392 protein-coding genes, 15 tRNA genes and 1 other RNA gene (2 of these 408 running past the window's edge) are annotated in these 461,373 nt (G+C 43.8%); 221 read left to right on the top strand and 187 right to left on the bottom strand.

Going from position 1 to position 461,373, the window contains the following annotated elements; genetic code table 11:
* On the top strand, window positions 1–728 hold the 3' portion of the coding sequence (locus M0N77_RS11055; RefSeq protein ID WP_353105233.1) for a class II glutamine amidotransferase. The gene continues 169 nt to the left of window position 1, outside the view; only the last 728 of its 897 coding nucleotides appear in the window; its start codon lies off the left edge, out of view; the stop codon is at window positions 726–728.
* A 4-nt stretch (window positions 729–732) separates the two neighbouring features.
* On the opposite strand, the gene M0N77_RS11050 is transcribed toward M0N77_RS11055, so the two are convergent.
* Both M0N77_RS11050 and M0N77_RS11045 read right to left on the bottom strand, forming a co-directional pair.
* Window positions 733–1,260: a YchJ family protein gene (locus M0N77_RS11050; RefSeq protein WP_353105232.1), complete on the bottom strand. Its 528-nt coding sequence runs from the start codon at window positions 1,258–1,260 to the stop codon at window positions 733–735.
* Window positions 1,261–1,297: 37 nt separating this feature from the next.
* Window positions 1,298–2,014: a metal-dependent hydrolase gene (locus M0N77_RS11045; protein ID WP_353105231.1), complete on the bottom strand. Its 717-nt coding sequence runs from the start codon at window positions 2,012–2,014 to the stop codon at window positions 1,298–1,300.
* Window positions 2,015–2,138: 124 nt separating this feature from the next.
* Between M0N77_RS11045 and M0N77_RS11040 the strand changes: the two genes are divergently transcribed.
* Both M0N77_RS11040 and acnA read left to right on the top strand, forming a co-directional pair.
* Window positions 2,139–3,182, top strand: coding sequence for a DUF3025 domain-containing protein (locus tag M0N77_RS11040; protein WP_353105230.1), 1,044 nt, complete (start codon window positions 2,139–2,141; stop codon window positions 3,180–3,182).
* A 284-nt stretch (window positions 3,183–3,466) separates the two neighbouring features.
* Window positions 3,467–6,253, top strand: a complete 2,787-nt coding sequence (gene acnA, locus M0N77_RS11035; protein ID WP_353105229.1) for an aconitate hydratase AcnA — start codon at window positions 3,467–3,469, stop codon at window positions 6,251–6,253.
* An 80-nt stretch (window positions 6,254–6,333) separates the two neighbouring features.
* Here acnA and M0N77_RS11030 read toward each other — a convergent pair whose 3' ends face one another.
* On the bottom strand, window positions 6,334–6,684 hold the full coding sequence (locus M0N77_RS11030) for a glutaredoxin family protein (protein WP_353105228.1): 351 nt from the start codon (window positions 6,682–6,684) through the stop codon (window positions 6,334–6,336).
* A 228-nt stretch (window positions 6,685–6,912) separates the two neighbouring features.
* On the opposite strand from M0N77_RS11030, the gene M0N77_RS11025 reads away from it, so the two are divergent.
* The gene (locus M0N77_RS11025; protein WP_353105227.1) at window positions 6,913–7,458 is read left to right on the top strand and encodes a rhodanese-like domain-containing protein; all 546 of its coding nucleotides are present in this window, start codon (window positions 6,913–6,915) and stop codon (window positions 7,456–7,458) included.
* A 148-nt stretch (window positions 7,459–7,606) separates the two neighbouring features.
* Here the strand turns inward: M0N77_RS11025 and M0N77_RS11020 are convergent, their stop codons facing one another.
* The gene (locus M0N77_RS11020; RefSeq protein ID WP_353105226.1) at window positions 7,607–8,260 is read right to left on the bottom strand and encodes a LysE family translocator; all 654 of its coding nucleotides are present in this window, start codon (window positions 8,258–8,260) and stop codon (window positions 7,607–7,609) included.
* Window positions 8,261–8,405: 145 nt separating this feature from the next.
* On the opposite strand from M0N77_RS11020, the gene M0N77_RS11015 reads away from it, so the two are divergent.
* On the top strand, window positions 8,406–9,299 hold the full coding sequence (locus M0N77_RS11015) for a DMT family transporter (protein WP_353105225.1): 894 nt from the start codon (window positions 8,406–8,408) through the stop codon (window positions 9,297–9,299).
* Between the two features lie 141 nt (window positions 9,300–9,440).
* Here M0N77_RS11015 and M0N77_RS11010 read toward each other — a convergent pair whose 3' ends face one another.
* From M0N77_RS11010 to gltX, 5 genes are all read right to left on the bottom strand, one after another.
* On the bottom strand, window positions 9,441–10,502 hold the full coding sequence (locus tag M0N77_RS11010) for a hypothetical protein (protein ID WP_353105224.1): 1,062 nt from the start codon (window positions 10,500–10,502) through the stop codon (window positions 9,441–9,443).
* A 91-nt stretch (window positions 10,503–10,593) separates the two neighbouring features.
* A complete protein-coding gene (locus tag M0N77_RS11005) occupies window positions 10,594–11,295 on the bottom strand; it encodes an IS1 family transposase (RefSeq protein WP_353105223.1) in 702 nt (233 codons plus the stop codon).
* Between the two features lie 479 nt (window positions 11,296–11,774).
* A tRNA-Glu gene (locus M0N77_RS11000) sits at window positions 11,775–11,850 on the bottom strand.
* Window positions 11,851–11,990: 140 nt separating this feature from the next.
* Window positions 11,991–12,066, bottom strand: a tRNA-Ala gene (locus tag M0N77_RS10995).
* A 135-nt stretch (window positions 12,067–12,201) separates the two neighbouring features.
* On the bottom strand, window positions 12,202–13,746 hold the full coding sequence (gene gltX, locus M0N77_RS10990; protein WP_353105222.1) for a glutamate--tRNA ligase: 1,545 nt from the start codon (window positions 13,744–13,746) through the stop codon (window positions 12,202–12,204).
* 356 nt (window positions 13,747–14,102) lie between these two features.
* On the opposite strand from gltX, the gene rsmH reads away from it, so the two are divergent.
* The 7 genes from rsmH to M0N77_RS10955 all read left to right on the top strand — a co-directional run bounded on the left by rsmH (window position 14,103) and on the right by M0N77_RS10955 (window position 23,225).
* Window positions 14,103–15,086, top strand: a complete 984-nt coding sequence (gene rsmH / locus M0N77_RS10985; protein ID WP_353105631.1) for a 16S rRNA (cytosine(1402)-N(4))-methyltransferase RsmH — start codon at window positions 14,103–14,105, stop codon at window positions 15,084–15,086.
* Between the two features lie 135 nt (window positions 15,087–15,221).
* Window positions 15,222–15,713 carry a cell division protein FtsL gene (locus tag M0N77_RS10980; protein WP_353105221.1) on the top strand — a complete coding sequence of 164 codons (492 nt, stop codon included), beginning with the start codon at window positions 15,222–15,224 and terminating at the stop codon, window positions 15,711–15,713.
* Window positions 15,710–17,770, top strand: coding sequence for a penicillin-binding protein 2 (locus tag M0N77_RS10975; protein WP_353105220.1), 2,061 nt, complete (start codon window positions 15,710–15,712; stop codon window positions 17,768–17,770). Before M0N77_RS10980 ends, M0N77_RS10975 begins: the two co-directional genes overlap by 4 nt.
* 179 nt (window positions 17,771–17,949) lie before the next feature.
* Window positions 17,950–19,518 carry a UDP-N-acetylmuramoyl-L-alanyl-D-glutamate--2,6-diaminopimelate ligase gene (locus M0N77_RS10970; RefSeq protein ID WP_371834230.1) on the top strand — a complete coding sequence of 523 codons (1,569 nt, stop codon included), beginning with the start codon at window positions 17,950–17,952 and terminating at the stop codon, window positions 19,516–19,518.
* A 67-nt stretch (window positions 19,519–19,585) separates the two neighbouring features.
* On the top strand, window positions 19,586–21,022 hold the full coding sequence (murF, locus tag M0N77_RS10965) for a UDP-N-acetylmuramoyl-tripeptide--D-alanyl-D-alanine ligase (RefSeq protein ID WP_353105630.1): 1,437 nt from the start codon (window positions 19,586–19,588) through the stop codon (window positions 21,020–21,022).
* A 3-nt stretch (window positions 21,023–21,025) separates the two neighbouring features.
* Entirely contained in the window at window positions 21,026–22,144 is a 1,119-nt protein-coding gene (gene mraY, locus M0N77_RS10960) for a phospho-N-acetylmuramoyl-pentapeptide-transferase (RefSeq protein ID WP_353105218.1), read from the top strand.
* Between the two features lie 148 nt (window positions 22,145–22,292).
* Entirely contained in the window at window positions 22,293–23,225 is a 933-nt protein-coding gene (locus tag M0N77_RS10955) for a putative RNA methyltransferase (protein ID WP_353105217.1), read from the top strand.
* On the opposite strand, the gene cls is transcribed toward M0N77_RS10955, so the two are convergent.
* Window positions 23,220–24,695: a cardiolipin synthase gene (cls, locus tag M0N77_RS10950; RefSeq protein ID WP_353105216.1), complete on the bottom strand. Its 1,476-nt coding sequence runs from the start codon at window positions 24,693–24,695 to the stop codon at window positions 23,220–23,222. The genes M0N77_RS10955 and cls overlap by 6 nt on opposite strands.
* A gap of 272 nt (window positions 24,696–24,967) precedes the next feature.
* On the opposite strand from cls, the gene M0N77_RS10945 reads away from it, so the two are divergent.
* Genes M0N77_RS10945 through M0N77_RS10935 form a run of 3 tightly spaced genes read left to right on the top strand, consistent with a single transcriptional unit; the run spans window position 24,968 to window position 28,056 of the window.
* The gene (locus M0N77_RS10945; protein ID WP_353105215.1) at window positions 24,968–26,728 is read left to right on the top strand and encodes a potassium transporter TrkG; all 1,761 of its coding nucleotides are present in this window, start codon (window positions 24,968–24,970) and stop codon (window positions 26,726–26,728) included.
* Window positions 26,729–26,773: 45 nt separating this feature from the next.
* A complete protein-coding gene (locus M0N77_RS10940) occupies window positions 26,774–27,475 on the top strand; it encodes a TrkA family potassium uptake protein (protein ID WP_353105214.1) in 702 nt (233 codons plus the stop codon).
* Window positions 27,476–27,498: 23 nt separating this feature from the next.
* The gene (locus tag M0N77_RS10935) at window positions 27,499–28,056 is read left to right on the top strand and encodes a DUF3124 domain-containing protein (RefSeq protein ID WP_353105213.1); all 558 of its coding nucleotides are present in this window, start codon (window positions 27,499–27,501) and stop codon (window positions 28,054–28,056) included.
* Between the two features lie 106 nt (window positions 28,057–28,162).
* On the opposite strand, the gene M0N77_RS10930 is transcribed toward M0N77_RS10935, so the two are convergent.
* The 4 genes from M0N77_RS10930 to M0N77_RS10915 all read right to left on the bottom strand — a co-directional run bounded on the left by M0N77_RS10930 (window position 28,163) and on the right by M0N77_RS10915 (window position 31,822).
* The gene (locus tag M0N77_RS10930; protein WP_353105212.1) at window positions 28,163–28,417 is read right to left on the bottom strand and encodes a YfhL family 4Fe-4S dicluster ferredoxin; all 255 of its coding nucleotides are present in this window, start codon (window positions 28,415–28,417) and stop codon (window positions 28,163–28,165) included.
* A gap of 27 nt (window positions 28,418–28,444) precedes the next feature.
* Window positions 28,445–29,896: a tRNA 5-hydroxyuridine modification protein YegQ gene (gene yegQ / locus M0N77_RS10925; protein WP_353105211.1), complete on the bottom strand. Its 1,452-nt coding sequence runs from the start codon at window positions 29,894–29,896 to the stop codon at window positions 28,445–28,447.
* Between the two features lie 293 nt (window positions 29,897–30,189).
* The gene (locus M0N77_RS10920) at window positions 30,190–30,963 is read right to left on the bottom strand and encodes a YdcF family protein (protein WP_353105210.1); all 774 of its coding nucleotides are present in this window, start codon (window positions 30,961–30,963) and stop codon (window positions 30,190–30,192) included.
* Between the two features lie 151 nt (window positions 30,964–31,114).
* A complete protein-coding gene (locus M0N77_RS10915; RefSeq protein ID WP_353105209.1) occupies window positions 31,115–31,822 on the bottom strand; it encodes a hypothetical protein in 708 nt (235 codons plus the stop codon).
* 231 nt (window positions 31,823–32,053) lie between these two features.
* On the opposite strand from M0N77_RS10915, the gene M0N77_RS10910 reads away from it, so the two are divergent.
* Window positions 32,054–32,914, top strand: coding sequence for a sterol desaturase family protein (locus M0N77_RS10910; protein ID WP_353105208.1), 861 nt, complete (start codon window positions 32,054–32,056; stop codon window positions 32,912–32,914).
* 139 nt (window positions 32,915–33,053) lie between these two features.
* Here the strand turns inward: M0N77_RS10910 and M0N77_RS10905 are convergent.
* Window positions 33,054–33,144 (bottom strand) — tRNA-Ser (locus tag M0N77_RS10905).
* Window positions 33,145–33,366: 222 nt separating this feature from the next.
* On the opposite strand from M0N77_RS10905, the gene M0N77_RS10900 reads away from it, so the two are divergent.
* The 3 genes from M0N77_RS10900 to M0N77_RS10890 all read left to right on the top strand — a co-directional run bounded on the left by M0N77_RS10900 (window position 33,367) and on the right by M0N77_RS10890 (window position 35,320).
* The gene (locus M0N77_RS10900; RefSeq protein WP_353105207.1) at window positions 33,367–34,305 is read left to right on the top strand and encodes a DNA/RNA non-specific endonuclease; all 939 of its coding nucleotides are present in this window, start codon (window positions 33,367–33,369) and stop codon (window positions 34,303–34,305) included.
* A 97-nt stretch (window positions 34,306–34,402) separates the two neighbouring features.
* Complete coding sequence (locus M0N77_RS10895; protein WP_353105206.1) at window positions 34,403–34,678, top strand: hypothetical protein; 276 nt, start codon at window positions 34,403–34,405, stop codon at window positions 34,676–34,678.
* A 258-nt stretch (window positions 34,679–34,936) separates the two neighbouring features.
* Window positions 34,937–35,320, top strand: coding sequence for a DUF2147 domain-containing protein (locus M0N77_RS10890; protein ID WP_353105205.1), 384 nt, complete (start codon window positions 34,937–34,939; stop codon window positions 35,318–35,320).
* Window positions 35,321–35,451: 131 nt separating this feature from the next.
* Here the strand turns inward: M0N77_RS10890 and M0N77_RS10885 are convergent, their stop codons facing one another.
* From M0N77_RS10885 to M0N77_RS10870, 4 genes are all read right to left on the bottom strand, one after another.
* Window positions 35,452–36,714, bottom strand: a complete 1,263-nt coding sequence (locus M0N77_RS10885) for an ammonium transporter (RefSeq protein WP_353105204.1) — start codon at window positions 36,712–36,714, stop codon at window positions 35,452–35,454.
* A 129-nt stretch (window positions 36,715–36,843) separates the two neighbouring features.
* Entirely contained in the window at window positions 36,844–37,182 is a 339-nt protein-coding gene (locus M0N77_RS10880) for a P-II family nitrogen regulator (protein ID WP_353105203.1), read from the bottom strand.
* A gap of 479 nt (window positions 37,183–37,661) precedes the next feature.
* Window positions 37,662–38,516 carry a universal stress protein gene (locus tag M0N77_RS10875; RefSeq protein ID WP_353105202.1) on the bottom strand — a complete coding sequence of 285 codons (855 nt, stop codon included), beginning with the start codon at window positions 38,514–38,516 and terminating at the stop codon, window positions 37,662–37,664.
* 133 nt (window positions 38,517–38,649) lie between these two features.
* On the bottom strand, window positions 38,650–40,149 hold the full coding sequence (locus M0N77_RS10870) for a SulP family inorganic anion transporter (protein WP_353105201.1): 1,500 nt from the start codon (window positions 40,147–40,149) through the stop codon (window positions 38,650–38,652).
* Between the two features lie 540 nt (window positions 40,150–40,689).
* On the opposite strand from M0N77_RS10870, the gene murD reads away from it, so the two are divergent.
* Window positions 40,690–42,120, top strand: coding sequence for a UDP-N-acetylmuramoyl-L-alanine--D-glutamate ligase (gene murD, locus M0N77_RS10865; RefSeq protein ID WP_353105200.1), 1,431 nt, complete (start codon window positions 40,690–40,692; stop codon window positions 42,118–42,120).
* 227 nt (window positions 42,121–42,347) lie between these two features.
* A complete protein-coding gene (gene ftsW / locus M0N77_RS10860; protein WP_353105199.1) occupies window positions 42,348–43,544 on the top strand; it encodes a putative lipid II flippase FtsW in 1,197 nt (398 codons plus the stop codon).
* 3 nt (window positions 43,545–43,547) lie between these two features.
* On the opposite strand, the gene gluQRS is transcribed toward ftsW, so the two are convergent.
* The 6 genes from gluQRS to M0N77_RS10830 all read right to left on the bottom strand — a co-directional run bounded on the left by gluQRS (window position 43,548) and on the right by M0N77_RS10830 (window position 48,872).
* A complete protein-coding gene (gluQRS, locus tag M0N77_RS10855; RefSeq protein ID WP_353105198.1) occupies window positions 43,548–44,531 on the bottom strand; it encodes a tRNA glutamyl-Q(34) synthetase GluQRS in 984 nt (327 codons plus the stop codon).
* Window positions 44,532–44,709: 178 nt separating this feature from the next.
* Window positions 44,710–45,147, bottom strand: a complete 438-nt coding sequence (dksA, locus tag M0N77_RS10850) for an RNA polymerase-binding protein DksA (RefSeq protein ID WP_353105197.1) — start codon at window positions 45,145–45,147, stop codon at window positions 44,710–44,712.
* Between the two features lie 264 nt (window positions 45,148–45,411).
* On the bottom strand, window positions 45,412–46,254 hold the full coding sequence (locus tag M0N77_RS10845) for a metallophosphoesterase (RefSeq protein ID WP_353105196.1): 843 nt from the start codon (window positions 46,252–46,254) through the stop codon (window positions 45,412–45,414).
* A gap of 337 nt (window positions 46,255–46,591) precedes the next feature.
* Window positions 46,592–47,419, bottom strand: coding sequence for a metal ABC transporter permease (locus M0N77_RS10840; RefSeq protein ID WP_353105195.1), 828 nt, complete (start codon window positions 47,417–47,419; stop codon window positions 46,592–46,594).
* Between the two features lie 74 nt (window positions 47,420–47,493).
* Complete coding sequence (locus M0N77_RS10835; RefSeq protein WP_353105194.1) at window positions 47,494–48,276, bottom strand: metal ABC transporter ATP-binding protein; 783 nt, start codon at window positions 48,274–48,276, stop codon at window positions 47,494–47,496.
* A gap of 80 nt (window positions 48,277–48,356) precedes the next feature.
* Window positions 48,357–48,872 (bottom strand): transcriptional repressor, encoded by a 516-nt coding sequence (locus M0N77_RS10830; protein WP_353105193.1) that lies wholly within the window; start codon window positions 48,870–48,872, stop codon window positions 48,357–48,359.
* A 156-nt stretch (window positions 48,873–49,028) separates the two neighbouring features.
* On the opposite strand from M0N77_RS10830, the gene M0N77_RS10825 reads away from it, so the two are divergent.
* From M0N77_RS10825 to M0N77_RS10765, 13 genes are all read left to right on the top strand, one after another.
* A complete protein-coding gene (locus M0N77_RS10825; RefSeq protein ID WP_353105192.1) occupies window positions 49,029–49,922 on the top strand; it encodes a metal ABC transporter solute-binding protein, Zn/Mn family in 894 nt (297 codons plus the stop codon).
* 168 nt (window positions 49,923–50,090) lie between these two features.
* Window positions 50,091–50,489, top strand: a complete 399-nt coding sequence (locus M0N77_RS10820) for an ATP synthase subunit I (protein WP_353105191.1) — start codon at window positions 50,091–50,093, stop codon at window positions 50,487–50,489.
* Between the two features lie 610 nt (window positions 50,490–51,099).
* Window positions 51,100–51,966 (top strand): F0F1 ATP synthase subunit A, encoded by an 867-nt coding sequence (gene atpB, locus M0N77_RS10815; protein WP_353105190.1) that lies wholly within the window; start codon window positions 51,100–51,102, stop codon window positions 51,964–51,966.
* Between the two features lie 33 nt (window positions 51,967–51,999).
* A complete protein-coding gene (gene atpE, locus M0N77_RS10810; RefSeq protein ID WP_010197960.1) occupies window positions 52,000–52,248 on the top strand; it encodes a F0F1 ATP synthase subunit C in 249 nt (82 codons plus the stop codon).
* A gap of 141 nt (window positions 52,249–52,389) precedes the next feature.
* Window positions 52,390–52,860: a F0F1 ATP synthase subunit B gene (locus M0N77_RS10805; protein WP_353105189.1), complete on the top strand. Its 471-nt coding sequence runs from the start codon at window positions 52,390–52,392 to the stop codon at window positions 52,858–52,860.
* 13 nt (window positions 52,861–52,873) lie between these two features.
* Window positions 52,874–53,497: a F0F1 ATP synthase subunit delta gene (locus tag M0N77_RS10800; RefSeq protein ID WP_353105188.1), complete on the top strand. Its 624-nt coding sequence runs from the start codon at window positions 52,874–52,876 to the stop codon at window positions 53,495–53,497.
* Window positions 53,498–53,592: 95 nt separating this feature from the next.
* Entirely contained in the window at window positions 53,593–55,137 is a 1,545-nt protein-coding gene (atpA, locus tag M0N77_RS10795) for a F0F1 ATP synthase subunit alpha (RefSeq protein ID WP_353105187.1), read from the top strand.
* A gap of 297 nt (window positions 55,138–55,434) precedes the next feature.
* Window positions 55,435–56,316 carry a F0F1 ATP synthase subunit gamma gene (gene atpG, locus M0N77_RS10790; protein WP_353105186.1) on the top strand — a complete coding sequence of 294 codons (882 nt, stop codon included), beginning with the start codon at window positions 55,435–55,437 and terminating at the stop codon, window positions 56,314–56,316.
* Between the two features lie 38 nt (window positions 56,317–56,354).
* Window positions 56,355–57,788: a F0F1 ATP synthase subunit beta gene (atpD, locus tag M0N77_RS10785; RefSeq protein WP_353105185.1), complete on the top strand. Its 1,434-nt coding sequence runs from the start codon at window positions 56,355–56,357 to the stop codon at window positions 57,786–57,788.
* A gap of 99 nt (window positions 57,789–57,887) precedes the next feature.
* Window positions 57,888–58,304, top strand: coding sequence for a F0F1 ATP synthase subunit epsilon (locus M0N77_RS10780; protein ID WP_353105184.1), 417 nt, complete (start codon window positions 57,888–57,890; stop codon window positions 58,302–58,304).
* A 594-nt stretch (window positions 58,305–58,898) separates the two neighbouring features.
* Window positions 58,899–59,615, top strand: a complete 717-nt coding sequence (locus tag M0N77_RS10775; protein WP_353105183.1) for a response regulator — start codon at window positions 58,899–58,901, stop codon at window positions 59,613–59,615.
* Between the two features lie 231 nt (window positions 59,616–59,846).
* Window positions 59,847–61,532 carry an ATP-binding protein gene (locus M0N77_RS10770; RefSeq protein ID WP_353105182.1) on the top strand — a complete coding sequence of 562 codons (1,686 nt, stop codon included), beginning with the start codon at window positions 59,847–59,849 and terminating at the stop codon, window positions 61,530–61,532.
* Between the two features lie 108 nt (window positions 61,533–61,640).
* Window positions 61,641–61,820: a hypothetical protein gene (locus tag M0N77_RS10765; RefSeq protein ID WP_353105181.1), complete on the top strand. Its 180-nt coding sequence runs from the start codon at window positions 61,641–61,643 to the stop codon at window positions 61,818–61,820.
* A gap of 13 nt (window positions 61,821–61,833) precedes the next feature.
* Here the strand turns inward: M0N77_RS10765 and M0N77_RS10760 are convergent, their stop codons facing one another.
* Window positions 61,834–63,273: an ATP-binding protein gene (locus tag M0N77_RS10760; RefSeq protein ID WP_353105180.1), complete on the bottom strand. Its 1,440-nt coding sequence runs from the start codon at window positions 63,271–63,273 to the stop codon at window positions 61,834–61,836.
* 282 nt (window positions 63,274–63,555) lie between these two features.
* Between M0N77_RS10760 and rpsP the strand changes: the two genes are divergently transcribed.
* The 4 genes from rpsP (at window position 63,556) to rplS (ending at window position 66,063) form a co-directional block, all read left to right on the top strand.
* A complete protein-coding gene (gene rpsP / locus M0N77_RS10755; protein ID WP_353105179.1) occupies window positions 63,556–63,825 on the top strand; it encodes a 30S ribosomal protein S16 in 270 nt (89 codons plus the stop codon).
* Window positions 63,826–64,019: 194 nt separating this feature from the next.
* On the top strand, window positions 64,020–64,550 hold the full coding sequence (rimM, locus tag M0N77_RS10750) for a ribosome maturation factor RimM (RefSeq protein WP_353105178.1): 531 nt from the start codon (window positions 64,020–64,022) through the stop codon (window positions 64,548–64,550).
* 111 nt (window positions 64,551–64,661) lie between these two features.
* Window positions 64,662–65,420, top strand: a complete 759-nt coding sequence (trmD, locus tag M0N77_RS10745) for a tRNA (guanosine(37)-N1)-methyltransferase TrmD (RefSeq protein WP_353105177.1) — start codon at window positions 64,662–64,664, stop codon at window positions 65,418–65,420.
* A 220-nt stretch (window positions 65,421–65,640) separates the two neighbouring features.
* Entirely contained in the window at window positions 65,641–66,063 is a 423-nt protein-coding gene (gene rplS / locus M0N77_RS10740; RefSeq protein WP_353105176.1) for a 50S ribosomal protein L19, read from the top strand.
* 176 nt (window positions 66,064–66,239) lie between these two features.
* Here the strand turns inward: rplS and M0N77_RS10735 are convergent, their stop codons facing one another.
* Entirely contained in the window at window positions 66,240–66,863 is a 624-nt protein-coding gene (locus tag M0N77_RS10735; RefSeq protein WP_353105175.1) for a DUF4442 domain-containing protein, read from the bottom strand.
* Window positions 66,864–67,229: 366 nt separating this feature from the next.
* Between M0N77_RS10735 and M0N77_RS10730 the strand changes: the two genes are divergently transcribed.
* Window positions 67,230–68,756: a DUF3360 family protein gene (locus M0N77_RS10730; RefSeq protein ID WP_353105174.1), complete on the top strand. Its 1,527-nt coding sequence runs from the start codon at window positions 67,230–67,232 to the stop codon at window positions 68,754–68,756.
* 106 nt (window positions 68,757–68,862) lie between these two features.
* On the opposite strand, the gene M0N77_RS10725 is transcribed toward M0N77_RS10730, so the two are convergent.
* Window positions 68,863–69,480 carry a thiol:disulfide interchange protein DsbA/DsbL gene (locus M0N77_RS10725; RefSeq protein WP_353105173.1) on the bottom strand — a complete coding sequence of 206 codons (618 nt, stop codon included), beginning with the start codon at window positions 69,478–69,480 and terminating at the stop codon, window positions 68,863–68,865.
* Between the two features lie 400 nt (window positions 69,481–69,880).
* On the opposite strand from M0N77_RS10725, the gene ubiG reads away from it, so the two are divergent.
* From ubiG to M0N77_RS10705, 4 genes are all read left to right on the top strand, one after another.
* Window positions 69,881–70,702, top strand: coding sequence for a bifunctional 2-polyprenyl-6-hydroxyphenol methylase/3-demethylubiquinol 3-O-methyltransferase UbiG (gene ubiG / locus M0N77_RS10720; protein WP_353105172.1), 822 nt, complete (start codon window positions 69,881–69,883; stop codon window positions 70,700–70,702).
* 49 nt (window positions 70,703–70,751) lie between these two features.
* Complete coding sequence (locus M0N77_RS10715; protein ID WP_353105171.1) at window positions 70,752–71,462, top strand: HAD-IA family hydrolase; 711 nt, start codon at window positions 70,752–70,754, stop codon at window positions 71,460–71,462.
* A 62-nt stretch (window positions 71,463–71,524) separates the two neighbouring features.
* Window positions 71,525–72,337 (top strand): YciK family oxidoreductase, encoded by an 813-nt coding sequence (locus tag M0N77_RS10710; protein ID WP_353105170.1) that lies wholly within the window; start codon window positions 71,525–71,527, stop codon window positions 72,335–72,337.
* A gap of 208 nt (window positions 72,338–72,545) precedes the next feature.
* Window positions 72,546–72,812: a DksA/TraR family C4-type zinc finger protein gene (locus M0N77_RS10705; RefSeq protein WP_353105169.1), complete on the top strand. Its 267-nt coding sequence runs from the start codon at window positions 72,546–72,548 to the stop codon at window positions 72,810–72,812.
* Between the two features lie 79 nt (window positions 72,813–72,891).
* Here the strand turns inward: M0N77_RS10705 and M0N77_RS10700 are convergent, their stop codons facing one another.
* Window positions 72,892–73,626 carry an exopolysaccharide biosynthesis protein gene (locus tag M0N77_RS10700; protein WP_353105168.1) on the bottom strand — a complete coding sequence of 245 codons (735 nt, stop codon included), beginning with the start codon at window positions 73,624–73,626 and terminating at the stop codon, window positions 72,892–72,894.
* 23 nt (window positions 73,627–73,649) lie between these two features.
* Window positions 73,650–74,405, bottom strand: a complete 756-nt coding sequence (gene ompR, locus M0N77_RS10695; protein WP_353105167.1) for a two-component system response regulator OmpR — start codon at window positions 74,403–74,405, stop codon at window positions 73,650–73,652.
* A gap of 358 nt (window positions 74,406–74,763) precedes the next feature.
* On the opposite strand from ompR, the gene M0N77_RS10690 reads away from it, so the two are divergent.
* The gene (locus tag M0N77_RS10690) at window positions 74,764–77,292 is read left to right on the top strand and encodes a Tex family protein (RefSeq protein WP_353105166.1); all 2,529 of its coding nucleotides are present in this window, start codon (window positions 74,764–74,766) and stop codon (window positions 77,290–77,292) included.
* Between the two features lie 147 nt (window positions 77,293–77,439).
* On the opposite strand, the gene M0N77_RS10685 is transcribed toward M0N77_RS10690, so the two are convergent.
* The 3 genes from M0N77_RS10685 to M0N77_RS10675 all read right to left on the bottom strand — a co-directional run bounded on the left by M0N77_RS10685 (window position 77,440) and on the right by M0N77_RS10675 (window position 80,731).
* Window positions 77,440–77,862, bottom strand: coding sequence for a hypothetical protein (locus tag M0N77_RS10685; protein ID WP_353105165.1), 423 nt, complete (start codon window positions 77,860–77,862; stop codon window positions 77,440–77,442).
* A gap of 218 nt (window positions 77,863–78,080) precedes the next feature.
* The gene (locus M0N77_RS10680; RefSeq protein WP_353105164.1) at window positions 78,081–78,908 is read right to left on the bottom strand and encodes a hypothetical protein; all 828 of its coding nucleotides are present in this window, start codon (window positions 78,906–78,908) and stop codon (window positions 78,081–78,083) included.
* A 536-nt stretch (window positions 78,909–79,444) separates the two neighbouring features.
* Window positions 79,445–80,731 (bottom strand): saccharopine dehydrogenase NADP-binding domain-containing protein, encoded by a 1,287-nt coding sequence (locus M0N77_RS10675; RefSeq protein ID WP_353105163.1) that lies wholly within the window; start codon window positions 80,729–80,731, stop codon window positions 79,445–79,447.
* Window positions 80,732–81,244: 513 nt separating this feature from the next.
* Here M0N77_RS10675 and M0N77_RS10670 point away from each other — a divergent pair.
* Complete coding sequence (locus tag M0N77_RS10670; protein ID WP_353105162.1) at window positions 81,245–81,400, top strand: DUF1328 domain-containing protein; 156 nt, start codon at window positions 81,245–81,247, stop codon at window positions 81,398–81,400.
* A gap of 78 nt (window positions 81,401–81,478) precedes the next feature.
* Here the strand turns inward: M0N77_RS10670 and M0N77_RS10665 are convergent, their stop codons facing one another.
* The 4 genes from M0N77_RS10665 to M0N77_RS10650 form a co-directional block, all read right to left on the bottom strand.
* Complete coding sequence (locus M0N77_RS10665) at window positions 81,479–81,772, bottom strand: 4a-hydroxytetrahydrobiopterin dehydratase (protein ID WP_353105161.1); 294 nt, start codon at window positions 81,770–81,772, stop codon at window positions 81,479–81,481.
* Between the two features lie 129 nt (window positions 81,773–81,901).
* A complete protein-coding gene (locus tag M0N77_RS10660) occupies window positions 81,902–82,195 on the bottom strand; it encodes a GNAT family N-acetyltransferase (protein WP_353105160.1) in 294 nt (97 codons plus the stop codon).
* An 81-nt stretch (window positions 82,196–82,276) separates the two neighbouring features.
* On the bottom strand, window positions 82,277–83,698 hold the full coding sequence (locus tag M0N77_RS10655; RefSeq protein ID WP_353105159.1) for an acyl-CoA desaturase: 1,422 nt from the start codon (window positions 83,696–83,698) through the stop codon (window positions 82,277–82,279).
* 105 nt (window positions 83,699–83,803) lie between these two features.
* Window positions 83,804–85,177: an iron-sulfur cluster-binding domain-containing protein gene (locus tag M0N77_RS10650; protein ID WP_353105158.1), complete on the bottom strand. Its 1,374-nt coding sequence runs from the start codon at window positions 85,175–85,177 to the stop codon at window positions 83,804–83,806.
* Between the two features lie 433 nt (window positions 85,178–85,610).
* On the opposite strand from M0N77_RS10650, the gene ettA reads away from it, so the two are divergent.
* Window positions 85,611–87,272, top strand: a complete 1,662-nt coding sequence (gene ettA / locus M0N77_RS10645) for an energy-dependent translational throttle protein EttA (RefSeq protein WP_353105157.1) — start codon at window positions 85,611–85,613, stop codon at window positions 87,270–87,272.
* A 94-nt stretch (window positions 87,273–87,366) separates the two neighbouring features.
* On the opposite strand, the gene plsB is transcribed toward ettA, so the two are convergent.
* Window positions 87,367–90,300: a glycerol-3-phosphate 1-O-acyltransferase PlsB gene (plsB, locus tag M0N77_RS10640; RefSeq protein WP_353105156.1), complete on the bottom strand. Its 2,934-nt coding sequence runs from the start codon at window positions 90,298–90,300 to the stop codon at window positions 87,367–87,369.
* A 192-nt stretch (window positions 90,301–90,492) separates the two neighbouring features.
* Between plsB and ybaK the strand changes: the two genes are divergently transcribed.
* Window positions 90,493–90,981: a Cys-tRNA(Pro) deacylase gene (gene ybaK, locus M0N77_RS10635; RefSeq protein ID WP_353105155.1), complete on the top strand. Its 489-nt coding sequence runs from the start codon at window positions 90,493–90,495 to the stop codon at window positions 90,979–90,981.
* 106 nt (window positions 90,982–91,087) lie between these two features.
* Window positions 91,088–91,462 carry a 5-carboxymethyl-2-hydroxymuconate Delta-isomerase gene (locus M0N77_RS10630; protein ID WP_353105154.1) on the top strand — a complete coding sequence of 125 codons (375 nt, stop codon included), beginning with the start codon at window positions 91,088–91,090 and terminating at the stop codon, window positions 91,460–91,462.
* Window positions 91,463–91,519: 57 nt separating this feature from the next.
* Here M0N77_RS10630 and M0N77_RS10625 read toward each other — a convergent pair whose 3' ends face one another.
* A complete protein-coding gene (locus M0N77_RS10625) occupies window positions 91,520–92,002 on the bottom strand; it encodes a hypothetical protein (RefSeq protein WP_353105153.1) in 483 nt (160 codons plus the stop codon).
* Between the two features lie 134 nt (window positions 92,003–92,136).
* A complete protein-coding gene (locus M0N77_RS10620) occupies window positions 92,137–93,957 on the bottom strand; it encodes an acyl-CoA dehydrogenase C-terminal domain-containing protein (RefSeq protein ID WP_353105152.1) in 1,821 nt (606 codons plus the stop codon).
* Window positions 93,958–94,271: 314 nt separating this feature from the next.
* Between M0N77_RS10620 and M0N77_RS10615 the strand changes: the two genes are divergently transcribed.
* Entirely contained in the window at window positions 94,272–95,417 is a 1,146-nt protein-coding gene (locus M0N77_RS10615) for an FUSC family protein (protein WP_353105151.1), read from the top strand.
* Between the two features lie 70 nt (window positions 95,418–95,487).
* Here M0N77_RS10615 and aroE read toward each other — a convergent pair whose 3' ends face one another.
* Window positions 95,488–96,327 (bottom strand): shikimate dehydrogenase, encoded by an 840-nt coding sequence (gene aroE / locus M0N77_RS10610; RefSeq protein WP_353105150.1) that lies wholly within the window; start codon window positions 96,325–96,327, stop codon window positions 95,488–95,490.
* A gap of 310 nt (window positions 96,328–96,637) precedes the next feature.
* Between aroE and M0N77_RS10605 the strand changes: the two genes are divergently transcribed.
* Together M0N77_RS10605 and M0N77_RS10600 are read left to right on the top strand one after the other, a co-directional pair.
* The gene (locus M0N77_RS10605; RefSeq protein ID WP_353105149.1) at window positions 96,638–97,306 is read left to right on the top strand and encodes a hypothetical protein; all 669 of its coding nucleotides are present in this window, start codon (window positions 96,638–96,640) and stop codon (window positions 97,304–97,306) included.
* 3 nt (window positions 97,307–97,309) lie between these two features.
* Entirely contained in the window at window positions 97,310–98,353 is a 1,044-nt protein-coding gene (locus M0N77_RS10600) for an aminotransferase class IV (protein ID WP_353105148.1), read from the top strand.
* Between the two features lie 4 nt (window positions 98,354–98,357).
* Here the strand turns inward: M0N77_RS10600 and M0N77_RS10595 are convergent, their stop codons facing one another.
* On the bottom strand, window positions 98,358–98,549 hold the full coding sequence (locus tag M0N77_RS10595; RefSeq protein ID WP_353105147.1) for a DpnD/PcfM family protein: 192 nt from the start codon (window positions 98,547–98,549) through the stop codon (window positions 98,358–98,360).
* 140 nt (window positions 98,550–98,689) lie between these two features.
* On the opposite strand from M0N77_RS10595, the gene M0N77_RS10590 reads away from it, so the two are divergent.
* On the top strand, window positions 98,690–99,178 hold the full coding sequence (locus M0N77_RS10590; protein ID WP_353105146.1) for a hypothetical protein: 489 nt from the start codon (window positions 98,690–98,692) through the stop codon (window positions 99,176–99,178).
* A 1-nt stretch (window position 99,179) separates the two neighbouring features.
* Here M0N77_RS10590 and M0N77_RS10585 read toward each other — a convergent pair whose 3' ends face one another.
* Window positions 99,180–99,944, bottom strand: coding sequence for a DpnI domain-containing protein (locus tag M0N77_RS10585; protein ID WP_353105145.1), 765 nt, complete (start codon window positions 99,942–99,944; stop codon window positions 99,180–99,182).
* A 158-nt stretch (window positions 99,945–100,102) separates the two neighbouring features.
* On the opposite strand from M0N77_RS10585, the gene mltG reads away from it, so the two are divergent.
* Entirely contained in the window at window positions 100,103–101,386 is a 1,284-nt protein-coding gene (gene mltG / locus M0N77_RS10580; RefSeq protein ID WP_353105144.1) for an endolytic transglycosylase MltG, read from the top strand.
* A 60-nt stretch (window positions 101,387–101,446) separates the two neighbouring features.
* A complete protein-coding gene (tmk, locus tag M0N77_RS10575; protein ID WP_353105143.1) occupies window positions 101,447–102,085 on the top strand; it encodes a dTMP kinase in 639 nt (212 codons plus the stop codon).
* Window positions 102,086–102,162: 77 nt separating this feature from the next.
* Here the strand turns inward: tmk and M0N77_RS10570 are convergent, their stop codons facing one another.
* Window positions 102,163–104,394 carry a sodium:proton antiporter gene (locus M0N77_RS10570; protein ID WP_353105142.1) on the bottom strand — a complete coding sequence of 744 codons (2,232 nt, stop codon included), beginning with the start codon at window positions 104,392–104,394 and terminating at the stop codon, window positions 102,163–102,165.
* Window positions 104,395–105,092: 698 nt separating this feature from the next.
* Between M0N77_RS10570 and M0N77_RS10565 the strand changes: the two genes are divergently transcribed.
* The 7 genes from M0N77_RS10565 to M0N77_RS10535 all read left to right on the top strand — a co-directional run bounded on the left by M0N77_RS10565 (window position 105,093) and on the right by M0N77_RS10535 (window position 111,146).
* Window positions 105,093–106,451, top strand: coding sequence for a Do family serine endopeptidase (locus M0N77_RS10565; protein WP_353105629.1), 1,359 nt, complete (start codon window positions 105,093–105,095; stop codon window positions 106,449–106,451).
* A 232-nt stretch (window positions 106,452–106,683) separates the two neighbouring features.
* Window positions 106,684–107,589: a 4-hydroxy-tetrahydrodipicolinate synthase gene (gene dapA, locus M0N77_RS10560; protein ID WP_353105141.1), complete on the top strand. Its 906-nt coding sequence runs from the start codon at window positions 106,684–106,686 to the stop codon at window positions 107,587–107,589.
* 78 nt (window positions 107,590–107,667) lie between these two features.
* A complete protein-coding gene (locus tag M0N77_RS10555; protein WP_353105140.1) occupies window positions 107,668–107,985 on the top strand; it encodes a hypothetical protein in 318 nt (105 codons plus the stop codon).
* A 96-nt stretch (window positions 107,986–108,081) separates the two neighbouring features.
* On the top strand, window positions 108,082–108,798 hold the full coding sequence (gene purC, locus M0N77_RS10550; RefSeq protein WP_353105139.1) for a phosphoribosylaminoimidazolesuccinocarboxamide synthase: 717 nt from the start codon (window positions 108,082–108,084) through the stop codon (window positions 108,796–108,798).
* A gap of 204 nt (window positions 108,799–109,002) precedes the next feature.
* Window positions 109,003–109,754, top strand: a protein-coding gene (locus M0N77_RS10545) for an IS5 family transposase (RefSeq protein ID WP_371834201.1) whose coding sequence is annotated in 2 segments (ribosomal slippage) — window positions 109,003–109,243 and window positions 109,243–109,754 — 753 coding nt in all. Because the reading frame shifts where the segments join, the coding sequence is not laid out codon by codon here.
* Between the two features lie 366 nt (window positions 109,755–110,120).
* Window positions 110,121–110,789 (top strand): DNA-3-methyladenine glycosylase, encoded by a 669-nt coding sequence (locus M0N77_RS10540; protein WP_353105138.1) that lies wholly within the window; start codon window positions 110,121–110,123, stop codon window positions 110,787–110,789.
* 36 nt (window positions 110,790–110,825) lie between these two features.
* Window positions 110,826–111,146 (top strand): NGG1p interacting factor NIF3, encoded by a 321-nt coding sequence (locus M0N77_RS10535; RefSeq protein WP_353105137.1) that lies wholly within the window; start codon window positions 110,826–110,828, stop codon window positions 111,144–111,146.
* A gap of 109 nt (window positions 111,147–111,255) precedes the next feature.
* On the opposite strand, the gene M0N77_RS10530 is transcribed toward M0N77_RS10535, so the two are convergent.
* The 3 genes from M0N77_RS10530 to M0N77_RS10520 form a co-directional block, all read right to left on the bottom strand.
* Window positions 111,256–111,627, bottom strand: coding sequence for a hypothetical protein (locus M0N77_RS10530; protein ID WP_353105136.1), 372 nt, complete (start codon window positions 111,625–111,627; stop codon window positions 111,256–111,258).
* Between the two features lie 48 nt (window positions 111,628–111,675).
* Complete coding sequence (locus tag M0N77_RS10525) at window positions 111,676–112,305, bottom strand: hypothetical protein (protein ID WP_353105135.1); 630 nt, start codon at window positions 112,303–112,305, stop codon at window positions 111,676–111,678.
* A gap of 910 nt (window positions 112,306–113,215) precedes the next feature.
* Window positions 113,216–113,419 (bottom strand): CsbD family protein, encoded by a 204-nt coding sequence (locus tag M0N77_RS10520; RefSeq protein ID WP_353105134.1) that lies wholly within the window; start codon window positions 113,417–113,419, stop codon window positions 113,216–113,218.
* Window positions 113,420–113,949: 530 nt separating this feature from the next.
* On the opposite strand from M0N77_RS10520, the gene M0N77_RS10515 reads away from it, so the two are divergent.
* The gene (locus M0N77_RS10515; protein ID WP_353105133.1) at window positions 113,950–116,124 is read left to right on the top strand and encodes a molybdopterin oxidoreductase family protein; all 2,175 of its coding nucleotides are present in this window, start codon (window positions 113,950–113,952) and stop codon (window positions 116,122–116,124) included.
* A 79-nt stretch (window positions 116,125–116,203) separates the two neighbouring features.
* On the opposite strand, the gene M0N77_RS10510 is transcribed toward M0N77_RS10515, so the two are convergent.
* Both M0N77_RS10510 and M0N77_RS10505 read right to left on the bottom strand, forming a co-directional pair.
* Window positions 116,204–117,526: a D-amino acid dehydrogenase gene (locus M0N77_RS10510; RefSeq protein ID WP_353105132.1), complete on the bottom strand. Its 1,323-nt coding sequence runs from the start codon at window positions 117,524–117,526 to the stop codon at window positions 116,204–116,206.
* A gap of 63 nt (window positions 117,527–117,589) precedes the next feature.
* Window positions 117,590–118,351 (bottom strand): folate-binding Fe/S cluster repair protein, encoded by a 762-nt coding sequence (locus tag M0N77_RS10505; RefSeq protein WP_353105131.1) that lies wholly within the window; start codon window positions 118,349–118,351, stop codon window positions 117,590–117,592.
* A gap of 296 nt (window positions 118,352–118,647) precedes the next feature.
* Here M0N77_RS10505 and M0N77_RS10500 point away from each other — a divergent pair, with 296 nt between their 5' ends.
* On the top strand, window positions 118,648–119,004 hold the full coding sequence (locus M0N77_RS10500) for a zinc ribbon domain-containing protein YjdM (protein WP_353105130.1): 357 nt from the start codon (window positions 118,648–118,650) through the stop codon (window positions 119,002–119,004).
* 27 nt (window positions 119,005–119,031) lie between these two features.
* On the opposite strand, the gene M0N77_RS10495 is transcribed toward M0N77_RS10500, so the two are convergent.
* Window positions 119,032–119,460 (bottom strand): hypothetical protein, encoded by a 429-nt coding sequence (locus tag M0N77_RS10495; protein WP_353105129.1) that lies wholly within the window; start codon window positions 119,458–119,460, stop codon window positions 119,032–119,034.
* 130 nt (window positions 119,461–119,590) lie between these two features.
* On the opposite strand from M0N77_RS10495, the gene hemL reads away from it, so the two are divergent.
* A complete protein-coding gene (gene hemL, locus M0N77_RS10490; protein WP_353105128.1) occupies window positions 119,591–120,892 on the top strand; it encodes a glutamate-1-semialdehyde 2,1-aminomutase in 1,302 nt (433 codons plus the stop codon).
* Window positions 120,893–120,990: 98 nt separating this feature from the next.
* Here the strand turns inward: hemL and M0N77_RS10485 are convergent, their stop codons facing one another.
* On the bottom strand, window positions 120,991–121,329 hold the full coding sequence (locus M0N77_RS10485; protein ID WP_353105628.1) for a DUF962 domain-containing protein: 339 nt from the start codon (window positions 121,327–121,329) through the stop codon (window positions 120,991–120,993).
* 406 nt (window positions 121,330–121,735) lie between these two features.
* Between M0N77_RS10485 and ppx the strand changes: the two genes are divergently transcribed.
* From ppx to M0N77_RS10460, 5 genes are all read left to right on the top strand, one after another.
* Complete coding sequence (gene ppx, locus M0N77_RS10480; RefSeq protein ID WP_353105127.1) at window positions 121,736–123,262, top strand: exopolyphosphatase; 1,527 nt, start codon at window positions 121,736–121,738, stop codon at window positions 123,260–123,262.
* 244 nt (window positions 123,263–123,506) lie between these two features.
* Window positions 123,507–124,310 carry an acetyl-CoA carboxylase carboxyltransferase subunit alpha gene (locus M0N77_RS10475; protein ID WP_353105126.1) on the top strand — a complete coding sequence of 268 codons (804 nt, stop codon included), beginning with the start codon at window positions 123,507–123,509 and terminating at the stop codon, window positions 124,308–124,310.
* 93 nt (window positions 124,311–124,403) lie between these two features.
* Window positions 124,404–126,041 (top strand): tRNA lysidine(34) synthetase TilS, encoded by a 1,638-nt coding sequence (gene tilS / locus M0N77_RS10470; protein WP_353105125.1) that lies wholly within the window; start codon window positions 124,404–124,406, stop codon window positions 126,039–126,041.
* 167 nt (window positions 126,042–126,208) lie between these two features.
* A complete protein-coding gene (proC, locus tag M0N77_RS10465) occupies window positions 126,209–127,069 on the top strand; it encodes a pyrroline-5-carboxylate reductase (protein ID WP_353105124.1) in 861 nt (286 codons plus the stop codon).
* A gap of 43 nt (window positions 127,070–127,112) precedes the next feature.
* Entirely contained in the window at window positions 127,113–127,682 is a 570-nt protein-coding gene (locus M0N77_RS10460) for a YggT family protein (protein WP_353105123.1), read from the top strand.
* Between the two features lie 94 nt (window positions 127,683–127,776).
* On the opposite strand, the gene M0N77_RS10455 is transcribed toward M0N77_RS10460, so the two are convergent.
* Window positions 127,777–128,571, bottom strand: coding sequence for a hydroxymethylpyrimidine/phosphomethylpyrimidine kinase (locus M0N77_RS10455; protein ID WP_353105122.1), 795 nt, complete (start codon window positions 128,569–128,571; stop codon window positions 127,777–127,779).
* Between the two features lie 176 nt (window positions 128,572–128,747).
* On the opposite strand from M0N77_RS10455, the gene M0N77_RS10450 reads away from it, so the two are divergent.
* The 3 genes from M0N77_RS10450 to M0N77_RS10440 all read left to right on the top strand — a co-directional run bounded on the left by M0N77_RS10450 (window position 128,748) and on the right by M0N77_RS10440 (window position 129,902).
* Window positions 128,748–128,837 (top strand) — tRNA-Ser (locus M0N77_RS10450).
* A gap of 146 nt (window positions 128,838–128,983) precedes the next feature.
* A tRNA-Arg gene (locus tag M0N77_RS10445) sits at window positions 128,984–129,060 on the top strand.
* 194 nt (window positions 129,061–129,254) lie between these two features.
* Complete coding sequence (locus tag M0N77_RS10440; protein WP_353105121.1) at window positions 129,255–129,902, top strand: RDD family protein; 648 nt, start codon at window positions 129,255–129,257, stop codon at window positions 129,900–129,902.
* A 36-nt stretch (window positions 129,903–129,938) separates the two neighbouring features.
* On the opposite strand, the gene M0N77_RS10435 is transcribed toward M0N77_RS10440, so the two are convergent.
* The 10 genes from M0N77_RS10435 to M0N77_RS10390 all read right to left on the bottom strand — a co-directional run bounded on the left by M0N77_RS10435 (window position 129,939) and on the right by M0N77_RS10390 (window position 138,975).
* Window positions 129,939–130,910 (bottom strand): calcium/sodium antiporter, encoded by a 972-nt coding sequence (locus tag M0N77_RS10435; RefSeq protein ID WP_353105120.1) that lies wholly within the window; start codon window positions 130,908–130,910, stop codon window positions 129,939–129,941.
* 167 nt (window positions 130,911–131,077) lie between these two features.
* Window positions 131,078–131,458, bottom strand: a complete 381-nt coding sequence (gene panD / locus M0N77_RS10430) for an aspartate 1-decarboxylase (protein ID WP_011279481.1) — start codon at window positions 131,456–131,458, stop codon at window positions 131,078–131,080.
* 118 nt (window positions 131,459–131,576) lie between these two features.
* Window positions 131,577–132,158 (bottom strand): aminoacyl-tRNA hydrolase, encoded by a 582-nt coding sequence (gene pth / locus M0N77_RS10425; RefSeq protein ID WP_353105119.1) that lies wholly within the window; start codon window positions 132,156–132,158, stop codon window positions 131,577–131,579.
* Window positions 132,159–132,380: 222 nt separating this feature from the next.
* Window positions 132,381–133,082 (bottom strand): 50S ribosomal protein L25/general stress protein Ctc, encoded by a 702-nt coding sequence (locus M0N77_RS10420; protein WP_353105118.1) that lies wholly within the window; start codon window positions 133,080–133,082, stop codon window positions 132,381–132,383.
* A 395-nt stretch (window positions 133,083–133,477) separates the two neighbouring features.
* Window positions 133,478–134,425 carry a ribose-phosphate pyrophosphokinase gene (locus M0N77_RS10415; RefSeq protein ID WP_353105117.1) on the bottom strand — a complete coding sequence of 316 codons (948 nt, stop codon included), beginning with the start codon at window positions 134,423–134,425 and terminating at the stop codon, window positions 133,478–133,480.
* A 134-nt stretch (window positions 134,426–134,559) separates the two neighbouring features.
* Window positions 134,560–134,635, bottom strand: a tRNA-Gln gene (locus M0N77_RS10410).
* A 235-nt stretch (window positions 134,636–134,870) separates the two neighbouring features.
* Window positions 134,871–134,946: transfer RNA gene (locus tag M0N77_RS10405), tRNA-Gln, on the bottom strand.
* Between the two features lie 157 nt (window positions 134,947–135,103).
* Window positions 135,104–136,087, bottom strand: a complete 984-nt coding sequence (ispE, locus tag M0N77_RS10400) for a 4-(cytidine 5'-diphospho)-2-C-methyl-D-erythritol kinase (RefSeq protein WP_353105116.1) — start codon at window positions 136,085–136,087, stop codon at window positions 135,104–135,106.
* 64 nt (window positions 136,088–136,151) lie between these two features.
* Complete coding sequence (gene lolB / locus M0N77_RS10395; protein ID WP_353105115.1) at window positions 136,152–136,823, bottom strand: lipoprotein insertase outer membrane protein LolB; 672 nt, start codon at window positions 136,821–136,823, stop codon at window positions 136,152–136,154.
* A gap of 106 nt (window positions 136,824–136,929) precedes the next feature.
* Entirely contained in the window at window positions 136,930–138,975 is a 2,046-nt protein-coding gene (locus M0N77_RS10390; RefSeq protein ID WP_353105114.1) for a tetratricopeptide repeat protein, read from the bottom strand.
* A 663-nt stretch (window positions 138,976–139,638) separates the two neighbouring features.
* Between M0N77_RS10390 and hemA the strand changes: the two genes are divergently transcribed.
* From hemA to M0N77_RS10370, 4 genes are all read left to right on the top strand, one after another.
* On the top strand, window positions 139,639–141,033 hold the full coding sequence (gene hemA / locus M0N77_RS10385) for a glutamyl-tRNA reductase (protein WP_353105113.1): 1,395 nt from the start codon (window positions 139,639–139,641) through the stop codon (window positions 141,031–141,033).
* A gap of 475 nt (window positions 141,034–141,508) precedes the next feature.
* Window positions 141,509–142,651 carry an aminotransferase class V-fold PLP-dependent enzyme gene (locus M0N77_RS10380; protein WP_353105112.1) on the top strand — a complete coding sequence of 381 codons (1,143 nt, stop codon included), beginning with the start codon at window positions 141,509–141,511 and terminating at the stop codon, window positions 142,649–142,651.
* Window positions 142,652–142,848: 197 nt separating this feature from the next.
* The gene (locus tag M0N77_RS10375; protein ID WP_353105111.1) at window positions 142,849–143,286 is read left to right on the top strand and encodes a YeeE/YedE thiosulfate transporter family protein; all 438 of its coding nucleotides are present in this window, start codon (window positions 142,849–142,851) and stop codon (window positions 143,284–143,286) included.
* Between the two features lie 31 nt (window positions 143,287–143,317).
* The gene (locus M0N77_RS10370) at window positions 143,318–143,737 is read left to right on the top strand and encodes a DUF6691 family protein (RefSeq protein ID WP_353105110.1); all 420 of its coding nucleotides are present in this window, start codon (window positions 143,318–143,320) and stop codon (window positions 143,735–143,737) included.
* Between the two features lie 119 nt (window positions 143,738–143,856).
* On the opposite strand, the gene M0N77_RS10365 is transcribed toward M0N77_RS10370, so the two are convergent.
* The gene (locus M0N77_RS10365) at window positions 143,857–145,521 is read right to left on the bottom strand and encodes an AMP-binding protein (protein ID WP_353105109.1); all 1,665 of its coding nucleotides are present in this window, start codon (window positions 145,519–145,521) and stop codon (window positions 143,857–143,859) included.
* Window positions 145,522–145,811: 290 nt separating this feature from the next.
* Here M0N77_RS10365 and M0N77_RS10360 point away from each other — a divergent pair, with 290 nt between their 5' ends.
* From M0N77_RS10360 to M0N77_RS10350, 3 genes are all read left to right on the top strand, one after another.
* The gene (locus M0N77_RS10360; RefSeq protein WP_353105108.1) at window positions 145,812–147,959 is read left to right on the top strand and encodes an FAD-dependent oxidoreductase; all 2,148 of its coding nucleotides are present in this window, start codon (window positions 145,812–145,814) and stop codon (window positions 147,957–147,959) included.
* Window positions 147,960–148,672: 713 nt separating this feature from the next.
* The gene (locus tag M0N77_RS10355) at window positions 148,673–149,452 is read left to right on the top strand and encodes a transglutaminase family protein (RefSeq protein ID WP_353105107.1); all 780 of its coding nucleotides are present in this window, start codon (window positions 148,673–148,675) and stop codon (window positions 149,450–149,452) included.
* A gap of 275 nt (window positions 149,453–149,727) precedes the next feature.
* On the top strand, window positions 149,728–150,927 hold the full coding sequence (locus tag M0N77_RS10350) for a serine hydrolase (RefSeq protein WP_353105106.1): 1,200 nt from the start codon (window positions 149,728–149,730) through the stop codon (window positions 150,925–150,927).
* Window positions 150,928–150,973: 46 nt separating this feature from the next.
* On the opposite strand, the gene M0N77_RS10345 is transcribed toward M0N77_RS10350, so the two are convergent.
* Window positions 150,974–151,978 (bottom strand): lipoate--protein ligase, encoded by a 1,005-nt coding sequence (locus M0N77_RS10345; protein WP_353105105.1) that lies wholly within the window; start codon window positions 151,976–151,978, stop codon window positions 150,974–150,976.
* A gap of 333 nt (window positions 151,979–152,311) precedes the next feature.
* On the opposite strand from M0N77_RS10345, the gene M0N77_RS10340 reads away from it, so the two are divergent.
* Together M0N77_RS10340 and M0N77_RS10335 are read left to right on the top strand one after the other, a co-directional pair.
* Entirely contained in the window at window positions 152,312–153,274 is a 963-nt protein-coding gene (locus tag M0N77_RS10340; protein WP_353105104.1) for a hypothetical protein, read from the top strand.
* Window positions 153,271–153,708 (top strand): Panacea domain-containing protein, encoded by a 438-nt coding sequence (locus M0N77_RS10335; protein ID WP_353105103.1) that lies wholly within the window; start codon window positions 153,271–153,273, stop codon window positions 153,706–153,708. Before M0N77_RS10340 ends, M0N77_RS10335 begins: the two co-directional genes overlap by 4 nt.
* A gap of 95 nt (window positions 153,709–153,803) precedes the next feature.
* Here the strand turns inward: M0N77_RS10335 and M0N77_RS10330 are convergent, their stop codons facing one another.
* The 4 genes from M0N77_RS10330 to M0N77_RS10315 all read right to left on the bottom strand — a co-directional run bounded on the left by M0N77_RS10330 (window position 153,804) and on the right by M0N77_RS10315 (window position 158,242).
* On the bottom strand, window positions 153,804–155,402 hold the full coding sequence (locus M0N77_RS10330; protein WP_353105102.1) for a GMC oxidoreductase: 1,599 nt from the start codon (window positions 155,400–155,402) through the stop codon (window positions 153,804–153,806).
* Window positions 155,403–155,616: 214 nt separating this feature from the next.
* Window positions 155,617–156,039: a hypothetical protein gene (locus M0N77_RS10325; protein WP_353105101.1), complete on the bottom strand. Its 423-nt coding sequence runs from the start codon at window positions 156,037–156,039 to the stop codon at window positions 155,617–155,619.
* Window positions 156,040–156,132: 93 nt separating this feature from the next.
* The gene (locus tag M0N77_RS10320) at window positions 156,133–157,500 is read right to left on the bottom strand and encodes a SidA/IucD/PvdA family monooxygenase (protein ID WP_353105100.1); all 1,368 of its coding nucleotides are present in this window, start codon (window positions 157,498–157,500) and stop codon (window positions 156,133–156,135) included.
* A gap of 388 nt (window positions 157,501–157,888) precedes the next feature.
* Entirely contained in the window at window positions 157,889–158,242 is a 354-nt protein-coding gene (locus tag M0N77_RS10315; protein ID WP_353105099.1) for a Trp family transcriptional regulator, read from the bottom strand.
* Window positions 158,243–158,510: 268 nt separating this feature from the next.
* On the opposite strand from M0N77_RS10315, the gene trpB reads away from it, so the two are divergent.
* Complete coding sequence (trpB, locus tag M0N77_RS10310) at window positions 158,511–159,746, top strand: tryptophan synthase subunit beta (RefSeq protein ID WP_353105098.1); 1,236 nt, start codon at window positions 158,511–158,513, stop codon at window positions 159,744–159,746.
* Between the two features lie 39 nt (window positions 159,747–159,785).
* On the opposite strand, the gene M0N77_RS10305 is transcribed toward trpB, so the two are convergent.
* Window positions 159,786–160,556 (bottom strand): hypothetical protein, encoded by a 771-nt coding sequence (locus M0N77_RS10305; RefSeq protein WP_353105097.1) that lies wholly within the window; start codon window positions 160,554–160,556, stop codon window positions 159,786–159,788.
* Window positions 160,546–161,700, bottom strand: a complete 1,155-nt coding sequence (locus M0N77_RS10300; RefSeq protein WP_353105096.1) for a hypothetical protein — start codon at window positions 161,698–161,700, stop codon at window positions 160,546–160,548. Before M0N77_RS10300 ends, M0N77_RS10305 begins: the two co-directional genes overlap by 11 nt.
* A 244-nt stretch (window positions 161,701–161,944) precedes the next feature.
* Between M0N77_RS10300 and M0N77_RS10295 the strand changes: the two genes are divergently transcribed.
* Entirely contained in the window at window positions 161,945–163,054 is a 1,110-nt protein-coding gene (locus tag M0N77_RS10295) for an alkene reductase (protein WP_353105095.1), read from the top strand.
* A gap of 112 nt (window positions 163,055–163,166) precedes the next feature.
* Here the strand turns inward: M0N77_RS10295 and M0N77_RS10290 are convergent, their stop codons facing one another.
* Window positions 163,167–164,456, bottom strand: a complete 1,290-nt coding sequence (locus M0N77_RS10290; protein ID WP_353105094.1) for an NAD(P)/FAD-dependent oxidoreductase — start codon at window positions 164,454–164,456, stop codon at window positions 163,167–163,169.
* 366 nt (window positions 164,457–164,822) lie between these two features.
* Between M0N77_RS10290 and acs the strand changes: the two genes are divergently transcribed.
* The 3 genes from acs (at window position 164,823) to pgsA (ending at window position 169,268) form a co-directional block, all read left to right on the top strand.
* On the top strand, window positions 164,823–166,787 hold the full coding sequence (gene acs / locus M0N77_RS10285) for an acetate--CoA ligase (RefSeq protein ID WP_353105093.1): 1,965 nt from the start codon (window positions 164,823–164,825) through the stop codon (window positions 166,785–166,787).
* Window positions 166,788–166,973: 186 nt separating this feature from the next.
* Window positions 166,974–168,179: an FAD-dependent oxidoreductase gene (locus M0N77_RS10280; RefSeq protein WP_353105092.1), complete on the top strand. Its 1,206-nt coding sequence runs from the start codon at window positions 166,974–166,976 to the stop codon at window positions 168,177–168,179.
* A gap of 408 nt (window positions 168,180–168,587) precedes the next feature.
* Window positions 168,588–169,268, top strand: coding sequence for a CDP-diacylglycerol--glycerol-3-phosphate 3-phosphatidyltransferase (gene pgsA, locus M0N77_RS10275; RefSeq protein WP_353105091.1), 681 nt, complete (start codon window positions 168,588–168,590; stop codon window positions 169,266–169,268).
* A gap of 104 nt (window positions 169,269–169,372) precedes the next feature.
* Here the strand turns inward: pgsA and M0N77_RS10270 are convergent, their stop codons facing one another.
* Window positions 169,373–169,867 carry a pyridoxamine 5'-phosphate oxidase family protein gene (locus tag M0N77_RS10270; RefSeq protein ID WP_353105090.1) on the bottom strand — a complete coding sequence of 165 codons (495 nt, stop codon included), beginning with the start codon at window positions 169,865–169,867 and terminating at the stop codon, window positions 169,373–169,375.
* A 41-nt stretch (window positions 169,868–169,908) separates the two neighbouring features.
* Window positions 169,909–170,403, bottom strand: a complete 495-nt coding sequence (locus M0N77_RS10265; RefSeq protein WP_353105089.1) for a pyridoxamine 5'-phosphate oxidase family protein — start codon at window positions 170,401–170,403, stop codon at window positions 169,909–169,911.
* A 293-nt stretch (window positions 170,404–170,696) separates the two neighbouring features.
* Here M0N77_RS10265 and purL point away from each other — a divergent pair, with 293 nt between their 5' ends.
* Complete coding sequence (gene purL, locus M0N77_RS10260; protein WP_353105088.1) at window positions 170,697–174,689, top strand: phosphoribosylformylglycinamidine synthase; 3,993 nt, start codon at window positions 170,697–170,699, stop codon at window positions 174,687–174,689.
* Between the two features lie 117 nt (window positions 174,690–174,806).
* Window positions 174,807–176,750 carry an acyltransferase family protein gene (locus M0N77_RS10255; RefSeq protein ID WP_353105087.1) on the top strand — a complete coding sequence of 648 codons (1,944 nt, stop codon included), beginning with the start codon at window positions 174,807–174,809 and terminating at the stop codon, window positions 176,748–176,750.
* A gap of 77 nt (window positions 176,751–176,827) precedes the next feature.
* Here M0N77_RS10255 and M0N77_RS10250 read toward each other — a convergent pair whose 3' ends face one another.
* The 9 genes from M0N77_RS10250 to M0N77_RS10210 all read right to left on the bottom strand — a co-directional run bounded on the left by M0N77_RS10250 (window position 176,828) and on the right by M0N77_RS10210 (window position 185,533).
* Window positions 176,828–177,031: a hypothetical protein gene (locus M0N77_RS10250; RefSeq protein ID WP_353105086.1), complete on the bottom strand. Its 204-nt coding sequence runs from the start codon at window positions 177,029–177,031 to the stop codon at window positions 176,828–176,830.
* 15 nt (window positions 177,032–177,046) lie between these two features.
* Window positions 177,047–177,799, bottom strand: a complete 753-nt coding sequence (locus tag M0N77_RS10245) for a type 1 glutamine amidotransferase (protein WP_353105085.1) — start codon at window positions 177,797–177,799, stop codon at window positions 177,047–177,049.
* A 25-nt stretch (window positions 177,800–177,824) separates the two neighbouring features.
* Entirely contained in the window at window positions 177,825–178,568 is a 744-nt protein-coding gene (locus M0N77_RS10240) for a pyridoxine 5'-phosphate synthase (protein WP_353105084.1), read from the bottom strand.
* Between the two features lie 171 nt (window positions 178,569–178,739).
* The gene (locus M0N77_RS10235) at window positions 178,740–179,627 is read right to left on the bottom strand and encodes an N-acetylmuramoyl-L-alanine amidase (RefSeq protein ID WP_353105083.1); all 888 of its coding nucleotides are present in this window, start codon (window positions 179,625–179,627) and stop codon (window positions 178,740–178,742) included.
* Between the two features lie 6 nt (window positions 179,628–179,633).
* Complete coding sequence (locus tag M0N77_RS10230) at window positions 179,634–180,386, bottom strand: MOSC domain-containing protein (protein WP_353105082.1); 753 nt, start codon at window positions 180,384–180,386, stop codon at window positions 179,634–179,636.
* A gap of 156 nt (window positions 180,387–180,542) precedes the next feature.
* Entirely contained in the window at window positions 180,543–180,944 is a 402-nt protein-coding gene (gene rsfS / locus M0N77_RS10225; protein ID WP_353105081.1) for a ribosome silencing factor, read from the bottom strand.
* A gap of 95 nt (window positions 180,945–181,039) precedes the next feature.
* Window positions 181,040–181,927, bottom strand: coding sequence for a nicotinate-nicotinamide nucleotide adenylyltransferase (locus M0N77_RS10220; protein WP_353105080.1), 888 nt, complete (start codon window positions 181,925–181,927; stop codon window positions 181,040–181,042).
* A gap of 128 nt (window positions 181,928–182,055) precedes the next feature.
* Complete coding sequence (pta, locus tag M0N77_RS10215; RefSeq protein WP_353105079.1) at window positions 182,056–184,203, bottom strand: phosphate acetyltransferase; 2,148 nt, start codon at window positions 184,201–184,203, stop codon at window positions 182,056–182,058.
* Window positions 184,204–184,297: 94 nt separating this feature from the next.
* The gene (locus M0N77_RS10210; RefSeq protein ID WP_353105078.1) at window positions 184,298–185,533 is read right to left on the bottom strand and encodes an acetate kinase; all 1,236 of its coding nucleotides are present in this window, start codon (window positions 185,531–185,533) and stop codon (window positions 184,298–184,300) included.
* Window positions 185,534–186,032: 499 nt separating this feature from the next.
* On the opposite strand from M0N77_RS10210, the gene M0N77_RS10205 reads away from it, so the two are divergent.
* From M0N77_RS10205 to M0N77_RS10190, 4 genes are all read left to right on the top strand, one after another.
* The gene (locus M0N77_RS10205) at window positions 186,033–186,308 is read left to right on the top strand and encodes a lipoprotein (protein WP_353105077.1); all 276 of its coding nucleotides are present in this window, start codon (window positions 186,033–186,035) and stop codon (window positions 186,306–186,308) included.
* 70 nt (window positions 186,309–186,378) lie between these two features.
* Window positions 186,379–187,746: a diaminopimelate decarboxylase gene (gene lysA / locus M0N77_RS10200; protein WP_371834200.1), complete on the top strand. Its 1,368-nt coding sequence runs from the start codon at window positions 186,379–186,381 to the stop codon at window positions 187,744–187,746.
* Window positions 187,747–187,940: 194 nt separating this feature from the next.
* A complete protein-coding gene (gene dapF / locus M0N77_RS10195) occupies window positions 187,941–188,825 on the top strand; it encodes a diaminopimelate epimerase (RefSeq protein WP_353105076.1) in 885 nt (294 codons plus the stop codon).
* A 27-nt stretch (window positions 188,826–188,852) separates the two neighbouring features.
* Window positions 188,853–189,833 carry a tyrosine recombinase XerC gene (locus M0N77_RS10190; protein WP_353105075.1) on the top strand — a complete coding sequence of 327 codons (981 nt, stop codon included), beginning with the start codon at window positions 188,853–188,855 and terminating at the stop codon, window positions 189,831–189,833.
* A 33-nt stretch (window positions 189,834–189,866) separates the two neighbouring features.
* On the opposite strand, the gene M0N77_RS10185 is transcribed toward M0N77_RS10190, so the two are convergent.
* Window positions 189,867–190,751 (bottom strand): nitrilase-related carbon-nitrogen hydrolase, encoded by an 885-nt coding sequence (locus M0N77_RS10185; RefSeq protein WP_353105074.1) that lies wholly within the window; start codon window positions 190,749–190,751, stop codon window positions 189,867–189,869.
* A 190-nt stretch (window positions 190,752–190,941) separates the two neighbouring features.
* On the opposite strand from M0N77_RS10185, the gene rpoN reads away from it, so the two are divergent.
* Both rpoN and hpf read left to right on the top strand, forming a co-directional pair.
* Entirely contained in the window at window positions 190,942–192,657 is a 1,716-nt protein-coding gene (gene rpoN / locus M0N77_RS10180) for an RNA polymerase factor sigma-54 (protein ID WP_353105073.1), read from the top strand.
* 202 nt (window positions 192,658–192,859) lie between these two features.
* Window positions 192,860–193,240, top strand: a complete 381-nt coding sequence (hpf, locus tag M0N77_RS10175) for a ribosome hibernation-promoting factor, HPF/YfiA family (RefSeq protein ID WP_353105072.1) — start codon at window positions 192,860–192,862, stop codon at window positions 193,238–193,240.
* 310 nt (window positions 193,241–193,550) lie between these two features.
* On the opposite strand, the gene thiS is transcribed toward hpf, so the two are convergent.
* The 4 genes from thiS to M0N77_RS10155 all read right to left on the bottom strand — a co-directional run bounded on the left by thiS (window position 193,551) and on the right by M0N77_RS10155 (window position 195,856).
* Window positions 193,551–193,751, bottom strand: coding sequence for a sulfur carrier protein ThiS (thiS, locus tag M0N77_RS10170; RefSeq protein ID WP_353105071.1), 201 nt, complete (start codon window positions 193,749–193,751; stop codon window positions 193,551–193,553).
* A gap of 88 nt (window positions 193,752–193,839) precedes the next feature.
* On the bottom strand, window positions 193,840–194,208 hold the full coding sequence (locus M0N77_RS10165) for a DUF423 domain-containing protein (RefSeq protein WP_353105070.1): 369 nt from the start codon (window positions 194,206–194,208) through the stop codon (window positions 193,840–193,842).
* Between the two features lie 66 nt (window positions 194,209–194,274).
* Complete coding sequence (rpoH, locus tag M0N77_RS10160; protein ID WP_353105626.1) at window positions 194,275–195,138, bottom strand: RNA polymerase sigma factor RpoH; 864 nt, start codon at window positions 195,136–195,138, stop codon at window positions 194,275–194,277.
* Between the two features lie 274 nt (window positions 195,139–195,412).
* Window positions 195,413–195,856: a sulfurtransferase TusA family protein gene (locus M0N77_RS10155; protein ID WP_353105069.1), complete on the bottom strand. Its 444-nt coding sequence runs from the start codon at window positions 195,854–195,856 to the stop codon at window positions 195,413–195,415.
* 317 nt (window positions 195,857–196,173) lie between these two features.
* On the opposite strand from M0N77_RS10155, the gene M0N77_RS10150 reads away from it, so the two are divergent.
* Window positions 196,174–197,757 carry a M48 family metalloprotease gene (locus tag M0N77_RS10150; protein WP_353105068.1) on the top strand — a complete coding sequence of 528 codons (1,584 nt, stop codon included), beginning with the start codon at window positions 196,174–196,176 and terminating at the stop codon, window positions 197,755–197,757.
* Between the two features lie 34 nt (window positions 197,758–197,791).
* Here M0N77_RS10150 and M0N77_RS10145 read toward each other — a convergent pair whose 3' ends face one another.
* Both M0N77_RS10145 and rpsU read right to left on the bottom strand, forming a co-directional pair.
* On the bottom strand, window positions 197,792–198,241 hold the full coding sequence (locus M0N77_RS10145) for a GatB/YqeY domain-containing protein (RefSeq protein ID WP_353105067.1): 450 nt from the start codon (window positions 198,239–198,241) through the stop codon (window positions 197,792–197,794).
* A gap of 195 nt (window positions 198,242–198,436) precedes the next feature.
* Entirely contained in the window at window positions 198,437–198,652 is a 216-nt protein-coding gene (gene rpsU / locus M0N77_RS10140; RefSeq protein WP_025645021.1) for a 30S ribosomal protein S21, read from the bottom strand.
* Window positions 198,653–198,987: 335 nt separating this feature from the next.
* Here rpsU and M0N77_RS10135 point away from each other — a divergent pair, with 335 nt between their 5' ends.
* The 4 genes from M0N77_RS10135 (at window position 198,988) to M0N77_RS10120 (ending at window position 201,716) form a co-directional block, all read left to right on the top strand.
* Window positions 198,988–199,503, top strand: coding sequence for a c-type cytochrome (locus M0N77_RS10135; RefSeq protein WP_353105066.1), 516 nt, complete (start codon window positions 198,988–198,990; stop codon window positions 199,501–199,503).
* Window positions 199,504–199,590: 87 nt separating this feature from the next.
* On the top strand, window positions 199,591–200,118 hold the full coding sequence (locus tag M0N77_RS10130) for a c-type cytochrome (protein ID WP_353105065.1): 528 nt from the start codon (window positions 199,591–199,593) through the stop codon (window positions 200,116–200,118).
* A 156-nt stretch (window positions 200,119–200,274) separates the two neighbouring features.
* Window positions 200,275–201,312, top strand: a complete 1,038-nt coding sequence (gene tsaD / locus M0N77_RS10125; RefSeq protein WP_353105064.1) for a tRNA (adenosine(37)-N6)-threonylcarbamoyltransferase complex transferase subunit TsaD — start codon at window positions 200,275–200,277, stop codon at window positions 201,310–201,312.
* Window positions 201,313–201,344: 32 nt separating this feature from the next.
* Window positions 201,345–201,716, top strand: coding sequence for a CrcB family protein (locus tag M0N77_RS10120; RefSeq protein WP_353105063.1), 372 nt, complete (start codon window positions 201,345–201,347; stop codon window positions 201,714–201,716).
* Between the two features lie 140 nt (window positions 201,717–201,856).
* Here M0N77_RS10120 and M0N77_RS10115 read toward each other — a convergent pair whose 3' ends face one another.
* The 7 genes from M0N77_RS10115 to potA all read right to left on the bottom strand — a co-directional run bounded on the left by M0N77_RS10115 (window position 201,857) and on the right by potA (window position 208,088).
* Window positions 201,857–202,534, bottom strand: a complete 678-nt coding sequence (locus M0N77_RS10115) for a hypothetical protein (RefSeq protein ID WP_353105062.1) — start codon at window positions 202,532–202,534, stop codon at window positions 201,857–201,859.
* A gap of 166 nt (window positions 202,535–202,700) precedes the next feature.
* The gene (locus tag M0N77_RS10110; RefSeq protein ID WP_353105061.1) at window positions 202,701–203,318 is read right to left on the bottom strand and encodes a hypothetical protein; all 618 of its coding nucleotides are present in this window, start codon (window positions 203,316–203,318) and stop codon (window positions 202,701–202,703) included.
* A 16-nt stretch (window positions 203,319–203,334) separates the two neighbouring features.
* The gene (locus M0N77_RS10105; RefSeq protein WP_353105060.1) at window positions 203,335–203,874 is read right to left on the bottom strand and encodes a hypothetical protein; all 540 of its coding nucleotides are present in this window, start codon (window positions 203,872–203,874) and stop codon (window positions 203,335–203,337) included.
* 229 nt (window positions 203,875–204,103) lie between these two features.
* The gene (locus M0N77_RS10100; RefSeq protein WP_353105059.1) at window positions 204,104–204,994 is read right to left on the bottom strand and encodes a LysR family transcriptional regulator; all 891 of its coding nucleotides are present in this window, start codon (window positions 204,992–204,994) and stop codon (window positions 204,104–204,106) included.
* A gap of 81 nt (window positions 204,995–205,075) precedes the next feature.
* Complete coding sequence (potC, locus tag M0N77_RS10095; RefSeq protein ID WP_353105058.1) at window positions 205,076–205,891, bottom strand: spermidine/putrescine ABC transporter permease PotC; 816 nt, start codon at window positions 205,889–205,891, stop codon at window positions 205,076–205,078.
* Window positions 205,891–206,778: a spermidine/putrescine ABC transporter permease PotB gene (gene potB, locus M0N77_RS10090; RefSeq protein WP_353105057.1), complete on the bottom strand. Its 888-nt coding sequence runs from the start codon at window positions 206,776–206,778 to the stop codon at window positions 205,891–205,893. Before potB ends, potC begins: the two co-directional genes overlap by 1 nt.
* The gene (potA, locus tag M0N77_RS10085; protein WP_353105056.1) at window positions 206,778–208,088 is read right to left on the bottom strand and encodes a spermidine/putrescine ABC transporter ATP-binding protein PotA; all 1,311 of its coding nucleotides are present in this window, start codon (window positions 208,086–208,088) and stop codon (window positions 206,778–206,780) included. Before potA ends, potB begins: the two co-directional genes overlap by 1 nt.
* Before the next feature lie 264 nt (window positions 208,089–208,352).
* On the opposite strand from potA, the gene M0N77_RS10080 reads away from it, so the two are divergent.
* From M0N77_RS10080 to M0N77_RS10065, 4 genes are all read left to right on the top strand, one after another.
* On the top strand, window positions 208,353–208,988 hold the full coding sequence (locus M0N77_RS10080) for a carbonic anhydrase (protein ID WP_353105055.1): 636 nt from the start codon (window positions 208,353–208,355) through the stop codon (window positions 208,986–208,988).
* Between the two features lie 85 nt (window positions 208,989–209,073).
* Window positions 209,074–209,625, top strand: coding sequence for a lactoylglutathione lyase (gene gloA, locus M0N77_RS10075; RefSeq protein ID WP_371834199.1), 552 nt, complete (start codon window positions 209,074–209,076; stop codon window positions 209,623–209,625).
* A gap of 119 nt (window positions 209,626–209,744) precedes the next feature.
* A complete protein-coding gene (locus tag M0N77_RS10070; RefSeq protein WP_353105054.1) occupies window positions 209,745–210,791 on the top strand; it encodes a mechanosensitive ion channel domain-containing protein in 1,047 nt (348 codons plus the stop codon).
* Between the two features lie 95 nt (window positions 210,792–210,886).
* The gene (locus M0N77_RS10065; protein WP_353105053.1) at window positions 210,887–212,080 is read left to right on the top strand and encodes a hypothetical protein; all 1,194 of its coding nucleotides are present in this window, start codon (window positions 210,887–210,889) and stop codon (window positions 212,078–212,080) included.
* Window positions 212,081–212,171: 91 nt separating this feature from the next.
* On the opposite strand, the gene M0N77_RS10060 is transcribed toward M0N77_RS10065, so the two are convergent.
* The 4 genes from M0N77_RS10060 to ribA all read right to left on the bottom strand — a co-directional run bounded on the left by M0N77_RS10060 (window position 212,172) and on the right by ribA (window position 215,492).
* Window positions 212,172–212,642, bottom strand: coding sequence for a cytochrome c (locus M0N77_RS10060; protein ID WP_353105052.1), 471 nt, complete (start codon window positions 212,640–212,642; stop codon window positions 212,172–212,174).
* 308 nt (window positions 212,643–212,950) lie between these two features.
* The gene (gene hemF, locus M0N77_RS10055; RefSeq protein WP_353105051.1) at window positions 212,951–213,931 is read right to left on the bottom strand and encodes an oxygen-dependent coproporphyrinogen oxidase; all 981 of its coding nucleotides are present in this window, start codon (window positions 213,929–213,931) and stop codon (window positions 212,951–212,953) included.
* A gap of 47 nt (window positions 213,932–213,978) precedes the next feature.
* Window positions 213,979–214,737 carry an IS5 family transposase gene (locus M0N77_RS10050; protein WP_025651202.1) on the bottom strand — a complete coding sequence of 253 codons (759 nt, stop codon included), beginning with the start codon at window positions 214,735–214,737 and terminating at the stop codon, window positions 213,979–213,981.
* 116 nt (window positions 214,738–214,853) lie between these two features.
* Window positions 214,854–215,492: a GTP cyclohydrolase II gene (ribA, locus tag M0N77_RS10045; RefSeq protein ID WP_353105050.1), complete on the bottom strand. Its 639-nt coding sequence runs from the start codon at window positions 215,490–215,492 to the stop codon at window positions 214,854–214,856.
* Between the two features lie 652 nt (window positions 215,493–216,144).
* On the opposite strand from ribA, the gene dxs reads away from it, so the two are divergent.
* Window positions 216,145–218,241 carry a 1-deoxy-D-xylulose-5-phosphate synthase gene (dxs, locus tag M0N77_RS10040; protein WP_353105049.1) on the top strand — a complete coding sequence of 699 codons (2,097 nt, stop codon included), beginning with the start codon at window positions 216,145–216,147 and terminating at the stop codon, window positions 218,239–218,241.
* A gap of 119 nt (window positions 218,242–218,360) precedes the next feature.
* Window positions 218,361–219,188 (top strand): inositol monophosphatase family protein, encoded by an 828-nt coding sequence (locus tag M0N77_RS10035; protein WP_353105048.1) that lies wholly within the window; start codon window positions 218,361–218,363, stop codon window positions 219,186–219,188.
* Window positions 219,189–219,308: 120 nt separating this feature from the next.
* On the opposite strand, the gene M0N77_RS10030 is transcribed toward M0N77_RS10035, so the two are convergent.
* Together M0N77_RS10030 and M0N77_RS10025 are read right to left on the bottom strand one after the other, a co-directional pair.
* Entirely contained in the window at window positions 219,309–220,703 is a 1,395-nt protein-coding gene (locus M0N77_RS10030) for a wax ester/triacylglycerol synthase family O-acyltransferase (protein WP_353105047.1), read from the bottom strand.
* Window positions 220,704–220,796: 93 nt separating this feature from the next.
* Window positions 220,797–221,621, bottom strand: coding sequence for a thiazole synthase (locus M0N77_RS10025; RefSeq protein ID WP_353105046.1), 825 nt, complete (start codon window positions 221,619–221,621; stop codon window positions 220,797–220,799).
* Between the two features lie 303 nt (window positions 221,622–221,924).
* On the opposite strand from M0N77_RS10025, the gene gspE reads away from it, so the two are divergent.
* A complete protein-coding gene (gene gspE / locus M0N77_RS10020; protein ID WP_353105045.1) occupies window positions 221,925–223,448 on the top strand; it encodes a type II secretion system ATPase GspE in 1,524 nt (507 codons plus the stop codon).
* Window positions 223,449–223,455: 7 nt separating this feature from the next.
* Here gspE and M0N77_RS10015 read toward each other — a convergent pair whose 3' ends face one another.
* Together M0N77_RS10015 and M0N77_RS10010 are read right to left on the bottom strand one after the other, a co-directional pair.
* Window positions 223,456–223,950, bottom strand: a complete 495-nt coding sequence (locus M0N77_RS10015; RefSeq protein ID WP_353105044.1) for a RidA family protein — start codon at window positions 223,948–223,950, stop codon at window positions 223,456–223,458.
* Between the two features lie 49 nt (window positions 223,951–223,999).
* Complete coding sequence (locus tag M0N77_RS10010) at window positions 224,000–224,797, bottom strand: DUF4442 domain-containing protein (RefSeq protein WP_353105043.1); 798 nt, start codon at window positions 224,795–224,797, stop codon at window positions 224,000–224,002.
* 268 nt (window positions 224,798–225,065) lie between these two features.
* Between M0N77_RS10010 and M0N77_RS10005 the strand changes: the two genes are divergently transcribed.
* The 22 genes from M0N77_RS10005 (at window position 225,066) to M0N77_RS09900 (ending at window position 248,465) form a co-directional block, all read left to right on the top strand.
* A complete protein-coding gene (locus M0N77_RS10005; RefSeq protein ID WP_353105042.1) occupies window positions 225,066–226,493 on the top strand; it encodes an AAA family ATPase in 1,428 nt (475 codons plus the stop codon).
* Window positions 226,408–227,895 (top strand): hypothetical protein, encoded by a 1,488-nt coding sequence (locus M0N77_RS10000; protein ID WP_353105041.1) that lies wholly within the window; start codon window positions 226,408–226,410, stop codon window positions 227,893–227,895. The genes M0N77_RS10005 and M0N77_RS10000 overlap by 86 nt, the downstream gene beginning before the upstream one ends.
* Before the next feature lie 227 nt (window positions 227,896–228,122).
* Window positions 228,123–228,199: transfer RNA gene (locus M0N77_RS09995), tRNA-Pro, on the top strand.
* A gap of 101 nt (window positions 228,200–228,300) precedes the next feature.
* Window positions 228,301–228,377 (top strand) — tRNA-Arg (locus M0N77_RS09990).
* Between the two features lie 42 nt (window positions 228,378–228,419).
* Window positions 228,420–228,495 (top strand) — tRNA-His (locus M0N77_RS09985).
* Window positions 228,496–229,076: 581 nt separating this feature from the next.
* Window positions 229,077–230,042, top strand: coding sequence for an AraC family transcriptional regulator (locus M0N77_RS09980; protein ID WP_353105040.1), 966 nt, complete (start codon window positions 229,077–229,079; stop codon window positions 230,040–230,042).
* A gap of 258 nt (window positions 230,043–230,300) precedes the next feature.
* Window positions 230,301–231,299: a hypothetical protein gene (locus M0N77_RS09975; protein WP_353105039.1), complete on the top strand. Its 999-nt coding sequence runs from the start codon at window positions 230,301–230,303 to the stop codon at window positions 231,297–231,299.
* A gap of 78 nt (window positions 231,300–231,377) precedes the next feature.
* Window positions 231,378–232,580 (top strand): type II secretion system inner membrane protein GspF, encoded by a 1,203-nt coding sequence (gene gspF, locus M0N77_RS09970; protein WP_353105038.1) that lies wholly within the window; start codon window positions 231,378–231,380, stop codon window positions 232,578–232,580.
* Window positions 232,581–232,878: 298 nt separating this feature from the next.
* The gene (gene gspG / locus M0N77_RS09965; RefSeq protein WP_353105624.1) at window positions 232,879–233,340 is read left to right on the top strand and encodes a type II secretion system major pseudopilin GspG; all 462 of its coding nucleotides are present in this window, start codon (window positions 232,879–232,881) and stop codon (window positions 233,338–233,340) included.
* 139 nt (window positions 233,341–233,479) lie between these two features.
* Complete coding sequence (locus tag M0N77_RS09960; RefSeq protein ID WP_353105037.1) at window positions 233,480–234,019, top strand: protein-disulfide reductase DsbD N-terminal domain-containing protein; 540 nt, start codon at window positions 233,480–233,482, stop codon at window positions 234,017–234,019.
* Between the two features lie 177 nt (window positions 234,020–234,196).
* Window positions 234,197–236,407, top strand: coding sequence for a protein-disulfide reductase DsbD (gene dsbD / locus M0N77_RS09955; protein ID WP_353105036.1), 2,211 nt, complete (start codon window positions 234,197–234,199; stop codon window positions 236,405–236,407).
* 462 nt (window positions 236,408–236,869) lie between these two features.
* Window positions 236,870–238,327, top strand: coding sequence for a phospholipase A (locus M0N77_RS09950; protein WP_353105035.1), 1,458 nt, complete (start codon window positions 236,870–236,872; stop codon window positions 238,325–238,327).
* Window positions 238,328–238,358: 31 nt separating this feature from the next.
* On the top strand, window positions 238,359–239,147 hold the full coding sequence (locus M0N77_RS09945; protein ID WP_353105034.1) for a ComF family protein: 789 nt from the start codon (window positions 238,359–238,361) through the stop codon (window positions 239,145–239,147).
* Window positions 239,148–239,422: 275 nt separating this feature from the next.
* Window positions 239,423–239,923: a GspH/FimT family pseudopilin gene (locus M0N77_RS09940; protein WP_353105033.1), complete on the top strand. Its 501-nt coding sequence runs from the start codon at window positions 239,423–239,425 to the stop codon at window positions 239,921–239,923.
* On the top strand, window positions 239,920–240,486 hold the full coding sequence (gene pilV / locus M0N77_RS09935) for a type IV pilus modification protein PilV (RefSeq protein WP_353105032.1): 567 nt from the start codon (window positions 239,920–239,922) through the stop codon (window positions 240,484–240,486). The genes M0N77_RS09940 and pilV overlap by 4 nt, the downstream gene beginning before the upstream one ends.
* Window positions 240,486–241,466 (top strand): PilW family protein, encoded by a 981-nt coding sequence (locus M0N77_RS09930; RefSeq protein ID WP_353105031.1) that lies wholly within the window; start codon window positions 240,486–240,488, stop codon window positions 241,464–241,466. The genes pilV and M0N77_RS09930 overlap by 1 nt, the downstream gene beginning before the upstream one ends.
* 21 nt (window positions 241,467–241,487) lie before the next feature.
* Window positions 241,488–242,363: a pilus assembly PilX N-terminal domain-containing protein gene (locus tag M0N77_RS09925; protein ID WP_353105030.1), complete on the top strand. Its 876-nt coding sequence runs from the start codon at window positions 241,488–241,490 to the stop codon at window positions 242,361–242,363.
* Between the two features lie 33 nt (window positions 242,364–242,396).
* On the top strand, window positions 242,397–246,359 hold the full coding sequence (locus M0N77_RS09920; RefSeq protein WP_353105029.1) for a pilus assembly protein PilY: 3,963 nt from the start codon (window positions 242,397–242,399) through the stop codon (window positions 246,357–246,359).
* Window positions 246,360–246,370: 11 nt separating this feature from the next.
* Complete coding sequence (locus M0N77_RS09915; protein WP_353105028.1) at window positions 246,371–246,922, top strand: prepilin-type N-terminal cleavage/methylation domain-containing protein; 552 nt, start codon at window positions 246,371–246,373, stop codon at window positions 246,920–246,922.
* A gap of 86 nt (window positions 246,923–247,008) precedes the next feature.
* Complete coding sequence (locus M0N77_RS09910; protein ID WP_353105027.1) at window positions 247,009–247,419, top strand: type IV pilin protein; 411 nt, start codon at window positions 247,009–247,011, stop codon at window positions 247,417–247,419.
* A gap of 324 nt (window positions 247,420–247,743) precedes the next feature.
* The gene (locus M0N77_RS09905) at window positions 247,744–248,169 is read left to right on the top strand and encodes a prepilin-type N-terminal cleavage/methylation domain-containing protein (RefSeq protein WP_353105026.1); all 426 of its coding nucleotides are present in this window, start codon (window positions 247,744–247,746) and stop codon (window positions 248,167–248,169) included.
* 137 nt (window positions 248,170–248,306) lie between these two features.
* Window positions 248,307–248,465, top strand: a complete 159-nt coding sequence (locus M0N77_RS09900; RefSeq protein ID WP_353105623.1) for a prepilin-type N-terminal cleavage/methylation domain-containing protein — start codon at window positions 248,307–248,309, stop codon at window positions 248,463–248,465.
* Between the two features lie 250 nt (window positions 248,466–248,715).
* Here the strand turns inward: M0N77_RS09900 and M0N77_RS09895 are convergent, their stop codons facing one another.
* Window positions 248,716–250,566 carry a Wzy polymerase domain-containing protein gene (locus M0N77_RS09895; RefSeq protein WP_353105025.1) on the bottom strand — a complete coding sequence of 617 codons (1,851 nt, stop codon included), beginning with the start codon at window positions 250,564–250,566 and terminating at the stop codon, window positions 248,716–248,718.
* Window positions 250,567–250,750: 184 nt separating this feature from the next.
* On the opposite strand from M0N77_RS09895, the gene M0N77_RS09890 reads away from it, so the two are divergent.
* A complete protein-coding gene (locus M0N77_RS09890) occupies window positions 250,751–252,244 on the top strand; it encodes a fused MFS/spermidine synthase (RefSeq protein WP_353105024.1) in 1,494 nt (497 codons plus the stop codon).
* Between the two features lie 90 nt (window positions 252,245–252,334).
* On the opposite strand, the gene fdxA is transcribed toward M0N77_RS09890, so the two are convergent.
* Window positions 252,335–252,658, bottom strand: coding sequence for a ferredoxin FdxA (gene fdxA, locus M0N77_RS09885; protein ID WP_353105023.1), 324 nt, complete (start codon window positions 252,656–252,658; stop codon window positions 252,335–252,337).
* A 107-nt stretch (window positions 252,659–252,765) separates the two neighbouring features.
* Window positions 252,766–255,945, bottom strand: coding sequence for a DNA mismatch repair protein MutS (gene mutS, locus M0N77_RS09880; protein ID WP_353105022.1), 3,180 nt, complete (start codon window positions 255,943–255,945; stop codon window positions 252,766–252,768).
* A 355-nt stretch (window positions 255,946–256,300) separates the two neighbouring features.
* On the opposite strand from mutS, the gene secA reads away from it, so the two are divergent.
* Both secA and M0N77_RS09870 read left to right on the top strand, forming a co-directional pair.
* Window positions 256,301–259,090: a preprotein translocase subunit SecA gene (secA, locus tag M0N77_RS09875; RefSeq protein ID WP_353105021.1), complete on the top strand. Its 2,790-nt coding sequence runs from the start codon at window positions 256,301–256,303 to the stop codon at window positions 259,088–259,090.
* Between the two features lie 291 nt (window positions 259,091–259,381).
* Complete coding sequence (locus M0N77_RS09870; RefSeq protein ID WP_353105020.1) at window positions 259,382–259,912, top strand: hypothetical protein; 531 nt, start codon at window positions 259,382–259,384, stop codon at window positions 259,910–259,912.
* Between the two features lie 123 nt (window positions 259,913–260,035).
* Here the strand turns inward: M0N77_RS09870 and M0N77_RS09865 are convergent, their stop codons facing one another.
* The 5 genes from M0N77_RS09865 to M0N77_RS09845 form a co-directional block, all read right to left on the bottom strand.
* Window positions 260,036–260,701 carry a YsnF/AvaK domain-containing protein gene (locus M0N77_RS09865; RefSeq protein WP_353105019.1) on the bottom strand — a complete coding sequence of 222 codons (666 nt, stop codon included), beginning with the start codon at window positions 260,699–260,701 and terminating at the stop codon, window positions 260,036–260,038.
* 241 nt (window positions 260,702–260,942) lie between these two features.
* On the bottom strand, window positions 260,943–261,791 hold the full coding sequence (locus tag M0N77_RS09860; RefSeq protein WP_353105018.1) for a PRC and DUF2382 domain-containing protein: 849 nt from the start codon (window positions 261,789–261,791) through the stop codon (window positions 260,943–260,945).
* Window positions 261,792–262,566: 775 nt separating this feature from the next.
* Window positions 262,567–263,748, bottom strand: a complete 1,182-nt coding sequence (locus M0N77_RS09855; protein WP_353105017.1) for a thiolase family protein — start codon at window positions 263,746–263,748, stop codon at window positions 262,567–262,569.
* Between the two features lie 136 nt (window positions 263,749–263,884).
* On the bottom strand, window positions 263,885–265,219 hold the full coding sequence (locus M0N77_RS09850) for a homoserine dehydrogenase (protein ID WP_353105016.1): 1,335 nt from the start codon (window positions 265,217–265,219) through the stop codon (window positions 263,885–263,887).
* Between the two features lie 228 nt (window positions 265,220–265,447).
* The gene (locus M0N77_RS09845; RefSeq protein ID WP_353105015.1) at window positions 265,448–266,305 is read right to left on the bottom strand and encodes a DsbC family protein; all 858 of its coding nucleotides are present in this window, start codon (window positions 266,303–266,305) and stop codon (window positions 265,448–265,450) included.
* A 436-nt stretch (window positions 266,306–266,741) separates the two neighbouring features.
* Here M0N77_RS09845 and M0N77_RS09840 point away from each other — a divergent pair, with 436 nt between their 5' ends.
* Window positions 266,742–267,671: a DUF808 domain-containing protein gene (locus M0N77_RS09840; RefSeq protein WP_353105014.1), complete on the top strand. Its 930-nt coding sequence runs from the start codon at window positions 266,742–266,744 to the stop codon at window positions 267,669–267,671.
* Window positions 267,672–267,780: 109 nt separating this feature from the next.
* Here the strand turns inward: M0N77_RS09840 and M0N77_RS09835 are convergent, their stop codons facing one another.
* Entirely contained in the window at window positions 267,781–271,884 is a 4,104-nt protein-coding gene (locus tag M0N77_RS09835) for an Rne/Rng family ribonuclease (RefSeq protein WP_353105013.1), read from the bottom strand.
* A gap of 951 nt (window positions 271,885–272,835) precedes the next feature.
* On the opposite strand from M0N77_RS09835, the gene M0N77_RS09830 reads away from it, so the two are divergent.
* Window positions 272,836–273,846 (top strand): RluA family pseudouridine synthase, encoded by a 1,011-nt coding sequence (locus M0N77_RS09830; RefSeq protein WP_353105012.1) that lies wholly within the window; start codon window positions 272,836–272,838, stop codon window positions 273,844–273,846.
* A gap of 81 nt (window positions 273,847–273,927) precedes the next feature.
* Here the strand turns inward: M0N77_RS09830 and yihA are convergent, their stop codons facing one another.
* The gene (gene yihA / locus M0N77_RS09825; RefSeq protein ID WP_353105011.1) at window positions 273,928–274,698 is read right to left on the bottom strand and encodes a ribosome biogenesis GTP-binding protein YihA/YsxC; all 771 of its coding nucleotides are present in this window, start codon (window positions 274,696–274,698) and stop codon (window positions 273,928–273,930) included.
* A gap of 276 nt (window positions 274,699–274,974) precedes the next feature.
* Here yihA and M0N77_RS09820 point away from each other — a divergent pair, with 276 nt between their 5' ends.
* From M0N77_RS09820 to M0N77_RS09805, 4 genes are all read left to right on the top strand, one after another.
* The gene (locus tag M0N77_RS09820) at window positions 274,975–275,307 is read left to right on the top strand and encodes a c-type cytochrome (protein WP_353105010.1); all 333 of its coding nucleotides are present in this window, start codon (window positions 274,975–274,977) and stop codon (window positions 275,305–275,307) included.
* Between the two features lie 311 nt (window positions 275,308–275,618).
* Window positions 275,619–276,287 carry a c-type cytochrome gene (locus M0N77_RS09815; protein ID WP_353105009.1) on the top strand — a complete coding sequence of 223 codons (669 nt, stop codon included), beginning with the start codon at window positions 275,619–275,621 and terminating at the stop codon, window positions 276,285–276,287.
* A gap of 166 nt (window positions 276,288–276,453) precedes the next feature.
* On the top strand, window positions 276,454–277,599 hold the full coding sequence (locus tag M0N77_RS09810) for a hypothetical protein (RefSeq protein WP_353105008.1): 1,146 nt from the start codon (window positions 276,454–276,456) through the stop codon (window positions 277,597–277,599).
* Window positions 277,530–277,997 carry an RnfH family protein gene (locus M0N77_RS09805; protein WP_353105007.1) on the top strand — a complete coding sequence of 156 codons (468 nt, stop codon included), beginning with the start codon at window positions 277,530–277,532 and terminating at the stop codon, window positions 277,995–277,997. Before M0N77_RS09810 ends, M0N77_RS09805 begins: the two co-directional genes overlap by 70 nt.
* Before the next feature lie 48 nt (window positions 277,998–278,045).
* On the opposite strand, the gene M0N77_RS09800 is transcribed toward M0N77_RS09805, so the two are convergent.
* Window positions 278,046–278,477: an outer membrane protein assembly factor BamE gene (locus M0N77_RS09800; RefSeq protein ID WP_353105006.1), complete on the bottom strand. Its 432-nt coding sequence runs from the start codon at window positions 278,475–278,477 to the stop codon at window positions 278,046–278,048.
* Between the two features lie 284 nt (window positions 278,478–278,761).
* On the opposite strand from M0N77_RS09800, the gene fur reads away from it, so the two are divergent.
* Window positions 278,762–279,193: a ferric iron uptake transcriptional regulator gene (fur, locus tag M0N77_RS09795; RefSeq protein WP_353105005.1), complete on the top strand. Its 432-nt coding sequence runs from the start codon at window positions 278,762–278,764 to the stop codon at window positions 279,191–279,193.
* Between the two features lie 48 nt (window positions 279,194–279,241).
* Here fur and M0N77_RS09790 read toward each other — a convergent pair whose 3' ends face one another.
* Together M0N77_RS09790 and M0N77_RS09785 are read right to left on the bottom strand one after the other, a co-directional pair.
* Window positions 279,242–280,363 carry a PilT/PilU family type 4a pilus ATPase gene (locus tag M0N77_RS09790; protein ID WP_353105004.1) on the bottom strand — a complete coding sequence of 374 codons (1,122 nt, stop codon included), beginning with the start codon at window positions 280,361–280,363 and terminating at the stop codon, window positions 279,242–279,244.
* Window positions 280,364–280,446: 83 nt separating this feature from the next.
* Window positions 280,447–281,484 carry a type IV pilus twitching motility protein PilT gene (locus M0N77_RS09785; RefSeq protein WP_353105622.1) on the bottom strand — a complete coding sequence of 346 codons (1,038 nt, stop codon included), beginning with the start codon at window positions 281,482–281,484 and terminating at the stop codon, window positions 280,447–280,449.
* Window positions 281,485–281,810: 326 nt separating this feature from the next.
* Between M0N77_RS09785 and M0N77_RS09780 the strand changes: the two genes are divergently transcribed.
* A complete protein-coding gene (locus M0N77_RS09780) occupies window positions 281,811–282,521 on the top strand; it encodes a YggS family pyridoxal phosphate-dependent enzyme (RefSeq protein WP_353105003.1) in 711 nt (236 codons plus the stop codon).
* A 45-nt stretch (window positions 282,522–282,566) separates the two neighbouring features.
* Here M0N77_RS09780 and M0N77_RS09775 read toward each other — a convergent pair whose 3' ends face one another.
* Together M0N77_RS09775 and M0N77_RS09770 are read right to left on the bottom strand one after the other, a co-directional pair.
* Window positions 282,567–283,841, bottom strand: a complete 1,275-nt coding sequence (locus M0N77_RS09775; protein ID WP_353105002.1) for a hemolysin family protein — start codon at window positions 283,839–283,841, stop codon at window positions 282,567–282,569.
* A 295-nt stretch (window positions 283,842–284,136) separates the two neighbouring features.
* A complete protein-coding gene (locus M0N77_RS09770) occupies window positions 284,137–285,846 on the bottom strand; it encodes an NAD+ synthase (RefSeq protein ID WP_353105001.1) in 1,710 nt (569 codons plus the stop codon).
* Between the two features lie 599 nt (window positions 285,847–286,445).
* Between M0N77_RS09770 and M0N77_RS09765 the strand changes: the two genes are divergently transcribed.
* From M0N77_RS09765 to epmA, 3 genes are all read left to right on the top strand, one after another.
* On the top strand, window positions 286,446–287,591 hold the full coding sequence (locus M0N77_RS09765) for an AI-2E family transporter (RefSeq protein WP_353105000.1): 1,146 nt from the start codon (window positions 286,446–286,448) through the stop codon (window positions 287,589–287,591).
* Between the two features lie 94 nt (window positions 287,592–287,685).
* Window positions 287,686–288,795 carry a 4-phosphoerythronate dehydrogenase gene (locus tag M0N77_RS09760; RefSeq protein WP_353104999.1) on the top strand — a complete coding sequence of 370 codons (1,110 nt, stop codon included), beginning with the start codon at window positions 287,686–287,688 and terminating at the stop codon, window positions 288,793–288,795.
* Between the two features lie 145 nt (window positions 288,796–288,940).
* Window positions 288,941–289,939 carry an EF-P lysine aminoacylase EpmA gene (gene epmA / locus M0N77_RS09755; protein WP_353104998.1) on the top strand — a complete coding sequence of 333 codons (999 nt, stop codon included), beginning with the start codon at window positions 288,941–288,943 and terminating at the stop codon, window positions 289,937–289,939.
* Between the two features lie 104 nt (window positions 289,940–290,043).
* Here epmA and M0N77_RS09750 read toward each other — a convergent pair whose 3' ends face one another.
* The 6 genes from M0N77_RS09750 to M0N77_RS09725 form a co-directional block, all read right to left on the bottom strand.
* The gene (locus M0N77_RS09750) at window positions 290,044–290,682 is read right to left on the bottom strand and encodes an NAD(P)H-binding protein (protein WP_353104997.1); all 639 of its coding nucleotides are present in this window, start codon (window positions 290,680–290,682) and stop codon (window positions 290,044–290,046) included.
* A 237-nt stretch (window positions 290,683–290,919) separates the two neighbouring features.
* Window positions 290,920–291,369 carry a YaiI/YqxD family protein gene (locus tag M0N77_RS09745; protein ID WP_353104996.1) on the bottom strand — a complete coding sequence of 150 codons (450 nt, stop codon included), beginning with the start codon at window positions 291,367–291,369 and terminating at the stop codon, window positions 290,920–290,922.
* Window positions 291,369–292,745, bottom strand: coding sequence for a 5-(carboxyamino)imidazole ribonucleotide synthase (locus tag M0N77_RS09740; protein ID WP_353104995.1), 1,377 nt, complete (start codon window positions 292,743–292,745; stop codon window positions 291,369–291,371). The genes M0N77_RS09745 and M0N77_RS09740 overlap by 1 nt, the downstream gene beginning before the upstream one ends.
* Before the next feature lie 201 nt (window positions 292,746–292,946).
* Window positions 292,947–293,492, bottom strand: coding sequence for a 5-(carboxyamino)imidazole ribonucleotide mutase (gene purE / locus M0N77_RS09735; protein ID WP_353104994.1), 546 nt, complete (start codon window positions 293,490–293,492; stop codon window positions 292,947–292,949).
* 162 nt (window positions 293,493–293,654) lie between these two features.
* Window positions 293,655–294,605: a metallophosphoesterase gene (locus tag M0N77_RS09730; protein WP_353104993.1), complete on the bottom strand. Its 951-nt coding sequence runs from the start codon at window positions 294,603–294,605 to the stop codon at window positions 293,655–293,657.
* Window positions 294,606–294,685: 80 nt separating this feature from the next.
* Complete coding sequence (locus tag M0N77_RS09725) at window positions 294,686–295,294, bottom strand: rhomboid family intramembrane serine protease (protein WP_353104992.1); 609 nt, start codon at window positions 295,292–295,294, stop codon at window positions 294,686–294,688.
* Between the two features lie 296 nt (window positions 295,295–295,590).
* Between M0N77_RS09725 and M0N77_RS09720 the strand changes: the two genes are divergently transcribed.
* Both M0N77_RS09720 and M0N77_RS09715 read left to right on the top strand, forming a co-directional pair.
* Window positions 295,591–297,216, top strand: coding sequence for a hypothetical protein (locus M0N77_RS09720; protein WP_353104991.1), 1,626 nt, complete (start codon window positions 295,591–295,593; stop codon window positions 297,214–297,216).
* A 394-nt stretch (window positions 297,217–297,610) separates the two neighbouring features.
* Window positions 297,611–299,254, top strand: coding sequence for an OmpA family protein (locus tag M0N77_RS09715; RefSeq protein ID WP_353104990.1), 1,644 nt, complete (start codon window positions 297,611–297,613; stop codon window positions 299,252–299,254).
* 146 nt (window positions 299,255–299,400) lie between these two features.
* On the opposite strand, the gene nagZ is transcribed toward M0N77_RS09715, so the two are convergent.
* Window positions 299,401–300,534: a beta-N-acetylhexosaminidase gene (nagZ, locus tag M0N77_RS09710; protein WP_353104989.1), complete on the bottom strand. Its 1,134-nt coding sequence runs from the start codon at window positions 300,532–300,534 to the stop codon at window positions 299,401–299,403.
* A 526-nt stretch (window positions 300,535–301,060) separates the two neighbouring features.
* Between nagZ and M0N77_RS09705 the strand changes: the two genes are divergently transcribed.
* Window positions 301,061–303,277: a carboxy terminal-processing peptidase gene (locus M0N77_RS09705; RefSeq protein WP_353104988.1), complete on the top strand. Its 2,217-nt coding sequence runs from the start codon at window positions 301,061–301,063 to the stop codon at window positions 303,275–303,277.
* Between the two features lie 409 nt (window positions 303,278–303,686).
* Here the strand turns inward: M0N77_RS09705 and M0N77_RS09700 are convergent, their stop codons facing one another.
* Window positions 303,687–304,172 (bottom strand): peptidylprolyl isomerase, encoded by a 486-nt coding sequence (locus M0N77_RS09700; RefSeq protein WP_353104987.1) that lies wholly within the window; start codon window positions 304,170–304,172, stop codon window positions 303,687–303,689.
* 349 nt (window positions 304,173–304,521) lie between these two features.
* Between M0N77_RS09700 and M0N77_RS09695 the strand changes: the two genes are divergently transcribed.
* Entirely contained in the window at window positions 304,522–306,510 is a 1,989-nt protein-coding gene (locus tag M0N77_RS09695) for a PDZ domain-containing protein (protein WP_353104986.1), read from the top strand.
* Between the two features lie 123 nt (window positions 306,511–306,633).
* Here M0N77_RS09695 and M0N77_RS09690 read toward each other — a convergent pair whose 3' ends face one another.
* The 5 genes from M0N77_RS09690 to M0N77_RS09670 form a co-directional block, all read right to left on the bottom strand.
* Window positions 306,634–307,494 carry a DUF305 domain-containing protein gene (locus tag M0N77_RS09690; protein WP_353104985.1) on the bottom strand — a complete coding sequence of 287 codons (861 nt, stop codon included), beginning with the start codon at window positions 307,492–307,494 and terminating at the stop codon, window positions 306,634–306,636.
* 182 nt (window positions 307,495–307,676) lie between these two features.
* Window positions 307,677–308,300 carry a pseudouridine synthase gene (locus tag M0N77_RS09685; protein ID WP_353104984.1) on the bottom strand — a complete coding sequence of 208 codons (624 nt, stop codon included), beginning with the start codon at window positions 308,298–308,300 and terminating at the stop codon, window positions 307,677–307,679.
* Window positions 308,301–308,399: 99 nt separating this feature from the next.
* Entirely contained in the window at window positions 308,400–308,927 is a 528-nt protein-coding gene (locus M0N77_RS09680) for a potassium channel family protein (protein ID WP_353104983.1), read from the bottom strand.
* Window positions 308,928–309,081: 154 nt separating this feature from the next.
* Window positions 309,082–311,301, bottom strand: coding sequence for an NADP-dependent isocitrate dehydrogenase (locus M0N77_RS09675; protein WP_353104982.1), 2,220 nt, complete (start codon window positions 311,299–311,301; stop codon window positions 309,082–309,084).
* 444 nt (window positions 311,302–311,745) lie between these two features.
* Window positions 311,746–313,962, bottom strand: coding sequence for an NADP-dependent isocitrate dehydrogenase (locus M0N77_RS09670; RefSeq protein WP_353104981.1), 2,217 nt, complete (start codon window positions 313,960–313,962; stop codon window positions 311,746–311,748).
* A 641-nt stretch (window positions 313,963–314,603) separates the two neighbouring features.
* Between M0N77_RS09670 and M0N77_RS09665 the strand changes: the two genes are divergently transcribed.
* From M0N77_RS09665 to glyA, 3 genes are all read left to right on the top strand, one after another.
* Window positions 314,604–315,938, top strand: a complete 1,335-nt coding sequence (locus tag M0N77_RS09665; RefSeq protein ID WP_353104980.1) for a GNAT family N-acetyltransferase — start codon at window positions 314,604–314,606, stop codon at window positions 315,936–315,938.
* 60 nt (window positions 315,939–315,998) lie between these two features.
* Window positions 315,999–316,508 (top strand): chorismate lyase, encoded by a 510-nt coding sequence (locus M0N77_RS09660; RefSeq protein WP_353104979.1) that lies wholly within the window; start codon window positions 315,999–316,001, stop codon window positions 316,506–316,508.
* A gap of 266 nt (window positions 316,509–316,774) precedes the next feature.
* Window positions 316,775–318,031: a serine hydroxymethyltransferase gene (gene glyA / locus M0N77_RS09655; protein ID WP_353104978.1), complete on the top strand. Its 1,257-nt coding sequence runs from the start codon at window positions 316,775–316,777 to the stop codon at window positions 318,029–318,031.
* A 106-nt stretch (window positions 318,032–318,137) separates the two neighbouring features.
* Here the strand turns inward: glyA and leuE are convergent, their stop codons facing one another.
* From leuE to M0N77_RS09625, 6 genes are all read right to left on the bottom strand, one after another.
* On the bottom strand, window positions 318,138–318,794 hold the full coding sequence (gene leuE / locus M0N77_RS09650) for a leucine efflux protein LeuE (RefSeq protein WP_353104977.1): 657 nt from the start codon (window positions 318,792–318,794) through the stop codon (window positions 318,138–318,140).
* 95 nt (window positions 318,795–318,889) lie between these two features.
* A complete protein-coding gene (gltS, locus tag M0N77_RS09645) occupies window positions 318,890–320,164 on the bottom strand; it encodes a sodium/glutamate symporter (RefSeq protein WP_353104976.1) in 1,275 nt (424 codons plus the stop codon).
* A gap of 60 nt (window positions 320,165–320,224) precedes the next feature.
* Window positions 320,225–320,566 (bottom strand): barstar family protein, encoded by a 342-nt coding sequence (locus M0N77_RS09640; protein WP_353104975.1) that lies wholly within the window; start codon window positions 320,564–320,566, stop codon window positions 320,225–320,227.
* Between the two features lies 1 nt (window position 320,567).
* The gene (locus M0N77_RS09635; protein ID WP_353104974.1) at window positions 320,568–321,356 is read right to left on the bottom strand and encodes a ribonuclease domain-containing protein; all 789 of its coding nucleotides are present in this window, start codon (window positions 321,354–321,356) and stop codon (window positions 320,568–320,570) included.
* Between the two features lie 172 nt (window positions 321,357–321,528).
* Complete coding sequence (locus M0N77_RS09630) at window positions 321,529–322,227, bottom strand: zinc transporter (protein ID WP_353104973.1); 699 nt, start codon at window positions 322,225–322,227, stop codon at window positions 321,529–321,531.
* Window positions 322,228–322,372: 145 nt separating this feature from the next.
* A complete protein-coding gene (locus M0N77_RS09625; RefSeq protein WP_353104972.1) occupies window positions 322,373–323,674 on the bottom strand; it encodes a glutamate-5-semialdehyde dehydrogenase in 1,302 nt (433 codons plus the stop codon).
* 624 nt (window positions 323,675–324,298) lie between these two features.
* On the opposite strand from M0N77_RS09625, the gene M0N77_RS09620 reads away from it, so the two are divergent.
* The 10 genes from M0N77_RS09620 (at window position 324,299) to M0N77_RS09575 (ending at window position 333,780) form a co-directional block, all read left to right on the top strand.
* Window positions 324,299–324,739, top strand: a complete 441-nt coding sequence (locus tag M0N77_RS09620; RefSeq protein WP_353104971.1) for a hypothetical protein — start codon at window positions 324,299–324,301, stop codon at window positions 324,737–324,739.
* Between the two features lie 116 nt (window positions 324,740–324,855).
* Window positions 324,856–325,191 (top strand): hypothetical protein, encoded by a 336-nt coding sequence (locus tag M0N77_RS09615; RefSeq protein WP_353104970.1) that lies wholly within the window; start codon window positions 324,856–324,858, stop codon window positions 325,189–325,191.
* A 279-nt stretch (window positions 325,192–325,470) separates the two neighbouring features.
* Window positions 325,471–326,268: an ATP-binding cassette domain-containing protein gene (locus M0N77_RS09610; protein WP_353104969.1), complete on the top strand. Its 798-nt coding sequence runs from the start codon at window positions 325,471–325,473 to the stop codon at window positions 326,266–326,268.
* A gap of 301 nt (window positions 326,269–326,569) precedes the next feature.
* Window positions 326,570–327,370, top strand: coding sequence for a transporter substrate-binding domain-containing protein (locus tag M0N77_RS09605; protein WP_353104968.1), 801 nt, complete (start codon window positions 326,570–326,572; stop codon window positions 327,368–327,370).
* A 29-nt stretch (window positions 327,371–327,399) separates the two neighbouring features.
* On the top strand, window positions 327,400–328,359 hold the full coding sequence (locus M0N77_RS09600) for a transporter substrate-binding domain-containing protein (protein ID WP_353104967.1): 960 nt from the start codon (window positions 327,400–327,402) through the stop codon (window positions 328,357–328,359).
* 180 nt (window positions 328,360–328,539) lie between these two features.
* Window positions 328,540–329,430 carry an ABC transporter substrate-binding protein gene (locus tag M0N77_RS09595; protein ID WP_371834229.1) on the top strand — a complete coding sequence of 297 codons (891 nt, stop codon included), beginning with the start codon at window positions 328,540–328,542 and terminating at the stop codon, window positions 329,428–329,430.
* Window positions 329,431–329,836: 406 nt separating this feature from the next.
* Window positions 329,837–330,571 (top strand): ABC transporter permease, encoded by a 735-nt coding sequence (locus M0N77_RS09590; protein ID WP_353104965.1) that lies wholly within the window; start codon window positions 329,837–329,839, stop codon window positions 330,569–330,571.
* A 12-nt stretch (window positions 330,572–330,583) separates the two neighbouring features.
* Entirely contained in the window at window positions 330,584–331,309 is a 726-nt protein-coding gene (locus tag M0N77_RS09585) for an ABC transporter permease (RefSeq protein ID WP_353104964.1), read from the top strand.
* Window positions 331,310–331,327: 18 nt separating this feature from the next.
* Window positions 331,328–332,068 carry a fumarylacetoacetate hydrolase family protein gene (locus M0N77_RS09580; protein ID WP_353104963.1) on the top strand — a complete coding sequence of 247 codons (741 nt, stop codon included), beginning with the start codon at window positions 331,328–331,330 and terminating at the stop codon, window positions 332,066–332,068.
* A 203-nt stretch (window positions 332,069–332,271) separates the two neighbouring features.
* Window positions 332,272–333,780: a hypothetical protein gene (locus M0N77_RS09575; protein ID WP_353104962.1), complete on the top strand. Its 1,509-nt coding sequence runs from the start codon at window positions 332,272–332,274 to the stop codon at window positions 333,778–333,780.
* Between the two features lie 95 nt (window positions 333,781–333,875).
* On the opposite strand, the gene M0N77_RS09570 is transcribed toward M0N77_RS09575, so the two are convergent.
* Window positions 333,876–334,859 (bottom strand): Hsp33 family molecular chaperone HslO, encoded by a 984-nt coding sequence (locus M0N77_RS09570; RefSeq protein ID WP_353104961.1) that lies wholly within the window; start codon window positions 334,857–334,859, stop codon window positions 333,876–333,878.
* A gap of 288 nt (window positions 334,860–335,147) precedes the next feature.
* Between M0N77_RS09570 and M0N77_RS09565 the strand changes: the two genes are divergently transcribed.
* From M0N77_RS09565 to M0N77_RS09510, 12 genes are all read left to right on the top strand, one after another.
* The gene (locus tag M0N77_RS09565; protein WP_353104960.1) at window positions 335,148–336,125 is read left to right on the top strand and encodes a glutamate/aspartate ABC transporter substrate-binding protein; all 978 of its coding nucleotides are present in this window, start codon (window positions 335,148–335,150) and stop codon (window positions 336,123–336,125) included.
* A 90-nt stretch (window positions 336,126–336,215) separates the two neighbouring features.
* Complete coding sequence (locus M0N77_RS09560; protein WP_353104959.1) at window positions 336,216–336,962, top strand: amino acid ABC transporter permease; 747 nt, start codon at window positions 336,216–336,218, stop codon at window positions 336,960–336,962.
* Window positions 336,959–337,630 carry an ABC transporter permease subunit gene (locus M0N77_RS09555; RefSeq protein ID WP_353104958.1) on the top strand — a complete coding sequence of 224 codons (672 nt, stop codon included), beginning with the start codon at window positions 336,959–336,961 and terminating at the stop codon, window positions 337,628–337,630. Before M0N77_RS09560 ends, M0N77_RS09555 begins: the two co-directional genes overlap by 4 nt.
* Window positions 337,631–337,765: 135 nt before the next feature.
* A complete protein-coding gene (locus M0N77_RS09550; RefSeq protein ID WP_353105621.1) occupies window positions 337,766–338,497 on the top strand; it encodes an amino acid ABC transporter ATP-binding protein in 732 nt (243 codons plus the stop codon).
* A gap of 166 nt (window positions 338,498–338,663) precedes the next feature.
* Complete coding sequence (locus M0N77_RS09545) at window positions 338,664–339,899, top strand: FAD-dependent oxidoreductase (protein ID WP_353104957.1); 1,236 nt, start codon at window positions 338,664–338,666, stop codon at window positions 339,897–339,899.
* A 291-nt stretch (window positions 339,900–340,190) separates the two neighbouring features.
* The gene (locus M0N77_RS09540; protein ID WP_353104956.1) at window positions 340,191–341,957 is read left to right on the top strand and encodes an AMP-binding protein; all 1,767 of its coding nucleotides are present in this window, start codon (window positions 340,191–340,193) and stop codon (window positions 341,955–341,957) included.
* 113 nt (window positions 341,958–342,070) lie between these two features.
* A complete protein-coding gene (locus M0N77_RS09535) occupies window positions 342,071–343,681 on the top strand; it encodes a carboxyl transferase domain-containing protein (RefSeq protein WP_353104955.1) in 1,611 nt (536 codons plus the stop codon).
* Between the two features lie 280 nt (window positions 343,682–343,961).
* The gene (locus tag M0N77_RS09530) at window positions 343,962–344,774 is read left to right on the top strand and encodes an enoyl-CoA hydratase/isomerase family protein (RefSeq protein WP_353104954.1); all 813 of its coding nucleotides are present in this window, start codon (window positions 343,962–343,964) and stop codon (window positions 344,772–344,774) included.
* Window positions 344,775–344,834: 60 nt separating this feature from the next.
* Window positions 344,835–345,338 carry a hypothetical protein gene (locus tag M0N77_RS09525; protein ID WP_353104953.1) on the top strand — a complete coding sequence of 168 codons (504 nt, stop codon included), beginning with the start codon at window positions 344,835–344,837 and terminating at the stop codon, window positions 345,336–345,338.
* A 108-nt stretch (window positions 345,339–345,446) separates the two neighbouring features.
* Window positions 345,447–347,552 (top strand): acetyl/propionyl/methylcrotonyl-CoA carboxylase subunit alpha, encoded by a 2,106-nt coding sequence (locus M0N77_RS09520; protein WP_353104952.1) that lies wholly within the window; start codon window positions 345,447–345,449, stop codon window positions 347,550–347,552.
* Window positions 347,553–347,562: 10 nt separating this feature from the next.
* Window positions 347,563–348,483 carry a hydroxymethylglutaryl-CoA lyase gene (locus tag M0N77_RS09515; RefSeq protein ID WP_353104951.1) on the top strand — a complete coding sequence of 307 codons (921 nt, stop codon included), beginning with the start codon at window positions 347,563–347,565 and terminating at the stop codon, window positions 348,481–348,483.
* 182 nt (window positions 348,484–348,665) lie between these two features.
* Window positions 348,666–349,853 (top strand): isovaleryl-CoA dehydrogenase, encoded by a 1,188-nt coding sequence (locus tag M0N77_RS09510; protein WP_353104950.1) that lies wholly within the window; start codon window positions 348,666–348,668, stop codon window positions 349,851–349,853.
* Between the two features lie 163 nt (window positions 349,854–350,016).
* Here M0N77_RS09510 and M0N77_RS09505 read toward each other — a convergent pair whose 3' ends face one another.
* Together M0N77_RS09505 and M0N77_RS09500 are read right to left on the bottom strand one after the other, a co-directional pair.
* Window positions 350,017–350,754 (bottom strand): pantothenate kinase, encoded by a 738-nt coding sequence (locus M0N77_RS09505; RefSeq protein ID WP_353104949.1) that lies wholly within the window; start codon window positions 350,752–350,754, stop codon window positions 350,017–350,019.
* Window positions 350,755–350,788: 34 nt separating this feature from the next.
* Window positions 350,789–351,733 (bottom strand): biotin--[acetyl-CoA-carboxylase] ligase, encoded by a 945-nt coding sequence (locus tag M0N77_RS09500; protein ID WP_353104948.1) that lies wholly within the window; start codon window positions 351,731–351,733, stop codon window positions 350,789–350,791.
* 223 nt (window positions 351,734–351,956) lie between these two features.
* On the opposite strand from M0N77_RS09500, the gene M0N77_RS09495 reads away from it, so the two are divergent.
* The 5 genes from M0N77_RS09495 (at window position 351,957) to ligA (ending at window position 362,634) form a co-directional block, all read left to right on the top strand.
* Window positions 351,957–352,760, top strand: coding sequence for a sulfite exporter TauE/SafE family protein (locus M0N77_RS09495; protein WP_353104947.1), 804 nt, complete (start codon window positions 351,957–351,959; stop codon window positions 352,758–352,760).
* 338 nt (window positions 352,761–353,098) lie between these two features.
* Window positions 353,099–355,072, top strand: coding sequence for an alkaline phosphatase D family protein (locus M0N77_RS09490; RefSeq protein WP_353104946.1), 1,974 nt, complete (start codon window positions 353,099–353,101; stop codon window positions 355,070–355,072).
* A 178-nt stretch (window positions 355,073–355,250) separates the two neighbouring features.
* Window positions 355,251–359,084: an AAA family ATPase gene (locus M0N77_RS09485; RefSeq protein WP_353104945.1), complete on the top strand. Its 3,834-nt coding sequence runs from the start codon at window positions 355,251–355,253 to the stop codon at window positions 359,082–359,084.
* Between the two features lie 315 nt (window positions 359,085–359,399).
* A complete protein-coding gene (locus M0N77_RS09480; protein ID WP_353104944.1) occupies window positions 359,400–360,425 on the top strand; it encodes a cell division protein ZipA C-terminal FtsZ-binding domain-containing protein in 1,026 nt (341 codons plus the stop codon).
* Between the two features lie 145 nt (window positions 360,426–360,570).
* Complete coding sequence (gene ligA, locus M0N77_RS09475; protein ID WP_353104943.1) at window positions 360,571–362,634, top strand: NAD-dependent DNA ligase LigA; 2,064 nt, start codon at window positions 360,571–360,573, stop codon at window positions 362,632–362,634.
* Between the two features lie 298 nt (window positions 362,635–362,932).
* Here ligA and M0N77_RS09470 read toward each other — a convergent pair whose 3' ends face one another.
* The 3 genes from M0N77_RS09470 to M0N77_RS09460 all read right to left on the bottom strand — a co-directional run bounded on the left by M0N77_RS09470 (window position 362,933) and on the right by M0N77_RS09460 (window position 366,886).
* Window positions 362,933–363,517 (bottom strand): hypothetical protein, encoded by a 585-nt coding sequence (locus M0N77_RS09470; protein ID WP_353104942.1) that lies wholly within the window; start codon window positions 363,515–363,517, stop codon window positions 362,933–362,935.
* Window positions 363,518–363,698: 181 nt separating this feature from the next.
* Complete coding sequence (locus M0N77_RS09465) at window positions 363,699–364,115, bottom strand: hypothetical protein (RefSeq protein ID WP_353104941.1); 417 nt, start codon at window positions 364,113–364,115, stop codon at window positions 363,699–363,701.
* Window positions 364,116–364,426: 311 nt separating this feature from the next.
* Window positions 364,427–366,886 carry a YgiQ family radical SAM protein gene (locus tag M0N77_RS09460; protein ID WP_353104940.1) on the bottom strand — a complete coding sequence of 820 codons (2,460 nt, stop codon included), beginning with the start codon at window positions 366,884–366,886 and terminating at the stop codon, window positions 364,427–364,429.
* 255 nt (window positions 366,887–367,141) lie between these two features.
* Here M0N77_RS09460 and M0N77_RS09455 point away from each other — a divergent pair, with 255 nt between their 5' ends.
* Window positions 367,142–367,450 carry a hypothetical protein gene (locus tag M0N77_RS09455; protein WP_353104939.1) on the top strand — a complete coding sequence of 103 codons (309 nt, stop codon included), beginning with the start codon at window positions 367,142–367,144 and terminating at the stop codon, window positions 367,448–367,450.
* Between the two features lie 223 nt (window positions 367,451–367,673).
* On the opposite strand, the gene smpB is transcribed toward M0N77_RS09455, so the two are convergent.
* Window positions 367,674–368,150, bottom strand: coding sequence for an SsrA-binding protein SmpB (gene smpB / locus M0N77_RS09450; protein ID WP_353104938.1), 477 nt, complete (start codon window positions 368,148–368,150; stop codon window positions 367,674–367,676).
* A 256-nt stretch (window positions 368,151–368,406) separates the two neighbouring features.
* On the opposite strand from smpB, the gene coaD reads away from it, so the two are divergent.
* The 10 genes from coaD (at window position 368,407) to M0N77_RS09400 (ending at window position 376,697) form a co-directional block, all read left to right on the top strand.
* Window positions 368,407–368,934 (top strand): pantetheine-phosphate adenylyltransferase, encoded by a 528-nt coding sequence (gene coaD, locus M0N77_RS09445; protein WP_353104937.1) that lies wholly within the window; start codon window positions 368,407–368,409, stop codon window positions 368,932–368,934.
* A 68-nt stretch (window positions 368,935–369,002) separates the two neighbouring features.
* Window positions 369,003–369,251 carry a YfhL family 4Fe-4S dicluster ferredoxin gene (locus tag M0N77_RS09440; RefSeq protein WP_353104936.1) on the top strand — a complete coding sequence of 83 codons (249 nt, stop codon included), beginning with the start codon at window positions 369,003–369,005 and terminating at the stop codon, window positions 369,249–369,251.
* Window positions 369,252–369,399: 148 nt separating this feature from the next.
* Window positions 369,400–369,766: RNase P RNA component class A (gene rnpB, locus M0N77_RS09435), an RNA gene on the top strand.
* A gap of 140 nt (window positions 369,767–369,906) precedes the next feature.
* Window positions 369,907–369,983 (top strand) — tRNA-Met (locus tag M0N77_RS09430).
* Between the two features lie 467 nt (window positions 369,984–370,450).
* Window positions 370,451–372,250, top strand: coding sequence for a translation elongation factor 4 (lepA, locus tag M0N77_RS09425; protein WP_353104935.1), 1,800 nt, complete (start codon window positions 370,451–370,453; stop codon window positions 372,248–372,250).
* A gap of 119 nt (window positions 372,251–372,369) precedes the next feature.
* Entirely contained in the window at window positions 372,370–373,272 is a 903-nt protein-coding gene (lepB, locus tag M0N77_RS09420) for a signal peptidase I (RefSeq protein WP_353104934.1), read from the top strand.
* Between the two features lie 125 nt (window positions 373,273–373,397).
* A complete protein-coding gene (locus M0N77_RS09415) occupies window positions 373,398–373,787 on the top strand; it encodes a DUF4845 domain-containing protein (RefSeq protein ID WP_353104933.1) in 390 nt (129 codons plus the stop codon).
* A gap of 70 nt (window positions 373,788–373,857) precedes the next feature.
* On the top strand, window positions 373,858–374,652 hold the full coding sequence (gene rnc / locus M0N77_RS09410; RefSeq protein WP_353105620.1) for a ribonuclease III: 795 nt from the start codon (window positions 373,858–373,860) through the stop codon (window positions 374,650–374,652).
* Between the two features lie 57 nt (window positions 374,653–374,709).
* The gene (era, locus tag M0N77_RS09405; RefSeq protein WP_353104932.1) at window positions 374,710–375,816 is read left to right on the top strand and encodes a GTPase Era; all 1,107 of its coding nucleotides are present in this window, start codon (window positions 374,710–374,712) and stop codon (window positions 375,814–375,816) included.
* A 50-nt stretch (window positions 375,817–375,866) separates the two neighbouring features.
* Window positions 375,867–376,697, top strand: coding sequence for a DNA repair protein RecO C-terminal domain-containing protein (locus M0N77_RS09400; protein ID WP_353104931.1), 831 nt, complete (start codon window positions 375,867–375,869; stop codon window positions 376,695–376,697).
* 54 nt (window positions 376,698–376,751) lie between these two features.
* Here the strand turns inward: M0N77_RS09400 and M0N77_RS09395 are convergent, their stop codons facing one another.
* Window positions 376,752–377,531, bottom strand: a complete 780-nt coding sequence (locus tag M0N77_RS09395; RefSeq protein ID WP_353104930.1) for a prepilin-type N-terminal cleavage/methylation domain-containing protein — start codon at window positions 377,529–377,531, stop codon at window positions 376,752–376,754.
* Between the two features lie 578 nt (window positions 377,532–378,109).
* On the opposite strand from M0N77_RS09395, the gene M0N77_RS09390 reads away from it, so the two are divergent.
* Both M0N77_RS09390 and typA read left to right on the top strand, forming a co-directional pair.
* A complete protein-coding gene (locus M0N77_RS09390) occupies window positions 378,110–379,381 on the top strand; it encodes an OmpA family protein (RefSeq protein ID WP_353104929.1) in 1,272 nt (423 codons plus the stop codon).
* Between the two features lie 429 nt (window positions 379,382–379,810).
* Window positions 379,811–381,658 carry a translational GTPase TypA gene (gene typA, locus M0N77_RS09385; protein ID WP_353104928.1) on the top strand — a complete coding sequence of 616 codons (1,848 nt, stop codon included), beginning with the start codon at window positions 379,811–379,813 and terminating at the stop codon, window positions 381,656–381,658.
* 127 nt (window positions 381,659–381,785) lie between these two features.
* On the opposite strand, the gene M0N77_RS09380 is transcribed toward typA, so the two are convergent.
* The 7 genes from M0N77_RS09380 to M0N77_RS09350 all read right to left on the bottom strand — a co-directional run bounded on the left by M0N77_RS09380 (window position 381,786) and on the right by M0N77_RS09350 (window position 390,003).
* On the bottom strand, window positions 381,786–382,226 hold the full coding sequence (locus M0N77_RS09380; RefSeq protein WP_353104927.1) for a hypothetical protein: 441 nt from the start codon (window positions 382,224–382,226) through the stop codon (window positions 381,786–381,788).
* 111 nt (window positions 382,227–382,337) lie between these two features.
* A complete protein-coding gene (gene mutM, locus M0N77_RS09375) occupies window positions 382,338–383,249 on the bottom strand; it encodes a bifunctional DNA-formamidopyrimidine glycosylase/DNA-(apurinic or apyrimidinic site) lyase (protein WP_353104926.1) in 912 nt (303 codons plus the stop codon).
* 48 nt (window positions 383,250–383,297) lie between these two features.
* A complete protein-coding gene (locus tag M0N77_RS09370) occupies window positions 383,298–385,838 on the bottom strand; it encodes a bifunctional (p)ppGpp synthetase/guanosine-3',5'-bis(diphosphate) 3'-pyrophosphohydrolase (RefSeq protein WP_353104925.1) in 2,541 nt (846 codons plus the stop codon).
* Window positions 385,839–386,175: 337 nt separating this feature from the next.
* Window positions 386,176–387,780 (bottom strand): 23S rRNA (uracil(1939)-C(5))-methyltransferase RlmD, encoded by a 1,605-nt coding sequence (rlmD, locus tag M0N77_RS09365; protein WP_353104924.1) that lies wholly within the window; start codon window positions 387,778–387,780, stop codon window positions 386,176–386,178.
* 91 nt (window positions 387,781–387,871) lie between these two features.
* A complete protein-coding gene (locus tag M0N77_RS09360) occupies window positions 387,872–388,690 on the bottom strand; it encodes a 3'-5' exonuclease (RefSeq protein ID WP_353104923.1) in 819 nt (272 codons plus the stop codon).
* Between the two features lie 64 nt (window positions 388,691–388,754).
* Complete coding sequence (gene cysM / locus M0N77_RS09355; RefSeq protein ID WP_353104922.1) at window positions 388,755–389,708, bottom strand: cysteine synthase CysM; 954 nt, start codon at window positions 389,706–389,708, stop codon at window positions 388,755–388,757.
* A 172-nt stretch (window positions 389,709–389,880) separates the two neighbouring features.
* Complete coding sequence (locus tag M0N77_RS09350) at window positions 389,881–390,003, bottom strand: hypothetical protein (RefSeq protein WP_353104921.1); 123 nt, start codon at window positions 390,001–390,003, stop codon at window positions 389,881–389,883.
* Between the two features lie 84 nt (window positions 390,004–390,087).
* Here M0N77_RS09350 and M0N77_RS09345 point away from each other — a divergent pair, with 84 nt between their 5' ends.
* The 7 genes from M0N77_RS09345 to M0N77_RS09315 all read left to right on the top strand — a co-directional run bounded on the left by M0N77_RS09345 (window position 390,088) and on the right by M0N77_RS09315 (window position 399,662).
* The gene (locus tag M0N77_RS09345; RefSeq protein ID WP_353104920.1) at window positions 390,088–393,567 is read left to right on the top strand and encodes an ATP-binding protein; all 3,480 of its coding nucleotides are present in this window, start codon (window positions 390,088–390,090) and stop codon (window positions 393,565–393,567) included.
* Between the two features lie 98 nt (window positions 393,568–393,665).
* On the top strand, window positions 393,666–394,478 hold the full coding sequence (locus M0N77_RS09340) for a crotonase/enoyl-CoA hydratase family protein (protein WP_353104919.1): 813 nt from the start codon (window positions 393,666–393,668) through the stop codon (window positions 394,476–394,478).
* 167 nt (window positions 394,479–394,645) lie between these two features.
* Window positions 394,646–395,914 (top strand): multidrug effflux MFS transporter, encoded by a 1,269-nt coding sequence (locus M0N77_RS09335; RefSeq protein WP_371834198.1) that lies wholly within the window; start codon window positions 394,646–394,648, stop codon window positions 395,912–395,914.
* A gap of 319 nt (window positions 395,915–396,233) precedes the next feature.
* Window positions 396,234–397,067, top strand: a complete 834-nt coding sequence (gene rpsB / locus M0N77_RS09330; protein ID WP_353104918.1) for a 30S ribosomal protein S2 — start codon at window positions 396,234–396,236, stop codon at window positions 397,065–397,067.
* Between the two features lie 246 nt (window positions 397,068–397,313).
* Complete coding sequence (gene tsf, locus M0N77_RS09325) at window positions 397,314–398,195, top strand: translation elongation factor Ts (protein WP_353104917.1); 882 nt, start codon at window positions 397,314–397,316, stop codon at window positions 398,193–398,195.
* 115 nt (window positions 398,196–398,310) lie between these two features.
* The gene (locus tag M0N77_RS09320; RefSeq protein WP_353104916.1) at window positions 398,311–398,829 is read left to right on the top strand and encodes a helix-turn-helix domain-containing protein; all 519 of its coding nucleotides are present in this window, start codon (window positions 398,311–398,313) and stop codon (window positions 398,827–398,829) included.
* Window positions 398,733–399,662: an IS3 family transposase gene (locus tag M0N77_RS09315; RefSeq protein ID WP_353105618.1), complete on the top strand. Its 930-nt coding sequence runs from the start codon at window positions 398,733–398,735 to the stop codon at window positions 399,660–399,662. The genes M0N77_RS09320 and M0N77_RS09315 overlap by 97 nt, the downstream gene beginning before the upstream one ends.
* A gap of 78 nt (window positions 399,663–399,740) precedes the next feature.
* On the opposite strand, the gene M0N77_RS09310 is transcribed toward M0N77_RS09315, so the two are convergent.
* From M0N77_RS09310 to hflX, 4 genes are all read right to left on the bottom strand, one after another.
* A complete protein-coding gene (locus M0N77_RS09310) occupies window positions 399,741–400,559 on the bottom strand; it encodes a lytic transglycosylase domain-containing protein (RefSeq protein ID WP_353104915.1) in 819 nt (272 codons plus the stop codon).
* Between the two features lie 184 nt (window positions 400,560–400,743).
* The gene (locus M0N77_RS09305; RefSeq protein WP_353104914.1) at window positions 400,744–401,433 is read right to left on the bottom strand and encodes an LrgB family protein; all 690 of its coding nucleotides are present in this window, start codon (window positions 401,431–401,433) and stop codon (window positions 400,744–400,746) included.
* 22 nt (window positions 401,434–401,455) lie between these two features.
* Window positions 401,456–401,902 carry a CidA/LrgA family protein gene (locus M0N77_RS09300; RefSeq protein ID WP_353104913.1) on the bottom strand — a complete coding sequence of 149 codons (447 nt, stop codon included), beginning with the start codon at window positions 401,900–401,902 and terminating at the stop codon, window positions 401,456–401,458.
* 342 nt (window positions 401,903–402,244) lie between these two features.
* On the bottom strand, window positions 402,245–403,714 hold the full coding sequence (gene hflX / locus M0N77_RS09295) for a ribosome rescue GTPase HflX (protein ID WP_353104912.1): 1,470 nt from the start codon (window positions 403,712–403,714) through the stop codon (window positions 402,245–402,247).
* 339 nt (window positions 403,715–404,053) lie between these two features.
* Between hflX and M0N77_RS09290 the strand changes: the two genes are divergently transcribed.
* Window positions 404,054–404,848, top strand: coding sequence for a lysophospholipid acyltransferase family protein (locus M0N77_RS09290; RefSeq protein WP_353104911.1), 795 nt, complete (start codon window positions 404,054–404,056; stop codon window positions 404,846–404,848).
* Between the two features lie 70 nt (window positions 404,849–404,918).
* On the opposite strand, the gene M0N77_RS09285 is transcribed toward M0N77_RS09290, so the two are convergent.
* Window positions 404,919–405,959: an aldo/keto reductase gene (locus M0N77_RS09285; RefSeq protein ID WP_353104910.1), complete on the bottom strand. Its 1,041-nt coding sequence runs from the start codon at window positions 405,957–405,959 to the stop codon at window positions 404,919–404,921.
* Window positions 405,960–406,008: 49 nt separating this feature from the next.
* Window positions 406,009–406,533 carry a peptidylprolyl isomerase gene (locus tag M0N77_RS09280; protein WP_353104909.1) on the bottom strand — a complete coding sequence of 175 codons (525 nt, stop codon included), beginning with the start codon at window positions 406,531–406,533 and terminating at the stop codon, window positions 406,009–406,011.
* A 328-nt stretch (window positions 406,534–406,861) separates the two neighbouring features.
* On the opposite strand from M0N77_RS09280, the gene M0N77_RS09275 reads away from it, so the two are divergent.
* Entirely contained in the window at window positions 406,862–407,179 is a 318-nt protein-coding gene (locus M0N77_RS09275; RefSeq protein ID WP_353104908.1) for a hypothetical protein, read from the top strand.
* Window positions 407,180–407,314: 135 nt separating this feature from the next.
* Window positions 407,315–407,971 carry a cold shock and DUF1294 domain-containing protein gene (locus M0N77_RS09270; RefSeq protein WP_353104907.1) on the top strand — a complete coding sequence of 219 codons (657 nt, stop codon included), beginning with the start codon at window positions 407,315–407,317 and terminating at the stop codon, window positions 407,969–407,971.
* A gap of 16 nt (window positions 407,972–407,987) precedes the next feature.
* On the opposite strand, the gene M0N77_RS09265 is transcribed toward M0N77_RS09270, so the two are convergent.
* On the bottom strand, window positions 407,988–408,596 hold the full coding sequence (locus tag M0N77_RS09265) for an O-acetyl-ADP-ribose deacetylase (RefSeq protein ID WP_353104906.1): 609 nt from the start codon (window positions 408,594–408,596) through the stop codon (window positions 407,988–407,990).
* A 136-nt stretch (window positions 408,597–408,732) separates the two neighbouring features.
* Here M0N77_RS09265 and M0N77_RS09260 point away from each other — a divergent pair, with 136 nt between their 5' ends.
* Window positions 408,733–409,344 (top strand): glutathione S-transferase family protein, encoded by a 612-nt coding sequence (locus tag M0N77_RS09260; protein WP_353104905.1) that lies wholly within the window; start codon window positions 408,733–408,735, stop codon window positions 409,342–409,344.
* 126 nt (window positions 409,345–409,470) lie between these two features.
* Here the strand turns inward: M0N77_RS09260 and lspA are convergent, their stop codons facing one another.
* The 3 genes from lspA to M0N77_RS09245 form a co-directional block, all read right to left on the bottom strand.
* Window positions 409,471–410,121 carry a signal peptidase II gene (gene lspA / locus M0N77_RS09255; RefSeq protein ID WP_353104904.1) on the bottom strand — a complete coding sequence of 217 codons (651 nt, stop codon included), beginning with the start codon at window positions 410,119–410,121 and terminating at the stop codon, window positions 409,471–409,473.
* A complete protein-coding gene (gene ileS, locus M0N77_RS09250) occupies window positions 410,114–412,960 on the bottom strand; it encodes an isoleucine--tRNA ligase (protein WP_353104903.1) in 2,847 nt (948 codons plus the stop codon). The genes lspA and ileS overlap by 8 nt, the downstream gene beginning before the upstream one ends.
* Before the next feature lie 247 nt (window positions 412,961–413,207).
* A complete protein-coding gene (locus M0N77_RS09245) occupies window positions 413,208–413,918 on the bottom strand; it encodes a GntR family transcriptional regulator (RefSeq protein ID WP_353104902.1) in 711 nt (236 codons plus the stop codon).
* Window positions 413,919–414,058: 140 nt separating this feature from the next.
* Here M0N77_RS09245 and M0N77_RS09240 point away from each other — a divergent pair, with 140 nt between their 5' ends.
* From M0N77_RS09240 to ald, 3 genes are all read left to right on the top strand, one after another.
* Window positions 414,059–414,754 (top strand): aspartate/glutamate racemase family protein, encoded by a 696-nt coding sequence (locus M0N77_RS09240; RefSeq protein WP_353104901.1) that lies wholly within the window; start codon window positions 414,059–414,061, stop codon window positions 414,752–414,754.
* A 59-nt stretch (window positions 414,755–414,813) separates the two neighbouring features.
* Window positions 414,814–416,172 (top strand): NCS1 family transporter, encoded by a 1,359-nt coding sequence (locus M0N77_RS09235; RefSeq protein WP_353104900.1) that lies wholly within the window; start codon window positions 414,814–414,816, stop codon window positions 416,170–416,172.
* A gap of 220 nt (window positions 416,173–416,392) precedes the next feature.
* Entirely contained in the window at window positions 416,393–417,511 is a 1,119-nt protein-coding gene (ald, locus tag M0N77_RS09230; protein ID WP_353104899.1) for an alanine dehydrogenase, read from the top strand.
* 8 nt (window positions 417,512–417,519) lie between these two features.
* Here the strand turns inward: ald and M0N77_RS09225 are convergent, their stop codons facing one another.
* Entirely contained in the window at window positions 417,520–418,071 is a 552-nt protein-coding gene (locus M0N77_RS09225; RefSeq protein ID WP_353104898.1) for a protein disulfide oxidoreductase, read from the bottom strand.
* Window positions 418,072–418,175: 104 nt separating this feature from the next.
* Window positions 418,176–419,813: a carbon-nitrogen hydrolase family protein gene (locus M0N77_RS09220; RefSeq protein ID WP_353104897.1), complete on the bottom strand. Its 1,638-nt coding sequence runs from the start codon at window positions 419,811–419,813 to the stop codon at window positions 418,176–418,178.
* Between the two features lie 518 nt (window positions 419,814–420,331).
* Here M0N77_RS09220 and M0N77_RS09215 point away from each other — a divergent pair.
* The gene (locus M0N77_RS09215) at window positions 420,332–420,967 is read left to right on the top strand and encodes a BLUF domain-containing protein (protein WP_353104896.1); all 636 of its coding nucleotides are present in this window, start codon (window positions 420,332–420,334) and stop codon (window positions 420,965–420,967) included.
* 113 nt (window positions 420,968–421,080) lie between these two features.
* Here M0N77_RS09215 and M0N77_RS09210 read toward each other — a convergent pair whose 3' ends face one another.
* Window positions 421,081–422,625 (bottom strand): FAD-binding oxidoreductase, encoded by a 1,545-nt coding sequence (locus M0N77_RS09210; RefSeq protein ID WP_353104895.1) that lies wholly within the window; start codon window positions 422,623–422,625, stop codon window positions 421,081–421,083.
* Between the two features lie 356 nt (window positions 422,626–422,981).
* Between M0N77_RS09210 and serA the strand changes: the two genes are divergently transcribed.
* Window positions 422,982–424,208 (top strand): phosphoglycerate dehydrogenase, encoded by a 1,227-nt coding sequence (serA, locus tag M0N77_RS09205; RefSeq protein ID WP_353104894.1) that lies wholly within the window; start codon window positions 422,982–422,984, stop codon window positions 424,206–424,208.
* 227 nt (window positions 424,209–424,435) lie between these two features.
* Window positions 424,436–424,864, top strand: coding sequence for a hydroxyisourate hydrolase (uraH, locus tag M0N77_RS09200; RefSeq protein WP_353104893.1), 429 nt, complete (start codon window positions 424,436–424,438; stop codon window positions 424,862–424,864).
* A 233-nt stretch (window positions 424,865–425,097) separates the two neighbouring features.
* Here the strand turns inward: uraH and M0N77_RS09195 are convergent, their stop codons facing one another.
* The 5 genes from M0N77_RS09195 to M0N77_RS09175 form a co-directional block, all read right to left on the bottom strand.
* Entirely contained in the window at window positions 425,098–426,150 is a 1,053-nt protein-coding gene (locus M0N77_RS09195) for a rhodanese-related sulfurtransferase (RefSeq protein WP_353104892.1), read from the bottom strand.
* A 209-nt stretch (window positions 426,151–426,359) separates the two neighbouring features.
* The gene (locus tag M0N77_RS09190) at window positions 426,360–426,893 is read right to left on the bottom strand and encodes a DUF2058 domain-containing protein (RefSeq protein ID WP_353104891.1); all 534 of its coding nucleotides are present in this window, start codon (window positions 426,891–426,893) and stop codon (window positions 426,360–426,362) included.
* Window positions 426,894–427,032: 139 nt separating this feature from the next.
* Window positions 427,033–427,614, bottom strand: a complete 582-nt coding sequence (locus tag M0N77_RS09185) for a tetratricopeptide repeat protein (RefSeq protein ID WP_353104890.1) — start codon at window positions 427,612–427,614, stop codon at window positions 427,033–427,035.
* A 353-nt stretch (window positions 427,615–427,967) separates the two neighbouring features.
* A complete protein-coding gene (gene metW / locus M0N77_RS09180; protein WP_353104889.1) occupies window positions 427,968–428,576 on the bottom strand; it encodes a methionine biosynthesis protein MetW in 609 nt (202 codons plus the stop codon).
* Window positions 428,576–429,862: a homoserine O-acetyltransferase gene (locus M0N77_RS09175; protein WP_371834197.1), complete on the bottom strand. Its 1,287-nt coding sequence runs from the start codon at window positions 429,860–429,862 to the stop codon at window positions 428,576–428,578. Before M0N77_RS09175 ends, metW begins: the two co-directional genes overlap by 1 nt.
* A 392-nt stretch (window positions 429,863–430,254) precedes the next feature.
* On the opposite strand from M0N77_RS09175, the gene hemH reads away from it, so the two are divergent.
* Window positions 430,255–431,274, top strand: a complete 1,020-nt coding sequence (gene hemH / locus M0N77_RS09170) for a ferrochelatase (protein WP_353104888.1) — start codon at window positions 430,255–430,257, stop codon at window positions 431,272–431,274.
* 115 nt (window positions 431,275–431,389) lie between these two features.
* Here hemH and M0N77_RS09165 read toward each other — a convergent pair whose 3' ends face one another.
* The 6 genes from M0N77_RS09165 to M0N77_RS09140 form a co-directional block, all read right to left on the bottom strand.
* Window positions 431,390–431,743 carry a hypothetical protein gene (locus M0N77_RS09165; protein WP_353104887.1) on the bottom strand — a complete coding sequence of 118 codons (354 nt, stop codon included), beginning with the start codon at window positions 431,741–431,743 and terminating at the stop codon, window positions 431,390–431,392.
* 214 nt (window positions 431,744–431,957) lie between these two features.
* On the bottom strand, window positions 431,958–432,746 hold the full coding sequence (locus M0N77_RS09160; protein ID WP_353104886.1) for an SDR family oxidoreductase: 789 nt from the start codon (window positions 432,744–432,746) through the stop codon (window positions 431,958–431,960).
* 136 nt (window positions 432,747–432,882) lie between these two features.
* Window positions 432,883–433,110, bottom strand: a complete 228-nt coding sequence (locus M0N77_RS09155; RefSeq protein WP_353104885.1) for a hypothetical protein — start codon at window positions 433,108–433,110, stop codon at window positions 432,883–432,885.
* 78 nt (window positions 433,111–433,188) lie between these two features.
* Window positions 433,189–433,368: a hypothetical protein gene (locus tag M0N77_RS09150; protein ID WP_353104884.1), complete on the bottom strand. Its 180-nt coding sequence runs from the start codon at window positions 433,366–433,368 to the stop codon at window positions 433,189–433,191.
* A gap of 247 nt (window positions 433,369–433,615) precedes the next feature.
* Window positions 433,616–436,525, bottom strand: a complete 2,910-nt coding sequence (polA, locus tag M0N77_RS09145) for a DNA polymerase I (protein ID WP_353105616.1) — start codon at window positions 436,523–436,525, stop codon at window positions 433,616–433,618.
* Window positions 436,526–436,765: 240 nt separating this feature from the next.
* The gene (locus M0N77_RS09140) at window positions 436,766–437,179 is read right to left on the bottom strand and encodes an Ohr family peroxiredoxin (protein WP_353104883.1); all 414 of its coding nucleotides are present in this window, start codon (window positions 437,177–437,179) and stop codon (window positions 436,766–436,768) included.
* 277 nt (window positions 437,180–437,456) lie between these two features.
* Between M0N77_RS09140 and M0N77_RS09135 the strand changes: the two genes are divergently transcribed.
* The 12 genes from M0N77_RS09135 (at window position 437,457) to rimI (ending at window position 448,212) form a co-directional block, all read left to right on the top strand.
* Window positions 437,457–438,347 (top strand): hypothetical protein, encoded by an 891-nt coding sequence (locus M0N77_RS09135; protein WP_353104882.1) that lies wholly within the window; start codon window positions 437,457–437,459, stop codon window positions 438,345–438,347.
* A gap of 165 nt (window positions 438,348–438,512) precedes the next feature.
* Complete coding sequence (locus M0N77_RS09130) at window positions 438,513–440,108, top strand: peptide chain release factor 3 (RefSeq protein ID WP_353104881.1); 1,596 nt, start codon at window positions 438,513–438,515, stop codon at window positions 440,106–440,108.
* Window positions 440,109–440,325: 217 nt separating this feature from the next.
* Window positions 440,326–441,180 carry a DUF3298 domain-containing protein gene (locus tag M0N77_RS09125; protein ID WP_353104880.1) on the top strand — a complete coding sequence of 285 codons (855 nt, stop codon included), beginning with the start codon at window positions 440,326–440,328 and terminating at the stop codon, window positions 441,178–441,180.
* Between the two features lie 97 nt (window positions 441,181–441,277).
* Window positions 441,278–442,438 (top strand): FHA domain-containing protein, encoded by a 1,161-nt coding sequence (locus M0N77_RS09120; RefSeq protein ID WP_353104879.1) that lies wholly within the window; start codon window positions 441,278–441,280, stop codon window positions 442,436–442,438.
* 246 nt (window positions 442,439–442,684) lie between these two features.
* Complete coding sequence (gene trpE, locus M0N77_RS09115; protein WP_353104878.1) at window positions 442,685–444,181, top strand: anthranilate synthase component I; 1,497 nt, start codon at window positions 442,685–442,687, stop codon at window positions 444,179–444,181.
* 170 nt (window positions 444,182–444,351) lie between these two features.
* Window positions 444,352–444,427 (top strand) — tRNA-Thr (locus tag M0N77_RS09110).
* Between the two features lie 65 nt (window positions 444,428–444,492).
* Window positions 444,493–444,576, top strand: a tRNA-Tyr gene (locus M0N77_RS09105).
* Between the two features lie 87 nt (window positions 444,577–444,663).
* Window positions 444,664–444,737: transfer RNA gene (locus tag M0N77_RS09100), tRNA-Gly, on the top strand.
* 132 nt (window positions 444,738–444,869) lie between these two features.
* Window positions 444,870–444,944: transfer RNA gene (locus M0N77_RS09095), tRNA-Thr, on the top strand.
* Between the two features lie 422 nt (window positions 444,945–445,366).
* Window positions 445,367–446,557 carry an elongation factor Tu gene (gene tuf / locus M0N77_RS09090; RefSeq protein WP_353102499.1) on the top strand — a complete coding sequence of 397 codons (1,191 nt, stop codon included), beginning with the start codon at window positions 445,367–445,369 and terminating at the stop codon, window positions 446,555–446,557.
* A gap of 230 nt (window positions 446,558–446,787) precedes the next feature.
* On the top strand, window positions 446,788–447,597 hold the full coding sequence (locus tag M0N77_RS09085; protein ID WP_353104877.1) for a 2OG-Fe(II) oxygenase: 810 nt from the start codon (window positions 446,788–446,790) through the stop codon (window positions 447,595–447,597).
* A gap of 141 nt (window positions 447,598–447,738) precedes the next feature.
* Window positions 447,739–448,212: a ribosomal protein S18-alanine N-acetyltransferase gene (rimI, locus tag M0N77_RS09080; RefSeq protein ID WP_353104876.1), complete on the top strand. Its 474-nt coding sequence runs from the start codon at window positions 447,739–447,741 to the stop codon at window positions 448,210–448,212.
* A gap of 21 nt (window positions 448,213–448,233) precedes the next feature.
* On the opposite strand, the gene M0N77_RS09075 is transcribed toward rimI, so the two are convergent.
* From M0N77_RS09075 to trxB, 3 genes are all read right to left on the bottom strand, one after another.
* Window positions 448,234–448,677: a MerR family transcriptional regulator gene (locus M0N77_RS09075; RefSeq protein ID WP_353104875.1), complete on the bottom strand. Its 444-nt coding sequence runs from the start codon at window positions 448,675–448,677 to the stop codon at window positions 448,234–448,236.
* Between the two features lie 61 nt (window positions 448,678–448,738).
* Window positions 448,739–449,485 (bottom strand): leucyl/phenylalanyl-tRNA--protein transferase, encoded by a 747-nt coding sequence (gene aat, locus M0N77_RS09070; protein WP_371834228.1) that lies wholly within the window; start codon window positions 449,483–449,485, stop codon window positions 448,739–448,741.
* A gap of 54 nt (window positions 449,486–449,539) precedes the next feature.
* A complete protein-coding gene (gene trxB / locus M0N77_RS09065) occupies window positions 449,540–450,562 on the bottom strand; it encodes a thioredoxin-disulfide reductase (protein ID WP_353104874.1) in 1,023 nt (340 codons plus the stop codon).
* Between the two features lie 424 nt (window positions 450,563–450,986).
* Here trxB and M0N77_RS09060 point away from each other — a divergent pair, with 424 nt between their 5' ends.
* Both M0N77_RS09060 and M0N77_RS09055 read left to right on the top strand, forming a co-directional pair.
* Entirely contained in the window at window positions 450,987–454,046 is a 3,060-nt protein-coding gene (locus tag M0N77_RS09060) for a DNA translocase FtsK 4TM domain-containing protein (protein ID WP_353104873.1), read from the top strand.
* 142 nt (window positions 454,047–454,188) lie between these two features.
* Window positions 454,189–455,682 (top strand): amidase, encoded by a 1,494-nt coding sequence (locus M0N77_RS09055; RefSeq protein WP_353104872.1) that lies wholly within the window; start codon window positions 454,189–454,191, stop codon window positions 455,680–455,682.
* Window positions 455,683–455,747: 65 nt separating this feature from the next.
* Here the strand turns inward: M0N77_RS09055 and M0N77_RS09050 are convergent, their stop codons facing one another.
* The 7 genes from M0N77_RS09050 to M0N77_RS09020 all read right to left on the bottom strand — a co-directional run.
* Window positions 455,748–456,524 (bottom strand): class III extradiol ring-cleavage dioxygenase, encoded by a 777-nt coding sequence (locus tag M0N77_RS09050; protein ID WP_353105614.1) that lies wholly within the window; start codon window positions 456,522–456,524, stop codon window positions 455,748–455,750.
* Window positions 456,525–456,707: 183 nt separating this feature from the next.
* A complete protein-coding gene (gene rlmH, locus M0N77_RS09045; protein ID WP_353104871.1) occupies window positions 456,708–457,196 on the bottom strand; it encodes a 23S rRNA (pseudouridine(1915)-N(3))-methyltransferase RlmH in 489 nt (162 codons plus the stop codon).
* Window positions 457,197–457,245: 49 nt separating this feature from the next.
* On the bottom strand, window positions 457,246–457,779 hold the full coding sequence (locus tag M0N77_RS09040) for a YetF domain-containing protein (protein ID WP_353104870.1): 534 nt from the start codon (window positions 457,777–457,779) through the stop codon (window positions 457,246–457,248).
* 15 nt (window positions 457,780–457,794) lie between these two features.
* Window positions 457,795–458,283: an ABZJ_00895 family protein gene (locus tag M0N77_RS09035; RefSeq protein WP_353104869.1), complete on the bottom strand. Its 489-nt coding sequence runs from the start codon at window positions 458,281–458,283 to the stop codon at window positions 457,795–457,797.
* A 186-nt stretch (window positions 458,284–458,469) separates the two neighbouring features.
* Entirely contained in the window at window positions 458,470–460,443 is a 1,974-nt protein-coding gene (locus M0N77_RS09030) for a D-alanyl-D-alanine carboxypeptidase (RefSeq protein ID WP_353104868.1), read from the bottom strand.
* 106 nt (window positions 460,444–460,549) lie between these two features.
* Window positions 460,550–461,155, bottom strand: coding sequence for a 3'-5' exonuclease (locus tag M0N77_RS09025; protein ID WP_353104867.1), 606 nt, complete (start codon window positions 461,153–461,155; stop codon window positions 460,550–460,552).
* A 47-nt stretch (window positions 461,156–461,202) separates the two neighbouring features.
* A protein-coding gene (locus M0N77_RS09020) for a DUF294 nucleotidyltransferase-like domain-containing protein (RefSeq protein ID WP_353104866.1) crosses the window boundary here: on the bottom strand, window positions 461,203–461,373 show its 3' portion. It continues 1,785 nt past the right edge of the window; the window shows 171 of its 1,956 coding nt (coding positions 1,786–1,956); its start codon lies off the right edge, out of view; its stop codon occupies window positions 461,203–461,205.

The raw sequence follows: 461,373 nt of genomic DNA, 5'->3' as shown, positions 1-461,373 counted from the left end.
TGTTTCATGATAACCGTCCGAGCCACTTATCGCCTGTGGCTGATTTGGTCAATCATTACCCGATCAAAGCGATGAATGTTATCGCTCATATCCGTAAAGCCACTCAAGGGCAGAACTGTCTAGCTAACACTCATCCCTTCGTGCGCGAGGTTTGGGGCGAGCAGTGGGTGTTTGCGCATAACGGGCAGATGAATAAAGCCTTTATCGAGCGCTGTCGCCGTTTACAAGACAACGGTAACGCTGAGTATTGTCAGCCCGTCGGCTCTACTGATTCTGAGATGGCGTTTTGCTATTTAATAAACCGCTTAAAAAGTAGCTTTAAATCGCGTCCTGATGATAAGACGCTGTTTAACTTTTTGACCACCCAATGCCGCTATCTGTCGGCGAATGGGCTATTTAATTGCCTAATCTCTAATGGGCGCTGGCAACTGGCTTATGCCGGTAGCTTATTATTTTATCTCACCCGGCAAGCGCCCTTTGGTGAGGCAAAGCTTGCTGATGATGATTTAGCGATTAACTTTGGTGATGTCACTACCGATACCGATAAAGTCACTATACTAGTCACCGTTCCTTTGACAGAAAATGAGAAATGGCAACAGCTCGCGGTCAATGAGTGCTTGATATTTAAAGACGGTGAGATCTTATTTAAAGACAGTCCGAGCCAGCGCAAGTTTTTGACCATTGAGGAAGGGATTGCGATTGCAAGATCGGTTGGGGCGAGTGTTTAGACGGTTAGACCAAATAAACCCCACAGCATCTCTTAAACTTCTCACCCGAGCCACAAATACACGGCTGTTTTTGACTGACACTCATAGCCGTTGTTGGGTCTAAAAAGTACCAAGTGTCACTATTAGCCTTATCTTTCACTTTCACAAAAGTAGAGCGCTCATGATGCGCGGCTTGTGCTCCGTTAGGAGCCGTGTAGTAAGCTTTAAACTCAACCTGCGCCTGACGTTTACCGAGTTTTGGGGTGTGCTCTACAATCTCTAATCCCGCCCAAGGCGTCTCGCGTGCCCATTGCTCAATTGCCTCGATATCAAGCAAAGCCTGCTGCGCGGGCAGGGTAGTGTGGACGATATATTCTGGCAAAACCTGTACAAAGGCACTATAACGCGTGCGCATCAGACGCTCTGCAGTTTCGGCTTTACTTATACCTTGATGATAAGGCTGGCAACAGTCGCTATAGACTACTGGTTGGTTTAAAACTGGACTAGCCAAAAAAGCAGGTTTTGCTGAGACTTGGCAAGGACATAGTTGCATAATTTATCCTGATGACAATTAATGATATCTAACCATTTTAACGCAAATAATCTTCTAATAAGTCTGGCAATATACCCACCTTTAACTGAGCCCACGGCGCAGGGTCATATACTTGCTGCCAAAACTCTGTAACAGGCGGCGCAAAATAGACAAGCAGCGCTATCAGTCCATAGAGCAGTAAATACCACCATTTATCCTTGTGCTGATAAAACTTCATCGCTGTCCCTGCTGAGCGTTTCATTTTCATGCCCATCAAATTGACGCTATACAGCTCATCTAGAGCTAAATGCACCATCGCTCCGCCGAATAAAAACAGCCCAAAGAACCAACTCGCTGTCAAAGCATTACCGAGCACATAATAGCTCAAACTCACCGTAGCTAAGCCCAATACCGCCATATAAGGCACCGAGTGAATAATACCGCGGTGTACCGTCATGCTAGTAAAGATATTAAACACCACATAGCGCATAAAGCCATAACCGGCCAGCCATAAAGCGATCAAAGATAATAAACTTAGCTCATTGCGCCAATGCATCACCAGCCCAAAGGCAAACACAAAAGAAGTGATATTAAAGCCAAGTTTGATCGGGGTGGAATTATCAGAGTCCAAATCAGGCAAGAGGCCGCCTATCGTTCCAAGCGCCATACACATCAAAAAACCTGAGTCATTGATTAAACCCGCTTTATAAACCGTCAACGCCATGATGCCACTCACTGCAAAAGCGCCATTTAAGTGGGTATTAAAATTTGCCATAGCTACTCTTATAATGTTTTGAAAAAAGGCGCTTATCTCTGCTGAATAAACCTACGCAGCTAGTCGCAAAAAAGCGCTCTATGATACCATAGGCTCATCTGCTATAGGCTTTAAGATACTTACGATGACGACTTTAACTATGACTACTAATGATTCCATGAATAACGATTTTTCTAATGCTCACTCTGATAATTCGCTAGATGGCAGCTTTGCGCAGATCAATTGGCAAGCCCCTTGGTTATCTCATTTAAAGCAATTAAATTATCTAAGCGCAACTATAAAGCAACTAAGTGATGATGAACGATATGAGCAAGTCGCTAGTTCTGATATCGATAGTGAGTTTGCAAAAGATGCTAGGCAAATAGATATTATCGCCGCAGTCTTAAATCAGGCTTTAAAACAACAAAGCGAAGCTAACAACAGCTCGCTGCCAACTACTAAGCCCATCGCCGATAATAACCCTCAAGCTTTAAAGTTTGTCTCACAAAATGCGCTACCAGAAGGCATGGGCTACGAGCAATTTATCGGCACGACTGGTCAAATTCCGACTCGTGATAATTTGCATGATTTATTTAATGGCAGTATTTGGCTAAGCTTTCCCAAGACCAAGGCGCTACTCAATTATTATCATATGCTAGAGATTGCTGCTGACAGCGACAGTGATAAAGAATCAAAATCTCAGCGCGGACGCGTGCGCGATACCATCACGGTCTTTGATGAAAATGGTGCGCTATTAGTGACATCAGAGCCTAGTATCGGCGAGGCTTTGATAGATTTTGATTGGCAAAATAGTTTAGTCAAACCGCGAGAGAGTTGGGATAATCCAAAGCTGCCTAATGAGAATGCAAAAGCCGCCGTTTATATCTTTGGTCATGCGCTCCTTGAGCAATTAATTGAGCCGCGTAAACCTTTATGCGCGCATAGCGTGGTTATCACTGTTAGTCAGGATTTTTTTGCTTTATCAACCGCTGAGCGTATCAATTATCTCGATGATAAGTTAGCTGAATATATGGATAAGCTACTGTCTGAGCAAAACGTCACGCCGCGAAAATTAGCCCCACTTCCTATCCTAGGCGTACCGCATTTTTGGCCTGAAAATATTAATCCTGAGTTTTATGAGGATAAGTTTGTCTTTCGTAGCGGTCGCCATCGGCAACGGACGCGCTAAAGGTGTTTATTGAAGCGCTAAGCGGTCTTTTATAGTTAGTTCGGTTACGATTATGCCACCATTTGCCTACGCCCAGTCGTTAACAAACGTGCGCTTATTTGTTATGGTAAAAGAACGTTACTGTTAATGATTAGAGTTTCACTTATAGATTTTGTTACTTACTAATTGGTAAATAAATTCTATAGCATAAAACTACTACTAATTTTTGATGGTAAGCGAATCATTAGCCACCCGTTATAATTATAAATCCATAACATTCTACTTAGTAGATAAGGAAGCTACCCATGAGTGATATTTTTAATGTAAAAGATACCCTTAGCGTCGATGGCAAGGAGCATGCCTATTATAGTTTGCCAAAACTTGCACAGACTTACGACAACATTAATAAACTACCTTACTGTATGAAAGTGGTGTTAGAGAACCTATTACGTAATGAGGACGATGGTCAGTCTGTTGGCAAAAACCATATCGAAGCGGTTGCCAATTGGGATGCGCATGCTGAAGCCTCAAAAGAGATCGCCTTTATGCCAGCGCGTGTGGTATTGCAGGATTTCACTGGTGTGCCCTCAGTAGTTGATTTAGCGGCTATGCGTGATGCCGTGGTTGAGCTTGGCGGTAAGGCTGAGCAGATTAACCCGTTTATCCCTAGTGAGCTAGTGGTGGATCACTCAGTACAAGTGGATGCCTATGGCCGTGAAGACTCGCTTGATCTAAACGAAAAAATTGAGTTTAAACGCAACAATGAGCGTTATGAGTTTTTGCATTGGGGCAAAAATGCCTTTGAAAACTTCGTCGTGGTACCACCAGCCACTGGTATCGTGCATCAGGTCAACCTTGAGTATCTAGCGCGTGTGGTAATGGCGGCTGATGTCGATGGTGAGCTGACCGCATATCCTGATACGGTGTTTGGTACCGACAGCCATACCACCATGATTAATGGTATCGGCGTACTTGGTTGGGGCGTGGGCGGTATCGAAGCGGAAGCGGCGATGCTCGGTCAACCCTCCTCCATGCTAATTCCGCAAGTGGTTGGCTTTGAGCTCAAAGGTAAGCTCACTGAAGGCGTTACCGCGACCGATTTAGTGCTACGCGTGGTTGAGATGTTAAGAGCGCATGGCGTGGTTGGTAAGTTTGTTGAATTCTTTGGTGAAGGGTTGCATAGCATGCCGCTCGCGGATCGTGCCACTATCGCTAATATGTCGCCAGAGTATGGCGCTACTTGTGGTATCTTCCCGATTGATCAGATGGCGATTGATTATTTGCGTCTATCAGGCCGCGAAGAGAGTCAGATTAAACTGGTTGAAGAGTATGCCAAGGCGCAAGGACTATGGCACGATGCTGACACGCCAGCTGCGACCTATTCAAGCAGACTTGAGCTAGATCTTGCCTCTGTACAGCCTGCTCTAGCGGGTCCTAATCTGCCGCAGCAGCGTATCAATCTATCAGATATGCATGAGAAGTTTGGCGAGACTTTAGAGAAAATGACCAAAGACCGTAAATCAGAAATCGAAGGTAAAGTTCGCTTCGATCAAGAAGGCGGTGAGCAAGAGCAAGCCGATCGACTTTATGCCAAGCCTAATGTCTTCTCTGATGTCAACATCAATGACAAAAAGCACAAACTGCGTGATGGCTCAGTGGTTATCGCTGCGATTACCTCTTGTACTAATACCTCAAACCCGGCGGTAATGATTGGTGCAGGACTGGTCGCCAAAAAAGCGGCGGCTAAAGGCTTAAAAGCCAAGCCTTGGGTTAAGACTTCATTAGCACCAGGCTCAAAAGTGGTTACCGATTATTTAGAAAAAACCAACCTGATGGACGAGCTTGAGAAGACGGGCTTTTATCTAGTCGGTTATGGCTGTACCACTTGTATCGGTAACTCAGGTCCGCTACTTGAGGCTATCGAAGAAGGCATCGAGGAGAATGATTTAGTTGCCGCAGCGGTACTCTCCGGTAACCGTAATTTTGAGGGCCGTATTCACTCACATGTTAAGGCAAGCTATCTCGCTTCACCGCCGCTCGTGGTCGCTTACGCGCTAGCAGGTACGGTTGATATTGACTTAACCACGCAGCCGCTAGGCCAAGATCAAGACGGTAACGATGTATTCCTAAAAGATATTTGGCCTACCTCGGATGAGATCAACGAGCTGATCGCTAATAATATCGATGCTGAGATGTTCCGTAAAAACTACGGCGAAGTATTCGACGGCGGCAAAGCTTGGAACGCAATCACCTCAGCCGATAGCCAGTTATATCCTTGGGATGAAGGCTCAACGTACATCAAGAACCCACCGTTCTTTGATGGCATGACTATGGAGCCTGAAGGTATCCCCGATATCGAAGGCGCGCGCATCTTAGGTCTGTTTGGTGATTCAATTACCACCGATCACATCTCGCCAGCGGGTAATATTGATGCAGGCTCTCCTGCCGGTAAATACTTGCAAGAGCGCGGCGTAATGGAGGCTGATTTTAACAGCTATGGCTCACGCCGTGGTAATGATGCAGTTATGACTCGCGGTACTTTTGCCAATATCCGTATCAAAAACAAAATGATGGATGGTAAAGAGGGCGGCTATACTTACTACTTCAAAGGCGATAAAGCGACACTTGCCGAAGGCGTTGAGATGGCGATGTATGACGCGGCGATGAAGTACAAAGAAGATAAGCGTCCGCTCGTAGTGATCGGCGGGGCAGAATATGGCTCAGGCTCTAGCCGTGACTGGGCCGCGAAAGGGACTATCTTGCTTGGGGTCAAAGCGGTATTGACCACCTCGTTCGAGCGTATTCACCGTTCCAACTTAGTGGGCATGGGCGTACTGCCACTGACCTTTAAAGACGGCGAAAACGCCGAGACTTATAAGCTTGATGGCTCAGAGGTCATCAGCATTAGCGGTCTTAATAATGGCGAGAGCAAAACCGCTCAAGTCACTGCCACTCGCGCTGATGGTTCAGAGGAGAACTTTGAGGTCAACGTTGGCTTGCAGACGCCAAAAGAGCGTGAATACGTTCGTCATGGCGGCGTGTTGCACTATGTCTTGCGTCAGCTCGCAAGCGAGAGCAAAGACGCGGCTTAATGGTCGATTGTGTTTAGAATAAGAAAAGCCCATTCGCAATGAGTGGGCTTTTTTGTGGTTGCTGGTTCGTAATGGAGGCTCTACTGACTCTGCACCTGCCACTCAATAGCAGGTTTATTGTAGCCGCGAATCAATTCATCATTAAACATTAGCAAAGGCACGCCGCCACCGCCGAGGCTCTCATATTGTCGAAAATCCTCAGCCGAGCGCTCGATATCATACTCACAGTAGTCAACATTGTGCGAGGCGAGCAGCTCTCTAGTCTGCTCACAATAAGGACACCAGACAGCACCGTATAAAACAATATCATTGTTATTAGCGGCGTCACAGGCCACAGAGTCAACCGTGACGGTACTAGCATTGATAAGGTAAATACAGCTTATCAGTACAACCATACCGAGAACACCCGAAAACAGCTTTATAAAACTCATAGCCTTACCATTCTTATCTTTCAAAATCATTTACAAAACATAAGATGATAACACTTTCAATGTTAGCTTTGGCTCAAGGAGGGGATCTAGGTGCAAAGTTTAATGACAACAACAACGCTACTTTACAACCCTCCTATTCATCTATTGCACTATTACTCTAAGAGCAGTAAGATATAATTATATAAACAAATATAATATTATTTTAAATATCAATTTATGGAGAATTAGATGAGAGCTATTGTATTATCATTGCTGATGTTGTTCGGTTTGAGCACCCATGCTTTAGCAAAAGATGCGTTATCTATGACGCCGCAAGCGGTTTGGAGTATGGTACAACAAAACCCTGATGATATTTTATTTATCGATGTCAGAGATCCTGTGGAGATTATGTTTATCGGCTTTACTGATGCTGTCGATATCAATATCCCATTCAAGCAAGTCGATCGGACTAATTTTAATGAAGATAAAGCGATTTTCTCGATGCCTGATAATCCAAACTTCGCTCGCGATGTCGAAAAAGCTTTGCAAGATAAAGGCTTAGATAAAGATGCACTGATAGTAACGATGTGCCGTTCAGGTTCGGCGCGTGGCAAGCCTAGCGCTGATTATCTATTAAGCCAAGGGTTTACCAATGTGAAATATGTCGATCATGGTTTTCAAGGGGATACCATCAAAGAAGGGGAGAACCAAGGTTTTCGCTTAATAAACGGTTGGCAAAATGCAGGCTTGCCTTGGTCGCCAAAGATAAACCCCAGTAAGATTAGCAAGCCTTAAGCAGCGCTGAGTATACTTAGGACGACTTAACTAACGCGTAACCTACCAAATTAGTAACTATCAATATAAATAACGGTGGGTTACATTTGTATTCTCTTTAAGCGCTGAAACAATTCAATAGATGCTAAATCTGTTTAATTTACTCACTTTAGTTTTTCTCAGACAAAAGCTTAATTCCTAAGCCAATAAATACCACGCCGCTTATCTTGTTTAACATAGATTCAATCGCTGGATTCTCGCGCAGCTTTTTGCTAAATCTTGCCGCTAGTAGCGCTAGACACAAGCACCAAACTAAGGCCGTTAGGGCAAAGCTCAGTCCCAAAATTAAAAAAGACAGCGTGCTATGTGCGTAGCTTGCATCGATAAACTGCGGAAAAAAAGCGATAAAAAATAGCGCGACTTTTGGATTAAGTGTATTGGTTAGCACACCTTGCTTAAATATTTTCTTATAAGCTAAAGTGTTAGCTGGAATCAGCTTTTGGTTATCGGTTAAATCATCAGTGATTACAGAATCTTTTTTACTGGTCAGCATTTTCAAGCCCAAATAGCACAAGTAACCAGCGCCAAGATACTTAACGATAGTAAAGGCTAAAGGCGACTTGGCTAAAATAATCGATAATCCTAGCGCTGCTAACACAGTATGCACTAAAATACCTGAGACGATACCTAGCACCGAGTATAGCCCAGCCTTATTGCCTTGCGAGACGCTACGGGTAATGATATACATAGTGTCCGAGCCTGGCGTTATATTCAATAAAATACCGGTTAAAATAAATCCCCAATAATTCTCAATACCAAACATAGCTTATACTCTCTTTTTGGGCTGACTATTTATACATAAAAATAGCATTCTTTGAGCCGCTAAAACGTTATCATCGGCTTCTTTTTATTACGATAAAATATTCTGTCTTATCCGCTTGCCAAATCACTGCTAAATTGAGCCAACTATGAGTAGACGCGACCTTATTATTTTTATTAGTTTATCCTTTATGTGGTCGTTATCGTTTATTTTTTATCGAGTGGGCGTTCCTGAATTTGGTTCTATTGCCTTTGCTAGCTTGCGCGTATTATTTGCTGGGGCTACGATGCTAGTTTTTGTGCTGCTAAGTCCTAATAATCGCTTGGGTATTAGGCAAAATTGGAAGCTGTTAGCCATAGTCGGTCTATTCTCAACCGCGATTCCCTTTGTGCTATTTTCCTTTTCCGCTCAATCGGTAAACGCTGGGGTTTTAGCGGTGCTCAATGCTTCTGTACCAATGATGAGCGGTTTTATTGCTAGTACTTTTTTTAAGGATAAGCTGGCAAAAAAACAAATAGTAGGGCTTATTATTGGCGTTATCGGTGTGGTTATCTTGATGAGTGAGAACCTGTTTGGTACCCAAGCTTCAGAGTCAGCAGGTCTGTGGCCGCTAGGGTATGCATTATTGGGCTGCGTCGGTTACGCTGTCGGCGCTAATCTTACCAAAAATTATTTACAAAATCTCTCACCCATTCCGATTACAGCAGGCTCTATTATCATCGCTAGTCTTGTGATGCTTCCTATCGGTATTTATGAGTTTCCCTATGGTAAAACCATCAGTATAAAGGCTTGGCTATCCGTTATTTGTATTGGTGTATTCTCTACTGCGATTGCCCTTATTTTTATGAATCGTTTGATCAAAAATATCGGACCGATGCGAGCGACGAGCATTACCTTAGTGATTCCAATCTTTGCGATATTATTTGGTTATATATTGCTTGATGAAGCTTTAGACATCTTTGCTATTGTTGGCTCAATAGTGATATTAATCGGCACTTATCTGTCTTTAAATTTATCACTTAAAGGCTTAGTCAAATCTTAAAATAATCATTCCACTGTAATCATCAGACCCATTATAAATGTAAAAGACGCTCATAAAAAAAGCTCAATCCTATTTTGCTGGGATTGAGCTTTTTAGTTTTTAACTTAAGACGCTATTAATTAATGAGTAATTAACGAATAATTAACGAACGTTATCACCCCAAGTGACAATGGGCTTGTCTAAACGATGACTGGTCGCCGCACTTTTTGCACCGGCAACGGCAGCCACAAACGTTAGCAAGGCACTGATTAACCAAAATAGACCACTGTATAACGCTGCTTTACGAGCAACATCTTCAGCTTGTTGTAGATTTTGATCGACAGTCTGCTGAGCTTGAGCGATGTACTGCTCAGTTTTTGTTTTATACTCACTAAATGACTGAGTCACTTCATTACGTACTTCTAACGCTTGAGCTTCAGTTAACCCTTGAGCTTGCAGGCGAGTAATTAGCTCATCACTTTGTAGCGTTTGTTCAATAGATGCCATGCGCTGTTTGGCATAGTCATCAATGTTACGCCAAGTATCGACACTAGTGAAATCCATATCTTGCACATCACCGCGAGTCTCATTAATCATCTGTTCTACCACGTTAGTAGTGGCTGCGATTTGTTGCTCGTTTAGGTTTTGAGTGTTTTTGGCAACTAAATTATTAAGATCTTCTTTACTAATATTACCAGAAACCGTTTGATAGGCTTGCTGCGCTCTTTGTTGTAGCTGTTCAATAGAGCTATCAGGAACGGCAACGGCTGCTGTCCCTACCGCTGAGGTACCTGCTGCTGCAACGCCGCCTGCAGTCTTAGCTACCGTACTAACCGTACCACCAACGACATTACCAGCGGTTGCCAAAATACTAGTAGCGCCGCTCATAGCAAAAAAGGTAGTAAACAACACAATCAGAGCTGCTGTCAACATACCTGTCAAAGTAGCATCTTTTTGATCCACCTCTGTTCCATCACCAAAGATAGCCTCTGGTGCCGAAAACTTGATAGCGTAGTAGCCTGCGACAAAGGCACTAACTAAAGCAGTAACAGCGGCATAAATACCGCCAGCAATACTAGTGCCTTTTAAGTCAAAGGGTAAAAATGAGCTTAACACCAAGGCTAGAGCTACCATTGCCATGACGACTATCAGCCCCATGACAAGGCCAGCTAGCACTCCGCGCCAAGAAGGACGACGCTGAGGAGAGTAAGTAGTAGGTAACATAGCTATTCCTTATTTTTTGTTCTAGATTTTATGTCATCTCAATAGATGAGAGGCTTTAATAATTGGTGGTGTTCTAAAAAGTATGCTGGCATCAGACGTAGCCATAATTGACATAAAAGAACACCAGATCGAATACTTTAAAGTGATTATCAAGCTTTTTTGAGAAGCAACAAGTCTTTCTAACCGCCCGACGCAATCGGTGTCTAAGACGGCAGTTATTGCCTTCAATCCCTATCGTATGCTGTTTGCCAATTCGTTTGTTATCACTTTTAAAGGCGGTTATAAAACTGTCCCAGTTGTCCATACTGATAGAGCCATAGCTGACTGTAAGCTGCTTTAAACGTGTTCTTAACTTCTTAGCCGTTTTTAGGTCACGTTTGCCCCAGACATAAGCGACAATCTCATTAGTAGCACGGTCATAAGCGTAGATGAGCCAGACTTTACGCTTCTTGCGATACACGTAAGTCCAGAACTCATCAACCTCTAAGCGTTCATAATAGTGCTTCTTAGGTACAATCTTGTAAATGGATGAGCCTATGGTGCTAAGCACTTTTCCGATGCTAACCTTGGTTATAACGGCTATGTCTCTAACACCACAACCTCGGACAGTCATCAGTCGTATGAGATCTTCTATTCTAGAGTGACAGCCGTTATAGGTTACTGCATGATCGCCAATAAACTGACGTTTGCAGTCCTTACATTGGTAGTTCTGCTTGCCATAGCTTTTTATGCCATTTTTCTTTAGACTAAGACTGTGACAGTCAGGGCAATTGATCTGTATTTGTGTCTTCATAACCTCAAATATATCATCTTGCTTCGGCTGTCACCCTTCCTTTATTACCCCAGCATACTTTTTGATACACCACCTAATAATTAACTAAAGAGTTTACTACTAGCTATCAAGCTCATAGTAAACGTCAATAAACATAAAGTCAGCATAGGGAATTAAGCGCTACATTAATAATGCTGTTAAGTTTAAAAAGAGAGCTATCGTGTATAAGGATGTTAAGCTACGTAAAAGGATGACTTAGATGTAAGTTCGTGTAGACATTAAGTTAAAGTGATTAACTTATAATTTAGCCCTGCTTTTCATTTAAAGGTTTATAACGATTAGGAGAATTATAAAAATAGCAGCAGAGCTATCATAAAAACTTGTAGACAAAAAAATCCCAGTCACCATGATGATGACTGGGATTTAAAGGTGCGCTTATTAGTCTAATCTAGTGGCTTATATCATACTAAGCAAAAGGGCTAATAAGTGACGCCGAATAGTGGCGTCCCCAGGGGGATTCGAACCCCCGTTACCGCCGTGAAAGGGCGGTGTCCTAGGCCTCTAGACGATGGGGACGCATAGAGTGTCACAACCAAAAGGTTATAACGGTACCTCACAATATCAGAGTGCTTAGTTATAATAACTAGCCTTGCCTAGGTGCTGATACTGTCCTAATAACGATATTTATATAAAGATAAAATCTTATGATAAATAGATGGTGGAGCTAAACGGAGTCGAACCGTTGACCCCTTGCATGCCATGCAAGTGCTCTACCAACTGAGCTATAGCCCCTCGTTAAGAGTGAGCGTATTTTAGGGAATAGTAGAGGGGTTGTCAATAGCTATTTTTGAAAAATAGCAAATATGTTGAAAAACTAGCGTAGGGTGCGCCTCGCACACTCTACGCAAGAAAATAATTTTAAGTGAATTACTCGCTATCAGTAGCCAAAAGATCCGGCAAGTCCGCTGCGGTTTTCTCAAGCTTTTTCAGTTTTTTCTTACCGAGGCCGCCAAGTACCTCGATAGCGTGACGTAAGCGGTTCAAAGTCATATCGGCGCCGATGATCCACATCGAGTTCATTACTGGAGTAGAGGAGGTGCTACCAGCGATAGCAATAAAGAACGGCGCAATAAAGTCGCGCATCTTAATATCAAGCGCCGCTGACATCCCTTTAACTACTTTATAGATATCTTCTTCTTTCCATTCAGGCAGTGCTTCTAGCTGCCAAGCGGTTAACTGCAATATCTCCATAATTTGCTCAGCAGAGAGCGTCTTGTGATTAAAATCTTCGGCGCTGATCTGAGGTAAGTTCTGGAAATAAAAACCGCCCCAATTCACCGCGTCTGATAACAGCTCAATGCGCGGCTGGATAGCTGCTGCCATAGCGGTTAATTTGTCACTATTATTGGCCCAGTCAAGGATTTTATTTTTTAGCTGCTCAGGTGTTAGCGCCCGTAGCCATTCACTATTTAGCCAATTAAGCTTTTCGATATCGAAGATCGGACCGCCCAAAGAGACGCGCTGAATATCAAAACTTGCGATCATCTCATCAAGAGTGAACTTTTCGGCATCATTAGGCATCGAGTAGCCCATACGGCCCAAATAGTTGAGTAGCGCCTCAGGCAATACGCCAGCATCACGATAATAAGTGATCGAGGTTGGGTTTTTACGCTTGGAGAGTTTTGATTTATCAGGGTTGCGCAGCAGCGGCATATGGCACAGGATTGGCATCTCCCAACCGAAGTATTCATATAGTAATTGGTGCTTAGGCGCTGAATTGAGCCATTCTTCACCGCGCATCACATGGCTGATTTGCATTAAGTGATCATCGACCACGTTGGCTAGATGATAAGTCGGTAGGCCGTCGGTTTTTAGCAAGACTTGCATATCGACTTGCTCCCACGGAATCTCAACGGTACCGCGTAGCATGTCCTCAACCTTACAAACGCCCTCTTTTGGTACGCGCATCCGGATAACAAAAGGCTTGCCATCAGCTGCCATTTTATCCGACTCTTCGCGAGGCAGATCAGCATAGCGGCCGTCATAACGAGGGGTCTCGCCACGCGCCATTTGCTCGCTGCGCATGATATCTAGCTCCTCGGCAGTACAAAAACAGCGAAAAGCATGATCATTATCAAGTAATTGCTGGGCGTGCTCTTTGTAGATATCAGCGCGCTCGCTTTGACGATAAGGAGCATGAGGACCGCCAACGTCAGGGCCTTCCGCCCAATCAAGTCCTACCCAGCGTAGCGCGTCCAAAATCATTTGCTCAGATTGTTCCGTGGAGCGCACTTGATCAGTATCTTCGATGCGTAAGATAAATTCGCCACCGTTAGCTTTGGCAAAAGCTAGATTAAATAATGCAATATAAGCGGTGCCGACATGCGGAAAACCCGTAGGCGAAGGGGCAATACGAGTGCGTACCGGGCGAGCAGTAGCGGTAGTTTTGATAGATGATGTGGGTTGCGTCATAGGAGCCTCAGATAAAGTGTTTAGTTAAGAAGTTTTGGTGTAACCGGTTTTGATTGATAATTGAACAAACAAGGATATAAATAAGTATAAAAAATAGCGTAAAATATAGCGCTAGTATAACAGACAGCTAAGATATTTTTAGCTAAAAGCCCAGTTGGTGCTTGACTAGCCGTGTATCCTTGCGATAATAACGCTAGCTGAGGGTAACTTGTTTATTTTTATCTGATTTTTATTTTTATTATTACTGGCCATTAGGGTCGTCATTTACTGAGTTATTTGTGTCACTATTAAATTCAAAGCCTGATTCTAATTTAGACGCCAAACTAGATACTGAGTCTACTGCGGTTGCCGATGAGTTGAGCTTTAACCATGAAGCGGTGTTATTGAACGAAGCGGTCGCCGCTGTGCTAGGCGTCAAGTCCTTACCTATCGATGCTAGCAAAGATAGCTTACAAGCAAGCGGTGTCTACGTCGATGCCACTTTTGGCCGCGGCGGGCATAGCCGATTGCTACTCTCGCATTTGGCCGATAATGCGCGCTTAATCGTTTTTGATAAAGATCCCACTGCAATTGCAGTCGCTAACCAATTAGCGAGTGAGGATAGCCGTGTAACGGTAGTGCATGATAGCTTCGCTACTTTGAGTGACCACTTGGCTAAGCTTGATATTGAACAAGTCGATGGGCTGATGGCCGATCTAGGTATCTCCTCTCCGCAGATCGATGATGGCAGTCGCGGCTTTAGTTTTATGCGTGATGGCGCTGTCGATATGCGTATGGACACTAGCCGTGGACAATCAGTGGCACAGTGGCTTGAGCAAGTCGATGATGAGACTTTGGCGGATGTATTGTTTGAGTTTGGTGAGGAGCGGCACAGTCGCCGTATCGCCCGTGCTATCAAGCAGATGGATAGCTATGAGTCGACTCTTGAGCTGGCTGAGGTGATAAAAGCGGCGCACCCTAACTGGCAACGCGGCAAGCATCCAGCTACTCAAAGCTTTCAAGCGATGCGTATTTTTATTAATAATGAGCTTGGCGACGTTGATAGCTTTTTGCAGCAAAGCCTTGCGGTTTTAAAGGCGGGCGCTCAATTATCGGTAATCAGCTTTCATTCGCTTGAGGATCGGCGTATCAAGCAGTTTTTGCAGCGCCATAGTAAGGGGCAGTATCTGGAAGATGAAAACCTACCGATGCCGCCGCAGCGTCCACGTTATTTTAGTAAGCCCAAACGTATTGGCCCAAGCAAAGCTGAGATTGCTCAAAATCCACGGTCGCGAAGTGCTTGGCTACGAGCCGCGACTCGTACTGATATTGAGTATGATAAAGCTTCAACAGCTACGTAGCTGTTAAAAAGCGGTAAGTAACAACCGTTAAACTAGCGAGCTATTTGCTATTTAGGGTTACCTAAGCTATTGCAGGTTACTAATCATTTTCTGCTACTTTTTATCTACTTTTAAGTTCACCTTTTTGAGATCGTCATGGCAATATCTCGCAAACCTAAATCTGACCGCGCCGCAAGCTCTAATCATAACGATGTAGGTGAGATGTTTGCGCAGCGTTTTAGTGCTGTAAATATCTATGTAGTGGCGCTATTGTTATTGGCGGCTGGTATTGTTTGGAGCGGTATCAAGACCGCTGAAACGGTTCAGCAATATCATCAGGACTACAAAACCTTGCAAGATATGAAAAAACAACAACGCAAGCTGCAAGTAGAGCATCAGCGTTTGCTTATCGAACAACAAACCTTCAGCGCAACTCCGCAAATAGCGAGTCGAGCGGTCGCCGAGCTGGGTATGTATTCGCCAACCCTCAAAGATAAGCTCATTATTCAGCCTGGAGCGCCAGTGATAGCGGGCGATACCATCGCTACTGCCGACACTGATAATAGTGATACCGATAGCGATAATACGGATTTAAGTCCTGATAATCCTGCCTCTACAGCGGCCAATACTGCGGAGGAGGGACTATGAGCGCCAAAAAGCCTACCAATAAAAAACCAGCTAGCGGTAAAGTTATAAAGCCTCTGCGTCCTACTAGCAAAGCCAAAGCTGCGCCAAAAACTAATGAAAGCAGCGCTGATAAAAAACGGTTTTCTCGTCGTAAAAAAGACGATTCCCAAGGCGCTTATACCAGTGTAAAAAACCGCAAAAGCAAAAGATCTATCATGAGCAAAGCCTCGGGTGCTTCTGCACGTGGTAGCTTTGAGTACGACAAAAACCGCTTTCGCTTTGTTTGGGCGATTGCTTTGACGGTTTTGGGTCTACTCATAGGCCGTGCTTATTATTTACAAGTGGCTAATGCGCAGTTTTATCAAGATAAAGGCAATGAGCTGATCACCAGCGAGCGCACACAAAAGTCTTATCGCGGTATGATTACTGATCGCAACAATTTGCCATTGGCAGTGAGCGCTCCACTAGCGACAGTGTCGTTTAGTCCGCATGATTATGCGCAGGAGTATTACGAGCTCAATAGAGTCATTGTTGAAAACCCCAGTCAGCCGGTGCTACGCGCGCGGATGCAAAAGCGCTTAGATAATATGGATCTAACGGTGCTAGCGGCCGCGGCCAACATCCCGGTCACTGAGCTTGAAAAAGCCACAGCGATCGATAAAGATATTGATTTTACTGATGAAGAAGCAGTCAAAGCCGCGCTGCCTTCAGGACCTGGCTCGCATTATCTACCGCTACTTAATAAAGTGACGCCTGAGATTGCCCAAAGCGTTAGCTCGCTTGATTTCCCAGGCGTTTATGAGAAAAATTTCTTTCAGCGCTACTATCCGCAGCCGCAGCCCAACTCACAGCTATTAGGCTTTATGGGTCAAAACGCTAATGACCCTGAAGGCGGCTATGAAGGCCGTGCTGGTATTGAGCGTCAATACGAGCAAGTATTGGCAGGTGAGGACGGTAAAGTCTTGGTATTAAAAGATGCCAAACAAAACAGTCTAAAAGAGATTAAGCAGCTAAAACCAGAAGTTCCGGGTAAAGATGTAGCGCTGACGATTGATTCGCGTTTGCAGTATTTGCTTTATAAAGAGTTAGAGAAAGCTGGACGTTTGCAGCAAGCGCGCTGGTCAACGGGGATGGTCGTTGATGTACAAACCGGCGAGGTGCTGGCTTTGTCGACTTGGCCTTCATTTAATTCCAATAATCTTAATGAGATGACCGGTGAAAATCAGCGTAACCGGGCGCTACTCGATACTTTTGAGCCAGGCTCGGTCATGAAGCCCTTTACCGTTGCTGCAGCACTCGACTCAGGAAAATACACCGCCAACTCGCTCATTGATACCAATCCTGGCTCTATTCGTGTGCGCGGCTACACCATTCGTGATCACAATAATTTGGGTACTATTAACCTTGCCACTTTATTACAAAAATCAAGTAACGTCGCCTCAACCAAGATAGCGCTATCCTTGCCTGCTGATGCCATCACCAACATGCAGCGCCAGTTCGGCTTTGGTAGCAAAACGCCGCTACAGTTTCCAGCTGAAGCTAGCGGCCAAGTCACGACGCCAGAAGAAAAAGAAACCGCTCGCCGTGCGACAGTCAGTTATGGCTACGGCATGGAGGCGACGCTAGCACAAGTAGCACAAGCTTACGCAGCCTTAGCCGCTGGCGGGGTGATGCATCCGTTAACGCTAACAAAGACTGACAAACCATTACCTAGTAAACGGGTGATGGAGCATGAGCAAGCGATGGCGATTGTACAGATGTTAGAGAGTGTCACGCAGCCGGGTGGTACGGCAAAAGCGGCTGACATTGATGGTTATCGAGTGGCAGGCAAGACGGGTACTTCGCGCCGTATCAACCCTGATGGTGGGTATTATAGTGATCAGTATCGTAACGTTTTTGCTGGTATGGCACCGGTATCTAATCCGCGGCTAGTCGGTGTTATCTTGCTAGAGGATCCGCGCGGTCTGCATTATGCTGGTCTAACGGCCGCGCCAGTCTTTCATAATGTCATGAAAGAGGCATTACGCCTGTATAATGTGCCGCTTGATAAACCGTTGCAGACAAAAGAGCCGTCATAGCAACTGGCCTTATTTTTATTTCATTTATTCTTGCTCTAGGATTTTTTATGACTGACGCTAATCAGACTAATACCGTGACTTTGCAGCAGCTTATGGACGCAGCAGAGGCTCAAGAGAGTCACGCTTTTGACAGACAACAGCGCCTATCCGTAAGCCTTAATGAGTTAGATGATTTAAAGATGTTAGGCGCAGTTAATACTCTATGCTCAGTGCTGACTATTGGCTTTAATCAGTTACGCTTAGATAGCCGTCAAGTGGCAAAAAATGACGTCTTTATCCTGCTCAAGAGCCAAAAGCCGAACTGTCAACAAAGCCGCCATTATCTGCAGCAAGCCGCTCAGAAGGCGGCTTTTATCTTATCTGAGATTGATCCTACCGCGCTATTTGCTAAAGCCAATGTACCGCCTAACGCAAACATTCAACTCGACGATAACGACTTGAGTGCTGAATCGCCATTATCTGATTTGCCTTGTCCGGTTATCTACGCCCCAAATATTCGCGACTTTTTGGGTGATTTGGTACAAGCGCGTCTGCAATATCAGCAGCCAGTTCAGTTGCCAACGGTAGTAGCAGTGACCGGTACCAATGGCAAAACCACTATCAGTCAACTGGTAGCACAATTAGCGCAGCTGGCAGGTATGAGTAGCGCGGTCATGGGTACCGCGGGTAATGGCAAGCTTGATAACTTGGTACAAGCTAGTCACACCACTGGCGATGCTTTAGCGGTACAGCAGTTTTTGCAGCAAATGGGCGCGCAAAACGTCGACTTATTGGCGTTAGAGGCCAGCTCTCATGGTCTTGATCAGCAGCGTCTACAAGGGGTGCCGATTAAAGTGGCGATTTATACCAATTTATCACGCGATCACTTAGATTATCATGCCGATATGAACGAGTATGTCGCTGCCAAAGCCCGACTCTTTGATAGCCAGCATTTTCCAAGTCTTACTCATGCCATTATCAATATCGATGATGCTCATGATGAAAACTATGCTCAAACGATGCTAGATACCGCGCAAGCAAGTGGCTTGACGGTTTGGACGTATAGTTTAGACTCGTCAAAATCAGCGACTTTTAGGGCCGTTGATATTCAGCCAAGCTTGCAAGGGGTAAAGATTGCTTTGCACAGTGAGTTTGGCGACATCGATATTATTAGCCCGCTATTAGGCCGCTTTAATGTCGCCAACCTATTAGCCGCTATCGCAGCAGCAGTAGCGCTTGGTATCGATATGACACAGATGAGTAAGCTAGTTCCTAAGCTACAAGGCGCAGTTGGACGTATGCAGCGTGTACCCTCAAAGGAGGGCTGCTTTATTGTCGATTATGCGCATACTCCTGACGCATTAAGCCAAGTATTAGCCAGTCTTAGAACACATTGTGACGGTAAGCTTTGGGCAGTATTTGGCTGCGGCGGCGATCGCGATGCCGGCAAACGTCCACTCATGGCGCAAGCGGGGCTTGGTGGAGCTGATCAAGTGGTATTGACCGCTGATAATCCGCGTACTGAAGACCCAAATGCCATCTTAGAAGATATGCAAGTCGGCATGAGTGACGAGCAATATCAGCGTACTCATATTGAGTCTGCCCGGCAAAAAGCGATAGCATATGCGGTCAATAATGCCAGTGCTGATGATATCGTCGTTATCGCAGGCAAAGGCCACGAGACTTACCAAGAGATCAACGGCGTACGTTACGATTTTGACGACAGTGTCATCTTGCAGCAGGCGCTAACGGATGCAGGCCGCGCATAAGCGTTTGGCAATTGATAATAAAAAAACACAGCAACACAACAATGAGCTAATAAAAAAGGTATCGACTATGACCGTGGACAACCACAACACCATTCAGTCGCAGGGACTTTATGTCTGGCAAGCTGAAAATTTGCTAACCGCGACGGCAACGCTTGGTGGTCGTTGGCAAATGCCGCAGGCTGAGACTGACACAGCGCCGACGCTGACGAGCAATCGTATCACTACCGATACTCGCACTATTCAAGCAGGCGATATCTTTTTGGCTCTGAGTGGCGACAATTTTGATGGTCATGACTATATTAATATCGCCGCCTCTAAAGGCGCTATCGCAGCGATTGTGTCGCGTCCTATCTCAACCAGTATGGCGCAGTTAGTAGTCGAGGATACCCGGTTGGCATTAGGGCAGTTGGGCGCTTATCGTCGTCAGCAGCATCCAAATTTGACGGTGATTGCTATTACCGGCTCTAGTGGCAAAACCACTTGTAAAGAGATGCTCGGCAGTATCTTTGGTCGCCTTGCACCAACCTTGATTACTCGCGGCAATCTCAACAATGATTTGGGCGTGCCAATGATGCTATTAGAGCTCTCCGATCATCACCGTTATGCCGTTATGGAGCTAGGCGCTAATCATATCGGCGAGATTGCTTATACCACTGAGCTGGTACGTCCTGATGTCGCTTGTATTCTCAATATTGGTACTGCGCATTTAGGCGAATTTGGTAGCCGTGAGGGCATTTGCCAGACTAAGGCGGAGATTTATCATACGCTAAGCGATAATCAATTTGCCATTGTGCCGGATAAAGACGACTTTACCAATCAGCTACGGCGCACCGCTGAGAAAAATACGGCTAAGGTGATTGGCTTTGGTAATACTGATGTGAGTGCAAGCCACCTAGATGTCGAGCCTGAGCGCAGCGAATTTAAACTGCATATCGGTAATAAGGTACAAGATATCTGCCTACCGCTAGCGGGTGAGCATAATGTTAATAATGCTCTTGCCGCTGCCGCTTGTGCTTATGCATTAGATATCGACATTGAAGATATTGTCACTGGACTTGAGAACGCGCGTCCGGCTAAAGGTCGCCTCAATAGCCAGCTATTAGGCAATCATCGACTGATTGATGATACTTACAATGCTAATCCTCATGCGGTACGCGCCGCTGCCAAAGTACTAGCGGCGCAGACGGGTACCCAAGTCATGGTACTCGGTGACATTAGTGAATTGGGCGACGCTGCAGTTAGCGAGCATCAAGGCTTAGGCCGTACTATCGCCGCGACCGGTATCAATGTGCTACTTTGTGTTGGCGAGTACGCGCAGTACACGGTGGCAGGCGCTGAGGAGATTGGCGGTATTAGCGCTCATGCTTTTGATGATAAAGACAGTTTACTACAGTATTTGCAGCAGTATCTACAGGCGCAGCAAGCACAGCCTTGTACTGTGCTATTTAAAGGTTCCCGTTTTATGGAAATGGAAACGCTCATTAATGCGCTAATCGAGGAGTAGGCGGTGTTAGTTTGGTTGTTTGAATGGCTTAGCCAGTATTACTCACCGTTTTCTGCGGTATCTTCCTTGACACTGCGTGCGCTCCTCGCAGTTATTACCGCTTTAGGTTTTAGTTTGCTACTTGGCAAGCGAGTGATTAACCACTTGCGTACCCTTAGATATGGGCAGGCTATTCGTAATGATGGCCCGCAGTCGCATCTGATTAAGACAGGTACGCCAACGATGGGCGGGGTACTTATTCTTACCGCAATTGGCGTGGCAACGCTATTATGGGCACGACTAAATAATCCTTATGTTTGGATATTATTAGTAGTGATGGTTATCTTTGGCGCGGTAGGTTGGGCCGATGATTGGCTAAAAATTAAGTATAAAAACCCAACAGGACTTATTGCTCGCAAAAAATACTTTTGGCTCTCGGTAGGCGCTATTTTCGTCGGTGTCTCCTTATATTATATTTCGACCTTGCAGCCTGATATAGCTACCACGCGTATGATGCAGGATTTATTATTGCCTATCTTCAAGAACTGGGCGATTCCTTTCTCAGCGGTGCCCTTTGGCATTGCTTTTATCATCTTTACCTACTTTGTCATTAATGGCGCTTCAAATGCGGTGAACTTGACCGATGGTTTAGATGGTTTGGCGATATTGCCGGTGGTATTGGTGGCCGCTGGTCTTGGGGCGATGGCTTATGTCTCAGGTGACGTAAGATTTTCAGAGTATCTACACGTACCTTATATTGCCTATAATTCTGAGGTTATTATTGTCTGCGGCGCTATGGTAGGGGCCGGGCTTGGCTTTTTGTGGTTCAATGCTCACCCCGCGCAAGTGTTTATGGGCGATGTGGGCGCATTAGCCCTGGGCGCGATGCTCGGTACTATTGCGGTCATGACCCGTCAAGAGATTGCCTTTGCTATTATGGGCGGCTTGTTTGTCGCCGAAGCGGTATCAGTGATATTACAAGTGGGCTCTTATAAGCTGCGAAAAAAACGTATCTTTCGGATGGCACCGCTACACCATCACTTTGAAGAGATTGGCTGGAAAGAGACGCAAGTGGTGGCAAGGTTTTGGATTATTGCTATCGTTTTAGTAGTGCTGGGCCTGATGACACTAAAACTGCGTTAGTTGAGACCTTAAATAATACCTGTAGTTGTTAATAAAGTTGATAAGCCACTTTGATAATATGCAGAGTGGCTTTTTTTATCGCTTATCAATGCGGTTTTTTGCTAAGATGCGAGTGCTAAAATGCTAAGCAAATCTAGAGGATGTTAAGATGTCTGTGTCGCTGTTTACTTGCCCTATTTGCCAATCCCCATTACTGCCAGCTGTTACTAATTGGCACTGTGACGGCAGCTTAAATCCTAAAAATATCTCCCACGGCTTTGATGTGGCGCGGCAAGGCTATGTCAATCTGTTACCCGTGCAACAAAAAAAGTCTAAGCAGCCGGGTGATAGCTTAGAATCGATTGCGGCGCGTCAACGTTTTTTGCAAGCAGGTTATTATCAGCCATTACAGACTTTGATCTCTCAGCAACTAGACCAGTTATTATCGACTAAACCAGCTCAGATAAATAGCGAACAAGCTAAAAGTTCGATCAATTGGTTAGATATAGGCTGCGGCGAAGGCTACTACACTCAAGCTATCGCTCAGATAAAAAGGTTTGATACTTTAATTGCCGCTGACATTAGTAAGCCTGCGGTATTAGCCGTAGCTAAAGCTAGCAAGCTAACCAAAAATCTATGGCTTAATGCTAATAATAAGACGGTAATCTATCCGCTAGTGACTAGCGCTGCACATCTGCCCTTATCAGCCAATAGTATGGCAGGTATTAGTAGTATTTTTAGTCCGATATTGCCTGATGCGTTTGCCAGCGTCTTAGAGGATAAAGGTTATTTAGTGATTGCTAAGCCTGATGTAGGTCATTTGGCTGAAGTACGCGCGGCATTATTTGCTGAAGTACGCGAGCATAACTCAGACAAGTTTTTGACTGAGCTTGAGCCATTTTTTGAGCTAATAGAGACTCGTCAAGTTAGAGCTGAGCTGAGTCTGTCATCAGCAGCTTTAGCTGATTTATTGACGATGACGCCTTATGCTTATCGCGCGCAGCCAGAGAAACGACAAGCCCTATTAGCAATGGCTAAAGAGCATCCTTTGGTGACTACAGCCAAATTTGTGCTTTATGTCTTGCAAAAAAAAGCACTATAAAACCGGCCCCATAGTCGCGATGATATTATTCCAAATTCTATAATATAACGGCCATTCTTCTACCTGCTCACGGCTGACTTTATCTGAATCGCTCAGATACTGCTGTTGGCGCTCTATGATAGCCGTAGTCAATGGTTTATCGCTAAAGATGACATTGTTTTCATAGTTTAGATCAAAGCTACGTAAGTCCAAATTGGTTGAGCCGATTAAGCCTATCTCGCCATCAATAGTCAAAGTTTTGGCATGTAAGAGACCCGGTTTATACTCATAAATCTTTACTCCAGCTTCTAACAATTCCCAATAATAACTGCGCGACGTTGCTCCTACGATTAGCGAGTCGTTGTGTTTGGGGAATATCATCGTCACGTTTACTCCGCGATAAGCGGCGGCGCACAAAGCGCTGACTAAAGAGTAATCGGGCACAAAATAAGGGGTGGAGATAGTCAAGGTATGCTTAGTCTGCCCAATTAAAGTGGTCAAAAACTGCGGCGTAGTACCGCGGCGCTGAGAGGGCCCATCGGCAAATACTTGTGCTGCTACGCCAGTAGCAGGTTGATTATTATTAGATAAAGTTGGCGGCTTGCTATTTGCCTCAGTATGATAAGGAAAGCTATCGATAGGGGTTTGAGGGTTTTTGATGAGCCAGTCGCTTGCGAACAGCATCTGATTTTGAGCCACTATAGGTCCCTCAAAGCGCACCATAATATCGACCCAAGGGGCAAATTTTGGTTTAGTACGAAACTCAGGATCAGCGCAGTTACGACTGCCGTTATAGCTGATTTTGCCATCGATTACGGTGATTTTGCGGTGATTACGCAAGTCAATACGGCTAAAGAGCAGTACTTTGATAATGTTTTTGATCGGTAGTGCTACGCTGACCTGTACGCCAGCTTCCTTCATCTCCCGCCATATTTTGGAGTTCACCATTTTGCGTGAGCCCATGCCATCGACCATCGCTCGGCAGCTCACCCCACGCTTTGCGGCACGTATAAGCGCCTGCGCGGTATCTATACCCATGCTATCGATAAGCCAAATATAATAAAGCACATGAATATGATCAGTAGCAGCATCAAAGTCAGCGATCATACGCTCCTGGGTCTGCGCGGCATCTGCCATTAGCTCGGCGCTATTATTTAACGTAGTATGAAAACCTGTCGCTGCTGCTGAATATGCAAAGGCCATCTGATAATGCGGATCAACCGCTCGTAGTAAGTCTGCCTCGTCGCCCAGCACTTCAGGATTAGTACGGTGTAATTTGGTCATGTTTTTTTTATGCTTATCGACAAACTCGCGGCCCAAATGGATCTCGCCAAATAGCCAATAAACCACTACGCCGATATAAGGCAATACAAATAACACGACTATCCAAGCGAGTCGTGCAGGAGCGGTCAAGTCGTGACGTGCCAGCACCCTTACTGAGATAAATAATAGTAGTATAAAGTGAATAGTCAGTACGATATCTAAAAACATAGAAGTAGCCTGTTATTATTTTTATTAGTGCTATTTTATTTGCTAATACTGTTTGAGCTTCGCTATAGCTGTTGTCCTTCCTTGACTATAGCGCATTTTTTATTATTAAGTATTTCAGAACATAAGCTAACACTTAACTATTTTCAAAATATTCATTCAGCTAACCTTAATAAATCCTTAATAATTAGTTACGATTATCTTCAACCATGTTTTGTTAATAGTCAAAAAAAGGAGTATAAATACCGAGGTTATTTCTCTCATAGGTTAGAGCTATGCACGCTGCCAAACGCTATCGATTATTAAATAATTTCACTATTTTGGTTAGCCTTATCGGCGTAGCTGTAGCGTTAGTAGACAGTGGCTTTAATTTAGCTCCTTGGCTGCAGCATGTTTTCCATATCTTTTATTTACTGATTATTTTCTTGGGCTTCGTAGTCACTGCAGGACGTTATCTCTATAGTAAAAAGCCGTTAACTATCAATAAAGTCACGGTCTTTGACTTACTAACCAGTATTGCGATTATCATTTTGTTGTTCGCACATTTTACCGATTTGGTACGCTTAGACATGGCAGCCACGGTTGACGGCTTTGTAGCGATTAAGATCGCAGTGTTAGTGACCTTTATTCGTGAACTCTCCGATCATGATTTCAATCTTAATCGCGCCTTTCTCAATCCGGCACAATTCTTCCTATTGAGCTTTTTATCGGTCGTTTTGATTGGGGCATTACTACTGATGATGCCTAATGCTACTACCCAGCCGTTAACCTTCGTCGATTCATTATTTACCGCCACTAGCGCGGTTTGCGTGACTGGTTTGATAGTGGTCGACACCGCCACTCATTACACCACTTTTGGGCAAGTTATTATTTTAGGCTTGATTCAGATCGGTGGCTTAGGTATTTTGACGTTTGTGACTTATTTTAGCTATTTCTTCAAAGGTGGCGTCAGTTACGAGACTCAAGCGAGCATTAGTGAGATGTCCTATATGCGTGGCATGGGCGATGTGGTTACTACGCTCAAGTCCATTCTCTATGTGACCTTTGGCGTTGAAGCGGTAGCTGCAGTGCTAATCTACCTGTGCATTTATGATCTACCGAATATGGACTTCTCTGAGCAGCTATTCTTCTCAGTGTTTCATGCTATTTCGGCCTTTTGTAATGCTGGATTCTCGACTTTTAGCTCGGGGATGTACGATGACGCGTTACGTTTTGATTATCCGCTACAGCTGATCATTGCCACTACCTTTATCTTCGGTGGTATGGGCTTTGTCATCGTAGTTAACGTATTACGTTATTTAAGCTACCGTACTCAGCAGCTGCTTTATCGTAAGGATCAGCGCTACGAATATCGCCCTTGGCTGCTCAATATCAATAGTCGTATCACCTTGATTACTACCGCTGCACTGCTAGTAATAGGTCTAATTGGTGTCATGATATTTGAATACAATAATGTATTGGCCGATCACGAGAGCTTTTTTGGCAAACTAGTCACGGGCTTCTTCACTGCCGCCACCCCGCGTACTGCTGGTTTTAACAGTGTCGATATGGGCGCGATAGCTTTTCCGACGATTATGCTGACTATATTTTTGATGTGGATTGGTGCTTCTCCAAACTCTACTGGTGGCGGTATCAAAACCAGCACCTTTGCTATCGCATTACTCAACACTTTGAGTCTAGCGCGTGGTCAGACCACTGTCGAAGTGTTCAAACGTCAAATTGCTGAAATCTCCATTCGCCGGGCCTTTGCAATCATGTGGTTATCGTTATTGGTCATTGGTACTGGAGTAACGCTAATCAGCTATGATCAGCCAGAGCTTGATTTGATAAAAGTAGTCTTTGAGTGCTTCTCAGCATATAGCACAGTTGGGTTAAGTTTAAATTTGACCGCAGACTTATCTGACTTTAGCAAACTGGTAGTGTCAGTAATTATGTTCGTAGGACGGGTCGGGATGCTCACGTTGTTTATTGCTTTACTCAAAAACCGTCATCAGCGTAATTATCGTTATCCGACCGAAGAGATTACTATTAACTAAGCGTTAAGATTTTTGGGTTTTATAAAAGGTATCAAAGGAAAAACTATGAAATATATTATCGCTGGATTAGGAAATTTTGGTTCCTCCTTAGGAATGGCGCTGACCAGTCAAGGCCATGAAGTCATCGCTATCGATAGTAGTATGCAAAAAGTAGAGGGTTACAAAGAAGTCATCTCAAGCACGATATGTATGGACGCCACTGATGAATACACGGTCAGTGGCTTGCCCATTAGCGATACTGATATCGTCATTGTCGCTATCGGTGAGGATCAAGGCGCCAATGTAATGGCGACCGCGCTGTTTAAGACTCTAAAGGCACGTCGCCTTATCAGTCGCAGTATTAATCCTTTACATGAAAAGGTACTACAAGCCATTGGTGTTGACGACCTTATTCATCCTGAAAAAGAAGCCGCTACGCGTTGGGCAAAAAGACTATCGCTGCGCTACTTCGTCGACTCGTTTGAGCTAAGCGATCATTTCAGTATGGTCGAGATTAGCATTCCAGGTATTTTGATTGGTAAAACTGTCGAAGCGCTACAATTAGAGCGAAAATTCAATATTCGATTGCTTAGTACTATGCGCTATGAGTATTATGAAGATAGCTTCGGTCGCACCCAGCGCAAGCCTAGTATTAAAGGTCTAGCGGCTCCTGAGCAAGTGCTACAAGATAAGGACGTACTAATCATCTACGGCGATAACCAACACATCAACGAGTTCCTGCGCAGTGTTGGAGTAAAAGTTAAATAGCTATCCATAAAAAGGAGAGAGTTATGAATAAGCGTCTTTTTTCCGCACTGTTGATTGCGAGTATATCCTTTTCATCATTACTATCAGGCTGTGAGCAGACTCAAAATCCTAATGTCATGCTCTCAGAAGATCAAAAAGATCCGATAAAAGAGTTGGAGATGACCTCAGAGGTCGATCGCAGTCAATTCAAGTATAAGCAGACCTTTTATGTGCCAATCTACTCGGATATTTATACCGATAGAGACAATCGTAAAGTGCTGTTATCAGCGACACTAAGTGTGCGCAATACTACTTTAGAAAAGTCGCTTTATATTAATAAAATCGATTATTACGATACCAAAGGTGCTTTTGTAAAATCTTACTTGAGCAAACCTATCGAGCTACCCGCAATGGGGACGCTCAATTATATTGTCGAAAAAGAGGAAGATAAAGGCGGCTCTGGCGCTAATTTTATCATCGAAGTGGAAGGAGTGGATGAAACAGTGACGCCCGTTATTGAAGCGGTGATGATCGGTAATTTTAGTAATAAAGCTTTTTCGTTCCTAACTCAAGGCACGCCAGTTAAACATGGAACAAAGTAGCTGATAAGTTAAGCTCTATAGTAACCTTGCTATGGCAAAGCTACTATAGTAGTTGTAGTCAAGCCATTATAATTTCTGTACTCTTTTTATTTAGCACTAACTATAGCTAGCCCCAGATCTTATGATACTTAAGCTCAAGCTCCTGTGTACTCTCAACACGGCTATCATCAGCGATAATACAATCAATCGGGCAGACTTTATCGCAAGTAGGCTCCTCATAAAACCCTACGCATTCAGTGCATAGATCAGCATCAATGACATAAGTTTTTTGCCCTTTTTGATCGTAACTAATAGCATCATTAGGGCACTCAGGCTCACAGATATCGCAGTTGATGCAGTCTTGAGTAATCATCAAGGCCATAGTAATTCGCTCCTAAAGACAAATAGTTTACGTAAAAATAGGCTGCTTGACATTTTTCATAACTAGCGCAAATTGTAGCGTGTCATTATCGATATTTTTGAACGGATTATTAATTTGTGCGATCCAGCCAGAGCCTAGCGCCGCCTCAATAGCACTGCCTTTTTTATCCCACATCTGCTCAAGGGTATAAGTCAAATTACCGTTTGGTGTCATTACCTCGATAGTATCACCGACCTCAAGCTTATTTTTGATCTGCAAAGTTAGCTTATCAGCCGTCACCGCTGTCACCTCAGCGACAAACTGCTGCTGATCAGTTTTTGAAGCGCCATACTCATAGTTTTGATAGCTGCTGTGCACGTGACGACGCAAAAACCCTTCGGTATAACCGCGATTTGCAAGTCCATCGAGCGCACTGATTAGCGTATTATCAAAGGGCTTATCAGCTAATGCATCATCCATTGCTTGCCGATAAACTTGCGCCGTACGCGCAACATAATAATGCGATTTAGTCCGGCCCTCAATCTTGAGCGAATGCACTCCTTTATTAAGCAAATCTGGGACTAGCTCTACCGCGCGTAGATCTTTTGAGTTCATGATATACGTGCCGTGCTCATCTTCATACATCGCCATCAGCTCGCCAGGACGATTTTGTTCTTCAAGTAGTACCACCTCATCACTGGGCTGCTGAATTTGGTCATCCGCCATTAAACTGTCTTGGTTTGCAGCATTATTAATAGTAATTGCTAGTGGATCGAACTGTTGAGGCTGGCTAGGCGCGTTTTCTGATAGTTGTTTTTGTGTTTGAGTGATAGGCACGATATCGCCTGCCTCGTTTTCAGTCGCTTGATAAGTATTATAATTCCAGCGACAAGCATTGGTACAAGTGCCTTGATTAGCATCGCGCTTATTCATATAGCCGGACAACAGGCAGCGCCCAGAGTAAGCCATGCATAGCGCCCCGTGTACAAACACCTCAATCTCCATAGCCGGCACTTCTTCGATAATCTGCCCGATTTCTTTGAGTGACAATTCCCGCGACAAAATCACCCGGCTGACGCCCATCTGCTGCCAAAACTTCACCGTCGCCCAGTTTACCGCATTAGCCTGCACCGAGAGATGAATCTCCATCTCAGGGAAATGCTCGCGCACTAGCATGATCATGCCAGCATCCGACATAATCAATGCATCGGGCTGCATTTCAATAATAGGGCGAATATCTTCGATAAAGGTCTTAAGCTTGGCATTATGCGCTTGGATATTGACCACGACATAAAATTTCTTACCCAAGCTATGTGCGTAATCAATACCGCGGCGCAAATTGTCTTCATCAAAGTCGTTATTACGCACGCGCAAACTATAACGCGCTTGTCCGGCATAGACTGCGTCCGCGCCATAAGCAAAGGCGTATTGCATATTTTTAAAAGTGCCAGCCGGGCATAATAGTTCTGGCGTACGCGCGGGGATATTAGCTTGACTCATAGCGTGACCTATCGATAGCAAAACGATAGCCGCTTATTGATCACTCAACAAGCGGCTAGCAAATAAGTAGTTAAAACAAGCTATTATAAGAGATATCAGCTTAGCATAAAAGCAATTCATCAAAATGAGTAGGGGTTTTTAATAACTTTTATCATGTTATAAAATAGCTTAGAGTTTGCTTGATTCACTCACCCTCTTATTAACGGTAAAACTCCAAGTGATAAGATGCATAAAAACGCTAATCCTATTTATATTCTGCTAGTTTTATTTATTGTCAAACACACAAACACGCTTTAGTACTCGCCCAATAACCAGCCGCTGACAAACGCAAAGTACTCACGAAACCATGAGTTATAACGTATAGATAATGGCGTAGTGCTAGCGACGGCTATAGGCTGCTCATAGCCTTGATGACGAGCGATAGCTACCGCTCGTATTGTATGAAAATCACTGGTGACAATAGCGATAGGTTCGTCTAAAGAGACTTGATGCTGCGCTAGTAGCGCCTGACTATAGCTCATATTCTCCTCAGTACTAGTACTTTTGCCTTCTTGCAAGACTCTAGCGAAAGCTATGTTATGTACCTTATGTAGATAGTTCGCCATTACCTCAGCCTCACTTTGTGTGCGACCAAAACCAATACCGCCTGTAGTGATTACTAATGCTTGTGGCTGAGCCTTGATAATAGGCACCGCTCTATCCAAACGCTCAGCTAGTGTCGGTGTTGGCCTGCCATCTTTAGTCCCTGAGCCTAGTATCATAATTGCGGCAACCTGCGCTACCGGCTGTTTGCTTAGCTCAATCTGCTGCTGCAAGCTCCCGATAAAGATGCCAAAGCTTATCAGCCATAAGACAAACAAAACCCATAAGCCATACCATAGTCGTTTCAATAGCCGATTACGCTCAATAAACTGGCGAATGCGCAGCCAGTATACGCCGTGTACGACAAAGATAATGCCAATCATCAAAGGCACGACTGTGCCAAAGTTAATCTTGCCTAGCGCCATTAACGCTAAGCAATCGAGGATAATGATGACACCACTAATGATCAAAAGAATGCGTATCATAGGGAGTCTTGTCACAGGCAATAAAGGTTTGGTCATAATAAAAGGGAGCTCTTCAGGGCTAGCAATCAGTAATAAACCCACCTATTAAGTGGGTTTATCGCTTATCTCAAATTATCAGCTGACTACAATAGCCAAATGTTGCTGACTAAAGCTACTGACTAACCAAAGTTATGGTGCTAGTACTATTATTGGCATTGTTATTAGGCACATTGATACTGACCTTACTACTCAATATTTGGCCTTTGGTGTTGATTTTATAGCATTCAGACGTAGAGCCTACAGGCGTAGCCAATAGCAAATTCTCAGAGGTATTTATACATAACCAAGCACTATTACTACTATCTGGCGTCAGTGACCAGCTTTGGCGATATACAGCCGTTTTTTGACTTTTGCTGCTATCGCTGTAAACGTTTTCAGTGAGTAGCGGATAAGATTTATCGGCTATCGCTGTTGCCATCTTCGGTATCGTCGCGGTTTGTGTAGCGATAGAATACTCTCCTGAGCGATCGGTATAGCCGTGGAAGGTCAACGGATTTAGCGTATAGTAATTAGTGCTAGTGGTCTGATTCGTGACCTTATCATCAATCTTACTAATGGTACGAATCTGAGCACTTTGTACACGCTTATTATCGAAGACCACCGCTCCTTTCGGTGCTACAGTGATGTCTGCTGATATCTGCTGGTTACCTAACATAGTCATCAAGGTAGAGGTACGGTTTTGCGTGTAGATATTAAGGAGGGCGCTCTCAACTGGATACTGAGTGGCGGTATTGTTACTAGTACCGTCCATCGGTGCATTGATGGTCACACAAGCGCTCAAGCTCAGGGTTGCTACTACTGCTATGGTTAGATTTTTCATAAAATAATCCTTGTTATTATTGTGATTGGGAGGCTCTGTGCTAATTACTATAAATGAATTTTACGCCGCTCGCGTCTGACATTCGTTAACGAGCTTGCTTGCATTATTAGTAATAAACGCTCCTAGTGTTGACTCACAATGACTGAATAGTTAATAGCTAGCTAATCGGCAGTAGTTTTATTATGCTAATAATTCAGCACTGCTCACTCAGCAAAAAACAATAGGTGACATATGGATGTGTTCTCGTATTGGCAAGGGTTCTACAACGATCCTTGGTTTTGGCAATTTCCAATGGCGACGCTCGCTATCAGCATGGCGGCGTTCCTAACGGTAGCGATGCCGTGGACGATTGTCGCTTGGCAAGATCCTATCGCGCTACGCAAGTATAAAATCCAACAAAAACCGTTTGAGATGAAAAAATTCTTACTGCCCTCTATTGGTCGTATCCTTATTAATAATATTATCTTAGCGGCGTTGTTAGTGCTGGTTTGGCCAGTATTAAAATTAACTGGTGTACATAATGGCGCGCTACCAGCTTGGTATATTATTCTTGCGCAATTGGTATTTTTTGTGCTGCTCGATGATTTTTTGTACTACTGGATGCATCGCTATATGCATGAAAATAAGTGGCTGCTGAGAAATATTCATAGCGTCCATCACCGTATTCACAATACTTGCGGTATCAATGGCAACTATATGCATTGGGTGGAGTATTCACTGACCGCAGCACTGACCTTAGTCGGGCCTATTCTACTCGGCGCACATATTTATGTGGTCTATCTATGGGTAATATTACGGCAAATAGAAGGGGCTGATGGTCATATTGGCTATGATATTCCGTGGAATCCTGTGCATCTATTGCCCGTCTATGAAGGGCCTGTCTATCACGACTTTCATCATGCCAAATTTAAGGGTAACTATGCCGGGTTTTTACCGTATTTAGATAGATATTTAGGCAAGACGCATATCCCCGCTTATCTGAATTACCTTAAAGAGAAGAAGAAGGGCTTGACGCCGCTTGAGATTGAGGAGGGCACGAAGTTAGCAAAAGTACAAGCTCAGGCGCTTAAGAAGCAGACGCGGAGTAGCTAGCTTTTTAAAAATAGATAACTTTTAAAAAATAGATAATGACAGTGGACAGTGAGCTAAAACCAGCTAAGTTTTGAGATTTATTAGCAGGTTTAAAAAAGAATAAAAAAGGTAAGAAAATCTTGATTAAGCACAGAATAATTGGCGGTGAAGGAGGGATTCGAACCCTCGATACGCTATGAACGTATACACACTTTCCAGGCGTGCGGTTTCAGCCACTCACCCACTTCACCGTTTAGACAGGCCGTTATTAACGGGTACTGATTTTTGAGAGGCTAAGTATAGCTTATAGCATTAGTAATGTCACGGTTTGGCGCTGATGATTTTACAATATTGCTCTAATAGTAGATGCTATCTTTCTTGGTAGCTGCCTGCTAGGATAGCGTATCAGCGCTTAGCGCTGTATATAATAGATTATTCTAGGATTACCTAAGCTAAGGGTTATAAGTAGATTGATGAGCTTTATAATAATTAATATCAGGGCAGATAGCAGTCCAAAAAATAATATAAAAGCTAGAGTAATGGCGGCTCCTAAGCTATTACTGATAGCGTTAGCCATGCTGTGGGTATTGACTATAGCTCCAGCTTACGCTGATGATTTGACTCAATGTAGTCAGTCTTTTTATGGTGGTGTCTATCCTAAATTTACCAATGACAAGCTCAGCGCTAACACGCAGCCCCTTTGTATGGATGGTTTTGCGGTTATGTATTCAGGCGTATCGCGTACCCCGCTATGGTCCGCTGAGTATCTGACTCGTACTCGCCTAAATCAAGCCAAAGACATCGATCGCGAGGACAGCTTTCATGAAGAGAGCCGCTTGCCAGAGTCGGCTCGTGCTTCGTTAGCGGATTATTCAGGCTCTGGTTATGACCGCGGTCATTTAGCGCCCAATGCCGATATGGCAACGCGCTCTCAGCAGTACGATAGCTTTAGTCTGGCTAATATTGCCCCGCAGTCGCCGCGAAATAATCGCTATATTTGGCGAAATATTGAGTCCGCTACCCGCTATTTAACTCAGCAGTATGGCGAGGTTTATACCATTACTGGCGTGGCTTTTACCAATAAGCAGACCAAGCGTCTCAATAGGCGAGTGTTAGTACCGAGTCACTTTTTTAAGGCGGTTTATATTCCCGCTATCAATCAAGCTGGCGTCTATTATGCGCCTAATGATGAGTCGGAGCGTATTGAGGTCATTAGCCTTGATGAGCTTACTGAGCAAATAGGGGTGGATGTATTACCAGTGTTAGATAACGCGGTAAAAGCGCAAGCCTTGGCGCTACCCCTTAAAGCTGGCGAGTCGATAGAGGCTCCTACTAGTGCTAATGAGGAGCCAGTATGGTTGATATTCGTCTGGGCTTTAGTCGATTGGCTAATGGGTCAGCTACAAGCTTAAATCCGCTTAATTAATTTTAGTACCCAGAGATAGAATATAAATTTTAAAGAAGATAGGCTTTATTGAAAATGGCTATCATTAATAGAAGGAATAAAATATGATTGAACCCTTCGCTAATAATCATCAAAGTATGCAAATTGGGGAATTGGTTATTGAAAACCAAAAAGATAAAATCATTATTTATGGCGATATAGAGTTATACCTAAATGAGAACGGTCATGAGCAAGCAAAAAAGCTACATGAGCTTACTAATAGTATATTAAAATCTTATGAAAACGCCGATAATTTTAGGGATAGCTACAACAAAAACGTAGAAGAGTCAAAATTAAAGGATGACCGGTTAGACGATGATATCGATAATCCTTTTCTGTAACTGTTTGATATAATTCCGAATTATAGAAAGAAATTGATATAAAAAATTACTAGGCAAAACTTATTTTTTGCCTATAATGTATTTAGACAGCGCTTGTACTGTTTAAGAGGTTAGAAGTTTTTAGTTACTAAGAACAAGTAAGTTCCGCAGTTTAGACTTTTATCATTTTGACTTAAACCGTGCTATTTATTTTTTATCAAGAGACAGGCGCAAATAACGTAACTTATTGAACAATCATTGTACGAAGGGAGTCGATTTATGAAACTATTTACAAAAACCGCTTTAGCAGTAGCTGGTATTAGCATGGCAACGATGGCATTCGCCGCTGATCCATTGCACAATACGACTTGGCAGACTTTTGATGAAGGTAAGCCAAAAGGTACGGTCAAAATCACAGAGTCTAACGGTGTATTGACTGGTAAGCTTATTGATACAGTTTCAGCCAAGGGTAAAAAGCATGTTGGCATGACGATTATCTCTGGCCTAAAAGCTGATGGCGGTGGTAAATACAGTGGTGGTACTATTACTGATCCTGAGAAAGGTAAAGACTACCGCATGACCGCAAGTTTAAACGGTAATACCTTAAATCTAAAAGGTTATATTGGTCCATTCTCGCGTAGCCAGCAGTGGAAAAAGAAATAAGTGAGTTAACTAACTGTTACTATTGATAGCCAGTTTTGTTAATGGTAAGCATAAGAGACCCCGTATGACCTATAGGTTATACGGGGTTTTTTCATGCTATTTTTGTCAAGATCTGATAAAGCTTAGCAAAGCTATCTGACAAACTCAGGATAAGCTTCCATACCACACTCGGCTATGTCTGCGCCTTGGTATTCTTCTTCCTCAGAGATTCGTAGACCGATAACGACTTTTATCACCAGCCAAATCAGTAAGCTTGCCACATAGACCCAAGCAAAGATAGTGACTGCGCCAACGAGCTGAGCTATAAAGCTCGCTGCTGGATTGGTAAGCGGTACGATTAATAAGCCAAATAAACCTGCTACTCCATGCACCGAAATAGCGCCAACAGGATCATCGATTTTCATTTTATCTAGAGCCAAAATAGATAGCACTACAATGATACCTGCAGCCACCCCAAATAAAGTCGCTTGCAAGGCAGAAGGGGTAGAAGGCTCTGCAGTGATAGCAACTAGCCCTGCCAATGCACCATTTAGCAGCATGGTAAGATCGGCTTTACCAAAGATCAGTCGCGCTAGTAATAAAGCACCGATAGCACCACCCGCGGCAGCGGCATTAGTATTTACAAACACTATAGCTACGCTATTGGCGCTCGCGATATCTGCTAGCTTAAGTACTGAGCCGCCATTAAAACCGAACCAACCCATCCATAAAATCAAAGTACCCAGTGCCGCTAAAGGTAAATTCGCTCCAGGAATAGCGCGTATCTCGCTGTTAGAGCCGTACTTACCGCGGCGCGCTCCTAACAATAACACCCCTGACAGGGCTGCCGCCGCACCGGCCATATGCACGATACCGGAACCGGCAAAGTCAGAGAAACCTATCTCGGTTAGATTATATAAACCAAAGACCTCTTGACCGCCCCAAGTCCAACTACCTTGCATCGGGTAGATAAAGCCAGTCATAACGGCTGCAAACAATAAAAAAGACCAAAGCTTCATGCGTTCAGCGACAGCGCCTGAGACGATGGACATACAGGTCGCGACAAATACCACTTGAAAGAAGAAGTCAGCCGCCGCTGAATAGACTGAGTCACCATCAAAACCATTCTTAGCCGATGCGCTCAAGGCATCTGCTACTAGCGTCTCGCCTCCTGAGATACCATTTAACAACGGCTCACCACCATACATAATAGCGTAACCGCAGATCATATACATGGTACAGGCAGTGGCAAAAAGCGCGATGTTTTTGGTTAAAATCTCGACGGTATTTTTGGCGCGTACCATCCCAGCTTCTAGCATAGTGAAGCCGGCGGCCATCCACATCACCAATGCCCCACACATCAAAAAATAAAAAGTATCTAGTGCGTATTGCAACTCGAAAATTTGACTTTGCATCTTAATTCCCCCTTGAATCGATGATGCAGATATTGGACTAACGGTTAAATAAAATCATAATCAACCGCTATTTAGCGCGCTTATAAGCAATTAGTGCCCCATAACTGGGCAATAATAGTTATAGGATTATCAAATGGCATCAGAACCCGTTTCACCGGTACGAATCCGAATCACTTGCTCTAAATTGGTGACAAATATCTTACCGTCGCCTATTTTGCCCGTGCTAGCGATACGAGTGATAGCTTCGATAGCAGGCTCGACCATCTCATCGATGACCGCGACTTCTACTTTTACTTTTGGCAAAAAATCTACTACATACTCAGCACCGCGATAGAGCTCAGTGTGTCCTTTTTGGCGGCCAAAACCTTTTACTTCAGTGACAGTAACGCCTTTGACACCGATGTCAGAGAGCGCTTCACGTACATCATCGAGTTTGAAGGGTTTCAAAATCGCAGTGATTAACTTCATAAGTTTTATCCTTTCATGAGTGAGGCCACAAAAAGAGGGCTATCAGCAGTAGTTGCTGTACGGCTCCTCTTTTATACTTACTATCAGTCATTCAAGAATTGTGCCAAGCCTACTCAAGGGGGTAGGTAGGATTGGAGTTTTGAGTGATTATAGTCCGTTATAATTAGAGGAATAAACCGTATTGCTAGATAGTTTTTCGATGTGGCATTGGCTTAAAGAGGGTTTTATTATAACGAACTTCTAGGCTTACAGGGAGGCTATAGCTCTATGAGTTACTAAAACATCATACAGAGTAAGGAGTAGCTATTCTAAAAAATAGCTATTAGGCGATAATGCGTTAAGACAGACTATAGTCAAAGACTAGACTAAACCGAAAGACAAAATAACAGGTGGTATAAAACAAAGCAGCGCTTAGCGCTCAAGGGCAGTAAGCGCTATTTAATAAGGCACAAGTACTAATAAAAACTTTTGACAATAGCTTATAACTTAGGAAACAGCAGATAAGGGGTTTTGGTGCTGCCAAGCAGTTTTTTAGTATCGCTGCCTTGTAGCAGCTCACGTAGACGCGATTGACCAAAAGCGCCGCTCATAAGCATACCAATCTCATGCTCGTTTTGATAATAGCTGAGGGCGGCGCTAACATCACGGCTATCTATTAAAGACTTTTTGGCACTGATACCGGCCTGTTTTAGACGAGCGTAAGCTTCGCGTAAGGCATCGCAATTCTCATTGCTGTTTTTACCGACCATGACAATATGAACGGTCAAAGAGCGCACTAATGGGGTTTTACAGAGCCAATCGAGCATTCGATGACTAGTGGCTCGGTTATCAAAGGCAAAAAGTGCGGTAGTGGGGGGCAAAAATGGGGCATGAGTCACCAAAATAGGGCAGTGGCTCAATCTAACCAATTGACTCAAAGTAGCTCTACAGGTCACCTGATGCCCGATAACTATTAATTGCGATTTTTCATCGACGTAATCAATACTTTCGCTGAGCGTTTCGTGACGATGTAAAGTATAGGTTTTACGCTTATGCTGATGCTGCTCGCAATAGGCGGTAGCTTGATGCAATAGCAGTCTGCCTTGGGCTTTGAGCTCGCTATTACTTAAGTGCTCTTGATTGGTGAACTGATCTAGCAGCTGACTTTCATCATCGATATTTAGACAGCCAGAATAGTTTACCGCCGCTTTTTGCTGCAAGCTAGGTATCGAATGCAATAAGCCAATCGGCGCTTGCAAGCGATTGGCAGCCCACATACTGGCATCTAATACCGCTTGCACATGATCGGGACAGTCCAAACAAGCAATGACACTGTCAGGTTTTAAGTTACTCATAGGGCAACCACATTATCTACATTAAGTAGCTTATAAATGAAGTAAGTTATCTAAATTAAGTTATCTAAATTAAGCAAAAACACGGTGAATAAAACCCAACGACTTATAAGATCTCTAACCGTGATAGATAAAGCTAATCCAGCAAACCAATATCACGCCGATCATGAATAGAGAAGCGATCGATCAAAGTACGACTGGCACTATTGAGTCCAACTACTTTGACATCAATACCTTCACGTTGCAAGCGCATGACCAGCTTATCCAAAGTGTCGACCGCACTGACATCCCAAAAATGCGCTTGGCTAACATCGATATGGATAGTATCTAAGGCTTCTTTGGTATCAAAGCTATTTAGGAACTGCGTAGTGGAGGCAAAGAACACTTGGCCTTGCACGTAGTAATAGCGAGTATTGCTACTGTCATCATAATCGCTATAGATGGTTAAGAACTGACCAATCTTATTAGCAAAGGCCAAGGCCGATAGCAGCACTCCAACACCAACGCCATAAGCTAAGTTATGAGTAAAGACGGTGGTCAGTACCGTGGCTAGCATCACAATATTGAATGACATAGGGTGAGTTTTGAACTCGCGAATAGACTGCCAATTAAAGGTTCCAATAGAGACCATAATCATTACCGCTACTAGCGCGGCCATTGGAATTTGGCTGACCCACTCACTCAAAAACACCACCATAATCAACAGCACCACACCGGCCATTAGCGTTGATAGCCGTGTACGGCCACCAGACTTGACGTTAATCATTGATTGTCCGATCATCGCACAGCCTGCCATACCACCAAAGAAGCCTGAGACCACGTTAGCCATGCCTTGACCGCGGCATTCTTTATTCTTATCACTAGGCGTATCGGTTAAGTCATCAACGATAGTCGCTGTCATCATCGACTCAAGTAGACCAACGATAGCTAAAGCAATAGAGTATGGCGCAATAATTAACAAAGTTTCAAGATTGAGCGGAATATCGGGTAGTAAGAATACCGGCAACGAGTCGGGCAGCTCGCCCATGCTACCGACATTACGAATGTCTAGATTCATGTACATCGCTACCGCCGTCAAGCCAACGATACAGATCAGCGGTGAGGGAATAATACGGCCAATCTTTGGAATGAGCGGAAACAGATAAATAATAGCCAAGCCGGCAGCGGTCATAATATAGACGGTCATGCCAACTCGCTCCGTCATCGGATTGAGCTCTGGTAATTGGGCGGCAAAGATCAAAATCGCCAAGGCATTGACAAAACCTATCACTACCGAGCGCGATACAAAGCGCATGAGATTGCCAAGCTTAAGAATCCCCATGACTACCTGAATAGCGCCGCACAGTAGCGTCGCAGCCAGCAAATATTGCAGACCATGATCAGCGACCAGATCTACCATTACTAGCGCCATAGCACCGGTTGCCGCTGAGATCATCCCAGGACGTCCGCCTACAAAGCTGATGACCACGGCAATACAGAATGAAGCATACAAGCCTACTTTTGGATCGACACCAGCGATAATAGAGAAGGCAATCGCTTCTGGAATCAAGGCGAGGGCTACTACCAGTCCGGACAAAATATCGCCGCGGACGTTAGAAAACCACTCATCACGTAAGTTATCAATAAAAGATGTCATAAATAAACGGCAACTGCATAGAGTAGAAGGCAAAAAAGTAGTCACTAATCATTAGTAATAATATCAGCTGATAGTCATTACTGATGATAGAGCTACGGCGTCGCTTAACAGACTATAGCTGTTAGACGGTATGACACTTGCATGAGTGCAAAAGCCAATAGCGAGTAGGGGAATAATAGGTTTACTAGGGTATTCAATCATAATATTTGAGGCTGTAGCTCATAACCACACGCTATAATATAGCCGCAAACTACCATAGGCTCATACTAACAATGAGATGAATAATAGTTGTAGAAGCGTGAGGTTAGTCACAACATGCTAAACTAATCAAAATCTGAGCAATTAGCTATAAAAACAGGGGCATAATAGCACAAAGTGGCAAAAAAGCAGTACCGAAATATTAACGATACCGTTATGATGCTAGTCTAAATAGTCAATAATAACGCTATCTGGCATAGTAATGCTGACTACGGTTTCACCCAACTATCATTACAGATAGCTGTACTGATTTACTCCCATGACTTCATAAAAGGAAAATATATGTCAAGCTCTGCTACAACAGATACATTGATTCATAAAGGTAGTGGCCTGCAAGTTGTGGTCGGATTGGGACAATCGGGCTTATCAGTAGCGAATTATCTTACCGATCAAGGCTATCAAGTCGCGGTTACTGATAATCAGACCACGCCAGCCTTGGCTGATAAGCTGCCAGCTGCGGTTGAGATTCGTCAGTTTGGCGGTATTGATGAGGAATTATTACTGCAAGCGGCGCGTATTATTATCAGCCCTGGTATCTCTTTAGAGACAAAAGCAGTGGCGAGCGCGCGGCAAGCTAATATTCCAGTCGTGAGCGATATTCAATTATTTTGTGAAGCTTGTAGCGCGCCGATAGTCGCTATCACGGGCTCTAATGCCAAAAGTACGGTCACTACCTTAGTCGGTCAAATGGCAAAAGATGCAGGGGTTAATGTTGGGGTAGGCGGTAATATTGGTGTGCCAGCTTTGAGCTTATTGGCAAATAGCGATATGGAGCTTGCTGTCCTTGAGCTCTCAAGCTTTCAGTTAGAAACAGTGAGCAATCTAGGAGCGCAAGTGGCAACGGTGCTCAACATGTCGCCTGATCATCTCGATCGTCATGGTGATATGCTCGGCTATCATCAAGCCAAGCATCGTATCTTTCAAGGAGCTAAGTCGGTGGTGGTAAACCGCGAAGATGCTTTGACTCGGCCTTTAGTCGCGGATAATTTACCACGATTGAGCACTGGTATTCATGCTCCTGATAAAGGTCAATATGGCCTTATTACCGATCCTGACGGGCAAATTTATCTAGCGCGTGGTAGTGATCGTTTATTATCAGCGGATAAGCTACCTGTGAAGGGTCGCCATAATTTACTTAACGCGCAAGCGGCGCTAGCTTTGGGCGAGCTGGCAGGACTACCGCTCGATGCTATGCTAAACACGTTGCAGCAGTTCACCGGTCTTGATCATCGCTGCCAGTATGTCACTGCGGTAGCGGGTATCGACTATTTTAATGATTCAAAGGGTACTAATATCGGCTCTACTATGGCGGCAGTCGAAGGCCTAGGAGCGGTATATGCGCCAAAAGATGGTAAGCTATTATTGATACTAGGCGGGCAAGGCAAAGGCCAACAGTTTGGTGAGTTGACGCCGCTTATCAATGACTATGTCAGTCAAGTACTGTGTATCGGTGAAGATGCCAAGCTCATTGAACAGCATTTGCGAGAAGCGGGCTTGAGTAAAGACGTTAGATTGCATCAGTGTCAGACTTTAGAGACTGCTTTTAAAGTCATCAAGCAAGTGACGGATAGCAGCTTATCGCAAGTGCAAGCGGTGTTACTCTCTCCAGCTTGTGCAAGCTTCGATCAATTCAGCGGTTATGCTGAGCGCGGTGATTATTTTACTCAGTTAGTGCAGCACCAATTAGCCAAGCTAGATACCGCTGATAGTTAAGGGTCTTATTTAAGTGCTTATATTTAAATGCTTATATTTAAATGCTTATGATTAATGGTTTCATTAATGATTTTATAAGCCATGGATATTGTTGGTTTTTTATTTTAAGCTATGCTCTATAATGCTGACTAAGCTTTGATTACTAGTCATTCTTTATTTTTCTCTATATCTCAATGGTGGTGTTCACTGAACGCCGTACTTTTTGCTCGTTAGTATATTTGAATATTATGGCGCTCTCCTTTTTTTCTCGCTCAAACTCAAACGCTACTGCCAAAGCCACTAGCGATGGGGTGTTATCTTTACCATCCTCGCGTGCAATCTTGTTAGCTAGTGTTGGCTGCATGATGGTACTGAGCTTATTGATGGTGGCTTCTGCCTCTATTCCTTTTGCGCTTAGCCGCGGTATGACAGAGCTGTACTTTTTTAATAACCAACTGCTCTATATGGCGATCGGTCTAGCGGTAGCTTTTGTTCCCTATAAGTTTGTCCCGCTCAAGACCCTTTATCAGACAGGTACACAGTTTTTTTTATTGTTAGTGACCGCGGTATTGCTGATTGCTACTTTGTTTGGTACTCCTATCAATGGCTCGAAGCGTTGGCTTAATTTGGGAGTCTTAAACTTTCAGGTCGCTGAGCTTGCTAAGTTAGTAGTTATTGTCTTTGTCGCTGATTTTGTGGTGCGCCGCTCTTTTGAGGTGCGTAACGGCTGGGATGGCTTTTTGCGTATCTCCTTAGTGATTGGTCTGTTGACCTTTTTACTACTGTTGCAGCCAGATTTTGGCTCATTGGTAGTCATCGTTGGCACCGTGTTTGCGATATTTTATATAGCAGGCGCGCCTTATAAGCAGTTTATTGCGCTAGGGGCGGTCGTTGGCGTACTTGGCGTATTAGCCGTCACTTTAGTGCAGTATCGATTGACCCGCGCTTTGTCGTTTTTGGATCCCTTCGATGATATCCAAGATACCGATTATCAGCTAGCACGAAGTTTAATTGCCTTTGGTCGTGGTGAATTTACCGGGGTTGGCTATGGTGAGAGTGTACAAAAGCTCTCGCATTTACCAGAAGCGCACACTGATTTTTTGTTAGCGATTACTGGTGAAGAGCTGGGTTTCGTCGGCGTCACTATGGTACTGTTATTAGAGGCTTTGATTATCGGTAGTGCCATGCGTATTAGCTACAATGCGCTCAAGCGCCGGCAGATGCGCATGAGCTATACCGCTTTTGGTATTGGTATTATCTTTATTGCGCAGACTATTATTAATGCCGCGATGAATATGGGCGCGATGCCAACAAAAGGCTTAACCATGCCGTTTTTTAGTTATGGCGGCTCCTCAATGCTGATTAGCCTAATAATGGTAGCACTCTTATTGAAAATCTATAAAGAGAGTCCTGAGATCGAAAAGAGCCAATGCCGTCACTATTAAAAATTAAAGCACAGCTAATTGCTGCTTATTTTGTAGCGGTGTATTGTCCCACTGACTGATAGCTTGCCTAAGCATACGCTCAGGCGTATCGATATCGAGCGCTGGTTGCTGTAATAGCGCAAGAGCGCTACTCAATAATTGGCTTGGGTTGCGAGTATCGATAGGCTGAGCTAGGTTCTGCTTAGAGAGCTTTTGTCCCTGTTTATTACATATCAATGGCAGATGATACCAATGGCTGACAGCAGGTAGCTTGGCGACTTCTAGCAGGCTAATCTGCGCGGTCGTCATTGGTAAGATATCTAGTCCGCGCATAACATGGCTGACATTTTGTAAACCATCATCGATACTGGCAGCAAGAATATAATTGATCATACCGTCTTGTCGGCGTACTACCATATCGCCCAAAGTTTGCTGCGGATTAGCCCACTGCATCCCTTGAATCCCATCGTTAAAGCCAATAGCATAATCGGGCAATTGCACCCGTAATTTATGCTTATCTTTTGCTAAATCGGCATTAAGACAGCAGCGCGGATAGATTTGTCGATTGGGCTGCCGAGTTAGAAGGGCTTGCTTGGAGCGGGCAATAGAGTCAAAGTTATTTTGGCGCTTATCCCAATAGCTTGCTAGAGTTTTACGTGAGCACTCACAGCCATAAGTCAAAGGCGCTAGCGCTGATGAGAGATAATCTTGGTAGATATCAGTACGCTCAGACTGATAAATGACATCCCCATCCCAATGCAAATGCAGGGTCTCTAAATCTATCAAGATTTGCTCAGTGAACTGCCGATCACAGCGCTCAGTATCAGTATCTTCTATCCGCAGCAGCCAATCTCCACCCAAAGACTTGATATGGCAGTAGCTAGCTAAAGCGGTGGTCAAAGAGCCCAGATGCAGCTCACCAGTAGGAGAAGGCGCAAAACGTCCTATTGGCCGTTGCAGTCGATGTTTGGCGGTAGACGCTGAGCTTGAGTGTTTGTTTAAATTCAAAATAATCAACTACTAAGATAAGAAGATGGCGTTAGAATAAACAAGCTTTTTTCAAAAAGATATTTACTTTCAGTAGCGTTTAGCAATAGCCGACTCTCTTGTTACTAAACATAAAAAAGCGAGCCATCTTATTAAAGAGCGCTCGCTTGCTAATCAGTACACAGGTTAGAGCAGAGAACTATTGACCTTGGTTTTGCCGCTCTTTCATCTCAGATAAGGTTTTGCAATCGATACATTGCGTAGCGGTTGGACGCGCCTCTAAGCGGCGCAGACCAATCTCAACACCGCAAGTTTCACAAAACCCATAATCATCGTTCTCGATTTCTGTTATTGATTTATCAATTTTACGAATCAGCTTGCGCTCGCGGTCACGAGTACGTAGCGCTAAAGCAAACTCTTCTTCTTGAGTCGCTCTATCATTGATATCTGGCATAGCGCTTGACTCGTCTTGGATATAAGTCTTAGTGCGATCCGCCTCACCGATCAGCTGGCTCTTCCAGTCCAATAAGATCTCTTTGAAGTGTTCAAGCTGCGCATCAGACATATACTCTTCGTCTTCGGCAGGCACATAAGGGGTGAACTTTACATCATCTGGAGACGTAGTTGAAGTGCTCATAAGGGTATCCTATTTTTCCAAATTAATTCCACAAAACGAGATTGCAAAAGACAAGAGCTTAAAATTTATTTTAACCCTATGACTTGTCCTTTTTAGAACGTTTTACCACGTGGTACGCAAACAACATAGTGGATAAAGTAAAGCGCTAATATGAGGCCATTCTTTATCAATTACAAAGGGTAAATGAGTAATGATTCTATCCTTTATCATTATTGTACTACTTACCCTTTAGGGTTAACCAAATTATGCCAATAAAACTGGCTATCAAGTATCTAGTCTTTTAACCCAGCTTGCAAGATTACCATTGTTTGCTAATTGCAACCAGCGATATCCGGCGCTAGCCTGCTCATCATAGCTAAATTCATCTTTATTGGGCAAAAACTGATAGCAAGTTGAGGGAGTTGAATAGACAGTGACACCGTTTTTATGACGAATTTGTTCTTGATGAGTATGACCACTGATAATGACTCGCAATTGCTCATATCGGTCTATACGTTGCCAAAACTCCTCAGCGTTCTCCACCATATGAGCATCTATCCATTCAGAGTTCATAGGCAGCACGTGATGATGTAGCGCCAACAAAGCCGGCTTATCACAGTTATCAAGCTGCTGACATAGCCAGTCCAAATCAGCGTTTGCTAGTACCCCTGAGATTTTGCCAGAGACTGAGGAATCTAACAATAATAGCTGCCAGTACTCGCTCTCAATCACATGCTGGTTGAGTAATCTTGAATCCATAGAGCGAGCTATTAGCTGACGTTGATCAAAAGGTAAATCGTAGCCCAGCTCATCAGTGACATCATGATTGCCTGCGATACAAGCAAAAGGTATTTGCGTTTTTTTTAGCGCATCAAAGATATAATCATAAGTTAGCGGATCCACTTTACTGACTAAGTCTCCGGTCACCAATATCAGATCACAGCGAATATCTTCTGCTAACGCTTGCTTAAGACTGCTATCAAAATGCTGTTGGCACTGTGATTGATCCTCTCTAAGCGCCGTGGTAGCTTCTAGAGTAGTGGGCGTTGTCAGATGCATATCGGTGATTTGCAAAACGTTTAGTTGCTCATCGACAGCATTGATCTTACAAGCAGGATAACTCAACATGACTACAGACTCTTAGCTCATTAAAAGTGAACATCCTTACCGCTACACGCACTATTTATTCCCCTTATAGCGACAATAATAAAAGCCTAACACTGCAATGATTTTGACCATTGATAATTATCTTATAACACCTTTAACGCTGTTTTATATAGCAAAATTATAACGATAAGTGGGGTAAATACATAGCAGTAGCGTCCGTTCCACACCAGTATACGGGTAATATTTTAGGCTGTTTATAGCATAATTTTACTAAATGACCAACTGTTTAGTGAAATAAAGTTGATTAGCATAAGGTTTTGGTTAGCAGGTGCTTATTGTTTTGACTAATGAGTACTTATCAGGATTTGGTTCGATGCAGGTTGGTTGCAAATTTAGAATTCAATTTTGACAATAGCAGCGCTATAAAAAATAACATAGCTAACACTAAAACAATGGATAAGCCCGTTTGAATGTCTAACCAAACACTGCCCCAAACCCCCAAGGTGACGCCAAACTGAGCCATCACAAGCGCAAATATCACCATCTGTTTAGGAGAGCTTGACCATAGCCTCGCGCTCAATGCTGGTAACACTAACAAGCCGCTAATCAATAAACTACCAACCGCTTGCAAGGCAATAGCACAAAATCCGGCTAATACCCCCATAAAGAATAAGCGTTGACGAGTCGGACTAATGCCTTGAATACGCGCTAAGGCTTCATGCGTTGCCAGCTTAATTTGCGCCGGCCAAATATAGATCAGTAGCGCCAAGCCGATGATTACACTAGCCGCAAGCATAGGCAGATCTGCCCAATCTAGCTCCAGCAAGTTACCAAATAAAAACCCGAGTACGTTAGCTTGCTGATCAGTTAGCTGGGTCAAGGTTAGCAGCCCTAAACACAATAAAGTAACTGCCACTACCGCTAATACGGCATCCATGGGTAAGCGCTCATCATCAATGACTATCAGCCCCAATACTACTAATACGCTGACCATAGCAATACCAATACCCATCGGCAGCTGCCACAGTACCGCAAGCGCCACGCCCAACAGCGTACCATGAGCTAGCGCATCTGCAAAAAACGCCATGCGTCGCCATAGCACTAGGCAACCAAGCGGCGCTGAGAGCAGTGCTAAAATACTGCCGGCAATCCAAGCAGGGGCAATGATGGCTAACCATGCAGTCATAACCGATATCCGTTAAATATTTGCTAAAAGTGGTTTAAAAGAGAAGAGAGCAATTTGCAAATCGACGAGTTTGTTTAAAAAGTCAGCTCGCTTGCTGCACTACTATGAGCACTGTGTTCGCAAGCGTGAGGCTGATGCACATAAGGCTGCTCATAATGATGGCCAAAGAGCTTTTTGAACTCATGACTGACGGCAAGCTCGCTGGGTTGTCCTTCACAGCAAATATGCTTATTGAGACAAACCACGCGCCGGCTACCTTTCATCACCCAGTGCAAATCATGAGACACCACTAGCATGGCACAGCGCAAAAACTCTGGCAGCTCATCGATGAACTGATACAGCCAAACCTCAGTATCAGGATCTAGGCCTTGCATCGGCTCATCTAAGATTAATAAATTGGGCTTATCGAGCAGCGCGCGCGCGAGTAACACGCGCTGAGTCTCGCCGCCTGATAAATGCCCCATTTGCCGTGAGAGCAGATGATTTAGGGATAAATTATCAAATATAAACTGGCGCTGCTGTGGTAGTAAGCGGCGTTTATCGGCCTGCGCTAATAAGTCTTTGACGCGCAGTGGCAAAATGGACGGTATTGAGAAACGCTGCGGCACGTAGCCAAGCTGTAACGGTTGATGCGCCTTTATGCTGCCTTCACTAGGAGGAATCAACGCCAAGATGAGCTTGACTAAAGTCGATTTGCCAGCGCCATTAGGACCAATAAGACTCACCGTTTCATTAACGGCGATATCTATGCTGATATGCGATAGCAAGCGCTGCTTATCGATGTCGTAGCTGACATTGTCAAGGCTCAATAGCTTAGTGCTATTATTGCTGTCAATCGATAAGGTGTTTGCGCTCATAGCTGACCTGTAAGTTAAAAAGTGGTGTTGAGTTTAAGACTAATAAATTCATCAAAGCTAAGATATTGCAGTGAAAAAAGCTACTGACAAGCTTGGCAACGTCCGCTTAGCTCTATGACGCTATGATTGACCAAAAATCCAGCATCTTGCTCTGCAAATCCCATCATCTCTTGTACTGGTAGGCTGCTACATTCTTGCACCCTCTGACAGTACTCACAAATCAAAAACGCCGCCGCATGCTGAGCGCGAGGATGACAGCAGGGTACATAAGCGTTGATGGAGGTCAACTGATGAATCAGGCCTTGCTCTAATAAAAACTCCAAGCTGCGATAAACCGTTGGCGGGGCGACATTTTTACTTTGTTTTTGGTCTTTAGCCAAAAGGCGAGTTTGCTGAAGCTGGGTAATTAAATCATAAGCGCCAACCGGCCGCTTAGCTTGCAAGACTAGCTTGTATATCTGCTGACGTAGCGGCGTAAAACGCACCCCGCGATGACGGCATTGTTCGATAGCTGCTGTCAAGCGCGCACTGATATCGCTGTTGTTTAAATGCTGAACGTCATGAAGATGATCGCAAGATGATAGCGCATTAGTCATAACCCACTCCTAAAAATAAGGGTGCACTTTTTATTGTTATAGTATAACATAATGAAAGTCAGACACTAGACTATTTAACTGTTTAGTTAATTAGCTTAGTTATTTAGCCCTCTATATTTTAACCATCTATCGATACCGATTGGCAAAAGAGTCGTTATGAGAATAATAAACAAAGCACTAGCAACCCTAAAACATTATGCTCAGCCAAAATCTTGGCTGCTGGCCATCAGTGCAAGCTTGATCATAGCCAGTCCAATAAGCGCCCAAGCGGCCAATACCGTAAGCGTCAGTAATTATCCGCTATTTTTATTAAGCGCGGCGGTAACCGAGGGCGCGCCAGCTGCCAAGCAATTATTAAATCCAGGGGAGGTTGGGCATCACGGTAGCGTTAGTCCTGGCGATATTAAGACGATTGGTGATAGCACCTTTGTGGTTTGGTTTGGCAAATCATTAGAAAACAACTTAGCTTCGAGCCTAGATAAAGCGCCCAATGCTATCTCTTTGTTTGATTTTAATGCTTTTACGCGCTATCCACTGCGCGATGTCAAAGGCAAGCCTATTGCCAACACTTTGGATCCGCATATTTGGCTCGATCCGGAAAACGCCAAAGCTATTACCCGAGCGCTAGCGGTTATTCATAGCCATGCCAATCCGAAGTACAAAGCGATTTATCACAATAATGCCAAAAAGTTCGCTGAGCAAATGGATAGAGCAGTCGCGACTCAGCGGCAAAATAGGCAGCAGAGCAGACCTTATTGGGCTTATCATGATGCTTACCATTATCTGGAGAGTAGTCTAAACCTACAGCTGGTTGGCAGCTTAACTAGCGATCATCATCTAGCGCCAAAAGCCAGTCAATTGCGTTGGCTTGATGAGCAGCGTCCGCTCAAAACGATGTGCCTTATCACTCAAAGTAAACCCGCTAGCGGCTTAGTTAGTAAGCTCAAGCCCGTCACTATCACGGTACAAGCTGAGGATATGAGTACTAGCAAAAACTTTGTTAGCGGTTGGAGCACGATGGCTCAGCAAATCATCAATTGCACCAGTTAAACTGCGGCTCAAAGTAGCCAAAGCAAAGCTGCGAGTCTACTAGATAAGGTAAATCGTTGATAGTAACGGTATTTTCCTTGCGAAACTCTAGATGACTCCTTATAATACTCGCGCTTGATTTAGTTCAATAAGTGCCAAATTACATTTATCTCCTAATTAGGATAGAGCGTGACTCAACCTGCCAAACGCAGTCAAAAAGATCAAATCAGGGTCTATCTCAAGAGACAAACTTGGGCGCTACTAATAGTGATTATTGGCGCTTGGCTTATTGACAGCATAGGGTTCAACGGCGAGCTAACAGTAGCCAAAAGTGCGGCTATTGGCGGATTATTAAGCTTTGTGACGCAGATGGTCTTTGCGATGTTTATGTTTAGCCATAGCGGCTATCGCGCTCGTAACCGCATTGTTAGTCAGTTTTTTCGCGGTCAAGCGCTTAAATGGGCATTAACTGTCTTTGGTTTTGCGCTGATTTTTATCACCATAAAACCTTTGTCACCATTAGCTTTGTTTGCAGGCTTTATCGTAATGAAAATAAGTCATGTGTTGATGCTCGGACGTATAAAGTAGTATTGCTGACCGGCGAAGTTATTGGCTTTATCCCAATCAGTTAGCCGCAGTATTTAGGATTCCAAGATTTATTACGAGCGCTTTACGCCTAATTTGGATGAAAGGCAACCAATTATAATAATATCTTACAAATTAATTATCGACTTAAAGCCATACTGGCGTGGATGTCAACTCCTACCTTAGTTATACAGTCGATAAAAAACGAATAATTGACTTTACACGAATACAACGTTGCATTAATATACACAGCTAATTGTTTTGCTCAAGCGTAATCGCTGAGCAAAAGTCTTGCCAAAGGGATAGGCGGACCAACATATAACGGCTCATAGGTAGCAAGGTTATATGTGTATAAAAAGGGCTAGTAGTCATTACTTTTAGGCCCTTTTTTCATAGCTAAAATTTATGCAATGCTAATAAAAACAAGCATTTGCATGACAGATACAAGTTAGATTGGGATGGCTGTTGTTGAGGATAGGAGCGCTAAATAAGCGTTTATTGCGTCGCTACGATGTTACTGAAGATAGCGGCGACAATATCCTAATAAACCTCAGTAGACGACAACCATGTTTTGGTAGCTGAGTAAATCGTTGATTAATGAGAAGCTGACACTATGGCAGGCGAACAAACAACAACAGAATATATCTCTCACCACTTAACGAACTGGACGTACGGCTATTTGCCGGGCGAAGGTTGGAAAGTTGCCTACACCGCTGAAGAAGCGAGTGCTATGGGCTTTAATGCTATCCACCTTGACTCTATGCTCTGGTCGATAGGTTTAGGCATTGTGTTCTGTGCTATCTTTTGGATGGTTGCCAAAAAGGTAACCTCAGGAGTGCCAAGCAAGACTCAGGCTGCTGTCGAGATGATCGTTGAGTTCGTTGATAACAACGTCCGCGATTCTTACAGTGGCACCTCAAAGCTGATTGCACCGCTAGCATTAACCATCTTTGTCTGGATATTCCTGATGAACTTGATGGATTTATTGCCGGTTGACTTTATTCCAGCGCTTGCTGGACAAATCGGTGCCTTGATGGGTCATGATCCGCATCATGTCTTCTTCAAAATCGTGCCAACGACCGATCCTAATATCACTCTTGGCATGTCGTTCTCAGTCTTTATTTTGATTATCTTTTATAGTATCAAAGAAAAAGGCATAGGCGGTTTTGTTGGAGAGCTTACGCTACATCCGTTTAGTGCTAGCAACCCTATCGTACAAATTATCTTAATTCCAGTTAACTTTATTTTAGAGTTCGTGACTTTAATAGCCAAGCCCATCTCTTTAGGTTTGCGACTATTTGGTAACATGTATGCTGGTGAATTGATTTTCATACTGATTGCCCTGATGCCATTTTGGATTCAATGGGCGTTATCTGTACCGTGGGCAATTTTCCACATCTTAATTATTACCCTTCAAGCGTTCGTATTTATGATGTTGACGATAGTTTACATGTCACTAGCATCATCAACTGAACATTAATTAGACATTCAATAGGCATAAGAGGATACATCAATGGATCCAGTATTAGGTGGTTACACAGTTATCGCAGTAGCGCTACTAATCGGTTTAGGCGCACTTGGCACAGGTATCGGCTTTGCAATCTTAGGTGGCAAATTCTTGGAAGGCGTAGCCCGTCAGCCAGAGCTTGGCTCACAATTGCAAACTCGTATGTTCATCGTAGCAGGTCTACTTGATGCTATCCCGATGATCGGTGTTGGTATCGCTATGCTATTGTTGTTCGCAAACCCTCTAGCAGGTTAATCAGAAAGCTCAGTTGTAAATGTTTAACCGTCATAATTTGTTTATCTTGGTGTTTTGAAGGTACAAGCAATAAGTTATGCAGAGTTTGACGGTTGGACAGGATCAATGAAACTGATTTTTCATTAACAAAGAGGTGATCACGTGAACATCAATTTTACCATCGTCGGTCAAGCCATTGCTTTTGCAATATTTGTGGTTTTTTGCATGAAGTTCGTGTGGCCACCACTTATCGGCGCTATCAATGATCGTCAGCGTAAAATCGCTGAGGGCTTGAATGCCGCCGAAAAAGCAAAAGCTGACTTGGCAACGGCAGAGCAGGACGTCCAGCAAGAGCTTGATCTTGCTAAGACTAAAGCCGCTGCCTTGATTGAACAAGCGAATAAGAGCGCCAACCAACTGGTTGAAGATGCTAAATCACAAGCCCAAATAGAAGGTGAGCGTATCCGTCAGCAAGCCCAAGCGGCCATTGATCAAGAGATCAATCAAGCTCGCGAGTCATTGCGTGCTCAAGTCGCTGAACTTTCTGTCCTTGGTGCTGAAAAGATTTTGCAAGATAGAGTCGATATGCAAAAGCATGCTAGCATGTTAGACCAACTGGCGGCAAAGCTGTAACTGTGAGGATATAATGGCTGACCTATCAACCTTAGCACGACCCTACGCTAGAGCCGCGTTTGACTATGCCAATGAAAACGGGGCTGTAAACGAGTGGGAAAATTTCTTGTTTATCGCTAGTCAAATTGTCAATGACAAAGCGTTTCTTAACTGGCTAGAGAACCCAGCGGTTACCGCTGAGCATAAGTCAGCTGCTTTGGTTGATCTTTATGACTCGCAAGTAGCTAGTGATGATGATTCTGCTTTTAAGCAATTATTAGCGAACCATAACGGCGCTCATAATGACGGCACTATCAGCTATCCGGCAGTGTCACCAGCGCTCAACAACTTTGTAAAGCAGTTGGCAGAGCAAGAGCGTCTTGCTTTGCTTCCTGAAGTTTATGAGCATTATCGTCGTCACAAAGCCGTTAGCCTAAAGCAGCTTGATGCTTATGTGACTACCGCTTATCCATTGACCGACGCCCAACGCGAGATGTTTCAAACGCGTCTGGCAGCTTCGCTTAATGCTAGTGTAGTCATTCACGAAACGGTTGACCCGAGTCTATTAGCAGGCGCTACGATCAAAGTCGGTGACAAAATTATCGATGATTCGATGCGCGGCAAGTTACAACAGTTAAAAACACAGCTAACGGCCTAATGCCAGTCATAAGCGCAGCGCTGATTATAGCCTGCGTGATAGTAAGAGCATTTAAGCACGCGAGCGAGTTATCATAAATTAAAGGAAACAAGGCAATGCAACAACTGAATCCAGCGGAAATCAGTAATCTGATTAAGCAGCGTATTCAAGACCTTGATGCAGGCGCAACTGCAAAGAATGAAGGCACTATCGTCAAAGTATCTGACGGTATTGTGCAAATTCATGGTCTTGAAGATGCCATGTACGGCGAAATGATTGAGTTTGAAGGCGAAATCTACGGTATGGCGCTTAACTTAGAGCGTGATTCTGTTGGCGCAGTCGTACTTGGTGATTATCTACAATTACAAGAAGGCCAAAAGGCTTATTGTACGGGTCGTATTCTTGAAGTACCGGTAGGTCCTGAGCTATTAGGCCGCGTTGTTGATGCTTTAGGAAACCCTATCGATGGCAAAGGTCCTATCAATGCCAAAATGACCGATAAAGTCGAAAAAATCGCTCCAGGCGTTATCGACCGTCAATCGGTAGATCAGCCCGTGATGACTGGCTATAAAGCCGTTGATACCATGATTCCAATCGGTCGTGGTCAGCGTGAGCTTATCATTGGTGACCGTCAGACTGGTAAAACGGCGATGGCTATCGATGCTATTATTGCGCAGAAAACCTCTGGCATTAAGTGTGTCTATGTCGCTATCGGTCAAAAACGCTCAACGATTGCTAACGTCGTGCGTAAGCTTGAGCAGACTGGCGCTTTAGAATACACCACTGTTGTCGTTGCTTCCGCTTCAGAGCCTGCAGCATTACAGTACATCGCACCGTACTCAGGTTGTACCATGGGCGAGTACTTCCGTGACCGCGGCGAAGATGCACTGATTGTCTTTGATGACTTATCAAAACAAGCGGTTGCTTATCGCCAAATCTCACTACTACTACGTCGTCCGCCAGGCCGTGAAGCTTATCCAGGGGATGTCTTCTATCTACATTCACGTCTACTTGAGCGTGCTTCACGCGTCAACGCCGACTATGTCGAGAACTTCACTAATGGCGAAGTAAAAGGTAAAACCGGCTCATTAACTGCGCTACCTATTATTGAAACCCAAGCCGGTGACGTCTCAGCCTTCGTACCGACTAACGTGATCTCGATCACCGATGGTCAGATCTTCTTAGAGTCTAGTTTATTTGCCTCAGGTATCCGTCCGGCTGTTAACGCTGGTATCTCGGTATCACGTGTGGGCGGCGCCGCGCAGACTAAGATCATCAAAAAGCTCTCTGGTGGTATTCGTACCGCACTAGCTCAGTATCGTGAACTAGCAGCATTTGCTCAGTTTGCTTCAGATCTTGATGACGCGACTCGCGAGCAGCTAGATCACGGTGAGCGCGTCACTGAGCTTATGAAACAAAAGCAATATCAGCCGATGTCAATCTCTGAGCAAGCGGCAGTTATCTACGCTTCTAACGAAGGGTTCTTAGCAGACGTGCCAGTAGAGAAGATCGGTGCTTTTGAAGAAGCTTACTTGCGTTATATGCATGACGAGCAAAGCGACTTGATGAAAGAGATCGACGATACTGCAAATTATAATGATGATATTGCTGCTCGTTTGAAGTCTTCACTTGAGACTTTCAAACAAAACCACAGTTACTAAGTGAATAAAAGCTGAGTTAACGATAATTGAGTTAACACATACCAAGTTAGTAATTACTAAGTTAATGGGTTAAGCTGAGCAGGTTAGCGCTCCTTTGTGAGCTTACATAGTGGCGCGTTGTCTGGTGAAATTTCTGTTAAGTTTTTTGCTAAGACAATAGCGCCATTATGCTAATCAACCTCGGTCTAAGATCGCGTAATGCTACAATATCAAAGATATTAGCTAACATTTTATGTTAAATAGTAACCAACTGTCGCATACGCCAATGCTTTTTAACCCTCTTATATTGGAATCATTATGGCAAGCTTAAAAGAGATACGTGCCAAAGTCACCAGTATTAAAAGTACCCAGAAGATTACTCGTGCTATGCAAATGGTCGCTGCGAGTAAGATGCGCCGTGCCCAAGAGCGCATGGAAGTGGGTCGCCCGTACGCCGATAGTATGCGCCGGGTTATCTCGCATTTGGTACATGCCTCATCAGATTATAAACACCCTTATATGGTAGCGCGTCCGGTCGAGAGAGTGGGCTATATTGTTATCACCTCCGATCGTGGCCTTGCGGGTGGTTTGAACATTAACTTGTTTAAAGCGCTATCAAAAAACATTCAAAGCTATGAAGAGCAATCAGTAGCGGCCGAATTTGCCGTTATCGGCTCTAAAGGCGTCAGCTTTTTCAAAACCTTTGGTGGTAAAGTTACCGCAGCGGTTACTGACTATGGCGACAAGCCGACCTTTGAGCAGATTAACTCACCAGTACAAGCGATGCTTGATGACTATAGCAATGGGCAGATAGATCGTATCTATGTGGTCTATAACCAGTTCGTCAACGCTATGACGCAAAAGCCAACGGTCAATCAGCTGGTACCTTTACCAGAGGGTTCGTTCAGTAGCGATGCAAGTGGCATGCAAACTGAGCTTAGCTGGGATTATATCTACGAGCCTGATGTCAAAACTTTGATTGACGAATTATTGGGACGCTATATTGAATCGATCGTTTATCAAGCGGTCATGGAAAATATTGCTTCTGAACAGTCTTCACGTATGGTTGCTATGAAAGCAGCAACTGATAATGCTGGTGACCTAATTAACGATTTACAGTTGGTTTATAACAAGCTGCGTCAAGCGGCGATTACCCGAGAGATCTCGGAAATCGTTGGCGGTGCTGCTGCTGTTTCATAATTGACTACAACCATATATAGAAGTTCAAGGAGAACGCAATGAGTAGCGGTCGTATTGTACAGATTATTGGCGCGGTTCTTGACGTCGAGTTCAACCGTAACGAAGTTCCTCAGATTTATGATGCTTTGCAAGTTGATGGTACTGAAACTACCCTAGAAGTTCAGCAACAGCTAGGTGATGGTATCGTGCGTACTATCGCTATGGGCTCAACTGAAGGTCTTAAGCGTAACTTGCCAGTGACTAACACTGGTGGTCCAATTGTTGTACCCGTAGGTATGGGTACGCTTGGTCGTATTATGGATGTTCTTGGTCGTCCTATCGATGAAGAAGGTCCTGTAGAAGCAGATACCAAATGGTCTATCCACCGTGAAGCACCAAGCTATGCTGAGCAATCAAACAGCACTGAGCTACTAGAGACAGGTATTAAAGTTATCGATTTACTTTGCCCGTTTGCTAAAGGGGGTAAAGTAGGTCTGTTCGGTGGTGCCGGTGTTGGTAAAACCGTCAACATGATGGAGCTGATTAACAACATCGCTCTAAAACATGAAGGCTTATCAGTATTTGCTGGTGTCGGTGAGCGTACTCGTGAAGGTAACGACTTCTATCATGAGATGCAAGAAGCGGGCGTTGTCAATACCGAAGACTTTAGCAAATCTAAAGTAGCGATGGTATATGGCCAGATGAATGAGCCACCAGGTAACCGTCTACGTGTTGCACTGTCTGGTTTGACTATGGCTGAGTACTTCCGTGATACCAAAGATCCTGCTACTGGCAAAGGTCGTGACGTACTATTATTCGTCGATAATATCTATCGTTATACGCTAGCGGGTACCGAAGTATCAGCACTACTTGGCCGTATGCCATCAGCGGTTGGTTATCAGCCAACACTAGCTGAAGAGATGGGTATGCTACAAGAGCGTATTACCTCAACGCAGTCAGGTTCTATTACTTCAGTACAAGCCGTCTATGTACCAGCGGATGACTTGACGGATCCATCACCTGCGACTACCTTTGCTCACTTAGACGCCACCGTAGTACTTAGCCGTGATATCGCTTCACAAGGTATCTATCCTGCGGTAGATCCGCTAGATTCAACCTCGCGTCAGCTCGATCCACAAGTGATTGGCGAAGAGCATTACAACGTGGCTCGCGGCGTGCAAGAAGTCTTGCAGCGCTATAAAGAGCTAAAAGACATCATCGCCATTTTGGGTATGGATGAGCTATCAGAAGAAGATAAACTAGTGGTTTATCGCGCCCGTAAGATTCAGCGCTTCTTATCTCAGCCTTTCCACGTAGCTGAAGTCTTCACCGGTGCGCCTGGTAAATACGTTCCATTACGCGATACCATTGCTAGCTTTAAGGCGATTATCGCTGGTGAGTATGATGATCTTCCAGAGCAAGCCTTCTATATGGCTGGTGGCATCGATGAAGTAGTCGCTAAAGCAGAAAAGATGAAGTCTGCTGCTGCCTAAGCTAATTGATAGACAATCATTGCAGCAATAAATACCTTTTTGTAGTTGCAATGATTGCTCAAATATTAACTAGCTCATTTATATAAGAAGGAATGAATTATGGCAACTTTACAATGCCGCGTCGTAAGTGCTCGTGAAGAGTTATATTCAGGTGAGATAAGCATGCTTATCGCTACTGGTAGTGAAGGCGAAATCGGTGTGTTGCCAGGCCATACGCCGTTGATTACCTTATTAAAGCCCGGCTCAATGCGGGTACAAACGCCAGATGGTGCTGAGGAAGTTATTTACGTTTCTGGTGGTGTGTTAGAAGTACAGCCAAAAATGGTTACCGTCCTAGCGGATACCGCAATGCGCGCGCATAATCTTGATGAAAGTAAGATTGTCGAAGCTCGTCGTCAAGCGGAACAGATGCTAGTCAACCAGACTGATACGCTACAGACTAACGCTGCGTTAGCCTCTTTAGCCGAATCAGTGGCTCAGCTACAAACGATTCGTAAGTACAAAAACCGCTCTTAAATAGGTTTATTTTAGCCCGCTTATTTTAATAGTTATCAGCTAATCATTTACTTTTCAAAAAACAGTCCACCGGGGCTGTTTTTTTTGTGTTGATTTTGCTGATTTATGCTCTTTTGCCGTTATATTGAAATAAAGAGGCAAATGATTCAATAATTTATCAAACAATAGAACTAGCGGGTTATTTAAGCTAAAACAGACTAGCAGTAAGCACAAGTTTTGGTTATATTATTAAGCTAATAACTTTACGCTCATAATATTGAGCTAAGGTAACAATCTATCTGTATTATCGATAAATGTTCTAAAGTGATTAGTTGTGATGCTTCAAAAAGATAAAATATGCTTTTTATTGGACGTAAACTAATATTTTATGCAGGGTTGTTTATAGGTTTTGTTAATAACAATAAGCTATAGTAGGGTAAGATATAGCTTTAGTAGTATACTAGCTTGCGTAGATTGAACCGTTCAAATAAACAAAAATATACGGACATATGAACTATAGATAATCTGTTTTTTGTCTAGGCTACTTTTTCTTGATAATGGTTTTTTCGCTTCACCTTTACCGTTTTTAATTTAGATGTATTAGAGGATATAACGATGACAACAACTGATGACGACAACACCCCTCGAATTTTAATCGTTGAGGACGATGAGCGTCTAGCTATGTTGACCCAAGACTACTTGGTTAAAAATGGCTTAGAAGTAGCAATTGAAACGGATGGCAACCGCGCTATTCGTCGTATTGTCAATGAGCAACCGGATCTAGTGGTATTGGATGTGATGCTACCAGGTAGCGATGGCTTAACGGTTTGCCGTGAAGTCCGTCCCCATTACCAAAACCCAATCCTTATGCTGACGGCGCGCACCGAAGATATGGATCAGGTACTAGGCCTAGAGATGGGTGCGGATGATTATGTCGCTAAGCCTGCTCAGCCTCGCGTACTATTGGCCCGTATTCGCGCTTTACTGCGCCGCTCAGAAAACGCGCCATCAGAAGATGTACCGCAGCGTCTAGAGTTCGGTGAGCTAGTTATCGATAACGGCGGACGTTCAGTCAATCTAGGTGATGAGCTAGTAGACTTTACTAGTGCTGAATATGACCTGCTATGGTTGTTAGCTTCGAACGCAGGCCGTATCTTGTCTCGTGAAGATATCTTTGAGCGTCTACGCGGTATCGAATACGACGGTCAAGATCGCTCTATTGACGTGCGTATCTCACGCATTCGTCCAAAGATTGGTGACGATCCAGAAAACCCAAAACGTATCAAGACGGTGCGTAGCAAAGGCTATCTATTTGTCAAAGAAGGCAACTAAGCTTTTTTAGTAATAAATTTTATTCATTTTCATATTAAAACCAGCACTGTGCTGGTTTTTTTATGATTAAGTTTTACTTTTTGCGCTTACAAATGAAGTTAGGGATTTTAATCACGCTTTAATTAAGGCATTTTAATGCATCTATCTCTAACATCTTTGCTGGTGTTACTATAGAATAGCAACAGCAATTTTTACTCAAAATCATCATTCAATGGTTTGGTCACGGCAACTATGTCACTAGTCTTCTCTCTAAAACACAGTATCTTCGTTCGAATCTATGCCGGACTATTGTTAGTCTGTTTATGTGTAGCGTTATTTGCGCAGTTATTGATGGATACTATCAATCAAGAACGCATGCAGTCTTACCGCGAAAATATGGCAACCGGCGCTTTTTATTTAGTTAGTGAAGGCCTAGCTCATCAAGAGACTGAAACTCAGCGCGAGTATTGGCTATCAGATGCCAGCAGCCTATTTGGCTCGACTTTTCGTATAGTACCGATAGAGAAGATTGATTTTAGTGCCAGTGAGCTACGCCGGTTTGAAAAAGGTCAAACAGTAGTACGCTATATGACTCAGCCGACTTACGCTGATGTTTACCACCGCTTACCCGATAGCAGTAAGGTATTGACCGTTAGAATATCGCAGGTTAGTGAGCAACAAGTGCGAGCTATGGCGGTATTTTTATTAGATGATTTGTCTTACTACATCACTTTGCCTGAAAAGCGAGCGCGTTTGGCGGAGCTTGAAGAAAAATTCTCTTATCCGCTATCACTAAGTGCAATAGATACTCTCAATTTGGATGATGATCAATTGGCGCGCCTGCGCCGTGATGAAGTGGTTATTTTGCTAGAAGATAGTAATAATAGCCAAGGCAACTCGTCGATTAAGATTGTGATCCCCTCTGAGATAAACGATATGGCGATTTTGATGGGACCAGTGCCTTTATTTAATTGGTTTCCGCTCAATCTTATTATCAGTATGGTACTGATTAGTATGTTCTTAATCAGTCTAGGAGTCTATGCCCTTATTTTCCCGCTTGAGCGCAAATTACAGCTAATTCAGGTCGGGGTCAATGAGGTCAGTGATGGTAATCTGGATATTCAAGTGCAGGTCATTGGCCAAGACGAGATAGCTCGGCTTTCAGCGACGTTTAACGCTATGACCTCGCATATCAAACGCTTGATTGAATCACAGCGCGAGCTGACCCGAGCGGTATCGCATGAGCTGCGAACCCCAGTTGCTCGTATCCGTTTTGCCGTCGATATGCTGGCAGATACTGAGGATGAAGATTCAAGGTTTATGCAGCGAGATTATATCGATGAAGATATCGAGGCGCTCAACGGCTTGATCGATGAGATTTTGACCTACGCCAAGTTAGAAGAAGGCTCTCCTAAGCTTGATTTAGAATCCGTTAATCTCAAAGAATTAATTGAGCAAATCGTCCGCGAAACCAATGCTTTAGGTAAAGATATCAAGGTTGTGGGTAATCCGCCTAATAGCAAGGTGACAGCTGTCGCCGATCGTCGCTACTTACACCGCGTTATTCAAAACCTGGCAGGTAATGCGCTACGTTATGCCGAGGGTACTATTGTTATTAGCGCTTGGGTCAAAAAGGGCAATGCCTTTGTCAGTGTCGAAGATGATGGCCAAGGTATTCCGGAGGCAGATCGCGAAAAAGTATTTATTCCCTTTGCGCGCTTAGATGACAGTCGTACTCGCGCTTCGGGCGGTTATGGTTTGGGACTCTCTATCGTCTCGCGGATTGCTTTTTGGTTCAATGGTAGTATGAGCGTTGATGAAAGCCCGGAGCTTGGCGGCGCTCGTTTTATTATGACTTGGCCTATCAAACCGCTTACGCAAACGATAGCCGCTGACCAGATTACGCAAGAAAAAAGCGAGCGTAGCTTTGAGGAGTAAGGCTACTAAGCTAAAATAGTTTAATAAATAGATAGCTTAATCAATAGACAGGCTTGCTTGCTGCATAAGCTCAATTAGAGTGTTTGACAAAACAAAGGAGAATAGAACATGCCTTATGTGTTTGGCGGACTGATTTTAGTCAATGCTGCGGTGCTGATTAGCTATTTGTTTTTTCAGCAACCTAGTAGCACTGAGAGTCTAAAACAAGCGCAAGTTGAGCTGGTAAACCCTATCGCTTTTACTAATAATTCGAAGTATCTGCCACCGCTCATTGGTGACAAAGAATAAAGAATGCTAGCTTTTAACTAGCATGGTCAGTATTACTACTATTATTAGCTGGCGTCTCTTCTGTTACTTTGGAGATCAGCGGTATCTTGATACAAACCTGTAAGCCGCCTTCAGGATGGTTTATAGCTTCCACGCTACCGTGGTGCAATCTAGCAATACGGTTGACGATAGCCAAACCTAGACCACTGCCTTGAGTGGTACGCGCTGTCTCACCGCGCTCAAAGGGCTGCATAATACGTTCTAGCTGATCCTCAGCGACACCCTCTCCGCAGTCGCGCACACAAATGATTAACTGCTCCTGTGCTTCTTCAGTGAGGCTGTGCTCACTAATGACACCCGCTTCGTCTGTGGTAGCCATCTGCTGAAGAGTCGGTACCACTTTTGCTGATAGATAAATAGGCGTCTTGCCATAGCGATTAGCATTGTTGACTAAGTTAATAATCATGCGTTTAATAGACAGCGGTCTGATAGGGACAGGTTTGTCTAATTGCGACTCATAAATAATCTTCATTGGCGCAAATTGCACCATAATCTCATTAAATATAGTATCTAAATGAGTCAAGCGCACCGGCTCATCAGAGCCATCTTTCATAAAAGAGATAAACTGCTCCAAAATGGCATCCATATCTTCTACATCATAAATCAGTCCTTCACGAAAAAAATCATCCGGTAGCATCTCAGCGGTGAGGCGCATACGTGTTAGCGGCGTACGCAAATCATGGGAGATGCCCGCGAGCATGATAGTCCGCTCTTTTTGCGCTTGATTGAGGGTAGTAAACAATCGGTTAAAAGCTAGATTGGCTTGGCGAATCTCAGTCGGTCCTGAGTGCGTTGGTAGAGTAGTGGCATGACCGAGCCGAATATAATTAGTAGCGGCGCGCTGCAAGTGACGTAGCGGACGGTTGAGTTGCCGCGCTAATAAAATAATAGTGAGTAGCGTCAAAATAGGAATGCCTAATAAAAAAAACAATAATAACGTCGGACTATATTCTGAATAATAGACCACAGGCTCTCGTATCCAAAAGCTAGTATCCGTGCTGTCTTGCACCCATAGCTGTGGCGTCGGCTTGAATTTAAAGTAGACCTCAACAGGGCGACCCAACTGCGCTCCAATCTCTCGCTGTAAGACGTTGGTAAATAAACCTACGAACGCTTTGTCTTCAACTTGTGGAAAGTCGCTAGGGTTTTCGACTACCGCAACGTGCGAGTGCTCATATATCCAAGTGCGAAATTCAGGAGTATTTTGCCAATCCTTTTTGACACTACTTATCAGTTGTAGCTCAGTGGTCAAATAACGAGCATGTGTTTTTAGCTCTGGTAAATAAAGACTACGCCAAAAAAATAAAATCGACAAACCTACACTAATAATCACAATAAAAGTGACCATAAAAGTGGTTAGCCAGCTATTAGACCAGCTACTAGAGCGACGCAGGGGAGTATTCGGAGTGCTCATAAGCAGAGGTTATTCCTAAAGACATGGTTCAATGTAGTTCGATAAAGAAGCTATATAGATGCTGCTAACCGCAAATAATACTAATGTAGTTAAGCATGAGTATAGTGCAATAGCAAAAAATGCGCCATGGGGTCAAGCAAATACTAGGCTGCTAACCGCTAAAATCATAGGGTTTAAGTCATTGTTATAACACGAGTAAATAAACACAGTTTATGTTTTAAAAGAAAAGAGTCTATGATATAATTGTGCCCTTTTTGGTATACCTGCAAAGAGAGAAATCAGATGGTTGTTATTCGTTTAGCACGGGGCGGTGCCAAAAAACGCCCATTTTATCAAGTTGTAGTTGCTGATCAACGCCGCGCGCGTGATGGTCGTTACATTGAAAATATCGGCTTTTTTAACCCGCTAGCTAAAGAGTCAGAAGAAGCGGTTCGCTTAAATATGGAAGCCTATCAAGCGTGGATCGAAAAAGGTGCACAACCTTCAGATCGCGTAGCTTCATTAGCAAAGACTTATAGCAAGTCTATCGCTAACACAGAAGCGACTGCTTAAGTTTTTGACTTTAGCACGATAAAAAAGTAACTAGCGTAGCTGGCATGACCAGTGTGCGCAATTAACGGTTTACCGTACTAGAAGATTGTTACTCCGTTAATGATCTGGATTTACTGCTAGTCATAACCATATTATTGTCCTAGTGCTACGTTCTAGTATTACCAGGTACTGCATTCATCAAATTTAGGTTCGTTATGTCATCAGCATCTACTAATAACCTTATGAAAATAGGTCAGCTCAAAAAGCCTTACGGCATTAAAGGTTGGCTTTGGGTCTTTAGCGATACTGACGATCGGACAGCTATCTTCGCTATGCAGCCATGGTATATGAAGACGGCTATGGGCATGAAGCCTTTGACTGTCAAAGCTTGGCGCGAGCAAGGCACAGGCATTGTCGCTCAGTTTGAGCAAATTCCTGACCGTAATGTCGCTGAAACCATGAATGGGGTAACCCTTTGGGTGGAGCAAGACGTTTTGCCTGAGACTGGCGAAGATGAGTACTATTGGTCGGATCTGATCGGGGTACAAGTCTTCAATGAGCAAGATGAGTATTTAGGCGACATCGCTGAGATGTTCGAAACTGGTGCCCACGATATTATGCGGGTAGCGGCAACCTCGGATAGTTTGGATGGTGAAGAGCGCCTTATACCTTGGCATAAGCAAACAGTGATTGAGGTGGATATGTCCGCCAAAAAAATCATTGCGGCTTGGCCGAGCGATTATTGAGACGCTGATTGCTAGTCGTTAGTGATTAACGACTAATCGCATTTGGTTTATCATTATCGTTTTGTTCAGCAGCTAGGTTACTGTGAGTATGCGTTATCGTGAGTAGAGTCGATGTATTTTGCCGTAATTAGTATTTTCCCTGAGATGTTTGCCTCGATCCGTGATTTTGGTATCACCGGACGGGCGGTGACTCAGCAGCAAGTTACGATTGAATGTATCAACCCTCGCGACTATACCACGGATAATTATCGCCGTATTGATGAGCGTCCTTTCGGGGGTGGTCCTGGTATGGTGATGATGGCTGAGCCATTAGCGCAAGCTATTGATGATGCTAAAGAGCGAGCCAGTCAGCACGGTTGCCGTATCGATAAACAGCACTGTCCGGTGATTTACATGTCGCCACAAGGACAGACGCTAAGTGAAAATAGCGTGCTTGAAATGAGTGATTACGATGGCATGATTTTATTATGCGGTCGTTATGAAGGCATTGATGAGCGCTTATTAGCACAGTATGTCGATAAGGAAGTGTCGCTTGGGGACTACGTGTTAACCGGCGGCGAGCTACCAGCGATGGTGCTGATGGATAGTGTGATACGTCGTTTGCCAGACATCATGGGCGATGATAAATCAGCTGAGCAAGACTCATTTGTTGATGGCTTGCTTGATTGTCCGCACTACACTAAGCCGCGTGACTTTGCCGGTATGAGTGTCCCTGAGGTGTTACTCTCGGGTCATCATGCCAATATCGCTAAGTGGCGTTTTAATCAGCAAGTGCTGCGTACTCAGGCTAGACGTCCCGATTTATGGCAAGCTTTTACCCCAAGCGCTGAGCAAGCAAAATGGCTAAAAGAGCTGTCAAAGCAAGACTAAAATAAGTCGGCAAAGCAGTAATGAGCGAACTAGTATAGCTAAATCGTTACTAATAGAATTTTGAGCAATAATAAATAGGCTGTAGCTTAATGGCCTTTTAAACCCCCTTTACCTTGTCTCTATCTATTCCACTATTGCAGAGTAGATCAGATACAATTAATTATTACAAACAGGTGATATGCGCATAGCCTCTATTATCTAATGTGAGGAGATAACTCTCATGAGCAACAAACATCCATTAGTTCAAAGCGTTGAAAATTCTCAACTGATCGAGCGCCCAAGCTTTAGCCCCGGCGACACCGTTGTCGTACAAGTCAAAGTTCGTGAAGGCGAGCGTGAGCGTCTACAGGCCTTTGAAGGCGTAGTCATCGCTAAGCGTAACCGTGGTCTAAACTCTGCCTTTACCGTGCGTAAAATCTCAAGCGGTGTTGGTGTTGAGCGTGCTTTCCAATTGCATTCTCCTATCATTGACAGCATTGAAGTCAAACGCCGCGGCGCTGTTCGTCGTGCCAAACTTTACTACTTACGTGAGCGTTCTGGTAAATCAGCACGTATCCGCGAGAAGCTTGGTGCACGTCCCGTTGCTCAAAAGAAAACTAGCGCTAATGTTCCTGATGCTGTCGAAACAGCGCCTGGTATTTAATGTAAATACTAGTATTAGCTCTCAGTTTTGAGACAAGTTACAAGCCCTTATTCATAGGTTTATTATATAAATAAGTAGGCGTACCAAAAAAGACAAAACCCCAATCTATGCCTAAGCTGGATTGGGGTTTTTGTTTGTGCCTATAAATGTAATGTCAGCAGGCTTATCTTATAAGTTTAACTAGTTATCTCATTGCTATTTGTGTCAGTGCTATTTGTCTCGAAGCTATTTATTTGGGAGCTAGGCTTTTCAGGTAAATCTAAACGACTCGCTTGGTTTTTAGATTTACTGTGTTTACGCAAACGGATGTAGACCGTCTTAGTCACTATAGCGATGACTTTATGGTTTTTGTCAACGATTTCAGTCCGATACTCTCGAAACACTGGCTCGCCGCTCTCAGCTAGTTTACGAATAGTAGTCGCCTCTGTGCTAGAGACTTTGATACGAGCAGTGACCTCACTAGTGCCAGGTGCTACAAATTCGATATGCGAGCTTTTGTCCCATACCACGTAATTACTGCCTAATTGCTGCATCAATAACATCATATAAAACGGATCAATCATCGAGTACAAGCTACCGCCAAACTGCGTACCAACAATATTTTTATTAAAAGGGGTGAGTCCCATGCTGACCACGCATAGACCTTGATCGGTGTCTAGGTGTTCAAGCTTGATACCAGCGCCAAGGTAGGGGGCGTAAGTGTTGATACGCAGTTTTAGCAGATGCGGCGTCAGTATTGGCATCAAGTATTGCTTAGCTTTACGGTTTAATATCTCTAAATTTTTTGGAAATAGACTCATTGGTTATCCTTCAATACCTAGTTTTTTATAATAATATCAGTTGTCTGTAGGTTATTTATCGTCTGCGTGCAAACCGCTTAGCATAGACAAAAATAAGCCTTATCGCTAGCTCAAAAACGTAAATAATGTACAAGTGTATACCTAGATTCAGTTTTTTTGTATTTTATAACCCGACTTAGTCCTTAAGAAAAATTAACTAATTGTGCGACAACACTCGCATTCTCATTTTTGATGACCTACAATAACGGCCAATTTGTCTGAAGCCAGTCAAATTTTAGCTATTCATTAATGAGTTAGTGGCCCCAATCCCTTAGTTAGCCTTTAACTCATCAATGGATCAAATCTCAGTCAACATAAGGAGATGTGATGAGTAATTCTCAAATCCCCGCATCGACAACTGCAGCGAAAAATTCCGATCCCTCGCTACATGATAGCGAACTCAACGGCAGTTATAGTGAGCTGCACAAACCTTACTCCAGCTTTAAGAGTCGTGACGCTTACCTTAAGCATGAATTACAAATCATGCAGCCTAGGCGCTGGCGGCCAAACTTGCCCTTTCGAGATTATCGTTTTGAGTTTGAAGATACTATTCCCGCCATGGCCGCCACTATCGGTAAAGTAGTGATGGTCGGCGCCATTGCGGCGACCTTTGCTGGTCCTTTAGGCTTAGGCGAAGCTTTTGTCTTAGAAAACGTGCGTTATGAGCTACTTATTGTGGCCTTATTTGTCATTCTGTTTTCAGGGTTTTTATTACCTACTGCCAACCTTGCTGGTACGCACGGCCCGCTTATCCCGCTTATTCCTATTGTGGTGGCAGCGGGTGGCCACCCTATGGCTTTTGGCTTATTGATTGGTGCTTTTGGCTTATTATTAGCGATTAGTAAAGGCGGCAGTTTACTTGCAAACTTGACTAGTAAGGGGGTCTGCGGCGGTCTGCTGCTGTACTTGGGCTTTATTGGCACCACCTCGCAAGTCAAGAATCTTTTTGCTTGGTCAGAATCTATCGGTATGACGCATATCGCCTTTACGGTGATTTTATGCACGATATTGCTTTATGCTTTACTTGAGCATTGGCAAAAGCGCTGGCTTGCCGTACCGCTGAGCTGTTTTTTGGGCGGTGGTATCGCTTTTGCTATGGGCGCGCCATTTGAGTTTCAAACCGCACCCGGCCTGCCAAATATGAGCCCTATGTATTGGTGGGGCGAAAATACAGGCTGGATGTTAGGCTTACCGACGATTGAGAGTTTCATTGTAGTATTGCCTTTTGCTATCTTAGCGGTGGCGATGTGGTCACCTGACTTTTTGGGTCATCAAGTGTTTCAAAAGATCAGCTATCCTAAGCGTACTGAGCGCGTACTGATGGACATCGATGATACTATGGTTAGTGCCTCGTTTCGTCAGGTAGCCGGCTCATTACTGGGCGGCACTAACTTTGCTTCTTCGTGGGGGACTTATATCGTACCGGCCGCCATTGCTAAGCGTCCTATTCCGGCAGGAGCGGTGCTAACGGCGCTGTTTTGCCTAGTAGCAGGGGTTTGGGGCTATCCAATGGATTTGGCTATTTGGGAGCCGGTCATGTGTGTGGCGCTGATTGTAGGGGTATTTATTCCACTACTTGAGGCGGGTATGGAGATGACGCGAGAAGGTAAAACCACCCAATCTGCGGCAATTGTAGTGTTTGCCTCAGCACTGGTAAACCCAGCTTTTGGTTGGTCACTGACTTTAGTACTTGATAATCTAGGTCTGATTGGCTCAAAAGAGCGCAGTGCTAGCTTGACTAAGATGAGCCGCTGGATCATTCCCGTAGTCACCTTTATCGTTTTGACCGGAGTGATGGCAATCGTTGGTATGTTGCCAGGAATTCCAGCATTACTACCAGGATTTCGTCATTAAGTTGAGTTAAAAACCTTCAAATATCATAAAGCCAGCTCGTAGCTGGCTTTATTTTTGACTAAAATTAGTTTTTGTTAGCAACAATCAAATAATTATTTTTAGCTAATTATTTTTCAGCGCGTACTTTATCTACTAAGAAGTCTACTACTTTAGGCACTTTGGCATCTTCACCAGTCACCACGTATTTACCTTGTACCACTACCGCTGGCACGCCTGATAGCTGATAGCGTTTAGCGCCCGCTTGCGAGCGTCCGATCTTGGTGCCGACAGCGAATGAGTTATACAGGCTGTTAAATTTCTTTTGATCGACGCCTTTAGACGCGTACCATTTGCTCAAGGATGCTTGATCAAAAAGCTTTTTACCATCTTTATGGATAGCATCGAATAAAGCATCGTGAGTCTTGTTCTCATAACCCAAAAGCTGAGCGGCATAAAAACCGCGAGCGCTAGCTTCCCAAACTGGATTTAGAGCGGCTGGAGTCTTAAAAAAAGCCACGTCTTTGTCTTTGGTTTTGGCCCATTTTTCCATATAAGGATTTAAAGTATAGCAATGCGGACAACCGTACCAAAAGAACTCACGAACGATAATAGCATCACCGCTTATTTTTTCTGGATTATCAAGAACTTTATAGTCTTTACCAGCGACATAATCAGCCGCTTGTACGCTCATATTGGTCAAGCCAATAGCGCAGGCTAAACCAGTCAATGCGAGGGCACGTTTCATATTTTTTCCTATGATTGTTAAGGCTTGAGGGTATTAAAAATCACCTATTAAAAAGTGCTAAGAAAAGATTAAATAGAGTTGGGCTATAATAACGTAAAATGACAACTATTGTGAACCGTATTCTTAGGATCTGCTAGACATTCACATTCGGTGACGATGTGTTTACGGCAATAATGCAGTTGTCATGCTAACATTAACGCGACTTTCCAACACTATTAATGCTAGCTGTTTTAATGCTGGTAACTATAAATGTCTACACCGAAGCTATCTATACTGATACTTATATCGATAGACATTGTTAAAATCCGTTTGCTAAAGGCTTATCGATTATTAAGTTAAATAACCTAATAATCAAAATAATCCAACTATAATGACAATAATGATATTTAAGGAAACCTTTATGAGCTCAACGCTATCTAATCAAAAGCACAATGCTGCTAATGCTGCTATCAAGGCAGAGACTGGCACTATAACCAATGTTGACCCTAGTGAAGTGGATAAATTCAATAAACTTGCCGGCGAGTGGTGGGACAAAACCGGAGCTTTTGCTACTTTGCATGAGATTAACCCTTTGCGTTTAAACTGGATCACCGAAAATGTTGAGCGCGGTTATCAAAGCGCAGATACTAGTAAGACAGCCGCTGATGGTCTACAAAACAAAAAAATCGTTGATGTGGGCTGCGGCGGCGGTATTTTATCTGAGTCAATGGCGCGGCGCGGCGCCGATGTGACTGGGATCGATTTGGGCACAGAAAACCTAAAAGCGGCAACCCTGCACGCGCAGCAAAGCGGTCTTGAGGACACGCTACGCTATCAGCATATCGCTGTTGAAGAGTTTGCCGCGCAGCATGCAGGTCAGTTCGATGTCGTCACCTGTATGGAGATGTTGGAGCACGTGCCAGATCCAAGCGCTATCGTACAGGCGTGTTATGATCTGTTAGCGCCAGGCGGGGTCTGTGTGTTATCCACTATTAATCGCAATCCCAAATCCTATCTATTTGCTATCGTTGGCGCTGAATATGTGCTGCGGTTATTGGATCGCGGCACTCATGACTATGCCAAATTTATTACGCCAAGCGAGCTGGATAAAATGGCTATCAACTCAGGTTTTAGTCGCCAAGATATTATTGGTCTGCATTATAATCCAATCACCAAACGCTATTGGCTGGCACAAAATGTTGATGTTAATTATATGATGGCGGTGCACAAGCCTAGCGCTTAATGTTATATCAGTAACTCTATTAACCTTTTTATCAATTCAGGCAGCTACTATGACTAATTTTGTAAAAGCAGTGCTGTTCGATCTCGATGGTACTTTGATCGATACCGCTGCTGATTTTGTACGCATTATAGCCAAGATGAGTGCTGAGAATAACTGGCAGGCACCACCTGAAGCGGCTATTCGTCAGCAAGTCTCTGCTGGTGCTTCATCGATGGTCAAGCTGATGCTAGAGCAAAATGGTCAAACACAAGTCACCGAAGAGGCGCTGCTAGAGTATCGGCAACAGTTTTTGGATGAGTATGAAGCCGATATCTGTGTCGATAGCTGCGTCTTTGACGAGCTTGAAGAGCTATTGAGTACGCTTGAGCAAAGAGGTACTCCTTGGGGTATTGTGACTAATAAACCGCGCTACTTAGCCGAATTATTACTCAGTAAAATGCAGTTGGATGAGCGCTGTTCGGTACTAGTCTGCCCAGAAGATGTGGCGCGTACCAAGCCTGATCCTGAGCCTATGTACTTAGCACTAGAAAAACTTGGGATAGCGCGTGGTGGCTCTGCTTGTGTGCTATATGTGGGTGATCATATCCGTGATATCGAGGCGGGTAACGCTGCTGGTATGCCGACAATTTTAGCCGCTTATGGCTATATACCGCTAGAGGATCAGCAAAACCTCAAAAAGTGGGACGCCACTCATATTGTGGAGACTCCAATGCAGCTTAAACAACTGTTATTATCCTCTGGCAAGTTTGATTATCTATAAGTGAAAGCTTTGTTTTTATAAATAGTATAAATTTTAATAAACCGATAGCAGTGAGCCATACCATGAGTAATTCTACAAGCAGTCCTGTAAACCAAAATAATAATTCCTCCTTAAGCCACGAGCAAATCCGTAATTTTGTTGCAGCAGATAACTGCTTAGCGGGCAAAGTTATCTTAGTGACTGGCGCTGGTGCTGGCATCGGCCGCGTAGCTGCCTTAACCTATGCTCGCTTTGGCGCAACCGTTTTATTGCTAGGCAGAACATTAAGTAAGCTTGAAGCGGTCTATGATGAGATTGAGACTATGGGCGCACAGCAGCCGGCTATCTTGCCTATGGATCTAGAAAAAGCCAGTTATGATGAGATGCAAAAGCTTGAGCGCCTGATCGATAGCGAATTTGGACAATTAGATGGTATTCTTAATAATGCCGCTATTTTGGGTAATTTAACGCCGCTTGAGATGTATGATGTTGATACCTTTGCCAAAGTAATGCACATCAATTGTACCGCTACCTTTATGCTCACCCAAGCCCTGCTACCGCTATTAAAAGATGCCAAAAACGGCTCTATTGTCTTTACCTCGAGCAGTGTCGGCACGCATCCACGCGCTTTTTGGGGGGCTTATGCGCTATCTAAGCAAGCGATAGAAGGCATGAGTGATATCTTCACCCAAGAAACTAAGAACACTACTAATTTGCGCTTTAATTGTATCAATCCGGGCGGCACTCGTACCAATATGCGCGCTCATGCTTTTCCTGGAGAGAGCCCTATGAGTCTAAAAACACCAGAAGATATCATGGGCGGTTATATCGCTTTGATGAGTGATGAAAGTATCGGCGTACGTGGACAAGTTGTCGCACTACAGCCTAAAGATTAATAAATAACAGTGCAAAACAGTAGTCATCTTTTATAGTCTTAATTGAGACTTTTATTAGCATAAAGCACAGCTCATTAATTGTCGGCTTGTACCCATATCATACTATTGAAAACAATGCATTAAGCCCCATCTAGTTGTAATTAAAGACTTTTATGCGGTTTATTAAATAAATAAACGAGCAGAGATAACCCATAAAAAGGATAAAATTATGGCAGGTGGATGGTCAAGAGATGGAGCAGAACATGAGCAAATGGATGCTACTGTTAACGATGCGCTAGATCGAGTCAGACAAGCGTTACCTAAAGGGGAGAGCGCAGAGTACTGTGATGAATGCGGTGAGCCGATACCTGAGGCGCGAAGGAAAGCGGTACCTGGCGTACAACATTGTATAGGCTGTCAAAACGAGCTTGAAAAAGTGACCAAAGCAGCGGAGTTATTTAATCGCCGCGGTAGTAAAGACAGTCAATTGCGCTAACCGCTTGATAGTAATAATAAAAAACCAACCTTAGCCGGTTGGTTTTTTATTATAAAGGTACTTGTTATAAAAGCACTTATTATAGAAGTACTTGGGTAACTAAAAAATAAATAGTCGCTAGATTTAGCAATAGACCCGCTAAAAACACATAGCCATCTTCTGTGATTAAAGCGATAGCAAATAAAATGACAGAAGCGGCCGGAATCATAACGGCAAAAGGCACTAGCTCTAGCGGGATCATAGCAAGAGCGGCAAAAACACAAAGGGCTGCTGCGACTTTTTTGGCTTTATTAGAAGACAGCGACTCAATTCTTGGCTTAACTACTTTATCTATCCACTGGGTAGCCTTTGAGACGATATTTACCCCTTTATGCAGCTTGTCCTTGTCAAAAGAGACGTTATTGACAAATTGCGGTAGCCAAGGCCGCTCTTTGCCAAAAAGCATCTGGATGCTAATTAAAATAATAAGCACACCGCAGACTGTCGGCACACCAGGAATACCGCCAGTTGGCATAATGGCAATGAGCGCCGGAGCAAATATTAGAGGTCCAAAGCCCTTAGAGCGTAGCTCATCCATAACCTCGCCAATACTTATCTTGCCAGCGTCGTTATCGGGATCTAATTGCTCAAGGACAGCAGTCAGGCTGTTATCTGCCGAATCATTATTTGAGGAACAACGCTCTGAGGAAGAATGCTCTGCCTTTGAATCATTTTTCGCAGGATGAGCGTGCCGATGCCCATCCTCCTTATTACAAGACTGATCGTGTTTTACCTCGACTTTGGATTTGTGAAAAGAAGAGTTATTGTCTGTCACAATGGCTCCTAAACGCTTATCCTTTATTCGTCTTCAGCGTTAGCATCCGCCTCATCTGGCACAAATACATAACCCACGCCCCAAACGGTTTGGATATAACGCGCTTGTGAAGGGTTGTCTTCGATTAAGCGGCGCAAGCGCGAGACTTGTACATCAATAGAGCGCTCCATCGCCCCCCACTCACGACCACGCGCTAGGTTCATCAGCTTATCACGAGTCAAAGGCTCTCGAGGATGCTGTACTAAGGCCTTTAGGACGGAGAACTCACCGGTGGTCAAAGTCACTACATTACCATCGCGTTTGAGCGTACGTGTCGATAAATCAAGCGTCCAAGGGCCAAATTCGACCACTTCTAACTGATGACTTGGCGCGCCGGGTAGCTCACGATTTTGTCGACGTAGTACCGCTTTGATACGGGCGAGTAGCTCTTTTGGGTTAAAGGGTTTTGGTAGATAATCATCAGCACCAGCATCTAAACCCGCGATACGATCAGCATCGCCGCCTTTTGCCGTTAGCATAATAATAGGAATATCAGCATTATCAGCACGCAAGCGCTTACAGATGCTAATGCCATCCTCACCTGGCAACATCAAGTCCAATACTACCAAGGAGAAAAGTTCGCGCTGCATGAGCTTATCCATCTGACTGCCATCATGAGCGGTACGCACCACAAAACCGTCATCTTCTAGAAAGCGCTGGAGTAGCGAGCGCAGGCGCGCGTCATCATCAACGACTAAGATGCGCTGAGTCATAGTATCAGGGCCTTTATTGTCACTCATATAGATATCCTTTAATGAACGTTATTATTATAAAAATCGAATTAAGCAGGGGTAGTAGTAATGCTTTAACCACAGCTGCCTATATTTTTAGTATTAACGCAGGCTGAAGTTAGGAGTAGTGACTTCAGTGTATAAGATTGTGCTACTAATTGCATCACTTGTTCACTCAAATGCTGTATGCGTTTGTTTAACAGTAGTCGCCAAACTGCTATTTGTTCATTTTTTAGACATTTTGGCCAATAAAAACCTCATTTTATCGATAAAAAACAGCGATAAGCAGCAAAATTATAAAAAGGATTATAATTCAGTCAGCTTTTGCTATAATGCCAATCAACATTTCTTAATGATTGATACGTATATGAGTAGCACTGATAGCTTAACGTCATCGCCAGTCGCAACCAATGCACACGGACTAGATGCAACCACACACGCGAATATTCACGACAAGCTTGCTCGCGCGCTTGGCATTAAGACAGCTCAAGTCAATGCGTTTGTCAAACTTTATGATGAAGGAGCAACCGTTCCTTTTATAGCGCGTTATCGCAAAGAAAAAACCCAAAACCTCGACGATACGCAGCTGCGAGCCTTGGAGAAGTCGCTAAATTATGAGCGCGATATGGCAAGTCGTCGCCTCAAAATCACTGAGTTACTACGCGCGCAAGATAATCTCACCGATGAGCTGCAAACTCGCATTGATAATGCAAGCTCCAAGCTTGAATTGGAGGATATCTATTTGCCTTATCGTCCGCGTCGCCGTTCACCAGCTGCTAAGGCTCGCGCTGCTGGTTTGGATAAAGCGGCACAAGCGCTGTTAACGCAAGAGCTAACGCCAACTGAAGCGCTAGCGGACTATCAAGCGCCTACTAGCATCACTGATGATAGCGGCAATGAGATCGAGGTTGATTTTAGCGACTTTGATAAGCAGCTAGCAGGTGTGCAGGCCATCATCGTTGATGAGTGGACGCAGGCTCTTGATCTACTCGATAATTTGCGTAACGGCTTTGCCAAAACCGCTAGTATAGTATCGGCGGTCGCAAGCGACGATAAGCGTGAAGTCGGTGAAAAATTCAAAGATTATTTTGAGCATAGTGAAGCACTAGCGCGTCTGCCTAATCATCGCCTATTAGCGATGTTACGTGGTCGCCAAGAAAACGTCTTAGGTCTCAAGATAGAAGGCGAAGATGCGCCTTTTGTTGAAAAGATTATTAGTCATTTTAATGTTGATAGCACCGCGCCTAGCGAGCGCCGTGAGTTCCTAATCGAGGCCGCCAATAGCTTGTGGAAAGACAAATGGCGTCCACATATCGAGCATCGTCTATTGACGGAGAAGCGCTTAACCGCAGAAGCAGATGCTATCGATGTGTTTGCCAATAACTTACAGCATTTATTAATGTCAGCGCCAGCAGGACGTAAAGTCATACTAGGAGTAGATCCTGGTATTCGCCACGGGGTAAAGATGGCTATCATCGATGCTCAAGGCCATGTAATGCTTGATAATGATGGCAAAGCAGTCGTTGCTACCGTGTATCCGTTTGCTCCTGATAATAAGATGGCTGAGGCAAAAGCCGTTATCGATGAATTATTAAGTACTTATAAGGTCGATTTGGTCGCTATCGGTAATGGCACCGCAAGCCGTGAAACTGACGCGATGATAAAAGAGATTTTGGCCACTAATGATACTCTAAAAGCCAAAGCGGTCATTGTCAATGAGTCAGGCGCGTCCGTTTATTCTGCTAGTGAGCTGGCAAGCGATGAATTGGCTGATTTGGATGTTTCAGTACGCGGCGCGGTCTCCATCGCTCGCCGGCTACAAGATCCGTTATCTGAGCTGGTTAAAGTAGATCCAAAAGCGATTGGGGTCGGTCAATATCAGCATGATGTCAACCAAAACCAACTGGCAGATAGCCTCGATAAAGTCACGCAAGATAGCGTGAATGCAGTTGGGGTCGATGTCAATACCGCAAGCCCTGCGATACTGGCGCACATTGCTGGTCTTAATCGTAATGTCGCGCAGCAGATTGTCACCTACCGCAAAGAGCACGGCGCTTTTGCTAGTCGTGAAGCGCTAAAAGAGGTACCGCGTTTAGGGGTGAAAACCTTTGAGCAAGCAGCAGGATTTTTGCGCGTGCATGGCGGCGATAATCCACTTGATGCCACGGGCGTGCATCCAGAGAGTTATGAGTTAGTCAATAGCTTGCTTGCGCATACTAATAAAGAGCTGAGCGAGATCATCGGTAATGATGGGCTGCTAAATAGCATCGACACTAGTGCTATCGCCGCTAATGATGATAATATCAGCGTCAAAGCAATATTAGAAGAGCTTGCCAAGCCGGCTCGTGATCCGCGTCCAGAGTTCAAAACCGCAAACTTTCGTGATGATGTAAACAGTATCAAAGATCTAAGCGAAGGAATGGTTTTAGAGGGCGTAGTGACCAATGTCACCGCTTTTGGTTGTTTCGTTGATGTCGGCGTTCATCAAGATGGGCTAGTACACATCTCGCAAATGGCCAATGACTTTGTCGCTGATCCTATGAACCGTGTCAAGCCAGGTGATATCATCAGCGTACGGGTAATCTCTATTGACGAGCCGCGTGGACGTATTGGTTTTAGCATGAAGCCTGAAACCTCAAAGCCTGAGGGCCGAGTACAGTCCGCAGCAGCGGCAAAAGAGAAAGCGACGACTAGCACTGATAAGCCAAAATTTACAAGCGATAAGCGTCAAGCTAATGAAGATAAGCGCTCAGCGCCACGTAGTAAACGTAGCGACAAAGACCGTAAGACGAGTAATCCGCAAAATCGTAGCGCAAAACCAAAAGCTGAAGCGCCTAGCAAAATTGGCACCTTAGGAGCGCTATTGCAAGAAGCGGGTATCACTAAAAAAAAGTAATAAAGAAAAAGTAAGACATAAGTAATTAATTAGTACTCATGTTATTAATACAAAAAAAGGCAGCCAATCGGCTGCCTTTTTATGCGAGGGAATACTTATAAACGATTTAAGTTTTTTATTTTGATTAGCCACATATCCATAAACAACTTACTGTACTACAATACGTCGGCTTTCGATGAACTCAACTTCACCAGGTTGGGTCGCGACAAGCTCACCGCGTCGATCTTGTATTTTTTGTTGTAAAGTATTAGCTGCAGGCGTGACACGCATATCAGCTGGAGTAATATTACCCGTTTGTACTCTCTCACCCATTAATAAAGGCTGGTCAACACGCAAGTTTGGCGACGAAGCTCTGATTGCAGCCGTGCCCTCTTGATTAATCTCGACCTCACCTGGCTGAGTAGCTAATAGCTCACCATCCGGCCCTTGTATCTTAGACTGTAGAGTATTTGGGGCAGGAGTAGTGCGCATATCAGCTGGAGTAACACTACCTGTATTATAAGCTGCAAAAGCTAAGGTTGGTAAAGCAAGCACGGCACTAATAGTAATAGATAAAATTCGAGTTTTCATAAACTAACTCCTTCAATGAATTAATATAACGGTTTTATAGTAGCCACGGTATAAAGTAGCTTCTTATTTAAAGTACTAGTTATAAGACTAATCATTCAGTAATAAAAAATTAACTATTAGTGTAGTAATGTAGTTTATAGAGCTAATCGATGACTCTACTTACAAAAAATCATCAATTAGCTGAACTTAAACCCTGATGCTTTAAATTACCGTTCTAGTTATTCAATGATAACGGTTCTACCCGTATTTGGATCGATAACGCGTCTTGGTGTGTCATTATCTGGAACTTGGATAATAGGGAAGGTTTGATTCACCTCTGTCTGTTGTAAAATAGCTGGATCGACTTCTTGACCTACAATAGCGGTGCGTCTTCCATCTTCGATAGCGATAGCAGTACCTGAATTAGTATTAACACGCTGGATTTGATCAGCAGGAGCAACGATGACTTCTTTTACACGATAGGTCGTTGGGCGAATAACGCGTTTGGTTTCAATAACCACAGGCTCTACACTACGCTCTTCAACGATAGCAACTTGAGCTTCTGGAGCTTTGGCTTCACTAACGACAGGGGTGGGAAAAGCACTACCAAAGTGGTTATCACACTGCTGCATAGTCACACGTAATGGATTACCACTGCGATCCATATATACGTTCACGGGCATATCCGCGGCAAAAGGCACATATTTGCCTACTAGCGCTCCTGATACGCCATAACGACCATTTGACTGGCCTACGCCCAAATCACAAGCACCGGCCTCATAGTCGCTAGTACGTAAGTTATTATTACTGACCACACTTTGAGGAATCATCACCTCAGACAAGCGCATTTTTTTGACGCTAACTTCGCCTGCACGCGGCATAGGTTTTTGATAAGTATAAGGGGTATAAAATTTGGCTGAACCGTCTTTTACGGCCATGACGCACTCATCATAGCTATCATAACCGACGTTACCATTATTATCAGTGGTCATAGCGGCATTAGCGCTAGTACCAGCCATAGCTAGCCCTGATGTGACTATTGCTGCTGTCAATATCTTGAATTTCATAAGGTATTCCTCTCAATTGCTATAATTAAATTTAACATGATTATTCTCTATTGCTAGCTTTAGCTTTATTTCTATCTCTTAAATCTTATCTCTTAAACAAGCTATGCATTGATTGTGACTAATTATTTGATTTATCTGTTGCACAAATTTGTTGTTTAATCGAGCTAGCGTGTAGACACAAATAATACTACTGGACAAATTTAATCATCGCTGTGTCATTAAGCTAACAATGTGTAGTGTTATGTATGGAAAACTCAAAAACCTATGGAGTCATTCACTTAAGTGATACGTTATTATTATTTGATAACATTACATAAAATCGTTATTCCTGACTGTTAATAAAAAAAATAGCGCCAATCAGAAAGCTAACTTAAAAATATGGACTATTTATAAGACTATCATTTAAAAAATAAAAAACCGCACTCTAATAGAATGCGGTTAATGATCATCTTTTTATAAACACAGAGTTATAGAATTATGGTTGTAAGTTTATAAAAGCTAAACAACCAGCCGCTATATAACTAACAGTTTTACTATTATTTGTCTGCTACAACCTCAAAGCTAAGACCGGCATGCTGCTCTAAACGGTTTAGTAGCTTGTCACCCATCGCTGATGCTGGCGTCCAAAAACCGCCACCAACCTCATCGTGACTGATATCTTGGGCTAAGCATAATGCCGACTGTGCAAGCATACGTGAGGTGCTGCCGTAGCCTGGATCTCTATCGCCCGTCACTTTGGTGTTAATAGTATCTTGGCCTTCAGCCTTGCCAAAAAAGCGAATATCAAAATAGCCGTTTTCTTGCTCAGACTTAGAAGGTCCAGAGCCAGATTTGGGTAAAACATGTTTGGTCAAAAGCTCGCGGCTAGGTTTGAACATCATAGTGGTAGCAAAACCCAACAGACCAGCGCTGAGTGCGTAGCTTGTCAGCTGACCCTTGACCCCATCTTTCATCCACATCGCTTCGTCGTACTTGAAGTCTTGACCATAGTCATAACCTAACAGCTGGTTACTGCGATGGACAATGCGCGTATTAATACTAGCCATCACAAAAGGAGCTAACCAGCGGTTGTGCTTACTATCGTATTCAGGCTTACTGACGTTGTTTTGACGTACATTGGGCGCGTCGCTATCATCGTTAAGTAAATAAGGATTGGCCACTTGCTTACGGCGAGATTTGTCTTGTCCAACCTCTTCAAAGATGGTCGCCATTGAGGCAATAGTACCGCCAGACAAACCGCCTTTAGCCGCTTTTACGCGCATATGAATCTCATTACAAACCTTATCGAACTTCTTTTGCGCTTGTTGCTGAGTGAAGTACACGCCTAAATCGGAGGGAATAGAATCAAAGCCGCATGAGTTGACAATACGCGCGCCAGTCTCTTTGGCGGTCTGTTGGTATTTATCCAGCATATCTTTGATAAATATCGCTTCACCGGTCAAATCGACATAATCAGTGCCGTGATTGGCACAAGATTTGATCAACGGCTCGCCATATTTAAGATAAGGGCCTACCGTTGAGATAACGACTTTAGCCTGCTTAGTCATCTCATCGAGACTGGCCTCATCGTTACTATTAGCGATGATAATGTCTACATTACCCGCAGCGGCTGCACCACTGATTTCAGACTGAAGTTTTTTTAATTTTTCCTCATCACGTCCAGCGATAGCCCACTTGACCTCATTAGACTCTGCCAAAAATTCTGCCAAATACTTAGCGGTAATTTGTCCTACAAAGCTAGTAGCACCATACAACACTACCGCGTAAGGGCGCTGCTGGTCTTGAGCTGAGTTAGTCGTTTGGTTTTGTGCAGTGTTAGCCATATTTAACTTCCTTATTTTAGAGATGATAAAGTCAGAGTGAGTAGGTATAAGTACCATACATAGTACACATAGTACACATAGTACTTTATGTCGTAGTGAAGAATTGTATTTAAAGAGTCAAACGCATTTAAGTCTATCTATAAAGCTACCTGCCCAGTCATTTATTACTAATCATTGCCCTGAATCGTTGCTTATTATTAGCTTTATATAAGGTCCGTATAAAGGGGTAATCAGCTACATAATTAATGCTCTAGCTACACAGATTACACAATATAGCCCAATGTTTACCAAAATGAACGTACTTAGTATTTAAAGTGCCTCGATATAGTTGCTAATCTAGCTTCATAAGCAAAGGCTATTAAATAACAGCAAAGCTTTTAAAAAGGTTAAAAATAATCTTTATAACTTAATAAGTGTTTTTATAAATTAAGATGATATTAATAAAATAGTTATTTAACTTTATTAGGTAAAATTTATTAGGATCATCTTAATTTTAATTCGAGGAGAATGATTATGTTTCGTTGGGCTATTATTTTTGCAGTAATCGCGTTGATAGCAAGTTTATTAGGTTTTGGCGGGGTAGCAGGTCTATCTTCTAACCTAGCTTATATCTTCTTAATAGTCGCGGTTATTTTATTTATTGTGGCTTTTGTAGGCCGCAAGATGTAATCATTAATTGATTGTAAAGGTATAAAAAAACGTCCTTTTGTAGGACGTTTTTTTAGGTATTAAATCAGCTTAAATAAACTACAGTCTTTTAGGTTGAACAATATGCTGCATACGCTTAGCTAAGCGAATATCTAGACTACTGATACCGTTTGTATCATCGGTAGTTAAGCGTACTTTTACAATATTGTAGATATTTTGCCATTCAGGATAATGTTCCATTGCCTCTGCATAAAACGCCGCTTGATTCATAAAGCTAATCGCTTCAATAAAATCATTAAACTCAAAAGTTTTTATGATACTTTGACCATCAAGCTGCCAGCCTGGCAGCTCTTGCAGCTGCAAATCGACTTGTTTTTCAGATAAACTACTCATAGCAACATCCTTTATTATTATAGGGGTTACTATAGCATTTTATACTATAGCGACCCTAGTGATAGAGACCATTAACGAGTAATAAATTAATAATAATCGTCAAGCTCAAGGCTATCAGCATTAGCAATACTAGACTAAATCTTGATACTCAGGATGTTTATTAATATAAGCATCCACAAATGAGCACTGTGGCACAACTTTTTTATGGTGACTGCGAGCATAGTCTAGCGCATGTTTTACTAATGCTGAGCCCACACCGCGACCGCCTAAAGCTTGTGGCACGATAGTATGATCGTAGACCAAAGCCTCACCTCTATCTTGGTAGCTGATATAGCCTGTTTGACCCTCGATCGTAGTCTCAAAGCGGTTGGCTTGCTCATTATGATGAATTTGTATGTCATTGTTAGTTTGTTGATTACTCATAAAATACTCCTTATTTATAAATTATAATCTGCTAATAATAATGTAGTGGTACTGGGCAGATAAATCAATTTAATAAAAGTATCAAAGATGACGTAATTTGAAAGGCAAATAGTTAGTCACTAAGTTAGTAAATGACAAATAATGTAGCGCGACTCCAACGACACTTTTGGTTGCTTTTAGATGTTTGTTAGCGTTTTGAGTCTCTAAGTAAGACAGGCGTTCAGCTTCGGTAGGCTGACTAAAATGTTGGATACGGCCAATCACTTGCTTGAGCTGATGACCAAAACGCCCAGTATTGTACGATAGGCCATATTTTTTGCAGATATCCTGAACTTGCGGGGCAATACGAGCGTAGTGATTGGCGGGCATATCTGGGAAAATATGATGCTCAATCTGATGCGATAAGTTACCGGTCAAGATATGAAACCATTTGCCGCCCTTGATATTACTAGAGCCTAGTATTTGGCGTACGTACCATTCGCCCTTACTTTCAGCCTGAATATTGGTATCTTCAAGCTGAGCATAGATATGGGCTTGATCGGTAAAATGGCCACAAAATATCACCGCCCAAGTCCATAAGTTACGAGTGATATTGGCAATAATATTGCCGCTCAAGGTACTTATAGCGCTACGCTTACCTAATAGCAGTCCAATCGTAGCTGGTAGAACCACATAATCTTTGCCTACTTGCCGAGCTATTTTGGCAAATAACGCCTGCGACTTGGCTTGCATAATATCATCAAACTGCGGCGAGTGAGCATACTCATCGGCGCTGATTTGAATATCATGAAAAGCCACAGCCCATTCAAATCCCAAAGCCAAAATAGCGGTCTTTAGTAAATTATAACGATCCTCTGGCGACCACGGCTGCTCATCAGTGACTCGAATCAAATGATAGCCTACATCATGATCGCGACCGACGATATTGGTAAAGGTGTGATGCAAAAAATTATGCGAGTGCTGCCACAATGGGGCAGGGCAAACGATATCCCAATCAAACTTTTTACTATTTAGATGGGGATGCTGCATCCAGTCAAACTGACCGTGCATAACGTTATGACCAAGCTCCATATTATTAAGGATTTTACTAAAGCTCAACAATGAAGTGGCTAATAACCAAGTCGCAGTAGTCTTTTGCCAAGAAGACATGCGTCCTGCCGCCGCTAACAATCCACGGGCAACCAGCTCACTATAAACTACAGCACTATAGACGCGCTGAATATAACGCGCATCGTCACTACCTAAAGAGTCCATGACCTGTTTGTAGAGCTCATTTAGTTCAGTAGCTAAAGCCTCAGTCTGCTCTTTAGGTAGGTAGCTGCCAGACAAAGTAGGGTAGATAGCTGTTTTAGTTAGAGGGTCAGTAAGTGGAGTTAAAGCATTGGCTGCGTCTGTGTTGTTAAGATCACTGGATACGTGGCTAACATTGATGGTTTTAGCAACATCATGACTCACAGGAGAAATAGCAGATTTTGCAGTAAATACAGGCGGTAGTAAGCGCATAGTAGTCCTTAACCGAGGCTGTTAGTAGTTATATAAAGGGATAAGTGCAGTTTATTTGAGTATGTTGACTATGGTCTTAGTGGTTGCCGTCGTTAAATAACGCTATCAGACAGCTAGTACCACTTCACTCATAGCAACCGTATTACAAGTTTGAATGGATTCATAACTGTTGCTACTTAGTTTGCCCGTTTGAATATTTTTGACGATACCGCTTATCTTTTGGCAGCGACACAGCTGACAAATACCTTGTCTACAGCCATAAGGTAGACGTATGCCGGCTTGCTCAGCAGCTATCAATAAGGGGCGATCACTAATAAACTGCTGTTGGCGTCCGCGCAGATAAATCATTTGCGGCGCTACGCTATCGTTTTGAACCGCATTTTCATTTTTATTAGCACCTTTATCAGCACTGCTATTAGCCATATCAGTCTTAGAACTGGTTAAAGCGCTACCAAAATGCTCGATTATAAGGTTGTTCTTTAAGGAAGGCTGATTGCTCAAAGAACCGCACTTGGTTGAAAAGGACGATTTTGATGGAGACTCGTCAGCGGGTAACTGCTGATGACGTTTATCAATCTCATCTATAGCTTGATACAGCCCTGAGAGTAATGACTTTGAACCACAGGCAAATATTATGGTTTCTGACAAAGGTAGGGCTAATGCTAGTAAGCTCTCCGCCGTCAAATAACGGCTTCCTGCTAGATAACTACCGGTATCATTAGTATTAACGATATGATAATTAAAGGTTGCGTAGCTAGCGACTAGGTGCTGCCAATAAGCCAAAAAAGGCGTTTGCGTTTGGCTCATTTTATTGTTTTGCGAGCCGCCGCGGTGATAATACAGTAAGGTGACTTGCCGATTTTGGCTCAACGCCTCGGTGATTAAACCTAGCATTGGCGTAATACCGCTGCCTCCAGCTATAAACAATAAGGGTGAGCTTGAAGAGAGCGTATCTCTATCTGTCTTTTGAGCCCGATCTATCTGGCTTTGCTGTAGAGTAAAATCGCCCGCTGGCATGTCGCAAGCAAAGATGGCTCCAAACGCTACTTGTTCCGTTAGATAATGGGAGACTAATCCCTGCGGCTTGATAGCGATAGTGATAGTAGCGCTTTTCTGGTTAGGGCTAGCATGACGGCTCTGTGAGCGGCCTAACAAGGTATCATCAGTAATAGCATGCTGCAACGCGTTAGGCTGTTTGGATAAGCCTATTAGTGAATAATAACGCTGATAATACATACCTTTGATAGCAACGCTTAAACCAATATGCTGACCGCCTTGCCAACCGTTAGGTGAGGCAAAAACCTGCCGACTAAAAGCTTGATTGGCCTCAAATTGCAGAGCAATCAGCTCATCGCTAAGCACATATCTAGCCTGCAAGCGTAGTCTTGGAGTAGTCAACGACCAAAAAGGCGATAACCGCGCGCTAATAAAGTTAATAAACGCGCTTTGAACAATCTCTGGGCGGTAGCCAGTAGTCATAGTTAGCCTTTTATCATCTAGTTTATCGCAGCGTTTTTTAGGATATTTATACCTTTATACTCTTTTACATCTTTATTGTTAATCGAGCTTTATTAAGCTTATCTAACATAATAACCTTTATTGATTAAATTTACAGAAAATTTAATAGGTTTTTGTTAGTTTGTGAGAGACAAAGCTCTCTAAAAAGTAAGATAGAGTTGTCAGTTGATTGATAGCTGCTAAAAGTCTTAATTATGCCTTTAGCTGCTTATATTCGCTTAGTGGCACAAAGCACCTACAAAATGGTCTCTCAGCTTGCAGGGTGTTGCCGACAATGCGATAATGGCTGATAACTGATATTCCTTATCCTAAGGCATGGTAAACGTTGTTTTTGTGAGATTTTTTACTCAAAGCGCGTTTATTTGCCTTTTTTATGCAGTGCATCGGAGTGTTAATGGCTCAATATATTTACACGATGAACAACGTGTCAAAACTTGTTCCGCCTAAGCGCGAAATCTTAAAAAATATCAATCTATCTTTTTTCCCTGGCGCTAAAATTGGCGTTTTAGGCATCAATGGTTCTGGTAAGTCAACCTTGCTACGTATTATGGCAGGCGTGGATACCGAGTTCAGCGGTGAAGCTCGCGCGCAAACGGGTACTAAGATTGGCTACTTGCCACAAGAGCCGCAATTAGATGATAGTAAAGATGTCCGTGGTAACGTCGAAGATGGTATGCGCGAGGCTTTAGATGCGCTTGCTCGTCTTGATCAGATTTATGCTGAATATGCTGAGCCTGATGCCGACTTTGATAAGCTTGCCGAAGAGCAAGGCAAGATGGAAGATATCATCCAATCTTGGGACGCGCACAATCTAAACAATCAGCTGGAAAAAGCCGCTGATGCGCTACGTCTGCCACCTTGGGACGCTGATGTGAGCAAACTATCAGGTGGTGAGAAGCGCCGCGTAGCACTGTGTCGTCTACTGTTATCTCGTCCTGATATGTTACTCCTCGATGAGCCAACCAACCATTTGGATGCTGAATCCGTCGCTTGGCTTGAGCAGTTTTTGCAGAACTATAGCGGTACTATCGTCGCTATTACCCATGATCGTTATTTCTTGGATAATGTCGCGCAGTGGATTTTGGAGCTCGACCGTGGCCATGGCTATCCGTATGAAGGCAACTATACTGAATGGCTTGAGCAAAAGAACACGCGTTTAGAGCAGCAAAACAAGCAAGAAGAGTCCTTTGCTAAAGCACTGAAAAAAGAGCTTGAGTGGATACGTAAAAATCAAAAAGGCCAGCAAGCCAAGTCAAAATCTCGTGTCCAGCGTTTTGAAGAGCTGAACTCAACGGAGTTTCAAAAGCGTAATGAGACCTCAGAGATTTATATTCCGCCCGGTCCGCGTTTGGGTAATAAAGTCATCGAGGTTAATGATATTTCCAAATCCTTTGGTGATCGCTTGCTGTATAAAGACCTGAGCTTCAATGTGCCAGCGGGCGCTATTGTTGGTATTATTGGTCCTAATGGTGCGGGTAAAACCACGCTATTTAATATGATTACTGAGCGTGATACTCCCGATACCGGTTCTGTCGACTTGGGCGAAAGTGTGAAAGTCGCTTATGTCGGTCAGGTGCGTGATAATCTTGATGATAATAAAACCGTCTGGGAAGAGGTCTCTGATGGTTTAGATATCATCACCGTAGGCGACTATACCACGCCTAGCCGTGCTTATATTGGCCGCTTTAACTTTAAGGGCTCAGACCAACAAAAGCATGTTGGTCAACTCTCCGGTGGTGAGCGTAACCGTTTGCAATTAGCCAAAACCTTGAAGCAAGGCGCTAACGTACTATTACTCGATGAGCCCTCAAACGACTTGGATATCGAAACCTTGCGGGCGCTTGAGGACGCTATTCAAGTGTTCCCAGGTACGGTAATGGTAGTCTCGCATGATCGCTGGTTCTTGGACCGTATCGCCACCCATATCTTAGCGTTTGAAGAAGAAGGTCCGATTTGGTTTGATGGTAACTATACTGAGTTTGAAGCTTATCGCAAAAAGACCATGGGCGATGACGCAGGGCCTAAGCGCATGAAGTATAAGAAGATTACTAGCTAAATTAACAGTAGCTTTATGAATTAACAAAAAGACCGCTAATATATATTAGCGGTCTTTTTTTGGGTAATACATTGGCTTAGGGTTTAAGCAAATACTAACGCTTACGGCCAAACTTACGCTGTTTTTTATTACTAATCTCAGTAATAGCATGTAAGATCTCTTTTTCATCAAGACTAGCCACTTGCTGTAATATCTGCATCATATCAGGCGTTAAGATGTACTTAGCATGATGGGCGATGTTATTGATCCGCTGATCAAAGGTTAATACGCCAGTCTCTTCATCCTTTTGCAGATAGTTAAGACGAATCAGCGCATTAACGAAGCTAGTAAAGAGCGAGCGGTCAAAGAAATCAGGGATATCATCAGCGTAGAGCACAGACAGACGCTGACCTAGTAGATGACACAGATCAACCACTTCGCTTTCCGTAAGATTACCCGAGCCTTGCTGTGCCAGTAAAGCAAGGGTCATAAAGTAGCGCTCAAGGCTTTGCTCTACTGGCGTGGCGAGGACTTGTAGCTGTTGATAGCGGCTACTATTAGCGGCAGGAGCACTCAAAAAGTCATCTTCTAGCTCTACAATTAGACCATGCTCAATTAAATTATCAATCTTTTGATCGAGTACAGCTTGCAGGCCATGCGCAGGATAATACAAGAACAGCTCGCTCTGTAAAAACGGATACAGCTGTGAGACGATATTATCAAGGCGACTACGTTTAATGCGGCCATTGCGAGCCACTAACGCCGCCAAAAAGGATAATAAAATAAAGACATGCAGAATGTTATTACGAAAATAGCTAAGTAGCGCTGCTTGCTTGCCAGCAACCTGAATAATATCGCCTAAGATATGCGGTATACGCTCAATGAGCTTGAGCTTAATACCATAATCGATAATAGCTTGCGGACTCATATCGGTGACGATAGTATCATCAGCATAAGGCAGATGCCGCGCGATACCTTGATATAGGGCAATCAGTTCGCGGCAGATGACTTCATCGAGCGCCGCTTTAGGTGCTGATAATAGCACTAGCGATAATAGCGACACTGGATTGACCACTGCCGCCTTATTGATGTGCTGCATGATTTTGACACCGATATTATCCACCATAGCATTAGCTTTTTTATCGAAAGGCGTATCAGTACGATCCGCAGGCAAGCTATCGGCCTCTACATCGAACTTGACTAAAAAGTCGCTCAGATGTAGCGGAGTGCCAAAGCTTAAATGTACATTACCAAAGATACGCTCAATTTTGCGAGACACTTTTAATAGGCCAATCAGCGATTCAGACTCTTTGGGCTTGCCTTTGAGCTCACCAATATAGGTGCCGCCCTCCATAATACGCTCGTAGCCAATGTAGGTTGGGATAAATACCACCGGCTTGTTGGTACGGCGTAGCTGACTGTGGACGGTCATCGCTAGCATGCCCATCTTTGGCGGTAGCAAGCGCCCTGAACGTGAGCGTCCGCCTTCTATAAAGTACTCGATCGGGGTATTACGGCTGATGAGCGTATGCATATATTCGCGCAACACTGCCGTATATAGCGCGTTACCACGAAAGCTACGACGAATATAAAAAGCTACTGCGCCGCGAAGCAAAGAGCCCAAAACTGGAACGTCTAAATTATCGCCTGCCGCCACATAAGGAATGCTCAGACCACGCTTGTAGATGACATAAGATAGCAGCATATAATCGATGTGGCTACGATGACAAGGCACATAGATAATCTCATGATCAGTCGCCAAGGCACGCACGCGCTCAAAATGATGCACTTCTACGCCATCATAAAGCTGTGTCCAAAGCCAGGTCAAAAAGCGCTCAAAGACACGAATGATAGGGTAGGAGTAATTATTAACCATCTCATTAGCGTAGCCGCGCGCAATATCACGCGCCTGATGCTCGGTCACGCCGGTCTCTGTCGCTTCTTTTTCGATAGCGTGCTTGATAGCAGGCGAATAAATCAGCTTATCGACCAGATTGCGTCTATCAGATAAATCAGGGCCTAACATACTAGCACGCTGCTTATCTAAGTAGACATCTAGCTGATATTGCAAGCTACGCAGCAGCTCACGATTGGCATCGGCTACTGGTATCAAGGCTTGGCTAGAGTCAGTGGTCGACTCAGACACCGATAGCGAAGCGCTAGATGTTGGGCTTTGAGGAGCACTCTCCTTATCCTCTGAAAGCTGCTTTGAGGTTTTGGCTAGATTGGTTGCCAAATCCGTATTTTCCATGGCCTGCTTTATAGGACTGTCAGCCAAATCATTAGTATTAACTATAGAGCTATTATTGCTAGTAGCGGCGCTAGCAGACTCATCTAACCCCTCGTTCAAGCTCCTATAAATAATAGTACGCAAATCCTGCGCGGCATGGAACTGCACAAAGGTATCGCGTCCCATCACTCCGATATTAAAGAGCTGCTTGGTAAAGCTAGGATCTTCCCAGTTATCGGTCATCAATAACTTAAATAAAGAGTCCTCTTTTTCAGGAGCTCGGCCCCAAAGGATGGAGACTGGAATCAATCTTATTTTTAGCTCAGGGTTTTGTAAGGTAGCAGCGACAAGGCGAGCTAAGCGCGGTGACAGCTGCTCATCGCTAGCTTTGGGATGATGCAAAAAGATAATAGCCGCGTTCTCATCGATATTGTGAGCGGCGTCTTTTACTCCAACCAGAGCTGGCGGCAACTTATGCTCTCCAGTCTGCAAATCAATAAGAATACTGTTGGAGCGTGAATAATCTTGTAGCACATAAAAGGTTAGGATTTGCTCGTCGTCATTAAGTACTGGCAGCTCGCCAAGCAGCTTAGGCTTTACGCTAATACTAAGAGCTTGACCTGATAGTTTGCGATAGATCTGGCTAATGGGCGCTTTACTATAAGAGGTATTTACTAGTCTATTATTATCAGCGTAAACATCGCTATTTTTATCAGCTTGTGGCTTAGTTTGATCGGTGTCTTTATGAGCAGTTGGGCTCTCATGATTGTCAACGGCTTGCGATCTTAGTAGGCGTTTTTTTAGGAAACAGGGTATCATAATTAAAAGTCATATTCTGCAAAATGTAATGTGCTTATGATGCCACAAAAGCAGACAAAGCGATATATATCCTCAGTATCTGTATTAGTAACTGCATTAGTATCTGTATTTTAGAGGACTTATATCTAAGCTAAAATAATGGACTCTAAAATAGTTTTTATACCTCAATTTTAACCCATAATGTGAACGACTATGACCCCTGCTATCAACCTTGCCAAACAGCAAAAACTCAACTATAAAATCCATGAGTATACTCATGACAGCGCTGCTGCCTCTTATGGCTTAGAGGCAGCTGAAAAATTGGGCGTTGCCGCTGAGCGTGTGTTTAAGACTTTAGTAGTAAAGACGGATAACGGACAATTAGCGGTTGGGGTATTGCCAAGTGATCATACCCTCAATTTCAAAAAAGTAGCCAAAGCGCTTGGTGCTACTAAGAACTTAGCTTGCAAAAAAGTACAAATGGCAGAGCCTAAAGAGGTCGAGCGTAGTAGCGGCTATGTGCTAGGCGGGGTTAGCCCATTAGGACAAAAAAAGCGCTTAATCACAGTGATAGACAGCAGTGCAAAAAATCACCCGACAATATACGTCAGTGCAGGGCGGCGTGGTCTAGAGATGGAGCTTGCCGTTACCGAGCTTGCCGAGACTCTACGGGCACATTTCGCTGATATTGTAGATAATTAACTTTTGGCTGGGTTTAGACAGGGTACTAAATAAGCTTTTGCTAAAGCTTAAACGTGCTAAAATTTTGGCAATGCTAAAATAACTACGATTAACAAGGATAAATGCTGTGCCGCATCTCACTATTCAAGCGACTCCTAATGTCAGTATAGAGCGCCCTGAAACGCTACTAAAAGCGCTTAATCAAGCTTTATGGAATAGCGGTCACTTTGCTAAGCCTACTGATATTAAGGCTAGATTATTACCTGTAGATACTTTTTTGGTTGGGATTGAGGATGATGAGCAAGAGTATGGCTTTATCTACGCGCACCTTAAGCTGATCGTTGGACGCGATATTATTGCTCGTAATCAGCTGGCTGAAATCCTAGTCACCACCATAGAACAAACCCTTAAAGAGGATCAGTCAGGCCGCGCCGCGCTACAGATATGCGTGGAAGTAGAAGAGATTAGCGCTATTTATCACAAAAAAATGTTTAGTCTCTAAGCTCTATCACAGCTTTTTATAAGCTTAATTTTTGTATTTCAGTTTATTCCTCTATAGCTACTGACATAACGATTCGCTAGCGTATTTGGGTAGCACGATGACCTCAGCGCTGTAACCAGCGGTTTTGCCTTGAGTCGCCATCAGATTGCGTGCTATACGCAATCGATAATTACCATTAGCAGGCAAGCAGCCTTGATAGATAATGCCGCCTTTAGTGCCGTCCTGTTCGCCATTAGGCATATGTAGCACGCCCACATTGGCCGTCTCGCTAGTACCAGCAAGCGGCGAGAGATTGATAATGGCATATTGATGCCTATGAGCTGCAAATTGATACCAGTGCTCGTTTTGTTTTGGGCTTAGCTTGCCACTAATATTAGTACTGACGCGGCCTTTAGCAAATTTTATAGCAGTAGCATTAGAGGCGGTATTGGCAGTAGTGCTAGCATTACTATGAGTCGTTGCAAGCATAAATAGCGCAGTCACAAAAGCGACTCTTAGAGGAATTATAGAGAATGAAAGGTGAGTGCCTTTAGTTGACATAATTAGCTCCTATTTTTATTATTTATTACCAAAAATAAATTATACCTTTATCTTTAATCACAAAAAAAGCGCCTAATCTTATATTAGACGCTTTTGTTTTATTAACTATCCAAGTTCAATAACAAAGGTTTGTTTTAGTCCAAAAAGGCAAAGCTATCGATGTCCATAGCGGTCATACTTTCGCTTGGCGCTACCATCGCCTCGGCGTGGCCTGAGGTACGCGGTAATAGCTTATCAAAGTAAAATTCAGCGGTCTGGATTTTTGCTTTGTAGAATTCTGGTGCTTCAGCCCCGCCATTTTCAAGCTTGTCATAAGCCACTGCCGCCATACGGGCCCAGTGATAGCCCATCATCACATAGCCTGAGTACATTAGGTAGTCATCAGAGGCCGCTGAGATGATCTCACGATCCTTACGCGCCATCAACATCAAACGTACCGTTAGCGTGTTCCACTCTGCACATAGCTTAGTCAAAGCCCAAACGAATTTGCGCATATCTTTATCTAAAGCATACTCGCTGCACCACTTCATAATGCTAGACGTATAATCGCGGATGATTTTACCTTTCGACTGCAAGATAACTTTACGGCCTAATAGATCTAGCGCCTGAATCCCGGTAGTACCTTCGTACATAGTGGCGATGCGAGCATCACGAGCGATCAGCTCCATACCCCATTCTTTGATATAACCGTGACCACCATAAACTTGCTGGCCATGCTTCGCTGCTTCAATACCAAGCTCGGTTAAGAAGCCTTTTAGGATTGGGGTATAAAAGCCTAATTTGTCATCCCATTTTTCAAACTCAGCATCATCGCCATTAGCGATACCTTGCGACATTTTATCCGCATAACGCGCAGAATGATAAATCATCGAGCGACCGCCTTCGGCAAAGGCTTTTTGGGTCAATAGCATGCGGCGTACGTCGGCATGATGGATGATAGCATCGGCTACTTTTTCAGGATCTTTAGTCCCTGACAAGGCGCGCATAGAACGGCGATCTTTGGCGTAAGGTAGCGCGTTTTGGAAAGCCAGTTCGGTATGAGCAAGGCCTTCGATACCCGTACCAATACGTGCGGTATTCATAAAGGTAAACATCGCTTTTAGACCACGGTTTGGCTCACCAATCAAAAAAGCCGTCGCTTCATCAAAGTTGAGTACACAAGTCGCTGACGAGCTAATACCCATTTTGTGCTCGATAGAACCACAGCTGACGCCATTGCGCTCGCCCACTTCGCCTTCCGCGTTTGGCAGGAATTTTGGCACGATAAATAGTGAGATACCGCGAGTACCACCCGGGGCATCCGGTAGGCGAGCTAGGACGATATGGACGATGTTTTCAGTTAAGTCGTGCTCACCGCTTGAGATAAAAATCTTGGTGCCAGATAGTTTGTAGGTGCCGTCTTCTTGTGGAATAGCTTTTGACTTCACTTGACCCAAGTCAGTACCACAGTGCGGCTCAGTTAGACACATAGTGCCCGACCAAGAGCCTTCAACTAACTTATGCAAGTAAGTCTCTTTTTGCTCCTCAGTACCATATTGCATCATAGTATTGATACAACCAGTCGATAGGCCAGGATACATAGACCAAGGCCAGTTGGCAGTACCGATGATCTCAGCTTTGATCAAGTTGATAGACATCGGCAAGTTCATACCGCCGTAAGCTTCAGGATAGGAGATACCTTGCCAGCCGCCCTCAACAAACTGAGTATAAGCTTCTTTAAAGCCTTTTGGGGTTGTAACCACGCCATTGTCAAAATGACAGCCTTCTGCATCCGCTGGCTGATAGATAGGTGACAGCACGTTTTCGGCAAAGTCTGCCATACCCTGCAAAATCATATCTACGGTTTCCGGATCGGCGTTTTCGCCATTATCTAAAGTTTTGTAATGGGATTGAAAGTCAAACACATCATTTATCAAAAACTTAATATCACGCAAAGGAGCTTTGTAAGTTAACATAGTCATTCTCTTTTATAAGTTGAGACCAGCAGTCGATGACTAGATCATTTAATCCATCTCGAGTGGTTGTCTGCAAAGTTTATTAAATTGAGCTTTTAGTGACTAAGGATATGTCACTAAAAATTAAAAATAGCTTTAGTAGCACAAAATTATAAGGGCAATAATAAGCTCAGTATAAAGGGTATAAAGCCACAAATATACTATATATAACTAATATTCATGTTATAAGTCTTTTGTTATTACCATTTTTTATATATAGCTAATCATATAATAGCTAGTTGCTAGAGATTACAGAACAGTTAGAGGTTTTTTTGATGTCCTCAGTACCACCCCGTAACCCTACTTATAAACGATTGATGCAGCGCTGGCTAATGATTATAAAGCGTTTGATTAGTGGCGAGCTTGAGCATCTGCTAACCGTAAACCAAAGTCGTAGGCCATGGCATATGCCTATGGTTGCCGCTATCGCTATTAGTTTTCCGATATTTATAGGCGCTTATTTTAATTCGATATCATCCGGTATCAAGGCTTCACTAGGAGCGATGGTGATTTTGAACTTGCCGTTCACTGGGTCATTGCCGCAGCGTTTGGTTACGGTGATGGCTTGGGGCTTTGCGATGTCCTTATGCTTTGCCTTGGGCCTAATCGCGCAGCAAGTCGCTGTTATAAAGGTTCCGGTTTTTGCGCTGATAGCTTTTGCCATTGTAGTATTGGGTCGTTATTACAGCCAGCCACCGCCAGCGGGTCTGTTTGTGATGATGTCGACGGCTATAGCTTTGTTCATTCCGGTTTCTTTATCGCAGATATTATCAGCGACAGGTCTGGTGATGCTCGGTAGCGGCTTTTCGCTAATAATGGCGCTATTATATTCGCTGTTTTTATTAGCGACTCGTCCACGCACTGCGCTACCCCGTGATAGCTATCAGCCAGAGACCCTCAGTGAGAGTATTATGGTGGCAGGTTTTGTCAGCCTAGCGTTGTCCATCGCATTACTGCTACAGATGTCCTATCCCTATTGGGCGGCAGTGAGCTGCTTTATTATTATCCAAGGCATTCATCTGCGTACGATGTGGGTCAAGCAGTTTCATCGCCTGCTCGGTACTTTGATAGGCATGGGACTGGCCGCTTGGATGCTCTCTTGGCAATTATCCTCATGGCAAGTAGCTACGGCTATTTTTATTATGATGCTTGGTATCGAGTCATTAGTGGATCGTCATTATGGCCTTGCGGTGATCTTTATCACGCCGCTTACGATATTTATCGCCGAATACGGTAGTGGTCTACCGCTCTCTAAGCAAATTTATCAACAAGTCATTCAAGCACGAATGCTAGATACCGCTCTTGGCTGCTTAGTAGGTATCAGTGGTGGTCTCGCTACGCAGTCCTCATTGCTACGCTTGCCTTTAGGGCGTTTAGAGCGTCGATTATTACAACGTTTTGGCACTGACCCTAAAGATTAAGCTAAAAATTAGGCTAAAAAAATTAGGCTAAAATTCAAAAGGGCAGTTATATTTTATAATGCTATAGCGACTACGAGGATAATGTTTGTGTCGCTGCTATCACCTCTACCTGATGTCCGGTCCAACGCTCAAAGCTAAGCGCCGCTTGATTGATAAGCATACCGTAACCATCAGAGACTATCGCGCCGCGCTGTGCGAAGTGCTGCAAAAACGGCAAGTCGCGTCCATACATCATGTCATAAGCATAATGGCTGTTAAGATCAGCGGCTAGTGGTAAGCTTGCCTCGCTCAGACCGATGGAGGTGGCATTGATAACTAGATCAAAGTCACCCGTTAGCTCAGAAGTGAGACAAGTGGCAATGCCATTTTTAACACTATGCTGCTCAATGGTTTGACTGGCAGCGCTGAGCTCGGCAACTAGGGTTTGCGCTTTACTCAACGTGCGATTGGCTAGCGTCAATGAGCCAATACCGGCTTGAATTAAGGGCAGTATCACGCCGCGAGCCGCGCCGCCTGCACCAATGATAGCTACGCGCGCACCATCGAGAGGCCAGCCTAAGTGGATAATATGATTGACTAACCCTTGACCATCGGTATTATCCCCATAAACCGCGCCGTCTTTTATTGACAAGGTGTTGACCGCTCCTGCCACGCGAGCATGCTCAGACAAACCGCCTTGGGTTTGACAATAGGCAAAAGCGATCTGCTTAAAGGGTACGGTAACATTAGCACCGACGCCGCCGCCATGAAAAAAAGCCTCAACGACCGCCACAAAGCTCGCCTCATTATCCGGACAATACTGACGCTGATAGCTAATATCGATATGGGCTTGAGTGGCAAACACTTGGTGTATTTGTGGTGACTTACTGTGACTGATGGGATTACCAATAACGATAAAATGCTGAGTCATATCTAAAATCCTGTCGTTACTACTGTATTAAAGGGAGTGGCAAAATCTGCGGCTCAGTTATCATAAGCGATAGCGGCTTGTGGCACAAATTTGGCTTGCAAAGCGTTAGCAATCGACAATAATATTAACAAATCTGTAGCCCCTCAAAGGGGTATCAGTAACGTAAAAGCTAGTCAAGGCTACAGCAGTTCGGTAAACTGTGCTCATCAAAGTTTTGGTAAAATCCCATTCATAGCAACTGTGTTTGATGACTTTTAACTTTTTGATGTCTTTTATAGTCAATATTTTCAAATAAATGAGTAAATTGCCCATGTGGAATAAAAGCCTTCAACCTTTGATGGTTGGTGTGATGATGATAGCTGGCGTGTCTTTGAGCGCTTGTAACAACTCAAGCCAAGACGTCGAAGCCGAGACCAATACCACAACCGAACCAGTGGCTAGTGATGACACCAATACCTCTGATGAAGCGGCCAATAGCGCTGACGCTGATGGGGTAGCTTCTGAGCAGGGAGTGCCAGTCAGCTATAATGTCGCTAGCTGGGGTAAAGACTCGGTCAAGCCGGTTAGCCTTGATGAATTGGAGGATATTCAAAAGACTTTTGGTAAAGTGGTCACTACTGACAAAAACAGCCTCGATTATGCCAGTAATCCGGCGACCAAATACCGCTTTATGAAAGCCGATGCTCCTTATTTGGATGTTATCGATTCTCAAAAATATCTAGAGCTGGGCTGGTATTATGCCAATCCAACCGATACCGAGGAAGAAAAGAAAATTAGTGAAGAGCATGCCAAAAAAGCTTATAAACTAGTGCGGCAGCTCATGGGCGATGAGGGCGGTCAGATACTATCTGAGATGCTCAATGGTCAAATCATCAAAAATAAAACGGCTGGCGGCCAAAAGATAGAGCTGGCCAAATGTGAGTTTTATAGCTGTATGATTATTTTCAATAAGTCGCAGGCACAGGTGAGTGAAAGCTAAGCGGTGAGTCCTTATAGTGGCAATAATAGTCAAAATATTAAGGCTAATAGCGATAGCTGGTATTGCCTACAGTCGCCCTCAGCTACCGCTGAGCAAACTAATTCGACGTTAGCTTCCCCAGCGCTATCATCGCCCTCACTGTCATTAGACAATCGCGGCTTGGCTTACGCTGATGGTTTTTTTACCACTATGGCTATCACTGATGGCAAGATATTGTGGGCGGATTATCATTGGCAACGGCTGGCTAGTCATGCGCGTGCGCTGCAGCTGGATATCCCCAAACCCAGCCTATTGTCAGAGTTAAACTGTTACGCTAAGCAGCTACAGCAAGGGGTAATGAAAGTCATCATTACTCGTGCTACCCAAAGTGTGCGTGGTTATTGCTTTTGCACCAATGCAGAGGGTAGCGCTTGCGAGATTTGGCTAAAGATTATGCCTGCTAATAAGCAAACCATTAGTCAGCCTATTCATCAAGCTGCATTACGCCTAGCAAATGATTGCAACATTACCTTGCAGCCGCCTACCACCGCTATCTGTCTAACCTCGCAATTGGCTTGGCTGCCGCCGACTTTAGCGGGTCTAAAAACCCTTAACCGTCTCGACAATGTGCTAGCTAGTGGCGAGCTGCAACGTCTAAAAATGAGTGCGGTAAGCTCGCTAGCCGATACATCTGTCATTGGTGAAGGATTAGTGCGCGATATGACAGGTAATTGGGTCGAGGGCACGATGAGTAATGTCTTCTACCAGTTATCAACATCGACTACTGCTAGCGACTATATTCAAAATAATGCTATAAAGAATAACGCTCATTATCTCACCAGTGGGCAATGGTACACGCCGCCGATGACTCAATCGGGTGTGGCAGGCGTCATGCGACAAGTCATTATCGATAGCTTATCTAACACCGAAAATCCAGTGATTATTAGATCATTGCCGGACGAGGATTTGCCAAAACTAAGCCAACTGTTCTTTTGTAATGCAGTACGCGGGATTATGCCTGTGACGGCGCTTACTTTGCTTTTGGGGGAAGTGGTTGAGTTCAATTAATCACTCATTCCACTTCAAAGATATTAAATTCAGTCTCTATCAAATCATCATAATTTAATTCAATATCTTCGTTTCTATACCTCTGTTTTGCCTGCATAATCGCTGAAGAATCATCCTCAGCTTTTATTGCTATGATAGCGCTCATCGTTTCGACTATCTCTATCTGATAAGTCTTTAATACCTTTTCGTTTGTCATCACTGCTCTGCCTTTTGCTAGATACTGTGCTGGTGATCGTAGCAAAAGTAACTGGGAGAAGTGATCGTCTTTTGTTAACTATGCTTGTGCATTGACGCTAATCGATCAATGCTATGGTCTTTAACAAAGGATGATATCTAATGCGCGCAATTTATGAAGAGCAAAGAATTCCGCTACAAATTCGTCGATTAATGATCTTCACCAAACTATGCCGTAAGGCTAGAAGCTATCCTAATGAGTTTGCTTATCTGAATACTAAGACAGAACTTGCTCTTAAGGTTATTTATTTTGAGAGAAGTAAAAGATATGTAGCCTATGGCGGCGTATTTGATTATGCGCATACTAGGAGAGAAATATTAGAAAAAGAGATAGATAAAATTCATCATGAAGAATTGGTAATGTGTGCAATAATTATCAAAGCTCAAGCTTTTACTAATCCTGTACGCACACCATTAGCGTTATTATGGCAGTGGAATAAACAGGTAAAAAATAAACCCTGTAACTATGTTTATGACAATCCACATCATTTTTTTGCCGTTAATGATGAGTTAGAGAAGGACTATCTACCACATGAATATCATAAACATCTATTAGCGATTAAAAACCTGCCTCTTTGGGATGATGTGTAAATCAATATAACTTCCGATAATGACCACGACCCAAAAATTCAATAATACCTTTGTCCCGTAACACTTGCAGCTGTTGGCGGATTTTGTCTTTGATGTGATTATTGTCAGGATGCTTAAGCTGTAATTCATCTGTAAAAATATAAACTTGCTGCAATGAAAACTTGTCATCAAGTCTATCAATACACTGCCAAAGATCTAATGTCCAACCGCGTGAGTCTAGCGATTGCTGCCGTAAAAAAAGCGTTTTTTGAAATTGCTGAGTGACATTTTCGCGCGGAATTATCTTTTCGTTTTTGACTAAAAAAACTTTCCCAGAACTAGGTACTTTACGTAAATCAATATTACAGCCAACCCAACCGGCGCGTTTAGCTGTGGCTGACAAGGGCTTACGTTTGATAATAATGTCAGGCTTAAAAAATTGCTTAGGGATAATTAAAAAGTTATTAACTATAAACTGTGCTGAATAAGTCAAAAAGAAAAAACTGGGATTATTCTCACTATTGATACGCTCAATCATAGTGTCATAAGCGCCGTCATTAATGATTTGACTTAGCTTGGCCTTTTTACTTTTTAACTCAAATTGTTCGCTACAATTAGCACAATAAAAATCAGCGACAGGCTTGTTATTATCAAATTCAGCTAAAGGCTGATTGCTACAATTTGGACAATAGCTTTGTTTGGCGACCCAGTCTTCGCTCAATACTCGGATAATTTGGCTAGGGGATTTATAGGTGCTAGCGAGCTGTCGATTGAAGTTTAAATCCATAATGAGCGTTCTTTATTTTGAGTGTTATCGATATAATAATAGCTATTAAGCCATAAAATCTGCCACAAACCCTAAGATATTTCACAAGCTAAGCAAATACCATTGAAAAGCACACGGTTCAATGCTAAATTCTAGCAAACTTCTGCCTTTGAGTTACCATGAGCACGCCAACACCCGAAAACCCTGCCAATAAGCCTGATGACAATGCCGCTACTGAGCCAAACGCTGAGGTTGATGACTCATCAACCTTAGAGCCGACCGCTACGCATAATGATAGCGATGACTTGGACAAAGTGCCCGCCACCGATGTCTCATTGATTAGTGGTAAGAGTAAACCCAGACGCTACAAAAAAGACAATCAATCATTTTTTATGCAGCGCGGCTACCAGATATTATTAGTGCTAGGGCTCATTGCCGCCTTTTTGTTGGTTATGGTTTATCAGACGTTGTTTGGCCGTATCACTCAGCCGGCCCAAAAAGTTACTATCGGCGCAGGCGATACCTATTATGGCTTATTGGCGCAGTGGCAAAAACAGATTCCGCTGTTTTCTGCCAGTATTGCCAAGCTCTATATCAAGTCGCAAGTCGATGGCCCACTGCATGCTGGTATCTATCCATTGCCTGAGAACCCAACGATTGCAGAAGCTATACATATATTAGGCCAGGGCGCAAAAGTAGCGATGGTAAAAGTACAAGTCATCGAAGGTAAAACCGCAAGCGATCTGTATCAAAACTTGCGTGATAATGAGGGTATCGTCAAAGAAGTATTAGTCGATGGAGCCGACAATGCTAGTATTGCTGAGGCCTTGGATTTGGTCGGGATATTGCCAGAGTCGGTGACGAGTAGTAGCGATCCTATTGTCAGCTATAATTTGGAGGGCTGGTTTACACCAGACACTTACTACTATGGTGAAGGCGCGACCGACAAGCAAGTATTAACAGATCTCTATAAGCGTCAACAGCAAGCCTTGACAGAGGCGTGGGAAAATCGCGCGCCAGATCTACCTTATGATAGCCCTTATGAGGCGCTGATTATGGCCTCTATTATCGAAAAAGAAACCAGCGTTAGCGATGAGCGTCCATTAGTGTCAGCGGTCTTTAATAATCGCTTAAAAATGGGCATGCGCTTGCAAACCGATCCAACTATTATTTATGGTATGGGCAGCCGCTACGATGGTAATATTCGCCGTAAAGATATCGATGAAAAGACCGGCTATAACACTTATCAGATCGATGGCTTACCACCAACGCCGATATCGCTACCATCGCCTGCCTCTATCGATGCCACTTTGCATCCTGCCGATAGCCAAGCTCTATACTTTGTGGCGACCGGTACCGGCGGTCATAAATTTACCAATAGCTTAGCGGAGCACAACAAAGCGGTGCAAGAGTACCTAAAGGTTATGCGCGAAAAAAAGGCACAAACTCCGCCTAGTGAATAAAACTAGTCTTTAATAAGCTTTGATAAAAACTACCATTAGCTTAATATCTTAAGGAAATACGTGAAAACAGTAGGTCGATTTATTAGCTTTGAAGGCACCGAAGGGGTAGGCAAGACTACTGCTATCGACGGCTTGTGTCAGCGTTTGCAGGCAGCCGGTATCGACTATATTCGTACTCGTGAGCCGGGCGGTAGCGCATTTGCCGAGCGCCTACGCGAGATACTATTAGATCCGGCCACTGACATCAATGATGATACCGAGCTATTACTACTGTTTGCCGCGCGCTGTGATCATTTGCAGCAAGTCATTGTGCCTGCAATACAGCGCGGGTCGTGGGTAATCTGTGATCGCTTTACCGACTCTACTATCGCTTATCAAGGCTATGGTCGAGCGGACGGTGATAGTGAGATTTTGGCAAAGATTGATAGCTTAATCGAGCAATTTATTACGCCGTTACCTGAGCTGACGTTATGGTTAGATCTGCCAGTACTAGAAGGTATGATCCGTGCAGGCAAACGCAGCGCTGCTGATCGCTTTGAGCAACAAGCGATGGATTTTTTTACTAGAGTCTATGCTGGGTTTAGTACGCTGGCTGCGCAGCATCCTGAGCGTATCCAGCGTATTGACGCCTCGGGTAGTAGTGCCGAAGTAGAAGCGCGGATTTGGCAGACGGTACAGAACAGCTTTGATTTGCTTTAGTCCTTATCTAGTAAAAAACGCCAACTTAACTCCATAAGTTGGCGTTTTTTTGGTCAGTTGTAGGCGAGTGATAAAAGTTATTTAGCGCTATTTTTATCATCACTGTTTTTATCAGTATTTTCAGTCTCAGCCTCAATATGACTACTGCTATTATCGCCACTATCAGGGAAGCGGTTAGGGTCAAGCGAGCCCGACTTAGTCTTTGGCGCGCGGCCACTGACATTGGTTGCGGTTTCAGTCTTTACCTTGATCGCTGTATTATCCGCTTTGCCGCCTTTAGCAGTATTGTCAGCTAGATTGGCTTCTTTGCTTGTCTGCGCTACTGGCTGAGTATTATCAGCAGTATTTGCTGCTTGAGAGGCGCTAGCTGCTGCGGCTACCTCGTTTGCTTGCTTATCACTATCGATAGCGACTTCTGCTACTAGCTCTTTTTCTTTACGTTTTTCAGGTGCCTTATAGTTGGCTTCAAAATCAGCATCAGCGGCAATACGAGCCTGCTCTTGTTTAGCCGTGACATCTACCGGCTTGGGCTGTACCTCATCATCGACTACTAAAGCAATAAGCTTACGATCTTTGGAGACTGTGCCATCGAATCTATCAGTGATAACGTGCAGCTTACCTTCTTTATCAATAGTATACAGCGGTACAAATTGCTTATTATCGGCTTTATATTGCTCAAAGCTATAACTATCGGTGATGTTAGTGATCTTAATTTTGGCTTTTTTGGAGAGCATGCTGGCAAGCTTAGTATAAGTCACATCTTTACCAAACAGCCACTGCGAGCTGAAGTTTGACTGCTTGTCATCGCGCTCGCTTTTAACTTTCTCTTCACTGAATTTGAGACGATATAGCTTACGCTCACCAAACTCATGACGATAATGAATCTCAGATAAAGTGTTCATCTCTTTATCCATACTCATGGCAAACAGGTGGCCAATACCAATCAGATCAAGATGATGATCGGCGTGATCGGAGATAGGGTTACCAAAATAAGTGCGTAGACCACTCATACGGGCGCGCGCGATATTGGTATAGTTATTATGAGCCACAATGACATCGAAGCCTTGCTCTTTTAAGGAGGTGGCGACCAATAGCGCGATAGGGTTGGAGCCGACAATCAAGATACCATTGGTCTCAGGCTCACGGACGCCTAGCAAGTTGCCAACGAATTTGGCACCCAAGCCCTGAATCATCACTGTACCGATAATCACCATAAACACCAGCGGCACTAACAGCTCCACGCCTTGAATATCATACTCTTGAAGACGAATAGCAAACAGCGATGAGATAGCAGCGGCGACGATACCGCGTGGACCAATCCAGCTGATCATCAGCTTCTCATTGGTTTTTAGATTAGAGCCAATGGAGGAGGCCCAAACCGATAACGGACGCGCCACTAGCATGACGATAGCTAACAGTATCAAGCCGGCAAAACCAACGCTGAGCAGACTGGCAAGCTCAACACGGGCAGCAAGGATAATAAATAGCACCGATATCAGCAGGACCGTCAGCGATTCATTGAACTCCAAAATAGTATCGCGTGGGAACTTTGGCCAGTTAGCCAGCGCCACCCCTAATACCGTGACCGTCAACAGCCCAGACTCATGCTCCAAATGATTCGATATCGAAAACAGCACTAACACAAAAGCTAGAGTAAAGACGTTACGCAAAAACTCAGGCACCATATGGCGGCGCATCAAAAACGCTAACACCCAGGCTCCAGCCAGACCTATAGCGGTTGCCAACACCACAATTTTAGCGAATAGCAATAGACTACTGGCCTGCCCGCCGGAGATGATATATTCATAGACCAATACCACCGCAATAGCGCCAATGGGATCGATAATAATACCTTCCCACTTTAGAATATTGGAGATGGTCTTGTTCGGCCGGACACTGCGTAGTAGCGGCATAATCACCGTGGGGCCAGTCACACAGACTAAAGCCCCGAATAATAGGGCAATTAAAGGATCAACATCGAATAATAGATAAGTTGAAAGCGCCACGATGGCGATAGTAATAAGGACGCCGACCGAGACCAACATCTGTACTACTGTACCGTGCTGCTTGATCTCATCAAACTCCAAAGTCAAAGAGCCCTCAAAGAGAATAATCGCTACACCCAAAGAGATAAAAGGGAACATCAGCTCGCCTAGTACCAAGTCAGGATCAAAGATGCCGAGTATCGGTCCGATGACAATGCCAATCAATAACAAAAACAAAATGGACGGTTGCTTTAAATACCAAGCTAGCCATTGGGCGGCAATGCCAACACCCACTACGCCAGATAGTAATAGGGCGGTATCCATAAATTAATCCTTTTTATAAACTTCTCATACTTTACTTACTCTAGCGTCTATGCCGTAATCTTATAAAGCGCTGAGCGCGTTTGTGCCGTAGTGTATAGAGCTTTATGTTTATTACTGCAAAAAATCTTTGGGTAATAAAACGCAAAATAATGATTACAAACCGTAAGGCAGATTGACATTAGAATAATGACGAGGAGTTTTGAGGTAACAAACCATCACTATTGATTCAGTTAGCCTTAAGGTTGTCCTATAAGCTAAGCTAAATCACTTATTTAAGCTGACTTTTGTTTACCTGATATATTATTTGGTTTGTTATAATAGCATGATTTTATTTGAGTTGTATTCGCTCGCTTAAAGCCGGACTTTACCTCTAGTTATGTAATCGCTAATCTATTAAGATATCTTAACTATTCACTTAGCAATAAGTGGATAGAGATAGCTATTATTCATACAAAAATTGCCTCATACTTAGAGTCTTTTTTGTATGACTTGAATAAAAAGTATCTTGCATCATAGCTATTTTTATAGATAGTTAAATACCAATAATTATCACCAGTTAATAAATAATAATATGAAGTTAGGACAAGGGGAAGGATATGGCGAAGCAACTGATCGATTACCGCTTTAGATATTGGTTGCAGCGTAGTGCGCGTGGAGCGCAGCTTAGTTTATTGGGCTTAGCGCTAGGTACCGGAGCTATGGTCACTAGTAGCTTAATGACAACTCCTGCACAAGCGGCGGTAGCTAGTACTGATTTCTCAGAGCTAGTGCAGCAGGTCACCCCTGGCGTTGCCCGTGTCAATGTCACTACTAATATTAGTGAAGAGGAGCTGGCCAAAGCGCAAACGGCAGAGCTATTACGTCAGTTCTTTGGTAATCGTATCCGTATCCCTGATCAGCCCGCTACCCCTGCCATTCAACATGCTTATGGCACGGGGTTTTTTGTCACCAGTGATGGCTATATGCTCACCAACCATCATGTGGTCGACGGCGCGGACAAGATTACCGTTACCTTAAATGATCGGACAGAGCTTGACGCTGTACTAGTAGGCAGTGACGAGCGCTCCGATGTTGCAGTATTAAAGGTCAAAGGAGAGCGTTTTCCGGCTTTAATCATTGGCGACTCAAACTTGCTTAAAGTAGGGGAGCCGGTATTGGCTATAGGCTCGCCTTTTGGTTTTGATTATTCTGCTTCTGCTGGTATTGTCAGTGCAAAATCACGCAGCTTCTCGCGCGAGACTAGTGTACCGTTTATTCAGACGGACGTGGCTCTCAACCCCGGTAACTCCGGCGGCCCACTGTTTAATAAACGCGGCGAGGTCATCGGTATCAACTCGCGTATCTTTAGTGGTACGGGCGGCTATATGGGCTTATCTTTCTCTATTCCGATGAATGCGGCGATGGACATCTATGAGCAGCTTAAGAGTAACGGCGAGGTGACGCGCGCTTATTTAGGAATCTATCCTCAAGATATCGATCGTAATTTGGCCGAAGTGTATAAGCTATCACGGCCTCAAGGGGCACTATTAACGCGAGTCTCACCTGACTCTCCGGCGCAAAAAGCAGGTTTGAAGACCGGTGATATCATTTTGCAATATAATGAGGTGCCAATTGTACGCACAGATGATCTACTCAATCTGCTCAATCGCGCCCGTCCAAACGATCCTTTTCAGGTACAAGTACAGCGAAATGGTAAGCGCTTGATTTTGAGAGGTAATCTGAGTCAAGCGCCAAGCGATGTGCAAGCTCAAGGCCGCGATCAACAAAATAATGAGGTGCAGCTAGGGCTAAGGCTACGGGATTTGACCGCTGATGAACAAGCGCAGTTTGCCTCGGAAGGTAAGGTTGGGGTGTTGGTCACCGCAGTTGATCCTACTGGCCTTGCGGCGCGCTCTGGTATCATGGCCGGCGATATCGTCACTAACCTGCATCAAAAGTCGATTAAAAAAGTGACTGATTTTACTAGTGCTATCTCATCACTGCCCAAGCAAGGTGTCGTTACTATAGAGGTGGTGCGCCAAGGTATTCCTGCTATTATCGGTCTGCGCATAGAATAGCAAGAGAGCTTTAAGGCTTTAGCTTTAAGACACCGTTTAACGGTATTATTAACAATGCAAGCATTAATTGACAGCTAGTAGCGTCCCTAAAATATGCTACACTAGCGGGCATTTATAACTGCCTATAATGGTAGCTATAAAACCCCAATACGCCCAAATCACAACGTTATATTTATATATAGTTTTATACTAAATTGACAATGTTACCCTGAAAAAACAGTAAGGCATGGTTATGAGTACAGCATACGACGATATCAAAACCCAATTACAAGGCTCAATGGTAGCCTTAGTGACGCCCATGCATCCTGATGGCAAGGTCGATTATAAACGTCTAGCAGATCTCATAGACTGGCAAATCGAGCAGGGGACTCACTGCTTAGTAGCGGTAGGTACTACTGGCGAGTCAGCGACACTATCTATGGCAGAGCACAGTGAAGTTATTCGCTTTTATGTGCAGCACGTCAAAGGCCGGGTTCCAGTTATCGCTGGTACTGGCGCTAATAATACTACCGAAGCTATCAAGCTTACTCAAGATGCCAAAGATGCGGGCGCTGATTGCGCGCTACTTGTCGCGCCTTATTATAATAAGCCGCCACAAGAGGGCTTATATCAGCACTACAAAGCTATCGCTGAAGCAGTAGCTATGCCGCAAATGCTCTATAATGTACCGGGTCGTACCGTGGTCGATATCGCCCAAGCTACAGTCGAGCGCTTAGCCGATATTGATAATATCGTCGCTATAAAAGATGCTACCGGTTCGGTGGCTCGCGGCGAGCAGCTTATCACAGCGCTAGGCGACAAAATGATTGTGCTATCCGGTGATGACGGTACCGCTCTTGAGCTTATGAGATTTGGGGCAAAAGGCAATATCTCAGTCACAGCTAACGTTGCGCCAAAAGCGATGAGCGAGACTTTCTCAGCAGCCTTGCGTGGTGATTTTAATGCCGCCAAAGAGGCTCATGATGTCATCAAACATCTGCACCGCGACTTATTTATTGAGTCCAGTCCTATTCCTGCAAAATATGCGCTACACAAAATGGGCATGATAGATAAAGGCATTCGCTTGCCACTAGTTTGGTTAGCTAAAGAGCATCACAGCACTATCGATGAGGCTTTGATAAAAGCAAACCTGCTTTAGTAATTCAGCCTCTATTGCCGATAGTAAATTACTATGACTAATGATCGCTAACTTTTAAGATAATACAGAGATAATAGGATGAAAACATCATTAACCATCCCTAATATGTTTCCGGCGACGCTGGCAATCATTTTGGGCACTACCTTAGCCCTGAGCGGTTGCCAATCGATAAAAGAGGTAGTCGGCAAACGCGACAATGGCAGTTTGGATTATCAGCAAAGCCAAAAGCTGGCTCCACTACAACTGCCAGTTGACGCGCAAACCGCGCCATTCGTACCCTTATATCCCACGCCAAATGTGGGTATAAACACTCTCGATCTAGAGAACGAATCAGGTAAGCAGTATAAATTGCCCAAACCTGAACGAGCCGTAGCAATCACCGCGCCTACTAAATAATCATTCACTCCTCATTTTAGTATGATGTCTATTGATAGTTTTTGATAGTGCTAATTGATAGGCAGCAAGCAAGTTTGAAAGAACAGGACTTTTCTCATGCAAAAACAACAACTTTTATATAAAGGTAAAGCCAAGTCAGTCTACGAGACTGAAGATAATGATCTACTGATTTTGCATTTCCGTGATGACACCTCAGCTTTAGATGGCAAGCGTATTGAGCAGTTAGCGCGTAAAGGCGTGGTCAATAACCGCTTTAACGCTTTTATTATGCAAAAGCTAGATGAAGCAGGTATTGAGACCCATTTTGAAAAGCAGCTATCTGATGATGAAGTCTTGGTCAAGCGCTTAGAGATGATTCCGGTAGAGTGCGTCGTTCGTAACTTTGCTGCTGGCAGCCTGGTGCGCCGTTTAGGCTTAGAAGAGGGTCAAGCGCTCAATCCGCCAACTTATGAGCTATTTTATAAAGATGATGCTCTAGGCGATCCGCTAATCAATGATTCGCTAACGATCTCGCTTGGCTGGGCGACTGAGGCGCAATTAGCTAAAATGAAAGAGCTGACTTATAAAGTCAATGAAGTGCTAACTAAACTCTTTGATGAAGGCGATTTAATGCTGATCGACTTCAAGCTTGAGTTTGGGGTTTTTCATGATCGCATTATCTTAGGAGATGAATTCTCTCCAGATGGTTGCCGTATTTGGGACAAAAAAACCAAGAAAAAGCTCGATAAAGACCGTTTCCGTCAGTCTTTAGGGGACGTTATTGAAGGCTATGAAGAAGTCGCTAAGCGTATTGGTGTCCCTTTAGATTATTAGATCGATTTTTTGACTTGAACTTTGAAAACTGAGCTTATGGCTCAGTTTTTTTATGAATAAATCTAATCTATAAAACGTCTTCTTTTAAATTGTAACATTTATTTACAAGACGCTATTTTATTAGGGCGTGTCTTCAATTGGATAAGCCCTAAATAATAGTTACAATACCGCATCTATTGAGTCGATGCGAGAAAAATACAAGTTATGGCAAGAAAAGCATTAACAGATACGCTTTGGGATCAATTGCAATCGACGATGATAAAGTACGGCTGCTATCAAACTCAAAACAGCCGAGAGATCATGGAAGCCATACTGTGGAAACTACGCACAGGGGCGCCTTGGCGTGACATACCTGAAGAATTATGTTCGTGGAAAACAGCCTATAGTCGTTTCAACCGCTGGTCGAAAACTGGCTTATGGGCGGATTTTTTTTTAGCCTTTGAGCAGAAGTTGATACGGAATGGGTATTCACAGACGGAAGCTATGTTCGCTGTCATCAGCATGCAAGTGGAGCTCGGCTTGGTGAAGAGCGAGCAATTGGACAAAGCCGTGGCGGAGCAACTACAAAGATAGACCTATCCTGTGATGCCGATGGATATCCGCTCAATTTTAAAATCACTGGGGGTGACGTCCACGACAGTCAAATTGCAGGTGAATTGATTGAGATGATTGGGCAAGCTGATTACTTTATCGCTGATAAAGGCTATGACTCAGAGTGTATCAGAGACAAAGCTCGCAGCCATAATATGATACCTGTCGTTCCTAAAAGGAAGAATGCCAAACAGCCTAATCCAGAGTTTGATAGCTATTTGTACAAACTGCGTCATCTTGTTGAAAATATGTTTGCAAGGCTTAAACACTTTCGTAGTATCGCCACTCGCTATGAGAAGTTAGCGCGTAATTTTAAGTCAATGCTTTATCTGGCGTGTACTATCGTTCATTGTAAGATGAATTGAAGACACGCCCTAGTATATTCACTAATAAGAATTTAATTGCAACTTAAATACTCTCTTATCAGTAAATTCTACTGTATGACATCTATCAAATAATTGATATTAAGCTACGGGTATTAAACAACTGATATTAAATAATTAGTCTTGAGCAACTTTGCACAATGAGAGGGAGAAGTTATGAGTGATAATACCTTCATAAAATATGCGATAGCGACCTGTGTTCTTATCTTTATCCTAACCGCTATTTTTGTCAGTAAGCTATCGACATAATCTAAAATACCTAGTCAAGCTTACTTCATAATTGCAGCCTAACGAAGGCTTTTTTTGTGGCCACTGTTTTTGTATTTGTGGCGCTAGTCATTGTGGTTTATGATAAATCTAAATGCTATAGAGATTACTATGCCCAAAGGTTTTAATACACTCACAGTCCTTACTCCCTCATGGTTCGCACGACCTACTTGCGTGGTTGCAGCCGACTTAATTGGCAAAGTGCTGTGTCGTAAGCTAATAGATAGCGATGGCACTACTAAAGTTTTGCGCATGCGTGTCTCAGAGACGGAAGCTTATATCGGCTATAAAGATGACTCTGTCGCTGCTCATTTGACCAAGAGCAAAGCTCAAGCAGATATTATGTCTGCTGAGGGCGGAGTGTTTTATGTTTACCTCACTTATGGCGTCCATCATATGCTAAATCTAGTCAGTGGTAGTGCTGAGTCGCCAGAGTCGGTATTGATACGGGCCGGTTTTTTGAGTGACGATAGCGATCGACTAGTTGATGAGCAGTCTTTAAGTTCGAATAAACAGCTCAGTCACATCAAACAACTCGCAGGCCCAGGTAAGCTCACTAAGCGTCTACAAATAGATCGTAAGTTATACAGCAAAGTTATCGCTCCAGAGTCAGAGGTATGGTTTGAAGACGATGGCTGTCAGCCGCCTGTTTCTGTGCGCCCGCGTATCGGTATTGATTATGCTGGCGCCGCCAGAGACTGGCTACTGCGCTATGTGTGGACCGACCATCCGTCTTTATCAAAAAAATAGACCAGCTAAAGTAGATGACTTAAAGTAGAGGGTTATATGTATAAGCTAACGGTATTTATTCCTGATGAAGCTGTTGAAGCAGTCAAAGCCGCGCTCTTCAAAGCAGGCGCGGGCACTATCGGTAATTATCAGCAGTGCTGCTGGCAAGTGCAAGGTACTGGTCAATTCATACCGTTATCGGGTAGCACTCCGCATATAGGGGAGCAAAATAAGCTAGAAAAGGTTAATGAGTGGCGAGTGGAGATGATAGTAGAGGAGTCGGTAATCGAAGCGGTCATGGCGGCTTTGAGACAAGCGCATCCTTATGAGACGCCAGCTTATGATGTCATCAAGGTATTAGCATTTTATGATAAATAACCCTAGATGCAGTAAATAAAAAAGCCAAAGCTACTATTACTATGGCAAGCTTTGGCTCTAAAATAAATTCACTTTTATTGCAGCGGCTGCAGCAGCGACTCAATAACCGCTAATCCTCTTTGATTTTTAGCACATTATAACTAGGATAGCTAAGCTCAATCTGATAGTCCTCACCGCCGCGCTCAGCCTTGACTTTTATGATACGATCACCTTTTTTGTATTTAACTTCTTTAACGTAGTAGCCCATATTGCTCACTTTATTAGCCGCTGTCTGCTCTATGGCAGGGCGATAAATATCTTTATCGATGGTTTCTATAGTCTTCTTATGCTTTTTATACAAGTCGGTATCTTTATAGATATCCTCGTATATCTCTCCGTAGGCATTGTAGCCAGAAGTATTAACGCAGCCGACGCTAACGGCTGATAAAGCGATAACAACGCTACTAGTAGCAGCCGTTTTCAATAATGATTTTGCACTCATAGATTAATCTCTTATTATAAATCCAGCCCTGTTGTGACATCCCACGCTTTAATCTTTCTCAATTTTGATAACACTGAGGTTTGGATAGCTCAGTAAAATCTCATACTCTTGCGAGCCTTTTTTGGCCTCAATCTCAAACACCCCGCGATTGTTTTTTTCGTCAAGCTCGATATCTTTGACGCGGTAGCCCATAGCGGTGACCTTTCTTATAGCGCGCTGTTTTATAGCAGGATAACGGCTGTCTTTTTTGATTCTATCCTCGATATCATCATTATCATAGCGCTTATTATGGTTATATTTGCCATTGTTATAGCCTTTGTCATGGCCGACTTCCGCCCATTGTTTTTTACTAGAATTTAGCAGCTTTAGATTGGGATAAGAATAAATAAACTCATAAGCCTGGTTGCCTTTTTTGGCATAAGCTTTGAGTACTCGATTACCACGGTAGTTATCAGCTCTGATATCCATTACTTGGTATCCTTGACGGCGCAGGTCTTGACGTAGCTGCTGCTTGGCAAGGTTATAATTGACTGTATTATAGCCTCCATCACCGCGGTATATCGGCTGATTGTTATAGCCTGAGCTGGCGACCGTACAACCGATAGTACTGCCTAATAATGTCATTATGAGTCCTGCTGACACAGCTTTTTTTAGCATAAAAGAGGATGAGGCCGTCATGATATAACTCCTAATAAAAAATCAGCATCTAAATATAGTTTAGATAACCGTATATAACTCACAAAGTCGCTTGTTAATGTTTTAGCTTTAAGCTTGCTAGATGAAACTAATGGTTAGGTAGAACTAATGATTAGGTACAACTAGCATTGAAACATTTTCTTACAAGCTATCCTAAAATTAAAAACTTGATAATAGATGTCTTGCCAGTTATTAAGTTGTAATCAAAGCCACTATTTGCGTAAGAGGTACATGACTTTAGTGACTAGAACCTTATTAACTTATGGCTCTTAGTAGTGCTTATACTTCGATAAAACTAGTATATTTATAAATAGAGTATTGATAATTTCGCTCTGCGGTCTTTGTAGCTTAAGACTTTGCAAGCTATCATCCTAGTTAAGTTATAAGCCATGTAAGCATATGCTTACAAGCAATGACGCTAACGCCTCTTAACAATCCAATTACATTTAGGCATTATAGTCACACGGCATTAGGGAATGTGACTCAAGGATTGAGTTGACCAAATTAAGGATGATATTTTAGTAATTAAAGTCAGGATGACGATAATTATTGGAGTACGGACACATGACCCGTGTTGGTGGTAGCTAATACCAGTAACCGTTGTATACGGAGCAGGATGCTCTGCTATCACCTATTCGAGGTACTGTAAGGATGCAGTTGAATGAATAGTGATAGATAATAAGGATAGTTAACCATAAAACCGCATAACATTAAGTGTTATGCGGTTTTATAGTATTTGCCTCATAATATCTGCTTTGTAGTCTCTGCTAATTAATAAATCAAAGTCCGTGTTCAAAACAGTTTTTAATCGATGTTTATTTAATAAAAACCCATATTAGCCAGTAGCCAATATAGGTTTTTTAGAGTTATTTACTATTATAAAAACTATTTATTAATAGTTATTTTCGCGGCGCCAATCATCTACAGCGCGCTCAGCATCTTCTTTAGAATGGCCATAACGCTCTTGTACTCGGCCTACTAACTTATCACGATTACCTTCGATTTGAGAAAGATCATCATCTGTTAGTTCGCCCCATTTTTGCTTTACAGAGCCTTTCATCTGATTCCATTCGCCTTTTAGAGTATGTTCATTCATTGTGGTATTCCTTATTTTAATTATGACATGCAATAAAACCTTTACGGCTTAAAATTATTAGTAGTTAACAATCAATCGGTTAATGAGTTTATAGGAGTAAGTTAAAAACTTTTAGGTCAAAACCTACGATTCAGCTCATCTCTCAATTGATAATCATTAATACATAAATATCCAATCAGGTTGTCTGTATTATCAGTGTTTATAGTGTTACTTAATTATAGTTAAGAATAAAACTATGTAGCTAAGGGCTTAGTTGTGTTATTTATAAGACAGTTTGTCACTTTAATTAACGTTTAATAGGATGCCTTTTTGGCAAAACCGAAAAATTTTATTCAGTAGCAAGACTTCTTTTTCAGTTATCTTCCAAGTTACATGATAAGTTATATTTTCAGTTACATATTTAGTTAAATACTCAGTTATGTTTTTGAAGCGATTATAGATATCTTGAGTCATTTTTTCTATACGAAAAGCTAAGGATTTGGAGTAAGGTAGAGGGTATAAGGATATAAAAATACTATGAGGGAGCAGCTATGACAACAGAAAAAACCCAATTTAGAACTTGTAACTTATGCGAAGCCATGTGTGGTATCGTCATCAAGCATGATGGCGAGAAGGTACTATCTATCAAAGGCGATAAAGACGATCCCTTTTCGCAAGGTTATATTTGCCCAAAAGCGACTGCGCTGCAAGACTTACATGAAGACCCGGATCGCTTACGTCAGCCTATTGAGCGTACTCGTGATGGTTGGAGAAAAATAAGCTGGAGTGAAGCGTTAGATAAAGTCGCTCAAGGAATTCAGTCTATCCAAAAAAAGCATGGTCAAAACGCCATCGGTATCTATTTAGGTAATCCTAACGTGCATAATTTGGGCGGTATGCTGACTATCAAGCATCTATTAACTACCGTCAAGACCCGTAGCCGTTTTTCCGCCACTTCCATCGATCAATTGCCCCATCACATTATCAGTATGCATTTATTCGGTCATATGCTGCGTATTCCGGTGCCAGATGTCAACCGTACTCAATATATGATGATTATCGGTGGTAATCCGTTGGCGTCGAACGGTAGTATCATGACCGCGCCTAATATGCGTCAAAAGCTCAAAGATATCAAAGCTCGCGATGGCAAAGTGGTGGTCATCGATCCAAGGCGTACAGAGACCGCCGATATCGCAAGCGAGCATCACTTTATACGTCCAGCAACCGATGTGTTATTAATGCTTGCGATGCTCAATGAAATCTATCTGCAAGGCTATGCCAAACGCGCACGAGCTAATAATAGAGCGGCTGATTTAGCGCCAGAGATTGAGCGTATCGCTGAATTTGCCAAAGACTATAGCGCTGAGTCGGTCGCTGCTATTACTGGCATTGCAGCGCCGGAGATTAAGCGTTTGGTCAAAGAGTTTTGTGAAGCTGAGAGCTCGGTTTGTTATAGCCGTATGGGCGTCTCAGTGCAGGAGTTTGGTTTACTTAGTCAGTACTTAGTGATGATTATCAATATCGTCGCTGGACGCTTAGATGAAGTCGGCGGCTTGATGTTCCCCAATCCTGCGGTGGATTTGGTCAATAATAGCGGTCCTGGCTACTTAGGTAAGCGTCATAGCCGCGTCAGTCATTTGCCTGATTTTAATGGTGATTATCCAGTAGTGGCTATGGCGGATGAGATGCTAGTAGAGGGAGAGGGTCAGCTAAAGGGCTTTATCACCGTTGCCGGTAATCCAGTACTTAGTACGCCCAATGGGGAGAAGTTAGATAAAGCTTTTGCCCAGTTAGATTTTATGTTCTCTATCGATTATTACGTCACTGAAACTAGTCGGCACGCCAATATTATCCTGCCACCAGTCTCGCCACTTGAGCGCGATCATTATGATATTACCTTTAATGGCTTTGCGGTGCATAATGTCGCTAAATACTCGCCGGTACTGTTTGAGAAGCCTAAAGAGGCTAAACACGATTGGCAGATCTACTTAGAGCTAGCAAAGCGTTTGGATAAAAAAGCGCCCATAGCGACCAAAATAGAGCGTCAGTTAATCAAAAACTTAGGACCAAAATTCGTGCTTGATCAAGGATTAAAACGTGGGCCTTATGCCAACATGTCGCTCAAAAAAGTAAAAAATAACCCGCATGGTTTGGATTTAGGACCCTTAAAACCAATGCTGCCAAAGGGCATTAAGCATAAAGATAAGCAGATTCATCTGCACGTTGACTTTTATCAGGCCGATCTAGAGCGCGTAGCAAAAATGGTAGCGCACTATGATGATAGCCAAATTTTACTGATAGGGCGTCGCCATGTGCGTAGTAACAATTCTTGGCTACATAACAGTTATCGCTTAGTTAAGGGCAAGCCGCGTTGTACTTTGATGCTGCATCCTGATACTGCAAAAGCCCATAATATTGTAGATGGCCAACTGGTTAAAGTGACCTCAAGAGTGGGCGAAGTCACTATCACTGCCGAAGTCACTGACGAGTTGATGCCAGGGGTGGTCAGTATTCCGCATGGTTTCGGTCACGGTCGCAGTGGCGTTAAGCAAAAAATCGCTCAAGCTCATGCTGGCGTCAGCGTTAATGATTTAACCGACGATACGCTAATAGATAAGCTGAGCGGTAACGCTGCAGTCAATGGGGTACCAGTGAGCTTGCAGGCTGTTGAGTCTGAAGCAGAAAGTACCGAGATAAATGCCGTTGAGGATAGGGTAGTCGCTTGATTATTTAGGCTCTATAAATCTTTACTTTACACAAATCAGAAAAGACGCTTATTTAAGGTAAGCGTCTTTTTTAGCTAGGCTAATTAATACCAACAAAATCAAACTTCACCGGCGGTGTCTCGTTTTGCATAAGTAGGCTAATCGCTTTGGCTGAGCCACAAGCGTGAGTCCAGCCAAGGGTACCATGACCAGTATTGAGCCATAAGTTATCAAAAGTTACCTCAGTATTGTGACTGCCATGGCGCACTTGACCCAAATGCGCGCGACCAATGAGCGGTACATTGGAGGGCGTCATAGGACGCAAGCCTGTCCAGTATTCGGCTGAATTAGCAATGATACCTTTTGGGAATATTTGCTGTACGCGCTCGGTAATCGCTTTACAGCGAGTCAGATTAAGATCCATATTATAGCCGTTAAATTCTGCGGTCCCAGCAACCCGTAATTTATCACCGAGACGAGACATCACTAGCTTATATTCATCATCGATGAGGCTAATAAAAGGCGCTAAATGCGGCGCTCTAGGGTTGACGCGATAGGTAGCCGAATAGCCCTTAGCTGGAAAGATAGGCAAATCAATACCTAGCGGCTTAACTAGCAAAGCACTGTAGCAGCCCAAAGCCACAACGAAGCTATCAGCACTAAAGGTCTGCGCGTTTTCACCGCTAGGACGGATGGTAATACTATGGACATGAGGATGGTTGGAGTGAGCGTCAGTGTTCAAAGCCAAAATCTCAGTATTGTAGCTAAAATGCACCCCTGCCTGCTGACAAAGAGTGGCTAGACGCTGGGTAAATAGATGAGCGTTACCGGACTCATCACGGCTAGTAAAAGTTGCGCCTTTAAGCTTATGAGCAATAGGATATAAAGCGGGCTCTAAGCTTGCCGCTGTATCGATATCGATAAAATGTCGCTCGCAGCCTAGCTCCTGCATACGCTCAGTCGGCGCAACAGCGGCATCAAACTCGGCTTGATTGGTATAAAAGTGCATGATACCGCGAGTTTGCTGCTCGTACTGTATATCAGTACTTCGTCGCAGCTGCTGTAAAGTGGCGCGTGAATAAAGCCCTAAGCGCACCATCTGTATTAGATTATCATCCGCGCGATCGGCACGGCATTCCTTTAAGAACTGCATCGCCCACTTAAGCTGTGCCTTATCCGCGCGCAAGCGATACAAGAGCGGCGCGTCCTCACGAAACAGCCACTTTAGGGCTTTGAGCGGCGCTTTAGGATTGGCCCAAGGGGTAGCATGCGATACTGAGATCTGTCCGCCATTGGCAAAAGAGGTTTGCATAGCGGCGGCAGCTTCACGTTCAATCACAGTGACTTTGTAGCCTGCTTTACGCAAATACCAAGCAGTGGTTACGCCCACTACCCCTGCTCCGAGTACCGCAATATGAGTCATAAATAAAAGTCTCTAAAAGGCTATATTTTATTAACGCTATGATTTATCAACAACAGTATCAAGCTAGTGCGGGCGTGCGACGTCTGCTTGCAAAGCTTTTGGTAAATCCAAAATAGTCAAATCACTCTCTGCTAGCTGTTCTGGACGGGCAACCACTAGCGCCTCAAAGCCGTCCTCGTTGGCTATAGCATTGACTATCTGTATTTTGCCCAATTTTTCACCAGCTGCTGGCGTGTCTCCAGAGCCTTTTACATAGTGCAAAAAGGCTTTTGGTGCCGCTTTAAAATAAATACGAGCGATGACTTCTTGACCCAAATAACAGCCTTTATCATAGTCCATACCACCGCGCTGATGCAGACGTAGCTCTTGTGGTTGAAACTCACCTTGGGTCGCCGCTACTATCCAATAATTACCACTTGCGATACTGCGCTGCATCCAAGCTTTTGTATCCTCAGCACTATTATGCTCTTGCTTATGACTAAAAGTCGGCTCATTCGCTAAGACGCAAGGATAGATAGGCGTAGGCTCGCTGGTTTCAAACTTTGAAAAAGCGCCAAATTTATTTAGATGAGCCTTAAAGGCTGCTGCGCAATCGCTACTGATCACCACATCATAGTGCTTTTCGGCTTGTTTTTTTATCCAAATGCCAAATTCAATACGGCCTTTTAGGTTGCTTAGGGCAGTCGCCTGAAAGCTAAGGCCTAGCTTAGTGACATCAACGGTGATCTGACCTTGCAAGAATTTTTCAGCATCTTCACCTGCAATAGTTAACTGTATAAATTGAGGAAGCTGATTGTGATCGGATAAATTAGCAGAATTACTCATGAGTCGTCCTATTATAAATTATAATTTTTAGGCAATAAGTGTTAGGGAGTGAATCTTATAAGTATAAGCTTAAGAAGATTAGCATAAAAAACAGCTACAGAAAAAACCCCATTGTTAACTTTTACATTGGGTATTATGGGCAATTTTCAAGATGAAGCAGTAAGCGCTTCAATTGGTCAAAGTTGACGACTTACGCTACAATGAGAGCTTATAAAGCTATCTGATAAATTAGACAATAATTCAGATAATTGTTTGAATGCTGACAGGCCCTGTTTATTAAAACTAATGAGATAATTATGAGCTTACCCAATTGCCCAAAATGTGATGCTGACTATACTTATGAAGATGGCGCGTTATTAGTATGTCCAATGTGCGCCAATGAATGGACGGCTGCAGAAGCGGACGCCGCCGAGGCTCAAGCGCAAGAGGATAATATCGTACGTGACGCCGTTGGCAATGAGCTACAAGATGGTGATGCGGTAACGGTTATCCGCGATTTGAAAGTTAAAGGCTCATCGACCTCTATCAAAGTTGGCACCAAAGTCAAAAGCATTCGCCTCCTTGATGATCCGGTCGATGGACACGATATCGATTGCAAGGTCGATGGTTTTGGACAAATGAAGCTCAAATCATCTGTGGTCAAAAAAGCTTAATACTAAATCCACTAATACTAAGGCTATTTAGGCGGTAATTTTACCAAGTTTAAGCAGTCTAGAATGGATTGAGCCGCGAGTACGTTGATGCTTTTCAATCAGCATAGCGACAGTATCGCCACTATCAAAACTCTCGGCTAACTGTTGGTCTTCGGCCTCAGTCCATGCCGCGCCAGCGTTAGCAGGTAGTTTGGCTCGACGCTCATCGGCTTTTATTTTGGCTTGTAGAGCTGGAATAGTGGTTTGCAGTGCTCTTTGAATATCACTTTCTAAGCATAAATGGTTAGGGTCTAAGGGTTCATCAGAGAGCGGGTTTATACCATCGATTAGCCTTTCAATAATGTTAATCGCTTCTTCGTTTTTCATAGCGATAGCAGCTTGGTTGGAAGCTTCAGTCTCAGTCTGATTGCTAGATGCTAACGCTTCGGTAGTGGTGTCTTGAGCTTTGATAATCATAGTAGCTATTCCTTTATTAATTATCGATTATTGTCTATTATTAAACTTACTATAATACCAAACGTACTGACTAAGCAAAGCTAATGTTTTATTAATAATTATCAAAAACAAATAAACTAGGATTATCCATATGAGTACTAAAAACCAACAACTCTTCGCTCAAGCCCGTAAACATATTCCCGGCGGCGTCAACTCGCCAGTCCGTGCTTTTGCTGGTGTGGGTGGTACGCCGGTGTTTATGCATAAAGCTTCTGGCAGCAAGATTTATGACACCGAAGACAATGCTTACATCGATTATATTGGCTCATGGGGGCCAATGATTTTGGGTCATGCCCATCCCAAGGTTATCGATGCGGTAAAAAAAGCGGCCGAAGATGGTTTGAGCTTTGGTACACCCACCCCGTTTGAGACCACGGTTGCTGATAAGATTTGCGACATCGTGCCAAGTGTAGAGATGATACGCATGACCAGCTCAGGCACTGAGGCGACGATGAGCGCCATCCGTTTGGCGCGCGGCTTTACGGGTCGTGACAATATTGTCAAATTCGAAGGCTGCTATCATGGGCACTCGGATAGCTTATTAGTCAAGGCGGGTTCTGGCATGCTTGATATCGGCGAGCCGACCTCAAAAGGCGTGCCAGCGGACTTTGCTAAGCACACCATTACTTTGCCTTATAATGACCCACAAGCAATTAAAGACTGTTTTGAAAAGTGGGGCGAGACTATTGCCTGTATTATCGTAGAACCCATCGCGGGTAATATGAATATGGTCATCCCTGATCAAGCTTTTCACGATACGCTGCGTGAACAGTGTACTGCACATGGCGCGGTACTGATCTATGATGAAGTGATGACTGGTTTTCGTGTTGGCCTCGGCGGCGCGCAAGCGCATTTCGGTATTGAGCCTGATCTAACTTGCTTTGGCAAAATCATTGGCGCAGGTTTACCCGTTGGTGCTTTTGGTGGCAAGCGTGAGATTATGGAGTGTATCGCACCGATGGGCGGCGTCTATCAAGCCGGTACGTTATCAGGCAATCCGCTAGCGATGCGCGCAGGTATCGCCATGTTTGAAGATTTAACCGTAGATGGCTTTTATGATGATTTAGCCGCTAAAGTCGATCATCTAGTCGACGGTATTCAAGCCGCCGCTGATAAATATGGTATCCACCTGCGTACCAATAAACTTGGCGGTATGTTTGGCATGTTCTTTGTCAAAGATAGCGATACTGCTACGCCAAAAGATTTTGATGAGGTCACCGCTTGTGATATGGATAAATTCAATACTTTCTTTCACGGTATGTTGGAGCGCGGTATTTATCTAGCTCCTTCTGCTTATGAGGCAGGCTTTATGTCGATTAAGCATAGCAGCGATGATTTGGATAAATCAGTGCAAGCGGCGGAAGAGATCTTTGCTGAGATGGCAAAGGCATAAATAAATAGTATAAGTGAACCTCTCGCTTTAAATCAAAAAAAGCCAATATCTATCACGATATTGGCTTTTTCACTTTTAAGCTAATAGGCTAGCCACAATCATTTTGCGCGCTTATCAAACTTAGCATCTCTTAAACTTAAATTACCGCGTAGTACATCGGTATACATACGTAAATCGCCAACGAAGCTTTGTAGCGGATATTTAAAAGTTGCCGGTTTATTTTTTTCAAAGAAAAAATGTCCCACCCAAGCGCAGCCATAACCTGCCGCGATACCTTTAAGTAGTGGTTTAGGCGAGCGCGTCTTGATAGATTTTGCTAAACCCAATAAGCCAAAGCTGCTACCGGCAAAGTGCAAGCGACGACAAGCCATATTTTGGTGCTCTTGTAGATAAAAGTCATAAAACTTTTGCTCCGCCCCTTTATCGGTTTTTACCATAGTGTTTTTAGCGCTTTTAGAAGTCGCTTGAGCGGTGTCGTTATAAGGGGTTTTGGTCTCTTGAGTCATGGTAGCTTCCTTTGCTAAAAATTATTTTATGACTTAAATCAATAGTGGATAAAAGTCAGTGAGTGGTCGTTAAGTCCTTGTTATTTATACTAAGTTGCTGGTTTTAAATGTAGCAAACGGCTATTGATAATACAAGCACTAAGCGGTCATAGAAAATTAGTTTCGCACAAGTTTTCAATAAGTTTTTAGTTTGTTTGCTAGGATTTGGCATTAATGTTTTAATAGGCGCATTTATTGATAAAGCTTTTTATAAATAGTATTAGATAATCGCTTTTATGCTAACTTATATTAGCGCTTAACTCAGATTTTTAACCCACACTTATGGTAACTGCCTTTTATGCTCACTAACTATCTTGAAAATCCACCGCTTGCTGAAGATGAGCTGATAGCGGCGATTGATATTGGCTCTAATAGTTTTCATTTAGCGATTGCTCGCCTTGATCATGGTGAAGTGCGTAAAGTGGTCTCTATGTCCGAAAAGGTACAATTAGCGGCAGGTTTGGATGAGCATAATATCCTTAGTGCGGCAGCGGCGCGTCGAGGGCTTGATTGCCTAAGCCGTTTTGTCGCACGGCTTGATTCGGTGCCACCAGAACGCGTACGTGTGGTTGCTACTAACGCCTTACGCCAAGCCAAAAACGCCGATGATTTTATTGCTAGAGCCAATGAGATCTTGCCCAGACCGATTGAGATTATCGCTGGACGTGAAGAGGCGCGTTTGATTCATTTAGGTGTCTCACACACTAATGCCAGTAGCGATAAGCGCTTGGTGATAGATATCGGTGGCGGCTCAACGGAGTTTATTATCGGAGAAGGCTTTGAGCCGTTATTGACAGAAAGCTTACAGATGGGCTGTGTGGCTTTTACCAAAAAGTTCTTTGCTGACGGCCAAGTCACCAATGAAGCTTTTAGTAGCGCCATCGCTGCCGCTCGTAAAGAAGTACTAGCTATCAGCGGTCAGTACCAAAAAGCTGGCTGGACCAGTGTCATTGGCTCTAGCGGCACTATAAAAGCGGTGCGTAATGTTCTAGTGTCCAAAGGCTGGGCCGATGAGCAAGAGTGTATTACTTATAAAGGGGTAAAAAAGTTAGAAAAACTTTTAATCTCTATTGGGGATGTCAATGATATCGAGCTAGAAGGCGTCAAAGAGCACCGAAAGGCGGTATTTCCAGCAGGAGTCGCCGTACTACGCGCCTCAATGAAAGTATTAGGGATAGAGACGTTAGCGTATTCTGATGGCGCGCTACGTGAAGGCGTGATGTACGATATGCTTGGGCGTTTTGCTAGTGAAGATGTGCGTGATCGTAGCGTATTGGCACTTATCAAACGCTATTCGGTGGATAAAAAACAGGCCCGGCAAGTGGTCAGAACCAGCCGTCATTTATTTAGGCAAGTGCAAGACGACTTACAGCTCACTAATGATGATGGCGATGTCTTGAGACGAGCCGCTTATTTGCATGAGATTGGTCTGGCAATTGCGCATAGCAATTATCATCGCCATAGTGCTTATCTGCTAGAGAATTCAGATATTCCAGGGTTTTCGCAGGTCGATCAAAAACGTATGGCGCAATTGATGCTTAGCCATCGACGTAAGCTAAAAAGTGACGTACTCGAAAAAGTCTGTCTGCTTGGTGGCGATCAGCTGGTTTATTTGTGCTTGCTGCTAAGACTGGCCGTATCGGCGCATCATAGCCGTAGTGAGTACGATCTGCCGCTTATGAAGCTAGATATTATCGAGACTAACCACTGGAAAATTACCGTCAGTACCGATAAAAAACACTATGCTTTTTTATACTCAGATCTGTATGCCGATATCGAGCAATTTGCTAAATGGGGCATAAAGCTTACGGTGATTGAGGTATAAGCTTTATAAATTGTTTTTTATTAAAATTTGCTCCTGCTTATCCTCCTTTAATCATTGCAAAAAAGCGCGCTTGTCAGCGATGCCATAGCCGTAAAGATGTGCTACTATGGTTTTTATTGAGTTTACAACTGTACTTTCGATTTAGATGTTTTAATGGCCTAGTTAAATATTTAATTTGATAGCTAGTTTTAATGCCTACTTTTAAGCCGTTAGCGGCGACAAAACAATAGAAAAGGATATGTCTATGAGTACCGTTTGGGATAGCGTACAGCTGGCAAGACACCCAAAACGTCCATTATTTATGGATTATGTGAATCAGATGTTCACAGAGTTTGATGAGTTGCATGGCGATCGCGCTTTTGCCGATGATAAAGCCATTTTGGGCGGCTTAGCGCGCTTTAATGGCGAGCCTGTTATGGTCGTCGGTCAACACCGAGGTCGCAGCACCCGTGAACGCATCGCACACAATTTTGGTATGGCAAACCCTGAGGGCTACCGCAAAATTATTCGGTTAGTTAAGATGGCTGAGCGCTTCAATATTCCGGTGATGACTTTCGTCGATACTCAAGGTGCTTATCCAGGTATTGGTGCAGAAGAGCGTGGTCAAGCGCAAGCTATTGCTGAGAGTATTGCGGTATTCTCTAGCCTAAAAGTGCCTGTTATCGTCACTATCATCGGTGAAGGCGGTTCAGGTGGCGCTTTAGCTATCGGTGTTGGCGACAAGGTAAATATGCTACAAAATAGTATTTATTCGGTTATCTCTCCTGAAGGCTGTGCTTCTATCCTTTGGAAGACTGCGGAAAAAGCGCAAGATGCTAGTGAAGCGTTAAAATTAAATGCGCTTAATTTGCATCAAATGGGTTTGATTGATGCGGTGATTGATGAAGGTGAAGGCGCTCATTTGCAGCCAATGCCTGTGATGAATGCTTTAAAAGAGCTATTAACTGAGCAATTAGCCCAAATTGTCGATATGGATGCTGATCAGCGTTGTGAGCAGCGCTATGAGAAGCTAAAAACTTTTAACTCTGAGGTGATGTTGCCTTGCTAGCTTTTTATTAAACCGGCTTGCAGATAGAGCGGCGCCCTTAAGCCATCGACTTAATGTTAAAATAAAACGTGCTACTAGCTAGCGCGTTTTTTTGTGACTAGATTTTATTATCAAATACAGGCTTTTAATAAGACCATGACCCTTAGGACTTCTAGCGCCATCCAGCCTTATCCTATTCAGCCTATAGCCGATCTGCCAGTGGATAAAGAGCTAGCGGCAGCGCTATTGACTAGTTTGGACGACTATCATCAGCAGCTGCGTGGGCGGCGGATTTGGCTGGCCTGTAGTGGGGGCCGTGACTCCTTGGCATTAGCAGCGCTTTGCGTGCAGCTCTATAAACAAGGTCAATTGCCGTTTTTACCGCAGCTACTGCATGTCGATCACGGCTTGCAGGCCAATAGCTCCGTTTGGGCCAAGCACGTGGTGGAGTGGGCAGTAGCTCAGCAGCTCTCTTGTACTGTCCTAAAGGCGCAAGTCCAAGGCGAGGATGAGCAAGCGGCAAGGCAGGCTCGCTATCAGGTGATGCGCGCACATATCAATCAAGGCGACGTGTTGCTACTGGCGCATCATGCCGATGATCAAGCGGAAACGGTGCTGATGCGCCTTATTCAAGGGGCAGGGGTAAAGGGGCTTGCTGCCATGCAGCCTTGGCGTGAGCAAACCCAGCAAGGCCAATATCAAAGTCATCATTATGTGTTATGGCGTCCTTGGCTGACGGTGACTCGCGCCGCCATCAGTCAGTATGCGCAGCGTTTAGCACTGCCGTATATCGATGATCCTACTAACGATAGTGGTGATAATGTGCGTAGCGGTTTGCGCCGTGACGTCCTGCCAATATTGGCAAACTATAATCCCAATGTCATCGAAAATATCGCTCGTAGCGCGCAGCTGCTTAGTGAGGCGCAAGCAATAGTAGAGGCGCAGGCCAAGCAAGATTTGCAAGTGACGACGATAACAGCGCTTAATTTTTCTACTGCTCAGCGGGTTTTAGACATCGATAAATTACAAAGCTTATCCATTGCTCGGCGTAAGCAATTACTGCATTATTGGCTCACGCAGCATGAACCGCTACCGCCCTCAAAGCAGCTCATAGATGATATATATGCGCTCACTGAGCGCCGAAATAATGACCATCAAACTGAGCTCAACTGGTTTGCAAGTTATCAGCACTATAGTATCACTCGCTACCGGCAGCAGCTGTATCGTCTTAGCCATGAGTTTATCAATTGGCTTACGTTACCTATTATTGAACAAAGCTATCTTTTATCAAAGACTCGCGCTATTACTCTTCGCGCTATTACTAATAAGGGCTATCGCTGGCAGTTAGCAATTGACTTTACGAACAGTGATGCGGATAAACCTCTAGCACTTAGCAACAAGCAGCCTCCGATCCGCCTAAAAATCACCCCGCTCACTCGGCAGCAGAAGATACAAACGACTACGATGGGTCATCCGCAAGTGGGAAAAAAGCTTTATCAAACTTTGGGCATAGCCGTTTGGTTACGAGACAGCTTAGTAGTCGTCAGCGCGATTGAGAATGATATAAATGATATAAAGGCTGAAACGCTACAAAAGGACACGCCGCTACTGCTGTTATCCCCGTTTGAGTGCTGGACCTTAACAAGCTCTGATACAGCTGTATCGATGGCGCAACAGGCTTTGCTGCAAGTGATGACTAACCGCTTACAATTAGGTGATAAGACTAACATTAGTTCTAAATCTAACGGATAACGCTAAAAAATTAGTCAACTCATAGGTCAAAAGCCGGCTCATGAATTTATCAAACGGTAATAATAGCAGTATGCTAAACTAGAGCTCATTTTAGAGCTATCATCTTGAATACTTTTAATTATTTTAGCCAAACCCAGACTATTAATACATATCATTAGGAGCTTATGATGTCAGATAAGAACCATAAATCAGAAAAAAACGACGTCTTAAATAATAAAAAAATCAGCTTTATTGGCGGCGGTAATATGGCGCAAGCGTTAATCAGCGGATTGCTTGGCTGCGGCGTCAAGCCTGAAAGTATCACTGTGGCTGACCCAAGCGAGGATATTCGTCAGCAATTGGACGCGAAAGGATTGAATACTGTCGATCCAACCGCTGATGCCAAAGCTGCGGTAAAAGACGCTGATTTAGTAGTGCTAGCGGTCAAGCCGCAAGTGATGAAAGTCGTGGTTAGCGGCTTTACCGATGTATTGGACAAGCAGTTGGTTATGTCAGTAGCGGCAGGACTATCGACAGATATCTTAGCTACTATGCTTGGCGGCTACCAAAATATCGTTCGTGCTATGCCAAATACGCCTGCGATGATACAGATGGGCGCGACCGGTCTGTATGCTACAGACAGCATTAGTGAGGAGCAAAAACAGCTCGCTACAGCAGCAATGGAGGCCTCAGGACTAGTCACATGGGTAGAGAACGAAGAGCAGATGCATGCCGTCACTGCGGTCTCAGGCTCAGCGCCCGCTTATGTGTTTTATTTTCTAGAGTCGATGATTGACAAAGCGGTAGCTCAAGGCTTAGATAAACAGCAAGCCTCAACACTTGCTATGCAAACCGTGATGGGCGCGGCAAAAATGGCGATGGATAGTGAAGATGCACCAAGCGAATTACGCCGTAAAGTCACCTCGCCGAATGGCACCACGCAAGCGGCGGTAGAGTCTTTGCAAGCCAATGAAGTAGGGCATCAAATCGGCGAGGCGATGCAAGCTTGTTATGAGCGTAGTCAAGCACTTAGCGAAGAGATGAAATAAAACCGCCTTAGTATTTCTATACCGACACTTTGAGTAGCCTTTAATGAACAACGTACTATTACAGATTTTTGATTTAGTTACCACTTTTGCAATGTTGCTGATATTTATCCGCTTTATGCTGCAGTTTGCTGGGATGGATGCGCGCAATCCTATGATTGCTCCTGCCTATAGAGCGACTCATATTGTCGATGTATTTGGGCGTATTTTTCCGACTTTAGGCGCAGGGCGCATCAGTATTGCGGCGATAGTGCTGATGTTTTTGATTCGTCTGATAGATATCTCCGGTAAAGCGGCTCTGATGCAAAGAGGCATTGCACCGATACCGTTATTTTTTCAGGGTTCATTGAGTCTGATTTTAGACTTCTTACGATTGAGTCGTTACTTAATTATCGGCTCTATTATTGTTAGCTGGATAGTGGTCTTTACTCAGTCTCAGCATCCTATCATTGGTATCATTATGCAGCTTGCTGAGCCTATCCTAGCGCCGTTTCGCCGCATTACGCCCAATATGGGCATGCTTGATTTATCGCCAATTATCGCCTTCTTTGCTATCTATTTAATCGAGATAATGGTTAATGCGGTAGCAGCAAGCTTAATGCCAATGCTCGGTTAGGCTAAGAGTAAATAAAACTAGCTTAATAAAAAAGCTCTACACTCGTTATTAATGGTTGTAGAGCTTTTTTTTACCTAAAACTGTTATTTAAATTCTAAGCTTTAACAAAGCGATTTGGAATTAATTGAGCTTCAGCCTCATTAGGATGTGGATTATCTGCCGCTATTAAGGTTTGCGTGATCCAACTATCTGCCGCAATGACCGCATCAACCAAATCATCACCCATCGCTAAGCGCCCAGCGATATGGCTAGCAAGTGAGCAGCCAGAGCCATGAAACTCGCCTGATAGACGTGGCAGCGTACTTTTATGCACCATCGCGCCTTTAATATACAGATACTGCTCGATATCACCGCTATCGAAGTCATGAGAGGTCTTGACGAGCACCGCATGAGTGCCCTCAGCGCATAGTTTTTGTGCGCCAGTATGTAGATCCTGCTCGCCACTCAACGCCCGCAGCTCATGCGTATTAGGCGTAATCAAGGTAGCATAAGGTAGCAGCTTTTGAAACGCCGCCACTAAAGTCGCCTCATCACCTAAACTACCACCACTATTGGCGACCAATACCGGATCAAGCACAAAAGGCGTGCCTTTTTTAATTATTTTGTTCGCAAACAAATGAGTAAGCATTTTTATATTATCGGTCGTGCCAAGCATACCAGATTTGATCACTGCTACTGGCAGATCGTCAAGCACCGCCATCGCTTGCGCTCTTACTAACTGCGAGCTACAAGGCTCAAAACCAAAAACTTGCTGCGAGTTTTGAATAGTAATAGCGCTACAAGCAATAGCTGCGTGAGCGCCTGCTTGACCAATAGCTTCGATATCTGCTTGCAGACCGGCTCCGCCAGAGGGGTCTAATCCTGAAAAACACAATACTACGGGACGCATAGCTCTTCCTTAGAGTTGTTTTTATAGTAAACTAATGAGAACAAAAATTAAATTATAGCAAAAACACACGCAACGCTTGCAATTCGTTTTGGCTTTGTTATAATACTCGCCCACAGCATAAGACGTATCGCTAGCATCGATACTGTATTCTATCTTATAGAAGTCTTGTATTGTTCGGTGAAGTGGGTGAGTGGCTGAAACCAGTTCCCTGCTAAGGAACCATACGTGTAAGCGTATCGAGGGTTCGAATCCCTCCTTCACCGCCATTTATTCGGTATATTGTAGATAAATTAAGTTGAAAATAATCTAGTTTAATTGAACAAAGATATTGACAACCTCAAGATTATCTATATAATGACCAACCTAATTTACTACAAAAGTAATTTACTGCGTAGTAGATGATGTGCAATACGCGCCTGTAGCTCAGTTGGATAGAGCACTTGGCTACGAACTAAGGGGTCGGGAGTTCGAATCTCTCCAGGCGCACCATTTGCATTATCACTGTTTTAAAAGCTCTAAAGGAGCATCCTAAATCAATCGCCTGTCTTCTGACATTTTGGCGATTTTTTTATGTCTGTTAGTTTTATCTGCTTATAGCGCAGACTTTATGCATTGCTTTATGATAAATCTCTTAATTACGGTACAATAGAGCTATTATTCTATGCCTGCTATGAGCTTAAGCCATGCCAAAAAGTAAAAACAGAGGCACTACCAAAACTAGATCTACACAGTCTCGCGCCATTTCACAGCAGGCGGTAGTAGAGGAGCCTACTATCGCCAAGCCGGCGACTAGACTTGCGGCTATCGTCTATGATGGCATGCTGATATTAGCGTTATTGTTTTTGGTCGGTACTATACTGACAGTGATAGGGACGCTGCTCACTATGCAAACGGGCACGGACTCCGCACAAGCTCAGTCGTTACCGGTTTGGTATCAAAACGCGGTGATGACGCCGTCATTTATTCTAACGCTAGTGGGCTTTTATGGGCTGTTTTGGCGCCGTGGTGGTCAAACTTTAGGCATGCAAACTTGGCGTCTAAAAACCGTTAATGATTCAGGCCATCTGCTAACTTGGGGACAGTCGTTTAAACGTATAATGGCGGCAAGCCTAATGCCGCTGATCTTTGGTATTATCGGTAGTCTAATCGGCGGCTCACGCGCTATTATCTTAACTAGCGCGTTTTTGGGACTGATGTTCAATTATGCTTTTTGTCTATTTAATAGTCGCGGCTTAGCCATTCAAGATATGATCTCTAATACTATCACCCTAAAGATGCCAAAGACTGAAAACGAAAGCCTATGGCGAGTGATTAGAAATAGAAAAAGCTAGCTTTGTTCCTCTATTCTTAGAGGCGAATAATGACAGCTACATAGAGGCTGTTTGGATTAACCAAAGAGTATAACCGGCAAAGAATAGCACTAACGTTGCGCCTGAGCTGCGACCAAAGCTGCGCTTGGTTTTGAAGGCAAATAGACACATTGCAAATAGCAGCAACGTCAGCAAACCCATTGCCAATATGTCACGCGATAAGATCATAGCATTAGGCGTGATAGGAGCTATAAGCGCAGCTAGACCGACTACGGCCAAAGTATTAAAGATGTTGGAACCAATTATATTACCTAAAGCCATGTCATGCTCGCCTTTACGCGCCGCAGATATACTAGCTACCAGCTCAGGTAGTGATGTGCCGACAGCGACGATTGTCAAGCCGATAATCAGCTCGCTAAGCCCCCACAGCGTTGCCAGCTCCACCGCGCCCCAAACAATGGCGCGTGAGCTCATTATCAGCACTAACATTCCAATGAACAATCCACCTAAGCCACGTGCCACGCTATGCTCTTGCTCAGCGGCTTCTACTACGCCATCACCTTCATGCTCATGATGACCTTCACGTAAGCTTAAGACAATTTGAATGCCCAACACCACGACTAATAATGCTATTAGAATGATGCCGTCGGTACTACTCAAAACACCGTCACCTAACTGCCAGGCTGCCACACCTGTGACTAATAGCAGTAAAGGCATATCACGATTGATAATGCTTTTGCGGATTAAGATAGGACTTATCAAAACCGTAGCGCCTAGTACTAAGGCGATATTGATAATATTAGAACCATAAGCGTTACCCAAAGCCAGCTCAGGGCTTCCTTCTAAGGCCGCTAATGCTGAGACGACCATCTCAGGCGCTGAGGTACCTAAACCTAAAATCACTACCCCAATCAAAAAACTGGGCACGCTGAATTTTTTTGCTAATACTACAGCGCCATCAATAAAAACATCAGCACTCCAAACCAAGATGGCTAAGCCCACTACTACTGCAATAATTGCTAACCACATTGATATCATCCTATATAAAAAAACGGCACAAAAAAGCTGAGTCTCAAGGGACTCAGCTTTTTATAGTAGCATAGCTAGCGGGGTATGATTAATAAAACTAAACACGCTTAGTAAATAAATTAGCTATATTCAACAATAGTTAATAAAAACTGCTGGAGCCTCATTCTTTATGCTACTTGCACCGGAATAATATTTGCCGTGTCTTTGACGGTATTATCCTCATTACAATAGACTAATCTTGGCTGATAAGTCGACGCTTCCACTTCATCAAAATGCGCGTAGGCACAGATAATCACGATATCGCCCAAATCTGCCATGTGCGCCGCTGCTCCGTTCAACGAGATAATACCAGAGCCTGCTTCAGCACGAATAGCGTAAGTGCGAAAACGCTTGCCGTTAGTGACATTATAGATATCGATGGATTCATTTTCGCGTAGACCAGCGAGATCTAATAAATCACCGTCGATACCACATGAGCCTTCATAATGAAGCTCGGCATGAGTAACGCGAGCACGGTGCAATTTGCATTTAAGCATATTAAGTAGCATAAGGTGCTTCCTTAGGGTAACGAATATTAAAAGGTGAAACGAGTATAAAGACAAGTTAAATCAAAAGCTTAATGGGGATGATTTGATAAAAATAAAAGTCTGGCGCAATTTTATAGCATTACTCAGGTAATTTAAAGCTATTGATTTGTGAGCGCGCTTTTTCGATATCACCGTCCAATAGCAGGGGCAATGCTGCAAAAGCAGCGCTCAAAGCACTTTCGATAGCGATTTGCTCATCGGCCCCAGGTTTTGAGAGTACATGACCGGTCACGCGAGACTTATGACCCGGATGACCAATACCGACACGCAAACGATGAAAGTCATTACCGATATGCGGGGTAATATCACGCAGACCATTATGACCGCCGTGGCCGCCAGCGGTTTTTAATTTAATACTACCAGCATCGATATCAAGCTCATCATGAGCGATAAGTAGCTCATCATTAGCGATATTATAATAATTCACCATCGGTACAACTGACTGCCCGGATTTATTCATAAAGGTCAGTGGCAGCAGTAAGCGCACATCATGACCGTGTACTTGCCCGCGTCCGGTGACACCGTGGAACTTTTTGTCAGGGGAGAGCTCGATATTGAAATGATGAGCAATATGCTGCACAAACCAAAATCCAGCATTATGGCGAGTGAACATGTACTGCTCACCCGGATTACCCAAACCAACGATTAGTTTTATCGCCATAATATACTCTGCCTAAAAATAAAGAATAAGCTAAATAGCCTAAACTAATGCATAAGCCACCTAGCCTAAAATAAATACTATTTGAATAAATAATGAATATCGTAATTTTTTAATTATCTTTTCAAATAGTACTGACAAAAACAGCAGGGGACGATAATCACCTGCTGCTTTTTAAAACGCGACTCTTATCAATAGAGCGGCTTAATAGTTACTATAAAATAATTACTCAGCGTCTTTGTCATCGCCATCTTTGTCTTCAGCAGCTTCACCATCTTGCTCGATAGCTGGTACTTCATCAGCATCTACTTCGTCTGCATCAGCGTCGACTTCTTCAAGTGTTGGTGGCAGCATGTTAACGATAGTACGATCAACCGCATCTTCCATATCAAGATCAAACAAGATTACGCCTTCAGGTAGTTTGATGTCTGATAGACGGAATAAATCACCAATCTCCATACCTGATACATCAACTTCTAAATATTCAGGAAGCTGAGAAGGTAGGGCAACGATTAGCACTTCAGAAACTGACGTTGATAGAACACCGCCCTCTTTGGTACCAGGCGCTTCTTCACGGCCTGAGAAATGTAGAGGAATGTTCATGTTGATTTTTTGACCTTTTACAATGCGCTGAAAGTCAGCATGCATTGGGAAGCCTTTAGCAGGATGACGCTGCAAGTCTTTGATAACGACTTGATGCTCATCGCCTTTGTCAGTAGTGATAGTCAAAACTTGCGAGAAGAAGGCTTCGTATTCAAGCGACTTTACCATCTCATTCAATTTGATTGAGATAGCTGTTGGCTCTTCACCACCACCATAAATGATAGCAGGTACTAAATTCTGCTTACGTAGGCGGCGGCTCGCACCTTTACCTTGTTGTTCAGCAGAGCGGTCAACCGCATTAATTGCAAAATGATCAATAGCCATGGATATAATCCTGTAGAGTGTATGTGAAGTATCTACCAGCGTCTAAGACTTGCGACCAGCCTAGCGCTAGATAATCGATACTAAAAGGGTACTAATAAAAGTGTTGGTTTTAGTCTCTATCCATAACTTTATCATTATAAAATAGCGCTAAAGTTATCTATAAAACACTAGATAAAACTTAAACAACAACACAGGCGCGCATTATACGTGTTTTTGTAGCAATAATAAAGGCTTAGAAAGTATTATGACTTTTATGCCGTTAGTTTTTGCATTCCATCTAGTCATACCTGCAAAGATTAGTAACCAAAAGCCGCAGAAAGCTAACTGCTAAACAAAAAAATAGCGCTAAAGGGATTATTTTAGCGCTACTGTTTAAGTATTAACTAATCTAAGTCTTAGGCATCAAACATGGCGCTGATAGACTCTTCGTTATTGATACGGCGTAAGCTCTCAGCCAGCATCGGCGCGATAGAGACTTGACGAATCTTGCCACAAGCCTTGGCAGCATCAGATAGCGGTATAGTATCGGTCACAACAATTTCATCGAGCGCTGATTCGCTGATGTTTTTGAGCGCGTTACCCGATAACACTGGATGAGTAATATAAGCCACCACCCGGCGCGCGCCATTTTCTTTTAGGGCAGCCGCTGCCTTACAAAGAGTACCTGCGGTATCGACCATATCATCGACGATAACGCAGTCACGGTCACGCACGTCACCGATGATATTCATCACTTGCGACTCATTAGCGCTTGGGCGGCGCTTATCAATGATAGCCAAGTCAGTATCGCCTAACTGCTTTGCCATCGCACGCGCGCGCACTACGCCGCCTACATCAGGGGAGACGACCATAATATTGTCATAATCTTGCTTGACTAAATCATTGAATAGTACCGGCGTACCATAGATGTTATCGACCGGAATATCAAAGAAACCCTGAATTTGATCTGAGTGCAGATCCACAGTCATGACGCGATCGATGCTGACGATATTAAGCATATCGGCGACCACTTTGGCAGAGATAGGCACACGAGCAGAACGAGGACGGCGGTCTTGACGCGCATAACCAAAGTAGGGAATAACTGCGGTGATACGACCGGCGCTTGAACGACGCAAAGCATCGGCCATCATCATAATTTCCATCAAATTATCATTGGTCGGTGCACAAGTAGGCTGCATAATAAACACGTCTTTACCGCGTACGTGCTCCTTGATTTCTACAGCAATTTCGCCATCAGAAAAACGGGTGATGTCAGCTTTACCAAGAGGTATGTGCAGATGATCGGCTACGGTTTTCGCAAGTTCTGGGTGGGCATTACCCGTAAAAATTGCCAAATAAGGCATGACTGAAGTCCTATTGAGTAACTCAAGCAGCGACCGCTAAGCAGTGTCAAACTGCTCAAATATAGATAAGAGGGATGAAAAGGGTTGGAGATTACTAGCTAAATTACTATCAAAGTAAACATGGTAGTAAAAAATGGCAGGGGTAGCTGGACTCGAACCAACGGATGTCAGGATCAAAACCTGATGCCTTACCAACTTGGCTATACCCCTGTAACGTGTAGACTCATAAGCGATAAAATGATAAAAATCATCAAGATAACACTATAGCCTATAGTATCATTCCAAAAATGCCTAAGCACCTAATGAATGATTTTCCTTAACGGTGTTCGTTGCGAACTATACCGAAAATAGGAAGGTGTTGTCAATTGCTATACCATAAAGGCAGTTATAAATAACCAGAACAGCGATAAACCGCTCTTAAGCAATGCACTCTAAACGAACAATATGGCAGGGGTAGCTGGACTCGAACCAACGGATGTCAGGATCAAAACCTGATGCCTTACCAACTTGGCTATACCCCTATTGAGGCGACCTATTATAAATAAATTTTCAGATTTTGCAAGACCTTTCGCCTTTTTCTTTGGATTATTGATAATAGTATAGCGTGGTAGATGATAACAAGTTAGAAGTATTAGATTTTGTAACGTTGTAGTTTATGTTTTATGCATTATTTTTCAATCACAAACTCTTAACCAAATAACCTCTACAAGGTGCATCATTGATCCACATCTCCAAGAGCGCTTTGTTGGATAATAAGCTTTTATCCAAAGGCAAGAACACCGCGCTACCGGAGCCCGTCATTCTTGCGGTAGCTAGCGCTTGTGCCTCTAAACTTTGCAAGTAGCTTAACGCTTGTTGAACCGCAGGAGCCAGGCTTGTCACTACTGGTGTAAAGACGTTTTGATAAGGCGAGTTCAGATTTTGCAGATAATCGTTAGCTTGATGTTTAATCGTTTCAATAGGTAAAAATTTAAGGTCACGACGTAATTGAGCATGGGCAAATAGCTTAGCGGTATTCACATGCGCGTCTGGGGTTAGGATTAGATAATGCTGATCCGGCAGGTCAATGGCGGTTAATTCTTCACCGATGCCGGTGGCGATGGCGTCTTGCCCAAAGATGAATATTGGCACATCAGCGCCAATAGTGGCGGCTATGTTTATAAGCTCTGGTTGCGATAAATTAAATCGCCAAAGCTCATTTAATGCCAATAAGGTTGTGCCAGCATTAGAAGACCCCCCGCCTAAGCCTGCGCCCATCGGCAAATTTTTATCTAAAGTAATACTAACGCTTGGCAGTTGCTTCGGCAGCTTTTTAGTATTTATAACATAACTAAGCAGCGCTTTTGCAGCCTTAAAGATCAAGTTGTCTGTTAAGTCAGCAGTAATACTATCAGCGCCAGTGATGGTAACTAGCTGCTGACACAAAGTAGTAGCTTGCTTATCACTAGCTACTTGACTAGCCTCACCAATAGTTACTGTGTCGGTCAACGAAAAATGCAAATAGTCGCCCCAATCTAGCAGGCGAAATACCGTTTGCAGGTTATGATAGCCATCATCGCGCTTGCCTGTAATATGCAAAAATAGATTAATCTTCGCCGGCGACAAACGCGTAAGGGTATTATCAGCAGCAAGCGGGTGATTATTATTAGGGGTTCGCGTCATTGGAAAGTCTATTTGATTACTGGCTAAGTGACTGGTTAAGTTGTTGACTAAGTTACTAATTAAGTTACTGGCTTAAATGATTAATGGTCATCACTACTTTTTGACCTTGCGATTGAGTGGCGGTGATTTTACTGGGCAACTTGTCGTTTCCATTATAAGCAAAATTAGCACTCCAATTACCATTGACCGAGCTTATAAGACGATTTTGATTATCAACTTTTGGTGCACTATCTGAAGGCGCTGAGCGTCCTGATATCCAGTACGGCATTTGCGAGATAGGCGCTTGCCAGCCTGTCGCTTTTTGCAATAATTCTTCGGGGTTATCAGCGCTCAGGCTACCGGTCTTTTCACTGACTAAAGTTGCGGTTTGACCATCATAGGCGATATTGGTCTTGCCGATACCTAGCGCGCCCATCAATTCAATGGCAAAACGATCATTTTGTTGACCCCAAGTATAAAAAGCGCTACCTCCTTGGGTATTGGTGTTAATAGCGTTAGCAGAAGGCGCGGAAGCTGGCATTGTCACGCCGATTTTACCATTGATGGTAAAGTTCTCTAGCTTTTGCGCTGGTAGAGTAAGGGTGGTATTCGTGTTAGCCTCAGAGCTAGGTATAGACTGGCAACCAGCGCTTAGCAATACGCCGCTGATCAAGGCTACTAATAAAGCGGGCTTTTTAATAATATTATTAAAGTGAGTGCTGTTAGGGGACAACTTGACGGCTAGCAGTCTTGACATGGGGGTTCCTCAAAAATGAGCTAAATAAATAGCCTAAAACGATAGTATAAAGATAGTTTTTAGCCCATCAGCTTAATCTTTAGATGTTACTTAACTGTGGATTGTTTTAGTAAAGTTGAATACGGTCATTGACGTTTTGTTGGCCAAAGGCAAAGCGCTGCTGCAAATCAGCCAATAGGGCTTCGACTTTTTCGTTATTTTGTAGGCCTTGATAAGCGCGTAATAACAGCACCCCTGAGCGCAGTGTGGGCAGTACCTCATAAGGCGTCTGCAAGTAATCAATGACCTGAGTATAGTTATTATTAGCCAAGGCATTACTAGCTAGCACATTGAGCGCCTGCAAATGCAGCTCATTATCATAACGCGGATCATCATAGCGAATCTCGATGATAGCCTGTGCCAGATCCAGACCTTGAGTAGAGCTGCGATCATTGGCTAGTAGTAGCTGCGCGTAACTAAGCTTGTAAGACAAATTGCTGGGATTGAGCGTTTGCAGATGATTGAGCAAAGTCCTCTTTATCACATAATCCTCGCGGTCATCGAGCAACTGCACCCGCGCAAATAGTATCTCCTCGCTATCAGGATACTTACGACTGGCTCGGCTCAGTAGCTCTAGCGCTGCATCAGACTGATTTTGTTGCCATAAAATATCTGCTTGTAGCACAAAAGTCTCTGGCGCAAAAACCTCAAAGTCTTCACGCAGCTTTTGTAAGGTGATAATAGCTGCAGGGGCATTACCGGCTAATAATTCAAAATCTACTACTTTTTTGCGCGCGGCTAATACTAAATCTTCTTGCATAACTCGGTTTAGATATTTTTTTGCCTGCTCAAAGCGCTGTTGACGCTCCGCACTAATTCCTAAGTAATAATAAGCTTGATCTAAATAGTTAGGGCTTTTTGCTAAAGTATTAAGCAGCTGATCGGCGCTGGTATATTCTTCAATATCCAAACTCACTAATGCTGCTAATAAGGTAATCTCAGCATCCTCTTTGAAACGGTTATGAGCTTCAAGTAGTAGCTCCCAAGCCGATACGCTTTGTTTTAAGTCTAATAAATAGCGAATCTCATAAAGATAGAGGCTCTTGCTATCTGCGTTACGCAGGCGTGCTTGACTGATATAATTAACCACCGTTTGCGCCGGCTCAATCTTGCGTAAGATGTCGGCTTTTAGCGTAATAAAAGGCACATAATCCGGCTGACTTGCTAAGGCGCGATCGATATGAATAATCGCAATCTCAGGCTCATTGAGTTGATATAACAAACCGGCTTTAAGGACGGATATCGAGGCATTTTGTTGACTATCGATAGGTTGTAATGCCGCTAGTAACTCGCGTTTATCCTCATCATTATTAGGATAAATACCGATCAGAATCTCACTTAAATCAGCACGAGGATCATAACGAAGAATACGGTTTAGAGTTTCACCGGCTAGCGCATAATCATGAGCTTTTAGCGCCAAATGCGCGACATAAAACCAAGCAGGAACGTGATCGGGGTTCTCATCTTGCCACTCTTTGGCAAATATCAACGAATCCTCAACGGCTTCATAACTTAGTGATAAATTTAAGGCACGCTCAAAGACAGCGGTAGCGTCTTTTTTGAAGGCTTGCTGCTTATAAATCTTTAATCCTTGATTAAGATCATCGCGATCTACAGCAAACTCAGCGGCTAATAAGGCATAGAGGCTAGGCTCATCGCTGGCACTATTATCAACGCTCAAATCATCGTCTAATGCCTCACCTTGTAACGAAAAAGTGTCTAACGGCAAAGTAGCTAATGGAGAGGTGCTAAAGCTAAACTCGTTAATAGTGATAGCAGAGTTTGTAGCTAAGCCTTGCGTGTCAAGGTCGTTGTTAGTAGCTAAATCGTCATCTTGACTGTTAGTAGAGCTATTATCAGTGGACATTGCTAGTGAGCTTGATAGCTTCCATAGCTTTGATAGCGGATTCGATATAGGATCTAGAACGTTTGCTTGAGCATAAGGTGACAGGCACAGACAAGCGGCCAGCACCAAAGCTAGCTTGCGCCGTTGCCAAAAGCGTCGAATCATAGCGCGTAATAACGTTTGAATCCGTGATTGGCTATCATAATCAACACATAGAGCCGATTTTGGCGCAACTTTTGCTTGAAAAACTAATCCAAAGAACCTCATAGCTGATAATATTTACCGATAAATTTAATCAATAGTTAACTCCTATCTTAGCTCAAACTTAGCTCAAAATTATTTTTGATTCATTATATGAGTTTAGCTTTGCGGCAAACAATAGCACTCTTGTTATCTAACAGACAGCATAATGTAAATAACAATAGCATAAAGAGCTGGCATAAAAATAATAATTAGCGTCAGCGGGTCTTATCTGTAACTGCTTCATAATAAAAGTATAAATGGGTTATAAGCGCTAGTTTGTGACACTATTGCCTAAAGTAGGGTTGCTAGTTGATTTTTTATGATCCGCCCAGATACAGGAGAAATCGTTGCTAGCATTGCGCAAGTCGCAAGTAACAAGTAGCAAATAACAAGTAACAGGGGGTACTATTAAATAAGGCGTATAAAAATGCTACAATAGCTGCCTTTATATTTATCGCCATACTTATGCCATATCTTAAAGTCATTAACCATGGCTTAGAGTAGCTCAGTACGGTTTGGTAAACGCTATACCTTAATAATGCCGCATCAACAATAGGCGCTGACAGCAAAGTGTAACGGGTTTGGCTTCGCTCTTTATGACTATGGCCCTTTTTGGACCACTCACTGAGCCGGTCACCGCTTCGAGCTGAATTTGTCAGTAAACGCTATGCTTATGGTCAATCAATAATGAGATTAGTGGTCATTGGAGTCAATCACAAAACCGCACCAGTCGCTTTGCGTGAGCGTTTGGCGCTTGTGGGTGACGATGTGAATAGTGCTTTGACGCAATTAGAAGCCTTCACAGATGGTAGCATCATTGTCTCAACTTGCAACCGTACAGAAATTTATGCCCTAGTCCCTCAAATAACAGCTCCGCAAATATCAGCTCCTTCAATAAATGACGTTACGCCCGCGCAACCCTCTTCTTCAGCTAGCGTTTTGGCCAATAATAGCGTTAGTGTCTCACCGGCAGCTGTCAGTGCTCATATTGCCAGAATTAAGCAGTGGCTCGCCGATTTTAATCAGTTACCGCTAAGCGAGGTAGATCCTTACCTTTATGTGCATCGTGATGTGCATGCGTTGACCCATTGGCTAAGAGTAGCTGCTGGTCTTGACTCGATGATATTGGGCGAGCCGCAAATATTAGGTCAAATCAAACAAGCAGTACATTTGGCGCAAGACGAGAAAGTACTCAATAATCAGCTCGGCTGGATAGTCGATCAAGTGTTTGCAGCTGCAAAGCGCGTACGTAACGAGACTCATGTGGGCGCGCAAGCGGTATCGCTTGGCTTTGCCGCTGCCAAACTAGTGACTCAGATATTTGATAAATTGCCGGAGCGCACCTTATTAATTGTCGCGGCAGGCGAGATGAATCGCTTGGTGGCTACTCATATCGCAGGCTTAGGAGTAGGGCGCATCATCATCTGTAATCGTAGCTCGGAGCGCGCTGAAGCGTTGGCTATTGAGCTGCGTCAGCCCGGGCGTAGCGTTGAGGTAAGAGCACTACAAGAGCTGCCAGAGCTACTTGCCGAGGCAGACATTGTCAGTAGCTGTAGCGGTAGTATGAATTTGCTAATCGACAAAACCATGGCACTACAAGCTCTCAAGCGTCGTCGTTATCAGCCAATGCTGATGATTGATTTAGCTGTACCGCGTGATATTGACTCCACTATCAGTCAGATGGATGATGTCTATCTGTATTCAGTGGACGACTTGCAGCATGTCATCGCCGGCAATCTTGAGCAGCGCCGTCAAGCGGCTGTCGATGCTGAGCTACTAGTGAGTCAGCTAGTCGTTGAGATGGAGCAGCGCTTTCAAGTGCGTAAAGTCGGCAAAGATATTGAGCATTACCGCAATCGTACTCATAATCAAGTCAACAGACTACTAACTCAGTCCATTGCTAAATTGGAGAATGGCGAAGTTAGTGCTGAAGAGGTAGTGACTGAGCTGACCAGACGTTTGACCCAGACCCTAACTCACGCTCCATCAAAACTGATGCGTAAAGCGGCTAGCGAGGGCGATAGCGAGTTATTAGATTTTGTGGTTTCAGGGCTACATAACGCTTATCGTGATAAATCATAAAGGCTTGGTCTGAAGCTTATTTGATACCATTAAGCGTTAATAGAATAATTAGCAAACTATTGCCAGTATTGATTATCGGTGCTAATATTCATTAACTACGCTAAAGTAGCGTTTGCTGTGTTAACGTCTATTATTATAGAGTTTATAAATAAATAGGGCGGTGCATAGCATTGCAGTAACACGGATAGTCTATCTGTATAACCTCCGGTAATATCTACCAACGGCAATAGCGCTAGGATAAAGTGCTATATCGTCTAGTCTATGTTTTCTCTTTTTTTGGTCGGTACCTATTTTGTAGAGCTACCTTATAAAGCTACTCTTATATAATTATCTTTATACCGCTGCTTATCGTACCGTTATTTATAGAATTACTTATCTAGTTGCTTATAAAGTTACATAGTATCTACCCGCCTAATAACCACTCATAAGTATACTCAAATATTCACACCTCATCATTCAAAAACAAGGAGTTTTTATGACCGCATTACGTCAAGATATCGATCCAAACGGCTTATTAGAATATTCAGTCGTTTATACCGATCGTGCCCTCAATCATATGTCAGAAGCTTTTCAGCAAGTTATGAACGACTTATCTAGCGATTTAAAATCCGTCTATAATGCTGACGCGGTGGCTATCGTTCCAGGTGCGGGCACATATGGTATGGAAGCGGTTGCCGCGCAATTAGCTCGCGACCAAGATTGCCTAATTATTCGTAATGGTATGTTCAGCTACCGCTGGACGCAAATCTTAGAAAAAGGCAATCTTGCCAAATCCTCTACCGTTTTGAGCGCCCATCGGGAAGCTAGCGATGCGCCAAAGCCTTTTGCGCCGGTCGATATCGATGAAGCGGTCGCTAAGATCAAAGAGCATAAGCCTGCTATGGTATTTGCGCCGCACGTTGAAACCTCAGCGGGTATGATATTGCCTAATGACTATATCAAAGCGTTGAGCGATGCCACTCATAGCGTCGGCGGCTTGCTAGTTATTGACTGTATCGCCTCAGGCTGCGTGTGGCTTGATATGAAAGAGCTTGGCATCGATGTGCTAATCAGTGCGCCGCAAAAAGGCTGGAGCAGTACGCCTTGTGCTGGCCTTGTGATGATGAGTGAGGCGGCCGTCCAGCGCGTCGAAAACACCGAATCTAATAGCTTTAGTCTTGATCTCAAAAAGTGGCTGGAGATTATGCGCGCTTATGAGAATGGCGGTCATGCTTATCATGCAACTATGCCGACTGATAGTTTACGCCAGTTTCGCGATACGATTAATGAGGCCAAAGCAGTTGGCTTAGATAAACTGTGTGATGCGCAGTGGGAGCTGGGTAATAAGATTCGTGATGTACTCGGTGATAAAGGTTTTAAGGGTATTGCTGCTGAAGGCTTTAGAGCGCCGGGCGTAGTGGTTTGTTATACCGATCGCGATGATATTCATAAAGGCACTGCCTTTGCCGAAGCTGGCGTGCAGATTGCGGCTGGTGTACCGCTAAAAGTAGGTGAGCCTGAGAGCTTTAAGACTTTCCGTATAGGTCTGTTTGGTTTGGATAAGTTGACGGATATCGATGGAGCGGTACAGCGTTTCGAAACTGCTCTTGAGCAAGTATTAGCAGAACAACCAGCCTAAGTGTTTTATTGCTAGTTAAATTCTTTATTACTAATCAAAGTGTTTATTAGTAGATAAATAGTTTATAGAAAAATACTGAGCTTGCCTGATAGCGCTCAGTATTTTTTTGGCTATTTATTATATTTTAATATATAATGTATTTATATAAATTATAAAGCTATTATCAATTAGATGTATCTAGATTTAGGTAAATGATTATGAGTATACAAATAGACTGGCAAGCCTTCACGCCTATCTCCTTGGTAGGCGGCTTAATGCTAGGCGTGGCCACTGTTATTTTATTATTGGGTATTGGCCGAATCGCTGGTATCAGTGGTATTGCAGCAAGTTTATTCAAACCTAAGCAGGTAGAAGCTTGGCAGATATTATTTATCATCGGGCTTATCGCCGCGCCGCTTTTGTACCAGCTCGTATTGCCATTAGCGGCGGTAGAGGTCAGTAGCTCGGTACCGCTGTTGATGGTAGCAGGCTTGCTGGTTGGCTTTGGTACGCGCTTAGGCTCAGGCTGTACTAGTGGCCACGGTATTTGTGGTAATGCTCGACTGTCTCCACGTTCGATGGCGGCAACGGTAACTTTTATGGGATTTGGCATTATTACGGTATTTATTGGTCGACAGCTTTTGGGCTTGATTTAGTTAAGCAAAAAAACGATAGCGAGAATTGAAGATGCTTAAAAATGTAATTGGTTTATTAGCAGGGTTGTTATTTGGCTTTGGTCTTTTGATATCGGGAATGACTGATCCGGTCAAAGTACAAGGCTTTTTGGATGTGTTTGGCGCTTGGGATATCTCACTGGCGCTGGTGATGGGCGGCGGTTTGGCAGTCGCGATCGTTGGCGTGCAACTGGCCAGACGGCAACGCTTAAGCTGGATAGGGACGGACATTGAGATGCCAACTAAAACGGTAATTAATAAAAAGTTACTAATCGGCGCGATGCTGTTCGGTATCGGCTGGGGCCTCGTTGGTATCTGTCCGGGCCCAGGAATTGTGCTCCTCGGTACGGGTCAATGGCAAGCGTACGTGTTTATCCCAGCGATGATAGTCGGTATGCTCGCGTTTCAGTGGCTTGAGCCAAAACTTGGCTGATATTTAAAGCTACCAAATAGTCAATTGTAGATACTAAAAAGCTCAGCTTATCGTTAAGCTGAGCTTTTTATTGTAGAGGTAGCTGCAATGAACAAAGTTATGCCCATGCCATTGTGGTGCTATTTCGCACTAGCGGCGACTTTTGGCGTTTCGTGCGCTAGTGATTTGGCTGCTTGGCGCAGCTCAAACTTCTGTACTTTGCCAGTACTGGTCTTGGGGATTTCAGCGAATATAATGTATTTGGGCACTTTAAAGCCTGCCAAATGCTGCTTGCAATGCGCCATCACCGTATCACGCTGCAAGGTGCTGCCTTCATGAATCTCGATAAAGGCTACCGGGACTTCGCCCCACTTGTCATCAGGCGCGGCAACGATAGCGCAGCTTTGTACCGCAGGCAGTTTGTAGAGGATGTTTTCAATCTCGATACTGGAGATATTCTCGCCGCCTGAGATGATGATATCTTTGAGTCTATCCATAATCTTGATATAGCCATCAGGATATTTGACCCCTAGATCGCCAGTGCGAAACCAGCCATCTTTTAGCGCCGCCTCGGTTGCCTTACGGCTTTTTAGATAGCCTTTCATCACCATATTACCGCGTAGAGCCAGCTCGCCCATCTCTTCGCCGTCAGCTTTGACCGGCTCGGTCGTGCCTTGTTTAAATACCTCAAAGCCCGTCATCAAATGCGACGCTACGCCTTGGCGAGAGTTCTTTTGAGCGCGCTTGGAGGGGCTAAGATCCGCCCAATCTTCTTGCTGAGCGCAGACAGTGACAGGCCCGTAGACCTCGGTCAACCCATAGACATGAGTGATATCAAAACCCATTTGCTCCATCGCCGCTAGCATGGTCTCTGATGGCGGGGCCCCTGCGACCCAGCCTTTAACTTTATGAGTGATGGCTTTTTTGTACTGATCTTTGCCGCCTGCTATCATATTATGCACCACCGGCGCTGAACAATAATGGGTGACTTGATACTTGGCTATCAATTGTAATATCAAATCAGCTTCGATCTTACGTAGGCAAACATTGACGCCAGCGCGCTCGGCAATCGTCCAAGGAAAACACCAGCCATTACAATGAAATAACGGCAGCGTCCAAAGATAAGTAGCATGCTTGCTCATGTCCCAGTCTAGAATATTGGAGATGGCATTTAGCGCTGCACCGCGATGATGATAGACCACGCCTTTAGGGGTGCCAGTGGTGCCCGAAGTGTAATTAAGGGCGATAGCTTCCCACTCATCCTCGGGCCGCTCCCAATTATCCAAACTATCTGAGCTGGCAATCAGCTCTTCATAGCTCATACGTCCAAAGCGCTCAACATCGATAGCGCTATCGGTAGCATGAATGACGATCAGATTAGGAAAAGTCTCATCGATAATCTCCGCCAAATCAGCAAATTCGCTATCCATAATCAGTACTTTGGCTTCAGAGTGTTGGATACAAAACGTTAGGGCATTGATATCGAGCCGAGTATTGAGGGTACAAAGCACCCCGCCCGACATCGGTACGCCAAAGGCGGCCTCGACCATAGCTGGGGTATTGGGCATCATCACCGCGACTGTGTCGTTTTTATCGATGCCTAGTTTGCGTAAACCATCTGATAGTTGGCGGCAGCGCGTAAAAGTCTGTTGCCACGTCTGTACAAGATGATTGTGCTCAAGATCATCATAAATGATAGCGGTCTTATGAGGGTAGACTTGCGCACTACGAGTGATAAAGTCAATAGGAGTCAGCGGCTGATAGTTGGCCGGGTTTTTGCCAAGACCGGTATGAAAGTCCGTCATTGAAATAGTCCTTTATTTTATTTTGAATTTGTTACTGTTGAGCTTGAGTTTGCTAATAGGAGTTTTATTAGGAAGTTATTATAACGAAAGACCAATAAAATCGGCCTGTATTTTGTTGAGTTTGGTTTAACATGCTTAAGCAAAAAACATAAAACTTTAGCGCTCACTCATCAGTCGTCTGTCTGCATAGCTGACTACAAAGCGCTTGTGTTACGATAGCAGTTATATAAATTTTAGCTATTTTTTAGTCATAATCATACTTATTCATCTGTATCTACAAGGATTGTCACATGAGCGCCAGCAGCACTGATAACCGCACAGCCAGCACTATTACTACCGCTCAAAGCAATGAGCATTACCCCCATCTTTTTGAGCCGTTAGATTTAGGCTTCACTTCACTAAAAAACCGTCTAGTCATGGGCTCGATGCATACCGGACTTGAGGATCGCTTTTATAATTATGGCAAGCTTGCCGCCTACTTTGCAGAGCGCGCTCGTGGCGGGGTGGCAATGATGATTACCGGCGGTATCTCGCCTAATCGCGAAGGCTGGCTATTGCCTGCTGGCGGTACTATGAATACCAAGCTTGATGTCATCAATCATCAACGGGTTACTCGTGCGGTACATAAACATGATAGCAAAATCATCATGCAAATCTTGCACAGTGGTCGCTATGGTTATCATCCGTTTATCGTCTCCTCAAGTCCGATCAAATCGCCAATTACACCGTTTAAACCGCGCAAAATGAGTATAAAAAACATCGAGCAAACGGTAGAAGATTATGCACGCTCGGCTAAACTTGCCAAACAAGCTGGCTATGATGGTGTTGAGATTATGGGCTCTGAGGGCTATCTGCTCAATCAATTTTTATCGAGCCATGTCAATAAACGTAGCGATAAATACGGCGGTGATATCCACGGTCGTATGAAATTTGCAGTCGATGTGGTCAAAGCAGTACGCGCAGCGGTTGGTGAGGACTTTATTATCGTCTTTCGCTTATCAGTCATTGATTTGGTCAAAGATGGCAACGTCATGGACGAGGTCATCACCGTCGCCAAAGCGCTAGAAGCAGCGGGCGTCACGATCATGAATACTGGTATCGGCTGGCATGAAGCGCGCGTACCAACGATTGTCACAAGCGTGCCGCGCGCCGCCTTTGTTGACTTTACCGCTGAGGTCAAAAAGCATATTAGCATCCCGATGATGGCGGCCAACCGTATCAATATGCCAGATACGGCTGAAAAAATAGTTGCCAGCGGCCAAGCAGATCTTATTCAAATGGCGCGTCCGTTCCTCGCCGATGCGCACTGGGTCAATAAAGCAGAAAAAGGCCAAGCCGATCGCATCAATACATGTATCGCCTGTAACCAAGCCTGTCTCGATCACACCTTTGAGAATAAACGCTCGACTTGCTTGGTCAATCCGCAAGCCTGTTATGAGACAGAGCTGGTCTATAAAAAGACCAAAAACCCACAAAAAGTCGCGGTCGTCGGGGGCGGGGTCGCGGGCATGTCAGCCGCTCATGTGGCAGCGCTACGCGGCCATGATGTCACGCTATTTGAAGCTAAAGATATCTTGGGTGGTCAATTTAACTATGCCAAAGTCATCCCGGGTAAAGAAGAGTTCTTTGAGACCATTCGCTACTACATCAATGAGCTTGAGCACTTAGGTGTGGAGATCAAACTTAACACCAAAGTTGATAAAGCCATGCTAAATGACGGCAAATTCCAGCACGTCATTGTCGCTACTGGGGTGGTGCCAAAGAGTTTAGAGGGTAAGCTTGAAGGCGCAGATTTGCCGCAAGTTATTAGCTACGCAGAGCTATTATCAGGGGAGAAATCAGTCGGCGATACGGTAGCAGTCATCGGTGCTGGCGGTGTTGGCTTCGATGTTAGTGAATACCTAACCGCGCGTCATGGTCAACCGCTGCATGAGCTAGGACCTGACACTTTAAAGGATCCAAGCTATCGCCCAGAGCCGCAGTCTATCGAGGAGTGGCGCGAGGAGTGGGGCGTGACTGATGATACCAATTATCAAACGGACGGCGGTCTGATTAAACCTGATGCAATTACCCCCATTCGCCAAGTGTATCTGATGCAGCGTACTAAAGGCCGCTTGGGCGCAGGACTCAATAAAACCTCAGGCTGGGTACACCGCGCGCATATCAAGTCACACGGCGTCATCCAAGTGGCGGGCGTGCAGTACGAAAAAATCACTAATGAAGGCATTTGGGTGACTAATCCGCAAGGCCAAAGCCAGCTGCTCCGTGTCGATAGCGTGGTAGTCTGCGCCGGTCAAGAGTCAGTCGTTGAGCTGATGCCAAACGTCGGTGACGCACCAGACGCGCAATATCATCTGATTGGTGGGGCAAAACTGGCCGCTGAGCTAGATGCCAAACGAGCCATTCGTGATGGAGCAGAGGTTGCGGTGCAGATTTAGGCTTTGATTTAAAGTTTTAGTATAAAATTATCAGACGGTAGGGGAGCAATTTCCTGCCGTCTGCTTGTATCTGCCTGGCTGATGGCGTGCGGACTAAACTGTCTAGTGACGTTCCTGTTACCTCGATACCGCCTCTAGCCAGAGTCCGCAACGCCATCATCTGTGACAGGATACCGCGTCCGTCAGGGCTAGCGGCGAGATCTTTTTCTTGCAGGTGTTAGTCGTAGTCAGAAAATGTAGGGTGGGTTAGCGACAGCGTAACCCGCTAAATCCATGGTTCAAATATTTAACGGTGGGTTACGTTTCCTCTTCACTCTCTACGAGAGCTTGAAAAAACTAACCCACCCTACGCCGTTATATAAATCTTATTTACCTTTCACCAAACTTAATATCCTTGTAATCATTACCTACCCAATCCAAATCATAAACCATAGCAAGCGTAGGCTGGGCTTTTAGCTCAGCCTACGATCAATCATATTAGCCAAAATAATTATCTTTCAAAACACCCTATCCATGCTACATTGAATCTTACCCGCGATACTCAACCGCACCCATGACGATGCCATAAAAAAGGATTTTATAGTGGTATCCACGCGCTTTACAAAAGATCTCAGCTTCGATAGGCCTGCGCGGCCTAGTTGTCGCCTCTCGCCAATCATTAAGCCCCACGCGATCGTCTGCTCACCAGATCAATACCCTTAGGGAGTTTTATCATGATACTCAAAGTTAACGTCAAACTCCATTATCGGCTCTCCGCGCCTATGGCTCTTTTGCTGCAGATCGAAGCCGCCGATCTTGTAGATCAGCGGGTGCGTTCGTCCGAGATTTGGACATCAGACGTTGCGCATTTTTCACGGGTTGGGGCCGATGAGGGCATAGGAGAGCGAATTTGGATCCGCACTGAGGGAGATTTTAGTTGCACTTACACTGCACAAATCACCGTTGACCGTCCTGTCTTGGACCTATCGACACTGCCCGAAGTGCCCCTCCATCTTTTGCCCGGAGAGACGATCAAGTATTTGATGCCGTCTCGCTATTGTCCGTCAGACCAGTTTCAAGCCTTTGTGGACGCCGAGTTTGGCGATCTTGCAGGCGGCGCACGCATTGCCGCGATGCGCAATTGGATCGAGTCAGCGTTTAGCTATGTACCTGGATCGAGCCATGCACAAACCACCGCGCTCGACAGCTTTGTTCAACGTCAGGGCGTATGCCGCGACTTTGCGCATGTTCTTGTATCCCTAGCACGCGCGTCGTCGATACCAGCTAGGTTCGCAAGCGTTTATGCGCCTGAGGTGACGCCGCAAGACTTTCATGCTGTAGCTGAGGTTTATCTGGGTGGGAGCTGGCATCTTATTGATCCGACTGGCATGGCAGATGCCGATACGATGGCTCGCATCGGTGTTGGAGCCGACGCGTCCAGCGTTGCATTCTTATCTGCGTTCGGATCTATGGAATTGATTAATCAATCGGTATCCGTGACCAGACAAGCTTAGGGGTCTGACTTTAAGTACGCGTAGGTTAGGCTTTTGGCCCAGCTCTATCTGTAATGAATAAACCAATTTATAACTATAAATTTATTTTGATTTGGCATAGAAAAAATGTTTTTAGTTTGTTTAACTCGTCGGTTCGCTGGGCTAAAACACAGCCTACGAATAATCGCGCTACTCAAGAAAACCCTCTGCCAAAACGCCCCTTTCATGCTAAATTAACTGCTACCAACGATACTCAATCGCATCCCTCACTCATGCCATAAAAAAAGGATTTTATAATGGTCGTGTTAAAGACCCTGTTTAAATGGATTGTTTTACCAATCATAGCGCTACTGATTATTATCAGCTTAGGTCTAGTAGTGACGGGGAATGCCTATATCTTTCGTGGTTTGCAGCTGACTTACCTTAAAGGTGAAGCCACAGCCAATATCGATGATTATATCGATTTTGATAATCGCACCATTCGCGCCAGCGATCCTATCCTTTGGGAAAAAGACCCTAATTTCGGACAAGTCGCCCTCACATCAACCCTGCAAGGTGCCTTAGATACCGATGAGACGGTGGCCTTTGCAATTATCAAAGATGGCAAGCTAGTGTACGAAAACTATTGGCAAGGCTACGGTCCTGACTCGCATACCAATAGCTTTTCGATGGCAAAAACCGTCACCACCATGCTCTATCTCAAAGCGGTAGAAGACGGCTATATCGGTAGTGTTAATGAGCCGATTACTAAATGGTTGCCAGAATACGCGGACAGCGAGTATGCACAGAATTGTACGCTAGCGGATTTCTCCGCGATGACTTCAGGCTACGACTGGACCGAGGATTATTACTTTCCGATTAACCCAACCGCCGAGTCCTATTACGGTCATGATTTGGTCAAACAAATGGTCAATCGTGACTTCGTTGAGTCATGCGGTGGTCAGTTTGAGTACTCATCAGGCGATACGCAGATGCTGGGTATTGCTTTATCAAGAGCGCTTGCGCCACAGGGTTATACGGTATCAAGCTATTTGCAAGAGAGGTTTTGGCAACCATTAAGCATGCAAGGCGATGGCTATTGGTCGCTTGATGGCGCTGAGAATATCGAAAAAGTCTATTGCTGTCTCAACGCTAGCGCTTTAGATTTTGCTAAGTTTGGACAACTGTTATTGAACGGTGGTGAATGGCAAGGTGAGCAACTGCTCAGCAAAGAGCATGTTGAGTTTATGGTTACGCCAAATACAGATGCTTTTCCAGACGGTTATGCGCCAGTATATGGACACTCAGTGTGGACCGATATGGACAGTCCGATACCTTATTACGCGATGCTGGGACATTTAGGGCAGCGAGTGTTAGTGCTACCAGAAGAGAACGCGATTATCGTCAGATTAGGTAAGCAGAAGGGTTTACCTGTGCCAGTAGCAGGCTTTCATTTAGAGCCTGATTTGGGTCAGTATGTGACTGAGGTTAAGGCCGTTTTGGATAGCTTAGAATAAAATAGTAGCGGTTGTAAGACTGTACCTTGCTTACAACCGCAAAGCCTTAACCCTCCATCTCACCAAGCAACCACTCAGACACATCATCAACTTGCGTCGCCAACTCAGCATGCGCTTTAGCTAGCTTGCCAAGCTTGGCCTTTACCTCATTACGATTATATTTAATATCGGTTAAAGTCTCTTTTAATAGCTCAATTAATTCCACATTTAGCGCATCCGAGAAGATAACCACCTCAGTGATCACCGCCTGCTGCACGTCCATATGCAAATCAATAATACCCCAATCAAAACGGGTTTCTATATGATGATTAAACTGCGGCGTCTTGCCAAAGCGCCAGTCCCAATCGGCCATTTGCTGATAGTATTTATCTAGCGCTGGCTGCTTGGCGAGACTGGCTTCATCTAATTCTTCGACTGGTGCAGTAGCGTCATAATACTCACAAAAGGCCTCGATAATCGCTTCAGATAGGACCTCATGATTGATGTCTGCATTAAAATCAACGAGATTGGCCACACGCGAGCGCACAGATTTGATGCCTTTGGCTTGCAGCTTAAGCGGATGTGGATTGAGATAATCACCGAGCTTTTGCATATTGGCATCGACCAGTAACGTCCCGTGGTGAAAGCTGCGGTCAAGCGCGTGTTTAAAGGCGCTGCCTGATATTTTCTTATCGCCGACTTGCATATCATTACGTCCCGACTGCTCAGCGTTGATACCGAGTTTTTTTAGGGCATTAACGATGATGGTAAAGTTGGCATCTTGATCGTAGTCTTCTTTAGGCGATAAAAAGGTAAAGTTGGTATTGCCCAAATCATGAAACACCGCGCCGCCGCCACTTTGCCGCCGCGCCAAAAACACTCCATCTTCTTCCATCTTATCGATTTTGCATTCTACCCACGGATTTTGCGAGCGGCCAATAACCACCGTCTCGCTGTTGCGCCATAAGAACAGCGTATGCGAGTCAGGGTCAAGGGTATTAAATATCCAGTCTTCGGTGGCAAGGTTAAACCAAGGGTTGGTTACGGCAGATTTTAGGATGCGTAGTTTCATTGGGTGTCCTTTTCTAGAATGGTTTTAAGTATTATCAATAATGCACGTATTGCATAGTGTTTCATACATTGATATTTACTCGTATAGAGTTGTAGGCAAGATAAAATTGGAAAAATATCCCTAATATACTTTCTAAGTAGTGTCGAACGACAACTAGTGACGTATAGGAGTTCCAGGTATTTGTATCTTAGAAAATTATTAAATAATATTACGTTAAGATTGTTTAGTTCAAGTTTAAGAAAAATAAAGATTTAGGCTCAACATATATTGATAAATTCGTAGTGATAATAGGTATAATAGAGTACTTTTTTGTATTTTAAGGCTTTATAAAGGATGTCTGATCCAGAGAACGATTCTTTTATCGTAAGAACTGCTAGATGGTTAGAGAGTCATTTATTAGAGTTTTTTAAAACTATTGAAGGTCTAGTACTTTTTCTAATAGGTATTGTCTTCACACCTTCAGTTGGCTCTTTTATACAAATCATAAGAGATGATAGTATCCCATACAGTAAGGTTTTAGAAAATAAAGCCTTCTATATCTTATTTCTTATTTTACCTTTATATGTGTTATTCATATATAAGAGCAAGAGGAAGAGGGACAGAGAAGTTGCCGAAACTAAGGTATTAATTAATGAAAGAACAAGGCTTAATCTTGATATTGAAAAGAAAGATAAAGAATTAAGTGAAATAAAACAGAATCTTAATGATGCTCAAGAAGCGATAACTGACTTAAAAACACAGCATTTATCCGAATCAAGAGAGGTAACTTCAAGGTTTCTAGCTTTTTTATCTAAAAAGCTAGAGTTTACACCTAGTGAAAGAATTTCGCTTTATATGCTTATAAGCGTAGATAGCAATATAGATGAACAAGATTTCTTACATATTTTCGGCAGATATAGTGTTAATGTGAACTATAACAAGACCAATAGGTTGAGATTCCCAAAAGATGAGGGTGTTATTGGCAGAGCTTTTGTAAGTAGTGATACTAATACTAGTACTATACATTTGAGTGGCAATAATGGTGAATATCTAAAAGAGACTAAGGCTCTTGGAATTAATATGGAGGTTGCAAGAAGGTTTAACATGCAAAGTAGAAGCTTCTATCCTTATATGATTACTAAGAACTTAGGCGATCGTATCGGGGTGCTCCTGTGCGAAAGTACTACTGTTCATAAGCAGTTTGATTTAGCTGAAATAAATCGTATCTTGAGCGAACACGATAGTATTATTTTGGAACTCCTAGATTATAATCACGCTATTTTGAATAAAACCATAATAAGTGAGGACAAGATATGAATATAATTAGTAATTTAATAAAATATATTTGTGTTGTTTATCCACACTCAAACGAGTTATCTAATGCTAGATTAACTAAATTAATCTATTTAACCGACTGGGAGTCTGTCAGGATTACAGGCAGTCAAATTACGAATATAAAATGGTATTTCGATAATTATGGACCTTTTGTACGTGATGTTTACGATATTGCATATAGAGATCCTTATATTGGTATAGTTGAAACACAAACAATATATGGTACTCCAAAGATAATATTTCAGTACCTTGGTGACAAACCAGCTTTAGAGCCTCATGTCAAAGAAATTATAGATTCTGTAATTCGAGATACTAAAGGAATGTACTGGAATGGGTTTATTGAATATGTTTATTCAACCCCTCCTATAGTTAAATCAAATAGATATACTTATTTAGACCTTATAGAGTTCAGATGAGTAGATTCAAGTTGCTAACAAAATTACTCCATCAAATTCAAAACCCGAAAAAACGCTCCTAAAGAGCGTTTTTTATCTAACCAACTTCCAACACCCTAACCAAAATCTTCCTTCAAAATAGCCGTCATATTTCGCTCAGCAAGTCCGGTGATAAATACATACGGATTAACGCCAGCACTACCCGGGATTAACGCGCCGTCTTGCACATAGATGTTGCTGTGCCCTTTGACGCGGCCAACCTCATCAGTTGCCTTGCCAAGCACGCAGCCGCCAAGCGGATGATAGCAAAAGTCATCGCCGAAGCCTTTGGTAAATAGTAGGCTAGAGGTCGCGCCGCCGTTTACTTTAGCGAGCTTTTCGATCAGCTCTTTAGCAGCATTTACCGAATACTGATTTTGTTCGCGTTTCCAGTTGAGTTTGACGGTTTGTGAATCTTTATCGTAGTAATAATTACCGCGCTCTGGGTTGTCTGTGATGGCAAGATACAGCGTCGTCCACGTCTCAAGCCCTAGCGGCAATGGCGCAAGTTCGGCAAAGATTTTGTACTTGGAGCCGTCTCTGTCACCGTCCCACATATTTATGCCTTTTACCGGAATAGTAGACTGAGTCGTGCCTGCCGCGTGAACGAAATTGCGCCCGGTCATGATATTACCGTTTGGTCCCCAATATTGGCCGATGTGCTTGTTGAGATTATTCAGCTTACCCTTAGCTTGGCTTTTGAGCAGTAGCTCTGAGGTACCCGTACTGCCTGCATTGAGGAACAGCTTATCGCAAGTGTAATGCTCAATGTTATCGACGCCGCCCGTAGTGTTTAGGACATGGACTTCTAGACGCAATTGGTCGCCCGCGAGCGCTTGGATGCTATTGACTTTGCGTAAGGTTCTGACCGAAACATTGCCCGTGGCTTCCGCGTCTTTTAGATAAGTTAGATCAAGTGAGAACTTGCCGGCGTTATTGCCATAGATGACTTCGCCGCCTAATCCCGATTTATAGACTTCGCCGCGAGCTTCTTTTTGCATATAATCAAAGTCATAGCTATTGCCAAAGAACTCAGTTTTGAGGCCGGCTCGCTCCGCTTGGCGTTCAGCGGCGCGGGTGAATTCGTAGTGCTCAGATTGATTAAAAAATGACTCGGGGATTTGGCTGACTTTTAATTCTTTCATCGCGCGCGGAAAGTAAGTGTTGTACATCTCATCACTATCAATCCACGGAAAGACGGCTTCAAAGTGCGAGCGTCTAGGGGCAATAGCAATCGCGCCGTTGACGATAGAGCCGCCGCCATAAGCGCGTCCGGCAAAAACTTTCATCTCGTCATACTCGATCAAATCTAATACGCCCGGATATTTCTTAATAGGAATGGGAATGGGGATAGGGGCGTTTGGCATATTGCGAAACCAGCTAGAGCGTTTATCAGCGGTTATCATCTTACAAAAAGTGTCGTGCTTAGGCGTTCTATCCCAGCGCATGCCCATCTCAAGAATGAGGACTTTATGGCCTTGCTCGCTCAGTCTGAGTGCTGATACCGCGCCGCCGTAGCCGCTACCGACGATGATATTATTGAAGTGTCCGGCTTGAGTAATAGTGCTGGGTAGTTTTTGCTGTTTGACGAGGGTTTGGCAACCAATCATGGTAGCCGATGCACTGACTGTCGCGACCCCTAAGCCCATAGATTTGATAAATTTGCGTCTTTGCATGCGCGCTATAACCTTAAACGTTTGTTATGACGACGCTAGTCTAGCAAACTATTTTTTCTGTATTATGTCACTAACGCAATCCAAACTGTTTAGCATAAAGTGTCATCCTTTTACTAAAATCTCTAATTATTTGTATCTGTCATAGACAATAAAAAGCTGAACCTAAGCTCAGCCAGTTTTTATCACTGCAATCTTTTGGCTTTGCTAAAGATCATTAGGATTCAGAGCAAATCTCCCATTGAGATTTTTTGCTCAAGTAGCACTCTAAAACCTCTTTACCAGACTCTGCATAAGCTTGACTGACTACCTTTTTGCTAGATGGCGCGCGATATCTGATGACAGCTGGCTCATCATTGACAGTGGTCGTCCATCCGGTATGATTGCCATTATCATCATAATCGGCGCTATTTGAGGTTGCCATTTTCCCGAACCCTGGCAAAGTATAATCAATCTGTCTAAAAGCGTAGCTTGAAGATGCGCCTTCTGCTCCCTCATACTGGCAGGCGAGCTTTTTTTGTAATTTATCTTGCTTATAGATATAGCAAGTCGTGTCGCCCGAAAGTTGTCCTACTCCGCAGAAACCAGCTGTTGCTACTGATATAGCACCCAAGAATAAAGCTATTTTCTTAACGATCATTGGTAATCCTCAAATTATTATCAACAAAAGTCGTTATACTATTTTAGTAGACAAGTTTTTGCAAATTAAATCTTTGGTTTTTCTGTCATTGACTTACCGCACCCCAAAATTCTGAAAGACCTCTAATGCCTGAGTATCATAAATAGCTTCGTCTACTAATTGGTTAATGATGTAGCCAGCCCGATACGCTCCTAAGCCCAAATCACCTGCACCAACGCCATGACTATGAGTTTCTTTATTCTGCACAAAAATCTTGCCGCTTTTGCTATTGTTGTTATAACTTAAAGTATAATCACGATTGATAACGGCTTGACCGTTTGCGCCGTGTTCGATATCAGGCAATAGCTCAGCTAAGCAGTCTGGTAATAAATCGCTATAACCAGTCCCTGCAATTACGCAGTCATATTCAACACTAAATCTCTGGTCTTGTTCATGCTGCTGGAGTGTCAAATTTACCTTATTATCAGCCTGTAGCTCTGCATAGAGCAGCGCACAATTCGCTATAATCTGTGAGTGTAGCGCTTGGTCGCCGATACTACGCTCATAAAGCTTGTGATAAATGTCGCGAATAGTCTTAAAACTAATACCTTTATGCAATAGATCCTGCTTAGCAACGACTTTATTTTTGGTTTCTACATCAAGGGCATGAAAATAGTCAATATAGGCGGGACTAAAATGCTCAAGCCCTAAAGGCGCATATTCCATTGGGAAAAACCCTGCCGAACGCGTCACCCAATCTAATTGAAATCTAGGCTGCTGCTCAGCATCAAGTTGTTGTTCAAACAAGGCTCGATAAACCTCTGCTGCGGACTGACCCGAACCTATAACCATTACTTTAGCCAGTCCCTTATTAGGCTTAATGGCGTCAAGGTCAAAATGGTTGGCATAGTCTGCGGTATGCATACAACGCTGCGGTGCTTGGGCAGCTAGCTTTTGTAAGTAAGAGGGCAAAATAGGCTTGGAGCCAGTACCTATGACTATGTTTTTTGCTTGATAAGTCTTGTTTTTGCCTTCTTCACAAACTGTTATCACAAAGCCTTTATTGTTTTTTGAATGACCACTTTGGAGTTCATTGTTTTGTAAATCATTGCTTTTTATAGGTGTTATACGTATCACTTTTGCATCAAATACTAAGCTGTCCAATTGACTGGCGACCCACTGACAATAGTGATTGTATTCTTGCCGATAAATCTCAAAATCTTCCAAAAAATAAAATTTTAATAGCCGATGATGAGTATGCAGATAATTCAAAAAGGTATAACGACTAGTAGGATCAATAAGTGTCACTAGATCCGCCATAAAAGGCACTTGCAAAGTCGTATGAGGTAAAATCATACTTTTGTGCCAGCTAAACTGCTCTTTTTGTTCGAAAAATAGACCTTTAATCGAGGGCTGCTTAGTCAGTAAAGTTGCCAAACTCAGATTAAAAGGGCCTAGACCAATACCAATAATATCTAGCATCAAATCCCTCTACTTATTGCTATTTAGTTAGGACGTGTTGACCATTTATAAGTCGGCTCTACTGATAGTTAAAATCGTTCCAGACAAAGGGCGATTTGACGATAATACCGATGCCTTAGCTAGAATTGCTATATAGTGTGAGGCGATTTTAGCATCAGCCTGAAAGGACAGAACTCTTTTTTGCCGCTACTTTGCTAAAAAATAGTTTCCGTCAGTGCCATGGTCGAATATTCAACACGTCCTAGTAATTATCGACAGTTATTAATGATAATTTATACCAAAGCTAAAACAAAACGAGCGATTTTATGTACATAGATTGTGTCTTTTTTAGCGCTCTAAAATCATATCGGTTAGCGTCTAGGTATGTTCAATGTAATAAAGCTTTACTCTACTCCTTGCTTGTTAGCTGTTTACCAATATCAGGCAATAATTCATCAATGTGATGCTGACTAAATACCTTCGCCCCACGTGACACTGTCGCAATACCCACTCCAAGCTGCGCGCTAATCTCTCTTTGCGTGATGCCTTGTTGTAGTAGCGCAAATATTCTTAAACGATTGGCAAGCTCGGTTTGCTCTTTTTCGGTCAATAGCGCGGCAAATATCTCTGATAACTGTGCTTTATCGTCAGTGTGAGTCAGTAACCCAAGTAAATAGTCATAAGCATTGTCATAAGCACTGTTATTAGCATTGTCATTAGCGTCGTCGTGAATGCTATCCGCGTGATTCTCTGTTTTTGGCATATTGATACTCTTCTAGTTTTTTTTAAAATATAAAAATTAAGGCGATATAGCTCTAAGTTTTTTGAATTAAGGCTTCTTCAACCCTTGACCTAAAATAACAGTTGGCTTAAACTCTGTTTCAATGTACTAGAACATGATAATAGGTTTATTATAGCTGATAAAAAGCCTATTTAAAGGGCTATTTAAAGGCTCATAAACATCCGATTAAATGATAACTAGCGATAATTGACCCGTTAGCCATAATTAACACAGACAGCAAGGATTACTCATGACAGCGACAACGATTGACACCACTAGCGATACTTATGGATTGCACGACTCCATTTTGCCTAATATTGACGGCTTATATGGCGAGTTTGGCGGCAAAATTGAACATCCAGAGCTGGCAAAGGCGATGACAGAGATTGAGCAAGGCTTTCGAGAGATTATCAAAGATGAGGGTTTTATCACCGAGATGAGCCGCTTGCGCAAGACTTATGTCGGCAGACCCAGTCCGATATTTCATGCCAGACGTTTAAGCGCGCATTGCGGCGGCGCGCAGATTTATTTTAAGCGTGAAGATCTCAATCACACCGGCGCGCACAAGATCAATCACTGCTTAGGTGAAGTACTGCTAGCCAAAAAACTAGGCAAAACCAAAGTCATCGCGGAGACGGGCGCAGGACAACATGGCGTGGCACTAGCAACAGCAGCAGCACTGATGGGCCTTGAGTGTGAGATCCACATGGGCGTGGTCGATATCGAAAAGGAGTATCCCAATGTTAGCCGGATGAAAATATTAGGTGCGAATATAGTCCCAGTAACGCGCGGGGCGGGCACGTTAAAAGAGGCGGTCGATAGTGCTTTTGAGACTTATCTAAATGAATTGGATACCAGTCTATTTGCCATAGGATCCGCGCTTGGGCCCGCGCCTTATCCTGAAATCGTTAGCTACTTTCAGTCGGTAGTTGGACGCGAAGCAAGAGCGCAGTTTTTAGAAGAGACTGGTAAATTGCCTAATAAAGTTGTTGCTTGTGTTGGTGGCGGCTCTAACGCTATTGGTATTTTTAGCGGCTTTTTAGGCGATAAGGAAGTCGAAAAAGTCGGTGTGGAGCCCGCAGGCGAGGGACTCGATACCCCAAATCATGCCGCAACCATGACTTTGGGCGTAAAAGGCGCGCTGCATGGCTTTAAGTGCTATGTGCTACTCGATGAAAACGGTGAGCCTGCGCCTGTGCATTCCATTGCTTCAGGGCTTGATTATCCAGGTGTTGGCCCGCAGCATTCGTTACTGCGCGATATGAATTTGGCCACTTATGAGTCAGCGACCGATAGCGAGTGTTTGGAGGCTTTTATGGCGCTATCGCGTTTTGAGGGCATTATTCCAGCGTTAGAAACCGCTCATGCGATTGCTTATGCGATGCGAGTCGCCAAAGATATGTCGCCTGATGAGACCATATTGGTCAACTTATCAGGACGCGGTGATAAGGATATTGATTTTATTTTGGATAAGGTCGATTTATAGCTTAAGTTTGCATTAAAGCTTGTAAACTAGCCGTTACTGTCAATTAAGACCTTCTATAATGATAAATTGAAGCGGAAAGGTAATGATGTCAAAAGCTTTGGCGAGGGGCATCAGCGCTGTTAGTTTTTTTTCCTCAATGTTGGCTTTATTGGGCTGGTAGTTATAGAATTTGACGGTGATCGGTTGGCTAAAGCGATAGGGTAAAGCGTCAATATTTTGGACAGCTGGCGCAACGGTAACGGGCAGTCGCCATAGGTGTTTTGTGCAGCGGGTCATCCCTTTTGCAAAGCCATCATGGCAGGTAAAGTCGAATGCCTCAAGATTTGTCGTCTCGTCTGTAGCTAGCAGATGCGTTGGTTTTTCGAACCATAATATAGTGGCAATACAGCCTTGTGCTGAGAGGCAGCCTTGCTCGCCTATTCTTATTCTAAAATAAGACGCATTAAATGCTGGCATAGGTTTGAAAGAAAAGTAAGCCAAATCGACTTGGTCCAAAATATCAGTCAACTCACTGTCTTTATTGTTACTTTGTACTAAGTAGCTGCGCTTCTCTCCGGCAAACACTAGCGCATGATCGATACCTTCGATAGGCGAGCTGGGCTTGCCAATAGCAATGAGGCTATCTGTAAAGCGCTCATCGGCCACCCATTTTTCGTCTTCTTGCTTCATCAGCTGATAATCGAGTTTTTCTGTCGCGATACAGCTGCTTAGCCCTGATGCTAGTCCTAAACCCAAAGCGGCAGCTAACCCTATTTTTGGGCAAAATTTCAGCACTATATTGTTCTCCGCTTTATCTCGCTTAATAGTCATAATCCACACAAACGATACCGCTTAAGCAGTCGCGGCTTTTATTGTTGTCCCATGGCGAAGGTATCGGTAAGGCCTGATTAAGCTGATAGCGAGGCACGGCCCAGTCAGATGTCTCATAGCCCTCGTCATCCACTTTAGGAACGGGATAGGCTTGGTGACGTTTGCTATTTGGCATTGCCATAAATTCAAGCAAAGTGCGCGCATCTTTTGCCAAGATACTATTTGCTAAGATACTATTTGAGCCTTTGGCTAGTTTTTCTATGGCTTGCTGGTATTTCGGCTCTATAAATTTAGTAACCTCATCATTAGTCCACTGCGTATTATTTGAGCCGAAAAACAGCGCATGACGATATAGCGTCAATAAAAATTTGGCATCCTTAATAAAATGGCTTTCAGGATAACGCTGAATATAATCTTGCCAAAACTGGGCGCGTGCAATGACTTCATCAAAAGGCACAGCAATTGCGGCATCATTCCAAAAGATATCTTGATTATCCTTGGCCATACGTTCGATAAAAGCTTGTTGGTCTTTGGGTAGATACGGAGTAAAAATATCAGCCATTTGTTGTAAATCATGGTGAAAGACAAAGATGCCTTCACCTACGTACAGTATGCTGACGTCTGCTTTACTCTCAGCTAAGCCGACAAGATAACGCACACGCGGCCTTAGCTGCTTTAACTGCGCGACGCTGGCTTTTTTGCCTTGCTCTAAAGTCTCCACTATGTCGTAAAACGCTTCATCATCCATATAAAGATCGGTGCCCAAAAAGCGGTTGTACATCGCTTGATATTGGTTTAACCAGGTCAATACCTCGGTGTTGAGCGCGCTTGGCAAGCAAGCCTTTACTTGCCGCTGAACCGCGTGAATATCTTCGATACGACTTTTATTATCTATGGCCTGCATGGTGTCACTAAGCTTAGTACAAATCAGCTGATCTCTGAGTTTACCCTCCGACAATTCTATTATAGAGCTCGTCAGCTCCTTTGCCGTTTTTGCCTCTACCAAAGCTTGAGTCGTAGTATTTTTCACAGCTTGCGACGAGGCTGCGGTATTTGAGGTATCCGTTTTGTCTGACGGAGGCTGGCAAGCCGATAATAGCAGTAAATTGGCCATTATTATCAAAGACAGGAGCTTTTTTTGCATAGATCTTTACTCATCAGACGATTTAGTTTTGATATCTTAATATACCCCTAAGCTTTATTACATAATATTTTTATAATTTCAAAACTAGTGAGATTCGCTGTTTTCGTTTGTAACGATAGATTGAATAATGAGCACTTTGCCCTATAAAGAAAATGATTCAGTGAAAAATCCAATCTATCTAGTTTTTCACAATGACTCTTTTTTCACTATAACTTTCACTTAATAACAATAAGTAAGGCTTTTTATGGCACACGATAATTTATTTGAACCGGTCCAAATGGGCAAGCAAACGCTAAAAAACCGTATTATTATGGCACCGCTCACGCGTTTGCGGGCGGTAGAGCCAGGCGATGTACCGACGGCATTGGCAGGCGAGTATTATGCGCAGCGCGCTAGTGCTGGATTGGTTATTACCGAGGCCACACAAGTGTCTTTTCAGGCCAAAGGTTATGCAGGCGCGCCGGGTATTCATACCGAAGATCAAGCTGTTGCTTGGAAAGCTATTGTTGATAATGTCCATGCTAAAGGCGGCAAAATTGTGGTACAGCTTTGGCATACTGGCCTAGTCGCCCATGATAGCGTACAGCCTGATGGCAAAGCGCCTATCTCCGCCTCCGATGTCGCAGTAGGGGCTCGTACTTCATTGCGTGATAGTAATAATCAAGCCATTCGCGTTGAGGCCACGCCGCCGCGTCCGGCTAGTCTTGATGAGATCAAGCAAGTGATTAAAGACTTTGCCGAGGCCACTAAGCTTGCTCGTCAAGTGGGCTTTGATGGGGTTGAGATTCATGGTGCTCATGGCTATCTCTTACATCAGTTTTGGGTGGAGCAGACCAATAAGCGTGATGATGAATATGGCGGCAGTAAAGAAAATCGCGCCCGTCTAACTCTCGATGTCGTTGATGCGTGTGTTGAGGCTTGGGATAGCGATCATGTCGGTATTCGTATTTCACCGCAAGGCACTTTTAACGCGGTTGAGGCCGGTTATGATGAAGACGATAATATCTGGCTGATTGAGCAACTCAATAAGCGCAGCCTTATGTATCTGCATTTATCAGAGCCTGATTGGGCGGGCGGTACACCATATACAGATAGTTTCCGCCAGCGCATTCGTGATGCTTTTGACAATATGATTATTGCCGCTGGTGGTTATACTGCTGAAAAAGCGGAACGCAATGTGCGCGAAGGCTATATCGATGCCGTTGCCTTTGGCCGTGATTACATCGCCAATCCTGATTTGGCTGAGCGTATTCGTGAAGATAAACCACTCAATGAGCAGCATCCGCAGACTTTTTATGGCGGCGGTGCCGAGGGTTACACCGATTATCCTTATTTGGATAAAAAACAGGCTTAATAAGTTAAGTCTGCTCTAAAAGATGTTATAAAACTAAAAGCCGCGCTACTTATAATAGGTAGTGCGGCTTTTTTGCTTATTGCAGATCAATAGTAACCATAAGTTTTTAGAGTCAAACCACCTCACCGCAAACAAAACCGCTCGCCCATGCCCACTGAAAATTATAACCGCCAAGCCAGCCTGTCACATCAAGTACTTCACCGATGAAATACAAGCCATTTTGTAATTTACTCTCCATAGTTTTGGAGGAGACCTCGTCGGTATTGACGCCGCCACGAGTCACCTCAGCGGTACGATAGCCCTCAGTACCAGAGGGTTTGAGCTGCCAGCCGTTAATCGCTTGGCCAATCTGTATTAATCGCTCATCTTTAATATTGGCAAGTTCAGTATCTTTGACCTCATCCCATAAAGTAGCTTGTAGCGCTGCCAGTAGTTTTTTAGGAAGCTGATTACCCGTATTCTCTGCTAATACCGTACGAATGAGTTGCTTAGGATGTGATTTTTTAAAATCTAATAACAGCGCAGTAACGTCACTATCAGGTAGTAAATTAATCTCAATAGTTTCACCTGTTTGCCAATAGTTGGAGAGCTGCAGCATGGCTGGGCCAGATAGGCCGCGATGAGTAAAGAGCAGCGGCAGCTTAAAGGATTTGCGAGTATTACTAGCGACCACGGGCAGGCTAATACCAGATAACGCACGCAATAATTCACCAGTTTTATCGGTAAAGGTAAAAGGCACTAAGCTGGGATCGGTAGTTAATAACTGATGACCGAACTGCTGGGCAAGCTCATACCCCAGACCACTTGCGCCCATCGTTGGAATAGAGAGTCCACCGGTAGCCACGACTAAAGACTCGCTGTTATAAATGGTTTGCGTAGGGTTTTGCTTATTAGCGTCTGCTGTTAGCTCTTTTTTACTGAGCTTTTTAGTGGTAGTTACGATAAAGCGTTTATTTTCATCACCTTCATTAACTGCAATGTTGTCAATCTGAGTATTGAGCCGCACCTGCACACCGACCGCAGCGCATTCATCGAGTAGCATCGTCACGATATCTTGCGCCGACTCATCACAAAATAGCTGACCATGTTCGCGCTCATGATAAGCAATCTTATGCTGCTCTACCATAGCGATAAACTCCCAGCTCGGATAACGGCTCAAAGCTGATTTACAAAAGTGCTCGTTAGCCCCAATGAAGTGCTCAGGCTCGACAAAGTAGTTGGTAAAGTTACAGCGCCCGCCGCCTGACATCAGGATTTTTTTGCCCGCTTTATTAGCATGATCTAACACCAACACGCGGCGACCACGACGACCCGCTGTTAGCGCGCAGTACAGTCCTGACGCTCCTGCCCCGATAATAATAACGTCAAATTGGTTTTGAGAGGGCTTATGATTATGTAGCATAACAGATTCGCTTATAAATAAGAGCTGGTGATAAAAATGGCTTATTATAGAAGAAGTTAGCTTAGGCATGTTGAACATTCACATTATATTGAACGCACTTCGCTCACATAATTGCTAGAGATAAAATATTTATTGTTTTGAGTGTACGCTAGTATAGTAAAGGGGTTAATAGTAACGGTTGCAGTCTTGCATAGCCAAAGCTTATTTGCCAAACTAGCAAGCGGGCATTTAACTTTTTTTGATAAATACCAGCAAAAAACATCGAATATTAAGGAAGATGACAATATGGGCTACGAAGATGGTCATAGTTTATCAATTATTATAAATGACCTTTATAAGGCTAATAATTAAAAAAGGAATAGCACTATGACGCAGAATTCTTTTCCTATTGCAGCTGAGTTTCTCGCCACTGCCAACACTAGCGCTGAACACTACAGCGAGGAATATCAGCGCTCCATCGCCTCGTCTGAAGCCAATGACGACTATTGGGCAAAACGCGCGGAAGCTATCGATTGGATTACTAAGCCTACCAAGATTAGCGATGTCAGCTACGATTTAAATGATTTTCGCATTAAATGGTTTGAGGATGGTCAGCTTAATATTTCGGTCAATTGTCTGGATCGCCACCTAAAGACCAATCCCTACAAGCCCGCCATTATTTGGGAAGGCGATCATCCAGCGCTACATAAAATCATCTCTTTTAAGGAGCTGCATAGCGAGGTGTGTCGTTTAGGTAATGCTATGCGTGATTTGGGCATAAAAAAAGGCGACCGCGTGACTCTTTATATGCCTATGGTTCCTGAGGCTATGGTCGCTATGCTAGCCTGCGCGCGTATTGGCGCGGTGCATTCAGTGGTGTTTGGTGGTTTTTCAGCCGATAGTTTGAGCAGTCGTATAGTCGATAGCCAGTCCAAATTGGTGATTACCGCAGATGAAGGGCTGCGTGGTAACAGACGCTCCGCGCTCAAAGTAAACGTCGATCGTGCTTTGGATGTTGAGGGCACACAGTGTGTTGAAAACGTCATTGTGGTACACCGTACTGGTAACTCAGTCCCGATGAGTGGCCGACGCGATCACTGGTATCACAGTTTGATTGCGGCACAAAGCGAGCAGTGCGAGCCGGAGGTTATGAATAGCGAGGATCCGCTATTTTTATTATATACTTCCGGCTCAACCGGTAAGCCTAAAGGTGTGGTGCATACGACGGGCGGCTATATCACTTACGCGCTATCAACTTTTTGTGATGTCTTCGATATAAAGGATAATGATGTCTACTGGTGTACCGCTGATGTCGGCTGGATTACAGGGCATACTTACGCCACTTATGCGCCGCTCGCCAATGGTACGACTACGGTCTTGTTCGAGGGCGTACCAGAATATCCTACTTGGGCGCGAGTAGGGCAGATCATTGATAAGCATAGCGTCAGCGTTTTATACACCGCGCCTACTGCTATACGCTCAATGATGAAAGAGGGTAGTGAGTTTGTCAACGAGTCAAGTCGCGCAAGTTTGCGTTTACTTGGCACCGTTGGGGAACCGATCAACCCTGAAGCATGGGACTGGTACTATCATGTCGTTGGCGGTGGTCGTTGTCCTATCGTTGATACCTGGTGGCAAACAGAGACCGGCGGTATTTTACTCGCGCCTCTACCGGGCACTACCGTGCTAAAACCAGGGGCCGCTATGTATCCGCTATATGGTATCAAGCCTGCGGTTATGGAAGATGACTACGAGCTTGACGGTTCAGCTTCGGGTAATTTGGTAATTAGTAATAGCTGGCCGGGGCAAATGCGTACTATATATAATGATCATCAGCGCTTTTTGGATACCTATTTTACGGAGCATCCAGGCTATTATTTCACTGGTGATGGGGTACAGCGTGATGAAGATGGGCACTATTGGATAACCGGACGCGTCGATGATGTACTCAATGTCGCAGGACACAGGCTTGGCACCGCTGAGATTGAGAGTGCAGTAGATGAACATCCCTCAACTGTCGAGGCAGCGGTGGTAGGAATGCCGCATGAAATCCGTGGTATTGGTATTTGTGTTTTTGTGATTCTAAAATCTGGTGAAATCGGCAGTGAAGCGTTAAAAAATGAGCTAAATCGGCATGTGCGTAGCGAGATAGGCCCTATTGCTAATTTAGATGCAATCTTTATCGTAGACTCCTTGCCCAAGACTCGCTCTGGTAAAATCATGCGCCGTATCTTGCGTAATATCGCCGCTGGTCAATACGTGGGATTAGGCGACTTATCGACGCTAGCGGATAGCTCTGTAATTAATAAGCTGATAGAGGTGGTCAAAGCAGAACGCAGAGACTGCTTATAATTTGTTCTTTATCGACTATTTAGATGGCTTAGCGTATTAGTATTAAATCATAAAATATAACAAAAGTAGGTCATGCTGTTTTTTATGAGGATTATAAAAACTAGCATGGCTTTTTGTTGTACATTATTTATTAAGCTATCTCTTACTTATCTCTTATCTGTACCATTTAATAGGTGTACTTCTATAATGACTGATCCAAATGTGTCTCATAGTAATAACAAACATAGCGCAAGTTTAGCCGCTGCTTCAGCACAAAAAATAGCCATTATTGGTGGCGGTTTGAGTGGACTGTTTACCGCCACTTTGTTAGAGCAAGCTTTTGCTACAGCGCCAAAAAACTTGCAAATCACAATCTTTGAAAAATCACGCAGCGTTGGACGGTTAGCTACGCGTTATCGTACTGATAAGAGCACAGACAAAAACTGGCAATGGAGTTTTGGCGCTCAGTTCTTTACCGCTAAGTCGGAGAGCTTTAAGCAGTTTATCGCGCCAGATTTACACTCAGGATTACTACAGCCTTGGTTAGCAAAAGTGGTTAATTTAACAAGTGCTAGCGAGAGTGGTCAGTCGCCACAAATCGAGCCAAAAGAGCAGTGGGATAGCATTCATGCGCGCTACATTAGCACCCCAAAGATGACTAGCTGGGGCCGTAAGCTTGCTGATGACTTACAATTTACTACCATTAAATTCAAAACTCGTGTGGCGCCATTAGCTCAATATTCGCATTTACAGACAGATAAGCGAACCGAACTATTTGATGAAAAAGGTGAGAGCTTAGGGTTATTTGATTGGGTGATTTGCACCGCGCCCAATGGTCAAGCGGCCGAGCTGATGGCAGATAGTGGCTTTACTCAGCAAGGTAAGATCCTAAAACCTGAGATGCTAGCTTGCTATACGCTGATGCTTGGCTGGCAAGATGATGTAAAGCTGCCCGATAGCTTAAAGAGCCAAGCTAATGAGCCGGTATCAAACTGGGATGTTGCTTTTATTCAAGGATCCATTCTTGATAGAGTATTTATCGAGCACCATAAACCCAACCACGAGCAGCTACTGCCAAGCTTGACTATTCACGCAAATAATCAATGGTCACAGCAGCAGGTTGACCAAGATATTACCAAGATAACCGAGCAACTATTGGCAGAAGCAAAACAGTTGCTCAACTGGCGTGAGCAAACCGCGCCTACGCAGATAGATTGTCATCGTTGGCGCTATGCCTCGACGTTGACGCCATTAGATATCGAAGGGAATGAGCAGCCGTTAGGGATTTTGGTAGATAAAGACAAGCAGTGGCTGGTCAGTGGCGATTGGTGCGCTCAAGGTAATATCGAGAGCTGCTATCAAGTCGCCGAACAAACTGTTGGCGTTATTTTAGAGGCGGTTAGCACTAATTAATTTTTAAGAAGTGACTAACCAAAAAAAAGCCCATAGTGGAGGACTATGGACTGAGGAAAAGCGTCAATACCGCTAATAAAACTGAGGATATTATTTATTATAAAATATCAGTTATTAAGAGAGTACTGTCTAAGATAAGGACTATTGCTCTTAAATCAATTCATTATTACATCTGCTTACAACTGTGGGTGTACAACTGTATTTTTATACCTAGATGAACGTAAGGTGACTTAATAACCGCTGCTAAAGATTGCGAAACTGGGAGTAATAGCTATTTTGACCAGTTATTGAGCGATATAGTGCATTAATAGCGCTAATAACGCTGCGGCTACAGAGATATCATGACGTCAAGCGCGAAAAATGCTAAGCTTACGTCCATTATCATGTCTATATAAAACTGGTTTTGTCATGACCGAGAGTACAAATTTGCACGCTAAACCGCTGCCACCTACGCAGAATGAAAGAAGCATTTTTAATTTACCCAATAATCTGACGATTGCGCGTATTTTGATGATTCCGCTATTTGTGGCTATTGCTTACTGGCCGCCTGCGATGGGCATCGGTATGCCAGCGATTTCAGATAATGTTATCGCTCGGGTGGGCATGAGTGAGTTCAGCGATAGTTTATTGCGGCACTTACTACTGACTGGGGTGTTCATTATCGCGGCGATTACTGATTGGCTTGATGGTTACTTTGCGCGTAAGCTCAATGTGATGTCCGCTTTTGGGCGTTTTTTGGATCCAGTCGCTGATAAGCTAATGGTCGCGGCGGCGCTTATTATATTGGTGCAGTGGCACCCTAATATCATCATGGCAATAGCGGCGATTGTCATTATCTCACGTGAGATTGCGGTGTCCGCGCTGCGCGAATGGATGGCAGAGCTTGGCAATCGGACTAGCGTGGCTGTCTCTTATGTCGGTAAGCTAAAAACTACTTTTCAGATGATTGCCATCACTGTTTTATTATTAAACTGGGAGTCCCTAGAGCTAATTGGTTATGGGTTAATGGTGGCAGCGGTGGTGCTAACGCTTTGGTCGATGATGATTTATCTAAAAGCCGCTTGGCCATATCTAAAGCGTAGTGGCTAATCTTATTTTGTATAAGTACAAAAATGCCAGTCGCTTAACGTGACTGGCATTTTTTATTAAAATATATCAAGGTTACTATAATTCAAGCACTCATTTATAAAACCTTAAAGTTCAACCGAGAAATTCTCACCTAAGCCTTCCTCAATCTTTGTAGTGGTTACGGCAGCCGATCCGATTTTGACCATATTAGCAATGGCATTACCATTATCCCAATACTCTGCGCCGTGCGGCACTACTTTGATCAGCTGCACTTTTGGATCCTCTTTACCGTGCTCAAAAAAGGCGTTATAAACGGGCATCCAAAGCTCATCAAGCTTTTCTTTGTTCTCAACTAAATGCGCTTTACCAGTGACTGACAAGAACTTTTTATTATCATCACTGCTATAAGCTAAATTTACCTCGTCATTGACCTTGATATTATCGACCGTATCAGAAGGATTGTGACCGATTAGCCAAATCTCTTTAGCGCCAATGCTGGTCTCAACCGTATTCATCGGGCAGGCGTGCAAATGATTTTCACTGGTACGCGTCGTTAGCATAGTGTATTTGATATCTTTTACTAACGCTTGAATTTTATCCATTTTGTCTTGCTTACTCATAAGTGTCTTCCTTGTTATTAAGTTATTTATTACTAACAAGCTTATAGTGAAAAATTAAACTGCTCGCCTACGCCTTCAGCGGTTTCGCCATCTTGCACAGCCGCCGCTGCCATCTTGAACATATTGACCGTTGAGCTACCGCTGATCCAGCACTCTACACCATGTGGCACCACTTTGATCAGCTGCACGTTTGGATCTTCTTTACCGTGCTCAAAAAAGGCGTTGTCCATAGCTGACCATAACTCATCAAGCTTGGCTTTATCATCAGATAGCTCAGCATTGGCGCTCACTGAGACATAGTTTTTGGCGTCTTGACTAGAATAAGTTAGACCAACTTTTTTATTATTCTGAATATCCTTTACTACATCTGAGGTTTTATCACCGATAAACCAGATCTCTTTGGCACCGATACTAGTCTCAGTGGTAGTCATTGGCCACGCGTGAAGATCACCATCTTTGTTGACAGTGGTCATCATGGCAAATTTCACGTCTTTAACAATCTCTTGTACTCTATCGATTTTATCTTGCTTACTCATAGTGTTATCCTTTTTTGGTTAAAATTATTTTTATTCATTATGGGGGTTAACGCTTTATAGAATAACGACAGTTGCCCCTATAGTTATATAGCTTGCCGGTAATGCGATGTGAGTGTTTGTAAGCTGTATAAGGGTTAAGTAAAATGATCTTGCGCTTAGCGGATACGTAAATTGTGTGGCTTTAACACTGCTTATTTGGCCTCTTCTTGTTATAATACCGCGACCATTTACTTTGCATGGCAGTAATGCCTGTTACTGCTCATTACTGCTCATATTCTAGGAAATATGCCTCTATGATGACTATTGCCGGACAGCCGTTTTTGACCGATTTTCAAACGCAGCAACTCATAAATCAGTTTGCCCAAAAGACCGATCTAAACGTCAGCCACATCAGCACGCAGCAAGTTTATGTGTTATCACGCAATCTAGAAGGTGATGAGCTAACTAAAGGTCTAGATTTGTTAGGTATTGACCAAGACATTAAAATTGAAACGCCCAAAGACAATCAATTACAAGTCATCGTCAGTCCGCGCTTTGGTACTATATCTCCTTGGGCGAGTAAAGCCACTGATATCTTTAATAACTGCGAGCTTCAGATTAATCGGGTCGAGCGCGTGATTGTTTATACGTTGACTATCGATGATAAAGCGGTTAATGAGCTGCCTAAAGCCGCTGAAGAGTTACTGTTTGATCGCATGACGCAAAGCTTGGTTTATGATTTGGCAAAAGTGAGCCAGTTATTTGACGATGAGCCGCCTGCTACCCTAAACCGTATCGACGTCATTGGCGCCGGACGAGAAGCGTTAGAAACTGCCAATACGACATTCGGTTTTGCGTTATCAAGTGAAGATATTGACTATTTGATGAATGCTTATGTCAATGAATTAGGACGCAATCCAACCGACGTTGAGCTGATGATGTTTGCTCAGGCTAACTCTGAGCATTGCCGTCATAAGATCTTTAATGCCGAGTGGACTATCGATGGCGAAGTGCAAGCCAAATCATTGTTTCAGATGATTAAGAATACTTATCAGGCCAATCCACAAGGGATTTTATCGGCCTATAAAGACAATGCCGCAGTGATGGCTGGGGCAGAAGGAATGCGTTATTATCCTATTCCTACTGACGCCATGGATGTTAATGCAGCGCATCCTTACAACTTTTATCAAGAACATATCGATATCTTGATGAAGGTCGAAACCCATAATCATCCTACCGCCATTGCCCCTTATGCAGGCGCAGCGACTGGCGCAGGTGGTGAGATTCGGGATGAAGGCGCAACCGGTCGCGGCGGTAAACCCAAAGCGGGTCTGACCGGCTTTCATGTCTCGCATCTGCATATTCCAGAGCTTGCGGAGAAGTGGGAGCAATCAGGACAAGTAACTACCCAAGACTACGGTACGCCGGAGCGTATGGCAACCAGCCTTGAGATTATGCTGGAGGCGCCACTAGGATCAGCTAATTTTTCCAATGAGTTTGGTCGTCCCAATCTTTGTGGTTATTTCCGTAGTTTCCAATTAGATACTTCAAAAGATAAAGATGGTAGCCAGATGCGCGGCTATCATAAGCCCATCATGCTGGCGGGTGGTTACGGTAATATCAAACGTAACTTGATTGAAAAAAATAGTATTCAGCAAGGCGATCTGCTTATTGTCTTGGGTGGCCCTGCGATGCAAATTGGTTTGGGCGGCGGCGCGGCCTCATCTGTTGATAGTGGTGCGCTTGATGAGGGTCTAGACTTCGCTTCCGTGCAGCGCGATAACGCCGAGATGGAGCGTCGTTGTCAAGAAGTGATTGATCGCTGCTGGGCCTTAGCCGGTAATGATGTTGAGAAGAGCAATAATAGCCAAGATGGCAACCCAATCGTCTCCTTACATGATGTTGGTGCAGGCGGTCTGTCCAATGCCATGCCAGAGCTAGTTAACGACCATGAAATGGGCGCGCATCTTAACCTACGTAAAATCCCTTCGCTTGAGGCAGGTATGTCGCCGATGGCAATCTGGTCAAATGAAGCGCAAGAGCGTTACGTACTGGCGATTCGTCCGGAAAGCGAAGCGCAGTTTGATGCGATCTGTGCGCGTGAGCGCTGCCCGTACGCCATCTTAGGGACTGCTACTGATATCCGTCAGCTAATCGTTGATGATGAGTTACTAGACGAGCAGCCAGTTGATATGCCGATGCAAGTATTGCTTGGTGGTACGCCAAAGATGAAACGTAGCTTTGAGCGTCAAGCCAATGAGCTAGCACCGCTTGAGCTGAATAATTTTGATTTAGCCCAGTCTGTTAAAGACGTACTGCGTCATCCAACCGTCGCTAGCAAATCCTTCCTCATTAGCATTGGCGATCGCTCAATCACCGGTATGGTGGTGCGCGATCAATACGTTGGGCGCTATCAAGTGCCGGTTGCTGATTGTGCGATTACCGCTTCCGGTCTCATAGCGCTTGAGGGTCAAGTAATGAGCGGCGAGGCAATGAGTGTGGGCGAGCGTACGCCGGTTGCGCTAATTAGCCCTAAAGCCTCAGCAAGATTGGCGGTCGGTGAAGCCATTACTAATATCGCAGGTGCGCGCATTGCGCAGTTATCAGATATCACCATGTCAGCGAACTGGATGGCGGCTTGTGGTGATGATCTAGAGGACGCCGCACTGTTTGACGCGGTACACGCTATCGGTGAAGAGCTATGCCCAGCTTTGGGGATCGCAATTCCAGTCGGTAAAGACTCGCTGTCTATGCGCGCTAATTGGACGGACGAGAACGATAATCAAGATAAATCAGTGGTCTCGCCCATGAGCCTGGTTATTACCGCTTTTGCTCCTGTTGTCGATGTGACTAAGAACTTAACGCCTGAGCTTATTAACGGCGATAGTGCTTTTTACCGTATTGACTTATCCAAAGGTAAACTACGTCTTGGCGGCTCTATCCTTGCGCAAACCGCAAGCCAGCTTGGCAACGAATGTCCAGATTTGACTCAGCCTAGCGACCTCATTGACTTCTTTAACTTTATCCAAGCCGGTAATGAGCAAAAAGTTATCAGCGCCTACCATGATATCGGTGATGGCGGTCTGCTCGCGACTATCGCTGAGATGCAATTCACCAGCCGTCAAGGGATTAAGCTGTCGTTAAATGATGAGAACCTGCTAGGCCAGTTATTCAGTGAAGAGCTAGGCGCGGTCATTCAAGTATTGCCTGAAAACGTTACGGCTTTGATGCAGTTAGCAGAAGAGTACAACGTTAGTGAGATGCTGAGTCTCGTCGGTCAAAGCACTGAGGAAGATAGCCTAATCATCCAAACGCCGCTGCATCAAGGTGAGAACACGCTACGTTTTAAGCGTTCCGAATTACAGCAACAATGGAGCCAAGTCAGCTATCAAATCGCGCGCCGCCGTGATAATCCTGAATGCGTACAGCAAGAGTACGACTTGATTAGCGATAGCACTCATAAAGGCCTCATCGCTGCACCAAACTTTGACCTTAATCAGAAGGTTGAGACGCCTTATCTCAACAGCCGCGAAGAAAAGCCAAGAGTCGCTATTTTGCGTGAGCAAGGCGTCAACGGTCAGACCGAGATGGCAGCAGGCTTTACTCAAGCGGGCTTTGAAGCGGTCGATGTACACATGAGTGATCTACTTGAGGGTCGCATTAATTTACGCGACTTCGATGGTCTCGTCGCTTGTGGTGGCTTTAGCTACGGTGATGTCCTCGGTGCAGGTTCAGGCTGGGCCAACTCTATCTTGTTCCATGATGAGCTACGTATGCAGTTCGTGCGCTTCTTCGCCCGTCCCAATACTTTCTCCTTAGGCGTCTGTAATGGTTGTCAGATGATGGCGCAGCTCAAAGACTTGATCCCAGGCGCAGAGAACTTCCCACGCTTTATCGCCAATAAATCGGCTCGCTTCGAAGCCCGTACCGTCAATGTCAAAGTCGAGCGCACTAAGTCCATTCTATTTAAGGGTATGCAAGACAGCATCTTGCCTATTGCCGTGGCTCATGGTGAAGGCTATGCTACATTGAACGCGGTTGAGATCGACGGTATGGCAAAACATGGTCAGCTCGCCATGCGCTATGTCGATAGCCAAGGTCATCCAACTGAGACGTATCCGCTCAATCCAAACGGTTCAGTCGGCGGTGTCACGGGTCTGTGTAGCACTGATGGCCGCGTAACGATCATGATGCCGCACCCTGAGCGTAATCTAAAAGCCTATAACCACAGCTGGAAACCAGAGCAGTGGGATGAAGACGGCGCATGGATGCGGATGTTCCGTAATGCGCGGGCTTGGTTGCGCTAGGCTAAGTTTGTTTAGATTTTTGTTTTAGACGTAAAAAAAGGTGGGCTTTGGCTCACCTTTTTTGATAGCGATGAGTATAATATTTCCCTAACTTAAAAGACTGCTAAGAATAAAAATATGAAGTTCAGAAAAGACATTAACGGACTCAGAGCTATAGCAGTTATTGCGGTAGTGCTATTTCACTTTAATCCAACTTGGATGCCGGGTGGTTTTGCTGGCGTTGATGTCTTTTTTGTGATTTCAGGCTTTTTGATGACTGGCATTATATTCAGGGGTATTGAACAACAAAGTTTTTCTATCAGCAAGTTTTATGTCGCTAGAGCCAGTAGAATTATTCCGGCATTAGCTGCCTTATGCTCAGTACTATTAGTGTTTGGTTGGTTCTACTTAATATCTATCGATTATGCGATTTTAGGCAAACACGCTGCCAGTAGTATCGCCTTTTTTTCTAACTATACTTACCTTAACGAAGCAGGATACTTCGATAGCGCTTCGCATCAAAAATGGCTTTTGCACACTTGGTCGTTATCGGTCGAGTGGCAGTTTTATCTGCTATATCCACTGGCTTTAGTGTTGGCAAGTAAGTTTTTCAATATTGAAGCTATGAAACGCTTATTACTAGCAGCAACAGTTATAGGCTTTGCTTACTGTATCTATGCCTCTGAACAAACGCCTGACGCTGCTTATTATCTGCTACCCTCTAGAGCATGGGAGATGCTGATGGGCGGTGTCGCTTATCTTTATCCCTTATCGATATCACAAAAGCATAAAAAGTATAGCGAATGGCTAGGTCTAATATTCATTATTGGCGCATACGTTTTTATCAGCGCTGAAGTAGCGTGGCCGGGCCATCTAGCTCTGTTTCCAGTGTTAGGTGTTTTTCTGATTATTCAGGCACAGCGCGAGAACAGTATTTTTACTAGTAGTTGGATAGCACAAAAACTTGGGGCTTGGTCTTATTCTATTTACTTATGGCACTGGCCTATCGTCGTAGCTATCTACTATTTCGACTTGAACAACTACTTCGTTTATTCTGGAATGCTGCTTTCTATTTTGCTAGGATACTTAAGTTATCGATTTATAGAAAAAAGAAGTTTTAAATCAAATTTGCGTGGCTTAAAGCGCGTCCTAACCTATAAACCTTTATACATGGTAATCATCGTCGCCTTGGTAGGTAGAGTGACTTATAAGACTCAAGGTTTTATTTGGCATTACCCCGATGACGTTATCGTCGCTACCAATGAAGCAGAAAATAAGAATCATTATAACTGTATGACGGATGAAATCTTTCCTTGTTATATAGGTAATAAAAATAATATTAAGGCAATAATAGTAGGAGATAGTCACGCTGATGCTTTAACTACTAGTTTGACTAGTGCGTTTGATTTAAAAACGCAGGGTGTAATCGCCTTGACGAAAGCTTCTTGCCCTTTGGTGTTAAATCTAAAACCGATAGACGATACAGATAAATGTGCTGAAGCTAATCTTGAGAGAGTGAGTTTTTTGAGTGAAAACCACCTTAATGTCCCAGTATTCTGGGTAGCGAGGACTTCTGCATATCTATATGGTCAGACAGATCCTGATAGAATCAGTAGTCCCAAAGACACTAAACCTTCAATATATTTCAGTAAAAGATACGACTATGCTGAAGACGAGCTACTTAATGAGTTGCAGAATAATCTTGATAACACTATAAAAAAGATAGCAAATAACCGCTCGGTTTTTCTAGTGTTGCCAATACCTGAAATTAGAAAAAATGTCCCTAAAGTAATCAGCAAAGCCTTATTTATTAATAATAAAAAGGTAAGCCTATCAGTAGATTATGATCTATATTATGAGAGAAATAAGCCAGTAATTACAGTAACAGAGCAAGTCGCTGTCAGTAGTATTGCTGGGAATAATCAGGTGGAGGTTCTAAATCCTGCTTTATATTTATGCGAAGCAGGTCGATGTATGGCTCAGTATAAAAATAGGCCGATATACTATGATGGCGATCACATGAGCGAATACGGTAATAAACTATTGACGCCTATGTTTAAAAAGGCATTAGCTATCGATTAATAATAGTAATAGACATAAAAAAAGATGAGCTTAGGCTCACCTTTTTTGTGTTTGAATTTTTTAGAGGGCATTAAGACTTACTTATCTTCTGATTTTTCTTCAGCCTCTTTCCGAGCCTCAACAATCAACTCCTTCACCCGAGCACTCTCTCTAAGCACACAAGCCTCATACTTGGATAACGACTCAGCTTCCTGTTGTTGCTTATTTTCCTGCTCCTCTTTAGCCTTTGTTTTCAAATATTCTTCAAGTCTTTGTTGCTCATCTTGCTGTGAATGACTCATAACTGACTCCTTATACTATTCATTTGCTGACGCTGCTAGCCGATTGAGCATAGCGGCTAATCGTGCATTATTTTCATCAATATAATTTTTACCTAAGGTTAATATCTTATCCGTTGATTGTACGGTTTCAGGATAGTCTTTTAGTCCACTTTGGATAGCAGCATTACCATTGAAGACCATTTTGGGTAGGCTCTCTTCGGTGACTTCAAAATGACACTGCCAAGCCAATACCCAAGTGCCACGCTGTTTATGTTTTGCCGTTTGGTAGATAAAGCCTTGATTGGCCCAAGCCTGCGTCTCAGCAATAATGCTCGCGCCTTGTGGACAGTCAAAACCCTCACCGTGCCAATGAAACACGGTGAAGGCTTGTTTGGGTAAGTCCTGTAATAAAGGATGCGCTTGTCCGGCTTGCGTCAGCTGCATCGGCAACCAACCGATTTCTTTTACCCCAGATGGTTTCACCTCAGCGCCCAAGCAATGGGCGATTAGCTGCGCCCCTAAGCAAACCCCAATCACGGTTTTGCCCGCGTCGATTGCTTGGGTAATCAGCTGTTTCTCGTTACTGAGCCAAGGGTGCTTTTCTTCATCATGGACGCTCATTGGCCCGCCCATCACGATTAGCCAATCAAAGTAATCAGGCTCAGGTAAGTCATCATTATCGTAAGAGCGACTAACGGTAATGGGGTAGTTATGTGCGTTTGCCCACTGCTTGATAAAGCTTAAGTCCGCGTAGTCGGTATGAAATAAAGCGTGAATACGTAGCGTCATAAAACACCTCTTTTATCAGCACGTTCTATTCGCAAATCTTCAAATATTGACGCACCACGTTGTCCATACCTTGCTCTAGCGATTCGACAGTAAAAGCATGACCAATCGATACTTCGGCGATTTCGCCAAGGCTAAGCAAGTCGGCTAAATTGTCTAAATTTAAATCGTGACCAGCGTTGACGCGCATACCGTTTTTGCTGGCGAGGTTAATACAGTCATCAAAGCGTTGTTTTACTTCATCAAAATTAGCATTGCTATCGTTGCTATTTTCATAAGCGCGCGCCCATTCTTCGGTGTACATCTCTATCGTTTGCACATCGCTATCGATAACCGCTTTGATTTGCTCAATATCGGGATCGATAAATACCGCACAGCGCGTACCAAAGCCTTCAAGTTCGTGGCTGAGTTTGGAGAGCATATCCTTATGTTTGATAATATCGAAACCATGATCGGAGGTCAGTTGATCTTCGCTATCAGGTACGAGGGTGCATTGATGGGGTTTGACCTCACGAATGAGTTTTAAAAACTGCTCGTTAGGATTACCTTCGATATTGAATTCAATATCTTTATAATCTTTTAGAAACTCGCTAATGTCATAGACATCTTGGTAGCGTATATGACGCTCATCGGGTCTTGGGTGTACCGTGAAGCCTTTAACGCCTAAATCAATGAGCTTTTTGACAAAGTACAAAAGGTTAGGATAATCAGTGCCGCGAGAGTTACGGATTAAGGCGAGTTTATTTAAATTGACGCTAAATAGGGTACTCATAGTGTTTCCTTTTTGATTATTGTTATATCTGATAGTAAAACATAGACGTTATATTATAGCGCGGGACTGGGGTTAGTTTTTCTGGCGTGCTGTGTCTACGCTGACAGAGGCTGCGAAAAATCAATCCCATTCCCGCTAGTTACTTTTCAAACAGTTCATGCGTGTTTGGCTTTAGTAAAAATCATCACGTCCAGCATACTTCTTATTGAGAGCTTTTAAAATAGCATAGGTCTCTATATCCATCTGACCTGTTGGTTTGAGAGGTCTGAAATGTAACTGAAAAGCATAAATCACATCACGGCTAGCTTTATCCCATTCAGCAGTACTATTTATCTGATAACCGTAATCGCGAAAGGCTTGTTTAACCTCAGGGATTGTTGGCGTAGCTAGTTGAGTTTCTTTCATAAAAAACTGCTTATCGGCTTCATCATACCACGCAGCAATGCCGTACTCTTCGTGCAGACGCTGCCAAGGGAATTTTGCCCCAGGGTCAATTTTACGAGAGGGCGCAAGATCAGAGTGGCCAATGATATTCTTTGGGGAAATATCGTAGCGCATAGCGATATCTTGTACCAGCTGCGCGACTTTTTTTATCTGCACCTCATCAAATTCGACAAAGTGCTTATATGGGTGATAGTCCAGTTCGCTATCTTTTAGCGCATCTTTATATTGTGGCTGAATGCCTTTATTGACAATCTCAATACCGATAGAGGTATCATTCAAGATAGTACGACCCGCAAAACCGCCGTCACCAGCATGCCAAGCGCGTTCGCCTTCTGGCACTAAGTTATAAATCTTATCGTCATCGTTATCCATAATTAGATAATGCGCGCTGACTTTGCCTTTGGTTAACAGCTGAATGGAGCGCTCATTATCGCTGACGGTGTAGTGCAGCACAATAAATTTGATACGTTGGCTCTTACCGGCGGATTGATAAGTCTCGCTATCAATGACAAAGGGTTTAGTTGCAATGGGCTGAACATTATTCGTAGTCATACAGCCGATTAAGGGTAAGGTCAATAGAGACGCTAATGCTAAAGTGGTGAGATTTTTTGCCATGAAGTGCTAACCTTTTTTAATCTTTTTACGTAAAACCACCTTCCAACTGTCCTCCAAACACTCAATAGCGAGCCACGGCTCAATCACCTCAGCGGTAAACTTATCTTTTGAATTAGAGAGTTGCCAGAGTTTCTCAAGCGTTGCAAACGGATAGGGGCGCTCTACTAGATAAACGGGCAGATCCGTATCAATCATGCCCGCGCGTACCACTTCGAAATACCAACCAGCGATACCTTGTTTACTGACCCAAGCCGCTATATTGGGCACTTTAGTAAACTGACCGATTTGGTCATTGATCTTATAGCAAGGGCGGCGCGGTTGCACGATACGCAGCTGCACGCTGTCATTATTATCAATGTCACCATATTGAAAAACATCACCAATACAAACGCTGGACTCCGTCATCTCAGGCAAATCGTTTACTGCTTTGGTGATTAAGTTTTCGCCTAACGTACCCACGCGCACTTTTAAGTCAAACTCATTATTTATCTTCTCATAAGTGGCGGTAGGCAGTTGATGCACCGCTTTTAGCGGGCCGCCATGATGTCGACGATCGGCTTGCTCATCAGTAGCAAGTCCCATAAAGTTGACCGCGACTGGCTCCTTAATCGGCGCTTTATCGATAGCGCTCATCTGCTCACGGGCGAACGGCATCGCTTTGCCTGCGCGCACATCTTGTAGGATAGCAATGTGCAGCGGTAGCGGCTGATTAAAATCTTTATTATGTTCTGTTGCAAGCGTAGTGAATACTGTAGTCATTAATTTTCCTAAATAGCGAACCAATATGATCTAATATTATTAGTCTTTAGCATAGTCTTATTTTTGAGAGTAGTAACAGTGCTCATCAAAAACACCATAAAAAAAGACCAGATAAATTATCCAGTCTTTACACTATTTGAGCGAATTAGAAGTTCTTTAGTTACGGCGACCGGCTTTTTTCTCACGCGGAGTCGCTACTAGCTCAGCTAAGCTTTCAGGCGATGACCATAGGCCCTCTAAATCATAAAATTCACGCGCTTGCGGCGTCATCATATGCACCACGACTGCGCCCAAATCAATCAGCGTCCAGTCAGAATCGGTGCCCCCTTCGCGGCCTAATGGCATAAAGCCCGCTTGCTTCGCCTCAGCGCCAACAGTATCAGCCATCGCGCGGACGTGGCGTTTGGAGGTACCATCAGCGATAACCATACGCTCCATAACGTCGGTTAAGTCCTCAACGTCGAGTACAGTGATGTTTTTGGCTTTCATACCGTCCAAAGCGTTTTTTACTAGCGTTAAGCAGTCTTCTAGGCGTTCGTTAGTCATAGTATTGGTCATAAATTTGAGTCTCTTTAATCGTCACTAGCTATAGAATATAAGTCGTCATGGGCCAAGTGTATGGTCATGACTAGAATAAGGTGATTTTAACGGAATTAGTCAACGGAATATAGCTTATGCTGCACAATATAGTCATAAACCGCAGGATGTAGGTGTTTGGAGAGATAATTTGCGTCTTTGAGCAAGCTCTCTTCTGTTACGGGCGTTATCAGAGAGTGCCGTAAGTGTCTGCGAATCTCAGTACTTGAAATCTTTTTAATCGCTGTTAAGTCTATATAAATGCGTCCTTTAGGCAGGGTTTTCAAGGGTTTTTCTGCTAAGGGTTGCTCTTTTAGAGAGTCATTCGGACTCGGTATTAGCTCGCTGATAGAGTTAACGACTTGGCGCTGTAACTGATTGGGAAGCTCGCTGATTAAGGTAGCTTGCTGTTTATCGCTCAAGACTGGTTTACCAAAGGTTCTGCTGTTGCAGATAGGGTCTGTAGCATAAGTATTACAAGCGTATTTCTCGCTATCTCTATCACTTCGATCAAACAGCCAAAGATTGACATAATCCGTCAGCTGTAAGCCCTGTTTCCAGTGCTCTAGACTACGTGCACTATCCATACCCATAATAAATATTAAACAATCATTAGGGTAACGCTGACGTAAAGTGCGCACGCTATCGATAGTATAGACCGGCGGCTCTTGCCAAAGCTCAAGCTCATCAATGCGCAGCGGCGTGTCTTGCACCACCAGTTTTAGCATCGCTAAGCGATGTTTGGGATCAGTGCTTTGCTGTTTAAAAGGCGAGCGGGCATTAGGTAATAAGGACACTTGTAGCTCATAGTGCTGCTGATTCGCCAAAGGCGCAAGAGCAGTATAAACCTGCGTCGCCATCTCGATATGAGCGTTATGTACCGGATTAAACGAGCCGCCCAAATAGGCACGAATGGCTGGTTTAGGTATCTGCTTGGTAGGAGTAAGGGAGGAGTTGTCGGTCATGGCGTCATTATAACCATTGAGTATAAACATTGCTGATAAGTTTTAAGATTGTCCAGCGCTTAAATAAAAAACGCTCATCATAACCTTATGATGAGCGCTCGTTCATTAAAACCTTAAACCTTAAGTCATTAAATGGCATCACTATAAGCCTGAATAGCCGTCAGAGCGATAGTGTAGACAATATCATCAACCAACGCACCGCGCGATAAATCGTTTACCGGCTTATTCAAGCCCTGTAGCATCGGGCCTACGCTGATGACGTTAGCACTACGCTGTACCGCCTTATAGGTAGTGTTACCGGTATTTAGATCTGGGAAGATAAACACATTGGCTTGACCGGCGACTTTTGAGTCTGGCGCTTTTTGTTTACCAACGCTCATCACTGACGCCGCATCGTACTGAAGTGGTCCATCCACCGCTAGGTTTGGCTCGCGTTCGCGCACGATTTCAGTGGCACGAATGACTTTTTCGACATCAGCGCCGCTGCCGGACGCGCCAGTAGAGTAGCTAATCATCGCCACTTTCGGATCGATACCGAAGGCTGCTGCCGACTGCGCCGATTGAATAGCAATCTCAGCGAGCTCCTCAGCAGTGGGGTCCGGGTTGATAGCGCAGTCGCCATAGACCACCACTTGCTCAGGCAATAGCATAAAGAAGATAGACGACACTAACGAGTACTGCGGCGCGGTCTTAATGAGCTGAAAAGCGGGACGCACGGTATTAGCAGTGGTGTGAATAGCGCCAGAAACTAGGCCATCTACTTCATCCATTTGCAGCATAGTTGTCCCTAAAAAGACCGTATCCTCTAACTGCTCGGCGGCCTGTGTCTCAGAGGTTTTTCCTTTACGGCGCTCAACGACTGCGGCGATATATTTACTCATGTCAAGCATGTCAGGATCGATAATCTCGAGCCCTTCTGGCAGAATAAGATCGCGGTTTTTGGCGACTTGCTCGACCTCACTGCGCTTAGCTAATAGCACACAGTCAGCGATACCGCGGCTTTGGCAGATGCAAGCGGCCTCAACGGTGCGGGGCTCCGAACCTTCTGGCAATACGATACGTTTTTTGGCAATTTGCGCTTTTTTGACCACTTGATGACGAAACGCTGCCGGCGACAGGCGCGGGACATAATCGCCGCTGAAGTAATCCTTGATCCAGCTTAGATCGAGATGGGCGGCGACATAACGGGCGACATCAGTGGCGCGCTCAGTATCATCGCTTGGAATCTCCGAGCTCATTTGTAATAAGTTCTGCACCGTCTCAAAGCTATCGGTCTCGACACTCATCACTGGAATACCCGTCTTTAACGCCGATTGCCACAGCTCTGCGACAGTAGGGTTGGGCGAGACGCCGCCCGTTAATACTAGGCCCGCTAACGGCACGCCATTGATACAAGCAAGTCCTGCGGCTAGCAATAAATCATCCCGATCGCCGGGTACTACTATAAGCGTACCACGTTTAAAGATTTCATCGACTCGCGCAACCGAACGAGCAGTTAAGCTGATATTATTGATACGGCGTGATTTGGCTTCACCGACATTGAGCCAAGTGGCATCAAGCTCAGCGGCGATATCCCAAGTACGCGGCACCGATAGCGAATCACTAAACGGCACCACGCCAATTAAGCGGAAATTATCACTATGAAAATGCGGCGATAGGCGCTGCACTTCTTGCATAAAGCCGTCATCTAAGCTGACTACCGCTTCACCAGGCGCTACCGGCTGAGTCTCAAAGGTATTGGGTACATCGTGTACTCGCATGAGAATACAGCCTAGCGTACGCTCATGAGCAATACCGCCAAACTCGCGCGCATGGACGTCGAGCTTGTCGGCGAGCTGCGCTGGATTACTAGTATCGACGGTGCTGACAAAGATAATTTTGGCGTCCAATGCATGAGCGATAGCTTGGTTAATCTGCGAAGCATATGAGGCTTCTGTGGTCGGTACTAAGCCTTCACAGATAATGACGTCTTGATCGCCCTCGATGCTGTGATAGTTACCGATAACCTCTTCCATCAGCTCATCGAGATTACCATCGCCTATCATGCGCTCAACGCGCTGGCGGTTGATAGATTTGGGCGGAGTGAGTCCAAAAGCGTGCATAATAAGCGCGCTTGAGCTATCAAGGCTGTTTTGTTTATCTAGGCTATCATCTTGCAAAAAAGGCTTCATAAAGCCAGCTTTAATACCGTTATAATCGAGGGCGCGGATCAGACCAAGAGCGGCTGAGGTGACGCCGATACCGCGGCTAATAGGGACAAGTAAAATGGTTTGCATAGCATATCCTATGGTTTGTTGTACTTTAAGCGTTCAAAAAAAGCGCTCTACTTATATAGCTACAGCGCTTGTTTTATCCTATTACAAGATCAGTCTAATCTAAGCCCAAAGTCTGACGCGTCTCTTTGGCAATCTGACACTCTTCATCAGTTGGGATGACCCATAGCTCAATGCTGCTATCGTCGGTATGAAAGCTACCTTCTGCGCCGCCTGCCAGCGTTTTATTTTTATCAGCATCAAAGGTAATACCGAAATGGCGCATGACGTTTAAGATACGCGCGCGCGTAGTCGCTGAGTTCTCGCCAATACCGCCGGTGAAGACAATACCGGTAAATTCAGGTAACGCACAGCTAAGGCTTGCCAAGTACTTACCGACGCGATAAGAGAACATCTCGATAGCTAGCATCGCATCTTTATGACCTTCGTTAGCTGCTTGCTCTACAGTACGAAGATCATTAGACAGACCAGAGATACCTAATAGGCCACTTTCGCTATTGAGCATCTTATCGATATCCTCTAAGCTCATGCCTAGCTGACGCTTGAGATGAATATGTAGACTTGGATCAACATCACCACTACGCGTGCCCATCATCAAACCCTCAAGCGGCGTCAGTCCCATACTGGTATCTAAGCTTTTGCCATCATAAACGGCGGTCGCTGAGCAGCCATTACCTAAATGCGCAGTCAACCAACCATGTGGGCCTTTGGCATCAGTGATTTCACTCGCTCTTTCTGATACATAAGCGTGTGAAGTACCATGGAAGCCATAACGACGGATTTTGTCCTCTTCATATAGCGCTTTTGGAATCGGATAACGATAAGCAACGGGCGGCATAGTTTGGTGAAAAGCGGTATCAAAAACCACCACTTGCGGAATATCGGGATAAAGCGCTTGTACCGCTTCGATACCTAGAGCATTAGCTGGATTATGCAAAGGCGCTAATGACTTGAGGCGTTTGACTTCTGCTAGCACATGATCATCAACTTTGACCGCCTCAGAGTACTCACGGCCGCCGTGTACCCCGCGATGGCCTACCGCGATAAAGTGATATTGCTCAAGGAGCTCAAGGATTTTTTGTAAAGCAAGCTTATGACGTCCGCCAGGGATAGCGATTTCAAGCTTTTCGCCATTTAAGGCGGTATGCTTAATACGAGCCGTATCAAGACCTAAGTTTTCGGCAAGTCCAGTGATACGAGTTGATTCATCTTCACTGATTAAGGCGTATTTAATAGAAGAGGAGCCGCAGTTGAGTACTAAAGTGGGGTTAGTAAGCTGCGAGCCGTCCGAATTTTGGTCGTTGAAAGTGGAAGTGTTGACGCTGTCAGTCATGCTCTATCCTTAGATTATGTTAGGGGGCAGGGGTGCTAATCAGTCAATAGCCTATCACATCGCTTAGAGGTAGCCTCATTGCAAAGGGTTATGCTGAATATTGCTAAATGCTATACCACAACAACTATAAGGTTTAAGGTAAGCATTCGTCAAGTGTTAGTTACTGCTGTAGATTGAGCCAATACAGACATAGTATAGGCTAACTAAAAGTCTAGCCGCTCCCTTGCAGGATTGATATAGACTTTGCTAGCGTACTGTATGCGCTCCTTGTCAAAAACCATATCATTTAACCCAATCTTTATTTTATAAAAAACCAACTATATCTTAGAATTTATAGGATTAATAACTACTAACTGCATGCATCGTATAGCAGATAGTAAGGGGCAAATAGTGGCCAAAATGATCGATAAAATTAGCGCTAAAGCCAGTCACTCTTTATCAATTGATGCTATTATTACAAACCAATATTTTCTTGATACCTGTTAATGGTCGATGACTCATGATGACTTTGAAACGAGATTCTTTATTAGCACAGTTTACTTTTATAGGCTTGGTAGCGGCTCTAAGTTTGAGCGGCTGTGGACAAAAAGGCGCTTTGTATTTAGCGGATAGCGAGAAAGGATTAGTGACTAGCTCTGAGAGATTAGAGAGTACTAGCCAACCACAAGATGCGGCATTCTCTGACATAGGTGATGAGAGCTACGAGCGAGAGCGTTATCTAGAACAGCAACAAATCATACTGCCTGAGCCTAGCGATGATCCGAACGACTATTAGTAAATACTATTTTGTAAGCTTTTTTTAGAAAATAAAACTTAATTCATTTGATTAAATTTGAGATAAAACTATGAGCAACTCTGAGGCGACTACGGACATGGGCAGCACTACTGCTATTACTACGCAAACCGAAACAGGTCTGTATATCGATGCCAAAGCGCTAACCGCGCATTTGCCAGCGCTGAGCTATCGTGATGAGGCTCTACATATAGAAGACGTCAGCATCAAAGCTGTGGCTGAGCAGTATCAAACGCCGTGTTATGTGTATTCAAAACAAGCGATATTGGAAGTTTATAAGGCCTACAGTGATAGCTTCGCTAGTGTCGAGCATCAGATTTGCTACGCGGTAAAAGCCAATTCTAATCTTGCGGTACTAGGAATTTTGGCGCAGGCTGGTGCAGGCTTTGATATCGTCTCACGTGGTGAGCTAATGCGAGTGTTAGCCGCTGGCGGACAAGCGAATCGCGTAGTTTACTCAGGCGTTGGTAAGACTTATGAGGATATCGAATTTGCGCTCAATCAAGGTATCAGCTGCTTTAATGTTGAGTCCATAAGCGAGCTATCGTTGATTAATAAAGTAGCGGCGCAGCTCGATAAGTCCGCGCCGATATCGCTTCGAGTCAATCCTGATGTCGATGCCAAGACTCATCCTTATATCTCAACTGGCCTTAAAGATAATAAATTTGGCATCGCTCACGAACAAGCGTTAGCGGTCTATGAGCAAGCTGCCACTATGCCCAATATCGAAATCATCGGTATTGATTGTCATATTGGCTCGCAATTGACCGAAGTAGCACCGTTTGTCGCCGCTTTGGATAAAATTATTGAGCTAGTGCATGCTTTGGCCGATAAGGGTATTACGCTACAGCACATTGATTTGGGCGGCGGTCTTGGCGTGCGTTATATCGATGAGTCGCCGGTCTCTATTGATGAGTTTGCAGCAGCGCTATTGCCGAAGCTGACTCAGCTTGACCTAAAAGTATTCTTTGAGCCGGGCCGTAGTATGGTCGCTAATGCTGGGGTGTTATTAACGCGTGTCGATGTACTCAAGCCTACTGAGCACAAAAACTTCGCCATCGTTGACGCGGCGATGAATGATCTTATCCGTCCAGCGCTATATCAGGCGGAGATGGCGGTGATTCCTAGTACCCTATCAAGTCATGGTATTGAGACGAAAGATAGCCAAGCTTGGGATATCGTCGGCGCTATTTGCGAGACGGGCGACTTTTTGGCCAAAGATCGTTTATTAGCGCTTAGAGCAGGTGATATCTTAGCGATAACCGGCGCTGGCGCTTATGGCTTTACCATGAGTAGCAACTATAATTCGCGTCCGCGTGCCAGCGAAGTGATGGTCTCAGGCGAGAGTCATCAACTGGTGCGTAAGCGCGAAACGATTGCAGAGTTATACGCTAATGAAAGCCTGTGGCAAGCTGAATAAGACAGTCTTATAAAGCGCTAACAGTATCTAATATAAAACTACCCATTATTTAAATGATAATGGGTTTTTTTGATAATAATTCTTGGGACGATAGACTGTCAATCAATAGCGTAAATGAGGCGTCGATAATTATCATTGTGCGGGGCAGCATGTTAATATAGCCCATACCTAAAAATATAATAGGACACAAGGATATGTTAATAGAATTTACAAAAATGCATGGGCTAGGCAATGATTTTATGGTCATTGATTTAGTCACTCAGCGCTTAGAGTTATCTGAAGAATTAGTACAGTTGTTGGGCGATCGCCATTTAGGCATTGGTTTTGATCAGCTGTTAGTGGTTGAGCCACCGATGCGTCCCGATGTCGATTTTAGCTACCGGATATTTAATGCAGATGGGGCTGAGGTTGAGCAGTGCGGCAATGGCGCGCGCTGTTTTGCCCGCTTTGTACAAGCGCGCAAGCTCTCCTTCAAGCAGCGTTTGCGGGTTGAGACTGCTAGCGGCATTATCTCTTTGACCACTGACCGTTATGGTTGGGTCGAGGTCGATATGGGTAAGCCCAAATTTGAGCCGGATGAGATTCCCTTTACCCCAAAAGCCACTACCAAAATTCAAAACGCCTATCACCTCGATGTCGCAGGCACGCCAGTACAGCTTTATGTCGCTAATATGGGCAATCCGCACGCGGTAATCAAAGTCGATGATGTGTTAGATGCCGAAGTTGAAACCTTAGGCAAAGCGATTGAGTCGCATCGAGCCTTTCCGGATCGTGTCAACGTTGGCTTTATGCAAGTGATGAATCAGCGCCATATTCGTCTGCGAGTTTATGAGCGCGGCGTAGGCGAGACCCAAGCTTGTGGTACTGGCGCTTGTGCGGCCGTCGCTATCGGTATCCGTGAAGGCTGGCTTGATGAAGGCGAGGATATCCGCGCGCAGCTCTATGGCGGCAGTATGATCGTAAAATGGCAGCCGGGCTATTCGGTGATGATGACCGGTCCTACCGCTTTTGTTTATGAAGGGGTGTTTAGCCCTGATGGTATTATGGCGCAGGCGGGTATCAAGCCTAGTACGCCCTAGTCAACTATGCGCTAGTAAAGGCCCATTATGAGTGTTAAAGAGTTTGGTCAATTAGCCAAGAGTGTAGAGGCGGATGCTGCGCTACGTGAGCTATTGTCGCCAGTGAATCGCTGGTTAAATGTGCTGTCAGTACGCAATCACTCTGAGCATACTTTGGCGGCGTATTTTGCGGGCGTCAATCAGTTAGCGCTATATCTGCGTGGTAAGCGCCTGACTTGGACGCGCTGCGATAAGCGGCAATTGGCTCAGCATATCTCTCAGCGCCTCGATGAAGATAAGCTTGCGCTGGCTAGCGTACAACAAGAGCTATCGGCAATTCGCCACTTTTATAGCTGGCTTATCGAAGAGGGGATAGCGCGTATCAATCCGACTACCGGCTATCAGCTCAAACGCAGTCCGCGGCCTCTGCCGTCTATTGCCGATGTTGACTTGCTCACCCAACTGCTTGAACAAGAAATACCTGCTACGCCAGAGCAAGCGCGATTATGGCTACGCGATAAAGCGATGTTTGAGCTGCTTTATAGCAGTGGTCTGCGGGTCGGCGAGCTTGTGGCGCTCGATATAACGGATGTGGATTTGGCTGATTTGCGCGTAAGGGTGACGGGTAAAGGCAATAAAACCCGCCTAGTCCCGATAGGCACTAAAGCGAGCGATGCCATCAGTCGTTATTTGCCGCATCGCAATCTGTGGGTTGAGGGGCAAGATACCGCACTTTTTATTAGTGAAAAGCTAGGCACACGGCTATCCACGCGAGCGGTACAGCAGCGCCTCAAGGTCGCTGCCAAACGCGCTGGTATCGCTCAAAACCTCTATCCCCATCTACTGCGTCACTGCTTTGCCTCGCATATGCTCTCTGGCAGTGGCGACTTGCGCGCAGTGCAAGAGATGCTTGGGCACAGTGATATTAGTACCACCCAAATCTATACGCATGTCGATATTGCTAAGCTAACCCAAGTCTATGACCGTGCTCATCCTCGGGCTTCTCATGCTCAAAGTGATAGTGAGTGATATTGAGTCTAAACTCGTTTCTTATCACTACTTTTACGCCAAACGATGGCACTGAAAAATAGGCATTTTTTCGCGGCCTTGCTGCTGGGCTGACTTATCCAAACTGGCAAACACTAACGCATAGTCTTTATTATCCTCCGCTTTAATCTCACTACTCTCATAACTATCCAAAACCCTCCCATCGAAGGCAGTAATGGCACTATGTCCCCAAGTTTGCCGCGATTTGCCTTCCTTATAATGATGCTCACCGCCTTGCGCCGCACCTATGACTAAACATTGACTATCTAGCGCTCGTGCTCGCAGTAATAGCGACCAATGCGCTTGTCCGGTCATATAAGTAAAGGCTGAAGGGGCGCTCAATAGCTCAGCACCGGCTTGACGCAAGCGCTGAGCAAGCGCGGGGAAGCGCAGATCAAAACAGACCATCATCCCTAACTGATAAACCTCATCGTTAGCTTCGATAGCAGTGACTATGGTCTGCGTTCCCGGCTCAAAAGTCGCCGCCTCATTATAGCTGCCTTGCGCGTCGCTTACGGTAGCGGTAAATAGATGAATCTTGTCATAACGAGCAAGCGGTGTACCATCGGGCGCAAACAGTTGGCTGACTTGACGCAGGCGACCGTCTGGTACAATTACGCCGTCAGGACGAAACGGACAAGGTAGCGAGCCGGCTAGTAGATGAACGTTATGCTCGCGAGCATAGTCACCTAATGTGGCTGACAGCGACTCAAAGCGCTCAGCGGTAGGGAACTGCCGACCCATACTACAACAGTTTTCGGGTAAGACGACTAGCTGTGCGCCTTGATTGCTAGCGTCACTAATGGCCGCTTTAATAGTATTAAGATTAGCCTCGACATCTTGCTGACTGTTCATCTGTAGCGCCGCGACTTTTAAAGATTTATTCATATGATCTCTCATTTGTTTAAGATAGCGATTATTTTTGCCAAGATAGATAGCTTATAAAGGTTAGATATAAATTATCATAGCAAGATTACTATAAAAAATGCTATCGTCATGGCCCTATAGGACGTTAAGTCACTGTTAGCAGCTATTATTAGATAAACTATTAACCAAAGCCATCTCAATATTGGAGTGCAATAAACCGTTTATGAGTATGTCATTCGGGTTAGCAGCCACGCTAAGCACCTCACAAAAGCTTACGCCGCAAATGCAGCAAGCTATTAAATTGTTGCAGCTCTCTAGTCTTGAATTAGCGCAGGAAGTACAAGCTAAGCTTGATAGTAACCCGTTACTTGAGCGTATTGAAGAAGACGAGAGTTATGATGAGGATAACGACTATGAGGATAGCCAAGAGAGCCTCGATGAACCCTTAACGCTTGAGATGTGGAATAGTGGTGCAGTAGTGGATAACGTTAACGACAAAGAAAATAGCATTGATGAGTTTGATAATTACGATAGCTCTGACGCTTATGATAATTATGACAATACAGACAGTTTTGATAAATTGCAGCAAGCCACTATCGATGATAGCGCTATGGATATCGATAGCCAAGACTTAGCTAATAATAGCACTGATAGCGATTATAATAATCAAGAGACTTTTGAGATAAGTAGCTTTAATAGCGCAAGCGCTAGCCAATCCGCTACTAGCCATTTTGATTTTGATGATCTTGATAGTTATCAAGGCGCAACCAACGCTAGCATTCAAGACTATGTGCGTTGGCAGCTCAATTTTAAGCGCTTATCTGATACCGATACCATGATCGCCGATTATCTGATTGACGCTATGGATGAGAGGGGGTTTATTCGTTTAGATATCGAGGAGTTGTTACAGAGCTTTGCGACGATGGCAAGCTTTTATCAGTGGGAGGAGCCGATAGAGCGTGATGAGATAACGGTCATGCTCAAGGTCATTCAGTCCTGTGATCCAGTAGGCGTAGGGGCGCGTAATCTAAGCGAATGCTTGGCAATACAGCTAAGCAAACTTGATCGTAATACCGAGCATTTGGCTTTTGCTGAGGTCTTATTATCAGCAAGTGAGCATTTAGTAAGTAATAATATCAAGGCGCTTATGCAAGTCACTGGTCTCAAGGCTGAGCAGATTACCCCAGCGCTAAGCTTATTACGTCAGCTCAATCCTGCGCCTGGGTTGTCTTTTAAAAGTAGCCAAGCGGATTATCAGCAAGCGCCGGAGAGTTATGATATTCCGGATATGTTAGTGACGCCCATTCGTCGCCATCCGTCAGCGGCTCTGGAAGTCGATAGGGCGATGACAGACGAGCGCTGGCAGGTAAGTCTTAATCCGGAGACGCTACCGAAGCTGCGTATCAATCAAGACTATGCCAATCTTGTCAGGCGCGGCGATGATAGCTCGGACAATCAGTATCTACGTGAAAACCTTACCGATGCCAAATTATTTATTCGAAGTATTGAGGAGCGTAATCAAAACTTATTGAAAGTGGCGACTAGTATCGTTCGGCGCCAGCAGGAGTTTTTGCGTCACGGTGCTTCAGCGATGCAGCCTTTGATTTTAAGAGATATTGCCGAAGAGGTAGGACTACACGAATCGACAGTGTCGCGTTTGACGACCAGCAAGTCCATCTTGACACCGCAAGGGCTATTTTCGCTCAAGCACTTCTTTTCATCGCATGTCAGTAGCAGTGATGGCGATGTCTCATCAACGGCTATCAGCGCTAGGATTAAGCAGCTTATAGAGAACGAAGCACCCAAAAAGCCACTCTCTGATAGCCGCTTGCAGCAACATCTGCGTGAAGAAGGTATCGATATTGCTAGGCGAACGGTAGCTAAATATCGTGAAGCAATGGGGATAGGATCTTCTACTCAGCGTAAACAAAAATACTAGCGACAGTTAAATAGGTTACGAGAGTGAAGTTTATAAAAATAAATTTTTTGATTATATAGAGTTTGCCGAATAACAGAAATAATAATTACATTTAATTACAATATAGCGTCTTGCTACTATTCATTATTCATGACAAATTAGAGGGGCATTAACAACAAAAACTAAGCGATTTAGTATTGTAAATAAATATAAGGACGAACATATGAACGTATCTATTAGTGGTCACCATATCAGTGTTACCGATGCCATGAATACCGCAGTGCGCGAAAAATTAGAGAAGATTGAACGTCATTTCGATCAAATTCAAAGTATTCAAGTCATCTTGTCATTAGATAATAGTGGAGCTAGTGATGGCGGCAAAAAGAGCCACAAAGCTGAAGCTATTATGCGAGTCTCAGGTCAAGAGATGTTTGTCCAAGCTCAAGACGACGATATGTATAAAGCTATCAATGAGATGGCAGATAAACTTGAGCGCCAAGTCCGTAAGTATAAGACTCGTCAACAGGATAAGAAGACCCGTGGATCGGGACGTGATGGAAATTATGATGACAACGAAGTAGTAGATGCTGCTCCGGCGCTATAGTTATAACTGTTAAGTAATGCTATCGATAACTATAAAAGCTTTTATTGGTTTGGTGACAATAATAGTTGATTATAAATATAATACCAAAACTTAATTATTATCGTCCCAAGCCAATCAATCAGCTGTATTTAATGAGTATGAGTTATAAAGACATAGGTTATAAAATTTTTCTAACCAAAGCTAAGATACGGCTAGAATAAATAGCGATAGTAATAGTAAAAAAAGACCTCAAACGTTAATGCCGTTGAGGTCTTTTTCGGTTGTAAGATTGGTTAATTATAAAATAAGATTTACGGAATCCAAAAACCTTTTAGCCGCCGCCAACTGCTTGCACTACTTCAATAGCCATACCTTCTACGACTCGCAGTTGCGCCAACTCACTTTTTGGAACAAGATCGCCATTCACTTCTACCGCATAACGCCCTTTACTTAACCCTAGCTCATTAAGTACCAACTGTACCGTTTGATGGGTGGTTTGCAAAGTTTTACCGTTGACAGTGATAGTGCTCATTGGCTGTGCTCCCTAATTATCTAATGCCTTTAAATAAATATAACTATAGTAAGCTAATGATACGATACTTATATTAAACTTACCATTATTATGCTCTACCCAAACGAAAAGCCGTTACCGCTAGCCATAGCCAACCAGCTATCATTAGCACTCCGCCAATAGGAGTAATAGCTCCAAACCATCTTGGCGCTCCTAAAGTCATCGCATATAGGCTACCGGCAAAGATAAGGACGCCAATTTGTAGTAACCAAGCTGTAGTTTGAGTGGCATAATTAAGCCGTACTAAAATACCTACTAATAATAAACCCAGTGCATGGACGAATAAGTATAAAGTCGCCGTATGCCACCATGCAAGCTGCTGCTCATTGACTAAGCTTTTGAGTCCATGAGCGCCAAAAGCGCCTAATGCTACCGCAATAGCCATATTAATGGCAGCAATACCTATCCAATTAACCATTCTCAAACTCTTGTTTTATATACCTAGTTAACGTGCCAGCCTAAGTTTGCAGGATAAGTACCAAAACTATTGAATATCATCGGGCAAAATGACACTGTCAATAGTCATCGCTTCGCGGATTTTATCCATAGCATTTTTTTCAATTTGCCTTACTCGTTCTGCCGAAATCGAATAAACAGCCGCCAGTTCATGTAAAGTAGATTTTTGCTCACTTAGCCAGCGCTGCTCAACGATATCACGAGAGCGATCATCTAAAGTATCCATCGCTGCTATGAGGGCAGAAGAGTTATTCTCTTCCCAATCGGATTCTTCTACCATCTCTGCCGGATCAATACCGTCTTCCAAAAACAGCTGCGGCGCATAACGACCGTCATCATCATCGCTCGACTGGGTCTCAAAAGAGGCATCATAAGAGGTTAGGCGTGACTCCATCTCTAGCACTTGCTTGCGCGTGACATTAAGATCATTGGCAATTGCATCGGCTTCTTCAAGCGTCAGCTGATTATTAGTCTTTTTTAGGCTACGCAGATTAAAAAATAGCTTACGGTGCGCTTTGGTTGTCGCAACTTTGACAATACGCCAGTTACGAATAACAAATTCATGTATCTCAGCCTTGATCCAATGCACGGCAAAGGATACCAAGCGCACGCCTTTATTAGGATCGAAACGCTTGACCGCTTTCATCAGACCTAAGTTGCCTTCTTGGATGAGATCCGCTTGCGGTAAACCATAACCTGAATAGCTACGCGCAATATGTATCACAAAGCGTAGATGCGACATCACCAGTAGCCGCGCCGCCTCGACATCACCTTCGTCATAATAACGATGCGCAAGCTCTTGCTCTTGCGTCGGAGTCAAGATAGGAATTTGATGCACAGTATTAATATAAGCGCCCAAATTTACCCCTGGAGCTGAGAGGTGAGTCGGCATAGCAGGCACTAAATCTCGAGTGCTAGTTTTTTCTAAGGCGCTAGCATCATATGGCGGACGCTTAGCCGCCGCCTCTAACGCCGCTTTACGTGCCGCGTTTTGCTCAGTGGTCACCTTGTCATTACTGCGAGGCTGCTTCTTTGATGAAGCGTTCGTTGCCGCAGAGTCATTAGAAGTAGTAGTCATATCTTTGACCTTAATCAAGTAAATAGGCAAATAAATAAACAAGTATGCAAAATAAAATTATTATAGTAATTGTAAAGGATAGCAGCGCTTAGTTGCTATCGGTTTTGGTAATGATGAAGTGAAATATTGTATCGGCTGCCTGTGCCGTATGGTCAGTAATAAAGGCGTTATCAGTGACTGTATTGACTAAAATAGCCAATGAATCGGCATTACTAGCTTGGGATTGAGCACAAAAAGCCGTGATATCTGCTTGCGAATTAGGATCAGTAGCGATGACATATAACGACTCACCTACCGCTACTTCGCGCAAAGCCACTTTGGTCTTCAGTAGTGGCATGGGGCAAGCCAAACCGCGACCATCGACTAGAGCTTTTATAGTAATAGCAGCCTCAGCTTGAGTCTCATCGGCCTCAGTTACATAGCTCTTAGGCGCTAGCGCTAATAAGTCCGCGATAAGCTGTTGCTGCTGAGCAGACAAAGCCGCTGACAGTGCTATAGGGTATGGAGGAGGGGCAGAAGGCGCAGCAGACATAGAGCAAACCCTTAATCATAAATGCTTATTATAACAAACTGCTCTCGTAGAAGAGCAGTTGAATATCATCATCACTGTGTTTGATGTTTTAGCATGGCGCCACTTAGCATCACACCACAATGTTACTTAACCGTGACGCTTACCTAGATATTGGTAGTTAGTAACGGCTAATAATTGACCTTACACCGCCAAGATTATATAGTCAAAACGGCTTTAATATAAATGACCTAAGCGTTTGAGCTTGCTGTCTTTAATAGCTAGCACAAATTTTTATAGTCAGCACAAAACCGGTGTAAGGGTCAAAATAGGATACCCATTTGAATCGTCTCAATCACTCATCAATCCGTAGCTTACTGGCTCTGTCATTACTAGCCAGTAGTTTTAGCCATAGCGCCACTGCTATGCAGAGCGCCACTATGCCTACGGCAAAAATTCCAACCTCTAATTCATGGCAAGCGCCAGCAAATGAGCTTGAATTGCCAAGCTTACAAGGGCAAGCGCTAAGTTTTTCTGATCAATATCACAATAAGCTTATTGGGCACTGGTCGCTACAAAATATCAATGGCCGTACCAAAATGGAGCATGATCCTTGGGTGCAAGAGGTAATAAAAGCGATGACTTGGCGACTCAATGCGCAAGCACGCCAGCAAGCGCCGTTAGCGGTAGTAATCATCGATAATCCTAATATCAATGCTTTTGCTGCGCCAGGCGGGGTCATCGGTATCAATACCGGCACCATATTGGCAGCTAGTAGTATGGATGAGCTAGCTAGTGTAGTGGCGCATGAGGTGGCGCATATTAGTCAGCGCCACTATGAGAGCGGTGTCGATGAGCGCAAAAAAGCGCTACTCATGCAAATAGGCGGTATGCTCGCTGCTATTGCCGCCTCAGCTATCGATGGCGATGCTGGAGCGGCGGTAATGATGGGTTCGCAGACTGCTACGATGAATAGTAGCATGGCCTTTAGTCGTAGCAATGAGCGCGAGGCAGATCGGGTAGGGATGCAAATCATGAATCAGGCGGGCTACAATCCGCGAGCGATGCCAAGTTTTTTTGCGACGATGAATCAAAAGAGCCAACTCAATCAAGTCGAAAACCGCTACTTGCCTAGCTTTGTACGCTCACATCCGTTGAGCAATGAGCGCTTGAGCGAATCGCAAACTCGCGCGCAACGTTACGCGCCTTTATCCTTAGCTGAGCAGCAGCGTCACCAGGCTTTATTCGACTTATTGTATTGGCGCGTACAAGTGACTGGCAAGCATAGCTCAGAGACTGCGCTAACCACCGCCGCTAAAAGCAGTAATGGTGCTAAGCTTGCTTTGATGTATTGGTATGGCGAGCAGCAGCGCTTCGCTGACGCTGATAAGTTGATGACTGAGCTCTCAGCACTGCCAGCAAGTCAGCTACAAATGCTGGAGCCATTATTATCGATTACTTATGGCCAAGTACTAAGCGAACAAAACAATTGGCAACAAGCGGTGGAGGTGCTCAGCGCGCAGCAGCGTCTTTATCCTGAGCGCCGCGATCTGCGTTTGTATTTAGCTGAAGCGCTGACTAATAATAATCAGCCGCTGCAAGCGCAAGCCTTACTAAAACCGCTAACACTACAGCAGCCTAGTGATCGCTACGCTTGGCAAAGTCTACAACTCGCTAATGAAAAGCTAGCTAAAAACGCACCTTCAGCGTCGATTGCTGCTATTGCCACCATTAATGCGCTACGCTACCGCAGCCACGATCAGCTTTGGAATGGGCGTTATGACTCTGCTTTGACTTCATTGACACAAGCGCAGCAGCTTGCCAAACAATTACAAACCGCTAACGCCAGTAGTGGCCAAGCGTTATTAGCGAATATTAATCAAGAAATTATCGATGTAAAAACCGCCAAAGACTTTGAGCCTTAGGCGGTTATCGATTGGTTATTCTAAGCCTAAAAAACTAACCTTGTAGCGCTTCTTTAACTAGCTTTGAGATAACCGCCGGATCAGCGCGACCAGCGGTTTTGGTCTTAAGCGTGCCCATCACACTACCCATGTCGCGCATGGAAGTTGCGCCTTGTGCATCGATTTCGGCATTGACTAGGGCGGCAAGCTCGCTATCGTCCATTTGCTTGGGCATAAATTCATTGATAATATCAATCTCGAACTGCTCTTTAGCGGCTAAGTCATCACGGCCGTTCGCAGTAAAAATAGCTAACGATTCTTGACGCTGTTTGAGCTGCTTTTGCAGTATCTCTAACACGCCAGCGTCGTCTAGCTCCACTCTACGATCGATCTCGATTTGCTTGACGACAGCTTGTACATTACGCATGACTTTGACGCGCTCAAGCTCGCGCGCTTTCATAGCGGTGACGATGGTATCGGCTAATTGCTGTTTTAGTGCACTCATGATGACGACTATTCCTTATTTATGGTTATTATAAAAGTTATAACGGCTAGCTATTAATAACTTGCTATTAATAAATAATAAAAATTGTAGCATAAAAAACGCCACTGATATCAATCGATAACAGTGGCGCTGATGTACTACTAATATGTAGCTATTTAATCTATTAAGACTGAATTAAGACTAAGTAGCTAGCGATTAGTACATACGCGTGGTACGGATAGTATCACGTTGTAATTTTTTCTTATAACGCTTTACGGCAGCGGCTTTTTTGCGCTTACGCTCTTGCGTTGGTTTTTCATAAAACTCACGCTTACGCACATCTGACAATACGCCAGCTTTTTCGCAAGCACGTTTGAAACGGCGGATAGCGATATCAACGGGTTCGTTTTCTTTAACCTTAACTGCAGGCATGAAGACTCCTTAATAGGGATGAGATATAAAGGCATTAGTTTGGCTGTGTATTAGTATTTAGCGGTAATATCTCAAAAAAACCGCATCAGCTCAAACTAGGATAATCTTGCACAAAAGTACAAGGGCGGTAATTTTACCCAAAATTGTTAGTAAAGTCAATGCTTTTAGATAGGTAGTGGCTGATAATCACGATAAATTCATACCAAACGAGTCAAAGAAAGGCGAATAAAAACACCTTATGACGATAACGGTTTTACCTAGTTTTATGCTATGATAATTCCAATAATTTATTAGGTTCTATACGCTTTTGTATCAACTTTATTGAGGATGTTGGGATGAGAAAAACGGCATTGAGTACAGCATTGTGGACAACGCTCATGATTAGCTTAGGATTTAGTCTTAGCGCTTGTAGTAATAGTGAAGAGGTCAAAGCACCAGAGCGTGTAGAAGCGGCGGCTGAGATTGCCCGTGCTAATGCTCCTGAAGCAGAAGACATGCAATTTGCAGAAACTGAGCCTATGGTAGTAGCTACGACTGAGACGCCAGAAGCTGAAGCTACCGATACTGATATGGTAGTGGCCGAAGCGCCTGCGGCAACCGAAGATCTTGCGGTCAATGTTGGTGCTGAGCTTTATAACAAGCAGTGCATGGCTTGTCATGCTAATGGGTTACTCAATGCGCCAAAATATGGCGATGCTGCTGCTTGGGTGCCGCGTATCGAGAAGGGCGTAGATACTTTGACTAGCCACTCAGCAAATGGTTTTAATCAGATGCCAGCGCAAGCTTATAATGGGGTGACTGAAGATCAGATTCGTCAAGCCGTTGAGTATATGATTGCAGCGGCTAGCTAAAGGCAGTATTGCCCGTTTTGCTATTATAGTGACTAACTATTAGAAGCTGCTAGCTATTAAAACCAATCGTTTGCAAAAGGAATGACTATGTCTAATGAGCCGTATCGGTATAAAAAATCTATCGCCAAAACCGCGCTATCTGTATTGAGCTTAAGCGTATTGTTATCGCTGAGTGCCTGTAGTGGCGATAAAGAGACAGCTACTGTAGAGCCTGCAGTCGAAGACGCTGTAGTGCAAGAGCCAGTTGATACGGCTCAAGTGGTTGAAGCAGAACCAGCAGCTACTACAGAGGCGGCCGAGGTAGTCGCCGCTGAGCCCTCTGCCAGTGTGGAGACTGCTGCTGTAGAAGTCAATGCTGAACCTGAGGTTTTAGCGGCGGATGCGGGCGCGCAGCTTTATGAAGCTCAGTGCAAGGTTTGTCATGCTAATGGTTTGCTCAATGCGCCAAAGTACGGCGACAAAGCGGCGTGGAGCGGTCCACTTGCCAAAGATAAAGAGACTTTATACAGTCACTCGGCTCAAGGCTTCAATAAAATGCCAGCCCAAGCGGTAAACGGTGTTAGTGAAGCGCAGGTCAAAGCGGCGGTTGATTATATGCTAGCGGCAGTCAGCTGATAGTTAATCTTAGCTCTTGAAATTTGTTAAACTGACCGTCATTGTTTGCAGACAATGACGGTTTTTTGTCATTAATACCCTAAGTATTCCAACCCTTATAGTCGCCGCTTAAAGTTATCGGCATACAGCGACTATTTGAGAGATAAAGGCAATATCATGAAAGTATTAGGCTTAGAGACTTCCTGTGATGAGACTGGCCTCGCTATCTTTGATAGTGAGCAGATCGATAGCGCCAATAAAGGGCTGGTCGGGCAGGTTTTGTATTCGCAAATTGAGCTACATGCGGTCTATGGCGGCGTGGTACCTGAGCTGGCGAGCCGCGATCATATTCGCAAACTAGTGCCGCTGCTCGATGAGCTATTAACGCAGTGCAATATGAGTAAAGATGATATCGATGCTATCGCTTATACCAAAGGCCCAGGGCTGATTGGCGCCCTGATGACGGGCGCCCTATTTGGTCGTAGCTTGGCTTTTGGTTTGGGTATTCCGGCTATCGGCGTGCATCATATGGAAGGGCATCTGCTTGCACCGCTGATGGGCGCTAATCCGCCGCCGTTTCCTTTTGTCTCTTTGCTAGTGTCGGGTGGTCATACTCAGCTTATCGCCGCCAAGGGTATCGGCGAGTATGAGATATTAGGTGAGTCCATCGATGATGCTGCTGGGGAGTGCTTCGATAAAGCCGCCAAAATGCTTGGTTTGCCGTATCCGGGTGGGCCAAATATTGCCAAGCTCGCTGAGAGCGGTAATCCTAATGCTTACGATTTACCACGTCCTATGCTACATCGCGGTCTAGTTTTTTCGTTTAGTGGGATGAAAACGGCGGTGCATAATCTCATAAAGGACACGGCAGGTTCAGATAGTGATGCGCAAGTGCGCGCCGATATTGCCGCGAGCTTCCAGCATGCAATGGTTGATACTTTAGTAAAAAAATGCGTAAAAGCGCTTAAACAAGTGCATATGAGTCGTTTGGTGATTGCTGGCGGCGTCAGCGCCAATACGCATTTGCGCGAAACTTTAGAGACGGAATTGGCCAAAATCAATGCTACGGTACATTATGCGCCGCCCGCTTTGTGCACAGATAATGGCGCGATGATTGCTTATGCAGGCTTTGAGCGCTTGAATGCGGGTCAGAGCGATGATCTAGCAGTGAGCTGCGTGCCGCGTTGGCCGATGACCGAGTTGCCTGCGGTGTAACGTTTAAAAACCATACAAATTAAGGATAATCTATGCAATGGCTTGCCATTGGTTTGGGAGCAGCACTTGGTGCGTGTTTGCGTGGCTATTTAGCGCGCTTTAACCCACTGCATCATTGGATACCGCTTGGTACGCTTGGCGCGAATGTGTTGGGCGGTTTACTAATCGGACTAGCGCTCGTTTGGTTTGAGCGTGTGGGTAGCGACTTATCTCCCAATATCAGGCTGTTTGTGATTACTGGGTTTTTGGGCGGACTGACGACTTTTAGCACTTTTAGTGCTGAGGTGTTTGGCTTTATTCATGATGGGCGTTTGCTGGCGGGCTTAGCACTGATAGGGTTACATGTTGGGCTGACTTTGCTTGCAACCGCGCTTGGGTTTTACTTTTTTAAGTTGGTGCTTTGAGCTTCTATAGATAGTACTTGCTCAATTAGTGATCTGACTTAAATAATTGCTTTATAGCAGTCTATATTAGCTAGTTTATTTATTGATTATCAGGCCTGTTGTGATGGTTCTAGTGGGGTATATTTGGGAGATAATAAGACTTACTTCTCTATTTTGATTAACTCGCCGCCTTTAAAGTAGAGCGAGTGAGTGCTGCTATATATCCATCGTTCTAACGTTCCTGACGCGTCAATAGTTGTCCTTACATCTTTAGGTCTACCCCAGTTGGTATCACTCAAAACTTGTTTATGAGACATACCAATTCTGGCGGCTGGTTTCTTATTTAACTGGCGCTCCCATTCTCTCTCTATATCTTTATAATAAGTTACTTTTGTTTTTTTAGTGAATTTATCAAAATCACTACTAGGGCTAATGTTTGTGAGTAAAATTTGACCAGCTCGGTCCTTGTAAATATTCATTTTTCCTGTAGTAGCTTTTGAGGCAGTAGCTAAGCGATCGACATAATCTAATTTATTCTGAGCAGTTTCTATACCTACTGCAGCTTGAGCTTCTTTTATATCTGCTTCAGCTTGGGCCGTAGCTGGTGAACGAACAAATGCTGTTACAGACTCAGATATTCCTTGTGATGCGATCTTATATGGATGCGCACTTTCACTATTGCTGTACTTAAATTCAAAGTTATATTGAGCAGAATCATCCCCTTGATTAGCTAACATTAAATCCTGCCTAAAGTCCATAGCTACCGCTGACACAGAAAAAATTGCTGCTATTAGAAAAATCGTTATCTTGCTTATGAATGAACTTTTAAACAGTGACATGGCTTCTCTCTAGTAAGTTCTCTTTAGTATAATGTTTTTGCGTCAGTGTCATGGTATCTACATGCTGATGTTTATTCTACTAGTGAAATGGAGCAATGTACTAGGTCATCTTAAATGATCAATATAGAAAATATGGTCTGTATATAGTAAGTAGCTACTCAATCTCCTATAGTTTATTGATAGGGTCTTTTTCCTGAGAACCTATTTTAGCTCCGTAAATGATGAAGTGTACTAACCATGAAAATATGAGATATGGAATAGCAAGTATTAAGAATAATCCGAAACCATCAATAATACGAATAAAAGTATAATTCTTAAAATACGACTTACCCTCCATCGCTATATTATTGAATGCTAACTCATCTTCTAAATTAATAAATTCTATTCTCCCTTCTGTTAGGGTATCAGAACGAACTTTGTCGCCATCACAGCTTATGCTCTTGTCAGGAAAAATAAGGCAGTCCATGGTTTCTAATTTTTTACCGTCTACTACACTACTTACATCTATCATATCACCGCTAATATGCTGCAAATAAACCTTTATTGGATAATTGATATTATAAAATCCCAAAAATTTGTCAAAAGAACCAGCATGATATCTTAAGTAACGGTTAGATGGATGATAGGTAGAGTTTACCATTGGAGAGCAAAAAGCCTCACTCACACTACATTGCACAAATTGCCCTTTCCGATGAAAAACACCTTCTTGTCCTAGGTAAAGACTAAAAGCTAAAGTTGGAATAGCTAACACTATTGACAAACGAATATACTGTTTTTGATTCAAATCAACCTCGTAAATATTATTTTTTTAATTTTGAATAGCTAGTATTAATTAAGCTGACCCACGTTCGTAAAAACAATCTAAATTTTTGATATTTAAAATAATGAATTATGATAGCTTTTGGTTTTTTAATCGCAGCATCAAACTCCGAGACTAATATAGGGCTTTTTGGATTTCCCCTAATTTCTTGGAAGCTTTTCTCATCTAAACTCTTAGCTTTATTATAAAAAGTAGCAGCGATATTTTTAATTTGTGTCGCTACGGTTCTTTCGTTACTGGCTAACCCACCAAACGATATAGCGCTGTTGCAAAGTTGACGAGCAACCAGTCTAAGTTCTTCTAACTTAGCTATGTTATCGTTTTCTGATGGTTTCATTATCTCACTATCTAAATGAATAAGATTTTCTCTATAGACTTCTAGGATAACTAAAATTTTTGCGGCCTCATTCGACATTATTTCACTACGTTTTTGACCTCTCCATTGGCAAAATATAACAAAAGCGATAATACCTGTAGTAAATGTTGCAATAGCTCCCCAGTCCCAACTGCAAATCTCCATCTATAAAGTCCTTGCTGAGATAAGCAACTGATTAAAAATGTACCGCCACCCAATAACCATACAATCTTTACCTTCCATTCGAATATTAAAAGCGATAGACGAGTCCTCACTTTATTCTAAGTTAATAATATTGGAACGATTTTTCTGAAAAGAGTCCAATAGCTGTAGTTAAAGAAATTCGATGCGTAGGATATACCCAGCCTAAATCAGCTTAAACACTTACTTACCCCTACAACGGTTTCAATATCCCGTCCAATAAACCAGCAAATCCCTGCATATAAGCAGCATCTTGACTAGCAGTCCGCGTTGCAGCATAAAGCTGACAATGCACGCCCTCTCCTAATGGCCTTGAAACTACCCAACCTTTCTTTTCATATTCAGCGACGACCCAATCGGGTAGGGCTGCCACGCCGCGTTCACTAGCCACCAATTGAATTAGCATTGCCGTTAGCTCAGTGGTGCGTATATCTTTAAAGCTCACCTCAGATGGCGTCATAAAATTAGCAATAATATCGAGGCGTTTGGCTTCTACCGGATAAGCAATCAAAGTCTCATCAACCAAATCTGTAGGAGTGACAAAATCTCGTTCAGCCAAATCGTGAGTAGGTGAGAGTACCAAGCGGCTTTCATACTCAAATAACGGCTGATAGCTAATACCCTCGAGGGGCAAATTGCTAGTCGTAATCAGCAAATCAATATCACCCTCCATCAATAAGTGATGCGGTTCCGGCTCAAAGCCGGTGGCAAAATCCAGCTCAACATCCGACCACTCGCGGCGATACTGATTGAGTATCGGCATTAGCCAATCAAAGCAGCTATGACATTCAGAGGCTAGACGTAGCCTGCCCGCTTGCCCATGAGCGAGACGCTTTAAGTTATTTTTGGTGCGCGTCACTTGCGGCAGGATACTATCGGCTAAGGCGAGCACGGCTTTGCCTGCAGGGGTAAAATCTAGCGGGCGTGTTCGGCGATTGACTAAGCTGACATCGTAATAACTCTCAAGCTCTTTGAGTTGATGCGAGACCGCTGATGCAGTAACGTGCAGCTCGTCAGCGGCGGCGGCTAATGAGCCATGCGCTCGAAGCGCGGTTAGGGTATTGAGATGGCGAAGCTCTAGCATAAGATAATCATTATAGTTAAGATGAAGTACATTCATTATAAATGATATAGTAGTGAAATTCACTCATAAAAAATGATAATATCAACGCCGTCGTAATAGTAACTGCGAGATAATCACTAACACCAAAGACGCCGCTAATAATAGCGTACCGATAGCATTGACCTCAGGTTTTAGTCCGACACGTACCATAGAATAAATGCGTAATGGCAGAATCTCATAGCTTGGGCCAGTGACAAAGGTCGACACCACCACATCATCGAGTGATAAAGTAAAGGCGAGCAGCCAGCCTGCCATCACCGCTGGTAGAATTACTGGAATGAGTACGGTGCGCACCATGGTTGCCTCAGACGCGCCCAAGTCACGCGCCGCTTCCATCAGCTTCTCATCTAGGCTACTCAAACGCGCAAAGACGGTAATCACCACAAAAGGCAAGCAAAAAGTGATATGCGCAAGCAATAAAGACACAAAACCGAGCTGCAGTCCAATCAATAAAAACAGCGCCAATAATGAAATCGCTAACACAATCTCAGGTGACATCATCAGCACAAATAGCAGGCCATTCAATAAACCTTTACCGCGAAAATTATAGCGATGTAGCGCCATAGCGGTCAAAGTACCGATCAACGTAGAAACCGTTGCGGCGACCAATCCCAGAACGATAGAATGCCAAAAAGCATCGAGCATCGCCTGATTATTAAATAGCGACTCATACCATTTTAGGCTGAAACCGCCCCAGTTGTAGCCCGTCTTAGACTCGTTAAAAGACATCACGACTAAGACGATAATAGGCAGATAAAGCAGCAAGTAGATTAAGCTTAGATAGCTCTTGGCAGCGATGCTAGCTAGTTTTAGCGACTTTTTTGGTTTATTCACTGAGTTAGCAGAATTAGTAGACATCAAGCCACCTCATTGAAGTCAGTTTTGCCAATGCGTTTGCTACTAGCGCGATAAGCCAATAATAATACCGCCATTGCTAAGGTCAATAACACGCTAGCTGCCGCGCCAAATGGCCAATCGCGCGCATCCAAAAATTGATTTTTGATGATATTACCCACCAGTAAGTTACGCGAACCGCCCAAAATATCAGCGACATAGAACATGCCCATCGCGGGCAGTAATACCAGTAAGATGCCGGAGATTATGCCAGGGGTCGTCAATGGCAGCACGACGTGCCAAAAGGTTTGACGTTTTGAGGCGCCTAAGTCTTGCGAGGCAAGTAGCATATCATTACGCAAGTCGGTAAATACCGCGTATAGCGGCAACACCATAAATGGAAACAGTAAGTAGGTTAGGCCAACGATAACCGCGCCTTGAGTATAGAGCATATTAATAGGCGTCTCGATAATACCGATGGCAAGCAGCGCTTTATTAACTAAGCCATTAGTCGCAAGCAAAAGCTTGAGCGCATAAACGCGCACTAAGGAGTTGGTCCAAAACGGCAATATTAACAGCAGCATCAACAGCGGTTGCCGGCGCGGCTTGGCTCTAGAGACCAGCCAAGCAAAGGGATAACCGAGCAATAAGCATAGCAAGGTTGTGATACCTGCCATCCATAAGGAATGGACAAACACCTCAAAATAGAGCGGATCTACCAAACGTAGATAGCTCTCAATAGTGATCGGCAAGCTAATAAAATCGCTAGTATCGCGCGTCAAAAAGCTAACAGCAATCACTAAGATATTAGGCAGTAACGCAAAGATAAGCAGCCAGCCCCATATCAGCCATAGGGTTACGGTGCGAAAGGGGCTATTAGTGCTGAGACTTTTAGGACTACTACGCGCCATTAGTCTATATCCTTATGCATAGTGTCAGCATTAGCATTAGTACTGTTGTCGAGCGCTAGCGCTTTTGCAGCATTATGATCGAATTTAACTTTATCTGAAGTATCCTCGTTAGCTCTGCTGTCAGCGTTATCATCATGGTCATTGGGTAACAGCCACTCCCAACCATCGACCCAAGATACTTTTACTGCCTCATTGATTTTGTAATCAAAGCTCGGATCATCTTCATCAAAAAATTCTGAGGCTTTAATAATATGGCCGTTTTGCAGCTCGATAATAGAGTCAAGAGTGCTGCCTTTATAATTACTTTCAATCACCTTGCCTAATAATCCAGCATGAGTGCTATCGGCGGGATCATAGATACGCAAATCCTCAGGCCGCAGCAGTAGGTTGACGATATCGCCGACCTCTACAGCATTGGCAAAGTCTGGACGGCGCAAATTACGTAAATTAGTAGGCCCTTCTTGCTTTTGTGCTTCGCAAACTTCTACTTCGATACGGCCATTGGTAAGCTTGCCATTGCGATCAGGCTGCTCAGGATAGACGCCGCGTACCTCTGCTTTAAAGAGATTGGCCTCACCGATGAATTTGGCAGTAAATAAGTTCGCTGGGGTTTCATAAATCTCAATAGGGGTGCCGATTTGTTGGAAACGACCGTCTTTCATCACCGCAATGCGATCTGACATCGACAGCGCTTCTTCTTGATCGTGAGTGACGAAGACAAAGGTGATACCCAGCTCGCGCTGCAGGCGTTTAAGCTCAGACTGCATCTGCAAACGCAGCTTATGATCGAGAGCGGAGAGCGGCTCATCAAGCAATAATAGTTTAGGACGATTGATAACGGCGCGCGCGATAGCCACGCGCTGCTGCTGACCGCCGGAGAGATCCTGCGGACGCCGATTGGCTAGATGCTCCATTTGCACCATCGCTAGCACCTCGCGCACCCGCGTTTGAATCTCCGCTTTGGGTACTTTTTTGATCTTTAGCCCATAAGCGACGTTTTGCGCTACGCTCATATGCGGAAACAAGGCGTATTGCTGAAACACGGTATTGACCGGACGCTTATCTGCAGACAAGCCCGCCATCTGTATACCCTCTAGCTGAATAGCTCCAGCAGTGGGTTGCTCAAAACCAGCAATCAGGCGTAGCAAAGTCGTCTTGCCGCAGCCAGAAGGCCCAAGCAGCGTCAGAAATTCGCCATGCTTGATATCAAGATTGATATCAGTCAATACGTCCGTCTGATCATAGGATTTTTTAACCCCCGTCAGCTGTAGTAGCGTCTTGCCTATGTTGTCTGTTTGCGAGTCAGTCATCAACGGTAGTCCTGATTGTTCAAATAAGTTATCTGCACAAATCAGCTAAGTAGATTAGGCAAATAACTATAATTTATAGCGAGGGTCAATAGCTGCGTATTATAACAAACCTAGCGCTAGAGTTGCTGCAAGTTAACGACAGGTTACGCAGACGCTATAAAAGTCAAATTTTTTATTATTATTCGGCTCTTATTGCTATACAATAATTTGAAACTCTAAGCTAACTGATTAATGACATCATCAAATGATAATTAAGGATAACCTATGCCTAATGCTAATCGTCCAAAAACAGGAGCTGAAGCTCTAGCTTTATTAAAGGAAGGAAACGCGCGCTACGTCGATAGTTTGACGAGCGACCCATCGACCCAGCGTCGCCCAGAGCTAGTAAGAGATCAAGATCCATTAGCCATTATTTTGGGCTGCTCTGATGCTAGAGTGCCGGTAGAGATTGTTTTTGATCAAGGTTTGGGCGATTTGTTTGTCATTCGGGTCGCTGGTAATATCGTAGCGCCTTCGCAGATAGGCTCTGTTGAATTTGCTGCTGATAAGTTTGATACCAAGCTTGTGGTGGTGCTTGGTCACTCTAATTGCGGCGCTGTCAGCGCTTGTGTAGACGCCTTGATCAATCCTGAGCAAAACTATTCACCAAATCTACAATCTATAGTCGATCGCATTCGTCCTTGTGTTTATAACTTGCATGAATTAGCCACCGCTAACGGCCAAGATGCTGATGCTGAGGAGTTGATAGACCGCTCTATTCGCGCCAATGTTCGAATGTCAGTCAGCCAGCTCAAGCATGGCTCACGAGCTTTAGAGGATTTATCAAGTAGTGGTCAGCTATTAATCGTTGGCGCGGAGTACAATATTGACACCGGTAAAGTCCGCTTTTTAGACAGCTAATGGCATAGCTGTTATATAAAACTAGTATTGAATTCATATTTTCTATCGTGCTAGGGTAATAAAAACATCAAAGATAAGGCTTATTATGTCAAATGCTATGTCAAGTAAATCGCAGCCTGATAACAGTATAAAAACAGCTGGCGTGCAACCTATTGCTACACAAACTAGCGGCTTTACTTTTAACCATACCATGCTAAGAGTGAAGGATCCTATAAAGTCGCTAGCCTTTTATACCGGCGTCTTAGGCATGACTTTATTGGCGGTAAAAAAGTTCCCTGAGATGGAATTTGACTTGTACTTTTTAGCTAAGCTGACGGATGAAGAGTGCGACAATCTCCCAGCAGGCGAGGATCTAGCGATTTATACCTTTCGTCAACGCGGTATCTTGGAGCTAACGCATAACTACGGTACTGAGGAGCAAGACGACTTTAGCTATCATGATGGTAACGAGCAGCCACAAGGCTTTGGTCATATTTGCTTTACGGTTCCTGACCTAGAGTCGGCTATCGCTTGGTTTGATAAAAATGACGTCACTTTTAAAAAGCGTCCCGAAGAGGGCGCTATGAAAGACATCGCTTTTATCAAAGATGTTGATGGCTACTGGATTGAGATTGTACAAGCGGATTTGATGGGCTAGCCTATTTGCATTCATTTACCACGGTTAAGATCGGTGAATTGCCTCGATTTATCAAGATTTCATCAATAAAATAAAGCACTGATAATAACTAAAATAACAACTAAAGGATTACTCATTTCATGTCTAGTACGGTAACAGTTACTGAAACCTCTGCTAATAATATAAGCGATAATGTCACTGATACCGCTACTGATGTTGTCCCTAGCGATGCTATGACTTATCAGATGATTGCCGATACCGCTAACGATCTAGTAGCAGGCTTTGTCGAGCGTATTCCTTACTTTGTCGCGGCAATAGTGGTGATGATCCTCTTTTGGTTATTATCTATACTGTTTAAAAAAGTAGTGCATAAGATATTAGGTAGCCGTAGTCGCCATCAAAATCTAGTCAAAGTCTTTCAGCGCGTAGGCGGAGCATTGATATTCTTTATCGGCTTTATGATAGCGATGGTGATAGCCATTCCAGGCTTTACCCCAGCTAAGCTGATAGGCGCACTCGGTATCGGTTCGGTGGCGATTGGTTTTGCCTTTAAAGATATTTTCCAAAACTTATTATCCGGTATTTTATTATTACTATCAGAGCCGTTTCGTATTGGCGATCAGATTGTCTCAGGCGACTATGAAGGCACCGTTGAAGATATTAAAATTCGCGCCACCACCATCAGGACTTATGATGGCCGCCAAGTGGTCATTCCAAACTCTGATTTGTATACCTCAGCTTTGACGGTGAATACCGCTTATAAGCAGCGCCGTTTACAATTAGCGGTAGGCATCGGTTATGCCGATGATATTGCTGAGGCTAAAGCCGTTATTATGCAAGCTTTAGAGCGCTGTGATAGCGTCTCAAAAAATGCTAGCCCAACTATTATCGCTGTCAATTTGGGAGATTCTACCATCGATTTGGTGGTGCGCTGGTTCATTGATGATGGTAATCAAGCGAATAAAGTCAGCTCTATCGATCAAGTGCTTATCGAGATTAAGACGGCTCTAGACAAAGCGGGTATCGACATGCCATTCCCAGTGCGTACTCTAGATCTAAGTGATCCCTCCGTAAAGCAGACAGTAAAACAGCTCAATAACCAAAGGCAGCTGAGTGACAAAGCTAGCTCTGGTCATGACCGTGAAAATAAAGATCCGATAGCAATCAACCAAGCCTCAATAGAATAGCAGAACGACTGGCCAATGGCTGTGTCTCTTGCCATCTTCTATCTTGCCTAAAGCATATTTGATCATTTGATTGTGCACTGCCAGAGACTATGTTTATGAGTAACAGAACCATCGCCCTTGGTGTTATGAAACTTAGCGTCGCTGAGAGAGCAGATGAGGCTGATGTACAGGCCTTAGATACCTTGACTGAAAAAGCGATGGTCACATTCAATCAAGTTGTCCAAAATAAATTGAAGATAGAAGTCGCGTCGTTTTCTTTTGCAGGGCCTGGTCTCACTGCTGATGAGAATGGCTACCGCGCGCTTGATTTTGTGCAGATTGGTATCAATGAGAAAACCGAGCGCAAGCTTGCGTTTATGCTAATTATTACCGATGTGGAGATTGCTGCATCATCGATGTCATACCTGCTTGCGCTGCCATCTCAGCTCACCAACGTAGCAGTCATCTCCACCCGTCGTCTGATCGCTAGTAGTGAGGACAATGCTCCGCAGCAGCAGCTGTGTATCGAGCGGCTAGCGACCATGATGTTGCACTGTTTTGGACGCCTACTCAATCTAGATTATAGTAAGGATGCCAGTAATTATTTGGCTCGCGTGCAGGCGGCAGATGATCTGGATCGCATGCAGCACTTTAGCGAAGCTCAGCATCAGCAAATGATCGAAAATTTGCCGCGCGAGGCCAATGACCGTTATTCCCAAAGTAGCGACAAGGGCGGTAAGCTGGCCTTTATTATCCGTCATATCTTAGCTAACCTTCCACGTATTCTGCGCGGAGCTATCCGCGCTAACCCATTACGTATCACCACCAAGCTACCCACTATGATCGCAGCCGCGCTGTCGGTGATTATTGTGCTTATCTTTGGCGGTGAGACCTGGGATTTTGCCGCTTCGGTGTCTTGTATACAGCTCGCTGTCTTTATGGTAGCCAGTTTTTTGGCGGCAAGCTTTGTGCTTTATCGGGCTTTTTCTTTTCGCCTGATCTCGACGCGGCGAGGGCAGACCTCAGAGAGCTCAGTAGTGACTGCTGCTGCTACTTATTTGGCGCTGATACTGACGCTGATTTGTCTGTTTTTTATGTTTGGCCTGCTGATGTATGGGGTGGTGGTCTTCGTGTTTCCTGACCCGCTAATGAGTACTTGGACCTCCGATAAGGACGGCGCAAATTTTGGCGCTCATATGCGGCTAGTGGTTTTTTTAGCTTCGGTAGGAGTGCTATCAGGCTCGCTTGGCGGGTCGGCGGATTCGCGCACAGTCGTACGCAATGTACTGTTTGCCGCTGATGAGACTTAATGGGCGGTTTGCTACGCATAAAAAACCGCCATATCGGCTGATATAGCGGTTTTGTTCTTAAACCTATTGAGGTTCACTTATCGTTATAGGGTTAATCGGTTTTTACTTTAAAGTCAGTGTGACAAGATTTGCAGCTAGCGCCAACCTCTTTAAAGGCGGGAGCAAAGTCATCAACGCTGGTCGCGGTCTGTGCCACGTTATTTAATTCAGCGGTCACTTGTTGGAACTTTTCAGATTCGGCGACAAAGCTTGGATTATCAGTCCAAACCGCTTCGGTTGAATTACCAATCGCCTCTTGGTTTTCAAAATGTATCCAAGGCTCTTGTGAAGCCTCAGCTAAGTATGAGGTTTGATCTTGTAAAACAGCAGCATCAAAAGTATCAGGCGCTTTTACCATATCGCCCATGATGCCCATAGCATCACCGTAGCTTTTCATAATGTCTTGACGAGCTTTGACATCAGGATCAAGAGGGCTACTACAAGCACTTAGAGCTAACGCAGCAGCAAACATAGACATAGCTACTATAGATTTTGATGAGTTAGAGTTATTAACTTTTATCATAATGAAATTTCCTTATAAATGGCTAAATATAAAAAACGGCTAGTTTAAAGGTCTAGCAAAAATTAACTACCAGTTAAAGCCCTAAAGAAGCAGGTGAGCTTACTTTTGTTTTTTGAAGTAACATTGCTTTGAATATAAGGCCTACAGCCGCCTGATGTGTAGAGTATTTATGTAACGAGTCTTTAGACGCAAAAACGGACTATACCTAATAGATAAAGGTCAGCTATAAAAGCTGACCTAGAGTTTTTGGCAATTTATATAAATAAAACAGTTGTTTACTATAGAGGCGCTTATTGTAGCGTGATGAGTTATAAAGTCAACCAATCGCGAGGTTTTAGATAATAGTCAGTCAGCTCGTATTCTGCCGTACCTGGCTCAGGCTCAAAGCGATAATGCCAGCTAGCAAGCGGCGGCATACTGACTAAGATGGACTCGATACGGCCATTACTTTGTAGACCAAAGAGCGTACCGCGATCATAAACTAAGTTGTATTCGACGTAGCGGCCGCGGCGGTAAAGCTGAAACTGACGCTGCTCCTCGGTAAAGGCAGTGTTTTTGCGCTGCTCAAAAATAGGCAAGATACCATCAAGATAACCATTACCTACTGCTTGCATAAACTCAAAGCATCGCTCAAAATCCCAACCGCGACTCTCAAAGTTGACATCGTCATAAAACAGTCCACCAATACCGCGCTGCTCATCACGATGACGCAAATGGAAATATTCATCACACCACTGCTTAAAGTCAGGGTAGACGGTATCTCCAAAAGGCGCACAGAGGTCATGACAGACTTGATGCCATTGCACACAGTCTGCTAATACTGGATAAAACGGCGTCAAATCAAAACCACCACCGAACCACCAGATAGGGTCTTCACCTTCAGCTTCAGCGACAAAAAGCCGTACATTAGCATGACTGGTTGGCACATTAGGGTTTTTGGGATGAACCACCAATGACACGCCCATGGCTTGGGCTTTACGGCCGGCGATATTGGGATGACGTGAGGTAGCTGAAGCTGGTAGATTATGGACGTGAATGTGGCTAAACATAACCCCAGCTTTTTCGATGACCTCACCGTCAGCCAAGATACAGGAGCGACCGCCGCCGCCTTCAGGCCGCTCCCAGTCATCAGCAACAAAAGTAGCGTTGCCGCCGCCATCACGTTCTTGCGCTTCTAATGCTTGGCAGATACGTGCTTGCAGATCAACTAAAAAAGCCCGTACTCGCGAAATATCATCGTGAGTAGGAACGGCGGCATGAATTGGATTACAGCGAGCAGAATTAGTCATAAAAATATCTATAATATTAGGTGTGTTGACTAGGGTGTGTATAGAATTCAAATCAAGGGCAACCAGATAAAGACACAAGCGAGCATTACCGCCGCTGCAAAGCTATCTTTGAGCTTATCATATCGCGTGGCAATGCCCCTAAAATGTTTCAATCTAGCAAAAGCGTTTTCTACCAAATGACGGCAACGATACAAATACCAATCTAGTGTGTCGTTACTGCTTTTAGAGTTCGACTTAACAGGTATGACTGACTGAGCACAGTGCTTGAAGATACACTCTCTAATATCGCTACTATCGTAGCCCCTGTCTGCAATCACCGCTTTAGTCTGGTTGTTAATGGTGCTACATATCAACGCCTTTGCCATCTTAGAGTCATGTACTTGCCCACCTGACAGCTCAACATGTATAGGGTTGCCACAAGCATCGACCACTAAGTGCAGTTTGCTGCTATTACCTGCAACGCTTTTACCAATGGCCTCATCAAGATGACTGGCTGCGCCTGTACTATGCTGATGAGCTTTAACCACGCTACCGTCTATAAATAACCATTCACTATCATAGTTTGCTGTGACTATCTTCATGAGCTTTTGCCATTTACCGGTTTTACGCCAGTAACGGTATTGATGATATATGCTAGACCAATGACCAAAATAAGAAGGTAAGTCTCGCCATGGACAGCCTACTCGTATGCGGTACAACATGCCTTCAACGGTACGTCTTAGATTGGGCTTGTTATATACGTTAATTTGTCGCAATATAATAAATAGCTTGTGCCAATGTTCATCGTTGAGCTTAGTGCGAGCCATAAGTGACGCCTTGTTTCTTTGTTGTGGTAAACATTAGAGTAAGGCGTTGCTTATTTTTTTCAATGCTTTCTCAATTCTATACAGTCCCTAGCTTATAAAATCTTTTTTAAAAAGTGCTATTTGTTTAGATGAACAGCGGTATTAAAATCTTTATCAAATAAATGTCCCATACGATCGCGCTTGGTAGCCAAATAGTCAGCATTATCATCAGTGATACCGACCACTAGCGGAATACGCTCAATGACCTTGATACCATTTTCGCTCAAATAAGCCACTTTGTCAGGATTGTTGGTAATGAGATTGACCGCATCGACGCCAACGTGCGCTAGCATCGGCCCGCACATATCATAAATGCGCGCGTCAGCTGGCAAGCCTAACATTAAGTTGGCATCTAAGGTATCATGCCCCTGATCTTGTAGCGCGTAAGCCCGAATCTTGTTCGTCAGGCCGATACCGCGTCCTTCTTGACGCAGGTACAATATCGCCCCGCAGCCGTGCTCTTGGATGGCCTGCATCGCTGTATTGAGCTGAGGCCCACAGTCGCATTTAATAGAACCAAAAGCATCGCCCGTCAAGCACTCTGAGTGAATACGAACCAAAGGAATAGGCTGATCGGTAGATTGGCTGGGCTCCTCTACAGGCAAGCCTGTGCTCAGCATCACATGCTCTTGACCATCTGGATCTTCAAAGACATGAATATCAAAGTCGCCATGACGAGTAGGTAGGGTAGCACTAGTAATAAATTGATATGACATGGAGGTCCTGCATAAGCCGATCATAGTGAAAGTAGCAATTGTTAAGTCTAAAGACACTTGATTGACAGTGAGTTATTATTAATAATTAACGCTATGTGACGGTTGTCTGTAACTGTCTATTTGCCTATGCTTTCATAACCTATAATTTTCTATAGATAGCAAACTAGACACAGTGGATCAAAAGCCGCCTATAACAGTCGCTCTAAAAATACCGCCGCTTCACTATAACTATATAGTTACTATTATTTAAAATACTAGGTCTATCTAACATACTAGGTCCATTCAAAATACGAGGGCAGCTTAGGATTAGCTAAAAAACACACAAAGTTCACAGACGACTGACGATGATTAAAGCGATAGATAAAAAAAAATGCTATTATGCCATACTATTTTATTAGATACAGTGACAAGTCTTTGCCCTCGGACTACTATATCGTCAATATTGGCTGCTATAAACTCTTGATAATGAGGTATGCTAGCAATCAATAGCGACATAGTAGTGAGCATATCAAGTCAATAATCGATAGCCGCCTATTTTGCGTCGCTATCGCTCATTTGTATTTTATTCTTGTCGATAGTTATTATAACCTCGGCATATAACGATATGGTAAGGCCACGCCTTGTCAGCAGATTGGTAGGTATAGTACGGTTTATGCAGCAATCTTCTCATTCCTCACAGTCTCATTTATCAGCTGATTGCTCTACGTCAACAGCTTCTCATACTGCTAAGCCGCTTTCGGCCTTGCAGCAAACGTATAATGAGATTCCGCGTGTCCGTCCTATTACCCCTTTGCTCGATTCTATCGATACTCCAGCAGATATAAAACAGTACAGTACCGAGCAGCTGATGACTTTAGCTGATGAGCTGCGACTGTTTCTTTTGTATTCAGCTGGACAAAGCGGTGGTCACTTTGGTGCCAACTTAGGCGTGGTTGAGCTGACTATCGTGCTGCATTATCTACTAGATGCGCCAAGCGACCAGATCGTCTGGGATGTCGGCCATCAAGCCTACGCGCACAAAGTGTTGACGGGTCGCCGTGAGCAGCTGCACAGTATCCGCTCAAAAGGTGGTTTAACTGCTTTTCCAGAGCGGGTAGAGTCAGTCTATGACACCTTTGGCGTTGGTCATTCTTCCACTTCTATCTCAGCCGGCTTAGGCATGAGCTTAGCGCTTCGTTATCAAGGCCTTGAGCAGACCGTGGCCTGTATCATTGGCGATGGGGCGATGACAGGTGGCATGGCATTTGAGGCGATGAATGATGCGGTGCAACAAGATGCGGATTTACTAGTTATCTTGAACGACAATGATATGTCGATATCTTGTTCTATTGGCGGCTTCTCGCGTCATTTAGCGATGTTATGGGAGTCAGGCCATCAAGTCGATATCTCAGACACAGGCGAACCTATTCTTTGTCATCGTCCGCATGTGCAGGACTTTGATCGCCGTAAGCGTCACAAAGAGCATCGCGATGTTCCCAATATAGAAGACAATCTATTTAAAGCGATAGGCTTTACTTATTTTGGCCCTTTTGATGGTCATAATATTCCTGAGCTGCTACGCGTTTTATCTTTAGCTAAGCAAGTATCAGGACCAGTATTGGTACATATTTATACTACTAAAGGCAAAGGCTTTGCGCCTGCAGAAGCTGATCCTGTCGGCTACCATGCTATTAGTAAGCTGCCCCTTGAAGTGAGTATAAATGACGAAGCAGTTAGTCAGCAAACTACTCATCAGCAAATTAGCGCCGTCAAACCTATTGCGGCTTTGAAGTATTCGCAAGTGTTCGGTGAGTTCCTCTGTGATAAAGCAGCTACTGATGATAAGTTACTGGCGATTACCCCAGCTATGGAAGAGGGCTCGGGGATGATTGATTTTGCGCGTCAGTTTCCGGAGCGCTTCTTCGATGTGGCGATTGCTGAGCAGCATGCGGTGACTCTAGCCGGCGGTATGGCGACACAAGGGGTGAAGCCTATTGTCGCTATCTACTCGACTTTTTTGCAGCGCGGCTATGATCAGCTGATTCATGATGTGGCGCTGCAAGATCTTGATGTGACCTTTGCTATTGATAGAGCAGGACTCGTTGGTGAAGATGGTGCAACCCACGCCGGCGTCTTTGATTTTGCTTTTTTGCGCTGCGTGCCTAACCTGCTTATCGCGGCGCCAAAAGATGAAAACGAGTGCTATCAGCTGCTTAATACTTGTTATGAGTATAAGGGCGCTACTGCCGTTCGTTATCCGCGTGGCAAAGGTACAGGCGCGACTATTCAGCGCCCAGCTCAGCTTTATAAAGTAGGTCAAGCGGTAGTTGAGTCAGTATTAGGGGCAGATAATGCGCCAACTAAACTGGCGATTTTGGCGTTTGGCACTATGGTGGCAACCGCGCAGCAAGCCGCTGAAACTATTATTACTCAGCTTGCCAGTACTCAAAGCGCTGAGAGTCTACAAGTACAAGTGGTCAATATGCGCTGGGTAAAACCTTTAGATAGCGACTTGCTAGAGTCTTTACTAGAGCAAGGAATGACTCATATCGCCACGGTAGAAGAGCACATGATTATGGGCGGCGCTGGCAGTGCAGTCAACGAGTATCTACTCAACGACTCTCTAGCTTTTAAGCGTCAGCGTCCTTTAATTTGTAATATCGGTATCACTGATCGCTTTATTGCTCATGGCTCACAAGCCGAGCAGTGGGCGGATTGTGGTTTAGATACGCCAGGAGTGGTCAAGCAGCTCCAGCAGTTATTGTCTTAATAGAGTTTTAACAGGCTTAGTCAGGTTTATTTGGCTTTGCTCTAAGCTTGTTTTTACCTAAGTATTCTTTTCAAGTTAACATTATTGTTATTTTTATCAATCAAGTAAATAGGTTATTTATGGAACCCATGGTCGTTATCGCAGCGCGTGCTGCCGAAAAAGTCGGTAAAGAGATCTTGTACGCGCATCAAAACCGTCACAAAGTTGAGCTAGATACTGAGTCCAAGGGACTAGATGGTTTAGTAACTCGTATCGACCGTTTTAGTGAAGAGCTCACTATCGCGACACTAAAAGCCAGTTATCCTGATCATTCGTATTTAGGCGAAGAGTTTGGTATGCAGCAAGGCCGCGGTGAAGACGCAGATTGGTGCTGGATTATAGATCCACTCGATGGTACCAAGAATTTTGTTCACGGTGTGCCGCAGTTTTGTGTCTCAATCGCTGTGCAGTATAAAGGCGTCACTGAGCATGGCGTGGTCTATGATCCGGTCCGTGATGAGATGTTTTCAGCCAGCCGCGGTAAAGGCGCGCGTCTGAACAACCGCCGTATGCAGGTCACTGATCGCAAGACCTTAGATGGTGGCTTATTTACCACCGGCCATCCATTAGAGCGTAATCGTAACGGCGAGGTCATCTCTTATGCCAAGCAGCATTTTGAGAGCTTGCAAAAGGTTAGTGAAGCAGGCGGGCAAATTCGCCGTTTAGGCTCAGCGGCGCTCGATTTGTGCTACGTGGCCGCAGGTCGTTTTGATGGTTATTTTGAGATGTCAATCAAGCCTTGGGATATCGCCGCAGGCGAGCTAATTGTTACTGAAGCTCGTGGTACTGTTGTTGATCATACTGGCGCTCATAATTCTATGACCTCAGGCTCTATCTTTGCCTGTAACGTCAAGCTATTAAAGCCACTAATGCAAACGGTTGTCCCTTGTTGGGCTGATGCTCTTTAGCTTATAGCTGTATAGCAAGCTATAGATAATAAAAAAGCTGACTCTCTTACGAAGTCAGCTTTTTTTATAGTTGCAGTTTAAGGTACTGTAGCTAAATAATAGCATTACTCAGCACTATAATTAGTAACGAACGCCAAGACGCTTCTCTTCACAAATACTCTCAAGCGAGCTTAGCTCTTCTTCAATGAGTCCTAGCATATCCTGCACTCTTGGCAACAGCTTACTACAAGCGGTAATACAAAACTCAATCTTGTCAAGATAAGTGGCAATGGTAATATTCATCGCTTGACCATCAACCAAAACAGAGGCCGGATAGAGAGCTTTTAGTGGCGCGCCATTCCAGTATAGCGGTTGTTTTGAGCCTGGTACGTTAGAGATAATAAGGTTAAAAGCTTGTTTTTTGGGAAAAATGCCAGTCAAGACGTTGAGGCCTTCCCAAGCGTAAGCAATGGCGCTGTAGTTGATAACCTGCGCTTTATTCATCCGGCGAAAGCGGCGCTTACCACTATTCATACTGTCATGAATCAGCTGCATACGTTTTACCGGATCTTCTAAATGAGTCCCTAGATTGGCCAATAAAAAAGAGATTTGATTGCCTGAGGCGCTAGCATCGCCGCGTAGCGACATAGGGACAAAAGCAATTAGAGGCTTTTTGGGCAGCTCATTCATAGCCATTAGATAGCGGCGCATGGCACCGGCACAAACGGCAAGCACCGCATCGTTTTGATTGACTCCAAAGGTATTGGCGACATTATAAAAACGCTCGATATCATAAGACTGAGCAGCGATACGACGAGAGGCTGAGATACGCTGATTAAGAACGCTTCTTGGCGCATCAAAAGTACCGACATAATCAGGCTTACCGTTATGTTTAAAATTATCGATAAGTTCGGTAAACACCGGTTTGATAGTAGAGAACTGCTCTTTGAGAATTCGCGAAGTTGAACGCGCCGCAGGCAGTAAATTATCCGCTTTGCTACTGTTTCGAGTAATCATCGACCAGATAGGCAATGTTACTGGCTCAGTAGGCGACTGTGATAAGGTTTTTTGGACGATGCGCATCGCTGCAATACCATCGACTAAGGAGTGATGAATCTTGACATACAAAGCAAAACGCTCAGGGCGACCCTCTGCCTCTGGTAGTATGCCTTCGATAATATGACATTCCCATAACGGCATAGCGCGGTCGAGCAGTCTGCTATGCTCTTTTGAGACATACATCAATAATTCACGCACGCGGCCAGGGCTTGGCAGGGCGACATGACGAAAATGATGCTCAACATCGAACTGCTCATCTTCTTTCCAAAATATTAAGTTCTCAAGCACTTGGTTAAAAGGAAAGCTTGGCGGTACTTCAGAGTTTTGCATCTGCTGAGCCAATTGATAAACAAAATCGCTACTGGCTCCTTTTTCACTCTCTGGCAACTCAAATAAAAATAAGCCGCCCACATGCATAGGCTGCTTACGAGATTCAAGAAGTAAGAAAAGCTGATCAACTGCTGTCATTAGTCGCATGCTAAATCCTTTTATGGCGATAAGTGAAGATAATAACTTAAATAACTACTCACTTAAAAGAATATAAAATTGTTATTACATGAGTTTACTAAATTATTGGAAGAAATATCCGGTTTGTGGTGAACTAGCAGTCGCCATTCTACGCATAGGCATACGCCCTGCCAAAAAAGCGGCACGACCAGCCCAAACGGCTTGTTTCATCGCCTGCGCCATAAGTACTGGGTTTTGAGCATGAGCAATAGCAGAATTCATCAGTACCCCATCGCAGCCAAGCTCCATCGCAATAGCGGCATCTGAAGCGGTCCCCACGCCGGCATCGACCAAGACCGGCACTTTAGCGTTTTCGATAATAAGACTCAGAGTGTGACGGTTTAGTAGTCCAAGACCTGAGCCAATCAAACTACCTAAAGGCATAATAGCCACGCAGCCCATGCTCTCAAGCTCACTTGCAACGATAGGATCATCCGAGGTATAAACCATCACCTCAAAGCCATCATCGATCAGCACTTTTGCCGCCTTTAGCGTTTCAGTAACGTTAGGATAAAGGCTTTTTTCATCGCCCAATACCTCAAGCTTAACCAAATTATGACCGCCTAATAGCTCGCGCGCCAGCTTACAAGTACGTATCGCGCTATCGGCATCAAAGCAGCCTGCGGTATTGGGCAGTATGGTGTATTTGTCTGGTGAGATGACCTCAAGCAAGTTTGGCTCGTCGCTATTTTGACCAATATTGGTACGGCGAATAGCTACAGTAACGATTTCAGACCCGGCCGCTGCGATAGCCTGAGCGGTCTCGGTTAGGTCTTTGTATTTGCCTGTCCCTACGAGCAGGCGCGATGAAAAAGTGCGACTGCCTACCGTAAAGCTATCATTAATTAAAGCGTCTGGGTCATGAGCTGCAGTTGAAGCTTGTGACATATTAGAAGTCCTAATGGCTTATGAATAAAAGCGGTTTAATAACAATCAGTTTTTGAAACCCAATAACAAAACTTTTATACCGATAAAATATAAAGTCTAGCGATTAGCTAGCTACGCTAAAGCAGACAAAATGCTATTATAACAAAATCACAGGTGCTTAATAGGCTGTTAGTAGACGCTTACCGAAAAACTTTCAACGCTATAAAACCAGTAGCGCTGCAAGGGTTTAAGGTGCTCAAGTTATCAAATCATCAAGTTATCAAATCATTTAATTATTAAGCTATCATTCAATAGGTCATTATTATGCTGCCATTGCCATATAGTTTTGCTAAGCGCCATCAGCTATTGATCGTAGCGGCTATAGACTCTACTCTGCCGCCAACGCTGATATTAACTAAAGCGACGCCGTTATCTGCTATTAATGAAGCGGTACGTTTTATGCAGCAACAAGGCGTGCGCGAGGCTCCTAGTTATGAAAGCGTCAGCGCTGATGAGTTTGAAAAGCGCATGAATGCCGCTTATGCCGCCAATACTGGTGAGTCACAGCATATTGCCGCAGGCCTAGAGGATCATCCCGATCTCGATAGCTTAGCCGATAGCGTGCCTGAAACCGAAGATCTGATGGATAGCCAAGATGATGCGCCTATCATTCGGCTGATTAATGCTTTGTTATCAGAAGCGATTCGCTTAAATGCCTCCGATATCCATATCGAAACTTTTGAGAAGCGCTTAGTAGTACGTTTTCGCGTCGATGGCGAGCTCAAAGAGATCATCACCCCCAAGCGCCAATTAGCGCCCTTACTCGTGTCGCGTATCAAAGTGATGGCTAAGCTCGATATCGCCGAAAAGCGCGTACCGCAAGATGGGCGTATGAGCTTAAGACTAGCGGGTCGCGAGGTAGATGTGCGAGTATCAACGCTGCCCTCAAGTTTTGGCGAGCGCGTGGTGATGCGTTTGCTTGATAAGCAAGCAGGGCGCTTGAATATGACTTATTTGGGACTTGCTGATAACGATTATAATCAGCTTAAACGGCTGATCCATCGACCGCACGGTATTATATTGGTCACCGGCCCTACCGGTTCTGGTAAAACCACTACGCTTTATGCTGCTTTGACTGATCTTAATGATCAAACGCGTAATATCTTGACTGCCGAGGATCCGATCGAGTTTCAGCTCGATGGTATCGGCCAGACGCAGGTCAATAATAAGGTCGATATGACCTTTGCTAAGAGTTTACGCGCCATGCTGCGTCAAGATCCAGATGTGGTAATGGTTGGTGAGATTCGCGATCTTGAGACCGCTGAGATTGCCGTGCAAGCCTCCTTAACGGGGCACTTGGTGCTCTCAACCTTGCATACTAACACCGCAATTGGCGCGGTGACGCGCCTGCAAGATATGGGCGTTGAGCCGTTTTTATTATCGTCCTCCTTGATTGGGGTGGTGGCGCAGCGCTTGGTACGCACGCTATGTAGTCATTGTCACGACTGGCAAATAGCCGATAGCGAGCAAGCCAAGCTGTTTAGTGAGATTTATATTGAGCATCAGACTACTATCAAGCTACCTAAAGCTGTCGGCTGTGATAAGTGCAATCAGTCCGGCTTTAAGGGTCGTACTGCTATCTATGAAGTTGTGCCTATTGATGATACGCTGCGCCGGATGATTCATAGTAATACGGCTGAGTTTGAGCTAGAAGAATACGCGCGCGCGCAAACGCCATCGATTCGCGCTGACGGTCTGCATAAAGTGCTGGCAGGTCGAACCACGCTTGAGGAGGTGCTACGAGTGACCAAAGAGAGCGCCCTAGTTGAGGACGCTTTATTGCTATAGTCATGAATTATTTAGCGGCGATACATTCAATCTCAACGCTGGCATTAGCGGCAAGGCTTGCAACGCCAAAAGCTGAGCGCACCGGATAAGGCTTATTAAGCTCAGTTTTATATACCTCGTTAAAGTCGCCAAAGTCATCCATATCAGTGAGCATCGCCATACATTTAACCAGATCTGACTTTTGGTAGCCGTACTGTAAGAGTACCCCATTAATATTATCTAGGGCTTGCTTGGTTTCGGCTTTGATGCCGCCTTTGATTAGTTTACCGTCTTTAAAGCCAATTTGCCCCGACATATATAAAGTATTGCCAACGCGTACCGCGCTTGAGAACGGATACTCGCCGCCATCGCCAAAAAAGATCGGTTTGGACTGAATGATAGTAGGGTTAGTAGGATTAGTAGGGGTTGGCGCAGCTTGAGCGCTGACCATAACACCGAATCCTAACAGAGCACTAAAAGAGAGTTTGGCTAGTTTTGTGATCATATTTTTATTAGTAGTCATAATTTTATCCTTATTATTTTAAGGTTGCAGTTATCGGTTATAGTGAGCTTTATTCATTTGCTTTTTTCAATTCGCTTTTTGCAGCATTTTCTGCATTGTCGTTTTCAGTTTTTGTAGTCTCTTTTTCAGCATGAACGCTTTTTTCATTAGCTTGCAATGCTGGTTGACCACGACCTTGACGACGCGCCTCAAGCTCAGCTTTAGGTATCCAGGCCCAAGTCATCTCCACAGTGATAGGGTCGCGCTCGCTGTCTGATTCGCGATCATCAATAACGCAAGGGATGACCATCTCCCCTTTGGGTGTATTGAGAATCTCTAAGCGCTGCTCGTCAGATAAAGTGGCGATGGCGGCTACTTGTCCTCTTTTTAGTGGACGATAAAAATTCACCGAGTAAGACTTAATTAGTAGCATCCGATCGGTCGGTAAGTTTAGACCTAAGATAAAGCCTGTTGCCGTCTCAGCAAGCAAAGTCACAGCGACGGCATGAATAGAGCCGATATGATTTTGTACCGCTTTTTCATTTTTTAGGCTAACGATAACTTGATTGGGCTCAACTTTTTCGTAGTAGACGCCAGTGGTGCCGACATAAGGCACCACTTTACCAAAAGCTTTGGATAAAATAGTGGAGCGTGCGCCAGTAGGCAAGTATTTGGTCACCGATAACAGCTTGGAGAATTGGTTATTCACAGGCTTTAAAGTGCTAGCTGGTGCATCGTTAGCCCGTCCGCTACTCTTTGAAAACCCGGCTACTGTTTCAGGGAGTGATTCTTTATTAAGGGATTCTGGTAAGGTTTTGGCTACTTTTTTGCTTAATTTATTGGGCAATTTACTAAATAGTCCTGACATAGTTCATTCCTAGAGTAGAGCAATTTTAAGGTTATGTTTTAGCGACCTATGATATAGTCGATCCACTATAAAACAAACACAGTGCTACTGGGATGAATTTTGCGCAGCAACGAAGGGACGCAGCACGCAAGGAAAATTTATACCAGTAGCACGCTGGCATAGCTGTATTCTTTTTATTTAGGATTCACTATAGCATTAAGCTACTTTGCGCTTTGACTATTAGCATAAACTACCGCGACTTCAAAATATAGTGACAGATAGTGACGTTATGAGACCTTTGAGCCACAAACAGATTTATCCCATTCAAAGTCCCACTGCCAATCAAGCTGCTGTTAACGTCATCTACAGCGGCGTTGCTGGCAGCGGCAAGACTTATCAGTTATTGCAGATCGCTAAGCACTATAGCGACTCTCTGCCTGCGATAAATCAGGATAGCTTAGTAGCGCAGTTGGTCAGCCCGTTAAGCTGGCGTGAAGTGGTGTGCTTGATATTACTCGATATGCAAAGCGAGGAGCAAGATCTAGTCAAAGTACCGCAAATCGTCGCGCATGAGTTTTTTGTCGCCAAAGCGGCACAAAACGCCAGAGCCAAAAACCTTAATAATACCGTCTGGTCAGTGCTACAAACCCATAGTGCGGCTGACTCAAAAACAGTAGTATGTGACAATCGCGCCAGCCAAGCTTATTTTGATAAAGATGACAGCGGCGCTTGGTATTTATTGGCAGACAGTAGCAGCGTATTAGTCGATTTACAGCAGCAGCTAGCGGATTTTTATCAAGCGCGGTGCGATAGCCAAGGTAGCGATACAAGCCCGATGTTTAATGAGCGTTATAGCATGGTCAGCTTTCATCAAGCTTATGGCTATGAGGAATTTGTCGAAGGTATTAGCCCGGTGATGGGCGCTCATGGCGCAAGTCAAGTCAGCTATGAGGTGCAAGATGGGGCGTTTTTGCAATTGTGTCAGCGCGCGGCTAATGATCCTGAGCAGCGTTATGCCATGCTAATCGATGAGATCAATCGCGCCAATGTCGCTCGAGTATTGGGTGAGCTGCTTAGCCTTATTGAGCCAGATAAACGGGCAGGACAGACGAACGCCATGACGGTTAAGCTTGCTTATTCTGGCCGCGCCTTTAGCGTTCCTGCTAATGTCGATATTTATGCTACGATGAATACCCAAGACCATTCACTTGCGCCGCTCGATATGGCATTGCGCCGGCGTTTTCGCTTTATTGACTGTCCACCGCAGCCTGAGCTTTTAGCCACTATTCGCGTTGATGGTGAGGCAGTTGATTTAGGGCGTTTACTAACCGGACTCAATCAGCGTATTATTCAAACTCTAGGTATAGAGGCGCAGTTAGGTCACGCTTTTTTGTTCAATATAAAGGACTTATCGCAGCTACAGACCGCACTGATTGAGCAAATCATCCCGCAACTAGCGCAAGCGAGTGGCGGACAATTAGGCTTGCTCCAGTATTTATTTAATGATGAGCTGCAGCCCTTTGCCGCGCAGTTCATCCATGCCGCACATACCGATGATCAACATAGCGCCGAGCCGTCGCTATTTTCTGCTAATCCTGTTTTTGGCGGACAAAATATCAGCGTAAGTGGTTATGTCATCAATAGCGATTTGCTCGCAGGCAAAGGCGAGTTTGCCAAAGCTGCGGTTTATCAGCGTCTTTATTGGTTGCGTGCATAGTATGAATAAAGCGATCGCTATGATGAGTGTCTTTGAGCATCAGCGTTTAAGTGTGCAGGATTTTGCCTATGCTAGCGACTTTATGTGGCTTATGGCGCAAGAGCTGCCAGTATTTACTATCAAGCGTCAACGCGGTCATTGGCAGCTAAAAGTTGGTCACTATATTGGCGTGATTCTCCTGCCAAGTAATGTCAGCTTAGAGATACTACCCAAAACGGTTGCTAGCGCTAAAGGTGTGCTATTTGAGAAGCAGATTGCTAAAACGCGGCGCTGGGTTGCGCAGATGCTAAGTACTTTGATTTATGCTAATAACAAACTGCCCGCTAGCAAGCATTTTGGCCAAGTTAGTAGCCAGTTGACCCCACTACCGCTACAAAGTTTGCCGTTATCCCAGTGGCTGATAGAGCAATTTTTGCAACTAGTAGCGAGCTGTCAGCCCAGTCAGCATTATCAAACTAAGGTGCAGAACCAAGCGGCGCTACAAGGCAAATTACTGATCAAAGAGCAGCTGCGACGCAATAGCTATCAGCCGCATAAGCTCGTGAGTGAAGTCAGTACCTTAAGCACACAAATGCTAAGCAACAGGCTGATTAAAAGCGCTTTGCAGCTCATTGAGCCTTTAGTGACGACTGCCATGCTACCTAAATACTTACTAGCGTGGCGTGCTATTGAAGCGCTAAACACTTATGAGCTACGGCAACTTGATAGGCTATATAGCCAAGCAAAACAGCAGCTTAGCTATCAGCCGTTAGCCGCCCAGCAATTACAAGGAGCACAGCGGTTACTAGCCTTTGCTTATTGGTTGCTAAAAACGCAAGCAGCAACGATGCCAGCAGGCAGCGTTTTGCATGAGCCAGACAGTCAATTACATGCGGCTACGCATTTAGCGCCATTACGCTTATGTTTATTATTAAATATGAACCAAGCGTTTGAGCAGTGGGCCAGCTTAACTATTGCGCAGAGTTTCATTGAGCGTAAAGCAGGCTATCAGCCCTATTATCAGGCGCAGCATGTCTGGCTACAAGATAGCTTAGGGCAGACTCGTTTGTCTATGCGCCCAGATTTACTAATCTATAAAGACCAGTATTGCAGCCATGTGATAGATATCAAATGGAAAGCGCTTAGGAGCGCTAATGAGCTTAGTGCAAGCGACGCTTATCAGCTGAGTAGCTACGCTCAGGCCTATCAAGCTAAGCAAGTGTGGCTAGTATATCCGGTACAGGACAAAAACCTGCGCCCAATAGCCCTACATCGTCAATTAGATAAGCGATTTAACGCACAAAATAGCAGTCCATTCAAAACCGATAGCGATAGTAAAGAGGCGAGCGCGACGCTATGGTTGGTTCCTTTTAATATTTTGACTGGCGGCATAGAACATTGGCCTGCTACAAATAATGACTAGTAGCCATAACCATAAAGGGTAGAGAAGCGCTGATTTTGGAGAAAAACCAGTAAAAAAGCTCAATTTAGATAATAAAAGCGAAAATTCATCAATTAATTGAAAATAGTTGTTGACACTATCGCTATTTCGCCTTAATATGTGCACCTCGATAGCGAGGATGATTAAGCAGTTAGCGGCATTGCTGATAACTTATTAATAATTTAAGATATCGAGATAGTAGAGAATTTCGGAGTGTGGCGCAGTTTGGTAGCGCATCTGGTTTGGGACCAGAGGGTCGTAGGTTCGAATCCTATCACTCCGACCATCTATTTTAAGAGCCTTACAGGCTTTTTTTTATGTATAATGGTTTAGCGGTTTAATTATTTAAATAATTGCCAAACCTAAATAAATAAAAAGACCTTAAGAGCGCCTGTAGCTCAGCTGGATAGAGCATCTCCCTTCTAAGGAGGTGGCCGCAGGTTCGAATCCTGCCAGGCGCACCATTTAGCCTGCAAACATTGTCTAAGTTCTTGACAACAATTATGGCGGTTGTAGCTCAGTTGGTAGAGCCCCGGGTTGTGATCTCGGTTGTCGTGGGTTCGAGTCCCATCAGTCGCCCCATTATTTATTTTGTATTATCCCTTCTTAATACCCAAGTCTATATAAAATCTTTGCTAGTCTATTAACGCTTGCCTTTTTGGGCAATTTTTTGCGTCTAGATTTTATGGTTTGCGGTTTGCCTGTCTGTTTTAGTGCTCACTACTCCTCAGTTCCTGCAGTCTGTCACGGCCGAAAAGTCTTTTTTCGTCTTTAATTTATGCTATATCGTCTTTTAGCCTCTAACTATCAGTGATTTCACTTTTATAAAACGTATTTAGGCATACATCTACTAGTTATTGAGAGTAAACTAGTAATTGTTAAGTATTTATATTTAATATATTAATTATTTTAACTAATGTTAATGACTAAAGTCAGTAATAAAGGAGCAATAGACTAAATAACCGCTACTGATGCCGTTCGTTTTGAACATATTTTCTAGCAATAAAAAGTCTTATATTCAGCATTTTAAGACCAAGATGTGTTTAGCGTATGTATATCTTTAACTACAGTCCAAGATAGCAGATTTATCTTGTGTAATCTCTGTCAGGTGGTTACTTTGCTAAGTTTGGCTAACTTGCCATACGTTGTTAAGGAAGAAGGTAATGGACGCGCTGAGCATGTTATTAGAAAACGTGCATTTATGTGAGACAAAATACTATAGTCTAAAAGGCTCAGGGGATTGGTCGTATTCAATCACCAAAAAAGACACTATTTTGTTTTATCTAGTCATGTCCGGTAGTTTTTGTATCAATGTGGATGAGGCGTCACGTAAAGCCTATGCAGGCGATATGATTATGATTCCAAATGCTCATCGGCACGTCTGTTATGCGTTGGATTATAATGGCGATAATGCTCAGCCTTTAGATGACACTTTATCAAACTGTGAAGAGCATCTTATCGAGCTTAATAATACAGGTTTTAATAATACTGATTTTAATACGGTTAGCGAGCCTAACTCCTGCTTGATCCTTATCGAATGTAAATATGATAAAGAGTTAATTCGGCCCTTGCTGTCCGCTTTGCCGATGATACTGCCTGAACATGAAGACCAGCCAGAGAGCCGTTTTGAGATTTTGGAAGTAGGTATTAAGCTACTAAGACTAGAGTCTGAGCATGAGCGTATGGGTAAAACGGCGGTAATCAATCATTGGGCGAGCATCATGATGATTGAGTGTTTGCGCACTTATATTGAGAGTCTACCTGAGGCCGATGATAGTTGGCTCAAAGCGCTAAAAGATCCTTATCTTGCCAAAGCATTGGCAGTTATGCATGACTCGCCTAATCAAAACTGGACTATTCATAAGCTCGCTGAGGTCGCAGGCATGTCACGCTCAAGCTTTGCTCAGCGCTTTAAAGATGTAGTAGGCATACCGCCGCTAACTTATCTGATCGATTACCGACTGCGGTTAGCATCGCGCTATCTGCGTTTGCAGCAAAACAGTATTAGCCGTATCAGCGAGCTGGTTGGTTACGCCTCAGACTCAACCTTTAGCCAAGCCTTCAAACGCGTTTATGGTGTCTCTCCAAAGGTATATCGGCAACAGTACCAAAAAGAATTGGCAGTTTAGCTAGCTATTGAATTTATAAGTGATGATTACTGTTAAACTGTTATTTAATGGTTTAGCTTTGAGAGCAAAAAAGCGCTGAGGCTATTATAATAGTCTTGGCGTTTTTTTATGGTTATTTACTAGCTACTACAGCTTAGCGATAGCTGTAGCGGCTGACAATTTCTATGCGTTAAGGTACTATAGCAATACCTCGTTTTGACGGTTTTTGCTGCTAAAGCGTTACTGATTTTATGAAGCGGTTATGAACGAAGATATTTTATGACTCAACCAAATTCTAAGCAACATTTTGTCGCCACCTATGCTGAAAAACACAGCGACAAAAGCAGTGAGAGAGGTAATATGAGTAGCTACCAGCCATTAGCCTTATCGTCCACAGTAGTTTCTAACAAAGCTGAGCTGTTAGAGTTATTTTCAGCACCCGTAATCCAAAATGGTGTTAGTCAAAATGCGCAAGCAGTCGATAATAATGACTTAAGTGTGGTTGAGCAGCGCCTAGCGCTTTATCGTGCTCAGTACGAGCGCACCCGCTTATTGTATCTAGCGCCAGCGAGCATCCGTCCTACTTATTTAGTACAAACGCTAAAGACGCAGTTTGCTGAGTATCAGCAGTTTCAGCTCGCTCAGCAGCTTGATAAGCGTGGTCTGCTTGATGTAGAGTCGATTGAACGCCTCTGGCAGCAGCTACACGTGGTCGATGATATTATCGCTGATATCGTCAGCAACATGCCAGCGCAGCAGCCAGCAGGTTGGCAACTCACCGCACAAGATGGTCATAATCCCTTATGCTTGCCTACTATCGGTAAGCTTAAACACCCCAAAGCTATCGCTGATCAAGGTAGTCTCAATAGCTACGTGCTTGGCCACTTTGGCGTGAGTAGCTTTACTTACGATCGCGGTTATTATATTGGTCATGTTATCGGTTATCTATTTAGCTGTTATTTTTGTGCGCATCTGTCCATAAGCTACGGAGTGTCTGCCTTAGGTGAGCAAGTCGTCGAAGGTTATGATTATGCCAGCCTTGAGACGCCTTACATGGTGCGTTTGCTGCAAGGTCTTGATAGCTACTGCAAAAAGCGCGTGTATCAATTGGCGGTAATTTGTGCGCGTCTAAGCGTCTACGCTAGTGATAAACGAATTGAGAAAATGCTTATTGCTGAGGTCAATGATTTTGATAAAAAGCTACAGCAGCAGCATTTAGATGTTCTATTATTGCAAGGGATGATGCCAGAGAGTAATGACTCAACGCCACTGTTTTGAGGCAGCTTTTAGCTGTATTTTATTAATGTTAAAAGCACTGTTGCTACCTCTACCAGTTTATTTGGAATAACCACTGTTATGACCGCTTATCATTACAAAGCTTTTGATGATCAAGGAGCGATGCAAAAGGGTCTGCTAGAAGGCGACTCGGCTCGGCAAGTGCGTCAGCAGCTACGGGACAAAGCTTGGACACCAGTGGAAGTCATTGCGGTCAATGAACAAAAGACTAACCATAAAAGCCGTTATAAAAAACCCTCTGCTTATGAGTTAGCGCTATTAACTCGCCAATTATCGGTGTTATTAGCCGCCGGTATTCCCCTTGAGGAAACGCTTGCCGCTGTCGCTAAACAGTCCCCTAAAACGCACATCAAGTCCTTGATGCTAGCGGTGCGCTCGCATGTGCTAGAAGGTCTCAGCCTTGCGCGCGCGCTACAGCAAGCTGCCAGTTTTCCGCCGCTATATATTGCTACTATTGCCGCAGGCGAGAAATCTGGTCATTTAGATCTGATCCTCAATCAGTTGGCGGACTACACCGAAAACCGCTTTGCGCTACAAAAGAAAATCCAAGGCGCGATGGTCTATCCCATAGTGCTAATGGTGATGGCAGTGGCGGTAATCATGGGACTAATGAGCTTTGTGGTGCCCAAAATCGTCAAAGTTTTTGAACAATCCGAGCAAGCGCTGCCTTTGATTACCCAAGTGGTGCTGACGTTATCGAATGTCATCACTGACTGGTGGTGGCTGATGTTACTGATGCTAGGTGCTAGCGCGTTTTTATTTTATCGCTTTGCGCAGACGCAAGCCGGTAAGCTGACTCTTGATAGCTTAGTGCTAAAGCTGCCGATATTGGCAAGGCTTTCTAAAGGGCTTAATGCCGCGCGCTTTGCTAGTACTTTAGCTATCTTAGTGCGCTCAGGAGTGCCGCTGATTGAGGCGCTGCATATTGGCGCGGCGGTGACCACTAATCTACATGTTCAACGAGCTATTATTAGCGCTGCTGATCGGGTCACCGAAGGCGCTAGCCTCTCAAGTCAGCTTGAGCGCTCCTCTTATTTTCCGCCGATGATGGTGCAGATGATAAAGAGCGGCGAGAACTCAGGCGAGCTTGAGAATATGCTCAGCCGCGCTGCAAACATGCAAGAGGCCGAGGCGACTAACTTTATCAGCACTTTATTGTCGCTACTTGAGCCGCTGATGCTCGTGCTGATGGGAGTGGTGGTGATGATTATCGTCATGGCGGTGATGCTTCCTATTGTCAATATGAATGACTTAGCGGGCTAGGTTGCTAGTTATTTTGTTGTGCCATATCGGTATGCGCTGCTAATTACATCACTTAAAACAGTAGCAGCTTTCTTAAGTTTTGCTTACTGTTGTATATTGTTGACCAAACTCTATTTATCCTTCTGTAAATTCAGCTGTTACGCTATAGTGGAAAAATACAAAGTCATAGTCTATAGTTATAATCATTATTGTTAGTAGCGCTGCTTAATTATCAGCATTATCAGCTCTCATTACTAATTTCATTATTACCGTACGGATGCCAGCGATGACTATGATGAACCGAGTTAAAACCATTACGATGCAGTCCCCTTTAGATCAAATAAAACAGCCGAATTTCAAAAAAACCAGTGCTCAAACCGGTTTTACGTTGATTGAGATTATGGTGGTTATTGTTATTTTGGCTATATTAGCTGGGTTGGTAGTCCCCAGAGTAGTGGGTCAAAGTGACAAAGCGCGAGTCAAGACTACAGAGACCGCGTTATCTACGGTATCAAACGCGCTTGATATGTATAAAGTGGATAACTCCAGATATCCCACTTCTGCCCAAGGTTTAGACGCTCTTATCACCCCGCCAAGCGATGCCAAAAATTATCCAGAAGGCGGTTATATCAAAGGCGGCTATCCGACAGATGGCTGGGAAAATGAGCTACAGTACGTAGCGCCAGGTAGCGAGGGTCGTCCTTATGATCTGTTTTCGTTAGGCGCAGATGGCCAGATGGGCGGGGAAGGGCAAGACGCTGATATTTATGCGCAGTTATAATTGGCTAAGCGGTTAGAGAGTTGAAGCTAAGCGGGCAGTTGATATCTAGTCTCTATCCTTACTTCTTAATATCAATCAATAAGGGCTTATTGGTTGATATTTTTTATGAAAAATAAGTGATTAAAAAAGGTAGTTTATTATGCAAGCTTCTAAAATCTCAGCATCTCGTTATCTATTAGCAGGCAAAAAAGCAGCTATCGCATTGACAGCGGTCACGGCGCTCTCATTACTATCGGTTAGTGCGCAGGCGGCCGGCCTAAATGAGCTATTCGGTAATAGCAGCGCTGACAAAGCAAAGTTTTTGCCTGTCAATGAAGCTTTCGCTGTTTTGACGGATACCAAAACTAGCGCTAAAGGCACTCGTCTAGCCATCACTTTCGATATCACTCCCGGTCATTATGTCTATAAAGATCAGCTAAAACTTAGCTTTCCAAAAGGCATAAAAGCTACGCCATTTACTTTTAGTCAAAAGCCGGTCTCTATCGATGATCCTACCTTCGGGCGCGTGCCGGTGTTCAAACAAAGAAGCATCGTCGCCACTACTACGCTATCGACTAGTAATGGTAAAGGCGCGAAGAATGCACCACTCATTATCGGTTGGCAAGGCTGCGCTACCGCAGGATTATGCTATCCACCTGAGAAGGTAAAAACTAAGATTAATATTGCCGCCACTCGTTAATACCGTTATCTCATTCTCAAAAGTAAAATAGTTCATTAAATAAATACTAAGTCTACTATTAATTGTGGTGGGCTTTAACTTATTGCAAACGTACTATAGTCCTTAAACAAGTTTTGGTTTTAGTAGCCCATCAGTGCCCTGTTAGTAAAATATCAGTCCTAAAAAAGGTAGTCCCTTATGTCTAGCAAGACGTCAATGAATACTCCATTAGCCACTAAAACAGCACGCTCAAAAAAGAGCTATCTGTTGGCGTTGGCATTGTCTGGTAGCTCACTACTGACTGGAGTAACAACCACTGGACTGCTGGCTACCTCTACAACGGCGTCAGCGGCTTCTCTTGGCGATTTGTTTGGAAGTAGTAGTGACAAGCCGGCTAAATTTTTGCCAGTAGGCGAGGCTTTTCAAGTCAAAAGTAGCACTAAGACATTGGCTTCTGGGACACGCTTAGCGGTTCACTTTGATATTACTCCAGAGCATTATGTTTATAAAGATCAGCTCAAGCTTGATTTGCCGGCTGGGGTCAGTGCTAGCGCTTTTAAATTTAGTCAAAAGCCTGTCTCCATTGATGATCCGACTTACGGCCAAGTACCCGTCTTTGATCAAGCCAACGTAGTAGCGACCACCGTCTTAACTAGTCGCACTGGTAACAGTGTCGATAATGGCGTTGTCAGCATTGGCTGGCAAGGCTGTGCCAAAGCCGGTCTATGCTATCCGCCAGAGAAAATAAAAACTACCGTCTCTATTGAAGGGAATAAAGCTAGCACAACAGCAGTGGCTGCCAGTGATTCCAAAAAAACAACTACTAATAACTCAAACGCCACCGCCTCAGCAGCTCAAGCAACAACGACAGCTACCGATCAAGCTATAGACGATGAAGCTATTGACTATGATAATTTAGATAGTGAAGCCATCGATTATGACACTTTAGACAATGCTACTTTAGACAGTGAGATGACGGCTAGTAACTCGATCTCTGGAGCCGATGGCAGCGTGGTCGGTGATGAGAGTAATGAAAGTGCGGCTACTAGTGCCAGCGATACCACAATTAGCGCTAATACTAGCGATAACGCCATAGCTAATGGTCTAGAAAATAGCGATCCGTTTGGCTTAGCGACTCATCCTTGGTTGGCATTGTTATTATTATTTATTGCAGGCTTAGGCTTAGCGCTGACGCCGTGTGTATTACCAATGCTGCCTATCGTTGCCAATATCGTCGCGCGTCAGCAAAACCCAACAGTCAAAAAGGGCGTCATCTTAACCACTAGCTACGCGGTAGGGGTGGCTATTGCCTACGGTATATTAGGCGCGGTGATTGCGGTGTTTGGTCAGTCGTTAGGGATTATTGGCTGGTTACAAAACCCTATTATCTTAATTAGTTTTGCTATTATCTTTGTGCTGCTAGCGCTGTATATGCTGGGCGTTTTTAGTATTCGTCTGCCGCGTGCTATCAGTAACAAAATGCAAGGCCTAAGCCAAGCTGGCGATAGTAAGCTTGGTAGCGTTGGCGGTAGTTTGGCGGCTGGATTTTTATCGGCGCTGGTGGTCTCGCCTTGTGTCTCTGCGCCCTTATTTGGCGCGCTACTGGCGGTCTCAACGATCGGTAGTCCACTATTAGGTTTTGCCGCTTTATTCATGCTAGGATTTGGTTTATCCGCGCCGCTTATCTTAATTGGAGCCACTCAAGGCAAGATTATGCCAAAAGCTGGCGAGTGGATGAACTGGGTCAAAGTCGGTTTTGCGCTATTATTATTCGCTGTGGCGTTACTGCTCATTGAGCGGGTGTTTATCTCGCCAGTGATGCTGCTGGTTTGGGCGTTATGGTTTATGGTAGTCGCCACTTGGGCTTGGAGCTGGGTCGGTAAAGCTCGTATGCTTACGCAAGCATTGGCGCTAGTGGTCGGTATTTGGGCGACGATGCTTATCATTGGCGCAGCTTTAGGCAATGAGGATAGCTTGCATCCCTTAGAGTCATTGAGCGCAGCTCCTATGCTGATACAAGGCAATGGTGCAACAGATAGTCAATTTGGCAATCAATTATCATCAGCTAATAGTGCCAACGATGAGCACATCACTACCTTAGCTGAGCTGGATGTTATCACCGCAAATAATCCCAAAGTGATTGTTGATCTCACTGCAGATTGGTGCATTGAATGCCGGATTATGGACAAAAACTTATTTACCAATCGTCCCGCACAAATGCAGGATTGGCAGCTAGTGCGCTTGGATATTACCGAGACTACTGAGGACTCAAAAGCGATACTAGCGCGCTATCAGTTATTTGGTCCGCCAACCTTACTTTATTATGTAGATGGTCAGCTGGTTAATAAACAAGTCGGTGAAATCGGTCGGCAACAGTTTGAGCAGACTTTAACGCAGTTAAATAAATAGCAAACTCTACTGTTTTATAGCTGCTAAATAACCCATCAGCGTAGTCCTTAATTTAATAAGTTAAGGGCTACGCTTTTTTATAAGCCTATTAAATTCTAAAGCCATAGCCTTGTATCTACTCAAACTTAGTTGAACAGTGGAAAAGACTGTATTTAGTTAACTTGATAGGTTTGGTTAATCAGAGATTATCGTCGTTAAGCTGTCTTTAACTTAGAGAAGGTAATATTAACTTTGGATAACGCTAGTATAATGGGGTTAAGTTTATTACAATAACGCAACACTATTTGCTATCTAGCATTAGCGATATGCTTTGATATAAGTTAGCTACTGACTATAGACACTGCTAGCAAGCGCATCACTTATACCTTTGATAGCTTATTGCCCCTTTCAGCTTTTGTTTCGTTTTACCCTCTTTATTAGATACTATGCTGGCATTATTGCCAATTATGACCAAGGACTTTTATGTTTGCTCAGGTTATCACCCGATATCAAGCTCAACAGGCTACTACTGCAAAGACTGGATTAAAGACTTATTTGAGTATGGCGGTAGGTATCGCCTTGAGTGCTACGGCTATACAGACGCAGGCTGCTACTAACGCCCAAGTATATAACGAGATACCGGTATCAGATGCTAATGTGGAGTACTTGAGTGATGACTCACCGCAGGTACTTTATGAGCGTATGAAAAACCCTGATGGCCCTATCGATCGTAGCAAACTGCCTAGTAACGCCTTTGTCGCTAACCAAGCGAAGCTGTTTTTTGAATGTACTGAAGTGCAGACTAGTGCCGCCCGTTTGGCTTGTTTTGATAAAGTGGCTGAGCAAGGCAAAACACCAAGCTATACTATGAGTAAGCAGCCTGTAGATTTGGCTCGAACCATCAGAACGACTATCTCCGGTAAGCCGCAAGTGGTTTTTGCTGAAGACAGCTTAGCAAATGGTAATAATGGCAGTAATGGCAGTGCAGAAGTTAGTAGTGTTGAGCTGACAGCCGAACCGGCAGCCACTACCGAAAGCTTAGATACTGTCGGTCTGACGCAAAGAGAAGCGCAAGTGTTAGAGGATGTGGGAGTCACCCAAAATGATATCGAAAAGTTCACTCCTTTAAGCTTAGCATATGACCTCGATCAAAACAGCGAGCGCGGCACTTGGACGGTTAGACCTTATCGACCGACTTACGTATTGCCGCTGTTTTATACCTTTGATCCTAATCTTAACCCAACCTCTAGCAATCCAAATGAGCCGGGTAGAGAATATGGCTCCAATGATATTCGTAACACTGAGCTAAAATTCCAGCTATCACTAAAAACCAAAGTCGCTGAAGATCTCTTTGATACTAGCGCCGACTTATGGTTTGGCTACACGCAAGAGTCGCATTGGCAAGTCTACAATGAGGATAATTCTAGACCGTTTCGAGCGACAGACTATCAGCCGGAGATCTTTTTGACGCAGCCGGTCACAGCCAACCTACCTTTTGGCGGTCGGATGCGTATGTTAGGGGTAGGTGCCATTCACCACTCCAATGGCCAATCCGATCCGATCTCGCGCTCATGGAACCGTGCCTATCTAATGGCTGGGGCAGAATGGGGTAAGCTCTCTGTCGTACCGCGTCTATGGGCTCGGGTGAATAATGAAAGCGATAGTAGTGAAGATAACTCAGATATCGAAGACTACATGGGTTATGGCGATATCAAGTTTTTGTATGATTTGCCAGACCAACAAAGCCTAAGCGGTACTTTGCGCTACAACCCAAGTACCAATAAAGGCGCAGCACAAATTGACTATATCTATCCTTTATCCAAAAACGTCAATGGCTATGTCCAGCTGTTCCAAGGTTATGGCGAATCTATTATCGATTATAACCACGAAAACACCTCTATCGGTTTCGGTATAGTGCTCAATGACTGGAAGGGTTTCTAATCAATATACCTAGCGCTTATGGTAGTAAAAGATGCGCCGCTTAGCGCCGTATCAGTTTGGTCTATGGCTGGCAGAGTATCTAGATATACGCTGTCAGCTCTGCCGCTATTATCGTAAAGCCGCTACTAATATCAGTGCTTCAAATAGCTATTTATCGACTATTCATAGACCCTTACTTTGCAGGCGCTGTCAGCATAGCATTGCTTGGCTGCCGCCTGTTTTTTATGTCGATATCCACGCCTCAAACGCTTTGCCTATTCAGGTGGCTAGCTATTACGATTATCCTATTCGTCAAGCCATTCGCGCCTTCAAACATAATGAAGACATGACCCGTCTGCCGCTGCTAGTCCATCTATTACGCCAGTTACCAAGACCTAAAGGCTGTCATGCCGGTAATAGCGTTATCGTTCCCATGCCGACTACCGATAGCCGCTTGATTAAGCGCGGTTTTGATCCGGTGACTATTTTATCCTTTTATCTCTCCCAGCATTGGCAAATCCCCTTATGGCATGGAGTCGTGCGTAGCGATGACACGGTGAGTCAACAGGGTCTGAGCCGTAGTGAGCGACTAACCAACCTAAACGACGCTTTTATAATGACTCAGACCCCGCCCGTCAGCCGCTTGCTATTATTTGATGATGTCGCAACCACAGGGGCAAGCTTGCAGGCACTAGCTCGCGCTTTATCTACCATTCATATCCCTAATATAGCCCCTACTGATAACTTCAGCCTCCATACTATCGATAGCAAAACCTGTCGCTATCAACTCTTTGCCTATGCTCTTGCCCATGGTAGTCAAAATCAAAATAATAATTCTTAACTTGCAAAAGCTTACCTCTCTAGCTGTTGATGGTAGTCTTTGCCTCTTTGGTGTTATTTTTGTATATAATAACAGTGAATTGTTTTTGTATTATTTAAACCTGTAATAATGATAATCTTAATACTACTTATTTTATAAGTAGTTGATTAGATAGCTATTTAATAAAGTTTAATTATATTAATGGAACAAATATTGCATATTACTGTATATGCATAACCAAATATAGTAACGAGACTAGTTACTATATTAATCATAGCGACCTATAGGATATGGATGTGAGAGCAGGAGTACCTAACCCATCATATAAGTATCAAGCGAATAATGCTTCAGGGTTTACCTTGATTGAGCTAATGGTAACTATTGCGGTGCTTGCTATTATCGTTAGTATTGCCGCGCCTAATATGAGTACTCAGTTGGCGAATCAGCGGGTAAAGGCGACGGCGGCTACTATCGAAAATGCTCTAAAGGAAGCTAAGGCTGAGAGTGTTATTGAGCGTCAGAATATTAATGTTGTATATAGTAGTACCTCTAAAACTATTGTCCTACAGAATATTAACAATAAGGTATTATCTACCTATAATATTAATTCTAAGAGCACAGTATCCATAAATCCTAATACTGTTACTACAGTGACTTTCCAGCCTAATAAAGTGACTTCGAATAGTACTAAAGTTACTTATACCATTTGTGATAGTAATAACAAGGCAGCACCTCGACAAATTGAGGTGAGCACTATAGCAAATATTAGTAATAAGCCAGGAGGGTCTTGCTCATGAGATACCTAGTAAATCAGCGTGGCGTAGGTTTAGTAGAGGTTATGGTTGCTCTACTATTATTGGCCGTAGCGGTGCTAGGTTTTTCGGCGATGCAAATGACCGCTGTCAAAGCTACTGATGAGAGCCTCATGCGTACCCGAGCATTGACTATTATGAGAGGAGGCGCAGAGGCCATGCGCGCTAACTCCAGTGGCACAAGTGCTTTTAAGGCAGCGGTGAATGGTGATAGTGATACTATAACTGTGGATGGTGTCGCCATTACCAAGGAGAGTTGTATAATCAATACTGCTCAAGCCCCTAGTATTGCTAACAGTTGTACTATCAATCAGCTAGCGACACGTGATGGCTTATTACTGAAATCATATGCTACAGAAAATGATATAAATGTGGGTTTAGTACCTGATGGCTGTCCCGGTACTTCAGGAAATCAAGAGCGCCAATGCTTTGTAGCGAGTTGGGGAGATACTACTGTCGCCCTGAGTGATAGTGATGCTAATGCCTGTGCCAATGGAAACGGTACTTATAAAAATGGCGCAGAGTGCTTTATTATGGAGGCTTACTGATGCTAAGTACTAACAGTAAACAGCTTAGTAGCTCTCACCAATCTGGTTTTACACTAATAGAGCTAATGATCTCACTAGTACTAGGTTTGATTATCTCAGCAGCTGTTATACAGATATATATAATTAACGTTAAAACCAGTAGCGTACAAGCTAGTGGTAGTGAGCTGCAAGATGCTAGTATTTTTGGATTACAACAACTAGAAAAAAAAGTTCGTTTAGCCAACTTAGGTAACCCTGCTACTAGAATCGATAGCGCGACAGCTAAAGGCGGTATTGTATTAACAGGGGCAAACTTAGCGGTTGCTTTACCTTATACTAATACAGGATATTTGACTAGACGGGCCGATGATAGCGCGAGCGGTACTAATGGCTGGACTGGCGTCTCAAATACGACTGTTGCTAGCGATCAGCTGACCATTCAATATACTAATATCACTAGCAGCTCTTTTAGCGATTGCGAAGGGGCAACCGTTGAGGTCAATGAGACTGCTATCGAGCGCTATTTTTTGCGTCCTGTTACCAACGATACTAGTAGCGGCGCTATCAAAAATCTAGTACTAGCTTGTGACGCAGGTAGGGTAACTAATACAACCCCAGCGACAATCGCTACTTATGGCGGTTCAGACACGCGTAATTTTGGTCAAGCGGGTCAAGAATTTATTATGAATGTTGACCAGTTTAAAGTGCTATTAGGCGTTCATTATGATTCTGGTAGTAATGCTGGTCAACTCATGTATTTGCCTAGTAGCGCTTATCTATTGATAGCTGACAAGCCTGCAATTACGGCAATAAAGATGGGACTGATTGTGCATGGATCTACTCCTATATTAAATGGTGATGATCAAACCTCTTTTACATTATTAGGACAGAGTAACGTACTAAAAACAGATACTTCGCGTAAAAAACAAGTACGTACGACTTATGAGACAACGACGCTATTACGCAATGCTCGTGTCGTTAGTGTAAAAACTGGCTTATAAACTTTGATAAGGAGAGCAAAAATGACGATTTATCACTATCTGTCAAGATCGACCGTGAAAGACGTCAAAAAGACTCTTAAATATCGGAGTTCTGAGCGAGGAGCGACGCTAATAGTCGTACTACTATTTATAGTATTAATTATGCTAGCGGGTGCTATAGCAGTGAGGCAGAGTAACACTGATCTAAAAATTGCTACTAGCGATCAGATCAACACTGTATTACTACAGTCCTCAGATAGTGCTAATCAAAAGCTTGAAATGATGCTCAACGGTAGCGCGACTACTACTGAGTATAAAGACGTTACGAGTGCTGCAGGGGTGTTTGGTCACTTCTTATTAAACCCTGAAAATGCCACTAATGAGTTTATTTATTGCTTTAACCCCCGTACCAAAAAGTATTTGGCATCGAACGCTTCTATAAAGGTTAAAGGTACAGCGGAAAACCCAGGAGGCTACTGGAACAGCCTAGACAATGGAGTATGTAATTATAATAGCGCAGATGGCTATACTAGCGCCAGACAAACGGTCGTCACTCAGATGAGCGTCACTGTCACTCCTCCTGATCCAAACGCCGAGAGATTCGGGCATGTCGTCATAGGTAAAGAGATCGAGGATAGAACCAGTAAGAAGTTTAAGTTCGATATTAGAGCGACCTCAGCGCTACCTTCATATAGTGAGCCTAAAGCCAACGGCGATAATTGTTTTGCGCAAACGAGCGTTAGCGAAAATGTGGCTACTGGCAAAAAATCATTGAACGATTGTATGGTCGCTGCCAAGACTCCTAGCAAAATGTTATATGAGCAAGCGGATGTCGAAAACGTCTCTGCTTCTACAAAATGTATTCCATTCGGCAGAGGCTCACTAAATACAGAGTGCGTGCTCAAATCTACGCCATAAGCAGTTGACTCATCACACAAAAGGATAGAGGTCATGAAACGACTTGAGAATGTATCGCCAGATAGTGGCAAAGTTAGGTTACCTTTAAGATACCTAGTCGTTGCTATGGCTGCTATGGTGGCTCTACCAGTCGCACAAGCGGATGTCGCTGGCAAAAAGATCGGCGATTTAGAGATCTATAAAGCCGCTGAGGGCGGCAAAACTACTATCACTATGATGCTTGATACGTCGGGTAGTATGAGTATCGTTGAGTCTAAAAATGCTTGCGATCTACCTTCGGGAGATAAGTTTGAGGGAAATAGGTCGCTTTTTGAGTGGTCTAACACCACGCCATCATATCCTAGAAGATACTGTGAAATAGCGGGTGAAAAACAATATTTTTATAAAAAAGCATTAGGGTTTTTTCGTTATGATTGGTATGCCTGTACAAGTAACGGTAGTTTAGGAGTTGCAAATAAAGACTCATGCAATACACGAATAAACGAGCCTTCAGTTGATGGCTATCTCTCAGAATCAGGTGGTTTTCTGGGTGTAGATACATATTATTATAGAGTAGATGGAGGCGGTAAATATTACGACCGCCTAACCCGCCTTAAAGATGCTATCTTTACTCTAATGGACGATACCCAACTAGATCGCAATAAAGTAGCTATCGGCATTGGTCAATTTTCTACGCAAAGTAACAGTAATAATAAACTAGGAAACGCAGATGGTATAAGCGGCAAAATATTAGTGCCAGCGGCATTATTAGATGATACACAGCGTTTAGCCATAAAAACAGTAGTCGCTGATCTATTTGGTAGTAATGGAACGCCAACAGCTAATGCTTATGCTGAAGTTGGTGCATATATGCTAGGCACCAATACTACTGTCTCTGGTAATAACAAAAAATATAGCGGATTTCAGGATTCATTTAAGGATTCAAAGAACGGTAGTAACTATATTAGTCCGTTGTTAAATCCGTCTAGCTGCGACGGGCGTGGTATATACTTCTTAACCGATGGCCAACCTAATAGCTCTCCTGACCCTAAAGTCTTAATGAAATCGGCTTTAGGTAGTAAAGGTAATAGCTTTACCGTAAACGCCTCAAACAGTCTTCCTTTGGGAGATGGTAATAATAATGGTATGCCTGAAGTTGGCGCTTTTGCCAAAGCCTTACGTGACCCTACTCAGAACCCATTGGGCACCGATAGAGAGATTTATACCGCTGTGGTCGGCTTTGGTTCTGAATTTAACGTTGATCGTGAAGCGGATGCGGCAAAACCTCTGAATCAGCGTATCATTCGCAATTTGTCTTATACCAATCCTAAGACAGGCGTCACTGCCAATCGTGATTTTTATAATTGTGAAAATATTGATGATAAAGATGCTAAAAATGCCTGTAACTGGGGTGAAAAAGCTCATGAAGAATTACCAAGAGTGGGCGGCTTTGGTGAAGGTGGCTTTTATTCCGCGCAGTCTACTGATGATATTATCAAAAGTATCACCAACTTTGTCAGTGACCTAAACCAAACCTTACCGTCTACGCCATCGGGTACGATTATTATCCCAGACGATCCTTATCGCGCAGATAGTCAGCTCGCTGTCGCCTATTATCCCACTATTCAACCCAAAGTCGCGGATAATGCCGTGATTTGGGAAGGCAACATGAAAAAGTATATCTTAAATGAGGGTACTCTCTATGGTAAAAGTAATACTAAGCTTTTCAAAAACATAGCAGGCGAGTTAAACCCAGCCGCACAAGATTTTTGGTCCGACAAAAATTATCCTGGAGCCAATGATAAGGTCGAATCTGGTGGCTTTTATTCACAACTAACCACACCCGCCACTGGCGTAGCTTCTGTCAGAGATTTATATGTAGAGGACTGGACTAGTGCGACTAATAAAAAGCCAGTCCTAAAAAAAGTAAGTATTAGTGGTGAAGGTAAAGTGTTAATAAACAATGCTGCTTTAACCAACACTTCTTTCAATGACACCGCTACTTATAACGAAACGACGCTAAGAAGACTACTGAGCTTTTTAGGCTTTGATAACTTACCGTCTGGCGCCGTAAAAAACATGACGCTCACTAGTGCCAATGTCACTCAGCCGATCAAAGTAGTAGGCGCATCTATTCACTCAACGCCAGCTGCAGTCTCTTATTCTGCTACCTTAGATGATGATGGTAAAGTCACTGCCACTCGTGATGATTATGTGCTCTTTGGCTCAACCGAAGGTGGCCTACATCTTGTCAATGCTGACGATGCTAGAGCTGGCGGTAATGGGGGCGAAGAGAAATTCGTGATTATCCCAAGAGAGATGCTAGCCAATCCAGAGAAATCAGCGGCACTAGTCAAAGGCGCGACTAAGACGGATATCGGCGCACCAAACTTCGGTATCGATGCGCCTTGGCTAGTTAGTGCCGATTATAAGTATGACTTTGAGGCTCGACGCGTCAACATTGACACGACAGATAATAAAGGCATTTATGCTTATGGCGGTCTACGTATGGGCGGTGAAGCTTTTTATGGCCTAGATCTTGAAAGTAACGAAAGCCCTAGCATGATGTTTGCGATTACGCCAGACACTTCAGGTTTTAGCCGTATGGGGCAGATTTGGGAAAAGCCTACCAAAGCTAAGATAAAAACAAGTAATGCTGCCAGCGATAAAGGTACAGATGTCCTAGTGTTCGGTGGTGGTTATGATATGTGCTACGAGTATGAAGGCTTTCAGTTAGGAGTCACCGATTCAGAGCTAAAAGAGTGTTCGAATAAGTCATCTGTCAAAGGTAATGCGGTATATATTATCAATGCAAAAACAGGCGCGCTCATTTGGTCAGCCTCTAGTGACTCAGGCGCAACGAAGACTGTACCTACGATGACCAATAGTATCGTCGCTGGGGTGACAACGCTAGATCGTGACAATGATGGCTTTATGGATCATATTTATTTTGCTGATCTGGGCGGTCAGCTATTTCGTGCTGACTTTACCAATGCCGGTTTTGTCAAGCCTGCGGCGAGTGCAACGGCGACCTCTACGCCTGAGACCTCTTTTACCAATACTCGAGTCACGCGCGTGCTACAACCCGCGTATAGTGGCTCTGATGCCAAATACAACCACCGATTTTATGAGCGTCCGGTCGTTAGTTTTTATCGCAATCCTAATACCAGTCGCTTGTTTGCTCTAGTCAATGTCATCTCAGGAGATCGTAGCTCGCCTTTATCCAAGATCCGTGATCTAACTAAGGCTGACAGGCTCTATGGCATCATGGATACCGATGTGACTAAGGCGGACAATATCTTTTATGCCAACAATTTTACCAATGCCAATAACGCCAATGGTCAAAAGGTAGTTGATCTAACCGCCAATAGTTCAGCGGCTAGCAATCTAGCTGAGTTACCTACTGCTATAGGTACTCTGAATGCTACTGGTTATACTTTAGCGCAAAAAAACGCGGCTATCTCAACGCTACAAGGTACCACAAAGAATGGCTGGTACATTCCGCTAACCACGTTTGATGGTTATGGCAATGTTCGCTATAGCAAAGGCGTCGGTAAGTCTGAGGTCATCGATAGCTTCTTATACACCACTGTTTATAATCCAGATATGAGCTACGGCACAGTAGATTCGTGCTCTGCCAAGATTACCGGAGGTTCAGAGAGACAGCTATATTGTCTTCCTTACGGTATCTGTACCGATCCTGCCTCAAAAAATGGCTTGGGCGGTTTTGTAAGAGCGGGTAAAGGTATTCAAGAGCTGACCTTAGGGCCGCGTAGCTCAACATTATCTAATCAACGTTTGCTCATCGGCACTAGAACTTTGACAGAGCGTGCTAATGATAGAGTCAACTTCGGTACTGATAGTGATAAAGGTCTCTTTAATGCTCTCACTAAGCCTGAAGGCTTAAATCAGTCGCTAAATAGCACGGACCTAATCTTAGGTAGTGGTACAGCTCCTGATTTGATATTCAATGATCGCTTTATCTTACAACCCAGAACTTGGTATGAAGTAGACTGATGGGTAGCCCTATGAGCACAAGATTACTAAAGCGGCAGCTAGGCTTTACTCTTATTGAGATGATGGTCATTGTATCTATCATCGCGATTTTGGCTGCAATAGCTATTCCCTCCTATCGGCAGTACATCGTCCGAAACTCAGAGTTACAGGCGCAGGCGCGTATGCAGCAGTTGGAGATAGAGCTAAATCGTTGGCGCGCTACGGCCTTGACCTATAAAGGGTTTCAGCCTAGAAAACTTGCTAATGATGGAACAGTAAGTGTCGGTTATGATGATGCGCCGATCAATCAGACCGTCTATATCCCAGCAGGGAGCAATAGTAGCAATTATAGTTACCGAGTCACTCTAGTCGATGGTAGTACGGATAGTACGCTAGCGCCCGCTAGTAGTACATTCTCTACCGCAGGTAACTCGTGGCGCATGCTTGCTGAGCCCAATAGCGACCTTGCGGACTATAACGCCAGTCTGTTTATGATCACTAGTACGGGGCTTAGGTGTGAAAGTATCGATCGAGATGTGGATTATGAATCTACTGATTGCGGTACCAATCAGCAAGATTGGTAATCAATAAGCGGACTATGTTTGCTGGTTAATAATAGCAAAACCTTTGATAATATAAGACAAATTGAACTGGGTCTAAAAGTAATATGATGTCTAAACATGCTCACGGCTTTACTTTAATAGAGCTAATGATAGTGGTCGCTATCATCGGTATACTAGCGGCTATCGCTTATCCCAGTTACCAAGGCTATGTTGAGCGAACCAATCGCGCTGATGTGATGAATGAGATACAAAACATTGCTAATACCATAGAGAGTCGTAAACTGGCCCAAGGTCGCTATAGCAATGCACTCGTTGCAGGTTTAGGCGGCAGTTATCCCAGTACAGGAACGGCGCTATATACGATCTCGGTTACGCCCAATCCTTTAACGTCTAAGTGGACTATCACCGCAACTCCGGTAACAGGAAGTAGAATGGCAGGCGATGGCGCTATTACGCTCAATTATCAGGGGCTAAAGTGTCGTGCTACCGCTTGTGGCACAGGTGAGGAATGGCGGTAGATGACAATTTTTGTATGGCTTAGATATCCAATGACAAAAAACGTCAGTTTAGCTTACGATTTACTATATACAACGACTAAACTGACAATTATTAGCAGGTTGACAGCAACAATAAAGGGCGAGTACACTGACGAGTGGTAAAAATACCCTCATAAACGGTAAGGTTATAGTATAAAAGCACTATATTTAGCTTAAAAAGCCAAAATTGCCAATATGGCATACTAAATGCAACTACTATAATAAGACGTCTATTTGTCGTTACTAATTAATAAAAGATAGCTTGTAATATAATCGGCTATCTTTATTTTCTCTCAAGGAGTTCTTATGAACACTGCTCAAAAAGGTTTTACCTTAATCGAACTAATGATCGTTGTTGCTATTATCGGTATTCTAGCTGCGATCGCTATTCCTGCTTATCAGAACTACACTAAGCGTGCTGCAAATAATGCCTGTCTAGCTGAAGCTAAAGCAATTACTAGTCAATTCGTTGTTAATCTACAAGACCCATCATCAACAGCTACTGGTATAAATTTGGCTAGTGATTATGCAAATCATTCTGCTTGTGCTGGAGCTACTATAGGAGCAGCGGCAACTGCTAATGCTGCAACATCTATGCCTTCAACTGCTATAACTTTAGCTACTACGCAGATCGCGTTTTCTCCAAAGGCACCTGGCGATAAGTTTGTTGAATGTAATATAAATACTGGGGGTAGTTGTGTTGTGAGTGGAGTTGCGATTACTGGTCGCTAATATTCATTAGCAATATTCAAAATTACTTGAAAGCCAAACTTAATGTTTGGCTTTTTTTATATTTAATTTTAACAAAAACTGATGGCATAAGAAATGCATTAATTAGTAAACTATTATCTGATTGGCATAAACCTATAATGAATGTAAATCAAGAGAGCCAAATTTTTCAGTCCGGCTTTACCTTGATAGAGCTCATGGTAGTAATCTCTATTATTGGTATATTGGTATATTGGCATCTATTGCTATTCCTAGCTATAATCTATTTACAACTAGGACTAAAGATAATGCTTGTTTAGGCGAAGCTAAGGCGTATAGTAATCAGGTTTATTTGGCTCTCAACGATCAAGATGATAATACCTTGCCAAATGCCCCATCGTTAAATAGCTGTCTAAATATGACTGACGCTACAGGTTGGACACTGACTACACAACAAGTTATAACCGCTGTATCCAAATCAAATGCTGGTAGTAACATATCCTGCGACATTCCCAATGCTAATCCCTGCAAAATAATACCTTAGTCTATTACCTTACTTCTAGAGATTAATTATCTATAATCACAGATAGGTTGTTTATTACTATTTTTTAGATAATTCTCACATTCTGCATGTACCTTTTCAAAAACCTGCTTACATTGATCAGTCATCGATAAGATGATACTTGTGCTAGAGATAACATTGGTATAGTAGTGCTTTAATTGACTATAGTATTGCCATTGCTCATCATTCCAAGCGCCACTGACATCACATTGAGTGGCTAAGTAATAAATACCTAAGTTTTTTTGCGGTAAGTAGTAGGCGAATCTAGATAGAGGAAGATGAAAGTTTTGGGGCAGATTGTCTGGTGACAAGCCTACTAGATAAGATGCTGCAAGGTAATCACTATAACTACTTAGTAACGGCTGTTTCTGACTAATATCTAGAATATTTTGCGCAGTCGCTATGCGCTCTCGCTCGTTTTTCTCATAAGCGTAAGTATATTGCTCCATTTGCCAATAGTAATAATACAACTGAATGGCAAATAAGCTATAGGCTATCGAAATAACAATGATAAATAACTTTATGAGAGATGACTGAGCGAGATACTTGGGTAAAGATACGACATTAAGTGTACTGATTAAAACCGCTAGTAAAATCACAAATACAATAAAGTAATGTAAATACCATATAGGAAACTCAACTAAACTGTGAATACCAGTGACGATTAGCATTGATAATACAAATAGAGTCCCAATTTGCCACTCGGTAGTAAAGAGTGGCTTGAGTACATAACCGAACCCGACTAAGACGATCAGTGTACCTACAATGCCAGTCTCGGCTAATAGATTAAGTATTATATTATGAGAATGTGAAAATAAGCTATTACCATGAGGGTTAGCAGCGAATTGAGATTGTGAAGATACAACAAAACCTTCGTAACCATAGCTTCCCCATCCGCTACCAAACCAAGGGTTTTCTGAAAATATTAACCATGCTTTATACCACTCAATGAGTCTAGATTTATATTCCGGATTATTGGTAAAGCGCTCAATACTGCTGATATTGGTTGTCAAATTATCTTGCAGACTGCTTATGATCGGTAGTGTGATTGCTTGAAAGATAATTACTATAACAATAGTGAGTGCGAGCATCTTGGCTATCGATTTTGTAAGTTGTCTTTGCCAAACTCTAGTGATAACTAATAGCAGCAGAATTACTAGCATATAGAGAATAAGTGTTTTAGAGTTCACAGCACCTAGAGTAGCAGCCTGAATAACAACCACTGACCAGCCTGTGACAGTGCCTAGCTTTTTTTGATGCGCCAGGTAAGCACTGGCTAATATACCCCAAGACAAATAATGAGCCAAAAGATTGCGCTGACCTATATTGCCTGAATAGGCTTGACCGGGTTCGATATAGTATATCCAGCCCATAGTCCACTCTTGATGCAATGTTTGCAAGATGACCACAACATCTTGCAGCATAGCACCAATCATTAAGCCATAACAGATAACCACAAGTACCTTCTTGTAGCCTTGTTCATAGCATAAGCTAATGACGACAACTGCTACCAGGGCACTTAGTAGTAACGATCCGATATACAGCCATTGTATCGAAGAATAGGGTGGAACGTTGATAAAGATATCTAGGATAAGATAGCAGACAATAGCTGTAAGATATAAGGTTAACCTATTGAAAATTAAGAAAACCTTTAAGCTGTAACTAGCAAATAATAAAAAAAGAGCTATAGAGATAACGGCAGTCAATTCTAGATAAAAAGCCGCCTGTGGTTTGGCTCGCTGAAACAAAAAGAAAGGCAATATCATTGTAATAATCAAAAAGATATTAGCAATATCTAAAGAACTAATACGTTTTATCTTTTCCCAAGTAAAGGTGCGTTCTTTAGATATGAATGCCATAATTAAAATCTCTTTTGTTATACTATCTTTAACCGCTAATAATAAACTAATTATTCGATACAATGATATGAAAACTAAAACTATCACTACCTTCTAAAGTGTCATCTCTTCAATACCTAACATCCCACTTAGTCGATAATAGTGTAAAATCACCTCAATAATAATTGCAGTGATGACTCATTTTATGCAAAAAAAGGTGTTAGGCGTTTGTCTCGCGATCGCCCTGCTTGAGGGCTTTGCCGGTTTGGGGATTGAGATTTATGCCATTCGTATCTCCGCCACTTATATCGGCTCGTCCATCTCTATTACTGGCGTCATCCTCGCGATGGTACTCATCGCCATTGCCGTGGGTTACTGGTATGGCGGCAGGCTGTCGCAAGATATTCATACCCCAAGACAGGCGCTACTCAAGGCCGGTTACGTGCTTGCGCTTTCCGCTATCTGTCATGCTATCGCTTGTATTATTCAATTACCGCTACTGGCGTTTATGACCGCCAGTATCGACAGCCCCATTATCGCCGCTATCGGGGTCGGGCTGTTATTTGGGGTAGGGCTAGCGTTTGGCTCAACCGCTATTCCGCTGATTACCCAGTTTTTATCATTGAAATACAAGAATGCCGATGGCGTTGATGCTGGCAAGAACGCGGGTATGATGGTCGCTATTACCACCGTTGGTAGTGTGCTGGGCTCGACACTGACGCCGATATTATTATTGCCTTATATCGGTCTTATGAGTAGCTTGGCTTTATTTATCGCCGCTTTAGCCATTAGCGCTTATTTATGTACCCGCCTTGCCGTGCAAATGGATAGCGCTGAGCCACTCAGCATATCAACCCATCGCCTGAACTATAGCCTAGCGCTAGCCGCCTTTGTCGTCACCTTGACCTTTATTTTCCTCAATAAAGTCGATACCGGCTATCAAACGGCAACCGGTGCTTGGTTTATCAAACAAACCGTCATTGATAATCAATTAGCAGTCACCATCACTGATAAACCCGGCCAAACTACCAGTAGCTGCTGGCTATATCTATCTAAGAAGAACTGTCATTGGTACGGCAAAATCACCGTAGAGGCTATCGAACAGCTTAAGCCGGAGACTTTGGTGTTCTTAGGTGGGGCAGGCATGGGCACGCCTAGCGAAGTCGCGCATCATCATCCTAAGATGGCGCTGACCGTCATCGATATTGATAAAGATTTGCCAGATATTATCGAAACGCATTTTTTAAAAGCACCGATAGCACCGAATATTGAGTTTATCGGCGATGATGCGCGTGGATATTTGACCCGTAATAGCAATGCCAAATATGACTTTATGCTGATAGATGCTTTTCAGGGGCGCTATGTGGCGGGTAATTTATACACGCTTGAGGCACTACGCCAGTTTAAAAATAACAGCAGCTACATTATGGCCAATATGATCGGCAAGGCCAACATAGAGCACGGTTATAGCCAGACGTTATTTAACAACTGGCAGCAAGTGTTCGGCGATGAGGCTTATATCTTGACCAAAACGACACCGAACCAAAATAACCGCGATGAGATACAAAATATCATGCTCTGCAACTTTGAATGTCCGGGTAGCGTCAAGCTTGCGCAAGTGGCGTTCTTTAATAGCGATCAGCCTGTGCATACCGACGATTTACCAAGGTTAGATCGTTATTATTATCGGAGTATGTAGGGTTTATTTCAATCATCAAACCCCACAAAAAAAAGGCCACAGCAAAAGCTACAGCCTAATTTGTATCAATATCGGTTACCGCTAATAAAGCTACTTTTCTAAGTACTGCAATTTATTCTCAACACCGTCCCATTTTTCAGCATCGGGCAGAGCAGGCTTCATCTCGGTGATATTTGGCCACTTTTGCGCCAACTCTTCGTTTAGCTGAATAAAGATCTCTTGTCCCTTGGGCACCTCATCTTCTGAGAAAATGGCATTGGCCGGACATTCAGGCTCGCACAAAGCGCAGTCGATACACTCGTCAGGATCAATAACTAAAAAGTTAGGACCTTCATAGAAGCAATCTACCGGACAGACTTCCACACAGTCAGTGTGCTTACAAAGAATACAATTATCTGCAACGACAAAGGTCATAGTGATGGCTACCTGTTATTGAGTCGACTGATTGCCCATTGAATAAAAGCGAATCAGACTAGAGAATGATAGAAAATAAAGCGTATTTTAGCGCTTTTATGCACTTTTCACAATTCCCTTTCACGACTAATGAGTTGTTTGAGGGTATAAATCATGTCATGTGCTTGTTTGGGCGTTAGGCTGTCCGGATCGATAGCATTTAGTTTACTTTGTAACTCAAGATATTGATTTAGTTCAATATTATCCGGCGCCTTAGTATTGGGCTCTAAATATCTATTATCCGCTTTATTACTATGATCATGGTAGTGCTGCTGACGTTCGTCCTTTACTGAATTAGCTAATTCAATTTTGTCATCAGCGCTGCTGTCATTATTATCATTAGCAATATGATTTGCTTGATTAAGGGTTAAGTTGTCGATTAAATAGCGTTTGGCGTCAGCTAGTACGGCGCTTGGAATGCCAGCCATCTTTGCCACATGTAGACCAAAGCTAGAGCTTGCCGCGCCCTCCTTAATTTTGTGTAGTAGCAATAATTGACCATCGATCTCGCTTGCCGCGACATGGACATTACGAATGCCTTGATTATGCTCTGCTAACTGCGTTAACTCAAAATAATGCGTGGCAAATAGTGTCAAGCAGCCAATCTCAAGCAGCTTATTGACGCAAGCATGCGCTATCGCTAGCCCATCCGTAGTTGCCGTACCGCGTCCGACTTCATCCATTAGCACTAGTGATTTATCGGTCGCTTGATTAAGAATATTAGCGGTTTCTATCATCTCCACCATAAAGGTCGATTTGCCGCCCGCAAGATCATCAGCTGAGCCAATACGGGTAAAGATACGGTCGATATCACCGATATACGCCTCAGCCGCTGGCACGAAACTACCGCAATGCGCGAGCAGCACAATGAGAGCGGTTTGGCGCATATAAGTGGATTTGCCGCCCATGTTTGGACCAGTGATTAGTAGTAGATGCTCAGGGTTATTAGTAGTGCCCAACTGACAGTCATTAGCAATGAATTGATTGGTAGTATGGCTACCATTAGAGCTAGAATTATTAGTTTTATTTAACACCGCCTCAACGACCACGTGACGACCGGCACGAATATCGATACAGGTAGAGCTGTGGGTAGGGCTTTGTATTTGGGGTTGCGTTTGCGCTGCCTCGTTAGCTCTACCATTATCACTAGCAAAATTAAGCTGGTTTTGTGCCCAGTCTGCTGAGTTTTCTGCATGATTTGTAGTAGTTGAAGAATGGTTATTTTCAGCTGTTAGGCCACTAGTCATCACCGGTCGCTGCCAGTTATAGGTGGTAGCTAAATTTGCCCAATTAGTAACAACATCAAGCTGCGCCACTGCCGCGCTTAATTGTTGTAGCTCAGCTAAATGCTGACCAAGCTCCGTTAGCAGTTGCTGATAAAGCTGCTTTTCTCTTGCCAGCGCCAAAGTCTGCGCGCTTAGATATTCGGTCTCTAGCGCTTTTAGCTCTTCGGTAATAAAGCGCTCAGCGTTTTTTAGGGTTTGCCGACGGATGAAATGCGCTGGCGCATGCTGGGCTTGCATTTTGGGTAGCTCAAAATAAAAACCGCTGACTTTATTGAAGCCGACTTTTAGACTCGGTAGCTGATGCGCCTGCCGTGCCTGTTCTGCCATAGTGTCGAGAGTGGCCTGAATATTGTCATGCAAATGCGTCAAACGATCAAGATCGGCATCGAAGCCTGTGGCTAGCATACCACCATCACGAATATGCGCGGGCGGCTCCTCAACGATAGCGCGCTCGATTAGCTCAGCGACGGCTTGAATATTAGGTAGCTGTGTTGGTAATTGCTGCATTAGCATTGGCAATAGACCGCTTTGCTCCGCTTCAATATTAGCGCTAGTCAGTAACGTTGCTAGCTGCGTACTGCTACTAATACTATCGGCAAGTTTGCGCAAATCACGTGGTTTGGCACTCATCAGCCCAATACGGCTACTAATACGCTCGATATCGCCAATAGTATTTAGCGTATCGCGCAGCTCACTGACTAAGGAATGAGTAGGACGATTATTAGTTGAATGCTTGGCTGTCAATAAACGGCTGATGGCTTGTAAGCGCAAATTGATACGCGTATGCTGACGTAGCGGTCTCTTCATTTGCTGCACCAGTAAGCGCTTACCCATCGGCGTTTGGCAACGATTGAGCACCGAGATTAAAGACGTACCATGGCTACTTACTGGCGCAAATAGCTCAAGGTTTTGCTGGCTACCACCATCGATAATCAGGTAATCTTCGTTGTGCTCTTTGATGAGCTGATTGACCTGCGGCACTTGGCGCTGCTGAGTTTGCCGCGCGTAATGAATCAGCGCAGCACAGCTAGTCTGCGCAAGTGGCGCATCGCTAATTCCCAAACCATCAAGACGCTGAACTGCAAACTGCTGACATAGAGTAGCCGCTGCATGCTCCCGATGAAAGTCGGCAGCAGCCACTTCGATAATAGGACAATCCAGCTTGCTACGCAGCCAAGCTAGCCACTGCTCATCAATAGCTTCGCTAACGATACACTCGCTTGGCGCAAAGCGCGCTAGCACGGTCAGCATTTGCGTTTGTAGCTGAGTGATAGCCGCCTCATGATCGGCTAACTCCTCGACCCTCAGCGTTTGCGTGGTCAGAGTGCCTGCCGCTAAATCGAGCTGACTAATAGCCGCTTGCAAGGGTGGTTTACTATGCTTACTATTATGCCTACTATTATTACTAATCACAGCTTCGATAGCTGCATCGATATCGATGGCCACCACCGTTGGTGTAGAGCCATCAGCGATCAGTGCATCATCAGTAATGGTGCCAGCGGTCAAGGTCTTGACCACCTCGCGGCGCATGATGCCGTTATTCGGCGTGGTGCTAGCATTCTTTTTTTGTTTGTCAGCGAGCACCGGCGTATTATGATTAGCCGATTCATCGATTTGCTCGCAAACCACTATCGTTTGCCCAGCCGCTATCAGCCGTGCCATATAGCTATCAGCCGCATGAAAAGGCACGCCTGCCATAGCGATGCTGTTGCCCGCTTTATCGTTACCACGGCGCGTCAGGGTGATATCTAGTATCTGCGCGGCGCGTTTGGCATCATCAAAAAACAGCTCATAAAAGTCGCCCATCCGGTATAGCAATAAAGCGTGCGGGTACTGCACTTTCATCTTTAGATACTGCACCATCATCGGTGTATGATGTGCCAAATCAAAGACGCTATCGCCAATGGTCAATATAGTATCAGTATCGGGGATAGAAGGAGCATTAACAGGTTTTACAGGCATTCATCATCTCTTAATTTATAGGGTTTGATTATTACTAAGCTTAAATATAGTTAGGATAAAGATTAAGTCGGTTTAGCTTGTAGTGTTAAGTTATAGATCGCGTTGAATGAGTATTTAATCGTAAAAGACTAGTTAGTAACAGTGAATGAATAGGAGCGAGGAGGGCTAGCAGTATGGGCTATTTTACCATGCGCCAGCCGACTGCGCAGTGGCAAATATCTGTCTATCGCCCTTGTATCCATCAGCAGCATAACCATATATAATGGCGACACACTTAATTGGGTGATAATAAAACGCCGGGCTAACTGTTGGTTTACGCGCTTTAATTATCGAATATTTCCATAGGTTAAAAATTATGTTATCAAAGATTGTAGGCAGTGTAGTTGGCACCAAAAATGAGCGTGAACTCAAGCGGATGCGCAAAGTGGTCGCCAAAATTAATGCCCAAGAGGCTAGCGTGCAAGCCCTGTCTGATGAGCAATTGCAACAAAAAACGAGTGAGTTTAAGCAAAGGCACAAAAACGGTGAGAGCTTAGATGCGCTGTTGCCAGAAGCTTTTGCCGTCTGCCGTGAAGCCTCACTGCGTATTACCGGTATGCGCCATTATGATGTGCAGCTGATCGGTGGTATTACCTTGCATGAAGGTAAAATCGCTGAGATGAAAACCGGTGAAGGTAAGACCTTGATGGCGACCCTTGCCATGTATCTAAACGCTATCAGTGATAAAGGCGTGCACCTAGTCACCGTTAACGATTATTTGGCGGCGCGTGATGCTGATTTGAACCGTCCGCTGTTTAACTTTTTGGGCTTAAAGGTTGGCGTTATCTACTCGCAGCAGCCGGCACAAGAAAAAGTCAACGCGTACCAAGCTGATATCACTTATGGTACCAATAACGAATATGGCTTTGATTATCTACGCGACAATATGGTCTTTAGCTTAAGCGAAAAAAAACAGCGCCCGCTGAATTTTTGTATCATTGATGAGATTGACTCGATCCTAATTGATGAGGCGCGGACACCGCTGATTATCTCCGGTCAAGCCGAAGACTCGTCACGCATGTATGCACTGATTAATACCATTATTCCGTTATTAAAGCGCTCAAAAGATGAAGAGGCTAATAAGAATAATGAAGATGAAGACTTCTGGATTGACGAAAAAAACCGTCAGATTGAGATTAGTGAAAAAGGTTATGAGAAGATTGAGCGCTTCCTGATAAAAGTCGGGGAGCTAGGTGAAAACGAGAGTCTCTACAGCCCAAGCCGTCTGCCTTTATTGGCTCACGTGCAAGCCGCCATTCGCGCTCATCATGTCTTTGTCAAAAACATCCATTATATCGTTGATGACGGCGAAGTGGTCATCGTTGATGAAAACACCGGTCGTACTATGCCGGGTCGCCGCTGGTCAGAGGGTCTGCATCAAGCGGTGGAGGCCAAAGAAGGCGTTGAGATTCAAGCGGAGAACCAGACGCTAGCGACGACAACTTTTCAGAACTTCTTTCGTCTCTACGACAAGCTATCTGGCATGACCGGTACCGCAGATACTGAAGCGGCAGAATTTAAATCCACTTATGATCTTGACGTTATCGTTATCCCGACCCATAAGCCTATCGCGCGTGTTGATATGGATGACCAGATCTATTTGACTAAATTAGGCAAATATCAAGGCATCATCCGTGAGATCAAAGAGATTCAGGCCAAAGGCGCGCCGGTACTTGTTGGTACGGCAACCATTGAAGCCTCAGAGGAATTATCATATCTGCTTGATCAAGAAGGCGTCAAGCATAACGTGCTAAATGCCAAGCAGCATGAGCGCGAAGCGGAGATTATCGCGCAAGCGGGTAGCCCAAAATCAGTCACTATCGCCACCAACATGGCGGGACGTGGTACCGATATTATCCTAGGCGGTAACTGGGAGTCGTTCATTGAGGATCCCGTATCAGTGTCGCCGGAGGAGATGAAGCGTCTCAAAGCTCAATGGCAACAAAAGCATGATCAAGTGGTCGCGGCTGGCGGCTTACATATCATTGGCTCTGAGCGCCATGAGTCGCGCCGTATCGATAACCAGCTACGGGGCCGTGCCGGACGTCAAGGCGATCCGGGGATGTCACGTTTCTTTTTATCGCTAGAAGATGACTTGATGCGTATCTTTGCCGGCGATCGCGTGGTCAATATGATGAAAGCGATGGGTCTCAAAGAAGACGAAGCTATCGAGCATAAGATGGTGTCAAAATCCATCGAAAACGCGCAAGGTAAAGTTGAGAGCCGCGATTTTGATGCGCGTAAAAACCTGCTAAAGTATGATGATGTCGCTAATGAGCAACGTAAAGTGATCTACTCTCAGCGTGATGATTTGCTCGCCGATATGGATCTATTACAAGCCATTGAAGCTATGCATTACGATGTCTATAACGCTATGATTAATCAGTTTATACCGCCAGGCTCTATTGATGATCAGTGGAATATCGATGGGCTTGAAGATGAGCTTGAAGAAGAGTTTAAACTCTATATGCCAATTAACGATTGGCTTGATGAAGATCGCCGCCTAGACGAAGAAGGTCTGCGCGCGAAGATCATCGAGACCGCGTTAGATCATTATCATAAGCGCCGTGAGCAAATGGGGCCGCGTGATGCCGCCCAGCTTGAGCGTCATTTTATGCTACAAAGCTTAGATAAGCATTGGAAAGAGCATTTAACGCAAATGGATCAGCTGCGTAAAGGGATTCACTTGCGCGGTTATGCACAAAAAAACCCAGAGCAAGAATATAAGCGCGAATCGTTTGAGCTGTTTCAGATGATGCTAGGCGCTATCAAGTCTGAGACCGTTCAAGACTTATCACGCGTTCATATCCCGACCAAAGAAGAGATTGAGGCTCTAGAAGCTCAGCAACGTGCGGACGCTGAGCGTATGCAAATGCAGTTTGAGCACAAAGACGCTAGCGGCCTTGCTGGTAATGAGCAACAAGCGGCTACGCGTAGTCCCTCTCAAAACCAGACGCAAACCGCGCGAGCTAATGGGGCTGGGGCTACTTTAGCAGGGGCAGCTGGTGCTGGAGACAATCCATACGCTGGTATGAATATCAGTCGCAACTCACCTTGTCCTTGTGGCTCTGGTCTTAAATATAAGCAATGTCACGGCAAAATATAACTTATAAAATAAGTGAGTTACCTCTATAAAACGACCCTTATCTATTTTGGATAGGGGTTTTTTATAAGTGAAACTTTTTGATAATTATTTTCTGCAAATTCGCTTTAACACTTAGTAGGGTATTTGCTACTATAATAGCTTAAGTTATTTACAAATTCCGTATAGGCGAGTAGGTAGAGACAAGTTATAGTGTTTGCCAGCATAAATCGTTATTATTATCTACTATCGACAGTTAATTTTGCAAAAATTTATCCCTTTAAGCATCTTAGTATTTTAATTTAGGAGAAAGGCATGAGCCTTAAATTATCAAAATCGTTACGAGCGTCTGCAGTTATGAGTGGGTTATTCGCTTGTGCGATTAGCATTAGCGCTTGCCAACAAGAGCCTGAGACTGAACCTAGCTTAGAAGAAGACATTGCTACTGAGCAAGCGACTCCTATGTCAGCTGAGCCTGCCGAACCTAACGATGCGGTAGTGGCGGCCGATGCTACTGTCAATGAAGTACAAGAGGATACCGTGGCTAACGTCAATACCGGCGTAACACAAATGACTTATTTATGCTCTCCTGAGCTAAAAGTTGAAGTGACTTACAAAGAGGATATAAATGAGGCGGTACTAAGTACTGATGAAGGGACAGTCACCGTAGTCAAAACCAATGATGGTACCAATCCTGGAGTCTATGAAGTGAAGACAACTCTAAGCGGCGCTGCAGGCTTTACTCAGTGGCGCGTTGCCCATGAAGATCGTGCAACTGGAGTGATGCGTACTGCTGGCGAGAGCGAGTCTAGCGTTAATACTTATGAGTGTGACGCGACTAATTAATCGCTATAAAGTCAATGATAGCTCTAAAAAAGCAACGCTGACTCATTAGCGTTGCTTTTTTATCGTCTCAGTTTTTATAATTAATCAAAGACTGGGTTTATTTATAACATAGTGCTTATAGAGCTATTTATTCGTACCTTTAGTACTGCTCAAATTCTCATGTTCCAAAAACCCTTCTTCACTAACATCAAGCTCTTCATGTTTTAACTCAACTTGAATGGTATCGGTATGAGTATGAGTGGTCTTACTAATGTCAATCTCTTGAACCGCATACGTGTCTTTGGTAATAGTTGCTACTTGTCTTGAGAGTACAATCTCCACTGGCGCATCGCCAATCTCAACTTGCTTACCATTGATAGTGACTACCGCTTTACTATCCAAAGAGGGCTCAACATGACGCAATATGTCAGCTTCATCAAATCTACCTGAGAGCAAATCCTGACTTTTATCATCATGATAAGCAGTAGTAACGGTAATGTATTCTTCAACCAGCTCAATAGGTACGTCGATCAATCTTTTACGGCTATGCTTAGTGACAGTGACTTTACCCACATCTAAGCGCTCTTTATTAATGACTGGACGCTCCTCTAATAGCTCCAAATAACCGCTACCCTTATTTATAGTGGCTGCTGCTGAGGTATTGATAGTTTGATCAGCGTTCATATTGTTTTCTGTATTAGCACCTGCAGTAGAAGCATCAGGGGCAGGCAGTTTATGCTCGCTTGCATGATCTTCTATTTTTTTGTGATCATTGTTATTACTTAGAGGGTTATTAGCATCAATGCTCATAGCTGTTTCCTTATTAGTTATATTTTCTTAAGGCCAAAATAGTGTGATCTTTAGTCATTATTTAGCTATTGTTTTTGGTTACGGTATCAATGTCTATAGCTTATTGGTTTTAAATTCTATGCTTGGCACAAAAAAAGACCAGAGACGAGCTCTGGCCTTAATTCACTGATTAACCTATCAGCTGCTTTTGACTATCTTATATCGTCTTTATGTATACAAAAACTGGAGATAGTTTGGCTTATTACATACCACGAGCACGGCGTACATCTTCTGCGGTGATATCATCACGTCCATATAGATTACCTTCGCGGTCAACGACATGGCCATCATCATTAACGTCTAACTCTTCACGCTGAATGGTCTCAACGATAGTTTCAGTATGACGCTCAGTAGTTTTGCCTACGCTGACTTCTTCGGTGACATAAGTCTCTTTACCAACGCGAGCACGTTCTGCTTCTAGCTCAACTTCTACTGTCTCGTTAGCACCCATATCGCCGATTTTGCGGTCAGAGACACGGTCTACATTGGTACGTTGAATGTTGGCATGCTCTTCTTCTAGCTCTACATTGACATTACGCTCTTCGGTTACAACGTGCTTACCGACTTTTACGAGACCTGCTACGATACGGTCTTTATTTACCGTTAGACGCTCTTCTAGTAATTCTAGAGTGTTTGGTGCGTCGTAGTGAGTCTCAGCAATCTCCATACGCTCTTCGGTAGGAACAGTATCGGCTATAAAGGTTTGACGATCTTTTTCATACTGCTCTTTATAGCTGTACTGATAATCATGATCATAAACTTCCATAGCTTCTACTTGCGACTTAGTCAGGCTATCAAAGAACACATCATCACCAACGATACGTGCAAGGCCAGCGGGTACTAGCACTTCTTTTGAGCTGAACCAACCGCCAGCATCAACAATCAAATAACGAATACGGCCAGTAGTATCTTCTACCAAAGCGCCTTCGATTTTACCGATTTTGTCTTCATTGACACCATAAGCGGTTTTGCCTGTTGGGTCATAATAGTCATCACCAATTAGGTCGCGGTGAGTGGCTTGAATATCTTGTAAACGTATTAGTTGGCTCATTATTATCTTCCTTTTATATGAATTAATTTTGGTTGAAAGTTCGTTTTAATTTTCGAGCTAAATGTTTAAATACTAAGTCTTGATATACTAAGTCTTTAAATAAAATAAAAATTTAAAAGTTGAGATAATCTGTACTATCGATTAGTCCTCAATAACTACAATGCAAGTTCTTAAATAAATCTAAAGTTGCTTTGCATCAACTTGTAATAAGAGTAACAATTGGCAGAGGCCGTTAATATATAGACGAAGTAGCAAAATGTGCGCTGGACGTAAAAGCGTGTAATAGGCTGTAAGTGCTATAACATCGTAATGGTACAAATTAACGCTTATTTACAGTATTGGTAGGATTATCGGTTTTTTTGCAATATTTATTAAAAATTTCTCATAAAAAAACCGCATAGCTAGAGCTGATGCGGTAATAATGAATAAGCTTTTATCTAGGGTCTGTTGAACATTCGACCTTGGCACTGACAGAGACTATTTTTTAGGCGATTCGAAGATAAAAATAGTAAGTTTAGTCATTCTAAGCGTCTTTTTTTAACAATGAAGCGGCAAAAAAGAGTCCTGTCCACAGCTATTTATAAAGAAGGGCTGATGCTAAAATCGCTCTATTCGTTATAACCGTTTGACTAAGATAAGCTAGCCAATGCAATGAGCATTGCCTGCGATTTTTACTTAGACTAGAACCATTTTAGCTATCAGCAGTGCTCACTTGTGAATGTTCAACAAACCCTAATATCAAAGACTTGGAGTGAACTATTTCTAACAGCAAGTTTTAAGGCAGCTCAATTGCTACTGCTACCGCTTCTCCGCCGCCGATGCATAAAGTAGCGACGCCTTTTTTGCCGCCCGTGCGCTTCAATGAGTGGATCAAAGTAATCAAAATACGGGCACCTGAACATCCCACTGGATGACCAAGAGCGCAGGCACCACCCTCAACGTTTACTTTACTATGATCAATAGCTAATTCGTCCATCGCCGCCATCGTCACCATAGCAAAAGCTTCGTTAATCTCCCAAAGATCGACATCAGCGACCGACCAGCCTGCTTTGTCCAATACCTTCTCAATAGCTCCTATCGGTGCGATAGTAAACTCGCTAGGATGACGTGAGTTCGAGGCAGTAGCGATAATACGCGCTTGAAACGCTAAGCCCTCTGATTGGGCTTGCGACTCTCTCATTACGACGACTGCCGCGCCGCCATCTGAGATTGAGCTGGCGTTAGCAGCAGTGATAGTGCCGTCTTTGGCAAAAGCAGGACGTAGGGTAGGAATACGCTCAGCATTAGCTAAGCCTGGCTCTTCATCGGTATCGACCGTTTGCTCGCCTTTACGGGTCTCAAAGGTAACTGGAGTAATCTCATCATCAAAATGGCCGTCTTTGATGGCAGTAAGCGCACGATTGAGCGACTCAATAGCGAAGTCATCCATTTGCTCGCGAGTATAGCCCTTTTCATCTGCCATCTCTTGCGCGAATTGTCCCATCAGTTTGCCAGTATCAGCATCTTCTAGGCCATCTAAGAACATGTGATCTTTGACCTCTTTATGTCCCATGCGGTAGCCACCGCGTGCGCCTGGCATGATATAAGGCGCATTAGTCATCGATTCCATACCGCCTGCGACTGCGACATCGAAGCTACCGGCTTTGATACCCTCATAAGCTTGCATCACCGCTTTTAGACCAGAACCACAGAGCTTATTGATAGTGACCGCGCCCACGCTATCTGGCAGACCAGCTTTGCGCATAGCCTGACGAGCTGGGCCTTGACCAAGACCTGCCGTCAAGATGCAGCCCATAATGACTTCATCCACACTATCCGCGCTGACACCAGAGCGCTCAACAGCAGCCTTGATAGCCGCAGCACCAAGCTCAGTAGCACTAACGTCTTTTAGCGCACCTTGAAAGCCGCCCATAGGCGTACGTGCGCCATTAACGATTACGATTGCATCATTTGACATAGTTTTTCCCTTTATAATATTAATGAATAGTTATAAATAGCCGTGCTTTTATTATAGGAGCAACTTTACTACTTTGAAATGCTCAATTATATACTGATGAAGTAATACAAAACGCTAAGCAGTCTTGAGCTGATTTTTAAGCCAACTCATCCAAGCGAATACGCACCACTTTACCAGTGATAGCTTCTAGTTTTTCAATCTTTTCAATAGCTAAATTCATCTGACTCTCAACCACAGGCAGCGTCAGAATAATAACCGGCACTTGACCAACTTTATGCGCCGGTTTTTGTAAAATAGCATCGATATTGATACCAGCATCGCTTAAGATACGAGTGATATCGGCAAGCACCCCTGGATTATCAAAAGCATGGACGCGCAGATAATAGCCGGTAGTCATTTGCTCGGCGCGTAATATCGGCGTGTCAGACAATTGCTCCGGCTGAAAAGATAAATGCGGCACATGATGACCATTATCGCCATTAGCGGTGCTACCCAGAACCCTTACCAAATCCATGACATCCGCCATCACCGCAGAAGCAGTGGCACCTGCGCCTGCGCCATCACCATAATAAAGCGTTTGACCAAGCGGGTGCGAATTAACGAGTACAGCGTTTTTTACGCCATTGACGTTAGCTAGTAGCGCGTCTTGTGGAATAAGAGTGGGGTGGACACGCAGCTCAATACCGGCATTATCCTCAGCGCCATTGCCATCACGACGCACCGCAAAGCCTACGTGCTTAATACGGTAGCCAAGCTCTTCTGCATAACTGACGTCTTGTAAAGTGATATCAGTAATACCTTCACAATAAACTTTGTCAAACTGTAGCGGAATCCCAAAAGCAATAGAGGCTAATAGCGCAAGCTTATGAGCAGCATCGATACCCTCAACATCAAAAGTTGGGTCAGCTTCAGCATAACCAAGCTCTTGCGCCTCTGTTAGCACATCAGCAAAAGGACGACCTTTATCACGCATCTCGGTCATGATGAAGTTGCCCGTTCCATTGATGATACCTGCTAGCCAGTCGATTTTGTTAGCGGCTAAGGCTTCACGCATCACTTTGATAATAGGAATGCCGCCTGCGACCGCCGCCTCATAAGCGACATGGACGTTATTGGCTTCTGCGGCCGCAAAAATCTCGTTACCATGCTCAGCCAATAGCGCTTTATTAGCAGTAACGACATGTTTGCCATTTTTGATGGCTTGCATGATGACGTCTTTTGCCAGAGTAGTGCCGCCAATCACCTCGATGACGATATCGACATTATCGCTTGCCGCTACGGCCATTAAATCGGAGTTTTGAATAATACTGGAATCGATATCATCACGCTTACGACGGGTGCCGACTTCGGTGATCATAATATCGCGTCCGCTACGACGCTTAAGCTCGCCTAAATTGTCATTTATTAAATGGACCACGCCAGTACCGACGGTACCAAGGCCAAGTATCGCTAGTTTGATGGATTTACTCACAGTATCCTCAGAAAAATAAATAAGTGTATAAAAGTAGCTAGAAGTATAAAGAGTAACAGTTAAAACTATCTAAAAACAGCTTAGGTAGAAGTGACTTAACCCTAAGCGAGCGCTGATTTTTCTCAGCGCTTTATCGTATCATACCGACAAGCAGCCGTGGCGTCTATTCAATGTTACTAAAGTCGGTTTTGCCAGTTTGAAGGACAACATACTAGCCAATAGAGCTAATTATTTGTAAGCGTTGATAGCTTGTTCTAACTCCGCCGCTGGCAAGTAGCCGCCGACTTGATGACCTGACTCGGTAAAAATAGCAGGCGTACCGCGCACTCCCAAGCTAGCTCCTAAAGCCATTTGCTCTTGTACGGGATTTGCGCAGCTAGGAGCTTGTACCTCAGCTCCCATTTTGCCTTGAGTCATCGCCGCGTTACGATCTTGACTACACCAAATAGCTTCCATTTTGGGTACTGATTCTGGACTACGCGGCCACGCCAAATAGCGAACCTCGATACCACGCCCGTTGATATCGGCAATCTCTTCATGCAATTTACGGCAGTAGCCACAGTCGACATCAGTAAAGGCATAGACGACAGATTTAGTCGCCCCTGTCGCTGGAAAAATAACCATATCTTTTTTATCTACGCTCTCCAGCGCCTGCTTTGCCGAGTGCGCGACTAAGTTGGCGCTGATATCGATAGGTTCTGCGCCGCCGACACTGACGATCTGACCTTGAATGATATGCTTGCCACTTTTATCGGTAAAAAAAGAAGGCAACCCTTGAGCGCTCACCCAATAGATACCCTCCATATCCGTCGGAACGGCCGAGGTAATAGTCTCTTCGATACCAGAAGCGGCTAAATTAGCTTGCAAGGCTTTGACTACGCTAGCATCATTGTCTGCTACCGAGACATTAGTTGAGGCTACGGTTTGCTTATTACTGACAACTTCGGTATTGGTAGCATCGGCGGCGTTGTTTGAGCAGCCAACCGCTACTACTATTAATAGCGTACTTGCTACCGCTTTAGTTAATTTACTATGAGCAAATCTTTTGTTAAGGCCGTTGAGGTTAAAAGATTGGAAGAAAGACATATGATATTTCCTGTAGACGATAACGCCTATTGGTGATTTGGTAGTGAATACACTATAGCTAAGTTAATAAAGCTCAATGAGATAGCGGATAATGATTGTTTTGATCTGCTCAAAATAAACAGTGATAAAACCTTGTATATTAACATATTTTGGCAAATATTCGCTAAAAGCGTGGGGCAACAGCGGCGAATTTGATAATCATCAGCATCATGCATCAGTCTTAAACCTTAGATCAGTCGCTAGCAGTAAGCTGGTTTACTAATCCTAACTATCTGCTTTGATAAAACAAAAATAAAATACATTGTTACTATGTAATGTCACGGCGACTGTAGGTAGTCTAAGATTAATGAGCCATTTACTAATAATTAATTAATGATAACTATAAATACTGATATAAACGATTTTATATATTAGTCCTAACTTTTGAGGAATATCTATGGCAGGTGCCAGTTTACTAACCTTACTTGATGACATCAGTGTGATATTAGATGACGTCTCCGTCATGACCAAAGTTGCTGCCAAAAAAACAGCGGGAGTATTAGGTGATGATTTAGCGCTCAATGCTGAGCAAGTGACAGGAGTCAAAGCCAATCGTGAGCTACCGGTGGTCTGGGCGGTAGCCAAAGGCTCGTTTATCAATAAGCTAATCTTGGTACCAGCGGCGCTGCTCATTAGTGCTATCTATCCGCCACTGATAACGATACTACTGATGTGTGGTGGTTTGTTTTTAGTTTATGAAGGTGCTGAAAAGGTCATTCATAGGTTTTGGCCCCACGCTCTACCAGATGATGAAGAGCATGCAGCGCGTCTAAAAGCCAATGCGGATGAAAGGGTCGATTTAGTCGCTTTTGAGAAACGCAAAATTAAAGGCGCTATTCGTACTGACTTTATATTATCTGCAGAGATTATCGTTATCGCTTTAGGGTCAACGGCTAGTGCCACGCTACTGCAGCGTAGTCTAGTGTTATCAATCTTAGCGATTGCCATTACTATTGGTATTTATGGGCTAGTAGCAGGCATCGTAAAAATAGACGATTTAGGCCTACATTTGATGGAGAAAGAAGGGCAGTTTAATCAAAAAGTAGGGGAGGTGCTGTTTGCTGCCGCGCCTAAATTAATGAAATTTTTATCTATCGCTGGTACTTTAGCCATGTTTTTAGTCGGTGGGGGTATCTTGGTGCACGGTATTGGCTTTTTGGATCACGGTGTTGAAGACCTTGCGCACTTAACTGGCGTTTTTGAAAGTTTCACCACTGCTATTTTGAATGGCGTCATTGGTTTTATTATTGGCGCTATCATCGTAGCTATCTTTACTATTGTGGGTAAAATACGCGGCGGCGATGATAAAAAGTCAGTCTCGCATTAAAAGAGCTAAAGTTAATGATAAAAAAGCCCCGATATTTATATCAGGGCCTTCGTTTATGACCTACCTTTATAGTATTAACACCTTTTAGTATTAAAACTTTGTATTGAGCTTAACTGTCGTTATTGTCGCTGTCAGTAACAGTATCAGCGCTACTAGTCGCCTCCGCTTTTTCGGCCTGAGTGGGTTTTTTATGCTCAGTCTTAGGCTTACGAGTACGGGCTTTGGGTACCTTTGGCGTGGTTAGGTTAAACATACCAGTCTGCGGCAATAATTGCTCAGCCACATTCTCAATCATGTTCTTATAACTAGCGATGGTAGTTTTTGACTTTTCAGCCTGCGCGTGCTCTTTGCTTTGAGTATCACGGTTAGCCTCAACCTCACTATCAATGATCTGCTCTGCCTCTAATAGCTGCTCACTCTCAACGCTCACACTGTCAGCTTGAGCTTCTGCTGATAGCGCCGTTGCCGCTACATCATGAGCATCAGTGTCAACATCAGCAGTTTCGCTAGCTACTTTTGGTAGACTCAAAGTAGCTTGCTGCTCTACTGATGACTCTACCGGCTCTTCTATGTCGGCTGCTTCCTTATAATTAGGATGCTGACCGCGAGGATCGTTACTAGCGCGTTTAGTGATAGGACGTGGTTCTACCGCTGTTTTGCCTTGACCAATAGCGACTTGGCTTGTCGACTCGGTCATAGTCTTAAAGCGCTGCAAGTAATCAGCGCTTAGCGGCTCATAACCGTAGTTGCTGAAATCAAAGCCATTAGAATCAAAAGTAGATTCTTCGCTATTAGCATTAGCAGTCTCAGTAGCCGCTGGCGTTACCTTTGAGTGCTCGGCAATCGCTGCAATAAAGCAGCTAATAACGCCTTCATTGGCTAGACGCTTTTCTGCTTCCGCTAGACTTGCACGGATGAAAGCCCCAACCGTACCACGAACCGCCGCCACATTGCTGCTTGGGCTAGTCGTCTCAGCGGTTATGATGTCAGCTTTTGGCTTAGTGGCTAAAGCTTGCTGGCGACGTACAACACGCGGGTCGTTGCTAGCTTGACCAAATTTATTGGCAGTGACATACCGCGCTGCAAATAGCTTATCATGATCAAGATCAAAACCACTACTAAGCTCGCTATTGGCAGACTGGGCAGACTGGTTAGTACTAGTCGCAGGCTTAGCTTGGACTTCTTCCGCTGTATCGCTAGCAGCCATGTTATCTACTTTGTCAACGCTAGCGTTATCAGCAGTAGTTACTGACGCCGAGTCCTTATTTACAGCGGTTGCAGCGGTTGACTCAGAATCCGCTTTAGCCGCGGCTTTAGTTTTAGCTACGTTATCGCTAGCTTCAGTTTTGTCCGCGTGCTCTTTAGCTGTGACTGTACTGGTTGAGCCGCTATCGAGTTTTTTAGCGGCATCGTCCTGTTTAGCCAAGTCATGCTGTTTTGCTGAGTCATTGGCCTGCTTATCAGCTTTGGACTTGTCTGTAGGCTTACGCGTCGCTTTGCTATCGTCCAAAGACAGATGCACCACCTCCGGCGATTTGAGCTGTATCGGCGCTTCATTGACTTGCAACGTTACTTCATTAGGGTTTTGATTGCGGCGTCCATTATTAGCTTGTTGATTACCAGTATCGTTATGACGCGACTGCTCGTTTTGCTTCGTATTATCGTCGTTACTCGCTTTTACGTTATTAGCGTCCAAGGTCTCGCCACGCTCAAGAGTACCGCGTGAGCTGCGTTTGCTATGCGGTTTACGTTTACTACGAGCTTGCTCATCCGCCTCATTAGTAGTCTGATTGCTATCTTGACGCTGATGGTCTTCATTGCTCTCATGGCTAGAGCTCTGACGGCTGCGATGACCGCGATCATTATTACGCTTATTAGCGCTCTCAGATTTATTTTGATTGTCTACTGATTGGTTTTGACGATCATTACTTGAGCCTTGCTCATTACTGTCACTGCTGTCATCACTAGCTTGCTCTCGCTGCTCTTTTCTCTGATGCGACTTGGCAGGTCTTGGCTTACGAGTCTTACGACGGCGTCTATCCTCTGTTTTATCCTCGTTAGTAGAGTCATCGTTTTGATTACGGCGAGTTGGTTGACGCTCATTAGCTGACCTATCAGAGCTAGGCTGCTGATTAGAGGGGGCAGCAGGGCTTTGTTGGCTCAAAGCACTACTATCGGTCTGACCAAATGAGCCTAAGCTTTGCGCGCCAGTATTGACCAAAGCCTCAATCGCTTCTGCTGCATTGTGACTGCTAACATTAGCAATCTTAGCTTGCGGAGCTTGTGCAAATAGGTTCGACAACCAAGCCACAGCTTGCGGCTGTGCAGCGCTTTGTTGCACAGCATTAGTAGCTAGATTGGTAGCTGATGCTTGATTAGGTTGTTGAGCATTACTAGCAGCATTACTAGCTATTGGGCGATTGGCTTGGCTGCGATGCTCATTACTGTGGCTAACGGCGCGATCAGCACTACGTTGATTGGAGTTCTGAGTGCTATTTTGAGTACTGCTTTGATGGTTAGCACTACCATTATGCTGGCTATTAGCCTGACGCTGGTTGGCAGTCTCATTTTTAGTACTACTACTATTATGGCTAGTATTGCCATTAGCATTGCTACTGCTTTGACGCGGCTGGCGAGTAGGCTGCTGCTCTGGACGCACTGAATCAGCTGTCTGCCAATCGACATCGTAACCTAAGTCGCTATGCTCTTGCTGCTGAGTGTCAGTGATGCGCTCATAGCTTGAAGGAGCAAAACCATCACGGTTAAAATGCAGCTTGAAGTTTGGTGACTCCAAATGCGCGTGTGGCAAAATAGTGATACGAGTACCACTGTCTTGCTCAAGATAGACTAGGGCATCACGCTTTTCATTCAATAAAAAAGCGGCAATATCGGTTGGAACTTCGGCTTGTACTTCCCCTTGACGCTCTTTTAGCGCGATCTGCTCAATCTGACGCATAATTGATAACGACAGTGAGCGCAAATCGCGAATCATACCGTTGCCATGACAGCGCGGACAGATATAGCCGGTGGACTCTTCTAACGACGGACGCAAGCGTTGACGGCTCATCTCCATCAAGCCAAATTTGGAGATATCCCCAAACTGTACACGGGCACGGTCATATTTAGTAGCATCAATTAGGCGTTTTTCGACTTCCTTTTGATGCTTATTATCATTCATATCAATAAAATCGATAACGATCAGACCGCCCATATCACGCAGGCGTAGCTGGCGCGCGATCTCATCCGCCGCTTCTAGGTTGGTATGATAAGCAGTCTCAGCGACGTCTGAACCTTTGGTAGACTTAGCTGAGTTAATATCGATGGAGACCAAAGCTTCGGTCTGGTCGATGACAATAGAGCCACCTGATGGCAGGCGTACTTCACGCTGATAGGCAGTTTCAATCTGCTTTTCGATATTAAAGCGAGAAAACATCGGCTCATAATCGGTATATTTGCGTAATTTCTCAGCCTGCTTTGGCATTACCGCATCGATGAAACCTGCCGCTTCAATATAAGCGTTTTCGTTATCGATCCAAATCTCAGAGATATCATCACGCAAATAATCACGAACGGCGCGGGTTACTACACCTGCTTCTTGATGGACTAGGCGCGGCGAAGGATATTTTTGGTTTTGTTCTTGAATCGCTTGCCAGATATTAAGCAAATGGTTGAGATCGTGTTGCAAATCTTCTTGTGTTTTGCCGATACCAGCGGTACGGATGATAACGCTCATGCCTTTTGGCAAATCCAGATTGCCTAGCATACGTTTCATATCTTCACGCAGTTTGCCAGAGATCTGACGGGAGATACCACCGCCGCGAGGGTTGTTCGGCATTAGTACTAAGTAGCGACCAGCGAGCGACACGTAAGTGGAGAGGGCCGCGCCTTTATTACCGCGCTCTTCTTTTTCGACTTGCACGATGAGCTCATCGCCTTCTTTGATGAGTTTTTTGATATTCTCATCACGCGGATTACCGCTTAGGTATTCTGTGGAGATTTCGCGAATCGGCAAAAACCCTTGGCGCTGAGAGCCATATTCGACAAATACTGCTTCTAAAGAGGGCTCAACACGTGTGACATGGCCTTTATAGATGTTAGATTTTTTTTGTTCACGGGTGCGGTTTTCTAGATCGAAATCGTACAGATGATTGCCTTTGCAAAGGGCAACACGAATCTCTTCGTTTTGAGTAGCGTTGATCAAAATGCGCTTCATATCTTTATCCTATGAGGACGCACAATCACGACAAGCTAGGTTTTATGGCTTATTGGCAAATAAAGCTGATTATCATATCAGTATGAGTGTCAGCACATTAAAAATGTTTTTAAAGTAATAGAGAAAACTTGCTGTGTAAACACGCCTTTTTATCATGGGCCTACTGTTAAGTTACTACTAACTGCCGAGTTGCTACCGGCAAAACCTACAGGTTGTAAGGCTATAAATTTGGCTTGGCGGCATCACTAACAGAACTGTTTTTTTAATACTATCTCAAAATTGATCGTCTTAGCTAGTGTCAGATAAGGGCACACAATAGGTTATTGAAGTGGAGCAATCAATATTGTTTATACAGTGGTTGTAAGCGTTCAGTTGACCTTAGAGGGTGTTAATCACTAAGTGTCAGTTTAGACCTTTAAAGGAGTTATCTATTATTTTATAAGTAAAACATTTATTACAATGATAGTTATGGTTGATTATCTATAGCTAGGCTTCAGGTCAGCGGGGCGTACTTGGCAAACAAAATAAAAATCTAAATTCTATATACCTTATCCAATGCTAATTAGTTAGCACTAATAAATAGGTATTAAAATAGCTACTAAGCTATCTGGTAGGTTATCGTCGCTACCGGTTCAATCTGTTTGACCGCCAATAGTTGTTAAAACTAATTTAGTAAGTCAGCTATTAATTTTCACTTCAAACTACTTTTACTTGCTCAATAGCGCGACCTTAACGATGGATAATCAAAGGGTTGTAAGTCCTAAGAATTAACTATAAGTCGTCAAATAAATTGTCGTTATGCGCGTATTAAGTAAATGGTATTTGGTTTATTAGCAAATATCTTGCTTTAAAAGCGGATGAGACGCGTAACATTACCGTCATTGGCGCTCAACATGCTAAACTATAACAAATCTTTGTGTAAATACCTAACTAAAAATGACGAATTCAACAATGACCGATGACAAAACTAGCCATGAAGCTCCTGTTATTTTCAATAGCAAAACCCGTCCGCAAAGCGCTGACGATGAAATTGGTAACTTTGGCAAAGTCAACTACTTAGAAGTCACGCGCCATCAACATGATCAGCGTTTGGATAATTTTTTGCTCAATCGTCTCAAAGGTTTGCCAAAAGCGCACATCTATAAGATGATTCGCTCAGATGAGGTGCGTGTTAATAATAAGCGCTGCAAAGCCCATGATCGGCTACAGCGCGAAGACGTAGTCCGTATTGCGCCTGTGCAATTAGCGACTCGTGATAAGCCTATTATCAGTACTGAGTTTGCCAAAAGTTTGCTAGCGCGCGTGGTCTATGAAGATGAGGGTATGATAGTACTCAACAAGCCTTCAGGTATTGCAGTGCATGGTGGTAGTGGGCTTGATTTTGGCGTGATTGAAGCGATGCGCGAGGTCACTGGCAAAAAGTATCTTGAGCTGATCCACCGTATTGACAAAGATACTTCAGGACTGTTGATGATATCCAAAAAGCGCTCAACCCTAAAAGCTTTGCAGCAGCGCCTAGTCGACAAAACCATTCAAAAGCATTATCTATGTCTAGCCAAAGGTCAGCCTGCGCTCAATGAGCAGCGTATTGACGCGTCTTTACTGCGTTATACCCTAGCTAATGGCGAGCGCCGCGTCAAAGTTGAGCTACAAGACGAGCAGGCAAAAGAGAGCCAAACTGATATTGTCGTTCATGGCCGTTTTAGTATTAACAATCAGCCCGTAAGTTTGATCGAAGCCAAACCCTTGACCGGACGCACTCATCAAATTCGCGTTCATTTAGCGCATATTGGCCACGCTATCTTGGGCGATGATAAATATAACGTCCATGACAAGTCAGGCGTCCATCGTCTGTGCTTGCACGCTTGGCGCTTAGATATCCCAGGCTATGAGACTATTACTGCGCCGTTGCCAGAAGATATGGCCGATTGGCTGCCTGAGCAAGTTAAGCTTCCTGAGTAACTTAACAATAACTAAGCTTGACTCATTAAAAAGGCCACTTTATTAAATAATAAGGTGGCCTTTTGCAGTTATATGGTTTTTTTAATCCTCGCTAGCATTACTAGTTTCATTATCTATATCGGTACTGATATTAGCTTCATCGGCATCTGCATTAATCGTTTCGGTAGCTTGTTGTTGAATATTACCTTCTGCATCAAGCTTGTAGTCGTACCAATGACCCATTACCCCAGCCAATTCATCTAAGCCCTCTTTTCTAAGCGCTGAAAACAGCTGAATAGTACAATTTAGGCCACTCTTTTTTAGATGTTTTCGGGTATTAAGTAGGGCGTTTTTAGAAGCCCCATATTTGAGCTTATCGGCCTTGGTTAGTAAGATATGTACCGGCAGATCGCCTGCTTTGGCCCAATGCAGCATTTGCTCATCAAAAAACTTCAGCGGATGACGTATATCGGTTAGTAGTACCAGCCCAGCAAGACTCTCACGCGATACCAAATACTCCTCTAATTCTACCTGCCATTCTTTTTTCATCTCCAGTGGAACCGCAGCATAGCCATAACCTGGCAAATCAACCAAGCGTCTATCGGTATCGCCAATATTAAAAAAGTTAATCATTTGCGTGCGTCCTGGAGTTTTTGAGGAACGGGCCAGTTGACGCTGATTGGTCAAAGCATTAATCGCTGATGATTTACCAGCATTTGAGCGACCGGCAAAAGCTACCTCCAAGCCAGCATCGGGAGGACAGAGGCGAAAAGTAGGCGCTGAGGTCATAAACTCAGTCTGCTGAATACGCTGGCGAGCTTTGGTATTGAAGGCTGCATGTTCTGCGGCAACATCATTGAATGGGGTATTCATAACGGACTCATTGTTGAAATAATTAATAGGGGCATTATATCAACAACAGCATAACATTAAAGCGAATAGGCACTTAAGGTTAATTAAATATTAACGGCTAAGCCAAAGAGCTTGATAAAAATAAGCGCGTTATAGTGAGGTGAACCTGATTTGTCTATTAGGACGCTGTACTATAAGCCAACAGGAACCAGCTATATTAAGATGACATATCTTGTTACAATAACAGATGTGGCATTAGCAACGATGAGCCAAACGATGAACTAAAGGAGGTACTTCATGCGTTTATTCACCAAAACCATTGCAAAGACGAGTCGTACTTTGGCTGCTAGTATAGCTACTATAGTGCTAAGTGGACTCATGAGCAGCACTATGGCCGCTGATATTCCAACGACCTATGAGAATTCATGTGCTGCCTGTCATAATAGCGGTGCGTTAGGAGCTATCAAAAAAGGCGACAGCGCGGCCTGGAATAAACTCAAACAGCAAAAAGGTATGTCAGCGTTAGTCAACTCAGTAAAGAGTGGCATGATACAAATGCCAGCGGGCGGTTTATGCAGTGACTGTAGTGATGAGGATTATCGAAAATTAATAGATTATATGAGCGAATAAATCAAAAAACCAGCTTGGTATTAGCGCTTTTCTTCTAGGCGTAGCTTTACAATTTGACGATAAAAACTATCAGATACTACGATTAACTAGGCAAATCTTGTAAAGTCTTGCTATAATAATCGAAAATAAACCCTGATGTTAGTAAGTACTTCTGGGCGGCTTGTAATTGAGACTCTAAGACATAGTGAACCTTGCTAAATAGTAGTAAGGCTAGTTTTATTTGTCAGATGTTGAGCTAGAATAATGACTCAACTGTGCTAAGTTACAAACACTCAAGTAATGCTTACACCGAGCTAGTAGGATTTGTATCAATGAAAAAGTTAATCGCTGCCGCCAGCTTATGTGTTGCAAGTTTCAGCGTACAAGCTGTTATTACTGTTCCCGAATATGACGCTAATGCAGGTAAACAAATCGCTGAAACAGTATGCGCTGCCTGTCATGGTGTGGATGGTGTAAGTGTTGTACCTTCACAGCCTAACCTAGGTGGTCAGAACGTAAAATATTTATATAAGCAATTAGTCAATTTTAAGTCAGGCTATCGTGTTAACGGTATTATGCAGTCGCAAGTGGCTAATCTATCACAGCAAGACTTAGCTAACGTAGCAGGCTACTATTCTGAGCAACCTACTTGGGGCGTTGGACTGGCTAATCCTGCCACGACTCAAGAAGCGACTAAGCTATTTTTAGGTGGTGATAAGTCGCGCGGCGTGATTGGCTGTGCTGGTTGTCACGGTCCTGACGCTGCTGGTAATACTTGGGCGGCCTTTCCACGTTTAGGTGGGCAACATGCCGAATATATCTCCACGCAGCTAAAACTCTTTCGCGCGGCTGGCCGTGATGACGATGTAACCGGTAAAGATCAGATGCGTTATAATGATGCCGAAAAAGAAGGCGAAAAAGGCATGATGCAGATGGTGTCATCGAGATTATCTGATCGTGACATTCGTATTTTGTCAGACTACATTAGTGCTATTCACTAAGACAGTCTGCTAGACGCTATTATCAGAGCGTATAGACTATTGGTCAATAAAGTATTAAACCCCGTTTTCGGGGTTTTTTTATAGCTTTTTGACCCTAAATCCCTTTTAATAATTAAACTGTTTTTCTTATTATTATAATTAACCTTAGCTTGTTTGGACTAAAACTATGATGAGCCGCTATGCTTCTTATTTTATAGCAGCATTATTACCGCTGTTACTATTTCGCTGGTTTGCGCCTACCTTAGTGGGTCAGATTGATTTTTGGTTACTATGGTTATTGGCGATGATACTAGTCTCACTACCTGTGGTCTATGCTGAGATTGCCTTAGCCTATCGAAGTGTCGATGCACCGCTAGCTGGTATGCAAAAGCTGACTCGCGAAGCAGATGCTAGTCCTGTTTGGCGTAGCTTTGGTTGGCTAGCCGCCATAGTTGCCGTTGTTATTGCTGCATTAGTAATATCGGCCGCTAGTAGTGGCGTAATAGCAGCATTAACTGAGCTTAATAGTGTTCCTAATCTTCCCAGTTTTGCGCTAGCAGCAGGCTTAGTAGTCATCGTGGTATTATTAAGCCTATTGGGTGCGACTACTTTGCCGCTAGGATTAGGGCTTATTGTCATAGGTTTATTATTAGGATTGGCAAACGGTTTACCAAGCATCGACTTTGCTATGACTAGTATTAATTTATCAGAGTGGGCGCGTGCGGTAGCGCTAGCTTTAGTAAGCGTTGGAGCGGGCACAGGTCTGTATTGGTTTGGCCAACATCTAATCAATCAGCAAACCATAACAGCGGTTGCTGCTGATCCTTATGATAGCCCAGTCGCTAGTTTGGCAAGCTCAACTACTAACCGCGTCGCAAATCGCCATCCGGCATCGAAAATGGTCCTACCTATTTGGACTTTACAGCTTATAGTAGGGGCGGTGGCGTTATTGACCAGTGCCTTATCTTTACCGCCTATCGGCCAGCTGTCTTATTGGTTTGGAGTGCTGTTTGTTGCCAGTTACTTATTGCACTATAGTGCGCAGCAATTAGCGTACAAATTTGGTCTACTTGTGAGTTTATTAGCCGTCTTAATAGTAGTTGCTATATTGGTAGTCGCTATCCCTATTCTATGGTTGGTGGGTCTGCTAGTGATTAGCAGTAGTATTGCGGTGCTATTGCTGTCTATCTTTGCCGGTTGGCAGATGAAGATTAGCCATTTGCGTAAATCGCTAAATTTTGGTAATGAGGCACTGTACAATTTATGGCGCATAGCGATACGTTTAATTGTGCCGTTAGCGATGATTTTGGCCTTTATCGGTTGGGTAATGTAGTGGTTAATCCAGCTGATCTCACTGATGCAGATAAAGCAGAGCTCAATAAAAAGCTTAATAGCATAACGCCTATGATTACGGTGCATCTAGCTTATGCTGAGAGCGCAAAGCAGCAGCATTATCTGACACTACAAGTACAAGAAGGCACTAGCTTGCATGAAGCATTAGCACAAGCTGGATGGTTATCACGGTTTGAGGATTTAGCAGTGTGGTGCAAGCAGGTAGCGGATATTACAGTGCCCAAAGCTAAGCTTTGGCATGTCGGTATTTACTCACAAAAGCAGCCTTTGAATTATCAATTACAAGCTCAAGATCGTATCGAGGTCTATCGTAGTTTGAGCGCTGATCCTATGTCTCAGCGCAAAAATAAAAGTAAAAGTCGTCCACCCAATCGCTAATTAACACGCGTTATTATAGAGATAAAGCTTATAATACTGAGCCAAAAATTAAGAAGCTGGGAGCGACTCTGTGCCTTCGATGCGAGTGACGAGGCCATTGTCATCGAAGTAGACAATCAGATGCTGACTGGCATTTTTGACATCAGCAATACCTTTACGCGCCCCTTCTGTACCCGCTTTAAAATCGTAAATATAGTCCCAGCGATTGGGCGCAAGGGTATCCCTGATAGCCGGACTACCCAAAATATAAAGCACTTGATTTTGATTCATACCCACGCGTAGTTTTTGGGCTTGTGTTTGAGTAATAGGCGTTCCTTGGGGCAAATCGATCTTATAAACGCTAAATAATGAGCAGCCAGATAAGGCGACACTAGCGCCTAAGGTGATAGTAATCATCACTTTGCGAAAAGAAGATTGGCAATGAGATAGAAGATTTGGCTTACGGAAAACTAACGACTTTATCATGATAAGATGACTCATAAAAAATGGGTGGGGCACAGCTTACGGCTACTCATGCAGCTTTGAGCGGCAATCTTCAACAAATGATACGTCATTTACTTGCAATTGCCTACCACTTACGACATTATTTACACAGTGCCTTAGATCACAGCTAATGATTTATAGTGTAAATTCATAGACTTGCACTATTGAAGCTAGCTCTTATAATTTTTAAGACCCTAACGGCTAGCGATTTTAGGGTTAGTGATTTTTAGTAGTGAACTTTTTACTCTATTTGCTAAGACTTAACAGTCAGAAGGAATATTATGGCTTTTACCAATCAAGACTTACGTAAAGCGGGGTTAAAAGTAACCTTACCGCGTGTCAAAATATTAGAGCTACTCGCCCAAGCCGAGCTTCATCATATGAGTGCCGAAGAGGTTTATAAAGCGCTTATTGAGCAGGGCGAGGATGTAGGTTTAGCTACTGTCTATAGAGTTTTGACCCAGTTTGAGCAAGCTGGCATCGTTGAGCGCCACAATTTTGAAAATAACTTATCGGTTTTTGAGATTACTCAAGATGAGCATCATGATCATCTGGTTTGTGATATTTGTGGCAAGATTATTGAGTTCCACAATAAGGTTATCGAAGAAGAGCAGCTTAAAGTGGCAGAAGAGCATGGTTTTAGATTGTCAGGCCACTCATTAGTGCTTTATGGTATCTGCAACAATCAAGAGTGCCAAGATAATGCTAGATAGCTAGAGTTTAAGGCCATAAAAAGCAGCTTAACTCTTATTATGCTGCTTTTAACCTTTATTTAAGGATAGATTACCACTATTATCCTCAAAATTACGCTTGTTGTTTTTACTATTGAGCTTGATTTGTAGGCGTAAATCATTGGGCGAATCGGCATGTTTAATAGCTTCTTCGTAGTCTATCTTACCGCTTTCGTATAAATCAAACAGCGCTTGATCAAAGGTTTGCATACCACTATTACGCGAACGCGTCATCACTCCTTTTAATTCATGAATCTCACCCTTACGAATATAGTCGCCTATCAGCTGTGAGTTCAATAATATCTCGATAGCTGCACATCGGCCCTTGCCATCGCTAGTAGGTAGAAGTTGCTGAGCGACAATAGCCTGCAAGTTAAGGGACAAATCCATAAAGGTTTGAGTATGACGATTGCTCTCAAAAAAGTGAATAATACGATCAATGGCCTGATTGGCATTGTTAGCGTGTAAAGTGGCAAAAACTAAATGCCCGGTTTCAGCATACTGAATGGCATAACTCATAACTGTCGGATTACGAATCTCACCGATCAAAATAACGTCTGGCGCTTGCCGTAAAGCGTTTTTTAAGCCAGCTTCAAAAGAATGAGTATCGATGCCTACCTCACGCTGAGTAATAATACAGCCTTGATGTTGATGGACAAACTCGATAGGATCTTCCACCGTTATAATATGGCCATGAGAGTTTCTATTACGATGGCCAATCATAGCGGCAAGGGTGGTGGATTTCCCCGTTCCGGTAGCGCCTACTAATAAGATGATGCCTCTTTTTTTCATGGCAAGCTCTTTTAGCGATTCGGGCAGACCTAGCTCCTCAACCGTTGGAATTTTACTTTCAATTTTCCGTAATACCATCCCAGCCATATCACGTTGTACAAACGCACTGACACGAAAACGAGCTTGCTGCGCCTCGTCGGTAATGGCAAACTGACACTCGTTAGTGGCTTCAAATTCTTGTTGCTGAGCGCCAGTCATGACGCTTTTGACAAGCTTCATAGTTTGCTCAGCATTAAGCGGCGTCTTACCTACAGGAAAGATTTGGCCATTAACCTTTATAGAAGGGGCAACATCAGCGGTAATAAAAAGATCAGAACCGTTTTTTGCAATCATCAATTGTAGAAGTTTCTCAAAGTCCATGGCTTACCTGACAGGTAGTAGTGAAATAAGGGATAAGACAAAACGCTAAAGAGCTTAAACTTAAGCTTTTTGAGCCAAATTTATTATAAAAAAGTCTCGGGCTGCTTAGCATAAGGACGAGCGACGTCTCTAGCTACTATGCCTTTACTAACTAAATTCTTTAAGGTTTGATCCAAAGTAATCATACCATCGCCTGCGCTAGTTTGAATTGACGAGTACATCTGAGCGATTTTATTCTCACGAATCAGGTTGCGAATAGCCGGCGTACCAATCATAATCTCGTGTGCAGCGATACGTCCGCCTGTTTGTCGGCGCAGCAAAGTCTGTGAAATAACGGCTTGTAGCGATTCTGAGAGCATGGCACGAATCATATCTTTTTCAGCGGCTGGAAAGACATCTATAACCCGGTCAATAGTTTTGGCCGCTGAGCTGGTATGTAAGGTACCAAACACCAAGTGCCCCGTTTCTGCGGCGGTCAAAGCCAGACGAATAGTCTCAAGATCACGTAGCTCGCCTACCAAAATTACATCCGGATCTTCGCGCAGTGCCGAGCGCAGGGCAGGCTCAAAACCTAAAGTGTCACGGTGCACTTCGCGCTGATTGATCAAGCTTTTTTTGGACTGATGGACAAATTCGATAGGATCTTCAATGGTCAAGATATGCTCTTTACGAGTCTCATTAATGTAGTCAATCATGGCGGCAAGGGTAGTTGACTTACCAGAACCAGTAGGGCCGGTAACTAGTACGATACCGCGTTTAAAGTCGGATACTTTTTTGAATATATCGCCCATACCCAAATCTTCTAAAGTCAAAACTGTCGAGGGAATAGTCCGAAATACCGCCCCTGCGCCGCGATCTTGATTGAAGGCGTTGACCCGAAAGCGTGCTAAATTCTGTATAGCAAAAGAGAAATCGGTTTCAAAGAATTCCTCAAAGTCCGCGCGTTGTTTATCATTCATAATGTCATAGATAAGCTGATGCACGACTTGATGACTCATCGCTGGCATATTAATACGAACCATCTCGCCATCCACGCGAATCATCGCTGGCATTCCAGCTGAAATATGTAAATCAGAGGCTTTATGCTTGACGGTAAATTGCAATAAGTCTTCTATACTAATAGCGCTTTTTTCAGTCATAGTTGGACATTCCTATTAACAATAAAGATGAGGCTAGTGAATAGCTAGTCCTTGAGAATAGATATTCTTTTGAGCTGATGAATGTTATTTCGATTCGTTTTTATAAGCGGCTAGTAACAAAGAGCTAACTTTTAATGGTTAACTTATAATACGCTTACGTTAATTCATGTAACAATATCATAACAAGACTAGGCTTATTTAACCATCTGCTATATAAATAAAATGCAAAAATAGATTGGCGCGGCATTTTACAGTCGTAATATACAAAAATATCTTCCAATAATATTAATGACATAACTGAGTCCTTTATGAGCCCTGATAATATCGCTATGGATAAATTAATCACTAACTGGCAGCAAGTAAAAGAGCAAGTAGAGCAAGCTTGTCAGCAAAGCAGTCGTCAAGCAGACGAGGTAAAACTACTGGCCGTGTCAAAGACTAAAGCTAGTGAGATGATCTTGGCTTTAGCAAAGCATGGCCAGCGTGATTTTGGTGAAAATTACCTCCAAGAAGCGATTGAAAAAATTACTGAACTGTGCAAGTTTCCTGAAGCACAAAATATCGTTTGGCACTATATCGGTAGTGTTCAGCGTAACAAAACTCGTGATATTGCTGAGCATTTTGATTGGGTACAGACGCTTGAGCGCGATATTATTGCCAAGCGCTTACACGATCAGCGCCCTGAGAATATGCCGCCGCTCAATGTGCTAATCCAGCTCAATATTGATGATGAAGACAGCAAGTCAGGATGCAAGCCTGAGCAGCTACCAGAATTGATAGCAACTATTAAAAGCTATGAGCGTCTGCAATTACGCGGTCTGATGATTATCCCTGCCAAGGTGGATACGGATGCTTTTACTCGTACTCAGCAGTTATTTGACGAGGTGCAGCAAGCAAACCCAGAGCTTACCGCGTGGGATACGCTAAGTATGGGCATGAGCGGCGATATGACCGAAGCGATTGCCAATGGCTCGACCATGGTGCGAGTAGGTACTGCTATCTTTGGTGCGCGTGACTAATGGGCGACTAGTAAAGCTATTTTTTACTTATGTTTGTGCTTACATTTAAGCTTCGTCATCGAACTTGGTTACTAGTAATTGATTGATTTTTAGATTATGAGTCGCAAGTATCTCGAAGCGATAATTGGCGTATTCGATAGTGTCGGTTTTTTTGGGAATTTTGCGCAGCATATACATCATAAAGCCGCTAATGGTCTCGTAATTTTGGCTCTGCGGCAGATTAACAATCCCCAAAGCGCGAATAACATCCTCAATCGGGGTCATACCATCAATCAGCCAGGAGTTGTCAGTGCGCTGAACGATAGGCTGCTCCTCAAGAGTAACTAGCTCGCCCATCACGATACTCATCACATCTTTAAGTGTTATAACGCCAACCACTAAGGCGTATTCATTAACAATAACCGCAAAATCTGCTCCAGTGGATTTAAAAGTCTCGAGCACCTCAAACAGTGATAAAGTATTAGGAACAAACAGCGCCGGCTTTAGTAAAGCTTTATCCGTCAGACAGACTTGTTGCTTTTCGAGGACTGCTGCCAAAAACATCCTGGACTCTACATAGCCAACGATGTGTTCTAAATCATCGTCCTGACATACCAAAAATTTATTATGCGGCTGCTTGATCATCACCTCAACGACTTGTTCTGTAGAAGTCGTGGTATCAAAATAAACAATATGCTCGCGCGGATTCATCACTGAGGTAACCGTACGCTCTTGCATCTCAAAGATATTTTCGATCAAATGGTGCTCTTGACGTTTGATGACGCCAGCTTCCGCGCCGGCGTCCATTACTGCATAAATGTCCTCTGAGGTCATCTCATCTTGACGGACGGTGGAGATACCCATCATCTTAAATAAAGCGTTTGCAGCACCATCAAATATCCAAATGATAGGTTTGAAAATAAAAATCAAAAAAATCATCGGCCGTACCATTTTGACCGCGATAGCCTCAGCGTTGGACATAGCCAAACGTTTAGGCATCAAATCGGCAAACAGTACGAATACGCTAGTCACTAGTATAAAAGAGAGGATAGAAGCGGCGGTCTCATTACCCAATAAATGCTGCAGATAAGGGCTGACCGCAGACTCACCGATGACCCCAGCTAGAATAGCTACTGCGTTTAGCGCTACTTGTACCACCGTGATAAAGCTGCCGGGCTGCTCTTGCATATTGAGTACATCAAGCGCTCTTACTTCGCCTTCTTTGGCCATGACTTGCAGTTTTATTTTGCGGGCGGAAGCTAGAGCTAACTCCGAGCTTGAGACGATAGCGCTTAGCGCAATTAAGATAAAGATAAATACACTAGCGGTAAGCAAGCTCATGAGGGACTCGGATAAAAAGAGAAGATAAAATAAAAGTATTGAGGGTTGAGAAGATAATTGCTTAGCAATAAAAACTAAAAAAGCTGGGCAAGCACCCAGCTAATTATAAAATAAGAAAAATATTGGCTATAGTCGATAGCAGATAAAATAGATATGTCGTATTGTGACGGAGAACTGATATAAATATTTTTGGCGTGCGGTGTCTACGCTGACAGAGGCTGCAAAATATTCATATCAGTCCCACTGTATTCTTTCAATATGGAATTCACTACGGCTAACTAACAATATCTAGCGCTTAGCCTTTGATAGACCATTTATTGACCAAAGGATAACGGCGCTCACGGCCAAAGGCTTTATGACTAATCTTGGTGCCGATAGGCGCTTGCAAGCGTTTATACTCGCTATTATCTACCATCTTAATAGTTTTGGCGACCAATTCACTATCAAAACCTTTATCGATAATCTCCTGATAGCCTCTATCCTCATCGATATATAGCGTCAAGATACCATCCAAGATATCGTAGTCAGGTAAGCTGTCTTGATCTTTTTGATCAGGACGTAGCTCAGCAGATGGCGGACGCGTAATCACGCGCTCTGGAATAACAGGCGTATCTTCTAAGCGGTTACGATAAGTGGCTAAATCATAAACTTGGGTTTTATAAACGTCTTTTAGCACATCAAAGCCTCCCGCCATATCACCATATAAAGTTGAGTAACCCACGGCCAGCTCAGACTTATTGCCAGTGGTGATCACTAGATGACCAAATTTGTTCGACAATGCCATCAAGATAACGCCGCGAGCGCGCGCTTGAATGTTTTCTTCGGTAGTATCAGCAGGCGATTTATTAAATAAAGGCGCTAAGGTATGACGAATGCCCTCGACTGCATCAAAGATAGGGCAGACGGTATAAGAGACATTTAGGCGACGAGCTTGCGCTTGTGCGTCCTCTAAGCTAACCTTTGAGGTGTATTCATAAGGCATCATCACCGCATAAACTTTGTCAGCACCTAGCGCATCGACTGCAATACATAAGGTTAGCGCTGAATCGATACCACCAGAGAGACCAAGAATGACCCCAGTAAAGCCTGAATGATTAACATAATCGCGTAGACCGACTACGAGCGCTTGGTACATCTCAGACTCTCGGCTAAGCTTTAACGGCGCTTTTTGCTGAGTATCAAATTTAGCGCTATCAACCTCTAAGCGGGCTAGTAATAGCTGATCCATAAATCTTGAGGCTTCATGCGCGATAGTACCATCAGCTTGTACCGCCATCGAGCCACCATCAAATACCAAGTCATCTTGACCACCAACGGCGTTGATGTACAGAATTGGCAATTGATGCTCGCTGCTGCGCTTAGCTAGCATGGCTTTACGATTATCTTGTTTATCAATCTCAAAAGGCGAGGCATTTAGACTAATAATTAAGTCAGCGCCTTGTTTTTTGAGCTCGCTGATAGGCGCTTTTTCCCACAAGTCTTCACAAATAAGCAGCCCTATAGTCAGACCTTTATAATCAAATAGCACTTGATTACGGCCTTTATCAAAGTAACGGCGCTCATCAAACACGCCATAATTTGGCAAGACTTGCTTATGATAAAAGCCTTTTTGATGACCATTATGCAAAATAGCGGCTGAGTTAAAGGTGCCATGATGATCGACATGAGGGTAGCCGACAATCATCACGATGTCTTCGATATCACTAAGGGCGGATAAAGCGTTTTTTACTCGGCCAGATAGACTAGGACGTAGTAATAAATCTTGCGGAGGATAACCTAATAAGGCTAGCTCCGGAAAGACAATGACATCAGCGCCTTGGTCGCGAGCTTGCAAAGCTAGTTTGCGCATTTTGTCGGTATTGGCACCGATATCACCTACCAAAAAATGCGATTGCGCTAGAGCAAAAGTCACACTATCAGGAGTGTTATCGGTTGAATGATTAGCACTGCTAGGTTTATTGGCTTTATCTTTATCAGTAGAGTTAGTGTTGTTGTCTTTTGACATTGTTATTTTCCTATAGATATATCATCTGAGTAATGAGTTGTTATAAATTGAACAAAAAATTAAATAAAGTTTTTATCTTTATTCAAATCAGAGCTTAATCCTGTTATAGCTATTTATAGCTGGCTGCAAATAACCGCATTCTCCAATTGGGACAATAGTCAAATTATCTTAGCTTATTACATAAACAGGATAAAACGCATCATTAGGGCAGGGTAGAGGTAAATTTAGTCGCTGCTAAAAAGCAAACACAATGCCTTTAGTATAACATCAATTGCCAAGCCTACGAGAATGCCAATCTCATTTAGCCTATAGATGACTGGTTAGTCTTGATACTGACAAGTATAAAGGTGAGAGTAATAACTGACCGGTAGTTTTATTTTAAAAGGCTTGATCACAGCTTTTAAAAATTATGAAGTGTTGGCTTTAGCTAACCTTAGCCATAAAATTGTAAGTAAAAATTACAACATACTATTACTGTTCTGTAGTGGGTTATTGCATAATGACTGACGATAAAGTTTTGTATATCCTCATAGTTTTATATTTCTAAATCTTGCCCTAAAAACACTTTGGTTTTTAGGGGACGTTCTCGGTTGCTACTTATGATTGAAAACTGGACAAAAGAGTTTATTATTCAGCGTCTGCTTGCCATAACGCTACTCGTCGTACTGTTCATTCTGTGTTTTCAGGTGATACAGTTTTTTATTGTGCCAGCTTTATGGGCCGCTATTTTGGCCTATGTCACCTTTCCTATTTATAAGTTTTTTAATGAAAAAGTAGAGCTCAGCTCCAGCGTGAGTGCGGGTATTATGACGGTGAGTATCACCTTGATCATAGGGGTTCCCTTAGTGATAGGGGTGTTCATTTTGCAGCAAGAGGCCGTTGCCTTGTATAGCAATATCATTTATCGGGTAAAAGCGGGCTATTTGGATGTGCCGGACTCTATCAAAGACTTACCGGTTATCGGTCAACAAATAAAAGACACTCTGTGGAATATTAATAAAAATCCTGAAGGCGCGCTTGAGGCGTTTCGGACTTGGATTCAGTCGCATCTATACTATGGTAAGGTCGCTTTTGATGCCGTTTTTAGCGGTTTGGCAAAGCTTGGTATGGCACTGATGACGCTGTTTTTCTTTTATCGCGATGGCAACAGCTTGATGCGTCAAATAAGACAAGCGCTACGCAATATCATTGGCAACCGTATTGATGGTTATATAGATTCTGTAGGGACGACTACCAGTGCAGTCGTTTATGGTATTGGTCTGACCGCACTAGCCCAGGCGTTACTGGCTGGAGTGGGTTACTATTTCTCAAATTCTCCTAGTCCTATCTCTTTAACGATTATCACTTTTATTATCGCTTTAATTCCTTTTGGAACGCCATTTGCTTGGGGCGCGGTTTCTGTTTGGCTGTTGAGTCAAGGGCAAACCGCAGAAGGCATTGGACTAGCATTATGGGGTATATTGGTTATTAGTTGGGTCGATAATTTAATTCGTCCTATCGTTATCAGCGGCGCGACCAAAATTCCTTTTATTATTATTTTCATCGGCGTGTTAGGCGGCTTAACCGCTTTTGGTTTTGTAGGTTTATTTATCGGTCCTGTGGTGCTAGCTATAGGTTTGGCGGTATGGCGTGAGTGGATATCTAATCATAAAAACGAGGTATTTGCGCCGCAAGACGTCGTATTGTCAGGTGATGGCGTGGTATCACTGACGGAGAAGCCGGATAAACCGAGTAAAAAACGCTAAGAGGGGCGGGCTAGCTTGCAGCTAGCGCTATTGTTTTAAACAAAACCTTATTTTGAGCGAAACCTTAAAAATTTAAATCATAGAGGGGCTGATAATGCCTAATACCCAAACCACTAAAGCCAAACCGTTGACCATTATCGCCGATAGTAATATCGCTAGCCTTGATGATTTTTTTAATGCGCAAACGCTTGGGCAGGATACAGCGCAAACCGTTACTGTTATTAAGGTAGCAGGCCGCGATATCGATGCACCACTACTTGCTGAGCATCAGCCTGAGGTATTATTAATTCGTTCAGTAACGCCGATAAATGAGCAGTTATTAGGTGATAATCAAAGCGTTAAGTTTGTCGGCTCAGCGACTATTGGTACCGATCATGTCGATCAAGATTATCTAAGCGAGCGAGATATTAGCTTTGCTAATGCCGCAGGCTCCAGCAAGCATTCTGTCGCGCAATATGTGATTACTGCTATTTTGACTTTGCGTCCAGAGTATTGGTTACAAACCCCAACTTTGGGTATTATTGGCTTAGGTAATATTGGTAGTACCCTTGCCCAATATGCTACTGATCTGGGCTGGCAAGTGTTAGGCTATGATCCGTTATTGCCCGCCTCGAAGGTTAATAATGCTAGTTTTGAGCAGCTGCTAAACGACAGCGATGTGGTTAGCTTACATTTGCCTTTGACTCAGGCAGAGGCTAGCGACTACCCGACTTATCATCTACTTGATGCTAAAGCTTTGCAATTGATGCCTGCCAATACCTTGTTGATAAATAGTGCCCGCGGTCCGGTAATCGCTGCTGATGCCTTAGCGGCGGATATTGAGCGCACTAATCGCCAAGTGGTGCTCGATGTCTTTGAGCATGAGCCGATAGTGGCTGAGTCCTTATTGAATAACTTAGCGATAGCGACTGCGCATATCGCTGGTTATAGCTTAGAAGGTAAACTGCGCGGTACGCAGATGATCTATGATGCGCTATGTCATAAGCTTAATATCACCCCAAAGCAGTCTATGCAAAACTTACTGCCTGACAATCTTTATTTATGGTCAGAATTAAAGAATAATCCTGATAGGCTAAGCAAGTTTTATGATATCAAGCAAGATGATAAATCGTTACGCAAAAAAGTCGCAGACGGACAGGTTAGTGGTAGCGATTTTGATCAGCTTAGACGCGATTATCATTTGCGCCGTGAATGGCAGTTTTAACAAAGTTTGAATGGATAAATTAACCATTAGTTTAGCTAGTATGTATTCAACAGACCCTAGTATAGTCAGTTCGAAATAAAATCGATATGCTAATATTATTAGTTTTATAGTGATTCAATTATAGTGCAGAAAGACGAGTACCGATATGCCAGTTGACAAGCCAACTTATGCGCCAACCATGACTTTAGCTATGGGGCATAAGCGCGCGCAAATGCTAGCGACTATCCGCCAGTTTTTTGCGCAGCGGCAAGTGTTAGAAGTACAAACCCCGCTACTCTCGCAAGCGGCAAATACGGATACTTTTTTGCAGTCGGTTGCCGCGCAAGTGACTTACCAAGATAAGCCTCACACCTTTTATTTACATACCTCGCCAGAGTTTGCGATGAAGCGATTACTAGCTAGCTGGCAAGTGGCTATTTATCAGATTTGTCCAGTGTTTCGCGATAATGAGATAGGCTCTCGGCATAATATCGAATTTACTATGCTTGAGTGGTATCAGCCGCATTACAATCTGCATGATTTGGCGGAGGAGCTTGGTCAGTTATTGGAGGCGCTATACGGCTATCCGATTATCCTAAATCATTATCGCTATATCGATGCCTTTATGGATTATGTCGGTATTCATCCTTTGACCGCAAGTCTCACAGCGCTACAGGCAGTAGCGCAAGATAAGGGCGTAGAGGTTTTGAATTTGACTAATGATGAAGTAGAGCTAGCCGATCATCGTCAAAGCTATCTAGATTTATTATTCAGTCATCTAGTTGAGCCCAATCTCGGTTATGATTTGCCAACGCTGATTATTGATTATCCGCCAGCGACAGCGGCTTTGGCCAAAACGGCACTTGATAAAGAAGGCCACCTAGTCGCCAAGCGTTTTGAGCTGTATATCAATGGTATTGAGATTGCCAATGCTTATGACGAGCTAGCAGAAGGACCAGCGTTGAGAGCGCGCTTTGAGGCGGATAATAAGCAGCGGTTACAACATAATTTGCCGCCAATGCCTATCGATGAGTACCTTTTAGCCGCTTGTGATGAGTTGCTAACTTGTAGTGGCATAGCGGTAGGTTTAGATCGCTTATTGATGGTAATCATTGGAGCAAAAAGCATCTCTGAAGTCATACCCTTTCCTAGTGGTCAAGCATAATTAAATAAATACTTTAGCTAATGAAAAAAGGATAAGCTCAATAGCTTATCCCTTTTTTATACAACTAACCTATTAGTCTGTTATTAATAAGTCTGCTATTGTTTTTATAAGTCAGTAATAGCATCTCTAATCGCAGTCTCGCCATTTTGCATATTAAAGACCTTCTTATAAGTATTATCAGCGTTTAACACTGCAACTAAAGTAGCGGCTACATCTTCGATAGCATTCTCGCCAGCTTTGTCATTATTGATAGCAATCTTACCTGTGCCTTCACGTTCTTTTAGTGCGCCTGCTTGGACGATCGTATAATCCAAGCTGCTGTCATTGACGAGCCACTGATCGGCATAATGCTTACCGATGTAATAGCCTTTGAGGTCTTTGATACCTTCATGGTCCCATTTACTAGTATCCAATGAAAACACCGTACTAAGCATGATGTAGCGTTTAATACCTTTATCTTGCGCGGCTTGCATCGTCTTTACCGCACCATGTAAGTCCACTTCTAGTATCTTTTTACCGCCAGAGCCGGCAACGAAATAAACTGCTGCTATATCGTCATCTAATTGCTTTTGAATGTCCTCTTTGTGAGCGGTAATATCTAAATCCAGCTGTTTATAGTTATCGTCAGAAAACAGCTGCTGTTGTTGGCGAGTGGTGCCGATGACTTGGTGATTATCAGCGAGTAGCTGCTTAACTAAATCACTACCGACACGGCCACTTGCGCCTATCACTAAAATTTTCATATTTGATCCTATTTTTTATTAATGTGGTTTCTATTTTAGAACTTTAAAATTTCAAGTTTTTAAGTTAGAAATAGCATAACAAAGATAGGTTAAGCACTTAGTTGAGTTAAGTGCCTATTACATAAAGTTTGGTAGCAGAGTGTATACGCTTTGCAAGAAGATAGATCAATATAGAGGTCTTAAGAAAGTAGAAGAAAAAGTAGGCTACTAATTATCGAAACTCTTTATAGCTAAGCTTTAACGCACCAGACGATTAAGACCATCAGCAAAAGCTTTTTTGTCACGATCGCCATAAGGTTTTTGTCCGCTCATCTCTTGTAGCTCTAATACCCCAGTACCGCGCATGGTATCCATAAAGTCGCGCATATTAAGCTTTTGCTTAATGTTGTTTTTATCATAAACTACACCGCGCGGCGTCAAGACTATGCCGCCTTTTTCTAGAATATCATTCGCCAGCGGGATGTCGGCAGTGATTGCTAAGTCGCCCGCTTGTATCTGCTCAACGATATAATCATCAGCTTTGTCGAAACCTTGCGGTACTACGGTCATTAGCAATAATGGCGATTTGCGCAGCTTGATCGGCTGATTGGCAACGAATATCGCCATCGTTTGCGTACGCTCAGCGGTCTTGATAATCAAGTCTTTAGCAATTAGTGGTACCGCATCAGCATCGACCCAGATTTGCATTACTTTTTGTCCTTATTACTTTTGGCAATACTTTCCACATTGTCAGTATTTCCAGTTGCGTTTTTTGTCTTAGTCACCGTTTCGGCTTGCTCTGTTTTTTGCGGTTCATCAGCGGCTTGAGCACTATCAACTTCTGCAACTTCTGTAACTTCTGAAACTTTGGGAGCTGAGTTAATGGTTTTATCTAAGCCTACTTTGTTAGGTAATACGGCGACCAGTTTTGCTAATGCGGGCTCTAGATCGGCGACGTCATTGGGCATTAAAGTAATATGCGCAATTTTACGCTCGGCGCGCTCAGCTTTATGATAGCTGTGATAATGAGCACCATCGATAGCTAGCACGTCTTTGATATTAGGATATTGTCCCAAAACATTGACCATAATCGCTGGATGCACATTGTCAGTATCACCTAACGGCAAACCTACTACCGCGCGAATATGGTTCTCAAATTGGCTAGTGATTGCGCCCTCAATACTAAAGTGTCCAGAATTATGTACGCGCGGCGCAATCTCATTAGCTAATAGATAATCGTGACCTTGCGCGTCTTTACTGACGAACAGCTCAAGCGCCATCACGCCGACGTAATTGAGATGATTCATCAAGGTCGTCATTGCAGCTTGGGCTTTGGCAAATAGATGACTGGTACCAATAGCTGGCGCGCGAGTTTTGGCCAATATGCCATTATCATGATGATTCTCAACCAGCTCATAACAGCGTACTGTACCGTCTTGCCCTCGAGCGGCGATGATCGACACCTCACGGCTAAAGTTAATAAAGCCCTCAGCGATCAGCGGCGCAGGAGTTGGGGTGAGATTGCCTTTACCAGAGACGGCGTCTTTGAGATCTTGCCAAGCCAGCTTTATATCACTGTCTTGCTTAATGACATATTGACCTTTACCATCGTAGCCGCCGCGACTGGTCTTTAATACGATAGGTAGACCTAGCTCTTGGCAAGCCTTCTGCAATTCAGCTAGAGAATTAACCGCTTTAAAGGGTACGGTGGCGATGTCTAAGTCATTAAAGAGCTGCTTTTCTTTTAGACGATCTTGAGCGATATCAAGGGCAATCGGCGGCGGAAACATGCCTTGTTTTTGACCTGAGGCGGCAAGATTGGCCAATTGCTCTACTGTCTCGGTTGGGGTGTTTTCAAACTCTAAAGTAAAAACATCAGCGGTAGCAATGAAGTCCGCTAATTGCTCGCTACTATAAACGCGGCCATAAAGGCTGGCTGGGCAATCTACATTATCCTCCAAAAAAACACACTGATAACCGAGTGGCAGCGCGGCTTGGGCAAGCATCATGCCGAGCTGGCCACCACCTAAAATACCGATGGTACGAATCGTTTGCGAGGTAGGGTAAGCATTGGCTGTGGTCATAGCAGGCTCTTTAATTTGACAATAGGTACAGTGGATTTAGGATTATTAACAAGTTATTGAGATTTAGATCCTAGCAAAAATAACAAAAGGCGCGCTATTACTATAGGCACCTTAGGTTTAGTAGAACGCATCTAATAATAAATATCAAGTAAAACGATTCAAAAATTGATTTGTCGTCGCTCATTTTTTATAAGTCAGCTATCAGCTATTCATAATGCCGGGGATTGGGCTAGCTAAGATAGTCTCGGTTTGACTTTGGCGTAAACTCATTAATTTATCAGCGATAGTATTATCATGCAATGCTAGTATTTGAATGGCTAATAATGCCGCATTATAAGCGCCCGCCGTACCGATAGCTAAAGTGCCAACAGCGACACCTTTTGGCATCTGGACGATAGATAACAGGCTATCCCAACCGCTAAGTATAGAGGACTTGACCGGCACGCCAAGGACAGGTAGAGCTGTCTGACTAGCACACATACCCGGCAGGTGCGCCGCGCCGCCAGCACCAGCGATAATCACCTGTAAGCCATTATCTTTGGCAGTTTTGGCATACTCAAAGAGTCTATCGGGTGTACGATGGGCAGAGACCACTTCACAAGCAAAGGCAATATCAAAATCCGCTAATAGCTGCGCAGCGCTGCTCATAGTGGCCCAATCGGACTGCGAGCCCATGATAATACCGACTTTGGGCTGACCTGCAGGAGAGTCAATAGGGCTAGGTTGATCGACAGATGCGGTGCTCATAGTACAATATCCTCAAAAAGCCCATCATACAAAAGTTTCACTATTGCCGTAAAGCTAAGTTTGTATTTGTCTTTTTATATAAATAACCGTTCATTCAAAATAACCGTTCATTCAAAATAACCACTCATTTAAAATAACTGCTCATTCAAAATGACAGTGCTTTTAACTGTAGTCATGATGATACTGTACAAAATTAGCTTTATCTAAAGGTAAAGGCTTTTCAGTATCGAGCTGATAGCAAGTCAGATAACCACTATCAACCGCTGCTGAATAATCAATGCAAACCACTTGTGGACTCAATAGCTGCGGCTCACCCGTTAACCAATAGTGTCCGACAAACACAGGCTTATTAGTCTTGAGCGCAAAGTCTATGTTTTCTGCCAAAGCATCTACTGGGATTTGCGCCAAACCAGAATTGGGCGCACGAGCAATCTCATGAATGGTCTTTTGATTCAGCTCATCAAGCCACCAGCGCACCCTTACTCGCGAGCGCGCCGTACCTTCTTTATCGACCATCACTAAGCCATCAGGTAACGGCGTTTCTACCCCTTTTAGCACTCGCTCTAGAGCGTCAAAGAGTACAGAGGGCTCTTGTGAGGTTTCAATCAAAGCTTGTGGGGTTAGGCAATTATTAGGCGTCAAAAGCGGTTTTAGTATGGCCATACTATCGACATCCCAGCAAGCGTGCACAAAACAAGCATAGTCGGTCTCAAGCCAAAGCGGAATCTCATATAGACGCTCAAGCCAATAGCGATGACTATCGGAGTCAAAAGGAGCTTCTTTTAAAAACGCCTCATGCTGATGAAAATGCAGCTCAGTATGGGTACGCAAGTATTGCCCTTCTTTATAAGGATCAAGAGTAGCAAAAGCTAGCGCATTATATTCGTGATTGCCCATCACCGCATCAGCGACACCAGCATCGACCATAGCAAAGACAATCTCTAGAGTGCGTAGTTGCTGCGAGCCGCGATCAATCAAATCACCAATAAATAAGGCGCGATGATTGGCAGGTGGCTCATAACATTGACCATTATGCTCATAGCCTAACTGCGTCAATAGCCCTGCTAGCTTGTCGGCATAACCATGAATATCACCGATAATATCTATAATCATAATAAGTTGCTTAAGCTATCCTTTTTTATATACTCTAAAATTAACGGTCATTAAAACCAATCGCTTTATAATACTATGAGCTAAAAGCTAGGCGAGAGTAAAGCATTAATAAAGTGCGGTAATATTTGCGGCTCTAAAACGATGGTTGCTATCACCCCAAAAGCGCTGCCCCACATATGTGCCATGTGATTGATATTTGAGCCGCCGCGATTATTGGCATAAATACTATAAGCAACATAGGCTACTGCAAATAAAATAGCTGGAATAGGCACAATAGCAAATAGGTAAATCATATCCCAAGGCGCTAATAAAATATAGGCAAATAACACTGCCGATACGCCGCCTGATGCTCCCAAACTCAAATAACTGGCGCTATTTTTATTTTTGATATAGCTCGGTATCATTGCCACTATAATAGCTAATACATAAAAAGCGACAAACCCGTAACCTCCTAAAAAGGGGTTATATAAGCCTTCGATAGCGCGGCCAAAAAAGTACAAAGTAAACATATTAAATAGCAAATGCATACTATCGGCATGAATAAAACCGTGGGTTACGAAGCGATCCCACTGGCCGTCACTTACCGCGGGTGGATAAAAGATAAGCCTATTAAAAAGCAGCTTGTTTTGCCAAGCTAATAAGCTGACAATCACCGTAATAATAATGATAAGAGTGGTATGATTCAGCAAAGGATAATCCTTAGGCAACGCCTGATGGATAAAAAACTTTAAATAATGGACTATATAAATAAATACCAAAGTGGCTAAGCAAACTACCAATAGTCAGCAAAGATTATGTTCTAATAACTAGCTATTGATATGCCGATTGCTACCAAAAAAACAAGCTTAAAAAGCAGCTATAGTTTACATTATAAAGCATAGCTAACAAGTATAGTGATATTAAACTCTTTACTAAGATAATATTACTAAAGCGATACTATGGCTAAAGAATTTTACCTCAAACCAATCTCAGTAAAGACTATTTTATGATTATTATCGAACAGCTTGAGCAAAGTGTCAGCCTACCTATACTTGGAGACGAGCAGAGTATTGCCAAGATCAGTTTACTAGAGCAATTTTATGCGCTACTTATTGCTCGTCTAGCCTCGGCTAACGTCTATAGCCAGTTACTACAGAGTACTGCTCAGCCTCTCTCGCCGCAACCAGCTAAGCCTTCCACAGTAGTGTCAGCTTTTACTGATCATCCCATGTTTATGCAGTTATGGCAGGATAAAAACCAACGCCAGCTCATTGTAGATGAATTGGCTGTCACTTATCATATCGACACTGAGGCTACTGTTGTTTTGATCGCTAGCGCTACTACTTTGGCTTATCACAAGCTTAAGGAGTTGGCAAAAGGGCAGTTCTTGCCTGCTTATTTACAGCAGCAGCAATCGCAGATTCGGCACTATCTTCCTATTTGGGCAGAGTCAGTGCTGACAGAGGATATCAGTAATAAGAGTGCTACTGCTATTGACGATGCAGCTATAAAAGCAGCAACAACGAATAAAACCAGTATTGAAAAAGTCGGTATTGAAAAGGCGATGACTGACGAAGCTGTTACTTCTAATGAAAATGAAAATACTGCGGCAATTAGTAGTGACAACCCAATAAACGTAGCGATGCTATCAAAGCAAAGCGTCATAGAGACTGAAGACGATAGCCTTTCAGCGCTGCAAATTCCCATCGATAATAGCGCTCATAGTTTGAGTCAAATCAGTAATACCCGCCAGCGTAATAAAAGAAACGATTTGCTGCTAAGACTTTTTTTATTGGTCGCCGCTATAGCTGCCTTGGCCTTGCTATGGTTGTTGGTTGTCAAGCCTAATTATATTGATACCGCTGAGCCTGTACTGGCGGAGACAGCTCCTATAGCTGCCGCGCCTGAAGCTATCGCTCCGGTATTGACGCCTGTGGAGCTACTAGTAGCAGTGGATGATAGCGGTCGCCTCTATACTTGCAGTGCAACCATTGGTGATAGCGTTTTGCAAGAGAGCCTTAAACAGGCTTTGGCTATGAGTTTTGGTGAGCAAGCTAGTCTTTGCAGCTTTGCCATAAAAGCTGGCGTTGCCAATGACCTAAACAACCTTAACGTGGGTTTGCTGCCTAGTTTATTTACTTTATTACGCTCTGTACCTTTTGCTCGATTACAGCTGCAAAATAATGTTATTACTATCGAGTCGCCTGATGATGCGCTATCACAGCGTTTGCTGATGGATATGAGAGCTTTGGCGCCTACGGCCGTTATCACTACTACTGCGCCTTTAGCCGCTACACAAAATAATACGAATACAGAGCAGTCAGCGCTAACGCCTATTGACGAGTTTGAGCAGCAAAATAGCGAGCAGGCAAAGGATACTGTTAACGATCAAGCTGATGAAAATAGTTTTAGTAGCAGTAGTGACGCCAACAATGACGCTATCAATAATAGAGCTGATAATAGCTTACCTAGTAATAATAGCAGTTTTGGCGTAGCTAATAGAGCGCCTATCAACGATAGAACAGGAGGTAATATGTCTACGGCTGAAGCAGATGATTTGGCCAATAGTATTATAGTTGCTGAACAACTGCGTAACGAAGCGAGAGTAGAGCCCGACGCTGCGGCTAAATAATATCTTTTATGCTTTATAAAAGTGACCTGCGTAGTAATTAGATTTGTGAATAGCGTGTTAATACAGCAACCGATATACGCGTCAAAGTTACGCGTTACCTCTCAATCATTACTTAATGTATCATTTGCACAACAGCCCTTTTATTGTGAGGTTGTACACATCCCTTTTATAATGATTTTAATTGAGTTAAATAGTTGGCTTAATGACAGTCATACTTTTATAAAATACTGAGCTATACATTATTGCTCAGCTATGAGTCAAACCAGAAACTACCAATATTATGGTAAATATAAGGTTTTATTGAGACAAGGTTCTATCTAAAAGTATAACCGTGTATTTAACCTTAATATGAGCTTAAAAATAAATAAATGATAACAATTGGAGGAGAACTATTATGGATATTATTAGTCATTTAACACGTACCGTGACCCCAGCGGTGTTAGGGGATGACAACAACCCTGCCAAAAAAAGCTTATTAGAGCAGTTCTATGCTATTTTTGCGGCTCGTTTAGCAGATAATGACACTTATAACCGCTTTGCTAACGACAATATTGCCCGTGATGATCAGGGCTTTTATGATCGAGTTTGGACTGATGGTAGTCACCGTGATCAAATCTCACGCGAACTTGCTGCTAAGCATAACGTTGATGCCACAGCAGCACGTGGCCTAGTAGCTATGGCAGCACCTTTAGCTTTTCATGAGATCAAAAGCTTAGCAGGCACGACTCCTGTACCACAGTTTTTGAATGACAATCTCTCAAGTTATCAACATCATATTCCAGCATGGGCAGCGGATGTAGTCCCTGCAGGCATGGTTGTCGGCGCACCAGCTGGCGAACGTATTTCAGATACCGTCAGTACTGCGCCGCTGGTGCGTGAAGAAGAAAAAAGCGGTAGCTTTATGAAAGCTTTGTTGCCTATTATTGGTTTAATTATATTGGGTGCATTAGCTTGGGCGCTACTTAGAGGTTGCCAAGACAATCCAGAGCCAGTAGCGACGCCAGTGGTCACCGAAGAGGTTGCTACTGAGGAACAAACTGTAGTCGCTTCTACTATTGAGCCTGCTTCGCTAATGTTGGCGACAGGTGAAGCCAACACTTTATATGCATGCCGTATGAATGTAGGTGATGAAGCTTTACAAACTACAGTGATGGGTGCCTTATCGAACGCTTTTGGTGCTGAGGCTGACAAATGCCGTGCCGATGTCGATGACAATTTTGCAAATGACATGCCAGCCGCCGCTCAATTATCCTCGATTTTGCCTATTTTCCAAAACGTAGCTGATGCTAGTATGATAATTAAAGGCGATCAGATTACAGTTAATGCGCCAGACCAAGCTGCACTTGATCAGTTAGTGGCTGATCTGCAAGCAGCAGCTCCTGGTATGACCGTTGTCGCCGAAGGTCCACTTGACTTGCAAGGTGAGATTGATAATAGTTTAGTAGCGGCTGATACTGCTATCAATAACCTAGGTGAAAACCCAGATCCACGTGATGTAGCACGAGCGCTAAGTTTACAAGTTATTAATTTTGAGCTTGATAAAGCAATCATTCCGGATGTTAATAAACCTTATCTTGACCGTGCCGCAAAAATTATCACCGAAGTTCCTAATATGGAATTAATGATTATTGGCCATACTGATTCTCAAGCTTCTAATGCGTATAATATGGATCTATCGCAGCAGCGTGCTAACGCGGTAAAAGACTACTTAGTGTCTAAAGGCGTTGATGCAAGTAAGCTTTCAACCAAAGGTATGGGTGAGACGGATCCGGTAGCAACTAATGCTACTGAACAAGGTCGTTTCCGTAACCGTCGTATCGAATTTACGGTATATGACGAAAGCATGGCAACAGAGGATAATAATGGTATCTCTTTAACCGCCGGTAATGAAGGTGATATCGACATGAATAATGATATAGATGCCGATATGAATATGCCAGATCCAGATCTAAACCCACTTGATAATAACAATGATGATGTATTACCAGATGGTGATGATCCAAGTAAGGGTACTGCTCTAGATCCAAATGCTCAGTAAAGTTTACAGTTGGCAAGCATAAAGCTAATGCCTACAATATAAGACAAATTAAAAAACTGCATTTTAGAAATGCAGTTTTTTTTATACTTGTAATGCGAGTTTCTAGAGGCAAACCAGCCGTAGGACTAAATCAGAAACTAAGTCAATTATTTATAATCGGTAGGATCTCTTAAATCTGTTAAGTCCTCTTCGTCTAGAGTATTGGCGCTATCTAGCGGATGGATACCATCTATATTACTATCCAGCTTTTCAGTTTGCATACTAAAAAAGGTTTGCATGACATTATGCCTAGCCTGCGACCAATGCTCAAACTGCTGGCAGGTAGACGACAGATCGCCTAGCCACTTTGGAATTTGTCCGCGCATGTTTTTTAGACGTTTCTGATCAGGATAGGGCAGATCTTGTACCGCCTCTGCCGCTTCGTGTGCCGCTACTCTATCATTGCAGACTAATGCAATATCACAGCCAGCATTGATAGCAGCACGCACACGCTCGCTCACGTCGCCTGCTGCCTGCGCGCCTGCCATCGATAAGTCATCAGAGAAGATCACTCCATCAAACTTCAATTGCTCGCGAATGATATCTTTTAACCAAATCTTAGAAAATCCTGCTGGTTTATTATCGATTTGCGAGAAGATGACGTGCGCTGGCATCAAAGCATCAAGCCATGGCAAAGTTTGGGCAAATGGCTGCATATCATGACTGATAATCTCATCAAGGCTACGCGTGTCAATCGCCTCAGCCACATGCGAATCAGGGGCAACCCCGCCATGACCGGGGAAGTGCTTGCCAGTAGTTGCCATGCCTGCCGCGCGCATTCCACGCATGAGTTGAGTAGCTAAAGCGGTGATAATTTGTGGATCTTTATGAAAGCTACGATCGCCAATCACTTGGCTGACGCCATCTGTATCTAGCACTGGGGCAAAGCTCAAATCGATACCCACTGCCAACACTTCAGCCGCCATTAAATAGCCACAATCATAAGCACAGCTCAAAGCTTCACTAGGGTTTTGCTCAAATAATGCTCCTAACTTTCCCATAGCTGGTAGCGGCGTAAAGCCTTCGCGTAGACGCGCTACTCGTCCGCCTTCTTGGTCAACACCGATCAAAATATCAGGATTGTAGTAACGAATATCATCGCAGAGACGACGCACCTGCGCAGCATCTTTGACATTGCGAGCGAATAAAATAATACCGCCGACCTGAGCTTGTTCAATTAAGCTGACATCATCAGCTGTCAAAGCAGTGCTACCGATATCAGTCATCAATACGCCGTACATGGTCTGTTCTCCAAAACATTACTGCTCATTAGATTAGCCGCTATAAATCTGATTTTTGGGCTGATTATGAGTCTAAGAATTATATTGTATACTTTAACGCCAACTGTGAGAGTTAAATAATCATACTCTTTATTATAACAGTCATTGGATTAGCTATTGTGCTCGTTATGGATACAGTTATAAGCTGAGCGTTCGTTTAGCGATTAGCTTAAGCAAAGCTAATACTAGCAACAGCATGATTATAAATATAATAGAAAGTTTGCTTATACAGATTGAGACAGCGCAATATAATGAATCATGATAATATTGATTGATTTTATAATAAATTAGCTGGCATCAGTGGCATTGATATTTGAGAATGGAAGTAGCATTGATATTTAAGAATGGATTTGATAGTTAAGTTTTAGACGCTAGATAATTGACTACCGCCTTTTTGCCACAACGGCTATTAAGCATAGCTATACTGTAATGGACTGCTGTTTATATTTTTACTTAAGATAAATCTTAAGACAACTAGGTAGATATGATGAAAAAACAACCCGCACAATGGTTACTAAGCATTGCCTCAATTGGTGTCGTCGGCGCTATATTGACCCAAAGCTATGGTACAGCCGTAGCCAATACCGATACCGAAAGTTTTGTCCAAACCCCTGAACAGAAGATTACCACCCGGCAAGTAGCCGCCCTGTTAGATCGTAGCCACTATTTAAATCAACCGCTCAATAGTGAGATGGGTAGTAAGATCTTGGATATGTATATCGATAGCTTAGATCCCAACCATACGCTGTTTTTGCAGTCGGATGTCGATGAGTTTAAGAAAAAATATGCTGATGATTTTGGTAGCAGGCTTAAGCGTGGGGACTTATCGGCGGGCGTAGAGATCTTTGAGCGCTACCGCACCCGCTCAAGTGAGTATTTTGAGATGGCTAATAAAATGCTCAAAACCAAAATTGACTTGACCGGTAATGAGACTATTATTCTTGATCGCGAAAAGCTTCCTCACTTTAAGACCAAAAAAGCTCAGCGCGACTACTGGGCGCGTCAGCTTAAGTTTCAGCTGATGAGTATTACTTTAGGTCAAGAGAGTGAAAAAGCCAAAGAAAAAGTCTTTTTGGATGATCCAGATATTACTCGCGGTCAGGATTTGGTCCGTGATGATCAGCGTACGCCAAGCGAGATCTTACTAAATCGTCTAACAAGACAACAAGGGCAGATGGATCGTCTCAAAGATGACGAGATTATGGAGACAGTGCTCAATACCGCCATGCTCACTTACGATCCGCACAGTAATTATTATGCGCCAGTACAAGCTAACGAGTTACAAATACAGTCAAGCCTACAGCTAGAGGGCATTGGTGTCTCCATCCGTCCAGATCGTAAAAATCCAGATTATACCCGTATCGTTACCTTAGTGGATGGCGGTCCTGCAGCCAAGACCGGTCAAATCAAACCTAATGATTTGATCATCGGCATCGCCAAAGACGGCAAGACTATGACCGATGTCATTGGTTGGTCGACTCGCGAGATTGTTAGTCTTATCCGTGGTAAGCGCGGTACTTCTGTTACGCTAAAGCTGCGTCAGCCAAACAGTCCTGATGCTAGCGCTCGTACGGTTACTGTTGTACGCGACATTATCCAACAAGAAGAATCTGGCGTTACTCAGCGCGTGATTGAGATGCCTTATACTGATAACAATAATCAGGTCACTACCAAACGTATCGGAGTGCTTGAGATACCAAGTTTTTATCTAAATTACCGAGCTCGTCGTAACGGTGAGGATTATCGTAGCGTCAGTATAGATACCGAAAACGCGGTCAAAGAGCTCAATAAACAAAACATCGATGGCTTGGTGATTGACTTACGTAATGATCCGGGTGGCTCGCTAGATGAAGTGGCTAAGATGCTGGGTTTATTTATCAAGAGTGGGCCATTAGTACAAATCCGCGATAATCGCGGCAATATCCAAGTCTACCGTGATGATGATGGCGGTAAGCAGCTCTATGATGGCAAGCTAGTCGTCCTTACCAATCTAGCCTCCGCCTCGGCTAGTGAGATCTTTGCCGCGGCTATTCAGGACTACGGTCGCGGGTTGGTCGTTGGTAACACTACTACTGGTAAGGGCTCAGCGCAAATACAGCTAGATAGTCTAGCTTTGGGCTCAGCGACTTTGACTCAGCGTAAGTTTTATCGTATCACTGGCGGTAGTACGCAGAATAAAGGCGTCATACCAGATGTAGAGCTAGTTAATATCTATGACGATGCCACCTTCGGCGAACGTGCCCAAAAAAACGCGCTGCCATGGGATACTATCAAAACAGCGGCTTATAAGCCTGAAGGTAAATTTAGCTCTGATACGCTAAAGACCTTGAATCAGCAATCAAAAATACGTCAACAACAAAATCCGCATTTTGTTTATTTATCGACCTTAAATGATATTCGTAATATGGACGATGAGAAAAAACCTATTGATTTAGATATCAATAAGCGCCGTGCAAAAATGAAGCTAATAGAGCAGCGCTCGCTTGAAGCTGAAAATAAAAGACAAATAGCGACAGGCTCTAGCCCTTATGCCAATTGGAATACTTATCAGGCGGCAATGGATGCTAAGTTTGAAGAGCGTAGTCAGATGAAGCAAAGCGAGCGCCCAGAGTTGCCAGAAGATGAGGTCTACATCTATGAAGCGGCGCAGCTGATGCTAGATGCGCAGCCAGAAGTCATCGCAACTCCTGAGGAGAAACTTTGAGCATAATTATAGCGTGTAAGCATATGCTTACACGTATTGACGCTTAGGCCTCTTACTTAGTGATGAGCAATCTGCGATTATAGTCTCACTGCACAGTTTATTGATACTGTTTATTTACACTAGGGATTGGTGTTCTAAGATAGATGGTTTGTAGATTGCGTCAGGGATGGATTGCTGCTCAAGGAAGAGAGGGCTATAAGCCTAAATAGCAACGTACCTCGGGATTAGGTATGGCGTTATATTAACAAGGATGTTAAGTAATAAAGACCGTATAGTGCTCGTCACTATGCGGTTTTTTTACGTCTAAAGGAGTAGTAAAACCCTATAAAAAAAGAGCCAGTAGCGTAATAACTACTGACTCTGTTGGCTTATAAGCTTATAAACTAAGCTACAAAAATATCAGAGCAGATTAGTGCTCAACACCGCCTGCGCCATGGACATGACCATGGTTTAACTCGTCTTCAGTAGCGGCGCGTACTTCTTGAATCTCTACATCAAAAGTCAAACGCTTGCCTGCTAGAGGATGATTTGCATCAACAGTAACTTCTTGATCATTAACGTCCGTGACCGTTACTAGCATGACTTGACCACCAGCTTCTGACTGAAACTGCATACCAGGCTGAATGTCATCAACTCCTTGAAAGTTATCGCGAGGTACTTTTTGTACCGCTTGCTCTTGGTATTCACCGTAGCCATCAGCAGGCTCAACTACTGCATTGACAGTTTCGCCAGCAGATTTGCCTTCTAGCTGCTGTTCAAGACCTGGAATGATGTTGCTGTGGCCATGTAAATAAGCTAGCGGTTGACCTTCTGGAGACTGATCAAGAATGTTGCCTTCGTCATCTTTTAGCGTATAGTTGAATTTGACAGCGGTATCTTTTGCGATAGTAGTCATAAATTATCCTAAATTGAATATAGTTATAAAAAACAAATGGTAATAAACCTAAAAAGGTCGATCAGCTAAAGAGCCGTATCAATAATCAATTATCGTCAGTTTATTAGAGTAACTGTAGCAGTTAGCCTCTTTAATTGAGATGATTTAGTTAACTTTCAAGGTAAAAACGATAAAAAAACAGATTTATCGTCTATTAATTTTACTTTTTAATATTAAAACGGCAAGGCTAAAATTTTTACAGCATTATTGTAAGGGTGATCAGCCTTACCATTAACGGTTTAGCCGTTGCGTTTTTGGCTGAGGACTTCTACCATAGTTATAAATACTATAATCATTTTAAGCTTAAATTATGACAACAACTTTTTCTAATCACGCCCCTGCTATCAGCAACAATAATAAAGCGCCTCAGACTGATAAAACCACGGCTATCAGCTATTGCTTAGACTTTGAGCGTTTTAACGAGCATTTAGTCGATGTGACAATGACTTTTACCGCTCATAAAGACAACGCTGAATTATGGTTGCCAGCGTGGATTCCTGGTAGTTATTTGATGCGAGAATTTGCGCGTAATATCACTGCGGTGCACTATCAACCAATAGACGACAACGATACTAATGCTCATGCCCATGCCCATGCTCATACTAGCGGTTATCGCGCACAAAAAATAGATAAGCACAGCTGGCAGTTGCCAGAAACGAGAGCAGGGCAAAGGCTCAAAGTGACCTATGAGGTTTATTGCTATGATTTGTCGGTGCGCAGCGCTTATATTGATCAGCAGCGCCTTTATGGTAATTTTACCTCGCTTATGCTTGCGGTTTCAGGGCAAGAAAAATCGCCTGTGCAAGTGAGTTTATTGGTGCCCGCGGCTTTTTTGGCAGATAAAAGTGAGGATGAGGTTAAACTAGCTTGCGGCCTCAAAGCTAGCCATTTACTACTAGACAATCATCATGGTTATGGTTTGCAAGCCGATAACTATTATGAGCTGATTGATCATCCGTTTGAGATTGCCGAGCAGCAGTGCTTTGATTTTATTATTCAAGATAATAAGCACCAAACCTTGCCGCACAGCTTTTATCTTTCAGGTCGACATAATGCCAATATGGGACGCTTGCAGCAAGATTTGACGCAGATTTGTCAGACTTATCTAGACTGGTTAGGCGATGCGCCCTTTAGCGATTATACCTTTATGACTTATGCTAGCACTCAAGATTATGGCGGCCTTGAGCATATCAATTCTACCAGTCTCATTACCCCTCGTAGTGATTTGCCAAGCTATAATGAGCCTGTATTACCTAGCAGCGATTATCAGCGATTTTTGGGTCTGTGCAGTCATGAGTATTTTCATGCTTGGTGGGTCAAAACCGTGCGTCCTGATGTAATGCTAGAGGTGGATCTGCGCCGCGAAGCCTTTACGCCGCTGCTTTGGGTGTTTGAGGGTTTTACCTCTTACATCGATGATTTTATGCTACAAGCCTCAGGTGTTATCGATAAACCAAGTTATCTTAAGCTATTAGCTGAGCAGATTAATCGCTATTATCAAACCGATGGCCGCGCTTATCAAAGCGTTGCTGAGTCCAGCTTTGATGCTTGGATCAAGCTCTATCGTAGCGATGAAAACACTGGCAATGCTGGTGTTAGCTACTACAATAAAGGCGCTTTAGTGGCGCTATGTTTAGATCTTAGTTTATTGGCAAGTAGTGAGGGTCGCTATCGTCTATTTGATGTGATAAAAGCTTTTTATATTAAGGCTAAGCAAAACAATAATAAGCGTATCGGTATCAGTAGCGCTGATATGGGTGCGCTAATTAGTGAGTTTATGCCAAAAGATCAGTGGGATGATTTTGAGAGCCGCTATGTCAATGGAGTAGAGGAGCTACCTATCAAAGAGCTGCTCGATGCTAATGGAATTCGCTGGCATGAGAATGAGATAGAAACAGCTGATAAAAATATACCTTGGGGCATGCGCTATAGTGAGACGGCAACTGGTCTCAAGGTCAATCGAGTCCAGCGTGGCAGCTTAGCGGCAGAGTCGGGTATCTCAGCCAATGACATTATCGTTGCTATTGATGGTATCAAAGCGACTAGCAAGCAATTAGCCGCTTTTAGTCCGCTAGAGCAAGCGGTGAGCTGTCATTTATTCCGCCGTGATGAGCTGATGACTATTAACGTCTTACCAAAAACAGACGACGCTAATCAATTAACAAGCGCTGAGCAACCAAAGCTATTTCCGCACAAAATAAGCTTAACTCTAGTTAATATAAAAGAGGCGGACCAGCAAGCTTGCGAGCCAGCAAAGTCTGAGGCATGGCAACAATGGCTTGAGTTTATGACAGTATAAAGCTTCAATAACCAATAAGACTTTTACTTTTATAAAAAAGTAAAAGTCTTATTTTTATAAATTGATTTTGATAAAGCTTAGCTCTTAGAGTATCTATATTCTTATATCTATTAGCTTAAGAAGTTAATTTGTTGCTTTAGTTTCACTTTCAATGTCCTCTGCTAATTCCAAATTTTCTTCTGCAAGGCTATCTTCTTCAGCGTTTTCTTGCTCAAAATCAATGTTAACAGGTGCCTTATCATTTTTCTCTAACCAAGCTTGTAGGGGCGCAATAATTGATGGCTGCTCTTTGGTTAGCTGTACTGCTGCTCTGCGCATCTCGACATCAGTACCGTATCTAAGCTGCTCTTTAGCTATGGCCACTGTAGCTAGCTGATGAGGCAACATAGCACGTGCAAAAGCTAGATCGGCAGTAGCTGCATTGATACCTAGTCTCATTCTATAATTCATAGAACCCACAATATCTGCGTAGCCTTGCTGCATAGCCTCAGTATTAGGCTTAGGGTTGGCAATATCAGGATGACTGGCAAGCCACTTATTCATAACGCCAATCTTCTCAGATTGAGAGTCAATAATTCGCTGAGCTAACTGGCGCATTTGTTGATCGGTGCCATATTTGAGCTGTAGCTCTGCCATGCTTATAGCGCCGCGATAAAGACCGAGCATGCTTTTGGCAAAAGCGGTATCGGGATCGTTGTAGCTCATCCCTATCATGATCTCATCATTCATTCTGCTCATGGCTTTGGTATAGTCCTCTGTCAGTCTGACCATATCGACACTAGTGTTATTGGCGTTATCTGTAATGGCTTCCTCATCAATATTAGCCTCACTAACTGGCGTCTGTGCTACGCTCTGAGTAGCGGTTGCCTCCGTCACAGTTTCGTTATCATCCGACTTGTTATCTACCTTGGGCTGACAGGCACTTAGCGCAAAAACAGTCATAATACTGATGGTGAGCGCGGTAAATCGTGATGAGCAGGTCATAATGGTCCTTAACATAAGCAGGCGTAATTGTAACGTGGCGGCAAACAACAGCATGAATAAAATAGTAGTTAGATACTAGCAGATAAAGCTATAGAGTTCGAGATGGAGATTATTAAATATAACAAGGCTTTAGCGGACAGCCATAAAGGCTAACAGCAAGCTTAGCAGCTAGTCGATAATATCTAGCTGATACCTAGCTGCTGACAGCGCTCAGCATTTAGATGAATGCGTACAAACTCACCGACAGCTAATGACCCTAAATCAAAACCGGCTACCGACCAGCGAATTAGACGCAGGCAGGGTAGACCAACATGGGCGGTCATACGCCTAACTTGGCGGTTTTTGCCCTCATAAATAGTAAGCATCAGCCATGAGGTTGGTACGTTTTTGCGCTCGCGGATGGGCGGATCCCGCTGCCAAAGCGTGATAGGCAGCTCCTCTTGTGTCACCATTACCGCTGCGGCAGGTAAGGTTAAGCCATCCTTTAATATTACGCCTTTTGATAGCTCATCCATCTGAGCTTGAGTTGCTTCTCCCTCAACTTGTACCAGATAAATCTTGCCTTGCTTGTGCTTATTATTAGCAAAGGTCTTGAGGTTTGGCGGCTGGGTAATGGCTTTATTGACGCGGCCATCACTGGTTAAAATCAACAAGCCCTCTGAGGTGGCGTCTAATCGACCCGCAACGCGTAAGGATTTATCTGTGAAATACTCTGATAGCGTGGTGTGATCGTTATTACTATCGTCACGAAACTGGCTTTGTACGCCATAAGGTTTGTTAAATAATATAAGGCTTGAGGTGACCATAATAAGATTTTCCTAAATAATAAGATACCGAGGATTTTGGTAGAAAACGCCAAAAATGATTAAAGCTAAAACCTATAATAGAATATTTTTTTGGCTCATTTAGCTAGGATCTCCACGGTGATTCCCGCTACCTTTAGCAGTCCACTGCACCACTGACAAGCTAGTTGAAGCCATCAAACCTAAGACTAGATAACCAATCAATGCCAGCAAGCTTGCTAGCACTCGTCCAATACCTTGAGGCCGAAAATCTCCATAGCCTGTAGAGGTAAAAGTGATAATAGAATAATAACAGCAAGTCCAAAAATCATAGGTAATGGCATCACCGCCGCCTGTCGTATCGACAATACCAATCTTATGATAAATGGCTGAAAAGGTGAGTAAAAATAAAGTCACATTGAGCGTTGTCAAACCCAGCTCTTTCCACAAATTACCATAATCTCCATAGATGCGCTGCAAGGTGCTAAACAGTGACCACATAAATACGCCGCAAAATAAAAAGCTAAAACCGATAATAAATCTAGAGCGCCAGTCATTGTCTGGTAAAAAACTAGCGAGCGAATACCATAAAACCGCAATGACAATAAAAATAAGAAGAATCCGTCTAGCCGTAAATAATCTTTTTTGCACAATAAGCCTCTTATGCTAAGTCAATAAAAATCCATGCCAATAAAATACCCTTACTAATAAAAAAGCCGTGCCAATGAAAAATCCCTTAATCGTCATAGACCATTAAGGGATTTATTAATAACTTACTAAAGCTCAAAAAGCTAGGAGCATTTTATTATAATGAAGCAATCGCTTCGTTAAACAATTTGCTAGGACGCATGGCCTCTTCAGCTAGTTTTTCATCCGCTAGATAGTAACCTTTGATATCGACCCCTTTGCCTTGAGCGTCATTCATCTCTTGGACGATAGCTTGCTCATTGTTAGCCAGAGTCTCGGCTAGTGGAGCAAATTTCGCTTTGAGCTCCACGTCTTTGTCCTGATTGGCAAGCTCCTCGGCCCAGTACATCGCTAGATAAAAATGGCTACCACGGTTATCAAGCTCGCCCGTTTTACGCGATGGCGACTTGTCGTTTAATAGCAGCTTTTCAGTCGCTTTATCTAACGAGTCTGCCAATACTTGCGCTTTGGCATTGTCATCGCTCTTTGCTAGATGCTCTAAAGATTCGGTCAAGGCCAAGAACTCGCCTAATGAATCCCAGCGTAGATGGTTCTCTTCGACTAGCTGCTGTACGTGCTTAGGTGCAGAACCGCCAGCGCCCGTTTCAAACAAGCCGCCACCTTTCATCAGTGGCACGACAGATAGCATCTTGGCACTGGTGCCAAGCTCTAAGATTGGGAACAAGTCCGTTAGATAATCGCGTAGAATATTACCGGTCGCTGAGATGGTGTCAAGACCACGAGCGACGCGCTCTAAGGTATAACGCATAGCACGGACTTGCGACATAATCTCGATATGTAAACCATCAGTATCATGATCTTTTAGATACATCTTCACTTTTTTGATCAGCTCGTTTTCGTGCGGACGATACGGGTCTAACCAAAAGACCACTGGAGTATCTGATTCACGAGCGCGGCGTACCGCAAGCTTCACCCAATCTTGGATCGGTTCATCTTTGACCTGACACATACGCCAGATATCGCCTTTTTCAACATATTGCTCCATCAACACTTCACCCGTGTCTTCGTCAACAATACGAGCAGTCCCTGAATCGGCGGCCTCAAAGGTTTTGTCGTGCGAGCCGTACTCTTCGGCTTTTTGTGCCATCAAGCCAACGTTTGGTACTGTACCCATCGTTGTTGGATCAAAGTTGCCATGCCATTTACAAAAATTGATCATCTCTTGATAAATACGCGCGAAAGTAGACTCAGGCATCACTGCTTTACAGTCATACATCTTGCCATCCGCGCCCCACATTTTACCGCCTGAGCGGATCATTGCTGGCATAGAGGCATCGACAATCACATCACTTGGTGAATGAAAGTTGGTAATGCCTTTATTAGAGTCAACCATCGCTAGACGCGGACGATGCACTTGGCAAGCATGCAAATCACGCTCAATCTCTTCTTGCAGAGAGGTTGGTAGCTCTTTGATTTTGTCATATAGTGACGCCATGCCGTTATTGACATTGATACCTAATTCATCAAATAATGCGCCGTGCTTTTGAAAAGCGTCTTTATAGTAAGTTCTGACCGCGTGACCAAAGACGATAGGGTGTGAGACCTTCATCATCGTTGCTTTTACGTGTAAGGAGAACAAGATACCGGCTTCGCGGCAATCTTCCATTTCACGCTCATAAAACTCAAGTAGCGCCTCTTTACTCATAAACATCAAATCAATGATCTCTTTATCTTGTAAAGCGATGCCTTCTTTGAAGACATGAACCGTACCATCATCAGTGATACGCTCCATACGTACGCTGCGCGCTTTATCCAAAGTCATTGATTGCTCACCAGCATAAAAATCGCCTTCATGCATATGGGAGACATGGGTCTGTGACCACTGCTTCCACTCGCCCATAGAGTGCGGATGTTTGCGCGCATAGTTTTTGACCGCTTTTGGCGCGCGGCGATCCGAGTTACCTTCACGTAGTACCGGGTTGACTGAACTTCCTAAGCTCTTGCCATAACGACGGCGAATCTCTTTTTCTTCATCGGTTTCTGGCTCATCTGGGAAGTCAGGTATAGCGTAGCCCTTGGCTTGTAGCTCTTTGATAGCCGCTTTTAGCTGACCAACAGAGGCACTGATATTTGGCAGCTTAATAATGTTAGCGTTTGGATCTTGGGTTAATTCGCCAAGCTTTGCTAGATTATCAGGAACACGCTGCTCCTCAGTTAAGTAATCTGGAAATTCAGCCAGCACACGGGCAGCGACAGAGATATCACTACTCTCAACTTCAATGCCAGCCGTTTGGGTAAAGGCTTTGACAATGGGTAGAAAGGATAGAGTGGCCAGCGCTGGGGCTTCATCGGTTTTGGTATAAATAATTTTAGACATGTTATTAAATTATTCCTTTTGGTTGTTATTAATACTTTTCGCAGCCATTAATAATAGGTCATGACTGCTACAAATAGCTATTGCTGATAGCTGTTAGGTAATCAAAGCTGTGTGGTAGTGAAGTTGTCATTCAAACTTATTCACTCTGATAAAGTCGTTTCGCTAGTTAAAAGAGTGATTCAGGCACTACTTGTAATATAGCTTGTAAACAATTTTAACATTAGCCCGCGTAGAACAACAGCGACTCAAGCTTTTTTTGCTATAACAACATTAAATTAAAAGCTTGCAGCAACAATTTGTAGTCGTAAGCAGTCGTAGCTGTCGTAACTATAGTTCAGCTTAACTATTAGTCAATTAACAAGACGCCAACCTTTCAATGGCTTTGTAAGGTTGGAGCGCATAAGCGTAAGGTGCTAATTTATAGGCGCTCTTTGCTAATACCGACTAAAACGAAGCTAAAATCTCATTAAATAACTCACTTGGGCGCATTACCGCTGTCGCTAAAGTGTCATCAAGCAGATAATAACCACCAAGATCGACGGCATGACCTTGTACCTCATTCAACTGCTTGATGATAGTCTCTTCATTATCGGCCAGTTTTTTGGCTAGAGATGCAAATTTTTCTTTGAGCTCATTATCTTCAGTTTGCTCAGCCAACTGCTGGGCCCAGTACAGTGCCAAATAAAAATGGCTACCACGGTTATCAATCTCGCCAACTTTACGTGACGGTGATTTGTCCGTCATAAGCAGCTTTTCTGTGGCAGTATCTAGCGTATCTGAGAGTACTTGCGCTTTAGGGTTGTCTTCATGAATGGCGAGGTGCTCTAAAGATTCGGCTAAGGCCAAAAACTCGCCTAACGAGTCCCAGCGCAGATGATTTTCCTCAACCAATTGCTGCACGTGCTTTGGCGCAGAACCTCCAGCTCCAGTTTCAAACAGACCGCCACCATTCATCAGCGGTACGATAGAGAGCATTTTGGCACTAGTGCCTAATTCTAAAATTGGGAATAAGTCAGTGAGATAATCACGGAGCACGTTACCGGTGACTGAGATGGTATCCTTGCCCTCTTTTAGACGCTCTAAAGTAAAACGCGTGGCTTCACGGACGGGCATGATGCGGATATCTAAGTCCGTTGTATCATAGTCTTTTAGGTAGCGTTCAACCTTTTTGATCAAAGCGGCGTGATGCGGACGATTTTTGTCTAACCAAAAGATCGTTGGTACTTTGCTTGCGCGCGCCCGCGTGACGGCTAATTTGACCCAGTCTTGAATCGGTGCGTCTTTGACTTGATTCATCCGCCAGATATCATCTTTTTCTACTTGATGCTCGGTAAGAATATTATTATCGCTATCAAGCACTTGTACTTTACCTGCTGCTGGAATTAAAAAGGTTTTGTCATGCGAGCCATATTCTTCCGCTTTTTGTGCCATCAGCCCAACGTTAGGTACTGAGCCCATAGTCGCCGGATCAAACGCGCCGTGCTCTTTGGAGAATTTGATGGTTTCATCATAAACACAAGCATAGCTGCTATCAGGTATGATGGCCTTAGTATCGTGCAGCTCATTATCCGCGCCCCACATTTTACCTGAGCTACGAATCATCGCTGGCATGGAGGCATCAACGATGACATCGCTTGGCACGTGCAAGTTAGTGATACCTTTATCAGAATTGACCATCGCAAGGTCTGGATTGCTTTGATAGATGCGCTTAATATCCGCTTCAATCTCTTGACGCTTGTCATCTGGCAGCTCTTGCAATTTAGCAAGCAGATTACTAAAACCATTATTGACGTTGACGTCTAATTCCGCAAAAGTATCGCCATGCTTGTCAAACAGCTCTTTGAAAAACACTTTTACCGCTTCACCGAAGATAATAGGGTCAGAGACTTTCATCATCGTCGCTTTTAGATGTAGTGAAAATAACACATCTTGCGCTTTAGCATCGGCGACTTGCTCTTCTAAAAACTCAACCAAAGCCTTATGGCTTAAGATAGCGGCATCAATCACCTCACCTGCCAGTAGGGGCGCTGGCGCTTTTAATTCTGTCACCGTACCGTCATCAGCAGTATGCACAATGCGGTAATCGGTTGGCTGCTCAATAGTCACGGACTGCTCAGTATCGGCAAAATCGCCATGATCCATAGTAGCGACGTGAGACTTAGAGTCAGCGCTCCAAGCACCCATTGAGTGCGGATGACTGCGAGCATAAGCTTTGACCGCTTTTGGCGCACGGCGATCGGAATTGCCTTCCCGTAGAATAGGATTTACCGCACTGCCTTTGATTTTGTCATAACGTGTACGGATGTCTTTTTGCTCAGAAGTTTCTGGATGATCAGGATAATCGGGTAGGGCGTAGCCTTTATCTTGTAGCTCTTTAATAGCTGCTTTTAATTGGGGGATAGAAGCGCTGATATTGGGCAATTTAATGACGTTAGCGCCAGGGGTTTTGACCAGCTCACGTAGCTCTCTAAAGGCGCTAGGAATACGCTGCTCCTCATTGATAAAATCTGGAAATAGCGCAATGATGCGTCCAGCTAAAGAGATATCGGCGGTTTCGACATCGATGCCTGCGGTTTTGGCAAAGGTTTTTACGATAGGTAAAAAAGATATAGTAGCCAGCGCTGGGGCTTCGTCAGTCTTAGTATAGATAAGTTTTAACATTTTAGTATTTATTCCTTTAAGTGGTTGATAATAAAGCTCAAATTAAACAGTTATATAGGGCTTGAATAGCTTTAGCAGTAGCCTAGAATATTGAGGTACTAATAGGCATTGCTTTTAGACAAGCAGCTTTTAGATAAACGACTGGGTGGGTGGTCTCTTGGAGAATTATAATTCTGCTTAGAGCGTTTTAATAAGCTTACGTTAAGAGATGGTTTGACTATCGTACTGTAGCGGTTTGATAAATATTTGCGCTGTTAAAACAAGCTATTTAAAAGGGGGTGTAAACAGCTTAGGGTTGATGCTAGCTAGCATATCAAGCTGATAAACTATAAATTCATTGCGATGTCAATACAGCAAAATGAACTAGTCATAGTATGATTGCCAATATCTCATGTCTTTAAATTATATTACACTATTAATAGCCTTATTCTAACAGTCCTAAGCTTCAATAACATCCTTTCAATCGCAATAACCTTTGTTTTTGCGTTGTTTTTTTTATATCAATGAAAGCCTATTGAGCGCTTACAAGTCGCACTAGAGGGCTAAAAGTATGATCCGCTAAAAATTTGCAAATTGTGACAGCATTAAGAGCAAATTTTGGTAGTCTAATAAGTTCTTAATATACAAAAATAGTAGGTGTCATGAATTTGGAATATGCGCTAGTAGGCGATATGAGTTGGCAAAAGCAAGCGGCTTGGCAGACCCCCGACACGCCTTTTATGTCTTTTGCTTTTTGGCAAGCGCTGAGTGATACAGGAGCCATCGGCGAGGCAGCAGGGTGGTTGCCTATTTATATATTGGTGTACCGTAGCGAAGAGACAAATACAGATAAAGATAATATGCAGCCTGTGGCGGTAATGCCAGTCTTTGTCAAAGGCCATCATCAAGGCGAATTTGTCTTCGATTACTCTTGGGCACAGGCTTACGCGCATTATGGGCTGGATTATTATCCGCGTTTGGTTACTAGCGTGCCTTATACGCCCATTAGCGGTCAACGCCTGTGGTTAGCAGTAGGCGAGAGTTTGACGACTGAGATTATACAAACGGCTATCGCTGGCGTGGACGATATTGCTCAGCAAGTGGGTGCTTCTAGTTGGCACTGTTTATTCGCTGAGCCTAAGCTAGCAAAGATAGCAGCTTCATCTCCTCAAGAGATTGCCAAAGCTATTACTAATAATCATGCCGCTTTGATTAAGGATACTACCCAAAAAGCTATAAAGAATAAGCAGTCGCTACCGATACTTGAGCGCCAAGGCTGTCAGTTTTTGTGGCAAAATCACAAGCTAAGCGCAGACCGGCACTTAAACCCTAACCATAACTTCTTTACTGATTTTGAGGACTTTTTAGCGACGCTAAAAGCCAAAAAACGCAAGACTATTCGCGCTGAGCGCCGCAAAGTCGCTGAGCAAGATATTAGGTGTGAGCGTAAATGCGGCGAGCAGATTACCGATAGCGATTGGCAAGCTTTTTATCATTGTTATGTGATGACTTATGCGGTGCGCGGTCAGCAGCCTTATCTAACACTGAGCTTTTTTATGAAGCTGGCAAGGAGTATGCCAGAGCATCTGATGCTAGCCTTAGCTTACGATAATACGGGCGAGATTATCGCTAGCAGTTTATTCTTATACGATAATCCTGATAGTGAGCACTCAACGCTCTACGGTCGCTATTGGGGCGCGCTGGCGGATTATGATAGTTTGCACTTTGAGCTATGCTATTACCAGGGTATTGAGTTTGCTATTGAACAAGGTTTGCAGTATTTTGATCCAGGCACACAAGGCGAGCATAAGCTGGTTCGCGGTTTTATTCCGACGACGACGCATTCTTTGCACCGTATTTATGATGAGCGTTTTATTCCGGCGATTAGTGATTTTTGTCGTAAAGATCGTTTGCATATGGCGCAATATCGTGAGCAAGCGCATGAGGCGCTACCTTTTAATGCCGATAATATGCCAATTTTTGATAGTAGCAAGTGAGCATAGTTATTAGCCTGCTCTTTAGCTAACAATCCTAACGTTTTAAAGCCAATAACTATTATGCCAAGATGTTTTTCCTCTTCTTTATCTACCTCGTTATCGCCACCACCTAAGCTGTTACCTTGGCTTAATGCTGAGGGCTCACTGACCGCTATGTTAGAGACCAAGTCAGGTCAGCCATTACGAGTAGAGCGCTGCTTTGAAGGTTATCGGCTCCTGACATTAGCCCAAAAGCAGCAGTTAGCTCTTCCAAAGCAGCAGTACAATAGACCTGTGCTCGCTTGGGTACGCGAGGCACAGTTATATGGTGATAGCGAGCAGCCGTGGGTATGGGCACAAAGCATTTTTCCACTAACTAGCTTGCAGGGGTCTGCCAAACGATTACAGCAGCTCAAAGGCACACCCATCGGTTATGTGTTATTTAAGCGTCACCAGACTTTGCCCAATCAGCGCTTTATCTCATATACCGATAAAGGTTGGCAGCGGCAAACGCGTTATGACTGGTACGGTAGAGCGCTGCTCATTAGTGAGACTTTTTTGCCGGATTTTTTAGTTAGTAGGAACGAATAGTTTGGCAATGGTTTTTATTATAAAAATAGCTCATTTGCTAATCTTAAAGTAAGCTTTTACGCTCATAGAACTAGATTTCATGTTAAACTCAGGCTACAGCAAAACTTAAGCGGATGAAGACCCTAAAAATCATTGCTGAGTAGCTGCTAGACCCTAACTTTTCCTAACTGATTATTATTATTTTCAGGCTAGTTATTATTAGCTGACCCTATTATCTCGTTTCTAAAAACTCTCGTTTTACCAAACACCTTATATAGGACCTAACTATGTTTAAGAATATCTCTATAAAAGAATTTGATCCTGCCTTGGCAGAAGCGATGGAAGCTGAAAGCAAACGTCAAGAAAGCCATATCGAGCTTATCGCTTCAGAAAACTACTGCTCACAAGCGGTGATGGAAGCGCAGGGTTCAGATCTAACCAATAAATACGCCGAAGGTTATCCAGGCAAGCGCTATTATGGCGGCTGTGAACACGTCGATGTGGTTGAGCAATTGGCCATTGACCGCGCCAAAGAGCTATTTGGTGCCCAGTATGTCAACGTGCAGCCGCACTCAGGTAGTCAAGCCAACTCAGCGGTATTTTTGGCGTTATTAGAGGCTAATGATACGGTGCTAGGTATGAGCCTTGATGCCGGTGGTCACTTGACTCATGGCGCGCATATTAACTTCTCAGGTATCAACTACAATGCCGTACAGTATGGCTTAGTCGAAGAGACTGGCCTCATTGATTATGATGAAGTCGATTGCTTAGCCCGTGAGCACAAGCCAAAGATGATCATCGCCGGTTTTTCGGCCTACTCGCAAGTGGTCGATTGGCAGCGTTTCCGTGATATCGCTGATGAAGTGGGCGCTTATTTCCTAGTCGATATGGCACACATCGCAGGTCTTGCCGCTACTGGCGCGTATCCAAACCCAGTGCCTTTCGCGGATGTGGTCACTAGTACCACTCATAAAACCTTACGTGGCCCACGCTCAGGTATCATCATGTCACGTGATGATAAGCTTGCCAAAAAGCTAAATTCTGCTGTTTTCCCAGGCAACCAAGGCGGCCCGCTTATGCACGCTATCGCTGGTAAAGCGGTTTGCTTCAAAGAAGCGCTCGAAGATAATTTCAAAAACTATCAAGCACAAGTCGTGAAAAACGCCAAAGCGATGGCAGAAGTTATCATGGATCGCGGCTATGAGATCATCTCTGGCGGTACCGAAAACCATCTAATGCTTATAAGTCTGGTTAAGCAAGAAATGACTGGTAAAGAAGCGGATGCGTGGCTTGGCGATGCTTATATCACTGTCAATAAAAACGCCGTTCCTAACGATCCAAAATCGCCTTTCGTTACCTCTGGTATCCGTATCGGTACGCCAGCATTGACCACTCGCGGCTTTGATGAATCAGATGTCAAAGAAGTAGCAAATTGGATCTGTGATGTATTAGATAGTCGCGGCGATGAAAAAGTCATCAGTGACACTCGCGAAAAAGTCAAAGCAATCTGCGCCAAAAAGCCAGTTTATGAGAAAAATCAGTAACGCTTTTTAGCCGCTTTTAGATTTTTAAAAATTGAAACCGCTTAGCTTTTTGCTAGGCGGTTTTTTAATATAAATATGAAGATCTTTATAGACTGATGCTTTTGAGTCAGCTTAACTGCGCCAACCACAAATTAATGGCAAAGCCGATAAATAACAACCCAGTCAAGCTCATGCTAGCGATGATTAATCTAGGGGAGCGGCTAAATCTGTTTGATAAGTTTTTACCGGAGAATACCATTAGACTTTGATAACTAAGACTAATAATCTGCAAAATGACTGCGAGAATAAAAAAGGATAAAAAGGGATGCGGGTAAGTTGGCTCGACAAATTGCACAAAAAAAGATAAGAAGAATAATATCCCTTTAGGATTGGTCAGGCTCAGTAGTAAAGCCCGATAAAAAAAGTTTTGGCTAGCAGGCGGCGCTGAGACTTTAGGCGTAGCTTCAGTCAACAACGCTCTATGACGAAAGGTTTGCTGAGCGCCAAGCAATAGCTTTATACCCAAATACAGCAAATACAGCCCGCCAATAAGTTTGATGGCATTAAACACAATAGGGTAGAGCTTGAGTAAACTGCCTACGCCCAAAACGGTCACTAACATCAAAATACTATCGCCCACAAAAATACCTGCAACAGCGCGATAGCCTCTACGTACGCCGTGCGCCGCTGACACCGAGAGACAATATAAGCTGTTTGGTCCAGGCAATAAGATGATGATAATGGAGCCAATAATATAAGCGGTAAGATCGGTGATACCAAACATAAAAAGTCCTTTACCACTAGCCAATAAAAACCCCAATTATACAAAATATAATCGGGGTTATTCTAAATCTACGATATTTTATTGCTACTTATTCTCTACATAAACGGCAGCTGCGTAAATATCTGCAATATAGTAGCGTTGACGATATCGACAAAGAAAGCACCAACCATCGGCACGATTAAGAAGGCTTTTGGAGAGGCCAAATAGCGATCGGTTACCGCCTGCATGTTGGCAATAGCGGTCGGGGTTGCACCCATACCAAAGCCGCAATGTCCGGCGGAGAGGACCGCTGCATCATAGTCTTTGCCCATAATTCTGAAAGTCACAAAATAAACATAGATAACCATAAGTAGCGTTTGTACTAATAAAATAATCAGTACCGGACCTGCCAAATCTGTCAATTGCCAGAGCTTCAAAGATAATAGCGCCATAGCTAAAAATAGGCTCAACGAGGCGTTACCGATGACATCAATAGCGCGATCAAACATCTCAAAGTTAAAAACAATAGTTAACGAGTTACGAATGATAACCCCAGCCGCTAGTGCCCAAACAAAGGTAGGAAGCTGAAACCAAGTACCTTCGGCGACATTGGTCATAATATCTGCAAAAGCTAAAGCGGCGGCAAATAGGGCTAATGACTCGATAGTAGAGGAGGCGGTGATCAGGCGAATGTGATCGGGTTTCTCGAAAATCTCCTTATCGTTCATGATCGCATCTTCATCGTGCTTAGTGCTATATAACGACTGCGCGCCGGCGACTTTTTCGATATCAGTGGGGTTGGGATCAGCTAAAGTTGGGCTGATGCCTAGCCTATGAATGAGCTTACGGGCCACAGGTCCACCGATCAGACCACCTGCCACCAAGCCATAAGTCGCAACCGCGATACCGAGTGTTGTTGCACCAACCACGCCGTATTCTTCTTCTAATACCACGCCCCATGCGCCTGCTGTCCCGTGTCCACCGGTCAAAGCGATGGAGCCGGTGACCAATCCTAGTAGCGGATCAAGTCCTAAAGCGCTTGCCATAGCGACGCCGACGACATCTTGTAAGATAATAAATACCGAGACGACAATAGTAAAAATAAATAACGGCGAGCCGCCCGCTTTGAGCCGACCAAAATCAGCACTAAGGCCAATAGAGGCAAAAAACATCAGCATCGTCGCCGTTTGCAAGCCTTGATGAAAGTTAAAACTATAACCCCAAATCAAATTCAGCGCGTAGACTACAATAGCGGCAACCAAGCCGCCGACTACTGGCTCTGGAATATTAAAGTCCTCTAACACCTTTATTTTTTTGATTAAAAAACGTCCGAGTAGTAGCACGAACGTCGCTAATATCAACGTATAATAACCGTTTAAGGCAAGTTCCATAACGTCATCCTTTTATATAATATTTAGCTCAAATAAATCATAATTTCGACATTCATTAGTCTATTTAGCTTCCTGATTGGCTACCACAATCCATAGCTGCGGCTTACCAAAATCCCTATAGGCTTCTTCTATAATAGTCTTAAAAGTATTAAAGTCTTCGGGGTTAATACTTTTACTCTGCGTTAAATCCAAGCTTAAATAACATAAATCACTATCGGTTAAGCAGTCCCATAGCGCATCCCAGTTAGGAGCAAAATAATCTGGGAAATTACCTGCTTTAGCCAATCCTATTAATAAAGATTGTTTATCGATATTTTCAGTAGTACCAATGGCAATAGCTTGCTTAGGAATATCGCTCTCATTAATACGGTTTTTATTAACATAGTAAATAGCTTGGCTCATATCATTTTACCTGCAATTGGCTAAAACTATCGTAGTGGTCGATGGTCAGATAATAAACTTTGGGTGGGTTGCCACCTGTAACGATACGCCGTGCTCCTCTATCAGAGCGACCTGGCGTAGGCACGGTATATTCGCGGTAATAATCACTGGGCTGAGCTGGGAGTCTGCCCTCGCGATTATAAAAAGTGCTGCCATCTTTATGAGGATAAGGGTAGGGGCCACCTTGCTTAATCAGCGCAATAGTGTTGTCGATTTGCGCATCGCCAGTAATAGCCTTGACAGTCGTTTCATCTGTTAGGACTGAGGAGCTTTGCGTATGATTAAGCGCCGATAAGTTGTCGCCAAAAAAGCTTGACTGTATATCGCCAAAAAAATAAACCGCGGCAGCGATAAGAGCGACTAGGCTAAATAAAGTAGATAGCGAGCTTTTTTTATTTGAGTTCGCATGATAATTATTTTTATTACTACTTTTATTACGGCGCAGATTTTGACGGTTTAATTGATTATAGTGTTTGGTGCTTAGCGAAGCCTGAGTCGTTGCTGCCGATACTGATTTTGAGGCTGATACGGCGCTTTTTGGCAGCTCTAAACAGATAGAGCTGACCTCAGTTGCCCGTAATTGGTTTTTATCATTACGCTCGCTATTAAAATAAACGCCCTGTCCTATGCTAATCGGCGCTGATAGCTTAGTGTTACTGGCATGAAAAAATACATCCTCGATTTGATGATCGACATCGATGAAGCCGTAACCCTTATCCTCATTCCAGTATTTTATTTTGCCACTTTGCATCAGCAAGATATCCTTATCAAGAAGCTCTGCATTAAATAATAAAAAACGCCAGCGATTAGGCTGACGTTAGCTATGAATTATACTTTAAATAGCGCAAAAAATGGACAACTAAACCGCTATTTTAGCAAAAATTATAACAAATCGTGTTGTCTAGTAGCGACTACTGGCTTTGTTAGCCTCCCAATTGATCTAATCCTAAGGCCAAAACTAAGCCGATAGCGGTGCTAATACCCGCCCAATGACTGCCTTTTTTGAAAGCATCTGGAAACACTTCGGTGGCGAGTGAGGCAATGACGGCTCCGGCAGCAAAGCAGTCTATCAAGCTTATGATTGACTTAGACACATCGCGTAATAAAAAGTTGCCAGCGATAGCCGCGAGTGATAATAAAATAGCCGCGCCGATCCAGATCAGGATTATTTTTTTATGGCTAGAGCCGGACTCTTGCATTTGCTTAGCGCCGCCTGCCGCCTCTGGTAAGTTGGATAATAAAATGGAGCCGGCAAGCGCCGCAACTTGCATAACATTGCCACTGATCAAAGACACGCCTAGCGCTAAATTCTCAGGCACACCGTCCAAGGTGACCGCTGCCAGCAGGCCGCCGCCACTACTACTTTGCAGCTTTTCATCTATTAGATAATCTATGCTAGTAAATACCCCAGCGCCTAATAAAGTAAAAAAGGCAGTCGCTAATAGTCCGCTGTGACTGACCGCAGGTTGTAGCATTTGTAGCACCACAGACAGCATCAAAGCGCCACCCGCTATGGCTAATAGATTGCCTTGTAGACAATCTGGCAGCTTGCCATAAGTGCCCCAAAGTGCACCGACAATTAATGCGGCTGACACTATAATAATAACTAAAAAAACCATCATAGCTAACCTCTTGCGTTTCGATATAAATCATTATCTATAATCGTAGTAAAGGTAGCATTATTTAAAATTTTTTTTGTATAGCCATTATAAAAAACGCCAGCTATTAAGCTGACGTATCGTTTAAAAATTGTATAAATAAGCAAAGTTAAGCGCGGGTCTCGCCATGACCATAGACGATCCACTTTTGTGAGGTTAGACCCTCAAGGCCGACGGGGCCACGAGCATGGATCTTATCGGTTGAGATACCAATCTCAGCGCCAAGGCCGTACTCAAACCCATCAGCAAAGCGGCTAGAAGCGTTAATCATCACGCTCGCTGAGTCAACCTCACGGATGAAGCGCTGCGACTTACTATAATTATCGGTAATAATCACATCAGTATGGTGGCTACCATGAGTATTGATATGTTCAATCGCTGCGTCCAAATCATCAACGATCTTTATCGCTAAGATAGGCGCGAGGTACTCAGTATCCCAGTCCTCACTAGTCGCCGCTGATAAGTGACCATCAAGCTTAGCATTATCCTTTAAGATAGTTTGTGCTTGCTCATCAAGTCTTAGCTGCATAGCGTCGTCAGCGGCTACGATAGCTTCAGCGATTTTTGGCAGCATCTCATTTGCCACGTCTTTATTTACCAATAAGGTCTCCATAGTATTACAAGTACCGTAGCGATGAGTCTTGGCGTTGACGCTGACCTCTATTGCTATATCCGCTTTGGCATCACTATCGATATAGGTGTGACAATTACCATCTAAGTGCTTAATGACGGGCACTTTGGCATCTTCGCTAATACGAGCGATGAGGCCTTTACCGCCGCGCGGCACGATCACATCGACGTATTCGGTCATGGTGATCAGTTCGCCGACCGCGGCGCGATCAGTAGTCTCTAGCACCTGTACGCTATGCTCAGAGAGTCCGGCTTTATTTAGACCTTTATGGATACATTTAGCGATCGCTTGATTGGATTCAAAAGCTTCAGAGCCGCCGCGCAGGATAATAGCATTGCCGGATTTGAGCGCCAGTGAAGCGGCCTCCAAAGTCACATTAGGACGCGACTCATAAATCATACCGACGACGCCTAATGGCACACGCATTTTACCTAAATGAATACCAGAGGGACGAAAAGTCATATCAGTGACTTCACCAATAGGATCGGGCAGGGCAGCGACGTCTTTGAGGCCTTGTAGCATACCCTCAAATCTTGCGTCATTGAGCTCTAAACGATCGAGCAGCGCAGCCTCCAAGTCATTGCTATGCCCTTTATCCATATCTATCTTGTTCGCTTTTAGGATATCGGCTTTGGCATTGACTAGCTCGTCATGAATGCTCATTAGCGCAGCGTTTTTGTCGCCAGTATTAGCAGCAGCTAGAGCGCGAGAAGCGGCGCGAGCCTGCTGACCAACGGTTTGCATATAAGCTTTGACGTCTGTAGTGTTTGATTGAGTCATCAATTATTTTCCTTATAGTGATGGGTTTTATTTAGGGTCTGTTGAACATTTATAAATGAGCACTGCTGATAGCTAAAATGGTTCTAGTCTAAGTAAAAATCGCAGGTAATGCTTATTGTATTGGCTAGATTTTTATAACGAATAGAACAATTTTAGCATCAGCCTGCAAGGACAGGACTCTTTTTTGCCGATTCGTCATTAAAAAGATCCGCTTAGGATGCTAAACTAGATATTTTTAATCTAGAATCGCCTAAAAAATAGTCTCTGTCAGTGCCATGATCGAATGTTCAACAGACCCTAATGAGAGATAAAAAAGTGATTTTAGATTACCAAAAGTCTTATGCTATTTAAAATAGAGCAGATGAGCCTGATAGTAAAGGCAGATTTGTGAAAAGCTGAGGGTAATAGCTAGTATCTCGATAAGCTATGGATATAGCTTTATTATAAAGGGGTTACGTGTTTTTAACAGAACTAAGCTGTAACTAGCCAAGGAGTTATGACAAAGTAGCCCTTTATAATATCGCTACCATAAATTAATAAAACGATAACGATTTATTGTTATTTACGTTATTATTTATCAGCGTCAATCAAGTTATAAAACACATCATTAAGAGCCATAAAACTATGCAATTATCTTCTTATCAACTATCTCCTTATAAAAAACTTTTTTTAACCGCTTTAGCAGCTACCGTGCTTACCTTAAGTGCTTGTGATAAAAAAGACGATTCTACTATGGAAGGCTCAGTACATGAGTTTGATGCAGAAACGTCCGAAGAGGAAGCTGCCGCTGAGATAGCGGCAGAGAATGCGCCTATGATTAGCGATCGTGAGGACAATCCGGTACTACCTAGCAGTGATGAGCCTGAGAGTACAGGAGCGGTCATGGGCGATATGGCTCCTGCGGCAAAAGACACGACGGGCGGTGTCAGCAGCACGGTCAATAGTGAGGTGGTGCTAGATAATGAAGTCAAGCAGACGCCGACCTCTAGTAGTGTTGAGACTGCTGATATCACAAATAACAGTGACAACGATATGATAATAGAAGAAACTAACGAGACTTATTAAGTCTGATACTCTATGATTAGTAAAAGCACATTAAATACGGCCTAAGACGTCTTGTAGTTATTTGGCAAGGCTTAATAGAAGTTTTATAACAAACAACGACATTAAGTGAGAGGATTATGAAAAATACTACCCCAAAATTATGGTTACTAGCAGCACTCGCAGCTTCTGCTCTCTCGCTTAGCGCTTGCGCTGATAAAGAGAAGCCCCTTGATGAGCCTGAAGCTATGGACACCATAGACGATGCGCAAACTCCTGTAGAGCAAGAAGCAACAGGCGTTGATGACGTTGAGCAAGTCGCTGAGGGCGTTAATAGTGCTGATATCTCTGATGACCCCTTAGTCAATGATAGTGTAGCCATCGCTACTGCTGATGATGATGTTGCTATCGCCACGGCTGATGACTCTGAGGTGTTAGATGGCTCTGAGTCAGAAGAGCATATCTCGACTTATTAATTAGTCGATAAGCGCTACAGATAATACAGCGTGAGATTAGCTAAAGTGTTAAAATAAAGCTCAAATTTACGAAAGTAAATGGGGCTTTTTTTATGAGTATTAGGCAGTGAGTATACGCATTTGCCTTTTAACCGTATTATGAGCGACAATACGCTGCGTTTTTTTGTCCAACATCAATTTAGCGCATTTTTTAGATAATGGTTATTAAAGCCTGTAGGGCTGATAGCTAGTGTCCTCAATTGCAACTCTTATTCATAACAATCGGAAACCTGTTTAACCATGCTTGATATTGCCAAAAATCAACCTCGCCCTATCGCTTTAGATATCCAAGACCTGCATAAAAGCTATGGCTCGTTAGAGGTGCTAAAAGGGGTGTCGCTTACCGCTTATGATGGCGATGTCATCTCAATTTTAGGCTCGTCAGGCTCCGGCAAGTCAACCTTACTGCGCTGCATTAATCTATTAGAAAAGCCGACCAAAGGTCGTATTACTATCGGCGATGATGAGCTGCTGCTAAAAGCGAATAAGTCAGGCGAGATGCAAGCGGTCAATAATAAACAGCTTGAGAATTTGCGCGCGCGAGTGGGTTTTGTTTTTCAAAACTTCAATCTATGGCCGCATAAGACTATTTTGCAAAATATCATTGAAGGACCTACTCAAGTGCTAAAGATCAAAAAAGATCAAGCCATCAGTGATGCAGAGCAGCTATTAAAAAAGGTAGGTCTCTCTGATAAAAAAGATGCTTATCCGGCTAACCTCTCTGGCGGTCAACGTCAGCGTGTCGCCATTGCGCGCGCCTTGGCTATGCAGCCAAGGGTACTGCTGTTCGATGAGCCAACCTCTGCGCTTGATCCAGAGCTAGTCAATGAAGTGCTAGCGGTCATGCAGGACTTAGCAGAAGAGGGGCGTACTATGCTTATCGTCACCCATGAGATGCGTTTTGCCCGTGATGTTTCAAGCCAAGTGGTGTTCTTGCATCAAGGCATCGTTGAGGAGATGGGAACGCCTGAGCAGATTTTTGACAATCCAAACTCAGTTCGCGTTCGAGACTTTATGGACTCACATCGCCAGAACTGATATTGTCGGTATAAAATTCTAGCGGCTTTGTAAACAATTGGCTCTAAAAGCTGTTGCCTTTGTAAATTATTGGCTTCATAAATTGAATTATCCATTCGTTAATAATTTTGTTCCTAGCTAAATCATTGCAGATATATCATAACCGTTTATTACCGGATAATGACAGTCAATAGCTAAAACGTTTGTTTTTGATATTGTTGTCAGGTATTATCGATGGGTTTACAAGTCACTAATATTTATCACTATTACTACTCATTTGCTTGATGATTTGATAGGGATGTTAAATCAAAATAAGGAATATATGATGTCGAACTCTCGTCTCTTGTGGTCATCAATGACTATCACCGCCGCGCTAGCCCTAAGTGCTTGTAGCCAGCCAAGCGAAGAAACAGTTGATGCTAACGCTGATGCGCCTGCTGCCGATGTCGCTGGTAAAACCATTCGTATCGCCACCGAAGGTGCTTATCCTCCTTTTAACTATACCAATGCTGATGGTAGTTTGGGTGGTTATGATGTCGATGTTGCCAATGCATTATGCGAGCAGATGCAAGCCAACTGTGAGATTGTTGCGCAAGATTGGGACGGTATTATCCCAGGCCTCTTAGCACAAAAATATGATGCGGTCATAGCTGGTATGTCTATCACTGCTGAGCGTCAAGAAAAAGTCGACTTTACTGAGCCATATTTTGCCAATACGATGGTTTGGCTGACTGATACCAACGGTAGCTTTGATCCAAAAAACATCAGCAACCTAAATTTAGGTGGCCAGCGCTCAACCACTCCAGGCGCTTATCTGCAAGATAATTATGAAGGCGTTGATGGTAACACCGTCCAGCTTTATGATAATTATGACAATGCTTATTTAGATCTAAAATCTGGTCGTAGCGATGCGGTACTGGCCGAAAAAGTCTCTGCCAAAGCTTGGCTCAAAGACAATCCAGAAGGCTTTGGTATCGTGGGTGAAGAGATTGATAACGATGACAATATCGCTATTGCTGTACGTAAAGGCGATCCTCTAAAAGACGACTTTAATAAAGCGTTAAGCGAAATCCGTAGTAACGGAGAGCTGGCACGTCTTGAGCAGGCAAACTTTAATCAATAATCTGTTGGTCGATAAATGAGGAACACCAAATGACCCTATTAATGAATTCATCAGCTAAGTCGCCAACAGCTAGCAAAGCACTATGGCTAGCGCCGTTAAGCGCCGCTATGCTAATGCTAGCCGCTTGTAGTAGCCCATCAGCTCCAGAAGAGGGTAAAGTTGCAGAGGATGCGGCGGCCACTACCACACCAATGAATATAAAAATAGCTACCGAGTCTAGCTATAAGCCTTTTAGCTACACCGATGCTGATGGTAAGCTTATCGGTTATGAAGTCGAGCTAGTTGATGCTTTATGCGCGCAAATGCAGGCGGAATGTGAGCTGATATCGCAGGACTGGGATGGCCTTATTCCTGGCTTAAATGCCCAAAAGTTCGATGCGATTATCGCTGGTATGTCGATTACCCCTGAGCGTAAAGAAGTGGTTGAATTCACTGACCCCTACTTTCATACTGGTATTATTCTTATTGGTAAAAAAGGCGATAATATCACCGTTGACGACCTAAAAGGCCAGCCAGTAGCGTCACAGCGCTCAACGGTATCCTCGCAGTATTTGCAAGATGAGTATCCAGATGCTGATATCAAGCTTTATGATACGCAGGATAACGCTTATCTAGATCTAACCTCAGGTCGTGTACGCGCTATGATGTCTGATAAAGTCACTGGCATCGATTGGCTAAAAACTGAGGCTGGCAAAGATTATGAAGTCAAAGGAGCTGAGATCAGCACTGAAGAAGATGCGATGGGGATAGCTTTTCGTAAAGGCGATCCTTTAGTGGGTAAATTCAATGCAGCATTAGCTGAGCTAAAAGCCAATGGCACTTATGATCAGATCACTGGCAGTTACTTTGGTACCAGCTCAACCGCGGCGGCTAATAAAGCGGCTAAAGCCGATAGCGTCAAAGAAGTTATCGTTGTGGAAGGCGACAATGTCGATGTCGATGCAAATGCAACGATTGCCGCTGAAGAGCAACAAGAGACCGCTAACTAATCTATTAAATAGATGGCAAGTGCGTGGTATAACAGCTGTGTTGATACGAAGTTGATGATAATGGTGCTTTATACTTAATAGCAGTGTAGAGCGCCATTATTTTTATACGGCTCTCCTTTTATTCTATTTATCTCAAATTACTTATTATTCACATTATTTACTATGAGGAAGTCAAGGATGATGATAAATCACTCTACTGTTTTTGCTTCACGTTATTTTTTGCCCAAGGCGCTATTAGCAGCGGTAGCATTGGTAGCGGTAGCCGGTTGTAGTAATTCTCAAGATACTGAAACCGCTGCTACTGAACCTACTAGTAAGGCTACTACCGAGACGACTGATGAGGTACTGCGCATTGGTACCGAGGGCGCTTATGCTCCTTTTAACTATACCAATGCTGATGGCAGCCTCGGTGGTTTTGATATCGAGATAGCTAACGCTTTGTGCGCCGATATGCAAGTCACTTGTGAGATTATCGCGCAGGACTGGGATGGTATTATCCCCGGTCTTAAAGCGGGCAAATACGATGCTATTGTTGCTGCTATGTCGGTCACCCCAGAGCGCGCTGAACAAGTCAGCTTTACCGATCCCTATTTTAGTAATACTTTGGTGTTTTTAGCCAAAGAAGATAGCTCCTTTGATCCGAGTAATAGCGATGATATTAATTCAAAAAGCATTGCCGCTCAGCGCTCAACGATTTCCTCACAGTGGTTAGAAGAGGCTTATCCAAAAGCCAATATGCAGCTATATGATACTTTGAGTAACGCCTTTTTGGACTTAGGATCAGGCCGAGTAGAGGCAATGATCTCTGATAAGCTACCGGCTATCGAATGGCTGAGCTCTGCCTCTGGCAGTCAATATGTGCTAAAGGGCGAGGAGATTGATATCAATGATAATTTTGCTATTGCAGTACGCCCAGGCGATCCGCTACAAGCCAAAATCAATCAATCACTCGCTAATATAAAGGCTAACGGTACTTATAAGGCTATTAATCAAAAGTATTTTGCTATTCCGGCGGCTAGTAACAGCGATGACTCAGTAGAAACAACAGAAGCAGAAGTAGTGACTCAATAGTAAGCTCAGTCTAAGTTATCTAGCCAATTATTTATAATGATACAGTCCTAGCTTATTGTATTAAAGGATATCGCTCTCACAGCGCTATCCTTTTTTATTCTCCTTGATTGGCTATTTTGACTTAGCAGTTATTATCAGTAGCGCTTGAATGTTTAACAGACCCTAACATCGATCGTCTCAGTTATGATAAAATCAGCGCTTATTTCTATCTGACTAATAAATCAGTAAATTACTGGGTCAATCGGTAGTTATTTATTAGATACATCTAAAACGCTTCTCGCTATTATAGACCATAACTATTGCTGCATTTGAGCGCCATTGGCACAGCTTGGTGTCTTGAGCGCTAGGTTATGGACTGCTAATAACGCGCGGTTGCCGCCAACATAAAGAGACTGAGTGAATAATTGTGTTTGATTTACAAGGGTTTGGTGCCCTATTACTGAGCGGTGCTACCGTCACCATCAAGCTTGCCATCACCAGCCTCGCTATAGGTATGGTGCTAGGCTTGCTTGGGGCGACGGCGAAGCTGTCAAACGTTTGGATATTGCGTAAGCTCGCTACTATTTATACCGCCACCATGCGCGGTATCCCTGAGCTGCTGTTAGTGCTATTTATCTATTATGGCGGCTCCATCTTACTGATGAGCATTCTCAAAAAGTTTGGCTACACCGAATATGTAGAGATTAGTGCTTTTTGGGGCGGAGTGATGGCCTTATCTATCGCTTTTGGTGCTTACGCTACTGAGATATTCCGGATGTCGATTCAGGAGATTCCTGTCGGCCAAAAAGAAGCGGCGCAGGCGATAGGCATGCGTCCATTTCAGACTTTTTATCGAGTGACCTTGCCGCAAGTTTGGCAAATTGCCTTGCCAGGTTTAGGTAATCTATTTTTAGTATTGCTAAAAGATACCGCTCTTGTCTCCGTTGTCGGTCTAAAAGATATTATGTATCAGTCCTCACGTGCCGCCCAATCCACTCAGCAGCCTTTTACCTTTTATATGGCCGCCGCTATTATTTATTTAGGTCTCACTATGCTTATCACCGGCTTTATGATTTGGCTGGAGTGGCGCGCTAATCCAGCGGCCCGCTATGCCAAAAAAATCAGCCGTCAATCCACTCATCAACAATCAACCTTAGGGTAGAGGAGAGAGACTATGGATTGGAATTGGCAAGTTATCTTTGATAGTATCCCTGATTTGTTGAGCGGTGCGGTATTGACGGTACAGCTGGTGGTCATCTCCGGTATTGTCGGGCTGTTTTTGGCTTTGATATTAGCTTTGCTACGCTTATCCAAGAATTGGCTAGTCCAGCTATTACCTTTTTTGTATATTTTCTTTTTTCGGGGCACGCCGCTACTGGTACAGATATTTTTGATCTATTATGGTCTTGGACAGTTTGAGGCGGTGCGTGAGTCTTTCTTATGGGAGCCAGTACTAAGCCAAGCGTATTGGTGTGCGATTATTGCCTTTACCCTTAATACTAGCGCTTATCTTGCGGAGATTATCCGCGGCGCTATACAAGCGATTCCGGTAGGCGAGCTTGAGGCTGCCGACGCTATTGGTTTATCAAAGTGGCAAAAGCTTACCCGTATTACCTTACCACGCGCTTTTGGTATTGTAATCCCAGCCTATAGTAATGAGGTCATCTTTATGCTCAAAGGTAGTGCTCTTGCTTCTACTATTGCGCTGATGGATATCACTGGAGTGGCGCGTACTATTAGCGCGCGCACCTATACCTTGATGGAGCTGTTTTTTGCCGCTGGTGTGATTTATCTACTATTATCTTGGGTCATCTTATTTGGTTTTGGCCGTTTTGAGAAAAGAATGAATCGTCACGCCAGCTATGTGCCGCCTGATGTAATGACTAATACTATTCCATAATTAATCTGAGAGCCTGTCATGAGCCAATCGCCACACGCTACTATAGCCGCCGCTATTATTAATAACGACAATAATGTTATCTCTAATAATAATGTTACTTCTAATATTGATAATAAAGCTAATGCTAAGCTGCGTGAGTGTGTTGGTAAAGTGGTTTGTGTCGGTCGTAACTACGCCGCTCACGCTCATGAATTAGGCAATGAAGTGCCAAGCTTGCCACTATTATTTATAAAACCAGCTTCTTCGATAGTATCGATTCATAACGATATTATTCGCCCTGATCCCAGCCTCTATGGCGAGACGCATTATGAGGCCGAGCTGTGCATTCAGTTAGCGGCAGACTTATCTAAGGCTACTGCTGAGCAAGCAAAACAAGCGATTGGCGCTATAACTTTAGGGCTGGATTTAACCTTAAGAGAATTGCAAAGTCAGCTAAAAGCCAAAGCTCACCCTTGGGAGCGTGCAAAATGCTTCGATGGCGCTTGTGTGCTAGCAGATTGGCTTGAGGTAACGAGTTTTGGTGATTTAACTCAGGTTAGTTATCAGCTGCATATCAATAATGAGCTTAAGCAAGAAGGCAATAGCGCGCTGATGCTGTTTCCTATCTATGAGCTCATTGCTGAGAGTAGTCACGCTTTTAGCTTACAAGCAGGCGACGTTATCATGACAGGTACCCCAAGTGGCGTTGGGGTTTTACAAGCAGGCGATCAATTGCAGTTGACGCTTGGCGAGCATCAGTGGCAAACGCAAGTGCGCTAATAATCTTTGCGCCTGTTTTTTATTGTTCTAATCTCTAAAAGCTCCTCTTTTTATTTTGTAGTCTTTTTATGGAGGTTCAAACTGGTTATAAAAATGACTTATAAATCAAACCATTCGCTTCTATTTGTAGCATATAATCGCTAGTATAGAAATCTGTATTTTGCAGAATACCTCTCTCTCCTATGAGTGCTACGAAGAACGCTATGACTACTCCTAAAACCCATACTCCAGACTTGCCCGATGCTACCCACGATAGTTATGGCAGCAGCTTTGGTAATGAAGGTATGTTTCATTATCAGCCTGGGGTTCATCCTATCTCCAAAGCTAGCATGCCGCTGCATGGCGATCTGTACGAACATATCTCGCAGCTTGATGCGTTAGATATGGAGGAGCTGGTTCGATTATTGGCAGATGATGCCGATGAAACTATCAAAAATAAGCCGCTATCTTTAGGAGACTTTTTTGAAGGCTTAGCGCAGCTAGCGACGATGGGCGTGGTTGAAGTCACTGAGATCGTAGAGTCGATGCACCGCGAGATTATGTTACGTCCTATAGGCCGCTTTAATAAAAATAATCTAAATAATTGGCAAGGCGGCATAACAGGACGCGTCTATGGTCTTGTGCGTTATATTATGCTGATGGTAGGCAATAATCTAGCTTCAGGCTTACGTTTGTATAAAAACATGGCCACACAAACCAGCTCTCAACCACTGTCGCATGGACTAAAAAAGCTAGTCAACGTCTTTAATGGCGTGATGGGCGATCATTTGGTCAATCATAGTAACTCTCTAGCGATTCCCATGGTGCTCTATGATGCCGATGGCAATCTGCGTCATGAGGGACTATCGGGGCGTATTATTATCTTATGTCATGGTTTGTGTTTGAGTTATCTAAGCTGGCATCCTGAAGAGGAGAATAGCTTAGGCGCGGCTATCAGTCGTAGTCAACCAGAGGCAACGGTACTCTATCTTGATTATAATACCGGACGACGTATCTCACGTAGCGGTCACAAATTCTCCAAACTGCTACAAAGCTTGGTTGATAATAATCCAAATATCAGTCAAATAGATATAGTGGGCCATAGTATGGGCGGCCTAGTCGCTCGTAGTGCGCTACATTATGGCAAACAAGACCGTCTAGATTGGGTCAAACGTGTTGGTAATCTGATTACTTTAGGCTCGCCTCATCACGGTGCTTTGCTTGAGCGTATTGGTTTTATGGTACAAGACATTATCAGTAAAGTTCCCTTTGCCAGCTCGCTTGCGCACTTAGGCGACATGCGCAGCGCTGGTATTATAGATCTTCGTCATGGTAGTATTCGTGATGCTGACTGGCAGTCTTTAGAGGGGCGTAATGTGTTACCCCAAGATTTTCGCCATCCTACGCGTCTGCCTACCGGCGTTAAGACCTTTTTTGTCGCGAGCGCCTTGATTGAGACGCACTATGATTCAAAAGTCACCAATCTTTTGGGAGATAGTTTAGTCTCGGTAGCTTCTGCCCTAGGCGAAGATGATGGCGAGCATAATTTGTTTGTACCAGAGGGTCATAAAGCAGTCTTTTATGGCGTCAATCACATGGGCCTTATACACAGTCGAAGAGTGCGCGAACAAGTGGTAGAGTGGTTACTAGATAATGGTAAAAGCGATTACGCTAGCCGAGATCGTATTCATTCTTATCCTCAAAGCTTAAGTTTACAGACGGAAGACTCTTAGAGTACAATTAAAACCTAGCTTTAAGCATGTTGATATCTAAAAAAACCCCTTAAGACTCTCATCTTAAGGGGTTTTGAGTGGTTATAATAAAAAAACTACTCCGCAAAAATAGCTGTTACATCGTCTTTATCAAACTTATAGATCTCACCACAAAAGCCGCAGTCCATCTCAAAGCTGCCGTTTTGCTCCTCTAAGATATCTAAAGCCTCAGTCTCGCCAATCTGCTCAATCGCCGTCTCACATTTCTCACGCGAGCAAGTACAGCCAAATTCTAAGCTGACAGGCTCAGGGGCGACCACGCTCTCTTCATTGTATAAGCGGTAAATAATCTCGCTAGCAGCAAGCGTAGTCAATTCTTCATCTTTGACAGTACTAGTGAGCATAGTTAGACGCGTCCACAAATCATCATCGATACCGGCATCTTGATTTTGTTCTACTTCAACGGTTTCTTGAACGGTACGCGGCAGCATTTGCACCAGTACACCGCCCGCTTGTAGGCCATCTGAGGCTAAGTTAATCAAGGTCGGAATCTGTGCCGATTGCTTTTGATAATGCGCCAAGCAGTCTGCCAAATTATCATGGCTACGCTCGACGATACCTTGATACGGCTCACCGCCATCAGGCTGGATATTAATAAATAATACCCCTTTACCAGCTTCGCCTAATTCAGCAAAAGCTTGCTTGGCATCGATCATATTATCCCAAGCTTGTACTTGCTCGTCATTGTCTGCTTTCCAGCTAGCAAGCGCGCGGATAATACCGTTTTGATCGCACTCTGCCATCGCCCAATTCAGTAGGCTATCGCTATCTGAGGACTGCAACTGAATAGACAGACGGCCATCGATTTTGACCGTACCGATAAGCAAGCTGGCCGCGGTTAACATCTCACCAAGCAAGCGTTTGATGGCTTCAGGATAAGGCTTTTGCGCGATAGTGGTTGCATAACTGCGTGATAAACGCACCACATCACCGCGTACTGGCGAGTCCTCAATAAAGAAGCGCTGACGGACATCATTGGTAGGAGTTTGCGCAGATAATGGCTGGTTATGGGTAGTTGCAGCGGAAGTATCTTGTGTCATATATTTTTATCTTACTAAGTTAAGAAGGTGTTAGCTTTATGGGGGTTGTTCTTAATTTATCAATAATAACCATAGTGTTATCTAGCAAAGCTATTAGCTAAAAAGGGCAGATTTATTATAGAAAGTCGCTCAAATAATCAAAAATTTGGACAATAATAATAAAAGTGTTGTACAGTAACATTGAGTTGCATTAAGATAACTAAAAGTAACTGCATGGATGCTTGTTGGTAATAATACCGAATTTAGCATTTTTTAACTAAATAATGATGTGATAAAAGGATGTATCTCATGGCTTACGCACTTACCAAACCTCTAACATTAGCCGCTTTTTTAGCGTTCGGTTTAGCAGGCTGTAATAATCAAACTGCTACCGATGATGCCGCCCCTGCAGATGGCGCTACTACTGAAGCCGCTGCCAGTACTAACGGTACACTCCAAAAAATCAAAGACTCAGGCACTATCGTAGTCGGCTATCGCGATTCTTCTATTCCTTTTTCTTATATCGCTGATGATCCTAATCAGCCGATGGGTTATGCGCATGATTTAGAGATGAAAGTGGTCGAGGCCATTAAGCAAGAGCTCAATATGCCGGATCTTGATGTTCGCTATAACCTAATCACTTCACAAACTCGTATTCCACTAGTCCAAAACGGTACCGTTGATTTTGAGTGTGGCTCAACCACCAATAACGAAGAACGTCAAAAGCAAGTTGCTTTCTCAAACGGCTTTTTTGAGATTGGTACGCGTCTGTTGACCAAGGCTGACTCTGGCATTAATGATTTTGAAGATTTAAAAGGCAAAACGCTAGTGACCACGGCTGGTACGACCTCTGAGCGTTATATTCGTCAATACAATGATGAAAAACAGATGGATACCAATATCATCTCAGCCAAAGACCACGGTGAAGGGTTTCTTATGTTAGAGAACGGCCGCGCAGATGCCTTTATGATGGATGACGTGCTACTAGCCGGCGAAAAAGCTAAAGCCAAAAACCCTGAGGAATGGGTCATCGTTGGTGAGCCGCAGTCGTTTGAGATCTATGGCTGTATGATGCGTAAAGATGACCCTGAATTTAAAGCAGTGGTCGATGAGGCGCTAGCCAACGTCTTTAAATCAGGCGAGATTAATGCTATTTATGACAAGTGGTTCTTAAACCCAATTCCACCAAAAAATGTCAACTTGAACTTTGAGATGTCAGACAACCTAAAAGCCCTGATTGCCAATCCCCATGACAGTGCTCAACCAAAAGCCGCTGTAGCGCAGTAAGAGCTAGCTTTTACTCATCATAGCTTGCTACTCACGCGTTCAATCTAAAGGTTACGCGTGAGTTTATTTTTTGCTGCATGGAGAGACAAAATGAATTATAGCTGGAACTGGGGCGTGCTATTTGAGCATACCGGCATCGGTAATGAGCTATATTTTAACTGGATGCTGACCGGCCTTGGCTGGTTATTGCTGATAGGAAGTATTGCTTGGGCCATAGCTATGATCATCGGTACCATTTTCGGTATCATGCGTACTTTGCCTAGCAAGACGGCTCGTAGTATTGGTACTGCTTACGTTACTTTTTTTCGCAATATCCCGCTGCTTGTACAACTGTTTTTTTGGTTTTATGTGGCTCCAGGTTGGCTCACACCAGCGCTACAAGAATGGTGGTATAAGGATTTATCTCCTAACACCTCCGCTATGCTCTCAGCGAGTATTGGTCTTGGGCTATTTACCGCCGCTCGTATCGTTGAGCAAGTACGTACCGGTATTGAGTCCTTGCCGCAAGGACAGATTAACGCCGCTTATGCGCTTGGCTTTACTATTCCGCAAGCTTATAGACAAGTACTGCTACCGCAAGCCTTTCGTATTATCTTACCGCCGCTGAGCTCTGAGCTAACCAACTGTTTCAAAAACGCTTCGGTGGCCTCACTAGTCGGGGTTATGGAGCTGATTAGTCAAACCAAAACCATTAGCGAATATACCCAAAATAGTCTAGAGATTTATACTTACGCAACGATTATCTATCTGGTATTTAATCTATCGCTTATTGCCATTATGGGCCTGATTGAACGCAAATTAAGGGTTCCAGGGCTTATTGCAGGGAGTCAGAAATGAATATGATGACCGAACTTGCGACAGCCTACCCAGGCTTGATGGGCGGTATGATAACTACCTTAAAGGTATTGTTTTTAGCTATTTTTGGCGGTATTACTTTAGGCACCATATTAGCGTTAATGCGTTTATCCGGTATTAAGGCGCTAGAGATTCCTGCCAAATTATACGTCAACTATTTTCGCTCAGTACCACTACTGCTAGTGCTACTGTGGTTTTACTTTGCGGTACCGTTGATTTATTTTTGGATAGCAGGCAGTTATCTGAAGATTAATGCCGCTTTTGCGTCTTGTGTAGTCGCCTTTATGATGTTTGAGGCCGCTTACTTCTCAGAAGTGGTGCGAGCCGGTATTCAGTCTATCGGTAGCGGACAGGTCAATGCGGCTAGAGCACTGGGCATGACGTATGGGCAGACTATGCGTTTGGTTATTTTGCCGCAAGCTTTTCGCAAAATGCTGCCGCTGATATTGCAGCAATGTATTATTTTATTCCAAGATACGACACTAGTATTCGCCATTGGTTTGACTGATTTTTTCCGTGCCGCCTATGTGCGCGGCGAGCTGATGGGTCTACTAACCCCTTATATTTTGGGTGCCGGTGCTATCTACTTTATTATCAGTTTGGCCGCCTCAGTAGGCGTACAACAAGTACAGAAAAAATTAAGATTTTAAAGTTGCTTTATAGTGATTTTGAATGACATTCAGCAAAACTAAGCATAAGGCTAGGAGCCAATGATGAATAATGCTAAGACCTTTATAAATGACTTTGGCGGATTGGTCACTGACAATGGGCATGCTAGCGATGAGATGGTAATTGAGATAGACAGTGTCAGCAAATGGTATGGCGACTTTCAAGTATTGACAGATTGTACCGCTCACGTGCATAAAGGCGATGTGGTGGTAGTGTGTGGCCCATCCGGTAGTGGTAAGTCAACCTTGATTAAGACCGTAAACGGTTTGGAGCCTTTTCAAAAAGGTCAAATCATGGTTAATGGTATCTCTGTCGGCGATCCAAAAACGAACTTGCCAAAACTTCGCAGCCGCGTCGGTATGGTGTTTCAGCATTTTGAATTATTCCCGCATCTGACTATCATCGATAACCTGACAGTGGCGCAAATCAAAGTATTAGGTCGTAAAGAAAGCGAGGCTAAGCAAAAAGGTATGGCTTATTTGGACCGAGTAGGCTTAACGGCACAAGCGGCTAAATATCCAGCTGAGCTGTCGGGTGGTCAGCAGCAGCGAGTAGCTATCGCGCGCGCATTAGCGATGGATCCGGTAGCCATGCTATTTGATGAGCCGACCTCGGCGCTCGATCCTGAGATGATTCAAGAGGTACTCGATGTCATGGTAGAGCTGACTCATGATGGTATGACGATGATGTGTGTGACGCATGAGATGGGGTTTGCCAGCCAAGTCGCTAACCGCATTATCTTTATGGATGAGGGTTATATCGTTGAGAACTGTAGTAAAGAGGAGTTTTTTGAAGGGGCAAAAAGTGAGCGCGCGCAGCAGTTCTTATCAAAGATTCTTAATCATTAAGAGTGTTTGAGTGGTGATTTAGCGTCTTTATTAAGGCGCTTTTTTGTGGCTAATTTTTACTATTTACTCTCAGCTTACAAGTGTTCCTGTTTTGCTGCTACAATAGCTACCAGTGCCCTAAAGCATGTTTAATGCAAACAACTATAAAAGCTATCTTGGAGCCATTATGAGTGTGGAAAATCCGTCCAAAACATCAGGTGTTGTTATCGTAGGTGCAGGCCTAGCAGGCTGGCATGTCGTCGATGCTATTCGTAGTAAAGATAAACAGATTCCAATTACTTTAATTACCGCTGATAATGGCGATCGTTATCACAAGCCGATGCTGACCATGGCTATTAGCCAAAATAAACAGCCGGCTGATCTAGTGCGAGCGACTGGTAGTAAAGCTGCAGAGGCTGCTAATATAAAATTGCTCGCCAATACGCAAGTCAGTGATATTGATTCAAGCAGTCAACAGCTACATCTTGTCTCGGCGCTTCGCTCTGATCCTGTATATACTAATTATGCGACGCTTGGCTATGACAAGCTAGTGCTAGCGATGGGCGCGCAGCCGATATTTCCAAAGAGTTTGCCAGAGGATTTGGTCTGGCACGTCAACCATATCGAGCGCTTTGGACAGCTACAAGAAAAGCTAGCGACTGGCAGTCAGCATGTAGCTATCGTTGGCGCGGGAATGGTCGGTACTGAGATCGCTGAAGACTTGCTCAAAGCCGGTCACAAAATTACCTTGATAGATCTCAACGAGGCGCCTCTTGCGCAAATGCTACCAGCAAAAGCAACAGCGCGTATTGCCAAAGCTATCCAGTCGCAAGGTATCGAGTTTTTGGGCGGCTATCAAGTGACTAGTGTCACGCGAAATGAAGATGATACCCTACAAGTGAGTTGTGAACCACTAGCAAGCAAAGAAGAGTCAGCAGCTAAACAACCAGCCACATTGATAGTCGATCACGTGATTGCTAGTGCTGGACTTGTGATCGACAGCAAACTACCTACAGCGGCAGGGGTTGAATTTGATCGCCGTACTGGCATCGTCGTCGATGCGGCAACTTTGCGCGCTAAATCTGCAGAGCTTGATCACGCTACTAATATCATTTATGCCATCGGTGATTGTATGTCGATAGATGGCGTGGCCTGTCGTTATGTCGCGCCGCTGCGAGCGCAGGCGGCAACTATCGCGGACGATATTTTGGGTCATGAGCATGCTGGTTATGATCATAAGCCGCCAATGATTCGTCTAAAAAATAAAGCGATTGCAGTAACAGTAGTTGGCACGCCGCAAGCGACTGGGGATTGGCAAGTAAAAACAGAAACGGACGACGAGCTAGTGATGGAGTTATTCGATGATAATCAACAAGTCACGGCGACAGTCTCCACTAAGCTGCCACCCACTGCTAATGTGTAGAAGCGACTTTTGATAAACCACTAGCTATTACATCCCAAGCAACCGCCAATTATTTATTTTGATAAGTAATTGGCTTTTTTATACTGTTTTTTGTGATTAGTAGCTGCTATAGAAACAATTCATTACTTATATAAGTGAGACATTATGTATCGATATTATTGACAGCATTTCGTTTTAGGCGTTATAGTAATCGCTGTGCTGTAAATGATAGACAAGGAACATAAGTTTGCCTACAACATAGGTACTCTTATGATAGTAATATGAATAAAAAGTAAAACGAAAGGATTCGTTATGACTCAACCTTCCTCCAATACCGCTTTTGATGATATTTTAAATAATATTCCACAAATCAACATGGGCGCGCGCTCAGCTAATGCACCTTTGACACAGAGCTATGATAAGGGGCCCGATGTAGCGCTGATAGAAGCGACTATCGGCGATTTTTTTGACGCTATTGTTGCCAAATACCCTGAACGTGAAGCCCTAGTAGTACGTCATCAAAATATTCACTGGACTTACAAGCAGCTACAACAGCAGGTTAATAAGCTTGCCAGCGCCATTATCGAGATGGGGCTTGAGATCGGCGATCGTATCGGTATCTGGTCGCACAATAATAGCGAGTGGCTACTTATGCAGCTTGCCACAGCTAAAGTCGGCGTCATTTTAGTCAATATCAATCCAGCCTATCGCACCTTTGAGCTGCAATACTCCTTAAATAAGCTTGGCTGCTCGGCACTAGTATTGATGCGTCATTTTAAGAGCAGCGATTATGCGCAAATGATTCGTGAGCTGTGTCCGGAGATTTACCATAAGACTTTTAATCAGCTTGATTTGGTCGAGATACCGACCGTTGAGCGTATTATTTGGATTGATGGGCCTGATGACACTGAGGATGTCAGCTTTATGCAGAAGTTCTCGGATTGGATAGCCGAAGGGGATGCTAATGATCCGCGTGTGACACAGCGTCAAGCGCAGCTCAAAAACACCGATGCTATCAATGTGCAGTTCACTAGCGGTACCACTGGCACCCCAAAAGGCGCAACGCTGAGCCACCGTAATATCCTAAATAACGGCTACTTTATCGGTGAGGCGATGAACCTTACAGAAGAGGATAGGCTGTGTATCCCCGTACCGCTTTATCACTGCTTCGGTATGGTATTAGGTAATCTTGCGATTCTGACACATGGCGGTTGTATCGTTTATCCCAATGATGGTTTTGAGCCATTGACAGTGTTAGAGACGGTAGAAGCGGAGAGATGTACGGCGCTGCATGGGGTGCCGACGATGTTTATCGCTGAGCTGGACCATCCTGATTTTAACAAATTTGATCTATCGAGTCTGCGTACCGGTATTATGGCAGGCTCGAGCTGTCCGATTGAGGTGATGCGCCGAGTCATCGACAAGATGCATATGAGTGAGGTCACCATCGCTTATGGCATGACTGAGACTAGCCCGGTCTCTTGTCAGACCAATAAGCATACCCCGCTTGAAAAGCAAGTCTCCACTGTCGGACTGGTTCAACCGGCGCTTGAGGTCAAAGTTGTCGATACCGAAAGCGGTGAGATTCTACCTATTGGCGAAACAGGCGAGCTACTCACCAAAGGCTATTCAGTGATGAAAGGCTATTGGGGTAGCCGCTTCAAGACTCGCGAGGCTATACAGGATGGCTGGATGCATACCGGCGATCTAGCAACGATGGATGAAGATGGCTACGTGAAGATAGTCGGACGTAGTAAAGACATGGTGATTCGCGGCGGCGAAAATATCTATCCGGTGGAGATTGAAAACTATCTTTATCGCCATCCAAAGATTCGTGACGTACAGATCGTCGGCATTCCTGATGATCGTTATGGTGAGGTGTTAGCAGCTTGGATTATCCCAAAAGAGCAGGGCTGTTTGAGTGAAGAAGAGGTCAAACAGTTCTGTCAAGAGCATATCGCTCACTATAAAATTCCGACTTATTATCGTTTTGTCGCTGAGTATCCGATGACAATTACCGGTAAAATTCAAAAATATAAAATTATTGAGCAAATGAAAGAAGAGTTGGGATTGGCGTAATCTTAAATAGTTATTATTTTAAGATAAATGTTCTTTGTAGGCTAAAGCCACAGCCTAAGCCAACCTATTTAGAGAGTTGCGAGTTAAATATACAAGTATAAAGAAGGAATATCATGAGCGCTGTTATTACCAGTAAATTAAGTCCCAACTCCGCTGAATTTCAGCAAAATAGCGCGGCAATGCAAGCTATCGTTGATGATTTATATCAGCATTTAAATAAAATTGCGCAAGGCGGATCAGAGCGGGCACGAGCTAAGCATTTAGCGCGCGGTAAGCTATTGCCCCGCGAGCGCGTAGAGCGTCTACTTGATGTTGGCACGCCTTTTTTGGAAGTCGCGCCGATGGCAGCTTACAATATGTACGGCGAAGATATTCCAGCGGCGGGAGTAATTGCCGGTATTGGGCGCATTAATGGTATTGAGTGCATGATCGTCTGTAATGATGCGACGGTGAAAGGCGGCACGTACTATCCAATGACGGTCAAAAAGCATCTGCGCGCGCAAGAAATCGCTCAACAAAATCATCTGCCGTGCGTCTATCTCGTTGATTCTGGCGGCGCGAATCTACCCAATCAAGACGAGGTATTCCCGGACAAAGACGACTTCGGGCGTATCTTTTTTAACCAAGCCAATCTAAGCGCAGCGGGCATTCCACAAATCGCGGTAGTGATGGGGAGCTGTACGGCGGGTGGCGCTTATGTGCCGGCGATGAGCGATGAATCTATTATCGTCAAAGATCAAGGGACGATATTCTTAGGGGGCCCGCCGCTGGTCAAAGCGGCGACCGGTGAAGAGGTCAGCGCGGAGGATTTGGGCGGCGGTGATGTGCATACGCGGCTATCAGGGGTGGTTGATTATCTAGCGCAAAACGACACCCATGCGTTATCGATAGCCCGTGATATCGTTGGGCATTTAAATCGCGATGCAAAAGTAATTGCCAATCAAATTACTCCGCGTCCGCCACGTTACGATGACAAAGAATTATACGGCATTATCCCGACGGATAAGCGCAAGCCTTTTGATATTAAAGAGATTATCGCCCGTATCGTTGATGATAGTGCCTTTGATGAATTCAAAGCGCGTTTTGCTAATACCCTTATTTGCGGTTTTGCCCATATCGAAGGTATGCCCGTTGGTATTATTGCCAATAACGGCATCTTGTTTAGTGAGTCGGCGCAAAAAGGCACGCATTTCATTGAGCTATGCTGTAAGCGCAAAATCCCCTTAGTGTTCCTGCAAAACATCACCGGCTTTATGGTCGGGCGCAAGTATGAGAACGAAGGGATTGCTCGTCATGGTGCCAAAATGGTGATGGCGGTTGCCAATGCTAAAGTGCCTAAATTTACCGTGATTGTCGGTGGCTCATTTGGCGCAGGTAACTATGGCATGTGTGGCCGCGCTTACGATCCAAGATTTCTGTGGATGTGGCCGAACGCGCGTATCTCAGTAATGGGCGGTGAGCAAGCGGCGTCGGTACTGGCTACGGTCAAGCGTGATAACTTTGAGCGTAAAGGCGAGTCGTGGAGTCAGGAGGACGAAGAAGCCTTTAAAGCGCCGATTCGTGAGATGTACGAAGAGCAAGGCCATCCTTATTATGCCACCGCACGTCTTTGGGATGACGGCGTCATCGATCCGGCCGATACCCGTCAGGTGTTGGCATTAGGACTCAGCGCCGCTCATAATGCGCCAATTGAAGAGACGACTTTTGGTATATTTAGAATGTGATTGATGTGCTTTGTGTAGGGTAGGTTAGCGAATGCGTAACCTGAAAGCTGTAAAAACGAAGCACTGCTTCGTTAAGCTTGCAAGGAAAATCTTTTGAATAAGATTTTCTATTAGAGTAAAGCAATACGGTGGGTTACGTTTTATCGGCGTTCTCTACGAGAGTCTAAAAAATTAACCTACTCTACAATAATGAATTTAAATAGCTTAAAGTTAGATCAAAAATCAAAATCAGTTAACGAATAAAGAAGTATTCAACTAACTTGAACACAAAGAGCAAAAAATGCAAAACGATATCTTTAAAAATACATCCAACTATAAAAACCTATTAGTAACGGTAGAAAACTACGTCGCAACCGTAACCTTAAATCGTCCAGAGATTCGCAATGCTTTTAACGATGAGATGATTGGCCAATTAACGTCAGTATTTAATGAGTTAGGCGCAGATGAGCAAGTTCGCGTTATTGTACTAGCTGCCGAAGGTAAAGCCTTTTGTGCAGGAGCCGATCTCAATTGGATGCGCGCGATGGCAGATTATGACTATGAAGAAAACCTAGCCGATGCCGATAAACTTGCGCAAATGCTCAAAACCATTTATCAGTGCCCAAAACCTACGGTTGCCGCTATTCAAGGGGATGTTTATGCGGGCGGTATGGGACTCGTCGCGGTGTGTGATATCGCTATTGCAGTGAAAAATGCTAACTTTTGTTTGAGTGAGGTGCGTTTAGGCCTTGCTCCAGCGACTATTAGTCCTTATGTGATCAAAGCATTAGGTGCGCGTGCCTCACAGCGTTATTTTTTAACGGCTGAAGTGTTCGATGCCAAAAAAGCGCGTCAACTTGGCTTTATTCATGAGCGAGTTAACGAGGACGAGTTGCAAGATAGAGTGGCTGCAATATGCGCCAAGATTGTCAATAATAGCCCTGATGCGGTCAAGACGTGCAAGCGACTTTTGCATGATATTGCAGGCGCGACAATAGACGATGAGTTAATCACTGATACGGTAAGACAGATTGCTGATATTCGTTCCTCCCAGCAAGGTAAGGAAGGGGTGCAAGCGTTTTTGCAAAAGCGTAAGCCTGATTGGTTGGCGTAAATTTTACTTAATACGTTCTCTCTAAATTAACTAAATTGATGATAATTCCATCCAACCTTTATGATTACAACTGAAGTTTTTGAAGCGACTGAAAACGACCCTTACACAACTATTTACTATCGAGATAGCAGAGACAAAGCTACTGTGATTGTGGTTTTGGACAAAGACGAAAAACTAGTTTCTAAAGAGATTTCTGAATATGATGATAATGGATATTTGCTAACATCAGTACTTTATGGAAGAAATCATCATACTATATTAGGTTATAGAGAATATGACTACGATGAATTAAACCAAGAGATCGGCTTTTGTGACTATCATGTTATTGATGGAGAAAATAAGTTTTTAGTAAAGACGCGTAGCGTATGGATTGAACGAGATAAATTACTTCATTGTTGTTACTATCTTGAAGACAATAAACCATTTATTTACGAAGTTTTTGAGCACGATGAAGACTGCGGTATGGTGACAATGGGTAGATTTAGTATGCAGGGTAATGAGATCACTTTCGATTCAGATTACTATATTCCCCATTATGCAATTGGAAATGCAAAAGACATCTGATTTAACATTTTTCAATGAAATTATAGATTCTCCAAATTATTCATTAAGTAGTATGTACAAAAACCATTTTGATCTAAATTTTTATAAAAACATGCTAAAAGGACTCCTATGTTCTCCAAAATACTAATCGCCAACCGCGGTGAAATTGCTTGCCGAGTTGCCGCTACTGCCAAGCGCATGGGCGTGCGTACGGTCGCGGTTTACTCAGATGCCGACCGCCATGCCAAGCATGTGGCGGTGTGTGATGAAGCCGTTTATTTGGGTGGCTCTGCGCCAAAGGACAGCTACCTAAAAGGCGATGCTATTATTGCTATTGCTAAGGAGCGCGGCGCTGAGGCAATTCATCCTGGCTACGGGTTTTTGAGTGAGAACGCCGACTTTGCTGAGGCGTGTCAAAAGGCGGGTTTAGTGTTTATTGGACCATCAGCCGATGCTATTCGAGCAATGGGCGGCAAATCTGAATCCAAGCGCTTGATGGAAGCGGCTGGTGTGCCGTTGATTCCAGGCTACCATGGTGACAACCAAGAGGCTGAGTTTTTAAAGGCGCAAGCAGATGCTATTGGCTATCCGGTACTGATTAAAGCCAGTGCGGGCGGCGGCGGTAAAGGTATGCGTATTGTCGAAGATAGCAAAAACTTTAGCGATTTATTAGACTCTTGTCGCCGTGAAGCCATTACTAGTTTTGGTAACGACCAAGTATTGATTGAGAAGTATGCGCTAAAACCGCGTCATATCGAGATCCAAGTGTTCGGCGATAGTCACGGTAATTATGTGCATCTGTTTGAGCGCGACTGCTCAGTACAGCGCCGTCATCAAAAGGTACTAGAAGAAGCGCCTGCGCCTGACGTCGATGAGTCCATGCGTAGCGCGATGGGTAAGGCGGCGATCGATGCCGCGCGCGCGGTCGATTATGTCGGTGCCGGTACGGTCGAGTTTATCGTTGAGCAGCGCGAGGAGGGCATGCATTTTTATTTTATGGAGATGAATACCCGTCTGCAAGTCGAGCATCCTGTGAGTGAAGCGATTACTGGTGTTGATTTGGTAGAGTGGCAATTACGGGTGGCAGCGGGTCAGAAATTACCCAAATCTCAAGAAGACCTAAGGATAAGCGGTCACGCCATTGAAGCGCGCATCTGTGCTGAAAATCCAGATAATGACTTTTTACCGGCGACGGGTACGCTGTTTACTTATCAAAAGCCAAAACATAGCACCTTTGTGGTCGATGATGTGCGCATCGATGACGGCGTGCGTCAAGGCGATGTGATTAGTCCTTTTTATGATTCGATGATTGCCAAGCTTATCGTCCATGCCCCGACACGTACGCAAGCTTTGGCTAAACTCGATCAGGCATTAGCATTGACTCGTATTGTCGGACTACCCAATAACGTGGCTTTTTTGCGCTATGTGATTAATACGAATTCCTTTAGTCAGGCCAATCTCGATACCGCTTTGATTGAGCGTGAAGCCGATGAGCTATTCAATCAGCATCCACTAGAGTTATCGACGTTGGTGACGACGGCTATTGTGCAGCAGTTGGCTCGTGAGAAAAACAGAATTAACATCGATGCTAACGTTAATGACCCTTTTAGTCAGGCATCGGCGTTCCGTGCTTATACCGACTATACGCGTACCTTTAACCTAACTTATAATGAGCAAAATTACCTGGCGCGCATTAGCGATTTGCATAATGCGAGTCATGCCACTAGTCAAAAAGATACAGATAATACCAATCGCTTTTTACTTACTATCGAAGATGATCATGGCACTGAGACTGATATAAAACAGATAGCCGAGACTTTGTATAAAGCTCAGGTCAGCTATCGTAGCGATGATGCTCATAATCATAGTTTATGGCTTGACGGCGCCCGTATAAAAGCGCAAAGCTGGACGCATAACGAGACAGTTTATGTCTTTACTGATACTGGCCGCGATCAGATTAAACTGATTGACTTGATGCTGCATGTAGGCGAAGAGTCTGCCGCAGTCGGTAGCCTAAAATCGCCTATGCCCGGACAAGTTATCGCCTTTAAAGTCGCTGTCGGTGATAAGGTCAAACAAGGCGAGGCGCTTGCAGTCATTGAAGCAATGAAAATCGAGCATACTATTACTGCACCAACGGATGGGGTGGTAGCAGAACTGTTATTTGCAGCGGGCGACTTAGTTGCCGATGGTGATGAGCTACTGCGTATTGATAGCGAGACTAGCGAGGCTTAAGGACAATACTATGAATAACGCTTACCCAAAGCATGTCACTATCGTCGATGTCAGTCCGCGTGATGGTTTACAAAACGAGTCAATGACCGTACCGACTGCTATCAAGCAAGCGCTAATCGAGGATTTAATCGCGGCAGGGGTGAAGAAGTTAGAGGTCACTAGCTTCGTCTCGCCTAAATGGGTGCCACAGATGGGCGATAATAGCGATTTGATGGCAGCACTTGCCCCTAGTAGATCGGATGACGTTATCTATTCAGTGCTCGTGCCCAATATGCGCGGCTTTGACAATGCTGTCATCCATCACCCTGATGAGGTTGTTATTTTCGCCTCAGCGAGCGAAACCTTTAGTCAAAAAAACATCAATTGTAGTATCGATGAAAGCATTGAACGTTTTGCGCCAGTAGCTGCTGCTGCCAAGGCACAAGGTATCAAGGTTCGCGGCGTCATCTCCTGCACAGTTGGCTGTCCTTATGAGGGCGAGATTGACCCCAGCCAAGTCGCTTATGTGACTAGGCGCTTGGTTGAGATTGGCGCTGAGCAGATCGGCATCGCTGATACGATTGGAGTAGGTACGCCTATTAAGGTAAAAAAAGCGCTGCAAGCGGCATTAGACTACATTGATATTGAGTATATCTCAGGGCACTTTCATGATACTTATGGACAGGCGCTGAGCAATACTTTAGCGGCGCTTGAGATGGGAGTGAGCGAATTTGATACTTCAGTTGCGGGGCTAGGCGGTTGTCCTTATGCTAAAGGCGCTACGGGCAATGTCGCCACCGAAGATGTGGTCTACATGCTGCATGGCATGGGGATTGAGACTGGTATTGATTTAGATAAATTAGTCATCGCCGGCGAGCGTATTAGTGAGTTTTTAGGACGTCGTAACGACTCCAATGTCGCGCGGGCTTTGATTAACAAGCGTTCCGCTTAAGTAACCCTATTGTAATTAATATAAATATCTACCGCTGCGTCTAGCTGGGACAAATTTCATTTGCTTACTGTGTAACTTCATCACTCCAGAGGCTTCAAAAAATTTATTCCAGCCATACTATCTTTTTATATAAGTAATCTAATTTTATTAATAGTGTTAAAGATTATAAATAAGGAATTATTATGAGTTTACCCGGTTTAGATTTTCAGCTTGGCGAAGATGTTGATGCTCTGCGCGATGTGGTGGCGCAGTTTGCGGCTAAAGAGATCACCCCGCGCGCAAGCGAGATTGACAGTAGTGATCAGTTCCCAATGGATCTCTGGCAAAAAATGGGCGAGTTAGGCTTGCATGGCATTACTGTCCCTGAGGAATATGGCGGCGCTGATATGGGTTATGTGGCGCATATGGTAGCGATGGAAGAGATTAGCCGCGCCTCAGCTTCTATCGGTCTAAGCTACGGCGCGCACTCAAATCTCTGTGTCAATCAAATTAAGCGTAACGGCTCAGAGGCACAAAAGCAGAAATTTTTACCCAAACTCATCAGCGGTGAGTTCATCGGTGCGTTAGCGATGAGTGAGACGGGCGCGGGTTCTGACGTCACTAGTATGAAGCTCAAAGCCATCGATAAAGGCGATGCTTACGTGCTAAACGGTAGCAAGATGTGGATTACCAATGGCCCAGATGCCGACGTAATGGTGGTGTATGCCAAGACTAATCCTGAGCTTGGCGCGCAAGGGATTACTGCCTTTATTATCGAAAAAGGTATGGAAGGTTTTGGTACCGCACAAAAGCTCGATAAACTCGGTATGCGCGGTAGCCATACCGGTGAGATGACTTTTAATAATGTTACAGTCCCCAAAGAAAACATCTTAGGCGGCTTAAATAATGGCGTGAAAGTGCTAATGAGCGGCCTTGACTATGAGCGCGCGGTATTGGCCGCAGGCCCTATCGGTATTATGCAAGCGGTGATGGATAATGTCGTGCCGTACATTCATGACCGTAAGCAATTCGGTCAAGCTATCGGTGAGTTTCAGCTTATTCAAGGTAAAGTTGCCGATATGTACACGATTTTGCAAGCAGGGCGTAGCTTTTTATACACGGTCGGCAAAAATCTCGATATGCTAGACGCACAAGGCGCTGGTCATAGCCGTCAAGTGCGTAAAGACTGTGCTAGTGTTATCTTGTGGTGCGCGGAAAAAGCCACTTGGATGGCAGGCGAGGGCATTCAGATCTTCGGCGGTAATGGCTATACCAATGAGTATCCACTTGGACGTTTATGGCGCGATGCCAAGCTATATGAGATTGGCGCAGGGACGAGCGAGATTCGCCGGATGCTGATCGGGCGTGAACTCTTTAATGAGACTAAGTAGTTGAAGCTAGAGTGATAATGACGTAGGGTGTGGTTAGCGCAGCGTAACCCGCCATTTGGAGTAAGTGAATATTAACAATGGTGGGTTACGTTTTATTGGCATTCTCTAGGAGAATTTAATAAAACTAACCACACCCTACGATAACTATTATTTTATTATGTGGCTAAACCACTAACTGCTTCTTACTATAATCAAAATATCTAGCCAAGCCGTTAAGCAATAAATCATCACGCAGACGCACCGGACGATTGACATGCTCAGCGATAATATTGGCATCGCCGCCCGTCATGATCAGCTCAAAGTTAGGATGACGATGGGTAATCTCATTGATAGCGCCAACGATAGATAATAAGATACCGCGATGCACCGCGTCTTGCGTGGTCAACCCTTGCGTAATATTATCGAACGTGCCGTTGGAGATAGTAATTTGCTTAGTGCCCGAAAACAGCGATTCGCGCTGCAAGTAGATACTTGGGAAGATATAACCCCCTAAATGCTCAGCATGATCGATCAAATCTATCGTCACCGCCGTACCGCAGCCCACCACACACTGGCGCTTTTTTTTATCTACCGCGCCTAGCATCTGCAACCAACGATCACAGCCTAACTGCTTGGCATCATAGCGGCTGCTCATCAGCGCATGCGCGGCATCGACGTTGACGAACTCGAAGGGGATATTTAGCCGGCTTAAAGTCTCAGCGACTCTAGCGTTAAGCTCGTCACCCAATACCGATGAGATACCAATAAAGTCCGGCGCATAACGCTCAAAGCGATCGGTCAAACCCATAAGCAGCTCAGCCGGCGCTTGCAGATGCTGCTTGGCGTCATAGGTGATCATCTGTCCGATATCATCGGTCAACCAGTATTTGAGTCGAGTATTGCCAAGATCTAACCAGAGCATAGTTCTTCCTTATTGGCCCTTTATCTAGCGCTCGTTAAGCCTCATTTATGACATCAATGCGACCGGTAAAAAGTGCTGAAATATTACCGTTATCTTGCTTTAATTGCAAACAGCCGTTTGTATCGATACCGCAGGCCAACCCTTCGATAACGTGCTCTTTATTATTCAGGTTTTGAGTAATCCGTATTCTTAGATTCTTTAGGGCATCATGCTGCTCAAACTGCTTATTAAATTGCGTCGTTGCGCGCTTATAAAGGTTAGTTTGCAGATTAGACTTTTCGGCCGCTATGTTTTTGAAGCAGTGGATAGCATTTAGCAAAGCTTGACTGATTTGATGGTAAATAAGGGTTAAGCTTGGTAAGGATTGTAGCTTATCATCTTGCAGCGATTCATTGACATCTCGTAGGCTAAGCGCTTGATAGCTCATACCCTCCAAGGTTTGCATGGACAGCTTAGGAGTCGCTGCCACATTTAAACCTACCCCTATTACCACGCCTGTTAGTTTGCCGCCCAATAGTACCGGCTCAATCAAAATGCCCGCTAATTTGCTAAAAGCTATAATATTGTTTTTAGCCAAATCCAGCGTTTTATCTTGCTCTGGCAGCGTATAAAAGCCTAAATCATTCGCCCATTTTACTCCGATAGAAGGTTTGCCTTGCCTCTCTAAGCGCTCATTAAGCGTCTGAATAATAGGCATTTTTGCCAGCTCTAAACCGACGATTAACGATAGCAGACCACTAATAGCCATATCGATTGGATGATAAAGCGATAAGTAAATATTACCAGCCGGCGATTGCCAAGAGCGGGTATGTTGACCACGGCCAGCTGTTTGTGTTTCAGCCGTCAACAGCTGTCTCTCACTAGTAGCTAAAGTATTAGACTGTAGGGCTTCTATCAGCTCACTATTGGTCGATACGCTAGTGATCACATGACGATGATTAAGCTCAGAGAGACTATCAATAGTGGTAGATAAAGGCATAAGGGAAGTCGCTATAGTAGTTAATAAATAAAGGGTCTGCGCCTAAATAAAGAGGTTTATAGAGTATCGAATAAGATAATGATACAAATATTGAAGTACTAAGCGCATGCTATTATAGGCCATTCTTGGCTAGCCTAGTTATTATGAGCTAAAAATGCGCTTGCTAAAAGATAAGCCAAAAAATAGCTAAGACAATGAGCGCAAAATAATAAGGATTTCGATAATGCTATATGTATGGTTTGTGATTGCAGGCGCCTTTGCCGGAGTCTGTGCCGGTTTATTCGGTATTGGCGGCGGCATGATTATCGTGCCTGCGCTAGTTTGGATCTTTACTGCCTATAATTTCTCACCCGAGGTCGTCACTCATTTAGCGGTTGGCACTTCTTTGGCGACCATTATTATTACCTCTATCAGCTCACTCACAGCCCATAATAAGCGCGGCGGTGTGCGTTGGGAGATTTGGCGCGGTATGGCTATCGGCCTAGTCATGGGCAGTGTGGTTGGCGCAGGCATTGCCGATAGGATCGATGGGCAAGCCCTACAAGCCATCATCGGTATTGGCGCGTTATTAGTGGCACTAAAAATGCTGTTTTTCTCCAATAAAGAACAGCTAGGCAAGCCGCTACCGTCCAAAGGCATCCAAGTAGGCGCGGGTACAGGCATTGGCATGGCGTCCTCTATCTTTGGGATTGGCGGCGGTAGTTTGACCGTGCCGTTTTTGAATTGGGCGGGGCTACCGATGAAGCAGGCCGTTGGCACCTCTGCCGCTTGTGGTCTACCCATTGCCGTGGCAGGCGCGCTAGGCTTTGCTTGGTTTGGTCAAGACGTCACTAATCTGCCTGCAGGCACAATAGGTTTCGTGCATATCATAGGTTTTATTTGTATCTCGATAGCGAGCTTTATCACCGCCAAAGTCGGCGCAAAGCTGGCGCATCAATTACCGGCGCTGATGCTAAAACGGGCTTTTGGCGTGCTACTGATATTTGCAGGCGGTCAGTTGTTTTTAGGCGGCATTGGGGTAATTTAGGTTTTGTTTATTAAGCTCTTTATAACTAAATAATATGGTATTTATAATTAGGTGGTGTGTCAAAAAGTATGCTGATTAAAATTTGAACAATTTTTGAAGCCTTGAAAGCCCTATAGAATCAGAGAACTTAGCATAGATTTCTTATTGACTTTTATCGCCAGCATACTTTTTAAAACACCACCTATAATTAAAGGTTTATGATAACATTTTGTATATCTCTATTTAATTAAATCAGGAAGATTAGTCGATTAGATAGAAGATCAGGGAAGATGACCATGCAGCCTATCCGTTATAGGTCGCTATTTAGATGGCAAATTATAGTACAAGGATGCACTACCATGAAGCAAGATGATGATAAAACCGTAAAAAATAGCATTGATAAAAACGCTACGGATAAACAGAGTGCTATCAAAAGTGACGTAAATAACATCAATAATAAAAAAGTTATTCATAATGCTTTTATTGATACCTTACAGAACCCTATCGATACTCCCTCCTCTAGGCCTGCTGTTGACAACCGCTTATCTCAATCACCACCTGATAATAGTCCTCAAGATAAAATAGCCCTCAATAGACGCCGCTTTATTCAGGGCTTTGGTTCTATAGGCGTGGCGGCTGTAGGTGCTAGCAGTCTAGGCTTAGCAGGGTGTAATGATGATAACGATAATACCTTTATTGATGCTGCTATTAGCTTTGATCACGGCGTTGCTAGTGGCGATCCTTTAGCGGATCGTGTGATATTGTGGACAAGGGTAACCCCGCAGAGAGTAGGCTCTTACCAATTTGTAGTTAAGTGGTTTGTAGCTAGTGATTCGCAAATGAATAAGGTAATTAAGCAAGGCGAGGTAACAACGAGTGCTATCAAGGATTATACTGTCAAGGTGGATGTCGAGGGCTTAGAGCCTAATACAGTTTATTACTACCAGTTTGTAGTAGGCAATAAGGCAAGCCGTGTTGGTAAAACTAAGACCTTACCTGTTGGACAAGTCAACCAAGTCAAAATGGCCGTTTTTAGCTGTGCCAACTATTCCGCTGGGTTTTTCCATGTTTATGCTGATGCTGCCAGGCGTAATGATTTAGATGTTCTTATTCATCTAGGAGATTATATTTATGAATATGGCCGCACCACTACTGATGCTCAGGGTAATGTCGTACCCGCTTATGCTTCGGAGGATGCAGCAGCCATTGATCGTGAGGTCATGCCAGAGCAAGAAGCTTTTACGCTCAATAGCTATCGAACTCGTTATGCTCAATATAAGACCGATCCAGATCTGCAAGATTTGCATGCTACCGCACCTATGATTGCGGTATGGGATGATCATGAGCTAGCTAACAATACCTATGAAGATGGCGCTTTAAATCATCAACCTAGCAAAGAGGGTAGCTGGGATAAGCGGAAGCTGGAGGCTGTCACCGCTTATCATGAGTGGATGCCAATACGTACCAATACTAACTCACAAAGTATTATCTACCGTAGCTTTGAGTTTGGTAACTTGATGAGTCTCAATATGCTAGATACCCGCGTCATTGGCCGTGATAAACAGCTCAACTATGTCGATTTTATCAAAAGTAACTCTACCGTTGGCGCTTATATTGATACTGCTGCCTTTATGTCCGCAACGAATGATCCTAGTAGAGAGTTGTTAGGACTTAGTCAGAGCAACTGGCTAGTCAATCAGATGCAACAATCAAATGCTAAATGGCAAATACTTGGTCAACAGATTCTGATGGGGCGTATGGATATACCCGCGCCTGTAATTTTGAATTTGGCTGATCCTAGGCTTGGGCTCGATATCAATGCTTATTTAGCCTTAGTTAATAAAGCTCAAACCGCTCCGCAAACGTTAACCTCTAAAGATATTGCGCTGTTACAGCAGCCTCCTATTCCTTATAACATTGATGCTTGGGATGGCTATGGCTCAGCACGTGAGCGCGTATTAACAACCGCTAAAAGCTTAAATAAGAATTTAGTAGTACTAGCAGGCGACACTCATAATGCTTGGGCGAATAACTTGACTACGAATGACGGCACAGCAGTTGGCGTCGAATTTGCCACTAGCTCGGTCAGCTCTCCAGGCTTTGAAGAGTATATTCCTAATCCCCCAGCACAGGTAAAAGCGGTATTAACTCAGCTAATACCGGGTTTAGAGTATATCAATCCTAGTGACCGTGGTTATATGGCGATCACCGTCACACCTGAGTCTTGTCAGTCCGAATGGATATTTGTTAGTGACATACTCCAACAAACTTATAGTAGTAGAGTAGAACAAACGCTAAAAGTAGTTGCTGGTGAAAATAAGCTAAGTGTCTAGCGGCTAGTTTGATTTCTATGACTGTTAATATATTGTCTCACCACAAAGGCGTTCATCTATTGAAAATAGCTGAGCGCTTGCTTATTTAATTACCTATAACTTTGAATACAAACTTCAAAACCCCCTCCCATTTTCAGGTAGAATAGCCGCCTGTTTTTAGCAAGTTTATCGATATCTCATGCGTCTAAAATCTCTTAAGCTGGCAGGCTTTAAATCTTTTGCCAATGTCACCACTTTTACTTTCCCTCGCGGCATCACTGCTATCGTTGGGCCAAATGGCTGCGGTAAATCGAACGTCATTGATGCTATCCGCTGGGTATTAGGCGAGAGCTCCGCCAAGCAATTGCGTGGCGGCGCGATGAGCGATGTGATCTTTGCGGGCACGCAGAATAAATCCGCCAAAAGTGTGGCGAGCGTTGAGCTAACCTTTGAGCATACGCAAGATGAGCAAACGGGTATTCGCCATGAGTTCAACCTCTATCATGAGCTATCGGTACGTCGGCAAATTAACTTAGAGGGGCGCTCTGATTATTTTATCAATGGCACACGCTGTCGCCGCCGTGATGTGGTCGATGTGTTCTTAGGAACTGGGCTTGGCGCGCGGAGTTACGCGGTGATTGAGCAGGGCATGATTGGGCGTATTGTTGATTCAAGCCCGCTGCAACTGCGGGAGTTTATCGAAGAAGCCGCTGGCGTCTCACGTTATCAGGCAAGGCGGGAGGAGACGCAAAAGAAGCTATCGATGACTGAGGATAATCTAGCTCGCCTGCAGGATATGCAAAGCGAGTTGGTGCGGCAACAAAAGAGCTTAGCGCGTCAAGCCACTAGCGCGCAGCGTTATAATGAGCTAAACGAGAGCCTAGCCGATATCAAGCAGCAACTGGCGATTCAGCAGTTATACCAAGCCAAGCAAACGCAGCAGCAGCATAAGAGTACTTACGAGCAAAGCGCGGCTGAGGTAGCGGCACGGCAAGCTCGCTATGAGCAGCTAAAAGCTAAGCAAGACAAACTAACCGCGCAAATTAACCAAGAGCAGTGGCTCAAAGAAGAATCACAGAGCGTGCATTATCAGCAGCAGCTTGAGCTTCAGCAAGCGCAGCATCAGCTTGACGATATCACTGCCAAACTTACAGCTACCGCACAGCAGCTAGCGACTTTGGAGCAGCAGCGAGAGCAATCTATTGTAGAGATTGAGACGCTAGAAGCAGAGTACGCGAAGCAGCAGATCGAGACAGATAATCTACGTCCAGAGCTTGCTAAGCTCGCGGCAAAACGTCAGACGTATCAAGCCAATGAGCAGCCGCTACAGCAAGCTTGGTCTGAGGCACAAAGTCAGCTGTCGCGCTTGCAAGATAGCGCACGCAATCTAGAACAGCAGCTAGCGATCAACAGCCAAGCGCAAAAACGCCATCAGCTTAACCAAGATAAATTGCTTCGCCGTCAGCAAAGCTGGCAAACACTGTGGCAACAGGCTCAATCTTTTGCTAATAGCAGCGCTAATACTATTATTGACCACTTAGAGCAGCAGCTCCAACAAGTCAGTCGTCAACAAGATAGCGTGGCTGATAGGTTAGCGGACTTGCAGCCGCAAGCGCATACTTTGCAGCAGCGTTTGACTGAGCAGCAAACCGAGCTGACTCAGCAAGAAAAAAATCAGGCGCTATTGGCTGGCGAATACGATGCTCTGCATAAAATACTGCATCCTAAAACTACTGAGAAGCCAACGGCGTCAAGCGCAAAAACTGATAAGGGTTTAGTAGATAGAAAAGCTTTGGTTAGCGAAACGGATAGCGAAACCTTACTACCTACCAGCACTTTGCGTAATCAAATCGAGCTAACTGCGAAAGGGAAGCAGCACGCACCGCTGCTCGATAGCGTGCTAGCGCTGTGGTTAGATAGTCAGGTACTTATCGATAACCAGGCCCAAACCGACTCGGCGCAAGCGTTTACCAGATATCTACCTAGTTTGCTTAATTTTCAACACAGTCAAATGGTGCAATCTAAGCAAAATAAAGCCTCTAGCAATAATCATAGCTTATGGTTACCTGCTAAGGTAGATAATGGCTCAAATCAGGATTGTAGCACCGAGCTACCCGCTGATTTGCAAGCTAAAGTACTGCCGTTATCAGCGCTCATTGCTAAGCCGAGTTTAGCGCTGTGGCAGCAATGCTATTTATATATTGATGATAATAAAGCTAATAGTAAAAAAATTATCGAATTAACTAAAATTATAGAAGTATTACCAGCCTCGGCTTTATTATTAACGATTGATGGTTGGCTGATCAGTACTAAAGGTACGATCCATTTTAAGCAGTTGACTCAGCAAGCAGGCAGTCAGTCTAATAGCCAATTTTTGACGCAGCGCTTACAGCAGCAAGAGCGCTTAGCGCAGCTCGCCAAGTTGCTTGATGATAGCGATGAGCAAATCCATACCTGGCAACAAGCCATAAAAAAAAGCCAAAGCGATTATGACGCGATAAAGATAGACTTAGATGAAAGCCGCGCACAAAACGAGCAGCTCATCCGCGACAGCTATCAGTATCAGCAGCAGCTAGCCACTGAGCAGGCCAAGCTTAAACAACAGCAAGCGGACGCGCAGCGCTTACATAGCGAAAAACTGGCTTTAGAGACTGAACAACAAGAGCTTACGACGGAGCAGCAAGCGCTTACTGCTGAGCGCGAGCAAATTGAAACTGATTTACAAAAACTAATGCCGAAAATTAAAGAGGCCGAACGGCTGCGTCAACAGCTACAGGGTGAGCGTAAGGAGTTGCAACGCCATCGTCAAAGCGCTGAGGAGGCATGGCAAGCATTACAATTGCAGCAGCAAAAAGGTGAGATGCGCCTTGAGCATACGCTAAGCAGTCTTATGCGGGCTAAAAAGCTGCGCGATAGCGCTTTGCAGCACCAGCAATCCTTGCTAGCCAAGCGTGATAGCTATCAGCAGCAGCAGTCCCCACTACAGCAGCAGCTACAGGCTATAACTACCAAGCGTGATACGCAGCAAACCTTATTATCCGAGCGCGAAGAAGGGCTAACGACGCTCAAAGCTGATTATAATACGCAGCAACTAACGCTGGATGCTTTACAAAACGAATTACAGGCTCAGCAAAACAAGCGTGCTGAGCAAGCCACTGCCTTAGCGCTTAGCGAGTCCAAGCTTAGCGATGCTAAACAGAACGTGCAAAAGGCGCTTGATAACTATTATCAGATGCTAGCCAAAAGTAATGAAGAGCCGCCTCAAGCCAAGATAAGTGTCTCAAGTTTGCTCACCGACTTTATCACTCATGAGCGTAAGGTACGTCCTGATAAAATCGCTGAGCTTCAAGATCAGCAAGCCGAACTTCATCAGCGTATCAGTAAGATAGGCGCGGTCAATCTCGCTGCCGTAGCGGAACTGGCTGAGGTCAATGAGCGCTTAGAGCTGCTAGCCCAGCAAGTGGATGATATTGCCGCGAGTATGCAGACTTTGAGCGCGGCTATCGCCTCTATCGATGAGACTACCAAGACGCTATTTATGCAGACCTTGGAGTCAGTCAATATCGAATTATCTAAGCTTTTTGCCAAAGTGTTCGGCGGCGGGCAGGCCAGTCTCACGCTAAATACCGAAGAGCTAGCCGATGATATAGGGGCAAGTAAGTCAGAGCACTGGCGCGCAGGCTTAACCTTGATGGCGCAGCCCAAAGGCAAGCGCAACAGTCGTCTAGCAGTATTGTCAGGCGGCGAGAAAACTCTGACTGCGCTGAGCCTAATTTTTGCGATATTCAAGCAGCATCCAGCGCCCTTTTGTGTGCTTGATGAAGTCGATGCACCGCTTGATGATGCTAACGTCGCCCGTTTTACCAACCTTATTAGGGAGCTGGCTGATGATCTACAGTTTATCTTTATTAGTCATAACAAACTCTCGATGCAGATTGCCGATGAGCTCAAAGGCATTACTATGCCAACGGCTGGCATCTCAACGTTAGTGAGCGTTTCGCTGGAGGAGGCAGAGAAATACATCGAGAGCTGATTTTTGCTAACTGAGGCTATTACCGCAACTATTTAAGATTACGTAACGCGCTTCAACAATTAGTAAACAAACTTGATTATTTAAGGTAAAATTAACAGAGTTATAATTTTTACATATTTTATAGAGTGTCTTTGCTCTATTTGTCCAAAGTATGCTTGGCAGGCTAGCCATAAAGACGTGTCAAACTATTACAGTATGATGACGCTGTATGATAGCCGTGATAGACTATTGCCATTCAAGCTACTGACGCATTTATAACTTTACCTTTAGGGTTATTTTCATCATTGCTCTTACTGTTACTAGGATTTATCTGTCATGACCGCTATCCAGTTTGTATTAATTGCCATTGCTGCTTTGATCGTCTTAGCAGGACTGTATATGGTCATTCGTAGCTTTAAGCGTCGCCAAAACACTGAAGCGGCTGTCGTTAATTATGATAAAAACGGTATTCCTATTATTCCGCGTCATGAGCGTAATGTCGTTGATGAGCCTGATCTTGATGATACCCTCGCAGGCGAGACCACGATTGCTCCTGATAGGGATTATCTAAATGCTGTGGTAGAAGATGAGCCACTGAGCCAAAATCCTACTCAAAACGATCGGCATTTGCCTGAGTATCGTAATGAGACTGCTCATAGTTTTGATAATGAAGGCAATACTGATTATGCGCGCTGGCAAGCTGAGCAGAAGCGGGCGGATGATAATGAGTTTTCAGAGCTAGCCAAAGAGCAGCATAGGGAGGTAGCAGGTGAGCAAGAGTTTGATGCCTTCTCAAGCCTAGTATCTGCTACTGACAGTCTGATGCCAGTGATTGATACTGCCGAGGAGCCAAGCTTCACGGACAACAGCCCAGTGCTTGATCAGCATCTATTGACGCCTATTGATGAGGCGCAAAATGGCCCACTGATTAACGCCAAAGACAATATCAATATTACCATTTTACCGCAGCCCAGCCGAGAGCGCCCAAATGCTATCATTCGCGGCGCTGATTTATTACGTTTAGTAGATAAGTATGGTTTGCGCTTTGGGGCGATGAATATGTTCCATCGCTATGAGCAAAAAGACGGCACAGGTATGCTTTGGTTCAGCATGATGGGTATCACCGAGAGTGGTATCGCGCCCTTTGATCCGCATAGCGTAGCGACCAATACTTATAGCGGTATCGTGCTGTTTTTATCACTGCCGCATCCGCAAGCCGTACGTAGCTTTGATAGCATGATGAGCATCGCTTATATGATGGCAAGCGACTTGGAAGCGGTGATGTTAGACGAAAATAATGAGCCGATTACCCCTGATTATAAGCAGCAGTTGCGTAATCAAGTTCGTGATTATGAAGGCTAACATAGCCAAATAACTCACCGTTTAACGCCATTTTTATCTGATAAAATTGGCGTTTTTTTATGCTAGTGTTTGCTGTAAAGCGCCCCCTAAATTGTTATCATAGTTGCTATTATCAATCGCTAAATAACTAGTATAGATACCGACTATGACTGACGCCAAAAGCACTAATAATCCTAAAAATAACTCAAACACTGATAGCGCTATTATCACAAAAATGCGCTCTTTAATTAAAGCGCTAAAGACTCATAATAACGCTTATTATGTGCTTGATACTCCGCTAATAGAAGATAGCGAGTACGATCAGTTGCGCCTGTCACTCATAGAGCTAGAAGAACAGTATCCCAACCTTATCCAGCCCGATAGTCCCATCAATCAAGTGGGTGATGTACCGCTATCGGCCTTTACTCAAGTCACTCATGATATTCCGATGTTATCGCTTGGCAACGTCTTTGATTATGATGAGTTGCATAACTTTATGCGCCGCGTCAATGACCGCCTTAATGACGCGCAAAAAAACCCAGAGTATGAGATAGAATCAAAACTCGATGGTTTAGCGGTATCCTTAAAATACGAGCACGGTCAATATGTGCAAGCGGTGACGCGCGGTGATGGGCAAACGGGCGAAGATATCACCCAAAACGTCAAAACCATTCGTAATCTGCCGCTGTGGCTAGAGGCTGCTAAAGATATCGAGCTGCTAGAAGTACGCGGTGAAGTGCTGATGCCAAAAGCTGGTTTTGAGCGGCTCAATCGTTTGGCTATTGAGCATGAAGAAAAAACCTTTGCCAATCCGCGTAATGCCGCTGCAGGAAGTTTACGTCAATTAGATCCGGCGGTTGCGGCCAGTCGACCGCTTGCTTTTTATGGCTACTCAGTGAATCAAGGCTTGCCTGAACATATCAACACGCAATCAGCGGCACTCGCTTGGCTTGGTGATATTGGCTTTACGGTCAGCGCGGTGCGAGTGGTCAAAAACCCGCGCGAAGCGCAAGAGTACTATGAGTCAGTGATACAAAAACGCGAAAAGCTACCGTTTGAGATTGATGGTACGGTGATTAAAGTCAATAGCTTGGCTTTGCAGCAGCAACTGGGCTTTTTATCGAGAGAACCGCGCTGGGCCACCGCCTATAAATTCCCTGCCGAAACCGTCATGACGCGCTTAAATGATATCGAATGGCAAGTCGGGCGTACCGGACAGATCACCCCTGTCGGCAAACTAGAACCCGTCAAAGTCGGCGGCGTCACCGTCAGCAACGTCACCTTGCATAACTTTGGTGAGATTCAGCGCTTGGATGTTAGAGCAGGCGATATGGTCAGCGTGCACCGAGCAGGGGATGTCATCCCCAAAGTCACTCGCGTTTGGCTTGATGAGCGTCCAAAAGATTCTCAGCCTGTCGAGCTACCCTCTAATTGTCCGGTTTGCGCATCCCCTGTGGTGCTGCCTGAAGATGAAGCTTTAGCGCGTTGTACTGGCGGGCTATTTTGTCCGGCGCAGCAGACGGAGGCGCTGATTCACTTTGTCTCGCGCCGCGCCATGGATATCGACGGACTTGGCGAGCGCTGGCTCATTAGCTTCTTTGAGCATGGCCTAGTCAAGACGGTTGCCGATATCTATCAGCTGCATAAGCATGTCGATGAGATGATTAGCTTTGAAAAGCTCGGTGAGAAATCAGTACAGAATATCATCGAAGCCATTGAAGCGAGTAAAAAAACTACCTTAGCGCGATTTATCTACGCCCTTGGCATTCGTGGTGTCGGCGAGGGCACTGCGCAGAATTTCGCCCAGCAATTTGGTGATTTAGAGAGCTTGATGGCGGCCGATATGGACGCGCTTATCGCCACCCCTGATGTTGGCACCATCACCGCTGAGCTGACCTATGAGTTCTTCCGCGCTCCGCACAATATCGAAGTTATTGATAGGCTGCGCGCCGCAGGGGTACATTGGGATAAGGTCGAGCAAAAATCGTCGAGCGATTTACCATTAGATGGCCAAACTTGGGTGATTACCGGCGCGCTTACGAGTATGGCAAGGGACGAAGCCAAAGCCAAGTTACAAGCGCTTGGCGCCAAGGTCGTCGGTAGTGTATCCGCTAAAACCACCGCCTTGCTAGCAGGAGAAAAAGCAGGCTCAAAAATGGTGAAGGCGGAGAAGTTGGGCATCAAGGTTGTCGATGAGGATGAGTTTTTGGCAATGTTAGAAGAATCATAACTCTTTAATATGAAAGCGATTTGTAGGGTGGGTGATAGCGTAACTCACCGAATTATAGATATATTGCAAAAGACAAAGCTTTACAAGCCTGGCCTCAGCATCGGATTCTTTAACAGATAGAAATATGCGGTTTGTAGGCTAGCTTTCTTTACTGGTTTAGCTCGGCGCTCGTCCCTCGCGCAAGATAAAAGCATAGTTCTCGCCTTGCGGACGGGCAGAGCAGTTTAATCGGTGCGCGGTGCACACCCTACAAATCAACAATCCTTCTACATTTTAATGATACCGCTTACTACAAAACCTACTCAACACCTTCTTCATGCGGATTAATCACAGTTTCATCCTTTTTACCATCCGGCTTAATGATGATAGGCAACACCAAACCCTTAGCAAAGTCTTCGCTAAATACATATTCATAGCGGCTGGCATTAATATCGGGCTTAGTATGAACAATTAGCTCGACGGTTTCGCCATCGGTTAGCTCGTGCGAGGTATAGCTATTACTGAGCTGATCGAGCACTTTGGATAATGCCTCGTTGCTTGCCATACCGACAGTTAGGTTATGCTGAGAGGTCGCCTTATCTACCTTAAAATAGTCCGCATAGTCCTGCACATTTTGGCTATCGATATCGAAGGGGTAATCGTAGCTAGCCCGTTCAGCCGCTTGCTCGCCGCTAGCTACTTTTGACCAGTCAATATCAGTGGCAAGTGCTGAATCCTCGTTTGTAGCAGCGGTTGTATTCTCAGTGACAGTAGCGCTTTCAGCAATTTTAGCTGAATCATTGGCGGTATCGGTCACGCTGTTATTATCGCAGCCTGATAGTGCTAATAATGCCGTTATGCTTATAGTAGAGACTAGCGTTAACTTTAATAGACCAATTTTCATCGATTTTCCTTATTATTAGCGGTATTTGCTTTTACAGTCATTTGTGAATGTTCAACAGACCCTAGTATTGGCTATTATTTTGACAGCTTTTGCTAAGGTTCACCACTTAATCAACCATAAAAAAACAGCCATCAGTTGATGACTGTTTATTTGGTTAATAAGCTTGCCAGTGCTAGACTTATTATCTACCTATTTTGCAATTGACTTGGTATTCTTTACCATTTGCCCATTTCATAGCTAGCACGCCTTCATCGCCTTTCATGTGCCAAGCGTAGATAACTTCCGGATTTGACTGATTGACATAGCTGGCTGTATCGCCATTAACACCGCCGACTAAGATTACTTCTTGCTGTGACCAATTAAGCTTAGGAGCGATCACGTTGATAGTCGCTTGCTTTTTATTGATAGATTGTTTAGCTAAGATAGTACTATCATCAGTACAAGTATAAGGAGTGGGTGCCATACGATCATAAGCCATATCACTCATGCCAGCTGAAGGAGTAGCGGGCGTGGTTGGCACTGTAGGAGTAGTGGTTGAACAAGCAGCCATCAAAGCGGCGACAGGTAAAACGGCACCTAATTTTGTTAAAGTAGTCATAATGTCTCCAAAATCTGTAGGGTGTGGTTATTAGTGTTATAAGGAAGTTGTGATGCATCAACTGCACAAAGCTATGATAACCAAAGCCAGTATCCATAAATGTTAGAAATTGTTTCATAGTTATTAGTCTCGTTACTTAACCAATAACTAATGTAACCCTTTATTTTAAATAACTAATAAAAATCTGATAAAGATAGAGCTACTATTTTCTGCAGTCAAAAAGCTAAAACGAAAAAACACCCTTTAACCTCAGCTAAAGGGCGTTTATTTCGTTGAGCAAGGCTAAATAGTTACTTAAACTACTAAGCGAGCTATTTCGTCTTACGCGGCGGTAAGCCAGTGTGCTGCGTTTGAAAGTTGCCTTTGCTAACTTTCTTTTTACTAGCATGATTAGCCTGACTATGAGCAGAGCCATTCTTACTAGTGTTCTGACGTTTAATAGAGTCATTACCGACGCGGCTGTTCTTTTTACGTGCCGATTGATAGCTGTCTTGCGCGGCCTCACGACCTTCTAAGCTAGCATTAAAAGGCGGTATGAGGCAGCCTCTATTTTTACCAATTAAGTCGCTACGACCCATATCTTGTAGGGCTTTACGCAGTATCGCCCAGTTCTTTGGATCGTGATAACGTAGAAAGGCTTTGTGCAATTTACGCTGTTTGCCCGATTTGACGATATCCATATCACCACCTTCGCGGCTAACTTTATGCAGCGGATCTTTATGAGTGTGGTACATCGTCGTCGCGGTCGCCATTGGACTGGGGTAAAACGCTTGGACTTGATCAGCGCGATAACCATAGCTTTTGAGCCATAGCGCTAGGTTCATCATATCTTCGTCTTTAGTGCCCGGATGCGCGGCGATGAAATAAGGTATCAGGTACTGCTCTTTGCCTGCTTCCTGACTGTACTGCTCAAACATCGCTTTGAACTTATCGTATGAACCCATACCCGGTTTCATCATTTTTGACAATACCGCTTCTTCTGAGTGCTCAGGGGCAATCTTTAGATAGCCGCCAACATGATGGCTGACCAGCTCTTTGACGTATTCAGGATCTTTTACCGCCAGATCGTAGCGCAGACCTGAGGCAATTAGGATTTTCTTCACCCCTTTAATATCGCGTGCCTTACGATAGAGCTTGGTCAAATTACTATGATCAGTAATTAGGTTTTCACAGACATCAGGATAAACACAAGAAGGTTTACGGCAATTTTTCTCAATATTTTCATCTTTACAGTTGAGACGGTACATATTGGCTGTTGGGCCACCCAAATCAGAGATCACGCCGGTGAAGTTAGGCGCGGTATCGCGAATCGCCTCGACTTCGCGCAGAATAGAGTCCTCTGAGCGATTTTGAATAATACGGCCTTCGTGCTCAGTGATTGAGCAAAAGGTACAACCGCCAAAACAGCCGCGCATGATATTGACGGAGAATTTAATCATATCAAAAGCGGGAATATGAGCATCGCCATAGCTTGGATGCGGCAGGCGGGCGTAGGGTAAGTCAAAGACGTAATCCATCTCTTCGGTAGACAGCGGAATCGGTGGCGGATTGAGCCAAACATCAATCGCGCTAAAGGAGTTACCCGCGCCGCTAGTATGCCGCTGCACTAGCGCCCGCGCGTTGCCAGGATTAGTTTCCAAATGCAAAATTCGGCTAGCATGCGCATAGAGCACCGGATCGGACTTGACATGGTCGTAGTCTGGCAAGCGAATAACCGTCTTTTCGCGTGGCGGCATTTTTAGCTTGTGTTTAAGAGCGGTTTTGGGCTTATATTCTTTATTATCTTGAGTATTCATGCCGCGCATTTGTACCACTTGCGTATCAGTATCGACTTGCTCGGCGTTCAATACCTTATTAGTGACAGGTTCAGCAACGAATCCTGCATATTGCGAGGACATGCCAGTCATTGCCTGACCAACGGGCGAGTCGCTAGGCTTTTCTTGCTCAATCTTGCAGCTATCGACGTCTTCAGTCATCACATAAGGGTTGATGATCGGATCGACACGGCCGACAGTATCGACATCGTTACTCGCCACTTCTATCATATCCGCTTGCCAATGACGACGGCTTGGCGTCAACAGATAAGCCGTACCGCGTAGGCTACTCATTTGCTCAAAGCTATAACCTTTAGAGAGACCATGCACCACATCGACGATAGCGCGTTCAGCGTTACCATAGAGTAAAACATCAGCGCGGCTATCTAATAAGATACTACGGCGCACTTTATCCGACCAATAATCATAATGGGCGATGCGGCGTAAACTGCCTTCGATACCGCCTAAGATAATCGGCACATCAGGATAAGCTTCGCGGCAGCGCTGACTATAGACGATAGCGGCGCGATCCGGACGTTTATTAGCGACATTCCCCGGCGAGTAAGCATCATCGCTACGGATCTTGCGATCGGCAGTATAGCGATTGATCATGCTATCCATGTTGCCGGCAGTGACGCCATAAGCGTAGACAGGCTTGCCAAGCTCCATAAAGGCGTCTTTGCTCTTCCAATCAGGCTGCGCGATGATGCCGACGCGAAAGCCTTGCGATTCTAAAAGACGACCAATAATGGCCATACCGAAGCTGGGATGATCGACATAAGCATCACCCGATATAATAATAACATCGCAGGCATCCCAGCCAAGCGCGTCCATCTCAGCCCGGCTCATAGGCAAATAAGGCGCAGGCTCGTAGCAGCTAGCCCAATGCTTATCGTAATCAAAAAGCGGTTTAGTGCCTTGTTTAAAGGCGGTGCGAGCGATGGTATCGGCAGACATGGGCAGACCTGTATATTTGAGACTAATTAAAAGGCGCTCATTTTAACATGAATTGCGTTCAGGAGGTGAGAAACCATTTTGACAATGGTTCGATAAGTTATTGATAGTGTAGAGTAATCCACTAGAATGGTATGGATTAAATGAGTAGTACTTGAGAGAGCTATAAGCTAAAAATCATCACTATAAAACCAACAGCCATTCTGATATTTGTTTTAAGATAGATCAGGGTCTTTAAATTAGATAAGGAAAGGTAAAATGCTGGCTATGCTTATTTTGGTATTTGTGATGCCAGTGATACTACTTATTCATCTAATAGCTATGGTGTACTGTTATAAAAAGGACTATTTTCGCAGTAAAGCCTTTACTTATAAATATCTGATTATTGCACTGCTAGCGCCTGCTGCTGGTAGTGCTTTGATTACTTTTGAGTATTGGATCAATAGGGAACATGCTGGTATTCATGTTGGCACTTTTTTATCCGTTTTATTTGTCTATGGGTTTTTAGCGCTACTTTTTACTATTCCTTATGTTTTATATCTTACTGCGGTCAGCAAAAACCCTTAAGCAACGCACATTAAGCTAATAAAATTTTAGTACCACTTTTAATAAAGCTCATCACAAACTAGCTGCTAAAGCTACGCACATTATTCTCATGCGTCAGTAAGTTGCGAATAAACTGATGATAATCCTGCATATTTTTGCCATTGACTATCACTATAAAATTCAAAGTTAAAAAAAAGGACGGCTAGTAAAAGTCGTCCTTTTTATAATACATCAAACAACAAGTTTAACCCAAATGCTGCTTAAAGCCGCGCTGCTTATCTCGCTCCCAATCGCGATCTTTAAGGGTTTTGCGTTTATCATGTTGCTTTTTGCCCAAAGCCAAGCCGATTTGGCATTTGACCATTGAGCGCTTCCAGTAGCAAGAGAGCGGCACGCACGCATAGCCTTTTTGATTGACCGCGCCGTAGAGCTTATCAATCTCGCGGCGATTGAGTAGTAGCTTACGGGTGCGCGTGGTGTCAGGACTGACATGGGTTGAGCTTGAGAGTAGCGGCTGAATATGTGCCCCAAACAAAAAAGCTTCGTTATTGCGAAAGATAACGTAAGCTTCCGTGATAGTCATTTTGCCGGCGCGAATAGATTTGACTTCCCAGCCTTGCAACTCAAGCCCCGCCTCAAAAGTCTCTTCAATAAAGTATTCGTGACGTGCTTTTTTATTAGCGCAGATTTGATTATCTGGCTTTTTTGATTTTTTTGACATAATTTCTCCATTAGGACTACAAGTTATAAGTTATTATTTTTAACTTGTCATCCCAGTCTTACTAATCCTCATTCTAACTAGCGGATTTATAAATTAGCTTTTAGTCGTAAAGATGAATGAGTCGAACCTCATATTGTAACAAATCAGTCGCCAAAAAGGGAGATTGCCATTTAGGACAAATGTAGCAGATAAGTATTAAACTAGGTCAAAATTTGCTAGCATACGCATTATCATTAACCACAATATTAGCCTTGCTATGAACCCAGCAACTTCTCCAAACACCTCATCAAAGCTGCATACCAAAATACTTTATCCAGGTACCTTTGACCCTATCACCACCGGCCATGTCGATTTAGTCAAAAGAGCGACAAAATTATTTGACGAGGTAGTGATTGCGGTGGCTTCAGGTCATCATAAAAAGCCATTATTTAGCTTTGAGGAGCGCGTAAGTTTAGTAGAAACCGTCTTTGCAGATCTGCCGCAAGTCTCTGTCGTTGGCTTTGAGGGCTTGCTGGTTGACTTTATGCGCGAGAAAGGGGCGACCGCGGTACTACGCGGCCTACGAGCGATGTCAGATTTTGAATATGAGTTTCAGCTGGCCAATATGAATCGTGAGCTTGATGAAAACTTTGAAGCGGTGTTTTTGACGCCTTCACAGAACTATTCATTTATCTCCTCAACCATGATTCGCGAAATCGCTAAGCTTGGCGGCGATGTCACTAAGTTTGTGCCAGCATGCGTCTCACAAGCTTTTATTGACAAGTTAGCGGTACAAACCAAGTAGTTTTACCGACATAATTTTAACCTGATGGTTTTCTAGACTATGCCATTTAATCTATTAAGGAGCAGCTCATGGCACTACTAATCACTGATGAATGCATCAATTGTGATGTCTGTGAGCCTGCTTGCCCAAACGAAGCTATCTCAGAGGGTGATGATATCTATGTAATTGATCCTGACTTGTGCACCGAATGTGTGGGACACTTTGATGAGCCGCAATGCGTAGTAATCTGTCCGGTCGATTGCATTCCGCACGATCCAGACCATGTCGAGAGCGAGAGTGATTTATTGGCCAAATATAAGCGTATTACTGGTAAATAATCTTTTTCTAAATTAGATAAGAGTAAAGCACCAACCTACGCCAATAATTCTTGTCAGTTGCAAGCAGTGTAGTACTAAAAGATTGGCCTTCTAAAATAATCCTAAAATACATAACCAAGCTAGTGCAAGTTTTGCTATAATACCGCGCTTGGTAGACTAGGCAATCGCCGCTGCATACTGTTTTACAGACTTGCAGGGGAGGAAAGTCCGGGCTACATAGGGCAGCGTGCCAGCTAACGGCTGGGCAGAGTAATCTGACGACCAGTGCAGCAGAGAGCAGACCGCCTTCGATATCTTAGATATCGTCGGTAAGGGTGAAAGGGTGCGGTAAGAGCGCACCGCGTGGGTGGCAACGTCTCACGGCAGGGTAAACTCCACGCGTAGCAAGACCAAATAGGCATCGATATGGCGCGGCCCGCGTTCGATGCGGGTAGGTTGCTTGAGCGTATTAGCGATGATACGCCTAGAGGAATGATTGTCCACGACAGAACCCGGCTTATCGGTCTACCAAACCTTTTTTATTGTAGTGTCAGTTTTATCATTAGTACCAAAATTCTTGACCAATTATTTAAATAAAAACTCATGTTTTTTGCAAAAGTTTTGGTTTAGGGGTTGACGATAGGCCTTGGTATCGGTATTATACCGAGCCTTAAATGGCGATGTAGCTCAGCTGGTTAGAGCGCACGACTCATAATCGTGAGGTCAAGAGTTCAAGTCTCTTCATCGCCACCATTTATACGAAAGCGGTTCGACTTATTTGAATAGCTTTAAAAAAGCCAATCCTTTGCGATTGGTTTTTTTTTGCCTGTTCATTTTCTCTGCCAGCTCTTTAATCGAACACTATTTTTGTGGCGATTGAGGCGCTATTAATGCTGTTCAAGATGAGTAATTGAGTCAGAGGATAGGATTAGCACTAATAAATCAATCGCTTGCCAACGAAATCGCCTTACTTTATAGCCAAAAACTGCTAGAATACGCAGACATGCTGATCTCTAGTATGGAGCCTATAGCGCGACTTATATCATCACTTATTATGGTATAAGTGACTGTACTATAAATGGTTATACCATAAATGACTATCGCTCCGTTGCTAGCTGTGTCTTTTAAACCGTGTCTTTTTAGATAAAGTATAAAGACAGGCATGACTAATCATTGTTTTAATTACCATACTCTATCACCTCTTATTTAGTAGGCGCTTTGTGACTGCATTAGCCAATATTCGTAATTTTTCTATTATTGCCCATATCGATCATGGTAAGTCGACCCTTGCCGATCGTTTTATCCAGATGTGCGGCGCGCTGCAAGATCGTGAGATGCAGGCGCAAGTGCTTGATTCCATGGATATCGAGCGTGAGCGCGGTATCACTATCAAGGCGCAATCGGTTACCTTGTTTTATGATCATCCAAATGGTGAGCGTTATCAGCTTAACTTTATCGATACTCCCGGCCACGTCGATTTCTCTTATGAGGTTTCGCGCTCATTAGCCGCTTGTGAAGGGGCGCTGCTGGTCGTTGATGCCGCGCAAGGCGTTGAAGCGCAGTCCGTAGCCAACTGTTATACCGCTGTTGATTTGGGCTTAGAAGTGATGGCTGTGCTCAATAAAATCGACTTGCCACAAGTTGAGCCTGAGCGCGTGATTCAAGAGATTGAAGATATCATCGGTATCGATGCCGTTGATGCGCCGCGCGTGTCTGCTAAGTCAGGCTTGGGAGTAGATAAATTATTAGAAGCGCTAGTGGAGTTTATTCCGCCGCCTACTGGTGATCGTGAAGCGCCACTACAGGCGTTGATTATTGACTCATGGTTTGATAGCTATTTGGGCGTAGTGTCATTAGTGCGCGTGCGTGAAGGGACGGTAAAAAAAGGTGATAAGATTTATATCAAATCCACTCAAGAGTCGCATCCGGTCAGCTCAATTGGGGTATTTACGCCCAAACCTTTAGACACGGGTATCTTGGAGGCGGGTGAAGTTGGCTTTATCATCGCTGGTATCAAAGACATTGCCGGTGCTCCAGTAGGCGATACCATTACGCTGGCCAAAACGCCAGATGTTGACCGTATTCCAGGTTTTAAGCAAATCACCCCACAGGTCTATTCAGGTATGTTCCCTGTTGATGCCAATGATTTTGAGAAGTTTCGTGAGGCTTTGCAAAAACTACAAATCAATGATGCCTCGCTATTTTTTGAGCCGGATACGTCTGACGCGCTAGGTTTTGGTTTTCGCTGTGGCTTTTTGGGCATGCTACACATGGAGATTATCCAAGAGCGTTTAGAGCGCGAATATGACTTGGATCTAATCACTACTGCGCCCTCGGTTATCTATGAGATTGAAAAGAAAAACGGCGATATTATTTATGTCGATAACCCCTCGCGCTTACCTGAGCCTAATAATATTGAAGAATTCCGTGAGCCGATTGCCCGCTGTCAGATTTTAGTGCCGCAAGAGTATCTAGGTAATGTCATGACGCTATGTATTGAGCGCCGCGGCGTACAGGTCGATATGCGTTTTATGGGTCGTCAAGTACAGCTGATCTTTGATATTCCGATGGGCGAGGTGGTGATGGACTTTTTTGATCGCCTAAAGTCAGTGTCTCGCGGTTTTGCCTCATTGGACTATAATTTTGAGCGTTATCAAGTCGATAAATTAGTCAAAGTCGATGTCCTTATCAATGGCGATAAAGTGGATGCCCTAGCGATGATTGTCCATCAGGATCAAGCACGTTTTCGTGGTAATCAGCTAGTGACAAAGATGAAAGAGCTAATCCCGCGCCAGATGTTCGATGTCGCTATTCAAGCGGCTATTGGTAGTCAGATTATTGGTCGTAGTACCGTCAAAGCCATGCGTAAAGACGTACTAGCGAAATGTTATGGCGGTGATGTCTCACGTAAGAAAAAACTACTCTCCAAGCAAAAGGCGGGTAAAAAACGCATGAAGCAAGTCGGTAACGTGGAGATTCCACAAGAGGCCTTCTTAGCTGTTTTACAGGTGGATAGTTAATAAGCTTACAAACCTAAAATTAAGTTATTAACATTTATACCGCTATTAGATAACGAAGGTTGTTTTCTAGCGGTATAAAAATTTAGTCATTTTTATTTTGATAGTTGAAGGGCACGTTGATGGATTTTGATTTTAATTTAATTTTAGTGCCGTTGACCCTAGGTTTAGGATTTATTTGGCTATTAGATAAACTGACTCTCAAGCAGCGTAAAACGCGGGGCCGCGGTCAAGAGAGTTTACTTGTACGCTGGGCTTATGATTTTTTCCCCGTATTGGCGGTGGTGTTGGTAGTGCGCTCATTTTTGATAGAGCCTTTTAATATTCCATCCTCTTCGATGGTGCCGACGCTATATACTGGCGATTTTATTGCCGTTAATAAATATGCTTATGGCGTCCGCTTGCCCTTAACTTATAATAAAGTCATCGATACTGGCCATCCTGAACATGGCGATGTAGCAGTGTTTCGCTATCCTGAGAATCCTAGTGTTCATTACATTAAGCGCGTTATTGGCTTGCCAGGTGATACCGTCAGCTATGATAATGGCACGCTTGCTATAAATGGGGTAGCTATCCAGACTGAGGCGGTCGACTATGCAGCCAATCCTGAATTGACTTCACAGCTCTACTCAGCCGGTCAAGTGGCTCCGGGTCAGAGTCTATCTGAAACTGAAGCGATACAAATGGGCCAGTTAGAAGAAAACCAAGCTCAGTATTTTAAAGAAACGCAAGGCGATCATGAGCATTTAGTACGCTATTTGGCAGGTATGAATAGTTCACAATACGCGCCATTCTTGCAGCAACAAGCTCCAGAGGTAGTAAGCTCAGAGGGCAATCAGTGGCGTATTACCGTCCCTGACGATAACTACTTTGTGATGGGCGACAATCGTGATCGTAGCTTAGATGGCCGCTTTTGGGGTTTTGTTCCTGATGAGAACTTAGCAGGTAAAGCGGTCTATATTTGGATGCATAAACCGCCTGGCCTTAGTATGCCAACTTTTGCGCGTAATGGCTCGATTGATTAACGTTAGCAGTTGTAGTGTTAAACTATTGTGCTAATATCGATAGTAGCCGTACCCTAATTATCTCTTAAAGCATTGGCCAACTTATCTATTAATTAATGATAACAGCTGTCTTAGGAAGCTTCAGGATGAATCAAAGCAGTTTATCTTCACAGCGCGGTGCTAGTGTCACTAGTATCATTTTGATATTGATTATCATAGTCGTGGCCGGTAAGTTGGCTATTGCCATTGTGCCTGCGCAAGTAGGGGATTATCAGTTGACTAAGTTACTAGCGGATCAATTAAAAGAGGCTAATACTAATAACGAGACTACTGGTCAGTTCCTTGAACGTGTCAATCGGCAACTGAGCATCAATGCTTACTATAATACAAACGCCGAAGATATTTTTACTTTTACTAATAAAAAACCTGGCCAACTGGCTATTTATAAGAACTACCAAGAAACTAATAACTTATTTGCAAATGTTGATATTGTTAATCGCTTCGAAGGCGATATTGATCCCGCTTCAGCAGAGTAACTAACAAACCTTCAAAGATTAGCTACGAGCTGCTAACTCAATGACCTTAAAGGATAGCCAAAAGCCACGCATGAAATCGAATCCGCAGCATAAACAGTCACCTGCTAGTAATAAACAAAGTACTTCTACGGAGTCTTTAATAATAAGCTCAAGCTTTACTCAGCATTTAGAAGTACTGACACGCAAGTTAGGTTATGTGTTTAAGGACTTAAGCTTACCCAAGCTGGCTTTGACTCACCGCTCTTTTGATAGCAAGACAAATTATGAGCGTTTAGAGTTTTTAGGCGACGCTTTACTAGGTATGATTGTCGGCGAAGCTCTATACCATCGTTATCCTACGCAAAATGAGGGCCGTTTGACACGTATGCGCGCGACCTTAGTACGTCAAGAGTCGCTAGTCACCATAGCACAAAACCTTGAGCTATCTAATCATCTAATTTTGGGCGTGGGTGAGCGTAAAGGTGGAGGCCGTAACCGAGCTTCTATTTTGGCGGATGCCGTAGAATCACTGATAGGAGCGATATATCTTGATAGCCAAGATATCAATATCACTCGCCGCTGTGTGCTGTCATGGTATGGTGAATTGATCGAAAATGTTAATGAACAAAAAGTACTCAAAGATGCCAAAAGTCGTTTACAAGAATGGCTACAATCTAAGCAATTTGATCTACCCATTTATGAGTTAATGGAAACTCAAGGCAATGCTCCGCACCAGATATTTGTGGTTCGTTGTCAGGTAAATATCGATCATTGTGCCGATGTTGTTGAATCCGGCGAAAGTCGCCGTATTGCTGAACAAAAAGCGGCTGAGCTGATGATTAACCAGCTACATAAACTACCAGCAGCCATAAAAAAAGCTCCCTAACAGCAGTGCTACTCCTATAAAAACTCTCATTTTAACTACAAAGATAAAGCCAATCATATGACCGAAAATACTGAAAACCAGCAGAATCAAGAAGAGCAGCTAACTGATAGCCATAGAACAATAGGCGCTTCATTAACGACTGTACAAGCAGCAGACGATAGTGAAGCTGATGCAGTCAATGACAATGCTGATAATGACGAAGCTATCGATAGCTTTTTTTCTACTAGTAATAGCTACGAGAGAGTTAGCGATTTTAAAGCAGGTTATGTCGCTATTGTTGGGCGTCCAAACGTCGGTAAGTCAACACTGATGAACCATCTTTTAGGTCAAAAACTCTCCATTACTTCACGTAAACCGCAAACCACCCGCCATCGTATTCATGGTATTTTGAGCACTAATGAGATGCAGGCCGTGTTTGTTGACACTCCTGGTATTCATCACAATGAAGTGCGCGCTATTAATGAGCGGATGAATAAAGCGGCATTATCCGCTCTAGTAGACGTTGATTTAGTATTGTTTGTGGTGGATTCCGATCAGTGGCGTGACGATGATCTCTTGACTTTGCAAAAGCTTGGAGAGACCGATCTAACGGTAGTGCTTATTATCAATAAAGCCGATACTCTTAAAGACAAAGGCGTTCTCTTACCTTTGATTGAAACTTTTAACGATAGTTTTGATTTTGCTGATATTGTGCCAGTTTCTGCCTTAAAAAATCAAAACTTGGATCGCTTGCAAGCAGTGATTGCCTCACATCTGCCAGTAGCTGATCCTATCTATGATACCGAGCAAATAACTGATCGCTCAGAGCGCTTTTTGGCTAGTGAAATCATCCGCGAAAAAATAATGCGTAGCGCTGGTGATGAGGTTCCTTACGATTTAACCGTCCAAATTGATGAATTCAAAGATGAAGCGGCGCATAAAGATCCTAAAACAGGTCGCCCACGCAAGGCTATGACCTTTATTGATGCGACTATCTTTGTTGAACGTAGCGGTCAAAAAGCTATCGTCATTGGTGAGAAAGGTCAACGTATCAAGCAAGTTGGGATGGATGCTCGTAAGGATATGGAGCTGCTTTTTGGTAAAAAAGTTATGTTAACGCTTTGGGTTAAGGTCAAAAAAGGCTGGTCTGATGACGAGCGCGCCTTGAGCAGTCTAGGTTACTAATAGCACTGGCCCTGTTAATTGTAGAGTGATAAACGCTGAGGTAATAATAGATGCGTAATGAGCCATTAGTAGGTTATTTATTACATCAGCGCTCTTATCAAGAAAAGCGCGCTATCTATTATCTGTTCTCTGAGCAGCACGGCGTCGTTCATGGTATCGGCAAAAAAGGCGCGCCACTATTTGAACCTCTACAGCTTTTTGCTACCGGTAAGCGTGATCTAAAAACTTTTACCCAAATGACTATCATTCCGTTCGAGCGCCCTATAAGAGACAACCAAGCGCTTGAGCAAACAGACAAGACAGATAAACAAGTTACTAACGCCTCCTCTGATTATTTAGCTAATCAAACTAATCATCTTCCAGAATCTAGTACTACTCAGCGCTACGGCCAAATTCGTGGTCAACAGCAGTATGCCGCTTTATATCTTAATGAGATATTATGGAAGCTATTACCTACCGAAGACCCTATGCCAGTATTATGGCAATACTATCAAAATAGCCTAAATCTACTCAAGCAATCGCTGAGCGCAGAAGAGCTACGCTTGTGCTTACGCCAGTTTGAGCAGCAGTTATTTAAAGAGCTAGGGTTTGCTTTGAGCTTGACAGAAGATAGTAGCTTAGAGGCGATTGATGCTGAAAGCACTTATCGATTTTTAGCAGATACTGGTTTTATGCCAGTGATAGCAGAAGCTCCTACAGAATCAGCTCCTACATCGAGCCTATTTAGGGGTGAAGAGATACTAGCAATGGCTAAGCTTGGTATTACCGCCGCTACTATTAACTCATGGTCGCGTCTAAATCGTCAGCTTATCGATCAATTACTCGATTATCAGCCGCTACAGAGTCGCTTATTATGGCAGCAGCAACAACGTTACCAATAAAACCGTTACACAAAACAATAAGCATCATTTAAGACTAGTCATCCTTAGATAAAACTAGCAGCCCGTAGGATGCGCTTGACTAGGTTTGTATTTGACGATACCCACTTGATTAAAAGAGATTTGATACATACTTTGATTGTAGCTAGAAGTGGGACAATATTTTATATGACCAAAAAACCCACGAGGCTTACCGCTATCTCCCCAAAACTTTATATAGTGCCGATTGCCAGCGCGAAGCTGTAGCCGCGAGTACCTAGGAGCGAGTCGCTGTTTATCCAATAACTCATCGACATTTTCATCAAAGTTTTTATTATCGTTAATATCAAAAAACAACAGTATCGCTTTATCATTATTTTTATTACAACGACCTTGCAAGTCTGCCAAACAAACAATTAGATTTTGGCGTCTAATATAGCTCTCGGCTTTTGCAGTAGCTATCGCTGTGGTTAGAGCATATCTAATACGCTTAGCCTCCATTCTAGTCAGCTGTTTTATAATGGGCGGCGTAGCAATGACAGCGATGATAGCTAGTACGCAAACAGTGACTATTAGCTCAGGTAAAGTGAATCCGCGACTGGTTTTACTAAGCGAGTTATTGGACTTTTTATTAATACTAAAAGCTTTAAGCATTAATGCTAAAAACAGCGGAGAATAAGTCAGCCAACGTTTTTTGAGCGCTTGTAAGTAACGCAGAATGTTGCCAAATCTATAAACTCTTAAGGATATAGCTTTATAAAACCTTATTAGCTGATTAAAAATGACATTGCCAGTAAGATGGCTTATAAGATCTTTATTAACAAAGCTACTTGTTGAAATTCTGTTGAATATTGACATGAGCTAAAACCACCTATAGTTTAATTGACAATTAAATGCATATGGTTGGTTATATAAAGCAAACAAGCGATAGTAAGCGTGAGATAGTGAGATTCAATCAGTTTAAGACAGTGGTTTAGCTTAATAGCTAACTAGCTGTGGTAGTAGAAAAATGTCTACTAATATATATAAACAGAATTTATCCCAACTGTCAAAGAGTGATTTAATTAGTGAATACAGAGTTTTATCGATAGAGAAATCACAAAGGTTGTACTAAAATATAAAGATACAACAAACAAAGAAATTGATATTCTTTGGGTAGGTTTAGTAACTATAAGCCTGTATTTAAAAACAAAAAGACCAATATTGTGGCAGTTAGTATCTGTGAAGGGGTTGCAATTTGTTTTAGTTATCCTATTATCATGTAATAATGTGTAGCTGCTTGACAAAAAAAGTTGTAAACTTAATTAATAATCGATAAGCTACTCCCTAATTACTTTTGTTGTATAATCACAAGTTCGTGATAAATATGTTTTTAACGTATCTTAGGAAGCAGTGTTACTTAATGTATCACTTAAATTACCTTTTGGAGGAAGTCCATGAAACTGAATAAAATAGCTTTGGCTCTGTTTGCTGTAACAGCAGCCCCACTAGCCGCTAACGCTGGTGTTACTATCAGCCCGTTACTACTAGGTTATCATTACAGCGAAGGCGCTGATGGAGATCAGGCCGAAGTCTTCAACGTTGGCAAGAATATAACTCCTGGTACTGGTGACTTAGCTGCTACCAATGGTGTTTACAAAGAAGACGGCTTATATACTGGTGCAGCTTTAGGTATTGAACTAACTCCTTCTACTCAGTTTCAAGTAGAGTATGGTGTTTCTAATACTGATGGTGTGAACGATAACTCTAATGCTACTTTTGATGTTGAACAAGAGATGATCTCTGGTAACTTCTTAATTGGTTTTGAAGAGTTCACAGGCTATACTGAAAATGCCTTCAAACCATATATGTTAATCGGTGCTGGTCAATCCAAGATTAAAGTAGAAAACCAAGCTGCATACACTACTGACCCTGGTCAAACTATTCAAAACGGTCAGAGCGGTTTAATCCCTGCAGGAACCAAAGTAGCTAATTCTAAAGATACTATAGGTAATCTAGGTCTAGGTGCTATGTACCGTATCAATGACGCACTAAGTCTACGTGGTGAAGCTCGTGCTATCCATAACTTCGATAACAACTGGTGGGAAGGCATGGCCTTAGCTGGTTTAGAAGTCGTACTAGGTGGTCACTTGAAGCCTACCGTAGCAGTACCACCAGTAGTAGAGCCTGATGTATATGTGCCACCAGTAGTCGTAATCGAAGAAGATGTTGACTCTGACGGTGATGGCGTTGTCGATAGACTTGATGCTTGCCCAGGTACCCCAATGAACGTGGTAGTTGACGAGCGCGGTTGCCCAGTAGACGTTGATGTTATCGATGAGCTAAAAATGGAGCTACGTGTGTTCTTTGATAACGACAAATCTGTTATTAAATCACAGTACCAGCCTGAAATTGCTAAAGTAGCTGAGAAGATGCGCGAGTATCCTAACTCAACAGCTCGCATCGAAGGTCATGCTTCAAAAACTGGCCCATCTGCACGTTATAACCAACGTTTATCAGAAGCTCGTGCTGTGGCGGTTAAATCTATGTTGACTAACGAATTTGGCGTTGCTCCAAACCGTCTATCAACAGTAGGTTATGGTTATGACCAACCTATCGCTCCAAACGACACTGAAGAAGGTCGTGCTATGAACCGTCGCGTTTATGCCATCATCACTGGTGACAAAACGATGACTGTTGAACAAACTAAAGATATGGTTATCCAGTAAGTCGTAGCTTATTGTTTAACGATTGAGTTATAGTACAAAAGAGCCGCCCTAATGGGTGGCTTTTTTTATAGCTTAAAAAAAGCAATGATATAAATAACTTATTGCAAAAAAGTGTTTGTAATAATGTTATACTAGCCGCCCAAACATTTTGCAAATTGACAAACCTTACTTTATCGTCGAAATTTAGCCGATAAAGTGGTCATTGCTAGTCTTTTACGTAGTACGACTTACGTTAATAAATGCTCCATTGCCCTGAATATATTATTCAAAGCTCTAAGGTAGTAATTATCACGTTCATGCCTCTTATTTAGTTGTTATTTATCTGATAACTATCTGATAACTTCGTAAACCTTTTGCTAAATTGGGAATAAATTTATCCAGCAGTACAGACGGCTACTGCATCTCATTAAGACAAAACGAGCATTTTATATGGCGAACGATATTAAACATTTACGTAATATTGCAATCATTGCCCACGTTGACCACGGCAAAACTACCTTAGTTGATAAATTATTACATCAATCAGGTACTTTTGGTGATCGTGCTAATATTGCTGAACGCGCAATGGACTCAGGTGATATTGAGCAAGAACGTGGTATCACTATTTTGGCTAAAAATACCGCTATCAGATGGACAGACAAATCAGATGATACCGAATACCGTATTAATATTGTCGATACCCCAGGTCACGCCGATTTTGGTGGTGAAGTTGAGCGGGTTATGTCAATGGTTGACTGCGTGTTATTGGTCGTTGATGCGGTTGATGGTCCGATGCCGCAAACTCGTTTTGTAACACAAAAAGCATTCGAGCAAGGTTTGAAGCCTATCGTAGTTATCAATAAAATCGATCGTCCTGGCGCTCGTCCTGATTGGGTTATGGATCAGATCTTTGATCTATTTGACAATCTTGGTGCAACCGATGAGCAGTTAGATTTTCCTATTGTTTATGCCTCAGCGCTAAATGGTATTGCCGGTCTTGAAGCGGATAACTTAGCTGAGGATATGACTCCGCTATTTAAAACCATCGTTGATGTAGTACAGCCCCCACAAGTCGATGCCGATGCGCCTTTTCGTATGCAAATCTCAAGCCTTGACTATAATAGCTTCGTAGGGGTTATTGGTATCGGCCGTATTCAGCGCGGTAAAGTTAAAACCAATACGCAAGTGACTGTTATCGATAAAAATGGCAACACTCGTAACGGCCGTATTTTGAAGATTATGGGCTATCATGGTCTTGATCGTATTGAAGTAGAAGACGCGCAAGCCGGTGATATTATCTGTATTACTGGTATTGATGCGTTAAATATCTCTGATACGATTTGTGATCCTAGCCATGTCGAAGCTTTACCGCCATTAACGGTTGATGAGCCTACTGTTTCGATGAACTTTCAGGTGAATAACTCACCATTTGCTGGCCGCGAAGGTAAGTTTGTCACCTCGCGTAATATTCGTGAGCGTCTAGAGCGTGAGCTGATTCATAACGTGGCACTGCGCGTTGAAGATACTGAGTCTCCTGACAAGTTCAAAGTATCAGGTCGCGGCGAGCTGCATCTGTCAGTACTGATTGAAAATATGCGCCGTGAAGGTTTTGAGCTTGGAGTCTCAGGCCCAGAGGTTATCGTCAAAGAAGTCGATGGTAAACTACAAGAGCCGTATGAAAATGTGGTTTTTGATATCGAAGAAGAGCATCAAGGCGCTATCATGGAACAAGTTGGCTTACGTAAAGGTGAGATGACTAACATGGAGCTCGATGGTAAAGGTCGTATGCGTATCGAAGCGACTGTACCAGCTCGTGGTCTGATTGGTTTCCGCTCTGAGTTCTTAACTCTGACCTCAGGTACGGGTATCATGACCTCAAGCTTCTCACATTATGGTCCACAAAAGATTGGTGATGTCGGTGGCCGCTCTAACGGTGTGTTAGTTTCTATGGCAAAAGGTGTTTGCTTAGGTTTTGCCTTATTTAACCTACAAAAACGCGGTAAGCTATTTGCTGAGCCACAGCTAGAAGTTTATGAAGGTATGATCGTTGGTCTAAACTCTCGTAATGATGACATGGCGGTGAACCCAACGACGGCTAAGCAGCTAACTAACGTTCGTGCTAGTGGTACGGATGAAGCGTTGACTTTGACGCCGGCTATTAAGTTTACCCTTGAGCAAGCGCTTGAGTTCATTCAAGATGATGAGTTAGTGGAAGTAACGCCAAAAGCTATTCGTCTGCGTAAGCGTTATTTGACTGAAAGTGAGCGTAAGCGTCATGGTCGTAAGAAAGGCGCTTAATTGTTAATTTGATTGAATAATTATTGCCATAAAAAAGGCTAACGCTAGGTTAGCCTTTTTGCTGTCTGAAATTGAATAATAAATAGTTATAAGCCCGTTAATAATGAAACTATTATAATCTGCTGTTTTATGGCGTTACTATCACATAATCATCAGTATTGATCAAAATCTCTGAGGGCTGATCTACTACGATGCGGATAGTATTATCACTAACCGCTTGCGACTTATAATAGTTGTCTTCAGCAACCGTACACCCTAAACAGCGACTCATAGCATCCCAAGGCTCGACAAAAAGTTTTTGTTGCGACTGATCAGCATTGCCGCCAATTAGTGCAAAGGGTAAGCTAACGAGATACGCTGCTGTACCCGTGACAGCTGCTACTAACTGCAACGGCTTACCTACTACCGTATCGACAACCATGGTCTCATAAGAAGGACCAAAGTCTGTCTCATCAATCTCTATCGCAGCTGTTGCAGGACTAATAGTTATCATCGCAATACTGATACTGACGATTGCTGTTAGCAGTTTGGACTTAATAACGCGCTCGAAACGGGCTTTGACAGTCATGACGACATCCTAAAACGGGTAGGGAGATATGATAAATATAATTACTATTAAACCAAGATGTTGAGCGATAAGCAATATAAATTAACAAGCTAAAACCATGAGCTAAAACATTTATAGAGGTTGGCAATTAGGACAAAAAACACTAGCCCGTCCGTTTAGCTTGATATTATCTAAAGGGGTAGCACAAGAAGGGCAGTCCTCGCCTTGTCTGCCATAGACATTGAGCGTTTGCTGGAAGTAACCAGTCTGTCCGCTAGCGACGGTAAAGTCGCGCAAGGTCGAGCCGCCAAGAGTAATAGATCTCTCTAAAGTGGCTTTTATATGCTCTACTAACGTCGCTATCTGCTGATAAGATAAGCTATTGGCAGGAGTAGCAGGATGAATAGCGGATAAATACAAGCTCTCAGCAGCGTAGATATTACCGACGCCAACTACTACTTGCTGCTCCATAATCACGGATTTGATAGGGCGAGCGATAGGCTTCTTGTTGACGTTTGCATTATTATCATGACTAAGGCGCTGAATAAAATGATATAAGTAATCAGCATCAAACTCGGTGGATAAAGGCTCTAGTCCTAAATGATCTAATAGCTTACTTTTGTAATCATCGTACCAAAGTACTGCGCCAAAGCGTCTTGGATCATGATAATGCAGTTGAGTATAGTCGCCGCCATCACGACTAAATGTCAGTATTAAATGATCATGCTTGCGTTTGTCTGTACCATATGGATGCTGCTGTAAGCTCCCTGACATGCCTAAATGTATAATGAGCTGTCGTAATTTGGGGTTATTACTAGCGCCGTCTTTCGTAGGAGCAGATACCTTTGATGTAGGTAAAAAGCTTAAAATTAAATACTTAGCTCGGCGCTCAACCTTTTTAAGAGAGTAGCCTACTAAAGAGCTTAAGTCATCAGGCATCAGCCAACGTAGTTTGGGCTGAAACACCTCTACAGCGGTTATCGTCTGATTAAGTAAAGGCGCAAGGCTGGATTTGGTGGTTTCGACTTCAGGTAATTCAGGCATAGTAGTTTACAAAGTGACCTTTAATAGTGATTATGAATAGGCAATAAATTAAGGCGCAGCCGCTCGGCGCGCATGTAGTATTCCTGGCTGCTGCTCAAGTTTAGCCAATAGTTTTGATAAATGAGCCAGTCCAGCGACTTCGACATGGAACTTTAATAAAGCAATATTGTCATCATTACTTAGCGTGTCGACTTGACGAATATTGACGTTTTCTTTATCGATAACTTGTGTCAAATCTCTTAATAAACCGCGCCGATCATAGGCTTCAATATGAATATCTACGGGCTGATAACGTCCAGCTTTTGATTTCCAAGAGGCACTGATAGCACGCTCAGGCTCACGCTCTATTAGCCGCTGATATTCAGGACAGCCGCGATTATGAATACTGACGCCGCGTGACAAAGTAATATATCCTGAAACAGGTTCACCTTGGATAGGGTGACAGCAGCCGGCAAGATTGATCTCAATATTATCCAAACCTTCTATATAAATCTTATAGGCATCAGCTTTGCCAGTTGATTTGGGATCAATGCTAGGAATAAACTCTTCTTTTTCGCGCTCAGGCTCTAAACGTAGCTGTCTAGAGATATGGCCGGTTAGCTGATTGAGACCAATCTCACCAGTAACCAAACCGACAATAATATCATCTGCGGTATTGACATGGAAAAACTGAAGATAGTCATTTAGATCGATGCTATTAGGATGTACCGATAAGCGCTCAAGCTCACGACTCAGCATGTGTCTTCCGATCTCAATATTCTTATCACGATCTTGTTTATTGAACCACTGGCGTAGCTTGGAGCGCGCGCGGCTAGTATGAATATAGCCTAGCGAGGCCACTAGCCAGTCGCGATTCGGCTCGCGCGAGGACTTGGTAATAATCTCTACCTGCTCGCCGGTTTTGAGCTGATAGGTGAGTGGGACATAGCGCTGATTGACCCGAGCCGCTTGGGCGCGATTACCGACTTGGGTATGTACATAATAAGCAAAATCAAGCACCGTTGCACCTTTTGGCAGCTCTATAATATCGCCGTCACGACTAAAGATGTAGATACGCTCCAGCTCATCAAAGTCGATAGCTTGTTCGTCTTCCTCAAATTCATTATTGTCACTACCATCGTAATCTGCATCATCATGAGCTTGATTGCGCGCCTCATTATTGATCGATAACAAATGACGTAATGAGCTTATTCTTTGAGTAAGATAATTATCTTTTTTATTTTTTAAACCCTCTTTATAGTTGACGTGCGCGCACATACCAAGCTCCGCTTCAAAGTGCATCTCGTGAGTACGAATCTGCACTTCAAGCGATTTATTCTCAGCAATAACAGCGGTATGTAAAGAGCGATAGCCGTTTGGCTTAGGGTTGGTAATATAGTCATCAAACTGCTCAGGGATATAACGCCATAAGCCGTGAACCAGTCCCAATACGTGGTAGCAATCAGCAGGGTCGTGGACCAATACGCGTAGCGCACGGATATCATAAAGTTGGTCAAAAGATAAACCTTTGAGCTTCATTTTGCGATAAATAGAATAGATATGTTTGACCCGGCCTGAGACCTCGCCTACGATATCAGCATCGATCAAAGCTTGGGTAAGCTGGTTTTCTACGCGCTGAATATAATCCTCACGCTCGCTACGCTTCTCAGCTAATAGCTTGGCAATCTCCTTATAACGCTCAGGCGCAAGATAACGAAAAGCTAAGTCTTCAAGCTCCCATTTAAGCTGAGCAATACCTAAGCGGTGGGCGAGCGGGGCATAAATAGTCATGACTTCGCGGGCAACGCGTTGCTGACGATCGGTATTAGAAAAAGATAGCTCGCGCATAGCAAAAGTACGCTCAGCAAGCTTGATCAGTACTACCCGTACATCGTTAGTCACTGAGATGAGCATGCTGTAGATATTTGATAGCTGGTCTTGCTGCTTATTTATAAAGTGATCTTCTAGGCGCTTATTGCTCTCAATAATGGCAGATAGCTTACCCATAGCCAAAGCGTCTTTGACTAATATGCGAATATCAGCGCCAAAGTTTTGTTCGATCTCCTCCATAGAGATTAGGGATTTACGCGCGCTACGATAGAGCATGGCCGCTACTAGCGCGTCTTCATCTTGATAAAGATAAGTTAGAATGTCGCTCATACCAATGCCAGTGACATAAGCACCTGAGCGCTCAGATTCGCTAGTATTCATCCGGCTACGAATAAACTCACAGGCCGCTGCTAGGTTTGGCACTGAGTCTTGGCCTATACGATCCGCGACATTATTAAGCCAAGTGGGCACATCAATATTGGCTTGATCTAAGTCAATCGTATCGCTTAGCGTTTCGGAGTCGCCAAATAAAGAGTCATCGAGCGCTTTATTAGCCAGTTTTGGGTCATGATTATGATAGGCTAGAGCTTCTGAGCGATCAAAAGTAGTGTGCAACTTATGGGTAGCTAACTGCTGCTTGATATCGAAAGGAATTTGCGCGTAACTATTGGCAGATTGATGAGAGCGCTGACTAGCAACCAATTGTGCTGCCAAGGTCGCGCTGTCCTCTTTAGTGGTTTGACCATCTACTAATGGTAATCCTTCTCGAATCTTGACCATAGCTGGCTCCTTTTAGCTATTACAGAGATTATGCAACGGCTAATTTATCTAACTTGAGACAACGAGCCGTGAATTTGAAACCTAAATTAAGACAGCTGCTAATGGTGCTAGCAGCTGTTTTTGAGCAAAGTCTATAGCACTCTTTTTTAATGAGCTAGTAGTCTCAAAGCCATCATTGAGCTTTGATAACTAACTAATAATGGTTGATAGACTTATAACTGCTCCTATAATTATTATCGCAACTTGCGACTATAACTCAAGATAAGCTCTGTAATAATAATGCCTAAACAACGAGGATAAAAATGACTAAATACTAGTAATTATTAAAAAACCACTTTTAACAAGCAACTTTCTCAAACCTAGCGATAGATTCAACGTGACCGGTGTGACAGAACATATCCATCACCCCAGCATGGGTTAAGCGATAACCTTGCTCAAGCAGTGCTTTGGTGTCACGAGCTAGCGTTGCTGGGTTACAAGAGACATAGACAATCCGCTTAGCATTGAATTTGGGCAGATATTGCATAATTTCCCAAGCTCCAGAGCGCGGTGGATCGATGAGCAGAGCGTCAAAACCTTGGTTGGCCCAAGGCTGATCGGTACAATCTTGCGTCAAGTCTTGACTATAGAATTCGGTATTATCAAGGCCATTGCGCTTGGCATTAGTAGCGGCGCGCAAAGTCATCTCTTCACTACCTTCAACGCCAATCACTTTGCCAGATTCGCCCACCAATCGAGCTAACGGTAAGCTGAAATTACCTAAACCACTAAATAAATCTAATACTCGCTCGCCTGCTTTGAGATCCAAAAGCTCACAAGCCAGCTTAGTCATTTGTCTATTTACCGAGAGATTGACTTGAGTAAAGTCGGTTGGAATAAATTCAAAAGTTAAGTCGTACTCAGGCAATTGATAATACAAGCGGCCAAACTGCTCGCTCATATCATCGTCGCTAGTTAGAGCGATGCGCTCAATACTATCAGCGCCTTTTGATTGTAGATAAAGCTGCCAACTGCGCGCTGCAAAAAAAGCTTTGAGAGTGTCGACATCACTATCTGATAAAGGAGCCAAATGACGTACAATTAGCGCAACTGGCTGTTTGCCATCAGGTAGCTCAGCAATATACTCACCCATCGCTAGCTCAAGCTGAGCGATTTTATCTCGGCTCTCAAGCGTACTAGTTAGCGCTTTTAGGTTCTCAATCTCAAAACCAATACGCGGATCCAAAATATGACACTCATTAAGCTCGGCTAAAAAGTTGCTTGAGCGCTCACGAAAACCTACCAATGCCGTTTCTTTTTTGGCAACATAACGTACGCCAAGACGCGCTTTGGTACGATAACCTAAGCGATCGCCAACCACAGGGTCAAGCCAATGATCAGGCTGTACATCAGCTTGATGAACGAGCATTTCAGCCAATACCGATTGCTTAAAATGAATCTGTGCGTCAGGCTGCCAGTGTTGTAAGTTACAGCCGCCGCAAACGCCAAAATGCGGGCAAGGCGGTACCGCACGTTCTGGATTTGGATTGGCAGTAATCTCTATGGCGTCGCCCTCCTCAAAGCTGGCGCGACTATTAGTCAGCTTCACTAAAGCGCTTTCACCGGGTAGCGCAAAGCTTACGAATACTTTTTTGCCATGTTTGTCCTCAGCATGACCCGCTTTGGCATCAAACCCATTGCCGTAGATTGCAACGCCGCGGCCATCATGCGATAAGCGATCAATAGTGAAGGGTAGAGGCTCTGCATCCTTTAGACGACGACGCGTTTTTGAGGAAGGTTTGGATTTTTTTTTGTTAGGCGGAGTAATAATACCTTGGTTGTCTTGAGCTTGATGCAAGTGGGCCTGATCCTTAACGTCAGTACTTTTAGCGGTGTTTTGAACGTCATTTTGAGCGTCATTTTGATCATTGTTTTCAGCGTTTTGGTGTGGGGTGGGTTGCATAAACCTGCCTTAGCAATAAAGAGTAAAGTTGTAAGTAATGAGAATAATGAGAATAAAATTAGACTATAAATTTAAGCTGATAGAAGCTCGATTAGAGGTTTGTTGACCAGTCTGTAAGAAAAGCCTGGTGACGCACGCTACCATCAGCTTGGGTAAGGTTAGCTAAATAATCACGGCTTTGCTGCTGCCAGTCTACAAATCCTGCTGAGGACAGCTGTCCGGTTAGCCGCAGCCAGCGCAGATAGATAAGCCAAGTGTTCAGCACATCAGACTCACAATATATCGATAGCGTCTGCCACTCCTCATCGCTGACCAGCTGTCCGACCATACTGCCATCGACGTCCGTCTTGCCCGGCAGTCCATAGAGACTAGCCACCACATCCATCGCTTCGCGGCGACTAGCCCCATACTGACTGAATCGATCCATCAGATCTAAATGGCGGGTCTGAAAGCGATTGACGTAATTATTAAAGCGCATATTTTTGATACGCTCGCCTTCTTCAAATAACCAAGGCGCGGTCAAATCATATTGCATAGCCCGATAAATCAGTACTGGAATATCAAAGCCTGAACCGTTCCAGCTAATTAGCTGTGGCAGCTTTTCTATATCGTTAAAGGCGCGAAAAAACTTAGTAAGAATCTGTTCTTCACTAAACTTATCAGCGCTCAACGAAAACAAAGAAAATTGCCCGTCTTTGATATATAAGGCGGAGATACAAACGATGCGCTGTAGAGGTAAACGCATAAAGTCGTGGCCAGCTTCCTGCGTACGAATAGCGGTTAGCGCGCTTAAAGTATCAGCGTCGTTGAGATTAGCTAATTGCGGATAGATGCGCCGAGCCGCCTGGGTATCAGCGATGGTCTCAATGTCGAAAACCAGAACGGGATTAGTAGGTAGGGCTTGGCTCATAAATAGTCCTGATTTTGCTTATAACTTGTACTGATAATTTGTATTTATAGTCTGCGCTTATAGCTTAAACGGCGGCGCTATTATCAACATTATTGTCGTCAACATTATACAGCCCTGTCGATAAGTAACGATCGCCGCGATCACAGACGATAAAGGCAATCACTGCTTGCGGATTGGCTTTGGCGATTTGCATAGCCGCCCAAGCAGCTGCACCGGAGGACACCCCAGCAAAGATACCTTCTGTTTTTGCTAGTTTACGCATATAAATCTCAGCCGTATGCTGGTCGATGTCCATGATCTCATCAACCAAATCGGCTTCATAAATACCAGGCATATAAGCGGCAGGCCAGCGGCGAATACCAGCGATTGAAGCTTGTTCATCAGGTTGTAGGCCGATAATTTGCACCGACGGATTCTGCTCTTTTAAGTATTGACTAACGCCAGTGATCGTACCGGTAGTGCCCATAGAGCTGATAAAATGAGTAATTTTACCGCCAGTTTGCTGCCAAAGCTCAGGGCCAGTAGTGAGGTAATGAGCTTGTTTGTTATCGGGATTATTGAATTGGTCTAATACTATGCCTTTGCCATCGGCTTGCATTTGCAGCGCCATATCACGTGCAGCCTCCATACCTTCATCGACCTCAATCAACGTCGCCCCATAAGCGGTCATCGCATCTTTACGCTCTTGAGTGGAGTTAGTCGGCATCAATAGCGTAATCGGATAGCCACGCATGGCGGCAACCATAGCTAAAGCGATACCGGTATTGCCACTGGTCGCCTCAATTAAGGTGTCACCTGGGGTGATATCACCGCGCTGTTCGGCTTGATATATCATATTAAAGGCTGGGCGATCTTTAACCGAGCCGGCAGGATTATTGCCTTCAAGCTTGGCTAATAGCTGCGCGCCATTATCGATACCTTCTTGCTCAGGCAAACGCTGTAATTGAACTAATGGCGTCTGACCTACGCAATCGGCAAGTTGGGCGACTTGATTAATAAAGTTGGCAGTAGACGACATAGGACATCCTATTATTAATGATAATTAAAGGTGATATTCAGCTTTACGCTATTGCTTTGTTAGCTATTATGGGTCTAATAGGTTTTGACTGATTTGCGAGCAACGGCGCGCGCTGATAAAAATTGGCTTTATTATATCATTTTGTTTTTAGCTGCGCTTAGTGCATCAAGTGCTAGTTTTGATAAATCAGTAAATCAGCGAGTGCGGTTGGTTTGATAGCGAATCGACTATGCTTTGCCGCTGACTTATAGGGATTGAGTAACAGGATGCTAAGAATACTGTTAAAATACGCCATATAAAAATCCTGACCTGTAAAGGGTAAACTGGCATAGTCTAATCATCGATAGCTTGAGCGATAGATCAGCATTGGAGTGCAAGCATGGCATACAAAAAACGCTTTGATACTAGTAGCGCTTATGGTCAATTGATCTTGTTGGTGTTTTTGCCGATTTGTATCTTAGCCGCGGTCGGTGGCATTTTGGTGTTTTATGAAACTATGCGCGCCTCAAACTCTGAGCAACAGGCTTTAGCAGAAGCGGTGTTAATTCGTTATAAACCTACCATTGCCGAGATTGCTCCTGCACTACTTGAGCCGCCTTCTACCTCAGCGGCTAACGAGACTGTGTCCAAAGAAACTCAAGCCATGCTAGCGGCCATACAGGATAAGCTAAATAATATACAGTCTGAGCAACATGTACAGCGCATAGCTATTATCAATGATAGCAATCAAGTGCTAGCTACTGTGGGCTATGGTGTAGAAGAAGAGTGGCCGCTGATTGATAGCAATCAAAGCTTTATTATGGAGCAATCGACTGCTATTGGTACCGCTTATGGCCTAAGCTTAGGAGATTTTGAGGGTCAACAGCTATGGCTGTTTATTGATATGGATAATGAGCCACTGTATTTAGCGCGTTATCGTATCGCAATGGCGCTAGCAATTACCGGATTATTGACTATCTTAATCTTGCTACTGAGTTTGAACATCTACGCTAAGCGCTGGATTGCGCCAATCTATGAGCTACGCTTGCAGCTACAACGTACTACCGTTGATAATTTATATAAGCCTATTTTGACTGAATCTAATGGCGAATTAAATCTATTACAGCAAGATTTAGTCCGAACTTTGCGCCGATTGCATAGTAGCTTTCAGGAGCTAAAAAATCACGCTGAACAAACCGAAGATGACTTGCGTCTAGCTTTTGATGAGATGGAGATGCAGAATATCTCTATCCGTAATGCTCGTGATGCTGCTATCTCTACTAGTCAAGCTAAATCAGCGTTTTTGGCCAATATCAGTCATGAGCTGCGCACCCCGCTTAATAGTATCGATGGCTTTATTAATTTGCTGGCTCGTCATGGTGAGCTAAATCCTGAACAAGATCTGTATGTACAGACTATTCGTAAGTCCTCAGCGCATCTACTGGCACTGGTAAACGATGTATTAGATTTCTCCAAAATAGAAGCAGGCAAGCTGGTGCTTGATCGTCATGAGTTTGATCTGTATAGCACTATTTATGATGTGGTGGATATGCTCTCGCCAGTGTCGGCCGAAAAGGGTCTACGGATGGCAGTGTTGTTTTATAACGATGTGCCAATGCAGATAGTAGGGGACGCGCTACGCCTCAAGCAAGTGCTGACTAATATAGTCGGTAATGCTATCAAATTCACTGATAATGGAGATGTGGTAGTACGCGTCAGCTTAGATGATTATCAGGATAACTATCTGATGATCAGTGTGCAAGATAGTGGTAAAGGTATCTCCGAGACCGATCAAAAAATGCTCTTCCAAAGCTTTAGCCAAGGCGATCCATCCATTACCCGTCAGTATGGCGGCACAGGGCTAGGGCTAGTAATCTCCAAGCAGTTGACGCGTTTGATGGGCGGCGATATTGGCTTTTATGATAACGCGCAAGAAAATATCGCTAATAAAGGTGCGACGTTTTGGTTTCGGATGCCAACCCATGTCAATGTGTTAGAAGCTGCCGGCGGACATACTATTCCTCTACCGGTATTAGCGCCGCTAGCCAGTGCTAGTGACGAGTTTCATATGCTGGTTTGGATCAATCATACCGCCTCTTTACAAGTGCTCAAAGCTAGCTTGCAGAATCTACCGATTAAACTCACTCAGGCCAACTCTTTACCCGGCGTTCTTGAGTCATTAAAAGAACAAGATAACTATTGGGACTGGGTCATCGTCGATAACGACAATCAAAACGATATGATGGCGCTGCTCAAGCAAATACGTTTGCATTATCAAGGTAAGCTTGCGGTATTTGGCTATCAAGTCGCCGCCGATCAAGCGCTGCTAACTCGCTATCATGCCAATATTTTGTATGAGCCGTTAGATAAGCGTCAGCTTTACGCTATGCTCGATACGCAAAGCAAAAAACAGCTAGTGCAAGTGCAAGAGCCGCGTTGGCAAGGGGTTACGGTGTTAGCGGTAGATGATCATCTGCCAAATTTGCTGGTGCTAGATGCGTTGTTGAGCGAGCTTGGTATTCATGTCATCACTGCCAATAGCGGCTTTGAGGCTATAGAGCTGATAAGTAAGCAGCAGGCCAAAAATGCTAAGACTAAGCCGCTACCGCAAAGCCTATCAACCAAAACCCAGCGCTCAAAAGCAGAAGCTCGCTCGCAAGTAACGAATGCCACTCCTGCTTTGATGAGTACTGAGAGCACAGTTAGCGATAGCTTACGCCCTAGCCATGATAATATCGATCTAATTTTTATGGATATTCAAATGCCGAGGATGTCGGGACGAGAAGCGACCGAACAGATCCGAAAAATAGAGGCGGCAGATAGTCATATTCCGATTATTGCGCTGACCGCCCATGGTCTATCTGATGAGCGCGATAAGCTTATTGCTAGCGGTATAGATGATTATGTCGGTAAGCCGATTAGTCAGCCGCAGCTATTACAAGTGCTTCAAAAGTGGCTTGGACGCTCAAACACAGGGCCTCATCTAGATACTAGAATGTCGGCTACAGAGAATGATCAGAGTAAAGAAGATACTATCAACCGTACTTCTATAAACAATGTATCTACAAACTTGAATGACAAAGCGTCAAATAATGCTAGTTTCACTGATCTGACCACTTACAATGCTGACGCTCAACCGCTAAGCATAAACCAGAACCATAATAGTAGCTCTAAAAACTCTAAAGTAAACTCTAAGCAAAATGATAAAAAAGTGCTACGGCCGTTATCCCTAAAAAAAATCCGTGACAATTATTTACGGGATAATTCACCTGATGCTTTACGTGACAATCTACGCGATAAGCAATCGATGGAGAGTTACGGGCGTCATAACGATCAAGCGCATTATAGATATTTAGATCAAAGAAACTTATCACAGACTGCTTTAGAGCCTAATAATACTGCACAAAATCCTGCCACAGAGCAGCAACTACTAAAAATAGAACATCAAGCCGCCATCAATACTACTGAGGTCTCAGAGATTTTGGATTGGCAAGATGCTTTGACTCGTTCTGCTAACAAGCCGGATTTGGCGGCGAAGCTGATTATCATGATGCTTGATACCATCGCTGATGAAAAAGAAGCTCTTTTGCAAGCTTGGCAAGCTAGAGATCGTTATATGCTCGCGCAGATTGCTCATCGTATTTTGGGAGCGAGCCGCTATACGGGTGTGCCGCAGCTACGCCTTGCTAGTCAAAACCTAGAAGATAAGTGCTTATTAAACGTGCAACATACCACACCAGCGCAGTTTGCTATGCTCAAGCCTTACTACGAAGACCTAATGACGGCGCTAAATAATCTGCAAAATCTAGATTTATCGCCTTATTCGCAGCTCAATTATCATCGTCTTAGTGAAAACGATATGAACTGGAAAATGATTTGAATGGAGAGTCAGTTATTGCTAGGGTAGCGCTAAGTTAACACTGCTATGATTGCAAGCATGGTTTTTCATTTTGCCGATTATCATTTTAAGGGATTATTATGCACGCTATCGCCGCCTATGAGTATCAAACTATACAAGTTAGTGTCAGTCAAAATATATTGACCGTCACATTAAACCGTCCACAGAAAAAAAACGCTCTTAGCTTTAAGATGGTAGATGAGCTGATTGCGGTAGCAGGTCATATTAATAAAGATAAAAGTTTGCGAGCGGTGATACTCAAAGGTAGCGAAGGAACTTTTTGCGCCGGTATTGATTTGGGTGATTTAAATAATCCCAAAAACCAACTTTATGCCGTATGGGAGCTGATTAAACCTAAACAAAGTCTGTTTCAGCGCGTCTGCTTAGTATGGCGAGATCTACCTGTCCCAGTGATTGCGGTATTAGAGGGTCATTGTATCGGTGCTGGCATGCAATTGGCGCTAGCGTGCGACGTACGCATCAGCCATCCTAATTGCAAACTGTCTATCATGGAGGCTAAGTGGGGCTTAGTTCCCGACATGGGTCTGACCCAATCAGCGTTTGGAGTGGTGCGTGAGGATGTGCTAAAAGAGCTGTCGATGACGGCGCGTATCGTTGAGGCAACCGAAGGCAAGGAGCTGGGTCTAGTGAGCCATTGTCATGAGACGCCACTTGAGCAAGCGCAGCAATTAGCACAGGAGCTCATACAGCGCTCCCCTGATGCAGTGCTAGCTAGTAAGCGTATTATCAATGCTATGCATCATCAGTCAGCATTAATGCTTTATAAAGAAAAAATGTGGCAAATGAAGTTGATGCTTGGACGCAATCGTAAGCTTGCGCTTAGAAAAGCTAAGCAAGCAAGTACGGTGTTTGATAAACGTCAGTTTCGCTAATAGCTAAAGTTGTTATTGTGTGAAGGCTATAGCTTAAGCGCTGTTCAACTATTGAAAAAGCAGCAGACAGTCCGATATAGGGTTGTCTGCTGCTTTTTTTCGTCCTAGAATTTGTAGCTAGTCTTTTTTAATTCCCATTACTTCAATATCACAAAACGGTAAGTGCTATGTCTGCTCCAAAACCTAATATCATTAAAGCTTCTAATCAAGGAGCAGCTGCCAATAGAGTACGCTCATCAGAGCTACCGGTAGCTTGGATTATGATGCTTGGGCTTATCGTAGCGGTAGGGCCATTATCTATCGATATGTATCTGCCTGCTTTGCCATCAATGGCCGACGATTTTGGCGTATCGACGGCTTTTATGGCCAATTCCGTGCCCGCTTATTTTGTAGGTTTGGTTTTTGGTCAGCTTATCTATGGTCCATTGAGTGATCGGGTAGGGCGAGTCAAGCCGCTATATTTTGGTATGGCTTTGTATGTGGTTGCCTCTATAGTTTGTGCGACCACGAGCAGTGAGTATGTGCTATTTGCCGGACGCACAGTACAAGCATTAGGCGCTTGTGTAGGCGCGGTAGTGACCCGGGCGGCGATACGCGATCGATTGACCGCTAAACAAACGGCAAAAGCTTTTTCTATTATGATCTTAGTAATGGGGCTAGCGCCGATTCTCGCGCCTTCTCTTGGGGCTTTGTTTTTGCAGTTCTTTGATTGGCACTCCATCTTTTGGTTTTTGGCCGCTTTTGGTACGCTTAATCTGTTACTAACTAAGTTCTTTTTCTTTGAGACGCTGACGCAGGAGAACCGTAATGCTCGGCCTGCTAAAGAGGTGCTCAGCCAGTACTGGGACCTATTAAAGGATAAAAACTTCAATTATCCGGCTATAGGGGGCGGATTACTGATGGGGGCGATGTTCGTTTATATTAGCTCTGCCTCTGAATTAATCATGGATACTTATGGCGTATCGGCTACTCATTTTGGTTGGCTGTTTGGACTAAATGCGGCAGGTTTTGTCGCCTTGACTCAGCTAAATCAATGGCTAACCAATCGCTTTCGTATCCTTAGTATTTTGCGTTTTGGGGCAATGATGCAAGTGATTTCTGCAGCAGCCTTATTTGTCACTGGCCTTATTTTTGGTACAGATGCTTGGCTACCATTAGTGCTAGGGTGTATTTTCTTTTGTATTGCCGGCTTAGGTTTGACACAGCCGAACGCCTCTGCCATCGCTTTAGCTTTTCAAAAGCGCCGTGCTGGTATGGCAAGCGCTTTACAAGGCTCACTGATGTTCTCTGTCGGTATTTTTGGTGGCTTATTACTCAACCTGTTTCTGGTCAATCCAGTATTAAAAATAGGTATAGCTATGTTTGCGCTCATGAGTTTAGGCTGTTATCTGATTTGGCAAATTGATCGTAACTTAAATCTTGATGAGGTGGAGTGATAAACCTCTAAACGATAATAGTAAAGCTAAGCCATCAACAAAGTAGTAGAGCTTGGCAAGTGGTTTGTGGTAAAATACAGCGCAGCTATTTTTTATCAAGTAGTTTTGATGGATTTGTCAAAGTTTGCTGATTAAGACTAATAGTGCATTTTTTAAACCAACCAATGACACACACCTTACGCGAAAAAATGACTGGGTGTCTGGCGATTTGATTAATTTGTTTAGCGCTTTTTATATATTTGAAGCTTTGACAAATGCGTGTCGCTAGATAGGTCGTTTTTGTCTGGTGGAGGCATAACCCAACCAATAGGATATTATCATGGCTATAGACAACCCTACCCAAGTATCAATGCGCGACCTTCTACAAGCAGGCGCTCACTTCGGTCACCAAACCCGCTTTTGGAACCCAAAAATGGGTCCTTATATTTTTGGTGCTCGTAACAAGATTCACATCATTAACCTAGAGCATACCGTTAAATCATTTAACGAAGCGCTAAACTACGTTAACAACCTAGCGGCTAAGAAAAACAAAGTCTTATTCGTAGGTACTAAGCGCGCAGCAAGCGGCGTTATCCGTGAGCAAGCACAGCGCGCTGGTATGCCTTACGTTGACCATCGCTGGTTAGGTGGCATGCTGACTAACTGGAAAACATTACGCCAGTCGATCAATCGTCTAAAAGAGCTTGAGAAGCAAGCGGAAGACGGTACTTTTGCTAAGCTAACTAAGCGTGAAGCGCTTGAGCGTACTCGCGATATGGAAAAACTAGAGCGCTCTTTAGGCGGTATCAAAGACATGGGCGGCCTACCTGACGCCATCTTTGTGGTTGACGTTGATCATGAAGCAATCGCTATCAAAGAAGCTAAAAATCTAGGTATCCCTGTGATTGGTATTGTTGATACCAACTCAAGCCCAGATAACGTTGATTACATCATCCCAGCTAATGACGATGCTATTCGCGCCGTGACTTTATATGTAACGGCTGTTGCTGATGCGGTTATCGCTGGTAAAGAGTATGCACAGACTCAAGCAGGCGGAAAAGCGGATCAACAAGTGCCAGCAGAGCAAGAAGCACCAGCTACAACTGATGCTATCGAGCAGCCTGCAGAAGCACCAGCTACTAAGAACCCAGCTGAAGCACAAGCGGATCTATAATTAGCCTTGATGTATGGTAAGCCTTGATATATAGCGCTTAACACCCATATAAAGTAACTAATAGCGTATAAGCTCAAACTAAGAGCTTAGAAGATAAAAATAGGCATGATGTAGTTTTACTCGTCATGCCTTATTATTGACTCGCTAAACAGCATTTAAGTGCATTTTTGAGACAGCTTATTTCCTCTAAATAATTTGCACTCCCCAACATAGTCCTACTCACCTACATAATAAAAGGTAACTCTTATGTCAGAAGTAAAAATATCTGCCAAAATGGTAAAAGAATTGCGCGACCGTACCGGTCTTGGCATGATGGAATGTAAAAAAGCGTTAGAAGAAGCAAACGGTGATGTCGAAACCGCCATTGATAACTTACGCAAATCTGGTCAAGCCAAAGCCGCCAAAAAAGCGGGCAACATCGCAGCTGACGGCGCTATCATCATTGCACAAAATGACAAGCAAGCTTATCTTTTAGAAGTAAACTGCCAAACTGACTTTGTCGCAAAAGATGACAGCTTTACAGCTTTTGCAGAGAAAGTTGCTAACATCGCGCTAGAGAACAACGTCACTGACGTCGCTGCTATCTCTGAGCTACCTTATGGCGATGGTCAAACTGTTGAAGAAGCTCGTATCTCTTTAGTACAAAAAATCGGTGAAAACATTCAGATCCGCCGCGTTGAGACTCTAGAAGGCGATAATATTGCTTCATATCGTCATGGTCTGCGTATCGGTGTTGTTGTCTCTTATGAAGGCGGTAATAAAGAAACTGGTAAAAACCTAGCAATGCACATTGCTGCATTCAACCCAGTAGCGGTAGATGACGAAGATGTCGCGGCTGACGTTCTAGCGCGCGAAAAGGATATCATCGAAGCCAAAGCTAAAGAGTCTGGCAAGCCTGATAACATCGTTGAAAAAATGATTGAAGGTGGCCTACGTAAGTACCTAGACGAAGTGACTTTGCTACGTCAGCCATACGTTATGGACAACGACAAAAAAGTTGGCGACGTGCTAAAAGCGGAAGGCGTAAAGGTATTAGGCTTTAAGCGTTTAGAGGTTGGCGAAGGCATTGAGAAAAAACAAGAAGATTTTGCTGCTGAAGTGGCTGCTACGCAAGCGGCGAATAAGTAAGCTATCATTGCTTTATTAGTTTAAGACAACTAGTGTTACACTGTTGAATATAAAAAAGCCCGTTAATGATTGAACTGACCCCCATAAGTTGGACACAACTTATGGGGGTTATTTTATGAAATACGACATAGACTTTAAATTAAGAGTGCTCGCATATTACCAGCAAGGACATTCTGCTTATGCTACTGCAAAGAGATTTAATATTGATGACAAAGATGTTTCTAAATGGGTCAACCAGTATCAAGCTGGAGGCGTCCTTGCCATCAAACCTAAGACTGGCAAAGCTATCTATAGTCGTGAGTTTAAGCTTCAAGTTCTCACCACTATGGCAGATAAAGGTTTAAGTCAATCCCAAGCCGCTTTGAAGTTTAACATTAGCTCACCCTCTTTAATTAGTGCTTGGCGCAAATCATATACGCATCATGATATGCTAGGCTTAACTGCCAAAGCCAAAGGACGACCCAACGTGAAGCACCCTTACCTTACAGACAAACCTGATCATGAAAAGAGTATAGAAGAGATCAAACGCGAGAATGAATACCTTCGTGCGGAGAACGCCTATCTAAAAAAGCTCGATGCCTTGCTCAAAGAGAGGAGTCCCACACAGAAAAAGCAAGGCTCATCGAAGGACTAAGAGATCAGTATCCATTGGCTTTACTACTACTCATTGCAAGTATGTCAAGAAGTAGCTTTTACTATCATCTAAGCCTGCTGCAAGCTGATGATAAGTATGCCGATCTTAAACAGCGTATCAGTGATATCTACCATCACCATAAAGGTCGGTATGGCTATCGCCGCATAACTCAAACGCTTAAAAATGAAGATATAAAACACAATCATAAGCTGATTGCCAGACTCATGGGTGAGCTTAAGCTTAGTGCGAGAATTAGAAGGCTGAAGTATCGATCTTATAAAGGACAATGCGGCGTTATTGCCAAGAACTTAGTCAAACGCAGGTTCAGAGCAGAGGCGCCTAATCGCAGATGGCTCACTGACATTACGGAATTTAAAGTCGGCGGTGATAAGCTGTATCTATCCCCAATACTCGATTGCTATAATAATGAGATTGTCAGCTATACGCTCTCAAGACGACCTGTCTATGACTTGGTCAAACAGATGCTTGATCGTGCGCTCAAAGATATACCATCAAAGCGCGAGGAGCAGCTCACGCTGCATTCAGATCAAGGCTGGCATTATCAGATGAAACCGTTTGCCAATACACTTAAAGACAATAACATTAAGCAAAGTATGAGCCGAAAAGGGAACTGCTTAGACAATGCACTCATGGAGGGCTTCTTTGGTACGCTCAAGTGTGAGACGATCTACCTTGAGAAACCGAAAACGATTGAGGCTTTAGAGAAACAGATTCATAGATTTATGCACTACTATAATCATGAGAGAATTCAGATGAAACTAAAAGGACTGAGCCCTGTACAATACAGAACTCAGTCCTTGATGCAAACTTAAACTGTCCAAGTTTAGGGGGTCAGTTCAGAATGAGGGCTTTTTTGTGTTTGTAATATACTGTTATAAAGACTAGGCTTTCTATCGCAGTGCATCAAAGGCAGAATTGGCATAACTGGCACTATTAGCATTATTACTAGTACCATTATAAATGGTGCCATAGCTGACTTTTTGCATACCGCTACTAATGCCAGTATTATTAGCTGCCATAGTGCTTCCAGCAATACCAGCGTCGTTCTTATATAAACTATGATAGCGACTCATGACGCGCTGCACATAATTGCGAGTTTCTTTAAACGGAGGGATACCGTTATATTTATCGACATTACCTTCGCCCGCGTTATAACCGGCTACTGCAAATTCAACATTATTATTAAAGCGCTTCATCAGCCAAGCGATATATTTGGCTGAGCCTTCGATGTTTTCGGCAGGATTCCAAGCATTATTGACATTGAAACGTCGCGCTGTCGCTGGCATCAATTGCATAAGACCTTGAGCGCCAACGGGTGAGCGGGCATTAGGGTTGAACGCAGATTCAGTATGCATCATCGCTTTCATAAGTGCAGGATCGACACCATGACGAGCGGCAGAGGCGCGAATATAGCTGTCATAAGCATTACGGCTAGCGCTATTACTAGCAGCGCTAGCGCCATAGTTATTACTGCTAGCGTTATTATTAAAATTGCCTGAGTCTTTATAATAAGTGACTTTGACTTTTTTGGTAAATTTATCAAAGTTGCCACTAGGATTACTGATATTAGTGAGGAGTGCTTGCCCAGTACTGCTCTCGTAGATGTACATATTACCCGCATGGGCAGTAATCGTTAGGGCAGACAGGGGAATAGAAAATAGCATAAGACAAGACAAGCAACGGCTCAATAAAGGGGCAGTATTCATCATATAGAAATCACTCTTTATCGGTTAATAGCAAATCGTTCGTTTGATAGTAACAAAACCTTGATAATAAATACAAAATATAATATTGGCTTACTATAACATAAAATAAATTTTTACCCTATTATACTGATAGTAATCACTTTTTAGCGCTAATTTTAGCACTAACATTTAGAGGTTGAAGACATTGTTAGATGTTGAAGGCGCTGATAAATATAGGTACCCAAATTGCCGTTAGTAGACCATTAACCGCTAAACCGAATGCAGCGTAACGCCCCGCTGTAGGGCTGATTTGCCAAGCTTCTACTGTCCCGAAAGCGTGAGCAGCAAGTCCTAAAGCCAAACCTTTGACTCGATCATCACTGATGCCTTTGAATAAAAATCTAGCTAATGTAGCGCCAATCAGTCCAGAGACAATAATGATCAGGTTTGCCATCGCTAATGGGGCTTTAATCAGATCAGCGACACTCAGACCGATAGGGGTAGTCACTGAGCGGGTGGCAAAAGACAATAAAGTATCGTGGCTAAGGGAGAAGAGATAGGCAAGAGCCATGGGCAACAAGGCACCAACTACACTGGCGATGACTACAATAATAGATAAACGCTTGACCGGTAACCCTTTAAAGTTCATCGCTGCTAGTGGTATAGCTAACAATACGGTGACATAGCCAAGTAGGCGATCAAATACTGGCTTGGCGACACTATAATAATGCTCATAATCCCACTGAGTGATAAATAATAAAATCAACACTAGCACTAAAGCGGTAATTACCATAGGTAGCCAGGATATCTTTTTGGCTAAAACGCGAGCAATAACATGCGCGACTAGAGTCAATATTATCGCTGCAATAGTAGCCATAAACACACTATCAAACATCATTATTACTCTCCAACGCTTATGGCTACTGCGGCTTGTCAGTTATTTTATGGGTCGCTGTACTAGGAGTTTTTTCGCTATCAGCGTTAGCATTTAGCCAGCGATTGGCTAACAGCGCTAAGCCCCAAAGTGGTATTAAGGTACTGATGACCATAGTTAGCATCACTCCCCAAAACTCATCACCCAATTCAAACAATAAAATACCAGCGCCTGCTGACACGGGCAAAAAAGCAAAACCGCTATCGACTAGCAGTACATTACTGGCTTTAGTTATCCAGTTAGGAAGACCTCTAAGCAAACGCCAAACCACCAAAATCAAAAACATCGCTACTAAACCGACGATATTGGCGGCTTTTTCGATACCTAGCCACTGACAGAGCACTAAGGCTGACTCGCGCACTAAGATGACCATGACAAGGGTCAAAAGTAAGGCTAACCATAAAGGAAGTTTTGTTTGATTAAGAGCTTTCATAAATCATCCTAGCCGGAGTGACTATTACAGAGGTGTTTTGCCATAAAAATCATATCGTCGATAAACCGCTATAATTCCGCTTTTGAACCCTACTCAACGGTCTAAAATAAGATAAAAACTTTAGTTGAGTGGCAGACAATGCGCCTGATTATATAGAGAAGTGAGCGTGTTATAAACCTTAGCAGCCTGTGAAATTGCAACAAGAGTTTAAGCGGCATGAGAATGGCGAATAAATGATAAAAAAAGGAGCATATCAGCTTAAAAATAGCCAATATACTCTGTATTTATTTAAATGAGCATCAACTAGTAACGATGTTAAGTTTAGAGTGTTAACTCAACCCATTAAGTCTGCGGACTTGAGTCATTATTTTTGGCAGTAGTATCGTCGGTCTCAAGTTCACTGTCCGTTTCAAATATCTGCTCGTAGGTTAGATCCTCGAGCTCGACTAACTCATTGTCAGCGTCATCAGTCAGCTCGTCCTTTTGCTCAAACGGCTCAAGAATAGGCATAAGCAAAGTCGCTTGCGCTAAGGGTAAAACCTCCAGTGGCTCTAGGCCTGCTTGGCCTAATAGCTGCTTTAAGCGCTCGCTTGGCAGGCGCACTGTCAAGCACTCATGACCACTGTCATCATAGCTCTCCTCCATAATGACACCAAGCTCGTACAAGGTATTTTTGAACTGGCCAGCATGATAAGGCAAGGTCAGATCAAAAGTGGTTAAAGTACCAGTCAATAGCTGCTGCACGGCAAGAGTTAACTCTTCCATTCCTAGATTGTTTCTTGACGACACATAAACGCGATTGGGCTCGCCCTCTTTGGCATAACCTATATGGGCAGGCTCATCGGTCAGATCGATTTTATTATAGACATTGAGCACGGGCACATCATTATCAATCTCTGCAAGCACTTCTTTTACCGCCTGAATCTGCTCGTGCATATCTTCGCTAGCCGAATCAATGACGTGTAATAACAGATCAGCTTCTAAGGTTTCCTCCAAAGTAGCATGGAAAGATTCGACCAATTCATGAGGCAAATGACGAACAAAACCTACGGTATCAACCAATACTACCCGTCCCACGCCTTGCCAATCTAAACGGCGTAGCGTTGGATCAAGCGTAGCAAACAGCTTATCGGCAGCATAAATATTTTCATCAACCAAACGATTAAATAACGTTGACTTGCCGGCGTTGGTATAGCCAACTAGAGAGATGGTAGGGACGTCTGATTTTTGCCGGCGGGCGCGACCTTGAGCACGAGTCTGGCGCACCTTTTCAAGTTTGGACTTGAGCTGATTGACACGCGTCTGTAATAAACGACGATCGGTCTCAAGCTGCGTTTCACCTGGACCACGCAGCCCGATACCGCCTTTTTGCCGCTCCAAATGCGTCCAACCACGTACCAAACGTGTCGATAAGTGGTTTAGCTGCGCCAGCTCGACTTGCAGCTTACCTTCATAAGTCCGCGCGCGCTGTGCAAAAATATCCAAAATCAGACCGGTGCGATCAAGCACTCGGCACTTAGCTAAAGCCTCTAAGTTACGCTCTTGTGAGGGCGATAAGCTATGATTAAAAATAACAATATCAGCATCATGCATACTTACCAATTCTGCGATTTCTTGCGCTTTACCAGAGCCAACAAAGTACTTGGCATCCGGCTTCATCCGTGAGCCTGTCACTAGCTCAACACGCTGAGCGCCTGCTGAGTCAACTAGCAACTCAAACTCCGTCAAGTCATCAGGGTCTTGAATTTGACGGATGTCTAAATGGACTAAAATGGCGCGCTCGCCACCTTCATACCTTTCAAAATATTCCAAAGATTTTCACCTATATATGGGGTAAATAAATCGCTATTATCGGCTATAATTGCTCACAAAATAGCGTTCAGTTAACAGCTTATATGCGGTCTTATTGCTCGATGTTAAAGTGTAATAACCTAATAAGCGATAGTTTTATGTTACAACCTTTGTAAAATCCTGCGAAACAAGTAACTTAGCATTTAATACCCACTAAACCACTCAGTGAACAAATCGTCACTGAGTGCTATAAGTTTGTTATACTTATTTCGGTTTTTATCTCTATAATTTGCAGCGCAGCTTATAATAAGCCCCAATAAAAAACATATTTTACAAGCCATTCAACGATAAGAGGCAACGATGGGTCAATCCAAGTCAAAACTCTCTCTCAAAAAGCAGCTAGGACGCGGTAAGCAAATAGCTGGCATGACTACTACTATAGCGGGTGGACTAAGAGCCGCGCAGCGTATCGGTGCCTTTAGAGAGCCGCCACGTGAGAAGCTCCCACGCTATATCCAAACCTTTTGCCGTAAAATGGCAGGCTCCTTCGGCGTCAAAATCGTTGAAGTCGAACCAGTGCCGCAGCATCACGGGCTCTGGGTGTCCAATCATGTCTCTTGGATGGATATTCCGGTGGTCGGCAGCGTCAGTCCTGCTTTTTTCTTATCAAAAGCGGAGATCGGCGATTGGCCTATATTTGGTAAATTGGCTCATGCTGCAGGTACGGTATTCATCGAGCGTGGTTCCGGTGATGTCGGCTCGGTATCAGCGCAGATTGCTAGCTTTTTAAATGAAGGGTTTTCGGTGATATTTTTCCCTGAGGCGACTACCACTGATGGCACCAAAGTCAAACGTATCCATGGTACCTTGCTGCAAGCTGCTATAGATGCTAGGGTTCCTATTCAGCCGATGGTATTGGCTTATGTCAATAAGGACGGTCAATTGAGCAAAGAGCTGCCGTATTATGGCAAGCTGACTATGAAAGAGAGTCTAAAAAAAGTGCTCGATAGCAGAAACGATACCGCTTATGTATTGCCACTTGATCCGATAGATCCCAATGGCCATACCAAAAGCCAGTTAACCAATTTATTACAACAGCGAATGCAAGAAGGCTTAGCCGAGCTGCATTCTCGTGTACTGACTAAAGACAGTTAAAGTTATAATTTTTACATCAAAAAAGGCGCAAATACTTAGGATCTGCGCCTTTTTTTGACTAGTGAAACCGTTAAGGAGAAGGGTTTGGCTGCTTAGTATGTACCCCTTCTATTGCCGCGAGCACCTCTTCGCTCAATGTTAAGTGCACACTATCGATATTAGATTTGAGCTGCTCAAGGCTGGTCGCGCCGATGATATTACTAGTGACAAAAGGGCGCGAATTGACAAAAGCGAGTGCCATCTGTGCCATGTCCAAGCCGGCGTCGCTGGCGATTTTGGCATATTGTTCAGTAGCTGCGATGGCCTGCTCATTGACATAGCGTCCGAAACGATCGTACTTGGTTAGACGCGCGCCAGCGGGTTTTTTGCCACCCAAGTATTTACCGGATAACACCCCAAAGCCAAGCGGTGAGTAGGCTAGCAGGCCAACATTTTCACGATGAGCAATCTCCGCCATTGCTACCTCGTACAATCGATTTAATAAGCTATAAGGGTTTTGTACCGTAATAGGTGCGATTAGACCATTTTTTTCTGCTTCCCACAGATAGCGCATGAGACCCCAAGCAGTATCGTTCGACAGCCCATAAGCCCGGATGCGCCCTTTTTTGATCTCATCATTTAGCGCTTGAATAGTCTCTAAAAACGGTGTTAAGTCCTCAAGCGACTGCGCTGCCATCTCACTATCATAGCCGCGCTGACCAAAGAAATTCGCTTGCCGCTCCGGCCAATGCAGCTGATAAACATCGATATAATCGGTTTGCAGGCGCTGAAGATTACCATCGATAGCACTGCTAATATGCTCGGCATTAAAGCGAGATTCACCGCCGCGCAAAAAGCTCATAGGCGACATTTTGCTAGCCAAGATAACTTTGCTTCGCTGACCAGTTTTGGCAAACCAACTGCCTATATAGCGCTCAGTAGCGCCTTGCTTATCCTTATCCGGCGGGGAGGGGTACATCTCAGCGGTATCCCAAAAATTCACCCCTTCGCTAAGCGCCATATCCATTTGCGCATGGGCTTCAGACTCATCGTTTTGCTGACCCCAAGTCATGGTTCCTAGACAGATTTTTGAGACCCTCTCGTTTATTTGCAGCAGGACTTCGTATTGCATGGACTGATCCTTATTGTTTTTATACAGTTTTAAGAAGTTGTTTTTCTTATTAACTCAGCTGAACACCAGTGACTCCCGGCGGCGTCACTTTAAAGATTTTGACTTTAAATAATACATCTTGTCCGGCTAAGGGATGATTAAAATCAACTTCGATTTCATCCTCATCGATAGCGCTAATCGTGCCCGGTAAAGTATTTTTACCCTTGTCCTCAAACTCAACCATCATGCCAATCTCAGGATTATCAGCCACTAAAGCAAATTGCGGACGGCTAAAGTGCTGAACGTTATCAGGATTCCACTCGCCAAAGGCTTGCTCAGGCTCTAGATGCGCAGTACGCGTATCGCCAGCACGTAGATTCATCAGTACCTGCTCAAAGCCTGGCAGTAAGCTTTCATCACCAATAGTTAAGCTGACAGGTTGATCGCGGCTAAAGGTTGAGTCAATCACCGTACCGTTTTCAAGCGAAACTTCGAAGTGAAGCTTTACTAGGCTGCCGTAGCTGATACGCGTGTCTTCGTTTGGGTTAATAAATTGCGGCGAGTTTTGAGAGTCAGTCGTAGTTTGTTTAGTCATAATTGAATGCCATTAGTGAGTAAGGTTGTTATATCGAAATAGTTTAGCATAGTATGTACATCACAATTTGTTATGTAATTATTAGCTACCCTTCTAATCAAAAATAAAAAGTCACTTTCTATTTGATAAAGCATATTGAAATATAAGCTTCAATCATTCAAAAATTATTTTTTAAAATATCAATGAAAACAAACAGGTGTAGATTATTTTTTCTAGGGTAAGTAAATTTAAGTTGACTTAAGTTTCTTTATTATATATAAATGTTATCGAATTGTTAAAAATCAGTTTGTCATTCGAATATTCAACTCAATTTATTTTTGGAACCTTTATGAAAAAAGCTATTTTAGTATTAGGTGCGGTAGTATTATTACTTCAAGGTTGTGCGACCCCACATGTTGTACAAACCAAAAAAGTAAGTGATGTTAACTTATCTTGCCAACAGATTTTAAGCGAAATTGAAGAAGCTGAAAGATTTGAAAAAGAAGCACGTGCTGAACGTAAAGCTACTGGTAAAAATGTTGCAGCTGCACTACTATTTTGGCCTGCACTAATCGGTACTTACTCTAATACCGAAGAAGCCATCAACGCTGCGAAAGAACGCCGTACTAATCTAACCAATCTATATGGTCAGAAAAAGTGTAGCTAATGCACCAATAAAATCATAAGTATTTTATTAGAATATAAAAAAGCTAAGAGATTGCTCTTAGCTTTTTTTATGGAGCCTTTAAAAGGATATAATAGTTTTCTTAAATCAATAGTTTTTTAAGATAAGTAGATATTCATGGCAAAAAGACAGCAAGGCCACATCACTAACTGGCAAGATGATAAAGGCTTTGGTTTTATTGAAACCGAAAATGGCGAGTCGATATTTTTCCATATCAGTGAGTTTAAAGCGGCGCATCGACCAGCCAATGGTGATGAAGTTGTCTTTACTATTGGGCAGGATAATCAAGGTCGCCTGCAAGCCAAACAAGTGCAAGAGCTTGGCTTTGTACAGCAGCAAATGGCAGAGAAAAACCTACAAATCCGTCAACGTAATGCAAAAAAAAACCAGCAAGCGGACTTTGCAGCGGCACAAAAGAAACGTGTATTTTTGGGCATAGGGTTTTATGCGGTACTGATATTACTGGTAGTGATGGGCGATTTAAGCTGGCTAGTAGTTGTTTGGTACGCGGCATTAGCAATAATCACTTATCTCAGTTATGCCAAAGATAAAGCGGCCGCGCAAAGTGGCGGCTGGCGCACCCCTGAGATGACTTTGCATATCATGAGCGCGCTTGGCGGCTGGGTTGGCGCACTGGTCGCTCAAACCTACTTACGTCATAAATCACAAAAGCCTGATTTTCGTATGGCATATTATTTAACAGTAATCATTAACTTGGCAGGACTGTTGTTTATTATGACAGGTGGTGGTTTAGAGTCTTTGGCTGGGCTGTGATAGTTTATCGACTACATTAAACTGTCTCCAAAACCCTTTGGTAAACCGCCGCATCATTAGCCGAAAAACAGCAAAATATGATCTCATTTATCGGTAAGCTAGCTGACTTGTCTAGCTTATCCAATACATAATTTTTCACTGTTTTAACGGCTACCTCAGTTGCCTTGTCTAACGGATAACCATAAACCCCAGTGCTAATTGCCGGAAAAGCAATGCTAGTAATCTTATTCTGCACGGCCAAAGTTAATGAATTCTGATAACAGCTTGCTAGTAGCGCTTCTTCATGACTATTGCCACCCCGCCAAACAGGTCCTACGGTATGAATGATATAGTCGCAAGGCAAATTAAATGCTGGACTTATCTTTGCCTCGCCTGTCTGACAACCGTTTAAGGTGCGACAATAAGCTAATAATTCGCGCCCCGCCGCTCGATGTATCGCGCCATCGACCCCGCCGCCCCCAAGCAAGCGTGAATTCGCGGCATTGACAATAGCATCGACTTCTAAGGTTGTGATATCGGCTTGTAATACTGATAAGCTAACCGTTTGATGACTAGCATCAGTACTAGAGCTACTAGATAAAGATATTTGCTTTTGAAAAAGGGGCTGGGTTTGATTATTTGACATGGCATAATCCTTTTGACTATTCGCTACTGAGTTTTATTTATTTTAAGTGATTTATAGTCAATGACTTGTATATTGTATGAGTATAATAAGTTGTTATTGATTAAATTTTGACTAAACTAAGAAAAGGAAAATTCTAGTGATTACACTCTATAAATATACCCATCCTAGCCGTGCTGAAACCGTAGTTTGGGCCTTGCAAGAGCTTGGCCTGGATTATGAAGTAAAAGAGCTGGACGCTTATAAGTTTGAGCAGCGAGGGCCTGAATTTCTAGCGATTAATCCATTTGGAAAAATTCCAGCGATTACTCATAAGGGTAAAAATTTCACCGAATCACTAGCGATTATTGAATATCTTAATGACTTACATCCTGATAGACCCCTCACACCTCGCCATGATGATGACAATTATGCCGAGAAGAACTATAAGCTGCGTCAGGTGCTATCCTTTGGCCTTATCGAGATTGAGAGCTATCTATGGATATTAACTAAGATAAAGGTACTACAGAATTACGAGAGCTGGCCTGAGGGTACCGCTGAGAATTGTATAAAAAATATCCAAAACGCGCTACCGATAGCGACGGGTTGGCTAGATGATCAGGACTATATCGCAGGCGATAGCTTTACGCTGGCTGATATCTATTATCATCATCTGTTTAATTGGCTAAAGATGCTCGGTGTTACTTTACCTGAGCAGGCTAAAGAGTATGTAAAAAGGTTGTCGAGTCGGGAGAGATATCCTAAGAAGTAGAGAATAGAGTTGGTTTTTAGGTAGGATAAACTTCAAACTTTTAACTTATAGCAAATCTCAAACAAAAAAAGGGCTCACAATATAGCGAAGCCCTTTTCTCATGTAATCAAATCAAAATACTAAAAGTTAAGCCTTACGCTTGCCTTCCAAAAACAGCATATCGATAACGATAATCGCCACGCCGATACAGATCGCAATATCAGCGATGTTAAAAATCGGATAATGCCAAACGTCGGCATAGTGTACGTGGATGAAATCGACCACTTTGCCAAGTCTGACTCGATCAATTAAGTTACCGATAGCACCGCCAAGCACCATAGCTAACCCTAGCGATAATAGCTTGGCATTGCGCGGCGCTTTGATCAAATACACTATCAAAAACAGCGCGATTACTAACGCTAGACCCGAGAAAAACCACTTTTGCCAACCGCCCGCATCCGCCAGAAAGCTAAAAGCTGCGCCATAATTATAAGCCAAGGTCCAATTCAAAAAGGGCTCAATAACCGGTATCGGCTCCAAAAAGGTCAGCTTGGTTTCTGCTAGCCATTTGCTCCACTGATCGATAATAATGATAGCTATTGAGAGCAAATACCAAGCATAGGCACGGCGACCATTAGCGACTACTTTTGGCGTCTTCACCAAACGACTTCTAGGTGTAATTGAATTACCCGTAGTGACATGAGCAGGCTTAGGCGAGTGATCAACGCTAGGAGTCACTTGCTCAGGTTCAGGCGAGTCAGACGTTTTTGTCGAATCGTTAAGCGGCTTATTAAGCATAATGGCGAACCTCGCCTGAGCCTACAACGTTAGTCACACAGCGCGCGCAAAGCTCTGGATGTTCGCTATCGGTGCCGATATCATTGCGAATATGCCAACAACGTACGCATTTAGTGCCTTCAGCCGCATCGATATTGACTTTAAGATCCGCTGCTACTTCTGCGCTTTGGTCGCTGTTAATCGCTTCGTCAGCTTTTTGATTAGTCGCTGGTGCTTCGCTAATAGGTTTCAGCGTTGCATTACTAGTAATCAAGACAAAACGCAGCTCATCCCTTAGTTTGGCTAAGCTGTCGAACATCGCGCCATCAGCATAAAGAGTCGCATCAGCGGCTAGATTAGCATTGAGGACTTTATTCTCACGTGCCATCTCGATGTGCTTATTGACCACGTCTTTGGCGCGCATAATATTGTGCCAGTCGTCGCTACTAATAGCGCTCAGCTCAAGAGCTGGGAACTCATACCACTGTTGAGTAAAGACATAGCTATCACTAGTGTCATCTTTGTTATTTAGCACCTCCCACGCTTCTTGGGCGGTGAACGACAAGATAGGGGTAATCCAGCGAATCATGGCTTGGGCGATATGGTAAATCGCCGTCTGCGCCGAGCGGCGCGGCTGACCGTCTTTTTGGGTAGTGTACTGACGATCTTTGATGATATCTAGATAAAAGCCGCCCAAATCTTGCGAGCAAAAAGCGGTGATATACTGAGTAACTTGGTGAAAGTCCATCGCATCATAAGCAGCGATAATTTGCGCTTGTACGGTTTGCGCGCGCTCAATGATGAACTTATCAAGGCTGACCAGCTCATTGACATTGATGCTGTCAGTTACCGGATTAAAATCATCAGTATTGGCTAATAAAAAGCGTAATGTATTACGGATACGGCGATACATATCGATCGCGCCTTTAAACACCGTTTTGCCCGCGCTCATCTCATAGCGATAGTCGCTAGAGGCGATCCATAAACGCAGCATATCCGCGCCGGTTTTGTTGATCTCCTCTTGCGGAGTAATGATGTTGCCTAATGACTTACTCATTTTGCGGCCGTTTTCATCGACCACAAAGCCATGCGTCAACACTTGCTTAAATGGCGGGCGCTCATACATCGCCTCAGAGGTTAATAAGGAGGTCTGAAACCAACCGCGATGCTGATCGGAGCCTTCTAAATACATATCGGCAGGATTGGTCAGCTCGTCGCGCTGCTCAAGTACGGCAAAATGGGTGGTGCCTGAGTCAAACCAGACATCTAGAGTGTCGGTAGACTTATCGTAGTCAGCGGCCTCATCCCCTAAATAATCCTCGCAGCTGGCATCAAACCATGCTTCCACACCGCCTTTTGCAATATTTTGCGCGGCAGTTTCCATCAGCTCAAGAGTGTTGGGATGCAGCTCGCCTGTCTGTTTATGCATAAAGAAGGTAATCGGTACGCCCCAAGTCCGCTGACGGGAGATACACCAGTCCGGACGACCCGTCATCATCGACTCAATACGGTTTTGACCCCAAGCAGGTGTCCACTGTACCGTTGGAATATCCTCTAGCGCACGCGCGCGTAACCCCTCTTTTTCCATGCTAATAAACCACTGCGGCGTGGCACGGAAAATGATCGGCGACTTATGACGCCAGCAATGCGGATAGCTGTGCTCAATCTTGGTATGGTTAACTAGGTGACCATTGTCATGCAAAGCTGCGATGATCTGTGGATTGGCCTTATAGATATGCTCACCGGCAAATACCGCGGCGCTGTCTAAATAAACGCCATTACCGCCTACGGGGTTCTCTACCGGCAGATTGTACTTTAGACCGACATTATAGTCGTCTAGACCGTGACCGGGCGCGGTGTGCACCAGACCCGTACCACTCTCAACGGTCACGTGATCGCCTAAAATGAGCGGCACTTGACGATCGCTAATCAGCGGATGCTGCGCGCGCAAGCCCTCAAGCTCACTACCCGATACAGTGGCTAAGATGCCATGGCTGTCTAATTTCAGCTCAGACAAAGCGGTCTCGACCAACTCATGAGCTAATAACAAATTGCCCTTTGAGGTGGCTACTACCGAATAGTCATGCTCAGGATGCACGGAGATAGCTTGGTTAGCAGGCAGCGTCCAAGGCGTCGTCGTCCAGATAACCGCGGAGATAGTACCGTCTATGTTGGCTAAAGCCGCTACCTTTTTGGTATCCAGCACATCAAAGCTGACGTAGATCGCATCAGAGACTTTATCTTGATACTCGACTTCCGCTTCGGCCAGAGCCGAGGTACAGTCCAAGCACCAGTTGACCGGCTTCATGCCGCGGGTCACATGGCCGTTTTGGTAGATTTTACCTAGCGCCCGCACGATATTAGCTTCCTGCGCGAAGTTCATGGTTAGATAAGGGTTGTCCCAATCGCCAAAGATACCTAAACGTTTAAAGTCAGTCTTTTGTAGCTCAATCTGGGTTGCTGCATACTCGCGGCAGAGACCGCGAAACTCGGTTGCCGAGACTTTTTGCCCAACTTTACCGACTTTGGCCTCAACTTTTTGCTCAATAGGCAGACCATGACAATCCCAACCGGGCACATAAGGCGCATCAAATCCTGACAAGGTTTTGGACTTGACAATCATGTCTTTGATGACTTTATTGACCGCATGACCTAAGTGAATCTGACCGTTAGCGTAAGGAGGGCCATCATGCAAAATGTACTTAGTCGCACCAACGCGCGCTTGACGAATTTTGCCATAAACATCGTCAGCTTCCCAGGCCGCTAACCAATCAGGCTCGCGTTTGGCTAAATTAGCACGCATAGCAAAAGACGTATCTGCTAGGTTTAGAGTATCTTTGTAATCGATAGGTTTGGTCATAATCTAGGTCTTTGTCTGTAGTGATAGGGTAGAAGAATAACAGGCAGCCGCTCAGAAGTTAAAGAGATGTTTGTCAATAACCAGTAGCTTAGTAATTAATAGAAGTGATGAGCAAGAGTAAAGCCACCTATTATAAGACAAATAAGTGACTAAAAACAGAGGGCATAAAGCTCTACTAATAGCGGCTAATAAGTACGCTAAAAGCTATAACTTATAAGGCTTTAACTAAGAGGAGACAAAGTTATAGTCAAGAAGTGATCAACTGTTCTGCTAAAGTTGAGAACGGCTTAGCAGTCCTCTCAAAGTTCAGTCCCGACTCCAGATGTCTTAAGTGGTCATCAATCAAAGTAATAAGACGCTCCTCATCTCGCGCTTCGATAGCTTGGACGATACCTAAGTGCTCATCTTCTGCACAGTTAGACGATCCGTCTTCATTGTATAAGCCAATGATTAGCGTAGTACGTAGGGTAAGCTCATGCAAAAAATGGGCTAATACTTCATTACTAGCAATCGTTGCTAGCTGCATATGAAACTCGCGTGACAAACGCAGCTCAGCAGGCTTGTCGCCTTTTGCTTTTGCTTTGGCTTCTGCTGCAATAGTAGTACGCATGTTCTCAAGGTCTTGCGTACTAGCATTAATAATGACATTGCGAGCAAGGGTACACTCAATCATACGCCGTGCATCAAACACATCTCCAGCTTCTTTAGGAGTAGGAGTGGAAACAAAAGCGCCTCGATTGGGTCGTAGTTGTACCACATGCATAGTAGCAAGCGTTGAGAGTGCACGTCTCACATTAGCACGGTTACAGTTAAACAAGTCACTTAGCATCTGCTCGCCAAGTTTGGTTCCAGCCGGCAGACGTTGTTCTGATACAGCCGCAACAATTGAGCTGATGATAGTTTGCTCAGGTATGGCTTCTGGCTTAAGAGTTGGTTTTTTGGGTTTAGATCTATTCATAGGCAAGATTATAGTGTGCTAATAGCACTGGCACAACAAATAATAAAATTTTTAGTTGTTTTGTTAACAAAAATAGTTAACAATGTTTGTTAACAAATAATTTTTATAAATAACTAAAAGCCAAGTAACAGGGAGTCCCTATGAAGATTTTAGTAATGAACCCTAATTCTACCGTTTCTATGACGGATAAAATTGTCGAAAGTGCTCGTCAAAGTGCTAGCGCTGGCACAACAATTATCGGTGCTTCTGGCACAGAGGCTCCTGCTTCTATTCAAGGACATTATGATGAGGCAATGTCCGTTCCTGGACTACTCAAGCGCGTACAACAAGCTGAAGCTGAGGGAATCGATGGCATAGTAGTCGCCTGTTTTGATGATCCAGGTATCGGTGCTTGTCGTGAAGTGTTCTCAGGGCCGGTGCTTGGAATATGTGAAGCGGCGGTCAAAGCGGCAAGTATGGTTTCGACTTCATTTAGCGTAGTCACTACTCTACCGCGCTCCATACCGGTCATTGAAGATCTTATTCATGGTTATGGCTTATCGCATCGCTGCCGAAAAGTACGCTCGGCTGAGATACCTGTTTTGGCGTTAGAAGAAGAAGGCTCAGGCGCTCGTGAAAAAGTTCGCGATGAGATTTTGCAGGCTGTAAAAGAAGATAACTGTGAAGCCGTCGTTTTGGGCTGTGCTGGTATGGCAGATCTAACAGAGTGGCTCACAAAAGAGACGGGCGTCCCTGTCATTGACGGCGTCACCGTTGCTACGCGTATGATTGAGGCGTTAGTAGGCTGCGGTATCAAAACCAGTAAAATTGGCGCTTATGCGTCACCAATAGTTTAAGGGCAATATCTAACATTAACGCTTAGTGTTCTACCAAATTTTCAGGGAAGGAGAAGGTAATGGAAAACATAAAAGTTGCCGCTACTATGGCAGGCGTAGAAACGATTGATCAAAAGGGAGTAGGGCAAGAAAGCCTTGCGCCGCAAACCACTCGAATTATGGATCCTTGGTCTTATCTGTTTGCTTGGTTGGGGGGTTGTGTCTCTATTGGTACCTTTACGGTTGGATCAGGCCTTGTTGGTACCCTAAATTTATTACAAGTCGTGGTAGCTATTACCATTGGCTGTACGGTTATCGGCGCTGCATTGATGCTCAACGGGAGGGCAGGTCACAAGTATGGTATTCCATTTATGGTTCAATGCCGCTCTTCATTTGGTTTTTCAGGGAACCGTATTCCAGCATTAGTGCGCTCAGTACCAGCTGTCGTATGGTTTGGCTTTCAAAGCTGGATTGGCGCTGGGGCGCTAAACTTAGTATCGGATGCCTTGTTTGGTTACAATAACCTTGTCGTCTTTTTTATCGGTTTTCAATTCTTGCAGATTGGCCTATCTGTCCTTGGTTTTCACGGCATAAAATGGCTTGAGAATATAGGCTCTATTTTTATTATCGGCTCGCTTGCTTATATGTTTTACAGCGTCATTAATAAATACGGCGATACCATCTCGACCAATCTTGTTAACGTTGAAGGGACTTGGGGCACGCCATTTTGGGGTGCAACGATGCTATTTTTGGGAGTCTACAGCACCATGATGCTGAACGTCTCTGATTATTCACGCGAATTAAAAAAAGAGGTTGGGCTTTTTCGTCAAGTTGCCATCTATGCCAACTCAATTTTGCCCGCTACTTTATTTATGGGTTTGATTGGCCTAATGGTAACTAGTGCTACTGGTGAGGTTGACCCTATCAAAGTATTCTCAAGCGCGGTCGATAATAAGCCTCTATTAATAATCACCATGCTATTTATCGCTTTTGCTCAGGTTACGACTAACATTTTGAACAATGTAGTGCCACCAGCTTATGCGTTGATGGATATCTTCAAAATTAAGTTTAAAACAGCAGCGGTCATTGTCGGTCTACTGGCCTTTTGTACTTTCCCTTGGGAGCTCGTAAAAGATGAGTCTGCAGCGGGCTTGAACTTATTTATCCAAACTTATTCAGCTTTCTTAGGGCCGTTATTTGCCATTTTAGTGGTCGATTACTACATCTTGCGTAAGCAAACTCTGGATATTGATAAATTATACGACCCAAATGGCCCGTACAAGGGTGTTAATATGGCAGCAGTTATCGCAATGGTCGTTGGTATTGTAGTTGCTCTTATATTCACTAGCGTGTCTTGGTACGCAAGCTTAATCCCAGCCGGCGCTATTTATTGGATCCTAATGAAAAAAATGCCAGCCGCGCAGCGCTTTATGTCGTAAGCGATCTGACATTAGTTATTACTTATTATCCTCATAACAGCACCAGCTATTATGAGGATTTTTGGTTATGAGCACTAAAATAACAACAGCATAAGTGTACTGAATAAGGCTTGATTCTCGGTATAAAGCGATTATGCTGAGAGTAGGGTATCAGATAATAAAGTACTTAATAATTTAAAATCTAACCTTCAGCCCATCACTCATAAGTAAAGGAATAATTATGAAAATAGGTATCCCTAAAGAGATTAAAAATAATGAAAATCGCGTTGGCCTGCCACCAAACGCTGTCACAGTGCTAGTTGAGGACGGTCATAAGGTCTATGTCGAATGCGATGCGGGCATGGGTTCGCAGTTCACCGATGAGGACTATGAAGAAGCCGGCGCAACCATCGTTAATAGTGCAGATAAAGCGTGGGACGCCGAATTGGTTATAAAAGTCAAAGAGCCTCAGCAGCAAGAGTATAAATACTTAACCGAAGATTTAATGCTATTTACCTATTTGCACCTAGCTAATGAGCCGGATCTGGCTAAAGTCTTAGTCGATAATAAAGTTACCGCCATAGGCTATGAGACGGTGCAATTAGCCGATAAGTCCTTACCGCTACTGACGCCGATGAGTGAGATTGCTGGCCGCATGAGTACGCAAATAGGCGCGCAGTTTTTGCAGAAGTTTTATGGCGGTAAAGGGATATTGCTTGGCGGCGTACCGGGGGTGCAAAAGGGCCGTGTCACGATCATAGGCGGCGGTGTGTCGGGTACAGAAGCGGCCAAAATTGCTATTGGCCTGCGAGCGGATGTGACTATTTTGGATTTAGATCCCAAACGACTCAAAGAGCTATCAGAGATGTTTGGCAATAACGTACAGACTCTAATCTCGAACAAGGTCAATATTGCCAATAGCGTTGAGGCTAGTGACTTAGTAATAGGCGCGGTACTCATACCAGGTGCGGCCACCCCAAAGCTAGTCACTGAGGAGATGATAGAGGCGATGGATGATGGCGGGGTGATTATCGATATCGCAATCGATCAAGGCGGCGTGTTTGAGACTACTGATCGCATTACCACTCATGATGATCCCACTTATATTAAGCACGGCATCGTCCATTACGCGGTAGCTAATATTCCAGGGGCAGTGCCACGAACTGCAACGATGGCTTTATCAAATGTCACCTTGCCCTATATTCAAAAACTGGCTAAAAAAGGGATTAAGCAAGCCTGTCATGAAGATACTGCCCTTGCAAAAGGGGTGAACACCACGCAAGGTTACATCACTTATGAGGCAGTTGCTGAAGCATTGGATTATGAGTATAAGGCGTTGGATAGTTTGCTTGGCGACTAGTCTTGATTTTAGAATATTGACGACAGCCATAATCTAAGCTTTAGCGACCACAGCGGCTGAATACCTGTCAATCCCTGTGTCATCTCACCATCTTCTAAGATCACATAAGAGGGGGTGACTTGTCCTTGCCAATCGGCAAAGATGGCTCCGTCTTCGTCATTTACGGTGATAAAATCAAAATTATTTTGCTGCAGATAGTCTTGCAATGCTTGATCAGAGCCGGATTTGATAGCGATAGTGAGCACTGGATAATTGTCGTTAGCGGCTAACTTATTAATAGTCGGTGAGGTATAAGTACAAATCGGGCACCAAGTTCCCCAAAAATATACTAGCGTCGGTTGCTCACGACTCAATGCTGCTAGATCTAAGCTTTGTCCCTGATAATCGGTCAGCTGTAATTGAGGGTTGGCTGGCATGATGGGTTGTCGCCACCAATTAATGGCCGTATAAATAATGATAAATACTAGTCCATAAAATAAGGTGCTTTTAACAAGTGACCAAAGCTTTTGCTTAGGCGTTTTTTTAACTTTTATAGCTGTCTTTTCTATATCAGTACTCATGAGGTTTTCTCGAAGCTTAAAAGGGTAGTAATAAGCCTTTATAGATAAAAATAAACGGCTGAAAGATCAGCCGTTTTATAAACAGTTTAGTTTTAATTGAGCGGTTAAGACTTTTGCGCGCGGCTTTGTAGCGGATCGCCTAACAGGACGCTACCAGAGTTTTCACGGCGCTCCTCTGCGCTTAGTTTACTAGCTGACACTTTGGACTTGCGCTTCCACTTTAAGCTAAATAAATCATCACGGCGATCGAGTAAGTTATGAACAGAGCCCTCATTACGCACATGGATGAGCTTGTCTAAGTTTAAATCGGAGAAAAACACCATCTCAGTATTAGCTGTAGTTTCTGCCATAATCGCATCATGCGGAAAGGCAAAGTCGGACGGGGAGAAGATAGACGACTGCGCGTACTGAATATCTAAGCTCTCAACCTGTGGCAGGTTACCCACTGAGCCGCAAATCATCACATAACACTCGTTCTCGATAGCACGAGCCTGCGCGCAGTGACGCACCCGCAGATAACCGTTTTGAGTATCGGTCCAAAAGGGTACAAATAAAATGTCCATATCATCGAGCGCCATTAATCGCGCAAGCTCTGGAAACTCGACATCATAACAGACCAAAATACCAATACGACCAGCATCCGTATCAAAGACTTTGACCTCATCGCCACCTTCGATGACCCAAGCGCTACGCTCATGCGGAGTGATATGAATTTTGCGCTGCTCCTCAACGGTACCATCACGGCGGCACAGATAGCTGACGTTATAGAGGGTATCGTTCTCATCAAGCAGCGGCATTGAGCCGGTGATGACGTTAACGTTATAACTAACAGCCAAATGTGAGATCTCATTTTTGAACCATTCGGTATAACCGGCCAAAAAACGAATAGCGACGTTTTGATCGGTAGATTCGCACAGTCCCATCAGCGGCGCATTAAAAAACTCAGGCAAGCAGGCAAAGTCAGAATTATAGTCCGCCATAATATCGACAAAGAACTCGACTTGTTGCAGTAATTCCTCAGGCGACTCGACTTCACGCATTTGCCACTGAATACCGCCGATACGTACCTCAGATTTACGGGTATTAGGCTTATAGTCTTGCGGCTCATAATAGATATTAGCCCACTCAAGCAAAGTGGCAAAACCTTTAGACTGCTTATCATCGGGTAAGTAACCGGTCAAAATACGCTTGACGATAAAGCCATTGGATAACTGAAAAGACAGCGCTGAATCATGAATCTCACGCGACTCAACCGCATCGATATACTCGCCTGGCGTCAAATCTTGGTGATTGTGATAGTTGGGAATACGACCACCGGCCAAAATAGCGCGTAGGTTTAGCTGTCGACAAAGCTCTTTACGCGCGTCATAAAGCCTGCGACCTAGACGGTAACCACGATAATCAGGATCAATAAGCGCGTCCAAACCATAGATAGCATCGCCATCAGGATTGTCTTTTATGATCTCTTTGAGACCAATTAAGTCATCATAAGTATGCGGGTTAGAGAATCTAGCATAATCAACTCGGACAGATAAGACGATACCTATCAATTGATCGTGGTCAAATAAAGCAATCTGCCCTTCAGGAAAGGCATCAATCAAAGTGTGAATAGTAGTCTTTGACCAAGCGCCGCCCAAATTGGCATAGACTCGATCCATAAGCGCTTTGACTTGAGGATAGTCTTTTTTCTTAATCTCAGCGATAGTTAAGTGAAAATCGTCTAATTTTTCTATTTTACTCATAATATTCCTATGTTAGCTTTATCAGCCATCAAGCTCTACCCAATCGTTCAAAAAGCAGGGTCTACCCTTACCGTTCAATGTCTCTAGTAATGAGTAGCTTGGCTAGGATAAAACATAACTATTTTTTTTAAGGGTTTTGATTATTATAAAAAATGGTATTAAATCTGCAATACTGGTGCTACAATAATTAACGATAACAATTACTTGCAAACTATTAGCTCATATACCGTCTATTTTACTGATACAAAATTTGTGTTTGTCATCATACCATCTCAGTGTGAAGTTACTAGTGACGACCGGTATTATTCGGTATCGTTATGGTCATTTATAAAGCTAAGCATCACCTAAAAAACAATAAGTAGTCATCCAGTACATGCATTAAGCTTTACTATCTTGAGTTATCAACTTTATCATCGTAAATTCAAAAGAGATGGCTACCGATTATAGTTCGGTACTGATAACGATTTACCTTTATTATTTTTGTTCGTTAGCAGTGTGAACGAGCACTAGGATTGCGTATGAGCTTACCCCTAAACCATGCCGATACGGTTAACTATTTGGATGACGTTGCAGACACCGCGTTGGTACGCTTGGTTTATGTAAGTAGTTTAACGCTTAGCTCGCGCTTGCAAGCTTCTATATTTGATAAAGTGGAGGCGCATGCACGTCATTATAATGAGCAACAAGGTATCACCGGTACTTTATGTTATGGCAATAGTCATTTTTTGCAATGCTTAGAGGGTGAGAAGTCAAAGGTGTTAGCCCTGCAGCAGCGTATATTTGGCGATGAACGTCATAAGAATGTTAGGATTTTACTAATAAAAGCTATCGATCAGCGCATTTTTTATGATTGGCGCATGCGTTTGTTGTTTTTGGAGCGCTGGCTCTGGTCACCAGCTACCAAGCAGCAGGCAGTGCAATTATCGCCTTTTCTGCCTTTTGCGCCGCATGGCTGGAGTATTGAGCGTACGGAGCACTTCTTAGCAATCATCAAAAATTTTGAGACACCGCCCCATATCAATGCTGCTGGAATCACTTATAACGCTTTGGGTAATATGCTCAAGCACGTTGCTGCACCGCATCAGGCTTTTTTGCTGGTGCAAGCAGTGTTAGCGGTATTGCTAGTGATCGGTTTATTGCTATTAAATTATTAGAGTTAAGCGATAAATAAAGACGCTAATAGTAACCCTTAGAAATAATATAAAGTATAAAAACGACGCTAGACTTCACAGTTTAGCGTCTTTATTTATTGTTAAGTCAAAAAGAATTACATATCAAAAATCTTACCACGATTCATAATATTATTAGGGTCAAATACTTTTTTGACTTGTTTTAAATAGTCAATCTCAAGCGGACTACGGCTATATTCTAAATAAGGCTTTTTGGTCATACCCACGCCATGCTCAGCGGACACAGAGCCGCCATATTTTTGTACCGTTTCAAACACGTATTTATTGACGATTTGACACTCAAAAAAGAAATCATCCTTGCTCATGCTTTCAGGCTTTAAGATATTTAGATGCAAATTACCATCGCCAATATGACCAAACCAGCAGACCTCAAAGTCAGGATAATTGCTGCTGACAATCTCGTCAATCTCTGCAATAAAGTCAGGCACGTAGCTGATTAATACTGAAACATCGTTCTTATAAGGCGTAAATACCGAGATAGTCTCAGAGATATACTCACGCAGCTTCCATAGCTCGGCCGCTTGTGTGAGGTTTTGACTCATCACTCCATCGACCACCCAGCCCTCAGTCATGCACTCCTCAAAGATGGCCATGGCTTTGTCCATGATGGGCTCATACGGCGCTTCAAACTCAAGTAGGGTATAGAACTTAGTGCGCGACTCAAATGGCTCTTGTACTTGCCCATGCGCCATCAGCTTATCAATCGCCACCTCATCAAAAAACTCAAAGGCGGTTAGATCGATCTTGGCTTGAAAAGCCGATAAAACATTCATCACGTCATTGAAGCTATCCATGCCAAGCACCATCACGTTAAGATCTTGCGGCAAGCGGTCCAGCTTAATCTGCGCATGAGTGACTAACCCCAAAGTGCCTTCACTACCGATAAACAACTGGCGTAGATCATAGCCGGTAGCGTTTTTGACCATGCCGCGGTTCAGCTGCAAAATATCGCCTTTACCTGTCACCACAGTCAAACCCATAATCCACTGACGGGTCATGCCGTAACGTATGACCTTAATACCGCCCGCGTTAGTGCCGATATTGCCGCCGATTTGGCTAGAGCCTGCCGAGGCAAAATCAACCGGATAATATAAATCTTTGGACTCAGCGAACTGCTGCAATTGCTCGGTGACGACTCCTGCTTCAATCTCAACCATACGATCCGCAGGATAAAATGTACCGATTTTATTCATCTTATCCATGCTCACCACAATCTCACCATTGGCCGCTACTGCGCCAGCAGATAGACCGGTGCGACCACCACTTGGCGTCAATACCACGTTATACTCATTAGCCAATAGTATGATAGCTTGTACTTGCTCAGTGGTTTTTGGAAAGACAATAGCGGCAGCGGCAGGGGCGAAATGCTTGGTCCAATCTTTGCCCCAGTGCTCCAAGCTCTCGCTATCGGTTTTGATTTGACTCTCCTCAAACTGATGAGTCGTCCTTAGCGTCGCCAAAATAGCTTGTACGCTAGCCGTAGTTGCCTCAGTGGCAGGTCGATTTGAGCTTGGCTCATTAACATCCGCTTGCTTAGCAGCATGCGTAAGCTCATGAGCAACTGCATGAGCCGCCTTATTAGCAATAGTATTAGGTTGGTTTTCGATGAGAGATTCAGTCATAATAGTCTCGGCTATTTAGGATTGGCAACAGAGGGGAGTGATGATTTGCTTAAAGTAGCGATTCATACCTTTAGATAAGGTCAATATTAGCACATCACAACCTTATCTCTAAGTAGATGCTAATACTTAATAGAATATCACTAATTAAAATAACAACTATTTATTGCTCTTATTTCCTAACATAATCGAGCAATTTTGTGTAATATAAGCGCATTATTTTTTATTCATTATAAGTCACTTGTTAGACGATTTTATGTACTGTTAACGGGTGTTTTAACTAGTTGCTGATAGATAAGCTACCGACATCTTAATAGTAATAAAAAAACCATTTACCAAAATTATAGGATAGGTTTGATATGGCATTATCACTACAAAAAGATAAGATCCGCTTTTTATTATTAGAAGGTCTGCATGAGAACGCGCTAAAAGTGTTAGATGCGGCAGGCTATACTAACATCGAATATCTGAGTCATGCACTCGATGAAGAGGAGCTGATTGAAAAGATCAAAGATGCGCACTTTATCGGTATTCGCTCGCGTACTCAGTTAACTCGTGAAGTATTAGAAAAAGCAGAAAAATTAATCGGTATCGGCTGTTTTTGTATCGGTACTAACCAAGTGGATCTAGAAGCTGCCCGTGAGCTGGGTATTCCGGTCTTTAATGCGCCATATTCAAACACTCGCTCTGTGGCTGAGCTAGTACTAGCTGAAGCCATTATGCTGTATCGCGGTATTCCTGAAAAGAACGCTACTGTGCATCGCGGCGGCTGGGGCAAATCTGCTGCCAACTCGCATGAAGTTCGCGGCAAAACTATCGGTATCGTCGGCTATGGCTCTATCGGTTCACAGCTATCGGTACTTGCTGAGAGCTTTGGCATGAAAGTCATTTATCATGACGTAGTGACCAAATTACCGCTCGGTAATGCGGTACAAGTAGGCAGCTTAGAGGAGCTATTATCAAGCGCTGATATCGTCACTTTGCATGTACCAGACGTCCCAAGTACCCGCTATATGATGGGCGCTAAGCAGTTCGCGCAGATGAAAGAGGGCAGCTACTTTATCAACGCCGCTCGTGGTACTTGTGTTGAGATTGATGATTTAGCCGCTGTCATCGAGTCAGGCAAGATATTAGGCGCGGCAATTGATGTGTTCCCAAAAGAGCCAAAATCTGCTGATCAAGAGTTTGAGTCGCCATTACGTAAGTTTGATAATGTCATCTTGACGCCACATATCGGTGGTTCTACTCAAGAAGCGCAAGCAAATATCGGCCTTGAAGTCGCTGAAAAATTCGTCAGCTATTCTGATAAAGGCGATACAGTGACGGCGGTGAACTTCCCAGAGGTGTCTATTCCGTTCAAAGAAGGCACTCATCGTCTACTGCATATCCACAAAAACGTCCCAGGCGTACTCTCACAAATCAACCGTCTGTTCGCTGAAGCGCATATCAATATCTTGGCGCAGAGCCTGATGACCCAAGATGACGTCGGTTATCTAATGATGGATGTGGATTACAATGATTCTGATGCTGCCCTTGATAAGCTAAAAGATGTCGAAGAAACAATTCGCGTGCGTATTTTGTTTTAATCGTGAGCTGATATAGGTAGAAAGAAAGAGACTCAATCATGGGTCTCTTTTTTTTGGAGAGTTGTTTATTTTATCTTGCTTATTGTGAGCTAAATTAACATTTTCTTTACAGTGCGCTGAGTTTGACAATTTATACTACAGAGCTGAGCCCATACCGAAATGCTTCAAATATGATTAGTACGGGCTTTTATTTTATAATGATAATAAACCAAGCAATAGGACACTTTATGACAAATAATATAATAAAAGCGGCGGCATTAGGCAGTGTATTAGCTTTAACGGCAACCGCAAGTTTTGCCGCTGATAAAGGCGATTATCAGTTATCAAGTCATATTCTCGATATCGGTAGCGGCGAGCCTGCCCCTAACGTCAACGTAAAATTAATGAAGCAACAAACGAATGGTAGCTGGCAGCTCCTAGATACTAAAAAGACCACTAACAATGGTCGTATCAATGATTTTTTACCCAATGAAGGCAATGTCAATAATGATGGTACTTACAAGCTAATCTTTGAAACCACGCCTTACTTTAGAGACTTGGGTAAAGAGTCATTTTTCCCTTATATTGAAGTCAATTTCAATATCAAAGGCGATAACCATTATCATGTGCCAATTACTTTGTCACAGTATGGTTATAGCACTTATCGCGGTAGCTAAGTCTTAGTTATATGAGATTATAAGTTTCACATAAAAAAAGAGACGCTATTATTTATAGCGTCTCTTTTTTTTGGGTGAATAATTTTATAATAGTAGGGTGCGCCCCGCGCACCATTAGGATAATAATACGCGAAAAAATCATATCGGTGTTAGATATTTATCTCAATAAGCGGGTTACGCTACGCTAACCACACCCTACGACTTAGCTCTTTTCAAAGCTGATAACTCTAAATCTATTTGGCTTTATTAGCCTCTTCAGCCTGACGGCGCGCTTGTTCTTTGGCCTCTTTACGCTTTTGCATTACCTCTTTGACTTCGCTACCGATATGCGCCTCGCCACGTTTTTGCGCTAATTGCATCTGATACTCACGCTCACGAAACCTAGCTTTTTGCTCATCCGTCGCCTTGCCGATACAATACGGGCAAGACTCGCCTTTGCTATAAGCGGCGCTTTGCATATCTTCAGCGGTGATCGGCATGCGACAAGCAAAGCACTGCTCATAATCGCCTTTTTCTAGGTTATGATTGACTGAGACCCGATTATCAAAAACGAAGCAATCGCCTTGCCACATGGATTCGTCGCTAGGGATTTCTTCTAGGTATTTAAGAATGCCGCCTTCTAAATGATACACCTCTTCAAAACCTTGCTCGCGCATATAAGCGGTTGATTTCTCGCAGCGGATACCGCCGGTACAGAACATCGCTACTTTTTTGTGTTTGTTAGGGTCTAGCTCTTTGGCAACATAGTCTGGAAACTCGCGAAAAGTCTCGGTGTTTGGATTAATGGCATTTTGAAAAGTACCGATTTGCACTTCATAGTCGTTACGCGTATCGATTAAGATGACTTCTGGGTCAGAGATGAGCGCGTTCCAATCCTCGGGTTTGACATAACGCCCGACTGATTGTAGCGGGTCGATGTCTTCGACACCCATAGTGACGATTTCTTTTTTTAGCTTAACTTTGGTGCGATAAAAAGGCTGCTCGCTGGTATAAGACTCTTTAAAGCTAAAGCTGCCAATGGCTTCGATACTACGCAGATAATCTAAGACATTATCGATGCCCGAGCGTAGACCGGATATCGTGCCGTTAATGCCCTCAGAGGCAATGAGTAATGTGCCTTTAACCTCATTATCGAGCATCTTATCTAAGATAGACTGACGATAGCCTGCAAAATCACTAAAACGGGTAAACTTATAAAGAGCCGCAACGACAATATTGTTGGTTTCGCTATCGTATTGAGGCGCTTTTTTTGCGTGGTCAGTGCTAGGGTTTATAGTAGTGCTCATTTGTGTCTCCTGCGGGCTAGGACGTAAACCTAGTGCATTGATTTGATTAAAAAAAATAGTAACACTAGCATAATGTTTTGGCTTGCTAGCGCTGGCGTAGTGTAGCAAATTTGCGCTGGTTTTGAGGGCTTTTTTGATATCTTACGTTCAAATAAAAGTAGAAAGTATAAAAAATCCAGCAACTAAGCTGGATTTTCTTTGGTAAGTATTTACCACATCAAATCATCAGGAATGACATAAGCGGCGTACGGATCATCTTCGGCTATTTCATTCTCTGCCTTATCATTAGACACTACGATAAAGCCTTCTAGCTTGGCATTGATACGATCGGCTAACGGTCTTGGCAGTAGCGCATAACCGTCTTCTAGTCTAGCAATGACCACGTGACCGGCGACGATTTGCTCATAGAGCTTTTGGGTGGTATGCAGCTTTTTAATCTTTGAGTTATCGACAAACTGATAACTCACCTCGCCATCGGTGTCAGTGATTTGATGCTGCTTGATCATCTGGATAATATTAGCGTGCAGCATCTTCTCTTCTAAGAGCTGCTGCTTTTGTTGATTGAGCTTTAGATCCTTCTCTGCCTTCTCAGCTTGGGCGGCAGCTAGTGCTTTTTTGGCTTCTAGTGCTGCTGTGTCGCCAGTGCGTTTGGCATGTTTGGCTTGTTTAGTGATCTTATCCGCTTTTTTACTATCTACCAATCCGGCTTTTAGTAGCTGTGCTTGTAGAGCATTTTTGGCCATGATTTACTGTCCTCAGTAATGAGCTAGAAATAATAAGCATGATAACAATATAATCCTAAAAATATAACCATAAAAATCCAGCACTAAGGCTGGATTTTATGAAAATAAAAAAGGATTAGCAGCGGCTATCGGTTATCGATTACTTACTCTGAAACCAAGTATCGGCTTGGCTGCGGGCGCTAGCGATATCAGAGGAAGATAAGTTCAAAGCCAACTGGCCAATTTTGCCGCGTGCCTTATTACGCACCTTTTCATCTAACATGCCGTCACGGGCGGCTAGATCGTACCACTTATAAGCATCAACTAGGTTTTTTTGTTTTTCATCAAGGAGTGCTAGCGTATAGCTGGCACGATTATCACCGCGCATGGCGGCTTTTTCTAGCCACTTACGAGCTTGAGTGATGTTAGGCTGTACGCCTTCACCGCGCAGATACATAATGGCTAGATTAAGCTGGGCAGGAGCAACGCCTTGCTCAGCGGCGCGCGTGTACCACTGAATCGCTTGCTGAGTGTTTTTTGCCATGCCTTCGCCTTTTTGCAAGCGCTTAGCGAGATAAAATTGGGCGTGATCGTTACCTTGCGCGGCACGAGCTGATAAGTCGCTAACGGACATAAGCTCAAAGCGCGAGGTGTCAAGTGGGACGTTTGAAATAAGCTCAGCGTTGGCCAGGCCAGCGCAAGAGAACATAGCAGTAAATAGGGCAGCTTTAAATAATTTCATAAGGACTCCATAAGTAGGCAACTGGTTAGCAATAAATCAAGTCATGTCCTAACTTTTAATAGGTACTGATGATTAAAGCAAAACTTTAGTGAGCGCTTATCTATTTACTACGCTATTACTTTGAAAGTGTTTTCCTTAACCTTCCAAAGTACGACAATAAATAAAAGCTCGTAATAGGCTGTCATTGACGACATTTTGCTAGCTTAACACTCAAAGTTACGAAACTCAAATACTAATTACCCACTTAAACTACAGTTGCGAGCCAATACTTGTCAATAAAATCATGAAGTTACATTTCTGTGATTTAATTCAACAACACTATAAAGGGTTTTGTAACATTTTTTAATACTAATCTAAGCTTTAGTTACCCGATAAATAGCAACATCAGCTAATAAGTTTGGTACTCGCCTTACTAGCGAGCTCATCAAAGGAGCATAACCTGTTTCTGAATCACTGACTGCGAAGCGATTGAGTATACGAATGTCATGCTGAGCGCACAGCTGCTCAAAGTCCTTAAAGGTGCATAAATGAATGTTAGGAGTGTTATACCACTCGTATGGCAACGCTTCTGACACCGGCATCATGCCTTTTAATCCTAAATGAATACGGTTTTGCCAATGCGCAAAATTAGGGAAAGTAATCACCGCTTCACGGCCAACTCGCAGCATATCAAGTAATAGCTCGTCCGGGTTTTTGACCGCTTGTAGCGCTCGCGCCATGACCACCGTATCAAAGCTGTCATCAGCAAAACGCGCTAAGCCATCGTTTAGATCTTGCTCAACGATAGATAAGCCTTTGCCGATAGCTTCATTGATTTTGTCTTCGTCGATCTCAATGCCATAGCCACTAACGCCTAGTCGCTGCTGCAAATGCGCTAGCAGCTCACCATTACCACAGCCTAAGTCTAATATATGCGAGTGCGGAGCAATCCAGCGCTCTGCTAACTGATAGTCCATTCTCATCAGTGTGCTCCTTCTAAACGTGCTTTGGTAGCGGTTAGCGGGTTTTGATTAGAGTTATTGATAAAAGGCGCGGTCAAAAATCCTCTAATAGCGCCCATGTAACGCGGAATATCAAACAAAAAAGAGTCATGACCGTGAGGGGCGTCAATATTGGTATAGCTAACCGGCTTACCAGTCGCCATAAGCGCGTCGACAATCTCTTGTGAGCGCTCAGGAGCAAAACGCCAATCAGTAGTAAAAGAGACAATTAGATACTGGCATTTAGCATGAGCAAAAGCGGTTTTTAGACCTTCTAATTCTAATGAGTGAGTCGTTTCTTCTGCCTCAGCCTCTTCTATATTATTGTCTCTACGGCTTAGATTGGCATCGGTTTTATTTGCGACAGTATCATTTACTGCTGAGGCTGAGGATTGAGTTTGCTCGACATAGCCGCGGGTAGGATCGAAATAATCTAACGCTTTAGTCATCAAAAGGTAGGTATTGGCATCGAAGTTTTCGCTGAAACGCTCACCTTGATAACGCAGGTAGCTCTCCACCTGAAACTCTACATCATAGCCGTACATAAATTTGCCAGACTTTAGGTCACGGCCAAACTTAGCTTTCATCGCATCATCGGTCAAGTAGGTAATGTGCCCGACCATGCGCGCTAGTATCAGTCCACGCCTTGGATAAGTTCCGGCTTGCAGATAGCGCCCATCCTTAAAATCAGGATCCGATAAGATGGACTGACGCGCCACTTCATTAAAGCCGATATTTTGCGCCGATAGCTTAGGCGTACAGGCGATGACCACGCAGCGCTTGAGCCGATCAGGGTAGTCAATTGACCATTGTAGCGCCTGCATGCCGCCCATCGAACCGCCAACAATAGCGTGCCAAGTCTCTATGCCCAAACGATCAGAGAACATTGCTTGGGTTTTGACCCAGTCTTTGATAGTGACGAGCGGAAAGTCGGGACCATAGACTTGTTGTTGATTTTTAGGGCTATCAGGGTTGATAGTAGTAGGGCCGGTGGAGCCAAAGCAGCTGCCAATATTATTGACACAGACCACATAGAATTGATTGGTATCGATAGCTTTATTAGGGCCGATCATCGTATCCCACCAACCGGCTTTTTTATCCTCTTCGCTATGAAACCCAGCCGCATGATGACTGCCTGATAACGCATGACAAATAAGGATGGCGTTTGATTTATCAGCATTTAAGGTGCCGTAGGTCTCATAAATAAGATCAAAAGAGGGCAAAGTACGATTGCACTCTAAAGTCAAAGGCTCAGAGAAATGCATCATTTGGGGGGTAACTATACCCACTGAAGCTGTTAGATTTGATGATGAGTTGGATATATTATTAATCGTTTTATTATCAGTATCAGCACGTGCGCTCAAAGCTACCTCGCAAGACGACAGTCGTTAAAATGGGATAATAGTATCGATACACTATCGTTAATGCTGTCTATTGTATGGCGATGCGCGTATTAGTACAACCTTCATCATAGCCGATTGTCGCAGCAAAGCAGCAAATAGCGCACAAACGATATTTCTCCTGCGTTTGTGCTCGATAAAATGCTACACTAAGCGCCACTAAAGTAGGCTGTTTTTTTAAGACTCACTTAACAAGTTTACTCAAATATTCTAAAATACTAATCAAAACCTTCATAAATCTATTTGAATAATGGGCTGCTATGAAACCAAAATTGCCTCCTCGCATTGCTGTATTGTTGATCAATCTAGGTACTCCTGATGAGCCAACAGCGCCTGCGGTACGCCGTTACTTGCGCCAGTTTCTCTCAGATCCGCGCGTGATTGAGATCCCCAAATTCTTATGGGCGATTATTCTTAATCTATTTGTACTGCCAAGCCGACCTAAACGCGTTGCTGAAGCCTACGCGAGTATTTGGGATGGCGACTCACCCATGCGTAATATCCTAAATGGCCAAGTGGCGCAGCTAGAGCCACGCTTGGCGGCGGCAAATGAGCCTTTTCGGGTGACAGTACACTCAGCGATGAGCTATGGCAATCCTGGTCTGCCAGAGGTGATGGACAAGCTGCGTAGCGAGGGCGTGGATCATTTTGTGATGCTACCGGTGTTTCCGCAGTATTCAGCAACCTCGTCAGGGGCGGTGTACGATGCGATCAATAAGTGGGCGCTCAAGCAGCGAAACCTACCGAACTATACTATCGTCAAGGACTACTTCGCCCATCCGCTATATATCAAAGCGCTAGCTGATAGTATTCGCCGCTTCCAAGCCACGCATGGCAAGCCTGAGAAGCTGATGTTTAGCTTTCACGGGATTCCGCAGCCTTATATGGATAAGGGCGATCCTTATCCGCGCCGTTGTAAGTGTACCGCCGCCCAAGTCGCTCATGAGTTGGGTCTTCATGAGGATGAATGGATTATCAGCTTTCAGTCGCGCTTTGGTAAACAAGAATGGGTCAAGCCTTATACTGATGTAATCTTGGATGAGTGGGCAAAGTCTGGGGTCAAATCGGTGCAGATTTTAAGTCCGGCATTCTCAGCAGATTGTCTTGAGACCTTAGAGGAGTTGGCGATTGAAAACCGTGAAAATTTCTTAGAGGCAGGCGGGGAAGAATATCACTACATTCCGGCGCTAAATATGGATGAAGCGCATATCGACCTATTAGAAGCTATCAGCGCGCCATTAGTGAAAGGCTGGGCAGGAACGCTTGAGGGTTGGGTATAAAATTGACGGTTTTGTTATAACTGGTCAACAAATAATAGTTTTATAAGTAAAAACACGCCCAATGCAATTGAGCGTGTTTTTTTATTAAAAGTGACAGTAAACAAAAACGGTTTTATCAAAAGTCATCATCATTGCTACGCTCAGCGGCCTCAGGATCGGCAATATCGACGATATCAGGATAATCATTGTCATCTAAGTTATCTTGTACTAACACATTATCGATAGTTGCTTCATCGATATTTTGACGATGCATCGGCGTCAATCCTTGAGTCGCATCGGTTCCCACTTCTGAGTTATCAAAACCAGCAGTATTATCGATAACATCATCGTTATCAAAAGTGTGCAGCATATCATTATCCATATCTACTTTTTGACTGCCTTGCTGATTATCTTCATTGTTGTCAGCGATATTGGCATCCCCTTCAATATGATCCATCTCTTCAGGTAGCGGCGTTTTTGAATTATCCATAAAAAGTCCTCTTTGTTATTTAAAATACAGCTATACAAAACGGTATTACAAACTAATTAATCACTGCATCAGTTTGGAGGCTTCTAGCAGTTATCGCTAGTAGTAAGCTGTCACAGGATGTCAAAAAATGTAAGACAGTACAAAGAAGAGTCATATTAATAAAAAAACGGCCACCAAATAGCGTTAGCCGTTATAGTAATTGCAAATTCACCAGCTATTTGGCACCAATCTTTTTATTAATAAAACGAATCACCACATCTGGCGTCACCTGTGAAGTGCTTTGTAGAATCTTGGCAGGCAAGCCGATAGGGTAATGAGTACGAGTTATCTTTTGATTATTGTGACAGCTTAATTTGCATAACTTTTTGGCAACATCATCGACCGTCAAGTTAATCCCTAACCGATCAATACTGGTCACCTCGATGTCTTTGGTCATGTTCGACTTAACCCATAATGGCATGACATCGATCACTTTAATACCTAAAGGCGCGTATTCGATATTTAACGCCTCAGTGAGGCCACGCACGAAGAATTTACTGGCAGAATAAGGCGCGACCTCAGGCTGGCCATAGATAGCAGAGGCTGAGGATAAATTGATAATCTTGCCATTAGCACTCTCTTTTAGATAAGGCACAACTTTATGACAGCCGATCAAAACGCCTTTACAGTTGATATCGATTAAAGATAACTGTTTATCCAAGTCAGTAGTTGGCAATACGCCACTGACCAGCACGCCAGCATTATTAATCAAGACATCAATACCGCCAAAATTATTGATCATATGTTCGATAGCATTATCCCAAGAGTCAGTATTAGTGACATCTAAATCGCCTGTGATGACGCGCTGATTTTTATTGGCTTTCTTAAAAGCTTTTTGTTTGATAGCGTGCGCAAGCTCTTGAGTATCAATATCAAAAAGTCCTACACAGTGGCCTTTTGCCGCGAGACGTTTGGCAGTAGCTAGACCGATTCCGCGTGAGGCGCCCGTGATTAGTATATTCATAACATATCCTTTTATAGTTAACGTATAAAGTGCTGATTAGGAGCATAAAAGAGTGATGTTTAGCAATAAGCTAGCATACCTAAAGCCAACTATCGAATGCTAGAGGACATCGGTAACTACTAACTCGATTAGACGGTTAATTAGTCACTTGTTCTAACTCTAGTCTTTGCTCTAGAGGCTCTTCAAAATCTGTCACTTTAAACGACCATAAATAACCTAAAGCCATTAAATAAATAGCGGTTTCGGACAACTCTTCCACTACTAAACCTGAACTATGAGAAAAGCCAATAGCGTTCTCGCCTGTATATTGCAATAACGCCAAAACTAGAACGCTAAGATATAACCACAGCGGCGTCGTCTTCAATAGCTTCCAACAATAGCGCCAAGCGTAAAACAACAATCCCAGCGCTACTAGGTAAATCACTAGTAAGACACGATCCTCCTACCAGTCATAATTATGGCCTAGCCATAGAACACGCGCATCGATAAATAGATCAGATAGGTGATTTAATTCGCGGCGAATCACGGTGAAAAACACCAAAACAGCGGCTAGCCAAAAATAGCCACCTTGCTTGCGGCGACTTTGCGTAGCATATTGAATGCAGCGTAATAAACACAGCACTAAAAGGATAACACTAGCGATTTCTATAATACCGTTTTCAGTAAAAATGAGCGGCTCCTAAGCTATAATAAATAACGATAAAAATGAAAAAAGCGAGCCTAAAAGCTCACTTTTAACGTGGAATCAATGGGTCAAAAACTAATTTTTAGAGTGGTATTATAATATTAAATATAACTCTATGCTATTGATTAATAATGCTAATCTGCTGATAGTCATTATTAAGATTTTGAAACAAAGCTAATAGGGGTTAGTGCGCCTCATCCCAGTTCTCACCGATACCGGTCTCGACTAATAATGGCACGGCAAACTCAATGTCCCAGCCCATACCTTTAGCGGTATCGCGTAGCACATTTTGCATAGCATCAGTAATCAGCTGCGCGATATCATCGGCTTTATCTTTATCGACTTCAAACACCAGTTCATCATGAACTTGTAGCAGCATTTTAGCTTGCTCTTTGGGCAATACTTTATCAACCGCTATCATCGCAAGCTTAATCAGGTCAGCTGCAGATCCTTGCAGTGGTGCGTTAATAGCCGCGCGCTCTGCCGCTTGTTTGACCATACGATTGGGATTATTAATATCAGGGGTATAGAGTTTACGGCCAAGTATCGTCTCGATATAGCCGCGCTCATAGGCGCTAGCACGCGTATCTATCATATATTGTTTGACGCCAGGATAGCGATCAAAATACATATCGATATAGTCTTGCGCCTCATTACGACTCATTTGCAATTGTTTGGCCAGACCAAAGGCACTCATGCCATAAAGCAGGCCAAAGTTAATAGCTTTAGCATTACGGCGCTCGGTTGCGCTGACGTCCTCGACGGCTTTGCCTAATACTTCAGCCGCCGTTGCCGTATGAATATCTAAGCCTTCATTGAAGGCGCGAGTTAAGTTAGCATCGCCTGAAAAATGCGCCATCAGTCGTAGCTCAATTTGTGAGTAATCCGCCGCCAATAGTACACGACCTTTTGGCGCGATAAAGGCTTGGCGAATTAATCGACCCGTTACCGTACGAATAGGAATATTTTGCAAATTAGGATCGGTGGAGGATAAGCGTCCGGTACTGGTCAGCGCTTGGTGGTAGCTGGTATGCACGCGATCGGTATCAGCGTCAGCTACTGCATCGAGAGCATCAGTGTAAGTGCTCTTAAGCTTTGATAAGCCGCGATACTCAAGCGTAATCTCTGCTAACGGATGGTCAACCTTGGAGAGCACCGCTTCACCTGTAGAATACTGACCGGACTTGGTTTTTTTGCCGCCGCTCACACCAAGCTTCTCAAATAACATCTCGCCTAATTGCTTAGGTGAGCCTAAATTAAATTCCTCGCCAGCGACTTTATAGGCCTGCTTTTCAAGCGCGATAATTTCTTCATCAAAACGCTTGGACAGCTCATTTAAGAACGAGCGCTTGATTAAAATACCATGCGCTTCCATTTGGCAAAGAATTTGCGCCGTTGGAATCTCAAGCTCGTTGAGCAGGCAGATATTGGTCTCGTCATCAGCCAATCTATCGCTAAAGGCCTCAAACAGCTGATAAGTAATGTCGGCATCTTCACAAGCATAGTCACTAGCGATATCGATGGCGACTTGATCGAAACTCACTTGTTTTGCGCCTTTACCAGCAACGTCCTCAAAACTAATGGTTTGCGTTTGCAGATAATGCCGCGCTAGATCGTCCATGCCATGACGGGTAATCGCCGCATTGATGACGTAGCTTGCCAGCATGGTATCCATCGCCCAGTTGTTGGGATTAGTATGAATACTGCCAAGTAAATCAATATCGTAACGACTTAAGATATGAGTATCGTACTTTAAGTGTTGACCGACTTTGCCAATATTCGGGTTTTCTAAGATAGGTTTGAGTCTTGCCAAAACAGTATCGCGATCAAGCTGTTTGGCTATTAACTCGTCGCCCTCTAGACTATGTGTTAACGGTACATAATAAGCTTCGTGAGCTTGCAGCGCAAAAGATAGTCCGACCAGCTCAGCCTCACGCCAGTAGATACTAGTGGTTTCGGTATCGATAACGAAGTTTGGCGCGGCTTGTAGTTGCGCGATCAAGCTGTCAAAAGCGGGCATATCCAAAATAGTATGCCAAGCCTTATCATTATCTTTACTGTTTTTGATATTTTCAATCTTGCTTGATTGTAGGGCTTTAGCTACTTGTGCTTGCGACTCACTATTTGCCTGCGTCTCTGCCACACTTTGACTGCCATTAGCCGGATGATTGGGATGATCAAGTGATGCCAGCTCATTGTTAAATTCCAGCTCACTATACAGCGCGCGCAGCTCCTCAATATAAGCACAAGGATCGGTATTGATCTTTAGATCTTCCCAGTCATGGCCGATGTCCAAGTCGGTGACGATAGTGGCCAGCTTGGCATTAAACGGGATATCATCAGCGTGCTCAATCAGACCTTTGGCGCCGCGGCCTTTTATAAAGCCGATGTGCTTGAGCATATTATCGATATCGCCATACTCAACAAGTAAGTCCTTAGCAGTCTTTTTACCGATACCAGGTACGCCTTTGATACCGTCAGAGGCATCGCCCATCAGCGTTAGGTAGTCAATCATTTGTGCAGGCTTGATACCGAGTTTATCCATCACGCCCTGAGTGTCGATGACCTTACCGGTGAAGCTGTCCTCCAATATTACCGCGTCATTGACCAGTTGCATCATATCCTTATCACCGGTGGAGATGACCACGTGATGGCCTTGCGCTACGGCGCGATAAGCCATGGTGCCAATGATATCATCGGCCTCTGCGCCTTCGATACGTAATAACGGAATACCCAAAGCGGTGACCAAACGGTGAATATAAGGAATTTGCTCGACCAGCTCAGGATCAATAGGTGGACGTCCGGCTTTATAATCTGCTGACATGGCATGGCGAAAAGTGGGCGATTTGGTATCAAAACACACCGCCATATGGGTCGGATGATAGCGGCGCATCAGTTTTAAGAGCGCATTTAAAGTGCCGCGGATAGCATTGGTGGTCAGCCCTTTAGTGTTTTGCATGGTCTTAGGCAAAGCATGATAAGTGCGAAATAAGTAGTAGGAGCCATCTACCAAAATAAAAGGCGGTTTATCCTTATCGACATGGCTAGTATCCATCGTCGCCACATTAGGCATAGTGGCAAAGTTAGGCAGCATATCCGGATCGATAGGCGAGTGGGAGTTGTGATCGTTGTCTTGGGTATTGGCAGTCATAAAGGGTCACTTATCAGCTAAAGGCTAAAATTATAATAATCAATGCGGCTATTATAACGATAAAATGACGCTGTGCCGAATGGCTTAAAAGTTATCATATGTGTCTATAACAAGCAAAAAAAGAACCCAGTAACGACTGAGCTCTTTTGTATAGCTTACTATTTTTATCAAACGATAAAGGGGTTACTTAACCTCAGAGGTCACTTCGATATCGATATTGCCTTTAGTGGCTTTTGAGTACGGGCAAACATCATTGGCTTTTTCAACTAATTTTTGAAACTCATCGCTTGAGATATCGGTGCTATCCGCAATAACATGAATTTTCACTGCTAATTTATAGTCGTGATCGCCGCCTTGCATAAGATCGACGGTAGTCTCAGTCGTTGAGCCAAAACTGGCCTTTTCCATTTTTTTCACCACGCCAAGCGCGCTATCAAAGCAAGCGGCATAACCCATTGCTAAGAGCTGCTCGGGATTGTTACCTTCCATGTTACCGCCTGGAGGGGCCATATTGACTTTCAAATCGCTATCACTTAATGACGCATTACCGGTACGACCGCCAGTGACCGTGGCTTTGGTTGAATATAGAGTTTTCATAAACTGTCCTTTGTTTTGAGTTGTTATTGATGGCTTTATAAAAGCTACTATTGCAAGCAACCTTTATCACTTATTTACCATAGCAAGGTTTACACAAAACGTTAGATAAAGGTAGTAAAGCTATACTGTGAATTTGTAAGTAAAACTTTACGATCAAAGCGGATTGTAGTGAGCTATACAAGGTTTATATAGTAGCAATGAGATTACTGCTATAGAATTTACGCTAATGAAAATTAATAAATAAAAGATAATATTTAAATAAAAAGGATAGCTTGCTATGAAAAAACTTCTTTTACCTACGGCTATCTGCTTAGCTATTATCTCTATTACGGGCTGCGGTGAAGATAGCGACGGAATTTTTGGTATTAGTAGTAATGAGCTTGAGATTCATCAATTTGAGCGAGTGAATAATAATGTGGCGCGTATTGAGACAGAATATAGTAATGGCGAGCGTGATATTGAGGTGACTAATATTAAAGGCAGTTATGATAGCTCAGGTATTAATACTTTGCCCGTTTCAACTGTATTGGCTAACGATTTTGAAGGAACGCTCGATGATCAATATATAGAGGTCAATAGTCGTAACGTCACCCGACCCATTTATGCCAAAAACAGCAATGAGCGCTTTGATTATAAGGTGACTTATCGTACGATAAATTTATCGGGCGTGGATGCGACTAGCTATCAAAAGGGCAATCGTCCTAGCAATGATCGCGGAATATTTACTGATCTAAATAATTTTACTGAGATTCCAAATGGTACGCAATTTCCTAATGGGTCAGTATGTTATGTCCCTGTCATTGATAGCGAACGCGCATTTTTTGCTTTTAATAATAAAAAAATAACCGGCTATTCGACCCTTGAGGGTTGGGTTGATGCCAATGAAAAGCGCTTTGGTAGTAATCAATTTCCTCGTACGACTATAGTAAGAGTAGGTGATAATAATAATTATCGCGCCGCACAAGTAAAGTTTTTTGCTACTAATGATCGTATCGAGTATAACTATTATGGCACTGAGTTTGCTCAAGCTGTTTTTAACGCGGACTACGTTGATAAAGGACAAACCCGTCCAAATGAAGATGATATTAATGGCGTGATCGATTGCACTTTAGTAAACGATATAGCTGCTGATTTTTTAGAGAATCAAATCCGTACCTATGTTCGATAGCGCTTAGTCATAATAGGTAATTTACAAGTTTTGACATGCTTTAGTATTTTACTAAGGCATGTTTTTTTTGCGCTAATTAAGCACCTTAAGGCGAAATCGGCTACAATACGCGCACTATTTATTTATCAAAATATATTCTAAATCAATATTATCGAAGTCAAAATTATGAGCGTAGATCCAAAAGTTTTAAACAAAGAAGTCGCCAAGCGTCGTACCTTTGCCATCATTTCGCATCCCGATGCCGGTAAGACCACTATGACCGAAAAGCTACTGCTATGGGGGCAAGCCATTCAGGTCGCAGGCGAGGTCAAAGGGCGTAAAACCGATCGTCATGCCACCTCAGATTGGATGAGTATGGAGCAAGAGCGTGGTATTTCTATTACCACTTCTGTGATGCAGTTTCCGTACAAGCAGCACGTGGTCAACTTACTAGATACTCCCGGTCATGCCGACTTCTCTGAAGACACCTATCGTACGTTGACCGCCGTTGATAGCGCGCTGATGATGGTTGATGGTGCTAAAGGGGTGGAGGAGCGAACCATCAAGCTGATGGAAGTGTGCCGGATGCGCGATACGCCGATTATCTCGTTTGTCAATAAGCTAGATCGTCAGATTCGTGAGCCATTAGAGCTGCTTAGCGAGATTGAAGCGGTATTGAAGATTAAGTGTATTCCATTGACTTGGCCCATCGGTATGGGTCAGGATTTTGTTGGGGTTTATCATCTGACGGAAAACAAAACTTACTTATATCAAAAAGGTCATGGCGGCGATATTGTTGAGATTGAAACGCGCGAAGGTTATGACTATCCTGATATACGCGAGCGCCTCGGTAAGCTGATGTTTGACTCTTTTGAGGAGTCGCTTGAGCTGGTTCAAATGGCGCTTGAGGACTTTAGTATTGAGGAGTTCTTAAAAGGCGAGATGACGCCGGTATTATTTGGCACCGCTTTAGGCAACTTCGGCGTTAATATGGTGCTCGATACGCTAGTCAAATACTCGCCACCACCCAAATCCCATCCCACTGAGCAGCGTATGGTATCGGCAACGGAGACCGACTTTACTGGCTTTGTGTTTAAGATTCAGGCCAATATGGATCCGCGACACCGTGACCGTATCGCCTTCTTACGCGTGTGCTCAGGTAAGTACGAAAAGGGCATGAAGATGAAACATGTGCGCCTAGGTAAAGAGGTGCGTATTGCCGATGCTTTAACCTTTTTGGCAGGCGATCGCGAAGCGCTAGAAGAAGCCTATCCGGGTGATATCATCGGTCTGCATAACCACGGTACTATCTCGATCGGTGATAGCTTTACCGCTGGTGAGGAGCTTAATTTCACTGGCATTCCACATTTTGCCCCTGAGCTATTTCGCCGAGTAGTATTACGTGATCCGCTCAAATCCAAAGCGCTACAAAAAGGCTTACAGCAGCTCTCAGAGGAAGGTGCAACGCAGGTATTCATGCCGCAGATCAATAACGATTTGGTATTAGGTGCAGTTGGGGTGCTACAGTTTGAGGTGGTCGCTCATCGCCTCAAAGAAGAGTACAAAGTACAGTGCACTTTTGAGCCAGTCTCTATAGCTACCGTGCGCTGGATACACTGTGATGATGAAGTGGCACTAGCTAAATTTAAGAAAAAAGCTCATGACCAATTATCGATTGATGGTGGCGGTTATTTGACTTATCTAGCGCCCTCAAGAGTGAATCTGCAGCTGATGCAAGAGCGCTATCCGGAGATTACTTTTAGTAATACACGTGAGCATTGATTTTTTGTTTGTAATTTTAAGAGGCACGCTTGGCGTGTCTTTTTTATTATTTACTTTTTTCTAGTTATCTTTGCAACTTCCATTCAAAAAGCTAATCAGCACGTCAAGCACAATACCAGCTATCAACACATTTTAAACAATGATTTATGAATAGATACGCTATGATTATAGCCATTAATCATAATATTTCTTAATTGATAACTAATTGGAGTCCACCGTGTCATCTGATTTATTAACTTCTAATAATGAAGCTCAGAGTAGTTATATAAAGCGCTCTGTTTTAGCAATTGCTACTGGTAGTTTATTGTCTATCAGTTTAGCGACAAACGCTAGCAGCTTAATTAGTAGCACTGAATATCTAGACTATGAGTTACCTAATACTGTGCAAGCGAGTTGTTATGAAAAAAGCAACTGCCCAGAGATTGAGGTTAAATATCTAAAGACTAATCAAAACTGGCTCAATGACATCGTCAATAAGCGTATTAATAACATAGTTATCAATAGTCAACCTAGCGACTCGCCAGTCAGTAAAGCCACTAGCACTAAAGCTGCTACCCAGGCGTTAGATAATTTTACTAAATCGCAGTTCAAGGACTTGCCCGCAGATACGCCATGGTCGTATAACTTGATGGTTACCCCTGAATATTTGGGTCATGTTAAACTGGGTCAGAGCGAGGACTTTGAGTTGTTTGAAATCAGCTCTTATACCTTCACTGGCGGCGCTCATGGTATGCCTTTTAGTGAGTACTTAGTGTTCGATCCAAGTAGCAAAAAACAAGTCACTCTCAATGATATGCTGATAAAAGGTAAAAAATCACGTTTTAAGGCACTTGCTTATGAGTCTTATAAAGCTTGGGTAACAACAATGGATGAAGAGGTCAAAAGCTACGAGCAAAATTGGCCTTTTAGCCTAAATGACAATGTAACTTTGACCGATAAAGGCATCGATATTCGCTATCCTCATTATGCGATTGGCCCTTATGCTTATGGCATGCCAGTGTTATCGATTCCGTATGATAAACTTGGCGGTATCATCAAACCGCGTTTTATGCCGAGCTTATTGACTAAATGATAGACTTTAGGTTGAATACTGCTTATTTTGCCAAACTATTTTTGCCAAACCATTAAATTTATAATTAAAAAGACGATTAATAATAAGGAATAACCACATGACGGATAATTTAAATGAGTTAAATCCTGCCAATGCAGAAGCGCCAATAGAAGCTGGCAGCTCTACCACATGGCGGCTGAATGCTTTAACCGAGGCTTTAGGGGAGTTAACTTTGACAGTGAGTGATAGCTTATCGGTAGGACGTGGTAGCGACAATGATGTGGTACTAGGCAGCAAAGCCGTCTCTCGTAATCACGCTGTACTTAGCGTCTCAAATACCGAGTTATACGTTAAGGATTTGGGTTCATCAAACGGTACTTTCGTCAATGATGAGCGTATCGAGGATAATAAATCTGTGCTATTAAACGCCGAGGATAAGCTTGGTTTTGCTAGTTTTGAGTTTCAAGTCATGGCACCTGTAGCTGAAACTACGCGAGTAGGCGCTGATAATTTACCAGCACAGGAGTTAGAGGATATAGTCGGAAAAGTTCAAGAAAATCTTGAAAATACTAAGGTGGTCACTCAAGAGAGTCCTGTAGCAGAGTCAACTGCTGCGCCTTCGTTATCCTCTGTAGCTACTAAAGAGCCTAGCGAAAGCTCAAACGCCAATATTGAAGCAGTGCCAGTAGATAATCAGACGCAGCCAGTCGTTAAAGAGACCATTATCGGTGAGGTGTTATCCGCTCATGCTGGTCAAGAAGCTATGTCAGCGGCTCCAGTAGAAGAAGATATAGTGCCAGCAGCAAGCGCAGATACGCGACCTCTCGCCGCTACCGAGGAGACACTAATGACTAATAAAGAGCAGCCGATCGATAAACCAGCCTCTGAACCAGTAATCAACAAGCCAGTCGTTAAAAAGCCGAACATTGAGCAGCCAACTACTGAAGGCAAGTTAATGCACGACAAAGCCGCTCATCAAGAGCCAGTCGTTAGTCCCGAGCATGATAAAACGACAACCACTGCGCTACAAGAAGAGGCAGATCCAGACATACTTCGAGCCAAGCAAGCGGCAACGGCTCAGTTCTCAGGTACTGCTAACCTAGGCCAAGGTCGTGATTTGGGTACGACGGGTAATAATGCTATGGATCAAGCGATCAATAACCCTGCCAATAATGCGCGAGGCGAGAAAAAGCCTAGTGGAGGATGGTTTATTTGGGTATTTATCGCCATACTTATCATCGCAGTAGCACTATGGTTATTTAATATGGGCGGTGCCTAACAAGGATTTGCTGACGAGTAGGTGTTAGGCCTATAACCTCGGCAACTTTTATTATCCTATTTTGCTATAATAGCGAGCCTAACTAAAGCTCGCTATTATGCTTTGTCAGTTAGTGTTATTTGCTATTCATTCGCTATTTTGGCTTGCTTCTAGTGACCGCTCACTTGCTAATGACTCTTAAGCTATTTGATTAGTCAAATGGTTTTGTCTGCCTACCTTTTATCCTACTGTGTCTAGAGATGCCCTATGATGACTTTTGAAGAATATAATACCTTTAAAGCTAAAGGTTTTAGCCATGCACCTCTTATAAAAAAGCGCTTGATGGATGCTCAAACACCAGTGTCTGTGTTCTCCAAAGTGCGCGATTTGAGCGGCTCTGCTTATTTATTTGAGTCGGTAGTAGGCGGCGAGCGCTGGGCAAGATTTTCGATGATTGGTTTGGGTAGCGATCTGATATTACAATACGCCGATGGCCATATGACCATCAAGCAAGATGATCAGATCAGTGTTGATGCTGTTGATGATCCGTTTGACTATATTCGTAAGCTGATGGCTGATTATAAAATGCCAACAGCCAAAGATCTGCTTTCACTACCAAGCTTTAGTGGCGGGTTAGTCGGCTATTTTGGCTACGATATGATACGAGTTATCGAGCCAAGCGTGGGTTTATCTGACGCGCCAAACCCGATGAGCCTACCTGATATGTGGCTGATGCTATCGATGAGTGTGATCGTCTTTGATAATTTAGAAAACACCTTATCTATCATTGTCTATGCTGATTGCAATGACGAAGATGGTTATGGTGCTGCTATTCGTGAGCTTGAAAGGATAGAAGAAAAGCTGAGCGAGATGCCGGACTTGAGCGCGCCCATTATGCCAACTCCTAAATTTGTCTCACAAACTGGTCAAGATAAATACTGCGATGATGTCAATAAAATAAAAGATTACATCTATGCGGGCGATGTGATGCAAGTGGTTCCAGCGCAGCGATTAACTGCAGATTATAAAGGCGACTCTCTAGCGGTTTATCGAGCTTTAAGGTTTTTGAACCCCTCGCCCTATCTGTTTTTGGTGCACGGTTATACTTTAGACGATCATAAGCGCTTTGATATTATCGGTGCCTCTCCTGAGATCTTATCGCGCATTGAGGATGGCAAGGTTACTGTACGTCCTCTTGCAGGAACGCGCAAACGAGGTCAAGATGAAAGCGAGGACTTGGCGCTTGAGCAAGAATTGCTCGCCGATACCAAAGAGATTGCCGAGCATTTGATGCTAATAGATTTGGGCCGCAATGACATTGGCCGTGTTTGTGAGTATGGCAGTGTCAAAGTCACCGAAAAGATGTTTATCGAGCGCTATTCGCAAGTGATGCATATCGCCTCCAACGTTGAGGGTACGATACTGCCTGATAAAGACGCGCTTGATGTGTTCTGCGCCACTTTTCCAGCCGGTACTTTATCAGGAGCACCCAAAATACGCGCTATGCAAATCATCGATGAAGTAGAGCCAGTACGTCGAACGGTATTTGGCGGCTCAGTGGGTTATTTGGGCTGGCATGGTAACATGGATACTGCTATTGCTATTCGTACCGCGGTCATGCGCCGCGGGAAGATACACATTCAGGCTGGGGCAGGGGTGGTAGCGGACTCTGTGCCAGAAGCTGAATGGGATGAGACTAATAAAAAGGCATTGGCTTTAGTCAAAGCGGTAAAGATGGCTTGTGATGGTTTAAGAATTCGCTAAAGACAAGGTAACACTTTATAAGTGGCTGCTATAAAATAGTGATAGCAAATTAAAAATAGCAATATAATCAACGTATTAAAAATTAATTTGCAAAGGTTATTAAAAAATTCAAAAAAGGGCTTGCGTTCCAGCCGATATTTGATAGAATAGCCACCACTTTGAGAGAACAAGCCGACTTAGCTCAGTTGGTAGAGCAACTGACTTGTAATCAGTAGGTCGCCAGTTCGATCCCGGCAGTCGGCACCATCTCTTTCAAAGTCGCTTTTTTAGAATTATCTTTATCAAGATATATTTTATAAAAAGCAAACTAAGGTGGGATTGGGGAGCGGTCAAACCCAACAGACTGTAAATCTGTCGCGAAAGCTTCGAAGGTTCGAATCCTTCTCCCACCACCATATTTTAGTTGACTTCAACTATTAGATAGTCCCAGCACCAAATGTACTCTAAGCCCAATCACTGTTTGGGTTAATCATAGAGTTATTGCGGGTGTGGTATAATGGTAACACCTTAGCCTTCCAAGCTAATGACGCGGGTTCGATTCCCGCCACCCGCTCCATATATGCGGTATTAATTATCAAGTGTCTTTGAAGATACAAATAGTTAAGAGATATTTATCACGACAGTCATTAATCATAACTGTTCCGTGATATTTTTTTATATAGTCCATAATTTGGATTATTTAAAATAAGCTCATATAGCTCAGCGGTAGAGCACTCCCTTGGTAAGGGAGAGGTCTCGAGTTCAATTCTCGATATGAGCTCCATTTATTATCAAGCTTGTTTTAGATAAACATTGAAGATTATAGCATTAACTCGGTAGTGATAGAATAAAGGTGACACTGAGGTGTTGCCTTTTTGCGCTGTCAGCAGTATATTTTATGATTGGTAATGGTTAATTTGATAATTAATATAAAATAAATTATTGAGTTAATAAAACAATTGGCTAGCTAAATTGGCAATCGAAAAGTAAATGCTAAGATTGAAAAATCAAGGCTAATACCCATATATAGTAGCTAAGTTAGCTGTAGATAAGTCAACAACCCTATTTTTGTAGATAAATCATAGCGTCAACGGTTTGATGTTTTCACTCTGTCAAAAGCCGCACACCGCTATTTATTAGTCTTATTGTTTACTGCTCATTGAGTATATAAAGCATAAAGATTCACCAATAAAAGAGGAAATACCCATGGCAAAGGCCAAGTTTGAACGCAGCAAGCCACACGTCAACGTCGGAACCATTGGACACGTTGACCATGGTAAAACCACCCTTACCGCCGCTATCGCAACCGTAGCTGCTAAAACCTCAGGCGGCGAAGCCAAAGACTACGCGTCTATTGACTCAGCTCCAGAAGAAAAAGCACGTGGTATCACCATCAACACCTCACACGTAGAGTATGACACCGAAAGCCGTCACTACGCCCACGTTGATTGCCCAGGTCACGCCGATTATGTTAAAAACATGATCACCGGTGCCGCACAAATGGACGGCGCTATCCTAGTTGTATCAGCGACTGACGGCCCAATGCCACAAACTCGTGAGCACATCTTGCTCTCTCGTCAGGTTGGCGTACCGTACATCATCGTCTTCATGAACAAATGTGACCTAGTAGACGACGAAGAGTTACTTGAGCTAGTAGAAATGGAAGTTCGTGAACTACTAAACGACTATGACTTCCCAGGTGATGACACCCCAATCGTTAAAGGTTCAGCCACCCAAGCCCTAAAAGGCGACGAAGGCAAATACGGCGAACCAGCGGTAGTAGAATTACTAGGCATCCTAGACACCTATATCCCAGAGCCTGAGCGTGACATCGACAAAGCATTCCTAATGCCAATCGAAGACGTCTTCTCAATCTCAGGTCGTGGTACCGTTGTTACTGGCCGTGTTGAATCAGGTATCGTCCGCGTAGGCGACGAGATCGAAATCGTTGGTATCCGTGACACTCAAAAAACCACCTGTACTGGTGTAGAGATGTTCCGTAAACTGCTAGACGAAGGTCGTGCTGGTGAGAACTGTGGTGTATTACTCCGTGGTACTAAGCGTGAAGACGTACAACGTGGCCAAGTACTAGCTAAGCCAGGTTCAATCACTCCGCATACTAAGTTTGACGCAGAAGTATATGTGTTAAGCAAAGAAGAAGGTGGTCGTCATACTCCGTTCCTAAACGGCTATCGTCCACAGTTCTACTTCCGTACCACTGACGTGACTGGCGCAATCCAGCTACAAGATGGTACTGAAATGGTTATGCCTGGTGATAACGTTGAGATGAGCGTTGAGCTTATCCACCCAATCGCTATGGACAAAGGCCTACGTTTCGCTATTCGCGAAGGTGGCCGTACGGTAGGTGCTGGTGTAGTTGCTAACGTAAGCAACTAATATTTAGTAACTGATACTTAAGTGATTAGTTGATCTATATTAGCGAGGTTTATTCTTTACTCTAATCTTGCTAATTAGAAATCAATCAAAAGCCGCTCTCTTTATTGAGGGTGGCTTTTTTTGTGGGTGAAGATTTTTGTAGAAAACTATAAATACATATTGTTTTAATTTGTATTATGATATAAAAACAGTAACATAGCATCATGATATCGGATAAGGAGAGAGAATAAATGAATGGTTTAAAAAGCTTGAATGAAGAATGGAAAAAATGGATTAAAGTTTGTATCTTGAAAGGTGTCTCAACTAACCAGATTGCTTCTGAGCTATTTCAACGTGGTTGGACTGATGCAGCTTACGAATTGATTGAAAAAAAAGGTGAAAAGCTTAAAAGACCTAGAATAGATCTAAATAAAAACAGAATAGCTTTAAATAATAAAGAGGTTTCTATAACTTATACCTGCCATAAACCACATGTTATAGTTTTTGATGACTTTTTAAGTTTTGAGGAATGTAGTGCATTAATTGAAGACTCACAAAATAAATTTAAGGTATCAAAAGTTATAAATGATGATGATGGTAGCCGAGTTTTATCCACTAATAGGACTAGTCAAAGTGTAAGTTACAGTAAAAGTCCAAATAGACTAGTTAAAACTATTGAAGCACGTATTGCAGAGCTCTTAAATTGGCCTGCTAATCATGGTGAAGGTTTACTAGTGTTAAGATATGAAGATGGCGGAGAGTACAAACCACATTATGATTATTTTAACACCATCAAGAAAGGAAGTGACAAAATAATGCAAAATGGCGGACAGCGTGTAGGAACTTTTCTCATGTTTCTATCTGAAGTTGAATGTGGGGGCGCTACTCGTTTTCCAAAACTAAACTTTGAGGTACGCCCTAAAGTCGGTAGAGCTATTTATTTTTCCAACGTAGACTTAGCAGGAAATGTTGATAATATGACTTTACACGCTGGTATGCCCGTAATAAAAGGAGTTAAGTATTTAGCAACCCTATGGATACGCGAAGAACCTTATTTATAGTATCAGAAAAATATATAAAGCTGTTGAATCACTCTTTTTAACTTAAGTAAATTTTTGCTTCTTTTAAATAATAAAGTGTAGATCTAATGATGACTATAGCAAGCTAGTAATAGTTTTTAGATTCGCGGATCAGATAAAACAATGACAATTATAGAACTGCTACTAATAGATAATGATGGAATAGACTCTACTATTCAATTCGTTGCCAATATCGAAGCTTTAGTTCAACTACAAGACGCTTGGAGTTATCAAACCCTAATAGAATTACTTGAGCAAGACAGTATTTATTTATTGGTAGTCAGTCAAAGTGACAAAATCATTGGCTATTGTCTTTATCAGGCTCTCTTTGAACAAGCAGAGATTTTGCGCATAGGCACTGATCCTGATTATCAGCGTCAAGGGGTGGCTTCTAAACTATTTGCTAAGTTGCATGAGCAGCTACAACAGTTAGAAATTGAGAATCTACTATTAGAAGTGCGCGCTGATAATGTCGCTGCGATAGCCTTGTACGAGCGCCAAGGATTTAGCGTTATTCATCGACGTAAAGGCTATTATCAACAGTCGCATCAACCCGCTATCGATGCTTTGATTATGCAGCTAAATTATAAAAAGTAAGGTTGAAGGAAGCTTACAAAGTTATCTACGATAAGGTAGAGAAGGGGTGGTGTTTTTGCAATCATCAGCAGTAGGTAGATAGCTATCATCTGCTTTCATGCGCTTAAGCATAGCAATACGCTGACTTAACATCTCAACCATCAGATTAATATTGGCTTGCTGTTTTTTGACTTGGGCTAATTTCTGTTTAGTCAAATTCAATTGTTCATCGAGATTTAGGTTACCATCATAATAATCATCCAAGCTGTTTTTTATCTCAGTTAAGGTAAAACCGATAGCCTGCGCGCTCTTAATCAGCTCAATACGCTCAACGCACTCTGGATGAAACTCAGTATATAATCGCGAACCCGCCTGCCGTTTTCGAGACTTGAGCAGTCCCAATTCATCATAATGACGCACCGTATCTTTAGTGGTATTGGCTAGCGCTGCCAATTTACCAATTAATAAAAAGCTAGTATCTGACATTATAGTTATCCTTTGATCACAGCCTTTAACGGTTAGCAACTACCGATAGTATCGATAAATTTTAGAATGGCCATAATCTGGTATGGCTATCTAGCATCGCTACAGGTACCGAGTCAGCGGCAGTGTTTGACCAATTGACTGAACCTGCGCCTATTGCTTTATCCAATTGCCGCAAAAACTTATCACGACTTAGCGTAGTTGCGCCTAAGCTCAACAAATGATCGTTTGGCAACTGACAATCGACTACAGCTATCTCACTCTCTATACATAATTGCATCAGACCCCAAAAAGCGATCTTTGAGGCGTTAGAGGCGCGGTGAAACATGGATTCGCCAAAATAAATATGCCCAATCTTCAGTCCATAAAGTCCACCTATTAGCTGATTTTTTTCATCCCAAACCTCAATGCTATGAGCAAAACCATAATCATGCAGCTGCGTATAAGCCTCAATCATCTCCTGATGAATCCAAGTATGCTCGCCTTCAATGGCCTCATCACTGCGCGGCAAACTACAAGCATGAATAACCTCAGCAAAGGCTTTATTAACCGTTAATTGCCAACGCGAGTTTTTGGCCTGTTTACGTAATGATTTGCTGGGTTGATAGTCCTTGGGAAGGATAATACAGCGCGGCTCAGGGCACCACCAAGCGATAGGATCATCCTCGTTGAACCAAGGGAAAAGCCCTTGAGCATAAGCGGCTATCAGCGTTTCAGGCGCTAAATCACCACCTATAGCCACCACGCCGTAGCCATCAGGATCGACATGGGTAGGATTGGGAAAGCTATAATGCCCAAGACTTTTAATCATTTTACTAAAATTTTCGGGCGCTATATTATTAGCGTTAAGCTCTGACAGACTCAATTAAGCCTCTTTATCAGCAGTTAGGGTCGAAGCATAAGTATGGTCAGTAGCCGTCGCTTCACCGATAGCATCTAGATATTTTTCGGCATCAAGTGCGGCCATACAGCCCGTACCCGCTGAAGTAATGGCTTGACGATAGACATGATCGGCCACGTCACCAGCTGCAAACACGCCCTCAATGCTCGTTTGAGTCGCATTACCGTTTAGCCCACTATTAACGATGATATAACCATCTTTCATCTCAAGCTGACCTTTGAACATATCGGTATTAGGCTTATGACCGATAGCGACGAATAGCCCGTGAATATCGAGCTGCTTGCTGCTACCATCTTCAGTCGATTCGATAACCACGCCATTGACGCCCATATCATCACCGACCACTTCGCGAACGGTGTGGTTCCATTCTATTTTGACGTTGCCGTTTTTGGCTTTCTCAAATAGCTTGTCTTGTAGTATTTTTTCAGAGCGCAAGCTGTCACGGCGATGCACTAAAGTCACCTCTGAAGCAATATTAGATAAATATAGCGCTTCTTCAACAGCAGTATTACCGCCACCGATGACGGCGACTTTTTGATTTTTATAAAAGAAACCGTCACAAGTAGCGCAAGCAGAGACGCCTAAACCTTTGAATTTTTCTTCTGATTCTAAGCCCAAATACTGAGCGGAGGCACCTGTTGAGATAATCAAAGCGTCACAACTATAATTGCCATTATTCCCCATTAATTTAAAAGGACGCTCGTCTAGTTTTACCTCATTGATATGATCATAAACCAATTCGGTACCAAAACGCTCAGCGTGAGCTTTCATGCGATCCATTAAGGCCGGACCAGTCAAATCATGAGCGTCCCCTGGCCAGTTATCGACTTCCGTTGTGGTGGTCAATTGGCCACCCACTTCTAAACCTGTGACCATAACCGGCTTTAAATTAGCACGGGCAGCATAAACAGCAGCTGAGTAACCAGCAGGACCTGAGCCTAAAATAATGAGTTTTTCGTGGCGAGTAGTAGTGTTGTCAGTGGCCATATGTGTTCCTTGATATAATTAACTTGAGTTAAATAAACAGTAACTAGTGGATATAAGGTTATTATAATAATGGAATGGTATTAATATAAAGGGCAGCATACGGGTAGAGGGTAAAAAGTGCAAGTTTGCTAAAACAAACATTACTATCATTACAACTAAACTATGCCCTAAAATTAAACTACGCTTTGTTGATAACACAGTCGCCACTTTGGCTAGGTATTTGTTATCATAGCCAATTATATAATGAGTAGTACAGGCCATAGAAATAGCGACTTATGAAGACAAAGCTATTTTGTTGTCGCTTTATAGTTTGTAGTCTAAAGAGTTAGTAAATAAGCAAGCTTCTAAACACCTAAGCACGGTGGTGAGCAATCGTGTGTTACCATTTATTTAGTACCGATATATTGATAAAGGCAGATCCTACGTGATATCAGCAGCAGTTGTAGATTATTTAAAAAAAGGGGTGTTTACCATTCTTGGGCTAATGTTGGCAGTTTATCTGTTCGTTATCCTGATGACTTATACTGGCAATGACCCTAGCTGGTCGCACATTAGTAGCGATATGACCACTATCAATAATATGGGCGGCGCTATGGGCGCTTGGCTATCTGATTTGCTCTATAGCTTTTTTGGCTTTGGCGCTTGGTGGCTATTGGTATTTATGATTTATGAATCCATCTTGATTTGGTGGGATAATAAGCCGACTTTTTGGATATTGCGCTTGGTGGCCTACGTATTTTTATTGCTAAGTGCTAGTGCTTTATTTGCGCAGTTAGTAGCCTTGATTCAGCACGTAGCAGATCCTGTGACCTCAGGTCTCAAAGGCGTGGCAGGCGGCATTATTGGCCTTGAGTTACAAGCGCGCCTAGCTTTATTATTAACCAAATGGGGCAGTGTGCTATTTTTGAGCTTTTTTGTGGTTATTACGGCTACCTTTGCTTTTAATATTCATTGGTTATCGATTTATCATAAATTAACCGCGTTGAAGTGGCTAGGCTCAGGTATTAGCGAGCCCTCTAATGCTAATGAGAAAGCTGCTGATTTCGAAGAAGCTGACTCTACCGCCACTGTTAAAATGGCTGAGAACAAGCATAATAGCACTGAGATAGCGCCTGAGTATGAGCAGTTACCGCTTGAGCTACAAACCGAGACCAATACCACAGCGCCGCAAAACACCAGCCGTTTTAGTCATGTATTGACTGATTTTTTGGTGAAGTCAGGATTGGGCGCTAGTGTCAAAGAAGCTATGGCAAATGCAGAAGCAGCTGCCACTAATAAAGCCATGACTGACAATCTACAGCCCGCTACGGCTAATGGTGCTAGTGAGAGTTATCAAACGCAGGCGGAGACTGTACCGGCTAATATCGAGACCAATAATAAAAACACCCCTCAGCCGCATAATAAAACCAATCATAATATAAACGATGAAGAGCCTCTTAGCTTAGCAGCAATGCCAACGACAGCAGAGCAAGTAGATGACTTAGCTGATGCTTGGCTAGCTGAGCATACTACCGCTACTATTGACAGCGAGTTTGTAGCTAACGAGCAAACTAATGCACCAACGCCCATTGAGCCAACTAGCGCTGCGTCTACTAGATCGATGGTTGCGCCTGTAGCCATAACCGAAGAGCCTGTAGCCATAGCCGAAGAGATAAAGGAAGATTTAGATATAGCAAAAACCATTGTAAGCACAGCGCCAGTTACTGCTACTCCTGATGCAAGTCAATCAAAGCTGGTGGACATGACGCCAACTAATACTCCGCCCTCTAACCCAAAACAAGCCCCTAAAGCACAAGGAGATGCTGAGGCAGAGCCAGTCACTGCTGCCAAACCTACCGTTAGCTTTGCGGTGCCAGATGGAGATGCTAGCAATCATATCACTGACATGATGCCTGAGGATAATAGTCCGGCTGAGAGTGAGCCGGTGATGCCAGACATCCATGACGATGAAGCCTTTACTAAGCGCTCAAGATCGATGCAAACCGCTCAATATCGTAGCAGTCTTAGCAAGCTGCCAGAGCTCTCTATACTCGATAAACCAGATCCTAACCGTGAGCCTAGCTATACTATCGCTGAGCTTGAGCAGTTATCGGAGCTATTAGAGATCAAGCTACAAGAGTTCAATGTTAAAGCCGAAGTGGTCCAAGCGATTCCGGGGCCAGTCGTGACCCGTTTTGAGGTAGATCTGGCCGCTGGTATTAAAGCCAGTAAAGTCACCGGTATCTCGCGCGATTTGGCACGCTCATTGTCTATGGCCTCACTACGGGTAGTCGAAGTCATTCCTGGCAAGCCTTATATCGGTATCGAGGTGCCTAATAAACAGCGCGAAATGGTACGCCTAATTGAGCTGCTAAATACTGATAAATACAAAGATCCTAATGCCCAAATCAGTATGGCGATGGGCAAGGATATTGGTGGTAAGCCGATTATCACTGATTTGGCGCGCGCTCCGCACATGTTAGTGGCGGGTACCACCGGCTCTGGTAAGTCAGTACTGGTCAACTCAATGCTACTATCAATGCTGCTTAAATACACTCCTAATGAGCTCAGGCTGATTCTCATTGATCCCAAGCAGCTAGAGCTGGCTAACTATAATGATATTCCGCACTTGCTTACACCAGTGGTGACGGATATGACTGAGGCTGCTAGTGCCTTATCGTGGTGTGTGGCTGAGATGGAGCGCCGCTATCAGCTCATGAGTTTGCTAAAAGTGCGTAAGCTTAACGAGTTTAATAAAAAGGTCATTGCCGCCGAAAAAGCCGGTAAGCCAATGCTTGATCCGTTATGGCGACCGAACGACAATGTCAGTATTAGCCAAGCGCCGAAGCTAAAAACGCTACCAATGATCGTTATTGTCGCTGATGAGTTTGCTGATATGATTATGCAAGTGGGCAAGCAAGCTGAAGAGCTAATCACTCGCTTAGCCCAAAAGTCACGAGCTTCTGGTATTCATTTGATGCTAGCGACTCAGCGCCCCTCAGTTGATGTGATCACCGGTTTGATTAAAGCTAACATTCCAGTACGCGCGGCACTGCGGGTCAACTCAAAAGTCGATTCGCGTACTATCTTGGATAGTGGCGGCGCTGAAGATATGCTCGGTAACGGCGATATGCTGTTCTTGGGCCCAGGACAAATTGAGCCGGATCGAGTACACGGCGCTTATGTTAGTGATGAGGAGGTTAACCGCGTTTGTGATGCGTGGCGCGAGCGCGGCGCCCCAGATTATATCGATAATATGGCTGGTAACTTTGAGCTATCCAGCTCAGGAAGTAGTGGCGGCTCAGGCGTAGCCTCTGGCGAAGATGATGATCTCTACAATGAAGCTGTGGCTTTTATTATGGAAACTCGTAAAGTATCGGCCTCTAGTATCCAGCGCAAATTTAGCATTGGTTATAACCGCGCCGCGCGTATTGTCGACTCAATGGAGGAGGCAGGACTGGTCAGCTCAATGGGTAAAAGTGGTAAACGTGAACTGCTGATGTAATGTTTTATAAGTTTTTGATTAATATAAAGCGAGTCACAAAAGTGGCTCGTTTTTTTTGGCGTAAATTTTGCTTTAGCTTAATGCTAAGATATAGTACTTTATTCCATAATCTACAAAACCATTAGCCAAGCAAGGATGCCCTATGTTTAAAGAATATACTCAATACGATGCACTAGGATTGGCCGCATTAGTCAATGCAGGCGAGGTCAGTGCCAAAGAATTACTCGATAGCGCTGTGGCTCGCGCTAATAAGCTCAATCCAAAACTCAATGCCATTGTCCACCGTTTTGATGAGCGCGCTTATGCTGCGGCGCAGTCAGAGCTGCCGTCTGGCGCTTTTCATGGTGTGCCTTATTTGCTCAAGGACTTATCCTTTGGTTATGAAGGTGAGCCGCTAACGATGGGCAGTCGCAGCGTCAATATTATCTCAGCTTACGATAGCGAGATTGTCAAACGCATGAAAGCGACTGGCGTCAACACCTTTGGTAAGACTAATACCCCAGAGTTTGGTTTGATTATCACCACCGAGCCCAAAGCTCATGGCGCAACTCACAATCCTTTTAAAAAAGGCTATAGCTCGGGTGGCTCATCAGGCGGTAGTGCAGCGGCGGTCGCTAGCGGCATTGTACCGATGGCAGGCGCTGGCGATGGTGGCGGCTCTATTCGCTTTCCAGCGGCTTGGTGCGGCGCGTTTGGTTTGAAACCTAGTCGCGGCCGCAACCCGATGGGGCCAGCACTAGGCGAGGGCTGGGAAGGAGCAGTTGCCGATCATGTGATTACGCGTAGTGTACGCGATAGTGCCGCGATGCTCGATGCCACAAGTGGCGCAGAGATTGGCGCGCCTTTTGTTATTGCCCCGCCCAAGACCAGCTTTTTAGAAGCCGCCATGCGCGCGCCGAAGCAGCTCAAGATTGCCTTACATCAGCAGCCGTTAATCGCAGGGACGGTAGTAGATAAAGAGGTATTAGCGGTACTAGAGCATACCGCCAAGCAGTTGGAGGCGATGGGACATATCGTGGTACCTGCTGAGCCTAATATCAATATAGAAAAGTTCTGGCACGATTTTATGGTAGTCGTCTGTACTCATACCGCTTTTACCATTGATAATTTGGAACGGGAATTTGGCGCGCTACATACTCGTAAGCTTGAACCGCAGACATATAATATGGCACTACTAGGACGTTCATTATCTGCCGTGGATTTGGCCCATGCCAAACATGGCTGGCATGATAGTCAATATCAGACGGGACTTTTGCTAGAGCAGTACGATATGATTTTGTGTCCGACGGTACCGACGCCAGCTGTTAAGCACGGTGTACTGCCACCTAGTATCATGGATGAGATGCTGATGCGTAGCGCTGAGGTGCTCAATAAGGGGGTAGATATGGGTAAATACGCCTTTAGCTCAGGCATGATAGAGAAGCTTAGCCATCCGGTACTTAGCAAAATGGCCTTTACCATACTGGGCAACGTGACTGGCTTGCCAGCGGTCTCTGTACCAGTAGGTATGAGTAAAAAAGGCCTGCCTATTGGTATGCAGCTGATTGGGCGCATGAATGATGAGACGACATTATTTAGCGTAGCAGGTGAGATGGAGCGAGCTGGCATGTTTACCAAAGCGGCATTTGAGAAGTAATTGAGCCTCGTTACTTGAATTAGTTACTTGAGTCTTATCACTTTGCCACTTTGTCACTTTATCCATTAATCAAATCGATAAATATCCATCCCTAAGCTATGATGTGCCATGCTTTGGTGGACCACACTGACCCGTTGTCCTGCTCCCAAAGCAAAGAACAGCGGTAGTAGATGCTCATCGCTTGGATGGATACTTTTATAATTGGGATACTGCTGCCAATCCAAAGCCGCCGGTATATCGCTCTTTAATTGCTGTAACAACCATAGCTTAAAGTCTTTAGCTGTCTTATCAATGCTATCGGCGTCCCAGCGCATGGCTTGTAAGTTATGCGTAATATTGCCAGAGCCAATAATTAAAATTTGCTCCTCTCGCAGCCGAGCAAATTGCGCGCCCAACTGATAGCAAGCGACGCTATCATAGTGCTGCGGTAAAGAAACCTGGACGATAGGTACATCAGCTTGCGGATAAAGATGACACAGCGGCGACCAAACACCGTGATCACTGACTCTTAGTGGATTAGCTACCGCATTGATACCGCGAGCATTTAGCTGCTGCACCAAGGACTCAGCAAGCGTAGCGTGACCTACGGCTGGATATTGCAGCTCATGCAGCTGACGATCAAATCCTGAAAAATCATGCCAAGTCTTGGGCTGAGGATTACTACTGATCTCAAGCTTGGAGGAGGTCCAGTGCGCTGACATGATGACAATCGCTCGCGGCTTGGGTAAGTTTTGACCGATACGGGCGAGCGCACTAGTAGTCGCTGACTGCTCAATAGCTAAAGTAGGCGCGCCATGAGAGATAAATAAAGCAGGCAATTTTGCCGCGTTACTCAGACCCATAGGTCTATCTGCCCAAGCGAGCGCACCGCTGATAGGGGTGCTCATATCATCGATACTATCACGGGGGCTATGATGGGAGCTAGCATAAGAATGCTTAGGAAACTGAGCGAACTTTGAATGATTCATCTCAAGTTTATTAGGGCAACTGCGCGTTTTTCAATCGGATTTACCCCTTATTATTTATCAATTACCGCGGTGATAGGGATGATTGTGATTGATACTCATAGCGCGGTACAATTGCTCCATTAGCACCACCCTAACTAAAGGGTGCGGCAAAGTTAGCGCAGACAGTGACCATTTCATATCAGCTTTGGCTAAAACTTCTGGCGATACCCCATCAGCGCCGCCAATGACCAAAGCTACATCATCGCCTTGTAGCATAGCATCGGCAAGCTTTTCAGCCAGGCTTTCAGTCGATATCATCTTGCCTTTGACGTCTAATACCCAAAGCTGTTCGCGGCCTGTAGCGTTATGGGTCGATAAGATAGCTTGACCTTCTTGCTCGCGATATTGAGCTAAGTTTGCCTCAGAAGGGTTTTTCGCACGCTTAGCAGCTGCTAATTCGACCAGTTGCGTGGTTAGCATTGGCTGGATACGCTTAAAATAATCATCAAAGCCCGTCTGAATCCATTTAGGCATTTTTTGCCCTACGCTTAATATTCTTATTTTCATAATGCAGTTACTTTTTAGCTTTATGGTTAATGGAGTTAAGAGTCACAAGTTAAGAGTCACGAGTGAGGGGTTTTAAGGTTTCAGAAATACCAGCACTGCCTTTATTGTCATCTTTAGTAATGATGTTTAAGGTAGCATCTGACTCAAAAACGATCGCTTCTATCTCGTCCAAACTATGAATGCCATTTGAGCGCATGACACTCTCAAGCTCTTGACGAGTCAAACGCTCATCACGCATAGCTTCAGGCAAAAACTGCCCTTGATAAAAAACAATCTTTGGCTCAGATAAGATAAAACTACTAAACGCCGGGGAGATAGAAGCGTATTTAGTGACCAAAAACTGCAACAGATAAAGAGTCAAAATAGAAGAGATACCCTCTATAAAAGGAATATTTTCTAATAAAATAGTACTAGCTCCTAGCGAACCAATCATCACCGTAACAATCCAATCAAAGTTATTTAATTGAGAAGTGGAGCGTTTGCCAGATACTTTAGTGACGACAATGATCATCAGATAAACCATTGCCGCGGTCAGGACAATGCGTACTAGTTTTTCTATATTGTCAAAAAACAACATGTCCATATGGTGTTACTCCTATTATTTGGGGGTTAGCAGTCGATTAAATAACCAAAGACTCACGCGCGCGCTGATAAAGGTCAAAAGCACGATAGCTACAAATGAGACTAATAAAGGCCAAGGCTGCTGTAGGGTCATCTCAATAAATACTTGACGATTAGCGCTATCAAACAGCCATAACCAAATCGCTAAGAAGTAAAGCGCAGTCAATAACCAAACAATCGCTGTACCGCTCAGAGCTAGCTTGTTTATCTCCTGCTTATGTAAAGCCCGTCCTTGATGCTTGATGAATTTTTGTACTGCAATAAAAGCACCGACTAAGATGGCTATCAAAGTAACCAGCTGCGGGTTTAGCGCAATCTGCGTTTGTATTAACATTAATAAAGCGCTGGCGAGGATATAGCCCACCATAAAAAAACCAATATACTGAGTCAATTTGACAGGTGGAATCGCTAGATTGAGCGTTGGTTTAGCATTGTGTTTACTTAAACTAGCAGGCTTACGAGACATAAAAGTGCCTATATAAAATTATAGGTGGTGTTTTAAAAAGTATGCTGGCGATAAAAGTCAATAAGAAATCTATGCTAAGTTCTCTGATTCTATAGGGCTTTCAAGGCTTCAAAAATTGTTCAAATTTTAATCAGCATACTTTTTGACACACCACCAAATTATAAAATAACTTAGCAGCAGCTAAAATTACTGCTGCGCGCTCCAATCAAGCATAGCATCGAGTACTGGTCTAGCAATATAAGGATTGAGCGCCTCCTTAGTATTGATCAGTCCAACTACCGCATAATCTTGGCCCGACTGACCTTTGACATACCCTGCCATTGCTGCCACGTTGCTTAAAGTGCCAGTTTTTATCCAGGCTCGGCCGATCGCTGCTGAGTCAGGCAAACGCTCGCTATGAGTCATAATAGTACCACTAACGCCAGCCACGCCTAGTGAATTGACGTAAGCGTCAAAGCTTGGATGGCGATAAGCAAAGCTCAATAACTCCGCTAAATTGGCAGCGGTCACGGTACAATCTCGGCATAATCCTGAGCCGTTAGTCAGATAAGGCGGCGCGCTGTGAAGGTTATTTTGCCACCAATGCTTAATTTGCTGTAACGCCTGCGGATAATCAGTCGCTTTGGGTTGATCAAAGTGATAAAGACTGGCGACGTTTGATTTATTAGCGCTAGTATTAGCACTAATAACGGCGCGGTTAGCAGCACTAGTGTCATTACTATGACTACCTTTATTCTCCCTATCGTTATGATAACTACCGATAGCTAAAGCCACTTGCTCAGTCATGACGTTATTGGAGAAGTGATTGATATCGTATATTTGCTCAGTCAAATTATAAGATGCATAGCTAACCAGCGGTAATGGCGCTAGCGGTAATGCCGATAATCCAGTAGCCACACGCTGGTAGCGCTCAGTGTTTTGTGCGCTATGATAAGTGGCGTAGGGCTTTTCTTGACTGATAACTTTGCCTGCTAGAGTATTGCCAAGCATCTGCCATTTTTGAGCAACCACGCGGGCGGCGAAGTCTTTGGCATCAGGATAATTGATATAAAAAAGATGCTCACCGCAGCTCTCTGGTAAGCTGGCATTAAAAGATAATTTATCGGTTTGCCACTGCGGTGCAAGGGTGTTGCTAGCCTGCGAGCAATTCGCGCTGCGAGTAGCAATACGGCTTGGCAGCTGATAATTAGCCAATTGCGGCGTATAGCTTAGCTTAGCTTGCCCCTTAGCTAAAGGATAGGTATAGATGCCGACACTATTAAAGTTGACCAAAAACCCATCCGGACTAGCGTTATAAGGCCGCAAAGGAGCATTATCAAAAGCGGCCGGATTTTTACTAACTTTTTTGAATATTGAGCTGTCGATAATGATATCGCCATCGATATGACGAATACCGGCCTTTTGTACTTGATAAAGCAGCTGCTCTAGCCGCGCGTGGGTCATCTTAGGGTCGCCGCTGCCTTGAATAATCAAGTCGCCGTGCAAGCGATTGCCTATGATAAGACCGCTATGATAAACCCTAGTAAACCAAACAAAATCGGCACCCAAAGTATCTAGCGCTACAAAGCTTGGTATCAACTTCATCGTACTAGCAGGGGTGCGCAAGATATGAGGATTGTGACTGACTAGCGGCGCTAATGGGCGCTGAGCCAGCTCTGAGCTTTGCTGATTATTAGCGGTCTTATCATTGCTATAACGAATAGTAGTGCTCTCATCAATGACTAATATCGGTGGCGGATTCTCTAAGCTTTGATAGGTATAAGGATCATCGGTATAAGCTTGCAGCTTGCGATCTTGTTGCTCAATAGCCCGCTTATCAATGATGATGGCTGCTGCATCTTTATTAGTATGATTATCAGGCGTAGCCTCTGTTACCTTTAGTGTATTTGCTTCAGTATAAGTATTAACATTGGCTTGGCTGTCGATTACCTTTATCGCTGAGGGCAGACGGCTATGGGCTTTATCTCCTATTGGGGTGATAATCACACTGATATCATCAGCGCTTAGATTCGCTTTGCTCAGTGCCGCTTGCATAGAGGAGGGCAGCACCGCTTGCGCTGACAATGGCAATAAAGCGACTGAGGCCGCTATCAATAGTCGCAGCTGCTGAGGAGCAGTGAAAGTAGTAGTTGAGGTAAAAAAACTAGAGAGTATAGACATAATAACTTTGGGCTTAGATTATAAAACCGCTTATAGTATCATGAGTTCTATAAACTCAATCCTATACTCATCAAAATTGATGATTTGAGTACTCAGATTAATACTATTAGCGCACATGCAAAAAAGCCATAGCGGTCATCACCGCATCGTTATAAGCGTCATGACTGCCAAATTCAGGGATATTGTAGTGAGCCAATATCTTTGGTAATTGCTGCGAGGGTTTGGGAGTATTAGGATCACGATCGCCCATACGTTGACTGTATAGACGTCTGACATCGAGCACCTCATTAGGTAAAGTGGTGCCCATATACTTCTTAATCAAAGGATTCAAAAACGCGGTATCTATCTGCGGGCAAAACCCTACTATCGGTCTATTATCAATAAAAGGCAATAGCAGCTCGAGCATCTCATCATAGCTCATCCCTTGTTCGACATCAGCACTACGTAGACCATGAATGACGATAGTATCGCGATCTGGCATGATGGGCGGACGACAAACCAGATGTAGACCGTTGCCAGTATCGATAGTATCCCCATTGATATGAATGGCAGCTACAGAGAGTAGATGATGCTTACGCGGATTTAGCCCAGTCATCTCGCAATCTATCGCTACCCACTGATCGTCTACAGGTGGCTCAAACATTGAGCTTAGCTCAGCTCGCTGCAAGTGGTTTTTTTGCCATTTATTAGATAACTGCTTTAGCCAGCTCATGATGGTGCTCTTAATTATCGTACTTGTAAATAAAATCTATCCTAGTATCAATTAATCTCTAACTGATAATGCTGTCGCAGCTGATTTTTAAAACTTTTTACTACCGCTAAGCATTCTTTTAATACATCACGCTCAAGCGCCGATAGCGTTAAGGGATCGACTTGTCTAGCATATTTATCATCAGTAGCTAAAGCGACCGCCAAACGTTGACCCATAAA

This window comes from Psychrobacter sp. AH5 (assembly GCF_040371085.1).
Classification (GTDB): Bacteria; Pseudomonadota; Gammaproteobacteria; order Pseudomonadales; family Moraxellaceae; genus Psychrobacter.
Note: the sequence above shows the minus strand (reverse complement) of the source record. Positions and strands in the feature narration are given on the sequence as shown.

What these genes read in the sequence shown, in the direction of transcription:
- M0N77_RS09040 (WP_353104870.1), bottom strand. Translation starts at nt 457,779, where the DNA reads ATGGACATGTTGTTTTTTGACAATATAGAAAAACTAGTACGCATTGTC.
- M0N77_RS09665 (WP_353104980.1), top strand. Translation starts at nt 314,604, where the DNA reads ATGAATTTGGAATATGCGCTAGTAGGCGATATGAGTTGGCAAAAGCAA.
- M0N77_RS09605 (WP_353104968.1), top strand. Translation starts at nt 326,570, where the DNA reads ATGATGTCGAACTCTCGTCTCTTGTGGTCATCAATGACTATCACCGCC.
- M0N77_RS10345 (WP_353105105.1), bottom strand. Translation starts at nt 151,978, where the DNA reads ATGAAACTACGCATCCTAAAATCTGCCGTAACCAACCCTTGGTTTAAC.
- potA (WP_353105056.1), bottom strand. Translation starts at nt 208,088, where the DNA reads ATGACTGACTCGCAAACAGACAACATAGGCAAGACGCTACTACAGCTG.
- M0N77_RS09895 (WP_353105025.1), bottom strand. Translation starts at nt 250,566, where the DNA reads ATGGCATTCATATCTAAAGAACGCACCTTTACTTGGGAAAAGATAAAA.
- M0N77_RS10895 (WP_353105206.1), top strand. Translation starts at nt 34,403, where the DNA reads ATGATTGAACCCTTCGCTAATAATCATCAAAGTATGCAAATTGGGGAA.
- M0N77_RS09495 (WP_353104947.1), top strand. Translation starts at nt 351,957, where the DNA reads ATGCTATATGTATGGTTTGTGATTGCAGGCGCCTTTGCCGGAGTCTGT.
- M0N77_RS09865 (WP_353105019.1), bottom strand. Translation starts at nt 260,701, where the DNA reads ATGAGCATTGATGCTAATAACCCTCTAAGTAATAACAATGATCACAAA.
- M0N77_RS10185 (WP_353105074.1), bottom strand. Translation starts at nt 190,751, where the DNA reads ATGAGAGATCATATGAATAAATCTTTAAAAGTCGCGGCGCTACAGATG.
- M0N77_RS09270 (WP_353104907.1), top strand. Translation starts at nt 407,315, where the DNA reads ATGGCAAAAAGACAGCAAGGCCACATCACTAACTGGCAAGATGATAAA.
- M0N77_RS10190 (WP_353105075.1), top strand. Translation starts at nt 188,853, where the DNA reads ATGAGTGTTAAAGAGTTTGGTCAATTAGCCAAGAGTGTAGAGGCGGAT.
- M0N77_RS10010 (WP_353105043.1), bottom strand. Translation starts at nt 224,797, where the DNA reads ATGTCAGGACTATTTAGTAAATTGCCCAATAAATTAAGCAAAAAAGTA.
- M0N77_RS10000 (WP_353105041.1), top strand. Translation starts at nt 226,408, where the DNA reads ATGTCATCAATAGCGATTTGCTCGCAGGCAAAGGCGAGTTTGCCAAAG.
- M0N77_RS10625 (WP_353105153.1), bottom strand. Translation starts at nt 92,002, where the DNA reads ATGTCAACTAAAGGCACTCACCTTTCATTCTCTATAATTCCTCTAAGA.
- rplS (WP_353105176.1), top strand. Translation starts at nt 65,641, where the DNA reads ATGAGCAACAAACATCCATTAGTTCAAAGCGTTGAAAATTCTCAACTG.
- M0N77_RS09835 (WP_353105013.1), bottom strand. Translation starts at nt 271,884, where the DNA reads ATGAAGCGCATTTTGATCAACGCTACTCAAAACGAAGAGATTCGTGTT.
- aroE (WP_353105150.1), bottom strand. Translation starts at nt 96,327, where the DNA reads ATGACTCAGCATTTTATCGTTATTGGTAATCCCATCAGTCACAGTAAG.
- potC (WP_353105058.1), bottom strand. Translation starts at nt 205,891, where the DNA reads ATGTCTACTAATTCTGCTAACTCAGTGAATAAACCAAAAAAGTCGCTA.
- M0N77_RS10725 (WP_353105173.1), bottom strand. Translation starts at nt 69,480, where the DNA reads ATGAAACGTGCCCTCGCATTGACTGGTTTAGCCTGCGCTATTGGCTTG.
- M0N77_RS10540 (WP_353105138.1), top strand. Translation starts at nt 110,121, where the DNA reads ATGATAAATCTAAATGCTATAGAGATTACTATGCCCAAAGGTTTTAAT.
- M0N77_RS10930 (WP_353105212.1), bottom strand. Translation starts at nt 28,417, where the DNA reads ATGGCCTTGATGATTACTCAAGACTGCATCAACTGCGATATCTGTGAG.
- M0N77_RS09120 (WP_353104879.1), top strand. Translation starts at nt 441,278, where the DNA reads ATGACGGATAATTTAAATGAGTTAAATCCTGCCAATGCAGAAGCGCCA.
- gspF (WP_353105038.1), top strand. Translation starts at nt 231,378, where the DNA reads ATGACCGCTTATCATTACAAAGCTTTTGATGATCAAGGAGCGATGCAA.
- M0N77_RS10595 (WP_353105147.1), bottom strand. Translation starts at nt 98,549, where the DNA reads ATGACAAACGAAAAGGTATTAAAGACTTATCAGATAGAGATAGTCGAA.
- M0N77_RS09685 (WP_353104984.1), bottom strand. Translation starts at nt 308,300, where the DNA reads ATGGTCACCTCAAGCCTTATATTATTTAACAAACCTTATGGCGTACAA.
- M0N77_RS09945 (WP_353105034.1), top strand. Translation starts at nt 238,359, where the DNA reads ATGCGCCGCTTAGCGCCGTATCAGTTTGGTCTATGGCTGGCAGAGTAT.
- M0N77_RS09775 (WP_353105002.1), bottom strand. Translation starts at nt 283,841, where the DNA reads ATGAGCTTGCTTACCGCTAGTGTATTTATCTTTATCTTAATTGCGCTA.
- M0N77_RS10325 (WP_353105101.1), bottom strand. Translation starts at nt 156,039, where the DNA reads ATGATCGTTAAGAAAATAGCTTTATTCTTGGGTGCTATATCAGTAGCA.
- M0N77_RS10675 (WP_353105163.1), bottom strand. Translation starts at nt 80,731, where the DNA reads ATGGCTAACACTGCACAAAACCAAACGACTAACTCAGCTCAAGACCAG.
- M0N77_RS09585 (WP_353104964.1), top strand. Translation starts at nt 330,584, where the DNA reads ATGGATTGGAATTGGCAAGTTATCTTTGATAGTATCCCTGATTTGTTG.
- smpB (WP_353104938.1), bottom strand. Translation starts at nt 368,150, where the DNA reads ATGTCAAAAAAATCAAAAAAGCCAGATAATCAAATCTGCGCTAATAAA.
- hemH (WP_353104888.1), top strand. Translation starts at nt 430,255, where the DNA reads ATGAAACCAAAATTGCCTCCTCGCATTGCTGTATTGTTGATCAATCTA.
- aat (WP_371834228.1), bottom strand. Translation starts at nt 449,485, where the DNA reads ATGATTAAAAGTCTTGGGCATTATAGCTTTCCCAATCCTACCCATGTC.
- M0N77_RS10775 (WP_353105183.1), top strand. Translation starts at nt 58,899, where the DNA reads ATGACAACAACTGATGACGACAACACCCCTCGAATTTTAATCGTTGAG.
- M0N77_RS10370 (WP_353105110.1), top strand. Translation starts at nt 143,318, where the DNA reads ATGCTTAAAAATGTAATTGGTTTATTAGCAGGGTTGTTATTTGGCTTT.
- M0N77_RS11045 (WP_353105231.1), bottom strand. Translation starts at nt 2,014, where the DNA reads ATGGCAAATTTTAATACCCACTTAAATGGCGCTTTTGCAGTGAGTGGC.
- M0N77_RS10460 (WP_353105123.1), top strand. Translation starts at nt 127,113, where the DNA reads ATGAACAACGTACTATTACAGATTTTTGATTTAGTTACCACTTTTGCA.
- M0N77_RS10050 (WP_025651202.1), bottom strand. Translation starts at nt 214,737, where the DNA reads ATGGCTCGCACTAAGCTCAACGATGAACATTGGCACAAGCTATTTATT.
- M0N77_RS09195 (WP_353104892.1), bottom strand. Translation starts at nt 426,150, where the DNA reads ATGAGCACTACTATAAACCCTAGCACTGACCACGCAAAAAAAGCGCCT.
- M0N77_RS09640 (WP_353104975.1), bottom strand. Translation starts at nt 320,566, where the DNA reads ATGAGCCAAGCTATTTACTATGTTAATAAAAACCGTATTAATGAGAGC.
- gspG (WP_353105624.1), top strand. Translation starts at nt 232,879, where the DNA reads ATGCAGTCCCCTTTAGATCAAATAAAACAGCCGAATTTCAAAAAAACC.
- M0N77_RS10690 (WP_353105166.1), top strand. Translation starts at nt 74,764, where the DNA reads ATGAGTAGCACTGATAGCTTAACGTCATCGCCAGTCGCAACCAATGCA.
- M0N77_RS09220 (WP_353104897.1), bottom strand. Translation starts at nt 419,813, where the DNA reads ATGAGTAAAATAGAAAAATTAGACGATTTTCACTTAACTATCGCTGAG.
- ribA (WP_353105050.1), bottom strand. Translation starts at nt 215,492, where the DNA reads ATGTCATATCAATTTATTACTAGTGCTACCCTACCTACTCGTCATGGC.
- M0N77_RS10295 (WP_353105095.1), top strand. Translation starts at nt 161,945, where the DNA reads ATGGCACACGATAATTTATTTGAACCGGTCCAAATGGGCAAGCAAACG.
- M0N77_RS10360 (WP_353105108.1), top strand. Translation starts at nt 145,812, where the DNA reads ATGAGCGCCAGCAGCACTGATAACCGCACAGCCAGCACTATTACTACC.
- M0N77_RS10105 (WP_353105060.1), bottom strand. Translation starts at nt 203,874, where the DNA reads ATGGAGATTTGCAGTTGGGACTGGGGAGCTATTGCAACATTTACTACA.
- M0N77_RS09860 (WP_353105018.1), bottom strand. Translation starts at nt 261,791, where the DNA reads ATGAGCCAACTAATACGTTTACAAGATATTCAAGCCACTCACCGCGAC.
- rnc (WP_353105620.1), top strand. Translation starts at nt 373,858, where the DNA reads ATGAAATCGAATCCGCAGCATAAACAGTCACCTGCTAGTAATAAACAA.
- M0N77_RS10830 (WP_353105193.1), bottom strand. Translation starts at nt 48,872, where the DNA reads ATGACTAATGCGCTATCATCTTGCGATCATCTTCATGACGTTCAGCAT.
- M0N77_RS10330 (WP_353105102.1), bottom strand. Translation starts at nt 155,402, where the DNA reads ATGCAAAGACGCAAATTTATCAAATCTATGGGCTTAGGGGTCGCGACA.
- M0N77_RS10970 (WP_371834230.1), top strand. Translation starts at nt 17,950, where the DNA reads ATGTTAGGCGCAGTTAATACTCTATGCTCAGTGCTGACTATTGGCTTT.
- M0N77_RS10350 (WP_353105106.1), top strand. Translation starts at nt 149,728, where the DNA reads ATGGTCGTGTTAAAGACCCTGTTTAAATGGATTGTTTTACCAATCATA.
- mutS (WP_353105022.1), bottom strand. Translation starts at nt 255,945, where the DNA reads ATGCCTGTAAAACCTGTTAATGCTCCTTCTATCCCCGATACTGATACT.
- M0N77_RS09280 (WP_353104909.1), bottom strand. Translation starts at nt 406,533, where the DNA reads ATGACTAAACAAACTACGACTGACTCTCAAAACTCGCCGCAATTTATT.
- M0N77_RS11030 (WP_353105228.1), bottom strand. Translation starts at nt 6,684, where the DNA reads ATGAGTTTTATAAAGCTGTTTTCGGGTGTTCTCGGTATGGTTGTACTG.
- fdxA (WP_353105023.1), bottom strand. Translation starts at nt 252,658, where the DNA reads ATGACCTTTGTCGTTGCAGATAATTGTATTCTTTGTAAGCACACTGAC.
- M0N77_RS10715 (WP_353105171.1), top strand. Translation starts at nt 70,752, where the DNA reads ATGACTAATTTTGTAAAAGCAGTGCTGTTCGATCTCGATGGTACTTTG.
- M0N77_RS10240 (WP_353105084.1), bottom strand. Translation starts at nt 178,568, where the DNA reads ATGAGTACCCTATTTAGCGTCAATTTAAATAAACTCGCCTTAATCCGT.
- M0N77_RS10525 (WP_353105135.1), bottom strand. Translation starts at nt 112,305, where the DNA reads ATGACGGCCTCATCCTCTTTTATGCTAAAAAAAGCTGTGTCAGCAGGA.
- M0N77_RS09550 (WP_353105621.1), top strand. Translation starts at nt 337,766, where the DNA reads ATGGTAATTGAGATAGACAGTGTCAGCAAATGGTATGGCGACTTTCAA.
- M0N77_RS09460 (WP_353104940.1), bottom strand. Translation starts at nt 366,886, where the DNA reads ATGTCTGCCGATACCATCGCTCGCACCGCCTTTAAACAAGGCACTAAA.
- M0N77_RS09135 (WP_353104882.1), top strand. Translation starts at nt 437,457, where the DNA reads ATGAAAAAACTTCTTTTACCTACGGCTATCTGCTTAGCTATTATCTCT.
- M0N77_RS10890 (WP_353105205.1), top strand. Translation starts at nt 34,937, where the DNA reads ATGAAACTATTTACAAAAACCGCTTTAGCAGTAGCTGGTATTAGCATG.
- dsbD (WP_353105036.1), top strand. Translation starts at nt 234,197, where the DNA reads ATGTCTAGCAAGACGTCAATGAATACTCCATTAGCCACTAAAACAGCA.
- M0N77_RS10255 (WP_353105087.1), top strand. Translation starts at nt 174,807, where the DNA reads ATGAAGTTCAGAAAAGACATTAACGGACTCAGAGCTATAGCAGTTATT.
- ispE (WP_353105116.1), bottom strand. Translation starts at nt 136,087, where the DNA reads ATGACGCGAACCCCTAATAATAATCACCCGCTTGCTGCTGATAATACC.
- ftsW (WP_353105199.1), top strand. Translation starts at nt 42,348, where the DNA reads ATGGCGCTCTCCTTTTTTTCTCGCTCAAACTCAAACGCTACTGCCAAA.
- atpA (WP_353105187.1), top strand. Translation starts at nt 53,593, where the DNA reads ATGCAACAACTGAATCCAGCGGAAATCAGTAATCTGATTAAGCAGCGT.
- M0N77_RS09565 (WP_353104960.1), top strand. Translation starts at nt 335,148, where the DNA reads ATGGCTTACGCACTTACCAAACCTCTAACATTAGCCGCTTTTTTAGCG.
- M0N77_RS11025 (WP_353105227.1), top strand. Translation starts at nt 6,913, where the DNA reads ATGAGAGCTATTGTATTATCATTGCTGATGTTGTTCGGTTTGAGCACC.
- M0N77_RS10935 (WP_353105213.1), top strand. Translation starts at nt 27,499, where the DNA reads ATGAATAAGCGTCTTTTTTCCGCACTGTTGATTGCGAGTATATCCTTT.
- M0N77_RS09390 (WP_353104929.1), top strand. Translation starts at nt 378,110, where the DNA reads ATGAAACTGAATAAAATAGCTTTGGCTCTGTTTGCTGTAACAGCAGCC.
- M0N77_RS09750 (WP_353104997.1), bottom strand. Translation starts at nt 290,682, where the DNA reads ATGAAAATTTTAGTGATAGGCGCAAGTGGCCGTGTCGGTAGTGATTTA.
- M0N77_RS10065 (WP_353105053.1), top strand. Translation starts at nt 210,887, where the DNA reads ATGAGTAACAGAACCATCGCCCTTGGTGTTATGAAACTTAGCGTCGCT.
- hemL (WP_353105128.1), top strand. Translation starts at nt 119,591, where the DNA reads ATGAGTACTAAAAACCAACAACTCTTCGCTCAAGCCCGTAAACATATT.
- M0N77_RS10230 (WP_353105082.1), bottom strand. Translation starts at nt 180,386, where the DNA reads ATGACTACAGTATTCACTACGCTTGCAACAGAACATAATAAAGATTTT.
- M0N77_RS10870 (WP_353105201.1), bottom strand. Translation starts at nt 40,149, where the DNA reads ATGACATCTTTTATTGATAACTTACGTGATGAGTGGTTTTCTAACGTC.
- M0N77_RS10315 (WP_353105099.1), bottom strand. Translation starts at nt 158,242, where the DNA reads ATGCCAAAAACAGAGAATCACGCGGATAGCATTCACGACGACGCTAAT.
- M0N77_RS10265 (WP_353105089.1), bottom strand. Translation starts at nt 170,403, where the DNA reads ATGAGTAAGCAAGATAAAATCGATAGAGTACAAGAGATTGTTAAAGAC.
- M0N77_RS09545 (WP_353104957.1), top strand. Translation starts at nt 338,664, where the DNA reads ATGAGTGTGGAAAATCCGTCCAAAACATCAGGTGTTGTTATCGTAGGT.
- M0N77_RS10760 (WP_353105180.1), bottom strand. Translation starts at nt 63,273, where the DNA reads ATGAGCACTCCGAATACTCCCCTGCGTCGCTCTAGTAGCTGGTCTAAT.
- rlmH (WP_353104871.1), bottom strand. Translation starts at nt 457,196, where the DNA reads ATGAAAATAAGAATATTAAGCGTAGGGCAAAAAATGCCTAAATGGATT.
- M0N77_RS11015 (WP_353105225.1), top strand. Translation starts at nt 8,406, where the DNA reads ATGAGTAGACGCGACCTTATTATTTTTATTAGTTTATCCTTTATGTGG.
- M0N77_RS09975 (WP_353105039.1), top strand. Translation starts at nt 230,301, where the DNA reads ATGACTCAACCAAATTCTAAGCAACATTTTGTCGCCACCTATGCTGAA.
- M0N77_RS10300 (WP_353105096.1), bottom strand. Translation starts at nt 161,700, where the DNA reads ATGCAAAAAAAGCTCCTGTCTTTGATAATAATGGCCAATTTACTGCTA.
- M0N77_RS09700 (WP_353104987.1), bottom strand. Translation starts at nt 304,172, where the DNA reads ATGACTACTATCGCAAAAGATACCGCTGTCAAATTCAACTATACGCTA.
- ettA (WP_353105157.1), top strand. Translation starts at nt 85,611, where the DNA reads ATGGCTCAATATATTTACACGATGAACAACGTGTCAAAACTTGTTCCG.
- M0N77_RS10980 (WP_353105221.1), top strand. Translation starts at nt 15,222, where the DNA reads ATGGCAATATCTCGCAAACCTAAATCTGACCGCGCCGCAAGCTCTAAT.
- M0N77_RS09805 (WP_353105007.1), top strand. Translation starts at nt 277,530, where the DNA reads ATGGCGCATAGCGATACGTTTAATTGTGCCGTTAGCGATGATTTTGGC.
- M0N77_RS09395 (WP_353104930.1), bottom strand. Translation starts at nt 377,531, where the DNA reads ATGTCAATATTCAACAGAATTTCAACAAGTAGCTTTGTTAATAAAGAT.
- M0N77_RS10665 (WP_353105161.1), bottom strand. Translation starts at nt 81,772, where the DNA reads ATGAGTAGTTTATCTGAAAAACAAGTCGATTTGCAGCTGCAAGAGCTG.
- M0N77_RS10100 (WP_353105059.1), bottom strand. Translation starts at nt 204,994, where the DNA reads ATGCTAGAGCTTCGCCATCTCAATACCCTAACCGCGCTTCGAGCGCAT.
- M0N77_RS09440 (WP_353104936.1), top strand. Translation starts at nt 369,003, where the DNA reads ATGGCACTACTAATCACTGATGAATGCATCAATTGTGATGTCTGTGAG.
- M0N77_RS09480 (WP_353104944.1), top strand. Translation starts at nt 359,400, where the DNA reads ATGACCGCTATCCAGTTTGTATTAATTGCCATTGCTGCTTTGATCGTC.
- M0N77_RS10680 (WP_353105164.1), bottom strand. Translation starts at nt 78,908, where the DNA reads ATGAAATTCAAGATATTGACAGCAGCAATAGTCACATCAGGGCTAGCT.
- M0N77_RS10220 (WP_353105080.1), bottom strand. Translation starts at nt 181,927, where the DNA reads ATGACCGACAACTCCTCCCTTACTCCTACCAAGCAGATACCTAAACCA.
- murF (WP_353105630.1), top strand. Translation starts at nt 19,586, where the DNA reads ATGACCGTGGACAACCACAACACCATTCAGTCGCAGGGACTTTATGTC.
- M0N77_RS09485 (WP_353104945.1), top strand. Translation starts at nt 355,251, where the DNA reads ATGCGTCTAAAATCTCTTAAGCTGGCAGGCTTTAAATCTTTTGCCAAT.
- M0N77_RS10825 (WP_353105192.1), top strand. Translation starts at nt 49,029, where the DNA reads ATGAGAATAATAAACAAAGCACTAGCAACCCTAAAACATTATGCTCAG.
- M0N77_RS09025 (WP_353104867.1), bottom strand. Translation starts at nt 461,155, where the DNA reads ATGAGCTGGCTAAAGCAGTTATCTAATAAATGGCAAAAAAACCACTTG.
- M0N77_RS09370 (WP_353104925.1), bottom strand. Translation starts at nt 385,838, where the DNA reads ATGGTCAAGATTCGAGAAGGATTACCATTAGTAGATGGTCAAACCACT.
- M0N77_RS10375 (WP_353105111.1), top strand. Translation starts at nt 142,849, where the DNA reads ATGAGTATACAAATAGACTGGCAAGCCTTCACGCCTATCTCCTTGGTA.
- M0N77_RS10900 (WP_353105207.1), top strand. Translation starts at nt 33,367, where the DNA reads ATGAGCTTTATAATAATTAATATCAGGGCAGATAGCAGTCCAAAAAAT.
- rpsU (WP_025645021.1), bottom strand. Translation starts at nt 198,652, where the DNA reads ATGCCTGCAGTTAAGGTTAAAGAAAACGAACCCGTTGATATCGCTATC.
- M0N77_RS09210 (WP_353104895.1), bottom strand. Translation starts at nt 422,625, where the DNA reads ATGACTGAATCTCTCATCGAAAACCAACCTAATACTATTGCTAATAAG.
- M0N77_RS10845 (WP_353105196.1), bottom strand. Translation starts at nt 46,254, where the DNA reads ATGTTGAGTTATCCTGCTTGTAAGATCAATGCTGTCGATGAGCAACTA.
- purE (WP_353104994.1), bottom strand. Translation starts at nt 293,492, where the DNA reads ATGAGCACCGCATCTGTCGATCAACCTAGCCCTATTGACTCTCCTGCA.
- M0N77_RS09635 (WP_353104974.1), bottom strand. Translation starts at nt 321,356, where the DNA reads ATGCAAAGTGGCAAAATAAAATACTGGAATGAGGATAAGGGTTACGGC.
- M0N77_RS09910 (WP_353105027.1), top strand. Translation starts at nt 247,009, where the DNA reads ATGTCTAAACATGCTCACGGCTTTACTTTAATAGAGCTAATGATAGTG.
- M0N77_RS10835 (WP_353105194.1), bottom strand. Translation starts at nt 48,276, where the DNA reads ATGAGCGCAAACACCTTATCGATTGACAGCAATAATAGCACTAAGCTA.
- dapF (WP_353105076.1), top strand. Translation starts at nt 187,941, where the DNA reads ATGTTAATAGAATTTACAAAAATGCATGGGCTAGGCAATGATTTTATG.
- M0N77_RS09630 (WP_353104973.1), bottom strand. Translation starts at nt 322,227, where the DNA reads ATGATGGTTTTTTTAGTTATTATTATAGTGTCAGCCGCATTAATTGTC.
- M0N77_RS10685 (WP_353105165.1), bottom strand. Translation starts at nt 77,862, where the DNA reads ATGAAAACTCGAATTTTATCTATTACTATTAGTGCCGTGCTTGCTTTA.
- pth (WP_353105119.1), bottom strand. Translation starts at nt 132,158, where the DNA reads ATGGCGATAAAACTAATCGTTGGTTTGGGTAATCCGGGTGAGCAGTAC.
- M0N77_RS10655 (WP_353105159.1), bottom strand. Translation starts at nt 83,698, where the DNA reads ATGCGCTTACTACCGCCTGTATTTACTGCAAAATCTGCTATTTCTCCT.
- M0N77_RS10280 (WP_353105092.1), top strand. Translation starts at nt 166,974, where the DNA reads ATGACTGATCCAAATGTGTCTCATAGTAATAACAAACATAGCGCAAGT.
- M0N77_RS10975 (WP_353105220.1), top strand. Translation starts at nt 15,710, where the DNA reads ATGAGCGCCAAAAAGCCTACCAATAAAAAACCAGCTAGCGGTAAAGTT.
- M0N77_RS09530 (WP_353104954.1), top strand. Translation starts at nt 343,962, where the DNA reads ATGCAAAACGATATCTTTAAAAATACATCCAACTATAAAAACCTATTA.
- M0N77_RS09540 (WP_353104956.1), top strand. Translation starts at nt 340,191, where the DNA reads ATGACTCAACCTTCCTCCAATACCGCTTTTGATGATATTTTAAATAAT.
- M0N77_RS09245 (WP_353104902.1), bottom strand. Translation starts at nt 413,918, where the DNA reads ATGAATAGATCTAAACCCAAAAAACCAACTCTTAAGCCAGAAGCCATA.
- M0N77_RS09730 (WP_353104993.1), bottom strand. Translation starts at nt 294,605, where the DNA reads ATGATTATAGATATTATCGGTGATATTCATGGTTATGCCGACAAGCTA.
- M0N77_RS10485 (WP_353105628.1), bottom strand. Translation starts at nt 121,329, where the DNA reads ATGGTAAAAACCGATAAAGGGGCGGAGCAAAAGTTTTATGACTTTTAT.
- M0N77_RS10520 (WP_353105134.1), bottom strand. Translation starts at nt 113,419, where the DNA reads ATGAATGAACATACTCTAAAAGGCGAATGGAATCAGATGAAAGGCTCT.
- M0N77_RS10290 (WP_353105094.1), bottom strand. Translation starts at nt 164,456, where the DNA reads ATGCTACATAATCATAAGCCCTCTCAAAACCAATTTGACGTTATTATT.
- M0N77_RS09810 (WP_353105008.1), top strand. Translation starts at nt 276,454, where the DNA reads ATGATGAGCCGCTATGCTTCTTATTTTATAGCAGCATTATTACCGCTG.
- M0N77_RS10025 (WP_353105046.1), bottom strand. Translation starts at nt 221,621, where the DNA reads ATGTCACAAGCTTCAACTGCAGCTCATGACCCAGACGCTTTAATTAAT.
- gloA (WP_371834199.1), top strand. Translation starts at nt 209,074, where the DNA reads ATGTCAAATGCTATGTCAAGTAAATCGCAGCCTGATAACAGTATAAAA.
- ompR (WP_353105167.1), bottom strand. Translation starts at nt 74,405, where the DNA reads ATGAGTGACAATAAAGGCCCTGATACTATGACTCAGCGCATCTTAGTC.
- M0N77_RS10765 (WP_353105181.1), top strand. Translation starts at nt 61,641, where the DNA reads ATGCCTTATGTGTTTGGCGGACTGATTTTAGTCAATGCTGCGGTGCTG.
- M0N77_RS09930 (WP_353105031.1), top strand. Translation starts at nt 240,486, where the DNA reads ATGCTAAGTACTAACAGTAAACAGCTTAGTAGCTCTCACCAATCTGGT.
- M0N77_RS09340 (WP_353104919.1), top strand. Translation starts at nt 393,666, where the DNA reads ATGCACGCTATCGCCGCCTATGAGTATCAAACTATACAAGTTAGTGTC.
- trxB (WP_353104874.1), bottom strand. Translation starts at nt 450,562, where the DNA reads ATGGCCACTGACAACACTACTACTCGCCACGAAAAACTCATTATTTTA.
- M0N77_RS09765 (WP_353105000.1), top strand. Translation starts at nt 286,446, where the DNA reads ATGATTGAAAACTGGACAAAAGAGTTTATTATTCAGCGTCTGCTTGCC.
- atpD (WP_353105185.1), top strand. Translation starts at nt 56,355, where the DNA reads ATGAGTAGCGGTCGTATTGTACAGATTATTGGCGCGGTTCTTGACGTC.
- M0N77_RS10920 (WP_353105210.1), bottom strand. Translation starts at nt 30,963, where the DNA reads ATGATACGCATTCTTTTGATCATTAGTGGTGTCATCATTATCCTCGAT.
- M0N77_RS09175 (WP_371834197.1), bottom strand. Translation starts at nt 429,862, where the DNA reads ATGATGCATTTCTCTGAGCCTTTGACTTTAGAGTGCAATCGTACTTTG.
- purC (WP_353105139.1), top strand. Translation starts at nt 108,082, where the DNA reads ATGCAAAAACAACAACTTTTATATAAAGGTAAAGCCAAGTCAGTCTAC.
- M0N77_RS10885 (WP_353105204.1), bottom strand. Translation starts at nt 36,714, where the DNA reads ATGCAAAGTCAAATTTTCGAGTTGCAATACGCACTAGATACTTTTTAT.
- M0N77_RS11005 (WP_353105223.1), bottom strand. Translation starts at nt 11,295, where the DNA reads ATGAAGACACAAATACAGATCAATTGCCCTGACTGTCACAGTCTTAGT.
- M0N77_RS10305 (WP_353105097.1), bottom strand. Translation starts at nt 160,556, where the DNA reads ATGACTATTAAGCGAGATAAAGCGGAGAACAATATAGTGCTGAAATTT.
- polA (WP_353105616.1), bottom strand. Translation starts at nt 436,525, where the DNA reads ATGCTGCCTAACTTTGCCACTATGCCTAATGTGGCGACGATGGATACT.
- dksA (WP_353105197.1), bottom strand. Translation starts at nt 45,147, where the DNA reads ATGAGCACTTCAACTACGTCTCCAGATGATGTAAAGTTCACCCCTTAT.
- proC (WP_353105124.1), top strand. Translation starts at nt 126,209, where the DNA reads ATGTCAGATAAGAACCATAAATCAGAAAAAAACGACGTCTTAAATAAT.
- pgsA (WP_353105091.1), top strand. Translation starts at nt 168,588, where the DNA reads ATGACCGAGAGTACAAATTTGCACGCTAAACCGCTGCCACCTACGCAG.
- ubiG (WP_353105172.1), top strand. Translation starts at nt 69,881, where the DNA reads ATGAGCTCAACGCTATCTAATCAAAAGCACAATGCTGCTAATGCTGCT.
- M0N77_RS09490 (WP_353104946.1), top strand. Translation starts at nt 353,099, where the DNA reads ATGAAGCAAGATGATGATAAAACCGTAAAAAATAGCATTGATAAAAAC.
- M0N77_RS10355 (WP_353105107.1), top strand. Translation starts at nt 148,673, where the DNA reads ATGATACTCAAAGTTAACGTCAAACTCCATTATCGGCTCTCCGCGCCT.
- lspA (WP_353104904.1), bottom strand. Translation starts at nt 410,121, where the DNA reads ATGCTTAATAAGCCGCTTAACGATTCGACAAAAACGTCTGACTCGCCT.
- M0N77_RS09035 (WP_353104869.1), bottom strand. Translation starts at nt 458,283, where the DNA reads ATGTCTCGTAAGCCTGCTAGTTTAAGTAAACACAATGCTAAACCAACG.
- M0N77_RS10770 (WP_353105182.1), top strand. Translation starts at nt 59,847, where the DNA reads ATGTCACTAGTCTTCTCTCTAAAACACAGTATCTTCGTTCGAATCTAT.
- M0N77_RS10030 (WP_353105047.1), bottom strand. Translation starts at nt 220,703, where the DNA reads ATGCGACTAATGACAGCAGTTGATCAGCTTTTCTTACTTCTTGAATCT.
- M0N77_RS09225 (WP_353104898.1), bottom strand. Translation starts at nt 418,071, where the DNA reads ATGAGTACTGATATAGAAAAGACAGCTATAAAAGTTAAAAAAACGCCT.
- M0N77_RS10585 (WP_353105145.1), bottom strand. Translation starts at nt 99,944, where the DNA reads ATGGATTTAAACTTCAATCGACAGCTCGCTAGCACCTATAAATCCCCT.
- M0N77_RS09085 (WP_353104877.1), top strand. Translation starts at nt 446,788, where the DNA reads ATGAATGGTTTAAAAAGCTTGAATGAAGAATGGAAAAAATGGATTAAA.
- M0N77_RS10420 (WP_353105118.1), bottom strand. Translation starts at nt 133,082, where the DNA reads ATGGCTATTGATCATTTTGCAATTAATGCGGTTGACCGCTCTGCTGAA.
- dxs (WP_353105049.1), top strand. Translation starts at nt 216,145, where the DNA reads ATGCAGCAATCTTCTCATTCCTCACAGTCTCATTTATCAGCTGATTGC.
- M0N77_RS10650 (WP_353105158.1), bottom strand. Translation starts at nt 85,177, where the DNA reads ATGACTACTGGCTACCGCCCAGAGATTGTTCAAAGCGCGTTTATTAAC.
- M0N77_RS09560 (WP_353104959.1), top strand. Translation starts at nt 336,216, where the DNA reads ATGAATTATAGCTGGAACTGGGGCGTGCTATTTGAGCATACCGGCATC.
- era (WP_353104932.1), top strand. Translation starts at nt 374,710, where the DNA reads ATGACCGAAAATACTGAAAACCAGCAGAATCAAGAAGAGCAGCTAACT.
- M0N77_RS10135 (WP_353105066.1), top strand. Translation starts at nt 198,988, where the DNA reads ATGAGAAAAACGGCATTGAGTACAGCATTGTGGACAACGCTCATGATT.
- M0N77_RS09215 (WP_353104896.1), top strand. Translation starts at nt 420,332, where the DNA reads ATGAGCTTACCCCTAAACCATGCCGATACGGTTAACTATTTGGATGAC.
- tsaD (WP_353105064.1), top strand. Translation starts at nt 200,275, where the DNA reads ATGAAAGTATTAGGCTTAGAGACTTCCTGTGATGAGACTGGCCTCGCT.
- M0N77_RS09855 (WP_353105017.1), bottom strand. Translation starts at nt 263,748, where the DNA reads ATGTCAAATGATGCAATCGTAATCGTTAATGGCGCACGTACGCCTATG.
- ppx (WP_353105127.1), top strand. Translation starts at nt 121,736, where the DNA reads ATGCTCACTAACTATCTTGAAAATCCACCGCTTGCTGAAGATGAGCTG.
- trpB (WP_353105098.1), top strand. Translation starts at nt 158,511, where the DNA reads ATGACAGCGACAACGATTGACACCACTAGCGATACTTATGGATTGCAC.
- M0N77_RS09500 (WP_353104948.1), bottom strand. Translation starts at nt 351,733, where the DNA reads ATGCCTTTATCTACCACTATTGATAGTCTCTCTGAGCTTAATCATCGT.
- M0N77_RS09915 (WP_353105028.1), top strand. Translation starts at nt 246,371, where the DNA reads ATGAGCACAAGATTACTAAAGCGGCAGCTAGGCTTTACTCTTATTGAG.
- M0N77_RS09275 (WP_353104908.1), top strand. Translation starts at nt 406,862, where the DNA reads ATGAAAAAAGCTATTTTAGTATTAGGTGCGGTAGTATTATTACTTCAA.
- M0N77_RS10115 (WP_353105062.1), bottom strand. Translation starts at nt 202,534, where the DNA reads ATGTCACTGTTTAAAAGTTCATTCATAAGCAAGATAACGATTTTTCTA.
- M0N77_RS09675 (WP_353104982.1), bottom strand. Translation starts at nt 311,301, where the DNA reads ATGTCTAAAATTATTTATACCAAAACCGATGAAGCCCCAGCGCTGGCC.
- M0N77_RS10940 (WP_353105214.1), top strand. Translation starts at nt 26,774, where the DNA reads ATGAAATATATTATCGCTGGATTAGGAAATTTTGGTTCCTCCTTAGGA.
- M0N77_RS09300 (WP_353104913.1), bottom strand. Translation starts at nt 401,902, where the DNA reads ATGAAAGCTCTTAATCAAACAAAACTTCCTTTATGGTTAGCCTTACTT.
- acs (WP_353105093.1), top strand. Translation starts at nt 164,823, where the DNA reads ATGACGCAGAATTCTTTTCCTATTGCAGCTGAGTTTCTCGCCACTGCC.
- M0N77_RS09720 (WP_353104991.1), top strand. Translation starts at nt 295,591, where the DNA reads ATGATTATTATCGAACAGCTTGAGCAAAGTGTCAGCCTACCTATACTT.
- M0N77_RS09130 (WP_353104881.1), top strand. Translation starts at nt 438,513, where the DNA reads ATGAGCGTAGATCCAAAAGTTTTAAACAAAGAAGTCGCCAAGCGTCGT.
- rimM (WP_353105178.1), top strand. Translation starts at nt 64,020, where the DNA reads ATGTCATCAGCATCTACTAATAACCTTATGAAAATAGGTCAGCTCAAA.
- M0N77_RS10555 (WP_353105140.1), top strand. Translation starts at nt 107,668, where the DNA reads ATGAAAACATCATTAACCATCCCTAATATGTTTCCGGCGACGCTGGCA.
- M0N77_RS10120 (WP_353105063.1), top strand. Translation starts at nt 201,345, where the DNA reads ATGCAATGGCTTGCCATTGGTTTGGGAGCAGCACTTGGTGCGTGTTTG.
- M0N77_RS10500 (WP_353105130.1), top strand. Translation starts at nt 118,648, where the DNA reads ATGAGCTTACCCAATTGCCCAAAATGTGATGCTGACTATACTTATGAA.
- M0N77_RS09050 (WP_353105614.1), bottom strand. Translation starts at nt 456,524, where the DNA reads ATGGGTCTGAGTAACGCGGCAAAATTGCCTGCTTTATTTATCTCTCAT.
- ligA (WP_353104943.1), top strand. Translation starts at nt 360,571, where the DNA reads ATGACTGACGCCAAAAGCACTAATAATCCTAAAAATAACTCAAACACT.
- atpG (WP_353105186.1), top strand. Translation starts at nt 55,435, where the DNA reads ATGGCAAGCTTAAAAGAGATACGTGCCAAAGTCACCAGTATTAAAAGT.
- yihA (WP_353105011.1), bottom strand. Translation starts at nt 274,698, where the DNA reads ATGAATACCCCATTCAATGATGTTGCCGCAGAACATGCAGCCTTCAAT.
- M0N77_RS10800 (WP_353105188.1), top strand. Translation starts at nt 52,874, where the DNA reads ATGGCTGACCTATCAACCTTAGCACGACCCTACGCTAGAGCCGCGTTT.
- M0N77_RS10165 (WP_353105070.1), bottom strand. Translation starts at nt 194,208, where the DNA reads ATGGTTAATTGGATAGGTATTGCTGCCATTAATATGGCTATTGCGGTA.
- M0N77_RS09600 (WP_353104967.1), top strand. Translation starts at nt 327,400, where the DNA reads ATGACCCTATTAATGAATTCATCAGCTAAGTCGCCAACAGCTAGCAAA.
- M0N77_RS10035 (WP_353105048.1), top strand. Translation starts at nt 218,361, where the DNA reads ATGGAACCCATGGTCGTTATCGCAGCGCGTGCTGCCGAAAAAGTCGGT.
- M0N77_RS09165 (WP_353104887.1), bottom strand. Translation starts at nt 431,743, where the DNA reads ATGGATAATTCAAAAACGCCGCTACCTGAAGAGATGGATCATATTGAA.
- M0N77_RS09470 (WP_353104942.1), bottom strand. Translation starts at nt 363,517, where the DNA reads ATGAAAATTGGTCTATTAAAGTTAACGCTAGTCTCTACTATAAGCATA.
- M0N77_RS09580 (WP_353104963.1), top strand. Translation starts at nt 331,328, where the DNA reads ATGAGCCAATCGCCACACGCTACTATAGCCGCCGCTATTATTAATAAC.
- M0N77_RS09615 (WP_353104970.1), top strand. Translation starts at nt 324,856, where the DNA reads ATGAAAAATACTACCCCAAAATTATGGTTACTAGCAGCACTCGCAGCT.
- rsfS (WP_353105081.1), bottom strand. Translation starts at nt 180,944, where the DNA reads ATGACCAATACTATGACTAACGAACGCCTAGAAGACTGCTTAACGCTA.
- M0N77_RS10660 (WP_353105160.1), bottom strand. Translation starts at nt 82,195, where the DNA reads ATGAGTAATCAACAAACTAACAATGACATACAAATTCATCATAATGAG.
- M0N77_RS09925 (WP_353105030.1), top strand. Translation starts at nt 241,488, where the DNA reads ATGACGATTTATCACTATCTGTCAAGATCGACCGTGAAAGACGTCAAA.
- hpf (WP_353105072.1), top strand. Translation starts at nt 192,860, where the DNA reads ATGAACGTATCTATTAGTGGTCACCATATCAGTGTTACCGATGCCATG.
- M0N77_RS09140 (WP_353104883.1), bottom strand. Translation starts at nt 437,179, where the DNA reads ATGAAAACTCTATATTCAACCAAAGCCACGGTCACTGGCGGTCGTACC.
- M0N77_RS09190 (WP_353104891.1), bottom strand. Translation starts at nt 426,893, where the DNA reads ATGGCCAAAAATGCTCTACAAGCACAGCTACTAAAAGCCGGATTGGTA.
- nagZ (WP_353104989.1), bottom strand. Translation starts at nt 300,534, where the DNA reads ATGTACGGCGTATTGATGACTGATATCGGTAGCACTGCTTTGACAGCT.
- rpoN (WP_353105073.1), top strand. Translation starts at nt 190,942, where the DNA reads ATGAGTATGTCATTCGGGTTAGCAGCCACGCTAAGCACCTCACAAAAG.
- M0N77_RS10735 (WP_353105175.1), bottom strand. Translation starts at nt 66,863, where the DNA reads ATGAGTCTATTTCCAAAAAATTTAGAGATATTAAACCGTAAAGCTAAG.
- hemA (WP_353105113.1), top strand. Translation starts at nt 139,639, where the DNA reads ATGAGATTAGTGGTCATTGGAGTCAATCACAAAACCGCACCAGTCGCT.
- gspE (WP_353105045.1), top strand. Translation starts at nt 221,925, where the DNA reads ATGCTGCCATTGCCATATAGTTTTGCTAAGCGCCATCAGCTATTGATC.
- M0N77_RS09610 (WP_353104969.1), top strand. Translation starts at nt 325,471, where the DNA reads ATGCTTGATATTGCCAAAAATCAACCTCGCCCTATCGCTTTAGATATC.
- M0N77_RS09800 (WP_353105006.1), bottom strand. Translation starts at nt 278,477, where the DNA reads ATGAGTCATCTTATCATGATAAAGTCGTTAGTTTTCCGTAAGCCAAAT.
- M0N77_RS10510 (WP_353105132.1), bottom strand. Translation starts at nt 117,526, where the DNA reads ATGACTCATATTGCGGTACTCGGAGCAGGGGTAGTGGGCGTAACCACT.
- M0N77_RS10005 (WP_353105042.1), top strand. Translation starts at nt 225,066, where the DNA reads ATGAGACCTTTGAGCCACAAACAGATTTATCCCATTCAAAGTCCCACT.
- epmA (WP_353104998.1), top strand. Translation starts at nt 288,941, where the DNA reads ATGCCAGTTGACAAGCCAACTTATGCGCCAACCATGACTTTAGCTATG.
- M0N77_RS09310 (WP_353104915.1), bottom strand. Translation starts at nt 400,559, where the DNA reads ATGATGAATACTGCCCCTTTATTGAGCCGTTGCTTGTCTTGTCTTATG.
- rpsB (WP_353104918.1), top strand. Translation starts at nt 396,234, where the DNA reads ATGGCTATAGACAACCCTACCCAAGTATCAATGCGCGACCTTCTACAA.
- M0N77_RS10505 (WP_353105131.1), bottom strand. Translation starts at nt 118,351, where the DNA reads ATGAGTAATTCTGCTAATTTATCCGATCACAATCAGCTTCCTCAATTT.
- M0N77_RS09465 (WP_353104941.1), bottom strand. Translation starts at nt 364,115, where the DNA reads ATGACTACTTTAACAAAATTAGGTGCCGTTTTACCTGTCGCCGCTTTG.
- M0N77_RS09820 (WP_353105010.1), top strand. Translation starts at nt 274,975, where the DNA reads ATGCGTTTATTCACCAAAACCATTGCAAAGACGAGTCGTACTTTGGCT.
- M0N77_RS10605 (WP_353105149.1), top strand. Translation starts at nt 96,638, where the DNA reads ATGTGGAATAAAAGCCTTCAACCTTTGATGGTTGGTGTGATGATGATA.
- coaD (WP_353104937.1), top strand. Translation starts at nt 368,407, where the DNA reads ATGAACCCAGCAACTTCTCCAAACACCTCATCAAAGCTGCATACCAAA.
- M0N77_RS09505 (WP_353104949.1), bottom strand. Translation starts at nt 350,754, where the DNA reads ATGCTCTGGTTAGATCTTGGCAATACTCGACTCAAATACTGGTTGACC.
- M0N77_RS10780 (WP_353105184.1), top strand. Translation starts at nt 57,888, where the DNA reads ATGGCAACTTTACAATGCCGCGTCGTAAGTGCTCGTGAAGAGTTATAT.
- M0N77_RS10205 (WP_353105077.1), top strand. Translation starts at nt 186,033, where the DNA reads ATGATGACTTTGAAACGAGATTCTTTATTAGCACAGTTTACTTTTATA.
- M0N77_RS10875 (WP_353105202.1), bottom strand. Translation starts at nt 38,516, where the DNA reads ATGAGTAACTTAAAACCTGACAGTGTCATTGCTTGTTTGGACTGTCCC.
- M0N77_RS09660 (WP_353104979.1), top strand. Translation starts at nt 315,999, where the DNA reads ATGCCAAGATGTTTTTCCTCTTCTTTATCTACCTCGTTATCGCCACCA.
- M0N77_RS10455 (WP_353105122.1), bottom strand. Translation starts at nt 128,571, where the DNA reads ATGCGTCCCGTAGTATTGTGTTTTTCAGGATTAGACCCCTCTGGCGGA.
- plsB (WP_353105156.1), bottom strand. Translation starts at nt 90,300, where the DNA reads ATGATACCCTGTTTCCTAAAAAAACGCCTACTAAGATCGCAAGCCGTT.
- M0N77_RS10670 (WP_353105162.1), top strand. Translation starts at nt 81,245, where the DNA reads ATGTTTCGTTGGGCTATTATTTTTGCAGTAATCGCGTTGATAGCAAGT.
- hemF (WP_353105051.1), bottom strand. Translation starts at nt 213,931, where the DNA reads ATGACTAATTCTGCTCGCTGTAATCCAATTCATGCCGCCGTTCCTACT.
- M0N77_RS09840 (WP_353105014.1), top strand. Translation starts at nt 266,742, where the DNA reads ATGGCAGGTGCCAGTTTACTAACCTTACTTGATGACATCAGTGTGATA.
- M0N77_RS10590 (WP_353105146.1), top strand. Translation starts at nt 98,690, where the DNA reads ATGCGCGCAATTTATGAAGAGCAAAGAATTCCGCTACAAATTCGTCGA.
- ybaK (WP_353105155.1), top strand. Translation starts at nt 90,493, where the DNA reads ATGACCCCTGCTATCAACCTTGCCAAACAGCAAAAACTCAACTATAAA.
- M0N77_RS10435 (WP_353105120.1), bottom strand. Translation starts at nt 130,910, where the DNA reads ATGTGGTTAGCAATTATTGCAGTAGTAGTGGGCTTAGCCATCTTGGTT.
- M0N77_RS10495 (WP_353105129.1), bottom strand. Translation starts at nt 119,460, where the DNA reads ATGATTATCAAAGCTCAAGACACCACTACCGAAGCGTTAGCATCTAGC.
- M0N77_RS09345 (WP_353104920.1), top strand. Translation starts at nt 390,088, where the DNA reads ATGGCATACAAAAAACGCTTTGATACTAGTAGCGCTTATGGTCAATTG.
- mltG (WP_353105144.1), top strand. Translation starts at nt 100,103, where the DNA reads ATGAGCACGCCAACACCCGAAAACCCTGCCAATAAGCCTGATGACAAT.
- gltX (WP_353105222.1), bottom strand. Translation starts at nt 13,746, where the DNA reads ATGACGCAACCCACATCATCTATCAAAACTACCGCTACTGCTCGCCCG.
- M0N77_RS10145 (WP_353105067.1), bottom strand. Translation starts at nt 198,241, where the DNA reads ATGAGTGCACTAAAACAGCAATTAGCCGATACCATCGTCACCGCTATG.
- M0N77_RS09305 (WP_353104914.1), bottom strand. Translation starts at nt 401,433, where the DNA reads ATGATGTTTGATAGTGTGTTTATGGCTACTATTGCAGCGATAATATTG.
- M0N77_RS09320 (WP_353104916.1), top strand. Translation starts at nt 398,311, where the DNA reads ATGAAATACGACATAGACTTTAAATTAAGAGTGCTCGCATATTACCAG.
- cls (WP_353105216.1), bottom strand. Translation starts at nt 24,695, where the DNA reads ATGTTTTTAGATATCGTACTGACTATTCACTTTATACTACTATTATTT.
- ileS (WP_353104903.1), bottom strand. Translation starts at nt 412,960, where the DNA reads ATGACCAAACCTATCGATTACAAAGATACTCTAAACCTAGCAGATACG.
- dapA (WP_353105141.1), top strand. Translation starts at nt 106,684, where the DNA reads ATGAGTACAGCATACGACGATATCAAAACCCAATTACAAGGCTCAATG.
- M0N77_RS09570 (WP_353104961.1), bottom strand. Translation starts at nt 334,859, where the DNA reads ATGACACAAGATACTTCCGCTGCAACTACCCATAACCAGCCATTATCT.
- M0N77_RS10245 (WP_353105085.1), bottom strand. Translation starts at nt 177,799, where the DNA reads ATGACGCTACGTATTCACGCTTTATTTCATACCGACTACGCGGACTTA.
- glyA (WP_353104978.1), top strand. Translation starts at nt 316,775, where the DNA reads ATGTTTAAGAATATCTCTATAAAAGAATTTGATCCTGCCTTGGCAGAA.
- M0N77_RS10710 (WP_353105170.1), top strand. Translation starts at nt 71,525, where the DNA reads ATGAGTAATTCTACAAGCAGTCCTGTAAACCAAAATAATAATTCCTCC.
- M0N77_RS09760 (WP_353104999.1), top strand. Translation starts at nt 287,686, where the DNA reads ATGCCTAATACCCAAACCACTAAAGCCAAACCGTTGACCATTATCGCC.
- M0N77_RS09415 (WP_353104933.1), top strand. Translation starts at nt 373,398, where the DNA reads ATGAATCAAAGCAGTTTATCTTCACAGCGCGGTGCTAGTGTCACTAGT.
- M0N77_RS10340 (WP_353105104.1), top strand. Translation starts at nt 152,312, where the DNA reads ATGTCTGATCCAGAGAACGATTCTTTTATCGTAAGAACTGCTAGATGG.
- M0N77_RS09240 (WP_353104901.1), top strand. Translation starts at nt 414,059, where the DNA reads ATGAAGATTTTAGTAATGAACCCTAATTCTACCGTTTCTATGACGGAT.
- M0N77_RS09235 (WP_353104900.1), top strand. Translation starts at nt 414,814, where the DNA reads ATGGAAAACATAAAAGTTGCCGCTACTATGGCAGGCGTAGAAACGATT.
- potB (WP_353105057.1), bottom strand. Translation starts at nt 206,778, where the DNA reads ATGGCGCGTAGTAGTCCTAAAAGTCTCAGCACTAATAGCCCCTTTCGC.
- acnA (WP_353105229.1), top strand. Translation starts at nt 3,467, where the DNA reads ATGAGTGATATTTTTAATGTAAAAGATACCCTTAGCGTCGATGGCAAG.
- M0N77_RS10070 (WP_353105054.1), top strand. Translation starts at nt 209,745, where the DNA reads ATGTCTAGTACGGTAACAGTTACTGAAACCTCTGCTAATAATATAAGC.
- M0N77_RS09185 (WP_353104890.1), bottom strand. Translation starts at nt 427,614, where the DNA reads ATGAAATTATTTAAAGCTGCCCTATTTACTGCTATGTTCTCTTGCGCT.
- leuE (WP_353104977.1), bottom strand. Translation starts at nt 318,794, where the DNA reads ATGTTTGGTATCACCGATCTTACCGCTTATATTATTGGCTCCATTATC.
- rimI (WP_353104876.1), top strand. Translation starts at nt 447,739, where the DNA reads ATGACAATTATAGAACTGCTACTAATAGATAATGATGGAATAGACTCT.
- M0N77_RS09455 (WP_353104939.1), top strand. Translation starts at nt 367,142, where the DNA reads ATGCTGGCTATGCTTATTTTGGTATTTGTGATGCCAGTGATACTACTT.
- M0N77_RS09790 (WP_353105004.1), bottom strand. Translation starts at nt 280,363, where the DNA reads ATGGACTTTGAGAAACTTCTACAATTGATGATTGCAAAAAACGGTTCT.
- M0N77_RS10250 (WP_353105086.1), bottom strand. Translation starts at nt 177,031, where the DNA reads ATGAGTCATTCACAGCAAGATGAGCAACAAAGACTTGAAGAATATTTG.
- M0N77_RS10210 (WP_353105078.1), bottom strand. Translation starts at nt 185,533, where the DNA reads ATGACTGACAGCGTCAACACTTCCACTTTCAACGACCAAAATTCGGAC.
- M0N77_RS10880 (WP_353105203.1), bottom strand. Translation starts at nt 37,182, where the DNA reads ATGAAGTTAATCACTGCGATTTTGAAACCCTTCAAACTCGATGATGTA.
- M0N77_RS10475 (WP_353105126.1), top strand. Translation starts at nt 123,507, where the DNA reads ATGAGTACCGTTTGGGATAGCGTACAGCTGGCAAGACACCCAAAACGT.
- uraH (WP_353104893.1), top strand. Translation starts at nt 424,436, where the DNA reads ATGACAAATAATATAATAAAAGCGGCGGCATTAGGCAGTGTATTAGCT.
- M0N77_RS10080 (WP_353105055.1), top strand. Translation starts at nt 208,353, where the DNA reads ATGCCTAATGCTAATCGTCCAAAAACAGGAGCTGAAGCTCTAGCTTTA.
- M0N77_RS10515 (WP_353105133.1), top strand. Translation starts at nt 113,950, where the DNA reads ATGACAACAGAAAAAACCCAATTTAGAACTTGTAACTTATGCGAAGCC.
- lepB (WP_353104934.1), top strand. Translation starts at nt 372,370, where the DNA reads ATGGATTTTGATTTTAATTTAATTTTAGTGCCGTTGACCCTAGGTTTA.
- lysA (WP_371834200.1), top strand. Translation starts at nt 186,379, where the DNA reads ATGAGCAACTCTGAGGCGACTACGGACATGGGCAGCACTACTGCTATT.
- M0N77_RS10320 (WP_353105100.1), bottom strand. Translation starts at nt 157,500, where the DNA reads ATGCTAGATATTATTGGTATTGGTCTAGGCCCTTTTAATCTGAGTTTG.
- M0N77_RS11010 (WP_353105224.1), bottom strand. Translation starts at nt 10,502, where the DNA reads ATGTTACCTACTACTTACTCTCCTCAGCGTCGTCCTTCTTGGCGCGGA.
- rlmD (WP_353104924.1), bottom strand. Translation starts at nt 387,780, where the DNA reads ATGCAACCCACCCCACACCAAAACGCTGAAAACAATGATCAAAATGAC.
- M0N77_RS09670 (WP_353104981.1), bottom strand. Translation starts at nt 313,962, where the DNA reads ATGTTAAAACTTATCTATACTAAGACTGACGAAGCCCCAGCGCTGGCT.
- M0N77_RS10910 (WP_353105208.1), top strand. Translation starts at nt 32,054, where the DNA reads ATGGATGTGTTCTCGTATTGGCAAGGGTTCTACAACGATCCTTGGTTT.
- M0N77_RS09920 (WP_353105029.1), top strand. Translation starts at nt 242,397, where the DNA reads ATGAAACGACTTGAGAATGTATCGCCAGATAGTGGCAAAGTTAGGTTA.
- rpsP (WP_353105179.1), top strand. Translation starts at nt 63,556, where the DNA reads ATGGTTGTTATTCGTTTAGCACGGGGCGGTGCCAAAAAACGCCCATTT.
- M0N77_RS10945 (WP_353105215.1), top strand. Translation starts at nt 24,968, where the DNA reads ATGCACGCTGCCAAACGCTATCGATTATTAAATAATTTCACTATTTTG.
- M0N77_RS10730 (WP_353105174.1), top strand. Translation starts at nt 67,230, where the DNA reads ATGAGTAATTCTCAAATCCCCGCATCGACAACTGCAGCGAAAAATTCC.
- purL (WP_353105088.1), top strand. Translation starts at nt 170,697, where the DNA reads ATGATGACTATTGCCGGACAGCCGTTTTTGACCGATTTTCAAACGCAG.
- cysM (WP_353104922.1), bottom strand. Translation starts at nt 389,708, where the DNA reads ATGTCGTCTACTGCCAACTTTATTAATCAAGTCGCCCAACTTGCCGAT.
- M0N77_RS09055 (WP_353104872.1), top strand. Translation starts at nt 454,189, where the DNA reads ATGTTTAAAGAATATACTCAATACGATGCACTAGGATTGGCCGCATTA.
- M0N77_RS10390 (WP_353105114.1), bottom strand. Translation starts at nt 138,975, where the DNA reads ATGAGGTTCTTTGGATTAGTTTTTCAAGCAAAAGTTGCGCCAAAATCG.
- M0N77_RS10530 (WP_353105136.1), bottom strand. Translation starts at nt 111,627, where the DNA reads ATGAGTGCAAAATCATTATTGAAAACGGCTGCTACTAGTAGCGTTGTT.
- M0N77_RS09510 (WP_353104950.1), top strand. Translation starts at nt 348,666, where the DNA reads ATGAGTTTACCCGGTTTAGATTTTCAGCTTGGCGAAGATGTTGATGCT.
- M0N77_RS09620 (WP_353104971.1), top strand. Translation starts at nt 324,299, where the DNA reads ATGCAATTATCTTCTTATCAACTATCTCCTTATAAAAAACTTTTTTTA.
- M0N77_RS09400 (WP_353104931.1), top strand. Translation starts at nt 375,867, where the DNA reads ATGCGTAATGAGCCATTAGTAGGTTATTTATTACATCAGCGCTCTTAT.
- M0N77_RS10365 (WP_353105109.1), bottom strand. Translation starts at nt 145,521, where the DNA reads ATGACGGACTTTCATACCGGTCTTGGCAAAAACCCGGCCAACTATCAG.
- murD (WP_353105200.1), top strand. Translation starts at nt 40,690, where the DNA reads ATGTCAAGCTCTGCTACAACAGATACATTGATTCATAAAGGTAGTGGC.
- M0N77_RS09695 (WP_353104986.1), top strand. Translation starts at nt 304,522, where the DNA reads ATGACAACAACTTTTTCTAATCACGCCCCTGCTATCAGCAACAATAAT.
- M0N77_RS09740 (WP_353104995.1), bottom strand. Translation starts at nt 292,745, where the DNA reads ATGACCACAGCCAATGCTTACCCTACCTCGCAAACGATTCGTACCATC.
- M0N77_RS10440 (WP_353105121.1), top strand. Translation starts at nt 129,255, where the DNA reads ATGCCAAAAAGTAAAAACAGAGGCACTACCAAAACTAGATCTACACAG.
- M0N77_RS09555 (WP_353104958.1), top strand. Translation starts at nt 336,959, where the DNA reads ATGAATATGATGACCGAACTTGCGACAGCCTACCCAGGCTTGATGGGC.
- M0N77_RS09960 (WP_353105037.1), top strand. Translation starts at nt 233,480, where the DNA reads ATGCAAGCTTCTAAAATCTCAGCATCTCGTTATCTATTAGCAGGCAAA.
- tsf (WP_353104917.1), top strand. Translation starts at nt 397,314, where the DNA reads ATGTCAGAAGTAAAAATATCTGCCAAAATGGTAAAAGAATTGCGCGAC.
- atpE (WP_010197960.1), top strand. Translation starts at nt 52,000, where the DNA reads ATGGATCCAGTATTAGGTGGTTACACAGTTATCGCAGTAGCGCTACTA.
- M0N77_RS09745 (WP_353104996.1), bottom strand. Translation starts at nt 291,369, where the DNA reads ATGCAAATCTGGGTCGATGCTGATGCGGTACCACTAATTGCTAAAGAC.
- M0N77_RS09770 (WP_353105001.1), bottom strand. Translation starts at nt 285,846, where the DNA reads ATGTCAAAAGACAACAACACTAACTCTACTGATAAAGATAAAGCCAAT.
- thiS (WP_353105071.1), bottom strand. Translation starts at nt 193,751, where the DNA reads ATGAGCACTATCACTGTCAACGGTAAAACTTTGCAAACCACCCATCAA.
- gltS (WP_353104976.1), bottom strand. Translation starts at nt 320,164, where the DNA reads ATGGAACTTGCCTTAAACGGTTATTATACGTTGATATTAGCGACGTTC.
- M0N77_RS09535 (WP_353104955.1), top strand. Translation starts at nt 342,071, where the DNA reads ATGAGCGCTGTTATTACCAGTAAATTAAGTCCCAACTCCGCTGAATTT.
- M0N77_RS09380 (WP_353104927.1), bottom strand. Translation starts at nt 382,226, where the DNA reads ATGACTGTCAAAGCCCGTTTCGAGCGCGTTATTAAGTCCAAACTGCTA.
- M0N77_RS10840 (WP_353105195.1), bottom strand. Translation starts at nt 47,419, where the DNA reads ATGACTGCATGGTTAGCCATCATTGCCCCTGCTTGGATTGCCGGCAGT.
- M0N77_RS11040 (WP_353105230.1), top strand. Translation starts at nt 2,139, where the DNA reads ATGACGACTTTAACTATGACTACTAATGATTCCATGAATAACGATTTT.
- secA (WP_353105021.1), top strand. Translation starts at nt 256,301, where the DNA reads ATGTTATCAAAGATTGTAGGCAGTGTAGTTGGCACCAAAAATGAGCGT.
- M0N77_RS09075 (WP_353104875.1), bottom strand. Translation starts at nt 448,677, where the DNA reads ATGTCAGATACTAGCTTTTTATTAATTGGTAAATTGGCAGCGCTAGCC.
- M0N77_RS10130 (WP_353105065.1), top strand. Translation starts at nt 199,591, where the DNA reads ATGTCTAATGAGCCGTATCGGTATAAAAAATCTATCGCCAAAACCGCG.
- M0N77_RS11050 (WP_353105232.1), bottom strand. Translation starts at nt 1,260, where the DNA reads ATGCAACTATGTCCTTGCCAAGTCTCAGCAAAACCTGCTTTTTTGGCT.
- M0N77_RS10955 (WP_353105217.1), top strand. Translation starts at nt 22,293, where the DNA reads ATGTCTGTGTCGCTGTTTACTTGCCCTATTTGCCAATCCCCATTACTG.
- M0N77_RS09830 (WP_353105012.1), top strand. Translation starts at nt 272,836, where the DNA reads ATGACCGATGACAAAACTAGCCATGAAGCTCCTGTTATTTTCAATAGC.
- M0N77_RS09815 (WP_353105009.1), top strand. Translation starts at nt 275,619, where the DNA reads ATGAAAAAGTTAATCGCTGCCGCCAGCTTATGTGTTGCAAGTTTCAGC.
- M0N77_RS10570 (WP_353105142.1), bottom strand. Translation starts at nt 104,394, where the DNA reads ATGGATACCGCCCTATTACTATCTGGCGTAGTGGGTGTTGGCATTGCC.
- M0N77_RS10915 (WP_353105209.1), bottom strand. Translation starts at nt 31,822, where the DNA reads ATGAAAAATCTAACCATAGCAGTAGTAGCAACCCTGAGCTTGAGCGCT.
- M0N77_RS09285 (WP_353104910.1), bottom strand. Translation starts at nt 405,959, where the DNA reads ATGCAATACGAAGTCCTGCTGCAAATAAACGAGAGGGTCTCAAAAATC.
- M0N77_RS10015 (WP_353105044.1), bottom strand. Translation starts at nt 223,950, where the DNA reads ATGACTACTAATAAAAATATGATCACAAAACTAGCCAAACTCTCTTTT.
- M0N77_RS09905 (WP_353105026.1), top strand. Translation starts at nt 247,744, where the DNA reads ATGAACACTGCTCAAAAAGGTTTTACCTTAATCGAACTAATGATCGTT.
- M0N77_RS10380 (WP_353105112.1), top strand. Translation starts at nt 141,509, where the DNA reads ATGACCGCATTACGTCAAGATATCGATCCAAACGGCTTATTAGAATAT.
- M0N77_RS10060 (WP_353105052.1), bottom strand. Translation starts at nt 212,642, where the DNA reads ATGATAAAAGTTAATAACTCTAACTCATCAAAATCTATAGTAGCTATG.
- atpB (WP_353105190.1), top strand. Translation starts at nt 51,100, where the DNA reads ATGGCAGGCGAACAAACAACAACAGAATATATCTCTCACCACTTAACG.
- M0N77_RS09290 (WP_353104911.1), top strand. Translation starts at nt 404,054, where the DNA reads ATGGGTCAATCCAAGTCAAAACTCTCTCTCAAAAAGCAGCTAGGACGC.
- trpE (WP_353104878.1), top strand. Translation starts at nt 442,685, where the DNA reads ATGATGACTTTTGAAGAATATAATACCTTTAAAGCTAAAGGTTTTAGC.
- M0N77_RS09525 (WP_353104953.1), top strand. Translation starts at nt 344,835, where the DNA reads ATGATTACAACTGAAGTTTTTGAAGCGACTGAAAACGACCCTTACACA.
- ald (WP_353104899.1), top strand. Translation starts at nt 416,393, where the DNA reads ATGAAAATAGGTATCCCTAAAGAGATTAAAAATAATGAAAATCGCGTT.
- M0N77_RS09900 (WP_353105623.1), top strand. Translation starts at nt 248,307, where the DNA reads ATGAATGTAAATCAAGAGAGCCAAATTTTTCAGTCCGGCTTTACCTTG.
- M0N77_RS09575 (WP_353104962.1), top strand. Translation starts at nt 332,272, where the DNA reads ATGACTACTCCTAAAACCCATACTCCAGACTTGCCCGATGCTACCCAC.
- serA (WP_353104894.1), top strand. Translation starts at nt 422,982, where the DNA reads ATGGCATTATCACTACAAAAAGATAAGATCCGCTTTTTATTATTAGAA.
- M0N77_RS09265 (WP_353104906.1), bottom strand. Translation starts at nt 408,596, where the DNA reads ATGTCAAATAATCAAACCCAGCCCCTTTTTCAAAAGCAAATATCTTTA.
- M0N77_RS09160 (WP_353104886.1), bottom strand. Translation starts at nt 432,746, where the DNA reads ATGAATATACTAATCACGGGCGCCTCACGCGGAATCGGTCTAGCTACT.
- M0N77_RS10615 (WP_353105151.1), top strand. Translation starts at nt 94,272, where the DNA reads ATGTCCTCAGTACCACCCCGTAACCCTACTTATAAACGATTGATGCAG.
- M0N77_RS09030 (WP_353104868.1), bottom strand. Translation starts at nt 460,443, where the DNA reads ATGTCTATACTCTCTAGTTTTTTTACCTCAACTACTACTTTCACTGCT.
- pilV (WP_353105032.1), top strand. Translation starts at nt 239,920, where the DNA reads ATGAGATACCTAGTAAATCAGCGTGGCGTAGGTTTAGTAGAGGTTATG.
- M0N77_RS09780 (WP_353105003.1), top strand. Translation starts at nt 281,811, where the DNA reads ATGAGCCCTGATAATATCGCTATGGATAAATTAATCACTAACTGGCAG.
- M0N77_RS10335 (WP_353105103.1), top strand. Translation starts at nt 153,271, where the DNA reads ATGAATATAATTAGTAATTTAATAAAATATATTTGTGTTGTTTATCCA.
- fur (WP_353105005.1), top strand. Translation starts at nt 278,762, where the DNA reads ATGGCTTTTACCAATCAAGACTTACGTAAAGCGGGGTTAAAAGTAACC.
- M0N77_RS11020 (WP_353105226.1), bottom strand. Translation starts at nt 8,260, where the DNA reads ATGTTTGGTATTGAGAATTATTGGGGATTTATTTTAACCGGTATTTTA.
- M0N77_RS09950 (WP_353105035.1), top strand. Translation starts at nt 236,870, where the DNA reads ATGTTTGCTCAGGTTATCACCCGATATCAAGCTCAACAGGCTACTACT.
- M0N77_RS10415 (WP_353105117.1), bottom strand. Translation starts at nt 134,425, where the DNA reads ATGCCTTATTTGGCAATTTTTACGGGTAATGCCCACCCAGAACTTGCG.
- mutM (WP_353104926.1), bottom strand. Translation starts at nt 383,249, where the DNA reads ATGCCTGAATTACCTGAAGTCGAAACCACCAAATCCAGCCTTGCGCCT.
- M0N77_RS09625 (WP_353104972.1), bottom strand. Translation starts at nt 323,674, where the DNA reads ATGACTCAATCAAACACTACAGACGTCAAAGCTTATATGCAAACCGTT.
- tuf (WP_353102499.1), top strand. Translation starts at nt 445,367, where the DNA reads ATGGCAAAGGCCAAGTTTGAACGCAGCAAGCCACACGTCAACGTCGGA.
- typA (WP_353104928.1), top strand. Translation starts at nt 379,811, where the DNA reads ATGGCGAACGATATTAAACATTTACGTAATATTGCAATCATTGCCCAC.
- rpoH (WP_353105626.1), bottom strand. Translation starts at nt 195,138, where the DNA reads ATGCCGACTCACCTCTCAGCTCCAGGGGTAAATTTGGGCGCTTATATT.
- pta (WP_353105079.1), bottom strand. Translation starts at nt 184,203, where the DNA reads ATGCAAACCATTTTACTTGTCCCTATTAGCCGCGGTATCGGCGTCACC.
- M0N77_RS09520 (WP_353104952.1), top strand. Translation starts at nt 345,447, where the DNA reads ATGTTCTCCAAAATACTAATCGCCAACCGCGGTGAAATTGCTTGCCGA.
- M0N77_RS09980 (WP_353105040.1), top strand. Translation starts at nt 229,077, where the DNA reads ATGGACGCGCTGAGCATGTTATTAGAAAACGTGCATTTATGTGAGACA.
- yegQ (WP_353105211.1), bottom strand. Translation starts at nt 29,896, where the DNA reads ATGAGTCAAGCTAATATCCCCGCGCGTACGCCAGAACTATTATGCCCG.
- M0N77_RS09845 (WP_353105015.1), bottom strand. Translation starts at nt 266,305, where the DNA reads ATGTCTTTCTTCCAATCTTTTAACCTCAACGGCCTTAACAAAAGATTT.
- M0N77_RS09335 (WP_371834198.1), top strand. Translation starts at nt 394,646, where the DNA reads ATGTCTGCTCCAAAACCTAATATCATTAAAGCTTCTAATCAAGGAGCA.
- M0N77_RS09870 (WP_353105020.1), top strand. Translation starts at nt 259,382, where the DNA reads ATGAGCCTTAAATTATCAAAATCGTTACGAGCGTCTGCAGTTATGAGT.
- M0N77_RS09350 (WP_353104921.1), bottom strand. Translation starts at nt 390,003, where the DNA reads ATGGCGTATTTTAACAGTATTCTTAGCATCCTGTTACTCAATCCCTAT.
- M0N77_RS09515 (WP_353104951.1), top strand. Translation starts at nt 347,563, where the DNA reads ATGAATAACGCTTACCCAAAGCATGTCACTATCGTCGATGTCAGTCCG.
- M0N77_RS10705 (WP_353105169.1), top strand. Translation starts at nt 72,546, where the DNA reads ATGGCAGGTGGATGGTCAAGAGATGGAGCAGAACATGAGCAAATGGAT.
- metW (WP_353104889.1), bottom strand. Translation starts at nt 428,576, where the DNA reads ATGAGAATGGACTATCAGTTAGCAGAGCGCTGGATTGCTCCGCACTCG.
- M0N77_RS10270 (WP_353105090.1), bottom strand. Translation starts at nt 169,867, where the DNA reads ATGAGTAAGCAAGACAAAATGGATAAAATTCAAGCGTTAGTAAAAGAT.
- M0N77_RS10620 (WP_353105152.1), bottom strand. Translation starts at nt 93,957, where the DNA reads ATGTTAACTTACAAAGCTCCTTTGCGTGATATTAAGTTTTTGATAAAT.
- M0N77_RS10155 (WP_353105069.1), bottom strand. Translation starts at nt 195,856, where the DNA reads ATGTCTGCTGCGCCTTCTGCCCCTCCTCCATACCCTATAGCACTGTCA.
- M0N77_RS09715 (WP_353104990.1), top strand. Translation starts at nt 297,611, where the DNA reads ATGGATATTATTAGTCATTTAACACGTACCGTGACCCCAGCGGTGTTA.
- M0N77_RS10235 (WP_353105083.1), bottom strand. Translation starts at nt 179,627, where the DNA reads ATGGCAAAAAATCTCACCACTTTAGCATTAGCGTCTCTATTGACCTTA.
- M0N77_RS09595 (WP_371834229.1), top strand. Translation starts at nt 328,540, where the DNA reads ATGATAAATCACTCTACTGTTTTTGCTTCACGTTATTTTTTGCCCAAG.
- M0N77_RS09690 (WP_353104985.1), bottom strand. Translation starts at nt 307,494, where the DNA reads ATGACCTGCTCATCACGATTTACCGCGCTCACCATCAGTATTATGACT.
- M0N77_RS09360 (WP_353104923.1), bottom strand. Translation starts at nt 388,690, where the DNA reads ATGAGCCAAGCCCTACCTACTAATCCCGTTCTGGTTTTCGACATTGAG.
- M0N77_RS09890 (WP_353105024.1), top strand. Translation starts at nt 250,751, where the DNA reads ATGCAAAAAAAGGTGTTAGGCGTTTGTCTCGCGATCGCCCTGCTTGAG.
- lolB (WP_353105115.1), bottom strand. Translation starts at nt 136,823, where the DNA reads ATGTCAAGACTGCTAGCCGTCAAGTTGTCCCCTAACAGCACTCACTTT.
- panD (WP_011279481.1), bottom strand. Translation starts at nt 131,458, where the DNA reads ATGCTACTTAATATGCTTAAATGCAAATTGCACCGTGCTCGCGTTACT.
- trmD (WP_353105177.1), top strand. Translation starts at nt 64,662, where the DNA reads ATGTATTTTGCCGTAATTAGTATTTTCCCTGAGATGTTTGCCTCGATC.
- M0N77_RS10535 (WP_353105137.1), top strand. Translation starts at nt 110,826, where the DNA reads ATGTATAAGCTAACGGTATTTATTCCTGATGAAGCTGTTGAAGCAGTC.
- M0N77_RS09705 (WP_353104988.1), top strand. Translation starts at nt 301,061, where the DNA reads ATGAAAAAACAACCCGCACAATGGTTACTAAGCATTGCCTCAATTGGT.
- M0N77_RS10565 (WP_353105629.1), top strand. Translation starts at nt 105,093, where the DNA reads ATGGTCACTAGTAGCTTAATGACAACTCCTGCACAAGCGGCGGTAGCT.